Source organism: Rhizobium sp. TRM96647 (genome assembly GCF_025780115.1).
In the GTDB taxonomy this organism is placed as follows: domain Bacteria; phylum Pseudomonadota; class Alphaproteobacteria; order Rhizobiales; family Rhizobiaceae; genus Mycoplana.
Map to the genome: position 1 here is coordinate 1 of NZ_JAOXHF010000004.1, position 434482 is coordinate 434482.

The window sequence follows — 434482 nt, forward strand, 5'->3', positions numbered from 1 at the left end:
GTCTTCATCAAGAACGACTTCGGCCCGATCGCCAACGTCAAGGTGACCGGCAACCTGCTGCTCGGCGACAGCGGCTACCCGATCTATGTCGACGGTCGCGCCGATGGCGGCCCGATCACCGGCGTCACGATCACCAATAACCACATCGAGAAGGGCTACTACGGCTACTACAGCATCGAGAACTCCAAGCCGTCTCTCTCCGGCAACGTCCAGTACCCGAGGAACGGTGCGCCCGAGCCGGGTGACGGGACCGTTTCCCCGGAGCCGACGCCCGAGCCCACTCCGACCCCTGAGCCTACGCCCACGCCTACCCCGACCCCGGGCAACAAGGTGATCGACGGCACGAGCGGCAAGGACAAGCTCGTCGGCACCTCCGGCAAGGATACCCTCAACGGCAAGGCAGGCAATGACACCCTCGACGGTCGCGCCGGCAACGACACGCTCAACGGGGGGACCGGCAACGACACGCTCAAGGGTGGCGCCGGCGCCGACACCCTCAACGGTGGCAGCGGACGCGACACGGCGAGCTATTCCGGTTCCAACGCTGCGGTGAACGTCAGCCTCTGGAAGGGCACCGGCACCGGGGGGCACGCCCAGGGCGACAAGCTTTCCGGCATCGAGAACCTGACCGGCTCCAGCCACAACGACACGCTGAAGGGCAACAGCGGCAACAACGTCATCAAGGGTGGCCTCGGCGTCGACAAGATGATCGGCGGTAGCGGCAACGACACCTATGGTGTCAACGACTCGCGGGACGTTGTGATAGAGAAACCCGGCAAGGGGCACGATCTCGTCAAGGCGAGCGCCAGCTACAAACTCGGCGCCAACATCGAAGACCTCCATCTGTCGGGAAGCCGCGACCTGACGGGCACGGGCAATGGCAAGGCGAACGAGATCATCGGAAACTCCGGTGACAACAGGCTATATGGCGGTGGCGGCAACGACGTGATCAAGGGCGGCGCCGGCAACGACATCATTCGCGGCGATGGTGGCTATGACAAGCTCACCGGCGGCAGCGGCGCAGACGGGTTTGTATTCCGTCAGGCGACCCTGAAATCGGACAAGCCGGACCATATCACCGACTTCGCTTCGAACGACCTGATCCGTTTCGACGTCACATCCGGGCCCACCGGAGCCTTGGCCGACAGCGCGTTCCGGCTCGGCACCCGTGCACTCGACAGCAACGACCGCTTCATCTTCGACAAGAAGACCGACACGCTCTACTTCGACAAGGACGGCAGCGGCTCTGCCTCACAGATCAAGGTCGCCGTCTTCGACAATGGCTACACACTGTCGGCCGACGACATCTGGTTGTTCTGACAGCGAACCACGTTTGCTGCCGGAGCTTGCGCCGACGGAATTTGTAGAGAACAGGAAGCGCGCCGGTGGACACCCCGGCGCGCTTTTCGCATCGGACACGTTCGCGAGGTGCGACGGCGGCCCGTCTACCCCTGTCACCGCTGCGCGGTGGACGCAGGACCTTCCGCAGGGTCACACCTTCGAGCGAGGCGGCTAATCGCAGCCGCGCATACTGAGCATCTACCCCCGTTCGGATACACCTTTAGACGAAACGACTACCGCGTTTTGTTTCCTTTACTCCCAGCCTGAAAAGAACTCTGCTGAACCCCGGAAGAACTTTGCCGGGAACCGTGGGTTCAGGCCACAGATCTTCTTGGGGTTTGGCGGGAACGGGGGCTCATCCGGAATGATCGCACCTTCAGTGACCCTCGGCGAGGGGGTCGTCATTCATCATCCCGATCTGGTCAATCTCTATGACTGCACGATCGGGGCCGGCAGCCGCATCGGGACATTCGTCGAGATCCAGAAGAACGCTGCCATCGGCCGCGACTGCAAGATTTCCAGCCACACGTTCATCTGCGAGGGCGTCACCATCGAGGATGGCGTCTTTGTCGGGCACGGCGTGATGTTCACCAACGACATGCATCCGCGCGCCGTCAATCCGGACGGGAGCCTGCAGACCGACAGCGACTGGGAACTGCTTCCCACCCGCGTCGGCCGCCGGGCCTCGATCGGCAGCAATGCCACGATCCTGCCCGGCCTGACGATCGGCGAGGGCGCGCAGGTGGGAGCCGGCGCGGTGGTGACGAGGGACGTGCCCCCTCATGCAATCGTCGCCGGCGTGCCGGCGCGCGTCATCGGCCGCGTCGCGGACGCGCCCTACGAGATCCGCTCTTCCGGGAGAAAATGATGATCGGCATTGCTGTAGTCGGATATGGATACTGGGGGCCGAACCTGGTTCGGAACATCGCCGAGATCCCCAATGCGAGAGTGATCTATGTCTGTGATCTCGCAAAGGAGCGGCTGGCGAACGTCAAGCTCCGCTATCCCGCAATCGAGATCACCGACGACTTCGAGGAGATCCTGCGCGATCCGCGGGTCGACGCGGTGGCGATCGCGACGCCGGTCTCGACCCACTACCCGCTCGCCATGAAGGCGATGATGGCGGGCAAGCACGTCTTCGTCGAAAAGCCGATGGCGTCCACCGGCGACGAGGCGCGCCGGATGGTCGAGGAGGCAGCAAGGCGCAAGCTGGTGCTCGCCGTCGACCACACCTTCATCCACACCGGCGCCGTCCGCAAGATGCGCGAGATCGTCGAGAACGGTCTCGGCGACATCTACTACTACGACAGCGTCCGGGTGAACCTCGGCCTTTTCCAGCACGATGTCAGCGTCATCTGGGATCTGGCGGTGCACGATCTTTCGATCATGGACTACGTGCTGCCGGAGAAGCCGGTCGCGGTCTGCGCCACCGGCATGAGCCATGTGGCGGGCGAGCCTGAGAACATCGCCTATCTGACGCTGTTCTTCGAGAGCAAGCTGATCGCCCATGTCCACGTCAACTGGCTGGCGCCGGTGAAGGTGCGCCGCACGCTGGTCGGCGGCAGCGGCAAGATGATCGTCTATGACGACCTCGAGGCCAGCGAGAAGATCAAGGTCTACGACAAGGGCATCACGCTCAACGGCAATCCGCAGAAGAACGGCGAGAAGGTCTACCAGATGCTGGTCGGCTACCGCACCGGCGACATGTACGCCCCGCAACTCGACATGACCGAGGCGCTCGGCCGCGAACTGCGGCAGTTCGTCGAATGCATCGAGACCAATGGCCAGCCGGAGGCCGACGGTCAGGCTGGCCTGCGTGTCGTGCGCATCCTGGAAGCCGCGACCCAGTCGCTCGCCCAGCGCGGCCGCGTCATCGAACTCGAGCAGCAGAGGCGCATTGCATGATCCCGTTCCTCGATCTGAAGGCCCAGTACGCCTCGCTGAAGAGCGAGATCGACGCGGCGGTTCTCGACGTTCTGGCTTCGGCACAGTATGTGCTGGGCGAGGAGGTCGCCCAGTTCGAGCGCGAGTTTGCGGCCTATTGCGGGACGAAGCACGCAATCGCGGTCAACACCGGCACGAGCGCGCTGCATCTGGCGCTGCTCGCCGCCGGCGTCGGCCCCGGCGACGAGGTCGTCACCGTGCCCTTCACCTTCGTCGCCACCGCATCGGCGATCTGCTATGCTGGCGCGACCCCTGTCTTCGTCGACGTCGAGCCGGTGACGCTGACGATGGACCCGCAGCAGTTGGAGGCGGCGATCACGCCGCGCACCAAGGCGATCCTGCCGGTCCATCTCTATGGCCAGATGGCCGACCTCGATGCGATCAAGGCGATCGCCGACCGCCACGGCATTCCTGTCATCGAGGATGCCTGCCAGGCGCACGGCGCTGAAGACAAGGGGCAGCGCGCCGGCAGCATCGGCATTTCCGGCTGCTTCAGCTTCTATCCGGGCAAGAACCTCGGCGCCTGCGGCGAGGGTGGCATCGTCGTCACCAACGACGACGACCACGCCAGGACCATCCGCATGCTGCGCGACTGGGGCCAGGAACAGCGCTACCACCATGCGCTCAAGGGCTTCAACTATCGCATGGATGGCATCCAGGGTGCGATCCTGCGGGTCAAGCTGCGACACCTGGAGGACTGGACCGAGGCCCGTCGTGCCCATGCGACGCGCTATTCACGCCTGTTGAAGGGATCGCCGGAGGTGACGCCCCCCACCGAGTTCGAAGGCCGCCGGCACGTCTACCACGTCTATGCCGTCCGCTGCCGCGACCGCGACGCCCTCCAGCGCCATCTGCAGGCCGAAGGCATCCAGACCGGGCTGCATTATCCCATTCCCGTGCACCTGCAGAAGGCGCATGCCGACCTGGGCTACAAGCCCGGCGATTTCCCGGTTTCCGAGATGGCCGCGCACACTGTCCTGTCGCTGCCGATCTATCCCGAGATGACGGCGCGCCAGGTCGAGCAGGTGGTGGCCGCGATGGAGCAGGAAGCCTATGTCGGCTGAACCCCTCCTCGCCGCCCGCATCGTGCCTTCGGTCCACGGCCGTCGCGAGGCGCCGGCCGATCCGGACTACCAGCGCGAACTCGTCGAGGAACTGAAGCGGGCCTATACCACGGCCGGCCTCGTCGAGTTCTACGGGCGCTTTGCGATGGGCGACGGGTTCTTCGACGCGATGATGCGCAAGCTGATCGTGAAGGCGCTTGCCCGCAGTTCCGGCTCCGGGCTGCAGGTCGGCAGCGGCGTCGGCTTCAAGCATGCGGAGACCTTCGAGATCGGCAGCGGCGTCTTCATCGGCGCCCAGGCCTATATCCAGGGTCGCTTCGACGGCACATGCCGGATCGGCGACAATGTCTGGATCGGCCCGCAGGCCTATTTCGACGCGCGCAACCTGGTGCTGGAGGATCATGTCGGCTGGGGGCCGGGCGCCAAGGTGCTCGGATCGAGCCATACGGCGATCCCCGTCGACGTCCCGATCATCCGCACAGACCTCGAGATCAAGCCGGTCAGGGTGGGCGCCTGGGCCGATATCGGCACCAATGCCACGATCCTGCCCGGTGTCACGATCGGCAAGGGCGCCATTGTCGGCGCCGGCGCGGTGGTCACGTCCGACGTCGAGCCCTTCTCGGTCGTTGCCGGCGTGCCGGCGAAATTCATCCGGTGGCGGCAGGAACCGCTGCCGGACCTCCCCTCATGAACGGTGGATAGGTCATGAAGAACAAACGGATACTGATCACCGGCGGGGCGGGCCTGATCGGCTCGCACATTGCCGACCTGGTCGCCCTGGAAGAGCCGCGCGAAATCCTCGTCCTCGACAATTTCGTCCGCGGCCGGCGCGAGAATCTGGAGGCGGCAATCGCCGCTGCCCCGGTGACGATCGTCGAGGGCGACATCCGTGACCGCAAGCTGCTTGCCGAAATGTTCGAAGGGGTGGACATCGTCTTCCACCAGGCCGCAATCCGCATCACCCAGTGTGCCGAAGAACCGAGGCTGGCCTTTGAGGTGCTGGCCGGCGGAACGTTCGACGTGCTCGAGGCTGCGGTGAATGCCGGCGTCTCGAAGGTCGTGGCGGCGTCGTCCGCATCCGTGCTCGGGCTCGCCGAGAGTTTCCCGACTACCGAGGATCACCACCCCTACAACAACCGCACGATCTACGGTGCGGCGAAGGTGTTCAACGAGGCGTTGCTGCGCAGCTTCACCGACATGTACGGCCTGAACTACGCCGCGCTCCGCTACTTCAACGTCTATGGCCCGCGCATGGATGCCTACGGCGTCTATACCGAGGTGATGATCCGCTGGATGGAGCGGATTGCGGCCGGCCTGCCGCCGATCATCTTCGGTGACGGCCTGCAGACGATGGATTTCGTCAATGCGCGCGACATTGCCCGCGCCAACATGCTGGCGGCGAAATCGAACGTCACCGACGAGATCTTCAACGTCGCCAGCGGCACCGAGACGAGCCTGCTAGAGCTTGCCCAGATGCTGGTCCGGATCATGGATTCCTCCGTCGAGCCGCAGTTCCAGCCGGCGCGCAAGGTCAATGCGGTCACCCGCCGGCTGGCCGACACGAGCAAGGCGGAGCGGCTTCTCGGCTTCCGCACCGAGATCTCGCTCGAGGACGGACTGCGCGAACTGGTCGCCTGGTGGCGCAGCGAAGTGGACCGGGCCAAGGGCGAGGCGGCGTGATGGCGATGATCCCCGTTGCAAAACCGATGCTGGACGAGCGCGAGGTAGAGGCCGTCAGGCGGGTTGTCCTGTCCGGCTGGGTCACGCAAGGTCCTGAGGTCGCGGCGTTCGAAAACGAGTTCGCCCCCTTTGTCGGCGCGGACCACGCCTGCGCGGTGTCCAACTGCACCACGGCGTTGCACCTGGCGCTGAAGGTCGTCGGCGTCGGGCCGGGCGATGAGGTCGTCACCGTCAGCCATTCCTTCATCGCCACCGCCAATGCGGTGCGCTATTGCGGTGCCGTTCCCGTCTTCGTCGACATCGAGGAGAACGGCTTCAACATCGATCCGGCCGGGATCGAGGCCGCCATTACGCCGAAGACGAAGGCGATCCTCTGCGTCCACCAGCTCGGCATGCCTTGCGACCTCGAGCGTATCGTCGCGATCGGCAGGCGCCATTCCATTCCGGTGGTCGAGGACGCGGCCTGCGCCTCGGGAAGCGAGATCCTCTGGCAGGGCCGGTGGGAGAAGGTCGGAAAGCCGCATGGCGACGTCGCCTGTTTCTCCTTCCATCCGCGCAAGCTGCTCACCACCGGCGACGGCGGCATGCTGACGACGGCCAATGCCGACTATGACGCGAAGTTCCGCCTCTGGCGGCAGCACGGCATGAGCGTCACCGATGCGGTGCGCCATGGCTCCAGGCAGGTGATCTTCGAGAGCTATCCCGAGCTCGGCTACAACTACCGCATGACCGACATGCAGGCGGCGATCGGCCGGATCCAGCTTGCCCGGCTCCCGGACCTGATCGAGGGTCGCCGCAGGATGGCGGAGCTTTACCGCCAGGGCCTGGAGGACATCCCCGGCGTCGAGGCGCCGAGCGAGCCCGCCTGGGCGCGCACCAACTGGCAAAGCTACTGCGTACGCCTCGCAGAGGGGCTGGACCAGCTAAAGGTCATGCAGACGCTGCTCGATCGCGGCGTCTCCACCCGTCGCGGCATCATGAACAGCCATCGCGAGCCGGCCTATGCCGATCCGTCGACGCACAGGGTCGTCGGAAGCCTGGAAAACAGCGTCGCCGCGCAGGAGCGGTGCGTCGTCCTTCCGCTGTTTGCGCAGATGACGGAAACCGACGTGGCGACGGTGCTGGACGAACTCCGTCAGGCCTGCCGCCTGCCGTCCCGCGAGCGCCCGATCGCGGCGGCCGAGTAGGCCGCCTTTTACTAAGCGCGAAGCCGCAGCTATTGGCGCCGGCCGGACAAATGTAAATCCGCTACAGATCGAAAGCCCCGGGGTGCGGACCGCCCCCGGGGCTCGTTCTGTCTCGGGGAAGCACGCCGGACCGGGCGGCAGGGCTCACACCGATTTCGAAAGCAGGGCCCGCACCGGCATCGGCAGGGATTCGGGCGGCAGCAGGCTGAGCAGGCTGCGAAGCGCATGGAGGCCGAGGACGAGGGTCACGAGCGTACCCGCCGCCATGGCCTGCCAGGGCGCCAGGTACTGCGTCGCGCAGAAGACGAGGCCCGAGGCGGCGATGAAGAGTGCTCCGGTTCTGACATTGGCGCCCGACCAGCGGAACTGCGTCAGGTGGCAGGCGATGGCGTAGACCATGAACCCCTGCCAGACATAGAGCCCGAGAAAGGCGATCGCAGCACCCGTCGGCCCGAGCCGCGGCACGAGCAGCACGGCCAGGACCACGTGCAGGCTGTGCGAGACGACCTCGGAAAAGAAGAAGATCATCTGCCGGCCCTTGGCGATGATCACGTATCCGAGCGGCCAGGACACGATCCTGAGCAGCACGCCCAGGCAGATCCAGCGCAGGATCTCGGCGGCCGGATAGAATTCCGGAGAGTAGAACAGCCACATCGCCACCGGCGCAAAGGTCAGCGTGGCCAGCACGCCCGGCCCTCCCAGAAGCAGGCTGATCTGCGTCTGCTCGTTCACCAGCCGGTTGGCGGCCACGTGATCGCTCGCAGCCGCCGTCAGGCGCGGATAGAAATCGGCGCCCATCGCCTGCAGGATGAAGCCGGCATAGAGGCCGCCGAGCGCCCAGGCCGCCTGGTACTGCCCGGCGGCGGCAATTCCCCCCTCCCACGTCACGAGCATGCGGATGACATAGGCGGCGCCGAAGCCGAGGATGCCGCTCAGCATGAAGGCGAAACCGAGTTTCAGGAGCGGCGCGACTTCCTCGACCAGTTCGCCGGTCGACATGGCCTGCCGGCTGATGCGAAGCTTCCGGCCGGACCACCAGCAGATCAGCAGCAGTGCCGCCGCGCTCATGACGATCGCCGGCGCCAGGGCGGCGGGACCGAAGAGGAAGACCAGCGAGACGGTGATGCAGGTCGTCGCAAGACCCGACAGGATCTGGATGCGGGCGAGACTGGCGATGTCGCGCATGCCCTGCGTCAGCGCGATCTGGCCGCCGGCCACCAGTTGCAGGAGGATCGCCAGAGCCAGCAGGGCAACCCCCAGCGTATGCTGGTCGTCGCCGAATGTGAGGTTGGCGATCGGGCTGGCGAGGGCTGCGATCAGGACGGCGCCGATCAGGCCGAGCACGACCGAGGTCCTGCGCAGGGCTGTCGCGGTGCGCGCGATGCGGTCGGTATCGCCGGTGCCCGCGGATTCGGCGATCTGGCGCACGCCGCTGGACTGGACCCCGAAGCCCGCCAGAGCCTGGGCCAGATCGACGATCGAGAGATAGAGGCTCATCTGCCCGACGCCGGCCGGACCGAGCAGGATGGCCAGCGCCTTGTTCTTCACGATCGAGAACAGCACGTTGATGACCGAGGATCCCCCGATCATCGCCATCGACTTCAGGATGTGGAAATAGGACTGTTGCCTGTCGGTTTGCGGCGCGGTCATTGCCATCGATCCGTGCGAGCGCCGCATCGGCACCCGTCCCCTTGGGTTTTCGTCAATCCGGTTGCAGCACGCGGCGGACGACCGCGGCGGTGCTCTCCTGCCATGGCGGCGCGCGCCAGCCGAATGTCCGTTCGAACTTGGCGCAGCACAGGCGCGAGTTCAGCGGTCGCCGCGCCCTGGTCGGGTAGTCCGCCGACGCGATGTCATGGACCTCCGCGAAGGGCCCGCCGTTCGCCTTGCTCGCCTCGAACACCGACCGGGCAAGGCCGGCCCAGTTGGTATCGCCGGTGCCGGCCACGTGATAGATGCCGGGGCGCTCCCTTGCCGGGTGTGTCGCGACCAGCAGGATCGCATCGGCGAGGTCCGGCGCGCTGGTCGGATTGCCCCACTGGTCGGCGACGACGGAAATCGCCGGGCGTTCGCCGGCAAGCCGCAACATGGTCTTGACGAAATTCGCGCTGAAGGGGCTGTAGACCCAGCTCGTCCTCAGGATGATGTGGCGTGGATTGGCGCTCGCCACCGCATGCTCGCCACGCAGCTTCGTATAGCCATAGACCGTCCTCGGTTCCGTCTCGTCGTCTTCCGAATAAGGCCGCCCGGCGTCCCCGGAGAAGACGTAGTCGGTCGAGATGTGGATCACCGGGATCCGCAGGGTCGCAGCCGCGTCCGCGACCGCGGCCGCGCCGATGACGTTTACCGTGTAGGCGAGATCCTGCTCGTCTTCCGCCCGGTCAACCGCAGTGTAGGCCGCCGCCGAGACCACGATGTCGGGCCGGGCTGCAAGGATCTCCCGCCAGATGGAGGCCGGATCCGAAAGATCGAGTGCCGGTCGCCCGGCCGTTACCAGCTCGATGCCGGGCATGGCAGTGGCGGCCTCGACGAGACTCGTCGCCAGCTGTCCATGCGTGCCCGTCACCAGGATCTTCATTGCCCTGCGGCCAGTCTGCCGAGGCGGTCGCCGGCATAGGTGCCTTCGCGGATCGGCCGCCACCACCAGTCGTTGTCGAGATACCAGTCGACGGTCTGCTCCAGCCCGGTCGCAAAGGTCTCCCGCGGCACCCAGCCGAGCTCGCGCTCGATCTTGGACGTATCCATCGCATAGCGCCGGTCGTGGCCCGGACGATCGGCGACGAAGGCGATCAGCGCGCGATGGCTCTCGCCGTTCCGGCGCGGCCGCCGCCTGTCGAGCGCGTCGCAGATGGCTTCCACGACCGCTAGGTTGGTCAGCTCGGCGCCGCCGCCGATGTTGTAGCTCTCTCCGATCCTGCCGCGTTCGGCCACCAGCGCCAGCGCCCGGGCATGGTCCTCGACATGGAGCCAGTCGCGGACGTTCGCCCCGGCGCCGTAGATCGGCAGCGGCTTTTCGTCCAGCGCGTTCAGGATCACCAGCGGGATGAGCTTTTCCGGGAAATGGAAGGGCCCGTAGTTGTTGGAGCAGTTGGTGATGACGACCGGCACGCCGAACGTATGGTGCCAGGCGCGAACCAGATGGTCCGAGGCCGCCTTCGAGGCCGAATAGGGCGAGGACGGCGCGTAGGGCGTGGCCTCGTTGAAGGTGCTGTCGTCGAAGGGAAGGTCGCCGAAGACCTCGTCGGTCGAGACATGGTGGAAGCGAAACCGCTCGGCAGCCGGCGCGGGCAGGCTGCGCCAGTATTTCAGCACCGCTTGCAGCAGCCGGTAGGTGCCGATGATGTTCGTCTCGATGAAGGACCCCGGTCCGTCGATCGAACGGTCGACATGCGTCTCGGCGGCAAGGTGGATGACGCGGTCGATCGCCTCGGTTCGCAACACCTCGCCGATTGTCGCTTCGTCGCCGATGTCGGCCCGCACGAAACGGTAGTTGGGCAGGCCCGAGATCGAAGACAATGAGGCGAGGTTGCCGGCATAGCTGAGCTTGTCGACGTTGACGACGCGGTTTTCCGGATCGGCGGCGAGATGGCGGCAGAGCGCCGAGCCGATGAAGCCGGCGCCGCCGGTGACGAGAATGTTCATGGCCAGGTTCCCCCCGTTGGCCCGAAGACGTCCGCCTGTGCCAGGCGTGGCGCATTGCGATCCTTGTCCGAAAGCTGGAATTGCGAGGCGGCGATCGGCCAGATGATGCCGATCTGCGGGTCGTCGTAGCGGATCGACCGGTCGTGGGCTGGCGAATAGGGGCTCGTGACCTTGTAGATCACCTCTGTGTCCGGCTCGAGCGTCACGAAGCCGTGCGCAAACCCCTTGGGAACGAGCAACTGGTTCCAGTCGGCGGCCGTAAGTCGCGCCGCGCACCACCGGGCAAAGGTCGGCGATCCCTCGCGGATATCGACGGCGACGTCGAAGATCGCCCCGCGCGTCACCCGCACGAGCTTGTCCTGCGCAAACGGCGGAAGCTGGTAGTGGAGCCCGCGAAGGACGCCGCGCGCTGCGGAATAGGAATGGTTGTCCTGGACGAAATCGAGCGCGATGCCGGCCTCTGCGAAGGCTTGCGCGTTCCAGGTCTCGGAAAAGAAACCGCGCTCGTCGCCGAACTTGCGCGGCCGTATCTCCAGCACGTCCTCGATCTCCAGCCGCCTGATTTCCAGCGTCATCCGGCGCGTTCCTCGACGAGGCGGTTCAGATAGGCGGCATAGGCCGTCTTGCCGAGCAGGCTGGCGCGCCGGCTCACCTCCTCCGGTCCGAGCCAGCCCATTTCCAGCGCGATCTCCTCCGGGCAGGCGATCTGCACGCCCTGGCGCCGTTCCACCGTGCGCACGAAGGAGGAGGCGTCCTGGAGGCTGTCATAGGTGCCGGTATCGAGCCAGGCATAGCCGCGGCCGAGCTGGCAGACATGCAGGTCGCCGCGCTCCAGGTAGATGTTGTTGACGGTGGTGATCTCCAACTCGCCGCGGGCAGAGGGCTTGATCGTCTGGGCGATGTCGACGACGTCGTTGTCGTAGAAATAGAGGCCCGTCACCGCCCAGTTCGATTTCGGCTCGGTCGGCTTTTCCTCGATCGTCAGCGCCTTGCCGGTTTTGCGGTCGAAGCTCACGACGCCGTAGCGCTCGGGATCGTCGACGTGATAGGCGAACACCGAAGCGCCCTTCTTTCGGGCCGTCGCCTCGCGGCAGATGCCCGGCAGGCCGTGACCGAAGAAGATGTTGTCGCCGAGGATCATGGCGACGTTGTCCCAGCCGATGAAGTTGCGGCCGATGATGAAGGCCTCCGCAAGCCCGTTCGGATGCGGCTGCTCGGCATAGGAGATGTCCAGGCCGAGATCCGATCCGTTCCCGAACAGGGCCCGGAAGCAGGGCAGGTCGCGCGGGGTGGAGATGATCAGGATCTCGCGGATGCCGGCGAGCATCAGCACGCTCAGCGGATAGTAGATCATCGGCTTGTCGTAGATCGGCAGGATCTGCTTCGACACCGCGATCGTCAGCGGATAGAGCCGCGTGCCGCTGCCGCCCGCCAGGATTATGCCCTTCATCGCGTCTGCCCCTCGTTGCGCCCCGGCCCGGCCGGTTCCTTGCCCCATTTCGTCATTGGCTCGCCTGCTCCGTTGGATCGTCCGCAGCCGGCACGTCCGCGGCCTCGTCCGGCAGAGTGCCGGCGGTCGGCAGCCGCGTCCGCACGACGCGCACGACATCGCCCGGCTGCACCGTCGTCGTCTCGTTCGCCTCGAGCATGTCGACCTTGCCGCCGGCGCGTCGCGAGATGCTGTAGCTGGTGAGCGAGGTGCTGGCCGCGCTGTCGCCGTCCGCATTGCCGCCAAGGGCGCCGTTCAGCACGTTGTTGCGAGTGTCGCGCCGCAGTTGCAGTTGCTTCAGCGCGCCCTTTTCCGCCTGCAGCTGCGCCGTCACGTCCACCTGGCGGTTGTCGGTCAGCCCCTCGAGATTGCGCGTCGCCTCGGAAATGTTCTGGCGGGCGCGCATGATCGCCGTGACCATGTCGAGCCGTGTCGCCTGGTATCCGCGCAGCGAGCGTTCCAGGTCGGTCTGCCGCGTCGGCAGGATCACGCCGCGCTCCACCATCGGCTTGACGGTCTCGAGTTCCTTGCGGACGGATTCGATGTCCTCGTCGTTGCTGTCGATCTTCTTCTCCAGCGTGTCGATCTCCTGGCCCATCAGTTCGCGAAGTTCCGTGAAGGAGCGCGACTGGCGCTCGACCACGGCGGCGCGTGCGGCAAAGATCTGCTGCTCCTGCTGGAAGATGGTCGCGGCCAGCGGGTTGTCGCGATAGGGCTTCAGGTCGAAATCGAAACCCTTGGCGCCGGCCATCTCGGCCTCGAGCCGGGCCACGCGGATGCTGCCGCGCAGGATGGAATCGTTCAGTTCCCGCAGTTCGCCCGCATATTCCACCCCGCGCGTGCCGGTGAGACCCTCCAGCCTGAATTCGCCGCCGGCCATGGCGAGCGTCTGCAGCACGGTCAGGCCCGGGCGAAAGCGGTATTCTCCGGGCGAGGCGACGTCACCGACCACGTAGACGGGCGGGTAGTCGATGACGGCGATCGAGGCGTCGGGCTTCTCGACCAGCCCGATCCGCGTCTTCAGCTGCTCGGCGATCCTGGCCGCCAGTTGGGCCTCGTCGAGGTCGCCGACGGGAACATTGCCGAGAACGGGAAGCGAAAGGGTGCCCTCGTCGGAAACGACGAACTCGCCGCCGAGTGCATCCCAGCGCTCGTAGGTCCCCCGTGTCGGCATCCACTGGACCACCGACAGCCGGATGCGCGTCTGGGGCGCAAGCTTCGAGGCAACGGCCGGCGCAGGCGCCAGCGCGCCGGCCACGACCAGCGCGGAGAGGATGATCCCGGCCTTGAGGGACCTGCAGCTTTGCAGAATGGCGACTGGCATGTCTTTCTCCGACCCGTCACAGGGAGATGCAGATGCAAGATACAAATGCACGCTCGACCAATGCTCGGCGCTGCCTTCCGGACAGCGTGTCCCAGTGTGCAAATTCCTGAAATATTGAGAAGGGGCAGGACCTTGCTCCGACTTCATCAATATTGGTGAAAGAGCATGTGCAGGGCCTACCCCCATCGCCGTTCCGTAGCTCCGGCCGGGGCAGGTGCGATCTATGGGCGGTGTCCGGGCGGGCGAGGTAGGAGGAGAATTGCGCCGGATGCCCAAGTTGGTGGGTAGGCTTCACCTAAGGTTAGTTCGTTTGGATGAACGTGCCTCGCCCGGTGCCCCCAGGCGCATTGCCTTTCTATCCTTTTCTCAGCCCATTTGCGCCGTCGCGGTCGTTCGTGACGTGCGTTAAGGTCCTGTCGATGGTGCACGATTTCGTGCGTTCGTCGGCAGTGACGATTGCCGGCGACGAAGGCCGGATCGGGCAGGGCGGGTGAAGGGATATGGTGCTTTTGGACGGGAACGACTACGCGGAAGCGCAACCGGGCGCGGCAGGGATCAGGGGCGGGCCTGAACCACAGCGCGTGATGCTGATAGTCACGAACACGGGGAGCGTATCGAAGCGGCTGATCGATGCGGTCGAGCGCGAGTTCCCATGGGTTCTCGTCGAGCAGGTGGAGAGTGTCTCCGCCGGCTGCAGGGCGTTTGCCCATCCGGTGGCCCTGATCCTCGTCGATGTCGCCCTGGTGCATGAGGCCGAGGCTGCCGCCGCGATGCTTGGGCGCGTCCATCCGCATGCCCTTGCCGCCGTCATCGAACCCTATGACAAGATGCAGGCGACCTCCTTCTCGGCCGTCACCGATTCCGCCCTGTTCCGTAGCGTCCTGCCGATGGACATGCGGCTCGATATCTGGCTCTCGATCATCAGGCTCATGCTGTGCGGCGGCGAATACCTGCCCCCGGGGTCGGTCGTCGGCGTGCGGCCCGGCGATCCCGGGCCGACCATCCCGGCCCACAACGGCATGCCAACCGCTCCGCGCAAGGCGGAGAGCGGCGTCGCGGAACTGACGGCCAGGGAACTGCAGATCCTGGAGATGGTTTCCCGCGGGCTCCAGAACAAGCTGATCGCCGCCGGGCTCGGCCTTTCCGAGCACACGGTCAAGATCCATCTGCACAACATCATCCGCAAGCTTGGCGTCCACAACAGGACGGAGGCGGCTGCCCGTTTCCGCAATGCCAGAAACGGCAATGCCCTGTTCGACTGAGCCCGCCCGCGCCTGCGATCGGATCGGCGCTACTTCCGCGCAAACCGTCCGATGTGCCGGGCGGTCCACTCTTCCCAGTAGTCGAGCCGCTCGAGGTTGACCTTGCCGCGCGCGATGCCGGTGCCGGCATCCGTCATCAGCGATCCCGGCCGGTGCGCGCCGAAAGAAAGCGGCTGGCGCAACCGGCGCCATCCCCGCCATCCGAAGACGAGCTTCAGCCGCGCGATATACTCGCTGTCCGCACCCGTGCGGACGTCCTCGTAGGTGCCGGCGCGGGCAAGGGCCACCTCGCGACGAAACAGCGGGGAAGCCGGATTGAGGCGCGTCAGCGGATAGACCTGCCGGGCGTAGAACTGGCCGTGATCGTCGACGCGGACCCAGTTGGACAACGTGAAGAACAGCCCCTTGTCCTTCAAGAGCGGCCGCACCTGCCGCGCGATCTTCTCCGGGTGCGCCCAGTCGTCGGAATCCTGGCACGTCACGAAGTCGCCCTTGGCATGGGCAAGCGCCAGGTTGCGTGCGGCATAGGGACCGCCGTTCTGGTCGCGCCGGATCAGCCGGACGCGGTCGTCGCGCGCGGCAAGGGCCATGACGACAGCGACGGTGTCGTCGGTGCTCGCATCGTCGGCGACGAGCACCTCGATGTCCCGGTAAGTTTGCGCCAGCAGCGACTCGATCGAGCGGCCGATCCGTTCGGCGGTGTTGTAGGCCGGCATCGTGATCGTCACCAGCGGCCCGCGGACGCTGCCGGCGGCGACGCGGCTTGCCAGGTTCGAGGCGGAGATCGGTCGCTGCGGATCGATCAGGGCAACCGGCGACAGGCCGTGCGCTGCGAGGAAGTCGTTGGCGAGCGGCAGGGCCGCGCTCTCGTCGCCCGTGGCATTGGCGAGCAGCAGGTGCAGGTCCGGTTCGCGCTCACCCTCGCCGCGTCCGATCGCCGCCCTTGCCTCCGCTAGCGCCTCTTCCTGCCGGCCTTCCGCCAGGAGCAGTGCGATCCGCAGGCCGGCGCGGACCGGAGCGCCGGCGCGACAGAAATGGGTTGCCGTGTCCAGGCTGTAGGGAGCCACCGCTTCCGCCGCGGCGGCCAGTTGCCGTCCATTGAGCTGTCCGCCCTCGTGCGCCTTGCGAAGCAGCGCGATGCCGGCCTCGCTCTCGCCGGACGCGGCGAGCGAAATGCCGAGCGCCAATGCCTCCCGCCCGGAGCGCGGCTGGCGCAGGAGGGCGCTCGCCGACCTGTAGCAGCCGAGCCGGTAGAGTGCCCAGGCGCGACCCGCACGGGTCGCCTCGGGGTCCGCCTCCGCAAGCGCGAGCGCCTCCGCAAACCGGTTGGTCGATAGGAGATAGTGAAATTGAAGTCGACGGAACTGCAGCACGATCCACCCGCTTGCCGAAAATGACCCGGAAGGGAACAACCAGTGCAGGTTTCGGCCGATCGAAGGAATCTGGCAGTAACCAATACTTTGTGGCATGGCAAGGTCGCTGGCGCTCCCGTTCCGCTCCGATCCAGCAGGAAAGCGCTTCTCCCTGACATTTCGCATTTTCGCAGCTCGGCTTCGGCTGCATCCCTGTTGACAAGGATCGCGAGCATGCGGCACCGATTGTCCGTCTTCAGTTGCTGCATCTTCGACGGTCACGCCATGTCCAAGACCACGCGCGCCACCCAGGCCCTGCAAAGGGCAGGCGTCGCCTTTACGGTTCACACCTATGAATACGACCCCTCCGCCGAGAAGGTCGGCCTGCAGGCCGCCGAAGCGATCGGGGAGGTGCCGGACAGGGTGCTGAAGACGCTGATGGCGGAGGTGGACGGCAGGCCCGTCTGTGTCGTCGTGCCCTCCAACTGCGAGGTCAGCATGAAGAAGCTGGCCGCAGCCTTCGGCGGCAAGTCGGCGAGCATGATGAAGCCGGCCGATGCCGAGCGGCTGACGGGATACCATGTGGGCGGCATCAGCCCGTTCGGGCAGCGCAAGGCCGTGCCGACGGCGATCGAGACGGCGGCGTTCGCCCATGAGCGCGTCTACATCAATGGCGGGCAGCGGGGCCTGCAGGTCCGTCTTGCGCCGGAAGAGGCGCGCAGGGCCCTCGATGCGGTGGCCGCCCCGGTCGTCGCCTGACTTATCTGCTCCGGCTGTCGTCGCCGATCTTCTGTTTTTCGCCATTCCGTCCTAAGTAGAAGGCAACGCAATCGAAGACAGCAGGTAAGAGCGATGAACGCACCGCTTCGTACAGCATCCACGCCCGTCGATCCCGTCAAACTCGAGAGGCTCGCGGAGGTTGCCGTCAAGGTCGGCCTCCAGTTGCAGAGGGGTCAGGATCTGGTGATGACGGCGCCGGTCGCGGCACTTCCGCTGGTCCGCCTGATCACCAAGCACGCCTACATCGCCGGCGCCGGTCTCGTCAGCACCTTCTATGCCGACGAGGAGGCGACGCTGGCCCGCTATCGCCATGCGCCCGACGAGAGCTTCGACCGGGCGACGGACTGGCTCTACCAGGGCATGGCGAAGGTCTATGCCGATGGCGCAGCCAGGCTCGCGATCGCCGGCGACAACCCGATGCTTCTGTCCGGCGAGGATCCGGCCAAGGTGGCGCGCGCCAACAAGGCGAACTCGATTGCCTACAAGCCGGCGCTGGAGAAGATTGCCAATTTCGACATCAACTGGAACATCGTCTCCTATCCGAACCCCTCCTGGGCGCGGCAGGTCTTTCCGGACGATGCCGAGGACGTGGCGGTGGAGAAGCTGGCGAACGCGATTTTTGCCGCCTCGCGCGTCGACCGCGACGACCCGGTGGGCGCCTGGAAGGCGCACAATGCCAACCTGCACAGCCGCTCCGCCTGGCTGAACGGCGAGCGTTTCGCAGCCCTCCACTTCAGGGGGCCGGGCACCGACCTGACGGTCGGCCTCGCCGACGGCCACGAATGGCACGGCGGCGCCTCGACGGCGAAGAACGGCATCACCTGCAATCCGAACATCCCGACCGAGGAGGTCTTCACGACGCCGCATGCCCTTCGCGTCGAGGGGCATGCGGCGAGCACCAAGCCGCTGTCCCACCAGGGGACGCTGATCGACGACATCCGCGTCCGCTTCGAGGCGGGTCGCATCGTCGAGGCCCATGCGTCGAAGGGCGAGGCCGTGCTGAACAAGGTCCTCGATACCGACGAGGGCGCGCGCCGGCTGGGCGAGGTTGCGCTCGTGCCCCATTCCTCGCCGATCTCGGCGAGCGGACTGCTCTTCTACAACACCCTCTTCGACGAGAACGCCGCCTGCCACATCGCGCTCGGCCAGTGCTATTCGAAGTGCTTCCTCGACGGCGCCAGTCTTTCCCCGGAGCAGATCGCCGCACAGGGCGGCAATTCGAGCCTGATCCACATCGACTGGATGATCGGTTCGGGCGAGATCGACATCGATGGTATCCGTGCCGACGGCAGCCGCATCCCGGTGATGCGCGCGGGCGAATGGGCCTGAGGCGAGCGTGGCGACGATCGGGGTCATCGGCGGTGGCGGTTGGCTCGCAGGGGCATTGCTGCATCCTGCGCTCGAAGACGGTGTCATCCGTCCGCGGCAGCTGATCCTGTCCTCCCGCTCCGGCGACGTGACCGGCTTCGAGGACTGGCCGGACATTGCCCTCACGACCGACAACGAGGCGCTGGCGGCGCGTGCTGACATCGTCATGCTTTGCGTGCGCCCGCACGACCTGGACGAGGTCGATGTCGACCTGACGGACCGGCTGCTCGTTTCCGTGGTCGCCGGCGTCAGCGTTGCCGAGCTTGCCGAGCGCTACGGCGCCACCCGCATCGTGCGCGCCATGCCGAATGCCTGCGCCGAATACCGGCTGTCGTTCACGCCATGGTTTGCGACCGACGGCGTGACCGACGACGAGGCGGATTTCGTCTTCCGCTTCTTTTCGGCATCGGGCCAGGCGCACGGCATCCACGATGAGGCGCAGCTCGACTATTTCACCGCGCTCACCGGCTCGGGCCCGGCCTTTCCCGCTCTCTTTGCCGATGCGATGATCCGCCATGCGATCGGTGCCGGTCTCGACCCGGAAACGGCCGATGCCGCGGTGCGTCAGCTCTTTCTCGGCGCGGGCGTGCTGATGGCGCAATCCGATACCCCGCCCTCCGACCTTGTCGATATCTTCCTCGAATATCGGGGAACGACTGCTGCCGGCCTGTCGGCAATGATCGAGGCCGACATCGCCTCGCCGATCTTTCGGGGCCTGTCCGCTGCCCGCGAACAGGCCGAAGAAGGGCTGCTCTGACCCCCGGCCTTTGGCTCCCGTCCCCTGAACCGTATCTTCTGCCGCATGGGAAGCGGTTGACGTTCCTCGTCTCGATGCATATTTTTAGAATTATTCTAAAAAGGGTTTCGACATGTTCTCCCGCATCTTCCGTAACGGCAAGCGTTCGCTGGAATCGCTCAGCGAGCAGGAAATTCTTGCCCTTGCCATCTCCTCCGAGGAGGACGATGGCCGCATCTATCTCGCCTATGCCGACGCGCTGCGCGAAAGCTCGCCGCACACGGCCGGGATGTTCGAGGAGATGGCTGGCGAGGAGAACGAACACCGCCGCCTGCTGATCGACATGCACATCCGCCGCTTCGGCGACCGGATTCCGCTGGTCCGGCGCGAATTCGTGCGCGACTTTCCAGAGCGGAAGCCGGATTGGCTGATCGCCAACATGCCGGTGCAGACCGCCCGCGCGCAGGCGAAGGCGATGGAAGAGGCGGCGCACCGCTTCTACCTGCAGGCCGCGGCCAGGACGACGGATGCGCAGACACGCAAGCTCCTGGGCGATCTCGCCATTGCCGAGAAGGCCCATGAGGACAAGGCGCGCCACATGGCCGAGGGGGAGGCGAACCAGGCGGCGATCGCCGAGGAAGACGCGGTCGAACGTCGGCAGTTCATCCTCACCTATGTGCAGCCGGGTCTTGCCGGGCTGATGGACGGATCGGTTTCCACCCTTGCCCCGATCTTCGCGGCCGCCTTCGCCACCCAGGACACCTGGCAGACCTTCCTGGTGGGGCTTTCCGCCTCCATCGGCGCCGGGATTTCCATGGGGTTCACGGAAGCTGCCCACGATGACGGCAAGATCTCCGGACGCGGTTCGCCGGTCAGGCGCGGCCTTGCCTCCGGCATCATGACCGCCATCGGCGGCCTCGGCCACGCGCTGCCCTACCTGATCCCGAACTTCGCGCTCGCCACCGCGATTGCCGTCGGCGTCGTCTTCGTCGAGCTCTGGGCGATCGCCTTCATCCAGAACCGCTTCATGGAAACGCCGTTTCTGCGCGCCGCCTTCCAGGTCGTCCTCGGTGGCGGGCTGGTATTCGCCTGCGGCGTGCTGATCGGCAATGCTTGAGAGCATGTCGCGCAAGGCTGCGCCGCTGTTTTGCGACAACGACATGCGAGAAAGGACCATACGAGAACGGCCGGGATGCCGGCCGCCGCAGCGGAACGTTCCGCAGGAGGGCTCGTTTAATTGCCGACCGACGACACCATGACCGCGTCGCCGTTTTCGATCGACACCCAGCGGCCGGGATTGAAGGATGCCTGGCGCTTCAGATAGCGGTAAGGCGTCTCGGTCCAGAGCTTCACGTCGTTGTCGAGGTTGTCGAGGACGTAGTCCCCTTCCGTTGACCGCACCGTCAGGACGGCATGGCCTTCGCCATCGGGCTTGCGCACGACGGTGATGAGCAGGTCGGCGGCCTCGAAGCCGTGCTCCATCAGCTTGCGACGCTTCAGCAGCACGAAGTCCTCGCAGTCGCCGGCCGTATCCGGATAGGACCAGTACTCGTCCCGGCCGTAGAGGTCCTTGTCGGTCATCGGGCTGATGGTGCGGTTGACCTCCGAATTGATATCCCGGACGACGGTCCAGCCGAACGTCGTTACCTTGGCCGCACCCTGGTCGCGCCGGGTGGTGCTGCATTCGGAAGGGTTGGACCGGCAGAATTCATAGTGCCCGATCGGCTGCGACGTGACGCTGCCCGTGCGCATGGACAGGGGCGATGCAGGGGCCGTCATGGCGACGGAAGACGAAATGAACAAGGCTGAAATTGCCGCAAAAATAGCCTTAGCACCAATCATTCGCGCCATGGGTGTCCCCTCAATCGTTAACAAAACGTTAAATTTTTAGGGGCCTGCTCGTCAATCACGATAATTCGCAATGCGACAACATGGTTAAAATGCGTCGCGGCGCGTGACCATTATGCAGCATTGAGCAGATGGGACACCGCCTCCTTCAGCTTCTCGATGTCCTCCGGACGCGAAAGGCGATGGTCGCCGTCGCGGATCAGGGTGAGCACGGCGTCGTCGCAGGACAGGTGCTCCATCAGCCTGATGGCGTGGGTGTAGGGCACGTCCGGATCCGCCATGCCCTGCAGCACGTGGATCGGGCAGCCGACGTCGATCACCCCGCCCAGCACCCGGTTCCGGCGTCCATCCTCGATCAGCTTCAGCGTGTAGACATTGGGGTCCGGCCCGTAAGGGGTCGGCTCCTCGAAGTAGCCGCGTTCAGAGAGCGAGTTGCGTTCGGCCTCGGTCAGCTTGGGCTCGATCAGTTCGCTGGTGAAGTCCGGTGCCGGGGCGATCAGGACCATGCCGGCGATCTCGGAGCCCTGTCCGGCCCGGCGCAGTTCCTGCGCGAGTCGCAGCGCCAGCCAGCCGCCCATGGACGAGCCGACGAGGATCATGCGCCGCGTGCCGAGATGCTTTCTGGCGTGTGCCACGACGGCAAGCGTCTCCTCCAGCCAGCGCGAGATCGTCCCGTCCACGAAGGCGCCCCCCGACGCACCGTGGCCGGAATAGTCGAAGCGCACGCAGCCGGTGCCGAGTTCGGCGGCAAGGCTTGCGAGTTCGGCGGCCTTCGTGCCGGTCATGTCCGAACGGTAGCCGCCGAGCCAGACGAGATGCGGATGAGGGTTGCCTTCCCGTTCGGGGAGAAGGCGCATGACGATCTCGCGCCGGTCGCGGCCTGTGCCGACGGATACGCTGCCGCTCGTTTCGCTGGTTTGCTCTGGGGTCATGACATGCTCCTGGATTGCCGGTGGCGGCCGCGCGTCCTGCCGCGGCACCCGCCTCTCGGGCTCCGATTTACACGATTTCGCACCGGGCGGCACAGATGGTGATTTTTTCCGTACGACGTGGTATTGACTTCGCCTCGGTGATCGACACATTGCCCGCAAGCAGCGCCCGTGCGCGAGGCGGCGGGTACGATTGCCCCGAAATTAGGTAGCCCTGTTCGAAACTATTCGAGGAGAATACGACCATTCGCAGACCCTTCAAAGCGGACGCCCCGGTCAAGGACGGCCCGCGCTCAAACCGTGAAATCCGGATTCCCCGGATTCAGCTCATCGATGCCGAAGGTGTAAACCACGGTATCGTTCCCACCGATCAGGCCCTTCGCATGGCGGAAGACGCCGGCCTCGATCTCGTGGAGATTTCCCCCAACACCGATCCGCCGGTGTGCAAGATCCTCGATCTCGGCAAGCTGAAATACGCCAACCAGAAGAAGGCGGCCGAAGCGCGCAAGAAGCAGAAGATCGTCGAGATCAAGGAAATCAAGATGCGCCCCAACATCGACACGCACGACTACGACGTGAAGATGAAGGCGATGAACCGGTTCTTCGAAGACGGCGACAAGGTCAAGGTGACGCTCAAGTTCCGCGGCCGCGAAATGGCGCACCAGGAACTCGGCATGAAGCTCCTGCTGCAGGTCAAGGAAGACACGCAGACGATCGCCAAGGTCGAGGCCGAGCCGAAGCTCGAAGGCCGTCAGATGATGATGGTGCTGGCTCCCCGATAAAAGGGGTCCGGCGATTGGCATGAGCCGCCCTCGGGGCGGCTTTCTGCTTTTCTGGCGCAACCGCCCGGCTTTTCAGGAATCCGGTTGCGCTTTCGGGGGACTTCGGTTACAAGCCCCCGTCCGAACGGTCCGGCAGGGCATGCCGTGGCCGTTCTTTACGCTGGAGATGTGCCTCGTCAGCCGTCTCGAAACCAAGAAGAATGGAGTAGCAAAATGCCCAAGATGAAGACGAAGTCGTCTGCCAAGAAGCGGTTCAAGATCACCGCGACCGGCAAGGTCGTCGCAGCTGCCGCCGGCAAGCGCCACGGCATGATCAAGCGTACCAACAAGTTCATTCGCGACGCGCGCGGAACCATGGTTCTCGCCGAGCCCGATGGCAAGAAGGTCATCAAGAACTACCTGCCGAACGGTCTCTGAGACTTTCAGGCTTTTTGGATACGTTAAGGAGATCATGACATGGCACGTGTAAAACGCGGCGTCACCGCCCACGCCAAGCACAAGAAGACGCTCAAGGCCGCCAAGGGCTTCTACGGCCGCCGCAAGAACACGATCCGCGCCGCCAAGGCCGCGGTCGATCGTTCCAAGCAGTACGCCTACCGCGACCGCAAGGTGAACAAGCGCAATTTCCGCGCTCTGTGGATCCAGCGTATCAACGCTGCCGTCCGCGAATTCGGCCTGACCTACGGCCGCTTCATCGACGGCCTGAACAAGGCCGGCATCGAAGTCGACCGCAAGGTCCTGTCCGACATGGCGATCCATGAGCCGGCAGCCTTCGGCGCCCTCGTCGAAGCTTCCAAGAAGGCGCTCGCCTACCTCAAGGACGCCGGCACCACCAACGAGTTTGAAAGCGCGGTTCGTTAATCCAGCGCTTCCCAAGCCTTTGTACATAGAAGTTGGGAAACCCGCGCTGGCAGGGCTGGCGCGGGTTTTTCTTTGGGCTCAATGGATTTTGAACGATGTCCGATCTCGATACCTTGAAACAGACCCTGCTGGCCGACGTGTCGGCCGCCGGCGACGAGCCGGCCATCGAGGCCGTGCGCGTCGCCGCCCTCGGCAAGAAGGGGTCCGTCTCCGAACTTCTCAAGACGCTCGGCACGATGACGCCGGAAGAGCGCCAGACGCGCGGAGCCGCGATCAACGCGCTGAAGAACGACCTGACGGATGCGATAACCGCCCGCAAGAGCGAACTGCGTGACGCTGCGATCGCAGCCCGGCTTGCGGCCGAGACGGTGGACGTCAGCCTGCCGGTCCGGTCCTCGCCGGCCGAGCGCGGCCGCATCCACCCGATCAGCCAGATCATCGACGAGATCACCGCGATCTTTGCCGATATGGGCTTCTCCATCGCCGAGGGTCCGGATATCGAGACCGACTACTACAATTTCACCGCGCTGAACTTCCCGGAAGGTCATCCAGCGCGCGAGATGCACGACACCTTCTTCTTCCCGCCGGATGAAAACGGCGAGCGCAAGGTGCTGCGCACGCACACCTCGCCGGTGCAGGTGCGCACCATGGAGGCGCAGAAGCCGCCGATCCGCATCATCATCCCCGGAAAGACCTATCGGCAGGATTCGGACGCCACCCACTCGCCGATGTTCCATCAGGTCGAGGGTCTGGTCGTCGACAGGAAGGCGAATGTCGCCAACATGCGCTGGGTGCTGGAGGAGTTCTGCAGGGCCTTCTTCGAGGTCGACGGCGTGACGATGCGCTTCCGCCCGTCCTTCTTCCCCTTCACCGAGCCCTCCTTCGAGGTCGATATCCAGTGTGACCGCTCCTCAGGCCCGATCGTCAAATTCGGCGAGGGCACCGACTGGATGGAGATCCTCGGCTGCGGCATGGTGCATCCGAACGTGCTGCGCGCCGGCGGCCTGGACCCGGACGAGTACCAGGGCTTCGCCTGGGGCATGGGGCTCGACCGCATCGCCATGCTGAAATACGGCATGCCGGACCTGCGCGATTTCTTCAACGCCGACGTCCGCTGGATGAACCACTACGGCTTCCGCCCGCTCGACGTCCCGACCCTGTTCGGCGGCCTGAGTGCTTAAGGGAGGTGGGAGAGTATGACCAAGACAAAACATGCAATCACGCCAGAAAAGCTCGCTGCCTACACGATCGAGGCCCTCGACACTCTTCGAGGCAATGCGCTCCGACTTGACGCGCATGACGTTGTTCAGATGTGTGACGACGAATTGGCAAGGCGCCCGCCCCGCCGGCAGCGTCTTCAACGCTATCAAGCTGAGCACACAGAGCACGATGTTGTGACCGGCTACCATTTCGTTTGTTCGGCCAACCGCGGCGTTCTTGAAGCACAACACGGACAATTTTGGAGCGGAGCTTGGGTCGTTGCCGAGCAGAATGTTCGAGAGAGCTTGAGATATGGTGCCTATCTCGCGCTACACGAATCAAAAGCCGATGTTTCCTACCGGCAGGGGCAGATCATCGATTACCGGATGGCGCCCCGCGACATGGTGGCGAAATCTGAGGAAGGGATAGAATTCTTAGTACGGACAACCAACGAGCCGTATGGATGGACCGGTGGTGGTGCGGGAGAGAAAGGATACCGCTGGGAGAAAGTGGTCCGAAACCCTGAACAGAACGGCGCGGAATAGAACTATGAAATTCACACTCTCCTGGCTGAAAGAGCATCTGGAAACGGACGCCTCGCTCGAACAGATCTGCGAACGCCTGACCGCGATCGGGCTGGAAGTCGAAGAGGTCGACGACAAGGCTTCGTTCAAGCCGTTCGTGATCGCGAAGGTAGTCTCGGCCGAACAGCATCCGAATGCCGACAAGCTGCGCGTGCTGATGGTCGACACCGGCGCCGGCGCGCCCGTCCAGGTCGTCTGCGGCGCGCCGAATGCGCGCGCGGGCCTTGTTGGCGCCTTCGCCGCGCCCGGCACCTACGTTCCCGGCATCGACGTGACCCTTTCCGTCGGCAACATCCGTGGCGTGGAGAGCCGCGGCATGATGTGCTCGGAGAAGGAACTCCAGATGTCGGACAATCACGACGGCATCATCGACCTGCCGGCCGATGCGCCGGTCGGCACGAGTTTCGCCGCCTATGCCGGGCTCGACGATCCGGTCATCGAGATCAACCTGACGCCGAACCGGCCCGATTGCACCAGCGTCTTCGGCATCGCCCGCGACCTGGCGGCCTCCGGCCTCGGTACACTGAAGGCACCCAAAGCGCCGACCCTCCGCACAGAAGGCGAGACGCCGGTGAAGGTGGCGCTTGAACTCGGCGAGGATACGCACCTTTGCCCCGGCTTTGCGCTCCGCCTCGTACGCGGTGTGAAGAACGGCCCCAGCCCGCGCTGGATGCAGCAGCGGCTGCTCTCGATCGGGCTGCGTCCGATCAATGCGCTGGTCGACGTCACCAACTACATGACGTTCGACCAGGGCCGGCCGATGCACGTCTTCGATGCTGCCAAGGTCAAGGGCAACTTGACCGTCCGCCGCGCCCGGGAAGGCGAGACAGTGCTGGCGCTCGACCAGCGTGAATACACGCTGTCGCCGGCCAATGTCGTGATCTCGGATGCCGAAGGCGTTGAATCCATCGGCGGCGTCATGGGCGGCGAGCATTCCGGCTGCGACGGGAACACCACCGATGTGCTGATCGAATCCGCACTTTGGGACCCGATGAACATCGCCAGGACCGGCCGCACGCTCGGTATCATCACCGATGCGCGCTACCGCTTCGAGCGCGGCGTCGATCCGGAATACATGATCCCCGGCCTCGAGCGCACCACGGAACTCGTCCTCGAACTTTGCGGCGGCATCGCCGCGAAGGCGGATGTTGTCGGCTACAAGGGCTTCCAGCCGAAAGTCGTCGATTTCCCGGTCTCGGAAGTCAGGCGGCTGACCGGCCTGGACATTTCGTCCGCCGAGAGTGCGGACATCCTTCAAAAGCTCGGCTTCGGCGTTTCCGGCTCGGGCGAAAGGCTGTCCGTCTCCGTGCCCTCCTGGCGGCCGGATGTGGACGGCAAGGCCGACCTCGTCGAAGAAGTGATGCGCATCCACGGCGTCGACAACATTCACGCCGCACCGCTTGAAAGCCATGCGAGCGTCAACGGCAAGATCCTGACGACGCTGCAGATCCGCTCGCGTCTTGCCAAGCGCGCGCTTGCCGCCCGCGGGATGATGGAGGCCGTCACCTGGTCCTTCATCCCCAAGGCGCAGGCCGAGCTCTTCGGCGGCGGCGCGCCGGAGCTGGCGCTGTCCAATCCGATCGCAGCCGACATGTCCGACATGCGGCCCTCGCTGCTGCCGGGCCTTTTGACGGCTGCGCAGCGAAACGCCGACCGCGGCTTTGGCGATGTTGCGATCTTCGAGGTCTCCGGCACCTATGAAAACGACCGGCCGGAAGGCCAGCGGCGCGTCGCCGGCGGTATCCGCCGCGCCACGGCCTCGCTTTCCGGCGCCGGGCGGCTCTGGTCGAATCCGGCGAAGGGCGGCGGCAAGCCTGTCGACGTCTTCGATGCCAAGGCCGATGCGCTCGCGGTGATCGAGGCCTGCGGCCTGCCGATGAGCAATGTCCAGATCGAGCCGGGCGGCCCGTCCTGGTACCACCCCGGCCGTTCCGGCACCATCAAGATGGGCCCGAAGGTCGTGCTCGGCCATTTCGGTGAATTCCATCCCAAGACGCTCGGCGCCCTCGACGTTTCCGGCGCCCTCGCCGGCTTCGAGATCTTCATCGACGCGATGCCCGAGCCGAAGAGGAAGGCGACGCGGACCAAGCCGGCGCTCGAGCTTTCGCCGTTCCAGGCGGTGAAGCGCGACTTCGCCTTCGTCGTCGACAAGACGGTGGAAGCCGGCGCCCTTGTCCGGGCGGCCGCGGGCGCCGACCGGAAGCTAATCACGAGCGTCAACGTCTTCGACGTGTTCGAGGGGGCTTCCGTCGGCGACGGCAGGAAGTCGGTCGCGATCGAGGTCGTCATCCAGCCGTCGGACAAGACGCTGACGGACGAGGACTTCGAGGCACTGACGGTGAAGATCGTCACGAACGTGGCCAAGACGACGGGTGGCGTTCTCCGCGCCTGAGATTGCGAAGAGTCTGACCACGCGAAGATCAGTCCACACGCAAGAACAACGAATTGAAATGACGGGCGAGGGATCCGCCGGCCGCCTCGATGGCCTCCCCGCCCGTCATTCTTTTGCCCGGCCCCTGTCACTTGATCGGGCCTGGCCAAAGTCGCATGGCCTTGTCGCTTGCTTGTGCTTCCCGACAACGGCGAGGGGCCGCAGTTGTTCCGTCCTGCCGGCGGCTTTTCTGGATGGCGGGAAGAGGCAGGTCGGGGGCCCAAGAAAGCGATCAGGCTCCCGCCGCGTCCAGTGCCGCCATGTGGTCGGCGGAGAGCGTCAGGTTTGCCGATCTCGCCAGGCTCTTCAACTGATCGAGGTTGGTCGCGCTGGCAATCGGCGCGGTCACGGCGGGTTTTGCCATCAGCCAGGCGAGAGCGATTTCTGCGGGTTTCGCGCCGGTCTCGGCGCTGACCTTGTCGAGCGCTGCGAGGATGCGCAGGCCCTTGGCATCGAGATATCCGGCGACGCTGCCGCCACGGGCCGCGCCCTCCGTGTCGGCGACCGAACGGTACTTTCCGCTGAGGAAGCCGTGCGCAAGGCTGAAATAGGTGATGACGCCGATGTTCTCGCGGGCGCAGAGTTCCGCAAGCGGGCCTTCGAAGCCGTCCCGGTCGTAGAGATTGTATTCGGGCTGCAGCGCGGCATAGCGCGACAGGCCCGCCGCGTCGGCGGCTGCGAAGGATGCCTGCAATTGCGCGGCATCGAGATTGGAGGCGCCGAAGGCGCGCACCTTGCCGGCCTTGACCAGTGCGGCATGGGCCTCGAGCGTCTCCTCGTAGGGCGTGCGGTCGTCCGGCCAATGCGAGAGGTAGAGATCGATGTGATCCGTCTTCAGCCGCTTCAGCGATGCCTCGACCGCCTCCATGATCCACTTTCGCGACAGGTCCCGGTGGCCCTGGCCCATGTCGGAACCGACCTTGGTGATCAGGACGACGCTGTCACGGGCCCGTCCGGACTGCTTCAGCCAGTTGCCGATGATGGTCTCGGATTCACCGCCTTTGTTGCCCGGCACCCAGGACGAATAGACGTCGGCCGTGTCGATGGCGTTGAAGCCCGCATCCGTAAAGGCGTCGAGCAAGGCGAACGAGGTCTTCTCGTCGGCGGTCCAGCCGAACACGTTTCCGCCGAAGACGAGCGGTGCGATGCTCAGGCCGGTTCGGCCGAGAGTCCGTTTCTGCATGATGCATTCTCCATTTTCTGGTGACGAGGCAGGCGGATGGCCCCCTCAAGCATAGGGCAGGCGGCGGACTTTTGAACCGGCAGGGGAAGAATTTCGCCGCGGGCTGCCCTTGCTAGGCACGTACCTCAGGCATAGTCTGCGGCCGATTCAAGGAGGGAGTTTCCATGTTGCGTTTCGGTATCCTGTCTACGGCCAAGATTGGCCGGGAACTGGTCGTCCCCGCGATCCAGGACGCGGAGAACTGCGTCGTCACCGCGATCGCGAGCCGCGATCTCGCCAAAGCCCGCGCCATGGCCGATCGCTTCTCGGTGCCCCACGCCTTCGGTTCCTATGAAGAGATGCTGGCCTCCGATCTGATCGACGCCGTCTACATCCCGCTGCCGACCTCGCAGCACGTCGAGTGGACAATCAAGGCAGCCGACGCCGGCAAGCACGTGCTGTGCGAAAAGCCGATCGCCTTGCGCGCCTCCGAGATCGAGACGCTGATTGCCGCCCGCGACCGCAACAAGGTGCTGATCTCCGAGGCCTACATGGTCACCTACGCCCCGGTGTGGCGCAAGGTCCGCGAGCTTCTGAGGGAGGGCGCCATAGGCCGGCTGCGCCACGTCCAGGGCGCGTTCACCTATTTCAACCGCGATCCCGGCAACATGCGCAACATTCCGGCCCTCGGCGGCGGCGGCCTGCCGGACATCGGTGTCTATCCGACCATCACCACCCGCTTTGCCACCGGCAAGGAGCCGATCCGTGTCCAGGCGGCCACCGAACGCGATCCCGATTTCGGCACCGACATCTATTCGAGCGTGCGCGCAGACTTCGGCGACTTCGAGCTGAGTTTCTACATCTCCACCCAGCTCGCCGCCCGCCAGGTGATGGTCTTCCACGGCGACAAGGGATTCATCGAGGTCAAGTCGCCCTTCAACGCCGACCGCTACGGCGCCGAGGAGGTCGAACTGACCAACCAGAACCATTCCCAGTCGCAGCTGTTCCGTTTCCAGGATTCGCGGCAGTACAAGCTGGAGGCCGAGGCTTTCGCGCGGGCGGCGCGGGGCGAGCCCGAGGAAGTGGTGACGCTCGAGAGCTCGATCAACAGCCAGAAATTCATCGACGCCATCTACCGCGCCAGCGACAGGGACGGCTGGGAAGCAGTCTGACCGCCCCCTGGACGTCTGTGCAGGCCGACGTCCGTGCAGGCCGAGAGGTCTCCCGGCCATGGTGCCGGAAGGCCTCGTTCAGCGTCTCAGGCCGTCGCTGCCCGCCGGCGGTGCAATCCGGCGACTTTCAGCAGCATGATGTCGAAGACGGCGACTGCGGCAACCGCGATCGCGGCGATGCCGGCCAGGGACAGGCCGTCGCGCCCGACGAGGAGGATGACGGCACTTCCGATCACCCAGGCCGCGTCGCCGGCGATGGCGAGGCGGACGGCATGCTCTGCCGGATGCGGCGGGCGCGCCGATGCCAGGTGAAAGATGCCCCAGCCGAGCAGGAATATGCCGATCGCCGTGACGATGCCGGATGAGGCGGCAGGGCCGGCGAGGCTGGCCACCTGACCGGAAAAGACGACAAGTCCGGCACCTGCCACGAGCGAGAAGGCGCCGTCGGCGAGCATGACGGCCTTGAGGAGATTGCGGTTGATGCTGGCAAGCATGGGATGCTCCTTTCGTTGCGAATGGGGCAATCCTCGACGACCCGGGTCGTAGAACCAATTACCTCTGAGGTAATGGATTTCTTTCCCGGTTTCGGTTTGATGGCGCGGAACGGAGAGGATCCAGGCCATGGAGTTCGGTGAACATCTCAAGGAATGGCGCGGCCATCGACGCATGAGCCAGCTTGGCCTGGCCGTGGAGGCGGGCATCTCCGCGCGCCACCTGTCCTTTCTGGAGACCGGCCGGTCGCGCCCGTCCGAGGGGATGATCCTGCGGCTTGCGGATGTGCTGGCGATCCCGGCGCGCGACCAGGGCATCCTCTTTTCCGCCGCCGGCTTCCGGCCACGCCACGAGACGCACCCCGCACGCGATCTGGAAGCCCTCCCGGCGCCCGTCGTCGAGGCGATCAGGCTGATCCTGGCCCGTCACGATCCCTATCCCGGCGTCGTCTTCGATCACGACTACAACGTGCTCGCCGCAAATGCCGCCTTCGGCGGCCTGGTGGCGATGGCGGGCACCGCGCTGAAGACCGGCGACAATTTCCTCGACGCCTATCTCGGGCCATCCCCGCTGCGGACCCTGATCGTCAACTGGCCGCGAACGGCGGCCGATCTCGTCCACCGCATCCGCGCCGACGCATGGCTGCAGGGCCCGCGCAGCGCGCTGGCAAGGAGGATCGAGCGGCTGGCGGCAGATCCGGCCGTGCGCGCTGCGATCGAGACCTATCCGGAGACCGAACGCCTGCCTGTCCTGCCGATCGAGATCCGGCACGGCGAAGAGCGCCTGACCTTCATCACCACGCTCACCTCGTTCGGGTCGGCGCAGGACGCGCTGGTGCAAGGTGTGCTGATCGAATCCTTCTTTCCCGGCGACGAGGCCACCCGCGCCTATTTCGAGGCGGCAGGCGGGCCGAAGACGAAGCGGGAATAGCCGAACCATGACCAGAGCATGGCACCGGCGGTGTGCCCAGCACACCTGCAGATCGATCGTGTCCGGGCCGCGGAATAGATCCGGCGCGAGGATGACGCCTCGTCTTTGCGGGGACGGTATGAGCGCCCCTCTGGCCACGCGGCGCGGAGCCGGTCAGAATGGGGCATGAGCATGTTTCCGGACAACGATTCGCCCACCAACCTTGCCGAATACTCCGTCTCGGAGCTTTCCGGGTCGATCAAGCGTACGGTCGAGCAGGCTTTCGACCAGGTGCGGGTGCGCGGCGAGATCTCCGGCTATCGCGGTCCCCATTCCTCCGGCCACGCCTATTTCAGCCTCAAGGACGACCGCGCCCGCATCGACGCGGTGATCTGGAAGGGCAGTTTTTCCAGGCTTCGCTTTCGCCCCGAGGAAGGGATGGAGGTGATCGCCACCGGCAAGATCACGACCTTCCCGGGATCGTCCAAGTACCAGATCGTCATCGAGACACTCGAGCCGGCCGGCGCCGGCGCGCTGATGGCACTGCTGGAGGAGCGCCGGCGCAAGCTCGCGGCCGAGGGCCTGTTCGACACCGGGCGCAAACGGCCGCTGCCGTTCATGCCGCATGTGATCGGCGTCGTGACCTCGCCGACCGGCGCAGTCATCCGCGATATCCTTCATCGCATTGCCGACCGCTTCCCGGTCCATGTGCTCGTCTGGCCCGTGAAGGTCCAGGGCGAGGGCTCGGGCGAGGAGGTCGCGGCCGCGATCAGGGGGTTCAACGCCCTGCAGCCGGGTGGGGCGATCCCGCGTCCGGATGTGCTGATCGTGGCGCGGGGCGGCGGTAGCCTGGAGGATCTCTGGAGCTTCAACGACGAGATCGTCGTCCGCGCCGCCGCGGCCTCTGCGATCCCGCTGATTTCCGCCGTTGGCCATGAGACAGACTGGACGTTGATCGACCATGCGGCCGACCGCCGCGCGCCGACGCCCACGGGGGCGGCCGAAATGGCCGTTCCGGTACGGGCCGACCTGGAGGCGGCGGTCTCCGCGCTCGCCGCGCGCCTGCGCGGGGCGGCGAGCCGCCAGATGGACGGCCGCCGCCAGGCGGTGCGCGCGCTCGCCCGGGCGCTGCCGTCGCTGGACCAGTTGCTCGCGCTGCCGCGCCGGCGCTTCGACGAGGCGGCCGCCGGCCTCGGCCGCGGCCTGCGGATGAACACGGTCAACAAGCGCCGCGCCTTCGAGCGCGTCGCCGCGCATGTGCGGCCGGAACTCCTGTCCGGCCGGATGGCCGAGCGCCGCCAGAGGCTTGCCGATGCGCTTCGGCGGGTGGACCGCGTCGTTGAGCGGCGCCTGGACCAGGGCCGCAGCAGGGTTGCCGCGCTGGATGCGTCCTTGCGGACGGCGCCGTCGCGCATCCTGGCAAGGGCCGGGCGCTCGCGGGACCGGCTGGCCGGGCTGGTGCTTCGCGCCGACGCAGCACTTGCCGCCGACCTTGCCCGCCGCAAGGCCCTGCTCATCGGCCAGGACCGGGTGCTGCAATCGCTGTCCTACAGGAACGTGCTCAGGCGCGGCTACACGCTTGTCCGCGACGAGATGGGACAGGCCGTCAAGCAGGCGGCGGATCTGCCGGAGGGAGCGGCCATGACGCTCGAGTTTTCCGATGGCACCATCGAGGCCGTGGCCGGCCAGCGCGCGCAGGGCGGGGACACGCCTCCCACAGCACCCGCCACCAAGCCGGCACCGCAAAAGCGTAGGCCCGCCAAGCCGGCGGAGGCCGCAGCCGACCCGCCGAAGCAGGGATCGCTGTTCTAACGCACGTCGCCCGACAGCGGGCGCCGGCCTCTGGTGCGGCGATGCGCCCGATTGCAGGGCTGGCGCGAAAGGCCTATCTGTCGTCGCATGGAACCCGTTGCAGACGATCGCCAGTCCCACTTTCAGCAGATCCGCACGCGCGCCGTCTCGGAGATGGCGGAGATCGGCGTGGATGCCGAATTCATCCCCGTGCTCGTGGACACCTTCTACGATCGCGTCCGGAACCACCCGCAACTCGGCCCGGTCTTCGAGGCGAGATTGGCGGGCCAGTGGCCGGAGCATCTGGCAAAGATGAAGCGCTTCTGGTCCGCCGTCGCCTTCAAGGACGGCGGATATCAGGGCAAGCCGGTGATGGCGCACCAGGGCATCGCCAATCTCGAGGCACCGCTGTTCAAGGTCTGGCTGGGCCTGTTTTCCGAAACGCTCGACGATATTGCGCCGAGCGCGGAAGCGAAGGACTGGTTCATGGCGACCGCCGAACGGATCGCGAAAAGCCTCGTGCTGTCATTGTTCTACAACCCCGCCGACGACGATCCCGCCCGCGGGAGCGCCTGAGCCGGCCGCTTTTCTCGCATGCAACACGAAAAACGCGCACCCCGTCGGGATGCGCGTTCGTTGTTGCGATGCGGCGGAGCGCTCAGCCCTGGCGCAGCGGCGAGATCGAGATTTCCACGCGCCGGTTCTGGGCGCGGCCGGCTTCGGTCGCGTTGGAGGCGATCGGGCGATCCTGCCCGTAGCCCATGGCCGACATGCGCCGCTGGTCGACGCCGCGCGAGCCCAGGTAATTGGCGACGGAATAGGCGCGGCGTTCCGAAAGCGCCTGGTTGTGGGCGGCGGAGCCGGTGGAATCGGTGTGACCGTCGACGTCGATCAGCGACCTGTTGAACTTGCGCAGCACGATCGCGACCGAATCGAGCGTCGGATAGAAGGCCGGCACGATCTGGTCCTGGTCGATGGCGAAGGTGATGTTGGACGGCATGTTCAGGATGATGCGGTCGCCTGCGCGGGTGACCGAGACGCCGGTGCCCTGCAGCTGCGCGCGCAGCTCCGCTTCCTGGTTGTCCATGTAATTGCCGATGGCACCGCCGGCGAGTGCGCCGACGCCTGCGCCGATCAGCGCGGCATTGCGCCGCTGCACGGGGTTGTTGCCGACGAGAAGGCCGGTCGCCGCACCGAGGCCCGCGCCGATCAGCGCGCCGCCGGCGGTATTGGAGACCTTCTGTTGACCCGTATAGGGATCGGTGGTGGTGCAGGCGGAGAGGTAGATGGCGGAGAGGGAGACGATTGCGATCTTCTTGTACATGGAGAGCTGGTTCCGAGCGTTTATCTTGATTCTGCTTCAAACTAGCGATTGCGGCGGCAAGATGGAACCTCTGATGTCCTTCCCGATTTCCCGGCCCGCAATTTCCGGCTGTGTTGCCGGCGGGCAACCCCCGGCCCCTCAGCCGGAGATTCCCTTCAGCACGTTGGCCACGTTCAGGCCGATCTCCGGCACGCCGTAGCCGCCTTCCATCACCACGAGCAGGGGCACGCCGTTTGCCGCGATCTTCCGCCCCATGTCGATGTAATCCGGCGATGTCAGCTTGAAGAAGGAGATTGGATCCTTCTCGAACGTGTCGACGCCGAGGGAGACGACGATCGCCTCCGCCCCGTAGGCTGCGATCTGCTTCAAGGCATCGTCCAGCGCGACCTTCCAGACGGAATAGGGCGTGCCGCGCCCCATCGGGTAGTTCCGCGTGGTGCCGGTGCCGTCGCCCGTGCCGGTTTCTTCCTCGTAGCCGAGGAAGTGCGGGAAGGCTTCCGCCGGGTCGCCGTGCAGCGAGGCGAAGAACACATCGCCGCGTTCGTAGAAGATGTCCTGCGTGCCGTTGCCGTGATGGAAATCGACGTCGAGCACGGCGACCTTTGCGGCCCCCTTGTCGAGCAGGCGCTGGGCGGCGACGGCGGCGTTGTTGATGAAGCAGTAGCCGCCGAAACTGTCGATGCCGGCATGGTGTCCCGGCGGGCGGCAGAGCGAGAAGGCGGCCCGGTGTCCCGCGGCGACAAGATCGGCGCCGTCGAGGGCCGACGACATCGAGGAGAGCGCGGCCTCCCAGGTCCCGGGCGAGATCGCGGTCTCGGCCGCGTTGCAGTAGTAGCCGAGCTGCCCGTCGATGTCGGTCGGGATGCGCGGTGAGGTCCGGCGCACGGGGAAGGAGGTAGCGATCGCCTCGCCCCGGTATCCGGCGGCCTCCCAGCGCTCCCATGCGGTCTCGAGGAAAGCGAGGTAGCCGGCGTCGTGCACCTTCAGCGCCGTCTCGAGCCCGTGCTTTGCCGGCGCCGCCACATCGTTGAAGCCCGCCTCCTTGACCGCCGTGAGAATCCATTCCGCCCGGAACGGGGCCTCGAAAGGCGGCACGAGCTCGCCGCCGCTCAGCTCGGTCCTGGCATTTCTGAGCTTGTGGTCCTCGGAGAAGATGACGCGCATGTGGGGCTCCCGGTTCGGTCGAGGCGACGTTAGCCTCGAAGCGGCCTGCGAGGCAAGGCGGGCGAAGCATGCGCACTTCCGCCCCCGCACGGCCGCTCTTGGACCGCTCCCTCGCCATGTCATCCACAGCGGCAGATGCTACCATAGATGGAAAACGACAACAGGTCTTCGAAAATTCCACCCGCCGGGTTGGAGGACGTGGGGGGAGCAACACCGCTCTGCCGTCCGCGAACGAAAGATGATTGCGGCGCGCCTGCGCGATTCCACATATTACGTACACGGCAGGTCTTTTTTCGCAAAATTGCGCAGCGACCATGGCGTGCAATTTGACGATGCCTCACCGGTCCTGTTGATCCGGTCTGGGACACGGCGGCGGGAAACGGCTGACCCTGCAATCAGGGCGTTCACCTTGCGCAAGAGGCTCGACCGATTTGAGGCGTCCTGATGCAATACTCCTTGCGTTTGCGGCTTTTCTGGCTTTCACTCCGGCCTTCAAAGCAAAAACAACGACGGGGAAGGTAAAACAATGACACCTCGAATTCTCAACCTGCGCGCTGCCCTCGTGCTGGGTGCAGCCCTGCTCGCCAGCAGCCCGGCGCTGGCCGAGGCGGTCCTTCATCGCGGCAATGCCGGCGAGCCGCAGACGCTCGACCAGGCCCACACTTCGATCAACATCGAGGAATTCATCCTCAAGGACCTCTACGAGGGCCTGACGATCTATGACGCCAGCGGCAAGATCGTGCCCGGCGCCGCCGAGACCTGGGACCTCTCCGACGACGGCCTGACCTACACGTTCAAGCTGCGCGCCGATGCCAAGTGGTCCGACGGATCGCCGGTCACCGCCGAGGATTTCGTGTTCTCCTACCAGCGCGTCGAGGATCCGAAGACAGCCGCGGGCTACGCCAATATCCTCTATCCGATCAAGAATGCCGAAAAGGTCAACAAGGGCGAGGTTCCGCCCACCGAGCTCGGTGTGAAGGCGATCGACGAGAAGACGCTGGAAGTCACGCTCGAACGCCCGACCCCCTTCTTCCTGGAACTGCTGGCCCACCAGACGGCGCTGCCGGTGTCCAAGGCGAGCGTCGAAAAGAACGGCGCCGATTTCGTCAAGCCGGGCACCATGGTCTCCAACGGCGCCTTCAAGCTCGTCAGCCACGTGCCGAACGACAATCTCGTGATGGAGAAGAACCCCAGCTACTGGGATGTCGCCAACGTCAAGCTGGACAAGGTGATCTTCTACCCGATCGACGACCAGGCAGCCTCGGTCCGCCGCTTCGAGGCGAAGGAGATGGATCTCGTCTACAACTTCTCCGCCGACCAGATCGACCGCCTGCGCGGCGCCTATGGCGACCAGGTCCACGTCTCGCCGACGCTGGCCACCTACTACTACGCCTTCGACACCCGCCAGGAGCCCTATAGCGACGTGCGCGTGCGCCAGGCACTGTCCATGGCCGTCGACCGAGACTTCCTCGCCAAGGAGATCTATTCGGGCTCGCAGATCCCGGCCTACTCCATGGTTCCCCCGGGCATCGAAACCTACGGCGAGCCGTCCAAGGCCGATTTTGCCACGCTGTCGCAGCTCGACCGCGAGGACAAGGCGATCGCCCTGATGAAGGAAGCGGGATACGGCGAGGGCGGCAAGCCGCTGAATATCGAGATCCGCTACAACACCAACCCGAACCATGAGCGCGTAGCGACGGCGGTCGCCGACATGTGGAAGAACACCTTCGGTGCCAATGTCTCGATGGTCAATCTCGATGTCTCCTCGCACTACGCCTACCTGCAGGAAGGCGGCAAGTTCAACGTCGCCCGCGCCGGCTGGGTGGCCGACTATGCCGATGCCGAGAACTTCCTCGCCCTCAGCCTGAGCTCCAACAAGACCTTCAACTACGGTCACTACGAGAACCCCGAGTTCGACGACCTCATGAAGAAGTCCTATGCGGAGGTCGATCCGGCCGCCCGCTCGAAGCTGATGCACGAGGCCGAGGCCCTGCTGATGCGGGACCAGCCGATTGCACCGTTCCTGACGCAGGCGGATCTCTGGCTCGTTTCCGGCCGGGTGCAGGGCTGGCATGACAATGCCGCCAACCAGCACCTGAGCCGCTTCCTCAGCGTTTCCGAGTAACATTGCGACAAGGAGGCGGCGCGCGGGCCCGATCCGCGCGCCGCCTCACGGGAGTACGGGCAATGATAGCCTTTGTCTTGCGCCGCCTTGCGAGCGCCGTGCCGACGCTGTTCATCGTCGTCACGATTTCCTTCTTCCTGATGCGGTTTGCCCCCGGTGGCCCCTTCAATCTCGAGCGCCCGCTGCCCCCGGCGACGATGGAGAACCTGGTCCGCACCTACCAGCTCGACCAGCCGCTCTGGCGCCAGTACGTGACCTACATCACCAACGCGGTCACCGGCGATTTCGGCCCCAGCTACATCTACAAGGACAATTCGGTCGCCGAACTCATCGGCAAGGGCCTGCCCTATTCGATGGAACTCGGCTTCTATGCGCTGCTGCTCGCGCTTGTCGGCGGCGTCACCATGGGCACGGTGGCCGCCTTACGCCAGAACAGCGCGCTCGACTTCTCCATCATGTCGCTTGCGACCGTCGGCACCACGGTGCCGAACTTCGTCGTCGGCCCGGTCCTGACGCTGGTCTTCGCCATCGCGCTGTCCTGGCTGCCGGCCGGCGGCTGGGGCGACGGTTCGCTGCGCTTCCTCATCCTGCCGATGATCGCGCTGGCCCTGCCGCAGCTCGCCGTGTTCGCGCGTCTTACCCGCGGCTCGATGATCGAAGCCCTGCACGCCGACCATATCCGCACCGCGCGCGCCTATGGCTTGCCGTCGCGGGTCGTCGTCGTCACCCATGCCATGCGTGGGGCGATGCTGCCAGTCGTCTCCTATCTGGCGCCCTGCGCCGCGGCCCTGCTGACGGGCTCCGCCGTGGTGGAGACGATCTTCACCATTCCCGGCGTCGGCCGCTATTTCGTGCTCGGCGCGATCAACCGCGACTACACGCTGGTGATGGGGACGGTGATCCTGATCGCCATCTTCGTCATCGTCTTCAATCTTTTGGTCGACATCCTCTACGGCCTTCTCGATCCGAGGGTCCGCCATGACTGATCTTGCCGCAACACCGGTCAACGAGCCGCCGAAGACGGTGAGCCGCAGCCTGTTCCAGCTCGCGCTGATCCGCTTCCGCCGCAACAGGGCGGCGATGGCCGGCTGCGTCACGCTGTTCCTGATCGCGCTGTTCTCCTTCGTCGGGCCGCTGTTCGTCCCGCACACCTATGACCAGGTGTTCTCGTCCTACGTGACGGTTCCGCCAAGCCTTCAGCCGCGTCCGGATACCTCGACGCTGCAGGATGTGATGGAGGGCGTTGCCGGCCGCGCGCGCGTCAATCTCGACGCGTTCGCCGTGGAGGGGCAGGCCTTTACCGCCACGATCAGCGCCGAAGAGCCGATCGACCCGCGCGCGACGCGCTATTTCGACCGCGCCAACGAGTTCAGGGACACCAAGATCGAGGCGACCGAGAACGACGGCCGCGTTCTCAAACTCAGCGGCCAGGTGAGCCGGGAATATTTCCTCTTCGGCACCGATCCCAACGGTCGCGACCTGCTGGCACGCGTCATGCTGGGCGGGCAGATCTCCATCGCCGTCGGCCTGCTCGCAAGCCTCGTCTCGCTTGGCATCGGCGTCGTCTATGGCGCGACCTCGGGCTATATCGGCGGGCGTGTCGACAACGTCATGATGCGCTTCGTCGAAATCCTCTATTCGCTGCCCTTCGTCTTCCTCGTCGTCGTGCTCGTCGTGTTCTTCGGCCGCAGCTTCGTGCTGATCTTCCTGGTCATCGGTGCGGTCGAATGGCTCGACATGGCGCGCATCGTGCGTGGGCAGACGCTGGCGCTGAAGCGGCGCGAGTTCGTCGGCGCCGCCCAGGCGCTGGGGCTGAGCGACTGGCAGATCATCCGCCGCCACATCATCCCGAACACGATCGGCCCGGTGATCGTCTTCGTCACCGTCGTGGTGCCCAAGGTGATCCTGCTGGAGAGCTTCCTCTCCTTCCTCGGCCTCGGCGTGCAGGCGCCGCTGACGAGCTGGGGCGCGCTGATCTCGGAAGGCGCCAACAACATCCAATCTGCGCCCTGGCTTTTGATCTTCCCCTCGATCCTCTTCGTCGCCACCCTGTTCTCGCTGAACTTCGTCGGCGACGGCCTGCGCGATGCGTTCGACCCGAAGGACCGCTGAGATGGCCGACAAGAACGAAACCATCCTCGCCATCCGCGACCTGAAGGTGGACTTTGCGACGCCGGACGGCACCGTCAACGCCGTCAAGGGCATCAGCCTGGACGTTCGGGCGGGCGAGACGCTGGCCGTCGTCGGCGAGTCCGGCTCCGGCAAGAGCCAGACCATGATGGGCATCATGGGCCTGCTCGCCCGCAACGGCACGGTCACCGGCTCGGCAACCTACCGCGGCCGGGAACTGATCGGCCTGCCGCCGTCGGAGCTGAACAAGGTCCGCGGCGCCAAGGTCACCATGATCTTCCAGGAGCCGATGACCTCGCTCGATCCGCTCTATCCGATCGGCCGACAGATCGCCGAACCGATCGTCCATCACCGCGGCGGCAGCTACCGGGAGGCGCGCAAGCGCGTGCTGGAACTCCTCGAGCTCGTCGGCATCCCCGAGCCCGCCCGGCGCATCGACAGCTATCCGCACGAGCTCTCGGGCGGCCAGCGCCAGCGTGTGATGATCGCCATGGCGCTCGCCAATGATCCCGACATCCTGATCGCCGACGAGCCGACGACCGCGCTCGACGTCACCATCCAGGCCCAGATCCTCAAGCTCCTGCGCTCGCTGCAGGAGCGCTTCGGCATGGCGATCGTGCTGATCACCCACGACCTCGGCATCGTTCGGCACTTCGCCGAACGCGTGGCCGTGATGCGGCGCGGCGAGGTGGTGGAGCAGGGGACGACGGCCGACATCTTCGAGCGGCCGACATCGGACTATACGAAGATGCTGCTTGCCGCCGAGCCGCACGGGCGCAAGGCGTCGCCGCCCGACACGGCCCCGATCATCCTGGAGGGTCGCGACGTCGTCGTCGACTACCGGATCGGCGGCGGGCTGTTCTCGGGCGGCAAGTCGATGTTTCGCGCGGTCGACCGGGTCACGGTGCGGCTGAGGGAGGGCCAGACGATCGGCGTCGTCGGCGAATCCGGTTCCGGCAAATCGACGCTCGGGCGCGCGCTCCTGCGCCTGATTCCCGGCGCCGGCTATTACCGCTTTGGTACGACCGACATCTCGGGCTACGACCGTTCGCGCATGCGTCCCCTGCGCAAGGCGATGCAGCTCGTCTTCCAGGATCCCTACGGATCGCTTTCGCCGCGGCAGACGGTGGGCGAAGTCATCACCGAGGGCTTGCTGGTGCACGAGCCGGATCTCGGCAAGGCCGAGCGCGACCGGCGCGCGGTCGCGGCCCTCAAGGAGGTCGGGCTCGATCCCGAGGCACGCAATCGCTATCCGCACGAGTTTTCCGGCGGCCAGCGCCAGCGCATCGCCATCGCCCGGGCGATGATCCTCAAGCCGAAGGTGGTCATCCTCGACGAGCCGACCTCGGCGCTCGACCGCTCGGTGCAGGGCCAGGTGATCGATCTCCTGCGCCGGCTGCAGGACACCCACCGGCTCTCCTACATCTTCATCAGCCACGATCTTTCCGTCGTCAGGGCGATGTCAGACTATGTCGTGGTGATGAAGGACGGACGGATCGTCGAGGAGGGGGAGACCGACCGCATATTCGATGCGCCGGCCAATGCCTATACGAAGGCGCTGATCGGCGCCGCCTTCCACGTCTGACCACCGGCCGACGACAGGATCCGCGACGACCGTTCGACGTCACCTGTTGCTGTCGGGCTCGGGGTAGGAGTAGGGCTGGCGTTTCTCCTGGCCGTCCTGCCGGAACATCTTGAAGCTGAAGGTCGAGCCGGACCGCATCGCCTGGCGCATGCTGGTCTTGCCGTGAACCACCACCGGCAACTGGTAGGGTGCGTTTTCGGCGGGCTCCGGCGGAGCAGACCATGCGTCGCCGGTGGCCAGTGCGCTGCCGGCCATCGCGCAAGCGGCCGCGAGGACGAGAATGGTTCGCATGCGCATCGTGACACCCCCTGGCCGGTCACCCGGCCGTTTGGCGCCCCTTTCCTGCATTCCGCGGGACCGGCGCCTCTTGATGAAAGATAAGCGTCATTGCGCGCTTGCGCCAGTATCCCGGGGCTGAATGGACTGTACACCAAAGGAGAGGCTTTCCCGATCGTGAACGCCCCGGCGTTGCCTCTTCGGCGCGGGCGCTGTATCCCGGGATCGCGCGCCCTCCCGGCGCACCCTTTTCCGGCAGATGGATGGACAAGACGTGGACGCACAGACCTTTCCGATCTTCGGCAAGACCTTCGATGCCTTACTGTTCGACATGGACGGCACGCTCATCAATTCGATTGCGGCGACCGAGCGCGTCTGGGGCAACTGGGCCCGCCGGCACGGGCTCGATGTCGCGGCGTTCCTGCCGACCATGCACGGCCGGCGCGGCATCGATACGATCACGGCCCTCGACCTGCCGGGCGTCGATCCGCTGGCCGAGGCACGCGAGATCGAGCGCGGCGAGATCGACGACGTGGAGGGCGTGGTGGCGATCGATGGCGCGATCGCGTTCCTCTCCGCTTTGCCGCCGGACCGTTGGGCGATCGTGACGTCGGCCCCGGTCGCGCTGGCAAGGCGAAGGCTCGAGGCGGCGGGCATCGCACTGCCGAAGACAATGGTGACGTCCGAGGACGTCAAGGTCGGCAAGCCCTCGCCGGAAGGCTACCTGCTCGCCGCCGCGCGACTCGGCGTCGATCCCGCCCGCTGCCTCGTGTTCGAGGACGTCGAGGCCGGGGTGACGGCCGGCGAGAGCGCCGGCGCCGGCGTCGTGGTCGTCACGGCGACGCATGCCGATGATCTGGCGACGGCGCATCCGTCAATCGACAGCTACCGGCAATTGCGCCTCGAAGTTGCCGCGGGCGGCCTGCTGTCGCTGGCGTTGGCGACAACCGGCTGAGCATGGCCACGGGCGCAACCGACCCCATACTCGATCCCTATGTCCGCACATGGTCGCTGGTGGCGGATGGCGATGCGGTCGTCACGCCGACGAGCCGTCTGCTCCCCGTACGATGGCGCCACCGTTCGGCGATGCTGAAGGTGGCGACAGTGCCGGAGGAAGCGTCCGGCGGCCGGCTTATGGCCTGGTGGGACGGCGATGGCGCGGCCGCTGTCTATGCGCAGGCGGGCGAGGCGATCCTGCTCGAGCGCGCCCTCGGCCCGCGTTCGCTCGCCGCCTGCGCCCGAAATGGCCGCGACGACGAGGCGACGCGCATTCTGTGCCGGGCGGTGCGCCGTCTTCACGCTCCCCGAACCGGGCCGATTCCGGAACTGATCCCGCTCGACCGGTGGTTCGAGGCGCTCGGGCCCGGCGCGAACGCCCATGGCGGCATCCTGACCCGGGCCGCGGCGACCGCGCGTGATCTCCTTGCCGGCCAGCGCGACGTCGTTGTCCTTCACGGCGACGTCCATCACGACAATTTCCTGGATTTCGGCGATCGCGGCTGGCTGGCGATCGATCCCAAGGGACTGCGCGGCGAGCGTTGCTTCGACCTCGCCAACATCTTCTGCAATCCCGACCTCGCCGATCCTTCGATCCCGGTGGCGACGCGCCCGGAGCGCTTCGAGGCCCGCCTCGAGATCGTTTGCGCCGAAACCGGGCTGGACAAACGCCGGTTGCTGCAATGGATCCTCGCCTGGGCGGGATTGTCGGCCGTCTGGTACCTCGATGACGACATGTCGGCCGACATCGACCTCGGCATCGCCGCCCTCGCCGCGGCCGCCCTCGATCGCTGAACACCGTTTGACGCCCGCGTGGCGGATATGGGAAGTAATGTAAGCTGCCGTCGGGCACGCTCCCATCCTTCCCGGACTTCGCTACGAATTGCCATCGCGCGAGATGGGCCATGGCGTTGCTCAAGCATGGAGAATGTCATGTCCGACGAGACCGATCAGTTCCACCAGCCGGCGGATCCCGCCGGCAATTTCGTCCTCCTCTCAGGCTGTTCGGGCGGCGGCAAATCCACTCTGCTTACGGCATTGAGGGCACAAGGGTTTCCTGCCTTCGAGGAGCCGGGGCGTCAGGTCGTCAAGGAGCAGATGCTGATCGACGGCCCGGGCCTGCCCTGGCGGGATCAGGCCCTCTTCGCCGAACTGTGCGTCTTCTGCGCCATCCAGCAGATGCAGGCGGCTGCCGAAAGCGCCGGCCCGGTCTTCTTCGACCGCGGTATCGTCGATGCGGTGGCGTTCTTCGACTATCTCGGCCGCGACGTTCCCGTCCATCTCGAAAGGGCGGCACGGCTGCTGCGCTACAATGCCACCGTCTTTCTCACCCCGCCCTGGCCCGAAATCTATGCGGGCGACGACGAGCGCAGGCATTCCTACGACGAGGCCGTCGCGCAGTACGATGCTTCGCTGAAGACGTTTGCCAGGCTCGGCTACCGGCCGGTCGAACTGCCGAGGGCCTCGGTCGGGGAACGGGTCGATTTTGTGCTTGCCTGCCTGGAAACCGCTGCCGCGGTCTGATGTCGCACCGTGCCGTATCTTCCGTGCAGACCAGGCCTCGAACGTCTGGAAACCCGGTGAGCCATGACAAAACGCAATGACGATATGTTAATGCCTGACTGAAATGCATGGCGTGACGCATGATCGCGTCGTTGGAACGGCATGAGGCCCGGAAACCAGAGGCTCTCATGCGTATCACCGACATCTCCATCAATCGGCGGCTTTGGCTTGCCGTCCTTCTTCCCCTCCTGGCAATGGGCTATCTCGCATCGCTCCAGGTTTCCGACATGTGGGCTTCCTACAAACGTATGGAAGTAGTGGTGACCGTCAGCGACAACATGGCGATCATCGGCGAGATGGTGCACGCGATCCAGATCGAAAGAGCGCGTAGCGCCGAGTTCGTCGGCTCTGCCGGAAAGCGCGGCGCATCCGAGCTGAGTGCGGCGCGCAAGGAAAGCGACGCCGCACTGCGCAAGCTGCCGGCGTTCCAGAGTGGCGTCGGGACGCTCGAGGATGCGCGTCTGCAGGAGAAGGCGAAGAGTCTCGATGACACGGTGAGGCTGCTGGAAACGACGCGGCAGGCGATCGACGGCGCCGCCCTGTCCGGCCAGCAATCCTTCGAGGCCTACACCGGCATCATCGGCGCTTTGGCCGCATTGTCCAACGACCTGTCGGTGCGGGGACTGGGGTCAGCGATCTCCGCCGAGGTCGTCGCCTATACCCAGCTGATGCAGGCGAAGGAGATCGCAGGACAGGAGCGCGCCACCGGAACCGGTTTCATCAGGGCGGGGCGGCCCGATGCCGATCGTCTTGTCGCCTTCGCGCAGATGGCGGGTGCGCAGAGCGCCCTGCTCGACGATTTCCTGTCCCTCCAGGACCAGGAACTGCGCGGCAGCTATGCCGCCGACCTCGACGTTGTTGCTCTCGGCGAGATCGAAGCCGTTCGCCGTACGATCGTTGCAGGCGGAGCGGCGGCCGATCTCACCGGCCTCGACAGCCTGAAGTGGTTTGCCGCGACCACACGGCGCATTGATGCCATGCGGCAGGTCGAAACCAAAAGCCTCGCGCATCTGTCGCAGATGGCAGAGTCCGATGCTGCCGGAGCGCTTGCAGGCTTGGTCATGATCCTGGTCCTGTGCATCGGCGGCGGCATCGTCATGATCGGCCTTTCGGGCTTCATGGCTGCGACGATCGTCCGGCCGCTCAACAGGATGGTTGCGGCGATGCGGGCGCTAGCCGGCGGCGATCTCGAGGCGCGTGATACGGGCGCGGGTCGCAAGGACGAGATCGGCGACATGGCGCGTGCGGTCGAGGTCTTCCGCGAAGCGGCCATCCGCAACGGCGCGCTCGAGGCGGAAGCGGCAGCGTCCCGGGAAAGGGCCGAGCAGGAGCGCATCGAGACGCAGCGCCGGGCCGAGGCGGACGCGGAGGAGCGCCTGAACCGGGCCACCGGCACGCTGGCCGCCGGCCTCCGCAAACTGGCCGCCGGCGACCTGCTCTGCGAAATCGACGAGCCGTTCGCGCCGCAGTTCGAGGCCCTTCGCCAGGACTTCAACAGCTCGGCCAGCCAGCTGCGTCGCACGCTTCTCAGCGTCGGCCGATCGGTCCTGACGGTCAACAGCGGCGCTGCCGAGGTGTCTGCCGCATCCGACGATCTGTCGCGCCGCACCGAACAGCAGGCTGCTTCGCTCGAGGAGACCGCCGCGGCGCTGGAGCAGATCACTGCCAACGTTGCGGCAACCTCGAGCCGGTCGACCGAAGCGCGCGACGTGACGCAGGAAGCGCATGCGAAGGCCGGAAGATCCGGCGAGGTCGTCCGCGAGGCCGTTGCGGCGATGGAACGGATCGAGCACGCCTCGGGACAGATCAGCCAGATTATCGGCGTCATCGACGAGATCGCCTTTCAGACGAACCTCCTGGCCTTGAACGCAGGCGTCGAGGCGGCGCGCGCCGGCGACGCCGGCAAGGGCTTTGCGGTCGTGGCCCAGGAAGTGCGGGAATTGGCCCAGCGTTCCGCCGCCGCGGCGCGCGAGATCAAGACGCTGATCGGCAATTCCGAGGTTGCCGTCGCAGAAGGCGTAAGGCTCGTCTCCGACACCGGTGATGGGCTGGCGGACATCGTGCAACTGGTGCAGCAGGTCAACATGCATATGGAGGCGATCGCGACGGCCGCCCATGAGCAGTCCGCCGGCCTTTCGCAGGTCAATACCGCCGTGAACCACATGGACCAGGCAACGCAGCAGAACGCCGCAATGGTGGAGGAAATGAATGCGGCCGGGGCGGGGCTTGCGCAGGAGAGCGGCACGCTGGAACGGCTGCTCGCCGGTTTCCGGTTGTCCGATCAGGCGCAAGCCGCCTTCGACTACCGTGAGCCCGAGCAGCTGCGCGCCTAGCCAGCGCAGTGGCCTTCGGAGGGCCGCGACAAACGAGCGAGGCCGCCCGCGGTTCGATCACGGGCGGCCTCCAGTTCTGACTGCAAGAGATGCCTCGTTCTCCGGATCCCGTCTCGACACAGCATGGGACACTCAGCGGGCTGGAGGGGGGTGTTCGGGGCGCTCAGCCCTCGAAGAATTCCTTCATCCGGGCGAAGAAGCCGGTCGATTCCGGGTTGTTGTCCTTCGAGGAGATTTCCTCGAACTCCCTGAGCAGTTCGCGCTGCCGCTTGGTCAGCTTCTGCGGCGTCTCGATCATGATCTGGATATAGAGGTCGCCGACCTGGCTGGAGCGAAGCACCGGCATGCCCTTGCCCTTCAGGCGGAACTGCCGGCCGTTCTGCGTGCCCTCCGGCACCGTCACGCGTGATTTCGTGCCGTCGAGCGTGGAGACGTCGAAGGTGCCGCCGAGCGCCGCCGTTGTCATGGAGATCGGCACGCTGCAGTGCAGGTCCGCGCCGTCACGCTGGAAGATCTCGTGGGGCTTGACGGACAGGAAGATGTAGAGGTCGCCGGCCGGCCCGCCGCGCACGCCCGCCTCGCCTTCGCCGGCAAGACGGATCCGGGTGCCGTCCTCGATCCCTTGCGGGATGTTGACCGAGAGCGACCGCTCCTCGGTCACGCGGCCATGGCCGTGGCACTTGGTGCAGGGGTCAGGAATGGTCGTTCCGCGGCCCTGGCACGTCGGACAGGTGCGTTCGATCGAGAAGAAGCCCTGCGCGGCGCGCACGCGTCCCGCACCTTGGCAGGTGGAGCAGGTCTGCGGCTTGGTACCCGGCTTGGCGCCGGTTCCGGTGCAGACGTCGCAGGTGATCGAGGTGGGGACACGGATCTGCGCCGTCTTGCCGGTGAAGGCCTCTTCCAGCGAGATCTCCATGTTGTAGCGCAGGTCCGCGCCGCGTTCGCGTCCGCCCGACGAGCGCCGCTGGCGGCCGCCGCCCATCATCTCGCCGAAGATGTCCTCGAAGATGTCGGAGAAGCCGCCGGCACCGAAGCCTGCGCCGCCCATGCCGCCGCCACCCATGCCGCCATGCTCGAAGGCTGCATGGCCGTAGCGGTCGTAGGCGGCCCGCTTCTGCGGGTCCTTCAGGATCTCGTAGGCTTCGTTGACTTCCTTGAACCGGATCTCGGCCGTCGCATCCCCGGGATTCTTGTCGGGGTGGTATTTCATCGCCATCTTGCGAAAGGCGCTCTTCAGCTCCTTCTCGTCAGCGGTTCTGGGAACACCCAGCGTCTCGTAGAAGTCAGTCTTAGCCATATCACTGCCGCGCCCGTCTCGTGAACGGTGTCTTTGTTCGTTGAAGGTGGAAATGCCAGCCGCAGCTCGATGTATCCGGCTTCACGGCGAAAAAGCAAGGCGGCGGCGTCGCGGGAACAGAGGAAACCATGACATCGTCGCCGCCTCGAACGGGATGCATCATGGAACTCGCCCCTTGGTTTCTTCCGCCCCTGCTGGAAAAAGACAGGCTGGCCGCGTGTTTCGCGCGGCCAGCGGTCGTCATGATCAGGAAGCCGAACGCTTCCGGTCGTCGTCGTCCTTGACTTCCTCGTAGTCGGCGTCGACGACGTTGTCGCCGGCGTCAGAAGAAGCGCCGGCCTCGGCCTGCTGGGCCTCGTAGATCGCCTGGCCGAGCTTCATGGAGACTTCCATCAGCGTGTTGGTCTTCGCCTTGATGTCCTCGGCGTCAGGCTCGGAAGCCTCGACGGCCGTCTTCAGCGCGGCGATCGCGTCCTCGATGGCCTTGCGGTCCTCGGCGGAGACCTTGTCGCCATATTCGGTGAGCGACTTCTCGGACGAATGGATCAGGCTTTCGGCCTGGTTCTTCGCCTCGACGGCCTCGCGGCGCTGCTTGTCCGTCTCTGCATTGGCCTCGGCGTCCTTGACCATCTTCTCGATGTCGGCGTCGGAGAGGCCGCCGGAAGCCTGGATGCGGATCTGGTGCTCCTTGCCGGTGCCCTTGTCCTTGGCCGATACCTGCACGATGCCGTTGGCGTCGATGTCGAAGGTGACTTCGATCTGCGGCACGCCGCGCGGTGCCGGCGGAATGCCGACGAGGTCGAACTGGCCGAGCAGCTTGTTGTCGGCAGCCATTTCGCGCTCGCCCTGCGAGACGCGGATCGTCACGGCCGACTGGTTGTCCTCGGCGGTCGAGAACGTCTGGCTCTTCTTCGTCGGGATCGTCGTGTTGCGCTCGATCAGGCGGGTGAAGACGCCACCGAGCGTCTCGATGCCGAGAGACAACGGGGTCACGTCGAGCAGCAGCACGTCCTTGACGTCGCCCTGCAGGACGCCGGCCTGGATGGCAGCACCCATGGCGACCACTTCATCCGGGTTCACGCCCTTGTGCGGCTCCTTGCCGAACAGCTGCTTGACGACTTCCTGGACCTTCGGCATGCGGCTCATGCCGCCGACGAGAACGACTTCGTCGATCTCGGCAGCCGAGACGCCGGCATCCTTCAGCGCTGCCTTGCAGGGGGCGACGGTGCGCTGGATCAGGTCGTCGACGAGGCTTTCGAACTTGGCGCGCGAGAGCTTCATCGTCAGGTGCTTCGGACCGGAGGCGTCGGCCGTGATGAAGGGCAGGTTGATTTCGGTCTGCTGCGAGGAGGACAGCTCGATCTTCGCCTTTTCCGCAGCTTCCTTCAGGCGCTGCAGGGCCAGCTTGTCGTTCTTCAGGTCGATGCCCTGGTCCTTCTTGAACTCGGCCGAGAGGTACTCGACGAGGCGCATGTCGAAGTCTTCACCGCCGAGGAAAGTGTCGCCGTTGGTGGACTTCACTTCGAAGACGCCGTCGCCGATCTCCAGGACCGAGATATCGAAGGTGCCGCCGCCGAGGTCGTAGACCGCGATCGTCTTGCCGTCCTTCTTGTCGAGGCCATAGGCGAGAGCGGCAGCCGTCGGCTCGTTGATGATGCGCAGCACTTCGAGACCCGCGATCTTGCCGGCGTCCTTGGTCGCCTGGCGCTGGGCGTCGTTGAAGTAGGCCGGAACGGTGATGACGGCCTGGGTGACCTTCTCGCCGAGATAGGATTCGGCGGTTTCCTTCATCTTCTGAAGGATCATCGCGGAGATCTGCGAGGGCGAATAGCTCTCGCCGTGCGCTTCGACCCAGGCGTCGCCGTTGGAAGCCTTGACGATCTTGTAGGGCACCATGCCCTTGTCCTTCTGGGTCGTCGGGTCCTCGAAGGTGCGGCCGATGAGGCGCTTGATCGCAAAGAGGGTGTTTTCCGGGTTCGTCACAGCCTGGCGCTTGGCCGGCTGGCCGACGAGGCGTTCTCCGTCGTCCGTAAAGGCGACCATGGAGGGCGTCGTGCGCGCGCCTTCGGCATTCTCAATCACTTTCGCGTCCTTGCCATCCATGACGGCGACGCAGGAATTTGTCGTTCCGAGGTCGATACCGATTACTTTTGCCATGTCATTCTCTCCTTGAAGCGAACTGCCGGAACCCAATCAGGCATTCGTTTGGCAGTCCCTAGTGGGATGGTATTGCAGGAAATCGCGACCGGGGCCGCGGTTTCCGGCTATATAAGGATCAGTCTAGGTGACTGCAAGGCATCAATCTGCTTCCGGCGCGCGTTCCAGACGGGCACTGGCAGTCGGAAAAGGCCGATGCCTTCGGCTGAAATGTGGTGGGGCCGCGCACGTCCGTCAAGGCCGCCAATGCTGGCAGGACCAGCGGATCGAACAGAGGATCGGCCATTTGATCGGCCGGCGCGTTACCCGCCGATCAGCACGTCCAGCAGGCTGGAGCGCCGGGGCCTTGTGGGCTGCTCCCCGACATCGGCGGGCGGGACCGGCAGATCGCCCTCGATGCCGCCCGTCCGGTCCGGGATCGCCATCGCCTCGCCGCCGCCGTCACGGCTGCTCGTGCCCAGTGCCCGCGCCACCATTTCCGCCAGCGATTCGTCTTCCCGCCCGGCAGGGGTCGCGGGGTCCGCACCGGCCATCGGGATCCCGCCGCCGGCCGTGCCGAACAGCGGCGAGGGCGAGAACCCCTCGTGGGCGGCGGTCATGAAACGGCTCCAGGCCTTGGCGGGAAGGCCGCCGCCCGTCACCTTCTTCATCGATTTGCCGTCGTCGTTGCCGAACCAGACGCCGGTCGTCAGGTTGCTGGTGTAGCCGACGAAGAGCGCGTCGCGGAAGGATTGCGTGGTGCCGCTCTTTCCGGCCGCCTCCCAGCCGGGGATTTTCGCGTTCTTGCCGGTGCCTTCCGTGATGACGCGCGTCATCATGCCGTTCATCATGGCGACGATCTCGGGCTGGAGCACGCGCGGCGGGTTGTCGTAGGTGTTCTCGTAGAGCACCTTGCCTTCGGCCGTCGAGATGCGGCGGATGATATGCGGCGTCGCCTTGTAGCCGCCGTTCATGAAGGGCGCATAGGCGGAGGTGAGCTCGACGAGCGAGACTTCCGAGGTGCCGAGCGCGATCGAGGCATTCGACTGCATCTCGGATTCGATGCCGAGCCTGTGGGCGAGCTTGATCACGGTGTCCGGCCCCACCTCCATCACGAGCTGGGCGGCGATCGTGTTCAGCGAATTGGCGAGCGCGGACGAAAGCGTCACTTCACCGCGATATTTCTGGTCGTAGTTCTCCGGCGTCCACTTGCCGATGCGCACCGGTGCGTCGTTGCGGACGGACTGCGGCGAGCGGCCCATCTCCAGCGCTGCGGCATAAACGAACGGCTTGAAAGCGGAGCCCGGCTGGCGTTTGGCCTTCGAGGCGCGGTCGAACTGGCTTTCGGCATAGTCACGCCCGCCGACGAGCGCCCGGATGGCGCCGGTGCCGTCGATCGAGACGAGAGCGGCCTGCGAGGCGTTGAGCTTGGCGCCCTCGGCGTCGATGATCGCGGTGATTGCCTCGTCCGCCTTCTTTTCCAGGTCGAGGTCGACCGTCGTCTCGACGACGAGGTCCTCGGTAATGTCGCCGACGAGCTTCGGCACCTGGTCCATCACCAGGTCGGCCGCGTAGTGCTCAGCCCCGGACCAGTAGCTCTTCGCCCGCGTCGGCGGCTGCGACATGGCGGTGGTGATCTCGCGTTCGGTGACGAAGCCGGCGTCCCGCATCGTGCCGAGCACGACCTGCGCCCGTTCTTCGGCGGCTTCCGGATCGCGGGCCGGCGAAAGCCGCGACGGCGCCTTCAGAAGGCCCGCCAGAACCGCCGCTTCGCCGAGGTTCACGTCGCGGGCGGACTTGTTGAAGTAGCGCCGCGACGCCGCCTCCACGCCATAGGCGTTGGAGCCGAAGAACACCCGGTTGAGATACATCGCGAGAATCTCGTCCTTGGAGTATTTGTGCTCGAGCCAGAAGGCGAGCAGCACTTCCTGCACCTTGCGCTCCAGCGTGCGCTCGGGCGACAGGAACAGGTTCTTGGCGAGCTGCTGGGTCAGCGTCGAGCCGCCCTGCACCATCCGCCCCGTCGTCACGTTCGTCACCATCGCACGGGCGAGCCCGAGCGGATCGATGCCGAAATGGGAATAGAAGCGGCGGTCCTCGATCGCGATCACCGCCTGGGGGATGTAGGGCGACATCTGCTCCAGAGACAACGCCTCGCCGCCGGTGCCGCCGCGATTGGCGATCACCGTGCCGTCGGTGGAGATGATCTTGACGTTCGGCGGCCGCGCCGGAATGTTCCAGGTCGTCGCGCTCGGCATCTGGGCGCCGTAGTAGAGAACCAGCGCGCCGACGGCCATGCCGCCCCAGATGCCCAGCACGACGCACCAGTAGGCAAGGAACCGGACGGCACCGAAGAGGCCGCCTCCGCCGCTGCGGCGATGCTTGCGGGCAGGGGCTTTCCGGCGCGAGGCCGTCGCCGCCTTGCGGCTTGCCGGCTTCGACTTGCGCGTCGCAGATCGGGTCACGCGATCCTCCTCGTCGATGCGCAGATCGTCATCGTCGTATTCGTCCTCGCGTTGGAACGAGGGCTCGATCCGCTGTGATTTGCGCCGGCCTGCCATCCTGGAAGAAATATGCCTTTCGTGTCCGTGCCGCCTGATCCCCGGCCCGTCAGGCGGACCGGCGTGCGGCAACGCATTGTTTCTGCAGAGCGCCCGCCAAGGCTGTGCTCCCGGTCCGTTGAACTTTAAATGCGGCGATTTAAGGGGTGGTTAAGAACTTGGAAACGAATTCGCTAGAGTTCTCAAATGGTTCCCGCGCCGGCGCCACGGCGCGTGACCGCCATCGTTCCGTCGTCTTGGCGTTGCGGTGTCGGATGCGTCGTTCGTCCTGTTGGCAATCGACCGGCGGCCCTCCGCCGCGTACAGTGTATTGCCGCTCGCCACCAACGACATTGAGGTGATCCATGGCAGCGCCGCTGAGAATGATCCTGGTTCTGGCTGCCTTGGGCTTTCCGCTCGAGGCTCTTGCCGCGACGGACGATGAATTGATGCGCGACTACGACACGCAGGACATGGCATGCCGACAGTTTGAAGATGCGGACGGGACGATCTCGGCCGAAGCGGCCGACCTGGCTTGCCAGCGGCGGGAGGACATCGTCGACGAGTTGAAGGGTCGCGGGCTCTGCTATGATTATGGCGACCGGCAGTGGTCTGCCTGCGGGGGCAAGGACTGACGCGTGGCGCTTTCGCCGCTCAACCTGCCAGCCGGCAATGGTTCGGCGGAGGCCTGCTAAACGGGCGTGGATAGCCGTCGTGAAATATCGACCGCGGGCGCCGAATCTGCTGATGTCGCTTCTCTAGCCCAAGGGAGATGAAGCTGATGTCGCCGATCCTGTTCGCCGCCGTGTTCGCCGTGGCCGCAACGCAACCCACCGTCGAAGAGCTTCAGTCCGATTTCGAATCCGCGCTGGAGTGCGCTCGTCCGGTGGACGGTCGCCAGGTATGGAAGGGCCAACGGGCGTTTTTCATTTCGTCCTATTCGCAAAGCATGGGCCAGGCTGCGGGTGGATCCGAGGCTGCCGATGCCGTGCTCCCTGATGACAACGACCCTGAGGTGATCGCCGAATTCGAGGCTGCCTGCGCGGATTGACGTGGCAAGTCCATCCCGCAGCGTCCGGCAGGAAAGGCCCTGGCCGTGACGGTGGCTGCCGTTACGGTCTCTCGTGCCGTCGAGCGCGACGCCTGCCGGAATGCGCGCGGAAACGTGATTTCCGCTTTGCGGCCTGCGCCAGTATTCTCACGCCGCAACGAGCAAGGAGACGATCTATGAAACGCATCCTCGTATTTGCATGCGCACTTGGCCTGTCAGCTCCCATGGCATTTGCCGATTGCGCCTACCACCAGACCAACGCGAAGGCCGATGTCGACAAGATGACCACGACGGCCAGCATTTCGGAGAAATCGACGCCCGCTACGGGCGAGGTCGTTCTCCTGAAGAAGAACGACGCCCCTGCCGCGCAGGAGCAGACGGCAGAGTGAGACAGGCGATGCCCGTCACAAAGGAAAGGGCGGCCTTGCGGGGCCGCCCTTCGCTATTTCAGTAATAGGGCGACAGGCACTGCTGGCGCGGCCCGTTATAGGGCTGGAAGCTGTTGTCGTAGGCACGATACGAGCGATAGCGCCCCGCGCACCATTCGAAGTGCCGCGGGTTGACGCCGCCGTCGACGACGCGCGGCTGGCTGGCGATCGCGCCGCCGATGATCGCGCCGGCGCCGAAGGCGGCCAGCGGATACCAGTAGCCGTCGTCGTAGCGGCGGTAGCCCTCGCGATAGTAGGGGTAGCCGCGGTAGCCGCGATAATAGCCGCCGCTGCGATAGTAGCGCGGGCCGCTGTGGTAGCGCGGGGGTGGCGGACGATAGCCGCGGCGGACATAGTAGTCGACGTTCTCGACGTCCGTCTGGACGGCGACGCCGGCACGCGGCATTCCGGCCGCCTGTGCCGGCACCAGGCCGGTTACGAGCGTTGCCGCCGATAGCGCGGCCGCCATAAGGCCGCTGACGATCTTTCTCATCTTGTTACTCCCGAGGGGCCATCAAACTTCCAATGACGTGCGGGAGGATGCAGGAATTCGGCTGAACGGGCGATGAACCGTTCAGCCTTTCGTTCCATTGCTCTCTTCCCGCTTCATCTGCGTATAGCGCGCATGCTCGAATGCCAGCACCGCGCCGAGGCCGAGCACGAACGGAATGATCAGGTAGAACATGCGGAACACCGCCAGTGCGGCCAGCACGTCGACGGGGTCGAACTCCGGCAGGCCGGCGATGAAGATCAGTTCCAGCACCCCGATGCCGCCCGGCGCATGCGAAAGCAGCGCTGCCGAAAACGAGGCGAGGAAGATGCCGAGCACGACGAGATAGCCCGGATTGTTGGCCTCCGGCAGGACGAAGTAGATGATCGCCGCCGCCGCCAGCAGTTCCACGGGCGCGATCACCAGTTGCCGGAAGGCGACCGACGGCCGCGGATACTCCAGTTTCAGCCAGCGGGTGCGGATCGGCCGGAACCCGACGAGGCTGCCGATCAGGTAGAGCGCGACGAGCGCCAGGATCAGCACGCCGGTGGAAAACGCCGCTTCCACGGGCAGGAACTTCGAAACCCGCTCGATGATCTCCGGCTCGACAATCAGCACCAGCCCCATCAGCACTGCCGTTCCGAGCGCGAAGGTGAAGGAGCAGAAGGCGACGAGCACCCCCACCTCGCTGGCCGAAAGCCCCTTGGAAGTATAGGCGCGATAGCGCACCACCGCGCCCGAGAACACAGATGCGCCGATGTTGTGGGCGAGCGCATAGGCGGTGAACGAGGCGACCGTGATGAACCACAGCGATATCCGGTGGCCGAGGTGCTCGAGCGCCAGATGGTCGTAGGCCGCAAGCGCTGCATAGGCCACGATCGTCGCAAGGGCGGCAAGCAGCCAGCCCGACAGGGGGATGGCGAGCAGGCTGTCGCGGAACTCGTGAAACGACATCCCCTTGAGGTCGTGGTAGAGGATCCAGACGGAGAAGACGATCGCGACCGCGCCGACCACGGGCCAGAAGAGCTTGCCGAGTTTCATGCGCCCCGCGTCCGCCGGCACCGGCGACGGCTGCCTTGCGGAGGGCCGGATCGCAGGTGATATGCAGGACTATCGTTCATGCCGATGCTTCCCCTTCCGGGTCGTCTTCTGTCGCTGCGGGTCCCGCCGGACCCGCAGGCGCCTGTGATTTCATCTGTTCGGACTTAACCATTATCGGGCAGCGCCGACAACGATGCGACGGCCAAAGTCGGCGACTTTCTTGCACCCTTCAAGGTCAACATTTCGTCAGCGGGTCGCCAGGGCGGCAAGGATGCGCACCCAGGAACGAATGCCTTTCTCGAACGAACGCAGCTCGTATTTCTCGTTCGGCGAGTGGATCCGGTCGTCGGAAAGCCCGAAGCCCACCAGCAGCGATTCCATGCCCAGCATCTTCTGGAAATCGCCGACGATCGGGATCGAGCCCCCCATGCCGATCATCACGGCCGGCTTGGGCCATTCCTGCGAAAGCGCGTCCTTCGCCTTGTTCAGGAGCGGCGAATCATAGGGAAGCTGGATCGCCGGCGAACCGCCATGGGCGTGGAAGGCCACCGAGCAGTCGGCCGGAACCTTCGCGCGGACATAGGTGCGGAAGGCGTCGCGGATCTTGCCCGGATCCTGCTTGCCGACGAGCCGGAACGAGACCTTTGCGGTGGCTTCGGCGGCGATCACCGTCTTGAAGCCGTCGCCGGTATAGCCGCCGACGATGCCGTTGACCTCGGCGGTTGGTCGCGCCCAGGTCAGTTCCAGCACCGAACGGTTCTTCTCGCCCGAGGGAACGGACAGGCCGATCTCGCCCAGGAACTTCTCCGCCGTCTGGCCGAGCTTGTCCCAGGTGGCCTTGATGTCGGCAGGCGTCTCCTCGACGCCGTCATAGAAGCCCTCGAGCGTGACGCGCCCGTCCCGGTCGTGCAGACCGGCGAGGATGTCGGCGAGGATATGGATCGGGTTGGCGGCCGCCCCGCCGAAATAGCCAGAATGCAGGTCGCGGTCCGCCGCCTTGACGACGACCTCCTCGCCGACCAGCCCGCGCAGCCCGGCCGAGATCGCCGGCGTCTCGCCATCCCACATGTTGGTGTCGCAGACGAGCGCGTAGTCGGCCTTGAGTTCGGCCGCGTTGGCCTCGAGGAACGGCTTCAGCGACGGCGAGCCGGACTCCTCCTCGCCCTCGAACAGGATCGTGACCTTGCACGGCAGCGCCCCGACCGTCTCCCTGTAGGCGCGGCAGGCCTCGACGAATGTCATCAGCTGGCCCTTGTCGTCCGAGGTCCCGCGACCGGTGATGATCCGTCGTCCGCCGCCGATGTCGCGCACGGCCGGCTCGAATGGATCGTTCTCCCAGAGCTCCAGCGGATCGACCGGCTGCACGTCGTAGTGGCCGTAGAACAGCACGTGCGGCGCCTCGGCGCTCGCACCTTCGTGGTGGGCGACCACCATTGGGTGACCAGACGTATCGCGCACGGTGGCGTCGAACCCGAGCGTGCGCAGTTCGCTGACCAGCCATTCCGCCCCGCGCCGCACGTCGGCCTTGTAGGCCGGGTCGGTCGAGATCGATTTGATGCGGACAAGGTCGAACAGGCGTTCGAGTGCGGCAGGCACGTTGGCGGCGGCGTGGTCGAGTACGGGTAACAGGTTGGTCATTGTCGAATCCTCTTTGCGGAGCGACCTTAGAGCGTGCCGTCGTGATTTGGAAACAATTCTGTCGGTTCGAGCGGTGCCGAAACGCCTCCCCGTCATCCGGAAAGAAGAATGCCTCAGGCCCGCGTGTCGCGCGCGACGTTGGCGATCATCATGCGCATGTATTCCAGCAGGAGCTCCCGCTCGAACCGCCGGAAGCCCTTGAACAGCTCGGCTTCGGCATGCTCGGCTGCGGCGAGGGCGTCGGCGCGCATCGCCCGCCCGTGTTCGCTCAGATGCACCAGCTGGGCGCGCCTGTCGGTCGGATGCGGCGAGCGCGTGATCAGTCCGTCCCGTTCCATGCGCGAAAGCGTGTTGGCCATCGTGGCCTGCTCGATATCGAGGCGATCGAGGAGCTGGCGCTGCGTCAGCCCGTCGCAGGACCACAGTTCCAGCAGCACCGGCAGCTGGCCGGGCGCAAAGCCGGACTGCTTCGCGCGGGCCTGAAAGGCGCGCGTGGCCTCTTTCGCCAGCAAGCCGGCGAGGTAAGCGGCCGATTCCCTCCGATCGAACACCATGCGCAGACAGTAGGCCGGAATTCGATTCCAGACAATCGGTTGAGGTCTTCGTGGGAGGTGCGGGAATCGGGGGTGGCAGACATGTGAAGGGCCGCTTCGGACGGGAGGTACGTTCGAAGCGGCCCTTGCAAATTGTGGACAAAGGCCCGGAGAGGGGGATAAGGCCTTTGTCCTCTGGTCTGGCGCGGCGGGGGACAGGCCGGGATGCCAGACCACGGCTTGATCAGGTGCCGATGACTGTCATTTGGGCCCCGGAATGTGGCTTTTCAAGGGATATGCGCGGTGGCGGAAATTACAAATTGGTAACGTTTGTGTGAGCCTCCAAAGCGGTTTGGCCGGCGTTGCCACGAACGCAAAGGACGATGGACGCGGGCACCTGCGCACGCTATCCCTAGCGCCATGAAAAATGGTGATCATCTCTTCCTCGTCGACGGCTCGGGCTTCATCTTCCGCGCCTTTCACGCGATCCCGCCGCTGAACCGCAAGTCGGACGGCTTGCCGGTCAACGCCGTCTCCGGTTTCTGCAACATGCTGTGGAAGCTTCTGAAGGATGCGCGCAACACGGACGTCGGCGTCACGCCCACCCATTTCGCCGTCATCTTCGACTATTCCTCGAAGACCTTCCGCAACGAGCTCTACGATCAGTACAAGGCGAACCGGACGGCCCCGCCCGAGGACCTGATCCCGCAGTTCGGGCTGATCCGCCATGCGACGCGGGCCTTCAACCTGCCCTGCATCGAAAAGGAAGGCTTCGAGGCCGACGACCTGATCGCCACCTATGCCCGGCTTGCCGAGGCGGCCGGGGCCGACGTCACCATCGTCTCCTCCGACAAGGACCTGATGCAGCTCGTCACCTCGAAGGTGTCGATGTACGACAGCATGAAGGACAAGCAGATCGCGGTCCCCGAGGTGGTCGAGAAATGGGGTGTGACCCCGGACAAGATGATCGACCTGCAGGCGATGACCGGGGATTCGACCGACAACGTCCCGGGCATCCCGGGCATCGGCCCCAAGACCGCCGCCCAGCTTCTGGAGGAATACGGCGATCTCGATACGCTGCTCGCCCGGGCCGAGGAGATCAAGCAGCAGAAGCGCCGCGAGAACATCATCGCAAACCGCGCCCAGGCGCTGCTGTCGCGTCAGCTCGTGACGCTGAAGACGGACACCCCGCTCGACGTGCCGCTCGAGGATCTGGTGCTGGAGACGCAGGACGGCCCCAGGCTGATCGCCTTCCTCAAGGCGATGGAATTCACCACGCTGACGCGGCGGGTTGCCGAGGCCTGCGACTGCGACGCCTCTGCAATCGAGCCGGCCACCGTCCCGGTGGAATGGGGCGCCGACGCCCGTGGCCCCGATCTCGACAAGGGCGAGGGGACCGGCCCGGGGACCGAAGGCATGCCCGGCGAGAGCGCTGCCGAGGCTGCCGAGACCCTGCTTCCGACAGCATCGGCGAACGGCCACGAGCCTGTGCAACTGGCGCGGACGCGTGCCGCCGGCTTCTCCGGCCAGCCGATCGACCATTCCGCCTATGTGACGATCCGCGACCTCGCCATGCTCGACCGCTGGATCGCCGACGCGCGCGAGACCGGTCTCGTCGGCTTCGACACCGAGACGACCTCTCTCGACGCGATGCAGGCCGAGCTCTGCGGCTTCTCGCTTGCGATCGCCGACATTGCCCGGGATCCGTCCGGCGTCTCGATCCGCGCGGCCTATGTGCCGCTGCTGCACAAGTCCGGCGTCGGTGATCTGCTCGGCGGCGGCCTGGTCGAGGGGCAGATCCCCATGCGCGATGCGCTGTCGCGGCTGAAGGCCCTGCTGGAGGATGCCTCGGTCCTGAAAGTGGCGCAGAACCTGAAATACGACTACCTGGTGATGAAGCGGCACGGCATCACGATGCAGGGCTTCGACGACACCATGCTGATGTCCTATGCCCTCGACGCCGGCGCCGGCACTCATGGCATGGATTCGCTCTCCGAGCGCTGGCTCGGCCACAAGCCGATCGCCTACAAGGATGTCGCCGGCAGCGGCAAGAGCGCCCAGACCTTCGACATGGTCGACATTGACCGGGCGACGGCCTATGCGGCGGAAGATGCCGACGTGACGCTACGCCTGTGGCACGTGCTCAAGCCGCGGCTCGCCGCCGAGAAGATGACGACCGTCTACGAACGCCTGGAGCGGCCGCTGGTGCCGGTCCTGGCGCGCATGGAGGAGCGGGGCATCACCATCGACCGCCAGATCCTGTCGCGCCTGTCGGGAGAGCTGGCGCAGGGTGCGGCCGCGCTCGAGGACGAGATCTACGAACTCGCCGGCGAGCGCTTCACCATCGGCTCGCCGAAGCAATTGGGCGATATCCTGTTCGGCAAGATGGGCCTGGCCGGTGGATCCAAGACGAAGACGGGGCAATGGTCGACCTCGGCGCAGGTGCTGGAGGACCTCGCCGCCCAGGGCGTGCCGCTGGCGCGCAAGATCGTTGATTGGCGCCAACTGACCAAGCTGAAGTCCACCTATACCGATGCGCTGCCGGGCTTCGTCCATCCCGAGACGAAGCGCGTGCACACGTCCTACGCGCTGGCCGCGACGACGACCGGGCGCCTGTCCTCGTCCGATCCGAACCTGCAGAACATTCCGGTCCGCAACGCCGAGGGCCGCAAGATCCGCACCGCCTTCATCGCCACGCCCGGTCACAAGCTCGTCTCGGCCGACTACAGCCAGATCGAGCTGCGCGTGCTGGCGCATGTGGCGGAGATCCCGCAGCTGAAGCAGGCCTTTGCCGACGGCATCGACATCCATGCGATGACGGCGTCCGAGATGTTCGGCGTGCCGGTCGACGGCATGCCCGCCGAGGTCCGCCGTCGCGCCAAGGCGATCAACTTCGGCATCATCTACGGCATCTCCGCCTTCGGCCTTGCCAACCAGCTGTCGATCGAGCGCTCCGAGGCCGGCGACTACATCAAACGCTATTTCGAGCGCTTCCCCGGCATCAAGGACTACATGGACCAGACCAAGGCCTTCGCCCGCGAGCACGGCTATGTCGAGACCATCTTCGGCCGCCGCGCGCATTACCCGGAGATCCGCTCGTCCAACCCCTCGGTCCGCGCCTTCAACGAACGGGCGGCGATCAATGCGCCGATCCAGGGCTCGGCCGCCGACATCATCCGCCGCGCCATGGTCAAGATGGAGCCGGCGCTCACAGACAACGGCCTGTCGGCCCGCATGCTGCTGCAGGTGCACGACGAGCTCGTCTTCGAGGTCGAGGATGCGGAGGTCGAGCGGGCCATTCCCGTCATCGTCGCGGTGATGGAGGACGCGTCGATGCCGGCGCTGCCGATGAGGGTGCCGTTGAAGGTGGACGCGCGCGCCGCCCTTAACTGGGACGAGGCGCATTGAGCGGCTCCCCCTCCGGCCGCGCGCCCGTTGCGGGACCGTTTACCACGTGCCGACGTTTCGCGCCGATACCGGCCCCGCAAAGGCAGCCTTAACCCGGCCTTAAGGGCTTGCTGCGCTTCTGCGGGAGGCTTGGGGGCGCGTGTCATCGACTGGGCGCCCGGAAATTGCGGATGACCCGCAATGCGATGCGGCACGGATGACGGCATGGACGCATTTCTGCAGGGCAGTCTTTCCATCGATGCCGGCAGGCGCGCGCCGCTCGCCGTGCAGGTCGTGCGCCAATTCCCGCCGAGCCGCGGCGGGCTGGAGGACGTCGTCGCCAACCTGTCGCGCCAGCTTTGCGCGCGTGGCTACCGCGTCCGCGTGGTGACGCTCGATCGCCTCTTTACCGCCCCCGACCGCACATTGCCCGCGCGCGAGATCGTCGACGGCATCGAGGTGGTCCGGATCCCGTTTTCGGGCAGCACCCGCTATCCTTTCGCGCCGGGCGTGTTTCGGCACCTGACGGATGCCGACCTCGTGCACGTCCATGCGATCGACTTCTTCTTCGACGCGCTCGCCTGGGGCAAGGCCCTGCATGGAAAGCCGCTCGTCGCCACCACCCATGGCGGGTTCTTCCATACCGAGCGGCACAAGGCGCTCAAGCTCGTCTGGTTCAACGTGACGACGCGCCTCTCGGCGCTTGCCTACCGCCGGATGATCGCCTGCAGCGCGCAGGATGCCCGCCTGTTCCGCAAGGTCGCCGGCCGCCGCGTCGTCGAGGTCGACAATGGCGCCGATATCGCCAAGTTCCGCGACGCGGGCGCGACGAAGCCGCTTCGCCGCATCGTCACGATCGGACGCTTCTCCTCCAACAAGCGGCTCGACCGCCTGTTCGACGCTCTGTCGCGCCTCGTCGTGCACGAGCCGGACTGGCGGCTGTCGGTGGTAGGCGTGCCGGGCGAACTGGACGAGGCGGACCTGCGGCGGATGATCGGCCAGCGGGCGCTCGAAGACCATATCGACGTGCATGTCGGCCTGTCGAACGAACAGATCCGCGACCTGGTGTCCGGATGCTCGCTGTTTGCCTCCGCTTCGGAATATGAGGGCTTCGGCCTCGTTGCCGTTGAGGCGATGAGCGCAGGCCTCCTGCCCCTGCTGCATCCGAACCAGGCCTATCGCGACCTCGCCGCCAAGCATCCCGAGGTGCGCCTTTGCGACTTCGAGGACGCGGAGACAGCAGCCGGGACGATCCACGCGGCGTTCCTGGCGCTTGCCCGCGACGTCCCCGGCTACCGGGCAAGGGCCATGCGCGCGGCGGAAGGCTACTCCTGGGATCATGTGGCCCGGCGCTATGCCGCGATCTATACTGAAGTTCTGGGCGGCGTCGCCCCGCCCGAATGGGGGCCGGCGGCGGCAAAGGGCGGTGAAGGCAATGAAGTCGCAGCCAATGGCTGAATGCCGGCAAATGCGAAATCCGGGAGCAGGCAGATGAGACGCAGGGCGATGCGGATCGGCGGGCTCGCGCTGGCGCTGGTCCTTCCGTTGGATGCGTCCGCCGCCTGCCTGCGCGGCGTCAACCTTGCCGGGGCCGAGTTCGGCGATCCGCCAGGCGTCTACGGCAAGGACTACATCTATCCGAGCGACGAGACGATCCGGTATTTTGCCGGCAAGGGGTTCAACGGCGCGCGGCTGCCCTTCCGCTGGGAACGGCTTCAGCCGAGGCTCGGTCGGGCGTTTGCGATGGGCGAGCGCCGGCGTCTCGTCGACACCGTCAAGCGCCTGAAGGCGGCGGGTTTCACGGTGGTCCTCGATCCGCACAACTATGCCTATCATGGCGGCCGGCAGATCGGCTCTGCCGAGGTCCCCGTCGAGGCCTTTGCCGACTTCTGGCGACGGCTTGCCATAGAGTTCGCAAACGACCCGGCGGTGCAGTTCGGCCTGATGAACGAGCCCCACGACATTCCGGCGGACCGATGGCTGGTCGCCGCCAACGCCGCCATCGCCGCCATCCGCAGCACGGGGGCCGAAAATCTCGTCTACGTTCCCGGAACGATCTGGACCGGCGCCCACAGCTGGGAGAGCGATCGCCCCGGCGGTTCGAACGCCAGCGTCATGCTGGGTATCGAGGATCCGGCGAAGAACTACGCCTACGAGGTCCATCAGTACTTGGACGACGACTTCTCCGGCACGCACGAGACCTGCGAGGGCGCGGCGCAAGCCGTGGCGGCGCTCGAGCGGTTCACGGTCTGGCTGCGCGAGAACGGCAAGCGTGGCTTTCTCGGCGAATTCGGCGCACCGGCCACGACCGAATGCCTGACGGCCCTGTCGCGCATGACCGCCGTCGTCGACGGCGCCCCGGACGTATGGACCGGCTGGACCTACTGGGCGGCGGGCGACTGGTGGCCGGAAACCGAGGCGCTCAACATCCAGCCGACCAGCGAGGGCGACCGGCCGCAGCTGCGCGCCCTCGAATATGGCGGCAGCATCCCGGCGCCGAAGGCGGCCTGCCCGGCGCTCGGCGAATCCGGGTAAGGAAACTCATGCCCTGCGTGGCATGGCAGCGGCAGCCGGCCGTTGCGGAGCGGCCGTCTGCCGGCAAGCCCCGGCGGTGCCGACCAGGAACCACATCAGGGCGGCCGTCTTGATCGAATAGAACGAATCGCTGATCAGCATCAGAAGCAGCAGGTAGACGATCATCATCGAATGGAAGCGCCAGGCCCGCGCTTCCTTCAGCGGCGCATGCACGAACATCGCCCACAGTCCGATGAAGCCGAAGATCCCGAAGGCGGTCAGCGAGTAGGAGATGCCGGAATCGGCGGTAAACGCGTCGGTCGTCTCCGAGCCCAGCACCACGCCGAGGTCGAGTTGCGTCAGGATATGCGCGGTCACGGCGAACCGTCCGGCGAGGTCGTTCGGTCCCCCGCCGGAGACCGAGGTGATGCCGTAGATCGACAGCACCGCGAGCAGGAAGAACGGCAGGACGACCCAGACCAGCCGCGGCAGGAAGGAATAGACGGGATAGAGAAGCGTGATCAGCACGCAGCTGTAGAGCCCGAATCGCGCGTCGGCCAGCGCGATCACCGTGAAGGCAAGCGCAAAGACCAGCCAGCGGCCGGGGAAGGCGCGGCCGCGATAGAGCGCCCAGGAATAGATGATCACGGCGAAATTGCCCATCGACACAGGCTCCAGGAAGACGGACGAGACGCGGTGTTGACCGAGGAAGGGCAGGATCGTCCGTGCCTCGGGGCGCTGGCCGGAAATGAACAGGCCCTTGGTCTGCCCGAACACCTGGTCGAGCGTCACGGTGCCGCGCGCCAGATAGTAGCCGATGACGTTAAAGTATTCGAGGAAGGTCTCCAGGAAGAGGTACTCGAACAGCCCGAAGCCGACGACGATCAGGCCGCTGGCCGTCACGAGCCTGTCGGCGAGCCTCGCATCCGCGATGCGCACGGCCATGAAGTAGAAGGTCAGCGGGATGAGGATGTCGCGGACGGCCTTGGGATTCACCTGCCCGCGCAGCATGAACAGGAACATCATGTAGCTGACGAACAGGCCGAGGATCACATAGAGCGTCGACTTTCGCGTCATGGCCGCGAGGAAGGCGCAGCCGACGATCACGAGTTCCGACATGATGACGTGGCGGTCTGCCATGCCCATGAAACGGGTGTTGACCAGGCAGAGGAGCGCATTGAACACGAGGCCGCCGATCACCGTCACGATCGCGGCGATGCGCACCGGGTCGATTTTGGCCGGCGTGCCGGCTTCGTGGTGCGCCTGCGGGATGTTGTGGCTTCGCCGGTTGCTGAAGCCCGTCCCGTAGCCGATCGATTCCGTGCGGGCCATCTCGGCGTCTCCTACGGCGCCCGGTGGGTCAGAAGGATGTTTCCGAGGATCTTGTCGCGCCAGGGGCCGATTTCCGCCATCAGCGTGTCGAGGGCATCGCCGCCCGTCGCACCGACGGTCGAGACGACGATGACGGCGTCGGTATGCTTCAGGACGGTGGGGATGACCGTTTCGGCCGGCGTGCCGCTGCAGTCGATGACGGCGAAGTCGACGGGTTCGGTCCGCGGCGCGGTGCTGACGCGGGAGGACCCGAGTGCCGCGATCCGCCTCAGACCGCCGGCGCCGATGCGTTCGAAGTGCAGGACGTCCTCCAGCGCATGGTCGCGTGGCAAGGCGGCGTCGAGGCGGATCTTGACGCTCCAGGAAGATCGCGCGGCCGAATGATCCCTGTGGCGGAGTTCGCCGTTGCAGAAGAGCACGGTCTCGCCGGCGACATGCAACTCGCGCGCCACGTCCGCGGCAACCCCGTCGCGGCCGCTGCCGTCGGCAGACAAAAATGCAATGGTGGCGGGGCGGCTGGCACCGAATTCCGCCTCGAGCAACTGGCCGAGCCTGCGGATCCCCGCCTCCCGCGGCAGGGCTTCCGGGACGGGTGGCCGTGCAAACGGCAGCCGCTGCGCGAAACGGTCCAGGCGGCCGGGTGGCGGTAGCGCGTCGCCGGCCATGATGGCAAGCATCGGCGCACCGGTCCTGGAGACGAGGCTGCGCTCCATGCGCTTGGTGCCGCCCAGGAGTTCGCGCAGCACCGCAAGGGCGGCGCCCGCGGCAGATCCGAACAGGACCGCGGCGATCAATACCAGAAGCTTCGGCGCCTGCACCGCCTTGTCGGACGGCACGGCTTCGGAGATGACGCGGGAATTGCCGTTGCCGAGATCCTGCTGGCGGCTCAGTTCCTCGGCGCGGGTCAGGAATGCCTTGTAGACCGCATCGATGGCCGCAGCCTCGCTGGTCAGCTGGACCAGCTGGAAGCGGAGCTTGCCGTTGTCCTTGCTCGAGGCCGCCTGGTCGTCGAAGCGCTTTTCCAGCGAGGCGAGGTTGGCCCGGCTGCGCTCGTAGGTATTGGCCGACAACTGGCGTATGCGCTCGAGTTCGATCTCGATAGCGTTGCGGATGCTGGCGATCTGCGAGCGGATCGCCCGCATCTGCGGATGGTCGTTGCCGAGATTGGCCGCCAGTTCCGCCTGGCGGTCGAGCGCCTGCGAATAGCGGCTGCGTAGCCCGGAGAGCGCGCCGGAATTCAGCGTCTCGGGAATGGCGCCGGCCTCGACATTGGAGACGTTGAGCTGGCGTGCCTGCTCGTAGGCCGTCTTCAGCTGTTCCACCTGCTGGCGCGCTGTCAGCAACTGCTGGTTCAGGCCGGCGAGCTGCTGGTCGGTGATCAGTCCCTGGTCGCCCGCGCTGATCATGCCGTTCTCGGCCCGGAAGTCCTCCACCGCCTCCTGGGCGTCGAGCACCCGCTGGCGCAGCTCTTCCGCCTGCTCGGCGATCGTGCGGGTGGTCTTCAGGCTGACGTCCAGGCGCGCCTTGTCGGCGACCGCGAGGTAGCTTTCGGCAATGGCATTGGCGATCTTCGCGGCCATTTCGCTGTTGCCGTGCTTGACGGTGATGGTGAAGACGAAGCTGTCGCCGTTGCGCGCGACGCTCAGGTTTTCCAGCAGGGCATTGATAACGCCGTCGACCGTCGCCGCGTCGGTCTTCGGCCGGCCCAGCAGCTTCGACAGCAGGCCGCCGCCGTTGAAATAGGGGTCGTTTGTGAGGTCCAGCCTGGTCACGACGTCGCGCAGCACGTCGCGGGACTGGATCAGGTAGATCTGGCTGCCGATCACCTGCTGCGTGTTGAGCGACCCGCCGGTATCGGTGCCGACGACGGGCCCGGCGCCGATATCGACGAAGATCTCGGCGGTCGAGCGGTAGAACGGCTTCTGGGTGAGGACGAAACCCATGCCCAGCAGCGCGCACACCACCGCGGCGAGGATCACGTAGTGGATCCTCTTCCTCACGATGCCCGGCAGCTGAAAAATGTCGATGTCCATCACATGCCCGATCGCCCGTCCCTGTCGCCGTCCCTGTCGCAATCCTGGGGACGCGGCCGAATTTTGCAGCCTTCGCTGCCGTCAGACCACACGGCGGTTCCCGGGGACCGTCCCGCAACCTCTCAGATTATGGTTAACAACCTCTCAACCTGTCGTCGGAAATGCCGGGATAGGGCGACGACGGAAATATTAAACATGCTGAAAATATGATGTTTTTCGGAACGGGCGACCGCGCAGCGTCAGCGCATGGGGCGGCACGGGTACTTGGCCGCCTTCATGGAATCTTATCCATGTCCCTTCAAGCGTTCTTATCTCTCCTCATGTATGCCTCTGGTTGAACAAGATCGGAACGGGCGGCATCGCCGGCCGACATGAAGATGAACGCGGGAGAATGTCGCCATGAAGCAGAAGATCCGTGAATTGCTCGCCAGGCATGGCGGCCTGCCGGTCGCTGTCGACCAGATTGCCGACGACCAGGACCTCTACGCGGCCGGTCTGTCGTCCTTCGCATCCGTCCAGATCATGCTGGCGATCGAGGAAGCCTTCGACCTGGAGTTTCCGGACAACCTGCTCAACCGCAAGTCGTTCCAGAGCATCGCGGCCATCACTCGCACGGTCGAAAGCCTGACCGGCAATGCGGAGGCTGCCGAATGAACATGTCCACCGGGGCAGGTCTGGCGGAAAGAGCCGCCCGCGTTGCCGCCGTGGCCGAGGCGCACGCCGACGATGTCGACGTCAAGGGGCGCTTCCCGCAGGAAGCGGTGGACGCCATGCGCGCCGAACGCCTGCTGTCCATCCAGATCGTCACGGAGCTCGGCGGCGAAGGGGCGAGCATCGCCGAAATCGCCGAGGTCTGCTCCATTCTGGGCCAGTCCTGCTCTGCCGCGGCCATGGTTTTCGCCATGCACCAGATCAAGGCGTCGAGCCTCGTCTCGCATGGCGCCGATGCCACCTGGCACCGCACCTTCATGCGCCGCATCGCCGACGAACAGCTGCTTCTGGCTTCCGCCACGACGGAAGGCGGCATCGGCGGCAACCTGCGCAACAGCATCTGCGCCATCGCGGTCGAGGGCGACCGCTGCCGGCTTGAGAAGGATGCGACCGTCATTTCCTATGGCGCAAACGCGGATGCGATCCTGATTACCTCGCGCAGCCACGCCGAGGCCGCCTCCACCGACCAGGTGATGACCGTATTCACGAAGGATCAATACACGCTGGAGCGCACCCATGTCTGGGATACGCTCGGCATGCGCGGCACCTGCTCCGACGGCTATCTGTTCAAGGCCGAGGCGCCGGCCGAGCAGATCCTGCCCAAGCCCTTCGCCGAGATCGCCGCCCAGTCGATGCTCGCCACCTCGCATCTTCTCTGGAGCGCCGTCTGGTACGGGATCGCCGCCAATGCGATGGCGCGTGCCCAGGCCTTCGTCCGCGCCGCGGCACGCAAGTCGCCGGGCCAGACGCCGCCCGGCGCCCTGCGCCTGGCCGAGGCGTCGAACCTGCTGCAACTGCTGAAGTCGAACGTGGTCGCCGGCCTGAACGAATTCGAGGTGGCGAAGGCGGATGCCGACCGGCTGTCCTCGATGGGCTTCGCCGTCGCCATGAACAATCTGAAGATCGGCTCGTCCGAGACGATCCTGACGATCATCAACCACGCCATGCTGATCTGCGGCATCATGGGCTACAAGAACGGTACGCCCTACAGCCTTGGCCGGCACCTGCGCGATGCGCATTCGGCCCAGCTGATGATCTCCAACGACCGCATTCTCGGCAACACGTCCAATCTCCTGCTTGTCCACAAGCAGGACACCAGTCTTCTGGGGTGAAGAACCATGGATATGCAGACCTCGTTTCTCGACCGCCTGTTCGATTCCGGCCTTCTGATCGACACCGGCGTTGAAGGGCTCTATGGCCGCAGCGGCCGGTTCGAGGACGTCATCCTCGCCTTCGAGCGGCTGATCGACCGTGTCGGCGGCGCCGACGGCGCGGAAGCCATGCGCTTCCCGCCGGGCATGAACCGCGCCTTCTTCGAAAAGAGCGGCTACATGAAGAGCTTCCCGCAGCTGGCCGGCACGGTCCATTCCTTCTGCGGCAACGAACTCGACCATATGAGCCTGCTGAAGTGCATGGAAGTGGGCGAGGAGGACTGGACCAAGGACCAGAAGGCAACCGATATCGTCCTGACGCCGGCCGCTTGCTACCCGCTCTATCCGACGGTTGCCAGACGCGGGGCGATCCCGGCAAAGGGCGCGCTCTACGACCTGCAGTCCTACTGCTTCCGCCACGAACCTTCGCAGGACCCGGCCCGCCAGCAGCTCTTCCGCATGCGCGAATATGTCTGCATGGGCACGGAGAAGCATGTCACGGATTTCCGCCAGTCCTGGATGGACCGCGGCGTGCAGATGATGAAGGAGGTCGGCCTCGAGGTGGCGATCGATGTCGCCAACGATCCCTTCTTCGGCCGCGCCGGCAAGATGCTGGCCAACAACCAGCGTGACCAGAACCTGAAGTTCGAGCTCCTGATCCCGATCACCTCGGTCGCAAGACCCACGGCCTGCATGAGCTTCAACTATCATCAGGATGCGTTCGGCACGAAGTGGGGCCTGACCATGGAAGACGGCAGCGTCGCGCACACCGCTTGCGTCGGCTTCGGCCTGGAACGCATCGCGCTCGCTCTGTTCCACACCCACGGTCTCGACGTTGCCGACTGGCCGGAAAGCGTCCGCAAGACCCTCTGGGGCTGACCTTGGGCGTAGCTTCCGTCTTTCCCGGGCTCGATCCCGCCACCTACCGGCCGCACGCGCTGCACGATCACGAGCGCATGTGGCCGGAAACCAACTGCTATGTCGACCTGTGGATCGAGGTTCTGAGCGCGCAGGCGCTGCCGCCGGAGGCGATGCTGGGCTTCACGCTGACGCAGGATTTCGAGGGCGACCAGTTCACCTTCTTCAAGGTGCCGCTCGAGGACCTCGAAGTCCTCTACGGCATCCGCTGCACCGAGCTTGCGATCTATGACCGCGTCGAGCGCCACGTCGCCGAACAGATCGGCCGTGGTCGCCTGTGCCTCGTCGAGATGGACAGTTACTACATGCCCGACACGCGCGGCGTCGCCTACCGGCGGGAGCACGGCAAGACGACGGTGGCGATCAACCGGCTGGACCTTGGAAGCCGCACGCTCGACTATTTCCACAATGCCGGCTTCTTCCGGCTCGATGGCGAGGATTTCGACGGCCTGTTCCAGCTTGACGCGCCGGCCGATGCGCTGCCGTTCCTGCCCTATACGGAGTTTGCGAAGTTTCCCGCCGCGCGCCCGGCCGAGGCCGACACGGCAAGGGCCGCCCGCCGCCTGCTGCGCTTCCATCTGCAGCGCCGGCCGGCGGACAATCCCGTCGCTGCCTTCGCCGCCGTCTTTCCCGGCCAGGTGGAGGCCGTCGCGGAGCGGCCCTTCGGCTTCTTCCACAAATATGCCTTCAACACGCTGCGCCAGCTCGGCGCCAATTTCGAGCTCGCCGCCAGCCACCTCGATTGGAGCGCCCCGGACGGCTCGCTGTCGGATGCGGCGGCGGCCGCGCGTCGCATCGCCGAGAACGCCAAGTCGGTGCAGTTCCAGCTCGCCCGCGCGGTCACCCGCAAGCGGATCGAGCCCCTTGCGACGGCGCTCGATCCGGCAGTCTCGGCCTGGGACGAGATGATCGCCGTGCTCGAACGCCGCATCGACTGAGGCCGGAGGGCACATGAGCGAAGCGGCCGAAGGCACGTCCCCGCAGATCGTGGACCTGGAGAAGGGCTGGAAGCTGTGCCTTGTGGCAGCCGGCGCGTGGTCCGATCCCTCCATGATCGGTCCCGATGTGGAATTGCTGGATGCGCCGGTGCCGGGCACGGTCGCGGGCGCGCTGGAACGCGCAGGACGCTTCGACCGCGACGACCCGATGCCGCTCGACGGCTATGATGCGTGGTACCTGCTCGAACGCATCGGCGAGACGCCGGGTCCGGCCGTGCTTGTGCTGGAAGGCCTGGCGACGATCGCGGACGTCTACTGGAACGGCGAGCTCCGGCTTTCCTCCCACTCGATGTTCGTGGCCCACGAGATCGACGTGCAGGTCACCGGCAGGGACCGTCTGGCGATCTGCTTCCGCGCACTCAGCCCGCATCTCGAGCGACGCGGCCCGCGCGCCCGCTGGCGTCCGCAGATGATCGTTCCGCAAGGTATCCGGCTCACCCGAACGACGCTGCTCGGCCGGATGCCGGGATGGTGTCCTTCCGTGCATGCGCTCGGTCCCTATCGCCCCGTCCGCCTCGTGCGGCCGCAGCCGGCCGGGCCGGCAGACATTCGCATGGCCGCGACGCTCGCGCCGGACGGCACCGGGCATCTGGCCGTATCGTTCCTGTCCGGCGACGGCGCCCGCCCCGCCCTTCTGCGCTGCGCCGGCGTCACGGCGGCCATGGAGCGCGGGGCCGATGGCCGGTGGCAGGGCAATCTCGCCATCCCCGACGTTGCGGCCTGGTGGCCGCATACGCATGGCCGGCCGGTTCTGCACGGGGTCGAGGTCGATCTCGACGGCGAGAGCCATGCGCTCGGTCGCACCGGTTTCCGCCGCATCGATATCGATACCGGTGCGGACGGCCGCGGTTTCGCCCTGCGGGTGAACGGGGTCCCGGTCTTCTGCCGCGGCGCGGTCTGGACGAATGCCGACATCGTCGACCTGCCGGGCACGCGGGCGGCCTACGAGCCGACCTTGAGGCTTGCCGCCGGGGCGGGCATGAACCTGCTGCGCATCGGCGGCACCATGGCCTATGAGAGCAATGCCTTTTTCGAGCTGTGCGACGAGCTCGGCATTCTCGTCTGGCAGGACGTCATGCTGGCGAACTTCGACTATCCGGCTGCAGACAGAGATTTCGTCGCCCTGCTGAAAACCGAGGTCGAACAGTTCCTGCAGGGCACGGCCGCTTCGCCTGCGCTGGCCGTTCTCTGCGGCGGCAGCGAGGTATTCCAGCAGGCGGCGATGCTCGGTCTGCCGGCCGAGGCAGGGAACGGGCCGCTGACGGATGCGGTCCTGCCCGAGATCGTCCGGGCGCTGCGCCCGGACGTCCCCTTCGTCCCCAACTCGCCCTTTGGCGGCGCCATGCCGTTCTCCTCCAATGCGGGCGTCGCCCACTATTACGGCGTCGGCGCCTATTGCCGGCCGCTCGAGGATGCGCGCCGGGCCGGGGTACGCTTTGCGGCCGAATCGCTGGCCTTCGCCAATGTCCCTGAGCAGGTGACGCTCGACGCGCATCTTCCCGTCCCCGCCGTGCACGACCCGCGCTGGAAATCCCGGGTCCCGCGCGACCGCGGCGCCTCCTGGGATTTCGAGGACGTGCGCGACCACTATCTCGGCCAGCTCTACGATTGCGACCCGGCGCGCCTGCGACGCGAGGACCCACTCCGCTATCTCGATGTCTCCCGCGCGGTCAGCGGCGAGGTGATGGAGGCGACATATGCCGAGTGGCGGCGGCCGCAATCGAGCTGCAACGGTGCGCTCGTCTGGACGCTTCAGGACCTCATGCCGGGCGCAGGCTGGGGCGTCGTCGATGCCACCGGCCTGCCGAAGCCGGCCTGGCACGCGCTGCGGCGCGCCTTCCGCCCGCTCCAGGTGCTGCTCTCCGACGAGGGCACCAACGGCCTCGACGTGCACGTGATCAACGAGACGGATCAAGGACGCGAACTGACCGTCGAACTCACCTGCCTGCGCGACGGCCGTCAGCCCGTCGTCACCGGGCGGCGCGCCCTGATGCTTGCGGCGCGCGGCGTTGCCACTTTCGCCGCCACCGATCTCTTCGGCGCCTTCTTCGACACGACCTATGCCTTCCGCTTCGGTCCACCCGCCCACGACGTGACCATCGCGAGCCTGCAGGACGGTGACGGTCCGGTGATCGTCGCCGAGGCCTTCCATTTCCCGCAAGGCCGAGCGCGCGCCCTTCATGCGGCAAGGGCGACTGTCGCGCTGGAAGAGGTGGAGGGCGGCTGGCAGCTGCGGGTCGGGGCGGACCGGCTGCTGCAGTCTGCCCACATCGATTGCCCGGGCTTCCTGCCCTCGGATAGCTGGTTCCATCTTTCTCCCGGCCGGGAACGCGTCATCCGGCTGGTCCGCACGGGCGCCGTGGAACGCCCCGGCGGAGAGCTGTCCGCCCTGAACCTGCCTGCTCCGGTTTCCTTCTGACCGAGATCGACCGGCTCTGTCGCAACGTTCCTCGCGTCGCTCAGTCGGCGGCGAGCGCTGCCTCGAGAATCCGCTGTTGCAGGAGAGCCCTGGCGGCGGGCGGCGACAGGTTGTGGTCGGCATCGGGGACGATCTCGACCGTGACATTCGCAAACGCCTTCATGCCGGATCCGTCGGCCCCGAAATAGGCGTGGTAGCGCTCCAGCCCCACGTCGGTGTCGCTATAGATCAGCCGCACCGGCACGCGCCGTTCGGCGAGCGAGCGGAAGGCCGAAAGCACCGCCTGCCGCAGCCGGCCGTATTTCGACAGGCAGCCCAGCGGGCCCGGCGCCATCAGCGCGACCCGACGGCCGAGTTGCTTGCCGATATTGGCTGCGGCACGCCGGAGATCGATCTGGCCCAAAGCCAGCCGACGCAAGGTGTCCAGCCGCAACGCCCGCTTGCGATAGTCGCCGAGCGAGCGCGGATTGTACCGCAGCGCCGCATCGACCTCTTCGTCCCGGTCCCACACGAAGGTGAAGGGATTGACGGCGACGACGCTCCGGCAGCGCGGCTCGTCGATGGCGCTCTGGAAGGCGAGGTAGGCACCACTGCATCGTCCGGCAAGGACGGCGGGCGTCAGCTGCCGCGCGGCCATCAGGTCGAAGGCGGCGCGCACGTCGTCTCTCTGTCCCTCGGAAAAGAGCACCTGCCCCGCCGCACCGTCCACCGGCGGGCTGTCGCCGACATTGGCGGCGTCGAACCGGAGGGACGCAACGCCCTGCCGCGCGAGGAGCCGAGCTGTGTCCACGGTCGAGCGCGCCCACCCGGCGTGCCGGTCATAGGCGGTGCCGAGCAGGATCACGGCGGCGCCGCGCCGCGGACCGGCCGGCCGGCAGAGGATGCCGGACAGTCGGCCGGCCGGCCCGAACCGCAGCGACTCTTCGGCAAAGCCGTCGCCTTCCAGAACGGCCGGGGGCGGCGCAAGCTGCGGCCCGCGCGCAGGCCCGGCCGCGGCCGCCAGCGTTCCGACCCATTCGGTGACGTGCTGCATGACCGTTTCGGGCTGGATGGCGAGCGTGGGGTTGGAGACGAGTTCGTCATAGCCGAGATAAGGCTTCCGGCAGACCGCGGCACCCAGCTCTTCCAGCCGTGCGGCGAGGGCCGCTTCATTGTCCCGCGCCGGCCGGTGCACCATCAGGATCGATCCGGCCGGCGCGGCATCGGTGGCCTGAAGGTTGATTGCACGCACCGCGGCTGCCACGTCGTCCGGCATGACGAGGCCCGCGACCGATGTCTTCCCCGTCAGACGCTGCTCCTCGGTCAGCCCGAGGCCGTCATCCACCATCTTCGACCAGGCGGAAAGCTCGCGCAGATAGAAGCGTCCGCTGACCACCGGTGCCATCAGCACCGTTGCCTCGACCGCCCCGAGCTGCCGCCCGAAAAGGATCGAGAACGTCGCTCCCAGCCCCTGCCCGACAAGGATCAGCCGTCTCGCGCCGGAGAGCATGCGCAGTTCGGCGGCGGCGACCCCGATCGCCTTTTGCCAGACGGGCAGGCCGCCGGAAAATTCCATCGGGTCGAGCGAATCGCCCGTGCCGGGATAGTCGAAGCGCAGGCTCGCGATCCCGAGGCCGGCGAAGCCTTCGGCAAGTTCCCGCCAGAGCTTGCGCGTGCACATTTCCTCGAAGCCCCAGGGGCTGAGGAAGAGCGCGGCACAGTCGGACGGCGTCGTACCCGCCATCGACGGCGTGAAGAGGCCGACGGTCCCGGCAAAGCAGACGGGCAGAGCGGCCGATCCGGGCGCCCAGGAGGCGCTTCCGGCGGCGTCCACCGCAAGGTCGTTTGTCCGCAACATGGTCGTCGCTCCGCTGGCCGGCAGCCGTTATCCGTCACAGCCGCAACCGCCGGTCACGACCCCAAGGTGCAGACCCTAGCTTTCAACCCTTAAGATATCCTGCCGGAGCCCGGCCGCCTTTCGCCAGCCGTCCCAGCGGCCGGCCAGGATCTGCTGCGATCGCCGTGCCATCGCCGGGCGGCCGGTCAGCGCGTAGATGCTCATGCCCGCGAGCGGCCGCAGGAGACGCGGCAGGAAACCGGAAAGACCGAAGCCGTGCTTGCGCATCACATAGCCGAGACCGGCGCTGTAGCAGCGGATCTTGGCGATGTTCGCCGGAACGGTCTGGTCGGTCATGTCCTCGGGATGGTGGCCCGCGAGCATCGGGTCGTATCGGCCGGCCAGGCCGCGCTCCAGCAGCGTCAGCACGAAGTCCTGCACCTCGTAGGCGCCCCATGGCGTGCCCGAGCCCGGCCCGATCCTCTCATCGAACCCGCCGGCAGCCGTGAAGTCGTCCTTGCGCACCGTCAGCATCCATTCGATCAGCGTCGTCCAGACGTTGCCGCGCCGGATCCGCACCGGGTGGCTCTCGAACGTGCCCATGATCGTCTGTCCCACTGCATTGGTGGCGCGGCCGCAATGAAAATCGGCGGGCGTGGCTTCGGTCACCTGCCGGTAGCGTTCCAGAAGATCGTCCGGATACCAGCAATCGTCGTCCGGAAACATCAGCCATTCGCCGCGCGCCATGGAGGCGCCGAGGTTGCGGGCCCGGCAGACGCCCTTCCTCGGTGTCCTGACGTGGACGATCTCGAGGCTTTCGGCATGCTGCGCGATCGGGCCCAGCACGCGGTCGTCGCTGTTCTGGTCGACGATGATGACCTCGAAGCCGGAGATCGTCTGTGCCGCGAGCGAGGCCAAAAGCCGCGCCAGTTCGTCCGAACGGCCGAGCGTGGCAACTACAAGCGAGAGACGGAATGATGGTTCGTTTGGCGACATGGCGTTCCTGGGGGTGGACCGGCCCCAACAGGCGGCGGATACGGCCGCGACATTGTCCCGATGAGGCGTTAAGGCCCGGTGAACGCAACCGGAGCGATCCCCGGGAACGGGTCGCATTCGACGGGCGGGCCTTGCCTTGGCGCCCGCTTCGGCATAGCTCTCTGGCGAAAGATCCGGATCCCGATGCCTCACAAGGTCACCCTTTTCAGTCTGAAGCTGCACGATTTTCGCAACTATGCGTCAGTCGCGCTCGGGCTCGACGGTCGCCATGTCGTGCTGACCGGCGCGAACGGCGCCGGCAAGACGAACCTGATGGAGGCGGTCTCCTTCCTGACCCCCGGCCGCGGCCTCAGGCGCGCCTCCTATGCCGACGTCGCGCGCGAGGGGGCGCCGGGAGGCTTCAGCGTCTTCGCGGCGATCGACGGCATGCAGGGCGAGGTCGAGATCGGCACCGGCACGGAGGCGGGCGAGGAGGGCCAGTCGCGCCGTCTCAGGCTGAACGGAACCGCGGCCCGGTCGGTCGACGAGCTTCTGGACCATCTGCGCGTCGTCTGGCTGACGCCGTCCATGGACGGGCTCTTCACCGGTGCATCCTCGGACCGCCGCCGCTTTCTCGATCGTCTCGTCCTTTCGCTCGATCCCGAACATGGTCGCAGGGCGGCGGATTTCGAAAAGGCCATGCGCGGCCGCAACCGGCTGCTCTCTGAGCCGCGGCCCGATGCGCGCTGGCTGGACGGGCTGGAGCTTCAGATGGCAGAGCTCGGCGTCGCCATGGCACTGGCGCGGCGCGAACTCGTGGGCCTCCTCGCCGACCTCGTCGAGGCGTCGCGCGACGAGGGGCCGTTCCCCACTTCGACGATGGCGCTCACCGGGTTTCTCGACGACATGCTCGATCGGCCAGCCTACGAGATCGAGGAGATCTATGCCGCCACCCTGCGCGACGGCCGTTTTCGCGACGCGGCCGCCGGCCGGACGCTGGACGGACCACATAGGGTCGACCTCATGATCCGGCACCGCGAGAAGGACATGGACGCGGCGCGTTGCTCGACCGGAGAGCAGAAGGCGCTCCTGGTCGGCATCGTCCTCGCCCATGCGGGGCTCGTCGCCGGCATGACGGGACATGCGCCCGTCCTGCTGCTGGACGAGATTTCCGCCCATCTCGACGAAGGCCGCAGGGCGGCGCTGTTCGATCGCGTGGATGCGCTCGGCGGCCAGGCCTTCATGACCGGGACCGATCGTGCCATGTTCGAAGCTCTCGGCGATCGCGCCCGCTTCCTGACGGTGGAAAACGGCACGATCGCCAGATAGGCAACTGGCGGAGATCGCGCGTGACGACCGAAGAACAACCCCTGGGACCCGACGAGATCGAGCGCTACCGGCGCCACATCGTGCTGGCCGAGATCGGCGGCGCGGGTCAGCAGAAGCTGAAGAATGCCGCCGTTCTGGTGATCGGCGCCGGCGGTCTCGGCGCGCCGGTCCTGCAATATCTCGCCGCCGCCGGCGTCGGGCATATCGGCATCGTCGACGACGACACCGTGTCGCTGTCGAACCTGCAGCGGCAGGTGATCCACGGCACCGGCGCCATCGGTCGCAGCAAGATCGAAAGTGCGGCTTCCGCGATCGCCGCGATCAATCCGCATGTCCGCGTGACGGGTTTCGGCACACGCTTCTCTCTCGAGTCGGCCCCAGGCCTGCTCGCGGACTTCGATCTTTTGATCGACGGCTCCGACAATTTCGAGACCCGCTATGCCGCAGCCGACGCGGCGGAAACGGCGCGCCTGCCGCTCGTCACCGGAGCGGTCGGCCGCTTCGACGGCTCGCTGACGGTGCTGAAGCCGTGGGAGACCGACGCGGACGGGCGGCAGAACCCCGGCTACCGCGATCTCTTCCCCGCGCCGCCGCCACCGGGCGTCGTCCCCTCCTGCGCCGAGGCCGGCATCGTCGGCGCCCTGACCGGCGTCGTCGGCACGTTGATGGCGATGGAAGCGATCAAGCTCGTCACTGGCTCCGGCGAGCCGCTCGTCGGCCGGCTCATGCTCTATGACGGCCTGGCGGCGCGCTTCGAGGTGATGCGCTATCGGCGCCGCAGCCGTTAAGCAGGCTGCTTCAGGTCCGGCCCGGCAGCACCCGGTCCGGCGGGCGATGACCGTCGAAGAAGGTGCGGATGTTGATCACGACCTTCTCGCCCATGTCGATCCGGCCCTCCAGGGTCGCAGAGCCCATGTGCGGCAGGAGCACCACCTTGCCTTCGGTCGCAAGCCTGACGAGCTTCGGGTTCACCGCCGGCTCGTGCTCGAACACGTCGAGCCCGGCGCCTGCGATCTTGCCTTCGCGCAGGGACTTGATCAGCGCCGCCTCGTCGATGATGCCGCCGCGCGCGGTGTTGACGATGTAGCTGGACGGCTGCATCAGCGCCAGCCGCCGGGCCGAAAGCAGGTGGTAGGTCGCCGGCGTCGAGGGGCAGTTGACCGAGACGATGTCGACGCGCGCCAGCATCTGGTCGAGGCTGTCCCAGTAGGTCGCCTCCAGCGCTTCCTCCGTCGCCAGACTGACGCGGTGGCGGTTGTGGTAGTGGATGGAGAGCCCGAAGGCCTTGGCGCGGCGGGCCACCGCGGTGCCGATCCGGCCCATGCCGACAATGCCGAGCCGCTTGCCCCAGATCCGGTGGCCGAGCATCCATGTCGGCGACCAGCCTGCCCATTCGCCCTTGCGGTCGGTCAGGAGATGGGCGCCCTCGGCAAGCCGGCGCGGCACGGCGAGAATGAGCGCCATCGTCATGTCGGCCGTGTCCTCGGTCAGGACGTTCGGGGTGTTGGTGACGGTGATGCCGCGGCGCGCCGCAGCGTCGATGTCGATATGGTCGACGCCGTTCGAGAAGCTGGCGATGAGCTTCAGCTGCGGCCCGGCCTGTTCGATGAGGGCCGCGTCGATCCGGTCGGTCACGGTCGGCACCAGCACGTCATGCGTCTTGACCGCGGCGACGAGCTCCGGCTGCGTGCGCGGAGTGTCCTCGATGTTGAGCTCGGCGTCGAACAATTCGCGCATGCGCGTTTCCACCACGTCCGGCAGGCGGCGTGTCAGATAGACCTTCGGTTTTTTCTTGTTCGTCATGGTCCGATCGGCGTCCTGTTGACGGGTCCTTAACCAAGATAGGCAAGACTTGCTTCATCAAGGGCATTTTCTACCAGACCCCGTCGCGAAGACAATCCGCTCTGAAAGCCGGACTTGCGAATTGCCAGGTCCGGCAGGGTCCGGTTGCCGGATGCCCGCAAGTTTTTGAGTGGAACACGTCATGCATCGCTTACCCATCCGCGTTTGCACCATAGCGCTTGCCGCCCTGACCTTGCTGGCTTCCCAAGGCGTTCCCGCAGCCTTCGCCCAGGCGGCGAAGGGGCCGAGCGGGCTTCCGCTGCCGCGCTTCGTCAGCCTGAAGGCAAAGAGCGTCAATCTGCGCGTCGGTCCCAGCGTCGACTACGCGGTCGCCTGGCGCTACCTGAAATCCGGGGTGCCGGTCGAGATCATCCAGGAATACGACAACTGGCGGCGCGTCCGCGATGCCGACGGCACCGAAGGCTGGGTCAACCAGGCGCTTCTGTCCGGCGAGCGCACGGCGGTGACGGCACCCTGGATGCGCGGCAAGGGCGCGGACATCTACGTCAACATGCGCCGCGAAGCGCAGTCCTCCAGCACGATCGTCGCCAAGCTCGAACCCGGCGTCGTCGTCAAGGTCGGGGAATGCAACGGGGACTGGTGCCGCGCCGAGGTGGACGGCACCGAGGGCTGGGTGGCCCAGATCGAGATCTGGGGCGCCTATCCCGGCGAGGCCTTCAAGTAGGCGACGAGGCTCAGGCGAGCCCGGCCTCCACCGCCGCTTCGGCGAGCGAGGCCATCGGGCGCGGCCCGATCTGCTCGATGACGATCCCGGCCGCGAGGCTGCCGAGCTTGCCGCAGTCCTCCAGCGAGCGCCCTTGCGTGTAGCCGTGGAGAAACCCGGCCGCATAGAGGTCGCCGGCGCCGGTGGTGTCCACCACCCGCTCGACATGCGAGGCATGGACCCGGGTCCGCTCGCCCCCCTGCAGGATCACCGAACCTTCCTCGCTCATGGTGACGATGGCGAGGCGGCAGTCCCGGGCGATCATCTGAAGCGCGTGCTCGAAATCCTCTGTCTCGTAGAGCGCCAGCGCCTCGGCCCGGTTGGCAAAGACGATGTCGACGGTGCCCGAGCGCATCAGCTCGAGGAATTCGTCGCGGTATCGATGAACGCAAAAGCTGTCCGACAGCGTCATCGATACTTCGCGGCCGTTCGCATGGGCAATGCGGGCGCAGGCGCGGATCGCCTCCTTCGCCCGCGGTGGATCCCAGAGATAGCCTTCGAAATAGGTGACCTTGGAGGCGGCGACCACGGCCTCCTCGACGTCTTCCGGGCCGAGCTCGACGCAGGCGCCGAGATAGGTGTTCATCGAGCGCTCGCCATCGGCGGTGACGAAGATCATCGAGCGCGCGGTCGGCGGAAAGCCGTCGAGCGGCCGGGTTGCGAAATGGACGCCCTGGGCGTGGATGTCGTGGGTGAAGATCTCGCCCAGCTGGTCCCTGGCGACCTTGCCGAAATAGGCCGCGCGCCCGCCGAAGCTGGCGATCCCGGCGGCCGTGTTGCCCGCGCTCCCGCCGGAGGCCTCGACAGCCGGACCCATCCGCGAATAGAGCAGTTCGGCGCGCTCGGCATCGATGAGGTTCATCGCGCCCTTGATGATGGCATTGTCGGTGAGGAAGCCGTCTTCGCAACGGGCGATGATGTCGACGATGGCGTTGCCGACCGTCAGCACGTCGAATTGGGTCATGCGGTATCAGATCCGTCTCGTTGGGGGTAGAGCCGGGTACCGGTCATAGCGGATTTTCGACGGATTGTAAGGGGTGCCGCCCGATCGGCCCGGCCGGGCGGCGCAAATCGCGTCAGTCCTTGGCGCGCTCGACGTAGGAGCCGTCTTCGGTGGCGATGACGACGCGGGTGCCGGCCTGGATGTGCGGCGGCACGAGCGTGCGCAGGCCGTTGGAAAGCATGGCCGGCTTGTAGGACGAGGAGGCCGTCTGGCCCTTGACGACCGGTTCGGTCTCGGTGATCTCGAGGACCACGTTGCGCGGCAGGTCCAGCGCGATCGCCACGCCTTCGTGCGTCGACAGGATCACGGCCATGCCTTCCTGGAGATAGGCCTTGGCATCGCCGACGTCGTCGGCCGACATGGTCAGCTGGTCGTAGCTTTCCGGATTCATGAAGTGGAAGCCGTCGCCGTCCTCGTAGAGGAAGGTGTGCTCGCGGTCCTCGACATGGGCGCGCTCCACCTGTTCGGTGGTGCGGTAGCGCTCGGAGACCTTCACCCCGTCGGAGATGCGGCGCATGTCGACCTGCGTGACCGGCGTGCCCTTGCCCGGGTGGAAGTTCTGTGCCGTCAGAACCACGTAGAGTTTTCCGTCGACGTCGAGCACGTTGCCCTTGCGGACGGAAGAAGCGATGATCTTTGCCATAAGTCTTCCTTGTATCTGGAGCGACCGCGTCGTAGAGGACCCAGCAAGTGTCATCCCCGGGCCGCCGGAAAGCGGGATCGGGCCGCAACTACCCTAAATTCCGGAAAAAGGCCAGCGCGTCCGCCGGAATCTGATAGAAACTTGCCATGACCGCGAGCACGCCCGCACCGTCTCCCTGGTGGACGCCAGACGTCCATGCCGACCGTCGCCCGTTCCTTATCGCGCGCAACCGCATCCAGGCCGCGCTGAGGGACTATTTCGCCGAGCGCGCCTTTGTCGAAGTCGACACCGCGACGTTGCAGGTCTCGCCCGGAAACGAGGCGCACCTGCATGCTTTCGGTACCGCGGCAATCGGCCATTCGGGAACCGCGACACAGCTCTACCTGCACACTTCGCCCGAGTTCGCCTGCAAGAAACTGCTCGCCGCCGGCGAGGAACGGATCGCCTGTTTCGCCCATGTCTACCGCAATCGCGAGCGGGGCCCGCTGCACCATCCGGAATTCACCATGCTCGAATGGTACCGGGCGGGGGAAGGCTACGAGGAACTGATGCGCGATTGCGCCGCCATCCTGGCGCTTGCCGCGCGGACGGCGGGGACGCAGCGCCTTTCCTGGCGCGGCCGCGACTGCGATCCCTTTGCCGAGCCCGAGCGGCTGACCGTGGCGGCCGCCTTCGAGCGCCATGCCGGCCTCGACCTTATGGCGACCATCGGTCCCGACGGGGCGACCGATCGCGAGGTCCTGGCGACGGCGATGGGCCGGGCCGGCATGCGCGTGGCACCCGACGATACCTGGGCCGACCTGTTCAGCCGCGTGCTGGTGGAGCGGGTGGAGCCCAATCTCGGTTTCGGCAGGGCGACGGTGCTTTGCGAATATCCCACAGCCGAGGCGGCGCTGGCGCGCCCGGCGCCGCACGATCCCCGCGTCGCCGAACGTTTCGAACTCTATGCCTGCGGCGTCGAGCTCGCCAATGCCTTCGGCGAACTCACGGACGCCGCCGAGCAGCGTCGCCGGTTCGGACTGGAGATGGCGGAAAAGCAGCGGGTCTACGGCGAGACCTATCCGCTCGACGAGGAGTTTCTCGCAGCGCTGCGGATCATGCCCGAAGCGAGCGGCATCGCGCTCGGCTTTGATCGCCTGGTGATGCTGGCGACGGGAGCGGCGCGCATCGACCAGGTCATCTGGGCGCCGGTCGCGGAGACCGCGCCATGAGCATGCCAAGAACGCTGCGTTCGGTGCAGGAACTGGTGGAGGCCGGCCTGCTGCCGCCGGGAGCCGAACATTCGCAAACGGCCCGGGTCGGCGAGCGCTATGCGGTTGCGCTGACGCCGGCGGTCGCGGCCATGATCGACCGGCAAGACCCGCACGATCCGATCGCGCTGCAGTTCGTCCCCGACGCATCCGAACTCCTTGTCCACCCCGAGGAACGGGCCGATCCGATCGGCGACCTCGCCCACAGCCCGGTGGAGGGCATCGTCCATCGCTACCCCGACCGGGTGTTGCTCAAGGCGGTGCATGTCTGTCCGGTCTATTGCCGCTTCTGCTTCCGCCGCGAGATGGTCGGACCGTCGGGGCTCGGGACGCTCACGCCCGAACAGCTCGACGCGGCCATCGCCTATATCGCCGCGCGGCAGGAGATCTGGGAGGTGATCCTCACCGGCGGCGATCCGCTGGTCCTGTCCGCCCGCCGCCTTCGCGAGATCATGGAGCGGCTGGCGGCCATCGGCCACGTCAAGGTCGTCCGCTTCCATACCCGCGTGCCCGTGGTCGAGCCCGATCGCGTCGATGCCGCGCTGATCGATGCCTTGAAAGCGTCGGGCAAGACGACCTATGTCGCGCTGCACGCCAACCATCCGCGCGAACTGACGCCGCAGGCGCGTGCGGCCTGCGCCCGGCTGGTCGACGCCGGGATCGCGATGATCAGCCAGACGGTGCTCCTGAAGGGCGTCAACGATGATGCCGACGTGCTGGCCGCCCTGATGCGCGCCTTTGTCGAGAACCGCATCCGACCCTACTATCTGCATCACCCCGATCTCGCGCCGGGCACCAGCCATTTCCGCCTGGGCCTCGCCGAGGGCAAGGCGCTGGTGGCGCAGTTGCGCGGCCGCATTTCCGGCCTCTGCCAGCCGACCTATATCCTCGACATCCCGGGAGGCCACGGAAAGGTTCCCGTGCTGTCCGACGCCGTCCGCGAAAGCGACGACGGCTGCTTCCGCATCCGCGATTTCCGCGGCGGCGAGCATCGCTATCCGCCCGACGCCGACGCGCCGGCGAAGGGCTGACGGAAGGAAACGCCGAAGGCTGACGAGGTCGCGGAGTCAGGTCCCGCGAAGACGTCCTCTCCTTGCCTGGAGGCGGGGGCGATCAGAATTCTTCCCAGTCCCCGTCCCTGGTTTCCGCCTGCCTTGCGCCGAGCGCTCCAGCCAGCTTCTGGTTCAACAGATGCGCCGGCGAGGTGACCGCCCGCGATACCTTGCTCGCAGGCTTCACGTTCCACTGGCCGGCCGACTTCCGCGGCAACTGGGAAACGACGCCGCCCGCGGAGGTGCGCGACTTGCTGGCCTGTGTGCTTGCGGGCAGCGACGCGGAAGGCGACGGGCTTGTGGCGGTCTCGGCTCCGGGCAGCGCATGCATCTGCGACCCGCCCGACGCCTGCCCGAGCGACGTGCCGACGTTGAAGCGGCCGATCAGCGCGTTGAGCGCCTGCACGTCGCTTGCCAGCCCGTGGCTGGCCGCCGTCGTTTCCTCGACCATGGCGGCGTTCTGCTGGGTGCCCTGGTCCATGTTTCCGACGGCCGTGTTGATCTCGGAGAGGCCGAGCGCCTGTTCGCGGGCCGCCTGGACGATCGCCTGGACGTGCCCGTTGATCTCCTCGACCTCGACGACGATCGTCTCCAGCGCCTTGCCGGTGTCGCCGACGAGCGCCACGCCGTTGCGCACCTGGTTGCTGGAGGTGGTGATCAGCGCCTTGATCTCGTGTGCGGCCTTGGCGGAGCGCTGCGCCAGTTCGCGCACCTCCTGCGCCACCACGGCGAAGCCCTTGCCCGCCTCGCCCGCGCGCGCGGCCTCGACGCCGGCGTTCAAGGCCAGGAGGTTGGTCTGGAAGGCGATCTCGTCGATGACGCCGATGATGTTGCCGATCTCGCCGGAGGATTGTTCGATCTGCTGCATGGCGGAGATGGCGCGACGCACCACCTCGCCCGACTTTTCCGCACCGGCACGGGTATGCCCGACGAGTTCGCCGGCCTCCTCGGCGCGGCGGGTGGAATCGCGCACGGTCGTGGTGATCTGGTCCAGGGCTGCGGCCGTTTCCTCCACCGAGGCGGCCTGCTGTTCGGTGCGGCGCGCGAGCGCGTCGGCGGCGGTGCGGATCTCGCGGGCGCCGGAATCGATCGCCCGCGCATTGTCGCCGACCTCGCAGAGCGCTTCCCGCAGGCGCGCGACCGAGGTGTTGAAATCCTGCCGCAGCCGGTCGAGCTCGCCGTCGAACGGCGTATCGATGGCGCAGGTCATGTCGCCGCCGGCAAGCCGGCCGAGTGCCTCGCCGAGCGATACGACCGCGGCTTCCACCTTGCCGGTCTCGCGGTTGCGTTCGGCGTCGCGGGCCATGCGTTCGGCTTCGGTGCTGGCGCGGTCGGACGCGGCCTGGCGCTCCAGGCGCAGGCGTTCGCCGGCATTGTCGCGGAAGATGGCGACGGCCGCCGCCATCTCGCCGATCTCGTCGCGGCGCTCCGCGTGCGGGATTTCCTGGTGGATGTCGCCGTCGGCCACCTTCTTCATGGCAGCGGCGATGCCGTCCAGCGGGCGCACGACGCGCCGGTGGACGACGAAGATCGCAGCGATCGCGAGGCCGACCGACAGAGCGAGCGAGGCGATCGTCAGCTGATAGGCGGAATCCTGCTCGGCCTGCGCGGCGTCGATGGCCTGCGCCGTCAGCGACTGGTTGGTGGCGACGAGGCTCTTCAGGCCGGCATCGATCGTGTCGGCGTGCTGCTTCATCGGGCCGTGGAAGATCTCCAGCGCCGGCCCCTTGGCGGCGATGGCGGAAAACTGCTTCAGCTTCTCGGATTCGGCCAGATAGGCCGCCAGGCTGTCCTTGATGCCGGCGACCGCGCCTGCCGCGACCGGATCGCCCGACACGGCGCTCGCATAGGCGTCGATGCGCTGGTTCAGCACCGCGGCGTCGTCGGCGATCCGCTTTTCGATCGCCGTCAGCTCGTCCGGATCCATCGAGAGGAGGTGTTCGGAAAAGGTGCCGCCGAGGACGGAGAAGTCATTGCTGATCTGCAGGATCTCGCTCATCTGGGGCATGCGCTCCTGCCCGATGCGCTCGAACTGGCCGGTGATCGTCGACAGCGACCTGAAGGCAACCGCGCCCTGTAGCCCGCCGAGCAGCACCATCAGGACGAAGAGGGCGGGAAGGAGCCTGCTGATCTTGATGCTGCGCATTGTTCAAACACCCGGGCTGTGGATTTCGACCTCGACTGACGTGGGGTGAACTCTAGTTCCGGCCCTTTAACACAGGCTTAAATTGCGCCGTCAAAAGCCACGGCTTGCGGGCCGGTTTTCCGCACCCTACATCGAGCGCAACGAAAGGGAGTATGGGCATGGTCCTCGACGCGGCGCGCCTGGCGCTCGGCAATCTGTTCGCGCCGGAAACGCGGCGCGTGTTCTGGAAGGTGCTGGGCCTGACGGTCCTCGTCCTGATCATGCTCTGGTTCGCGCTGCGCGAGAGCTTCATCGCCTTCGCCTGGCCCTGGGTCTCCGGCTACATGCCCGGGCTCCCCGACTGGACGGGCTGGCTCACCGTGATCTTCGGCATCATGGCAAGCATCGGCCTGGCCCTGTCGCTGGCGCTGCTGCTGGCACCGGTCACCGCGATCATCGCCGGCTTCTTCCTGGACGACGTGGCCGAGGTCGTCGAGGCGCGCGACTATCCGCGCGATCCGCCGGGCAAGGCGCTGCCGCTGTGGCCGGCGATCGCGGGCTCGCTCAAGTTCCTCGGCGTCGTGCTGGTCGGCAACCTCATCGCCCTCTTCCTGCTGCTGATCCCCGGCATCAACCTGATCGCCTTCTTCCTGGTCAACGGCTACCTTCTCGGCCGGGAATTCTTCGAGTTCGCCGCCATGCGCTTCCGGTCGCCGGAGGAGGCGCGGCTGTTCCGCGCCAAGCACGCCTCGACCGTCTTCCTGGCCGGCCTCCTCGTCGCCGCCTTCCTCGCCGTGCCGGTCGTCAACCTGCTGACGCCGCTCTTTGCGGCGGGCCTGATGGTCCACCTGCACAAGCTGCTGTCGCGCGCCGACCCCGGCTTTCGCGGCTGAGGATCAGGACGGCAGCGCGGCGGCCTCGTATTGCGCGGCGAATTCGGCGCTCGGCGGGATCGGCTTGATGACGTCGATCAGCACGCCGTTGGGATCGGTGGTGATGAAGTGCCGCTGGCCGAAATCCTCGTCGCACAGCGCCTTGAGGATCGGCAGGCCCGCAGCCCGACAGGCGGCATAGACCGCATCGGGATCCTCGACCTCGAAGTTCAGGAGCAGGCCCGATACCTTGCCGCGACCGGCCTCCGGTATCGTCCCGTGCTGCCCGTCAAGGATGGCCAGCGTCACATGCTCGTCCTCGGCCGATTGCAGGTGGACGTACCAGTCGCTGGAAAAGAGCGGCTGGAAGCGGAAGTGCTGGCAATAGAAGGCGGCGGTGCCTGCGACGTCGTCGGTCATGATGACCGGATAGTAGCTCGTGCACTTCATGGCTTTCCTTCCTTTCGTCGGTGACATACAATCTGCATGTTTCTATTTATAATACGTGCAGAATGTATGTAAAGGGGAAAGATGACCCGCAGCAACAAGGACCGGACGGAGGCCACGCGCACAGCCCTTCTCGACGCAGCGCGCGCGCTGTTCGTCGAAAGGGGCTACGCGGACACGGCCACGCCCGATATCGTCGCCGCCGCCGGTGTCACCCGCGGCGCGCTCTATCACCACTTCGAGGACAAGCGAGCACTGTTCCTCGCCGTCGTCGAACGGGAAGCCAGCACGGTCGCAGCGGAGATCGAGGCGCGCGCCGCTCCTGAGACGGACGCCCGCAAGGCGCTGATCCTCGGCGCGAGAGGCTATTTCGACGCCATGTCGCAGAAGGGCAGGACGCGCCTGCTGCTTCTCGATGCGCCCGCCGTCCTCGGTTCCGAAAGAGCGGCGGCCCTCGATCGCCGCAACGCCGAGGCATCGTTGCGCGCCGGCCTCTCGGACCTGCTGCGGGACGAGGCCGGCCGGTTGCTGGACCAGATGACGGCGCTGTTGTCCGCAGCCTTCGACCGGGCGGCGGTCGAGATCGCCGAGGGTGGCGACCGTGCCGCCTATGAGGCAGCCATCGTCTGTATGATCGACGGCCTCTGCCCGCGATAGGGCGGCTCTTACTGCGCCGCGGCGATCGCCTGCGGCGGCAGCTCCACCAGCGGGGCGGGGATGTCGCAGCTCTTCTCGGGAGACTTGCAGATGTCGGCGATCACGCAGCGCTCGCAGTCCGGCTTGCGCGCCTTGCAGACATAGCGCCCGTGCAGGATCAGCCAGTGATGGGCGTGGTAGAGATAGTCGTCCGGCACGATCCGCATCAACTGCGCCTCGACCTCGTCCGGGGTCTTCCCCGGCGCCAGACAGATCCGGTTGGCGATGCGGAAGATGTGGGTGTCGACCGCCATCGTCGCCTGGCCGAAGGCCATCGACAGCACCACGTTCGCCGTCTTGCGGCCGACGCCCGGTAGCGTCACCAGTTCCTCGCGGCTGCGCGGCACCTCGCCGCCGAACTCGTCGACGAGTTTCCGGCTCAGCGCGATCACGTTCTTGGCCTTGTTGCGGAAGAGCCCGATCGTCTTGATGTAGTCGCGGACCCTGTCCTCGCCGAGCGCCAGCATCTTCTCCGGCGTGTCGGCGACCGCAAACAGCGCGCGGGTCGCCTTGTTCACCCCGGCATCGGTCGCCTGCGCCGAAAGCGCCACGGCAACGACGAGGGTGAAGGGGTTGACGTGCTCGAGCTCGCCTTTTGGCTCCGGCCGCTGGATGGAGAAGCGGCGGAAGATCTCGCGGATCTCGTCCGGCGTATAGGCACTTCTCGGCCTGGCGCCGCGGCGTCCCGGCCCCGGGGCGGCACCGGTCTTCGTTTTCGGTTTCGCGTTCTTCATCCTGCCTCTATAGTCATCGGTCATGAGCGATGGCAACGACGATATCAGCGCGAACGAACGGCCGGTGTTCCTCGCCGAACTCCGGCCGCACCGCTCGCTCGGCCACAGGGGCCACTTCGTCTTCTTCCTCATCGCCGGCGCGCTCACCTTCGCCCACATGGCGGTGTTCCTCCTCTCCGGCGCCTGGCCGGTGATGATGTTCTTCGGCGCCGACTTCCTGATCCTGTTCGGCGCCTTCTGGCTGAACAACCGCGCAGCCCGGGCATCCGAACGGATCGCCCTGTCGCGCACCAATATCGCGATCAGCAAGCGCGACCCTGCCGGGCGCGAGACGACACACGACTTCAACCCCTTCTGGGCGCGCTTCAACGTCGCCCGCAAGGAGGAGATCGGCATCACCGGCATGTCCGTGAGCGGGCAGGGGCGGTGGACCGACATCGGCGGCTTCCTGCACCATGACGACCGCGAACGTTTCGCATCCGCCTTTTCCGGCGCGCTGGCGCGCGTCAAGCGGGGTCACTGAACGTTGCTGCAAGTTTCGGGTGGCAGCCTGCCCTAAGGCATGATTTCCTGCAGGTCAGGAGAACGAACATGAACATCACCGCCACGCTGAATGCCGACATCACCCCTGCAGGCTCGGACTACGAGACGGTCCGCCGCGTCATCGAGATGATCACCGAGGACTATCGCGACCAGCCCTCGCTGGACGATATCGCCGCCCGCCTGCGGCAGCCGCCGACGCAGTTGCAGAAGACCTTCACACGCTGGGCCGGCCTCTCGCCGAAGGCGTTCCTGCAGGCGGTCACGCTGGATCATGCCAAGCGGCTTCTGCGCCACGAGGCGATGCCGCTGCTGGAGACCAGCTTCGAGGTCGGCCTGTCCGGTCCCGGCCGGCTGCACGATCTCTTCGTCACGCACGAGGCGATGTCGCCCGGCGAATGGAAGGCGCGCGGCGCCGGCCTGACGATCCGCTACGGCTTCCACGTCTCGCCGTTCGGCCAGGCGCTGGTGATGGTCACCGACCGCGGCCTCGCCGGCCTTGCCTTCGCCGATGACGGCGACGAGCATGCCTGCCTCGACGACATGACCTGCCGCTGGCCCAACGCGACGTACATCCGCGACGACGAGGCGACCGCGTCCTATGCCGCGCGCATATTCGATCCCGAGCGATGGCATCCGGAGGAGCCGCTGCGCATCGTCCTGATCGGTTCGGATTTCCAGATCCGCGTGTGGGAGGCGCTGCTGCGCATACCGCTCGGCAAGGCCGTCACCTATTCCGATATCGCCGGCCAGCTCGGCCAGCCGACCGCATCGCGCGCCGTCGGCGCCGCCGTCGGCCGCAATCCCATATCCTTCGTCGTTCCCTGCCATCGTGCGCTCGGCAAGAGTGGCGCGCTCACCGGCTATCACTGGGGCCTGACCCGCAAGCGGGCCATGCTCGGCTGGGAAGCGGGGAAGGCGTAGGCAAGGAAACCGCGCTGGGGTCCTCTCAAGCCAAAGAAATGGCCTCCGGAAAGGTTTCTTTCCGGAGGCCATGATGTCTATGGAAGGCAGCGCTCAATGCGCGCCGGACATGTCGCCCAGGACTTCCTTCGAGGCGACGGTCGAATCCGCGTTCAGCCTGTAGACCATCGGAACGCCGGTCGCGAGGTTGAGGTTCAGCACCTGTTCCTTCGTCAGCCGGTCCAGCACCATGACGAGGGCGCGCAGCGAGTTGCCGTGGGCGGCGACCAGCACCGTCTGGCCGGCCAGCACACGCGGCAGGATGTCGGTCAGGTAATAGGGCCAGACGCGCGCGCCGGTATCGCGCAGGCTTTCGCCGCCCGGCGGCGGCACGTCGTAGGAGCGGCGCCAGATGTGCACCTGTTCTTCGCCCCATTTTGCCCGTGCGTCGTCCTTGTTGAGACCGGAAAGGTCGCCGTAGTCGCGTTCGTTCAGCGCCTGGTTGCGGATCGTCTCCAGATCGGGCTGGCCGACATTGTCCAGCACGATCTGGCAGGTCTTCTGCGCCCGCGACAGGTCGGAGGTAAAGGCGATGTCGAACTTGATGCCGGTATCGGCCAGCGCCTTGCCGCCGGCATTGGCTTCCTCGACGCCGAGCGGCGTCAGGTCCGGGTCCTTCCAGCCTGTGAACAGGTTCTTCAGGTTCCATTCGCTCTGGCCGTGGCGAACAAGGACAAGGGTTCCGCTCATGTGGTCTTCGCTCCTCGCTAAGAGATGGGGTGGTCAGTTGAGCCCGAGCACGTCGAGCATGGTGTAGAGGCCGGGCTTCTTGTCGCGTGCCCAGAGTGCTGCCTTGACCGCGCCGCGCGCGAAGATCGCGCGGTCGCCGGCGCTGTGCGACAGGGTCACCAGTTCGCCTTCGCCGGCCAGCACCACCGAATGCTCGCCGACGACCGATCCGCCGCGTAGCGTGGCAAAGCCGATCGTGCCGGCCGCGCGCGCGCCGGTATGGCCGTCGCGCACCCGCACGGAATTCTCGGCAAGGGAGACGCCGCGCCCGCGCGCCGCTGCCTCGCCGAGCAGGAGGGCCGTGCCGGAAGGCGCGTCCACCTTGTGGCGATGATGCATCTCGAGGATCTCGATGTCCCAGTCGGAGGCGTCGAGCGCGCGGGCCGCCTGCTCGGCCATGACGGCGAGCAGGTTGACGCCAAGGCTCATATTGCCCGACTTGACGACCCGGGCGTGGCGGGCAGCGGCTGCGATTTTCGCGCCGTCGTCCGCCGTGCAGCCCGTCGTGCCGATCACATGGACGATCCGCGCCTGCGCCGCGAGGCCGGCGAACTCGACCGATGCGGCGGGGGCGGTGAAGTCCAGCACCCCTTCCGCCTCCACGAAGGCCTCGAGCGGCTGGTCCGTCACCCTCACGCCGATCGGCCCGAGCCCCGCAAGTTCGCCCGCATCCTTGCCCACGAAGGGGGAGCCGGGGCGCTCGACGGCGGCAAACAGCCGTGCGCCATCGATGGCATGGATCATCCGGATCAGCGTCTGGCCCATCCGGCCGCCGGCGCCGACTACGACCAGCTTCATGTCGCCTGCCGTCATTCTTCAGATTCCTTCCCCGTTTCCTGCGGATTTCCGCCGGGTCCCTGCAGATTGTGCAGCCGAGCGTAGAGACCGTCGGTGCGCGCGGCAAGGACATCGTGCGTGCCTTCCTCGGCGACTGCGCCGCTCTGCATCACGACGATCTTGTCGGCGTTCACGACCGTGGACAGCCTGTGGGCGATCACCACCACTGTCCGCCCGCTCATCGCATGTTCCAGCGCCTTCTGCACCGCCTGTTCGGATTCGGTGTCGAGCGCGGAGGTCGCCTCGTCAAGCAGGAGGATCGGTGCGTTGCGCACCAGCGCCCGCGCGATCGACAGCCGCTGGCGCTGGCCGCCCGAAAGCGTGATGCCGTTCTCGCCGACCGGCGTGTCGTAGCCCTGCGGCTGATCCAGGATGAACTCGTGCGCATAGGCGAGCCGCGCCGCCTCTTCCACCTCGGCGTCGGTCGCCTCCGGCCGGCCGTAGCGGATGTTGTCGCGGATCGTGCCTTCGAAGAGATAGGGCTGTTGCGAGACATAGGCGAGGCTGTTGCGCAGCGACTGCTTGGTCACATGCGCGATGTCCTGGCCATCGATCAGGATCTCCCCGGCGTCCGGATCGTAGAAGCGCGGGATCAGGCTGATCACCGTCGACTTGCCCGCGCCCGATGGGCCGACGAGCGCCGTCGTCCTGCCGCCCTCGGCAACGAAGCTGACGCCGTTGAGGATGCTCTTGCCGTTGCCATAGGCGAAGGAGACGTTGCGGAATTCGATCTCCGCCGTCTCGATCCTGATCGGCTTCGCGTCCGCCCGGTCGCGCTGGTGCGGCTCGATATCGAGGATCTCGTAGATCATCCGCGCGTTGACGACGGCCCGCTCCATCGACACCTGAAGCCGCGCCAGCCGCCGGGCCGGGTCGTAGGCCATCAGCAGGGCTGCGATGAAGGCGAAGAACGCGCCGGGCAGCACCCCGCCATAGATCGCCTGGTAGGCCGAGTAACCGAGCACGCTGGCGATCGCCACGCCTGCGAAGGTCTCCGTCATCGGCGCGGTCCGCTCCGAAAGCCGTGCGATGCGGTTGGAACGCTTCTCCGCCTGGTCGATGATCGTCTCGACCTTGGAGCGAAGCTGGTCCTCCATCGTGAACGCCTTGACGATGCTGATGCCCTGGATCGTCTCCTGGATGGCGCCGAGAACATGGCTGTTGATCAGCACCGATTCCCGCGTCGCCGACTTCAGCCTCCTGGAGACGTAGCGCAGCCCGAGCAGAAGCGGCGGGGCGACGAGGAAGACGATCGCCGTCAGCAGCGGGTCCTTCGAGATCATCACGCCGATGAGGGCGATGAGCGTCAGGAAATCGCGCGCGATCGACGTCACCGTCATGTTGAGGACGTCGCGGATGCCGTTGATGTTCTGGTTGATCTGGGCCGCCAGCCGCGCGGAGCGGGCTTCGCTGAAGAAGCCGACGCTCAGGCTCATCAGGTGCGAATAGAGCCTGCGCTGGTAGTTCGCGACGATGCTGTTGCCGATCTTGGACAGCGTCACCGCCTGGCCGTAGGTCGCAAATCCGCGCAGGATGAAGGCGAGCAGGATCGCGCCGCAGATCCAGGCGACGAGGTCCGCGCGCCGGTTGGCGAAGGCCTCGTTGACGACTGCCTCCATGATCCAGGCGGTAAACGCCGTGGCGCCGGCGACGAGGACGAGGCAGAAGATCGCAAAGACATAGCCGCGAATGTGATCGCGCCCGTTCTCCGCAATGACGCGCTTCAGAACGCCCGTGATCGTTTCGGCACTGACGTGACGATCGCTACGGTGCTTTTCGCTCAATTAACCCATCTTTCCTGCAGCGGCGATCGGCGCCCTGGCATCTGTGGCGCCTGTTGCGGCGCTCTATAGTGCCTTGCGCCGCGTTTGGCGAGTCTGGCGTTGATGAGACCCGGGGCCCTACCTCCGCCAGCGGCGTCCTTCGCTGGCCACGCCGAAGCGGTCGGGCATGCGGGCAAAGGCGGCAAGACCCGCAAGAGCCGCCATCGGATGCGTCACCACGAAGGTGGGAATCTCGCGCAGCATTTCCCCGTGCGGGGCCTTGTCTTCGAAGCCGGCGCGGAATTCGGGGCCACGCAGCGCCGGAAGGATCTTCTGCGAGATGCCGCCGGAGAGATAGACCCCGCCCTTGGCCATGAAGATCATGGCGATGTCGCCGGCGACGCGCCCGAGATAGGTCGAAAACAGCGAGACCGTTTCGATCGCGTCCGGGTCGGATTTCGAAAGTGCGGCGCCGGTCACCGCGGCCGGCGTGTCCAGCGCAGCCTCGCGGCGCTCGGTCGCGCAGATCGCGTGGTAGATGTTCATGATGCCCCGCCCGCACAGCAGTTGCTCAGCCGACATGCGCCCCTCGATCGGCTCGAGGAACGGCCAGATCTGGTAGTCGCGTTCGCTGCGCGGACCGATGTCGATATGGCCGCCTTCCCCCGGAACGGGGATCCAGGTGTGCATCGCATGCACGAGCCCGGCCACGCCCAGCCCGGTGCCGGGACCGAGCACGGCGCGGGAGGCCGCGAAATTCTCTTCCCCGCCGCCGATCTTCTCGCGATCGCCGTCGGAGAGCGCGGCGATCGCCAGGGCCTGGGCCTCGAAGTCGTTGACGAGCAGGACGTCTTCCAGTCCGAGATTGGCGATCATGTCGCGCGGGCGCACCACCCAGTCGCAGTTCGTCAGCGGCACCTCGTCGCCCTGGATCGGGCCGGCAAGCGCCAGGATCGCCGACCGCGGCTGGACCGAGCTCTTGTCGAGGATCGAGCGCTGCAGCGCCTCGTCGATCGTCTCGAACTGCGCCGTCTGGATGATCGGGAATTCCTTCGGGGGCGCGAAGGCGTCGAGCAGGAGCGCGAAGCGGGCATTGGTGCCGCCGATGTCGCCGATCAGGATGGGAAAGGGCAGGGCGATCTCGCCGTCGTTCGACTTTGCCATGATGTCTCGCTTTCCTCCCGGCCTTCGCGCCGCGATGAGTAATTTACCCGAAGGCTTTTGCCACCGTTGTCAGCCGCCCGCAACCAGCAGCTCGGCGGTCGCCAGGTTGAGCGCCATCGGGATGTCGTAGACGATCGCAAGCCGCATCAGCGCCTTGACGTCGACGTCGTGCGGCATCGCCGTCAGCGGGTCGACGAAGAAGATCAGCATGTCGATCTCGCCGGTCGCGATCAGCGCGCCGATCTGCTGGTCGCCGCCGAGCGGACCGCTCTTCAGGGGCGTCACGTCGAGTTTTGGGCAGGCCGCCTGCACCCGGCCGCCGGTGGTGCCGGTGGCGAAGATCCGGCAGGCCGTCAGGGCCGGCTCGTTCCGCCTGGCGAACTCCGCCATCTCATCCTTCTTCTCGTCATGGGCGATGAGCGCGATGGTCTTCGGCAGCGGCATGGACGCGGTCCCTCAGGCGGCAAGGTTGTCGGTTTTTTAAATCGATTAGACGCTCTGTACAGCAGGGCGCGGCGCATGAAAAGCCGCATTTGACCGGGAGGCGCTACTGCAGCGAGGGCCGCGGCAGGGGGATCGGGATGAGGCTGGCCGGCTCCGCGCCACCATCGGCCGCGATCACCGCAGCGATCCCGTCGTCGGCCGCAGGCTGGGCCGCGAATGCCATCGCTGCGCCGCCGCCATAGGTGACCTCCTGTTCGGAGGCCGGCGCCGGCCCTGCCAGAACCGCGGCGCAGGATTTCGGCAGATCGGAGAGCTTGACGTAGCGCGGCTTCACCGGCTTCTGGTTCTTCTTCGGCTCCGGCTTCGCCCAGGGCTCCTTGGTGAACCACCAGGCGAGCGATTTGTCGCAGCCGTCGCCGGCCGGCACGGCAGCCTGGCCCTTGCAGTTGGCGGAGCCCGGCGGGCATTTGATGCGGATGTGGAAATGCTCGTCATGGCCGTAGATCGGCCGCACCTTGCCGAGCAGCGAGCGGTCGCCCTGCCACGTTTCGCAAAGCTTCTTCTTGATCGCCGGATTGACGAAGACGCGTTCGACCTGCGGATAGCTGGCAGCCTTCATGACGAGCCGTGCATGCGTGGACGTCCAGCGACGCGAATCGACCGTCAGGAACTTGCTCTTGTCGAGCATCGAGGTGAAGGGGAGTTGCTCCCTTTCCTGGGCGCTCATGCGCCGGTCTGGCATCGGCGTGAACCAGATGTCGGCGTCGAGCCCCATCTGATGCGAGGCGTGACCCGAGAGCATCGGCCCGCCGCGCGGCTGCGATATGTCACCGAGGAGAAGGCCGGGCCAGCCGAGCTTCTGCGCATCCTGCGAGAACTGCTCCAGAAGCGCGATCATCTCCGGATGGCCCCAGCGCCGGTTTCGCGACAGCCGCATCGCCTGCCAGGCCGGGCCGTCCGTCGGGATGGCCACGGCACCCGCGATGCACCCCTTGGCATAGGAACCGTAGGCCTGCGTCTGCATCGCCGCCGGCAGTGCCCTCGCCCCGAAAAGTTCCTTGGCCGGCCGCTCCTCGGCCTGCAGCGGGGACGCCATGGCGGCGAGAAGGGCGGCCGCGGTGCCGAGACGGGAAAGGAGCGTCATGAGATTGAAAGACATCGTGTCGTCCGGAATCGATCTGCGTTTTCGGTCTGTGCGAATAGCATGGCGCGCTTTCGCGGAAATGGATTTCTGAGTCGCGAGGGGGCCGCAAAAAATCGCCGCTTTCATGGCGGCTTGTGTCCTTTGCCCGGAATTTGTCTAATCTTTCCGGCAGACGACAGGAACGATCAATGACCAAGGGGCTTGGCATGAAACTACGCAGATCCGGAAAATTCGTTGGGCTCATCCTCGCCGTAGCGGCCGCGACATCACTTTTCGGCCCGGCAGGCGCGCAGGAAGAGACCCCCGAGTGGCGGATCGGCATCTCCACCGTCGGCGATCTCAAGTACCAGCCCGGCTTTGCGCATTTCGACTACGTCAATCCGAAAGCGCCTAAGGGCGGGACACTCAGGCTGTCCAACGCCGGCACGTTCGACACCTTCAATCCGGTGCTCGCCAAGGGCGAGGCGGCGGTCGGTGTGGGCATGGTCTTCGATACGCTAATGAAGTCCTCGGAGGACGAGATCACCACCTCCTACGGTCTGCTCGCCGAAGGCGTCTCCTATCCCGACGACATCTCGTCTGCGACCTTTCGCCTTCGCCCAGAAGCGAAGTGGGAGGATGGCCAGCCGGTGACGCCGGAAGACGTGATCTTCTCCTTCGAAAAAGTGATCGAGCACAATCCGCTCTTCACCAACTACTACCAGCACGTCGTCTCCGTGGAGAAGACCGGCGAGCGCGACGTCACCTTCCATTTCGACGAGAAGAACAACCGCGAACTGCCGCAGATCCTCGGCCAGTTTTCGATCGTGCCGAAGCACTGGTGGGAAGGAAAGGATGCCAAGGGCAAGCAGCGTGACATTTCCCGCACGACGCTGGAGCCGGTCATGGGCTCGGGACCGTACCGGATCGCCTCGTTCTCGCCGGGTGCGTCCATCCGCTACGAGTTGCGCGACGACTATTGGGGCAAGGACCTCAACGTTAATGTCGGCCAGAACAATTTCGGCCGCATCGAGTATTCCTTCTATGGCGACCGCAACGTCGAGTTCGAGGCCTTCCGCGCCGGCAATGTCGATTACTGGTTCGAGAACCAGGCGAGCCGCTGGGCGACGGGCTATGACTTCCCCGCCGTCAAGGATGGCCGCATCAAGCGCGAGGAAGTCCCCAACCGCCGCCGCGCGAGCGGGGTGATGCAGGCGATGGTGCCGAACATGCGCAAGGAGATGTTCAAGGACGAGCGCGTGCGCGAGGCGCTGGGCTATGCCTTCGATTTCGAGGAACTGAACAAGACCATCTTCTTTGGCCAGTACCAGCGGGTCAACAGCTACTTCTTCGGCACCGAGCTGGCCTCTTCCGGCCTGCCCGAGGGCAAGGAACTGGAGATCCTGAACGAGGTGAAGGACCAGGTGCCGCCGAGCGTCTTTACCGAGCCCTTCGAAAACCCGGTCGGCGGCGATCCGGGCAAGCAGCGCGAGAACCTGCGCAAGGCGGTCGCGCTCCTGAAGGATGCCGGCTATGTGCTGAAGGGCAACCGGATGGTGCGGGCCGATACCGGCGAGCCGCTCTCTTTCGAGATCCTGCTGTCCAGCCCCATGCTGGAACGCGTCGCCCTGCCCTACGCCAACAATCTCAAGCGCATCGGCATCGATGCACGGCTGCGCACCGTCGATCCGTCGCAATACACCAATCGCACCCGCGATTTCGACTATGACATGACATGGCACGTCTGGGGGCAGTCCCTGCATCCGGGCAATGAGCAGGGCGACTATTGGGGCTCGTCCTCGGTGTCGCGCGTGGGGTCGCAGAACTATGCCGGGATCGCCGACCCTGCCGTCGATGCGCTGATCAATCGGATCATCTTCGCCAAGGACCGTGAGGAACTCGTTGCCGCGACCCGTGCAATGGACCGTGTGCTTCTCCACCATCACTATGTCGTGCCGATGTACTACCGCATGTCGGATCCGATCGCCTATTGGAACCGAATCACGCCTCCGGCAGAATTGCCCACCTATGGCCTCGGCTTCCCCGACGCCTGGTGGTCGACCGAGGTCAAGCAGGACTGAGCGCTTGCATTGGGGCGCCCCGGCGCCCCAAATGACGCAAACACGAATCACCGCTGACAGCGGGGCGAGAATCGGGGATTGGGCGGTTTTGACAGCTGACAGGGCGATAGGGCGCGGCATGGCATCCGCAGGCGAGCGGAGGCAGGGCTGATGGGTGCCTATATCCTCAGGCGCCTGCTGCTGATGATCCCGACGATCGTGGGCATCATGGCGATCTCCTTCATCGTCGTCCAGTTCGCCCCGGGCGGGCCGGTCGAGCAGGTGATCTCCGACCTGACCAGTCAGGGCGGCGGCGACCGGCTTTCCGGCGGCGGCGACATGCTGCAGGATTTCTCCCAGGATGCCTCCGGCTATCGCGGCGCGCGCGGCCTCGATCCCGAGTTCATCGCCAAGCTCGAGCAGCAGTTCGGCTTCGACAAGCCGCCGCTCGAGCGCTTCCTGTCGATGATGGGCAACTACATCCGCTTCGACTTCGGCGAGAGCTTCTTCCGCAATACCTCGGTGGTCGACCTCATCGTCGAAAAGATGCCGGTGTCGATATCGCTCGGCGTGTGGATCCTGATCCTCTCCTATGCGATCTCGATCCCGCTCGGCATCAAGAAGGCGGTCTCCGACGGCTCGCCCTTCGACATGTGGACCTCCGCCATCATCGTCGTCGGCTATGCCGTGCCGAGCTTCCTGTTCGGCATCCTTCTGATCGTCGTCTTCGCCGGCGGCTCGTTCTTCGACTGGTTCCCCCTGCGCGGCATCGTCTCCGACGATTTCTGGCAGCTTCCCTGGTGGCAGAAGCCGCTCGACTATCTCTGGCACATGACGCTGCCGCTGATCACCCTGCTGCTGTCGGCCTTCGCCACGACGACGCTTTTGACGAAGAACTCCTTCATCGACGAGATCAAGAAACAGTACGTCGTCACCGCCCGCGCCAAGGGCCTGACGGAGCGGCAGGTGCTCTACGGCCACGTGTTCCGCAACGCCATGCTGATCATCATCGCCGGCTTCCCGGGCGCCTTCATCTCGGCTTTCTTCACCGGTTCGCTGCTGATCGAGTACATCTTCTCGCTCGATGGGCTCGGCCGGCTCGGCTACGACGCCATCGTCCGCCGCGACTATCCGATCGTCTTCGCCACCCTCTACATCTTCTCGCTGATGGGCCTGGTCGTCAGCCTGATCTCGGACCTGATCTACACCTGGGTCGATCCGCGCATCGATTTCGAGCGGAGGGACGTCTGATGACCGTTCTTCCCGACGCCCGCGCGCTTCCCGACGGTGCTCCGCCGAAGGGCTTTCTCTCGCCGACCAATCAACGGCGCTGGGAGAATTTCAAGGCGAACCGCCGCGGATACTGGTCGCTCTGGCTCTTCCTCGTGCTGTTCGGCCTCAGCCTCTGCGCCGAGCTCGTCGCCAACGACCGCCCGGTGATCGCCTCCTACAAGGGCGAGATCCTGTTTCCGGTGCTGGTGAACTATCCGGAGGAGAAGTTCGGCGGCTTCCTCGCCGAGACCGACTACAAGTCCGATTTCATCCGCGACGAGATCGAGGCCAACGGCTGGATGATCTGGCCGCCGATCCGCTACTCCTATCGCACCGTCAATTCGAGTATCCCCCATTCGGCGCCGACGCAGCCGTTCTGGCTGATGAGCCAGGAGGAACGCTGCTCGGGCTATCCGCTGGGGCAGGACGATCCCGGCTGCATCCTCGGCAACTTCAACTGGCTCGGCACCGACGACCAGGCGCGCGATGTGCTCGCCCGCGTCATCTACGGCTTCCGCATCTCGGTGCTGTTCGGCCTTGCGCTGACGATCGCGTCCGCCATCGTCGGCGTCTCTGCGGGTGCCGTGCAGGGCTATTTCGGCGGCTGGACCGACCTTTTGATGCAGCGCTTCATCGAGATCTGGTCGTCGATGCCGGTGCTCTACATTCTTCTCATCATTTCCGCGATCCTGCCGCCGGGCTTCTGGATCCTCTTGTCGATCATGCTCCTGTTCTCCTGGGTCGGCTTCGTCGGCGTGGTGCGCGCCGAGTTCCTGCGCGCGCGCAACTTCGAATACGTGCGGGCCGCCCGCGCGCTCGGTGTCGGCAACGGCACGATCATGGTCCGCCACCTGCTGCCCAACGCCATGGTGGCGACGCTGACCTTCCTGCCCTTCATCCTGTCCGGCTCGATCACGACCCTGACGTCGCTCGACTTCCTCGGCTTCGGCATGCCGCCCGGTTCGCCATCTCTGGGTGAGCTGATCGCCCAGGGCAAGCAGAACCTGCAGGCGCCGTGGCTCGGGATCACCGCCTTCGTCATCATGTCGCTGATGCTGTCCCTGCTGATCTTCGTCGGCGAGGCCACCCGCGACGCCTTCGACCCGAGGAAGACCTTCCGGTGAGCACTGCCATGCAAGACCAGACGGCCAACGACCGGAAAGCCGGACCGATCCTCAAGGTGGAAGACCTGTCGGTCGCCTTCCACCAGGGCGGCAAGACGTCGATCGCGGTCGATCACGTGTCCTTCGAGATCGGCCGCGGCGAGGTGGTGGCGCTCGTGGGCGAATCCGGGTCCGGCAAGTCGGTGACGGCGAACTCCGTGCTCAGGCTCCTGCCCTATCCGGCCGCAAGCCATCCCTCCGGCGCGGTGCACTTCAACGGGCGCGATCTGATGAAGGCCCCGGAGGCCGAACTGCGCCAGGTGCGCGGCAACGACATCACCATGATCTTCCAGGAGCCGATGACCTCGCTCAACCCGCTCCATTCGATCGAGCGGCAGATCGGCGAAATCCTCGAGCTGCATCAGAACATCAAGGGCCCGGCCGCGCGGGAGCGGACGCTCGAACTCCTGAACCAGGTCGGGATCCGCGAGCCGGAGAAGCGCCTGGCCGCCTATCCGCACGAACTGTCCGGCGGCCAGCGCCAGCGCGTGATGATCGCGATGGCGCTGGCCAACCGGCCTGAGCTCCTGATCGCCGACGAGCCGACGACGGCGCTCGACGTCACCGTGCAGGCGCAGATCCTCGAGCTTCTGAAGAAGCTGAAGGACGAGCACGGCATGTCCATGCTGTTCATCACCCACGACCTCGGCATCGTGCGCAAGTTCGCCGACCGGGTCTGCGTGATGACCAGGGGCAAGATCGTCGAGAGCGGTCCCGTCGAGGCGATCTTCACCGATCCGCAGCACGAATACACCCGCCACCTGCTCGCCTCCGAGCCGCGCGGCCGGCCCCTGCCGGCGGACGATACCCGGCCGGTGATCATGGAAGCGGACGACGTCCGGGTCTGGTTTCCGATCAAGGCCGGCTTCATGCGCAAGGTCGTCGACCACGTGAAGGCCGTCGACGGCATCGACCTCAGGCTCCGCGCCGGCCAGACGCTGGGCGTCGTCGGCGAATCCGGTTCGGGCAAGACGACGCTGGGCCTGGCGCTGACGCGGCTGATCGCCTCGAAAGGCAGGATCGCTTTCGTCGGCAAGGACATCGCCGGCTACTCCTTCCAGGAGATGCGGCCGCTCCGCAACCGCATGCAGATCGTGTTCCAGGATCCCTACGGCTCGCTGTCGCCGCGCATGTCGGTCGCAGACATCGTCGGCGAAGGGCTTGCGGTCCACGAGCCGGCGCTCTCGGCAGACGAGCGCGACCGCCGCGTCGCCGCCGCGCTCGAAGAGACCGGCCTCGACGCGGCCACCCGCTGGCGCTACCCGCACGAATTCTCCGGCGGCCAGCGCCAGCGTATCGCCATCGCCCGCGCCATGGTGCTGAAGCCCGAATTCGTCATGCTGGACGAGCCGACCTCGGCGCTCGACATGAGCGTGCAGGCGCAGGTGGTCGACCTGCTCCGCGACCTGCAGGCGCGGCACAACCTTGCCTATCTCTTCATCAGCCACGACCTCAAGGTCGTCCGTGCGCTCGCAAACGAGATCATCGTCATGCGCGCCGGCAAGGTGGTGGAGAAGGGGCCGGCGGAGCGCATCATCGAGGCGCCGGAAATGCCTTACACCAAGGCGCTGATGGCTGCCGCCTTCGACCTGGCGGCAGTGAAGTCCGACGTCATCCGCCAATAGCAGGGAGCGCACTGTGCCAAAGAAAAGCCCCCTCGTCCTCGACCTGAAGTTCGACCGCGCGCAGATCGCGGCCGCCCTCAAGGGCGCCTTTGCCGGCCGGGAGGTGATCGACCTGGCGCTTCCCGCCAATCGCAGCCGCGATCTCTCCGGCGCCGGCTATGCCCTCGTCTGGCGCCCCTCGGCCGATCTGTTCGCGCGGGCGGCGAACCTCAAGGTGGTCTTTTCCGGCGGCGCCGGCGTCGATCACGTCATGACCTTGCCCGGCCTGCCCAATGTCCCGGTCATCCGCTTCGTCGATCCGACGCTGACGAACCGGATGAGCGAATGGATCGTGATGCAGTGCCTCCTGCATCTGCGCCAGTTCAGGGCCTACGAGGCGCAGAACCGCAGGCACCTGTGGCACGAACTGGCCCAGCCGGAGGCGGCCGAGGTGACCGTCGGCGTCATGGGCATGGGCGTGCTGGGCCAGGATGCGGCGAAGAAGCTGAAAGTCATGGGCTTCGACGTCATAGGCTGGTCGCGCCGGAAGAAGGAGATGGAGGGTGTCGAGACCTTCGATGCGGCCGGGCTCGATGCCTTTCTGGCGCGGACGGATATCCTCGTCGGCCTGCTGCCTTTGACGCCCGATACCGCCGGCATCTTCAACGCCTCGCTGTTCAGGGGGCTTCGCCGCGATGGCGCCCTCGGCGGCCCCGTCTTCGTCAATGCCGGTCGTGGCGGCAGCCAGGTCGAGGCGGACATTCTCGCAGCGCTCGACGGCGACGTCCTTGCCGGCGCCTCGCTCGACGTGTTCGAGACGGAGCCGCTGCCGCTTCAAAGCCCGCTCTGGACCCATGAGAAGGTCTTCGTCACGCCGCATGCGGCGGCCGCGTCCGACGTCCGCGCGCTGTTTGCCCATGTCGAGCGCCAGATGGACCGCATCGAGAACGGCGAGCCGCCGGAGCACGTGGTCGACCGCGCCGCCGGCTACTAGATCGCAACGGGCGGCCATGTCGACCGCGTGACGGCTGCGAAATGGACCGCTCAGGGCCTGCGGTAGCAGGTGGGCTGCTGGTAGAGCCAGCCGATCCGTTCGATGGCGGCGGCGAGGCCTTCGCGGGCCACGTTCATCGTGTTGCCGTTGGCGTGCAGGATCGTCTCTTCGTCTTCCATGATCGCCACGTGCCCCTTCCAGAACACGAGGTCGCCACGCCGCAGTTCGCCGCGGTCGATCGGCGTGCCGAGCCCGGATGCCTGCATGTCGGTGTCGCGCGGAACGCGGCGTCCCGTCACCATCATCGCAAGCTGGACCAGTCCCGAGCAGTCGATCCCGAAGCCACTCCGTCCGCCCCACAGATAGGGCGTCTCCAGCAGGCGGACGGCAATCGAGACGTAGTCGTCGCCGATCGCCCGGTCAGCCGGGGCGCAATGGGCCGCCACCACGAATTCCCCGCCGTCGAGCTTCAGGTAGCGTGTGCCGCGGGTTTCGGCCTCGCCGGTGATGTTTAGCCGGCTACCGAGAGAGAGTGCAAAGGCCGCGGGCGTCTTGAGGTCCGCCCCGCCATAGGCAAAGGTTCTGGGCACCGCGACGACATGCGTCGCGTCGGGGCCGGTCTCGCGGAGGGCATCGTCCGGCAGGTATCCGACATAGCCGTCGAAGTCCGCCTTGACCCAGGCCCAGCCATCCGCCCTGTCGAGCACCCGCAGGCGCTCGCCGTAGAGGAGTTCGGTGTAGATGCCGGCACCGGCGTCCGGTCGTGGCCGGAGCGCTGCAACGGCGGCCGAGACCGTCGCCGGCGTGCCGGCCGTGTAGCGCGGGGCTTCGAGGCGGCCACGCAGCGCCTCATCGGCGAGGTCGGGCCGGTAGGCGTTCAGGCGGCGATCGGGCAGGGTGTTCATGCGGGGCTCACTGAGAGAGAGTTCGCCCGCGACCGATGATCAGGTCGCCGAGCCGTTCCAGATAGAGGGCGCCGTCGATGGTGCGCCTGATGATGACGTTGCGCCGGTCGCGTTCGTCGCGCTCGCGGGTCACGAGCCCGAGCGCCCCCATGGTGTCGAGCGCCCGGGTGATGACGGGCTTCGTCACCTCCAGCTTGGCAGCGAGGCCGCGGACGGTATGCGGCGGCGGCACGAGGTAGATCTCGAGAAGGATCGCCAGTTGCCGCAGGCTGAGGTCCCGCCCGTCCAGCCTGACCTGCTGCATCGATACGGAATGCCAGAGGCCGAGCGCCTGCGAGGCCGAGAGTTCCAGGGGCAAGACAGTCTCCGGTCGGATATGCACGACGTCGTTACGGTACCGTATCATTCCGGTCATGGGAATAGGCCTGATCTTGCCCCCGGCTGTGCGGCTACCCCGCCAGCGACTTCAGGTGATGGTAGAGCGCCCGGATCGCCTGGGCCTCGCCGCCGACCGGCGAATGCGGCCGCTCGGTCGGGGCCCAGCCGTAGATGTCGAAATGGGCCCAGCTCCGGGTGCGCGTCACAAAGCGCTTGAGGAACAGGGCCGCCGTGATCGCACCGGCCATGCCGCCTGCGGGCGCGTTCGTGATGTCGGCGATCCGGGCAGTTATGTCCTTATCGTAGCCCATGTAGAGCGGCATCCGCCAGAGCGGATCGTCGACCGAGAGGCTGGCATCGTCGAGCGCGCTTGCGAGGTCGTCGTCGTCGGTGAAGAACGGCGGCAGGTCGGGTCCGAGCGCGACCCGCGCCGCGCCCGTCAGCGTCGCCATGTCGATCAAAAGCTCCGGCTCCTCCTCGTCGGCCAGCGCCAGCGCGTCGGCCAGGATCAGCCGGCCCTCGGCGTCGGTGTTGTCGATCTGCACGGTCAGCCCCTTGCGGCTGCGATAGATGTCGCCCGGCCGGAAGGCGTTGGCGGAAATCGAGTTCTCGACCACGGGCACGAGGACGCGCAGGTCGATCTTCAGCTTGGCGTCCATGATCATCAGCGCCAGGCCCATGACGTTCGCCGCGCCGCCCATGTCCTTCTTCATCAACAGCATGGAGGAGGCGGGCTTGATGTCGAGGCCGCCGGTGTCGAAGCAGACGCCCTTGCCGACCAGCGTCACCTTGCGGTGCCCCTTCTTGCCCCAGCGCAGTTCGAGCAGGCGCGGGGCCTCGGCGGAAGCGCGGCCCACGGTGTGTATCAGCGGAAAGTTCTCCTTCAGCAGGTCGTCGCCCCGGATCGCCGTGAATTTCGCCTTGTAATGCTCGGCGAGCGCGCGGAAGACGTCTTCGAGCGCGTCCGGTCCCATGTCGTTGGTCGGCGTGTTGATGAGGTCGCGTGCGAGGAAGACGCCGGCAAGCTGGCGCTTGATGTCCGTCGCATCCGCATCCGTCGGGATCATCAGCGTCGGCGCATCCTTCGTCGCCTGGCGGTAGCGCTCGAAGCGATAGCTGCCGAGACCGTAGCCGAGGGAAAGCCGGTTGGCGGTCAGGGGAGCGGTCTCGATGTGCCAGTCGCCGGCCGGCAGCGTCCGCGCCAGCTTGCCGGACAGGAAGGGTGTATCCGAGGGCGTCTTGCCGAGGCCGAACAGGGCGCCGCCCAGATGGCCGTCGTCGGTCGGCACGAGAAGCAGCGCGCCCGCCTCGGCCTTGAAGCCCGCCTTGCGCGCCCAATCCAGCGCCACGGGATCGATCGTTCCGGTCTCGATATGCGCAGGCGTGATGGCGAAGATCGGAAGCGTCTTGCCGCCGCGGCTGTTGAAGGGGGACGGGCGTTCGATGAACTGGTAGGGGGCCATGGGCAGAGCCTTTGCGGTGCGGTCCGGGATTCGGCGAATTAACACTCTGTTAGGGTTAACAGAATATTGCTGGAGTGAGGGTTGCGGCGTGATTCCTGACGATTTGGCCGCAAGAGACGTTCTGGGGAACATACATGCTTGGCTCCGCGCATGCACAACCGTTTGGCCGAAAATTCGCTCTTCTGACCGCGACCGCCCTGCTGGCCGCGACCCTTGCCGGCTGCAGTACCGGACCCAGCAGGGAAACGACCGGCTCCATCCCCCGGAACTCCAAGCCGGTGACGGACATGAACGCTGGCGAACTGGCAAGGGCCGCCGAGAGCGTCGGCAAGGCCTATGAGAAGAACCCCAAGGACCGCCAGGCCGGCCTCAACTATGCGAACCTTCTGCGCATGACCGGGCGCAACGACCAGGCGCTCGCCGTCATGCAGCAGGTGGCGATCTTCCACCCGACCGATCGCGAGGTCCTGGCGGCCTACGGCAAGTCGCAGGCGGCCGCCGGCCAGCTCGAACAGGCGCTCGGCACCATCCAGCGCGCGCAGACCCCCGACCGCCCCGACTGGCGGCTGAAATCGGCCGAAGGCGCGATCCTGGACCAGCTCGGCCGCGCCCCCGAAGCGCGCGGTCGCTACCGCGAGGCGCTCGACCTGAAGCCGAACGAGCCGTCGGTCCTGTCGAACCTCGGCATGTCCTATCTCCTGGTGCGCGACCTGAAGACCGCGGAGACCTATCTGCGCTCGGCAGCCCAGCAGCCGGGCGCCGATTCCAGCGTCCGGCAGAACTTGGCGCTCGCGATCGGCCTGCAGGGCCGCTTCGACGAGGCCCAGCAGATTGCCATGCAGGAACTCAGCGCCGAACAGGCCCAGGCGAACGTTGCCTATCTTCGCGGCATGCTCTCCCAGCAGAATGCCTGGAAGAAGCTCGCCCAGAACGACGACAACCACACCAACTGATCCCGGCAGACCGGGCTCGCCGGACAAACGTTGCGGGCGGCAGGTGCGATCGTGCCTTCCGTCTGCGCACGCGACACCGGCGACGGATGGCCGTTGCGCCGCGTGACCGGCCTTGGCGGCCTGGAAATATGGAACCTGTCGAAGGGCAGGCTTGTCGACGCCGCGCCATCCTCCCGCGATTTGGCCGGCATGCCGGCTTCGGCCCTCCGCGTCGGCGACGTCCTCAGAACGTGTCTGCGACCTGGATGCCGGCGGGGCCGAGGATGACGGCGATGAGCACCGGCAGGAAGAACACGATCATCGGAACGGTCAGCTTGGGCGGCAGGGCCGCGGCCTTCTTCTCCGCCTCGTTCATGCGCTGGTCGCGGCTTTCCTGCGCCAGCACGCGCAGGGCCTGCGCGATCGGCGTGCCGTAGCGCTCGGCCTGGATCAGCGCCTGCATCACCGCCTTGACGATGTCGAGCCCGGTGCGGGTGCCGAGGTTCTCGTAAGCGACGCGCCGGTCCTGCAGGAACGACAGTTCGGCGGTCGTCAGCACCAGTTCCTCGGCCAGTTCCGGCGAGGCCGCGGCGATCTCGTCCGCCACGCGGCGCAGCGCCACCTCCATCGACACGCCGGATTCGACGCAGATCAAGAGCAGGTCGAGCGCGTCCGGCCAGGCGCGCTTGATCGACAGCTGCCGCTTGGAGACACGGTTGGTGATGAAGATGTTCGGCGCATAGAAGCCGAGATAGGCGGCGCCGATCGCAGCCAGGATCCGGATGGCGAGCGGCTTGTCGCCCAGATGCCCGAGATAGAAGATGTAGAAGGCGCCGACCGCGAAGAACACGAAGGGCAGCACGAAGCGAGCGAAGAGAAAGATGTTGAGCGCGTTCTGCGAGCGGTAGCCGGCCTGGCGCAGCCGGTTGACGGTGCCGGCGTCGACCAGCGCCTCCCTCAGGTTCAGCCGTTCGACCACCTGGCGGACGGAGCTGTTCTGCTGGGAGCGTAGCGAACCGCGCCCCTGCGGCCCCTCGGCGTTCAGCCGGGCCCGTTCGCGCGCGCGGATCTGGTCGCGCTCGAGCGCCACCGACTTCATGCGCTTGTCGAGGTCGCTGCGTTCGAAATAGGGCGCCGCCAGCGTGTAAAAGGTCGCCAGCACCGCGATGACCACGAACACCGGCAGGAGGATGTCGGGATTTGTGAGGGTCGAAGCCAGTTCCTTCATCGCGCCTGATCCTTCCTCAGATGTCGAAGTTGATCATCTTGCGCATCATCAGGATGCCGATCGTCATCCAGACGGCGGAGGCGCCGAGAATGAGATGGCCGCGCGGATCGATGAAGATGACCTTGATGTAGTCGGGCGTCGTCAGGTAGACGAGCAGCATCACGATCAGCGGCAGGGCGCCGATGATAACCGCGGACGCCTTGGCTTCCATCGACAGCGCATCGACCTTCGCCCGCATCTTGCGGCGCTCGCGCAGTACGCGCGAAAGGTTGCCGAGTGCTTCGGACAGGTTGCCGCCCGCCTGGCTCTGGATGGCGATCACGATCGAGAAGAAGTTCACCTCCTGCAGCGGGATGTAGGTGAACATCCGCGCGCAGGCATCCGGAACGCTGAGCCCCATCTGTTGGGATTCGACGACGCGGCGAAACTCGGAGCGGACCGGCTCCTGGCCCTCGGCCGCGATCAGCCGCAGTGCGTCGGTCAGCGGCAGGCCGGACTTGATCGAGCGCACCATCACGTCGAGCGAGTTCGGAAACTCCTCGAGAAACTTGTTCATCCGCCGCTTGACCATGAAGTTCAGCACCCAGCGCGGAATGCCGACGCCGGCGATGAAGAGAAGTCCGCCGGCGACGACCGCGGGCGCGCCGAACACGAAGGCGGCGGCGGCCATGAACAGGCCGAAGCCGATGCCGATCATCGTGAACTGCGTCGGGCTCAGCGACAGGCCGGCCTGCGACAGCTTCGATTTCAGCGTCGGTGCGGCCCGCTTGCTGCGCTCCTGCTGCTTCTTTTCGAGGTCCTTCAGCGAATCCTGGACCGACTTGCGCCGCTTCGACATCTCCTGCATGCGCTCGCGCGCCGCCTTGACCTTGTTCTGGTCGGTCTCTGCGGATTTCACGCGGTTGACGCGGCTCTCGGCCTTCTTCTCGGTCTCGATGCGGGAGAACAGCAGGCCGTAGCCGAGCGTGCCGGCGGCCACGGCCGCGAGCGCGACGATCGCGAGGATGGTGAGATCAAGTCCGAACATCGGTCCCTCGCGGCTAGGCCACTTTTTCCATCAGGTCGAGCGTCGAGGCGAGGCGCCGCTCCTCGTTGAAATAGCGGGCGCGGTCCCAGAAATGCGGCTTGCCGATACCGGTGCCGACATGGCGGCCGATGATGCGGCCGTTGGCGTCCTCGCCTTCCATCTCGAAGCGCATCAGGTCCTGGGTGACGATGACGTCGCCTTCCATGCCGACCACTTCGGTGACATGGGTGATGCGGCGCGAGCCGTCGCGCAGGCGTGAGGCCTGGATGATGACGTCGACCGAGCCGGCGATGATCTCGCGCACCGTCTTGGCCGGCAGCGTGTAGCCGCCCATGGCGATCATCGATTCCATGCGGCTCAGGCATTCGCGCGGCGAGTTGGCGTGGATGGTGCCCATCGAGCCGTCGTGGCCGGTGTTCATCGCCTGCAGCAAGTCGAAGACTTCCGGTCCGCGCACTTCGCCGACGATGATCCGCTCGGGACGCATGCGCAGGCAGTTCTTGATCAGGTCGCGCATGGTGATCTCGCCCTCGCCCTCGATGTTCGGCGGGCGGGTCTCGAGACGGACGACATGCGGCTGCTGCAGCTGGAGTTCGGCCGAGTCCTCGCAGGTGATCACCCGCTCGTCGGTGTCGATATAGCGCGTCATGCAGTTCAGGAGCGTCGTCTTGCCCGAGCCGGTGCCGCCGGAGATGACGAGGTTGCAGCGCACCCGGCCGATGATCTGCAGGAGCGTCGAACCCTCCTGGGTGATCGAACCGAACTTCACGAGCTGGTCGAGCGTCAGCTTGTCCTTCTTGAACTTGCGGATGGTAAGCGCGGTGCCGTCGATCGCCAGCGGCGGGGCGATGACGTTGACGCGCGAGCCGTCGGGAAGGCGCGCGTCGCAGATCGGGCTCGATTCGTCGACGCGGCGGCCGACCTGGCTGACGATACGCTGGCAGATCGACAGGAGCTGCGCGTTGTCGCGGAAGCGGATCTCCGATTCCTGCACCTTGCCGGCCACTTCGATATAGGTCCGGCCGGCGCCGTTCACCATGATGTCGGCGATATCGTCGCGCGCGAGCAGCGGCTCCAGCGGGCCGTAGCCGAGCACGTCGTTGCAGATGTCGTCGAGCAGTTCCTCCTGCTCGGAGATCGACATCGCGAAATTCTTGATGGTGATGATGTCGTTGACGATGTCGCGGATTTCCTCGCGCGCGCTCTCGGTATCGAGCTTGGCGAGCTGCGACAGGTCGATCGTGTCGATCAGCGCCGAGAATACCTGCGATTTGGTGTCGTAGTAGTCCTCCGTGCGCGGCATCTTCTTGCGCGCGATCGGCGAGGGCTGGTGGGGTGGAGGGGCGACCGCAACGGCCGTCTCCCGCACCGGCTCGGCCGCGGCGGGCGCTGCGCGCTCCACGGGCGCCGGCGCAGGGGCGGCCTGCGGCGGATGGCCGGCGGGGCCGCCACTCTTTCCAAAGCCTTCGTTTCCGCGTCTACCGAACATGCCGTTTCATCCAGTCCTGTGCCGGCCCTTGCCGGGCGTCATTTGCGGCCGAGCATTCCCAGCATCTTGCCGAGTCCGCCCTTCCTGGGTTTCTTCACCGTGGCGCGCCCGGTCACCACATGCGCGATCTGGGAAAAGGTCTCCGCAGCCGGCGATTTCCGGTCCATCTCGGCGATCATCCGCCCGCTGTTGGCAGCCGCCCCGAACAACTGGGCGTCGAAGGGAATGATCGCGATCGGCTGCGTCTCCAGCGGGTCGCAGAAGTCGTTCGGCGCGATCTCCGGCCGCTTGGGCATGCCGACCTGGTTGAGGATCAGGTGCGGGCTGCGGTCGTTCGGCCTGAGTTTCTTCAGCGCGTCGAAGATGTTCTTGGCGTTGCGCAGGTTTGCGAGGTCGGGAACCGCGGTAACGACCACCTCGTCGACCTCGGCGAGCAGAGTGCGGGTCCATTCCGACCAGGCGTGCGGAACGTCGAGGACGTTCACCGGCGCGCTGCGCTGCAGCACCTCCACCATCGGCTGGAACGAGCCACGTTCCAGGTCGTAGGCGCGGTCGAGCGTGGACGGCGCGGCCAGCAGCGACAGGTGATCGGAGCATTTGGCGAGCAGGCGGTCGAGGAAGACCTCGTCCAGCCGCTCCGGCGTATAGACCGCCTCGGCCATGCCCTGGGCCGGGTCCTGGTCGAAATTGATGTTGGCGGTGCCGAAGGGCAGGTCGAGGTCGGCCAGCACCACCTCTGTCGAAAACAGGTTTGAGATGTCCCAGGCGCAGTTGTGGGCGATGGTGGACGAACCCACCCCGCCCTTGGCGCCGACGAAGGCGATGGTGCGACCGAGCGGCTCGGCCTCGGGGTCGACGAAGATCGCCGAGACGGCATTCAGCACCTCCGCCATGGCCACCGGCGCGACCAGGTATTCGGAGATCCCGTTGCGGATCAGCTCGCGATAGAGCGAGATGTCGTTGTGATGGCCGACGAGAACGACCTTGGTGCTCGGATCGCAGACCTCGGCGAGGGGGGCGAGCTCCTGCAGGATCGCCGAAGGCTCGGTCGAGCTTTCGAGGATGATCAGGTTCGGCGTCGGCGCCGTGGCGAACATGTTCACCGCCGTCTGGATGCTGCCGCTGTTGATGCGCAGGCTGACCTTCGACATGCGGCGGTCGTTGGCGCATCGCTCCATCGTCTGCAGCATGCCGTCGCTTTCGCAGAAGGCGTGGATGGAGATGCGCGGAAGCGGGCGCACATGGTCGAGCTCGCCGGTGGCCGGACCTTCGTCGAAGGTGGCGTCGGAGGGTTGTCTCGCCTCAATGCCGTACTGGATGCTCGTCATCGTTGATGCCCCGTTACTGTCCGGTCAGCCGTGCGCGGCTCCGTCAGTCTGCCGTTCCGTTTTCGCGATAGTCCTGGATCGCCGTGGCGCGGCGCTCGGCGTCGATCGGCGTCATGCCGCGCGGCCCGACCAGATCCATCGGATTGGCGATCTGCGCGGCGAGGTTCGCCTGCGTCGCGCAGCCGAAATTGTAGTACTGCCTGTTTTCCATCGTGTTCAGCGTCAGGTCCTCCGGCCACTGGCCGCAGGGGTTGGTCTTCGCCGTGGTCGAGATGAAGGCGAGCCGGATCGGGGCGGCGTCGCCCTGGCCGGCCGCGCCGTAGGCCGTCTCGATGATGAGCTTGTTCGGCACGCCCTCGTTGACCAGCGTCGCGCGCACCTGCTTGCGCAGTGCTGCGGCGGCACCCGCATTGGCCGAGCCCTGCGGCAGCATGATCTGCACCGTGCCCTTGGACTTCGATTCGTAGTCCTGCGCGAAGCCGCGGATGTTGTCGCGCATCGGAAGCGTCAGCGAGCGGTCGCCAGAGGCGACGGGAATGTCCAGCGTATGCTCGGCCTCCGTCAGCACGATCGGATGCCGCGTGCGGTAGTCGTCCGGGATCGACGATGTCGTCACCGCGTCCTTCGAAGCGCAGCCGGCGAGCACCGCTGCGGCGAGGACGAACGTCAGCGGAAGAAGGCGACGGGAGACCATCGGGGCGAGCCTTTCGCAGGGGGACTGGAAGCGTGTGCGTGCGGTCATGTCCGTTCCCCGGTCATTTGTAGATGAAGCCGACGGCGCCGTTGTAGGTCCCGGCGGGTACGCCGGCCTCCTTGCGGCCGTAGATCTGGTTGACCCGGCCGAGGAAGAAGCTCGCCGCATCGTTCGTCGGGTTGAAGTTGTCGTCCGGCCGGTTCAGCGCGTTGCGGGCCACCGGGCGAACGAGGTAAGGCGTTGCGATGATGACCATTTCCGTCTCGTTGCGCAGGAAGTCCTTGGAGCGGAACAGCGTGCCGAGCACGGGGATCTTCGACAGTCCCGGAAAACCGGTCATGGCCTGGCGGATCTCTTCCTTCACGAGGCCGGCGATCACGATCGAGCCGCCGGACGGAAGCTCCACGCTCGTCGACGCCTCGCGCCGGCGGATCGACATGGCGGTGACGGCGGGCATGTTGACGTTGCTGCCGGTGTTGACGGAGCCTTCGAAGGTCGGCTCGGACACCTCGGTTTCGACGCGCAGGCTGATGCGGCCGGCAGACAGCACGACGGGCTTGAAGTTCAGCCGGATGCCGTATTCGACCTCCTCGTTCGTGCGCGAGATCTTGCCCTCTTCGTCGACTTCCTGCTCCACCGGGCGCCAGAATTCGCCGCCGACATAGAAGCTGGCGTTTTCGCCGGAGATGGCGGTCAGGCTCGGCTCGGCAAGCGTCCGCATCACGCCGGCCTGCTCCATGGCGTTGACATAGGCTGCGATATTGGTGCCGCCGATGCTGCCGGAGAGCGCGGCATTGGCCGTCCAGTCGATCGCGCCACCGAGGTTGGAGGGGTTGCGGAAGGCGATGCCGCCGTCGGTTCCGCTCACAGAGCCGTTGAAGCCGAGCTGTTTCAGCACTTGGCGGCTGACTTCGGCCACGGTGATCTTCAGCGTCACCTGGTCCTCGCCGTCGATCTTCAGCATGTTGACGACCTGCGACTTCTGCCGCTCTTCCCCGAAGATCGCCGCGTCGCCGTTGTTGCCCTGGGCCGTCACGGTGCGGGTGGTCGCCTCACCGCCGGTCAGGAAGATGTCGGCGAGACGGGCCGCCTGCAGCGCGTCCTGCGGCGTGCGCACCGTGCCGGTCAGCACGATGTTGTCGGAGATGATCTCGACCGAAATGTCGGAATCGGGGATGAACCGGCGCAGATGATCCTCGAGGCCCGCGATGTCGCGCTCGACGGCGAGGTCGAGGCTGACGATCTCCTCGCCGTTCGGCCCGAAGATGAAGACGTTGGTCTGGCCGATCTCCTTGCCGAAGATGTAGATGCGCCGCGAGGTGCGGGTGACCGCATCCGCCTTCATCGGATCGGCGACCAGGATGTCGTGCGCGTCCGTCGGCAGGTCGACGACGATCGCCTTGTTGAGGCCGAGCTTCAGCGCCTTGCGCGCGCCCGGGCCCGTCTGGGTGATCCGGACGAGGCCGGTGGAGGCGGCCTGCGCCATGTCGATCGCGGTGCCGCCGTTCACCAATGCCGCCGGCATGCCCGAGAAGGCAAGGCAGAAGGTCATCCCGCCGGCGACCGAAGCCCGAAATTTCTTTCCGATTCCTCGCACTGTGCGCTCCTGCTTCACTTGTTGACCGCGGGCGTGCCCGCCCGGACGATCTCGCCGGACTTGATGACCTGGATGATGGGCGAGCCTTCGCCTCCGCTGAGCAGATAGTCGGCAGCCCGGGTGTCTTCCTCCTGCGCGTCGGCGACGCTGCGCAAGGCCAGCTGCAGCCGTTCGGCCATCTGCTGGGCAACCGTGATCACCTTGGACTGGTCGGGCGTCAGCTCGAGCGTCGCCGTCGTTCCGACGACCGTCTTCTTGCCGTCCTCGCTTTCCTGGATCTGCTGGTCGATCGCCAGCACACGCACGTTGCTGAGGATGGTCTCGGTGATCTTGGTGTCGTCGTCGCCCTCGCGGACCATGATCACGTCGACGCGGTCGTTCGGCAGGATGAAGCCGCCGGCACCGGTCGCAACGGAGATCTCGGTGGAGACCGCGCGCTTTCCGGCCGGCAGCAGCGACGACATGATCTTGCTGTTGGAATCGGCGATCTTCTCCTGGCGGATCGGCTCGCCGTTGAAGATCGGCATGCGCACGACCGCCCCGGCGAGTTTCTCCCGCGCGTCCGGGCGGCTCTGTTCGGTGATGAAGCCCTCGACGACGTTCTTTTCCGGCCAGGCGCTCCAGCCGATCGCTTCGCCGTTGAGGCGCGCGCCGATCGGAAGGCTCTGCGTCGCCACCAGCACGTTCACCGTTGGCTCCCGTTCGACGACGGGCTCGCTTGCGACCGAGATCCTGTTGCCGCGGGCGAGTTGCAGGGCGAGATAGCCCGCCACACCCGCCGACAGGACGGCGACTGCCAGAATGATGATTCGCGCCGGTTTCATGTTTGGCCCCTGGACGTGCGAGATTGCATCGTCACATTGCGCACCAATTGGTATAATTATGGTTAATGACTTGCTTATGAGCTTGGTTAACAGGCGCTTAAATGACGGTGCGCTCGGGGCGATCAGTTTCTGCTAATGCAATCCATGGGCGATCGGCCTTATTTCGGACGGCATTCCGTTAACCTGCGTCCTCAGTGCGCGGGCCGGCGATCGTCGGATTCAAATGATCTTTGTCAGTGCAGGCGGGCGAGGGCGGCCTGCATCAGCGGCGAAGCGGGATAGGTGACGAAGGCGGCGATGCCGATCGCGATCCCGTAGGGCACTTTTCGGGCGGTCAGCAAATGGGCCGGAACCGGAATACCAGATGCCATGATCGCGGTGGCGCGGGCGCGGAGGGCCAGCAGCGCGATCGTCAGGATCCCGCCGAAGATGGAAACCTGCACGAGGAAGGAAACGAGCGAGGGCGTCAGGCCGAACCAGACGGCGCTGGCCGTCAGGAGCTTGGCGTCGCCCCCGCCCATGACGTTGAGTGCGAACAGCCCGAAGCAGACGCCGAAGACGGCGAGACCGGCCAGAAGATGAAAGCCGATCTGGACCAGACCCAACCCGGCGAGCGGCGCAACGACGATGAAAGTGGCCAGGAGGATCGCCGAAACCCGGTTCGGGATGGTCATCGTGAAGAAATCGGAGAAAGCCGCGATCGCAAGGCAGAGCGGAAAGACGACAAAGATTGTTGCTTCCGTCATGGGTTTCTCCGGTGAGGCCAGGTGCGGCCGCTTGCGAGTATGAGGCAGGTTTATGAACGGTCTCTAAACTAGAATGGCCGCCTTCCCGCGTGGGAAGGCGGCCATCGCTGAGCCACGGGCTTCCGTGAGCCTGGATTACGGCGTGGGGTTGTTCGCCGTCGTCATCTCTTCGCCCAGATTGACGAAGGTTTCCGACAGCTGCCCGCCGAGCGTGGTTGCGCCGGCGATGATGGCGACGGAGATCAGGGCGGCGATCAGGCCGTATTCGATGGCGGTCGCGCCGGATTCGTCTTTCAGGAAGCGAGCGAAGATCTTGGTCATGGGAGTTTCTCCTATCCACGATGTTGGTTCAGCACGTCCGACAACTGTTTTCCGTTGTTCGGATGACTGCAACCTACACGCGCCGCATTGCCACCTGCTTAAGGAAGGCGGTTACCTTTCCGTTAACGCGGACTGCCCGATATTGTGGTAAACAATTGGGCAACGGCAGCCCGCCGGATCGGGGTATGTAGGGGAACGCCAAAGAACGGTCGAATCCGCGCACGCGCACAGGCGCGCTTGCATGAAGTCCGAGTGCGTCGCTTCCGTCTCTCCCGGCGGCGTTCAGGAAAAATCGGCGCAACTTAAGGGTTCATTCACCATTCGCGGCCATTCTCGGCCAACACCGCAGCTTCAGGATATCGCCAGATGAGAACCGTCGGGACGTTCGCCACTTCCAGGGCCATGCGACTGGCCGTCGGACTTCTGCTTGCGCAGTCCTGCCTTGCCGCGGGCAGCGCCCGGGCGGAAGACGGCGAAATGATGCGCGTCTACATGGACCATGCGCGCGTGCTGAAGCTCGACCGCCCCGTCAGCAAGGTCATCGTCGGCAATGCGGACGTGGCCGACGCCACCGTCGCCGACGCCACGACGATCGTGCTCACCGGCCGGAACTTCGGCACCACCAATCTCGTCCTCCTCGACGCCGACGGCAACGCCATCGTCGACGAGCGCATCCTCGTCTCCATCGACGAGGGCAACACGGTCCGCGTGTTCCGCCAGACCGAACGCTCGGTCCTCTCCTGCACGCCGATCTGCGAGCAGCACGCCAAGCGTGCCAACGGCGCGGGCCCCTGATACCTGCTCCCTGAGGCCTCCCGCGTCCGAAACCGGGAAGCCGGTAGAATGCAAGCCTTCCCGCAAACGGAAAATAAACGGTCGATCGAATAATCTCGCGCCCATGCGCCGTCGAACGGTCGATGCAGGACCGTCCGGGCCGACGCTGGGGGAAATGCACCCTGCCTCCCTGAGGGCCGGGTGCGAGCGGAAGGTGGATCGGATCCATGATGGGAACGAGCAGGCGACATGGCGAGCCGACCGGCCGGCTGGGACGCTTCTTCGCGACGCGCGAAGGCGCTTCCGCCCTGGAGTTCGCCATTCTCGCGCCCGTGTTCTTCGGCATCGTCTTCGCGATCATCGAGACCTTCGTCGCCTATGCGGCAGAGCAGGTTCTGCTCAACGCCAACGATGCGATGGCCCGCAGGATCCGCATGGGCGAGATCACCTTCGACATGGGCCGCCCGACCGACGTGGACGAGAAGGAGTTTCGCGCCCTCTTCTGCGCGGAGTTCGTCGTCCTGCTGAGCTGCTCCGACGATGACACCACGGTCGCGCCGCGTCTCCACATCGACGTGCGCAGCCTGGCGAATTTCGGAGGATCCGCCGATGTCCTGGCATGCCCGGACAGCAACACCTTCACGCCCGGCGGCAAGCAGACGACCAACATCGTGCGGTCCTGCTACCGCTGGCCGATCATCGTCGATTACCTGCGACTGGTTTCGCTGCACGGTTCGTCGGACAACACCATAGACGGGCAGAACCTGGTCGCCACGGCCGTTTTCCGCAACGAGGACTATCCATGAGAGCCAGGGACACCGGACGCATCGCAAGGGCCATGGTTTCCTTTATGCCCGCGCCGCTGCGCCGGCTGGCGCGCGGGCGCGAGGGCGCCGGCGCGGTGGAATTCGCGATCCTCGTGCCGTTGCTGCTGGTCGGATATATCGGCGCCTACGAGCTTTCGGTGGCCATGTCGGTCTACAACAAGGTCGGCCGCAGCGCTTCGACAATCTCCGACCTTTTGACCCAGGGCAGTTCCGTCGGAAGCGACGAGTTTGACAGTACCCGAATGGCTGCCAACACCATTCTCGCACCCTACCAGGTTAGCGCCGACAACCTCGGCTACGAGATTGTCGGCATTCAGATCGACGATGACGGCAACGCCACGGTCGCCTGGTCCCGCGATGAGCACGACAACAGGGTGACGGGCATGACCAAGGGGACGACGGTGCCGCTGCCGGAGAACATGACGAAGACGAAGAGCTTCATCGTGATGACCACGGTGACGATGGACTACAAGATCGAGCTCGTCGAAAAGGTCCTGCCGTTCCTGCGCGGATCCTCGACGACGGAGATCCTGGATCCCAAGCTCAAGCGCACCGGCTACAGCCGTCTGCGCAAGGGCAACGAGCTTCCGTGCAGCGTTTGCACCTGATGCTTGCAGTCGGCGTCGCTCCCCGCCGTCCAGCCGGCGATTTTCCTTGAGCCGCCATCGATTTTCATGTCATTCCGGCCGTGGGAGGATCGCTGTCGGCGCCGGGTGACGCTTGCTTTTTCAGCCGTGTCGCGCTCCTTCCGTTCCGCAGCCCAGCGCCAGCCGCGCGGGATCGACAGGTGATGCATGGCCAGAGCGTTTCTCTTCGTACTTGATTCCTTCGGCATCGGCGGCGGCCCGGATGCGGCTGATTTCGGCGACGACGGCGCCGATACGCTCGGCCACATCGCCGAATTCTGCGCCGCCGGCGCGGCCGATCGCCCGGGCCTGAGACAAGGCCCGCTGAAGCTTCCTAACATGTCCGCCCTCGGCCTCCTGCATGCAGCCCGCGCCGCGACCGGCCGCTTTCCTGATGGCATGGACGTCCCGCCCCGGGTCTTCGGCCAGCACGGCGCGGCAAGCGAGATCTCCCGCGGCAAGGACACGCCGTCGGGACACTGGGAGATCGCCGGCACGCCGGTGATGTTCGACTGGGGCTATTTTCCCGCAGACGGCGACGCCTTCCCGCCCGACCTGGTCGCCGCCATCTGCGAGGCCGGAGAGGTGCCGGGCATCCTCGGCAACTGTCACGCCTCGGGGACCGACATCATCGCAAGGTGCGGCGAGGAGCACATCCGCACCGGCAAGCCGATCTGCTACACCTCGTCCGATTCGGTCTTCCAGGTCGCCGCGCATGAGACGCATTTCGGCCTCGACCGTCTCCTGGCGTTCTGCCAGTCCGTCCGGGCCCTCCTCGACGACCGGCCGGGCGGCAGGATCGGCCGCGTGATCGCGCGGCCCTTCATCGGCGAGACGCCTGCCGGTTTCGAGCGCACCGGCAACCGGCGGGACTATTCCGTGCTGCCGCCCGAGCCCACCTTGCTGGACCGGCTCACCGAAGCCGGGCGCACCGTTCATGCCGTGGGCAAGATCGGCGACATCTTCGCCCATCAGGGCATCGGCCGGCTGGTCAAGGCGAACGGCAACATGGCGCTGTTCGACGCGACCCTGCAGGCGATGGACGAGGCGAAGGACGGCGACCTGGTGTTCACCAATTTCGTCGATTTCGACATGCTCTACGGCCATCGCCGCGACGTGGCCGGCTATGCCGCAGCGCTCGAGGCCTTCGACCGGCGCCTGCCGGAGGTGGACCGCAAGCTGCATGCGGGCGACCTCGTTCTTCTGACGGCCGACCACGGCTGCGACCCGACCTGGCGCGGCACCGACCACACGCGCGAGCGCGTGCCGGTCATGAGTTTCGGCCCCGGCATCCGTTCGCGCCTGCTGGACACCCGCACCACCTTCGCCGACATCGGCGAGACCATCGCCAAGCACCTCGGCATTCCCCCCGGCCCGCACGGGAGAAGCTTCCTGTGACGCGGCCCCTGAAGAAGGCCGAGCTCCACTGTCATCTCGAGGGTGCGGTTCCGCCGGCGCTGGCGCTGTCGCAGGCTAGGAAGTACCGTATCAAGACCGATGCCTTCCTGCGCGACGGCGCCTATGTCTGGCGGGACTTTACCAGCTTCATTGTCGCCTACGACGCCGTCGCCGGCCTCTTCCGCACCGAGAGCGACTATGCGCTCCTGACCGAAACCTATCTCGACGGGCTTGCCGCCTGCGGGGCGGTCTATAGCGAACTCTTCGTCTCGCCCGACCACGCCGAGACCGTTGGCCTCGGCGCCGACGCCTATCTCGCCGGGATCAGCCGCGGCATCGAGGCGGCACGGGCGAGGACGGGGATCGAATGCCGGATGGTCGTCGTCGGCCTGCGCCACCGCGGACCGGAGCGGGTCGAATGGGCGGCCCGCTACGCCGCGGCTTGCGGCAATCCGCTGGTGACCGGCTTCAACATGGCGGGCGAGGAACGCCTGGGTACCGTTTCCGACTTTGTCCGCGCCTTCGACATCGCCCGGGACGCGGGGCTGGGAATCACGGTGCATGCCGGCGAACTTTGCGGGGCGTCCAGCGTGCGCGATGCGCTCGATCTCCTCCGCCCGACCCGGATCGGTCACGGCGTGCGGGCGATCGAAGACCCTGCTCTGGTCGAGCGCCTGGCGGACGAGGGCGTCGTGCTCGAAGTCTGCCCCGGATCGAACGTGGCGCTCGAGGTGTTTGCCGACTTCGCCGCCCATCCGCTCCGCCGGCTTCACGCAGCCGGCGTCAGGGTCACGCTCAATTCCGACGATCCACCCTTCTTCCAGACCTCGCTGCAACGCGAATACGATCTCGCCCGCGAGGCGATGGGGTTTGCCGATGGGGAACTGGACGCAATGACGAGGACGGCGATCGAGGCCGCCTTTGTCGACGAGGACAGCCGAAGCCGGCTGCTCTCGCGGCTCTGACGCTGCTCGGCTTCGCAATGGGGATGAACGGCCGGCGCCTGATCCGGTCCCTTGCGGGACGAGGCGCGAATGTGAAAGAAGAGAAGATCAACGAATTCGAGGGAAGGTTTGGCCATGGACGGCGTCACAGTCATCGATCACCCGCTCGTGCAGCACAAGCTGACCATCATGCGCAAGAAGGATACCTCGACCGGCAGCTTCCGGCGGCTCCTGCGCGAAATCTCCACGCTGCTCTGCTACGAGGTCACCCGTGACCTCGAACTGACGACTGAACGGATCGAAACGCCGCTGCAGGTCATCGACGCACCGGTCCTCGAAGGCAAGAAGCTCGTCTTCGCCTCGATCCTGCGCGCCGGAAACGGCCTGCTCGAGGGCATGCTGGAACTGGTCCCCTCCGCCCGCGTCTCGCATATCGGCGTCTACCGCGACCATGAGACGCTGGAAGCCGTCGAATATTTCTTCAAGGCGCCCGATCTCCTGAACGAACGGCTCGTCATCGTCGTCGACCCGATGCTCGCCACGGGCAATTCGGCGATCGCCGCGATCGAGAAGCTGAAGGAGCGCGGCGCCACCAACATCCGCTTCCTCTGCCTGCTGGCCGCCCCCGAGGGCATCCGCAACTTCCGCTCCGCCCATCCCGACGTCAGGGTCTATACGGCTTCGATCGACAGCCACCTGAACGACAAGGGATACATCATGCCCGGCCTCGGCGACGCCGGCGACCGCATGTACGGAACGAAGTAGGGCGCGACCGCCGGCGTTAACCCGGCGTTAGCCACCGCACGCGTTCGCCGTAGTTAACGGGGCAGCCGGACGCCATCTTTCCGGTCCGTCAACCTTGGCATGGTGTATTGCCTCGCACGTCCGATTGGACGCGCGTCGTCGCACAATCGCGACAATGCGCAAGGTCGGGGATGAACCCCGCAGGAGATGCCCATGTTCGCCCGCAGCCTGTTCGTTGCAGCCGCCATCGCCGTCGCGGCCGTCTACGTGCCCGGCATGGCGAGCAGCTATCTCTCAGCCGGCCGGACCGAGGCCACGGCGACGAGCGATGCGCAGACGGCAACCGCCGCGCCGGTCTCGACCGCCCGCTACACCGGCAATCGCGGCGTCACGCTGGAGGCCGATGCCGCCGGTCATTTCTCCGGCCTTTTCACGGTCAACGGTCGCAAGCAGGAGGGCATGATCGACACCGGCGCCAGCATGGTCGCGATCAATGTCTCGATGGCGGAGCGGCTGGGGATCGCGCGCAAGGAGCTGGAGTTCCGCTATGCCGTCAACACCGCCAACGGCAAGGCGCGCGCTGCCTATGTCCGCCTCGACAGTGTCGCGATCGGCACGATCACCGTCCCCGACGTCGGCGCCATGGTGCTGGAGGACAAGGCGCTTTCCGGCATGCTGGTCGGCATGACCTTCCTCAAGGGGCTCTCGTCCTATCAGGTCGACGGCGGCCGGATGCGCCTCATTCGCTGATCCGGTCGATAATCGGGTAGTCCGGCAGCGGGGCATTGTCCCCGATCGTGTAGAGCGCGCGCAGCCGCGCCACGCCGGCAATGGCCTCGTCCAGCGTCTGCGCGTGGACGCGGCCGATCTCGTCGCCCGCCTCGATGCGCGTGCCGAGGGGTCTCAGCCGGTCGAAGCCGACGCGGTGGTCGATCGCCTGGTCGGGCCTCGTCCGCCCGCCGCCCATCTCGATCACGGCCGTTCCCAGCCCGCGCGTGTCGCAGCCGACGAGATATCCCGCGATCTCCGATGTCGCCGGCAGGATGATGGGCGCTTTCGAGAGGGTCCCGGCCGGATTGTCCATCAGGTCGCCGGGGCCGCCGAGCGACCGCACCATCTTCGAGAACGCCTCCGCGGCGCGTCCGTCAGAAAGCACCTGCTGCGCCTGCTCGTGGGCGGCCACCATGTCCGTCTCGATGCCCGCGCTGATCAGCATTTCCGCAGCCAGCGACAGCACGATGCGCTCGAGCCGGGTTCCCACTTTCTCGCCCCGGAGAAAGGCGATGCAGTTTTCGACCTCCACGACATTGCCGACGGCATCTGCAAGCGGCTGGTTCATGTCGGTAATGAGCGCGCTCGCCCGCAGCCCAGCACCGTTCGCGACCTCCACCAGCGCCTTTGCCAGCCGCTCGGCATCCGGCCGGCTCGTCATGAAGGCGCCGTTGCCAAGCTTCACGTCGAGCACGAGCGAATGCAGCCCTGCGGCCAGCTTCTTCGACAGGATGGAGGCCGTGATCAGCGGAACGGAATCGACCGTGGCCGTCACGTCGCGGACGGCGTAGAGCCGCCGGTCTGCAGGCGCCAGGTCGGCGGTCTGGCCGATGATCGCACAACCCGCTTCCTTCACCGTCCGGCGAAACAGCACGGGCTGCGGCGTGATCGTATATCCGGGGATCGATTCCAGCTTGTCGAGCGTGCCGCCGGTGTGCCCGAGGCCGCGGCCGGAGATCATCGGCACGGCGAGCCCGCAGGCGGCCGCGATCGGCGCCAGCATCAGCGAGACGTTGTCGCCGACGCCGCCGGTCGAATGCTTGTCCGCCACCGGCCGGTCGAGGTCGCGCCAGTCGAGCACCTCTCCGGAATCGCGCATCGCTTCGGTCAGCGCCACGGTCTCGCGGGCGTCCATGCCGCGAAACCAGACGGCCATGGCGAAGGCGGCGACCTGGCCTTCGCTGGCCCGTCCATCCGTCAGCGCGGCGACGAACTGACCGATCTCCTCTGCCGAGAGAGCCTCGCCGTCGCGCTTGCGGCGTATGGTCTCCTGCGGGAGCATCGTCAGTAGGCCGCGCTCTGGCCGCCGGATTCACGGCCCTCGAGCACGGCGACGATATCGCCGAGGAGGCCGGACGCACCGAAGCGGAAGGTCGAGGGGATCGCCCAGTCGGGCCCGTGGATTGTCGCCGCCAGATTGAGGTAGAGGCTGGCGTCCCCGACGGTGCGAACGCCGCCGGCCGGCTTGAAGCCGACATTGCGGCCGCTCTCGCGGATGGCGTTGAGCATGATGTCGGCCGCTTCCAGCGTCGCGTTCACGGCCACCTTGCCGGTCGAGGTCTTGATGAAGTCCGCCCCGGACGAGATCGCCAGGTGCGATGCGTTGCGGATCAGGTCGCGGTCCTTCAGTTCGCCGGTTTCCAGGATCGTCTTCAGCACGACAGGCGGCTTGCAGGCTTCCCTGACGGCACGGATCATCTGCCGCACCGCATCCTCGTCGCCTGCGATCAGGGCCTTGTACGGAATGGCGAGGTCGATCTCGTCGGCGCCGTCGGCGATCGCCTGTTCGGTCTCGGCGACGACCGTCTCGACCGGCAGGTCGCCCGAGGGAAAATTGACCACGGTGGCGATGCGGATCCGGCTGTCCGGCCCGAGCAGGGTGCGGGCCTGGGAAACGAAGCGCGGCCAGATGCAGATCGCGGCCGTCGTGCCGAACGGCGTGTTCGCCTGCTGGCAGAGCTTTTCGATCGCGGCCGTGTCGCAGTTGTCGGAAAGGTCCGTCAGGTCGAGCAGCGACAGCGCCTTGGCGGCGACGAGGCGGGGCGTGGTTTCATTCATCGGCAGTCTCTCCGGCCGCGATCATCTCGGCAAGCACTGCGGCAAGCCGCGCACCACCGACAGGGGCCATGTCCTTGGTTTCGTGATGGCTGAGTTCGGTTCCGATCATGCCGGCGCCATAGTTGGTGATGACGGAGGCCGCAAGCACCTTCAGCCCGAGGAAGCGCGCGATCAGCACCTCCGGAACGGTGGACATGCCGACGGCATCGGCGCCGAGAATGCGGGCCATGCGGATTTCCGCCGGCGTCTCGAAGCTCGGGCCGGAGAACCACATGTAGACGCCCTCGTGCAGCGGCGTGCCGGTCCTGTGCGCCGCCGCCTCCATCTGCACGGCAAGTCCCGCGTCATAGGCGTTGGTCATGCCGACGAAGCGGTCATCGCTGTCGATGCCGATCAGTGGATTGGCGCCGGAGAAGTTGATGTGATCGGAAATGCGCATCACCGAGCCGGGCGGCATGTCCTCGCGCAGCGAGCCTGCGGAATTGGTCAGGATCAGCGAGGTGACGCCGAGGCCCTTCAGGACCTCGATCGGCCCGCGCATCGCATCGGCGTCGCCCTTTTCGTAGTAGTGCGCCCGGCCGGACAGCATGATCACCGGAACGCCCCCGACGAGCCCGATGACCATCTCGCCGGCATGGCCGGAGACGGAGCTCGTAGGAAAACTCGGCAGCTCGGAATAGGGGATGCGCACACCGCCCTCGACCGTGTCGACGAGCGATCCCAGCCCGGAGCCGAGGACGATCCCGTAGCGCGGCACCAGCCCGCCGAGGTGGGGAAAGAGGTGGTCGACCGCGTCCTTCATCCGATCACCTCCGTTGCGAAGCCGTGCGGCAGGAGCTCGTCCATCGTCATCGTCTTCTTCACGCCCGTCTCGTCGCACAGGTAGATGCGCGTCGAGGCGGAGGCGAACTCGGCGATCTTCTGCCGGCAGCCGCCGCAGGGCGGGCAGAGCGGCAGCTTCTCGGCGATCACGGCCATCTCGACGATCTTCTTCGCACCCGCCATGATCATCGCGCTGATCGCGGTCGGTTCCGCGCACCAGCCTTGCGGAAACGAGATGTTCTCGATGTTGGCGCCGGCATAGACCTTGCCGTCCTCGGCGCGGATCGCCGCCCCCACCGGAAATTTCGAGTAGGGCGCATGCGCAAACGCCATGGCGTCGCGGGCCGCTTCGAACAGGTCGTGGGACATTCTCACCGCTCCTTCACATACGGCACGCCGCCGGCCCGCGGCGGAATGGCCTTGCCGATGAAGCCTGCCAGCAGCACCACGGTGAGGATATAGGGCAGGGCCTGCATCAATTGTACCGGCACCTTGCCGATCAGCGGCAGTGGCGTGCTCTGATAGCGGATCGCGAACGCGTCGAGGAAGCCGAACAGCAGGCAGGCGAACATGACCGGCACCGGCCGCCACTTGGCGAAGATCAGGGCTGCGAGCGCGATATAGCCCTTGCCGGCCGTCATCCCCTTGGTCCAGCCGGCATTGGCGGCAAGCGACAGGTAGGCGCCGGCGATGCCGCACAGGATGCCGCAGCAGATCACGCCGCGGTAGCGCATCCAGATCACCGAGATGCCGGCCGTGTCGACCGCGCCCGGATTCTCGCCGACGGCCCTGAGCCGCAGGCCGAACCGCGTGCGGTAGAGGATCCACCAGCTGGCCGGCACCATCAGGAAGGCGAGATAGGTCAGCGCCTGGTGGCCGGAGATCAGCTCGGCATAGATCGGCCCGAGCAGCGGTACGCCGCGCAACGCCTCGGCGAAGGGAAGCTCGATCACCTGGAAGCGGGCGCCTTCGGCGAGCGCCGGCGTGCGGCCGCCCTGATGGAACCACGCCTCGCCAAGGATGACGGTGGCGCCGGCGACGATGAAGTTGATGGCGACACCCGAGACGATCTGGTTGCCCCGCTGGGTGATCGAGGCATAGCCGTGCACCAACGACAGGAGCACGGAGACGACGACGGCCGCCAGAAGCCCGGCCATCGCCGACTGCGCGACGAAGGCGACGCAGCCGGCGGCAAAGGCGCCGCCCAGCATCTTGCCCTCCAGGCCGATGTCGAAGACGCCGGCGCGTTCGGTGAAGAGGCCGGCAAGGGCTGCGAGGATCAGCGGTGTCGAGAGCCGGACGGTCGATTGCGCAAGCTCGAGGAAGAGCTGAAGATAATCCATGGCCTCAGGCTCCCTTGACGGCCGCGTCCGCGCGTCCGCGTCCGGAGAGGGCGAGGACGGCGCGGGTGATGGCGGGGCGGAACATATGCTCCAGCGCGCCGGCGAAGAGGATCACGAGACCCTGGATGATGACGATCATGTCGCGCGAGATCGACGGCATCTCGAAGGCGATCTCGGCGCCGCCCTGGTAGAGCACGCCGAACAGGACTGCCGCGGGGATGATGCCGGCGGGATGCGAGCGCCCCATCAGTGCGACGGCGATGCCGACGAAGCCGGCGCCCTGCACGAAGTCGAGCTGCATGCGATAGGTCTCGCCCATGATCGGGTTCAGCGCCATCATGCCGGCGAGCGCGCCGGAGATCATCATGGTGATGATGATGATGCGCGCCTCCTTGATGCCGGCATAGCGCGCCGCCTGCGGGCTGTGGCCCATGGTGCGCATTTCGTAGCCGAGCTTGGTGCGCCAGATCAGCACCCAGACGCCGAAGGCTGCCGCCAGCGCCAGCAGGAAGGTGACGTTGAAGGGCGAGGTGCCGACGCTCAGGCCGAAGATCGACATCAGCCAGTCGAGTTTCGGCAGCTGCCCGCCGGTGTCGAAGGTCCGCGTCTCCAGCGACATCGAGCCGAGCGGCTTCATCACCCGGTTGAGCATGTAGTTCATCAGGCTCGCGGCGATGAAGTTGAACATGATCGTGGTGATCACGATATGGCTGCCGCGCTTGGCCTGGAACCAGCCGGGCAGGAACGCCCAGGCGGCGCCGAACAACCCGGCCCCGAGGATCGCCACCGGAAAGACGACGTACCAGGGCATGATCCGGTCGAGCCAGAGGCAGGCGAGCGCCACGCCGATGCCGGCGACATAGGCCTGCCCTTCTCCGCCGATGTTGAACAGCCCGGCATGGAAGGCGACGGCAACGGCGAGCCCGGTGAAGATGAAGGTGGTGGCGTAGTAGAGCGTGAAGCCGATATATTCGCCGCGCCCGAAGGCGCCGTTGATCATGTGGTAGGCCGCCTCCAGCGGGCTCTCGCCGACGAGCAGTACCACGAGTCCCGCAACCGCAAAGGCGACGACGAGATTGACGAGCGGGATGAGGCCATATTCGACCCAGCCCGGCAGCTTCGCATAGGGGGTGCTCATTGCGCGGCCTCCTTCGGGCCTTCGACGCCGGCCATCAGGAGGCCGAGCTCGCCTTCGGAGGCATCGGGGGACCGTTCGCCGACGACGCGGCCGGCAAACATCACGAGGATCCGGTCGGACAGCGCCCGGATCTCGTCGAGCTCGACCGAGACGAGCAGCACCGCCTTGCCCTGGTCGCGCATCTCGATGATGCGCTTATGGATGAATTCGATCGCGCCAACGTCGACGCCGCGGGTCGGTTGGCCGATGATCAGCACGTCGGGCCCGCGCTCCATCTCGCGGGCCAGCACGATCTTCTGCTGGTTACCGCCGGAGAAATTGGCCGTCTTCAGCCGCGCGTTCGGCGGGCGGATGTCATATTTCCGGATCTTCTCTTCCGCATCGGCGCGGATCGCGTCGATGTCGAGAAGGAGGCCCTTCCGGTATTGCGGGTCGTCATGATAGCCGAGGATGGCGTTCTCGCTCTCCTCGAATTTCAAGACTAGGCCGACATGGTGGCGGTCCTCCGGCACATGCGCCAGCCCGCGCTGGCGCAGTTCGGCCGGATCGGCATGGCCGGTGACGTCGATCGCCCGGCCGTTCAGCTCCACGTTGCCGGAGACGGCGCGGCGGATGCCGGCGATCGCCTCTAGAAGCTCGGACTGGCCGTTGCCGGCGACGCCGGCGATGCCGACGATCTCGCCGGCGCGCAGATCAAGGGAAACGTCGTCCACCATGGTCACGCCGCGGCCGTCGCGCACGGTCAGGTTCTTCACCGAGAGCTTCACGTCGCCCGGATGTGCTGTGCCCTTTTTCACGCGCAGCAGCACGCGGCGGCCGACCATAAGCTCCGCCAGTTCCTCCACCGAGGTCTTGTCGGTCTCGCGCGTCGCCACCATCTCGCCGCGGCGCATGACGGAGACCTCGTCGGTGATCGCCATGATCTCGCGCAGCTTGTGGGTGATGAGGATGACCGTCTTTCCCTGCGCCTTCAGCTGTTCGAGGATCCGGAACAGGTGGTCCGCTTCTGCCGGCGTCAGCACGCCCGTCGGCTCGTCGAGGATCAGGATGTCGGCCTTGCGGTAGAGCGCCTTGAGGATCTCGACGCGCTGCTGCAGTCCGACCGGCAGTTCCTCGATCACCGCGTCGGGATCGACCTCCAGCGCATATTCCCTCTCCAGCCGCTTCAGTTCCGCCCGCGCCTGGGCGATGCCGGCGTTCAGGATCCAGCTTTCCTCGGCGCCCAGCATGACATTTTCCAGGACCGTGAAGTTCTCCACCAGCATGAAGTGCTGGTGCACCATGCCGATGCCGGCCGCGATCGCCGCATTCGGATCGCGAATGCTGATCGTGCGTCCGTCGACGAGGATCTCGCCGCGATCGGCCTGGTAGAAGCCGTAGAGGATCGACATCAGCGTCGACTTGCCCGCCCCGTTCTCGCCGATGATGCCGTGAATGGTCCCTTTGCGGACCTTCAGGTTGATGTCCTTGTTGGCATGGACGAGGCCGAAGCTCTTGTCGATGCCTTTCAGTTCGATTGCCAGTTCACCCATGACGATCCGTTGTTCTCGTATGTGGACGCCGCCGGCCTGCCTGGGCGCGGACGTGCGGCCACCTCCGGCCAGTCTTCCCGTTCAGTCTTGTTGCTTCCGTTACGCTTGTCCAGCATCATTGCGGGCGGCTGCGCCATTCGGTAGATCCACCGCAACGAAGCGGAAGGCCGACGAACTATGACCAATCCCGTAAATCCCGCCGATGACCATGCCGGTCGCATCGCCGCCCTGGAGGAGCACGTGGCCCACCAGAGCCGCACCATCGAGGAGCTTTCCGACCAGTTGACGGAGCAGTGGAAGGTGGTCGAGCAGATGCGGACGAAGCTGGACCGGCTGACCGATCGCTTCCTCGCCCTGGAGGAGAGCGCGCTCGAGGCGCCCGCGATCACCCGCCCGCCGCACTACTGACGCTTCCGGCAGAAACGGAAAGCCCGCCGGCTCGTTGCGAGACCGGCGGGCCGCCTGTGGCAATGGCGATCAGTACGGGCAGGTCTCGTCCGACATGTAGTCGTGGACGGTGACCGTGCCGGCGATGATGTCGGCCGTGGCCTTGTCGATCGCAGCCTTCATTTCCGGCGTGATCAGCGGCGCATTGTCGTCGTCCATGGCGACGCCGACGCCGTCTTCCTTTAGGCCCAGAACGTTGATGCCGGGGGCGAAGTTGCCGTCGTTCGCCGTCTTGAAGGCATCGTAGACGGCGACGTCGACGCGCTTCAGCATCGAGGTCAGCACCTTGCCGGGATGCAGCATGTTCTGGTTGGAATCGACGCCGATGCCGAGCTTACCCGCATCGGCCGCGGCCTGCAGCACGCCCACGCCGGTGCCGCCGGCTGCGTGATAGACGACGTCCGAACCCTGGTCGAACTGCGACTTGGCGATCTCGCCGCCCTTGACCGGGTCGTTCCAGGCGTCGGGCGTGGTGCCGGTATAGGCTTCCAGCACGTTGACATCCGAACCCGTGGACTTGGCGCCGCCGATATAGCCGCAGGCGAACTTGTGGATCAGCGGAATGTCCATGCCGCCGACGAAGGAGACGGTCTTCGACTTCGAAGCCATCGCGGCCATGATGCCGGCGAGCCAGGAGCCTTCCTCTTCCTTGAAGACGACGGAGCGGACGTTCGGCTTGTCGACGACCATGTCGATGATGGCGAACTTGGTGTCCGGATATTCGGCTGCGACCTTCTCCAGCGTGGCGGCCCAGGAGAAGCCGGCCATCACGATCGGGTTGTTGCCGTCGCCGGCGAAGCGGCGGAGCGCCTGTTCGCGCTGCGCGTCGTTGGCGATCTCGAAGTCGCGATATTCGATGCCGGTCTCGGTCTTGAACTTTTCGGCGCCGTTGAAGGCTGCTTCGTTGAAGGATTTGTCGAACTTGCCGCCGAGGTCGTAGATGATCGCCGGCTTGATGTCGGCCGCAAGCGCCGTCGCCGACATGGCCGCAGTGGCAAGGAAAGTAAGCAAGGTTTTTTTCATCGTGCAGCCCTGTTGCTATTGATTTTTTTGGGTCCTCCCGCACGTCCGTGAATGACGGTCTGCGGAGCGCCAACCCTGTTCCCGAGGATCAGACGCGGCGATCCTTGCATGCCCGCCACAAAATTTCACGACAATTTTTTCAGTTGGTAAAAAAACGTGGCGGGCCTGCCAGGGCCCGCCGTCGAGGGCTTCGCTACAACCGGGAGAGGCACCTCAGCCGATGGCGCAGGAGACCCCGGTCCCGCGCAGGCCGCAGTAGCCGCCGGGGTTTTTCGCCAGATATTGCTGGTGATAGGGCTCGGCGAAATAGAACGCGCCGGCCGGCGCGATTTCCGTCGTGATCCTGCTGCCGTGCCCGGCCGCGTCGAGGGCGGCCTGGTACCGGTCGCGCACCCTCAGCGCCGTCTCCAGCTGGTCGTCACCGGTCGTATAGATCGCCGAACGGTAGGTCGTTCCGATATCGTTGCCCTGGCGCATGCCCTGGGTGGGGTCGTGCTCCTCGAAGAACACCTTCAGAAGATCCTCCAGCGAAACGACGCTGGGGTCGTAGACGACCCGAACCACCTCCGTGTGCCCCGTCAGGCCCGTCGTCGTCTCCTGGTAGGTCGGGTTCGGCGTGAACCCGCCGGAATAGCCGACGACCGTGACATAGACCCCCGGGATCTGCCAGTAGAGGCGCTCCGCACCCCAGAAGCAGCCGAGCCCGAGAAGGATGCCGCGGGTATTGTCGGGGTAGGGGCCCTTGAGCGGGTGCCCGTTGACGAAGTGCGTCTCCGCCGTCGGGATCGGCTCCGGGCGGCCGGGGAGCGCTGCGTCCGCCGCCGGCATCGTCGTCTTCTTGTTGAACATGTCGATCAGGAACACGCGAAATACTCCTTTCAGGCCCGTAAGCTCCGGGCATCCTTCATGGTCGGTCAGGACGTTGTCCTTCAGGCGGTGAAGCGGCCCGCGAACGGCCGGCGCTTGTAGCCGATCATCCAGAGGAGCAGCGCCAGCACCAGCAGCACGATCGCGGCCGGTTGCGACAGCACCCAGAGCGCCGCCGGGTTCCAGAGGACCGGATGCACGCGGTTCATCAGCGTGTCGGCGACAAACGCGATCGATTCGGGACTGACCGCACTCCAGGCGACCGCGAGCGGCGTCAGCACGGGCGTGGACGCCGCCACGGACTGGATCGCATCCAGCGACGCCGCCATCACCGCGAGCGTCAGCGCCACGAGGCTGAGCATCCTGAAAACGAAGCGTATCATCGACGGTATCACTCCGGCAGGACCTTCGGGCCAATCCCTTGCTTCCGCCTATAGATAAGAGCCGCCGCCATCCGTTGCAATCGGCCATGCCGCAACACGATCGAAGACGGTCAAAATTCTGTCAGAAAGCGGTTGATCCCGCAGCCATCATCGGTATATATCGCGCCGTCCCGCCCACTGGAAACAGCGGCGCGGTCCGTGCCGGACTGACCACCGGCCGTCAACGGATGGACAGGTGGCCGAGTGGTTGAAGGCGCACGCCTGGAACGCGTGTATACGTGAAAGCGTATCGAGGGTTCGAATCCCTCTCTGTCCGCCATTTGCCGCCGATTGCCCTCTATGCTGCGATATTGTCGCTGATGGCCGCATTCCAACATGCGGAATGGCAATCCGCCGATTCTAGACCATATGGGGTGACGTAAATCACCATGTTGCGCAATCCATAATGGTCGTCAAACCCGAGCCTCTGTATAGCTAGGTGTCTGTGGACTTAGCCAGTTCTGGAAAACACTTGATCGGCAATTCAACTCAGGCGAGAATTGTGTTTTACCTACGATTGGGGGGGGCTAGGTGACAAACAGAGTTCACATCGATGCGCCGGCAGGCGTTATCGAAATTGAAGGCGAAAAAGACTTCGTAGAGGGGCTTCTCGCAAAGCTGTTCCCGCTCATCGAAGAGGTGGGCTTTGGCAGTCGCCCGGTACAGAATGAAGAGGTTCAGTCTGTTTAGAGCGACACGAACAGCAACCTTGATGTCGAGGCCTCCGAGGATAACGGAAGCGGCACAAAGTCCAAAGTGAAGCGCAAGCGGAGTGTCGCTCCCAAAGGTCATACTTGTGCGGATAGGATTCTGGCGCTGAAGGAGGAGGGCTTCTTCAAGACGAAACGTGGCGGGAGCGATATAGTAGTCGGCCTTGCTGAAAAAGGCTTTACTCACAAATCAAATCAGGTCGCCGCAGCAGGTGAGTCACTTTTTAAGAGAGGGCTTCTTCAAAGAACAAAAGATGGTTCCGGTCCTTTCAAGTATTACTGGGACAGGGATTGACGCTTGAGTCTCCCTAACCTCCAAGACACTCTCAAAACAATTCCTTTGGGCCTGCGCACGCCTCTAATCGAGGAATTCGAGCAAGCACTTGACGAGTACCGTGCCAGTGACTGGGAAAAGGTTGGTCTCAAGGCAGGAAAATTCTGCGAAGTCGCTTATTGTATATGCGCCGGGCACGCGACGGGAACTTATACGACAAGGCCATCAAAGCCGGGGAACTTTCCTCAGGCATGCCGAGATCTAGAACAATATAACGGCACCAAAGGACGCTCGCTCTGTATGCAGGTACCGAAGGTTTTGGCTGCGCTTTACGAACTTCGGAACAATCGGGCGATTGGTCATGTTTCGGCTGAAGTTAGTCCTAACCACATGGATGCAGAGTTTTTCCTGCGTGGTATGAAATGGATCATGAGCGAGCTTGTTCGCAACTATTCGCAACTGGCTCTGTCTGATTCTTATGCCGTCGTCGAAGCGGTCACCGCTCGAACATTCCACATGGTTTGGTCTAATGGCGATATACGGCGAGTGCTTGAGCCGGTGAAAACTGCAAGTCAAAAGGTGCTAATTTTGCTCTACGCGGAAGGCAAGCCGGCGACCGTCACCCAACTGCAAGGTTGGGTCGAATACAAAAACGGAACTGATTTTAAACGTAAGGTCCTCAAGGATCTCCATAAGAAAGCATGGGTGCACTTCGACGAAAGGGCAGCAACAGCGCAAATCCTACCAACTGGCCAAGCGCATGTGGAGAAGTCAGGTCTTCTGGTCATGGGGTCATAGAGCCAGCAGTAGTCGCGTGCGCTTTAGAGGGCCATAGCGTAGGTGTAGTTCTCCGATTCTTCGTCTTCGGCCCGCCATTTGCCGCCGCTCTCCGCCTTCAAGTCGCTATCGCCGCTGACTGTTGCACTTACCAAGCGGCGCTGAACACCACCGATTCTATCGCTACGGCCCGATTCGCCTTGAATATCAGAGACGGCAGCAATCGACCTCGTGGTGGTTCGCCCGCCCGCGAACGACGTGTTGCCGGCTTCCCTGCTGAATCTTCGTTCCTGCGACGCGGATCTCTGCGTCATGCGGTTTGGCAATCTCCTCCGGTGCGATACAGACAGCAAGCGAACCCTGCGTCTGACGATTTGGCGAGGCGACGCATGAAAGCCCCCGGGTTCAAAGGTCGATGACGTGGCGGGGCCAGGGGTTGCGGCCGTCGCGCAGCCATAGCAGCGTGTCGAGCCAGAAGCCGGATGCGTGACTGTCGTGGAACAGGCCGAAATGGCCGATGGCGTCGCAGCCATAGTCCGCTGGCCGAAGCAGGACCGCCGTTCGTTCGGCGCGCGTGTAGTAGTCCAGCGTGCGGCGGATGGCGGCCGGCGTGCCGAGCTCGTCGTCGGAGACGGTCACCGCCAGGATCGGCGCGGCAACGGCCGCCATGCGGTCGAGCGCGCCTTGCCGTTCGGCAGGGCGATGACTGTGTTCGAAGCGCTGTCCGCGAAAGCTCCATTCATGGGCGACGCCTGCGGGCAGGTCCTCCAGCCAGCCCAGCCGGCGGCCGGGGAAATAGCCGAATGCGCATGTCAGCGCAGCCATCGCCACATGCCATTTGAGGAACAGGGGGAGCCGCCGGCTGGCGGCATAGTCGCCCCACCAGGCATATTGTGCGCCGACGGTCAGCATGCGGTCGATCCGGTGGGCGCTTTCCGCAAGGCCCGGCAGGAACCCGCCGATGCTGTGGCCCACCACGAACAGCCCGTCGCAACGGCCGTGTTGCCGGACGAACCGGACGGCGCCCTCGAAGTCCCGCTCGCCCCAGTCGCGCCAGCGATAGCTGCATCCCTTCAGCCGCTCGGGCCTCGACAGGCCGATGCCGCGATAGTCGTAGGTGAGCACGTCGAACCCGTGCCCGGCGAGGAAGCGGGCATAGCGGTGGTAGTAGCGCGAGAGGACGCCGGTGGCGGCGTTGACAATGACGGTGCCGGCCGGATCGGCCTGTCGTGCTTGCCAGACATGGCCGCCGAGCCGAACCCCGTCCGGACAGGGGATTTCGACCGGTATTTCTTCGATGGCCGTCTGGAGCGGAGGCAGATTGCGCATAGAGGCACGATAGGGGCTGCGGCAGATTGTGTATATTCACTGGTCGGTATACAAAGGCACATGACCAGGACCGATATCCCCACGCGCGAGCGCATCGTCGAAGCGGCCGGCAAGCTCTTTCACGCCGAGGGCATCCGCGCCGTCAGCGTCGATGCCGTCGCCGAAAAGGCCGGGCTGACCAAGCGGACCCTCTACTATCATTTCCGCAGCAAGGACGATCTGATCGCGGCCTGCCTGGAGGCCAGGGACCAGCCCAACCTGGCGCTGTTCCAGCGCTGGTTTGCCGAGACCGACGGCGACACCGCCGACAAGGTGCAGGGCATTTTCCGCAATCTCGCAATGGCTGCACGGCATCCCAAATGGAAGGGGTGCGGCTTCCTGCGCACCTCGGTCGAACTCATCCACCTGCCGGGACATCCCGCGATCATCGCCGGCCGCACGCACAAGAAGCGGGTCGAGGACTGGCTCTGCGCGGTGCTCGCAGACATGCGCGCGCCCGACGAGGCGCGGCGTCTGGCGCGGCAGATCATTCTCCTGCTCGACGGCGCGTTCGCGGTCGTGCTTCTCCACCGGGACCCCGACTATATGGACAGCGCCGGCGAGGCGGCCGCGAAGCTGATCAGAGCCTAGAGTTTGTCAGGAAAAGTGGGATCCGGTTTTCCCGAAGAGACAAACGATAGCAAGGAAAGCGAGAGTCTGACTGCTTCGCGCCAGAAGCACGGCCGAACGCACTTGCGGCGACTTTGACGACACGATTGCCGGCCGAAAGCCGCCAGTCGCCGCACGTTCGGCGGCTTGCGCGATCAGGCAGGAACGTATGTCAGCCTGACCGTGTCCTCGCCAACGCGATCGGTGGAAACAAGGCGGAGCGGCGGCCGTGGGCCGGCAAAGAACGGCTTGCCGCGGCCAAGCACGTAAGGGTGGAAGTAGAGCCGATATTCATCGACGAGGCCGAGGTCGGTCAGGCTCCGCGCCAGGTCCGGTCCGGAAACCGCAATCTCCCCGGCAAGCCTGGCCTTCAGGTCGCGGATCACCGCCTCGACGTTGTCTTCGACAAGCGTGGCGTTGGGGCCGACCGACGTCAACGAGCGCGACACGACCCACTTCGGTTGACGCCTCCACGCGACCGCGAACGCGCGTTGCTCCGCACTCCACTCGGGACGGTCTTCGTCCCAGGTGCGCATGGTCTCGTACATCCGGCGACCGTACACGCTGCCGGTCAGGTCGCGCACGTGCTCTGTCCAGTGGCGGAAGAGCAAAGGCCCCGTCCGCATTTCCAGGTGATCGACATAACCGTCCAGGGACTGGTTCATTCCGAAGACGAGCTTCGCCATGCTGCCGGGCCTCCGCGTCAGGATGTTCACGTTAGTATGAACAAGGAGGCGCAGAAAGTGGAGCCGACCACATGCTGATTGAGGACCGGGTGTCCGGCGCCATCCGGCAGCCTCCGGGCACAACGATCCTAAAGGCGTCTCGGCCCTGCCGGCCCGTTGGCTCAAAGGATGAAATCACCCTTCTGCAGCACCAGCGGATCGTCGAGACGGATCGAGAAGTCGGCCTCGCCGTCGCCATCGCGGTCGGCAAGGACGATCGTATCGCCGGCCCGTTTTTCAGAGCGAAGTTCGCCGGCCCGGCCGTGAAATTCCTCGTCTGCTATGAACCGGAACGTCTGATTGCCGTCGGAGGATATGCCATTGGCGTCGATCGACGAGACGTCGATGCGATCGCCTCCCTTGAGGCTGAAGTCGTAGATCGTGTCGCGGCCGCCGGGATCTGCGGTCGACTCGGCGACCTTCTTGAAGATGAACCGGTCGGCGCCGCCTCCGCCATAGAGATCGTCCTGGCCGAGGTCTCCTCTGAGCTTGTCCGCACCGGCTCCGCCCTTCAGGACGTCGTCGCCGAGACCGCCTCTCAGTTCGTCGTTTCCGGCGTCGCCATACACGAAATCGTTCCCGCGGTCGCCTTCCAGCCGGTCTTCGTCTCTGCCGCCGCGGAGAATGTCGCTGCCGCTGCCGCCCTGAAGCCTGTCGGCTCCGTCGCCGCCGGACAGCGTGTCGTCACCGCTGTCGCCCATGAGCCTGTCGTCGGCCCCCAGGCCGTAGAGCGCGTCGTCCCCTGCGCGCCCTTCAAGGCGGTCGTCTTTGCCTGTGCCCCGGAGTGTGTCGCCGGAAGAAGTGCCAGTCCTGCGAACCATGTTGCTGCCCTCCCATGAAAAGATGGCGACAAGATAGGGCGGCCTTGTCGTCCCTCAATCGATCCTATGGGCTAGTACCTCGCTCCCAGGGGCGGCTTTCCACGCGGCGGGCGGCAATCGCCGCTTCAGTTCGATCTGGCCGACCAGTCGGCGATATCGTCCCGTGCGCCGATCAAAGCGAGGCCATGGGCGATGGAGAGCAGTTCGCCGCCGCTTTCGATGCGGTCGCGCTCGAAGCGCTGCTCGAACAGCCGCCGGACAGCGGGGACGAACGACGTCCCGCCGGTCAGGAACACCTTGTCGATATCGCCGGCCGCCATGTTCGTCCTCGCAAGGACGTCGTCGAGCGCGCCTTCGATCTGCTGGAGCTCGGGAGCGATCCAGCGCTCGAAATCGCTCCGTTTGACGATCTGGCGCGCGCCGTCGCCCAGGGGCGGGAAGGAGAATTCCGCTTCCTCGGCGGCCGAAAGCTGCATCTTCGCGGCGGAGACGGCCTGGTAGAGCGGATAGCCCTCGTCCATTTCGATGAGGTCGACGAAGGTTTTGAGCTTTTCCGGTTCCAGGCTGGTCTGGACGAGTTTCTTCAGTTCCGCAAAATCGCGCAGCGTCTTGAAGATCGAGAGCTGGTTCCAGCGGCCGAAATTCGCATAGTAGCTCGAGGGCACCTCGAGCACCTTGTCGAAGCTCCTGAACATCGAGCCCTTGCCGATGATCGGGGAGACGATGTTGTCGATGATGCGGAAATCGAAGTTGTCGCCGGCCACGCCCACGCCGGAATGGCCGAGCGGTGTCGCCGTCATCCGCCCCGCATGGCTCTCGAAGCGGATCAGCGAGTAGTCCGTCGTGCCGCCGCCGAAATCGGCGACGAGCACGGTGGCGTCGCGCTCGAGGGTGCGGGCGAAATAGAACGCGGCGGCGACCGGCTCGTAGACATGGTGGATCTCGGGGAAGCCGAAGCGGCCGAGTGCGGCGTTGTAGCGCTCCGTCGCCAGCCGCTCGTCCGGATTGCTGCCGGCGAAGCGGACGGGGCGCCCGACGACGACCCGTCCCGCAGGCCCGTCCAGCGCGTCGCCGGCATAGTCCCGCAGGCGGGAGAGGAAGGCGTGCATGATGTCTTCGAAGGCGAAACGTTTTGAGAAGACCAGCGTGCCCTGGAACAGCGGCGAGGCGGCGAAGGTCTTGATCGACTGCAGGAAACGGCATTCGCCGGGATTGTCGATGAACTGAGCGATGGCGGCGGGCCCGGCCTCGCAGGAAAGCTCACCCCTGCCGCCCTTCATGAAGGAGAGCGCGGTCCGGAGCGTGTCCGCCTCGCCGGCCGGCGTGTGCATGAGGATGGACCGGGTCGAACCTCCGTCGGCGGTCGCAAGAACGGAATTGGTGGTGCCGAAATCGAGGCCGTAGGCGGTCGTCATGACGGGTCCGATGTGAGGGGAGCGCGAAAGGGAGCGCCTCCTCCCACGTCCGCGGGGCAAATGCAAGGCTGGCGGTGGTCCGGCGGCTTGTTCACCGGGGCGGCACGTCTACCCCTCGGGCTTGTAGTAGTCCTCGAACGTCTCCCAGCTTGTGTCCATCGCATAGGCTGCCGACAGATGCGGAATGCCCACATGGCCGAAGTAGAACGACAATTGCCGCTCTGCCTCGCCTTCCCGGCGGCCGGCGACGCGGAGGCTGTAGAGGGCGGAGGCCAGCCCGGTCCGGTCGGACCCCGCCTGGCAATGGATGAGGATCGGCTTCTCCGCTGCCGCCATGATGGCGACGAGTTCGTCCGCCCGGCTCGTCGTCAGCTCCTTCGACGCCGACATGCGATAGTCGATGTGACGAACGCCGAGCGCATGGGCGGTCCGAAGCTCCGCCTCGTACCACGACGCCCGGGCATTCTCGCCGCGAAGATTGATGATGGTGCGGATGCCGTGGTCCCTGACATAGGCGGCAAGCTGCGCCGGGCTCGGCTGGGCCGAACGGTAAAGCTCGCCCTCGATGACCGTATGGAAGTTACCGGTCGCCTGCAGATTGGCCGCGTAACCGCCAAGGGTGGCCCCTGCGAGCAGGCAGATCGTGGCAAATGCCCTTAAGGATTTACGCGCAGGAAGAAGACGCATGCTCGCACTCGTGCCGTGGATGACCACCCGCTGAATGCAGCCTCTGCCTGACAACCACCTGAAGGGGTGGCACGCGATCGACACCGATAGCTTTGGACGACGGGACCGTGCCCTGGGCCGTCTTGCGTCGAGGCCTCACGCCTCCTCGAGCGCGCCGGACCGCTTCAGGTAGCTGGTGACCGCGGTGGCGACGCCGACTGCCAGCATCGCCAGTGCCAGCAGCACAAGGTACGGGGTGCGTTGGCCGGCTATGTCGGAAAAGGCGATGCGGTAGATTTCCGTCGCAATGACGGCGAAGGCCGCGGCCGCGATCGTCGAATAGTCCTTCGCCAGCACCCGAAGCAGGCTGAACCGCATTCCCTGCGTGGCCGCGGCAAAATTCGACCATCGCATCCACCACCGCGGCACGTCTGCCCGGTAGCGGTCATAGGCCTCGCCGAACTTCTCCGACAGGAAGTCTTCCTCCGCGAAAACGATGCAATGGTAGATGAAGAAGAACAGGCAGGTGCCGGTGACGACCACGGCCGGATTGCCGTGGAACAGGAACAGGCCGAAATAGAGCAGCATGTTGCCGACATAGAGCGGATTGCGACAGACGCCGAACATGCCCTCGGTGACGAGGTTCTTGGCATAGACCCGCCTGTTCCTGCCGCCGCGCTGGATATAGGCATAGCCGATCACCAGCGCCCGCAGACCGAGGCCGCAGAAGACGGACAGGAGGGCAACCGCTTCCCGCAGTCGCCCGATCGTGTCTCCGTCCACGGCTGGAAGCGCCGGCGCCCGCATCAGGAAGAGCGCGAGGATGACGAGCGGAAAGACCTGGTTGCGGAAGCGGAAGAAGAAATTGCCGATCGTGACGGTGACGGGTTCCATCGCCATGCCCTCACTTGACCGCGACGAGGGCGCAGAAGTTGTACCACCGGAAGAACACCTCGACGCTTCTGAACCCCACCTCCTTCAGAAGCTGCGTGTTCTCTTCCAGGCGATAGGGGATCAGGACGTTTTCCAGCGCCTCCCTCTTCTTGGCGATCTCGATCTCGGAATATCCGTTCCTGCGCTTGAAATCGTAGTAGTGCTGGATGAAGAGCCGGTTGAACGATGTTTCCTCGCTCGTCAATTTCTCCACGAGCAGGAGGCATCCCTGGTCGTTCAGGCCGCGATGGATCGTTCTCAGCACGCGTTCGCGGTGGAGCGGCCGGACGAACTGGAGCGTCAGCAGCATCGTGACGACGCTGGCATTGTCGATGGCGAAGTCCTGGTGGATGTCGGCCACGCGCAGGTCGATCGGCCGCCGCGTCCCCGCAGCCGCGATCTTCTGGGACGCCTTCTGAAGCATGTCCGGCGCATTGTCGATGCCGACGAAGGCGACGCCTTCCTCGATCTCGCGGTCGAGGCTCAGCAGCGTCGTGGCCGTCGAGCAGCCGATGTCGAAGAGATTCGTGCCGGCACGGGCGAAATCCTTCGCCAGTTCGCAGACCATCCTTTGCATCTCGTCATAATAGGGAACGGACCTGCTCACCATGTCGTCGAAGACGTCGGCCACGCCGGAGTCGAACGCAAAATCGCCGATCGGCTCTTCCCGGCGTGCAAAAAGCTCGTCGCGCTGGTTGGTATGAAGCGTCAGCCGCCTCTTGTTCTCGCTCATGTCGCGTCTCCATGCGCTGCCCACACGGCGACACGTACGACACCCGAAGCTGACAATGACCTGAAGGCTCGGCCATCGGGGCGGACTGCAGAGGGGATGAGCAGCGGGCAAGGCGCGGTCGCGGGACCGCCCCCGGCGCCGAATTGAGCGCGGGCTCAGGGAGCGCTCGACACGACACGCCGCCGTTCGGTCCTCACGGGCACCAGGATAAGCGCTGCCCCGTCCACGGGCGCGCCAGCCCGCGCGCCACCATGGCATCACCGATCGACTTGCCGTGGCGCACCACGACCCGCAGCTTGCGGCCATGCTGGTCCTCGTCGATCGGCTTCCAGTCCGCAAGCTCGAAATCGCCGGCGTTGAGCAGGATCCGCAGCGCCTCCTTCGCGTCCCCGCCGAGGTTGCGCTCGCGATCGCATTTCGCATCCTTGGTCGCCGGCACGTAGATGTCCGCCAGCCGGATCCTGGCGCCGCGGTAGATGAAATTGGCGCCGTCGACGACGCAGTTGTCCTGCTTGATGCCGCAATAGAAGAAGGCTGCCTCGTCCCCGGCTCCGGGCGCCGTCCCCGGCACCACCGCCGGCGGCGCTTCCGATGTCGCTCCGGGGATCGTCCCGGGCGGTCTCGGGCCCGGCGTCGGCGCCTCGGCCAGGGCCGGAGGAGGACGCCGCTCCGCGGATGCCTCGGTGCGCTGCCGCACGTTCCGCGGCGGTTCGGGCGGCTTCGGACGCGCGGCAGCCGGCTGCGTGCCGGAGCGGATCGTGTTGCCGGGGCGCAGCCAGCCCGTCAGGTCGTCGAGGTTCTCGCGCGCGACGATGGCGGCGACGATGGTGGCGGCCAGGAGGTACCAGGGCCACATGCGGCCGCGTGCGGGGGGCGACCGTCGGGCTGTCGAACGGCGCTTGCGCTGTTTCTTCGGGGGCATGGCTTGTCCGGAATCGATCGTGAGCAGGCAGCCGTTGGTACCCCTGCTTGGAGCCCGATGTCAAAGGATTGCCGGCCCGGCGAAGCCCGGGAGCAGGCCATGGCAGCCGGCCCACATGACAGGCGTATATTTTTCGTTACTTCCCCCGATAACGGTTTTTTGTTCATCTGGCGTTCAGAAAACACCGGCGCGGTCATCCGCCTTGGTGTAGCCTGACCGCGTGAAAGGAAGGCCGATATGCTTCGCACTACTCTATCCGTGACGGTTTTCGTCACGTTCGTCGCCGTCATGTTCGGACTGGCGCTCGTTCCCGACCTCGTCGATCACTATTCGCAGGTCAACGAAATCGAGCAGGTTGCCGTCGTCGAGTAGCCGCCGGAAAGCTTTCCGCAAAGGACGAATTGCAATGCGGCGCCGGGCGAAAGAGCTATAGAACTCGATAATTCGAGCTAGAGTGTATAATTCTACTTGGAACAAACGCTGATTGCATTTAAGTTCTTACCTGTGGCGCCGGCGCCACCCCAGAAAATGCCCCAACCTGTACCTCCCGGCGCCCGCACAGCGCCGGGTTCTTCCTGTTTGGGGTGCCTGTGTTCTTGTGGTTTGGCGTCCAAGCTTTTTTCTCCAGCCGTTCGAAGGCATGACGGGAGCGGTCGAGACTGGCAGGGCGGTTTGGCGGTTTCGGCTCGGCTTGCTATCCTTGAAGGCGACCCGCGCAGGGCTCGCGGACTGTGATTTATCCGGAGCCCGAGCCGGAACCGCAATGCCGCCTCGGTCGTTCTGTTGGTGTCGCGGGCACAGGCGCTCGCGGTGATTCGTTCCCGTCGGCCGTCCGGCAGCCAGCTTGCCGCCCGCCGGAGATGGCCGGACTTTCCTTGAGAGGAGAAATAACATGGCAGAATTGGATGCCCAGGCGCAGCTTGCAAACCTCCGCGACGAACTCGACAAGTTGCGCAAGGAGGTGGGGGCACAATCCTCGCAGGCGATCGACGAGGTCCGGGACCGGGCCGGCAAGGCGGGGCGATCCGTGCGCGCGGCCGCCAGGCAGGGCGCGGGCTATGTCCGCTCGGAAGGATCCGCGGTGGCCGATGTCGCGCGCGAGCATCCGGCCGCGGTGTCGACGCTCGTGCTCGCCGCCGGGCTTGCCGGCGTCGTGCTCGGCTACATGCTCGGCAGCGCCGAGGACCGGACGCCACGCAGTCGCTACTGGCGATAAGATGCCGAAAGCGCCGCCCGACCGGGGCGGCGCTCGACTGCGTGGAGCATGTCTTCGTTCTCGCCAGCGCGGCGGCGCGATGTCAGCGCCGCCGAAGCCCGAACAGGTAGCCCACCAGGGCTGCGCCGAACAGCGCGCCCAGCGGATTGGCCGCAACGGCGACGCGCACGTCCTCCCGCACCGAATTCACGCGCGAGACCGCATATTGCCCGCTGCTTTCCGCGATGACGCCAAGGCTCTCGCGGAGCCGGGCGACTTCCTCCTTCAGGACCGCCACCTGTTCGGCAATCGCGGCCTTTGCCGCCTCGGCGTCCGCCGCATCGGCAGACAGGGCTTCCGCAGCGCCTTCGAGCGTCTTGCCTGTCTTCCTGTCACCGCCGACGACGCCGAGGGATGCGCGCCGGGGCGGCTGCTTTTCATCTACCATGAGAATTCTCCTGATCCGGGGTTTACAGGCAAGAAACTGGCAAGGGCGGTCTCGGGTTCCCGCAAGGTGAGATTTCGAACCGCATCGCCAGTCTATCATCGAAGAGGCGCTCGCGTTAACCGATCGTTAACCAAGACCGGCGATGCTGAGGCTATCGGTGCCGGGCCGGAACGTGTCACACGGCTGTAACCCTGGGTGACTAGAAAGGCCGCATAGGCACCCGCCGCAAGGCGGAAGCAGATTTGTCCGACGATGCTGACCACGGATGTACTGGCAGCCGTCGGATATCGTCCCGGCATTCGCCGGGAATGAGGAAGCGGGGTCACGGCCCCGCTTTTTTCATTTTGGCAGGGTTTGCGGTGGACCGGGTCGGCGGCTTCCGTTACGCATCGGAAGCAACGGCGCTCCCGCCGGTTCTCTTCCTTTCTGACGCCTCTTCCTCACCTTGCTGCCATGGCCGAAATCGCACTGAACGTCGTTCCCCTCTTCGCCCTGATCCTGCTCGGGTGGCTTCTCGTCCGCACGGGATATCTGCAATCCTCGATCGGCGACGCGTTGGGCGACTTCGTGTTCCGCGTGGCCGTGCCGGTGCTTCTGTTTCGCACGATCGCCGAGGCGACGTTCACGGGCGAAGCGCCCTGGCGTATCTGGGTCGCCTATTTCTCCGGCGTGGCCGTGACGTGGACGATCGCGCATCTGACCGCCACCCTGGTCTTCCGGCGCGACCGTCGCCTCGGTGTGCTGGCGGGCGTCTCGTCCGCCTTCGCCAACACGGTCTTCATCGGCCTTCCCCTGGTCGCCAACATCATTGGCAAGGACGGCCTGGTCGCGATCTCCGTGCTGCTCTCGGTCCACCTGCCGGTGATGATGGTCGCCGGGACGTTGATGATGGAACTTGCCGAGCGTCGCGAAGGCATACGCCCGCCGCAAAGCGTGATTGCCGTGCTGGTCGGGCTGTGCAGGAGCCTGGCCCGCAATCCGCTGGTGATCGGCCTTGTCTGCGGCGGGCTCTTTCATCTGGGCGGGGTTCCCCTGCAGGGGCCCGCGAAGATCGTCATCGACCAGATCGCCCTGATCGCCTCGCCGGCCGCGCTGATTTCGGTCGGCATGGCGCTGGTGAAATACGGGATCCGCGGCAATGTCGCGCCCGCAATGACCATGTCGCTGTTCAAGCTGTTTCTGTTGCCGGCCAGCGTCTACGTGGCCTGCCGCCTGGTCGGCCTGGCCCCGGACTGGACCGCCGCCATGGTGCTTACCGCCGCCGTGCCGACGGGCGTCAACGCCTGGCTTCTCGCCAATCACTTCAATGTCGGCCACGGCCTCGCCTCGTCGACCATCACGCTGACGACGATGGCGGGAGCCCTGAGCGTTTCGTTCTGGACCTGGCTGCTGGTGTTCTAGCCACTTCTACTGCAGGAACCGGCCTGGCGCCACGGACGGGATCGGGATCGGCGGCGATCACTACGGCGAGGTCGCCGTCCGATACCATGCTCACCCGTCAAAAAGAAAACCCGGCCATTGGCCGGGTTCGAATTCGCAACGATGGCGAAGGTCTTACTGGGCAGCCGGCGCGGCAGGAGCGGCACCCTCGGGCGCAGCCGGCGGGGTCGCCTCTGCGCCTTCGGCGGAGGGCGAGGGCAGCGGTGCCGGGTTGTCGGAGAGCGTGCGCAGGTAGGCGATCAGGTTGGCGCGCTCGTCGTCCTTCTTCAGGCCGGCAAAGCCCATCGCCGTTCCGGCGACGTATTTCTTCGGTGCCAGCAGGAAATGGTTGAGGTGCTCGAAGTCCCAGACCTTGCCGCCTTCGGCAAAGGTCTTCATGCCGGCCGAGTAGCTGAAGCCCTCATGGGCCGCGACCGGATGGTTGACGATGTTCCAGAGACCAGGGCCGACCTTGTTCGGGCCGCCCTGCTCTCCGCTATGACAGGCCTGACACTTCTTGAAGACGGCTTCGCCGGCCGCGGGGTCCGCGGAGGCGAGCAGCGTGGCGATGGGCGTGACGGCTGCTTCCCCGCCGCCGGCCTCTGCGCCGCCTTCGGTTGCGGCCTCGGCGGCGACGATGGCAAAGCCTTCCTTCTCGGGGGCTCCCGAATGGAATATGCCTTCCGATGCAATCGATACCGACATCAGCACGAAGACGGTGCCGAGCAGGGCTCCCACACCCATGTTCACATAAGGATTCATCCACCACTCCCCAGGGACACGGCAGCATGGCCGCCAGTCTTGAAATCGCGCGGAACCTATGTCTTTTGCTGCTTCGTTGCAACAGTGATTGTGCAGCCGCAGTTGGGACCTTTTGACACTCTTTCGCGATCTTGAAGGGCAGAGCATGAAATCCCCGAAGTTTGAAGAGACGCTCGTGCTGATTCCGGCGCGCATGGCATCCACCCGCCTGCCCGGAAAACCCCTGGCCGATATCGGGGGCGCCCCGATGATCGTGCAGGTTGCCCGGCGGGCCGCGGAATCAGGCGCCGGTCGCGTCGTGGTCGCCGTCGATCACCAGGACACCTTCGATGCGGTCGCGGCCGCCGGCTTCGAGGTCGTGATGACAAAGGTCGAGCACCAGTCCGGCTCCGACCGGATCCACGAAGCGCTGTTGAAATGCGACCCCGACCGCAAGGCGCAGGTCATCATCAACGTTCAGGGCGACCTGCCGACCATCGATCCGGCCACGATTCTCGCCGCCCTGAACCCGCTGTCCGATCCCGCGACCGATATCGCCACGCTCACGACCGAGATCACCGATCCGGAGGAGAAGGCCAATCCCAACGTGGTCAAGGTCGTGGGCTCGCCGATCGGCTCGAGCCGCCTGCGCGCCCTCTACTTCACCCGCGCGACGGCGCCCTATGGCGACGGCCCGCTCTATCACCACATCGGCCTCTATGCCTATCGCCGCAAGGCGCTCGAAACCTTCGTCTCGCTGCCGCCGTCGACGCTGGAAAAGCGCGAATCGCTGGAGCAGTTGCGTGCGCTCGAGGCGGGCCTGCGCATCGATGCCGAGATCGTTGACACTGTTCCGCTCGGTGTCGATACTCCCGCCGATCTCGAAAAGGCCCGCCGGCTGATCCCGGTTGCCCCCCGCTGATGGACCGCCCCATGATAAAGAAGACCAACAGGATCGCCTTCCAGGGCGAGTTCGGCGCGAACTCCGACATGGCCTGCCGGGACATGTTCCCGCAGATGGAGCCGCTGCCGTGCCAGACCTTCGAGGAAGCCTTCCTCGCGGTCGAGAACGGCGAGGCGGACCTGGCGATGATCCCGATCGAGAACACGCTGGCCGGGCGCGTCGCCGACATCCATCATCTCTTGCCGGAATCGCGGCTCCACATCGTCGGCGAATATTTCATGCCGATCCGCTTCCAGTTGATGGTCCTGCCCGGCGTCGCCAAGGACGAGATCCGCACCGTCCACAGCCATATCCACGCGCTCGGCCAGTGCCGCCGGATCGTCCGGATGAACGGCTGGAAGCCGGTGATCGCCGGCGACACCGCCGGTGCCGCCAAGCTCGTCGCCGACACCGGCGACCGCAGCATGGCGGCCCTTGCCCCGCGGCTGGCGGCCGATCTCTACGGGCTCGAGATCATCGCCGAGAACGTCGAGGATTCGGAAAGCAACGTCACCCGCTTCGTCGTCCTCGCCCGCGAGGAGGACGTCCCGGACCGCCTGACGCCGGACGACATCATCGTCACCACCTTCGTCTTCAATGTGCGCAACATCCCGGCTGCGCTCTACAAGGCGCTCGGCGGCTTTGCCACCAACGGCATCAACATGACGAAGCTGGAGAGCTATCAGATCGGCGGCAGGTTCTTCGCCACCCAGTTCTACGCCGACATCGAGGGCCATCCCGACGATGCCAATGTGCGCCGCGCGCTGGAGGAACTGCGGTTCTTCTCCGAAAAGGTCCGCGTTCTCGGCTCCTACCGGGCGCATCCGATGCGTCTGAACATGTAGCCGGCAGGAGATCGGCCCCGCAGCGGCTGGCCGCCGGTCAGGCGGGCCAGTCGAGCCAGTCGCGCATCAGGCGGTGGGCGATCGCGCCCTTCGGCGGCGAGGTCGTGGTGCCGGTGACCGGGTCGGTGGAGGCCGTCCGCGCCAGCATCTCGAGCGTCTCCGCCCGGGTGAACCAGCGGCAATCCTCCAGTTCCTGCTCGTCGCGGTGGATGTCGGTCGACTTCGCCTCCGCATAGCAGCCGATCATCAGCGAGTGCGGCATCGGCCAGGGCTGCGAGGCATGATAGCGCACGCGTCCCAGCCGGATGCCCGCTTCCTCCAGCGTCTCGCGGCGGACCGCGTGCTCGATCGTCTCGCCGGGTTCGACGAAGCCGGCGAGGCAGGAATACATGCCCGGCGGAAAATGCGGCGAACGGCCGAGCAGGCATCGATCCCGCTGAAGGTCGATCGTCAGCATGATGACGACAGGATCGGTGCGCGGAAACGTCTGGTGGGCACAGGCCGTGCAGACGCGGCGATAGCCGCCGATCTCCATCCGGTTCGGCGCGCCACACTTGCCGCAGAAGCGGTTGTTGGCGTTCCAGGTCAGGAGCGCGGAAGCCTGCGCGAACTGGCCGAGCAGGTCGTCGTCCAGCATCTGCTGGCGGTAGAGCGTGCGTCCGTCGGAGGCTCTCAGCGGCTCCTGCAGCGTGTCCGGGTCGGCCCGGACCGGAACGGCCACCCGCGGCTCGCCGTTCTTCAGGTAGCCGAGCAGGACGGTGTCCTCGACGATCGGATCCAGCCCCGCGAGTTCGTAAGGCGCAAACAACGGATCGATGATCTTCTCGTCGTGCTTGACGACCAGCTTGCCGCCGGCAAAGGCAAACGCGTGCACGCCTTCGGCCTCGAAGGCGCGCTCCACGCAGTCCTCGCCTCGATACTCCGAGCGCCGGTCCAGGCTGTTCTCGGCAAAGGCGACCATGGTGCTGGGTTCGGCATGCGGCAGGTGCAGGTCGAAGATCGATGACGTCATGAGTTGAGATGTTCCAGCAGCTTGGCCGTGAAGGCGTTCTTGTCGGTGTCGTCCCAGGCTTCCGCCGTGCCGAAGCCCCAGACGGGGCCCGGCCAGTTGGGGTCGCCCTCGCTGCGGGCGATCACATGGACGTGCAACTGCCGGACGATGTTGCCGAGTGCGCCGACATTGATCTTGGTGGCGCCGGTGGCGCGCTTCAATGCGTCCGCCACGAGGTTGACCTCGAAGGTCAGCATCGTCTGGTCGAGGGGGGTGAGGTCGAACATCTCGTGCACGTCCGTGCGCTGCGGCACGAGCACGAGCCACGGCCAGCGCGCATCGCGCATCAGCCGCAATTCGCAAAGTCCGATCCGCGTCAGGAGCTCGCTGTCCCGAGCCAGCCGCGCGTCAGCCTCGAATGGGGTCAATTCGGTCGCTCCCATGTTGCTCCTCACCCCTTGAGTCATGCCACGGCTTGTGGCCGGCACCAACAGTTTTTTGGCATGCCGGCTTGCATTCCGATCCAATATTGCCGATATGGAGGCCGGGAGGTTGGTGGTGGACGAGCCACTCGCCAACCGGGTCAGGTCCGGAAGGAAGCAGCCCTAACGAGCCCCGGCACGGGTCATCGTGCCAGCCTCCCACCCAACGTCCTGTCGGGACGCGATTTTCAGGCGATACGGCAAGGGCGCACGACTGGCCGATGAGCGACGACACTCCACTTCCGTCCGGTGAGAAGCCCGCCGCATACCGGGTTCTGGCGCGCAAGTATCGCCCGAAGGATTTCACGGACCTCATGGTCGGCCAGGAGCCGATGGTCCGCACCCTTACCAACGCCTTCGAGACCGGCCGCATCGCCCAGGCCTACATGCTCACCGGTGTTCGCGGGGTCGGCAAGACGACGACCGCCCGCATCCTCGCCCGCGCCCTCAATTACAAGACGCCGGACGTCGATCGCCCGACCATCGACCTGCAGGTCCCCGGCGAGCATTGCCAGGCGATCATGGAAGGCCGCCATGTCGACGTGATCGAGATGGACGCCGCCTCCCACACCGGCATCGACGATATCCGCGAGATCATCGAGCAGGTACGCTATCGCCCGGTCTCGGCGCGCTACAAGGTCTATATCATCGACGAGGTGCACATGCTCTCGACGCAGGCCTTCAACGGCCTGCTGAAGACGCTGGAAGAGCCGCCCGAGCATGTAAAGTTCATCTTCGCCACCACCGAGATTCGCAAGGTGCCGATCACCGTGCTCTCGCGCTGCCAGCGCTTCGACCTGCGCCGCATCGCCGCCACCGATCTCGTCGGACTGTTCACCACCATTCTGGAAAAGGAAGGCGTGCAGGCGGAGCCGGATGCGCTCGCGATGATCGCACGCGCGGCCGAAGGCTCGGCCCGCGACGGGCTCTCCCTGCTCGACCAGGCGATCGCCCATGGTGGCGGCGTGGTCGAGGCGTCGGCGGTCCGCTCCATGCTGGGCCTCGCCGATCGCGCCCGTATCGTCGACCTGTTCGGCCATGTCGTCCGCGGCGATGTGGCGGCTGCCCTGGCCGAGTTCGCGGCACAGTACGAGGCAGGCGCCAGCCCGGCCGTCGTCCTGACCGATCTTGCCGATTTCACCCATCTCGTCACGCGCATGAAATATGTGCCCGATGCGGCGGGCGACCAGTCGCTGAGCGAGGTCGAACGGCAGCACGGGGCAGAGTTGGCGCAGAGCGTTGCGGTCAGCGCGCTGTCGCGCATCTGGCAGATGCTGCTGAAGGGAATTCCCGAGACCGAAGCCTCGAGCCGCCCGGCGGGGGCGGCCGAGATGGTGTTGATCCGGCTTGCCCATGCCGCTCATCTTCCCTCGCCGGAAGATGCCGCGCGGCGGCTTGCGGAACTGGCCGGCGGCGCCGGCAATGGGGGAGGGGGCAACGGCCAGCGCGCGCCATCCGCTTCCGGCACGTCCGCCGTGCCGCAGACGACGAATGCGGTGTCCGCGATCGGTCGCAGTTCCGACCAGCCGGGCATGCGCACCGGCGGCGGCGCCACCATGCTGCGCCCGGTTCCGGCCGCCGACGAGCAAGCTCAGCCGTCCGCACAGGCGGCCCCTCGCGTCGAGCCGGCCGAAGCCGTACCGCAGCCGAAGGTCCCGGTCCGTTCGCTGGAAGACATCTCCGATCTCTGCACCAAGAACCGCGATATCCGCCTGCGCGCGCTTCTGCGCAACTTCGTTCGCCCGGGCCGCTTCGAGCCCGGCCGCGCGGAGATCGGCCTTGCCGACGATGCGCCGAAATCGCTGGTGGGCGACCTGCAGCGTCGCCTCGAGGAATGGACCGGCATCCGCTGGATGGTGATCGTCTCGCGCGAGGCGAACGGTCCGACGCTCGCCGAGGCCGAGGCGAGTGCGCAGGAGGCACGCGTCGCCGATGCCAGGCAGGACCCCGACGTCGCCGCCATCCTGCAGCGCTTTCCGGGTGCGAAGATCACAGACGTGCGCATCAAGGCGCCGGAGGTCGAGAGCGAGACGGTCGAGGTGGCCGCAGCCGCCGAATCTGCCGAGGGCGACATCCTGCCCGGCGACGACATCGAATTCTGAAAGCCTAACGACAAAGACGGAAGGAGCGGCCGATGCGCGACATCATGGGCATGATGGGCAAGGTCAAGGAAATGCAGGCCAAGATGGAGCAGCTGCAGGAGGAGATCGCCGCGCTGACGGTCGAAGGCACCTCCGGCGGCGGCCTCGTCACGGTCACGCTCGACGGCAAGGGCGGCATGCGCGGCCTGAAGGTTGATCCGTCGCTCTTCAAGGAAGACGACGTCGAGATTCTCGAGGATCTGATCGTCGCCGCCCACAAGGACGCCAAGGACAAGGCCGAGGCGCTGGCCGCCGAAAAGACCAAGGCGCTGACCGCCGGCCTGCCGATCCCCCCGGGCTTCAAGCTGCCGTTCTGATCCTTTTCCTTATCCGGCCCCGTCAGCCTGCCGCGGGGGCGCCGCCGGATCGACGGGCGGTGCGACCGCGCTCGTTTCCATGCTGGCGGTGATGCGCAGGTTGGCCTTCTGCGTGGTGGCGCTCGCCTCTGCCTCCTTGGGGATCTTTGCGCCAATCGCCGACGCCTTCTCGGCGAAGGCCTTCAGCCTGTCGCGCGTCACCATCGGCCGGTCGACGAAGGCGGTGGGCTGATACGAAGACAGGATGGTCGCGTAGTCCATGACATCCGCGTCCAGGTCGTTGAGTTCCTGCCCCGGCCCGGCACTGTAGCGCTCATGGAGCTTCTTCAGCGACTGGGCCAGTGTCGGCAGCGCCGTGGCGGCGCGCCGCCAGCGATGCTCGTTGAAATCGAAGTTCTGCCTGATCGCGCCGCCCGCGTCCTTGCCGAGCCGGGTCAGGGTGCCGATGATCTCGTCGTCCATGTCGAGGTTCAGGCCGCCCTCCTTCTTGTCGTCCAGCCTGATTTCCACGATGCGCTCGCTGTAGCCATGCAACTGGCTCTGCAGCGTGTCCTGCCAGTTGCGGGCCGTGGACAGGATCGCGGAGACGAAATCGAGGAGACCGCCGACGGGCAGGATCGGTGTCCGGTCGATATCGTCGGCCCCGGCCTCCTTCGTGTTCGGCATGTAGACCCGGCCATCGTGTCGCTTGGAGTCGTAGCTTGCCAGTGAGATACCGAACGTCGGGCGGCCCGGCAGCAGGCTGTCGAAGAGGTGGATCGGAAAGTTGCTGGTGATCCCGCCGTCCGAGAACAGGCAGCGAACCGGCGCCAGTTGCAATTTCTCGCTGCTCGACAGCAGCGACCGGTCGTATCGGTAAAGCGGCACGGCGCGGATGAGGCCGGGAAAGCTGAGGCTCATCCGGGCGATCATGGCCACGGGAAGGGCCTTCTTGTTCGGAAGCCGGTAGAAATCGCGGGCGCCGCCATAGGCGACGACAGGAAGTTCGCTGCTGACCCGCAGCAGGTAGTCCATGATCCACGTCGGAAACAGCAGTTCGAACTCCGACTTCCGGAAGCAGAACACGTCGGAGCCGAACGGCAGTTCGTAGGGCCGCCGCGACGAGAGATCGGTGGTGACGCTCACCACCTGGATGTTCTCCTCGTCGAGCTCCCCGATCGTCAGCGGATCGTTCGCTGTCGTCCGCCCGGCGACGGCCTGGATTTCGTCGGCGATCCAGTCCGTGAAGCCGGGCTTCAGGTTTCCCGGTTGGGTCAGGCCGCTGCACAGGCCGAAATCATGCTGCGGAAGCGTGATGGCCACGGCCTTGTACAGCGCATAGCCGACCATGATGGCTGCACCGGTCAGCGCCAGCAGAAGTCCCAGCAGCAGCCCCGCGATGCTCTCGGTCGCAATCGAGACCGTCATCACCAGCAGCCCCAGGACGGCGCCCTTCGACGTCTCCTGCCGAAAACCCCAGAGGGTCTGGCGCAGCACCGCGAAGGCCTTGCTGCCCCGGGCGCGGATCGCCGCCATGCCGATGTCGAACAGGGGCCTGGTCTCCGGCGAAGGCTGGAAGAAGGTCGGAAGGTTTGCCGCAAGCACCGACGGCATGGCGGCGATCCGCTCGAAGCCGGCGCCCTGCTTCGCCGGGTCGTCGATGGCCTTCCTGCGCCTGTATTCCGCGGCCGCCGCCATGACGGCCCCGATCGCGCCCGCCGACGTGCCGCCGATGCAGACGAAACGGTACTCGCGCGCCAGTTCGCAGATGGCCTGCGGAAAGACGACGCCCGAAGTGATGCCGCCCTTCATGATCAGGTCGCATTTCTTCGGCGGATTGGCAAAGGGGTGTGCTGCGCTGCTGTCGACCATGCGGCTCCTCCCGATCGGGGCTGCTGTCTACCATCGATTGCACGGACCCATGATACACCTGGGCGCTCGCTAGTCCATCAGCATTGTTGAATATGCGGCTCTTGAATGCCTCCGGGCATCCACGTCGCTACAGCGGTCGATTTCCGCGGACAGGCATGCCTTCCCGGTTTCCGTTCGCGGGGGATATGCGGTAGAAACCGGCCATGGCAAAACGAGTCACCGGCCCTGAAATCGAAAAACTCATCCAGCTCCTGGCAAAGGTGCCGGGGCTCGGCCCCCGGTCGGCCCGGCGCGCCGCCCTCCATCTCGTCAAGAAGAAGGACCAGCTGCTCGGGCCTCTCGCCGACGCGATGGGCGAGGCGCATCGCAAGGTGCGCATCTGCTCGTGCTGCGGCAATGTCGATACCATCGATCCCTGCACGGTCTGCACCGACGAGCGCCGCGACCAGTCGGTGATCATCGTCGTCGAGGACGTCTCCGATCTCTGGGCGCTGGAGCGTGCGGGCGCCATGAACGCCGCCTATCACGTGCTGGGCGGAACCCTGTCGCCACTCGATGGCGTCGGCCCGGAGGACCTCAATATCCGCGGCCTGATCGACCGCGTCTCGCAAGGCGGCGTGCGCGAGCTGATCATCGCCGTCAACGCCACCGTCGAGGGCCAGACCACGGCGCACTACATCACCGACCAGCTCCAGGGGCTGGACGTCAGGATCACCCGCCTCGCCCACGGCGTCCCCGTTGGCGGCGAACTCGATTATCTCGACGAGGGCACGCTGACGGCGGCGCTCCGCGCGCGCACGACGATTTGAGGAAGAGAGATGCGGCATGATACCCCCCTCCGTCACTTCGTGACATCTCCCCCTCAAGCGGGGAGATCAGATGCTGCGCCGGGCGCCCACCACCTGCCGATCTCCCCCCGAGCGGGGAAGGTGCCCGGCAAGGCAGAGGGGGGGATTCTGCGCCGCCCTGCCATCGCGGTGACCCTCCTGCTCGCCGCCCTTCTCCCGCGCCCCGCCGCGGCCCAGAGCAGACCGGATGTCGAGCGCCAGTTCCAGGCGTGGCTGCAGAACGACCTCTGGCTGGAGGCGTCGAAATCGGGCGTGTCGCAGAAGGCTTTCAAGGCCGCCTTCGACGGGATCCGGCTGAACTGGGACCTTCCGGATCTGGTGCCGCCTGGTGCTGCGCCGAAGAAGGAGCAGAAGCAGAGCCAGGCCGAGTTCTCCTCGCCCGGGGCCTATTTCTCCGAAAAGCGCCTGCAGGGGCTCGCCGCCAGCGGCCGCACGCTGGCGAAAACCCACGCTGCCACGCTGCGCAAGGTCGAGCAGGCCTATGGCGTGCCGGGCGAGGTCATCCTCGCCGTCTGGGGGCGCGAATCCGGCTACGGTCGCGCCGATATCCCCCATCCCGCGATCGAGGTGCTCGCGACCAAGGCCTTCATGTCCACCCGCAAGGACATGTTCCGGCGCGAACTCGTCGCCGCCCTGCACATCATCGACGGAGGCGACCGCACGCCGGCGCAGCTCAAGGGATCCTGGGCCGGCGCCATGGGTCAGCCGCAGTTCATGCCGACGAGCTATCTGAAATATGCCGTCGATTTCGACGGCGACGGCGTCCGCGACATCTGGAATTCGGTGCCCGACAGCCTGGCCTCCATCGCCAACTACCTGCGCCGGAAGGGCTGGGAGGCCGGCCGCGGCTGGGGCTACGAGGTGCGCATTCCGGACGGCGTCTCCTGCGCCCAGGAGGGGCCGGACCTGGCAAGGCCGATCGGGAAATGGTCGGCGACCGGCATCGGGCGCGTGTCCGGCAAGCCGTTTCCGAAGGGAGAGGCGGGCGCTTCGGGCATGATGCTGGTGCCGGCGGGAACTCACGGTCCGGAATTCATCGTCACGCCCAACTTCTACGTGATCAAGGAATACAACAACTCCGACCTCTACGCGCTCTTCATCGGCAACCTCGCCGATCGCATCGCCTATGGCAGCGGCGCGTTCTCCGGCGCCTGGGGCGATGTCGGCAGGATGCTGCGCTCCGACGTGCTCGCCATGCAGAAGGCGCTCGTCGCCAAGGGCTACGACGTCGGCAAGGTCGACGGCCTGCCGGGCTACAAGACCCGCCGGTCGCTGGGCGACTGGCAGTCGAAATCCGGCCTGAATCCGACCTGCTATCCGGACGCGTCGTTGAAGGCCAAGCTGCGCTGAGCAGGCCCGTTGGCGGTCTCCGCCGCGCTCGGCGGTGCGGCAGAACTGCGGAATCCTCCGTCTGTCTCAGTGGTGGATGTCCATCTGCTGCTTGTAGCGCTCGTACTCTGTCGGCAGGATCGTCTGGCGCTCGATCATCCGGTGCACCCGCGGCGCCTCGGAGCCGCGATGGAGCGCGCGCAGGAGGTCGCCGTTTTCGGCATCCGCATGGGTGCGCCGCTGGTTGTGGCGGACATATTCGATCCAGGTCGGCACGTGGTAGGTTTCGGACCAGATCGTCGGGTTTTCCAGGTCGCGCATCAGCGTCCACTGGCCGGCGCCGTCGCGGATGCGGATCCGCCGGCGCTCCGTCATCGCCGTCAGGAAGGTGGGGATGTCTTCCTCGGCGATCTCGTAGTCGATCAGGATGACGATCGGCCCGCTGCGCGGCTTGAGGTCCAGCGGCAGCTGCGGTTCGCTGAAGCGGTTGAGAGGGTCGAGGTTCAGCGATTCGAACTGCGGCAGGCCGTAGCGCAGGCCGAGCGCGCCGCCGGCGAGCATCGCCGCCGCGGCCCAGAGCAGCGCGTTGGCCGCTCCCTGCATGTCCGCGACGGTGCCCCACAGCCAGCTGCCGCCGGCAATCCCGCCGAAGGTGGTGGTCTGGTAGAGCGAGAGCGCCCGCGCCACCACCCAGCGCGGCGTCGAAAGCTGCACGGTCGTGTTGAACAGCGACAGCGCCAGCACCCAGCAGGCACCCGCCAGGAACAGGGCGGGACCGGTGATCGCGGCATGGCCGCTGATGGCGGTGATGACCGCGCTCGCGGCAAAGCCGGCGAAGGCAAAGCGCACGATCGTCTCGCTGGAAAACCGCTCGCGCGCCCAGGCGCTCGTCAGCGCTCCGCCGATCGCGCCGACGCCGAAACAGCCGAGCAGGACGCCGAAGGTCAACGGCCCGCCGGCGACGAGGTCGCGCGCCACCAGCGGCAGCAGCGCGAGGATGGCGCTCGACGAAAGCCCGAAGGCGAAGCCGCGCAGCATCACCTTGCCGATATTGGGCGACATCGACACGTAGCGGAAGCCGGCCGAGATGGCTCGCCCGAAGGTCTCGCGCGGCAGGGGATTTGCCGGCACGACCGGTTTCCAGCGCAAAAGCGCGAAGATCAGCGCAAAGTAGCTGCAGGCATTGACGGCAAAGGCCGCGGCAGCCCCCGCAGCCGCCACGATCGCGCCGCCGACCGCGGGGCCGACGCTGCGGGTGATGTTGAAGCCCATCGAGTTCAGCGCGACCGCCGCCGGCAGGTCCTCGCGCGGCACCATGTCGCCGACCGAGGCCTGCCAGGCCGGATTGTTCAGCGCCGTGCCGCAACCGATGAGAAACGTGAAGGATAAAAGCAGCCAGGGCGTGATCAGCCCGTACCAGGCGCACAGCGTCAGCGTGACGGAAACGACCAGCATGAAACATTGGGCGGAAAGCATGATGCGGCGGCGGTCGAAACTGTCGGCCAAGGCGCCGGAGGCGAGCGAAAACAGCATGATCGGCAGCGAGGTCGAGGCCTGGACCAGCGCGACCATATTGGCCGAATTCGAGATCGAGGCCATCATCCAGGCCGCGCCGACGGACTGGATCAGCGCGCCGAAGTTGGAGACGAGGCTTGCCCCCCAGATGAGCCGGAAGACGTCGTGCCTGAAGGGCGCAAGGGGAGATTTGCGATCGGGCACTGCTCAGTCTCGCGTTCTTGTTCTCGTTTTCTCGTTCGCGAGACAAGATAGCGAGGTGGCGGCGGGCGGCAAGGGCAACCCGGAAGCCCGGTCGCATTTTTCCGCCCTTTGGGCCTGCGACCCGGCCGACCTTGCAAAGACCGGCGAAGGCGTATATATCAGCGTCAAATTCTTGATCGGTTTGATGAAGAGTGGGCCCGCACCGGACCCGCTCTTTTTTATTGGCCCGGTCGGGCGCATGATGAACGACGCTCCGCAGGCCTGCCTTTGCCGGCAATGGTTTCGGAACTGTGCGCCGCACGACCCTCTTGTCGGAGGGTCATGGACGGCGAGGGAAGTGACGATGACGGAACAGGAAAACGAACCGCGGCTGATCGTCGAGACCGGTCTCGACCGGCGGGTGGCCGATATCATCGAGCCGACGATCGAGCAGATCGGTTATCGTCTGGTGCGCGTTCGCCTGTCGGCGCAGCATGGGCTAACGCTGCAGATCATGTGCGAGAGGGCCGATGGCACGATGACGGTGGAGGACTGCGAAGCCGTCTCCATGGCGATCTCGCCCGTCCTCGACGTTGAGGATCCGATCGACAAGGCGTATCATCTCGAGGTGTCGTCGCCGGGGATCGACCGGCCGATGGTCCGCAAGTCGGATTTCGCGCGCTGGCAGGGACACCTGGTGAAGTGCGAGACGTCGATCCTGATCGATGGCCGCAAGCGCTTCCGCGGCAAGATCGCTTCCGCCGATGCCGATGGCTTCACGGTCGAGCGCGACCAGCCCGCCTATGGCGAGGAGCCGACCGTCGCGATCCCGTTCTCGGCGCTGGCCGAGGCGAAGCTGATCCTGACCGACGACCTGATCCGCGATGCCCTGCGCGCCGACAAGGCGGCGAAGGCGCAGGCCGCGAACCAGAACGACGAGGACGGCGAATAATTCAGTGAGTGCGCAGCCACTCTGGCCCGGATGTTCCGGTCGATGGCGGCGTTTGAGGATGGAACCGGAGCGGCAGGCCCGCTCCCCATGGCCGGCGGTAGCGACCGGTATCACAACGGAGACTTGAGACAATGGCAGTCAGCGCTAACCGGCTCGAACTTCTGCAGATCGCGGATGCCGTGGCCCGCGAAAAGGTCATCGATCGCGAAATCGTTCTGGCCGCGATGGCCGACGCCATCCAGAAGGCGGCGCGCTCGCGCTACGGTTCGGAATCGAACATCCGCGCCGACATCAATTCCAAGACCGGCGAGATCCGGCTTCAGCGCCTGCTGGAAGTCGTCGAACAGGCCGAGGACTATTCCACCCAGATCCCGCTGGAACTGGCCCGCGATCGCAACCCGGACGCCAAGATCGGCGACTTCATGGCCGATCCGCTGCCGCCGATGGATTTCGGCCGCATCGCCGCCCAGTCGGCCAAGCAGGTGATCGTGCAGAAGGTGCGCGAGGCCGAGCGTGATCGTCAGTTCGACGAGTACAAGGACCGCGTCGGCGAGATCGTCAACGGCACCGTCAAGCGCGTCGAATACGGCAACGTCATCGTCGACCTCGGCCGCGGCGAAGGCATCATCCGCCGCGACGAGATGATCCCGCGCGAGAACATGCGCTACGGCGACCGCGTCCGTGCTTTTGTCTACGACGTCCGCCGCGAACAGCGCGGCCCGCAGATCTTCCTGTCGCGCACCCATCCGCAGTTCATGGTCAAGCTCTTCACCATGGAAGTGCCGGAAATCTACGACGGCATCATCCAGATCAAGTCGGTTGCCCGCGACCCGGGTTCGCGCGCCAAGATCGCCGTCATCTCGAACGATAGCTCGATCGATCCGGTCGGCGCCTGCGTCGGTATGCGCGGTTCGCGCGTCCAGGCCGTCGTCGGCGAGCTGCAGGGCGAGAAGATCGACATCATTCCGTGGAGCCAGGATCCGGCCTCCTTCATCGTCAACGCCCTGCAGCCGGCTGAAGTTGCCAAGGTCGTTCTCGACGAGGATGCGGAGCGCATCGAAGTCGTGGTTCCGGACGAGCAGCTGTCGCTCGCCATCGGCCGTCGCGGCCAGAACGTCCGCCTCGCCTCGCAGCTGACCGGCTGGGACATCGACATCCTCACCGAGCAGGAAGAGAGCGAGCGCCGCCAGAAGGAATTCAACGAGCGCACCAATCTCTTCATGGACGCGCTCGACGTCGACGAGATGGTCGGCCAGGTGCTGGCCTCCGAAGGCTTCGCCGCCGTCGAGGAGCTGGCCTATGTCGATCTCGACGAAATCGCCTCGATCGACGGTTTCGACGAAGACACGGCAACCGAGATCCAGACCCGCGCCCGTGAGTTCCTCGAGCGCCTCGAGGCAGAGATGGATGCCAAGCGCAAGGAGCTCGGCGTCGCCGACGAATTGCGCCAGATCGACGGCATGACCTCGCAGATGATGGTCGCTCTCGGCGAAGACGGCATCAAGACGATCGAGGACTTCGCCGGCTGCGCCGCGGACGACCTGGTCGGCTGGTCCGAGCGCAAGGACGGCGAGACGAAGAAGTTCGAGGGTCTGTTCTCGAAGTTCGAGGTTTCCCGCGCCGAGGCCGAGGCCATGATCGTTCAGGCGCGGCTTGCCGCCGGCTGGATCACCGAGGAAGACCTCGCCGCCGAGGACGCCCCGGTGGAAGTGGTCGAGGGTGCGGAGCAGGACGCCTGACGGGCGTCCTCTTCCCGCAATGCAGCAGCCGGAGAAGCCGTTGCCCGAGAAGAACAGGAAGGACGACGGCGAGAACGGCCGCATGTGCATCGTCACCCGCGAGAGCGGAGATCCCGATGCGCTCATCCGTTTTGTCGCCGGTCCGGACGGCAGCGTCGTCCCCGACCTGAAGCGCCAGCTGCCGGGCCGCGGCTGCTGGGTGAAGGCCGAGCGCGCGCTGGTCGACAAGGCAGTGGCGAAGAAGGCATTCGCGCGGGCTTTGAAGTCGGACGTGAAGGCGTCCGCCGAACTCGGCGCGGACGTCGATCGTCTTCTTCTGGCGCAACTCGCCGGCATGATGAACCTGGCCCGCAAGGCCGGCCAGTTCGTCACCGGCGGCATGAATGTCGACAAGGCGGTTCGCGGCGGTGCCGCGCTCGCCGTCTTTCACGCAGCCGATGCCGCAGCCGACGGCGTCCGCAAGATCGACCAGGCCCGGAAGGCCTACAGGTATGCCGCCGACGAGGACGAGGAGATTGCCTCCTTCCGCTTCGCGACCGCGGCGGAAATGGAAGGGCTTTTGGGCCAGAATGCTTTTATCCATGCGGCAGCGCTTGCAGGGCAGGCGGGTGAGGGTGTAGTGAAGCGCGCAATCATGCTCGAAAAGTACCGTGGCGATGGCTCGGTCCGGGCGCAGGGCGACGCTCGCCAGCCAAAGTCATGACGCGGGTGACCGGCCGAAACCGGCATCAAGCGCGTCGATCGACAGGAATTGAACGACAGGGTCTGGTGATACGCATCCGGCCCTGATCTAACGGAACGGATACGGAATGACCGATAACAAAGACGACAAGACGATCAGCGTAGCGGGCAAGAAGACGCTGACCCTGAAGCCCTCCGGGGTTCAGCAGGGTACCGTGCGTCAGGACATGGGCCGTGGCCGCACGAAGGCTGTCGTGGTCGAGACCCGCAAGCGCCGTCCGTCGCGCCCGGAAGACGAGCGGCCGGCGATCCAGCCGGTGACGCCGGCGCCGCGCGTTGCCGAGCAGGCGCCGGTGCGTCAGCAGCCGTCCCCGCCGCCGCGTCAGGAGCCGCAGCGTCCGCGCGTCGGCGTCGTCCTGAACCAGCTTTCGCCGGAAGAGGTCGAGGCCCGTCGCCGGGCGCTCGCCGACGCGCAGGTGCGCGAGGCCGAGGACGCCCGCCGCCGTGCGGAGGAGGAAGCCCGCCGCAAGGTCGAGGAAGAGGCGCGCCGCAAGGCCGAAGAAGAAGCCCGCGTCCTGCGCGAGAAGGAAGAGGCCGAACGCAAGGCTGAGGCCGAAGCCCGCGGCGAGACCGTCGAGGTTGCGCCGCCGGCTGCCGCTGCCGAGGCGGCGCCGGTCGCAGCCCCGCGCCCTGCCGGTGTCCGCCCCGCAACGCCGGCAGCAGCAACCCCGGCACCCGCCGGCGTCCGCGGCCGCCGCGAGCAGGAAGAAGACGAGGCCCGCCCGCGTGGCGCCGGTGTTCCGGCGCGCGGCAAGGTCACGCGTCCCGAGCCTGCCAAGGTTCCGGCCCGCCCCAAGGGCGACGAGGGCCGCCGCCAGGGCAAGCTGACGCTCACGACCGCTTCGACCGACGAGGACGGCGCGCAGCGCGGCCGCTCGCTCGCCTCGATCCGTCGCCGCCAGGAGAAGTTCAAGCGCTCCATGATGCAGGAGACGCGCGAGAAGATCTCGCGCGAGGTCGTCCTGCCCGAGACCATCACCATCCAGGAACTGTCGCAGCGCATGTCCGAGCGCGCCGTCGACGTCATCAAGTACCTGATGAAGGAAGGTCAGATGATGAAGCCGGGCGACCTGATCGATGCCGACCTGGCAGAGCTCATCGCCGGCGAATTCGGCCATACGGTCAAGCGCGTCTCTGAATCCGACGTCGAGGAAGGCATCTTCAACGTTGCCGACGACGCAGCGGTGATGCAGCCGCGTCCGCCGATCGTCACCATCATGGGCCATGTCGACCACGGCAAGACCTCGCTGCTCGATGCGATCCGCCATGCAAATGTGGTCGCCGGCGAAGCCGGTGGCATCACCCAGCACATCGGCGCCTACCAGGTCGAGCAGGACGGCAACAAGATCACCTTCATCGACACGCCCGGCCACGCCGCGTTCACCGCCATGCGTGCCCGCGGTGCGCAGGCGACCGACATCGCCATCCTCGTGGTGGCCGCCGACGACAGCGTGATGCCGCAGACGATCGAGTCCATCAACCACGCCAAGGCGGCCGGCGTGCCGATCATCGTGGCGATCAACAAGATCGACAAGCCGACGGCCAATGCCCAGAAGGTCCGCACGGAGCTTCTGCAGCACGAGGTCTTCGTCGAATCCATGGGCGGTGAGGTGCTCGACGTCGAGGTTTCGGCCAAGAACGGCACCAATCTCGACAAGCTGCTCGAGGCAATCCTGCTGCAGTCGGAAATCCTCGACCTCAAGGCCAATCCGGACCGGACGGCCGAGGGCGTCGTCGTCGAAGCCGAGCTGGACCGCGGTCGCGGTGCGGTCGCAACCGTCCTCGTCCAGAAGGGCACGCTGACGCCGGGCCAGATCATCGTCGCCGGCGACCAGTGGGGCCGCGTGCGCGCGCTGGTCAACGACAAGGGCGAGCATGTGAAGTCTGCCGGCCCGTCCACGCCGGTCGAGGTCCTCGGTCTTTCCGGAACGCCGGCCGCCGGCGACAAGTTTGCCGTGGTCGAGAACGAGAGCCGCGCCCGCGAGATCTCCGAATATCGCCAGCGTCTCGCCCGCGAGAAGCAGGTTGCCCGCCAGACCGGTTCGCGTGGCTCGCTCGAACAGATGATGACCCAGCTCCAGTCCTCCGGCATGAAGGAGTTCCCGCTGGTCATCAAGGGTGACGTGCAGGGCTCGATCGAGGCGATCGCCGGCGCGCTGGACAAGCTTGGTACCGACGAGGTCCGTGCCCGCATCGTCCATTCCGGCGCAGGCGGCATCACCGAATCCGACATCTCGCTGGCGGAAGCCTCGAATGCGGCGATCATCGGCTTCAACGTCCGTGCCAACGCGCAGGCCCGCAGCCTCTCCGAGCGCGAGGGCATCGAGATCCGCTACTACAACATCATCTACGATCTGGTGGATGACGTGAAGGCGGCGATGTCGGGCCTCCTGTCTCCGGAGCGCCGCGAGACCTTCCTCGGCAATGCCGAGATCCTGGAGGTGTTCAACATCACCAAGGTCGGCAAGGTCGCAGGTTGCCGCGTCACCGAAGGCAAGGTCGAGCGTGGCTCCGGCGTCCGCCTCGTGCGCGACAACGTCGTCATCCACGAAGGCAAGCTCAAGACGCTCAAGCGCTTCAAGGACGAGGTCTCCGAAGTGCAGTCCGGTCAGGAATGCGGCATGGCCTTCGAGAACTACGAGGACATCCGCGCCGGCGACACGATCGAGTGCTTCCGCGTGGAGCATGTGACGCGCACGCTGTAACGGCTCGTCCAGGCAGTTGTCATGCGGGCGCCGGAGGGTTTCGGCGCTCGCATTTTTTTACAAGGTAACGACGATGACCAGAGCAACGTCCTCCGCGCCCTCCCAGCGCATGCTGCGCGTCGGCGAGCAGGTTCGCGCGGCGATCACCCAGGTCCTGCAGCGCGGCGAAGTCCGCGATCCGCTGATCGAGAAGACGGTGATCTCCATTTCCGAAGTCCGCATGTCGCCCGACCTGAAGCACGCGACGGCGTTCGTGACGCCGCTCGGCGTCGCAGATCATGCCGCCATCATCGAGGCGCTCAACCGCAATGCGAAGTTCATCCGCGGCCGGCTCGGCCCGCAGCTCAGGCAGATGAAGTACATGCCGGAGGTGCGCTTCCGCGACGACACCAGCTTCGACAACTACAAGAAGATCGACGAACTCCTGCGCTCGCCCGAGGTCGCGCGCGACCTCGATGACACCGACGAACAATAACAGAAGAACCGATGTCCAAACCTCGCAAACCCAAGGGCCGCCCGGTCTCCGGCTGGCTGATCCTCGACAAGCCGTTCGATTTCGGTTCCACGGAAGCCGTCTCCAAGATCAAGTGGCTGTTCAAGGCCCAGAAGGCCGGCCACGCCGGCACGCTCGATCCGCTCGCCTCCGGCATGCTGCCGATCGCGCTCGGCGACGCCACCAAGACCGTTCCCTATGTGATGGACGGGCGTAAGATCTACGAGTTCACCGTCACCTGGGGCGAGGAGCGCGCGACCGACGACCTCGAGGGCGAGGTGACCCGTGCGTCGGAGCAACGTCCGACGGCAGGAGATATCACGGCCCTTTTGCCGGGCTATACCGGCGTGATCCAGCAGGTGCCGCCGCAGTTCTCCGCCATCAAGATCGACGGCGAGCGCGCCTATGACATCGCCCGCGACGGCGAGACGGTGGAGATCCCCTCGCGCGAGGTGGAGATCCACCGCCTGACCCTGGTCGGCTGCCCGGATGCGAACACCGCAAGGTTCGAGGTCGAGTGCGGCAAGGGCACCTATGTGCGCGCGCTCGCCCGCGATTTCGGCCGCGACCTCGGCTGCTTCGGCCATGTCTCCGAACTGCGCCGCACCTATGTCGCCCCCTTCGGCGAGGATGCGATGGTACCCCTGGCCGACCTGACCGCGCTCGAGGAGATCGAAGACGAGGCCGAAAGGCTGGCAGCGCTCGATGCCTTCCTGATCGATACCGGCGAGGCGCTGTCCAACCTGCCGCAGATCGTCGTCAGCGACGACCAGGCCCATCGCCTGCGCATGGGCAATCCGATCATCCTGCGCGGCCGCGACGCGCCGGTCTCCGCCGACGAGGCCTATGCCACGGCGCGTGGCAGGCTGGTGGCGATCGGCGAGGTCGACGGCGGCGAATTCCGTCCCAAGCGCGTGTTCGCCGGCTAACGGAAATGGCGCGGCAAACGCCGGCAGCGGTCGCCATCGGTCCGTTCGGGTGACCCAAATTCGGACAGCGCCGAACATTGGTCGGGATGCCGGCTTGATTTCGTAGATCCCCATGGGCTCAATAGGGCGAATGGAATGCCGACCGGCCATCCGGGCGGGCGGCACCGGTCGCTCGTCGAGCGCCGGAGGGGAAAGGTCATCGGGTGACGATCTTGGGCGTCAGGGAAACGGTAAAGACGGGCGCATCCGGCAAGGCAGGTTCGGACTGGCGCAAGCGCATGCGCCATCCGGTCGTCTTCTACCTGGTCTGGCTGATCCTGCTCGCCGTCGTTCCGGCCTTCATCTTCGCTGCCGTCGTGCTGAACCGCGCCAACGAGGCGCAGGAACGCGTGCGGGAATCGCTCCTGCGGACCTCGACCGGCGCGGTCGGCCGGGTGATGGAGCGCGAAGTCACCACCATGCTGTCGACGCTCTCCTTCTTCACCGCCTCCGAGCAATTGGCGCGTGGCGACATGCGCGGGCTTCAGGAGCAGGCGGAGAAGGCGCTGGCGGGGACCAATTCCTATCTGCTGGTGATCGACCGGAACTATCACCAAAGGCTGAACACCCGCGTGCCGTATGGAACGCCGCTTGGCGAGATGTCGGACCGGACGACTGCCGACAAGGCCTTCGCCAGCGGCGAGCCTGCCGTCTCCAACCTGTTCTTCGGGCAGACCGCGCAGAAATGGGTGTTCAACGTCCACATGCCGGAGACGCTCTCGACCGGCGAGCAGGTGCTCCTGACCCTGACCAAGAACGCCGAGAACTTCACCAGTGTCGTCAACCGGGACATCCTGTCTCCGGGCTGGAACGCGGCGGTGGTGGACGACGCCGGCGTCGTCATCGTCTCCACCGATGGCCCCGATGCTGTCGGCAAGCCGTTTTTCCTGCCGCTCGTCCCGGCGCTCAGGATCGGGCTCGCCAGCATCCGCCACGACAATACCGACTACCAGGTCGTGACCGATTTCTCCGCGCTGACCGGATGGCGCATCGTCGCCTGGGCCAAGGCGTCCGACGTGCAAAGGCCGGCGACCGCCTCCTTCCTCTGGCTGGCCGCAGGCGGCGCCGTCTTCGCCGGTCTGGCCGCGGGCGCGGCCATCCTGATCGCCAGGGCGCTCTCGCGCGACGTCAAGCTTCTGGCCAGCGATGCCACGCGGCTCGGCATGGGCGAAGCCGTGCCACCGCGCCGCCATGTCATCTCCGAGCTCGACACGGTCTCCAGGGCGTTGTCGGAAGCCGCCGATGCCCGCGCCCGGGCGGAAAACGAGGTCCGCTTCCTGATGCGCGAGGTGGCGCACCGTTCGAAGAACCAGCTGACCGTGATCCAGGCCATGCTGAACCAGTCGGCCGGCACCGCCGAATCCGCGACCGTCTTCGCCGATGCCTTCCGCAAGCGCGTCGCCGGCCTCGCCCGCTCGACCGACCTGATGATCGCCCACGCGGCGCAAGGAGTGGAACTGGCCGAACTGGCGCGCAACCAGTTGAAGCCGTTTGCCCCCGACGATGCCGCGCGCGTGCACATCGACGGTCCCTCGATCCGCCTCGACAGCCAGACGGCCCAGACGTTCGGCATGGCGTTGCACGAGCTTGCCACCAACGCCTCGAAATACGGTGCCTTCGCCAACGACCGCGGGAGGGTGGATCTCACCTGGTCGATCGACGACGACCGGCTGGCGCTCGTCTGGCGCGAGCGCGGCGCGGATATCGAGAAGCCTGCGGATGGCCCCCAGCGCAAGGGCTTCGGCAGCATCGTGCTGGAACGCATGCTCGGCATGGCGCTGCAGGCCGAACTGGAACGGCAGATGCATCCCGACGGCATCGAATGGCGGGTCCGGATCCCGCTGTCGCAACTGCGGACCGATCTTTCCGATCAGGACGATCCGGGTGGCGAAGGTTGAGGCATCGCAAGGGGGCGAGAGGCCCGGGAATGCACAATTCGACGGCCCTTCCCTTTCTCCATTGAATGGTTTATAGGCAGCGCCAGCATGCGGACCCGGTTCCGCCTGCCTTCATGGCCATCGCTGGACGACATCCCGGCGGTTGGCGACCCAAGTCCTCCATTTCAGAAAGGATCACCGATGTCGATCACTGCCGAGCGCAAGGCTGCGCTGATCAAGGAATATGCGACCGTCGAAGGCGATACGGGTTCTCCGGAAGTCCAGGTTGCCATCCTCACCGAGCGCATCAACAACCTGACCGGCCATTTCAAGGACCACAAGAAGGACAACCACTCGCGTCGTGGCCTTCTGACGATGGTTTCCAGCCGCCGCTCGCTTCTTGACTATCTCAAGAAGAAGGACGAAGCCCGTTACAGCAAGCTGATTGCTGCCCTGGGCATCCGCCGCTAATCATTTCTGACGGGCGTTCCTCGCGGGACGCCCGTCAGTGCTATCTGCGGGACTGTTTCCGCAGACGTTCCGATCATCGGAACTCGACACTCCAGCAGGCCGGGTGGGCCGGTCCTGCGGAACAACCGATGACCTGTCATGGGGCAGGATTGCAGGATGCTTCAGGCGCTCGCCTGTATCCGGCGTGGCGGGAAGCGCCATGGCCGGGTGGCGTGGCCAGGAAGTCGAAGCCTCCCGTTGTCTTGCCCATGATGCGTCATGAATGCGGATAGAGCCACCTGCGCCGACAAGGCGGCGGTGAGCGTCTCCGCAAACGCTAAGGACAAGACATGTTCGATACCCATACGGTTGAAATCGAATGGGCGGGCCGTCCGCTCAAGCTGGAAACCGGTAAGATCGCCCGCCAGGCTGACGGCGCCGTTCTCGCGACTTACGGCGAGACCGTGGTTCTCGCCACCGTCGTCTCCGCCAAGGCGCCGAAGCCGGGCCAGGACTTCTTCCCGCTCACCGTCAACTACCAGGAAAAGACCTATGCCGCCGGCAAGATCCCGGGCGGCTACTTCAAGCGCGAAGGCCGTCCGTCGGAAAAGGAAACGCTCGTTTCCCGCCTGATCGACCGCCCGATCCGCCCGCTGTTTCCTGAAGGCTACAAGAACGACACCCAGGTCGTCGTCACCGTCGTCCAGCACGACCTCGAGAACGATCCCGACGTCCTGTCGATGGTTGCAGCCTCCGCAGCGCTGACGATCTCCGGCGTTCCCTTCATGGGCCCGGTCGGCGGCGCGCGCGTCGGCTACATCAACGGCGAGTACGTCCTGAACCCGCATCTCGACGAGATGGACGAATCGGTTCTCGACCTCGTCGTCGCCGGCACCCAGGACGCCGTCCTGATGGTGGAATCCGAAGCCAAGGAACTGAACGAAGACGTCATGCTCGGCGCCGTCATGTTCGGCCACAAGGGCTTCCAGCCGGTCATCGACGCGATCATCAAGCTCGCCGAAGTGGCTGCCAAGGAGCCGCGCGACTTCCAGCCGGAAGACCATTCCGAGCTTGAGGCCGAGATGCTCAAGCTGTTCGAAGCCGAACTGCGCGACGCCTACAAGATCACCCAGAAGGCCGACCGCTACGCTGCCGTCGACGCCGTCAAGGCCAAGGTCAAGGCGCACTTCTTCCCCGAGGGCGTCGAGCCGAAGTTCTCCGCTGAAGTCATCGGCGCCGTCTTCAAGCACCTGCAGGCCAAGATCGTCCGCTGGAACATCCTCGACACCAAGAGCCGCATCGACGGCCGCGATCTCGAGACCGTCCGTGCGATCGTCTCCGAAGTCGGCATCCTGCCGCGCACCCACGGTTCGGCACTCTTCACCCGCGGCGAGACCCAGGCGATCGTCGTCGCCACGCTCGGCACCGGCGAGGACGAGCAGTATGTCGACAGCCTGACCGGCATGTACAAGGAGCGCTTCCTGCTCCATTACAACTTCCCGCCCTACTCGGTCGGTGAAACGGGCCGCATGGGCTCCCCGGGCCGCCGCGAAATCGGCCATGGCAAGCTCGCCTGGCGCGCTATCCGCCCGATGCTGCCGACCGCCGAGCAGTTCCCCTACACGCTGCGCGTCGTCTCCGAGATCACCGAGTCCAATGGCTCGTCCTCGATGGCCACCGTCTGCGGCACCTCGCTCGCCCTGATGGATGCCGGCGTCCCCCTGGCAAAGCCGGTTGCTGGTATCGCCATGGGCCTGATCCTCGAGGGCGACCGCTATGCGGTTCTCTCCGATATCCTCGGTGACGAGGACCACCTCGGCGACATGGACTTCAAGGTCGCCGGCACCGCCGACGGCATCACCTCGCTGCAGATGGACATCAAGATCGCCGGCATCACCGAGGAGATCATGAAGGTCGCGCTCAGCCAGGCGCAGGGCGGCCGCAAGCACATCCTCGGTGAAATGGCCAACGCCATTACCGAAGGCCGCGCCGAACTCGGCGAGTTCGCTCCCCGCATCGAAGTGATGAACATCCCGGTCGACAAGATCCGCGAAGTCATCGGCTCGGGCGGCAAGGTCATCCGCGAGATCGTCGAGAAGACCGGCGCCAAGGTCAACATCGAAGACGACGGCACCATCAAGATCGCCTCGTCCTCGGCCAAGGAGATCGAAGCGGCCCGCAAGTGGATCCACTCGATCGTCGCCGAGCCGGAAGTCGGCCAGATCTACGAGGGCACGGTCGTCAAGACCGCCGACTTCGGCGCCTTCGTCAACTTCTTCGGCCCGCGTGACGGCCTCGTGCACATCTCGCAGCTCGCTTCCGAGCGCGTCGCCAAGACCTCCGACGTGGTCAAGGAAGGCGACAAGGTCTGGGTCAAGCTGATGGGCTTCGACGAGCGCGGCAAGGTCCGCCTCTCCATGAAGGTCGTCGACCAGGCGACCGGCAAGGAAATCGCGGCCGATAAGAAGAGCGACGGCGGCGAAGCTGCCGAGTAAGTTCTGACTTACCGATCCATGGGGCGCGGAGCAGCACGTTCCGCGCCCCTTTTCGTATCGAGACCTGTTTGCCATCGACGCGGTGAAGCCGCGCACGCCCGAAAGATCCCGCAATGAGCCGCGACGCGCTTAAGACCCTCTACCACCCCTTCGCCGCCGGTCTGCTGGACCTGCCGGGCGAGGGGCAGCGCTTTCTCTTCCTGGGCGCCGAGGCAGGCCAGCGCCTGCCCGAGGGGTTTGCGGCCGGGATCGATGCCGTGCAGCCGCTTCGCCCGCTCTACCGCGCACTCGAGGCGGCGCGCGCAAGCGTGACGCCCACGATCGAGGGCGAGGGCTATGACGGCGCGCTCGTGCTCTGCGGCAAGCACAAGGGCGAAAACGAAAACCGCATAGCCGAGGCGCTGCGGCGTGTGCAGGCCGGCGGGACGATCGTGATCGCCGGCGGCAAGGAGGACGGCATCCAGTCGCTGCGCAAGCGCATCGACCGCTTCGGCTTCGGCGGCGACCACGCGCCGAAATATCATGGCGTCGCCTTCTGGTTCGCGCGCCCGGCGGATGCTGCCGAGGCGGTCACGGCACTGTCGTCCCATGCCGTCCGGGTCGCCGGCCGCTTCACTGCCGCGCCGGGCATGTTCTCGCACGATCGCATCGACGAGGGCTCGGAACTGCTCGCATCCCGCATCCCGGAGGATTTCCGCGGCCACGCCGCCGATTTCGGCGCCGGCTGGGGCTATCTCTCCGTGCTTCTTGGCGAGCGCGCGCCCGGCCTGAAGGGCGTCGACCTGTTCGAGGCCGACTACAACGCGCTGGAAGCAGCGAAGGAGAATATGGCCGAGAACTGCCCGGACGTGCCGGCCCGCTTCTACTGGCAGGACCTGACCGCCGAACAGCCGCGCGACCACTACGACCTGATCGTCATGAACCCGCCGTTCCACGAAGGCCACGCGGCCGACCACGGGCTGGGTGCTGCGATGATCCGCATGGCGGCGAAGTCGCTCAAGGTCGGCGGCCGCCTCCTGCTCGTCGCCAATCGCGGCCTGCCCTACGAGCCGGTGCTCAAGGAAGCCTTCAAGGAGAGCGGCGAAGCCTGCCGCAATGCCCGCTTCAAGGTGCTCTGGAGCCGCCGCTGAGCCGTCATTGCGGTCCTTTCCGCATTCGGCGCGGAACGTTCACCGGCGGCCGATCACCGCGTTGTCATCGTCCTGGACGCTGCCGATCCTTTTCTTGACGGGCGCGACGTGATTGCCTTTCCGGCAGCGATTCGGCATTTCGCCGGACCGGTGACAACGACGGGGCATCCTTGAGCTACTACGCATCGAAGTTCTTCTGGCTGGCGGCGCAGCCGCTTTCCCTGGCCTTTTTCGCCATCGTCGTCGCGCTCCTGTTCGGCTGGCTCGGACGCAGGCGCCTTCAGGCGACCTTCATGCTGCTGTCCGCCGCGATCCTCTTCGTCACGCTCTATACCAGCGCCGGCACGGTCATGCTGCAGGCGCTGGAAGACCGCTTCGCCCGCTCGACCCTGCCCGTTGGCGGCCCGCGCTGCATCATCGTGCTCGGTGGCAGCTTCGAGGCCGAGGTGATCGCCGCCCGCGGCGGCGTCGAGATGAACCAGGCCGGCGATCGCTTCGTCGAGACGCTGCGCCTGCTGCAGGCCTATCCCGAGGCCCGGGTGCTGGTTTCCGGCGGTGACGGTTCCTTCAGCGGCCGCTATGCCGGCGACGCCACGGTATCGGCGGCCTTCTTCGCCGCCTACGGCATCTCGCCGGTCCGGCTGATCCAGGAGGAGGCCTCGCGCACCACTTTCGAAAATGTCGAGAACACCAGGGACCTGCTGGTACAGAACGGTCTTGACGATTGCCTGCTCGTCACCTCCGCCTTTCACATGCCGCGCGCCATGGGGCTCTTTCGCAAGGCGGGTCTCGACGTCGTCCCCTGGCCGACCGACTACCGCACAAGCGGCATGGCCTCGCTGCAACTGGACTTCACCCAGCCGTCGTCGAATGCGCAGCTGACCACCACCGCGCTCCGCGAATGGATCGGGCTTACGGCCTACTATCTCGCAGGCCGCACGGAGACGATCCTGCCGGAATGAACCGGTGTCACCTCTTGGAGATGGTGTCGAAGCGCAGGCCCCGGACCCGCGTGGTGATGATGCAATATTCGCCGTCGTCGCGCTTGCAGGTGACCGCATTCGCCCGCATCTCGAAGACGAGGTTGCCGTAGCGTTTCTTCAGTTCGTAGCCGTAGAGATCGGCGCTGCCGATCAGCACGAACCCGCCCTCGGCGACGCCGACGTAGAAATTGTGCGGGCAGCCGACCTCGCCGCAGAGCTTGCCGTCGACCCCGTCGCAGTTGACCGCGCCCAGGTTGGTGATGACGTCGTCGAGCCCGTCATTGTTGAAGTCGATGACGCGGGCGAAGTCGCCGCCGTAGGTTGCCGCCTTGCATTGCCCGGCCACCGCCGCCTTCTCGTGGGCGACCGCGTCGTCGAGAATCGGCGCCGCATCGGAAACGGCGGGGAAAAGCAGGGCGACGGCCAACAGGAGATTGCGAAGCACCGGACGGGAAAACATCATTCAGGGCCTTTCCTTGATATCCGGATCGGTCAAGATAGCGTGAGGCGTCGACCCGGCGCCCCCGGACAACACAGGCCGCATCTTTGCCCGACCAAGCTGTCGCGAGGCTTGGCTGCTGACGTGAAGGAGGGATGCGTGACGATCCTGGAATTGCTCGACTATGCCGGCGTTGCCGTCTTCGCCGCGACCGGGGCGCTGGCGGCCTCGCGCAAGCAGCTCGACATCATCGGCTTTCTCTTCCTGGCGGCAGCGACGGGGGTCGGCGGCGGCACCTTCCGCGATCTCGTGCTCGGTACTGCGCCGGTGTTTTGGGTGACGAACCCGACCTATCTCCTGGTCTGCGTCGGCGTCGGGCTTCTGTTCTATTTCACCGCGCACCTGTTCGAGTCGCGCTATCGCATGCTGCTCTGGCTCGATGCGGTCGGTCTCTCGGCCTACAGTGTCATGGGGGCCGCCAAGGGGCTGGCGGCCACCGGTTCCCCGACGGTGGCGATCACCACCGGCGTCATGACCGCGAGCGTCGGCGGCATCCTGCGCGACCTGCTCGCCGGCGAGCCCTCCGTGCTGCTGCGCCCGGAAATCTACGTCACGGCCGCGCTCTGCGGGGCCGCGGCTTTCACCGCGCTGATCTCAGCCGGCGTGCCTCTCTCGGTGGCATCGGTGATCGGTGCGCTGACGGCCTTCGCCGTGCGCGGCGGCGCCCTGCGCTTCGCCTGGCGCATCCCGGTCTACAGGCATCAGCCCGGGCGCCATCCCGACGATGTCATGTAGAAGGGGTCACGCGTGGGGAATGGCCGGTCCGCCGTCAGCGGTCCTTCTTGGCCCGCAGGCGGATGATGACGTCGACATGGGCGATTTCCATGCCTTCCGGCGGTTCCGGCAGGTTGCCGATCGCGATGCTGCTGACCGGAATGTCCAGCACCTCGTTTTCGCCCTCGACGAAGAAGTGGTGATGGTCGGAAATGTTGGTGTCGAAATAGGTCCGCGAACCCTCGACGGCGAGGACGCGGACGAGCCCGGCTTCCGTGAACTGGTGCAGGGTGTTGTAGACCGTCGCCAGCGAAACCGGCACGCCGGCATCGACAGCCTCCTCGTGCAGTTCTTCCACCGTCAGGTGCCGGTCGCCCTTGGCAAAGAGCAGGTCGGCGAGCGCGATGCGCTGCCGTGTCGGCCGCAGCCCACAGTCCCGCAACCGGGTCTCTATGCTCAATTCTTTGACATGCACCATGGGTGACGAATCCGTTCGCCTGATCTTGCAGAACAATCTTGACGTTTCGATATAACTTTTACGGCGCACGGATTCAATAGTTTTGCAAGGGGCGACAATGTTGCGGGATGCGGAAAACCAATGCTTTGGCCCAGGCTCGGGCACTTTGCACTAGCTGTCGGGCCGGTCATCATGTATGCGGAACGCAAAATCCACTCCGGCAGTCCCCTCGAGGAGGCGCCGGGCACAGCCGGCGCGGCGAGTGGCCAATGCTTCATTTTGGCCTCATCCTGCTCTAAAGCTAGAACGAAGAACCAAGGACCGGGAAGAAACAGCCCATGACGACCAGGCAATCGAGCTTCACCTACGAAGAGATCCTCACCTGTGCACACGGCGAACTGTTCGGCCCCGGCAACGCCCAGCTTCCGCTGCCGCCGATGCTCATGGTCCACCGCATCACCGAGATCTCGGAGACGGGCGGTGCGCACGACAAGGGCTACATCCGCGCGGAATACGACGTGAAGCCGGACGACTGGTATTTTCCCTGCCATTTCGAGGGCAACCCCATCATGCCGGGCTGCCTCGGGCTCGACGGCATGTGGCAGTTGACCGGTTTCTTCCTCGGCTGGCTCGGCGAGGAGGGGCGCGGCATGGCGCTCTCCACCGGAGAGGTGAAGTTCAAGGGCATGGTTCGCCCGCACACCAAGCTTCTGCAATACGGCATCGATTTCAAGCGCGTCATGCGCGGCAGGCTCGTGCTCGGGACCGCCGATGGCTGGCTCAAGGCCGATGGCGAGACCATCTACCAGGCAACCGACCTGCGCGTCGGCCTGTCGAAGGAAAAGACCGCCTGACACCTTCGCAAGGCTGTCGGTTGGGCTCAAGGATCACAGAGGTAAGCAGATGAGACGGGTAGTTGTCACAGGTCTTGGTATCGTTTCTTCCATCGGCAACAATGCGGAGGAGGTGACGTCGTCGCTGCGCGACGCCCGTTCCGGCATCAGCTTCTCCAAGGATTTTGCCGAGCATGGCTTCAAGTGCCAGGTCTGGGGCGCGCCGAACATCGACACGACCGACCTGGTGGATCGCCGCGCCATGCGCTTCCTGTCGCAGGGCGGCGCCTGGAACCACGTCGCCATGAAGCAGGCGATCGCCGATTCCGGGCTCGAGGAAAAGGACTATGGCGCCAACGAGCGCGTCGGCATCATCATGGGCTCGGGCGGCCCGTCCACGCGCACGATCGTCGAGGCGTCCGACATCACGCTGAAGAACGGCAGCCCCAAGCGCATCGGCCCGTTCGCAGTGCCGAAGGCGATGTCGTCCACCGCTTCGGCGACGCTCGCCACCTGGTTCAAGATCCATGGCGTCAACTATTCGATCTCCTCGGCCTGCTCGACGTCCGCCCATTGCATCGGCAATGCGGCCGAGATGATCCAGTGGGGCAAGCAGGACGTGATGTTCGCCGGCGGCCACGAGGACCTCGACTGGTCGATGTCGAACCTCTTCGACGCCATGGGCGCCATGTCCTCGAAGTTCAACGACACGCCCGACACCGCCTCGCGCGCCTATGACCTCAACCGCGACGGCTTCGTGATTGCCGGCGGCGCCGGCGTGCTGGTGCTGGAAGAGCTCGAACACGCCAAGGCGCGCGGCGCCAAGATCTATGCCGAGATCACAGGCTACGGCGCGACCTCGGACGGCTACGACATGGTCGCCCCCTCCGGCGAGGGCGCCGTGCGCTGCATGCGCCAGGCGCTTGCCACCGTGAAGGGCGACGTCGACTACATCAATACCCACGGCACCTCGACGCCGGTCGGCGACAGCAAGGAGATCGGCGCAATCCGCGAAGTCTTCGGCGATCGTATTCCGCACATCCAGTCGACCAAGTCGCTGACGGGCCATTCGCTGGGTGCCGCCGGCGTGCAGGAATCGATCTACAGCCTTCTGATGATGCAGGCCGGCTTCATCGGCGAAAGCGCGCATATCGCCGAACTCGATCCGGAATTCGACGGCATGCCGATCGTGCGCAAGCGCATCGACGACGCGAAGATCGACATCGCGCTCTCCAACTCTTTTGGCTTCGGCGGGACGAACGCGACACTCGTCTTCCAGCGCTACAACGGATAACGGACAATGACGGGGATCATGAAGGGAAAACGCGGCCTGATCATGGGGGTCGCGAACAATCATTCCATCGCCTGGGGGATCGCGAAGGCGCTGGCCGGACAGGGGGCCGAACTCTGCTTCACCTATCAGGGCGAGGCGCTCGGCAAGCGCGTCAAGCCGCTCGCGGCCGAACTCGGCTCGGAATACCTGCTCCAGTGCGACGTCGAGGACGTCGCCTCGGTCGATGCGGTCATCGCCGATATCAAGGAGCGCTGGGGCCGGCTCGACTTCATCGTCCATGCCATCGGTTTTTCCGACAAGAACGAGCTGAAGGGCCTCTATGCCGATACCTCGCGGGACAATTTCACCCGCACCATGGTCATTTCCTGCTTCTCCTTCACCGAGATCGCCCGACGCGCGGCCGATCTGATGGGCGAAGGCGGAACGATGCTGACGCTGACCTATGGCGGCTCGGTCCGGGTGATGCCGAACTACAACGTCATGGGCGTCGCCAAGGCGGCGCTGGAGGCTTCGGTGCGGTACCTGGCTGCCGACTACGGCCCGCGCGGCATCCGCGTCAATGCAATTTCCGCCGGACCGATCCGCACGCTGGCCGGCGCCGGCATCGCCGATGCCCGCGCCATGCTGTCCTGGCAGCAGAAGAATTCGCCGCTGCGCCGCACCGTCACCATCGACGACGTCGGCAATTCGGCCATGTACCTCCTGTCGGACCTGTCGAGCGGCGTTACCGGTGAGATCCACTACGTCGATTCCGGCTACAACATCACCTCGATGCCGGCCCTGGAGACGCTCTCCCGCGCCGACAGCGAGTAACGGTCAGGCTGCGGTTCTCTCGTAGGAGCGGCGGCGTCAGCGCAACAGCAGCACGACGACCAGCACCAGCATCGCAAGCGCAATGCCGTGCAGCACGCGGCGCACGCGCGGGTGCATGTCGACGGCGGCGGTTGGATCGATCTTGCGCCGGATGAAGGCAATCGGTGTCTCGGAGGGCGGGGTATGCCCCTCGCTCTCCTTCATGTCCCTGGCGATGACGTCCGCCACATCTTCGGTGATGGGCGGCCTTGAAAGTCCGAAAACCATCGCACGCTCTCCTGGTTGGGATGCTGCGGATGGTGGACCCGAAACGGTCCATTTGCAATCACAATTGCAACCATGGGACGGTGTGACGCGCCCCTGCAAGCCCGGCCCTGCAAGGCGGTCGCGCAAGTTCGTCCCGTGCAATCTGACCCGGACGGACTGGAAGGTCAGGCCGCGGCGGCACCCGGGCCGACCCGCTTGTAGAACAGCGTCGTGCTGCAGAAGCTGCCGTCGGGGTAGAGGGCGTAGTCGGGGATGACGCCGACCCATTGCCAGCCGAGCTTGCGGTAGACGCTCTCCGCCGGGCTGCCGGTCGCCGTGTCGAGCACCAGCACCGTCTTGCCGCCTGCCGCGGCCGCCTCTTCGGCCGCTGCCATCAGCTCTCGGGCCAGTCCGCGGCCGCGCTCGCTTTCCTTCACCAGCAGCTTCTTGATGTCGGCGCGGTGGCCCTGGTTCGGCATCTGCCGCATGCCGACCTGCACGGTGCCGGCGATGCGTCCGTCGCGTTCGGCGCAGAAGAGCAGCGTCGAACCGTCCGCCACCGCCGCGATTACGCCCTGCCAGAAGGCATATGCGTCGTCGCGGCCATAGGGCGCCATGAAGCCCACGGAGGCGCCGCCCATCACGCAGTCCACGAGCACCTCGGCAAGCTCGTCGATCCGCGCCGTTGCTTCCTCGTGTCCCAGAATCCTGACCCCGTCCATGTTTCCCTCTTCAGTTGCGGCCACGGTCGAGCACGACGGCATAGTGCGCCATGGCCGGGCCCGGATTGTGAAAGACGTGTCCCTCGGTAATGCTCATGTAGAGGCAGTCGCCCGGTTCCAGCCGATGGCTGACGCCGGCGACCGTCATCTCGAGCGCGCCGGAAAAAAGCCAGACATGCTGGGTCATCCCCTCTTTCGCGGTCTCCGGCGGATAGGCGATGCGGGCGCCGGGCGGGAAGCTGACGTCGATCACGTCCACGCGCGACGTCGTTGCCGGCGGGGAAACGGCCCGGCGCTCGTATCCGGTCTCCGGATCGCGCCAGACCGGCTGGTCGGCATGGCGGGACAGCGGGCTCGCCTCTTCTCCCTCGGGAGCAAAGAAGACCGAAAGCGTGACGTCGAGTGCTGCGCAGAGCCGCGACAGCAACTGCGCCGTCGGGCTCGCCTCGCCGCGCTCGATGCGCGAGATCATCGCCCGGCTGACACCGGAACGGCCCGCGAGTTCGTCGAGGGTCAGGTTTCTGCCGTTGCGGAGCGCCCGCAGGCGCTCGGCAATTGCCGCGTCGATATGGGCTTCGTCGTTTTCCATTATTGTAGATCTATTATTCTACAATAATGGAGTCAAGCCAATCCGTCGTCCCCCGGAAGGCGGAACAGGGAAGCCGTCAGCCCTGAACCTGGGCGATCCAGTCGTTCAGGCTGTAGTAGTTCGTTACCCGGCTAATTTTCCCGTCCTTCAACGCGAAGAACGCGCCGGCCGGCAGGGTGTAGGTTTGCCCCTTCGCTTCCGGCAGGCCCTCGTCGGTGGCAAGATATTCGCCGTTGACGACGAATTCCGCCGCCCCGCGGCTGCCGTCCTCGCTCGCCATGACGACGATGTCCGTCAGCCTTTCCCTGTAGCAGCGGTTCATGTGCTCCATGAACCGGGCAAAGGCCGCCTTGCCGGTCTGCCGCTCGCCCTGGTTGATGTCGTGGGCGACGTCCTCGTCGAGCAGGGCCAGGAAGGCATCCATGTCCTGGCGGTTGAAGGCGTCGTAATAGGCGCGGATGATCTCGGCGGCTTTCATGGATGTCTCCCTCGATGAAGCATGCTTGTGGAATGGAACCCTGCCGGTATAACCAAGCAATCGCCACCTGCAAATGCCATGGCTGGGGAATGGTCCCGGATAACCTGAAGTGACGATGCAATGACCCTTGAAATCCGATCGTTTTCTGGCGCCGATGCCGCACCCTATGTCGACGACCTCGCCCGGCTGCGGATCACCGTCTTCCGGGATTTCCCCTATCTCTATGACGGCGATCCTGCCTATGAGCGAAAATACCTGGCCACCTATGCAGGATCCGAAGGCTCGGTCTTCGTGCTGGCTCTCGACGGCGGCCGTGTCGTCGGGGCGGCGACCGGCATGCCGATGGCGGCCGAGACGGACGAGGTCAGGGCGCCCTTCCTCGCCGCCGGCCGCGATCCGGGCGACTATTTCTATTTCGGCGAAAGCGTGCTGCTTCCCGCCTATCGCGGCCGCGGTATCGGCGTGAAGTTCTTCGACGGGCGCGAGGCGCAGGCCCGCAGGCTTGGGCTGGCGTTCTGCACGTTCTGCGCCGTGGAGCGGCCCGCCGACCATCCGCGCCGCCCGGCCGGATACGCCCCGCTCGACCGCTTCTGGCAAAACCGTGGCTACCGCCATCATCCCGAACTGCGCACCACCTTCACCTGGCGCGATCTCGACGAGACGGAGGAAAGCGAAAAGCCGCTGTCCTTCTGGATCCGCGACCTTGCGGCGGCAGGTTGATCGCGGCCCGCCTTCGCCGGAACGCAACGGCCTGAAAATAGGGAGAACGGCCGGTTAATTACCGCTTTGCGGCCGCAAGGCGCGCTGCTATATGGCGCCCATGAGCACCAATTCGTCGACGCCCCTTGACCATATCCGCAACTTCTCGATCGTGGCCCATATCGACCACGGCAAGTCGACGCTGGCCGACCGGCTGATCCAGTCGACCGGTGGCCTCGCGGATCGCGAGATGAGCGAGCAGGTGCTCGACAACATGGAGATCGAGCGCGAGCGCGGCATCACCATCAAGGCCCAGACCGTCCGCCTGCACTACAAGGCGAAAGACGGCGAAACCTACGTGCTGAACCTGATCGACACGCCCGGCCACGTCGACTTCGCCTACGAGGTCTCGCGGTCGCTGTCCGCCTGCGAAGGCTCGCTGCTGGTCGTCGATGCCAGCCAGGGGGTGGAAGCACAGACGCTCGCCAACGTCTACCAGGCGATCGACAACAACCACGAGCTCGTCACCGTCCTCAACAAGATCGACCTGCCGGCGGCCGAGCCCGACCGCATCAAGGACCAGATCGAGGAAGTGATCGGCATCGACGCCTCCGACGCCGTCCTGATCTCCGCCAAGACCGGCTTGGGCATCCCCGACGTGCTCGAGGCGATCGTCGAGAAGCTGCCGGCCCCGAAAAGCCCGGGCGGCGAGAGCGCCCCGCTGAAGGCGCTTCTGGTCGACAGCTGGTACGACACCTATCTCGGCGTCATGGTGCTGGTGCGCATCATCGACGGGCGGCTCACCAAGGGCCAGACCATCCGCATGATGGGAACCGGCGCCAAGTATTCGATCGAACGCGTCGGCGTGCTGACGCCGAAGATGGTGGCGATGGACTCACTCGGCCCCGGCGAGATCGGCTTCATCACCGCCTCGATCAAGGAAGTGGCCGATACCCGCGTCGGCGACACCATCACCGAAGACAAGCGCCCGACCGCCGAAGCCCTGCCGGGCTTCAAACCGGCTCAGCCGGTGGTCTTCTGCGGCCTGTTCCCGGTCGATGCCGCCGATTTCGAGGAACTGCGCTCGGCCATGGGCAAGCTGCGCCTGAACGACGCCTCGTTCTCCTTCGAAATGGAAAGCTCGGCCGCTCTCGGCTTCGGCTTCCGCTGCGGCTTCCTCGGCCTCCTGCACCTCGAGATCATCCAGGAGCGTCTGTCACGCGAGTTCGATCTCGACCTGATCGCAACGGCGCCCTCGGTCGTCTACCAGCTGACGATGACGGATGGCACCGAGAAGGAACTGCACAACCCGGCCGACATGCCCGACGTGGTCAAGATCGCCGAGTTCCGCGAACCCTGGATCAAGGCGACGATCCTCACCCCCGACGAGTATCTCGGCGGCATCCTCAAGCTCTGCCAGGACCGCCGCGGCATCCAGACCGAGCTGACCTATGTCGGCAACCGCGCGATGCTAACCTATGAGCTGCCGCTCAACGAGGTGGTCTTCGATTTCTACGACCGGCTGAAGTCGATCTCCAAGGGCTACGCCTCCTTCGACTACAACCTCTTCGGCTACCGCGAGAGCGACCTCGTCAAGATGTCGATCCTCGTCAATGCCGAACCGGTCGATGCGCTCTCCATGCTCGTCCACCGCTCCGCCGCCGAGAAGCGCGGCCGCGTCATGTGCGAAAAGCTGAAGGACCTGATCCCGCAGCACATGTTCCAGATCCCGATCCAGGCCGCGATCGGCGGCCGCATCATCGCCCGCGAGACGGTCCGGGCGCTGCGCAAGGACGTGACCGCCAAGTGCTACGGCGGCGACGCCACCCGCAAGCGCAAGCTTCTGGAAAAGCAGAAGGAAGGCAAGAAGCGCATGCGCCAGTTCGGCAAGGTCGAGATCCCGCAGGAAGCCTTCATCGCGGCGCTGAAGATGGGCGACGAGTAAGGGACTGCAAGGTCCTTCCCCGGTCGCAGGCCCGCTTGTCGGCGGGGGCGCCGTAGCTCAGGGAAGAGCTTCAGTCGATGTGCTGGAGGCGACATCCGGGCCGCGTGGCGTCCTAGGTGACCCGTGCGGGCTCTCGATATGGCTTGCGGCCCGATCTCCAGTTCGATGTGCGGCAATATGGAAACTTCACTCTATCTGCCTGTAAAAGGCTTCCTCGAAAAGGCAGGTTACGCCGTCAAGGGCGAAGTTGGCGGCTGCGATCTTGTCGGCCTCAGCGATAACGATCCCCCCGTTGTGGTGATCTGCGAACTGAAATTGACCTTTAATCTGGAACTCATCCTGCAGGCCGTCGACCGGGCTGCCATTTCAGACGAGGTTTGGATCGCCGCCAGGATCTCGGCCAAGGGCAGAGGGCGGGAGGCCGACAAGCGCTACCGCGACCTCTGCCGCAGGCTCGGCATTGGCATGCTTGGCGTTTCCGATGCCGGCGATGTCAGCGTCATCGTCGGCTCCGTATCACCAATGCCGCGGACCAATCCGAAGCGGCGTTCGAAGCTCATGCGCGAACACCGGAATCGACGCGGCGATCCCGCACCTGGCGGCAGCACGCGCGCACCCGTGATGACGGCGTATCGCCAGCAGGCGCTTGGATGTGCGGCAGCTCTGGCTGCGGGACCATCGCGTGTTCGCGATGTGAGAACAGGCATACCAGAGGCAGGGAAGATCCTGCTTTCGAATGTGTATGGTTGGTTTGAGCGGCTCGACAGAGGCGTCTACGGCTTGACGGATGCCGGTCACGAAGCGCTACGGCGGTGGCCGCAGCCAGAGATGGCCGATCCCGTTGAAAAAGGCGGCCTGATCTCTGCCAACGACGCGAGGCGATAAGCGACCTTACGGAACTGCCGTGGTTCGTTGCGGGCTATGCCGGATCACTCCGCCCCCACCTTCATCTCCCGATGCCGCGTCTCGAATTCCTGGCGCAGCGCGCGGCGGCCCTCGGCGGCCTTTGCCCGGCGCTTTTTGGTCTCCGTGTCGAGCGAGAGTTGCGGCACCATGGTCGGCTTGCCGTCGACATCGACGGCGACCATGGTGAAATAGCAGGAATTGGTGTGGCGGCGCTCGCCGGTGCGGATGTTCTCGGCCTCGACCCGGATGCCGATCTCCATCGAGGTGCGGCCGGCATAGTTGACCGAGGCGCGGAAGGTGACGAGCTCACCGACATGGATCGGCTGGCGGAACACCACCTGGTCGACCGAGAGCGTCACCGCATATTGCTGGGAGAAGCGCGAGGCGCAGGAATAGGCGACGCGGTCGAGCAGGTTCAGCAACGCGCCGCCGTGCACCTTGCCGGAAAAATTCGCCATGTCCGGCGTCATCAGAACCACCATTTCGAGCTGGCTGGGGTCATGGGCGCGATCCATGGGCGGTCCTTTCGAAGTAGGGTCGGGCGGGAAGAGCCCCTTAAACCTAGCGGCTGCGGCCCGCAAGGAAAAGTAACCTGCGCGGTGACGACGCCAGCGAGCGCCGGCGCCCATCGCCCATGCCGGCCACCGGTGCCTGCCGGTCCCTGTTGCCTGCGCCAGTCCGGCGCGATACGGTCCGCCGGCGCGGCACGCGGCCGCGCATGTCTTTCGTTCCCCTTTCTGCGAAGCCATCTCCCATGCCCCAGATCGATGCCGCCGCCCTGAAGGCCGCCGTCCAGTCGCTGCCGGACCGCTTTCCCGGGCCGGGCGGTGTCGTCGGTGTCGTTGTCGAAGGCGAGGTGATCGTGCGCCATGCCTGGGGCTTTGCCGATCTCGACCGACGCCTGCCGATGACGGCGGAGACGCTGTTGCCGATCTGCTCGATCAGCAAGCAGTTCACCTGCGCAGCCCTCCTCGACGTCGCTGGCGATCCGGCGAAGCTCGACGACGCCCTTGCCCGCCACCTGCCGAACCTCGAAGGCAGACTGCCGACGGTGGCGGAGCTCTGCGCCAACCAGTCGGGCCTGCGCGACTACTGGGCGCTGACGGTGCTGCACGGTGCGCTCGCCGACGGCGTCTTCGCCAAGAGCGATGCGGCCGGGCTGTTCTCGCGCATGCGCCAGATCCATTTCGAACCCGGCAGCCGCTACTCCTATTCCAACGGCAATTTCCGCATCCTCGGCGATCTCGTCGAAGAGGCGGCCGGCAAGCCCCTGGCGGAGGTCTATCGCGAGCGCCTGTTCGCCCCGGCCGGCATGGAGACGGCGATCCTCGCCGCCGATACGGCCAAGCCGCTGAACGGCGTGGTCGGCCACGAGGGCAATGAGAGCCTCGGCTATTTCCCCGCCGTCAACCGCATCCACTGGTCCGGTGATGCCGGCATCGCCGCCTCGCTGGACGATATGCTCGCCTGGGAGACCTTTATCGACCGCAGCCGCGACGACCCGGACGGGCTCTACAACCGGATATCCGCGCCGCAGCCGTTTTCCGATGGCAGAGCGTCACGCTACGGCTTCGGCCTCGCCCGCGAGACGGTCGACGGGATCGCGCTGACCGGCCACGGCGGCGCCCTGCGCGGCTTCCGCGCCAGGCGTCTGCATGCCGCGGCCGAGCGTCTCTCCGTCGTAGTCATGTTCAACCATGAGGCCGACGCGCTCGCCGCGGCAAACGTGGTGCTGCGCGCCGCTCTCGGCCGCCCGGAAGCGCCGTCAGAGAAGACGAGGCCGGCGCCGGACTGGGCTGGCAGCTACCTCGAGCCGTCGACCGGCCTGCTGCTGCGCATCTCCACCGTGCATGACGGGCTGAGGGCGCGCTTTGCGACCTCGGCCGAAACCCTTTCGTTCGGCGCGGATGGCATCGCCCGCTCGTCGACGATGACGATGACGCGCGAGGGCGACGCGGTGCGCATGGAGCGTCCCGGGGAAAACCTTTCCACGGTCGCAACCCGCATCCGGCCCGGCCTGCGCGGCGACATCGCCGGCCGCTACGTCTCCGCGGAACTGGATGCCGCCTTCGAGATCGTCTCCGCCGGCGGCGCCTGGTTCGGCGCCTTCGAGGGCTTTCTCGGCCAGGGCGCGATGCATCCGGTCCATCCGGTCGGCGAGGACGTCTGGCGGCTTTCCTGCCGGCGCTCGATGGATGCGCCCGCACCCGGCGACTGGACCATCGTCATCCGCCGGAACGACGACGGAGCGGTGGCCGGCCTCACGCTCGGCTGCTGGCTGGCCCGCGGGATCGAATATTCCAAAGTCGGCTAAGTAACAAGGCGCCGCCCCATCCACGCCTCAGATGTTCCGCCGCCGCCCTTCCAGAAGGTCCAGCACGGAATTCGCCGCCTCGATCACGTTGGTTCCGGGGCCAAAGACCGCCGCCACGCCGTGGTCCTGCAGGAACTGGTAGTCCTGCCGCGGAATGACGCCGCCGCAGACGACGATCACCTCGCCGCCGCCCCGCTTCTTCAGGTCTTCGACGAGTTGCGGCAGCAGCGTCTTGTGGCCGGCGGCCAGCGATGACACGCCGATCACGTTGACCGCCTCGGACAGCGCCATCGCGGCGGCTTCCTCCGGCGTCTGGAACAGCGGCCCGGCGAGCACGTCGAAGCCGATGTCGCCGAAGGCCGACGCGATCACCTTGGCGCCCCGGTCGTGTCCGTCCTGGCCGAGCTTGGCGACCATGATCTTCGGCGGGTGGCCGAGCCTTTCGGCAATGCCTGACATACGCGACTTCAGGACGGCGAGCTCCGGTTCGTCGCGATAGGCGTCACCATAGACGTCCCTGATGACCTCGGGCGTGGCCTCGTGGTCGCCGAAGGCCTGGCGCATCGCATCCGAGATCTCGCCGACGGTCGCGCGCTCGCGCGCGGCCTCGACCGCTGCCGCCAGCAGGTTCCCCTGGCCCGTCCGGGCGACTGCGGCCAGAGCTTCGAGCGCGGCGCGAACCCGCTCGCCGTCGCGCCGCCGCTTCGTCTCCTCGATCCGCCGGATCTGGGCGGCCCGCACCGCGCTGTTGTCGATCTGCAGGATGTCGATCGGCTCTTCGTTCTCCAGCCGGTACCGGTTGACACCGACGATCACCTCTTCGCCCTTGTCCACCGCCGCCTGCCGCCGCGCCGCCGCTTCCTCGATCATCCGCTTCGGCAGGCCCTCGGCAACCGCCTTCGTCATGCCGCCGAGCGCCTCGACCTCCTCGATCAGCGCCCAGGCCTTTTCGGCCAGCTCGTTCGTCAGGCTTTCCACGTAGTAGGAGCCCGCCAGCGGATCGACCACCTTCGTCACGCCCGTCTCGTGCTGCAGGATCAGCTGGGTGTTGCGGGCAATGCGGGCGGAAAATTCCGTCGGCAGCGCAATCGCCTCGTCGAAGGAATTGGTATGCAGGGACTGGGTGCCGCCGAGCGCTGCCGACATCGCCTCGAAGGCGGTGCGGACGATGTTGTTGTAGGGATCCTGCTCCTGCAGCGAGACGCCGGAGGTCTGGCAATGCGTGCGCAGCATCAGAGAGGAGGCCTTCTTCGGCTCGAACTCCTCCATGATGCGCGTCCACAAGAGCCTTGCCGCGCGCAGCTTCGCCGCCTCCATGAAGAAGTTCATGCCAATGGCGAAGAAGAAGGAGAGGCGGCCGGCGAAATCGTCGACGTTCAGCCCCTTGGCCAGGGCGGCCCGCACGTATTCGCGCCCGTCGGCCAGCGTGAACGCCAGCTCCTGCACCAGCGTCGCCCCCGCCTCCTGCATGTGGTAGCCGGAAATGGAAATCGAGTTGAACTTCGGCATCTCCTTCGCCGTGTAGGCGATGATGTCGGCGACGATCCGCATCGACGGTTCCGGCGGGTAGATATAGGTGTTGCGGACCATGAACTCCTTGAGAATGTCGTTCTGGATGGTCCCGGAAAGCGCTGCGCGCGGCACGCCCTGTTCCTCGCCGGCGACGATGAAGCTCGCGAGAATCGGGATCACCGCACCGTTCATCGTCATCGACACCGACATCTCGTCCAGCGGAATGCCGTCGAACAGGATCTTCATGTCCTCGACCGAATCGATCGCAACACCCGCCTTGCCGACGTCGCCGAGAACGCGCGGATGGTCGCTGTCATAGCCGCGGTGGGTCGCAAGGTCGAAGGCGACGGACAGGCCTTTCTGGCCCGCCGCAAGGTTCTTGCGGTAGAAGGCGTTGGATTCCTCCGCCGTCGAGAAGCCGGCATATTGCCGGATCGTCCAGGGCCGGCCGGCATACATGGTGGCGCGCGGGCCACGCACGAACGGCGCGAGGCCTGGCAGGCTGTCGAGATGATCGATGCCCTCAAGGTCGTCGGCCGTGTAGAGCGGCTTGACGGCGATGCCTTCCGGCGTCTGCCAGGTGATCGTCTCGGGCGAAGCCTTCAGCTCGCGCTCGGCCAGCGCCTGCCATTGCTCACGGCTGCGTTCATGCGCGTGTTCACGGCCGCGCGTCTCGCCGCTTCCGTTGCCTGGCCCTTGCGCCTTCGAGCTTTCGTCTGACACGGGTTTTCCTCCTGAATACGCGATCGCGTTCACGCGCGCCGAAAGCGCCGTGGTGATCAAAATGGACTGCGGACGGGGCGCTGAAAGCTGCCTCGTATAGGGGTATAAAAGTGACACCTCTCAGCGCCCCGTTCGGCGGTTTATATCCGCGGCCTCGGCTTCGTCCGTGATCGGCGGGGTTTGTGGGAACGGTTGCGTGCCCCTCGAGAAAGGGTGTCATGCACGCACTCAGGCTTACGATGCCCGGGCCATGACTGCCTTTGGGCTTCGTCTTCCACCTGCGCCGTGCGTCCGGGTTCAAGACCCCTCGAACGCGCACGGTGCGGCCCCGCATCCTGTGCGCCGAACCGGAGCCGGCCGCGTCCGAAGATCGCGACGGGCGGTTGCGGTGCACCCTCCGGGATGGAAAGCAGGATGTCGGTCCGACAAGCATCCCGCTCCCTCCCCCAGTCGGAGTGAAACCTTCTTCCGCGGACCCGAGCATGGGGGCTTTGCGTCCTATCCCCGATGCGCGCGCCGGCTCCGCCTCGCCGGCACGCCTGCCGGTGTATCCGCGACGGAACGGCATCAGTATAGGCCCGGGGCGGGGGCACGGGGACGAACCGGGGCGAAAATTTTTCGCAGCGTTTGATTCGGATGCTGGCGGTCGGCCCCTCATCCCCCTGCCGGGACCTTCTCCCCGCAAGCGGGGAGAAGGAAACGTACCGCATGCCTGTTCGCGTTCACGGACGCCGGCCGACCGGTCCGCGTCCCCTCTCCCCGCCTGCGGGGAGAGGGTTAGGGTGAGGGGCCATTCATTGACGGACGGCCCCTCGAGGCTGCGAAACAATCTTTCGCCATTCCCCAACCGCATCGTCCCCTCACTCGAACTCCATGATGATCTCGTCGACGGCGAGGCTGGCGCCGACCGAGACCGGCACGCGCTTGACCACCGCCTTCTTCTCGGCGCGCAGGATGTTCTCCATCTTCATCGCCTCGATCGTCGCCAGCGCCTGGCCGGCCTCCACCATGTCGCCCTCGGCAACGGCGATCGCCGTGACCAGCCCCGGCATCGGGCAGAGCAGCATCCGCGAGGTATCCGGCGGAAGCTTCACCGGCATCAGCTTCGCAAGTTCCGCCACCCGCGGTTCGCGCACCCGGGCGATCACGTCGATGCCGCCCCAGCGCAGCCGCAGCGCATAGCCGATCTTGTTGACCTTCACGCCCATCGGCGCCTCGTCGACGAAGAAGGTCGCATGCGTCTGGCCCGGCAGCCAGTCGCTGCGGATCGCCACCGTCGCACCGTCGTCGAAGGTGATGCGCGAGGCGTCGCCTTCCTGCGAAAGGGTGACGGCGACGGGCTCGCTGCCGAGCGCCACCACCCAGTCCGCACCGACCCGGCGGCGATGGTTGCCGATCGTGCCGGAGATCTTCGTCGCCCGGCGCTGCAGCCGGTCGTTGACGAGGGCTGCGACGGCGGCAAGCCTGCGGCATGATGCGGCGTCCGGCGCCACGCCGTGGAAGCCGTCCGGAAATTCCTCGGCGATGAAGGCCGTGGTCAGTCGGCCCTCGCGAAAACGGTCGTTCCGCATCACCGATGACAGGAAGGGAAGGTTGTGGCCGATGCCTTCCACCTCGAAATCGTCCAGCGCCCGGCCCATGGCGTCCACGGCCGCCGCCCGGTCGGGTCCCCAGGTGCAGAGCTTGGCCACCATCGGGTCGTAATACATCGAGATCTCGCCGCCCTCGGTGACGCCGGTATCGTTGCGCACGACGGTGCCGTCGGCATGCCGCCCCTCCGCCGGCGGACGGTAGCGCGTCAGCCGGCCGATCGAGGGCAGGAAGTTGCGGTAGGGGTCCTCGGCATAGAGCCGGCTTTCGATCGCCCAGCCCTCCAGCTTCACGTCCTCTTGCCCGAAAGACAGCGCCTCGCCGGAGGCGACCCTGATCATCTGCTCGACCAGGTCGATGCCGGTGATGAGCTCGGTGACCGGATGTTCCACCTGCAGCCGCGTGTTCATTTCGAGGAAGTAGAAGTTCCTGTTGCCGTCGACGATGAACTCGACGGTGCCGGCCGAATGGTAGCCGACGGCCTTTGCCAGCGCCACCGCCTGCTCGCCCATGGCCCGGCGCGTGGCGTCGTCGAGGAAAGGTGAGGGCGCTTCCTCGATCACCTTCTGGTTCCGCCGCTGGATCGAGCACTCGCGCTCGCCGAGATAGAGCGTGTTGCCATGCTTGTCGCCGAGCACCTGGATTTCGATATGGCGCGGCTGGGTGACGAACTTCTCGATGAAGATGCGGTCGTCGCCGAAGGAGCTTTTCGCCTCGTTCTTCGACGACTGGAAGCCCTCGCGCGCCTCCTGGTCGTTCCAGGCGATGCGCATGCCCTTGCCGCCGCCGCCGGCGGACGCCTTGATCATCACCGGATAGCCGATCTTCGAGGCGATCATCACAGCCTCGTCGGCGTCCTCGATCAGGCCCATATGGCCGGGGACGGTGGAGACGCCCGCTTCGGCGGCGAGCTTCTTCGAGGTGATCTTGTCGCCCATCGCCTGGATCGCGCCGACCGGCGGGCCGATGAAGGTCACGCCCTCCTTCTCCAGCGCCTCGGCGAAGGCGGCGTTCTCCGACAGGAAGCCGTAGCCGGGATGCACCGCATCCGCACCCGTCTGCCGGATCGCCTCCAAGATCTTCTCGATGACGATGTAGGACTGGCTGGACGGCGCCGGCCCGATATGCACCGCCTCGTCGGCCATCTGCACATGCAGCGCATCGCGATCGGCATCCGAGTAGACGGCGACGGTGGCGATGCCCATCTTCCTTGCGGTCCTGATGACCCGGCAGGCGATCTCGCCCCTGTTGGCAATGAGGATTTTCTGGATCGCCAAGGCTAGACCTCCATCACGTCTTCAAACGATTCCGGGAAGGAAGCGCGAGCCTCCTTCTCGTTGATGACCAGCAACGCCGCGTAGGAGGCCGGGTCGAAATCCTTCTCCGCCGCCAGCACCTCGCGTCCGAACAGCAGGTTGAGCCGGGCGGCATCGAGATTGCCGCGCTCGAAAGGGTCCGGTCCGAAATGGTGCCAGAGCGCATGCAGGAAAGCCGCATCGATCCGGTGCTCGGCGGAGCCCGGTCGGGCGCGACGGGGCAGCGCCTTGATCGGCGTCACCCCTTTCGGGTTGGCGCGGCGGATGGTGAACTGGACACCCGTGCCCGGCATGCCGGACGGGAAGCCACGATGTTTTGTCATGTCGGGAAGATTGGCCATCGATCCTGAACGTCCCTTACAGCGGTATCGTATCGTGCTTGCGCCAGCGGGTATCGACCTGCTTGTTGCGCAGGCTCGCAAACGCCCGTGCGATGCGCTTGCGCGAGGAATGCGGCATGATCACCTCGTCGATGAAGCCGCGCTCGGCGGCGACGAAGGGGTTGGCGAAGCGCTCCTCGTATTCCTGGGTGCGCGCGGCGATCTTTTCCCGGTCCGCCAGTTCCGAGCGGTAGAGGATTTCGGTCGCGCCCTTGGCGCCCATCACGGCGATCTCGGCGGTCGGCCAGGCGTAGTTGACGTCGGCGCCGATATGCTTCGACGCCATCACGTCATAGGCGCCGCCATAGGCCTTCCGCGTGATCAGCGTCACCATCGGCACGGTCGCCTGGCTGTAGGCGAAGAGCAGCTTGGCGCCGTGCTTGATGACGCCGCCATATTCCTGGGCCACGCCCGGCAGGAAGCCCGGCACGTCCACCAGCGTCAGCAGCGGAATGTTGAAGGCGTCGCAGAAGCGGACGAACTTCGCAGCTTTCCGCGAACTGTCGATGTCGAGGCAGCCGGCCAGCACCATCGGCTGGTTGGCGACGACGCCGACCGTCTGGCCCTCCAACCGGATGAAGCCAGTGATGATGTTCCTGGCGAAATTCTCCTGCAGTTCGAAGAAGTCGCCCTCGTCGGCGACGGCGAGGATCAGTTCCTTCATGTCGTAGGGCTTGCTGGAGCTATCCGGGATCAGCGTGTCGAGCCGCGCCTCCAGCCGCGCCGGGTCGTCGTGGAACGGGCGCACCGGCGGCTTTTCGCGGTTGCTGAGCGGCAGGAAGTCGAACAAAAGCCGCACGTTCTCCAGCGTCTCGATGTCGTTCTCGTAGGCGCCGTCGGCGACCGAGGACTTCTTCGTATGCGTGCCGGCGCCGCCGAGCTCTTCGGCCGAGACGATCTCGTTCGTCACCGTCTTCACCACGTCCGGGCCGGTCACGAACATGTAGGACGAATCCCGCACCATGAAGATGAAGTCGGTCATGGCCGGCGAATAGACCGCGCCGCCCGCGCAGGGGCCCATGATGACGGAGATCTGCGGGATCACGCCCGAAGCCTCCGCATTGCGGCGGAACACCTCGGCATAGCCCGCAAGCGAGGCGACGCCTTCCTGGATCCGCGCACCGCCCGAATCGTTCAGCCCGATCACCGGCGCGCCGTTGCGCACCGCCATGTCCATGATCTTGCAGATCTTCTGCGCGTGCGTCTCCGACAGCGAGCCGCCGAGCACGGTGAAGTCCTGGGAGAAGACATAGACCTGCCGGCCGTTGATCGTCCCCCACCCGGTCACCACGCCGTCGCCGGCGATCTTCTGCCCCGCCATGCCGAAATCCACCGCCCGGTGGGTCACGTACATGTCGTATTCCTCGAACGAGCCCGGATCGAGCAGCACCTCCAGGCGCTCCCGCGCCGTCAGCTTGCCCTTGCCGTGCTGGGCGTCGATCCGCTTCTCGCCGCCGCCGAGATAGGCCTCGTCGCGCCGGGCCTGCAACTGCTCGAGTATCGGGCGCATCCTCACTCCCCTGCCACTGTTCCTGCCGCCGTGTGAGCGCGCATTATGCCGATATTGTCCGGTTGAAAACAGTTGAACAGGCGCAAATGTGGCAATATAAAAAAGCAAAATTGAAAATGCGAATTTGCAAACACGGTGAAGCATGGCGATCGGCAAACTCTTCATCGGCCGCAAGGTCCGCGATCTCAGGCTGGCGAGCGGCACGACGCAGAGCCAGTTCGCCGAGCGCATCGGCATTTCCACGAGCTACCTGAACCAGATCGAGAACAACCAGCGTCCCGTCTCCGCCGCGGTCCTGCTCGCGCTCGCCGACAAGTTCCGCCTCGATATCGCCGAGCTTTCGGTGGGCGAGAACGACCGGCTGCTGTCGGCGCTGTCCGAAGCGCTGACGGACCCCTTGTTCGAGACCTATACGCCGAGCCTGCAGGAACTGAAGCTCGTCACCCAGAACGCGCCGGGTCTGGCGCACGCGCTGATCGCCTGCCACCAGGCCTATCGCCGCAGCAGCGAGCGGCTCGCGAGCCTCGACGCGACGCTCGGCCGCGCCGGCGGCCCGGCGGAGACGACGCCCTATGAGGAAGTGCGCGACTTCTTCCACTTCGTCGACAACTACATCCACGAACTCGACCTTGCGGCCGAGCGGCTGGCGGGCGATCTCGGCATCGGCCGCGGCGACAACCATGCGGCGCTGGCGGACCATCTGGACAGGGCCTTCGGTGTCCGGATCGCACGCGGGATTGCCGGCGACGACGCGATCCGCCGCTTCGATCCGCAGGCGCGCGTGTTGACGGTCAATCCCTACGCCGCAGCCCCCACGCGCGACTTCCAGCTGGCGCTGCAGATCGCGCAATTGCAGATGCCCGGCGAGATCGATGCGGTGGTGCAGGGCGCCGGGTTCCGCTCGGAGGAAGCGATGGAGATCTGTCGCATGGGCCTGGAGAACTACGTCGCCGGCGCGCTGCTCCTGCCCTATGGCGCCTTTCTCCAGGCGGCGCAGGAACTGCGCCACGACCTGGAACTGCTCGCCGCCCGCTTCGGCGCCTCGATCGAGCAGGTCTGCCATCGCCTCAGCACGCTGCAGCGGCCGGGCCTCAAGGGCGTGCCGATCTTCTTTGCCCGCATCGACCGCGCCGGCAACATCACCAAGCGTCACAGTGCGGCGAAGTTCCAGTTCGCCCGCTTCGGCGCTGCCTGTCCGCTCTGGAACGCCCACGAGGCGTTCGAGCGCCCCGGCCGCATCCTGCGCCAGCTCGCCGAGACGCCGGACGGCGTGCGCTATCTCTGTCTGGCCACCCACGCTTCCAAGGGCAGCGGCGGCTTCCGGGCCGCCCGGCCGGAATATGCGCTGGCGCTCGGCTGCGAGATCTCCTACGCCCGCGCCTTCGTCTATGCCGACGATCTCGACCTGGAAAACGCCGGCGCCTTCGCACCGATCGGCATCTCCTGCCGCATCTGCGAGCGTGCCAACTGCGCCAGCCGCGCCGTGCCCCCCTTCAAGCGTCGCCTGCACGTCGACCATCACGTGCGCCGGATCGTGCCCTACGAACTGGAGAGTTGAGGACGCGGGCGCGGCCTACGGAACGAGGGGGAAGCGAAGCTCTCGGCCGCGGGTGATTGCGACCTTGAAGGTCATCCGCGCCAAAAGACCATGAGCCGGCGGGCAATGGACACCGAGGCAGGCTTGTGCAAGACATACGACGTCGACCTTTAGGTAACCTTCGGTCTTTCTACTCGGTCTGAGGAGCTCGTGTGGCGATTGAACCTGATGCGCTTGAAGTATTGCGAGGTAACCACCGTCGCTGGCTCGCCAAGCTTGGCATTCTGCACAAGCCCTGGCTGATTCTCGGTTCCGCGCCGTCTCCCACCCTTCCGGCCGACCTGCTCGAACATTGCGCACGCGTCGACGTCAACAATTCCGGCAAAACGGCGAATGCCTTGGGTCTCCCGCCCGCCGACCTGACGTTCCGCAAGCGCAAGAAATCGTGGGAGGAACATCCCTACGTCAGGACCAGAGGCCTCCTCTGGCTCCATACGAAGCCTCTCTGGATGATGCACCTGAAGCTTCTGACGATGCCGCATGTGCGCTACAGCAGCCTGATGCGCGCCACCAGGCGCGAGCGCGAGGCGATCGTCAATGCCGTGAGCGGCGGGCTGCCCGCCGACATCGGCGATGTCGGCAAGGTGACGAACGGTGTTGCCACGCTCTGCTATGCACTTTTCACGGGCGTTCCGTCCGTCACCCTCGCAGGCTTCTCGCTCACGAAGATGGGCCATTCCTACGACGACAAGGGGAAAACGCGCCGACAGATCGCCGAAGACACCTTCGTCCTGACGCGCTTGAGAGATCGGGGAAATATCTTCACGACCGAACCGGACCTCTCCGAGCATATCGGCCTGCCGTTCGTCCGCGATCGCGGCGACCTTGCCACCGGGATCGAAGACCCGCCCGGCAAGGAAATGCGGCATCGATAGCGGGTCCCGCCGGACACCGTCCTTCAGGGCAGGGAACAGGCACAGTCCGGAAACGAAAAAACCCCGGAAGGCCGGGGTTTTTCAATCCGATTGCGACGTCTCAAAACGTCTTCGGAGAAGGAATGGTGCCCAGAAGAGGACTCGAACCTCCACACCCTTTCGAGTACCAGCACCTGAAGCTGGCGCGTCTACCAATTCCGCCATCTGGGCGACGGACGCGGATGTACGGGGCGCTGCCGTTGGTGTCAACTGGGTTTTTGAAGTTTTTGCAACGGCATGCGCTTTTCCCTCGTTTCTAGAGCATTGCCGGCGATTATTGAATCGTCGGCAATGCTCTATCTTCATAGTTTTACGCATTTCCGGACGCAAAACCGGTTCCCACTTTTGCTGGAATTGCTCTACGTCGCCGGCGTCATGCCTGGCGCCGTTCCGCCCAGCCGCGGATCAGGGCGAGGCCCTCGGCGAGAAGGCCCTCTGCGGCCGTCTCGTCGGCTGCCTCGACATAGCAGCGCATCTCCGGCGCATTTCCGGAGGGGCGGAAGTGGACGATGCGGCCGTCCTCCAGCGTCACCCGCAGCCCGTCGATGTCGCTGGTTTTTGCCGGCGCACCGATCGGTGCGAGGAAGGCCGCGAGTGCCTGCGGGCCGGAGCGCAGTTCGGCCATGAGCGCAGCGCTCGTCTCGACCGGGAAATTCTCGAGCCTGTCGGCCGCGGCGGCCGGCAGGTTGAAGCTCTCGGCAACGACGGACAGCGGTTGTCTGCGCTCGACGGAGAGCGAGAGGGTGGCAAGCGCGGGAAGGAAGCTGTCGCGGGTCGGAAGGGCTGCAAGCGTCGCCCCGTTGGCGGCGCAGTCCGTACCCGTCAGCGTGCCGCCGTTCGCTTCGAAGCCGACGACGGCCCTGGCGCCGCCGGCCACGGCCTCCTCCATCGCTGCGATCACGAAGGGAGATCCGACGCGGGTGCGCCTGACCTCGAAGCGGCCGGCCGCCTCGATGCCGGAATTGGACGTCACCGGCGTTGCCACCACGTCCGCGTTCAGGAAGTTGGCGGTGATCAGGCCGAGCAGGTCGCCGCGCAGCGGCGTGCCGGTCTCGTCGGCAACGAGTGGCCTGTCTCCATCGCCATCCGCCGAGACGATCGCGTCGAGGCCGTGTTCCCCGGCCCAGCGCTGCAGCATCTCGACGGTCTCGGCCGGGACGGCCTCGGTATCGACCGGGATGAAGGTCTGCGAGCGGCCGAGCGGCACGCAGTCGGCGCCGAAAGCGGCGAGCACGGTGACGAACAGGTCGCGCGCGACCGTGCTGTGCTGATAGACGCCGATCCGCTTGCCTTTCAGCGCGTCCGGCGCAAGCAGCCCGTCATACCGCTGCAGGAACAGCGTTTCCGCCTGCGCGGAGGCTTCGGGCGCCGCGGCCGGTGCAGCGCCGATCGCCTCGCCGCTTGCGGAGATCGCATCGGCGATCGTCGTGATCGCCGCCTCGTCGGCCTTGCCGATCTCGCCGTCCGGCCGGTAGAACTTGATGCCGTTGCGGTCGGCCGGGATGTGCGAGCCGGTCACCATCAGGCTGGCGGCAGCCTTGCTGAGGCCAAAAAGCGCCAGCGCCGGCGTCGGGATCGTGCCGCAGTCGAGCGGCGAAAGCCCGGCGCGGCGCAACGCGCCGGCGGCGATCGCGGCGATCGCCGGGCTCGAGGGCCGGAAGTCGCGTCCGATCAGCACCGTGTCGCCCGTGCGCGCCAGGCCGCTTTCGAGCAGGTATCGCGCGAAGGCCGTCGCATAGAGAGCCGCAGGCGGCCCCTCCAGGTCGGTGGAAAGGCCGCGCAGTCCGCTGGTGCCGAATTTCAGACTCATCTCATGCTCCAAATTATAGTATGCTGACGCTCGTCCGTGTGCCGACCATGTCATGCCCGATTTTTGCCGGCTTGTCCCGCCCGACCTCTTCCTGTCGGTCCGTGCAATCGCCCGCTCCGGGCGTTCCGGCCGGACGGCAGGACGCTGACCCGGCGGCAGCCACGTTTCGCAGACATACACTCCAGAACGCATAGGGGATCGAAATGTTCAGCTTGCGTAACCTCCTACTGACCGTCGCTGCCGGGCTGGCCGTTTCGCCCGGCCTGACCTCCGCAGCCGCAGCCGGTCCGCTGATTCCGGACCGTGGCTTCGCCGTAAGCCATGGGGACGGGAGCGCTGTCGTTCCGGTCGCCTTCGTGTGCAACGGCTACAGTTGCTGGAACACCGGGCCGCTCTACAATCCCCTGAACCGGCCGTACTACCGCGCCTATTCGTGGCCGATCTATCGACCCTACCGCCCCTATATGCCGCCGTCCTACAGGCCGAGCTATCAGCCCTATTCCCGCAGCGTGACCATCTATCGACCCTATGACGGGCCGTATTACGCTCCGGCCGTTCGCAGCGGCTATGGCAGCCATGTCGGCTGGTGCACGAACCGCTATCGCACCTACAATCCGGCGACGGACCGCTACCATGCCGGCGGCGGCGTCTATCGGGTCTGCGTTTCGCCGTATCGCTGAGCGGGCTGCACGCCGGCTGTGTCAGGGCCTGTCGACGTGCCCGAGATCGCGCTCGGGCTCGACGATGTCGCGCACCCGCTGCTTCAACTCCTTCGGCCCCGGAAAGCCGCCGTCGCGCTTGCGCTCCCAGATGAGTTCGCCGTCCACGCGGATCTCGAAGTTGCCGCCCGTGCCGGGGATGAGCGCCACCTCGCCGAGCGTGTCGCCGAAGGTCTGCAGAAGTTCCTGCGCCATCCAGCCCGAGCGCAAGAGCCAGTTGCACTGGGTGCAGTAGAGTATCGTGATCCGGGGCTTCTCGCTCATTCCTGCCTTTTCCTTCCTGCCGATGGGGTTTTCGGGCCGACGATTGACCTTTGCGTGGGCGACGTCTGTCCGTTCACGGAAATGTCAGTCGAATTTATCGTGTTTTTGCGTCGTGTCCGCTTGCGCAGGTCAGGATGGCCGAGACATGGATGCACTGCAACATCCTTGGAGCCAACCGCATGTCCGACACCACCACGCATCGCCCCGGCCTCATCCTGCCGTTCCTGCGGCCGCTGTATACCACGCTGAACGAAAGTGCCGAGACCCTGCTGCGCGTTGTCGCGGGCGGGCTTCTCGTCACCCACGGCTACGGCAAGATCATGAACCCCTTCGGCGCCGTCGGAATGGTCGAGGGACTCGGCTTCTACCCCGGCGTCTTCTGGTCGCCGCTCCTGGCCGCGACGGAATTCTTCGGCGGCATCCTGGTTGCGATCGGCCTCTTCACGCGGCCTGCCGCGTTCGCCTCGGCGATCGTGCTGGCGGTGACGATCTATTTCCACGGCATCGTCAAGATGGAGGGCCTCGGCGGCGCCGAGAAGTCCATCCTGTGGACGGCCATCATGCTCTATTTCGCGGTTCGCGGCTCCAACAGCCAGTCCGTCGACGCCCGCATCGGCCGCCAGTTCTGACGTCTCCGGCGTCCGCCTCACGAGCGGGGGCAGGGCGCTGTGGCCAGCTCAGGCCACGTCCCAGTGCAGGGCGAACATCGGGTCGAACACCGTGACGGGGCCCGCCCCCGTCTCGATCTTCGCCGGAAAGCGCACCTCTTCCTCGCGGCGCACCAGCGTGATCGTCTCCGCGTTGACGGGAAGGCCGTACCAGGCCGGGCCGTTCAGCGAGGCGAAGGCCTCGAGCTTGTCCAGTGCGTCCTCGTCCTCGAAGACGTGGGCAAGGCAGCTCATGGTGTTGATCGAGGTGTAGACCCCGGCACAGCCGCAGGCGCATTCCTTCAACGGGTCCACATGCGGGGCGGAATCGGTGCCGAGGAAGAAGCGGGGATCGCCGGAGACGGCGGCGGCGCGGAGCGCCAGCCGGTGATGCTCGCGCTTGGCGACCGGCAGGCAGTAGTAGTGCGGGCGGATGCCGCCGACCAGGATGGCGTTGCGGTTGATGATCAGGTGGTGGGTGGTGATCGAACCGGCAAGGTTGGCCTTCGACGCTTTGATATAGTCGATCCCGTCCTTGGTCGTGACGTGCTCCATCGTCACCTTCAGTTCCGGCAGGCGCTTGCGCAAGGGATCGAGCACCGTCTCGATGAAGACGGCCTCGCGGTCGAAGATGTCGACGTCCGGAGTCGTCACCTCGCCGTGGACGCAGAGCGGCAGGCCGATCCTGGCCATGCGCTCCAGCACCGGCATCGCTTTCTCGATGTCGCGCACGCCGCCGTGCGAATTGGTGGTCGCCCCGGCAGGGTAGAGCTTCACCGCGGTGATGAGCCCGCTTTCCTTGCCGGCCTCGACGTCGTCGGGGCTCGTCTGTTCGGTCAGATACAGCGTCATTAGCGGCTGGAAGCGGTCGCCGGCCGGTAGCGCCGCCATGATCCGTTCGCGATAGGCGCGCGCATCCGCGGTCGTCACCACCGGCGGCACCAGGTTGGGCATGATGATGGCGCGGGCGAAGTGCCGGCTCGTATCGCCGATCACGCCCTCGAGCATCGCGCCGTCGCGCAGGTGCAGGTGCCAGTCGTCGGGACGGCGAAGGGTGATCGTTTGCATGCCTGGGAACTCCGCGGATCGGGGACATCTGTGCCGCGGGAATTATACCCTTGCGCCGTTCGTGGCAAACGCTTTGCCGCCAGAGGCGGGGCCGGCGGCCCGAACCGGCTCGGGCCCGGCGTGCCTGCGCTGGCTTGACCGGGAATGCAGTGAGGGATCAGGAGATTGCAAGCGTGATGTCGGCGGGGCGCCGGTTCTCCAGGATCAGCCGCCCGTTCGGCAGGTCGTTCTCGTAGACCTTGGCATGGGCGGCCTCCTCGCTCAGCCGATAGCCGCGCCAGCGCTCCCAGAGCCGCGCCTCCAGCACCTCGATCGGCGGCGCGAGCATGATCGAATAGTCGAACATGCCCTCCAGTTCCGCCCATTTTCCCTGGCTGAACAGCAGGTAGTTGCCCTCCACGACGATGAAGCGGTGCTCCGGCGAGACCACCCGCGCCGAGGCGATGGCGATCTCCCGCGAGCGGTCGAAGACCGGCACCAGCACCTCCTGGTCGGCGGGGCGGACGGCGCGGACGATGTCGATGAAGCCGCGCGCGTCGAAGGTCTCGGGGATGCCCTTGCGGGCGAGCAGCCCGCGTTCGATCAGGATGGCGTTGTCCATGTGGAAGCCGTCCATGGGCAGCACTTCCGCACTCTCGCCCCGCGCCTTCAGCGCGGCCACCAGATGGTCGGCCATGGTCGACTTGCCGGCACCCGGCGGGCCGGCGATGGCGACGAGGAATCGCCTGGCATTGCCCGCCCGGCGGACGATCTCGCCGGCGATCTCCGGGATTGTCTCGCTCATGCCGCCAGCGCGTCCCGGGGCGGTTCCTTGGCGCCGGTCATGAAGGCGACGGCATCGGACATGGTGTGCTCCTTCGGATCGACCACGCACAGGCGGCGTCCGAGGCGGTGGACGTGGATGCGGTCCGACACTTCGAAGACGTGCGGCATGTTGTGCGAGATCAGAACGATCGGCAGGCCGCGCGAGCGCACGTCGAGGATCAGTTCCAGCACCTTGCGGCTTTCCTTGACCCCAAGCGCCGCGGTCGGCTCGTCGAGGATGATCACCTTGGAGCCGAAGGCGGCCGCCCGCGCCACCGCCACGCCCTGGCGCTGGCCGCCGGAGAGCGTTTCGACCGCCTGGTTGATGTTCTGGATGGTCATCAGGCCGAGTTCGGAAAGCTTGTTGCGCGCGAACTTCTCCATCGCCGAGCGGTCGAGCTTGCGGAAAACGCTGCCCAGCATGCCGGGTTTGCGGATCTCGCGGCCGAGGAACATGTTGTCGGCGATCGACAGCGCCGGCGACAGCGCGAGGTTCTGGTAGACCGTCTCGATGCCGGCGCGGCGGGCCTCGATCGGCGAGCGGAAATGCACGGCCTCGCCCTCGAGCCGGATCTCGCCCTCGTCCGGCGTGACGGCGCCGGAGATCGCCTTGATCAGCGTCGACTTGCCGGCACCGTTGTCGCCGATCACGGCGAGGATCTCGCCGGGGTAGAGGTCGAAGTCGGCATTGTCGAGCGCGGTCACGCGGCCGTAGCGCTTGACGAGACCGCGGGCGGTGAGGATGGGTTCTGCAGCCATCAGCCTGCTACCTTTCTGATCCACTGGTCGACGGCGACCGCCGTGATGATGAGGACGCCGGTGAGGAAGACCTTCCACTGCGGGTCGGCGCCGAGCATGTTCAGCCCCATGGAGACGACGCCGACGATCATGGCGCCGATCAGCGTGCCGAGGATCGAGCCGCGGCCGCCGAAGAGCGAGATGCCGCCGATGACGGCTGCGGTGATGGCCTGCAGATTGTAGTCGGTGACGGCGGCGGACGGGGAGATCGAGCCGTTGCGGCCGATCGAGACCCAGGCCGCGAGCGAGGCGATCATGCCGGCGAGCGTATAGGCGCCGAGCAGCACCCGGTCGACACGGATGCCCGACAGCTTGGCGGCTTCCGGATCGTCGCCGACGGCGTAGAGATGTCGGCCCCAGGCCGTATGGTTCAGCGCATACCAGAGCCCGAGGACGAGCAGCACCATCATGACGACGCCGAGCGTGAAAACGGCCGAGCCGACCTTGAAGCTGATGCCGAACACATGCAGCATCGGCGTCACCGCGGTCACGTCCGCCTCGCGGATCGTCGCATTCGCCGAATAGATGAAGTTCGTCGACATGATCACGTACCATGTCCCAAGCGTGACGATGAAGGGCGGCAGCTTGAGGCGCGCGACGAGGAAGCCGTTGACGAAGCCGCAGGCGCCGCCGACGCCGAAGCCGGCGAGGATGGCGAGCGGCGCGGGCAGGCCGTAGCTGACGGCGAAATTGCCCATCACCACCGCCGAGAACACCATGATGACGCCGATCGAAAGGTCGATGCCGGCGGTCAGGATGACCAGCGTCTGCGCCGCGCCGAGGATGCCGACGATGGCGATCTGCTGCAGGATCAGGGTCAGCGTATAGGACGAGAAGAAGCGGCTGCCGATTGCAAGCCCGAAGATGAGGGTGGCGGCGACCAGCACGATGAAGGGGATCGCTGCCGGCGTCGAGTGCAGGAACTGCTGGATCTTCTGCACCGCCGTCTTGTCGTGGGTATCGAACGACGCGACCTGCGTCGAGCTCTGGGCCAGGACCTTCTCGAATTCCTGCGCCGAATGTGCGGCTGTGGGCTCGCCCATGAACATTCCTCCCGAAAACCCCCGCTCCCGAGGGGTCGTGATCTGTGCCGCGCGCATCACCATAGGCCAGGCGAAGCCCGGTGCCGGAGGGAAGGCTGCGCGGTTTTCGTCGTCTTGTCAAAGACGCGCGCTCAGCTTGATGGGAAGGGCGGCCCCGGCCGCCCTTCACGTGATCGTGCAAGCGAGGGCCGCTCAGCCCCAGCACTTCTCCGTGCCGACCTTGGTGTCGATCGATTCGACGCCTGCGGCCGGTTTGTCGGTGACGAGCGCCACGCCGGTATCGAAGAAGTCCTTGCCTTCCGTCGGCTTCGGCTTCTCGCCGGTGTCGGCAAACTTCTTGATCGCCTCGACGCCGAGTGCGGCCATCATCAGCGGATACTGCTGCGAGGTCGCGCCGATCACGCCTTCGGCGACCGACTTGACGCCCGGGCAACCGCCGTCGACCGAGACGATCAGCACGTCGTTCTCCTTGCCGACGGCCTTGAGCGCCTGATAGGCGCCGACGGCGGCCGGCTCGTTGATGGTGTGGATCACGTTGATGTCCGGATCCTTCTGCAGGAGGTTTTCCATGGCGGTACGACCGCCCTCCTCGTTGCCGTTGGTCACGTCATGGCCGACGATGCGCGGGTCGTCCTCGTCGCCGATCTTGTTCGGATCCTTCGGGTCGATGCCGAAGCCGATCATGAAGCCCTGGTCACGCAGGACGTCGACGGTGGGCTGGGACGGGGTGAGATCGAGGAAGCCGACCTTGGCGTCCTTGGCCTTGTCGCCCATCGTCGCGGCCGCCCACTGGCCGATCAGCTTGCCAGCGAGCAGGTTGTCGGTGGCGAAGGTGGCATCGGCGGCGGTCGCCGGGTCGAGCGGGGTATCGAGCGCGATCACCAGCAGGCCGGCAGCCTGCGCCTTCTTCACCTGATCGACGATCGCCTTCGTATCGGAGGCGGCGATCAGGATGCCCTTCGCGCCGTCGGCGATGCAGGATTCGACCGCGGCCACCTGGCTGTCATGGTCACCGTCGATCTTGCCGGCATAGGCCTTCAGCGTCACGCCCAGTTCCTGGGCCTTGGCCGTGGCGCCTTCCTTCATCTTGACGAAGAAGGGGTTGGTATCGGTCTTGGTGATCAGGCAGGCGGTGACGTCCGCCGCCGCGGCAGGCGTGGAAAAGGCGACGCCAAGCGCAAGTGCGCCGAGAGCGGCGCTCACAATCGTGGTCTTCATGTAATCCTCCCAAGGACAAAACAGGACGGCGCGACGCCATCCGGATGCCGATCCGTGCCGCTCCTCTGCGGCCGTCGATCGCGCTTCCACCGTCAGGGAACCATTGAAGATGGGCTCTGTCAATAAATAAATCGAATTGAATTATTAATTCGATGTGGCATGCTGCGACGAACCAGGGCATAGGCCGCTGCGCGTGAAATCCGCCCGCCAAGGCGGCGCGAAGCATCGGCCGGAAAGAATGAAATGCCCGGTTCGGGAGGAAATGGCATGCCTGAGGAAAGCGTGCCGGCAGCATCGCCGGCGACGATCCTCGATCCGTCCGGCGGGTCGAACCAGGTGCGCGTGCGGGCCTATAACGAGCGGCTCGTCATGTCGCTCGTGCGCCGCCACGGCGAGCTTTCGAAGGCGGAGATCGCCCGGCGCAGCGGCCTTTCCGCCCAGACCGTCACCGTCATCATGCGCGCGCTCGAGGCCGATGGCCTGCTGATGCGCGGCGAACCGACCCGCGGCAGGGTGGGCCAGCCCTCGACGCCGATGCGGCTCAATCCCGATGCGGTCTATTCCTTCGGCGTCAAGATCGGCCGCCGCAGCGCCGAACTCGCGGTCATGGACTTCGTCGGCCGGGTGCGGCTGCAGGTCCGTCGCACCTATGCCTATCCCATGCCGGACGAGGTGCTTGCCTTCATCACGGACGGCATCGCCGAGATGGAGGCGGGACTGGATCCCGGGCAACGTGCCCGCGTGGCCGGCATCGGCATCGCCGCGCCATTCGAATTGTGGAACTGGGCCGAGGAGGTCGGCGCGCCGCAGCGGGACATGGATACCTGGCGCGGCATCGACCTGCAGCGGGAGATCCAGGCGAGGGTGTCGCACCCCGTGTTCCTGCATAACGACGCGACCAGCGCCTGCGCCGCCGAACTCGTGTTCGGCCTCGGCCAGCGCTATCCGGACTTCATCTATTTCTTCATCGGCTCCTTCATCGGCGGCGGCGTCGTGCTCAATTCCGCACTCTTTTCCGGCCGCACCGGCACGGCCGGCGCGATCGGCCCGCTGCCGGTCCAGGGTCGTGACGGCAGGACGGTGCAGCTTCTGAAGATCGCCTCGATCTTCGTTCTGGAGAACCGCTTGCGCGCGGGCGGCATCGATCCCCGGCCGCTCTGGTATTCGCCGGACGAATGGATCGATTTCGGCGCGCCGCTCGAGAGCTGGATCCAGGATACAGCCGCAGCCCTTGCCCAGGCGCTGATCGCGGCCGCTTCGGTGATCGACTTCTCCGCAGCCGTCATCGACGGCGGCTTCCCCGCCTGGGTGCGCGAGCGCATCGTCATGGCGACCCGTGCAGCCCTCGGGGAGCACGACCTGCAGGGCGTGATCATGCCCGAGATCCTGGAAGGGGAGGCGGGAAGCCAGGCGCGCACCATCGGCGCCGCCAGCCTGCCCCTGTTCGCCCGCTACCTGCTCGACCAGAACGTACTGTTCAAGGGGCCCGCCTGAACCAAGCGATGCGAGGCCTGCTTGAACGCCGCGCGGCGGCATGCTTGTCTGGCGCCTGAGATTCGGGAGGCAGCCCCATGCGCGTACTGGTGGTCGAAAACGACAGGCATACCGCCCTCGGACAGATCGAGGCGGCCCTTCTCGAAGCGGGCGCGGAGATCCTCTTCTGTCGGCCGCATGCCGGCGAGCCGCTGCCCGAGGATGAGAACGCCCACGACGCCCTTGTCGTCATGGGCGGGCCGCAATCGGCCGTGGACGACGACAGGCATCCCTACCTGCCGCGCCTTTGTCGCCTCATGCGCCGGTTTGGCGATGCCGGAAAGTCGGTCCTCGGCGTCTGCCTCGGCAGCCAGTTGCTGGCGCGCGGCTATGGCGCGGACAACCTAATCGGGGCGACGCCGGAATTCGGCTGGCAGGATATCCATCCGACGGAACAGGGGCTGGCGGACCCGCTGCTGGCGGCGGCCGGCGGCATCTTTCCGATCTTCCAGTGGCACAGCGATACCTTCACCCTGCCCGAGGGCGCCGTGCACCTGGCGGGCAACGCCGCTGCCCGGAACCAGGCCTTCCGGGTCGGCCGCGCGGCCTATGGCACGCAGTTCCATTTCGAGGTGGACCGGACGGTCGCAGCCTGGTGGCGCGATACCTTTCCCGAGCAGATCGAACGCATGGCCCCCGGCTGGATCGGCCGGTTCGACGAGATCGCAGGCGCGCACGGACCGGCTGCCGATACGGCAGGCCTCGCGATCGCCCGCGCCTGGGTGGCGACGATCGCGGCGGGTTCCGTTGCCGGCAGGAGGAAAGGCGTCAGCGACGCAGCCTGAGCGCTACCCGCCGGCGTGTGTCTCTGCCGTCGCCGGACAGGAGCCGCACCGCGTCAGTTGACGCTGACCGGCTTCGAGCGCATGCGCGACACGGTTTCCCGTTCGGCCCGCTTGCAGCGCATCGGCGGCAGCCCGCGGTCCATCAGGGCCATGTCCTCCAGCACCATGTCGCCCATCTTCTTGAAGGCGCTGTCCAGCGCCCCGGCGCGGTGTGCCGAGCGGACGAAGCCTTTCAGGTGGCGGACCGGATGCTCCACGGCGAGCGGTTCCTCGGGAAAGACGTCGCTTGCCGCCACGATGTGGCCCCGCTCGACCGCCGCCATCAGCGCGTCGAAATCGACGACGTCGGCGCGGCTGAGCAGGATGAAGGCGGCCCCCTTGCGCATCCGCCCGAAGGCGTCGCTGCCGAGGAAACCCCTATTCTCGCTGGTGACGGCGGCCACCACGAAGATGAAGTCGCTTTCGCCGAGCACGCTATCGAGCGAGGCGGGTTCGACACCGGCCTCCTTCAGCATCGACGGCGGCAGCCAGGGATCGAACACGCGGATGCGGGCGCGGAAGCCCGACAGAACCCGGGCGAGCGCCTTGCCGAGGTCGCCGAAGCCGACGATGCCGATATCGGAGCCGGAGAGCAGCCGGGCGCCGGCATTGCCGTCGCCGCCCCAGCGCTCGCGCCCCTCGCGAAAATCGACGTCGGCATCGATGATGCCGCGCGCGAGGTTCAGCGCCATGGCCAGCCCGAGCTCCGCCACGGGCTCGGCGAAGACCTGTCCGGTGGTCACCACATGGATGCCGCGGGCAAACAGGACGTCGTAGGGCATGTTGTTGATCAGGTTGCTCTCGACGTTGAGGATGCAGCGCAGGTTCGCCATCCGGTCCAGCGTCCCGGCCGAAAGCGGCGGCTGGCCGATGATGTAGCGCGCCTGCGAGAGAACGTCGTCGCCGAGACCGGCGATGTCTTCGGGGTCCGCCTCGACGATGCGGTAGGTCTCCTTCAGGCGCTTCAGCGCCTCGGGCGTGAAGATCAGCTCGAGCGTGCGCGGCTCGGGCGCGCTGATGGCAATGGGTCTCGTATCGGTCATGGTCTCCTCCCGGCCGCCCGTTCCCGCACGACGGGTCGGCTTGGGCGGGATTGATACCATGAATTTGAAGCCTTACCAGCCTGCACCGGTACTACCAGCCGAGGCCGCGCAGGTCGCGTTCGCGCGACAGCGGTGGCCGCTCGCTGGAAAAGGTCCTGCCGTTCTGCGTGCAGGTGTAGACCGGGCGGCTGGGCTCACCGAAGCGGCGGGACCGGTTCCTGTTGCTGTCGAAGGTCTGCGTGCACACCACCTCGTCGGCCGCTTCGGCCTCCTTCTGCGTCGTCACGCCGGGCAGGTCGGTGAACGGATAGCGGCGGTCGCTGAAAAGGCCTGCCTGCTGGGCAGCGGCAAGCGACGGCTGCACCGCAAGGAGCAGCGCCAGAATCAGGCCCAGAATCAGTCCCGTCACGCCGGATGTCCGCCGGATCGTCATGTCATTCCGTTCGATTGAGCCGCATTAAGCGTCATTCCGCAGTACCCCGCCACGCAAACATGCGATATAGCGCGTTCACGTTCGATGCACATTCATGTGGGGTGCCCTATGGCCAATGCAATACGATATCACGAGGGCGACATTTCCGCCGCGGATGCTGCGCGCTACGACGGCGCGATCGCGATCGACACCGAGACGCTGGGGCTGATCCCGCGCCGCGACCGCCTGTGCGTCGTCCAGCTCTCGCCGGGCGACGGCACCGCCGACGTCATCAAGATCGCCGCCGGGCAGACGCGCGCGCCCAATCTCGTCGCCATGCTGGGTGATCCTTCGCGCCAGAAGATCTTCCACTACGGCCGGTTCGACATCGCCGTCCTGTTCCACACCTTCGGCGTCACCTGCTCGCCCGTCTTCTGCACCAAGATCGCCTCGCGGCTGACGCGGACCTACACCGATCGCCACGGCCTGAAGGACAATCTGAAGGAACTCCTGGAAGTCGATATCTCCAAGCAGCAGCAGTCCTCCGACTGGGCGGCCGAGACGCTGTCGCCGGCGCAGCTCGAATATGCGGCGTCCGACGTGCTGCACCTGCATGCGCTGCGCGACAAGCTGATGGCGCGCCTCGTCCGTGACGGCCGCCTGCAGCATGCCGAGGCCTGCTTCGCCTTCCTGCCGACCCGCGCCAAGCTCGACCTGCTCGGCTGGGAGGAGACGGACATCTTCGCCCATAGCTGATCGGCGGCCCCGTGCACGCGCGCCCCGAGAAGCAACAGGCGGATGGTTACCTCCGCTTAACCCTGTCTCTCTATCCTCGGCTGTAATTTTCGATCTTGCAGCCAGGATAGCGTCATGCTCCCGTCCCTCCAGCAATCGGCCGGCCAGTTCGCAACGACGCAACTGCGCTCGATGCTCGACGACATCGAGACGCGTCGCCGGGAAGACGACGACAAGGCGAAGGGCCGCGAGCGGGAAGACAAGGTCGTCGGAACCACCCAGGATGCGTCGACGGCCGCTGCCAACGAGAAGATCAACGCCTATTTCTTCGGCGCCCTGAAGATCGATCCCGATCCGTTTGCCACCCTCGTCGCCCGCTTCTCCGATGCGCTGGGCCTCGCCCAGCACGCCGACGAATCGAGCCGCAACTTCGCCCGCAGGCTGAGCGACGCCGTGACCATGCTCGGCTTCGCCAAGGCCGATTCGCGCGGCCAGCCGGTGAAGATCAGCCTCGAGACGCTCGGCGTCGCGGCGAACGACGTCATTGCCGTCCTGCGCGACGGCGTCAACGGTTCGACCGACGCGATGGCCGCCCTTGCCGCGCGCGTGGCCGGAGGCGCCGGGCTGACGGGCGAGGAGGAGGATTTCGAGGCGCGGCTGTCCGCAGCACTGATGGAGACGCGCGCGGCCCTGCCGAAGAGCGTCGCCGCACTGGAAAAGGCCACCGGCCTGACGGAACTTGGCCTGAGCGCACAGGACATGATCGCCGCGATCGCCAACCCCTGGAGCGACGCCGGACTGAAGGTGAAGGACGCGCTTGCCGAAAGGGCCGAGGGCGAGCGGTCGATGACGCGCGAGATGCGCAAGGTCATCCAGCGGCTGGAGGACGTTGCCGACCCGAAGACCCTCGAAGAGCTCCAGGAGGAGCGGACGAAGTCGGAGCCGGGCCGGATCGAGGACGAGGAAACGAAGGCGGAGCGCGAGCAGAAGATCCAGGACCTGAAGGCCTCGGAGAAGCTCGAGGACGTGCAGGACCTGCAGGATGCGGTGAAGGAGCATCTCGACGAGACCGATGAGGCGGCTCCGGGCGAAGAGGCAACGACAGCGGCCGAGGGCAGCCTCGAACTGATCCAGATCCTCGCCGCCGTTCCGTCGGGAAGCGACGGGGTGACGACCGAGCCGTCGTCGGGCGAAGACAACGCCGGTGTCGAACCGGACGCAGCGGGCCAGACGGCCGAAGCCCTGTCCGAGGCCCTGCCCGAAGCGAACCGCGAAGAGATGGCGGCGCAACTGGAAGACTTCGAACGCCAGGAGCGCACAGGTGCGCTCGACCCGATCCTCGTCCTTCCGATCGACGAGATCGGCATCTACGAATTGCTGCGGCGCGAGGCTGCCTGAGCGTCGTCCGCGGCTGTCAGCTTTCAGGTTTCCGAACGATCCCGACCCGCGCCAGCACCTCCCTGGGGATGTCGTAGCGGCGGATGAAGTCGCGCTGGTCGCGCAAGCCGCAGATTTCGCGCTGGATGAAGAAGGCCCAGACCGCGTCCGCGGCCGCATCCAGAAGAGCCTCGCGCTGGTCCCCGCCGCATCCCGCGGCCGTCTTCGCCCGAAGCTGCTCCAGCGCCTTCTCCACCTTCAATCCGTGACGGCCGAGCGCATCGGCGCGTTCCGAGAGCAGCTCGTATTCGAGGACGTTGAAGCCGGTGGCGTGCTGCGGGTCGAAGAATCGGGGCGGACGTACGGACATGATCCATCAACCTTCCGATCGCGGGTTCCGCAATCATCGGCGATCGCCCGACGGCCTGCAAGTCCCCTGCAGTGCAGCATCGCTAACGGATCGTTAACCATGTTCTGTCATTTCTTGTTCATTGATGCGTATCCCGACGCGCGTGCATGGCATTCTGGCCGTCAGCGAAGGACCGGATCTCGTTCCGGCGGACGTGTCGGCCAGCGAGCCAGGATCCGGGGCGAAGCCTCCCTCCGCGCGGAATGCCAGTGGTCAGTCAATCTCTTTGGCGCGCATGATGCCTTGCCAGCCTGAACATGGATCGTTGGAGAGCGGCATCGTGCCGGCCGGACGGCGGCACTGCGAAGATGCCTCATGGAGATGGTGATGCTGCCGCGCCTTGCGACGCCTGTCACAGTCCCGATCCCTTCGCCGCAGGAACCGGCAACCGGGGCCACGCCCGTCGCCGCCCGCCAGCAACTGTCCCCGGAAGCGCTGTCCAACCTGCGCGCCGCCGTCCTCCTGCGCCTGCTGGAGGCGATGATGCGCCAGATCGAGCAGGGTGGAGACAAGGGCAATGCGGCGCGCCAGTTGCTCGAGATCCTCCTGGAGGCGATGAAGGCGCTGCCGCCCCGCGAGGGCGGCGATGGCGATGCGACCCGGCGCCTGGCGCTTCTCATCGCGCGGCTGCCCGCCGAGATGCGGCCCGCGGCCGAGCGGCTGCTGGCCACCGTGCTTGCCACCGCGCCGACCCGGATCCTGATGGAGATCATCCGCAATCCCGCCGGGCCGGATGCCCAGCGCCTGGCGCAGGCCCTGCTTGCCGCCGCCGATATGCCGGGCGGCAAGCCGGACCGCCCGGCGGCGTCGCAGCCGCGGTTCATCCCCGGCGAGGCCCAGCTTGCCGCCGCCGCAGGCAACGACCGCCAGCGGCAGCGGGACGCGGGCATCGACAGCCGCGTGCTGCAGGCGGCCTTGCTCCGGCTCTTCGAGGGCGGTGCGGAGCCTGACCGTTCGGCCCGCACCAGCCCACGATCCGCGCCCGTCCCGACGCCCCCGCAGACACAGCAGCCCGTTGCAGCTTCTGCCGGAAAGGGGGTGGAAGCCGGTGTCGGTTCTGTATCGCTGCCCCAACGCACGAACGAGGCGCCCTTGTTGGCGCGTGCCCCCGCCATGCCCGCGAACATCGAGGCAGGTCGCCTGCCGGCGGGTACACAAGAGCCCGCCGCCCGCCCCGCGCCCCCGGACCGGGGTCTGTCGCCGGTCGCCGACAGGAGCACGGCGGCTCCGGAGGCCGGACGTGCCTCGGCAATCCCGGCAGCCGTGCCGGTCGTTGCTGCCGGTCGTGAGTACGAGGGCGTGTTGCGGATGATCGCCGGTATCGTCGCCGATCTGACCGCCGACGAGGCGCTGGTGCTGCGCCTCCTGCTGCAGGCGCCCCTCCCTAATCTTCCCGAACGCACCTCGCCGGCGGCGTCCATGCCGGACGTGGCCGGGGACGCCGACGATCCGGCTGGCAGGCTGCGGGCCGCAAATGCCATGCCGGAACGTTCCGCCGTCACGATTGGCGGCACCGTGCCAGGCCCCACGACGACCGAGACTGCGAATGCGGCCCGACCTGCTATTGCCCAGCCCCAGGACATCGCCGAGGACGAGGCGCTGGCCGGCCGGCCAGCGGCTGCCGCTGAGGATGCCGATGCGCCGGCGCGCCCGACCGCGCTGCCCCTGCCGCTCCCGTTGCCCGAGCGCGCCGCGCTGCCGCTGTTCCGCGACGGTATTGCCGTCCCCATCGTGCCCTACCTGCCCGCGCAGGACGAGCTGGACCCGAGGGATCCGGCCCGCCGCGAACCGCCCGAAGACGAGGAAGAGACGACGGACACGGCCGGGGAGAACGGGACAGGCGACGAGCGCGACGGTGGCAATGCGGACGGGCAAGTCGAGGGAGAGCCCCCGGAAGAGACCGATACGCCCGAAATGGCAAAGCGGCGGCGCAAGATCGAGGATCTCGTCGGTCCGCCCGATCCCGGCTTCGCCTTCTACCAGAAGCTCGGCGAATACTGGACCTGACCGATCGGGCGGCTGCCCGCGCCGTCGTTCCACAAATCTTGCATGAAAAAAAGCCCGCGGGGATCGCTCCCCGCGGGCTTCGTCACTTGCGTCGCAGACGAACGATTACTCGTTGTTCTGGCGGTTCTTCAGGGCTGCACCCAGGATGTCGCCGAGCGAAGCGCCCGAGTCGGACGAACCGAACTGTGCGACGGCTTCCTTCTCTTCGGCGATTTCCAGCGCCTTGATCGAAAGCTGGATCTTGCGATCCTTCTTGGAGAAGTTCAGCACGCGGGCGTCGACGGTCTGGCCGACCGAGAAACGCTCCGGACGCTGCTCGTCACGGTCGCGCGACAGGTCGGCGCGGCGGATGAACGAAGAGATGTCCTCGTGGTTGACGAGACGGACTTCGATGCCGCCGTCGTTGATCGCGGTGACTTCGCACGAAACGACTGCATTCTTGCGCAGGTCGCCGGAAGCGGCAGCTTCGCCGACCGCATCACGGCCGAGCTGCTTGATGCCGAGCGAGATGCGCTCCTTGTCGACGTCCACATCGAGAACGACAGCCTTGACGACGTCGCCCTTGTTGAACTCCTCGATGACCTGCTCGCCCGGACGGTTCCAGTCGAGGTCGGAGAGGTGGACCATGCCGTCCACGTCGCCTTCGAGGCCGATGAACAGGCCGAATTCGGTCTTGTTCTTGACTTCGCCTTCAACCTCGGTGCCAGCCGGATGGCTGTGCGCGAAGGCTTCCCACGGGTTCTCGAGCGTCTGCTTGAGGCCGAGCGAGATGCGGCGCTTGGTCGGGTCGACTTCGAGAACGACGACGTCGACTTCCTGGCTCGTGGACAGGATCTTGCCGGGGTGTACGTTCTTCTTGGTCCAGGACATCTCGGAGATGTGGATCAGGCCTTCGATGCCCGGCTCCAGCTCGACGAACGCACCGTAGTCGGTGATGTTCGTGACGGTACCGGAGATCTTCTTGCCGACCGGGTACTTCGTGCCGATGCCATCCCACGGATCGCTCTCGAGCTGCTTCATGCCGAGCGAGATGCGGTGGGTTTCCTGGTTGATGCGGATGATCTGAACCTTGACCTGCTGGCCGATGGACAGGATCTCCGACGGATGGTTGACGCGGCGCCAGGCCATGTCGGTGACGTGCAGCAGGCCGTCGATGCCGCCGAGGTCGACGAACGCACCGTAATCGGTGATGTTCTTGACGACGCCGTCGACAACCTGGCCTTCTTCGAGGTTCTGAACGATTTCAGAACGCTGCTCGGCGCGCGATTCTTCAAGAACCGTACGGCGCGAAACGACGATGTTGCCGCGACGCTTGTCCATCTTGAGGATTTCGAAGGGCTGCGGGTTGTGCATGAGCGGCGTGACGTCGCGGATCGGACGGATGTCGACCTGCGAACGCGGCAGGAAGGCGACGGCGCCGTCGAGATCGACGGTGAAGCCACCCTTGACCTGGTTGAAGATGACGCCTTCGACGCGCTCGCCGGCTTCGAACTTGACTTCGAGCTTGGCCCAGCTCTCTTCGCGGCGAGCCTTCTCGCGCGACAGGACGGCTTCGCCGAGAGCGTTTTCGATGCGCTCGACATAGACTTCGACTTCGTCGCCGACCTTCAGCGTGCCGTCCTTGGACTTGGCGCCGAATTCCTTGAGCGCGATGCGCCCTTCGACCTTGAGACCGACGTCGACGATGGCGACGTCCTTCTCGATGGCGGTGATGATGCCCTTGGCGACATAGCCTTCGGCCAGGTCGTTGGTGGCGAAGGATTCCTGCAGCAGGGCTGCGAAATCGTCGCGCGTGGGATTAGCTTGGGACATGGAAACTCCTGGTGTGCCGGAAAAGGCACGGGCGCCGGGGGTTAGCGTTGACAATGAGCGAGGCACGTCCGCTTCCATGATCGGAAGCAAAACCGGCGCGGGGACGGCTGTCGCTCTAGTGCTTCAGGGCAGCGTCGATGATGGATTTCGCCGCCGAAAACGCGGCTTCTATACTCATTTCGGACGTATCAAGCAAGTGCGCGTTTTCCGCCGGTCGTAGGGGACTGTCCATCCTGCCCATGTCGCGCTCGTCGCGGCGGCGCACGTCCTCGAAGACCGCGTCGTACTCCACGGCCCCGCCTCTGGCGATGATCTCGTCATAGCGGCGTCTGGCGCGGATGTCCGCCGACGCCGTCACGTAGAGCTTCACGGTCGCATCCGGGCAGACGACGGTGCCGATATCGCGGCCGTCGAGGACTGTTCCCGGCTCGCGCGCGGCGAATTCCCGTTGCGCTTCGACCAGCGCACGCCGGACCGCTGGCATGACGGCGATCTTCGAGGCGGCCTCGCCGATCCCGTGCGCCGACAGGACCGCGCGGTCGAGCCCGGAAAGGTCCAGGTTCCGTGCGACGTCGGCGGCGACCGCCTCGTCGTCGAGCGGCAGTCCGCGATCCAGAAGCGCCTTGGCGGTTGCGCGATAGGTCAGGCCGGTGTCGAGATGATGGTACCCGTACGCCTCGGCAATCTGGCGCGACAACGTGCCCTTGCCGGCAGCCGCTGGACCGTCGATGGCAATGGTCGTCATTTCGCATCCTTGCGTCATATCCGCGTCACGAAGCGTGTTAGCGGAAAACAGTACGTGATGCCAAGGGGCGGTTGGCCTTTGATTGCCGCAGATGCCCCTAACTTTCCGTGAGGCGACCTGGTTCGGCGTCAAGGTCAGGCGTTCCGGAGATACACGGCGCCTGGCGTTCGCTCGCTCCTTACGTCTCGTCGCTTTCGATCTTCGCCCCGAGCCCCGTCATCAGTCCCATGAATTCGGGGAAGCTGGTCGCGATCATCGTCGCGTCGTCGACCGTGACCGGGTGCTCGGCGACGAGCCCCATGACGAGGAAGCTCATGGCGATGCGATGGTCGAGATGGGTGGCGACGGCGGCGCCTGCGGCATTGCCGAGCCCCTTGCCGTCCGGGCGGCCGCGGACGACGAGCGAGGTCTCGCCCTCGTCGCAGTCGACCCCGTTCAGTTTCAGCCCATCGGCGACGGCCGAGAGCCGGTCGCTCTCCTTCACCCGCAGTTCCTCCAGCCCGTTCATGACGGTCGCGCCCTCGGCAAAGGAAGCTGCGACGGCCAGGACCGGATATTCGTCGATCATCGACGGCGCACGCTCTTCCGGCACGGTGACGCCCTTCAGCTCCGAATGGCGCACGCGCAGGTCGGCCACGTCCTCGCCGCCGGCGAGCCGCGCGTTGAGGACCTCGATATTGGCGCCCATCTCCTGCAGCGTCAGGATCAGGCCCGTGCGCGTCGGGTTCATCAGCACGTTCAGGATGGTAACGTCGGAGCCTGGCACCAGCAGCGCGGCGACCAGCGGGAAGGCGGTGGAGGAGGGGTCGCCCGGAACGTCGATCACCTGGCCGGTCAGCTTGCCCTGGCCTTCGAGCCGGATCGTGCGGACCCCGTCGGCATCGGTCTCGACCGTGAGGTTCGCCCCGAAGCCCTGCAGCATCTTTTCCGTATGGTCGCGCGTCATGATCGGTTCGATCACGGTGGTGATGCCGGGCGTATTCAACCCGGCGAGCAGCACGGCCGACTTGACCTGGGCGGACGCCATCGGCACGCGGTAGGTGATCGGCGTGGGCGTCGTCGGCCCGCGCAGCGTCACCGGCAGCCGGTCGCCTTCTTCGGCCTTCACCTGCACGCCCATCTCGCGCAGCGGATTGAGCACGCGGCCCATCGGCCGCTTGGTCAGCGAGGCGTCGCCGATGAAGGTGCTGTCGAAATCGTAGACGCCCACGAGGCCCATCGTCAGCCGGCAGCCGGTGCCGGCATTGCCGAAGTCCAGCGGCGCCTGCGGCGCCAGCAATGCGCCGTTGCCGACGCCGTCGATGATCCAGGTGTCGCCATCCTTGCGGATCTTCGCGCCCATGGCCTGCATGGCCTTGCCGGTGTTGATCACGTCCTCGCCTTCGAGCAGGCCCGTGATCCGCGTCTCGCCGCTGGCAAGGCCGCCGAACATGAAGGAACGGTGGGAAATGGACTTGTCGCCGGGGATGCGCACGGTACCGGAGAGGCCTTGCGACTTGCGTGCGGTTGCGGGCTTTGCCTGGGCGCCATGCGACATGGAGCGGGTTCCTTCATAGAGAGCGTGTCTTGGCGGCCGGCCGCCGGCCAGCCCGCAAGCGTTTGCGTCCTGGGCGCCGTCCTTTCGCCGGAAGTTCTGCGGGGTGCTATCACAAAGCATCCCGAGCGTCATCCACCCGCCGGCGAAAATCCCCTCGTCCGGCGCTGCGGCCGCAACGGACGCAAAACGCTGCAAAGTTAGGCTTTGACAGCGGCGGGCAAGATGATTAAGGGGACCGGCTAATTCTTATTCCCGACCATCCGCCGGTTATCCGGCTTCGCCGGAAAAATTCGGCCATTCAAGAGGCTTTGACTGTGGCAAAACCGGAACTTGGAACCAAGCGCATCGACCCGGAGACGGGTCGTAAGTTCTACGACCTGAACCGCGACCCGATCGTATCGCCCTATACGGGCAAGTCCTATCCGCTCTCCTTCTTCGAGGAAACCTCGGCTGCGGCCGTCATGGAAAAGGACGAGGACGAAGAGGTCAACGAGGTCGATACCGAGAACACGGAAGTCGAGCTGGTTTCGCTGGAGGATGCCGACGACGAAGCATCGGGCGGCGACGACCTGCCGGATCTGGGCGACGACGACGTCGAGATCGGCGATGACGACGACGACACCTTCCTCGAACAGGACGAGGACGACGACAACGACGACATGACCGGCATCATCGGCGTCACCGGCGACGACGAGGAAGTCTAAACTGATGATTTTCCGGCCGAATTCAAAAAGTTCGGCCGGAACGGATTTTTCGGCTTGCCATCTCCCGAAACCGGAAGTATGAAGCCGCACCGCCCGGGGAAACCCCGGTTCGGTATCCCGGAACCGGCCACGCCGGACCCTTGATGGGGCTATAGCTCAGCTGGGAGAGCGCTTGCATGGCATGCAAGAGGTCAGCGGTTCGATCCCGCTTAGCTCCACCAAAATTTCCTCATGATCAGGCAAGAAATGTAGCCACGGTATATCATTACCGTTGGCCGTGACGCATACCGGCGTCGCCGGGCGCCGTAGCCCGGAGACGCCAGCTTTGCTGAAACTCAAGCGTCTGCGAGCGGGCGCCGCTGCGAGAAGTAGGACGGGCCGAACTGCATCTCGGGATCGGCCGGATCGTATATGGCGAACAGCCTGCGGCCCTTCGAAGCGGAGAAGGGCTCCTTGACGATCTGGCTGTAGTTCGGCTTGCGGCCGAACCATGCGGTCAGCTTCTCGAGGTCGACGGGGTCGTGGACATGGCCGTTCGTCTTCCCCTTGGGCCACTTGTATGGCACCGACACGACCAACAGCTTGCCGAGTTCGAGCAGGCGCTGTGCGAACGGCCCGGCTGCAGGCACATGCTCCATGACCTGCATACAGGTGCAGATATCGAATTTCTCGGGGAACGTCAGTTTGTGGATATCGCCCTTGATGCCTTCGACGGTGGCGGACCGGTAAGGTGTGCGAATGTCGACCGATACCCGCTTTCCGATCCAGTCGAACCATTCGAGATAGGGGGCGTTTCCCGACCCGATATCGATCATGCTCCCGGCATCCTTGCCCACGCAGCGAATGATCATCCTGAAGTACTGGTAGTACAACAGGTCGCTGCGTCCCGCCCAGTACTTGCCATCCGCATAGCTCATTCCATGTCTCCCCGTGTCCCCTGGCTGAGGACGTTTTCCTGACGTGGCCCCGTCCGATTCGAATCGGACCGGGACGCACGACGATTTCCTCTGGATATGGCGAAGGCCGCATCATGCGGCCCGCGATTTCGACGGACCGCAGCCGGCGATCAGCTTCCAGCCCGGACCTCTGCGCCGATAGAGTGCTCGCGTTGGTTGGTGGATGTCAGTGCGTTCAGCCGGTCGATGAAACCCATCTGGTCGCAGTGCCGCAACACGAATTCGCGCCCCTTTTGGGCCTGGGCCCGGTAGGCGGCCTCATCGTTCCAGAAGCGTTGGACGGTCTCCCGCACCTGGTGCGGTTCGCAGTATACGGCCGCGTCTGCGAACGTCTCACGGAACTGCGGCGGCAGGATCGTCACCTTTCCGGCGGCCATTCCCTCCATGGGCGCACGCCCGAACTCCTCGATATAGAGTTCATGCGGAAAATGGATGAAGAAGTCGAGGCTCTCCAGGAAAGCTCTTACCGGGATCGCATCGAAGTGCATGACCTCCCAGTTCTGTGGCGAAAAGCCGAGCATGCCCCTGGCATGCTTCGCCCCGCCCTGGAATTTCAGATCGACATCCATGTCGACGCAGTAGGCAGCCTTCAGCGCCTCGACCGTGCTGGGCCATTTCGTATAGGCATCCCTGCCGTGCCGACCGAGGACCGGGCGGCGATCTCCGCCGCCGCGCCACGCGATCGGGGTCGAGCACCAGACGCTCGTGTCGACCATCGGGTGCCACGGGTCGCCATAGGGTTCCGGGTAGCTCGGGTCTTCCTGCATCAGCCGTTTCACCCAGTGGGATATCGGTATCCAGGTACCCGACGTTCCAAACAGTTCGACCAGGTGCTGCCGGATGACTTCCGGTTCGTACTGGCGGTCCGAGCCGTCCACCAGCCGCGTCGCGAACTGGTTGATCAGGACGATCACATTGTCGGTCTCGATCTTCGGGAACCGGTCGGGCATGTTCTGCAGGACGGCAGGATAGCCGACGAGCACGCTCTTGGTCCTGACTTCGTCCCCGGGTGTCAGGATCGAGATGCCGTATTTCAGGCAGGCGTCGTAGAACACGGGGTTGAGCGGAGACTCCACATTGAGTTCATACTTGCGCCAGTGAACCGCCGCGATCTTCAGCCCCGCCCGGGCGGCCGCGGCAATGTAGTTCATCGTCGAGACGAAGGCGCCGCCCTTCAACACGAAGTCGCAGATGACGACGAGATCGAACGTCCGGTCACCGTCCACGGCGCGTCGGTTGCCGAGCGGGACCGGGAAGCGTCCATTGGTGCGGGGGAGGTGCGGATCGCCGCCCTGCTGCAGGCTCAGGTGCCAGTTCCGGTAGGAGTCCCGATACTGGCCACGAACGCCGTGATAGAGCGACCGCATATGGGTCGCCTTGGAACGGGTCAGGGAATCCTCGCGGGCCAGCGAGAAGGACAGGATGTTGTTGTGCTTCACCTTGCAGATCGAGTCTTCGCCATAGACGGCCAGGATACGCGCCCTGAACTCGGCATCGCCGGTAACCTTCACCTCGTCCCAGCCGCGAAGGCGGTCGAAGACGTCGCGGCGCATCATCAGCGACGAGAAATTCATGTCCAGCAGGCTCTTCTTCGGAATCCAGGAGCCGACCACGCCGAGGTCGTCGTCGACCCGCAGCCAATGGGACAGGACGGCCACGCATTGCGGACTTGCCGCAAGTTCGTTGACCTGCCGCTCGATCTTCTCCGGATGTGACCAGTCGTCACTGTCGCACACCGTGATGAAATCGCCGGAGGCAACCTCCACCCCGTCGTTTCGTGCCGGATAGGCGCCGCCGTTGACGGTACGCCGCACCAGCCGGACGCGCGGATCGGCGGCAGCAAAATTCTCCACCAGCGCGCAGGTGCCGTCCGTGCTGCAGTCGTCGACCACGATGATCTCGATATTCCGCCACGTCTGGGCCGCGAGGCTTTCCAGAACCATCGTCAACGTCTTCTCCGCATTGAAGGCGGGGACGATGACGGAAACCTTCGATGTCTGGGCGGCCATGCTCGCAGGCGCATGGGAGACGATGTTCCAGATGCTGAGCGGCCTGGCGGGATCGGCGAGTTCGATGGGCGACATGCCGGATGGCGCCATGGCGCGGTTCAGCCCATCCAGATAGATTCGGTCGCTGTCCGGGACAGGGCGGCCGTCCAGGCGCGCCCTGCGGCGGGCGATGTCGGCCCGCATCACCGAATAGTCGATGAACTCGTTGACTTTTGATTGGATGTGGCCAAGCACGGCTTCCGCCTCGGCCACGCGGCCGGCCTGCGCCAGGCACATCAGCTGGCAGAGACGCTTTTCGCGAATGTTGTCGCGATGCAGCTTGATGCTGCGCTCCATCAGGTCCGCCGCATTGCCGAAATCCCCGTCGACGAAGGCCCAGCGCGCCAGCGCATGCGCTGCGGCCGACCGGTCCTTCGCGGCGAGCCTGTTGTCCTCCATGCACTGCAAGAGTTCGGCACGGGCATATTTCGCAAATCCGCCCCACATCTTGGCGTCGAGGTCGCCGATGTCGCGATGGAGTTCGTCGGAGCGCTTGTGTTTGGTGCCGCCCGCCTTGAAGTCGGCATAGGTGCGCTGCAGGGTCAGCGGCAGCTTGAGCATGGCCGGCAGCGAGCGGGCGGCGACGATGTCCGCCCCGATACGGTAGGCCAGCTGCCGCTGGATCTGCCGGATGGCATCGTTGGAGAGATTCTTGGCGCGATCTGCCTGGTCGGCGCGCTCCAGCAGCAGACCGTTGTCCCTCTGCAGCGTCGCGATCTGCTGCTCCAGGCCCTCGACGGTGTCGCACAGGATCTGTGCACTATCCACGCCGGCAGGGCTGGACGTCGTATCGCTGTCCGGATTCCGCTGTCTCCTGGTCAGGTCGGTCCTGTATTCCCTGTAGGCGCGACGCAGCGAGATGGGCAGGCCGACAAGGCGGGAGACCGAGCGCGTGGCTGCAATGACTTCGGTCCCGAGCCGATAGGCGAGCTGCTCCCGCTGGCGATCGATGGCGGCAGCCGCGCTGCGCATGGCGCGTTCGGAAGCCTCCACGCGCTGGCGAAGGGAGACGTTCAGCGCCAGCAGCGATCGTACCTGTTCTTCTAGGGCCGAGGTGTCGGCGACAGCCTCCCTGGTCGGCAGCGGGGCTTTCGGAACGTCAGGCACACGATCATCGTACTGCATCTGCTGCTTGCCTGTCATGCATGCCTCTTGTGTTTGGCGAAGACTCGTTGCAACAATCGGGACGGCATGATCGCCCAAAAGTTGTGGTGCCTCGCCGAATAGCGCCACATGCATAGTGGAGGCCCTGGTCTAAGTCAAAATCCACGGGGTCGCCTTGTGCCATTTTTTAACGAATTTCGGCGATGGATTTGGCCTTGAAGGCGACTTGTGCCGCGCTGTGACCCGGGCGCTCGATGCTGGGCTCGTTCGTGCATGTCTCACTCGGAGGGGCAAGCGGCAAAAATATGGCGATCCTTCGCGATTGCCTGCCGCGTTCTTCTGCTTCAAACAACTGACGTGTACTTTTTCTAATTTTCCCCGGGCAGTATGCCTGAACCGAACTTACAGAAGGTGGTAACGAAGTTGGCTATCTATAAAACATTCACTGACAAAGCTTCGGCCGCCGAAATCGCAGCGGCGATCAAGAGTGCTCCCGCCGGTTCGGAAATCCATCTGGCAGCGGGGAACTACACCTTCGACAGCAAGGTGCAGATCGCCCGAAGCGACATCACCATCCTTGGCGCCGGTGTCGGCAAGACCAACATAACCGTCGATGCGAAAGGCGCAAGCAATGCGACGGCCTTCGACATACAGGGCGGCAAGGTCGTCGAGCTCAATGCCAAGCTGATGGCGACGACGGTCAAGGGCGCCACGACGGAGCTCAAGCTGTCGAGCGTGGCGGGTATCACCAAGGGAACCATTCTCCAGCTGCAGCAGGAAAACGATCGGGACTGGCTTAAAGCCACGGGCAACACCCATCTTCTGAACAAGGACATGGATCCGCTGCGCGAGATGCTGGCGGAAGTGATCGACGTCGATACCGCGAAGGGTACGGTGACCCTGGCCAGCAAGACGCCTTATAACTTCGAGGCCGGAAAGACGACTGTCAGCACCGTGAACGTCGTCAAGAACATTGAGCTCGGCGGGTTCTCGATCAAGACCAACCTGGGGGATGCCGGCAGTTTCGACTTCACCAACAAGTACACCAAGTACAACAATGTCTCGACGGTCGAGGTCACACGTGCCACGGACGTCGAGTTGCACGACATAGATGTGAAGGATAACGCCTCGCACGGCTTTTCCTTCAGTTCGGTCTACGACATCACCGGCGACAAGCTCACGACTGCCGGCGCCCACAACAAGGGGGGTGAAGGCAACGGCTACGCATTCTTTTTCAAGCATGCCTTCAACAACAAGTTTACCAACCTGACCGACACGGATATGCGCCATTCGGTGCTGTTCGGTTCGTTCAGCGCCGAACATTACAACTGGATCGGCGTTGCCTACACCAATCGCGATATCAACTTCCACGGCAGCCCCGATGACGGCAATACGGTTTATGTTGATCGCTCCGTCTTGAGCTACAGCAGCCAGTATGCCCATGGCGGTGTTGCGCCCGGAAACCGGAAGATCCATCCCAATCCGACGATCGACGCCAATGACGTGAAGTTCATTTACTTCAGGGGGAGTTCGGCCCAGGACAACATTCGCGGTGCCGATGACGGGAGCGATCTCGCCGGCTATGCCGGCAGGGATGAGCTAACCGGTGGCAAGGGCAACGACCGCCTGTCCGGTGGTGCCGACCGAGATACGCTCCGGGGCAATGCCGGCGCCGATACGTTCGTCTTCGCCCGTTCGTTCGACACGGACACGATCCGGGACTTCGCGAAGTCCGAAAAAGACACGATCGACCTTTCCGGCACCGGCATCACGAACCTGTCTGACCTGGCGCGGCGCCAGGTCGGCTCGGATACGGTGATCGCGCTCGGTGGCGGCGACGAACTCGTGCTGAAGGGCGTCAAAGTCGGCAGTCTGGGCAGCAGCCAGTTCACCTTCAGCAAGGCACTGAGCAAAGGTGTCACCATTACGATGACCGGCCAGGAGCGCGGTGCCACCGGAACGAACAGAAACGACGTCATCAAGGTCGGGCCCGGCTCTCTCGCTGACGACAAGCTTCACATCGTCGGCGGTGCCGGGACCGATGCGCTCCAGGTGATCAAGGGCAGTGGCATCGACCTGCGCCTGCTGGGGCGGCTTGACAGTGTCGAGGTGATCGACATGACGAAGACGCCGTCGGCTGGCACGCTCACCTTGAACAAGAAGATCGCCATGCAGGGCGACAGGGACTACCTGACCGTCAAGATCGACAGTACCGGCACCAAACTGAAGACGACCGACATCAAGGACTGGGACCTCGTTCGCATCGTCGGCTCGGGGCAGGTCAAGCTTGATAAGAGCGGCGCCTATCTGAGTGCCGACAGCGGTACGAAGCTCAACGTTGTCGGCGGCAAGGGCGCCGATCATGTCAAGGGCGGCTCCTCCAAGGACAAGATCCTGGGCGGCAGCGGCAATGACGTCCTTCAGGGCGGTTCCGGCAACGACAAGATCGAGGGCGGTTCCGGCAACGACCGCATCACCGGCGGCAAGGGGGCGGATATCCTCACCGGCAATTCGGGCGCCGACCGTTTCATCTTCACCTCGGCAAAGGATTCCACCTCGAGCGCACGCGACACGATCACCGACTTCTGGCGATCACAGAAGGACAAGATCGATGTCTCCGCCATCGATGCGCGTGCGGACAAGGCAGGCAACCAGAGCTTCAAGTTCATCGGTGAAAAGGCCTTCAACGGCACGGACGGTCAGTTGCGTGCAAAGAAGTCCGGTGACGGCATCATGATTTCCGGCGACATCAACGGAGACAAGAAGGCGGACTTCTCGATCTTCGTCGACCAGATCGTCACGTTCAAGGAATCGGACTTTATTCTCTAGAGTTTGTCAGGGAAAAGTGGAATCCGGTTTTCCCGAAAAGACAAACGATAACAAAGAAAGCGAGAGTCTGTCAGCTTCGGTATGAAGCTGACAGACTCTCGCCCGCGGCTTTCCCGACCTGACGAAGGGCGTGTCCACAGGACGCGCCCTTCGTGCTTTGTGGACACAGGATTGGCTTTGGCCGGGTGCCGGCTGGTAGGCCGGAATGTGCCGGGGAGGCAAGATCCGGTGTGGCTGGACAATGTTTGATAAGGTGGAAAATGGCGGCGCCAACTCTGCGGGGCGTCCCTGTATGCTGAATTGGTGACGGATGTTCGCGGTCATGGCGCGAACATCCGCCCAGGGCGTCCTGCCCGGTCTCGAACGCCTCAATCCGCGTTGAGGATTTCCTCCGGCAACGGCGTGCCGTGGTACTTCTGATAGATTTCGTTCAGCTTGCCGTTCTTCAAGTTCGCTGCTACCCACTCATTGACCTTGGCGAGCAGTTCCGGTTCGTTCTTGCGAACGCCGATCGCCAGGTCGAGGACGCGGATGGTGACCTTCGGTTCGAACGCCAGGGTGGGGTTCTTGTCATGGACCTGCTTGACCAGCGTGGCGGACGTCGCGATGGCCTTGGCCTGCCCCGAGACGGCGGCGGTGACCATGGTCGCATCGTCGTCGTAGCGTGCGACGGTGAAGCCATGCTCGTCTGCCAGCTTCGTCAATTCGCTATCCTGCGTGGTGCCGCGCGTGACGGTGATGGTCTGGCCCTTGAGGTCCGCCCAATCCTTGATCGGCGAGGCTGCAGGTGCTGCGATGACGGACTGCAGACCGGCATAGGCCTTCGAGAAATCGATCACCTGGGCACGTTCCGGCGTGACCGAGAGCGTCGAGATGACGATGTCGGCCTTGTTGGTCTGCAGGTTGGGAATGCGGGTTGCCCCGGTCGTCTGGATGAACTCCACTTCGACGCCCCAATCCTTGGCGAGAAGCTGCGCGGTCTCGACATCCGAACCGACCGGCTTGAGGTTCGCGTCCAGCATTCCGGACGGCGGGATTGCGAGATCGGTGGATACCCTGATCTTCTTTGCCGCGATGATGTCGGCGTAGGTGTCGGCCAGGGCAGGGACTGCCTGGGCCGTCAGCATCGCTCCCACGACGCCGAACGCGAAAAGTTTCTTCAGCATTTCATTCTCCTCCGTTGGTGTGAATTCAAAGGTCGTGACTCAGGAAATCTCTCAGTTCCGCCGTCTGCGGCGTGCTGAGGATCGCGGCATCGCCCTCCTCGTGCACGAGGCCGCGATGCATGAAGATCACGCGATCGGCGACCTTTCGCGCGAAGTTCATCTCGTGGGTCACCATGATCATCGTCATGCCGCTCTCGGCGAGCTTCTCGATGACACGCAGGACCTCGCCGGTAAGCTTGGGGTCGAGCGCCGATGTGACCTCGTCGAACAGCATCACCTTCGGCTCCATGGCCAGCGATCGCGCGATTGCGGCGCGCTGCTGCTGTCCGCCGGACAACTGCTCGGGATAGTGGTCCGCCTTGTCGCCGAGGCCGACGCGCTCGAGCGCCGCACGCGCGAGGTCGCAAGCCTGGTTTTTCGGCAGCTTCTTCACGGATCGGGGAGCAAGGGTGATGTTCTCCTCGATGGTCAGGTGCGGAAACAGATTGTAGCTCTGGAAGACGATGCCGACGTCCAGGCGCAATTTGCGCAGGTTGAGCTGCGGGTCATGGACCTTGTGATCGGCCACGACGATCTCGCCGCTGTCGATGACCTCCAGCCGATCGACGCAGCGAAGGGCCGTGCTCTTGCCCGAGCCGCTGGCGCCGATCAGTGCTGCGACCTCGCCCTTTTCGACGTTGAATGTCACGCCCTGCAGCACGTTGACCGCGCCGAAGCTCTTCTTCACCTGATTTAGTGCGATCATTGCCATGATCAGCCTCCCGGAAAAATTGCGCAGCGTCAGATCGCTGGCTTGACCATCGCCCGCCTTCTCGGCCCCATGCGCTCGAGCCGCTGACTGAATGCCGACAGCGGGAAGCATAGGCAGAAGTAAAGTGCGGCGACGATGAGGTAGATGAGGAAGGGCTCGAAGATCGAATTGTTGATGAGTTGCCCGGCGCGCGTCAGCTCCACGAAGCCGACGACGGAGGCAAGCGACGTGTTCTTGACGATCTGCACGCTGAAACCGACCGTCGGCGGCGTCGCGATCCGGATCGCCTGCGGCAGGATCACCTTGAACATCCGCTGGGGCCTGGACAGTGCCAGGCACTCGGCGGCCTCCCATTGCGCCTTCGGGACGGATTCCAGGCAGCCGCGCCAGATCTCGCCGAGATAGGCGCTGACATAGATAGTCAGCGAGATTCCGGCGGCAAACAGCGGCGTGATGGAGAAGCCCAGCGTCGGCAGGCCGAAATAGATGATGAACATGATGACCAGGAGTGGCGTGCCCTGGATGAGCTGGACATAGGCGGCCGTGATCATGCGCACGGCGCGTGACGCTGTGATCCTTCCGAGAGCGACGAGGAAGCCGACGATACCGCCGCCGACGAAGGCCATTGCGGTGAGGACGAGCGTCCAGACCACGCCGTTGAGCAGGAAGAGCAGGTGGTTGTGATTGAATGCGGTCATCATCGGGCCTCCCTCACAAAGGCGTGCCGAGCCGGCGACGGCGCGGGAACATGGCCATGCCGAGCGCCCAGAAGAGAGCGCGCATGACGAGCGACAGGAAGAGATAGATGACGGCGATGACGATGTAGGTCTCGAAGGGCCGGTAGGTCTCCGACTGGATGAAATTGCCCGCTGCCGTCAGTTCCTCGGCGGAGATCTGCGAGGTCACCGAAGAGGCGAGCATCAGCAGGATGAACTGGCTTGTCAGGGCGGGGTAGACCCGCTCCATCGCCGGCCTGAGGCCGACATGCCAGTAGAGCTGGACCGGCGACAGGCCCAGGCATTCCCCGGCCTCCCATTGGCCCTTCTGGATCGAGTCGAAACCGGCGCGCATGATCTCGGCGGTGTAGGCCCCGACATTGACCGTCAATGCGAGCGCGGCCACGAAGATGGCGCCGAACGAAAAGCCCAGGCTGGACAGACCGAAGTAGATGACGAAGATCTGCACCAGGAACGGCGTGTTGCGGACGCTTTCCACATAGGTTGCGGCAATTGCCCGCAAGGTCGGGCTGCCGGAACGGCGTGCGATGGCGCATGCCGTTCCGATGACGAAGCCGGTCAATGTCGTGATCAGCGCCAACTGGGCCGTCAGCGCCATGCCGTCGACCAGCATCTGCCAGCGAAGGAGAACGACGGAGAAGTCGAAGGTCATCGGTGACCTGCCGCGACCGCGGTGCCGCGCGAGGCTGCCTGGCCGGTCATGCGATCATAGACGCGAAACAGCGCCTGGTTGCCGTTCGAACCTTCACCATGTGCGCGTGCCTCGACATATTGCGAGGTGACGAGCGAGGTCGCCGGCAGTGGCACGTCGTTCTGCCCCGCCATCTCCAGGACCAGCCGAAGGTCCTTCAGCATCAGATCGATGCGGAAGCCCGCACTGGCATCGCCGTCGATCATCGCCGGGCCGAGCTTGTCGAGCATCCAGGACGATGCCGAACCACCAAGCAGCACGTCGCGCATCTGCGCCAGGTCGACCCCGCTGGCGCGACCAAGCGCGAGCGCTTCGCAAATTGCCTGGATGTTGACGGCGCAGACGAGTTGGTTGCAAAGCTTGACCGTCTGGCCGGCGCCCGGAGCGCCGACATGGGTGATCGTCGTACCCATGACCTTGAGCACCGCCTCGGCGCGCTCGAAGGCGGAACGCTCGCCGCCGACCATGATCGAAAGCGCTGCGTTCCTGGCGCCGACCGGCCCGCCGGAGACGGGCCCGTCGAGCATCGAGATCGACTTCTCCGCAAGAGAGGCAGCCATGGCACGCGTCGCCTCCGGTGAAATCGTGCTCATGTCGATGAAGATCCCGCCTGAGGGCATATGTGCGAGCACGCCGTCGCGATAGACCACATCCTCGACCTGCGGGGTATTCGGCAGCATGGAGATGGTGATCTCGGCATCGGCGACGGCTTCCGCGACACTTGTCGATGCGATGCCGCCGCTTTTGGACAAGCTGCCGACCGCCTCGGGCGAAATGTCGAAGATCCGCACCCGATACCCTGCTGCGATCAGATGACCGGCCATCTCGCGGCCCATGACGCCGAGGCCGACGAATGCCAGCTTCGGCAAATTGCTTACGGTCATGTCTATCCTCCCGAACACGTCAGTGCGGCGCCTTACTGCGCCCTCTCCAGAGCGGAGAGCTTTTCGACCCGGCGCACGAAGTCTTCATTGCGATCGAATTCGGCGTCGAGATATGCGACCACCAGGTCGCGGGCGAGCCAGGGGCCGACGATCTTGGCGCCGATGCACATGACGTTGACGTCGTCGTGTTCGACGCTCTGGTGGGCCGAATGCACGTCGTGGCAGACGGCAGCACGAATGCCGTTGATCTTGTTGGCGGCGATCGCTGCGCCGACGCCGGTGCCGCATACGAGGATGCCGCGGTCGGCGACACCGTCACGGACCTTCTGGCAGAGCAGTCCGGCAATGTCCGGGAAGTCGACGGGCTCGGGCGTGAAGCTGCCGATGTCCTCGACCGTGTGACCGAGTTCCTTGAGCACGGCAATGACGTCCGCCTTCAGCGGAAAGCCCGCATGATCGCTGCCGATAACAATATTCATGAGAATTTTCCCTGTTGAATGAATGGAGAACTAGTTCGAAATGCCCGTGCCGACGGAAATGTCGTGAAGGCTGGCCCGACGCCTGAAGTCGGCGCCGATCTCGAAATGCTGGTGGAGCAGGTCATCGGCCCGCACCCGGTCGCGGGCGGCCAGGGCTTCGAGGATCATGCGGTGATGGTCGATCAGGAACTCTTCGATGCCGTCGACCCGGATGATCTTTTCCCGGCGTTCGAGATGAGAGCGCATCATCAATTGCGAAATCGAAGCGTAGATCGTCACCAGCGTCGGCGAATGCGAGGCGCTGACGATCGCTTCGTGGAACTGGAAATCGGCCACGCCGCCCAGTTCCGGATTGTCGATCGTCTCGACAATGCGTCCGAGCGCGTTGGCGACGTTTGCGAAATCCTGTTCGGTCGCGCGCTGGCAGGCGAGACGCACCGCATGATGCTCGATCGCTTTCCTCGCCTCCATGATGTCTCCGGTCACATTCGAACCGTGGGCGAGCATGAAGCTGAAGATATCCCCGAGGGCGGTGGCATCCGGTCGCCGAACGATCGTGCCGACGCCGTGCCTGATCTCGACGGCGCCGATCATGGACAGTGCGCGCAGGGCCTCCCGCAGGACGGGACGGCTGACGTTCAGTTGAGCCGCCAGCTCACGCTCGGGCAGCAGACAATCCCCTGCCTTCAGATCCCCTGACAGCAATTGGTCCCGCAGAAAAGCTGCGACCCGGTTGTGGGCTCCGGCTTCCTGTGGTTCGCGGCGAATGGTTTTTTTGACTGTCATCTTCTGTCCATACCGTGGTATGACCACTAAACTATCCACGGTCGGGACACTGTCAAGCTGCAAGTTGAAGTTTCTTGTAAGCTATTGCTATATCCCGATTTTTTTACCAGAAAACGCCCGCGGCATGCGCCGACGGGTGCTCAAGTAGAGGGTAAGCGGCTTCATGATCACCGTTCTCGGCTCCATCAACATGGATCTCGTCGCCACCACGGAACGCCACCCCCGTCCGGGGGAAACCGTCGCCGGGCGGACGTTCGAAACGTCGGCGGGAGGGAAGGGGGCCAATCAGGCGTTGGCGGCCAAGTTGTCCGGCAGCAACGTGCGGATGGTCGGTGCTGTCGGAAACGACGGCTTCGCAGCCGATGCGCTGAGCATGCTTCGCAGGGCTTCGGTCGATCTTGCCGCAGTGAGGACCGTGTCGGCCGTGACGGGGATCGCAGTCGTCCTGGTCGATGCCGCAGGAGAGAACATGATCACGATCGTGGCGGGGGCGAATGATGCTGTCGACGAGAGAATGGCTGATGAGGCCATCGCGGCCATGACGGCCGGCGACAAACTGATGCTGCAGATGGAGGTCCCGGCCGACACAGTCGCACGCGCCATGAAGGCTGCGCGCGAAAAGAATATCGTGACGATCTTCAATACCGCGCCGTTCACGGCGGACGTTCCGCGCCTGGCTGCGTTGGCCGACATCGTGGTGTGCAACGAAACCGAGTTCGAACTGCTCGTGGGATCAAGGATCCATGACATGGGCCAGCGCCGCGATGCTCTGTTGCGCTTGCACGAAGATTGCGGCCAAACCGTCGTTCTGACGATGGGGGCCGACGGCGCGATCGCTATCCACGATGGCGCGATCATCCAGGCCAGGAGCCTCGATATCGAGCCTGTGGACACGGTCGGTGCCGGCGACACGTTCTGCGGCTATCTCGCCGGCAGCCTCGAACAGGGCCTCGACCTCAAATCGGCGCTGCGGCGCGCGGCCGTCGCGGGTTCACTCGCCTGCCTTGCCAAGGGCGCCCAGCCGGCCGTTCCCGACGCAGGCAGAGTCGATGGGTTGGAGGGATCCGCATAGTCTCCGGGCGGCGCCTGCGCGGGACTTCGGAGCCGACCTTGATGACGGCATGTCGCCGCCCAATGGCGGCCTCCTGCTTTGATCTCCGGATCCTTCGGCAGGTGATGGGCTCGTCTTCACGGCGAGCCCTGATTCCTGCAGTCCCTGCTCATTCCACCGACTTGATCGTCAGCCGATGCATCTGGCCGTCCCGTCCGCTCCAGTTGATCGCCTGGCCCGGCGCCATTCCGATGAGTGCGACCCCGATGGGCGTCAGGACGCTGACCATGGAGCGTTCTATGTCGGCCTTGCCGGGATAGCACAGAGTGACCGTGCGGCTTTGACCGCTTTCCGTCTCGTATGTGACCGTCGAGCCCATCGCGACCGCGGTGGTCGGGAGCTGGTCGTCCGACACGATCGAAGCCCGCTCCAGTTCGGCCTGCAGGTCGTCCGCAACGTCAAGGTCGCGGCCTGGCGCTGCCAGAGCCAGCGACGTCAAACGTGAATGTTCGCTCGCGCGCAGGACGATATGCGGCCTGTCCTGATCGGTGTGTCTCGTTTCCATGGTTCAAGCCCTTCTGCCCGGTCCTTCAGGACCACGCACCAGTGAGGTGGATCAAATTGTCGGTAGTGGTCGCGCAGAACGGGAGAAGTGAGAAAGTTCAGTCCCCGGATTCAGGTGCGCGACAGCAGTCAAGGACCCGGGCTAGTGTCCTTCGATGGAACACTCTCGGCGGAGAAGACAGCAATGTCGATCCAGAGGCTTCAACATGGCGGGGATGATGCCATGCAAAAGAAGGAAGTCAAGGCGTCGGGGCGGGTATCATGGGGCATCCCTGTGCGGTCCTTCGTCACGGTGCCGGAAAATCCTATTCCCTTATTCGATCCCACCGGTTATTGCGCGCCCGCGCGGGTCGCGTTGAGGCGAGCCGGTAATAGGAGAAACATTGTGAATGTCGATGAGAAACTGGAACCAATTCTAACGGAAGTCTTCAGGCGTAACGGCGGTGAACTCGAATTTCACCAGGCGGTGCGCGAGGTGCTCGAAAGTGTCGGGCGCGTCATAGCCAAGCATCCCCGTTACGCCGAAAACGCCCTCATAGAGAGGATCTGTGAGCCGGAGCGCCAGATCATCTTTCGAGTGCCGTGGGTTGATGATGCCGGACAGGTCCAGATCAACCGCGGTTTCCGGGTTCAGTTCAATTCGGCGCTCGGCCCCTACAAGGGAGGCATCCGGTTCCATCCGTCGGTGAATGTCGGCATCATCAAGTTCCTTGGTTTCGAGCAGACCTTCAAGAACGCGTTGACAGGCATGCCGATTGGCGGCGGCAAGGGCGGTTCGGACTTCAACCCGCGGGGCCGCTCGGACGGCGAGATCATGCGGTTCTGCCAGTCCTTCATGACCGAGCTTCATCGGCATCTGGGTGAATATACGGACGTTCCCGCGGGCGACATCGGGGTCGGAGGCCGGGAGATCGGCTACATGTTCGGCCAGTACAAACGCCTTACCAACCGTTATGAAGCCGGCGTCCTCACGGGGAAGGCGCTTTTCCATGGCGGATCGCGTGCCCGAAAAGAGGCGACCGGCTTTGGCGCGACCTATTTTGTTCAGCGGATGCTCGGAACCAGGGGGCAGGACTTCGAAGGAAAACGGGTAGCCGTCTCCGGCTCCGGCAACGTCGCGATCTACACCATGGAAAAAGTCTCCGAATTCGGAGGCCGGATCATCGCGTGTTCCGACTCGAATGGCTACGTGGTCGACGAGGACGGCATTGACCTTCAGCTGGTCAAGGAGATCAAGGAAGTCCGGCGCGAGCGGATCAGCGAATACGCGAAGCTCAAGGGAGCGAAGGCGCGCTACATCGAAGGCGGCTCCATTTGGGATGTTCCATGCGACGTCGCGATGCCGTCCGCGACCCAGAATGAACTCACCGGAAAGGATGCGCGCGCCCTGGTGAAGAACGGCGTCGTGGCTGTGGGCGAGGGGGCGAACATGCCCTCCACGCCCGAGGCCGTCCGCATCTTTCAGGACGCCGGCATCCTCTTCGCACCGGGCAAGGCTGCCAATGCGGGAGGGGTCGCGACCTCGGCGCTGGAGATGCAGCAAAACGCCTCGCGCGACAGCTGGACCTTCGAGCAGACCGAGGCGCGTCTCGCAACCATCATGGAAGCGATCCACGATCGTTGTGCCGAGACGGCCGAGGAGTATGGCGCGCCGGGGGACTACGTCCTTGGGGCCAACATCGCAGGCTTCGTGCGGGTGGCCGAAGCCATGGATGCCCTCGGCGTGATCTGAGGGCAGGCGCTCAGGGCGCATTCGTCAACGGTGCTGCAGGTGCGCTCGCACCTGCAGCACCGGGGTCACGGTGATCGGGCGTTCTCTGGCGGTCATGCAACGAAAGCCTCGGGAAACGTCACACCATCAGGCGGGTATCGGGATTCCGCGCTTCTCCTGAGATCAGCCAATGGGTGGTCAGGGCGGCCATCCAACATGCGGAATGGCGGAGAGATTGCGGGCGGCCGAGAAGATCGAGACGAACCACAAGACATTTTTCCTGTTGCTCTCCTGAAGAGAGAAGAGGCATGTCTGAGTCATTGGAAAAATGGCGCACCCGAAGAGATTCGAACTCCTGACCCCCAGATTCGTAGTCTGGTGCTCTATCCAGCTGAGCTACGGGTGCGTTTTCAGCGGTGGGCGTGTTGCCCGGCTGCGAGCGATCTCCTACTGGGTCCGTCGCGCTAATGCAAGCGCCTTCTGCGAAAAAAGTTCAAATCCCCTGAGTCAATTCCCCTGAGCCGGTGATCGCGCGAAGGGCACTGCGACAGCCGGGGCTCCAGCTTGTCGTGCACGTTTCACGTCGGTCTTGCGGCGTCGACAGGCGCAGCGCGGACGGTGAGACGGGCGCGGCCAAGCGGGACGCTGGAAAGGCGTTCAGGACGCCCTGTTGCGGAAGGCGGCCAGCGGAACGGGGCGATCCGGCAGCTCGATGCGGAACTGGGTGCCTTCCGTCGCCTTCTCCACCAGTGCGATCGTGCCGCCATGGGCGAGCACGAGTTCGCGGGCAATCGCCAGCCCGAGCCCGGTGCCCCCGGAGCGAGCCGATCCACGAAACGCGGCAAACAGGTTCTCGCGCGCCTTGGGCGGCATGCCGGGACCGGTGTCGTCGACGGTGATCGAGACGACGCTGCCCGTGCGGACCGCCGACACGGTCAGATAGCCATGGCCGCGGCCGGGATGCTGCGTCAGCGCCTCGACGGCATTGCGGCAGAGATTGTGGATCACCCGGAAGAGCTGTTCGCTGTCGGCATCCACCTCCAGCCCCGTTTCCACCTCCATGACGAAGTCGACGCCCGAGACCGGATCGATCGAGAGCATCTCGGAGACGTCTGCGACGAGCGGCGCCAGCGGCACGAAGCGGCGGCGCGGCGCCGGCTCCTGCATCCGGCCGTAGGAGAGCACGTCCGTCGTATAGCCGACGGCCCGGTCGATCGTCCTCAGAAGCTTCGGCGCGAAGCGTTTGACGACGGGATCGTCGACATCGGCGAGCCTGTCCGACATCAGCTGGGCCGAAGAGAGAATGTTGCGCATGTCGTGGTTGATCTTGGACACCGCAAGTCCGAGGTCGGCGAGGTTCTTCTGCTCCTTCAGCGTTCCCTGCAGCGCCCTCTGCATCTCCGCCAGGTGGACGGCAGCGACCGCGAGTTCGTCCTGTCCGCCGGAGGGCTTGAGGATGCGGGTCGGATCGGAAGGGTCGGCTGCGAAGTCGCGCATGTTGCCGGTCATGCTGCGGATCGGCCGGACCAGCATCCGGTTGATGGTCAGGAAGATCAGGCCGCCGGTGATCGCCGAAAGCACGGTCGTCAGCAGGAAGACCGTCCAGGCGAAGGAGAGCATCGCCTTGCGCAGCGCCTTGTCCGTCAGCACCACCTCGATCGTCGTACCGCTGTCGCCGAGCGGGCCGTAGGCGCGGATGATGCGGTCGCCGCCGAAGAACAGGGTATCCAGCGCGGCACAGATGGCCGAGATCGGCTCGACGGCCGAAAGATCGTATTGCGCGTCCACCTTCGGCGGGATGTCGGCGACGGCGACGAGGCGGGCGGCGTCGTGGCGGCGCAGCACGATCGCCTTGGTCCCGGTCGCCATCAGCGTCTCGTCCTGCAGGGCCCGGGTCAGGTCCTGCTGCGGGAAGCCGTCCGCGACGATCGCCGCCGCCGCGGCGACGTTCAGCCGGTCGCTCAGCCAGCGCACCCGCATGTTCGCGATCGACGGGGCAAAGATCAGGACTTCGGCGAGCACGATGAAGGCGACCGTCAAAAGCAGCAGACGCCCGGACAGTCCCTTCATGGCACTCGGCATCGGCACATTGCCCAGCATCGGGGCGGCTTCGTTGTCCTTCATCGCGAACTCCCGGCCATCTCGCGGGTCACAGCGGCATTTCAACACGGAATTCTTCAAGTCCTTTCAGGAGGCTCGCCACGTCCAGGCTCCCTGGTCGCCGCGCCTGCCGATTGCGGGCACCTGCCGAAAAGGTCGCCCGCGCATCGCATGGTCGCAATCATAGCGGATATGGCCTGCCTGTCCAATGGAGGAGGCTCGAGGGTGTGGTGTCTCCGCTTTGCGGAGGCAACAAAAAAGGTGGCGGAAAACGATCCGCCACCTTCAGGTCTCTCAATCGGACCCTGACCGGGGTCAGAATTCTTCCCAGCCTTCCGGGCTGGCGGCGACGGCTGCGTTGCCGCGGCTGGTGAAGGCGCGGGCCACGTTGCCGATGATCCTCCGCGCCGGCGATTCGACCGGGCGGTGGCTGGCCTGGGCGACGGCGACCTGCCCCTCGCCGGTGCGGAACCGGGAGACCAGGCTCGCCAGGCTGTCGGCCTCGGCCTTCAGCTTGTGGGTTGCAGCCGAGCTTTCCTCCACCATCGCGGCATTGTGCTGCGTCACCTGGTCCATCTGGTTGACGGCGGTCGAGACCTCCTGCAGGCCGGTGGCCTGTTCGCGGGCCGCGGTCGCGATCGAGTGGATGTGGTCGTTGATCTTCAGCACGCGGGTCTCGATGTCGGCGAGCGACGTGCCGGTGGCCTGGACATAGCGGACGCCGGTCGCGACCTCCTCGCTCGACTTGTTGATGAGCCCCTTGATGTCCTTGGCAGCGCTTGCGGCGCGCTGCGCCAGTTCGCGCACTTCCTGGGCGACCACGGCAAAGCCCTTGCCCGCATCACCCGCACGCGCCGCCTCGACGCCGGCGTTCAGCGCCAGCAGGTTGGTCTGGAAGGCGATCTCGTCGATCACGTTGATGATCTGTGTGATCTCGTTGGATGCCTGCTCGATACGGCCCATGGCGTCGACCGCGTTGCGCACCACCTCGCCGGACTGCTTGGCGCTCTGGGTCGCCTCGCCCACCATGATGGTGGCTTCCTGTGCCCGGTCGGTCGAGTTCTTGACGGCTGCGGTGATCTCTTCCAGGGCCGCGGAGGTCTCCTCGAGCGCTGCGGCCTGCTGTTCGGTCCGCTTGGAGAGGTCGTCGGACGCGGTGCGCAACTCGCCGGAGTTGGCATTGATCGAATCGGTGGAGGCCCTGACCTCGCGCATCGCCTTCTGCAGCGTCGCCAGCGTATTGTTGACGTTGGTCTGCAGTTCGGCGAACGCGCCCTGGAAGGAGCCGCTCATCGAGCCGGTGAGGTCGCCGTCCGCCAGCGCTGCGATGACGCGGCGCGTCTCGTTGATGCCGGTGTCGACGCTGCTGACGAGTTCGTTGACGCCTGCGGCGAAACGGTTGAGGTCGTCGTTGCCGTAGTCCTTGTCGATGCGCTGCTTGAAGTCGCCTGCGGCTGCGGCATGCACGACGGTGGCGATCGAGGACTGCAGGTCGGCGCTCTTTTCGCGCAGCACCTGTTCCTGTGCGTTCAGGTCGTGCACCTCGATGGCGTTCTGGCGGAACACCGAGACGGCTGCGGCCATCTCGCCGATCTCGTCCTTGCGTCCGGCATAGGGCACTTCGGTCGAAAGGTCGCCGCCTGCGAGCTGTTTCATCGTCGCCGTGACGTTCTGGATCGGCCGGCTGATCTGGTTCGTCGCCACGTAGAAGGCGGCGCCGCCGCCGGCGGCAAGGCCGATCACCACGGTGGCCAGCACCGCTGTCAGCATCAGCATCTTGAAATCGGAAATGTCCGCCTTGATCGCGTTCAGGTCTTCGCGGTCGATCTCGACGACGGCGTCGATCTCCTGCTGGAAAGCCTTGCGGTTGGCGCGGTTGGCCTCGTTGTTGCCCTGTTCGTTGGCGGCCTGCGGCGACACTTCGGTGCCGAGGCGCGCCGTCTCCGCGCGGAACATCCGGAATTCGGCCGCGCGGGCGACGACGGCGTCGAAGCCGGCGATCTGGTCGGCGGGAACCTTCGGGCGCCAGGTGGTCAGGGTCTCGTCGATCCCGTCCAGTTCCTTGCGGATGCCGTCGGCGAATTTCTGGGCCTGCTCGGTCGTCGGCGAGGCATAGATGCCGCGGGCTTCCATCACCACGGCGGTGACCTGCCTGTTGAGGTGCTCGCCGAGGAAGGCGCGGTCGGCGGCCGTCTCGTATTCGCGCAGCTTCTGGTCGTACTGCTGGACGACCAGAAGTCCCATTGCGCCGATGAGGACGGACAGCATCCCCATCAGCCCGACGATAAGATAGATCTTCGCACGTATTTTCATGGACGGTTCCTCCGTTGCCACTGTCGAACGAATGCAGCGGCAGCCGCACCGTGTACGTGCTCCGTTTTACCCTTTAAAAGTTAATGAGAATTCTAACGAAAGCTAATGTTGCGGCGGAGTTGCCGCATTTGCCTATTGATATTCGTCAAGAAAAACAGCGGCTTCGCCTTACGTTACGTGAGGCGGGCGGGGGTCTTCGCCATCAGGAAGACAAGAAATGGCCGCGTTGTGTTAATCATTTCGGCCCAGGGTCCGGATTTTCAGCCCGGAATTGACTTTTCCCGGCCTTTCCCCTTATAAGCCGCGCACGTCCGGACGGACCGTCACTTCGGCGACGGCGAATGCGTCCGCAAACGTAACGCTCCTTGCTTAAACGCAAACCCAAGAAGGGCCGCACACCGCGGTGTTAAAATAAATGTCGAAGCGTACCTATCAGCCTTCCAAGCTTGTTCGCAAGCGTCGTCACGGCTTCCGTGCCCGTATGGCCACCAAGGGCGGTCGCGCGGTTCTTTCCGCTCGCCGTGCACGCGGTCGCAAGCGTCTTTCGGCCTAAACGCCGCGCTTGCCCGAAGCGAGAGCCGGGCAATGACCAAGAATGACGAAAAATTGACTGTCGGACGGCTGAAAAGCCGCCCGCAGTTTCTTTATGTGCGGGAGGGAGAAAAGCGCAAAGGGCCGCTGTTCCTCCTGGAGATGCGCGACCGGCACGAGCCGGACGCTCCCCCGCGCGTCGGTTTCACCGTCACCAAGAAACACGGCAATGCCGTCGAACGGAACCGGATGCGCCGGCGCCTGAGGGAAGCGGTGCGCCTGTCGGCCGGGTTTGCAATGGCGCCCGGACACGACTATGTCATCGTCGCCAGGCGCGACATTCTCCATGCGGGCTTTGCAGAACTCCAGGATCGCCTCCGCGAGCGCATCAGCAACAGGCAGAAACACAAGAGGCCGGCTCCCTCCGGCCCCGGGAAAGAATGATGGAAAACAACCGCAATTATTTCGTGGCGATTGCGCTGTCGGTGCTGATCCTGATCGCCTGGCAGTTCCTCTACGTCAATCCGAAGATCGAGCGCGACCGCTCGGTCGCCGAGATGCAGGCGGAACTGGACAAGGACAATCCGGTCACCCCGCAGGGAACGACCGCGGCATCGACGCCCGCAGCCGGCGCCGTTCCCGGTGCCGCCACGGAAAGCGGGCAGGCAGCGCCTGCCCAGAGCGCGCGCGTCCAGATCGAGACGGGCTCGCTGCTCGGGTCCATCAACCTCACCGGCGCGCGCTTCGACGACCTGAAGCTGCGCGAGTACCACGAGACCGTCGATCGCTCGAGCCCGATCATCACGCTTCTCAGCCCGGCTGAAACCGAGCACGGATATTTCGCCGAGGTCGCCTATGTCGGCAACGAGACCACCGGCCAGGTTCCCGGTCCGCAGACGGTCTGGACGCAGGAAGGCACCGGCAAGCTCACCACCACCACCCCGATTACGCTCAGCTACACCAACGACAAGAACGTCCGCTTCGTCCGCACGATCTCCGTCGACGAGCACTACATGTTCCAGGTCACCGACCAGATCGAGAATGCCACAGGCGCGCCGCTGTCGCTCTCCAGCTACGGCCGCATCACCCGCTTCACCAAGCCGACGACGCCGAGCATCTATGTCCTGCACGAGGGCTTCATCGGCTATCTCGGCGAGCTTGGACTGCACGAAGTCAGCTATTCCGATACCGAGGAGGAGACGACCGTTGCGCCCGGCAGGGCGACGAGCGGCTGGCTCGGCATCACCGACAAGTACTGGGCGACCGCCCTGATTCCGCCGCAGGCGACCCCGTATGAAACCCGCTTCTCGCATTTCACCGACGGGCGCCCGCGCTTCCAGGCCGACTTCCGCCAGGATGCGATCACGATCGCGCCGGGGCAGACCGGCGAAGTCAAGAACATGCTGTTCGGCGGCGCCAAGGAAGTGCCTGTTATCGACGGCTACAAGACGTCGCTGTCCATCCCGCGCTTCGACCTGATGATCGATTGGGGCTGGTTCTGGTTCTTCACCAAGCCGATGTTCCAGATGCTGGACTTCTTCTTCCGCTATTTCGGCAATTTCGGCGTGGCCATCCTGATCACCACGATCGTCGTGAAGGGCGTGTTCTTCCCGCTCGCCAGCAAGCAGTACGCCTCGATGGCGAACATGAAGCGGCTCCAGCCGAAGATGGAGGAACTGAAGGCCAAGTTCGGCGACGACAAGATGGGCCTGCAGCAGGCGATGATGGCGCTCTACAAGGAGGAGAAGATCAATCCTCTGGCGGGCTGCTGGCCGATCCTGTTGCAGATCCCGGTCTTCTTCGCGCTCTACAAAGTTATCTACATCACCATCGAGATGCGCCACGCGCCGTTCTTCGGCTGGATCCAGGACCTGTCGGCCCCCGATCCGACCTCGATCTTCAACCTGTTCGGCCTCTTGCCGTTCGAGGTGCCGCACATGCTGCTCATCGGCGTCTGGCCGCTGATCATGGGTGTCACCATGTTCCTGCAGATGCGCATGAACCCGACGCCGCCGGACCCGACCCAGGCGATGATCTTCACCTGGATGCCGGTGGTCTTCACCTTCATGCTGGCAAGCTTCCCGGCCGGCCTCGTGATCTACTGGGCCTGGAACAACACGCTCTCCATCATCCAGCAGGCGATCATCATGCGCCGCCATGGCGTCAAGGTGGAACTGTTCAGCAATCTGAAGGGGCTGTTCGGCAAGAAACCGGATCCGGCGAAATAGCCGGCCTCCCCCGACACGTCTCGAAGCCCCGGTTCGCCGGGGCTTCTTCGTTCTGGCCTGTGCCCGTTGCGACGTCGCCGCGTCGCTGCCGCGTGCGCCTCTTGGCCGGCGGCCTGCCAGTATCCGCACGTCCACTCCCGCGAGCACGATCATGTCAACGTCCGAGGTTTCTCCGTCCTCCGCCAGTGCCGATGCCCGCAACCAGGGCTATGGCGCCACGCTGGTGCTCGCCGCCGCGATCGTCTGGAGCTTCGGCGGCATGCTCGCACGGCTTCTCGACATCGACGACGGCTGGACCGTCATCTTCTGGCGGTCGCTGTTCGCCGCCCTCTTCCTCCTTGCCTTCATGCTACTGCGGGACGGCGTGCGCGGCACGAGGGCGCTCTTTGCCGGCATGGGCCTGCCGGGCCTGGCCGTCGGCCTCTGCTTTGCCACCGCATCGACCTCGTTCATCCTGGCGCTGGCCTATACCACGGTGGCCAACGTGGTCCTCATCCAGGCGAGCGTTCCGCTGATCGCCGCCCTGATGTGTCGCGTCCTGTTCGGCGAGCGCATCGCAGCCGCCACCTGGGTCGCGATCGCGGCTGTCATCCTCGGCGTCGGCATCATGGTCTCCGGCTCGATCACCGGGCGCGTCTCGCCGCTCGGCGACGCGCTGGCCCTCCTGATCGCGTTCGCCTTCGCAACCGCGACCATCGTCACCCGGCGCTTCTCCCATGTCCGGATGACGCCGGCCGTGTTCACCGGCACGGCGATCGCCGGCGTCGTCGCCGCCTCGCAGGCCACGGGCTTCGCCGTCACCGCGCCGGAACTCGGCATTCTCGTCGTCTTCGGCGCCCTCAATTTCGGTCTCGGCTTGGCCCTGTTCGTCACCGGCGCAAGGCTGATCCCTTCGGCGCTCGCCGCCCTGCTCGGCACGGCCGAGACGGTGCTGGCGCCGCTCTGGGTGGCGCTCTTCCACGGCGAGGTGCCGGACGAGCGCACCGTCGCGGGCGGCGCGATCGTGCTCGCAGCGCTTCTTTGCTATCTCGGCCGGGAGATGTGGCGCCAGCGGCGAGCTGCGCTTGTCGCTTGACATTGCGGGGCAAAACCGTGAAGCCGGGCGAACAGCTCGGGAAGGCCAGACGATGACAGCGACACATTCCGGCGAGGACAAGCCGCTCTTCGGGCGTCCGTGGATCTTCATCCGCGGCGTTCCGGCGATGAAGTTCCTGCCGCCGGAAGGCCCGCCGGAGATCGCCTTCGCCGGCCGTTCGAACGTCGGCAAGTCCTCGCTGATCAATGCGCTCGTCGGCCACAAGGGCCTGGCACGCACGTCCAACACGCCGGGCCGCACCCAGGAACTGAACTATTTCGTGCCCGATGGCTATTCCGGCGCCGAAGGCGACCTGCCGCCGATGGCGCTGGTCGACATGCCCGGCTACGGCTACGCGCAGGCGCCGAAGGAACAGGTCGACGCCTGGACGAAGCTCGTCTTCGACTACCTGCGCGGCCGTTCCACGCTGAAGCGCGTCTACGTGCTGGTCGACAGCCGCCACGGCATCAAGAAGAACGACGAGGACGTCTTCGACCTTCTCGACAAGGCGGCCGTCTCCTACCAGGTCGTCCTGACCAAGACGGACAAGATCAAGGAGGCGGGGGTCCCGAGGCTCGTCGCCGAGACGACCGAAAAGATCCGCAAGCGGCCGGCAGCCTATCCGGAGGTGCTCTCGACCTCCTCGGAAAAGGGCCGCGGCCTCGACACGCTGCGCGGCGCGATCGAGACGACGATCGCGCGCTAAAGCGCAAAACTCTTGACTTGCGTCACTGGCCCGTCATCGAATGTGCCCTATGTCCTGTTGCATCGCGCGTCTTTCGCGGCGCGTGAGGGACGATGCACGTCACATGCGCAAGCGGCCTTCGTCGCCGACCGACCGGGTCCAAGGGGCATTGCGCGTTCACCGCGATCGGCGCCCGCCGATGCGATTTCAAGAGGGAGATACTGATGTCCGATCTGATCGTAGTGGGATTTGATACGCCGGACGAGGCCGACAAGGTTCTCGTCAAGCTGGCGGGCCTGAAGAAGGAGTACCTGATCGATCTCGAGGACGCCGTCGTCGTCGTGCGCGACGAGGCCGGAAAGGTCCATCTGAAGCAGAGCCTCAACCTGACTGCCATCGGCGCCTCCACGGGCCTGCTGTCCGGCGCGCTGTGGGGCGGCCTCGTCGGGCTGCTGTTCCTGAACCCGCTGGCCGGCTTCGCCATCGGCGGCGCCGTCGGCGCCGGTGCCGGCGCGCTGTCCGGATCGCTGAGCGACTACGGCATCGACGACAATTTCATCAAGTCGCTGGGCGATACGATTCCGAACAATTCCTCCGCCCTGTTCGTGCTCGTGCGCAAGGTCCAACCCGAAAAGGTGATGGCCGAGTTCCAGGGCCTGCGCGGCCGTGTCCTCAAGACATCTCTGTCGCCGGAACAGGAAAAGAGGCTGCAGGAGGCTCTCTCGGGGGTCGGCGCTGCGGCTCCGGCGACACCCGCCGCCTGACTTGCCCGGTCCGAGGCCGCCGCACCCTGTCGGCGGCCTTTGCCTTTCCGGCCGGCCGTCTGCGCGATGCTGCGCCGTTCAGAAGCTTCTCGCCCGGCCGGATGCGACCATCGGGCCGGTTGCCGTACCGGTCGGCGAGCCGCCCAGCGGTTCGACGCTGACGGCAAGGACGGCGCCGGCGTTCATCATCGGCCGCATGGCCTCGGGGACCATCAGGGTCCCGTCTCCGGATTGCGACAGGACGCCGAGCGAAACGGGCGTCTTGCCGTCCTCCACCAGCCACAGTTCGAGAGACTTCCCGCCGTCCTGCCGCGTCGCCGCCGGCGTCATGGTCAGCATGCCCCTTGCGGCGTCGTAGTGCGCCATGAGGCTGATCGGATTGTCGGAACCGGAAAGCTCGGCGATCATCTCCTGCGGGCGCCCCGGCGGCGCGAAGATTTCCGGCCCCAGTGCCAATAGCGCCATGGAGAAGGCGAAGCCGGCAAGCGCCGCCGAGCGCCAGAATGCCACCGACGCCCAGATGCTGCGCCGAGCGCCGGAGGTGTCAGAAAGCGGGGCATCGAAGAGGCGCTGCTCGACCGCCGTGAACACGCGCGGCGGCGGCGACATTGTCTCCAGTTCATGGTTGATCGCCGAAAGGTTCTCTTCCCACCGGTTCACCATGGCGGCAAAAGCCCGGTCGCTCTGCAGGCGAGCCTCCACCTTGCGGCGGTCCTCGGCCGACAGGACGCCGAGAACATATTCGCCTGCGATCACCTCGTCGCGGCGTGGATCCCTGCTGTTCTGGTCGGGCGATGTCATGGTCCCAGGCACTCTCTCAGTTTCAGCAGGCTTCGGCGAAGCCAGGTCTTCATCGTGTTGAGCGGCACGCCGTAGCGGCTGGCGAGTTCCTCGTAGCTCAGGCCCTCGACATAGGCGAGCCGCACCGCTGCGGCCTTCTCTGCCTCCAGCCGGCCCATGCAGCCATCGATGCGTCGGCCTTCCGATTTCAGGATGGACGCCTCCTCCGGGTCGCGTGCCGCGTCGGCGATATCATATGCTTCCTCGATGTCGCTTGCCACTGGTCTTCGCGCCCGGACCAGGTCGATCGCGTGATTGCGCGCGATCGCGGCGAGCCAGGCCGACGGGCTCGTCGCATCCGGCGAGAAACGGTCCGCCTTCTGCCAGATCTTGACGTAGATCTCCTGCAGCGCGTCCTCCGCGTCCTCGCGCTTGCCGAGGATGCGCAGGCAGATCGGAAACAGCCTTGCGCTGGTGGCATCGTAGAGACGTTTGAAGGCCGGGCGATCCTTCAGGCAGATGCGGCCGATCAGGTAGGAAATCTCGTCGTCACGCACGGGCGGCGGCCTTTCGGGCGGGCAGGCAGGGATGCCGGCAGATTCGCCGGGACGATAGCAGGCGATCGCGGAATTGGGGAGGGAGAGTGCCCCGCCCGCATCATTCGTCATTCCATCGTCACGCGACATGCGTTAAACAGGCGCCGACAAATTTGCGAGGCCTCCCATGTCCCAGTCCGACGGCTCCCAGACCGACAACTCCCTCACCGACAGCGAAATGCAGGCGCGGCTGCTGACGCAGGCTCTGCCCTACATGCAGCGCTACGAGAACAAGACCATCGTCGTGAAATACGGCGGCCATGCGATGGGCAATGCGGAACTGGGCCGGGCGTTCGCGAGCGACATCGCGCTCCTGAAGCAGTCCGGCGTCAATCCGATCGTCGTCCATGGCGGCGGCCCGCAGATCGGGGCCATGCTCGCCAAGATGGGCATCGAATCGAAGTTCGAGGGCGGCCTGCGCGTCACCGACCAGAAGACGGTCGAGATTGTCGAGATGGTGCTGGCCGGCTCGATCAACAAGGAGATCGTCGCCCTCATCAACCAGACCGGCGAATGGGCGATCGGGCTGTGCGGCAAGGACGGCAACATGGTCTTCGCCGAAAAGGCGAAGAAGACCGTGGTCGATCCGGACAGCAACATCGAGCGCATCCTCGATCTCGGCTTTGTCGGCGAGGTGGTCGAGGTCGACCGCACGCTGATCGACCTGCTGGCGAAATCGGAGATGATCCCGGTCATCGCGCCGGTCGCGCCCGGCCGCGACGGCCACACCTACAACATCAACGCCGATACGTTTGCCGGAGCGATCGCGGGGGCGCTGAACGCTACCCGCCTCCTGTTCCTCACCGACGTCCCCGGCGTCCTCAACAAGCAGGGCGAACTGATCAAGGAGCTTTCGGTGGCGGAAGCCCGCGCGCTGATCAAGGACGGCACGATCTCCGGCGGCATGATCCCGAAGGTCGAGACCTGCATCGACGCCATCAAGGCCGGTGTCCAGGGCGTCGTCATCCTCAACGGCAAGACGGCCCATTCGGTGCTGCTCGAAATCTTCACCGAGCGCGGCGCCGGCACGCTGATCGTCCCCTGACGGGACCGGCGGGTCCGGAGAGGCCCGCCGCTCGTGTTGCCTGCTGGCCTTCAGGCCGTGCCGTAGACGGCGGCGGCCTGCTTGCCCAGCCAGTCGATCATGGCGCGATAGGGGCCGGGGCCATAGCTGATCCGCGCGACACCCGCTTCCGCGAGCGTCTTCGCATCCGGGGCGCCCGGCTTCATCATCACGTTGACGGGAAGCGGCACGGCTTCGCAGATGCGCCCGATCAGCTCGGCATCCGCCAGCCAGGGCACGAAGAAGCCGTCGGCGCCGGCTCCCGCAAAGGCCAGGCCCCGCTCGATCGCAGCCTCCACCAGCCCGCCGTGTTTTGCCGCATCCTGCTCTTTCAGGAACAGATCGGTGCGGGCGTTGATGAAGAACGGCATGTCCCGCTTCTTCGTCATCTGCCGGATGGCGCCGATGCGCCGTGCCTGCAGCTCCACCGGATGCAGGCCGGTGCCGCCGACGACCTGGTCCTCGAAATTGATGCCGATCGCGCCGGTGTCGAGGATCCGCGCCACGTTCAGCGCCGCCTCGTCGGGATCGACCGCATAGGCGCCCTCGAAGTCGATGGTCACGGGCAGGTCGGTGGCGGCGACGATCGAGCGTGCAATCTCCGTCAGCGCCGGCAGCGGGACGCCCTCGCCGTCGGAATAGCCGCCGGCAGTGGCGACCGACCAGCTGCCGGTGGCGATCGCGCGGGCGCCGCTGGCGGCGACGACCTTGGCCGTGCCGGCATCCCAGACGTTGTAGAGAATGACCGGATCGCCCTTGCGATGCAGCGCGAAGAATGCCTCGGCCTTCTGTTTCTGGCTCATCCGTCGTCCTCCTGGATCCCGATTGTCGTCCCGTTTCATAGCCGCCATCGCAGGGGCGATCAATCCGGGGCGCGGCGTGCCGCGCCGCTCACTTCCACATCAGCAGCAACAGGATGCCGGCGACGATCAGCAGGCAGCCGGACAGCTCCATGCGGTTGATCTTCTCGCGGAAGACGAAGACGGAGGCGGCGAAGGTGAAGAGCAGTTCGATCTGCCCGAGCGCGCGCACATAGGCCACCTGCTGCAGCGCCATCGCGGTGAACCAGCAGGCCGAACCGGTGACGCCGGCAAGGCCCACGAGGGACGAGGATCGCCAGGAGCGCGCGACGCGGCCGATCTCGGTGGGATCCTTGGCCATCATCCAGACGAGCATGAAGGCGGTCTGGAACGTGGTCACGCAGGCCAGTGTCACCGCAGCCTGCATGACCGGGTTGGGACCGTCGAGCGAGAGCGCCGCCGAGCGGTAGGCGACGGCCGATATGCCGAAGATCGCCCCGGAGGCGATGCCGATCAGTGCCGTCCGGCCGGTCATGGCGGCAAGCAGGTTGCGCCACGACAGCGGCATGCGCGCCACCGAGATCATCATCACCCCGATCACGCCGACGACGATCGCGCCCACGGCTCCGGGCGTCAGCCTTTCGCCCAGGAGAATCAGCCCGAAGATCGCCGCCTGTACCGGCTCGGTCTTCGAATAGGCGGTGCCGACGGCGAAATTGCGCAGCGAGAACAGATAGACGAGCAGGATGGTGGCGAAGATCTGTGCAAGACCGCCGACCACCGACCAGAAGGCGAAGGGAACGTTCAGCGCCGGCAGGGCGTAGCCGGCGAAATGGTGGAGGGCCGCCAGGTAGGCGATCGCCACGGGAAAGCCGTAGCCGAAGCGCACGAAGCTCGCCCCGGTGGTGCCGAGCGACGAGCGCAGGTGTTTCTGCAGCGCCGAGCGCAGGTTCTGCAGGAACGCGGCGCAGATGGTGATGACGACCCAGGCTTCCATGGCTGCCGGCTGAGGGCATGTTCCCGAGGGGACTTCGGCCCGGGACGGGACATGCGTGAAAGGAACGGACGTGATGCGCGAGGCGGACGCCCCGGCAGCTCAGCCTCTATCAGTTGGGCGGGCGACCGGCCACGGCAAAATCCCCTGTTGCGGGCGCAAGGCCGATTCCTTTTTGCTTCCTGTTGCAGCCGTGTCATAAGGGCGCCCATGACCCAAGTCCGATCGACCCATCCGCTGCCGAGCAAAGCCGATTTCGCCCATGTCACCGACTGGGTGTTCGACCTCGACAACACGCTCTATCCGCATCACGTCGACCTCTTCGCCCAGATCGACGTCAACATGACGGGCTATGTCTCAGCACTCCTGGGCCTGTCGCGCGAAGAGGCCCGCGCCATTCAGAAGCGCTATTACCGGGAGCACGGCACGACGCTGAAGGGGCTGATGATCCATCACGGCATCGATCCGGCCGACTTCCTGGAGAAGGCGCACGCGATCGACTACGGCGTGCTGGCGCCCGACCTCGAGCTCGGCGAGGCGATCAGGGCGCTGCCGGGGCGCAAGTTCATCTTCACCAATGGCAGCGTCAGGCACGCCGAGATGACCGCGCGCGCGCTCGGCATCCTCGACCATTTCGACGACATCTTCGACATCGTCGCCGCAGAATACGTGCCGAAGCCCGCGGGCAGCACCTATGACAAGTTCATGGCGCTGCACCGGGTCGATACGACCCATGCCGTCATGTTCGAGGACCTGCCCCGCAATCTCCTTGTCCCCAAGGCGCTCGGCATGAAGACCGTGCTCCTCATGCCGCGCGACGAGCATCACGAGTTCACCGACGCCTGGGAAAAGCGCACCGACGAGGACGTGCACATCGACTACACCACCTCCGACCTCACGGGCTTCCTCTCCCGCCTGGTCAAGGGGTGAGGCCGAGCCGGTAGAGCAGTCCTTTCGGCCCCGGGCGGCTGCGCCCCGGGCGAGGCCAGGGCTGCCTTACTTCGCGACCGCGACCGCTTCCGTGTCCAGCTTCTCGTAGAAATTCTCGATGATCGCCCAGGCTTCCTCGGCGGTATCGACGAAGTTCATCAGCTCGACGTCGCCGGGCGAGATCGTGCCGAACTCGGCGAGCGCCTCCAGGTTGATGATCGAATTCCAGAATTCCTTGCCGAACAGGATGAGCGGCACCAGCGCCATGCGCCCGGTCTGCATCAGCGTCACCGTCTCGAACAGCTCGTCCAGCGTGCCGAAGCCGCCCGGAAAGACGGTCACGGCCTTGGCCCGCAGCAGGAAATGCATCTTGCGCACGGCGAAATAGTGGAAGTTGAAGCTGAGCTCGGGGGTGACGAAGGCATTCGGCGCCTGCTCGTGCGGCAGCACGATGTTGAGCCCGATGGACGGTGCGCCGACGTCGGCGGCACCGCGGTTGCCCGCCTCCATGACGCCTGGCCCGCCGCCCGTGACGACCACGAATTCCTTGAAGCCCGTCTCCGCCGAACGTTCCGAGCACAGCTTGGCGAACTTGCGCGCCTCGTCATAGTAGACCGAGGCCGCCTCCAGGTTCTTGCGCTGGGTTTCGTTGCGGGCCGCCCATGCCTCCATGCCGGGCGCGGGGATGCGGGCGCCGCCGAACATCACGACCGTGGAGTTGATGCCGCGCTCGCTCAGCATCATCTCGACCTTCAGGAGCTCGAGCTGCAGGCGAACCGGCCGCAGTTCCTCGCGGCAGAGGAACTCGTCGTCGATATAGGCGAGCCGATAGGCGGACGACATCGATTGCGGCGTCTGGGGAACGACGGAAGCCCTGTGCTTGTCGAATTCGCTGTCTGCCAGGGGATCCCACACGCCGTCCTTGCGCCGGAGGTTCTTCTTCTTCAGTCGTGCCATTTCGCTCTTCCATCATGCGGTCGGCGCCCGGTTTCGACCCTTGTTCGACCCCTGGGCGCGGACCTGTTCGTCACTCTCGTTCGGGCGAAGCAGGGCTGTAGCATCTTGCCGGCGCCGTCGCGACATCATCCGCCGGAAAAGGGCTTCAACTTTCCGGGATCATGCTCTAGGACTGCTGCCGACAATAGATGTGCCCCCCGGCGTCCCGATGGACCAGAATAGTGGTCGAAGTTTAAGGAATTCCGATGAACAGCTCCAATCTCGCCGCCCTTGAAGCCACGATCGAACGCGCCTTCGAAGAGCGCGAGCAGGTCAATACCGCGACACGCGGCGAGGTTCGCGATGCCGTCGAAACCTCGCTGAACCTTCTGGACAGCGGCAAGGCGCGGGTGGCGGAGAAGGGCGCGGACGGCAACTGGACGGTCAACCAGTGGCTCAAGAAGGCGGTGCTTCTGTCCTTCCGCCTCAACCCGATGGAGATCGTCCCCGGCGGCCCGGGCGCCTCCGTCTGGTGGGACAAGGTTCCCTCCAAGTTCGACGGCTGGAGCGTCAACGAGTTCGAGCGCGCCGGCTTCCGCGCCGTGCCGAACTGCGTCGTCCGCCGCTCCGCCTATATCGCCCCGAACGCGATCCTGATGCCCTCCTTCGTCAATCTCGGCGCCTATGTCGGCGAAGGCACCATGGTCGATACCTGGGCCACGGTCGGCTCCTGCGCGCAGATCGGCAAGCATGTGCACCTCTCCGGCGGCGTCGGCATCGGCGGCGTGCTGGAGCCGATGCAGGCCGGCCCGACCATCATCGAGGACAACTGCTTCATCGGCGCCCGCTCGGAGGTCGTGGAAGGCTGCATCGTTCGCGAGGGTTCGGTTCTCGGCATGGGCGTCTTCATCGGCAAGTCGACGAAGATCGTCGACCGCGCCACCGGCGAGATCACCTATGGGGAAGTGCCGCCCTATTCGGTCGTCGTCGCAGGCTCCCTGCCGTCCGACAAGACGATGGCGAACGGCCAGCCGGCGCCGAACCTCTACTGCGCCGTGATCGTCAAGCGCGTGGACGAGCAGACCCGCTCCAAGACCGGCATCAACGAACTGCTCCGGGACTGACGCATGAATGACGCGGACCGGCCGCCAAGCCTCAGCTGGTTCTTCTTCGGCTGGTCCGGCCGCGTCTCCCGCATGCCGTTTGCGCTCGGCTGGGGCTTCTGGTTCATGCTGGTGTCGGCCTTCCTGACCCAGCTGGTCATGACGCCGCACGAGGAGCCGATGTTCGCCGTCTGGACCATGTTGTTTTTGACCATCGGCATCGTCTCCTCCATTTCCACGGTCATGCTCAGCGTGAAGCGGCTGCACGACATGGGGCTGCCGTCGCCGCTGGTGCTGTGCCTGTTCGTGCCGGCCGTCTCGCTGTTCGCGCTGGTGGCCTTTCTCGTCTGGCCCGGCACGCCCGGCGCCAATGCCCATGGCGCGGTCACCAACCGGCCGAGAGAGTAGGGGGCGGTCGATGGGTGATGACAGCGCGGGCCCGATAAGCTAGATCGGGAGGCGAGGCCGGCGGCGCATTTCGCGCGGCCAACCCGCCGGCAGGCAGTCCAGATCATGACCACGTCAAATCCCGTCGAAAATCTTGCCACCCTCATTCGCTGCCCGTCCGTGACGCCCGCCGAAGGCGGGGCGCTGGCGGCGCTCGAGGCCATGCTCTCCCCGCTCGGCTTTGTCGTGCAGCGGGTGGTGATGTCGGCACCGGGCACGCCGGACATCGAGAACCTCTATGCCCGCATCGGCACCGGGGGACCGCACCTGATGTTCGCCGGCCATACCGACGTCGTCCCGGTCGGCGATGCCGCGGCCTGGACGCATGATCCCTTCGCAGCCGAGATCGCGGACGGGCAGATGTACGGCCGCGGCGCCGTCGACATGAAGGGCGGCATCGCCTGCTTCGTCGCCGCCGTGGCGCGCCACATCGAGAAACACGGCCCACCGCAGGGGTCCGTCTCCTTCCTCATCACCGGCGACGAGGAGGGGCCTGCGGTCAACGGCACGATCAAGCTGCTCGAATGGGCCGCCGCCCGCGGCGAGCGCTGGGATGCCTGCCTCGTGGGAGAGCCGACCAATCCCGACACGCTCGGCGACATGATCAAGATCGGCCGGCGCGGCTCGGTATCGGGTGCCCTCACCGTCTTCGGCGTCCAGGGGCACGCCGCCTATCCGCACCTCGCCGACAATGCCGTTCGCGCCGTCATCGCGCTCGCCGATGCCCTTATGGATCCGCCCTTCGATGCCGGCACCGAGGATTTCCAGCCCTCCAATCTGGAGGTCACCACGATCGACGTCGGCAATCCGGCCGTCAACGTGGTTCCCTCCAGGGCGCAGGCGAGCTTCAACATCCGTTTCAACGACAGCTGGACGGCGGATACGGTCAAGGCCGAGATCGTCCGCCGCCTCGATGCCGCCGCCGCCGACCAGCGCCTCCGGCCCGGCCGGCCGCCGATCCGCTACGAGCTCCGCTGGGCCGAGCGTCCGAGCCATGTCTTCCTCACCCGTGACGACCGCCTGATCGCCTCGCTGTCCTCGGCGATCGAGGCGGCGATCGGCCGGGTGCCGAAGCTGTCCACCACCGGCGGCACGTCGGATGCACGCTTCATCAAGGACTATTGCCCCGTCGTCGAGTTCGGCCTCGTCGGCCAGACCATGCACATGGTCGACGAGCGCGTCGCCGTCGCCGACCTGGAAACGCTCACGCTCATCTACGAGACCTTCCTCGCGCGCTGGTTTGCCAATGCCGGGACTTGACGAGGTCCTCTACTACCTGACCGGCATCTGGCATCTCGTCCGGAAGCGGCAGGAGGGGTTCGGCTGGCTCGACCTCAGCTGGCGCGGCCTCGTGCGCTCTTTCTGGGCCTTCGTCTGGAGCCTGCCGGCACTGGCGGTGATCTGGGCGTCGTGGCGGCTCTATTTTCTGGCGCGCATGCCGGAGGGAACCGGCGCGGGGATCGATTTCGTCGTCAAGATGTTCGTGATCGATGCCGTCGGCTGGATGCTGCCGCTGGCGCTCGTGGCCGTTCTGGCCCGTCCGCTCGGCTACGCGCAGCACGTGGCGACGATGATCATTGCCAGCAACTGGATCGGCGTGCCCTTCGCCTATGCGACCGCGATCCCCTTTGCGGTCTCGCTGGTGATACCGTCCCTCTCCGCCTTCTCGGGGCTGCTGCTCTATGCCGTCTTCGGCGCCAGCATCGCCTTGCAGTACAGGCTCCTGTGGATGTGCGTCGGCAAGCAGTCGCTGCTGGCGGCCACGCTGACGGCGCTGTTCGTGCTGCCGCCGCTGCTCGCCGGGCAGGGCCTGCAGGTGCTGTTCGGCACCCTTCCGTCCTGAAGCCGGCAATGGCCGGACGTCAGTAGTCGACCTGCATGAAATAGAGCCCGTCCGGCGGCGCCACAGGACCGCAGGCCTTGCGGTCGCGGGCCTCCAGCGCCGTCCGCACGTCGTCGACGCTCCATTTTCCCTCGCCCGCGAGCTTCAGCGTTCCCGCGAAGGAGCGGATCTGGTTGTGCAGGAAGCTCTGCGCCGTGGCGCGGATCTCGATCAGTTCGCCCGTCCGCGTCACGTCCAGCCGGTCGATCGTGCGCACCGGGCTGTTGGCCTGGCAGTGAACGGAGCGGAAGGTGGTGAAGTCGTGCTTGCCGACCAGCACCTGGGCTGCCGCATGCATGGCCTCGTGATCGAGAGGCTTGGCCACGAACCAGGCCCGTCTTGCCTCCAGCGCCAGCGGTGCCCGGCGCGAAATGATACGGTAGAGATAGTGGCGGCGCAGCGCCGAGAACCGGGCGTCGAAGCCGTCGTCGACCTGTGCGGCATCCAGGATCGCCACCCGCTCGCCGGCCTGCGCCAGGTGGGCGTTGAGCGCGTTGCGAAGCGTATGCTCCTGCCAGTCCCGCGACAGGTCGGCATGGGCCACCTGGCCCATGGCGTGGACGCCGGAATCGGTCCGCCCGGCGCCACGGATCGACACCGTCTCCCTGGTGAGCGACAGGATCGCCTTTTCGACCGCGCCCTGCACGGAGGGCCCGTTCTCCTGCCGCTGCCAGCCGACATAGGGCGTGCCGTCATATTCGATGACGAGGCGATAGCGCGGCATCAGGCAATCACCGTGCCGGCGGATACGGGCGTGCCGCGCAGGAAGTCGGAGGCGTCCATCGGCTTGCCGCCAGCCTTCTGCAGCCGCGTCAGCGATACCGATCCGTCTTTGCAGGCAATGGCCAGCCCTTCGCCGCCGAGCACCGTTCCCGGGACGCCGGCGGCATCGCCGAGCTTCGATCCGAGCACTTTGACGCGTTCCGGCCTGCCTGCGACGGGCAATTCAAACCACGCCCCGGGAAAGGGCGCGAGCGCGCGAATATGATTGTGCACCTCCGCCGCCGGCCGGCTGAAATCGATGCGTGTCTCGCCCTTGTCGATCTTGGCCGCATAGACGACGCCGGCCTCTTCCTGCGGGGTCAGCGGCAGATTGCCGGCCTCGAGGCGCGCCATGGCTTCTGCCATCAGCGGGCCGCCCGCCTCTTTCAGCGCGTCGTGCAGCTCGCCGCCGGTCATGTCCGGTCCGATCGCCACCCGCCGGGTCAGTGCCACCGGGCCGGTGTCCAGCCCCTTGTCCATCTTCATCACCATAATGCCGGTTTCGCGGTCGCCCGCCATGATCGCGCGCTGGATCGGCGCCGCACCCCGCCAGCGCGGCAGCAGCGAGGCGTGGCCGTTGTAGCAGCCGAGCCGGGTGCCGGTCAGGATCGCCTCGGGCAGGAGCAGCCCGTAGGCCACCACGACCGCGACGTCGGCCTCATGCGCCCGGAAGGCCGCGCGATCCGCCTCGGCCTTGAAATTCAGCGGGGTGAAGACGGGGACGCTTAGGCTCTCGGCCGCCTGGTGCACCGGCGATTTCTGCAGCTCCAGCCCGCGCCGTCCGCCCGGCCGCGGCGGCTGCGAGTAGGCGGCGACAATGGTGTGTCCGGCCTGCGAGAGCGCGTTCAGCGTCGGAACGGAGAATTCCGGTGTACCCATGAAGACAATGCGAAGCGCCATGCGCTGAGACTCCCGTCCGGCACGTGAACCCGATGTCGGGCCGGCCCGCCGACGGGCATGCGCGGATCAACTGTTAGCTTGCCCCTTCAAACGGGTTTACGAGCTTCAGATCAAGCCCCTCGAAGTCTTTTACGTTGCGCGTCGCCAGCGTCGCGCCGTGATGTAGGCAGATGGCGGCGATCATGGCGTCTTTCGTCTCGATTGGTCGCCCCGCCTTCTTTCGCCGGGCGCAAATCTCTCCGTAGAGCACCGCAGCGTCCCGATCGAGGGAGAGAATGCGTCCCTCGAATTCGGCTTCGATGGCGTCGTAGTCTCTCTGGAGTGCCGACCGACGGTCGTCGGAGGCGACGACGGCGATGCCGAAGTGGATTTCCGCGACGGTGATCACGGTCAGATAAAGATCGTCCATCCGCTGCAGAGCGAGCCAGGCAAGCACGATCTCGCTGTGTTTTCGGCCCCTGAATTCCGACAGGACGTTCGTGTCGAGAATGATCATCCGGCGTCAATCGAACGACGGAGGTTCGCGATCCGGCGCCTTCCTGAAGGCCTCAATCTCGCGCAATTCCTCTTCCGAGAAAAAGGTGTCGCCGATGACCGCACGCAGGCGTTCGCCGGCGGATCGGCCGTCTCCGTCGACATTGGCGTTCAGCGCAGTCCTGAGTTGAGCGACGGCTTCCTGCGAGAGGCTGCGGCCATGCTTGCGCGCACTGGCCTGCAACTTGTCCTTCAATGCGCCGTCAATATTCCGCAAAAGCAGGTCGCCCATGGCCAACCTCCACTATGATATCGCTGATATCATAGTGCGTCCGCGCCGAACCTTCAATGATCCGCCGTTCAGATCGCCTTGGCGCCGCGGGTCTTGGCGGCCTTAGTGAACTTGCGGATCACCATGTCGCGTTTCAGCTTGGAGATGTGGTCGATGAAGAGCACGCCGTCGAGGTGGTCGATCTCGTGCTGCAGGCAGGTGGCGAGCAAGCCGTCGGCGTCGATCGTCTGCTCCTTGCCGTCGCGGTCGAGATAGCGCACGGAGATCGTGGCCGGACGCTCCACCTCGGCATAATAGTCGGGGATCGAAAGGCAGCCCTCCTCGTAGACGGAGCGGGCGTCGGAGGAGGCTACGATCTCGGGATTGATGAAGACCAGCGGGGTCTTCTCCTCGCCGTCCTTGGAGACATCGAGCACCAGCATCCGGCGCGGCACGCCGACCTGGATCGCCGCCAGCCCGATTCCGGGTGCGTCGTACATCGTCTCCAGCATGTCGTCGGCCAGCCGGCGCGTCTCGTCGTTGATGGCTTCCAGCGGCGAGGAGACCTCTCGCAGGATGGGATCGGGGAGGATAATCAGCGGTTTGATCGTCATCCGCCTCAATTAGCCGTTTGTCGGGCTCCTTTCAATTGTCTTGCTCGGCAAGGGGGCGGTCCGCCCGCTACAATCGGTTTGTTCACGTTATGATCTGGCTTCTCCGGTATTTGCTGCTATGTTTGCCGCATGAATGCGGAACCGTCGCTGCAAGACACCCTGATTCGGCTGGTGGATGCGCTCTTGCGCGAACCGTCGCTGCAACTCGCCTGCATCCTCGCGGCCCTCGTCGTCCTCGGCTGGACGGTCGCCGCGCGGCGCGCCGCCGGACGCCAGCGCGAAGCCGCCGCTGCTGCGGAAATGCGACTGGCCGAACTCTTGCGCGCGCAGAACGAGATGCAGGGTCGCGTCGCGGCCATGGCCGAAGTCTTCGGCGCGCGGCAGGCGGAAACGAACCAGTCGATCAACCAGCGCCTGGACGGCCTGACCCAGCGCCTCGGCCAGTCGATCAGCGAGCAGACGCGCACGACCCATGAGAACCTGCGCCGCCTGCAGGAGCGGCTGGCCGTGATCGATACCGCCCAGGCCAATATCCAGTCGCTGGCCAAGGACGTCGTCGGCCTGCAGGCGATCCTTGCCAACAAGCAGACCCGCGGCGCCTTCGGCCAGGCGCGGATGGAGGCGATCGTCGCCGACGGGCTGCCAATCGGCGCCTACGAGTTCCAGGCGCAACTGGCAAACGGCATGCGTCCCGACTGCGTGATCCGCATGCCGAACGGGCAGCCGCCGCTGGTGATCGACGCGAAGTTTCCGCTGGAGGCCTGGAATGCCATGGGCGCCGCCGGCACGCCGGAGGCCTCCAGGACCGCCGCCCAGCAGTTCCGCCGGGATATGGAGGTGCATATCCGCGACATCGCCGAAAAATATCTGCAGCCCGGCGAGACGCAGGACACGGCCTTCCTTTTCGTCCCGTCCGAATCGATCTTCGCGGCCATCCACGAGAGCTTCGAGGCGATCGTCCAGCGCGCCCACCGCGCCCGCATCGTCATCGTCTCGCCCTCGCTGCTTCTCCTATCGATCCAGGTCCTGCAGGCGCTCCTGAAGGATCAGCGCATGCGCGAGCAGGCGCATGTCATCCAGGGCGAGGTGGTGCGGCTGATGGAGGATCTCGGCCGGCTCGACGACCGCGTCCGCAAGTTGCACGGCCATTTCACCTCGGCGCAGAAGGACGTCGACCAGATCCTGACGTCGACGGAAAAACTTGCCCGCCGCGGCACCCGTATCGGCGAGATGGAGTTCGAGGTTCTCGCCTCCCAGGGCACGGCCGCAGAGGCAGCCGTGCCGTCGCCGCCTGCGGCCGAACGTGCGGTCGAAAGCCGCACCGGCCAATTGAAGCTGAGAGTTGTTGACGAGGACTGACAGCCTCGGGCAGTGTCGTCTCCAGCAATACCGGAGGACAGCTGGCCCATGATTACCGTCTTCGGATCCATCAACATGGATCTCATCGCCACGACCGCACGCCTGCCGAGGCCCGGCGAGACCGTGGCCGGGCACAGCTTCACGACCGCTGCCGGCGGCAAGGGCGCGAACCAGGCGCTCGCGGCCAGGCGCGCCGGCGCGATGGTGCGCATGGCGGGTGCGGTCGGCGGCGACAGCTTCGCCGCGGAATCGCTGGTGCTTCTGACCCAGGCGGCGGTGAACCTCGATTTCGTCAAGGTCGCCGACGAGCCGACCGGAACGGCGCACATCATCGTCGCCGACGACGACGGCGAGAACGTCATCGTCGTGGTGCCCGGCGCTAACGGCGACGTGACCGCGGCCGATGCACGGGCGGCGGTGTCGCAGATGTCCGCCGGCGACGTTCTCATGCTGCAGATGGAAGTTCCGCCGGAAGCGGTGGAGGCGGCGCTGGATTCGGCCAGGGCGCGGCGCGTGACCTCGGTGATCAATCTCGCACCCTTCACCGCCGATAGCGCGCGGCTCGGCGCCAAGGCGGACATCGTGGTGACCAACGAGAGCGAATTCGAGCTTTTTGCCGGAAGGTCCGGCTTCTCCGACGCCCAGCGCGAGGCGGAGATGCGCGCCATCCACGAGCGGACGGGCCAGACGATCATCGTCACGCTCGGCGCAGACGGCGTCATCGCCATCCGCAAGGGCAGCATCTTCCGCGCACCGGGCCTGAAGATCGAGCCGATCGACACCGTCGGCGCCGGCGACAGCTTCAGTGGCTATCTCGCCGCCGCGCTCGATGCCGGCCTTCCCTTCGCCGATTGCCTGCGCCGTGCCGCCGTTGCCGGCTCGCTGGCCTGCACCAGGCGCGGCGCCCAGCCGGCGATCCCCTATGCGGCCGAGGTCGACGCCCGCCTGGGCGCAAACTAGGTCTCTGCCCTGGGCGAGCGGAGCCGCGAAATCAGGCGGCTCCGTGATCGGGCGACCCTGCTCAAACCCGCTCCAGCGCGATCGCGATCCCCTGACCGACGCCGATGCACATGGTGGCGAGCGCCAGCCGGCCGCCGGTCGCGTTGAGTTCCAGCGCGGCCGTGCCGGCGATCCGCGCGCCCGACATGCCGAGCGGATGGCCGAGCGCGATCGCCCCGCCATTGCGGTTCACGCGGGCGTCGTCGTCGGCGATCCCCAACTGCCGCAGCGTCGCCAGTCCCTGGCTGGCAAAGGCCTCGTTGAGCTCGATCACGTCGAACCGATCCTGCGTCAGACCGAGGCGGGCCATGAGCTTCTGCGAGGCCGGTACCGGGCCGATACCCATGATGCGCGGCGGCACGCCGGCACTTGCGCCGCCGAGGATACGGGCGATCGGCGTCAGCCCGTGGTCGCGGGCCGCCGCTGCCGATGCGATCACCAGCGCCGCGGCCCCGTCGTTGACGCCGGAGGCGTTGCCGGCCGTAACCGTGCCGCCCTCGGCCCGGAAGGGGGTGCCGAGCCTGGCGAGAGACTCCATCGTCGTTGCGCGCGGATGCTCGTCCCGATCGACCACGACCGGCTCGCCCTTCCGTTGCGGGATGGTGACGGGCGTGATCTCCCTTGCCAGGCGCCCGTTCGCCTGCGCTTCGGCCGCCTTGGCCTGCGAACGGACAGCAAAGGCGTCCTGATCCTCACGGGAAATCCGGAAATCCTCTGCGACGTTCTCCCCCGTCTCGGGCATGGAATCGACGCCGTACTGCTTCTTCATCAGCGGATTGACGAAGCGCCAGCCGATTGTCGTGTCATGGATCTCGGTGTTGCGGGAAAAGGCCGTTTCCGCCTTGGGCATGACGAACGGCGCCCGGCTCATGCTTTCGACACCGCCGGCGATCATCAGATCCGCCTCGCCGGCCCGGATGGCGCGGGCAGCCGTGATGACCGCATCCATGCCCGAGCCGCAGAGCCGGTTGATGGTCGTGCCGGGCACGCCGACGGGAAGGCCGGCAAGCAGCGACGACATGCGCGCGATGTTGCGGTTGTCCTCGCCCGCCTGGTTGGCGCAGCCGACGATGACGTCGTCGGCGGCGTCCCAGTCGACCGATCCGTTACGCGCCATCAGCGCCCTGAGCGGGATCGCGCCGAGGTCGTCAGCGCGGACCGACGAAAGGGCGCCGCCGAAGCGGCCGATCGGCGTGCGGATGTAGTCGCAGATGAAGGCTTCGGTCATGCCTGTCTCCTCAAAGCTCCGGTACGGTCAGATCGGCCACGGCACCGTCGAGATGTAGCGTTGCGCCTGTCATGGCCCGCAGCTCGGCCAGGGACATGCCCGGCAGTTTCTCGCGCAGCACGAACCGGCCGTTTGCGACGTCGATGACGGCATGGCTCGTATAGATGCGGGTGATGCAGCCGACACCGGTCAGCGGGAAGGTGCACCTCTCGACCAGTTTCGGGACGCCGTCCCTGGTCACGTGCTCGGTGATGACGAAGACCTGTCTGGCGCCGTGGACGAGGTCCATCGCCCCGCCGACGGCCGGAACGCCCTTGCTGCCCACGCGCCAGTTGGCAAGGTCGCCATTCTGGGCGACCTGGTAGGCGCCGAGGATGGCGACGTCGAGATGCCCGCCGCGCACCATCGCGAAGCTGTCGGCGTGGTGGAAGAAGGCGGCCCCCGGCTTCAGCGTCACGGCCTTCTTGCCGGCATTGATCAGGTCCCAGTCCTCCTCGCCCTTCGGCGGCGCTTCGCCGAAGTCGAGAATCCCGTTCTCCGTGTGGAAAATCGCCTGCCGTCCGGACGGCTGGTAGCGCGCCACCATCTCGGGAAGGCCGATGCCGAGGTTCACATAGGCGCCGTCCTCGATGTCCTGGGCGGCACGCCAGGCGATCTGGGCGTTGGAAAGCTTGATGTCTTCGCGTGTATCGACGGTCATGCGTAGGCCACTCCTGCCCGGATGAGGTCTTCTTCCTGCTGCGGATTGGCTACCTCGACGATGCTGTCGACGAAGATGCCGGGAGTGACGACGTGTTCGGGATCGATGCTGCCGAGGGGCACGATCCGGGAGACCTGCGCGATCGTCCGTGCCGCCGCCATGGCCATCAGCGGATTGAAGTTGCGGGCGGCCATGTTGTAGGTGAGGTTGCCGTGCACGTCCCCCACGTGAGCCTTGATGATGGCAAAATCGGCCTTCAGCCAGCGCTCCTGTACGTATTTGCGGCCGTCGAATTCGGCGACCGGCTTTCCTTCCGCAAGCTCCGTGCCGAAGCTCGTCGGCGTGTAGAAGGCCGGAATGCCGGCCCCGCCGGCGCGGATGCGCTCGGCAAGTGTCCCCTGCGGCACCAGTTCCAGCTCGATCTCGCCGGCAAGGTATCTGTCCGTAAAGGCGCGCGGGTCGGACGAGCGCGGAAAGGAGCAGATCATCTTCCTCACCATGCCAGCGTCGATCATCGCGGCGATGCCGATCCGGCCGTTGCCGGCATTGTTGTTGATCACCGTGAGATCCTTCGAACCCTTGTCGATCAGCGCATGGATCAGCTCGATCGGCGCACCGGAGCCGCCGAAGCCGCCGATCATCACGGTTGCGCCATCGCCGATCCCGGTCACGGCTTCCGCCAAGCTTGCGATTGTCTTGTCCATCTGGTTCTCCCGCCTGCTGCGCCGCCCGGACCTGCCTCGGCGCTTCCCGTGCGCCAGAAGTAGAGCCCGGCAAGAAGACCGGCAATCATTTTGTGCGATATTTGACTTTTGTTCAATTACCGCACAAAACAGGATGCCAGACGGAAGAGGGCCATATGCGGGAAACGGACTTTGTCGGCGGTTTCGCCAAGGGACTGAAGGTCATCGAGGCATTCGGCGAGGCGCAACCGCGCCTGACGATATCCGAGGTCGCCCGGCAGACTGGGCTGGACCGGGCGACCGCGCGCCGTTGCCTCCTCACGCTTTCCGAGCTCGGCTACGCGCATTTCGACGGCAAGTTCTTCGAGCTGACGCCGCGCATCCTCAGGCTCGGACATGCCTATCTGTCGGCGACCCCCCTGCCGCGGCTGGTCCAGCCCCACCTCGACCGGCTTTCGGAGGCGGTGGGACAGAGCGCCTCGGTCTCCGTCCTCGACGGCACCGATATCGTCTATGTCGCCCGCGCGGCACAGAAGCGGGTCATGTCGATCACCCTCGGCCCCGGCTCCCGTCTCCCTGCCTATTGCGCCTCGATGGGGCGCGTGCTGCTTGCAAGCCTGCCCGAGGCGGAAGCGCTGGGCCGGATCACGGCCAGCGACCGCAAGGCGAACACCGAATACACCAGGACCGATCCCGATGAACTGATGGCGGAACTGTCGCGCGTTCGCGCGCAGGGCTTCGCTGTCATCGACCAGGAACTCGAACTTGGCCTTCGCTCCATCGCCGTGCCGCTGGAAGATGCCCGTGGTCGCGTGGTGGCGGCGCTCAATATCGGCGTGCCGGCGGTAACCGTGCCGGTCGAGGAAATGACGTCGCGCTTCCCGCCTGCCATGCGCGAGGTCCAGGTCGCGCTCCGCTCGCTGTTGCAGTAGGCCTGTTCTTGACAGTCGTCAAAGGGCGGTGCTTGCTGCGTTGCGGCAAGGAGAGAGACGATGGACGACGGCCACGAGACGCCCGAAAGCAAGCTGACGCGGACCAAGCGCGGCTGGGCCGAGCAGGGCAAATTTCTCACCGGCCGCATTGCGCGGCCCCAGTCCGGTCGCTTGCCCGATCGCCTGCCGCCGGGACAGCATCTGGTCAGGAACTGGCCGGTGCTCGATCTCGGCCAGCAGCCGGTGATCCGGCCGGAAAGCTGGCGGCTCGACATCGTCGGCGAAACGGAAAGACCGGTGTCGCTCGATTGGCGCGCTTTCCAGGCGCTGCCGCAGTCCGACAGGCTTTCCGACATCCATTGCGTGACCACCTGGTCGCGCTACGACAATCGTTGGCAGGGCGTGGCCACCCGCGACCTGCTCGACCTGGCCATGCCGAAGCCATCCGCCACCCATGTGATGCTGTCGAGCTATGATGGCTACACCACGAACCTGCCGCTCGCCGATTTCGCCGTCGAGGACGCCTTGCTTGCCACCCACTGGGAGGGCGAGCCGCTGACGGTCGAACATGGCGGCCCCGTTCGCGTCGTCGTGCCGCATCTCTATTTCTGGAAGAGCGCCAAATGGGTGAACCGCATCGAGTTCCTCACCGCCGACCGCGCCGGCTTCTGGGAGCGCAACGGCTACCACATGCGCGGTGATCCCTGGGGCGAGGAGCGCTACGCGGGCGACTGACCGCCTGCCTGCGCCGGCCGCGCGCGTAGGCTTGTCCGGGTGGCGGGTCCCTTCCGCCCCACCGCCAGAGCCGCCTCGCGGATCGTCTGCATCAGGATCGATTGCGGCAGCGAGGGCACGGCATCGGTGCGCATCGTCAGCCCCACCGGCCCCTTCGTCTCGCTGGTATCGACGGCGAGCGCGACCAGTTGCCCGCTCTCGATGTCGTTCGCCACCACGCCCGAAGAGATGATCCAGACCGCATCGCTCGACCGGACGAAGGCGCGCCCGAACGCGTCCGAGACGGTCTCGATCTGGTTCGGCAGTTTTGCGACGCCGTTTGCGATCAAGAGCCGATCGACGAAGGGGCGGATGACGGAACCCTGCGTCGGCATCAGCACGGGAAAGCCGGCGAGGCCGGCGAAGACGGATCGGCGGGGGGCGGATAGGGGGTGGCCGGCGCGGACGCAGAAGACCACCTGCTCGGAATAGAGGTGCTCGAAGGAGAACCCCGTCATCCGCTCGGGCGCCGCCAGTCGCCCGACCACCAGGTCGAGGTCGCCGATGCGCAACTGTTCCAGAAGCACCGCATTCTCGCCGGTGACGATCTTGACGCGCACGCCGGTGTCCTCGGCCAAGAACAGGGAGACCGCACGCGGCATGATCCGGCTGGAGACGGTCGGCAGCGCGCCGATGCGGATCGGCGGCGCATCGCCGTGGAGCGCCTGCGACACCGAATCGAAGCCCTGGCGGAGCGCCGTCAGCGCCGCGCCGGCGTGGCGGAGGAAGACGTCGCCATGGCGCGTGATTTTGATGCCGCGGCCGTCGCGCTCGAACACGGCAATGCCCAGCACCTGCTCCAGTTCGCGGATTGTCTTGGTGACGGCGGGCTGGCTGACATGGAGCACGCCCGCGGCCTTCATTACGCTCTTCTGGCGGGCCACCTCGACAAAGGTCTGGAGATGGCGGAACTTGATGCGACTGTCGATCATGGCGCGCCTCGATCATGAATAACCATATGGTTATCAGGTTGCCATGAAATATCATTTTACCTAACCATATCAAGAGACCATTCTGCGACGTCGGGAGGAGACAGCCTTGCAGTTCGCGCGCGTCAACGACATCACGCTCCATCACCAGGTCATCGGCGGTCCGGAAGGCCGGCCGGTGCTGGTCTTCGCCAATTCGTTCGGGACGGACTACCGCATCTGGCGCGACGTCATCGTCCGCCTTGCCGGCGATTTCCCGATGATCCTCTACGACAAGCGCGGCCACGGCCTCTCCGATGTCGGCCAGGCGCCCTATTCGATCGACGACCATGTCAGCGATCTTGCCGGCCTGCTCGAAGTCTATGCGGTCAAGCAGGCCGTCATCGTCGGCCTTTCCGTCGGCGGCCTGATCGCGCAGGGCCTCTATGCCGCCCGGCCGGATCTGGTGCGGGCGCTTGTCCTGTGCGACACCGCCCACAGGATCGGAACTGCCGAGGCGTGGGACGCCCGCATTGCCGCCGTCGAGCGCGACGGCATCGAGAGCATCGCCGACACCATCATGGAGCGCTGGTTCACGCCGGCGTTCCGCCGCCCGGAAAACACCGCCTATCACGGCTACTGGAACATGCTGGTCCGCCAGCCGGCGGTCGGCTACGCCGCGACCTGCGCCGCGATCCGCGACGCCGATTTCACCGCCGTGGCGAAACGGATTGCCGTGCCGACGCTGCTGGTGGTCGGCGACCAGGACGGCTCGACGCCGCCCGACCTGGTGCTTGCGACCGCAAAGCTCATTCCCGGCGCGCGCTACGAAGTCATTCCCGACGCGGGGCACATCCCCTGCGTCGAGCAGCCCGAGGCGCTGGCGGCGATCCTGCGCGCCTTCATCGAACCGCTCACGAACGGAGAATAACGGCATGGCAGACGCGCAACTCGGCTCGGACCGCTACCGCCAGGGCATGGCCACCCGCCGCAAGGTGCTGGGCGAGGCTCACGTCGACCGCGCGCAGGCCGCGGCCACTGCCTTCGATCGGCCGTTCCAGGACCTGATCACGGAGGCCGCCTGGGGAACGATCTGGTCGCGCCCGGGCTGGACGCTGCGCGAGCGCTCCATGGTGACGATCGCGCTGCTCGCAGCGCTCGGACAGGACGACGAGGTGGCCATGCACGTGCGGGCGACGGCCAACACCGGCGCGACGCGCGAGGACGTCTGCGAAGCGCTCCTGCATGTGGCGATCTATGCCGGCGTGCCGGCCGCCAACCATGCGATCAGGATCGCCAAGCAGGTGTTTCAGGAAATGGACGCCGGGAGCGCGGCCGAAAGCCAGGCCGGAGGCAAGCGATGACCGGCAGTCCGAACCGCAAGCCCGAGACGGGCGCCTTTTTTCCGCGCGACCGCAACCGGCATCCGCCGGCATTGACGCCGGGATACAAGACCTCCGTGCTGCGCTCGCCGCAGAAGGCGCTGCTGTCGCTCGACGGAACCCTCTCGGAAATTACCGGCCCGGTCTTCGGCCATTCCCTGCTCGGCGAACTCGACAACGATCTGATCCACAATTTCGCAAAGCCTGGCGAGAGCGCCATCGGCGAGCGCATCATCGTCCATGGCCGGGTCCTCGACGAGCGGGGACGGCCGGTGCCGGGCGCGCTGCTCGAGTTCTGGCAGGCCAACGCCGGCGGGCGCTATCGCCACAAGAAGGAGAGCTACCTGGCCCCGCTCGATCCCAATTTCGGCGGTTGCGGGCGCGCGATCACCGACGACGACGGCGCCTATGCCTTCCGGACGATCAAGCCGGGCCCCTATCCCTGGCCGAACGGCGTCAACGACTGGCGCCCCGCCCACATCCACTTCTCCGTGTTCGGCCACGGCTTCGCCCAGCGGCTGATCACGCAGATGTATTTCGAAGGCGATCCGATGATCTGGAAATGTCCGATCGTGATGACCATCCCCGATCGCGCCGCGGTCGAGCAATTGATCGCGCCGCTCGACTGGGCCAATACGATCCCGATGGATGCGCGCGCCTACAGGTTCGACATCGTGCTGCGCGGCCGTCGTTCCACGCTGTTCGAGAACCGGCTGGAGGGCAACTGAGATGGCACAGGCGCTCTGCTATCTGAAGGAAACGCCCTCGCAGACCGCGGGCCCCTATGTCCATATCGGCCTGACCCCGAACCATAGCGGCATCGACGGGGTCTATCCGGGCGATCTCGGCGCGGCGATGGTCAACGACCGGACGCTCGGCCGGCGCATCACCGTCACCGGCCGTGTGCTGGACGGAACGGGGACACCGCTGAGGGACGCGCTGGTCGAGATCTGGCAGGCCGATGCCGAGGGCCTCTACAACAGCCCGTCCGAATTGCGCGGCATGGCCGATCCGAACTTCACCGGCTGGGGCCGCTGCGCCTGTGACGGCGCCACCGGCGCATTCCGTTTCGAGACCATCAAGCCCGGCCGCGTCCCGTTCAAGGACGGTCGGACGATGGCGCCGCACGTCAATTTCTGGATCGTCGCCCGCGGCATCAATCTCGGCCTCAACACGCGCATGTATTTCGGCGACGAGGCGGCGGCCAATGCCGAGGATCCGGTGCTGATGCGCATAGAGCATCGCCTGCGCGTCCAGACCCTGATCGCGGCCGTGGACGGTTCCAGCTGCCGCTTCGACATCCACCTTCAGGGCGAGAGCGAAACGGTGTTCTTCGACATCTAGCCCGACGACGCGGAACCCGCTGCGGCGCGGCCGGCCTTGATCGGCCGCCGGTATGCGCCATCTTTGTCGCCAGCATCCCCGGTCGGTGGGGACGCATGCCGACGGCTGAAACGACTTTGCCAGGGTGACAGCGATGACCGTATCTCCGTTCGACCACCCCTATCTTTCCGGTCTCCTGGGCGACGAGGAGATGGCGGAGCTCTTTTCCGCAGCCGCCGAGCTCGAGGCCATGCTCGCCTTCGAAGTGGCGCTGGCCCGCGCTGCGGCCGCCGAAGGCATCATTCCGGTGTCGGCGGCCGAAGCGATCGCCGAAGCGGCCCGCCAGTTTTCGCCGGACGTCGCGGTCCTGCGTCAGGCCACCGCCCGCGACGGCGTCGTCGTCCCGGAATTCGTTCGCCAGTTGCGCCAGGCCGTCGGCGGAGAGGCGGCCGCCCACGTTCATTTCGGCGCCACCAGCCAGGATGTGATCGACAGCGCCCTGATGCTGCGCCTGACCCGCGTCGCCGTCATCCTCAGCCATCGTCTCGGCGCCATCGTCGATGAATTGAACGAGCTCGACGCCCGCCACGGCGGCCGGGTGCTGATGGGACGCACCCGCATGCAGGCGGCAATCGAGATCGCCGTGGCCGATCGCATCGCCGCCTGGAAACAGCCGCTCGAACGCCACATTGAAGAGCTCGGCCTTGCGATCGAGCAGCGGTTTCCGGTCCAGTTCGGCGGCGCCGCCGGCACGCTCGACAGGTTCGACGACCGCGGGCCGGCGCTTCGCACGCTGCTTGCCGACGCGCTCGGCCTTGCCGACGTGCCGCAGTGGCACAGCCAGCGCGACCGGATCGCCACGTTCGGCGGCCTTCTGTCCCTGATCACCGGCAGCCTCGGCAAGCTCGGGCAGGACATCGCGCTGATGGCTCAGGATGGCAGTGAGATCGTCCTGTCCGGCGGCGGCGCCTCGTCGGCCATGGCGCACAAGCACAACCCCGTTTCGGCCGAAGCGCTGGTGACGCTGGCCCGCTTTAACGCCACGGCCCTTGCCGGCCTGCATCAGTCGCTGGTGCATGAACAGGAACGCTCCGGCAGCGCCTGGACGCTGGAATGGATGCTCCTGCCGCAGATGGCGGTCGCCGCCGGCAGCGCCACGCGGCTCGCAGGCGCCGTCCTGCGGTCGATCGAGGACCTGGGCAGCGTTCGTTAGAGGCGGCGGTCGCTAGCCCGGCCGGTCTTGCAGCCCTCTCCTGCGAACCTCGCCCGTTAGAGGTAGGCTGCCTTCATCGACAGCACCGGCCGGCACCCGTATATTAGGCTTCCCTTATTATTGGAGGATGGCCGATGGCAACCTATACGGTGTATTTTCCCGGCAGCAAGTATCCCCAGAGCTACAGCCCCGCAATCGCGGGCTTCGACTATAATCCGATGTTCGGCGACCTCGTCGATTTCACCGAAGCCTCGGTCATTAGCCGCTCCTCGACCGTATACAGCCTTCAGTTGGACAACGGCCTGAAGCTTCGCCTCGTCGGCTCCGGCTTCGCCTTCGACAAGGATGGTGCCGCGACCGCCGGGACTGTCAGCCGGCTGGAACTGCTGCAATCCGACGGCGTGACCCCCGTCGCCAAGCTCACCGGCCTGAAGCTCTCGCTCGAGGCCCTGGAGAACGCGGCCGACGTCTTCGACCCCTGGAACCTGCAGGCCTGGATCCTGAACCGCAGCGACACGCTCGACGGATCTTCCGGCAACGACGATCTGGAGGGCTTTGGCGGCCATGACACGATCAACGCCAAGGGCGGCGACGATTTCGTCATCGGCGGCGAGGGCAGGGACAGCTACGATGGCGGCAAGGGCTGGGACAATCTCAGTTTCCAGGATGCCCGCCACAATCCGAATGCTTTTGGCGGCGTCGTCCTCGACGCGGCCGACGGCACGGTGAGGGATCCCTACGGCAACAACGAGACGTTCCAGAATTTCGAGACCTTCCGCGGCACCCAGTTCCGGGACATCCTGAAAGGCTCGGCGAGGGATGAGGACTTCCAGGGGGTCGGCGGCCGCGACGCGATTGACGGCCGCGGCGGCTTCGATACGGTCAGCTATCACCGCGACCAGAGCAACGGCGGCGGCGCCAGGGGCGTCACCGTCGACCTCAAGGCCGGCACCGCCATCGATGGCTTCGGCAAGACGGATACGCTGAAAAGCATCGAGGGCGTGCGCGGGACGGGCTATGCCGACAAGCTGACCGGTGACGCGGGCGACAACTGGCTGCGCGGCGACAGCGGCGACGACACGATCGCGGGCGGCCTCGGCAACGACCAGCTCCGGGGCGACGCCGGCCGGGACTCGTTCGTCTTCAACACCAGGCTCAGCGCCAAGGACAATATCGACGAGATCGAGGACATCAACGTCGCCGCCGATACGATCATGCTGGAAAACGCGATCTTCACCAAGCTGTCCGGCACCGGCACGCTCTCGGCCGCCCAGTTCGTGGCAAACGACAGCGGCACCGCCAAGGACAAGTCCGATCGCATCATCTACGAGAAGGACACCGGCAACCTCTACTACGACTGCAACGGCAGCGCCGCCGGCCAGCGCAAGCTCTTTGCGATCGTCGCCGACGAACTGAAGATCACCGCCGACGACTTCTTCATCATCTGACGCAGCCGCCGGCCTGATTGTGCCTGGCTGCTCGCGGCCACGGCGCCTCGTTCCACGGTCCGGGCCGCGGCTGCCTCATGCCGCGAACGCGGCCTCGTAGATATCCGGCTTGAAGCCGGCCAGCAGCCGTCCGTCGATGTCGAGGATCGGCCGCTTGATCATCGAGGGCTGGGCGAGCATCAGGGCTGCGGCCTTCTCCGCGTCGAGGCCGGTCTTGTCGGCCTCGGGCAGGGCGCGGAACGTGGCGCCCGCGCGGTTCAGCACCGTCTCCCAGCCGAGCGCACCGATCCAGCGATCGAGCGAGCCCTTGTCGATGCCCTCGGCCTTGTAGTCGTGGAAACGGTAGGAGATGCTGCGGCCGTCCAGCCAGGTCCGTGCCTTCTTCATCGTGTCGCAGTTCTTGATGCCGTAGATCGTCACAGCCATGACGTTCGTCCTTTCGATTGCGGGTTTCGACCGGCCTGCCGGCGCGTCGGTGCTGCTCAGAGGCTCAGGAACTTCTCGACCACGGCATCGACCTCCGCACTTTTCAACCCGGCGATGTTGATGCGGGCCGAGCCGGGCATGTAGATCCCGTGGTCGTGGCGAAGCCGCAGCACGTCGGCCTCCTCGAAGGGCAGCAGCGAGAACATGCCTTCCTGTTCTGCCATCGCCGTCAGCACCTGCCAGCGACGCGACAGGCCGGCGGCCAGCGTCGTGCGGATCGAGGCGACCCGGCGGCGCATCGTCTCCAGTTCGGCCATCCAGTCTGCCTTCAGCGCCTCGTCGCCGAGGATCTCGGCGACGATCGCCGCACCGTGGTCCGGCGGCATCGAGTAGTTGGCGCGGGCGATGCTGGCGAAATTGGTGCGGGCGGTTTGCGCCGCATCCGTCGAGGACGCCACCGCATAGACCGCGCCCGTGCGTTCGCGGTAGAGCCCGAAATTCTTGGAGCAGGAGACGGCGACGAGCGCTTCCGGCACGGCGGCGAGCAACGTTCGCAGCCCCGCCGAATCCGCGTCCAGCCCCTTGCCGAACCCCTGATAGGCGCTGTCGACCAGCGGGATCAGGCCACGCTCGGCAATCAGGGCCGAGATCGCCGTCCACTGCTCGGCGGACAGAACCCCGCCGCTCGGATTGTGGCAGCTCGCATGAAGGAGCACCGCATCGCCGGCTTCGGCGCCGGCGAGCGCGTCCGTCATCTGCTCGAACAGGATCGCCTGCGAAGGGACGTCGAAGTAGGGGTGCGTTGCGATCGCAAGCCCAGCCGCCTTGAAGATGGCAGGGTGGTTCGGCCAGGTCGGAACGCCGAGCCAGATCCGCTTGACGCCCATGTGGACCAGCAGGTCGGCGGCGAGCCTGACGGCACCGGAACCGCCCGGCGTCTGGACGCCGGCGGTCGGGCGTTCCCGCCCGGCAGCGCCGGCAGCCAGTTCCCACAGGCGTTCGACGAAGACGGGGTCGCCCTCGGGGCCGACATAGGACTTGGTCGCCTGGTTCTCCAGAAGCCGCCGCTCCGCCGCCTTCACCGCCCGGAAGATCGGCGTCGCGCCCTGTTCGTCACGGTAGACGCCGACGCCGAGGTCGACCTTGCCGGTCCGCGCGTCCGCACGGTAGAGGCCGATCAGGGCGAGCAGGGGATCGTCGGGCTGTCGGGTGAGCTTGTCGAACATGGCGGCCTCCTCCTGGATCGTTGTCGACGCTGGTTTAGGGGAATTCGTGGGCGATTTCGAGCCCCGGCGCCGACTGTCGGCCCGGGCACTGCGGGAAACGTCGCATTCGGTCGGCGAGCAAGGCGCCACAAGCCTTCGGATTACAATGTAAAGTTTATTTAGTAACTACAGATGCAATCATATTGTGTGACCAGGAATAGTGTGCTTTCATCCGCGTCGAAGGGGAAAATCCGATCGGCTGCCCGCGGGGCTCACGCGTCGTGAGAGCGCTTTCTCATGCCGTCAGGCTCGATCGGGACGCCGCGGGGCAGGTTCTTCGTGGATCGATGGGGAAGGGGGCAGGATGCGCTATCGGTCAGGCATGATCTCTTTGCTGCTTCTGGCAGCGGGCTGCGGCACCGGGCCGAACACAAAGGACGTCGCAGCCTTCGGAACCGCGACGGAGAGTGCCGTCGCGGTCATCGGCGAAACGGGCAGGCTGGAGCAGGACCTGGCCGTCGCCTATGCCGCGGAGGCCAATGCCTGCCGCTATCTTCAAGGCCAGCCCTATGTCGTCGCCTCCCCCCGCACTGCCGCGCCGGTATCGCGCCTTACGGAGCAGAAGGCGTTCGTCGCAGCGCTGACGCGCTATGCGACAGCCCTTTCCAGGGCGACCGATCCCGCTGCAGTGGCCGAACTCGAGGCGGCGGCCGGCAAGCTCACGGAAAGCGCGTCGAGCCTCATCGCCGCTGCCTCTCCCGCAAGTGCCGTGGCGGCCCCCGTGATCAGGGCCGGAGTCAAGGGCGTGGTCTTCCTGTCCGAACAGCAGCGTATGCAGCGTATCCGCGCGATCATCGCGGATACGGATCCGTGGCTCTTCGACGCGATTTTCATCCTTCTCAAGGACGACGAGAACGACCGGGAGCTGTTGAGCCGGCGGCTGCGGGAATGGGAAGGGGCCGCGCGGTGCAGCATGCGCCAGGTCCAGCCCCAGCGTGCCGGTGCCTACCAGCAGTTCATGGCTTCCGACCGGGCCAAGCGGGAATATCTGGTGCGCGAGCGGACCGCGAACAGGCGTGTGCTTGCGATAGGAACGCTCGCGGAAACGCACCGTCAGCTCGCAAGGGGCCAGATCGATCTCGCGACGGCCACGACCCAGATCGACAGCTTTCTGGACCTCGTCGATAGTCTTGCGGCGATCCGCACGAAGGAGGCAAGCCTGTGACGACCAACGGCGAGGCGGCAGAAGCCGTTCGGGATGCGATCATGAAGCTGATTCTTGTCTATGACGGCGCTTCCGGCAAGCAGGAGCGAGCCCGCATCACAGCCGTGCTGACAAAGCTGAAAGCGGAATACGATGCTTTGAAGCATCGCAAGCCGGCCACCACCTATGCTGAAATCACAGGTGGAATATCCAGTTCGGCAAATCGCCTCGAGGTCATTCGAAAAGAGAGGGAGGCGCTGAAGAACAGTTTCGTCAGCGCGGCCGAGATCCTGTCCGTCGTGACGAGGGTGCTCGGCCTCCTTCAAGGCTAGAATTGGAACCAACCCTTCCGTGAAACGGTTGCAGGGCCGGAGCGTGTCGCTTACATTCGGCGCGCACAGCCGTGCGAGGGAAGGGTCTTTGAGAAAGCTGAACGAGAAGGTAAGTGCCGCCGCCTTGACGGCGATCCGCAACCGGCGCGGGCACCGGCCGTTCTCTGCCAACCGCGACGGCGGCGATACCGTCATCGCCTCCTACAATGTCCACAAGTGTGTCGGCGTCGACCGCAAGTTCGATCCCGATCGCGTGGCGGAAGTCATTTCCGAGATCGATGCCGACGTGATCGCGATCCAGGAGGCCGACAAGCGCTTCGGCGACCGGTCGGGCCTGCTCGACCTCGTCTCGCTGGAGCGCGACTGCGGTCTCGTGCCGGTGCCGATCGCGACGCTGTCGTCCGGCAGCCACGGCTGGCACGGCAACATGCTGATGATCCGCAAGGGCACCGTGCAGAACGTCCGCCAGCTGAAGCTGCCGGGCGTCGAGCCGCGCGGCGCGCTCGTCGTCAATTTCGAGTTTCCCACCGGCAAGCTGCGCGTCGTCGCCGCCCATTTCGGCCTTCTCAAGCGGTCGCGGGAGTTGCAGGCCAAGGCGGTGCTGGCCTCGGTGGCCCAGGAGGAGGAGATGCCGACGGTGCTGATCGGCGACCTGAACGAATGGCGGGTCGGCCGCAAGTCCTCGCTCTCGCCGCTCTCGCCCGTGTTCGATCCGGTCGCCGGCGCCGTGCCGAGCTTTCCCTCCCGCTTCCCCGTGCTGGCGCTCGACCGGGTCCTCGGCCATCCCCACGATCTCGTCGCCGCGGTCGAGGTGCACGACAGCCCGCTTGCCCGCGTGGCCTCCGACCACCTGCCGATCAAGGCGCATATCGACCTGCAGGCGATCTGGGAGCGTTCCTATCGCCAATACGATCCGGCAAGGACCAAGGCTGTCTCGTCCTAAAGCACGTCGCGATCTTTCAGATCCGCTCCCGCGCAAGGCGCGCTGCGCGAACACCGCCGCCAGCCCTTCTATAGATAGGGCGATCCGAGCCAGGTGATCCGCTCGATCAGCCTGCGCGAGAATGGGCGGGCCCGAAGCGCCTGCAGTTCCACCGGCTCTGCCGTCTTCAGCACGCGGCCGATCTTTTCCTCGAGCTGCGCGGCGAAAAAGGTGTCGAACACCTCGATGTCGATCTCGAAGTTCAGCCGCAGCGACCGCGGGTCGAGGTTCGACGAGCCGACATAGGACCAGACGCCGTCGACGACTGTGAGCTTGGAGTGGTTGAACGTTCCGCCCGCCCGCCAGATCCGGCAGCCCGACTTCAGCAACTGGTCGAACTGCGCGGTCATGGCGAGATCGACGAGCTTGAGGTTGTTGGCGCCGGGCACGACGATGTCGATATGCACGCCGCGCCGCGCCGCGGTCGCAAGCGCGCTGATCAGGTCGCGCTCGGGCAGGAAATAGGGCGACATGATGCGGATATGGTTCTTGGCGATCGAGATCGCCCCCATCAGCATGCGCTGGTTGGCCTCCAGGCTCCGGTCCGGTCCCGAGGCGACGACGCGCGCCAGGAGTGCTGTGTTCGGTGCGGCAGCCGGTGTCTCCAGTTGCCAGGCCTCCCCGTCGAGCACGCCCCCGCCCGAGAAGCGCCAGTCCTCGTAGGCGACGTGAAAGAGGTCGCCGACGACCGGCCCCGTCACGCGAAAATGCGTGTCCCGCGCGACGTTCCCGTCGGAAAACTCGCTCGTGAAGGCGGCGCGGATGTTCATTCCGCCGGTAAAGGCGATGCTGCCGTCGACCACCAGGATCTTGCGGTGCGTGCGCAGGTTGGCATAGGGCAGCCGCAGGCCCATGACGATGTTGCCGTTGAAGACGCGCGCGGAAACGCCGCCCTGGCGCAGCGTCTGCATGATGCTCGGCGTCGAATAGCGCGCCCCGACCGCGTCGATGAGCACATGCACCTCGACGCCACGCGCAACCGCGGCCGAAAGCGCCTCCGCAAGGCGCAGCCCCATGCCGTCGCGATCGAAGATGTAGGTTTCGAGCAGGATGCTGCGCCGGGCCCCGTGGATCGCCTCCAGCATGGCGGCATAGGCGGCATCGCCGGTTTCCAGCATCACGATCGCGTTGCCGGACGTCATCGAGAACCGCGAGACGGTGTCGCCCAGGTGCTTCATCGCCGAAAGCGCGCCGCCGTAGCGGCTATGCACGAACTCGTCGGAGACGTCGTGATGCTCGGGATGGTGCCGCCCCTTCCTGGCGATCGTGCCGGCGCGCCGCAGCGTCAGCGTCTTGCGGCGGATGCGGTTGATGCCGAAGACGTAGTAGAGCACCGCCCCGATGACCGGCGACAGCAGGATGACGCCGACCCAGCCGATCGCCGCCCGCACCTCCTCCTTGGTCATTGCAGCATGGATGGCAGCCGGCGTGCCGAGCACGATCGAAAGCACGACAAGCACATGTGGCCAGTAGTCGGAAAAGGTCTGCAGCATGCCGCTTCCGTCGAGCACCCCTTGATCGTTGAACGGGAATTCCGTTCACCTTAGCGCATATCCCGCAAAACGGTATGGGTATTCGGACGGATTGCACGCAGATTCAAGGCTTTACTTGTGCTGGAGGGAGCACCGGCCGCCGGCGCCGGCGCGGGCTGCATCCCGCCCTGCCGGGCGGGATGCCGGACCCGGTCAATCCTCCAGCGTGCCGGGCGCGCGGTCGGTCCGGATCCGGTTCTCGCAGACGATCTTCATCAGATCGTCGCCGCGGCGGACGAACCGGTCCGAGGTGCGGGTGGCAATCAGCCCGGCCCGTTCGGTGCGCATCTGGTAGGCGCCGTCGGCAAACCCCGGCCGGGTGATGATCGTCGCCAGCAATTCGCCGGCTTCCACCATGTCGCCGATATCCTTGTGAAACAGCACCGTCCCCGGCTCCAGCGCCCGCACCATGTCGATGTTGTCGAGCGGAACCGCGGGGCCGGTGAATTCCGGCACCTGCGCCTCGGCACCGCGAACCACGCCGCGGGCCGCCAGAAAGCGGAACAGACCGCCCGCATCCGCCCTGGCTGTCTCCGCATGGACGTCGCGCCGCCCGCGCAATTCGACGGTGACGGCAAGCCTGCCCGGCACCTTGGCCGACTGGCTGCCGTCCTGGCGCTTGAAGGCATGGCCGACTGCCTCCTCGAAGGCGGTGCTCTCGCCGTCCGAGAGGAACACCGCCTGCATCGACAGGGCGGCGGCGAGATCGGCGGCTTCCGGCCAGAATGCCTCGTCGATATAGGCATACTGGACGGATTCGTCGTCGCAATGCAGGTCCAGCACCAGCTCGGCGCCGAGCGCCATGTGCAGCAGCGTCCGCTTCAACCGCTTCACGGCCGTTTCCCGGTCGAGGCCGGCCAGCAGATCGTTCCGCTCTGCCAGCGTGACCAGCGGAAAGTCGCGGTTGAAGTTCGTGCGCGAGGCAAGATCGAACCGGCCCTGCATCTCGCCGAAATGGGCCTGCGCAGCGCCGATCGGATTGGCCTGCGGAACGATCGTCACGTCGCCGGCGAGCGCCCCCTCGGCCTCTGCCGTCCGCAATCTGTCGCAGAGGAAATGCAGCACGGCCGTTCCCGGCAACTCGTTCGCATGCAGCGCCGCCTGCAGGTAGACCCGGGGTGCCGTCTCCGTATCGCCGCGAAAGCGCAGCACGGGCAGCCGCCATTCGACGCCGGGCGTATCCCCGGCAATGGTGATCTCCGATTGCTCCATCTCGTGTCCTCGCCGTTTCTCCACTGACGGCGGTTTATGCGGATTGCGCGCGATCGGTGCAACCCCGCAATTGCGGCAGGGCCGGCGGAAAACGGGTTGAAATTCGTCCCGGGAAACCCGATTCTGAGGGTGCCGGAAAGGCAACGGGAGACTGCGCCATGGCAGGTTCGTGCAGCTATCTGATCTTCGAGACCGCGGGCGGCCCCTGCGGGATCGCCTGGAACGCTGCGGGTGTCACGCGCTTCCAGCTTCCCGGCGAGGATGCCGAAACCACCCGTCGCCTGCTGTTGCGGCGCGCAACCGGCGCTGTGCCCGGCGAGCCGCCGCAGTTTGTGGCCGCAGCGGTGCAGGCCGTCAAACGCTATTTTGCCGGCGAGCCGGCGGACTTTTCCACCGTGCCCCTCGACCTTTCCGGACAGGACGATTTCTTCAAGGCGGTCTACGCCGCCGCGCGCAAGGTTCCCTGGGGCCGGACCACCACCTATGGCGCGCTCGCCCGCGAACTCGGCGCAGGCCCGGAGGCGGCGCGCGATGTCGGCCAGGCCATGGCGAAGAACCCGGTCGCCCTGATCATCCCCTGTCACCGGGTGCTCGCGGCCGGCGGCAAGGTCGGCGGCTTTTCAGCCCCCGGCGGCGCGACGTCCAAGATGCGGATGCTGGCCCTGGAAGGCATCTCCTTCGCTCCGCCGCCGCCTGCCCAGCAGTCCTTCGGGTTCTGACGGCGCAAAGGTCGCTGACCGGAAGAATTGCCATCCGGCTCCGCACTCAACGGGCTCGCATCTGGAAAGGGGATGACGAAACTCGACAGGGTCTCGTCATCCCAGCCCGGATCAGCCTTCGCTGGTCGGCACCGGCGTGTTGAGCAGTTGCTGCTCCCACAGGAACGCGATGCCGCTGCCGGCCATGTGCTCCTTGAGGATCTCGACGAATGCAGCGCCGGTCTTGGTCCGCGCATGGTCGCGCTGCCATTCGGATGCCAGCGCCAGCCACGTCATCATGTTGCAGCCGGCTGCGATCATGCGTTGGATCGCCACCTGATGGGCTTCGACCGACACGCCGCCGCAGGCATCCGTGATCACCGTCACGTCCCAGCCTTCGCCGGCAGCCTGGATCGCCGGCATCGCGACGCAGATCTCCGTATAGAGGCCTGCGATGATCAGCTGCTTGCGGCCCGTCGCCTTGACGACATCGACGACCTTCCGGTCTTCCCAGGTGTTGATGAAGGTCCGGTCGATAACTTCCTGGCCCGGGAAGACATCGGTGATCTGCGGGAAGATGAGGCCGCCCCGGTCGGCGATCACGCTGGTCAGGATGGTCGGTACGTCAAAGGCCTTGGCAGCCTTCGCCAGAGCCGCCGCATTGTTGACCGCCATATGCGGGTCGTGGCTGTTCAGGTTCGTGAGCTGGAAAGGCTGGTGGTCGATCAGGACCAGGACCGAGTCTTCGGGGCGAAGAAGCGAGGCGAGACCGTTACGAAAAGTCATTATCAAATCCCTATGCTACCGTTTCGGGTGAGGTTGGTCGTGCGGGGAGACATGCGCCGACTGCGACGCTGCCGGGGCAGACATTGTCATTCCCGCCAAAGATGCGGTACCGGTCTTGGGTGCTACGCTGTGTCGCAAAACGAGGAACGCTGATTTGGATATCGAAGAGCTGCGGACATTCGTGGAGGTTGCCGATGCCGGGGGCGTGTCACCTGCTGCGCGCCGGCTCGGCGTCTCCAAGTCGATCGTCAGCCGGAGGCTCGCCCGGCTTGAAGCGGAACTCGGCGTCCAGCTTCTGGCACGAACCACCCGCGGCGCCGCTCTGACGGAGGCGGGGATCCTGTTCCGCGACCACGCGGCCAGGGCCTTCGCCGAGATCGATGTGGCCCGGGAAACGATCCTGCCCGCCGGCGAGCTTCGTGGCCGCCTGCGCGTGGCCGTGCCGCTTTCCTTCGGGCTGACGCACTTCGCGCCCATGCTCGCGGAAATGGCGCGACGCCACCCGCAGCTCCACATCCATGCCGACTACAGCGACCGTTTCGTCGACCTCGTCACGGAGGGTTTCGATTGTGCGATCCGGCTCGGCCACCTCCAGGACTCGAACCTGATCGCAAGACGCGTCGGGCCGATCTACGGAAGGCTCGTCGCAAGCCCGCTTTATATCGAAGCGCACGGTTCACCCGAGACGCCGGAGGAACTCGCCGCCCATCAGGCGCTCATGCAGGGAACGGAATCCTGGCAGCTGACCGATGGCGACAAGGTCGTCACGGTTCATCCACGGGGGCGCTTCAAGGCCGACAACGGCACGGCTCTCGTCGCCGCCGCGGTGGCAGGCCTCGGCATCGCCTATCTTCCCGATTGGCTCACCCGTGAACATCGGGCCTCCGGCGCGCTTGTGCCTGTCATGACGCGCCATCCGCCGCCTCTGGCAGGCGTCTATGTCGTCCGCCCGCCGGGGCAGCATCCTGCACGGAAGGTGCGGGTGCTCACGGAGCTGCTGGTCGAGTTTTGCGAACCGCCTTCTGACCTTGCACGTGCCACCCGCTGAAGTCGGAAGGGCGTTTGCCGGTTTCAGGGTTCTCAGCGAAAACGCAACGGCGGAGACGCCGATCGCCGCCGGCTCCCCCTCATTCCCACTCAATGGTGCCGGGCGGTTTGCTGGTCACGTCGTAGACGACGCGGTTGATGCCGCGGACTTCGTTGATGATGCGGGTGGCGGTGCGGCCGAGGAAGGCCATATCGTAGGGATAGAAATCCGCCGTCATGCCGTCGACCGAGGTCACCGCGCGCAGCGCGCAGACGAAGTCGTAGGTGCGGTAGTCGCCCATGACGCCGACCGTCTGGACCGGGAGCAGAACCGCAAAGGCCTGCCAGATCGTGTCGTAGAGGCCCGCCTTGCGGATTTCCTCGAGATAGATCGCATCCGCCTTGCGCAGGATGTCGAGCTTCTCGCGGGTGACGGCGCCGGGGCAGCGGATGGCGAGGCCCGGACCCGGGAAGGGATGGCGGCCGATGAAGCTCTCCGGCAGGCCGAGTTCGCGGCCGAGCGCGCGCACTTCGTCCTTGAACAGTTCGCGCAAGGGCTCGACGAGCTTCATGTTCATCCGCTCGGGCAGGCCGCCGACATTGTGGTGGCTCTTGATCGTCACGGACGGGCCGCCGGAGAAGGAGACGCTCTCGATGACGTCGGGATAGAGCGTGCCCTGCGCCAGGAACTTCGGCGCACCCTTGCCGTCGGCTGCGATCTTGCCGGCCTCGGCCTCGAACACCTCGATGAACAGGCGGCCGATCGTCTTGCGCTTCACTTCCGGGTCGCTGACACCGGCAAGCTCGGTGAGGAACAGGTCGGAGGCGTCCACGTGCACGAGCGGGATATTGTAGTGGTCGCGGAACATGCCGACGACCTGTTCGCTCTCGCCCATCCGCATCAGGCCGTGGTCGACGTAGATGCAGGTCAGCTGGTCGCCGATCGCCTCATGGATCAGCACGGCTGCGACGGAGCTGTCGACGCCGCCGGACAGGCCGCAGATCACGCGTTCGCTGCCCACCTGTTCCTTGATCTTGCGGATCATCTCGGCGCGGTAGGCCGCCATCGTCCAGTCGGACTTCAGCCCGACGATCTTGTGCACGAAATTGGCGAGCAGCTTGGCGCCGTCCGGCGTGTGCATCACTTCCGGGTGGAACATCGTCGTGTAGTAGCGGCGACCCTCGTGCACGGCGATCGCACAGGGCGCGTTCTCGGAGGTGGCGACGACCTCGAAGCCTTCGGGAAGCTGCGTGACGCGGTCGCCATGGCTCATCCAGACGGGATAGCGTTCGCCGACGGTCCAGAAACCGTCGAACAGCGGGCTCGCCTTCCTGATCTCCACGTCGGCGCGGCCGAACTCGGCCGCATGGCCGCCCTCGACGACGCCGCCGAGCTGCGTCGCCAGCGTCTGCTGGCCGTAGCAGATGCCGAGGATCGGCACGCCCGCATCGAACACCGCCTGCGGGGCGCGGGGGCTGCCTTCGGTCGTGACCGAGGCCGGCCCGCCGGAGAAGATCACGCCCTTCGGCTGCATCTTGTCGAAGGCAGCAGCCGCGCTCTGGAAGGGATGGATTTCGCAGTAGACGCCGGATTCGCGGATGCGCCGCGCGATCAGCTGCGTCACCTGGCTACCGAAATCGATGATGAGAATGCTGTCGGGATGAGCTGTCTGGGTCATGGCGAGCCTTTAATGAAATTTGCCGCAGGGCGCAACGGGGTCCGGCGCAATCGGTCAATATCAGTGCAGGTTGGTCTCAGAGGGCGAGCGCGCCGTCGCTCACGGCCTGTTCCAGCTGTGCCACCGCATCGGCCAGCTTCCGGTCGATGACATGCAGATATTCCGTCCAGTCGGAGACATGCGTCAGTTCCGCCTTGCCGTCGGAAATGCCGCGCAGGCCGATCAACGGAACACCGAAGGCCTGGCAGGCGCGCAGCACGGCAAAGGTCTCCATCTCCACCATGTCGGCATCGATGCCGTCATAGGCGGCGCCGGAAACAATGTTCGCCCCGGTCGAAAGGCGCGCCGTCGCGATTCCCGGAACCTTCAGCGTCATCGGCACGACGACGGGCAGGTCGAGCAGCGGTGTGGCGCCCTTCTCGAAGCCCAGCGGCGAGGCGTCCATGTCGCGGTAGGAGACGGAGGACGCCTGGTAGACGCCCGTCTGCTCCAGGCACGCCGATCCGGCCGAGCCGAGCGAGACGACGAGGTCCGGCAGGCGGTCGCGGGCCTCCAGGCGGGCCAGTGCCCGCGTCACCTGCACCGCCGCCTCTACCGGGCCGATGCCGGTCATCAGCGGCGAGATCCGGGCGCGCAGGTGCTCGCCATACTCGGCATCCACCGCCATCACGTAGAGCAGTCGCTTCCCGCCCACCGCCTTGAGCGTATAGGGCATCGGTTCCTGGCTCATCCGGCGACGTCCTCGCGGCCGCGCATCACCATCATCGTGCCCGTCATCGAGGCGATCAGCTTTGCTGGGCCGTCGCCGACCGAATAGGCGCGGCCGTCGGCGACGATGATGTTGGAGCCCGGCTTCGTCACCTCGCCGCGAAAGAGGAACCACTCGCCCCGCCCGGGCGACATTAGGTTGACCTTGAACTCGATCGTCAGCAGCGAGGCCGCCGGCTCGATGATCGTGTAGGCGGCATAGGTGCAGGCCGTGTCGAGTGCCGCCGAGATGACGCCCGCATGCAGGAAGCCGTGCTGCTGCGTCAGCTTCTCGTCGAAAGGCAGCTCGATCTCCACCGTGCCGTGCTCGGTCCGCGTCAGTCGGGCGCCGATCAGCCGCATGGCCGCCTGCCGCTGGAAGCTGGAGGTGATGCGTTCGCGGAAATCCGCAGGCGGAAGGTCGGTCATGTCTCTCGTTCGGTTCGCATGGTGCATTGCGACAGGGCCGGAACCCTCGCATGCGCGCGGCCATGCTGCAAGGCATCAATTGCGCGGGACGCGCACGGGCGCAGGCCCGTTTGGCCGGCCGCGCGAGCATTGCAGGAGCGGGGCGCCGCACTACATATTTTCCATGGATGCTGGTATCGAGATCAGAAAGGGCCGGACAGCCGACGTCTTCGCCATCGGCCGGGTGCTCGTCGAAACCTGGAGGGCCACCTTCCGGGGGCTTCTCGATGACGGCTTTCTCGACCGCATGTCGCCGGCCGAGCAGGCGCTCCGCCACATGGAGCGGCGCAATTCGCTGGGCGTCGGCCATTTCGTCGCGATCGATCGCCGGACGGGCGAACTCGTCGGCTTCGCCAATTTCGGACCGGCGCGCTACGCCACGCCGACGCCGGTGGGCGAGATCTATGCGCTCTACGTCCTCCCTGCCTATCAGGGGCTCGGCATCGGCGAGGCGTTGGTGCGCGCGGTTGCCCGCTGGATGGTCGAAGGCGGAACGGCAACGCTTCTGGCCTGGGTGCTGTCCACCAATCCGAACCGCGCCTTCTACGAGCGCCTTGGGGCCGCACCAGTCGAGACCGGCTTTGTCGGCATCGGCGGGCATCGCTACGAGCAGGTGGCCTATGCCTGGCGCGACCTGCACCTGCTGATCGCCCGCGACGCCGGCGCCGTGTGAACTCTCAGAGCGTCCCGAGACGGATGATGTGCTGGTCCCAGGCGAGATTGGCTGTGCTGTCGTCGAACCGCCCGTCATAGGAGGAGACGGCGAAACCGTGCGGTGACGGCGCGATCCCCGCCGCGTCATCCACGCGCCGCTCGCCGAGCACGCTCCCGCTCGCAGCGTCGATCGTGACCGCAAGGCCGCCCTTGGGCGACGTCAGCCCCACGAGCCCCTGGGCGCGATTGACGGCGATGGCCCCGACATAGTTGGCGAGCCGCATTGTCGTCTCGTCGGGAAGATCCAGGAAACGGATGTCCTCGCCTTTGGCAAAGTGGCCGGCGAGCGGCGGCAGGTCGTTGCGCGGTCCCTCGTACTGGCAGGCGAACCACACCCGGCCCTTGGCATCGATGTCGACGTGGCGGGTGGAGAGCTGCCGCAGCGAAGGCGGCAGCGCATGCCGTTCGATCAGCGCGCCGGTGGCCGCGTCGATGAGCGCCAGCGACGGTTCCATGTGGTCGAGGTTCAGCTTGGTGCGGCCGAAATCCGGATGCGTCTCGATGCCGCCATTGGCGACGATCAGCAGGCGTCCGTCGTCGGAGACGGTCATGTCGTGCGTGCCGATCCCGTATGTGTCGAATTCGCCGATCCGTCGGTAGCCGTCCGTCGCATCGTAGAGGCCGATGACGCCGCGATTGGCTTCGAAATCGTTCTCGCTGGCATAGAGCAGCCGCCCGTCCGGCGAGAAGCTGCCATGGCCGAAGAAGTGCCGGTCCTCGCCCGCGTGGATGACGACGGGTTCGCGGCTTTGCCTCGTGTCGAAGATCAGCGCGAAGGTGCCGGGCCTGCGGGCGAAGGCGACGGCGCAACCGTTTGCCGGACTGTAGGCCAGGCCGTGGCTCCTGGCCGGCAGCGCCACCTTTTCGATGACCGTCCCGTCTTCGGCAACGGTGGCGAGGCCGAAGCGGCCGTCGCGCTCCATGAAACCGGAGGCGAAGACGGCGTCCGTCCGCTCCAGCGCCTGCAGCGAGGCGGGCGCAAGCGTCGTGGCCCAGGCGGCGCCCGCCATCTTGATGAAGCTGCGGCGGTCGAGAAGGGATGTCTTCATCGCCGGGCTCTTTTTCGATCCTGCCCCATGGTGCCGCTCAATCGCCGTCGGCAAACGAGAACCCGGCGCCAAGCCCGATGGCCCCGCCATACTGGTCGCTGAACCGCAGCACGAGGTCGCGCGCGTTGATGATGAGAAAGTCCATCTTGTGGCGCTCGGACGGCTCGTTCACGGCCTTTTCGATGTCCGGATCGATCTTCGCCACCACGCGCGTCAGCGAAGCGATGACGAATTCGACCGAACCGGCGATCGAGGCCTCCGCCGGGTCCAGCAGTTGCTCCATCCCTGACTTGGCAAACAACGTTCGCAGCCCGTCGAGATTGCCCTTGATCGCGTTCCAGGTGTTGCCGGATCGCCAGTAGATCGCCGATTTCGGCCGGGCAGGGGCATCCTCGCCCTTGTAGAACGCCTCGATCCGCTGGTCGCGTACCGCCTCGGCGCCGTGGACGAGGATCCCGAGCAGGGCCGTGATCGCCTCTTTCCCGTCGCGGAAGGCGGGGTTGTCGGGGCCCGGATGCTTCCAGTCGCGCTGCACGCCGTCCGGCTTCTCCCAGTCGGCGCTGAGCGATGCCGCGGTCGCGGCGATGTTCTTCGCCACCGCCGCACCGTATCGGCAGCGGAAACTGTCCTTCTGGGCATCGAGGGCTTCGGCGCCGGTCCCGAAAAGCACGTATTCCAGCGCACCCAGCCCCTGCACGGCGACACTCTTGCCGGGCAGTGCGGCCGCCTCTGCGTCCTTCTCGTCCTTCTTGACCAGCAGCGCCTGAACCTGCTTCAGTCCGGTGCTCTTGCGGTCGGGATAGAACAGGATGCGCTCGAAGCGGTTCTCCTGCAGCACCGGCCCATCGCGCACGATCTCGATGAAGGACCATTTGGCCACCGTGTCGTTGAAGGCGGCATGGGCCGCGGCCTTCGTACCGGGGGAGGGCGCGGCGCAATAGGCCGAGACCGCATCCGCAAGCCGGGTAGCCGAGGCGTGCATGTCGCGGTAGCCCGGCCGGATCACCTCGTCGACGGCGCGGGTCATGACCGCCGAGATCGCCTCCTCGGTGAGCACGACGGGCGGCAGCGGGTTGGCATCCTGCGCCGATCCCGGTACGGCCCCGATCGTCACCGCGGGAAGAAGCGCCAGGCCAAAAAGGGCGGAGCGAAGTCTGGAACGCAGCAGAAAAAGCATCATAGGGACTCCAGGAAAGTCAGAAGCGCGGCCCGGTCGGCGGCTTCCAAGTCGGAAAATCGGTCCCGGGCGGCCTGCGCCTCGCCGCCGTGCCAGAGGATGGCTTCGGTCAGGTTGCGCGCGCGCCCGTCATGCAGGAAGAAGGTGTGGCCGCTGACGGTCTCGGTCAGCCCGATACCCCAGAGTGGCGGCGTGCGCCACTCCCGTCCGTCGGCGAGCCCCACCGGTTGCCCGTCGGCCAGTCCCTCGCCCATGTCGTGCAGCAGGAAGTCGGAATAGGGCCAGATGAGCTGGAAGGATTGCGCCTTGTCGCGGGCATCGCGGCGGGTGACGAACTTCGGCGTGTGGCAGGCGGTGCAGCCGGTCCCGTAGAACAGCTTCTTGCCGGCCAGCGTCTCCTTGAAGCTCGCCTTGCGCCTGGCGGGAACGGCGAGGTTTTCCGCGTAGAAGGTGACGAGGTCGAGCACCGGATCGGGCGCCTCGGTGTCGCCAAGACGTTTCTGCACCCCGTCCGGCATGACGAGGCAGGCCGTCTGTGCCGCCGTGCAGTCGCCGTGGCTTGCCGGGGCGAGAGGATTGGAAATGCCGATGTCGTTGGCAAAGGCCTCGGCCGTCTGCCGGCGCACGGTGGCGTTCTGCGCCTTCCAGCCGAAGCGACCGAGCGCCAGCCGGCCGGTTTCGGGATCGCGCACCAGCGCCGCCTTGCCGCTGATGCCGTCGCCATCCGCATCCTCCGGATCGGCCAGCGCCATGATGTCGGCCTCGTGGATCGCCTCGACCAGCCCGAGCCCGATCATCGGCGGCGTCATCCGCGGCGAGATCGTCGTTCCCGGGTCCATCGCGCCATAGGCAAGTTCGCCGACGCTGTAGCGCGGGCGGCGCAGGAAGACCGTCTCGCCACCCGCAAGCCGCACGGGCTCTTCCGACCACTCGACGCGCATCCGGCCCTCCGCGGCAAGGCCGGGGACGGCGAAGTCCTGCAACTGGCCGCCATAGACGGGGTCGGGAAAATTCGGCACCGCCAGCGCGTCGAGCCTTTCCTGCTCCGCCTCGTTCGCTGGTGGTCGGGCGAGGCGCAGGAAGGTGGTGCTGGTGTCGTCGCCGGCTTGCGGCGGATGCCCGCGCCCGTCCTTCAGGTGGCAGTTCTGGCAGGCGCGCGAATTGAACAGCGGCCCCAGCCCGTCGGAAGCCTGGGTGGAAGAGGGTGAGGAGACCCATACCTTGCGAAACAGTGCGTTGCCGAGCTTGAAGCCCTCTTCCTGCTGGAAGGTCAGGTTTTCGGAGAAATGCGAGAAGCTGTCGGCGTTGACGGCGGCCGTCGAGGTCGCCGCACCGCCGGACATCGCCTCGTACTGTTCCGCCCTGGAAAAGTCCGTCGTGGGCCGCGTCACCGCTTCCACCCGCGCCCTGTCCTTGTCGGAAAGATCGGTGCGGCCTTCGCTACCCGGCAGGGGCTCGCTTCCGGCAACGCCTGCGGCAAGCAACAGCAGCACGCCCCCGAGCGCGGGCAGCAGGCTTTTGGAACGCGCTCTCTTCATGTCGGGACCGGGCCGCGTTCCAAGGAGCGCGGCCCGCCTTTGCATTCTTACTGGAAGACCGCGTTAGGATTATCCAGGCTGTCGGAACCTTCAAGCTCGATCTTGCCGAGTTCCAGTGCCGAGATCACGCGCTCGAAGGACTTGGTCTGGGCCACAAGTCCGTCGATCGCCGCCTGTACGACGGCATTGCCCTCCGCATTGCCTTCGCCGATCATCTGGTCGTAGGCCTCGATCGTCTCACCACGCTTCACCATGGCCTGCATCGCGGCGATCGTCGTGTCGAGCTTGCCCTTCACTTCGCTGTCCAGCGCCGCATCCTTGGCGGCGACCAGTTCTGAAAGCGACGGGCCGGTCAGCTTGGTGCCGTCGGGGCGGATATATTCGCCGGTATAGGCGCTCTGGATGCCCAGCGCGTCGTAATAGTGCGAATTGTAGGTGTTGTCGGAGAAGCAGTCGTGCTCCTCTTCCGGATCGTGCAGCAGGAGGCCGAGCTTCATGCGCTCGCCGGCCAGTTCGCCATAGGAGAGCGAGCCCATGCCGGTCAGGATAGCCGAGATGCCGGCCTTCGTTTCGGCGCTGACGGTCTTGGCGGCGCCGCCCTCGGGCGCCCACTCGGCGACCATCTCCTCCAGGTCGGTCACGAGCAGGTCGGTCGCGGCCTTCAGATAGGCGACGCGGCGGTCGCAATTGCCGCCCGTGCAATTCTTGGTGTCGAAGTCCGTCGCCGGGCGGTTGCCGGCGCCCTTGCCGGTGCCGTTCAGGTCCTGGCCCCACAGCAGGAATTCGATCGCGTGGTAGCCGGTCGCCACGTTCGCCTCGACGCCGCCGGCCTCCTGCAGGGTGCCTGCCAGGAAGTCCGGCGTGATGTTGCTCGCATCGATGTCCTTGCCGTCGATCTTGATTGCGGGATTGGCGATCACGTTGGCGACGAACAGCGAATTCTCGTCGCTCTCGGTGCCGTAGCCGGCGTCGACATAGTCGATCAGGCCCTCGTCCAGCGGCCAGGCGTTGACCTTGCCTTCCCACTCGTCGACGGCGGCGTTGCCGAAGCGGTAGACCTCGGTCTGCTGATAGGGCACGCGGGCCTCGATCCAGGCGGCGCGGGCGGCCGCCAGCGTCTCGTCGGTCGGGCTTGCGATCAGCGCGTCGACGGCGGCGGCAAGCTCCCGGGCGGTCGCAAGCGCGTCGGAAAACTTGGCATGGGCGACATCGACATAGTGCTTGACGACGGCCGCCTCGTCGGTGGCGGCGAGCGCCGGCTGGACGGCGAGCGCGCAGGTCGCGGTCGAGAGTGCCAGCACGGCCGCGCGAAGGAAGGAGGTCTTCATGTTGTCTCCTGGGGTCCCACTAGAGTTCGTAACCTTCCCGGTGCCCCTCTCCTGTCGGGCGAATGATTGGCCGGGACGTCGCCCGGAGCCGGGCGATGGAAGTATTCAGGCGGGATTCTCTTCGCGCAAAAACAAACTGGTGTCAAAGCGTATAGTTTAGAACTGTTCGATACTTGCAACTGCGGCCGCTGCGGCGGACGTGGCTGTCAGATGTGTCGCCGGCTTCAAGCCTTGCGCTCCATCGCGCAGAAGAAGAAGCCGTCCGTTCCGGTCGAGGCCGGCGTCAGCGTCACCGTCTTCATGTCGGCCGACCAGGGCTGCGGCTTGTCGGTGCCGAAAAGCTCTTCCCAGGCTTCCGCCGCCGACAGGATCTCGAATTCGGCATTGTCCTCGCAGAAGCTGTAGACCTGGTTCTCGTTTTCCTCCGGCAGCACCGAACAGGTGACGTACAGGAGGTAGCCGCCGGGGCGGACGAAGGTGGCAGCACTCGCCAGCGCCTCTTCCTGCTGCGACAGGCGCTCCTCGAGGTTCTTGTCCGTCAGCCGCCACTTGGTGTCCGGCCGCCGCCGCCAGGTGCCGGTGCCGGTGCAGGGCGCGTCGACCAGCACCCGGTCGAACCGGCCGGCGAACGGCGAAAGCGAGGAAAAGTCGTCATGAACCTGCACGTTGCGGGTGCCGGCGCGCTTCAGGCGCTCGATGATCGGCGCCAGCCGCTTGCGGTCGGCGTCGTAGGCGTGCACCTGGCCCTTGTTGTTCATGGCCGCGGACATGGCGAGCGTCTTGCCGCCGCCACCGGCGCAGAAGTCGAGCACCTGCTCGCCTTCCTGGGCGAACACGAGGTCGGCGACGATCTGGGAGCCCTCGTCCTGCACCTCGAACCAGCCCTTCTGGAAGGAAAGCTCGGCTGTGACGTTCGGCAGCCGCGACGGGCCTTCGCCGGCGGGGATGCGGATGCCGTTGCGGGCGATCTTCGCCGGCTCGGCGCCGCTGCGCTCGAGCGCCTTCAGCACTTTCGCGCGCGATGCCTTCAATGTGTTGGCGCGCAGGTCCAGCGTTGGCCGCCCGGTCAGCGCCTTCGCCTCGGCCAGCCAGTCGTCGGAGAAGTTCTCCTCGAAAGAGGCCTGCACCCATTCGGGGATATCGCCCTGCACGTGCAGGGGCGCGTCTTCGAGGCGGCGGGAGGAACAGGCCTTCAGCCGATCGGCGGGCAGCGGCGGGGCGAACTTGTCGTCCGCAAGTTCCTTTTCCAGGCTCTCGGGCGTGAAGCCCCATTGGCGCAGCATCACGCCGAGCCCGAGCGAGGCCGGGCTGTCGTCGTCCATCAGATAGGCATGCGACAGCTTCATCCGCAGCGCGTCGTAGACGATGTTGCCGATCGCCGCGCGGTCGCCGGATCCGGCAAAGCGGTGGGCGAGGCCCCAGTCCTTCAGCGCGTCGGCGACGGGGCGCTTGCGCGTCTCTATGTCAGCCAGAACCTCGATGGCTCCCGCGAGCCGTCCACCCAATCGCATTGCTCAACTCCAGTTTCCGCCGTGGTAGCGGCGATGGGCGGCAAGAGCAAGCGGGGCGGCGTCAAATAGGCTGGCGCGGTTTCAGCTGGCGAGGATCTGGTAACAGACCTTGGCGTGGCCCGAACGGATCATGCCGATCTCCGAGGCGGCCGCCTTGGACAGATCCAGCACCCTGCCACGGATGAACGGGCCGCGATCATTGATGCGCACGATGACGCTCTTGCCGTTGCGGGAGTTGGTGACCTTGATCTTGGTGCCGAAGCGCAACGTCTTGTGCGCGGCCGTGAGCTTGGCCGGGTTCATGCGCTCGCCCGAAGCGGTTTTCGATGTGAGCGCGTACCACGATGCCCCGCCGCAGCCGGCAGCTTCGGCGCTGGATGCGAAGGCAACGGGCGCAGCGATGATGAGTGCGGCGAGAGCCGCAGTAGAGGACTTGATAGACATGGTGACCCCTCAGTGCTGATGTCCAGTTTCTTCCGACAGGTCTGTCTATTGGGACGAAAGATGGCGAAAAAGGGCCATGTCCAGCCCCGAATATTTCGCAAAGATATTCGAATGAGTTTACATAGAATGCTGTCTATATTGATGAAATCGCAGGCGCGTCCTGATAATGCCTTTAGAATCAGTGCTTTTCTTGAAAACTTGACAAGCGTGGAATTTTCGGTCGCGGACAGCCAAAAAGCTGAAAAAAAGTTGCGTCTAGACCGAAAAGACTACGCCAAAGCCCATTTGTTGCGAGGCGATATCGCGCATAAGTTGCGGAAAATTGACGAAACTTTGGCGAGCATTGGCCTCTGCCGGTAACCTCCCGTTAACCACTCCGGCCTTGTCAGCCCCGCCAGTCGTCATCTGCCCACATTTGTGCCAGCGACATGCGGTAGTCGGGGTAGCGAAAGGCAAAGCCGAGGGAGCGGATTCTGGCGCTCGAGACGCGCTTGTTTTCGCCGTAGAAGGAGCGCGCCATGGCAGAGAGTTCGGCCGTCTCGAAGGGGATCTCCGGCGGCATTTCGGCCCCCATCAGCCGGGCAGCCTCGGCCACCACGTCCTGCGGCGGCCCCGGTTCGTGATCGGTGATGTTGAACACCCCGCCATGCCCTTTTTCGGCCAGGAAGAGGGCGGCCGCGCCGATATCCTCGACGCGGATGCGATTGAACACCTGGTCCTTCTTGACGAGCCGCCGCGCGGTGCCTTCGGCGACGTTGCGAAGCGCGTTGCGCCCGGGCCCGTAGATGCCGGCGAGCCGGAGCACGGAGACGGGGATGCCGCTCGTCCCGGAAAAGGAAAGCCACTTGCCCTCGGCCTCCATCCGCTCCACCGAGCGCGCCGAGACCGGATGGATCGGCGTGTCCTCGTCCACCCAGCCGCCCTTGTGGTCGCCATAGACGCCGACGGTGGACAGGTAGCCCGCCCATCGCAGGTGCGGCATGAGATCGGCAATCGGGGCCGCGCCGTCGCGAAAGAGCGGGTCGCCGCTCTTGCCCGGCGCGATCGATTGCACGAGATGCGTCGCCTGTCGCATCGCTCCCCGCAGGGCATCGGAGATGGTCTCACCGTCATAGAGGATCGCCTCGATGCCGCGTGCGGCAAGCGCGTCCGCCTTCTCCTGCGAGCGCGTCGTGCCGGCGACCGCATAGCCGGCCCCGCGGAACGTTTCGGCGATCGCCCGGCCGGAAAAGCCGGCCCCCAGAACCAACAGCCGCATCAGGCAACCTCCATCGCAATGTCATATTCCGCCCGCACCTCGGCGTCGGGTTCCCGCGCAGCACCGCGGGCGAAGGCCTGGAAATCGGCCTTCTCCATCAGCCTCGACAGCGCCCACACAGCCATGCCGCGCACGGTCGGCGAGGGGTCGCCGGCAAGCCGCAGGCAGATCGGCACGAGCCCGGCCTCGCCGCTGTTTCCGGCCGCGATCAGCACGTTGCGCACGAACCGGTCACGGCCGATCCGCTTGACCGGCGAGCCGGAGAAATGCGCACGGAAGGCCGCGTCGTCGAGCTCGAGCAGGTCCGCGATCGGCGGCTCCCGCAGATCGTCGCGGGCATGGAACTTCATTTCGGCGGCGGTGGCTGCGAACTTGTTCCAGGGACAGGCGGCAAGGCAGTCGTCGCAGCCATAGATGCGGTTGCCGATCAGCGGGCGCAGGGCGGGATCGATCGGTCCCTTGTGCTCGATTGTCAGATAGGAGATGCAGCGCCGCGCATCGATCCTGTAGGGCGCCGGGAAGGCGTCGGTCGGGCAGGCGTCGAGGCAGGCCCGGCAGGTGCCGCAATGGTCGCGCTCCGGCGCGTCCGCGCCGAGGTCGGCGGTGGTGAACAGGCTGCCGAGGAAGAGCCAGGAGCCGAATTCGCGGCTGACGATATTGGTGTGCTTGCCCTGCCAGCCGAGGCCCGCCTGCATCGCCAGCGGCTTCTCCATCACCGGCGCCGTGTCGACGAAGACCTTCACGTTCGCGCCGGCGCGCGCGGCAAAGCGGGTGGCGATCTCCTTCAGCCGGCCCTTGATGACGTCGTGGTAGTCGCGGTTGCGCGCATAGACCGAGATCGCCGCACGGTCGCGCTTGGCAAGCACCGCGCGCGGATCCTCGTCCGGCCCGTAGTTCATGCCGAACAGCACGATCGAGCGGACCTCGCTCCACAGCACGCGCGGATCGCCGCGGCGCGCCCGCGTCTCTTCCATCCATTCCATGGTGCCGTGGCAGCCGGCGGCGAGAAACGCCTGCAGCCGCGCCGGTGCCTCGGGGATCGCGTCGGGGTGTGTCACCCGGCAGGCGTCGAACCCCTTGTCGCGCGCCTCCGAAAGCAGGAACGCCCTGAGCTTCTCCCGCTGCCGTTCGCTTCGCTTCTCGGTGTCGTCGGCGACGGACATGGCTTCCGCCTCAGAAGTCGAGGTCCGCATAGTGCGAGACCGGGGTGACGCCGCGCACGCGCTCGGCCAGGAGCGGCCGGAACGCGGGACGCGACTTGATGCGCTGGTACCAGTCCTTCGCTTGCGGCGCGTCCTGCCAGCTGATCTCGCCGAGATAGTCCAGCACCGAGATGGAGGCCGCAGCGGCGAGGTCTGCATAGCTCAGCCGGTCGCCGGCGAGATAGGTGCGCGACCCGGCAAGCCAGGAGAGATACTTCATGTGCTGGCGGATATTGGCGCGCGAATTGCGCAGGATCTTGCTGTCCGGCGGTCCGCCGCCCTGGTCCGGCGTCATCTGCAGCTTGAAGATACGTTCGCGCACCAGCGGCCGGGTGACGTCCTGCTCCATCTTCTGCAAAAACCACTCGACGAGGCGGCGGATCTCCGCGCGCTGGAACGGGTCCTCGGCCAGAAGCCGCCGGTCGCGCTTCAGGACGCCATGGGTCTCGTCGACATATTCGGAAATGACGGTCGCCCCGCAGAGCGCCCGCATGCTGTCGTCGACATAGACGGGCAGGGCGCCGGCCGGGTTCAGCGCCAGGAAGTCGCGCCGGTTCTCCCAGGGCTGCTCCTCGGCAAGGTCGGTCTGGTAGCCGTATTCGCTCAGGATCAGGCGGACGAAGCGCGAGGCGGAGGACATCGGGTGATGATAGAGGGTCGGCATTGAGGCGCTTTTCTTCAAGTGATTGTCGGAGGAAGTGGGATCGGCCGCCGGCCGGAAATGCGGATTGCGCTTTTCACGACTCCTGACACAAAGCTATAGGAAGATGGCAAGGCAAAAACAAGCGAATCGGTTCGTGATGTTCCCTCCCAACATCACCTCTTCAAGGATTTTCAATGGCCGACCAGTCGATTGTCAGCGCCCTCGTACTCGGAGTGATCGAGGGCCTGACCGAGTTCATCCCCGTGTCTTCTACGGCGCACATCCTCCTTGCCGGACACTTTCTGGGCTTCAAGTCCCCCGGCAATACCTTCCCCGTCCTGATCCAGCTCGGTGCCATCCTGGCGATTCTCGCCGTCTATACCGGCAAGCTCATCGCGATTGCCCGCGCGTTGCCGACCAGCGCTGACGCCCGCCGTTTCGTGCTGAGCGTGCTGCTGGCCTTCCTGCCCGCCGCCGTCATCGGCGTCTTCGCCCACGACTTCATCAAGACCGTGCTGTTCGAAACGCCGCAACTGATCTGCGTCGTCCTGATCGTGGGCGGCATCATCCTCTATGTCATCGATCGGCTGCCGCTGAAGCCCCGCTACAAGGACGTCATGGACTATCCGCCGTCGCTCGCCTTCAAGATCGGCCTGTTCCAGTGCCTGGCGATGATCCCCGGCACCTCGCGCTCGGGCGCCACCATCGCCGGCGCCCTCCTGATGGGGACCGACAAGCGCTCGGCCGCCGAGTTCTCCTTCTTCCTCGCCATGCCGACGATGCTTGGGGCCTTCACCCTCGATCTCTACAAGAACCGCGATGCGCTCAGCATGGACGATGGCCTCATCATCGGCGTGGGCTTCATCGCCGCCTTCTTTGCCGCCCTGATCGTCGTGCGCTCGCTTCTGGATTTCGTGTCGCGCCGCGGCTTTGCGCCGTTCGCCATCTGGCGAATCGTCGTCGGTATCGCGGGCCTCATCGGTCTCGCGATCTGGGGCTGAAAAGGCTCAGGCGAAGACCTCGACGACAAACGGAGGCCGGGCGGAAACGTCCGGCCTTTCCGTTTGCGGCAAAGGGTTAGCGGGCGACCGAGGAGGTGGTGCAGGGATCGACGCCATAGGCCGGCGCGCAGCCATGCTTCCCGGCGGCAACCGTGCCGGGCGCAATGAACGAGCCCGCCAGGATCACTAGCGCTGCGCAGCCGAAGAAGAGTGCAATTGCCTTGCCCATGTCTATGAAGTCCCTGAGGAAGAAGTCTGCGCCGGTCAGCCGGTGCGGCCCTGTCGCGCGAGGCGGTGTGTATTAGCCGCCCTGGGAAACATCAATAAGCCGACATGCTGAATCCCGCGTAAATGGCGCGCTGATTTTTCTCACTGCGGCACAACTGCAACGCTCCGCTTCGGGGGCGTCTGCCGGCGCTCGCTGCCGGCCATGCAGCCGGTGGCGGGGGCGGGCCGAAAGCATGCCCGCGAAGCCGCGGCCATCGGTGAACGGACGGCCCCGGTCGTGTCTGGTCCGGTATTGAAGAACGCCCGGCGCCGGTGCGTCGGGCGGTGGAGAGAGTGAGCCTGTCCGCTCAGGCCGTGCCGCGGGTGAACTGGCCCTGCGGGCGGTAGCGCACGAGGTAGGACGGCAGGATCGCTTCGGCGAGCGCCGGCGTGATCCCGAGCGCCTGGATCGTGCGGCCGTCCTTCTTGGCCTCGTCGGAGACGATGTTGTCCGAGCGCAGCAGCTTGACCTGGTCCGGCGTCAGCGGCGGATCGACGAAGGGGACGAGCGAGGCCAGCGAGCCGATCAGGGAGGCGACGCCGAAGGGCAGGGACATCAGCGCCCGCTTGCGGTCGATCACATCCAGCATCAACTCGAGACACTGGCGGAAGGACAGGATTTCCGGGCCGCCGAGTTCGTAGGTCGCGCCCCCCACGGCCTGGCCGTCGACGGCGCGGGCCACCGCTTCGGCCACGTCGGTCACGTAGACCGGCTGGAACTTGGTGTGGCCGCCGCCGACCAGCGGCAGGGCGGGCGCAAAGCGCGACATGTTGGCGAACTTGTTGAAGAAGCCGTCTTCCGGCCCGAAGATGATCGAGGGACGCAGGATTACCGCCTCGGGCAGGACCTGCCGGATGCCGGCCTCGCCGCGGCCCTTGGAGCGGGCATAGTCGGAAGCCGAGTTCACGTCGGCGCCGATCGCCGAGATATGCGTCAGCGTGGCGCCGCGGGCGCGCGCCGCCTCTGCCACGGCGCGGGCGCCGAAGTCCTGCACCGCGTCGAAGCGGTTGCGGCCCTTCTCGAACAGGATGCCGACGCAATTGACCACATGGTCGGCGTCATGGACGGCGCGCTCGATGCTGTTGCGGTAACGCAGGTTCGCCTGCACGAAGGAGATCTGGCCCAGCCCGCCGATCGGCTGCAGGAAACCCGCCAGGTCCGGCCGCCGCACGGCGACCCGGATGCGGTATCCGCGCTTCGCCAGGGCCCTTACCACATGTCGGCCGACAAAACCGGAGCCGCCGAACACGGTGACCTGTGGCGGAAGGTTGGAGAGGGTCATGCGGGATGCTCCTGGAAAAGGCGAAGGTGGGTGAGGCCTACATAGCCCAAAGATCCGGGCAGGTGAAGGCTTCTCCTGCGCGCAACGCGTCGCATCGGCGAAGGCCTCAGGACAGCCCCGTCAGACGCCCTCGACCACCACCATCTCCGCGTCGGCGACTTCCTGGCGGATGGCGGCGGCGATCTGGTATTCCGGCGAATTGTAGCAGTCGACCGCCGCCTGCAGCGACGGGAACTCGATGACGACGTTGCGGGCGCGGACCGGGCCTTCCAGCTTCTGGAACGCACCGCCGCGCGCCAGGAAGGTCGCGCCGTATTTCTCGAAGGCCGGCTTCGCCGCCGTGACATAGTCCTTGTAACGCTCGGCATCGCGAACGTCGACGCGCGCGATCCAGTATCCCTTGGCCATGCTGTCCTCCTCGGTCTGTCTATGCCTTCAGCGTGTCTGCCATCTCGGCCAGGATCGCCTCTGCGGCGGCTCGCGGATCGGCCGCCTTGACGATCGGCCGCGCCACGACGAGGTGGCTCGACCCCGCCTTCAGCGCCTGCGCCGGCGTCATCACCCGCTTCTGGTCGCCCTTGTCGGCGCCGGCCGGCCGGATGCCGGGCGTCACGATCGCCATGTCCGCTCCGACGATGCCGCGCACCGCGGCTGCCTCCTCGGCCGAGCAGACGATGCCGCCCATGCCGGCGGCGCGCGCCTGTTCGGCCCGGCGCAGCACCAGCCTGTGCGGATCTGTCTGGTAACCGGCCTCGATCAGGTCCTCCGCGTCCATGGAGGTCAGCACGGTGACCCCGAGCAGGCAGAGACCGGAGCCCCTGGCTGCTTCCACCGCCGCCCGCATCGCCTTCGGATAGGCGTGCAGCGTCAGCATCGACATCCCCATCCTGGCGATGTTCTCGACGCCCTTCGCCACCGTGTTGTCGATGTCGAGCAGTTTCATGTCGAGGAAGACCTTCTTGCCTTCCTGCGCGAGGTCGCGGGCGAACTCCAGTCCGCCGGCAAAGACCAGTTGGTATCCGATCTTGTAGAAGAGCACGCTGTCGCCGAGCGCGCGAACCTTCTCCTCGGCCTCGGTCACCGTCGGCACGTCCAGTCCGACGATCAGATGTTCGCGTGCTTCCATGCTCAGATCCCCCGCCACGTTTCCATGGTCGTCCAGTCGCATGTGACGGTGCGATCTTCAAGCCGGAAGGCGAAAAGATTGCCGCCGCTTCCGGGCTGGTCGTGGCTGCGCGAGATCGCCACCCCCTTCAGGTGGCATTTGAGCAGCGTTCCGACCCCGCCATGGCCGACGACGGCGATGGGTTGCGTCGGGTCTTGCGCTTTCAGGATGGCTTCGACCGCGGTGACGATCCGCGCCTGGGCGTCGACCGCCCGTTCCCAGCCGCGAAAGCTCTCCGTCGGATGCGCGAAGAACCAGTCGGCCGCCTCCTGGAAACGGTCGGGTGGCAGGAAGCCCGTAGCGCTGCGATCGTTCTCGCCCATGCCGTCTAGGATCTCGACCTCGACACCGGCGGCGCGCGCCAGGATTTCCGCGGTCTCGACCGCCTTCACCTCGTCGCTGGAGACGATGCGCCGCAGCGCGCGGACCCAGGCCGATTGCGCCGCATGCTCCACACGCTCGCGTCCGATGTCGGAAAGTCCCCATTGCGGAACCGGCACGTCCGGCTCGATCCGGACCTGCGGGTGGGTGACGTAGAGGGCAAACATCGCGGCAGCCCTAGTGGGTCTTGCGGTAGGTCCAGAGCTGCGCCGGTGGAATGTTGCGCACGACGAAGTCGAGATGGCTGATCTGGTACCGGTCGGGCATCGCGGTCACCGGCGACACCGGCCCGTAGGAGATCTGCACGACCGGACGGCCGGCCGGGATGCGCCGTAGAAGATCCTCGATCAGGGCCACGCGGCGATGCATCGGGAAGTTCAGCAGCGGAACCGCCGAGATGACGCTGTCGAACTGGACGTCCTTCAGCGGCCCGAGCGTATTGTCGAGATCGAAGGCGTCGCCATTGATGAAGTGCACGCCCTCGAAGCGCTCGACGAGGTGGTTGTAGAAATCGGTGGAGTATTCGACCGAGACGATCTTGTCCGGCGCCATGCCCGCCTCGAGGATCGCCTTGGTGATGGCGCCGGTGCCGGGGCCGAGTTCGAGGACGGGACGGTGTGACTGCGGATCGATGACGCTCGCCATCCGGCGCGCCGTCACAGAAGAGGTCGGAATGATGGAGCCGACTGCACGCGTGTTACTGATCCAGCCTTTGAAGAAGCGGATCTCCTCGTCAAACTTCCTGCCGAGCCGTTCCTTCACCTTCACACGCAAACCCATGTCGTCCCCCGGTGTGGCCGTCAGGTGAACCGCTCCGGCGCCCGTGCGGACCGGATCCCTGAACCGTGTCTATTCCATGGCACACTATGTGTAGCCGTTTGCGTCAAAAACAAGTCTGTTCACGCCAGATCAACAGCTTGTCGGCAGAATGCAAAACGGCGGGCCATCCGACCCGCCGCCACCAGACCAAGCCTGATCTCGACCCTGGACAGACTCTAAACCCGCATCGGCATCAGCACGTAGAGCGCGTCGTCGCCTGCAAGGTCACGCACCAGCGTCGGCGAACCGGGGTCGGCCAGCATGAACACCGCCTCCTCGCCGGAAAGCTGGGCGGTGATGTCGAGAAGGTACTTTGCGTTGAAGCCGATCTCCAGCGGATCGCTTTCGTAGCCGACCGGCAGTTCTTCCGTGGCGCTTCCGGAATCGGGATTGTTGACCGTCAGCGTCATCTGGCCCTCGGAGAGCGCCAGCTTTACCGCCCGACCGCGTTCGGAGGAAATGGTGGAGACGCGGTCGACGGCCTGGGCGAAGGACTGGCAATCGATCTTCAGTTCCTTGTCGTTGCCGGCGGGGATGACGCGCTGGTAGTCGGGGAAGGTGCCGTCGATCAGCTTCGAGGTCAGCACCACCGAGCCGATGGTGAAGCGGATCTTCGCGTCCGATACTTCCACGGCGACGACGAGGTCGGGATTGTCGACCAGTTTCTGCAACTCGCCCACGGTCTTGCGCGGGATGATGATGCCGGGCATGCCCTCCGAACCGGACGGCGCCTCGACGTCGGCGCGTGCCAGGCGGTGGCCGTCGGTCGCCACCGCGCGGAGCTTCAATTTGCCGTCGCTCTCGATCGTGTGCACGAAGATGCCGTTCAGGTAGTAGCGCGTCTCTTCCGTGGAGATGGCGAACTGCGTGCGGTCGATCAGCATCTTCAGATCGGTCGCCTTCAGCTTGAAGGTATGGCTGAAGCTGCCGGCGGTGAGATCGGGGAAGTCGGACTGCGGCAGGCACTGCAGCGAGAACTTCGAGCGCCCGGAAGCAACCGTCATGGAGCCGCCATCCGGCGTGTTGGCCAGAAGCACTTCGGAGCCGTCCGGCAGCTTGCGCACGATGTCGTAGAGGAGGTGGGCGGGAACCGTCGTCGCGCCGGCCTGCTCCACCTGGGCCGGCGTCGCCTCGGTGATCTCGAGGTCCAGGTCGGTCGCCTTCATCTCGAGGCTGCCCGCATCGGCGCGCAGGAGCACGTTCGAAAGGATCGGGATCGTGTTGCGCCGTTCGACCACGCGATGGACATGGTTCAGCGACTTCAGGAGGTTGGACCGTTCGATGGTGATGCGCATTGGAGTACCGCTTTCGACCGCTCTGCCCGCCGGCTGCGCCGGCGCGGCGTCTTCTTGTTTGCCGGCTGGCGCCGGAAGGATGTGGACGGGCAAATTGGCAGATTTAGCCTCCGGAATGCAAGAGGCATGGCGATCGCGGCAGGGGATAGCGCACCCCGTCGGCGCGTCCGCGCCCTTGCGGCTCGTCCTGACCTCTATCATAAGGAGACGGAGGCCGCCCCGACATCCGGAGGTGCCAGCAGGAACGTAGCCCCGCAATGCACGAACAACCGCAAAGGGAGGCAGCACCGGCTGCCCGCCACTACCGCGTCCACGGCGCGCTCGTCGCCGCGCGCCCGCTCGAGCCGTCGCTCTATCTCGTCGCAACCCCGATCGGCAATCTCGGCGACATCACGCTCAGGGCGCTGGAAACGCTCGCCGGCGCCGACGTGCTCGCCTGCGAGGATACCCGCGTCACCCGCGTGCTGCTCGATCGCTACGGCATCGACACCCGTCCCCATGCCTATCACGAGCACAATGCCGACGAGGTCGGCCCGAAGCTCGTTGCGGCGCTCGATGAGGGCAGGTCCGTGGCGCTCGTCTCCGATGCCGGCACGCCGCTCGTTTCCGATCCCGGCTATCGCCTCGGCCAGTTGGCACTCGCCGCCGGCCACCGGGTCGTTCCGATCCCCGGCGCCTCGGCGCCGCTCGCAGCGCTCGTCGGGTCCGGCCTGCCGAACGACGCCTTCCTCTTCGCAGGCTTCCTGCCGACGAAGGACAAGGCCCGCCGCGACCGGCTGGGCGAACTCTCCACGGTGCCGGCGACGCTGGTCTTCTTCGAGAGCCCGCATCGCATCGGCGCCACGCTTGCGGCCGCGGCCGACGTGCTGGGCGCCGATCGCCCCGCCGCCGTCTGCCGCGAGCTTACAAAGACCTTCGAGGAATTCCGTCGCGGCACTCTCGCCGAGCTGGCGGCGCACTATGCGGCAAACCCGCAGGTCAAGGGAGAGATCGTCCTCGTCGTCGGGCCGCCGACGGAGCGTGCGCCGCCGGAAGCGGCGGACGTCGACGCAATTCTGTCGCTGCTGATACGCGACATGTCCGCGGGGAAGGCCGCGACGGAGGCGGCCCGCCAGACCGGCATGCCCCGGCGCGAACTCTACCAGCGCCTGCTCGAACTGAAGGCGGGCGATGGCGACTGAGGCGGAAAAGAAGCTTCGCCGAAAGGCCTTTCGTCGCGGCCACCGCGCCGAACTCGTCGCTGCCCTCTATCTGATCGTCAGGCGTTACCGCATCCTGGCCATCCGCTACCGCACCAAGGTCGGCGAGATCGACATCATCGCCCGCAAGGGCGATCTCGTCGCCTGCATCGAGGTCAAGGCGCGCGCCAGCGAGGAGGGGGCCGTCTTCGCCGTTACCGGCACGGCCCAGCACCGCATCCGCGCGGCAAGCGACGTCTGGCTCGCACGGCAGCCGGATGCCCATCGCCTCTCGATCCGCTACGACATCGTCGCCGTCCTCCCCTGGCGCCTGCCGCGACACCTTCCCGACGCCTTCTGAGGCGTAAAAGGAAAGCGAAACGAACGTCATGTGAATTGTAACCGTGCTGCCATGAAACTGTTACGCGCCCGTCATGGTGGCGCAATAGGCACTCGCACACCGATGTAACCGGTGGAGAGGATCCTTCCATGATCAAGCAGTTTTCCCTCGCAGCAGTCTCGATCGCCCTGACCGCGACCTCGTCGCTCGCCGCGACCAACATTTCCTGGTGGCACGGCATGGCCGGCCGCAACGGCGAGGTCATCAACGAGGTGGCCCAGAAGTTCAATGCCTCGCAGACCGCCTGCGCGCTGACGCCGGTCTCCAAGGGCACCTATGAGGAGGCGCTGGCCTCCGGCATCGCCGCCTTCCGTTCCGGCGAACAGCCGAACATCCTGCAGGTCTTCGATGCCGGTGCGGCCACCATCATCAACGCCAAGGGCGCCGTTGTCCCCGCCGAGGATCTGATCAAGGAAGCCGGTTACGAGTTCGACCGCAACGCCTTCATCGAGGGCGTGCGCTACTTCTACGCTGACAGCGACGGCAAGTTCGTCGGCATGCCCTTCAACTCGTCCGCGCCGATCATGTACATCAACGACGAGGCGCTGAAGAAGGCCGGCGTCGCAGCACCCAAGACCTGGGAAGAGTTCGAGGCGGCGGCCCCCAAGCTGAAGGAAGCCGGCTTCATCCCGCTCGTCCAGTCGCAGCTGACCTGGCAGTTCACCGAGAACTTCTTCTCGCGCAACAACATCCAGTTCGCCACCAACAACAACGGCTATGACAGCGTCGCCGACACCCAGCTGAAGGTCACCGACCCGAACCTCGTCATGATGTTCGACAAGCTGAAGTCCTGGGCCGACCAGGGCTACTTCGCCTATTACGGCGCCGGCTGGAACGACAACCAGAAGCCGTTCGAGGAAAACAAGGTTGCCCTTTGGATCGGCTCGTCCGGCTCCTTCGGCGGCCTGCAGAAGACGGCGCAGATGCCGTTCTCGGCCGACTTCCTGCCCTACTGGGGTTCGATCTCGGGCGCCGGCACCAATTCCTTCATCGGCGGTGCGGCCCTCTTCGCCATGGCCGGAAAGCCGGCCGAGGAAAACAAGTGCGTGGCCGACTTCTTCCAGTTCCTGACCTCGCCGGAAATCCAGAAGTTCTACCACCAGGCCACCGGCTACGTCGCCATCACCACGGCCGCCTATGAACTGACCAAGTCGGAAGGCTACTACGACAAGACCCCTGTCGCCGAAGTCGGCATCAAGCAGCTGATGCTACCGGCCGGCGAATGGTCGAAGGGCTACCGCCTCGGCTTCTACCCGCAGATCCGCGAGATCATGGAGCGCGAATACGGCCGCATCTTCTCCGGCGAAACGTCGGTAAAGGACGCCTTCGACACCATCGAGCGCGAAGGCAACGAACTCCTCGCCCGCTTCGCCAAGACGGCGGGATGATTGGGACTGGGACTGGCTGGGGGCGGTGAAGCGATCGCTGTTCGCCGCCCCTCATCCGGCCTGCCGGCCACCTTCTCCCCGCGAGCGGGGAGAAGGATCCTCGCCGCAGCGTTTCCATCCCCCTCTCCCCGCTCGCGGGGAGAGGGCCGGGGTGAGGGGCAATCACCAATGAGGGTGAGGGGCTCTCAGAACGCCCGAATGACCGTGGCCCCATCCGCTCGAAGGTTCTCCCATGAAGCGCGTCCAGTTCTCCTCGCCGCTGCTGCCTTACCTGTTCCTGGCGCCGCAGCTCGCGGTCATCGTCATCTTCTTCTACTGGCCGTCGGTGCGGGCGATCCAGTCTTCCTTCTATCTGGAGGACCCCTTCGGCTTCGGCTCGACCTTCGTGGGCTTCGACAACTACATCGGCACGCTGCTCAATCCCGAATATCTCGCCATCGCCCGCTTCACGGCGATCTTCACCGCACTCGTCACCTTCTTCTCGCTGGCACTCGGCCTGCTGCTCGCCGTCAAGGCCGATGCGGTGATCCGCGGAAATGCCACCTACAAGACGCTTTTGATCTCCGTCTACGCCATCGCCCCGCCGGTCGCGGGCCTGATCGGCATGATGTTCTTCGACCAGCACATCGGCCCCTTCGTCAAGATCGCCGCCTTCTTCGGCTGGGAGATGAAGGTGGGGCTGAGCTACTTCGACACCGCCTTCGCCATGATCGTCGTCGCCGTCTGGAAGCAGATTCCCTACAATTTCATCTTCTTCCTGTCCGGCCTGCAGGGGCTGCCCGCGTCGGTACGCGAGGCGGCCGCGATCGACTGCCGCTCCGGCGTCAAGCGCTTCTGGACCGTCATCTTCCCGCTTCTGGCGCCGACCGCCTTCTTCCTCCTGATCATCAACGTCACCTATGCGCTGTTCGACACCTTCGGCGTCATCGACGTGATGGTGAAGGACAAGGCGGCCAACAACCCGATCACGCTGGTCTACAAGGTCTACATGGACGGCTTCCGCGGCAACGACATCGGCGGCTCCTCCGCCCAGTCGGTGATCCTGATGATCGTCGTCTTCGTGCTCACCGTGCTGCAGTTCCGCTTCATCGAGCGGCGCATCCACTACACCTGAGGCGTCCATGCACAGAACCCGCATCCTCGACCATGCCGTCCTGATCCTCGGCGCCCTGTTCCTGACGCTGCCGGTAGTGGTCGCCTTCATGACCTCGTCGCACGAGGCCGCCGCGATCCATTCGAAGGGGCTGATGCTCTCCCCCGGCGGGCACTTCGTCGATACCTACGAGAAAGTCCTGACCCGGCAGGGCGGCTTCACCGGCCAGGTCACCGGCGCGCGGATGATGATGAATTCCTTCATCCTCGGCGTCGGCTTCGCCCTCGGCAAGATCGTCCTCTCCATGCTCGCCGCCTATGCGATCGTCTATTTCCGCTTCCGCTTTGCGACGCTCGCCTTCTGGGTGATCTTCACCACGCTGCTCCTGCCGCTCGAGGTGCGCATCATGCCCTCCTACGAGGTCATGAGCGGCCTCGGCCTGATCAACACCTATACCGGCCTGATCGTGCCGCTGCTGGCATCCGCCACCGGTACCTTCTATTTCCGCCAGTTCTTCAAGTCGGTGCCCGAGGAACTTCTGGAGGCCGCCCGCATCGATGGCGCCGGGCCGTTCAAGTTCTTCATAGACGTGCTGGTGCCGCTGTCGAAGACGATGATCGCGGCGATCTTCATCATCATGTTCGTCTATGGCTGGAACCAGTATCTCTGGCCGATGCTGATGACCACGGACGAGCGCTTCTTCACCCTGATGCGCGGCATCAAACAGATCCTCCAGGTCTGGATCGGCTCGCAGATCCCCGACTACAACGAGGCCTTCGCGCTTGCCGTGCTGGCCATGCTTCCGCCCGTCCTCGTCGTGGTGGTCTTCCAGAGCTGGTTCATCAAGGGCCTCACAGAGAGCGACAAGTAAGCAAGCGACAAGTAAGGAAACGTCGATGGCAACGATCGAGATCGACAAGGTATCGAAGATCTATCACGGCGGCGTGCCGGCGGTGAGCGAGGTCGACATTCAGATCGACGACGGCGAGTTCATCGTCCTTGTCGGCCCGTCCGGCTGCGGCAAGTCCACCCTGCTGCGCATGGTCGCCGGGCTGGAGACGATCTCGTCCGGCACGGTGAAAATCGGTGGCCGCGTCGTCAACGACGTCGAGCCGGCCGACCGCGACATCGCCATGGTGTTCCAGAACTACGCGCTCTATCCGCACATGAGCGTGCGCGAGAACCTCGCCTACGGGCTGAAGAACCGGCGCACGCCGAAGAATGAGATCGAGGCCCGCGTCGCCGAAGCCGCCCGCATGCTGGAGCTCGGGCCCTATCTCGACCGCAAGCCGCGCGCGCTCTCCGGCGGCCAGCGCCAGCGCGTCGCCATGGGCCGGGCCATCGTCCGCCATCCCTCGGCCTTCCTCTTCGACGAGCCGCTCTCCAACCTCGACGCCAAGCTGCGCGTTTCCATGCGCGGCGAGATCAAGCGCCTGCAGCGCCGCGTCGGCACCACCTCGCTCTATGTCACCCACGACCAGCTCGAGGCGATGACGCTGGCCGACCGGCTCGTCGTCCTGAACGGTGGCCGCATCGAGCAGATCGGCCGGCCGCTCGACGTCTACCACGCCCCCGCCTCGACCTTCGTCGCAAGCTTCATCGGCTCGCCGGCGATGAACCTCGTGCAGGGCGAACTGCACGGCAGCAGGCTCGCGATCGGCCCGGCGCTGGTCGATCTCGGCCAGACGGTGCCGACCCAGGGCGCCGTGACCGTCGGCTTCCGCGCCGAAGACCTGCAGCCGGTGGTGACCGGCGGCACCGCTGCCCACGCCGGCACCCTGCCGCTCCGCGTCGATTACGTCGAGGAGCTGGGCTCGCAGCGCCTCGTCCACGGCACGGTCGGCGACCAGGCCGTCACCGTCGCGCTTTCGTCGGACGCGCCGCTGCCCGGCGAGATGCAGGTCGCGGTCCCGCTCGGCCGGCTGCATTTCTTCGATGCCGGGACCGGACGCCGTCTCGCCTGGTCATCTGTCGAGCCGCACCGCACCACCACGGCCGCCGACCTTCTGGAGACCGCCCGATGATCCGCGCGACCGTTCCGACCCTCGCGGGGCCCCCCGAGGACATTCGCCTGCAGGTCGCCACCCTGCCGCGCACGATCGCCGCCCATGACGAGAAGATGGCGGACCTGCCCTCCATGAACGCGATCGAGACGGGCGGGAACGCAGCGTCGGCCGGTCCGCTCGCCTTCCCGTTCGAGGTTGCCGCCTGGAACCTGGAACGCTGCCTGTTTCCCGAGGCGACCGCGGGCCTGCTGCGGCGGGCGACGTCGGCGCCCGTCGTGCTCGTCTCGGAGATGGACGACGGCATGGCCCGGACAGGGCAGCGCAACACCACCGCCGATCTCGCCGGCCTTCTCGGCATGGCCTATGCCTACGGCGTCGAATTCCTGGAACTCGGCCTCGGCTCGGCCACCGAGCGCGCGTTCTGCAAGGATGACTTCAACCTTCACGGCTTCCACGGCAACGGCCTGATGGCGGCCATTCCGCTGGCGCAGCCCTTCATGCTGCGTCTCGAAGGCGAAAGGCTCTGGTTCATCGACGGCGGCGACCAGCCGCGACTTGGCGAGCGCATGGCGATCGGCGCCGTGATCGAGACGGAAGCGGGCCCCATCGTCACCGTCTCCGTCCATCTCGAAAGCGCCACAACCGCCGCCTACCGCGAACGCCAGGCGACAGGCCTCATTGGTGCGCTGGACGAGGCCTTCCCGGGCCTGCCGGTGCTGATCGGCGGCGATCTCAACACCGGCAACCACGCTGGCGGCGATTTCGAGGCCGAGGGCCTGTTCCGGCAGGCGGCCGCGCGCGGCTTCTCCCGCCATGGCGGCCCGCTGGACCGGATGACCACGCGTCCGAGCCTGATCACCCGCTGGCCGGAACGGGCGATGAAGCTCGACTGGTTCCTCGCCCGCGGCCTCGTCGTCGGCGAGACCCGCATCGTCCCCTCGCTGGACGACACCGGTCGCCCGCTCTCCGACCACGACCTGATCGTCTGCCGCATCGAGGGGCTGGAATAGGCGCCTGTCCCGAAAGAACCACGGTCGCTAGAATTTTAGCGTTCGCATGAACCGGCCTCGAACCTTCTTCCCCTATGTAACCGGGGATGACGGAGAGGGGACTTCGATGGTTCTGAAACTGATGCTGGCCAGCGCGATCGGCATGGCGGTGCGGACGATCCCGGCAAGGGCGCTGCCGGCGCAACCGCTGATCGCTGCCTCCATGGACGAGATGGAAATGGCGGACGCGCCGATCGAGCCGTCCTGGGTCCTCGAAGGAGAACCACGCGCGCGTCTCGCCCTTCATTCGCGCGGCCATGACGATCAGTCGACCACCGCGATCTGGGACTGCACGGCCGGCACCTTCCGCTGGTACTTCGGCTGGGACGAGACGGTGATGATCCTGGAAGGCGAGGTGCATGTCACGACCGAGAACGGCACCGAGCGCACACTCCGTGCTGGCGACATCGCCTATTTCGCCGGCAAGACCTGGGCCACCTGGCGCGTCGACAGCTATGTCCGCAAGATCGCCTTCTGCCGCAAGCAGTTCCCGGCCCCGGTGGCGATGCTTCTGAAGGTTCGCGACCTGATGCGTGCCGGTAGTGCCCGCGGCGGCCTGGCCGCCTGATCCTCCGGAATGAAAGCGTTCCTTGACGGCGGTGCATGCGCGCCGCCCGTTGCCTTTGCCGGGCGACGGTCCTAAATGTGACCGGCACTCCGTGAGGGACTATCCATGGCAAAGATCAAGAACGTCGCAGTCCAGATGGACCACGTGTCCACCGTCAATATCGCAGGCGATTCCACCTTCGCCATGAGCCTCGAGGCCCAGGCCCGCGGCTACAACCTCTTCCACTACACGCCCGACAGGCTCAGCCTGCGCGACGGCACGGTCTTTGCGACCGTCGAGCCGATGACGCTGCGCGAGGTGAAGGGCGATCACTATGAGCTCGGCACCCCTGAGCGGATCGACCTGTCGACGATGGACGTGGTGCTGCTGCGGCAGGATCCGCCCTTCGACATGGCCTATATCACCTCCACCCACATGCTGGAGCGCATCCATCCGAAGACGCTGGTGGTCAACGACCCGGCCTGGGTGCGCAACTCACCGGAGAAGATCTTCGTCACCGAATTCGCCGACCTGATGCCGGAGACGCTGATCACCCGCGATCCGGGTGAGATCCGCCGCTTCCGCGAGGAGATGGGCGACATCATCCTGAAGCCGCTCTACGGCAACGGCGGCGCCGGCGTCTTCCATTCCACCCGCGACGACCGCAACCTGTCCTCGCTGCTCGAGATGTTCGGCCAGATGTTCCGCGAACCCTTCATCGCGCAGGCCTACCTGCCCGACGTCCGCAAGGGCGACAAGCGCATCATTCTCGTCGACGGCGAGCCGGTCGGCGCGATCAACCGCGTTCCCGCCGAGCATGATAGCCGCTCCAACATGCATGTCGGCGGCCGTGCCGAACCGACCGAACTGACGAAGCGCGAGGAGGAGATCTGCGCGCGCATCGGCCCGGCATTGAAGGAGCGCGGCTTCCTGCTCGTCGGCATCGACGTCATCGGCGACTACATGACCGAGATCAACGTCACCTCGCCGACCGGCATCCGCGAGGTGAAGAGGTTCGGCGGCGCCGACATCGCAAGCCTGCTTTGGGACGCGATCGAGAAGAAGCGCCAATAGCGGAAGCGACGCCCGCCCCGACAAGGCGGTAGCCGCGTGGGGTGCCGCGCGGCTGACCAGCGGCTCTTTGGCAGGCTATTTCTGGCAGGCCATGCAGCGGAAGGTGGAGCGGCCGGACTGGACGATGCGGTTGACCGTGCCGCCGCAGCCCGGCGTGCGGCAGGCCTCGCCCTCGCGGTCGTAGACGGAAAACGAATGCTGGAAATAGCCGAGCGAGCCGTCGGCGCGGATATGGTCGCGCAGCGTCGATCCGCCGGCCTCGATCGCATCGGCGATCACCGCGCGGATCGCATCCGTCAGCGTCAGCAGTTCGCGCCGTGGCTTGCCTGCCGCCGTCACCAGCGTCCCCGCCGCCCGTTCGGGCGAAAGATGCGCCCGCCATAGCGCCTCGCAGACATAGATGTTGCCAAGCCCGGCAATGGTCTTCTGGTCGAGCAGGGCCGCCTTCAACGGCTGGCTGCGGCCCCGCAGCCTTGCCGCGAGGTAGGCTGCATCGAGCGCGTTGCCGGTCGGTTCGATGCCGAGTTCGCGCAGGTAGGGATGTTCGGAAAGCCCCTCACGCCGGGCGAGGTCCATGAAGCCGAACCGGCGCGGATCGTTGTAGATGACGCGCTGCGGCCCGCCGGCCGTTTCGAGATGCAGCACGACATGGTCGTGCCGTTCGTTCTTGCCGCGCGGCACATGGAATTCGCCGGGCACGGTCTCGTCCTGCGGTCCCGCGACACGGAAGGAGCCGGACATGCCGAGATGGGCGATGACCACGTCGCCGCCGTCGAGATCGATCAGCAGGTACTTTGCCCGCCGCCCAAGCGAGATCACCCTGCGACCGGCCAGCGCCTCGGCGAAACCGGCGGGGAAGGGGAAGCGCAGGTCCGGCCGGCGCAACTCGGCGCGCGCGATGACAGCGCCCTCCATCACCGGCGCCAGCCCGCGCCTGACCGTCTCCACTTCCGGCAATTCCGGCATCGCATGCTCCTGAAGCGATTTAACCCTGCGACGCATTTGCCGCCGCTTCGCAATTCCCTATCGCCGATCTTTATCCTATATACCAGCCCGACGATGCCGCGGGACGACCGGCCCGGTGGAGCGCAACAGTGGAGACGGACATGAGCGATCGGGAACGCACCTCGGCGGATGGCGGCATGGAAACCTCCTACGGCTTCCGGCAGGTGGCCGAGGGCGAGAAGCAGGCGCTCGTCAACGACGTCTTCCACAAGGTCGCCAAGCGCTACGACATCATGAACGACATCATGTCCGCAGGCCTCCACCGCGCCTGGAAGGATGCGATGATCGCAGCCCTCAACCCGCGCAAGGAAGCGTCCTACCGCGTCCTTGACGTCGCCGGCGGAACGGGTGACATCGCCTTCCGCATCGTCGAGGCGTCGGACCGCCTCGCCCATGCCACAGTGCTCGACATCAACGGCTCGATGCTCGCCGTCGGCGCCGACCGCGCGGCGAAGAAGGGGTTGGCCGCCAATCTCGATTTCGTCGAGGCGAACGCCGAGGAACTGCCGTTCGAGAACAATTCCTTCGATGCCTACACGATCGCCTTCGGCATCCGCAACGTGCCGCGCATCGACGTGGCGCTGTCGGAGGCCTATCGCGTGCTGAAGCGCGGCGGCCGGCTGCTCGTGCTCGAATTCTCCGAGGTCGAGGTGCCGCTGCTCGACCGGTTCTATGACACCTGGTCGTTCAAGGCGATCCCGCAGTTCGGCAAGATGGTGACCGGCGAAGCCGAACCCTACCAGTACCTGGTCGAATCGATCCGCAAGTTCCCCAACCAGGCCGACTTCGCCGAAATGATCCGTGCGGCCGGCTTCTCCCGCGTCAGCTTCACCAACTATACCGGCGGCATCGCCGCCCTGCATTCCGGCTGGAAGCTCTGAGGCATGCCGCAGACCGCTGACAGGCTCCCGCTCGCCCGAATGAAGACGTGCCCCGCTGCCGGGGGTCCTGCAGCGCACGGCCGCTTCCGCGGTGACGCCGCATGAGCAATCTGACGGCCTATTTCCGCCTTGCCCGCGTCGGCTGGGTGCTCGTACGCGAAGGCGTCGTTACGGAATTGCCGCTGCAGGAACTTCCGGCTTCCGCACGCTTCCTCGCGCGCGTTGCCGGCCTGTTCGCCCGCCGGCGCAAGCCCGGCGAGGGCCGCAGCGCCCGGCTTGCGCATGCGATCGAGCGGCTCGGCCCCTCCTACGTCAAGATGGGCCAGTTCCTCGCCACTCGTCCCGACGTGGTCGGCGTTGCTATCGCCGATGATCTGTCCGCCCTGCAGGACCGCATGGCCACCTTTCCGATGGCAGAGGCGAAGGCCACCGTCGAGGGCTCGCTCGGCCGTTCGGTCAGCGATCTCTATGTAAGTTTTGACGAACCGATCGCGGCCGCCTCCATCGCCCAGGTCCATCCTGCCGTCGTCCGCGACAGGGACGGCGAGCGCCGTGTCGCCGTCAAGGTGATCCGCCCGGGCGTGCGCCAGCGCTTCGTCCACGACCTGCAGGCCATGTATGCCGCTTCGCACCTGCAGGAGCGCCTCCTGCCGCACACCCGTCGGCTGAAGCCGGTCGAGGTGACGCGCACGCTGGAGCAGACCACCAAGGTCGAGATGGACCTGCGTCTCGAGGCCGCCGCCCTGTCGGAACTCGGCGAGAACACCGCCGATGACCCCGGCTTCCGCGTGCCGAAGGTCGACTGGGAGCGCACCGGCCGCGACGTTGTCACCATGGAGTGGATCGACGGCGTCAAGATGTCGGACATCGAGGGCCTGCGCGCCGCGGGTCACGACCTGAACGCGCTCGCCGACAGCCTGATCCAGTCCTTCCTGCGCCATACGCTGCGCGACGGCTTCTTCCATGCCGACATGCACCAGGGCAATCTCTTCGTCGATCCGCAAGGACACATCGTCGCCGTCGACATGGGCATCGTCGGAAGGCTGGGGCGCAAGGAGCGCCGCTTCCTGGCGGAGATCCTGTTCGGCTTCATCACCCGCGACTACGTGCGCGTGGCGAACGTCCACTTCGAAGCCGGCTACGTGCCTTCGCATCACGACGTCGCCAGCTTCGCCCAGGCGATCCGCGCCATCGGCGAGCCGATCCACGGGCAGCCTGCCGAGACGATCTCGATGGCCAAGCTTCTGACGCTGCTGTTCGAGGTCACCGAACTGTTCGACATGGAGACGCGGACCGAGCTGGTGATGCTGCAGAAGACCATGGTCGTGGTCGAGGGCGTGGCGCGCACGCTGAACCCGCGCTTCAACATGTGGAAGGCGTCCGAGCCCGTTGTCGGCGGCTGGATCCGCGACAATCTCGGGCCGAAGCGCATCCTCGCCGACCTGCGCGAGGGGGCGCATGCTGCCCTTCGGCTCGCCGAGGCCGCTCCCGAGATCGCCGCGAAAGCCGAGAAGCTGTCCCTCGACCTCGCCGCCATGGCCGACAAGGGCTTCCGTTTCGACGAGGCCACCGCGGAGGCGATCGGCAAGTCGGAGGCCCGCCACGGCCGCGCCGGCCGTCTCGCACTGTGGGTGATCGCGGCGGCGCTCGTCTATATCGCCTGGGCGGTCAGTTGATACCACGGGCGCAAGCCCGTTTGCGTTTCGTTTACCATGCCGGTTCGTCGAATATTAACGTCCTGCCCGCAACGTCCATGCTGCACTGCAGCACAAATCTGCCGCCATCGCGTGGCCCTGTGCGCAATTTAAGATCGTCCTTCGGGACGGTTCGGTAAGGATGCATCATGCGCACCATGTCTCGACCGCAGCCGAAAGACCTCGAAGCCATCGCCCGCAACGGGGGTCGCTTCAGCCGCATCGCGGCGCGCATCCCCACCTATCTGACCGACGTGCGGGAAAACCCCGCATGGCTGCCGATGTTCCTTCTGGCGCGGACGATGCCCTTCCGCCGGGCCCACTGGCTGACCGCCAGACCGGTGCCGGCAGCGGACAGGGGTGAGACGTCGATGTTCGGCGATATCCGCGCCGAGGACGTCGCCGCGGACCTGAAGAGATCGGGCATCTTCGACGGACTGGTCCTGCCGGTCGAGATCCAGCAGGAGATCGCCCGCTTCGGCCGGGAAACGCCCTGTTTCGGCAATTTCGAGCGCAGGCTCGAGTTTCTCGCCGACGACCACACGGAGGCCGAGCGCCGCTTCGGCCGCACGATCCTGAGCGGCCATCACTTCGAACGCGTCCTGCAGTGCGAGGCAGCGGTCGAAGTCCAGAAGGATCCGCTGCTGCTCAATATCGCGCGGCACTATCTCGGAGGCGAGGCGAGGCTGATCACCACGCGAACCTGGTGGAGTTTCCCCACGAAGACGGCCTCGGATGCCGACCTCAGTCGCGCCTCGTTCAAGTTCCATTTCGATCTCGACGACTGGCGGATGCTGAAGTTCTTCTTCTACCTCTCCGACGTAGACCAGGATGCCGGCCCGCACGTCTATATCCGCGGCAGCCACAACCGGAGGCACATCAAGCATCAGTTGACCCTGCTCGTGGGGCACCCGGCAGACGAGGTGCTGGACTTCTACGGGGCGGAGAATGCTGTCACCCTGACGGGCAAGGCGGGCTCCGGCTTCGTCGAGGACCCGTTCGGCTTCCACATGGGCACGCTGGCGAAGAGCAAGCCGCGCCTGATGATGGAAGTCGGCTTCGGCGTCTCGAAACCATCGAGGCGCCGCTATCACGGCGAGCCGGTGGTCCGATAGCCGGTCCTCCCCGCGACGATGCCGGCCGTCTGCCGCGCTGCTTGACCCGGGCAAGGCGCGACATACATTGGCGCCATGGCTGAGAGAGGGCATTCCAGGGAACAGGTATCGATGATCGAGGGGCTGCGCCGGCATCTGCGCGGCCTCTATTTCGGTGGCGACCCGCGTGCCATCGCGTTCCAGTTCGGCATGATGGTGATCGATCTCGCCATCATCGTCTTCTTCCTGACGGGGCCCTATCTGCGCGCCGGTCACGCCTATCTGCTGGTCGACTATGTCGTCGCCATCATCATCGCCTTCGAGATCGCCGCCCGCATGCTGGTGGCCCCGACCTTGCGCTACTGGCTGGCCCGGCCGATGACCTGGGTCGACCTCTTCATCCTCGCCACGCTGCTCTTTCCCAACCAGCTCGCCAACTTCGCCTTCCTGCGCGCGCTGCGCATCTGGTCGGTGAGCCAGAGCCGCCTGTTCTCGCTGATCCTGCGGCGTCAGGGCCTCTCCGACTACGAGGACACGATCCAGGCCTGCGTGAATTTTCTCGTGTTCCTCTTCGTCGTCACCGGCTTCGTCTATTCGACCTTCTTCTATGCCGACAACGTTGGCGGCTTCGTCGATGCGCTCTATTTCACCGTCGCGACCGTGACCACCACCGGCTTCGGCGACATCACGCTGCCGGGTACGCTCGGCAAGCTCACCTCCATCATCACCATGATCATCGGCATCTCGCTGTTCGTGCGGCTGGCGCAGACGATCGTGCGGCCGCACAAGGTCTCGTTCGCCTGCCCGCAATGCGGCCTCCAGCGCCACGACGCCGATGCTGTGCACTGCAAGGCCTGCGGGCATGTGCTGAACATCCCAGACGAGGGCTCGTGACGCCGGCTGTGCCGCACCGACGAGGGGCGCCGCTTGGAAACGGGCGGCGAAGGCGCTAGGTAGGTGCTACCCTTGGGAACGCATCAGACCTCGTATTGCCGGAGCGGCACATGACCCTGCCCATGACATTGAAGGACAAGCGCATTCTCCTGATCGTTTCGGGCGGGATCGCGGCCTACAAGAGCCTCGACCTGATCCGCCGCCTGCGCGAGCGCGGCGCCCGGGTGATCCCGCTCATGACCGCCGGGGCGCAGCAGTTCGTCACCCCGCTCGCGGTCGGCGCGCTCGCCGCCGGCCATGTCTATACCGATCTCTTTTCGCGGGAGGACGAGCAGGATGTCGGGCACATCCGGCTGGCGCGCGATTGCGATCTCGTGCTCGTCGCGCCTGCCACGGCCGACCTGATGGCCAAGATGGCGAACGGCCTGGCCGACGACCTCGCATCGACTGTGCTTCTCGCCACCGACCGTCCGGTGCTGATCGCGCCGGCGATGAACCCGAGGATGTGGGCGCATCCCGCGACGCTGCGCAATGCCGAGACGCTGGCCGGCGACGGTATCCGTTTCGTCGGGCCGAATGCGGGCGAGATGGCGGAGGGCGGCGAGGCCGGGCTCGGACGCATGGCCGAACCGATGGAGATCGTCGCAGCCGTAGAGGCCCGCATCGGTGGCGATGGCGGCAAGGCGCCCGGGCCGCTTGCCGGCAGGAAGGCGATCGTCACGTCCGGCCCGACGCACGAGCCGATCGATCCGGTGCGCTATATCGCCAACCGCTCGTCCGGCCGGCAGGGCCATGCGATCGCGGCAGCGCTGGCGAAGCTGGGCGCGGACGTCACGCTCGTCTCCGGCCCGGTGGAGATCGCCGATCCTCCCGGCATCCGTGTCGTGCATGTCGAGCGCGCCGAGGAAATGCTGGAGGCGGTCCTGTCCGGCCTTCCGGCCGACATCGCCGTCATGGTCGCAGCGGTTGCCGACTGGCGCGTCGCGACCGCTGCGGGCGAGAAGATCAAGAAGAAGCCCGGCGAGGCGCCGCCGCCGCTGCAGCTTGCGGAAAACCCCGACATCCTGAAGACGATCGGACATCATGAACAGCGGCCGAAGCTGGTCGTCGGCTTCGCGGCCGAGACGCAGGACCTCGAGACGAACGCGCGCGACAAGCTGAAGCGCAAGGGCGCCGACCTGATCGTCGCCAACGACGTCTCGCCCGGGACCGGCATCATGGGCGGCAGCCGCAACAGCGTGCGCGTCGTCTCCAAAAGCGGCATCGATGCCTGGCCGGATCTGTCGAAGGAGGAGGTGGCCGCGCGGCTTGCGGCCCTGATCGCCGAAAGGCTGGCGGCGGGGTCGTAAGGCCCGCCATCGGCAGGCTATCGAGAGATTTCGCTTAAGGACGGGTTCAGCCGACTACTGCGAGTTCCGGCCTGGCGGCGCGCGCCGGCAGTGGCGCCGGCCGGCCGGCGGGCGAAAAGAGGCGGACGTCGACGCCGTCCTCGCCGAGCACCACGGTGCTTCCGTCCGGGATCTCGACCCAGGCGTCGGTGTCGTCGTTCAGGGGCTCGGAGACGAGGCAGTAGCCGCCGGCTCCGCCCATCGGCGCCGCATAGAGCGTCGGCGCGCGCAGGTCGGTGGCGTAGCGGATCGCATAGAGGGTGCGGCCATCCGAGAGCGCGGCCGTGAAACGGACCAGCACCCGCCGCTCCAGATGCCGCGCCAGTCGCTCGACGAAGGCGATCGTCTCGGCGATCGCCGCCAGCGGATCCTCCGCCAGGCCGAACTGCAGGGCGAGCAGGAACAGGAGTTCCGAGTCCGTCGCCCCGGTGCGGGCGGCATAGAGGTCGTTGTCGAGCATCGTCTCCATCGGCCGGCGCAGATGCTCGAAATCGGCGATCTGGCCGTTGTGCATGAAGGACCAGACGCCGTGGACGAAGGGGTGGCAATTGTCCCGCCGCGTGCCGCCGCCGGTGGCCGCCCGGACATGGGCGAGAAACAGGGGCGAGCGGATCTGCCGGGCGATGCTCTTCAGGTTGCAGTCCGACCAGGCCGGCAGGATGTCGCGGTAGCGTCCGGGTTCTGGCCGCTCGCCGTACCAGGCGATGCCGAAGCCGTCGCCATTGGTCGCCGTCTTGGCGCGGGTGGCGCAATGAGACTGCTCGATCAGCGAATGCGCCGGCGAGGAGACGAGCTCTTCCAGAAACAGCGGTTCACCGCGATAGGCTGCCCAACGGCACATAGGTTCGACTCGCTTGGCTGCCGGCCGCAACGGCCGAAGGGGAGGACTGCATGTGCACCTGCGAGAATCATCGAAAAAGGGTAAAATTGCGTTAACGGAAGTAAATGGCGCGGAAACCATTTGTGCCATTGCGAGCCGCTCCGCGCAGCCGGTGGCGGATCGGCGTCCCATGAAACGATATGAGGAGGCGGACATGCGCATCGACGGACAATGCCATTGCGGGCACGTCACCTATGAGGCGGAGATCGATCCCGACATCGTCGCGATCTGCCATTGCAAGGACTGCCAGCGGATGACGGGGTCCGCCTACCGGGTTACCGCGCTGGCGCGGGCAGAGGATTTCCGCCTGACCGGCGGAACGCCCACGCTCTACGTGAAGACCGGCGACAGCGGCAACCGGAGCTTCCAGCATTTCTGCCCGAAATGCGGGTCGCCCTGCTATCGCACCGGCGAGGGCGAGGATGCGGACGAGGTCGGCATTCGCGTCGGCACGATCAACCAGCGCCGTGACCTTGCTCCGAAGCGGCAGATTTGGTGCCGCTCGGCCCTGCCGTGGGCCATGAACCTCGCCGGGCTGCCGTCCCGGGACGGCGAATAGCGCGCCGCCCTCCCGAGCGCACGGCCATTGCAAAGGCGGGCGCGCTGGACAAGGCGTCCGTGCGGGTATTAAATTACGATCCGATAATATATCGAAGCGCGCAGCGGAGGACGTCATGACGAACGTCAGCTGGAAGCTCCAGGGTCGCGAATTCATCCATTGCAACTGTGCCTATGGCTGCCCCTGCCAGTTCAACGCGCTGCCCACGCACGGACAGTGCCATGCGATCGGCGCGATCGACATTGAGGACGGGTTTCACGGCGAGACCCGCCTCGACGGGTTAAGGATCGGGTTGATCGCCGCCTGGCCCGGCGCGATCCACGAAGGCGGCGGCCAGTGCGTGCCGATCGTCGACGAACGGGCGAGCCCCCAACAGCGCGAGGCCTTGCTACGCATCATGAGCGGTGAGGACACGGAACCCGGCGCCACCTTCTTCGCCGTGTTCGCCACCACCTTCGACACCGTGCACGAACCGGTCTTCACCCGGATCGATTTTGATGTCGACATCGACGGTCGCACGGCGCGCGTCGAAATCCCCGGCTGGATCGATGCCCGGGCCGAGCCGATCCGCAATCCGGTGACCGGCCAGGAGCACCGCGCCCGGATCAACCTGCCGCACGGCTTCGAATACGACGTCTGCGAGGTCGGGCGCGGCTGGGCGGAGACGAAGGGGTCGATCGCGCTGTCGCTCGCCGATAGCCACGCCCATTTCAGCAAGCTGCACATGACCGGCGCTGGCGTCGTCCACTAGGCCGAGGCCATGGGGGACCCGGCACTCGAAAGGCTGCTCAGGCGTGACCGCGCGATCGTCGCCGCGTGCCTCGCGGCAATGACGGCACTCGCCTGGCTGTACCTGCTCTCGCTCGCCCGTTCGATGGGTGCAGCGCCTATGCCGGCAGACGGCCCCATGGACGGCATGCCGGGCATGGAGACAATGTCGGGCATGATGGATATGACCGGCATGGCGATGACGCCTGTGGTCGCTGCCGGATGGACCATGAACGACACGGCGCTGGTGATCGCCATGTGGTTCGTGATGATGGTGGGGATGATGCTGCCGTCGGCCTCGCCGATGATCCTGCTCTATGCCCGGGTCGGGCGGCACGCGGCGGCAAAGGGAACGCCGATTGCCGCCACCGGCCTTTTCTGTGCAGGCTATCTCGCGGTCTGGTTCCTGTTCTCGCTCTTGGTCACCCTCGGCCAGTGGCTGCTGGAGCGGGCGCTGTTGCTCACGCCGATGATGGAGAGCGCGAGCCTCGTTCTCAGCGGCGTGCTTCTGGTCACAGCCGGGCTCTACCAGTGGACGCCGCTGAAAGGCGCCTGCCTCGGCAAGTGCCGCGCACCGGCCGCCTTCCTGCAGGCCGCAGGCGGATTCCGCCGCGACGTTGCCGGCGCCTTCCTCATGGGCATACGCCACGGTGCCTATTGCGTCGGCTGCTGCTGGCCCCTGATGCTGCTGCTGTTCGTCGGCGGGGTGATGAACGTCCTCTGGATCGCCGCGATCGCGATCTTCGTGCTGGCGGAAAAGCTTCTGCCCGGCGGCGACCGGATGGGTCGCGCCGCCGGCGTGCTTCTGGTCGCCGCCGGCCTCTGGCTCGTGGGACGCGCGCTATGGCAAGCCTGACGCGCGCCCGGATCGGGCGGCCTCACGCCGCTTTGGCGACGTGATATTCCTTGACCGCGGCCATCTTGATCGCCGGATAGCGCTCCGCCTCGTAGCGCAGCGAAAACGCGTCCTGCGCCAGAAACACCGGGTCGCCGTCGAGGTCGCGGGCGATATCGCCGCGCCGGGCGGTGACGAACTTGTCGAGATCGGCGGCATTGTCCGCCGAGATCCAGCGGCAGACGGAGAAACGCGACATTTCGAAGGACACCGGCAGGCCATACTCCACCTGCAGCCGCTCCTTCAGCACGTCGAGCTGCAGTGCGCCGACCACACCGACGATCGCGGGCGAGCCGTCCTCCGGCGAGAAGAGCTGCACGACGCCTTCCTCGGCCATCTGGTGCAGCGCTTCCTTCAGCTTCTTCGCCTTCATCGCATCCTCGAGACGGACGCGGCGGAGAATTTCCGGGGAGAAGTTCGGAACGCCTTCGAACACCAGCGCCTCGCCTTCCGTCAGCGTATCGCCGATGCGCAAGGTTCCATGGTTGGGAATGCCGACCACGTCGCCGGCATAGGCGGTATCGGCGAGCTGGCGCTGCGAGGCGAAGAAGAACTGCGGGGCCGTCAGCCCGAGCTGCTTGCCGGTGCGCGACAGCCGCGCCTTCATGCCGCGCTCCAGCTTGCCCGAGCAGACCCGGGCAAAGGCGATACGGTCGCGGTGGTTCGGGTCCATGTTCGCCTGGATCTTGAAGACGAAGGCGGTCATCCGGTCTTCCGCCGCATGCACCGTGCGGATGTCGGCCACCTGGTCGCGCGGCGGCGGCGCGAAGCTGCCCAGCGCGTTGATCAGGTCGCGCACGCCGAAATTCCGGAGCGCCGAGCCGAAGAAGACAGGCGTCAGGTGTCCCTCGAGAAAGGCTTTCCTGTCGAAAGGCTTGCAGGCCTCGATCGCCAGCGTCAGCTCGTCAATGAAGGCCTCGCGCTCGTTTTCCGGCAACCGATGCGAAGCCATCTCCGGATCGTTGACCTTGGTCAGTCGTTCCTGGGTGTCGGAACCGCGCACCTCGTTGGTGGAAAGATGGTAGGAGCCGCAGAAGGTCTTCGACCGGCCGATCGGCCAGGTCACCGGTGCGCAGTCGAGTGCCAGCTTCTCTTCCACCTCGTCGAGGATCTCGAAGGGGTCACGGCTTTCGCGGTCCATCTTGTTGATGAAGGTGATGATCGGGATGTCGCGCATGCGGCACACTTCGAACAGCTTCAAGGTCCGCGGCTCGATACCCTTGGCGGCGTCGATCACCATCACCGCTGCATCCACCGCCGTCAGCGTGCGGTAGGTGTCGTCGGCGAAGTCCTCGTGGCCGGGCGTATCGAGGATGTTGAAGACGTTGCCTTCATATTCGAAGGTCATCACCGAAGTGACGACCGAGATGCCGCGCTCGCGCTCGATCTTCATCCAGTCCGAACGGGTCTGGATGCGATCCTTCTTCGCCTTGACCTCGCCGGCAAGCTGGATCGCGCCGCCGAACAGCAGCAGCTTTTCGGTCAGCGTCGTCTTGCCCGCATCCGGGTGGGCGATAATAGCGAATGTGCGGCGGCGGGAGACCGCCTCGGCGAGACTTTCGGCCATGTCGTGAAAATCCTCTTGGTCGCGCGCTATGTAGCGGTTCCGTGGAAAACTTTCAATTCGCGTTTGACCCGGCCCGCCGCCGGTCGGCTAATAGGGGATGAACATCCGTCACGATCCCCATCCGACCCTGAACCTGGTCCGCCTGCCGCATGGCGCGGGCCTCGATCTGCCCGCCTACGAGACGGCGGGCGCCGCCGGCATGGACCTGCGTGCCGCAGTGGCGGATGGCGAGCCGATGGTGCTTTCGCCGGGCCGGCGTGCGCTGGTGCCGACCGGCTTCGTCTTCGAGATCCCGGCCGGGTTCGAGGCGCAGGTGCGCCCGCGCTCCGGCCTCGCCTTCAAGCACGGAATCACCTGCCTCAACACGCCCGGCACGATCGACAGCGACTATCGCGGCGAGGTGAAGGTGTTGCTGGTCAATCTCGGTGACGCCGACTTTTCGATCGAGCGCGGAATGCGCATCGCCCAGATGGTGATCGCGCCCGTGGTACAGGCAAGGGTCTGCGAGGTGTCGCAGGCAGGTGCGACCGAGCGCGGTGCCGGCGGCTTCGGCTCGACCGGAGTATAGGGCCGACGCATGACCGGGGACCGCGCCGGGCTGAGTTTCCGCGAGGACTATTTCGACGATCCGGGCGGCTGGGCGGCGGTGAAGGCGCTGCTTCTGACCGTGTTCGACGTCGATGTCAGCCCGCTGGACCGGATGGGCGGGCACGACCGGACCCTGATGTCCTCGGCCTGGTTCGACGGCGGCGGCCGGTGCGTGGCGAACCTGTCGGCCTTTGCGATGCCGCTCGTGATCGACGGGCGGCCCGTCCATGCCGCCGGCCTCCAGTCCGGAGCGGTCCTGCCGGAATACCGTGGCCGGGGCCTGTTTCGCGACCTCGTCCGGCGCCTGCTGCAGAGATGCGAGGAGCGCGGCTTCGAGGCGATCGTGCTCTATACCGACAAGCCGGGCCTCTACGAGCCCCACGGCTTCGTGACCGTGCCCGAACATCGCTTCGTCGGTCCCGCGCCCGCTCCGGTGGATGCGACCCCGACCTGCCGGACGCTCGACATGGCCGATGAGCGCGACCTGTCCCTTCTTCGCGGCCTGCTGGAGGAGCGTGCGCCGGTTTCGCAGCGGTTTTCCGTCAGTCGGAACACGCAGACGTTCCTGCTCAACACCGCGCTGGTCGAAGATGTGACGCTGAGCCTCCTGCCGGCGGTTCCGGCCGTCATCGCCTGGCGGCACGAGCGTGAGAGCGGCCTGTTCACGCTGCTCGACGTGGTCGGCACGCGCATTCCCACGCTCGTCGCGATCCTGCAGGCACTCGGACTGCAGCCGCGCAGCGTCGAGATCATGTTTCCGCCGGACCTGATGGAATGGGAGGGCGAGGGCATCGCCGAAGACCAGGATCTCCGCTTCATGCTGCGCAGCCGGCCGGGTCTCGCGCCGGTCGGCCCCGTGCGGCTTTCGCCGATGGCGGAGTTCTGAGCAGGCACCGGATCCTGCCCGGGGTCACGGCAGAAGGCGGACAGCCGGGACGGCCGCCCTGCGGCGGCCGTAACGCTGGCGAAAACCGCGAGCTTATTTCGCCTGCCGCGTCGTCTCGAACAGGAACCAGGTGCGGCGCTCGGCCTCGTCGATCCAGTTCTCCAGCAGGCTCGCGGTGGCGACGTCGTTGTGCTCGTCGCAGAGGTCGTGCGTCTCGCGCAGGAGCGAGACGAGGTGCTTGTTGTCCTCCAGGAGTTCGGCCAGCATGTCGCCCGGCGTGACGTAGTCGGCATCATTGTCGGGGATGCGCTGCAGGCGCGCCGCATGGCCGATGGAGCGCAGCGTGGTGCCGCCGATCTTGCGGGCGCGCTCGGCAATGTCGTCGGTCGTGGCGAAGATCTGCTCGGCCTGCTCGTCGAGCAGCAGGTGGTAGTCGCGGAAGTGCGGGCCCGAGACGTGCCAGTGGAAGTTCTTGGTCTTCAGGTAGAGCGCGAACATGTCGGCAAGCAGCGTCGTCAGCGCGGCGGAAATGTCGGTGATCGCGTTCGAGGCGAGGCCCGACGGCGTCTTGAGCGGTGCAGTCCTGCGCTTTTCGGCGGAACCGGTGGACATGGAGACACTCCTTCTGTTTTGACGCGGGAAATGACGTGGATGCCGGGCCCGCACCGTGCCGGCGGCATCGCCGGCTTCCGGCGGCGGCCGGCCACAACAAGCTAGGGCGCAGCGCCTGTTCTTCAACGGCTGCGCGTCCTCTATCAGCGCCTCTTCACCACCGTGTGACATCAGGTCACGGCCGGCGCGATCCTGCGCCCGCCCCGGGGGAGGCAGACCGCGCGCGGCGCCTGCTTGAAACGGAAGCGGCGCGGGCGTAGAGAGGGCGGAGAGAGATTTCCAGGATGTGTGTTCAAGAGCGGTTGCCATGACACTTGCAGCATTGCTTGCCTATAGCGGAGCGCTCTTCATCGCAGCGGCGATCCCGGGGCCCGGCATCACCGCGATCGTGGCCCGCGCGCTCGGCTCCGGCTTCAGGGAGACCTTCTTCATGGGGCTCGGGCTGATCCTGGGCGACATGATCTACCTGACGGCGGTGATCCTGGGGCTTGCCTTCATCGCGCAGACCTTCACCACCGCCTTCATGGTGATCAAGATCGCCGGCGCGCTCTATCTCGGCTACATCGCCTGGAAGCTCTGGAAGACCGGGCTCGTGCCGCAGGAAATCCAGGCACGGGGCTCGTCGAGCATGGCGATGTCGTTCCTCTCCGGCCTGCTGGTGACGCTCGGAAACCCCAAGACGATGCTCTTCTATGTCGCGCTGGTGCCGACGCTGATCGATCTCGCAGCGATCGGTCTCGACGAGTACGGACTGCTGCTGACGGCGACCTTCATCGTCCTGTTGGTCGTGCTGATCCCCTACATGGCGCTCGCGTCCCGCGCCCGGCTGCTCTTGAAAAAGCCGACCGCCCTGCGGACGCTGAACCGCATCGCAGCCGGCGTCCTCGCCAGCACGGCCGCCTATATCGCGACGCGCGCTGCGTAACGCGCGCACCGCAGCCCGCCTTGCGTGAAATAAAGATCCGTTCTCAACCCGGATGGGAAGCGCTTTTTTCCAGTCCGGCGGCAAGGCGTGGACGATCTGCCACTGGCCTGCGCTCGCCTTAGAACCTATTCTCCCTGCAACAGCAGAATGAAAGGGAGACCGAAATGCCTGAGATCCGCAAGCCCGGCCGCGGCCGCGTCTATGCCTCCATCACCGAGACGATCGGCGATACCCCGATCGTCCGCCTCGACAAGCTGGCGAAGGAGAAGGGCGTCAAGGCCAACCTTCTGGCCAAGCTGGAGTTCTTCAACCCGATCGCATCGGTGAAGGACCGCATCGGGGTCGCCATGATCGAGGCGCTGGAAGCGCAGGGCAAGATCACGCCCGGCAAGACGACGCTGGTGGAGCCGACCTCCGGAAACACCGGCATCGCGCTCGCTTTCGCCGCTGCCGCCAAGGGCTACAAGCTGATCCTGACCATGCCGGAAACCATGTCGATCGAGCGTCGCAAGATGCTGGCGCTGCTCGGTGCCGAACTCGTTCTGACCGAGGGTGCGAAGGGCATGAAGGGGGCGATCGCCAAGGCCGAGGAACTGGTCGCGACGCTGCCCGACGCTGTCATCCCGCAGCAGTTCGAAAATCCGGCCAACCCCGAGATCCACCGCAAGACGACGGCGGAAGAGATCTGGAACGACACCGACGGCCAGGTCGACATCCTCGTCTCCGGCATCGGCACGGGCGGCACGATCACCGGCGCCGGCCAGGTGCTGAAGGCGAAAAAGCCGGGCTTCAGGGTCGTCGCCGTCGAGCCGGCCGACAGCCCGGTGCTTTCTGGCGGCAATCCCGGGCCGCACAAGATCCAGGGGATCGGCGCCGGCTTCGCGCCCGCCGTCCTCGACACGAAGGTCTATGACGAAGTCGTCACCGTCAGCAACGACGAGGCCTTCGAGAACGCCCGGCTCGTGGCCCGGCTGGAAGGCGTGCCGGTCGGCATTTCCTCTGGTGCGGCCCTCGCCGCGGCGATCAAGGTGGGCAGCCGTCCGGAAAACGAAGGCAAGACCATCGTCGTCATCATTCCCTCCTTCGCCGAGCGCTATCTTTCCACGGCGCTGTTCGAAGGCCTGGGCGGCTGATCGTTCCGGCCCGACGGAGAAGGATGGGTGCCACGCCGGGCGGAGCTCCTGCCCCGGCGTAGCGCACAGGTCTGCGCGGATCACTCCGTGAAGCTTGCAAGGTTGTCGAGCGTCGATCGCAACCCGGTCTCGTGGTCGGCCTTGGAGATGCCGGCCGGGACGTTCGCGCAGGTGGCCGTCACTTTCGTCCCGGCTTGCACCGTTTCCAGTGCCTCCAGTGCCCCCAGTGCCTCCAGTGCCCAGGTGATGGTCATCTCGCCCGCGAAGGCGGGATCGTCGCTTTCGAAGCGCATCACTTGTACGACTTCCTCATCGGCGACAAGCCGCACGAAGCGGCCGCGGACGACGTCCTCATCGGCGGACGTCTTGCCGCTGCCACGGGCATCCCGATAGCTCAGGGTCACCGCATAGGCGCCGCCTTCCCAGGGCTCGAACGCAACGATGCGGGCATCCATGCCCTTCGGCGGGAGCCAGGACGCGACGGCGACCGGATCGAGCAGGGCGCGGTAGATCCGCTCCGGCGGTGCCAGGATCACCCTGGAAACGCTGTCGGTGCGGTACGGATGGGCTTTGCGGGGCATGGCGACCTTCCTGTGCAATGACATGAGCGCTCTTTTGTATAGGTTCGCTGCCATGATCGCACGGGGGCCACGCGAGGCCGGAGCGCCGGCGGACGCCTTCTGCAGCAGAGAGCAATATGGCCCCGCCATCCGATGTATCCGCCCCCTGCGGACTTGCCGGCGTATTCGATAGTGCGGCGGGCGACGAGGCCGGACCCTGGCAGCCTCCGGGCTATACGGCACATGGAAGCTCATTCATGGCTCTCCAGAGCAAGTCGATAGGCGTACGACCGATCGATCCGTGCGCCCGGCCGCCCGCATGACCGCGATTGTGGTGGATCAACCCCGCCGCCGGGCGGCGACTGCTGCGGGTGCGGCGGTCGATACGCCGACGTCAGGCCGCGGCAGCCAGCCGCTCGCCGGCGATGCGATAGGAGATCGCCTCGGCGAGATGGATGCGGCCGACGATGTCCTTCCCGTCCAGGTCGGCGAGCGTCCTTGCGACCTTGAGAACGCGGTGATAGCCGCGGGCGGAGAAGCGCATCTTCTCCGCCGCATCCCGAAGAAGCTGCAGGCCGCCCGGGTCCGGCTCGACGATGCGTTCGATCAGCGCCGTCGAGGCCCGGGCATTGGTGGCGATCTGCGGATGGCCGAGGGTTGCGAAGCGGTCGCGCTGGGCCGCGCGCGCCCGGGCAACCCGGCGGGCGATGACCGCGCTCGGCTCGGCCGGCATCGGCCGGATCAGGTCGGCCGCAGATACCGCCGGAACGTCGATGCGGATGTCGATGCGGTCCATCAGCGGGCCGGAGATGCGCGCCTGGTAGTCGGCCATGCAGCGGGGGCCGCGGGCGCAGGATTGCCCCGGCTCGCCCGCCATGCCGCAACGGCAGGGGTTCATGGCCGCGACCAGCTGGATCGCCGCCGGATAGCTGACCCGGTGGTTTGCACGCGCGATCACGCATTCGGCGGTTTCCAGCGGCTGGCGCAGCGCGTCCAGCACCTGCGGCGTGAATTCGGGAAACTCGTCCAGGAACAGCACGCCGTGATGGGCCAGCGACGCCTCGCCCGGCCGGGCGCGCAGGCCGCCGCCGATCAGCGCGGCCATGGTCGCCGAATGATGCGGGGCACGAAAGGGCCGGCGATCGGACAGGCGGCCGCCGGCAAGCTGGCCGGCGATCGAATGGATCATCGACACTTCCAGCAGTTCTGCGGGCGCCAGCGGCGGCAGGATGGAGGGAAGGCGCGCGGCCAGCATCGACTTGCCGGAACCCGGCGGCCCGACCATCAGGAGATTGTGGCCGCCGGCGGCTGCGACCTCCAGCGCCCGCTTGGCGCTTTCCTGCCCCTTGATGTCGGCGAGATCCGGCATGTCGGCCGGCGCCGTTCGGATCGCCGGCTCGGGCCGCGACAGCACCTGCGTGCCGCGAAAGTGGTTGGCGAGCGCGATCAGGCTGCGGGGCGCGACGATATCGAGTTCCGCCCCCGCCCAGGCGGCCTCCGCGCCGCTGTCGGCCGGGCAGATCAGGCCCTTGCCCAGCGCGTTGGCGCCGATCGCGGCCGGTAGCGCGCCGGCGATCGCGGCGATCGTGCCGTCGAGGTTGAGTTCGCCGATGACGACGTAGCCCTCCAGCGCATCGGCGGGAATGGCGCCGAGTGCCGCCATCAGGCCGAGCGCGATCGGCAGGTCGAAGTGGCTGCCCTCCTTGGGCAGGTCCGCCGGCGCGAGATTGACCGTCACCCGCTTGGCCGGCAGCGAAAGCCCGGACGCATGCAGGGCCGCCTGCACCCGTTCCCGGCTTTCGGCGACCGCCTTGTCCGGCAGGCCGACGATCTGCATGCCGATCTTCCCCGGCGCCACCATCACCTGGACGTCGACGGGAACGCCGTCGATGCCCTGAAACGCCACCGTGCTCACCCGTGCCACCATGACAAACCTCAAGATAGGCCGGCATCATGCCGATCGAAAACGGAAGGTAGGAGAAGTCCGCACCTTGCGGCCGCTGCGGCACGCGGGCCGGAATCTGTTGCGCCGCAAAGGTTGTTTTCAACTCCCCCTCAAGCCATGGTTGATATCCTTGCACGAGAAATGGAATATAACAAGAACAATTATCGAACAAAGACGCGGATTGTTCCCGCATGAGATGTGGTCGGTTGTAGAGGCGGAACAAACGCGGGCGGCGTGTTCGCCGCGGCCTGTGACTTTGGGCTTCCTGGCTGCGTGTGGGAGAGCCATCATCGGACCGTGTCTTGAAGGCAGTGGGAATGAACGGCGTTAGCGCGGGATGCGTGGACGGATGTGGCGGCAAGGCCTACCGGGCGTGTTCTCCCATGGCCGGGCGGCGCAAAAGCCCGTATTCTGAATCGGTCGGGCTGGAATTCCCTGCGGTATTTCTTCAATTTGCTCGTTGACGGGCCTGCCAATTCCCGCTATACGCCGGCCCACAGTTTGGAAAGCCAGTTCCAAGGTTTTCCGATAGTACTCCCGAATTGCTTGGATGACAGGTCGCAGTGACCCGGCACGGCGAAGGTGGAGTTCGCGTCCGGTTTCTGAAGAGAGGCATCCATGGCCAATACGACTTCGGCGAAAAAGGCGACCCGCAAGATCGCTCGCCGCACTGAGATCAACAAGGCTCGCCGTTCGCGCGTCCGCACCTTCGTCCGCAAGGTCGAGGAGGCGCTGGCCGCCGGTGACGCCGCTGCAGCAGCGGCTGCGCTGAAGGCCGCACAGCCGGAACTGATGCGCGCCGCGACAAAGGGCGTCGTCCACGCCAATACTGCGTCCCGCAAGGTTTCGCGACTCGCACATCGTGTAAAGGCGCTTTCTGCCTGATTTGCATCCGCAGCTATGCAATTTTGATGGAGCCCGGCGTTTTCGCCGGGCTTTTTCTTTGCCTTTTTGTCGCCGCTATGGTTAATGCGCAAGGCTGTCTCATGTCAGAGGCATGACAGAAAAAAGCAAGAAAATTCAGTCATTTATAAGAGGATGACCGCGAGGGGACTACCTGAGGTGGGGGCAATTGCGGCGGACTGAGAGTCAAGAGAATTATTATTTTTTTCGTTTCGCGCTCTCGTTGAGCAGGTCGGTGAAACAAAGCCATTGATTCATAATGGATTCTTCTGAAGGACCCGGTTTCCGAGACAAATTGCGTCAAAGGAGTCAACGGCTGCCCGTTAATTTTGCGGAAAATTCGGCATTGATCTTGCCGTTTGATCCTGCCTAAATGCCTTCCACAGGGGGCGCACACACAAGCGTATAGGAAACGCCAAACACCGCCGTGAATGGCTGGTGCCCGGATGTTTCAACCCTGTGCGGAGTGCATAGCTCCGGTTCATCGGACACCAGAAGCAGGAGACCGGCTGCCCGTTTAGGGTTTCGCCGGAGCGGTCGGGATTTGCCGTTGGTCTGCTTCGTCCCCGTGCTGCTGCGAGGACAGTGGCGGCGGGGTCGGTGGACGGGAGAAGTGAGAGAGTGACGGTCGCGCGATCTGTACGAGGATTTCGCGCTGCCGGATGGGCGGAAGACGGGTGGCTATTGGCCGGCCCGTTCAGGCCCGAGTTTGCTGGTCGCGTTCAGGAGTGGGGCGACGTGACCGGCGAAACCGAGTCCGCGCTGCCGATTGGCTCCGGTAGAGGCGGCTGAGGATGGACCACGCGGCGCCGGCATGACATGCCGGTGCGTCGACTGAACTTGAAAGGCGGCACAATGCAAGTAAATACGGCCACGTCTGTCAGTGCATATTCGAACGGGGACGACGCACTGAAGGCAATCGCAGACGGAAGCGGGAAGCCAGACGAAAAATCCGAAACGCGGCATGACGCTCTCTTCGAACGGGTCAGCGCGCGCCTCAAGGCGCAGGTAGGCCAGGACGTCTACGCCAGCTGGTTCGGCCGGCTGAAGCTCCATTCCCACTCCAAGACAGTCGTCCGGCTCTCTGTGCCGACGACCTTCCTCAAATCCTGGATCAACAATCGTTATCTCGATCTGATCACGACGCTTTTCCAGCAGGAGGAGCCGGAGATCCTCAAGATCGAGATCCTGGTGCGGACGGCCACCCGCGGCGTGCGCGCCGGCATCGAGGAGGCTGCGACGGCCGTCGAGGCCGCGCCGGCTTCCCAGGCACGTCGCGTCGCCGGCCCGCAGACGGTCGCGCAGGCCGCAGCCGGCATCACCGAAAAGGCGCAGCAGCGCCAGTCGGCGCCCGGCCCGCTGTTCGGCTCGCCGCTCGACCCGCGCTACACCTTCGATACCTTTGTCGAGGGCTCGTCCAACCGGGTGGCGCTCGCCGCCGCAAAGACGATCGCCGAGGCCGGCGCCAGCGCCGTACGCTTCAATCCGCTCTTCATCCATTCCAGCGTCGGTCTGGGCAAGACGCATCTCCTGCAGGCGATCGCCAATGCCGCGCTCGCCAGCGCCCGCAGCCCGCGGGTCGTCTATCTGACGGCCGAATACTTCATGTGGCGCTTTGCCACCGCGATCCGCGACAACGATGCGCTGTCGCTGAAGGAGACGCTGCGCAACATCGATCTCCTGGTCATCGACGACATGCAGTTCCTGCAGGGCAATTCGATCCAGAACGAATTCTGCCATCTGCTCAACATGCTGCTCGATTCCGCCAAGCAGGTGGTGGTCGCTGCCGACCGCGCCCCCTGGGAGCTGGAATCCCTCGATCCGCGCGTGCGGTCCCGCCTGCAGGGCGGTGTCGCCATCGAGATGGAGGCGCCGGACTACGAGATGCGGCTTGAGATCCTCAAGCGCCGCCTCGAGGTGGCCCGCCTGGAGGATGCCTCGCTGGAAATTCCGGCGGAGATCCTCAACCATGTCGCTCGCAGCATCACGGCAAGCGGCCGCGAACTGGAAGGCGCCTTCAACCAGCTGCTGTTCCGGCGCACCTTCGAGCCGAACCTCACCGTCGAGCGCGTCGACGAGCTTCTGGCGCACCTCGTCGGTGCCGGCGAGCCGCGCCGCGTGCGGATCGAGGACATCCAGCGCGTGGTGGCCAAGCACTACAATGTCTCCCGCCAGGAACTCGTCTCCAGCCGGCGCACGCGCGTCGTCGTCATGCCCCGCCAGATCGCCATGTATCTGTCGAAAACGCTGACGCCGCGTTCCTTCCCGGAGATCGGCCGCCGCTTTGGCGGTCGCGATCACACGACCGTGCTGCACGCGGTCCGCAAGATCGAGGACCTGATCGCTTCCGACACGAAGCTGAGCCACGAGATCGAACTGCTCAAGCGACTGATCAACGAATAGTATCCTTCGCGCCTGGGGGTGCGGCCCTTGAGCCCGGGAGCGCGAGGCCCCGGGCTCTTTTTTATTCCTGGTTGCTGAGCCGGATAGGGGTTCCCAGAAAGATTGCGAATCCGGCTGTTTTCGGGGCGCGGCGGCACTGTCGCTCCACGCGGAGCCGCAGGATGAAATCGCCTGCGTGGGCTGGACAGAAGCGACTTGCCCCATATTTCGCAAGGGTGCTGGGCTCCGAGAGCGAAAGGACGATGCGATGGCGAAGAACAAGATCTGCCTTTGGTACGACAAGGATGCCGAGGCCGCGGCCCGCTTCTATGCCGAGACCTTTCCCGACAGCACCGTGGACGCCGTCATCCGGGCACCCGGGGATTATCCCTCCGGCCAGGAGGGAGACGTGCTGGTCGTTGAATTCACCGTTGCCGGCATCCCCTGCATCGGCCTGAACGGCGGCTCTGCGTTCCAGCAGAGCGAAGCCTTCTCGTTCCAGATCGCAACGGATGACCAGGAAGAGACCGACCGCTACTGGAACGCCGTTGTCGGCAACGGCGGCCGGGAAAGCGAGTGCGGCTGGTGCAAGGACAGGTGGGGCGTGTCCTGGCAGATCACCCCGCGCGTCCTGACCGAAGCGCTGGCGATCGGCGGCGACGAGGCAAAGCGCGCCTTCGATGCGATGATGACCATGAAGAAGATCGACGTGAAGGCGATCGAGGCGGCCCGGCGCGGCTGAGGCGCCGTCTCTTCTCCCTCAGATGCGGCAGGGTGGCGCTCAGCAGGCGAGGTCCGCGACCACCGCGTCCAGGATCAGCATGCCGGCGGGCGTGCAGCGCAGGCGCGAATTGCCGAGGCGCTCGATGAAGCCGTGGTCGATCAGGAACTGCTCGCGGTCGGGGTCCGGGCCGCGGCCTGCGAGTGTCTGCCAGCGGATGAGGTCGACGCCCTCGGTCAGGCGCAGGCCCATCAGGAGCAGTTCGTCGGCCTGTTCGGAAAGCGCCAGAACCTCCCGGTCGACCATGCCGTGCCCTTCCGCCTCGACCCGGCCGAGCCAGGTCTCGGGATGGCGCTCCGTCGCGGTCGCAATCTTCGCATCGCCCGCAGACAGACGGCCATGGGCACCGGGGCCGATGCCGACATAGTCGCCGTAGCGCCAGTAGGTGAGGTTGTGTCGGCTCTCCGCACCCGGCCGGGCGTGATTGGAGACCTCGTAGGCCGGCATGCCCTCGCGGGCGGTGATTTCCTGCGTCGCCTCATAGAGGATCGCCGACTGCTCGCCGTCCGGCACCACCAGCTTGCCGGCCTTGTGCAGGCCGTAGAAGGGCGTGCCCTCCTCGATGGTCAACTGATAGAGCGACAGATGGTCGACGGCATAGGACACGGCTTGCTTCAGTTCCGCGTCCCATTCGGCGACCGTCTGGTTCGGCCGGGCGTAGATCAGGTCGAAGGACATGCGCGGGAAAATCTCGCGCGCCAGCCGGATCGCCTTCAGCGCGTCGTCGACGTCGTGCAACCGCCCGAGGAACTTCAGGTCGCGGTCGTTGAGCGCCTGGACGCCGAGAGAGACCCGATTGACGCCGGCCGCCCGGTAGCCGCGGAAGCGTTCGGCCTCGACGCTGGAGGGGTTCGCCTCCATGGTGATCTCGATGCCGTCAGGCAGGTGCCAGTGGCGGCCGATGCCCGAAAGGATCGCGTCCACGGTCGAAGGCTGCATCAGCGACGGCGTGCCGCCGCCCATGAAGATGCTGGTGACGGTACGCGGGCCGGTCAGCCGCCGCATCGTCTCCATCTCCGCCAGGAAGGCAGCGACGAAACGATCCTGGTCGACCGGCTGGTGGCGGACATGGCTGTTGAAGTCGCAATAGGGGCACTTGGCGGCACAGAAGGGCCAGTGCACATAGACGCCGAAGCCGGGATCCAGCGGATCGCCGGTGACCGGCTGCCTCGGTGCAAAGGGGGTGACCGCCGTCATCGGTGTGCCTTCAAGCGTCCAGGCAGGTTTCGACGAAGCGCTTGAAGGCGCGGGCCCGGTGCGACAGGGCGACCGCATCGCCGGGCTTCCAGCCATGCTTCTCCTGCGCGCTCATCTCTCCGAAGGTCACCGCGTGGCCTTCCGGCTGGAACACCGGATCGTAGCCGAAGCCCTGGCTGCCGCGCGGCGGCCAGACGACCGTGCCCTCGATCTCGCCGCGGAACATTTCGGTGTGCCCGTCCGGCCAGGCCAGGCAGAGCACGGAGACGAAGCGGGCGCTGCGGTCCGCCGGCGCCGTGGCGCCCTTCTGCGAGAGCGCTTCTTCCACCTTGCCCATCGCCATGGCGAAGTCGCGGCTGCCGTCTTCCTTCTCCGCCCAGTTGGCGGTGTAGACGCCGGGGGCGCCGCCGAGCGCGTCGATTACGAGCCCGGAATCGTCGGAGAGCGCGGGAAGCCCCGCAGCCTTGGCCGAGGCCAGCGCCTTGATCGCCGCATTCTCCTCGAATGTCGTGCCGGTCTCGTCCGGTTCGACGAAGTTCAGGTCGGCGGCGGATTTCGCGGTGAAGCCGAGCGGGCCGATCAGGTCGCGGATCTCGCTGATCTTGCCGGCATTGTGGCTGGCGACGACGATCGTCCGGGTATCGAGCTTGCGCATGTCTGTTCCTGTCAGGTCCTATCCCCGGGGTCTACGCCCCAGAGGCCGGGTTCGGCGCATTCGAGGCTGTTTCCGGCGGGGTCGCGGAAATATATGGAGCGGGCGCCGTTCGGCCAGCGGAAATCGGCCTCGATGGCGATCCCAGCTTCTTTGAGCTTTTCCACCCAGAAATCAAGCGCTGCGGCCGATGCGCGAAAGCAGACGTGGCCTTGTCCCGTCATTCCGTGTGCCGGGACCGGGAATGCCTCCGGAGCCGGGGGCACCACCGTTTCCTTCGGGTTGAAGATCAGAAGCACGCCCTGGCCGCAGCGGTAGAAGACGTGGCGGTTCGCGTGCCGGGTGATCTTCTCCAGCCCCAGCAGCCCGCCGTAGAAGGCCTCGGCCGCATCCAGGTCACCGGCATAGAGCGCGGTCTCGAGGATGCCGTCGAGAGGATGCTGCGGATCGGCCATCGTCTCCTCCTGTCCCTCTCCCCTTAAGCCGGAAGAAGGTGCCCGAAGGGCGGATGCGGGGCAAGGGGGCTGCCAGCCCCCGCCACTCAGGCGATCGCCTGCTTCTGCATCTCGACGAGATCGGCGATGCCGGCCTTGGCAAGCGCCATCAGGCTTGCGAACTCCTCGTCGGTGAAGGGCTTGCCCTCGGCCGTTCCCTGGATCTCGACGATGCCGCCCGAGCCGGTCATGACGAAGTTCGCATCCGTCTCGGCGGCGGAATCCTCCAGATAATCGAGATCGATCACCGACTGGCCGGCGAAGATGCCGCAGGAGATCGCCGCGACATGGTCCTTCAGGACCTTCTCGACCTTGATCATGCTGCGGGTTTCCATCCACTTCAGGCAGTCGTTGAGGGCGATCCAGGCGCCGGTGATCGATGCCGTGCGCGTGCCGCCGTCGGCCTGGATCACGTCGCAGTCGATGGTGATCTGCCGCTCGCCGAGGGCCGTGAGGTCGACGACGGCGCGGAGCGACCGGCCGATCAGGCGCTGGATCTCTTGCGTGCGGCCGCCCTGCTTGCCGGCGGACGCCTCGCGCCGCATCCGCTCGCCGGTGGCGCGCGGCAGCATGCCGTATTCGGCGGTGACCCAGCCCTTGCCGCTATTTCTCAGCCACGGCGGCGTCTTTTCCTCCAGGCTGGCGGTGCAGAGTACGTGGGTGTCGCCGAACTTCACCAGGCACGAGCCTTCCGCATGCTTGGAGAAATTGCGCTCGAAGGAAATCTTGCGCATCTGATCGGTCTTTCTGCCTGACGGCCGCATCGTGTACTCCGTGTTCTCTTGAAATCTGCGGCTGCTTCTAGCGCATCGGCCGGAGAATCGAAATCGATTTCGATCCGGCCGTCGCGTCATTCGGTCAGGCCAGTCGGAAAGGTACTGCCGGAGCGGCGCGATTTCAGGGTATTGCCGCCGGCCGCGAGCGCAATTGTCCTTGTGCGGGGCCCGGGCGCACCCCTATATTCAGGCTTGGTGACAACGTTTGTATGATCGGCATGGTACTGAGGACTCCCGCGGATACGGACATCTATGCGGCGCTTGACGAGCGGGCGGGCGAGATTTTCCGACGGATCGTCGAGAGTTACCTGGAGCGCGGCGAGCCGCTCGGATCCCGCAACCTCTCCCGCATCCTGCCGATATCGCTCTCGCCGGCATCCGTGCGCAATGTGATGGCCGACCTCGAGGCGCTGGGGCTGATCTATTCGCCGCATGTCAGCGCCGGGCGATTGCCGACGCAGATGGGTCTGCGTTTCTTCGTCGATGCCTTCATGCGCGTGGGCGGCGTCTCCGACGAGGACAAGGCCTCGATCGAACGCCACGTCCATCGCCCGGGCCACGGCCAGAGCGTCGAGACGATGATGACCGAGGCGAGCAGCATGCTGTCGGGCGTGTCGCGCGGCGCCGGCATCGTCATCACCACCAAGAGCGATTCCGTCCTCAAGCATGTGGAGTTCATCAGGCTGGAGCCGACCAAGGCGCTGGTCGTGCTCGTCGGCGAACACGACCAGGTCGAAAACCGCATCATCGACCTTCCGGCCGGCACCACCAATTCGCAGCTGACGGAGGCTGCCAACTTCCTCAACGCCCATCTGGCGGGCAATACCATCCTGGAGGCGCGCACCAAGCTCGATCGGCTTCGCCAGACCGTCCGCCAGGAACTGGACCAACTGTCGCAGGACCTCGTCGAACGCGGCCTCGCCGTGTGGTCGGGTGGCAACGACGCGTCGAACCCGACCCGGCTGATCGTACGCGGGCGGGCCAATCTGCTGGAAGGGCTGGCCGGCGCCGAGGATGTGGACCGGCTGCGGATGCTGTTCGACGACCTGGAGAAGAAGGACAGCCTGATCGAGCTCCTGGACCTCGCCGAGACCGGCCCGGGCGTCCGCATCTTCATCGGCTCGGAAAACAAGCTGTTCTCGCTCTCGGGCTCGTCGCTGATCGTAGCGCCCTACCGGGACGGCGAGGAGCGGATCGTAGGTGCCGTCGGCGTGATCGGGCCGACGCGGCTGAACTACTCGCGCATCGTGCCGATGGTGGATTACACCGCGCAACTGATGTCCCAGCTTTCCCGTTGACGCCGGAGTGTGCCGCGCAAGGGGCCGCGATTTTGCCGAGTTCGGCAAAGAGCCTTGATTTTTTCGCCACGAAGCTCGATATCCGCCTCAACTCCCTCTTGATGTCCGCGCAGGTTCGAACTGTGCGGACAGTCGGGGAATGAAGGAGCGCCGCGCCGCCATGAGGGATGTGCCGGCCTGCTCCGTCCGTTCAACCCATGCGTGGCCCGGAGCATCGCGATCGATCCCGGGACATGCCGCTTTCTCAATCCGGAGAAAATCATGACCGACGATACCAGCAAGCACGCCCCCGAAGCCGCCAATGACGAGGCCGAGATTGCCGCTGTGTCGCCAGAGACCGAAGTCGCGGAGGCAGAAGCCGATCCGGTCGACCAGCTCAAGGCGGAGAACGCCGATCTGCGCGACAAGTACCTGCGCCTTGCCGCCGAGATGGACAATCTGCGCCGCCGTACCGAGCGTGACATCAAGGACACCAAGTCCTATGCGATTTCGGGCTTCGCACGAGACATGCTCGCGGTTTCCGACAATCTGCGCCGCGGCCTCGAGGCCATCCCGGCCGACGCCCGTGAAGCGGGTGACGCCGGCCTGTTGGCTCTGATCGAGGGCGTGGAGATGACCGAGCGCTCGATGCTGTCGGCGCTGGAGCGTCACGGCGTCCGCAAGCTCGAGCCGATCGGCGAGAAGTTCGACCCCAACTTCCATCAGGCCATGTTCGAGGTGCCGAACGCGGAGGTGCCGCACGGCACCGTTCTGCAGGTGGTGCAGGACGGCTACAAGATCGGCGACCGCGTCCTGCGGCCTGCCATGGTCGGTGTTTCCAAGGGTGGCCCCAAGGTCGCCGCCGGCGGAGACAAGCCCGACCAGGCCTGAGCCCGGCGAAATCGGCAATCGACATCTTCCAACCCGGCAACCTCGCGGCTGCCGGGTTTTCTTCTTTTCTGGAACCGGGAGAGTGGGCCGGGAGATCGGTCGTCAATGGATCGGCAGAAAAAGAAAACCGGCGTGCCACAAGGCCGCCGGTTTTTCCTGTCTTCCTGTCGCCGGTCAGGGCGAGAACCGCCGACCGTCGGGCACGTTCATGCACGCAAGCACACCTTTAGGGAAGAACGCCGGGGCGCTCCCTTTTGCGTGCGTCTGTCCGGCGGTCCGATCAGGCGGCGTTGGCCTGTTCCTCGCTCAGGCAGGCGTAGATCGCCGTGGCCGAATCCGAAGACCGCAACTTCGCCACCATGGCCGGATCGCGCAGCACCCGGGCGATGCGCGAAAGGGCCTTGAGGTGATCGGCGCCCGCGCCTTCCGGCGCGAGCAGCAGGAAGACCAGGTCGACCGGCTGGTCGTCCAGGGCTTCGAAGTCCACGGGCGTCTCCAGGCGGGCGAAGAGGCCGGTGATCTGATCCAGTTCCTTGAGCTTGCCATGCGGGATGGCGATGCCGTTGCCGACCCCCGTCGAGCCAAGACGCTCGCGCTGGAGGATGACATCGAATATCTCGCGCTCCGGAAGTCCGGTGATCTTCGCCGCTTTTATTGCCAGTTCCTGAAGTAGCTGCTTCTTCGAATTGGCTTTCATAGCCGGAATTATCGCACTCTGCTGCAGCAAACCTGCCAATGCCATTCTTCTGTCCTCGTGAGCCGCAGTGAAGGATTGAAGCGGAAAGCGCCCAGCCCCCGGACGCTTTCCCCTGCCACTTTAGCCTTTGATATTGGCTGCATCTATCCAGCCAATATTTCCGTCGTTTCGTCTGTAGACGATGTTGAGTTGCTCCTGCCCGACGCTGCGGAAGAGCAGAACCGGTTCGTCCGTCATGTCGAGCGCCATGACGGCGCTCGCAACGGACATGGTCTTCAGCTTCTTCGTGCTTTCCGCAACGATCGTCGGCGCGTAGTCGGCCGGAAGTTCATCCGTGTCGTCCGGTATGGCATCCACGACGGCGTAGGCGACTTCCGCATAGGCGTCATGGCCGTTTCCGTTGTGGTGGTCCTTGAGCTTGCGCTTGTAGCGGCGGAGGCGCTTCTCGATCCGATCGGAAGCCGCGTCGAACGCGATAATCGGATCGTTCGCCTCACCGTTTGCCTGCAGGGCGGCACCCGTGTCGAGGTGTACCTTGCAGTCGGCGCTGAATCGCGAACCGGATTTTTCCACGGTGACCTGGCTCGAATATCCTCCATCGAAATACTTGGTGACGGCCGCCCCGATCTGCTCTTCAATTCGCAGCCGGAAAGCATCGCCGATTTCCATATGTTTGCCGGATACACGCACACTCATGGAGCTTCCTCTCAGATTGTGATTTGCGTGTCACAGTCTATTCCAACCGGACCCGTCATCCAAGCACTTCACGCGAGCACCATATTATCGCCTGTCGTACCGGGGAAAACGGGCATACCAGATCCGGCCTGTCTTCTCGCTGGAATTGGGGCGGGCATCTATCCCTTCCTTTCCCGAGAGTCAACAGCACCGGCCGGAACAGGCCGGACACATTCTCGCCATCAATGACAACGGCGCAAACGAAAATTGGATCCATCGGCCGGTGCCGATCTTTGCCGCCGCGGCAGGAGTGAGCCCGCAGGTTGCGTTAACACCTTGGTTTACATCGACCTTCTGCGGTGCCGGCCGGCACCCTTAGCCAGCCACGAATGTGTGAGCTGACGGTGAAGGCCCTGCGCGGACCTTCACGTCGATTTGTTCGGCAGGAGGAATTGTGGCGCGGTCGCCGCAGGCGTCAGAATCCGGCAGCCTTGGCCAGCGCCCGCTTCTCCCGCCGGCGCTGGACGGAGGAGGGGATGTTCATCGCTTCGCGGTATTTCGCGACCGTCCGACGGGCGATGTCCACGCCGCCCTTCTTGAGGATATCCACGATGTCGTCGTCGGAAAGGATTTCTTCCGGCGTCTCCTGGGCGATCATCGTGCGGATCCGGTGGCGCACCGATTCCGCCGAATGCGACTCGCCGCCGCCGGAGGCGCCGATGGACACGGTGAAGAAGTATTTCAGCTCGAACAGGCCACGGGGCGTCAGCATGTACTTGTTCGACGTCACGCGGCTGACGGTCGATTCGTGCATCTTGATGGCGTCGGCGACCGTCTTCAGGTTGAGCGGCCGCAGGTGGTCCACGCCGTGCATCAGGAAGGCGTCCTGCAGGCGGACGATCTCGGTCGCCACCTTCATGATCGTCTTGGCCCGCTGGTCCAGGCTCCGGGTCAGCCAGTTGGCGTTCTGCAGGCATTCGTTGAGAAAGGCCTGGTCGTCGCTCGCCCGGTCGGACCGGCGCGAGACGGAGGCATAGTATTCATTGTTGACCAGGACGCGCGGCAGCGTCTCGGGATTGAGCTCGACGATCCAGCTTCCGTCCGGCGCCGTCCGCACGACGATGTCGGGAACGACGGATTCGCTGACACCCGCCTGGAAGCGCGTCCCCGGCTTCGGATCGAGCTTGCGGATCTCCGCCAGCATGTCGATCAGGTCTTCCTCGTCGACGCCGCACAGGCGCTTCAATGCCGCGAAGTCGCGGCGGGCGAGAAGCTCGAGATTGCCGATCAGCGCCGCCATCGCCGGATCGAAGCGGTCGCGGGCGCGAAGCTGGATCGCAAGGCATTCGGCAAGCGTGCGCGCGAAGACGCCGGGAGGATCGAACTGCTGCAGCGTATCGAGCACGCGCTCGACGTCCTGCAGCGGCTTTCCGAGCTTCAGCGCGGTCTCCGCAAGGTTCGAACTCAGGTAGCCGGCCTCGTCCAGCTGGTCGATCAGGTGCCCGGCGATCAGCCGGTCGACGGCAGCGGTGAGCGAAAACGGAACCTGGGCCTCGAGGTGGTCGCGCAAAGTGGTGCGCCCGGCGATGAACTCGTTGAGATCGTAGCCTTCGCCGTCGCCGTCTCCCGCACCCGGCATCGACTTCCACTGCCCGAGCAGTTCCGGCGCGTCCGCCGTCTTCGGGCCGGCATCGTCGGGGAACACGTTCTCCATGCTGGTATCGAAGGATTCCGCCATGGCTTCGGTCCGGCCCGCCGTCGCCGAATCGTAGAGGTCGCCGGCATAGCCGTCCGCGGCTGGCTCGCCGCTTGCCGCAGGGCGCTCCTCGTTGACGGAGTAATAATCGCTCTCGGCATGGGTGACATCGCTGCCGCGGGCGGCGTCGTCGCCGGACACGAGTTCAAGCAGGGGATTGCGCTCGACCTCGTTCTCGATGAACTGCGTCAACTCCAGATGCGTCATCTGCAGCAACTGGATCGACTGCATCAGTTGCGGCGTCATCACCAGAGACTGGCTTTGCCGTAGAAGAAGGCTGGCTGCGAGTGCCATGCGGACGCTCATACTCCCTGACGTCGCCACATGTCGCTCGAAAGTCAACAAGGACGCCGCACGCAAGCGCTCTCCTCTGCAGAAATCGGTGCCGATCTCCGCAACGGACGATGCGCAGTTCACAATTCTGTTGCCGCCTCTGAGCGCCCTCCAAGGGCTGCGCGGTGCAGCATACACCCAGCCGCCCTTCCAAAACCGGTCCCGGAAGGGCCGTGCCGCGGTGTTGGTTCCGGGTCGGCGGACCTCAGGTCCCACCCGGAATTTCAGGCTGGCCCAAAAATTGCTTTTTTATCGGATTTGGTCAAGCAGCCGTTGCGCGATAAGGTGAATTTCGTCGCCTCCGCGGCGGCGGAAGCGCGAAATTGTCGCGGCATGGCCTGCTTTTGCGCGAGGCTTGTCGACGCCACCCGTGGAAATCCGGTAGTGCGGCGAAAACCCGTGAAAAGGAAGCCGAAAGCCTAAAGGCTGAAATTGTCGCCCAGATAGAGGCGGCGCACGTCGGGATTGGCGACGATGTCGTTGGCGCGGCCGTGGGTCAGCACTTCGCCGGCATGGATGATGTAGGCGCGGTCGATCAGGCCCAGCGTCTCGCGAACATTGTGGTCGGTGATCAGCACGCCGATGCCGCGCGACGTCAGGTGGCGCACCAGCGCCTGGATATCGGCGACGGAGATCGGATCGACGCCGGCGAAGGGCTCGTCGAGCAGCATGAAGGTCGGGTCGGTGGCGAGCGCACGGGCGATCTCGAGCCGGCGGCGTTCGCCGCCCGAAAGGGCGATCGCCGCCGATTTGCGCAGATGCGAGATCGAAAATTCGGCAAGCAGGCTGTCGAGCTTGCGCTCGCGGCGCGCCCGGTCGCGGTCGTGCACCTCGAGGACGGCGCGAATGTTCTGTTCCACCGTCAGCCCGCGGAAGATCGAGGCTTCCTGCGGCAGGTAGCCGACGCCGAGACGGGCGCGGCGGTACATCGGCATGGTCGTGACGTCGTTGCCGTTGAGCTCGATCGTTCCCTCGTCCACCGGCACGAGCCCGGTGATCATGTAGAAACAGGTCGTCTTGCCGGCACCGTTGGGACCGAGCAGCCCCACCGCCTCGCCTCTCCGCACGACGAGCGACACGCCGTTGACCACGCGCCTGCCGCCATAGCTTTTCGTCAGGTTGCGGGCGATCAGGGTGCCTTCATAGCGCGACGTGTCGGCCGTGCGCCGGATCAGCGGCTCGGCCTTCTTGACGCGGCGCGACATGCGGGAGAGGGAAACAAGGGACACGGGCGTTGTCAGTTCGTGGTTTTGCGGGACTTGGGATCGAGCTGTATCATGACCCTGCCGCCGCAGGCATCGAGCTTGGCTTCGCCCGTGCGCATCAGCACGGTGAGCTGGCAGCCGACGAACACGTTCTTGCCCTCCGAGAGCACCACCTTGTCGCCCTTCAGCACGAACACCTCGTCGATGAGGTTGAAGGTGCCGGTATCGGCGGTGGCTTCCTGCGTGCCCGACTGGAGGAGCACCTTGTCGGCAACCTCGATCTTCTCGATGTCGGCATCGCCGCTCGAGATCGAGCCGCCGCTCTGGGCTGTGTAGTGCACCACCATGCTGCCGGCCTGCAGGGTCGTGGTGCCCTGTACGACCTTGACGTTGCCGGTGAACTGGGCGGTGTTGGACTGCTGCTGGATCTCAAGCTTGTCGCTCTGGATCTGGATCGGCTGGTCGTTGGACAGCTGAAGCCCCTTCAGCTGGCTCTTCGTTTCCTGCGCGCCGGCGGTCGTTGCGGCCAGCAGGAGGCCGGCTGCGAGAAGCGGCAGGATGGCATGTCTTTGCGCGGGTTCAGAAAATGCGGACATCGTGGCCCTACTTCTCTCTGTTGCGGATAGCGGCGGGATCGACATTGACGACGACGTCTCCCTCGAAGACGACGGTTCGCCCTTTATCCGTCATTCGCAGCGACTGCGCAACAATCGAAGCTTCCTTGGACTGGATGGTGACGGGCTGCTGGGTCGACATGCGGCCGCCGTTGATGTCGAGATGGGCATCGCGGAAGGCGGCCTCGAGGCCGGTATTGAGGCGAATGGTGAAGGGCGCGGTCATGTCGAGGATATTGCGGCCGCGGTCGTAGATACCGGTGACGGCATCGACCTGCGCGATCATCTTCTCGTTGACCGGCATCTGCGCCTTGATGTTTTCCAGCTGGATGATGTCCGGGTTCTTCATGTCCTGCAGCGCCCGATCGGCCTTCATCGAGTAGCTGATGCCGTCCCGGTTGCGGCCGGCGATGGCGGGATTCTTCATCACCACCTTGCCGTCCTCGATCGTGGCGCTTTCGACGTCGAGCTCGTCGGGAAGATAGGTGCTGACGATGGAGACGACGGCGAAGACTGCCGCGATGAAGAGGCCGATCACGGGCAGTGCGATCTTCAGCACGCGCACGCGCGCCGAATGACGTGCCGCCCGACGGTATGCCTCCGTCATGCGGCCCTCCGGCTGTCCAGCGTGATGCGTCTCTGCGACTGTTGTCAGCATTGGCCTTGTTCGATGTCTGCGGCCCCAAGGCCCGTGCCGGCAATCGCCTGTGCCCCGAACCATAGTAACGCGCCCCATATGGCAATTATTCCAGAGGAAACAATGGATGTGTTAAATTTGATGCGAATGATTTGCCATCTGCCCGGCTAATGCCATATCGATGAGGCATTTGGCAAATGGCGCCTTCGCCGTCGGCCACGAAAAATTACCGCACGGGGAATTTGCAGATGGATCAGTCCGCCATAGCCGATCGCCGGCAATTGCGCCGCAAGCTCACTTTCTGGCGGGTCGCCGCCGTTCTGCTCGTGGCGGCCGCGGCCTTCGTGGCGGTGGCTGTCAACTGGGAAACCGGCGCCGGCCAGAGCCACATCGCCCGGGTGAAGATCAGCGGCGTCATCCAGGACGACACCGAGCTGCTGGAGCGGCTGGAGCGGATCGAGCGGAACGACCGCGTCAAGGCGCTTGTGGTATCCATCACCTCGCCGGGCGGGACGACCTATGGCGGCGAGGTCATCTTCAAGGCGCTGCGCAAGGTGGCGGAAAAGAAGCCGGTCGTTGCCGACGTGCGCACGCTTGCCGCCTCCGCCGGCTACATGATCGCCACCGCCGGCGACACGATCATCGCCGGCGAGAGCTCGATCACCGGCTCGATCGGCGTGATCTTCCAGTATCCGCAGATCAAGCCGCTGATGGACAAGCTCGGCGTCTCGCTGGACGAGGTGAAGTCGGCGCCTCTGAAGGCCGAGCCCTCTCCGTTCCATCCGGCGAGCGAGGAGGCCAGGGCGATGATCCGCCGCATGGTCGACGACAGCTTCGCCTGGTTCGTCGATCTCGTCGCCGATCGCCGCAAGCTGCCGCGCGAAGAGGTGCTGCGGCTGGCCGACGGCAGCATCTATACCGGCCGGCAGGCGCTGCAGGCCAAGCTCGTCGACAAGCTCGGCGGCGACGACGAGATCCGCGACTATCTCGAGACGCGCGACGTCAGCCGCCGCCTTTCCGTCGTCGACTACGAGCCGCCGCGGCGCTCGGGCCTGTTCGGCATCGGCATCGATTCTGCCGACCTGCTGAAGGGTCTGCTCGGACTCGACGTCGGCCCGTCCGAGGCAATCGAAAAGCTCGGGGGCGAAAAGTTGTTCCTTGACGGTCTTGTCTCTGTTTGGCAGGTTGGACGTGATTGAAAAGACACGCGTTTTGAGGGGACAACAGTGATCAAGTCAGAATTGGTACAGATCGTCGCCGCTCGCAATCCGCATCTCTATCACCGTGACGTGGAGAACATCGTCAACGCGGTGCTGGACGAGATTTCCGATGCGCTCGCCGCCGGCAACCGGGTCGAGCTGCGCGGCTTCGGTGCCTTTTCGGTCAAGAACCGCCCGTCGCGTTCCGGCCGCAACCCGCGCACCGGCGACAGCGTCTTCGTCGAGGAGAAGTGGGTACCCTTCTTCAAGACCGGCAAGGAACTGCGCGAGCGGCTCAACCCCAATCACGTGGATGACGACGCCGATTGATGTCGGCGTCGCGCCGCGGTCCATCGACAGTTCCGTATGCGGGAGGCGGCCCCATGGTCAGAAAAGTTGTCAACATCGTCGTGCTGGTGCCGGTCGCGATCGTGCTCGTCGTGCTCTCGGTCGCCAACCGTCAGCCGGTCCGCATGGCGCTGAACCCGTTCCGGCCGGACGATTCGGTCCTGTCGCTGACCGCGCCCTTCTTCGTCTTCCTCTTCCTGGCGCTGCTGCTCGGCATGATCATCGGCGCCGTCGCCACCTGGATCAGCCAGCACAAGTACCGCAAGCGCGCCCGCGTCGAGGCGACCGAGGCGGTCAAGTGGCACACCGAGGCCGACAAGCAGAAGGCCCGCGCCGAAACGCTGGCGTCGCAGACACAGCCCGCTTCGCAGGCCGCGTTGGCGGCGCCGAAGTAGGAAGCCGAAGCCAGACGCGGCGTTGTGCCACCGCCGCACACTCTGTGCCCGCCACCGCCCCTTTTCCGACGAGTCCCCTACGCGACGCCGCCGTTCAGCCGGGTGCCGAGGTCGGCGAAGAACTGCGCGGCGAGCTTCTTCGAGGTGGAATCGATCAGGCGGGAGCCGAGCTGGGCCAGCTTGCCGCCGATCTCGGCGCGGACCGTGTAGGCCAGCAGCGTCTCGGCGCCCTCGTCGGTCAGCTTCACATCCGCCCCGCCCCTGGCGAAGCCGGCAATGCCGCCCTTGCCTTCACCCGCGATCGTGTAGCTTTCCGGCGGATTGAGGTTCGACAGCGTCACCTCGCCCTTGAAGGTGGCGGAGACCGGCCCGATCTTGATCTTGACGGTGGCCTCGAGTTCGGTCGGCGACGTCTGGGTCAGCGACTGGCATCCGGGAATGCAGGCCTTCAGCGTCTCCGGGTCGTTCAGCGCGGCCCAGACGGCCTCGCGCGGGGCGGCGATGCGCTCCTCACCTGTCAAGTCCATGGCGTTTCTCCTCCTGAACCGCTCGCTTGGTTTATCGCAGATCGGAAAGCGCTTTGCCAAGTGGGAGAGGGGTGCTATTTGGTCTCGCTTTCCCGCGGATCTGCGTCCGCTTTCCAGAAAAAGAACCAGACGGACCGCGACGTGAAGGACAGAAACCGCCGGCAGAAGAAGGGCCCCGCTGCAACGGGAGCGGCGCGCGCAGGCGATCGCGTCCGGCCGGCTGCCAAGGCCGCTGCCAAGCCGGATGCGAAGGGCGGCCCGAAGCATCCGGGTGCGGCGGCGCGGTCTCCTGCAAAGGCACGCAGCGTCGCGGCCGACACAGCACGCACCCGCCCGCAAAAGGTGGCTGAACAGCCCTCCGAGCCGCCGCGTCCGGTCAGGGTACATGCCGGCGAAAAGCCGGCCGAGCGGGTTCCGGTCATCCTCGAGACGGCCGGTACTGACGACTACCGGCTGATCGACAGCGGCGCCGGCGAAAAGCTCGAGCAATACGGGCCCTACCGGATCGTTCGGCCCGAAGCGCAGGCCCTGTGGCCGCGCAGCCTGCCGGCGCATGTCTGGGACCGGGCGGATGCCGTCTTCACCGGCGATACCGACGAGGACGGCATGGGGCGCTGGCGCTTTCCCGGCGCGGCGCTTGGCGAAACCTGGCCGATGCGGCTGCTGGAAACCGATTTTTACGGCCGTTTCACCGCCTTCCGCCATGTCGGCGTCTTTCCCGAGCAACTGGCCCACTGGAGCTGGATGAAGGCGCGGATCGAGGCCTCCGGCAGGCCGCTGAAGGTGCTGAACCTCTTTGGTTATACCGGCGTCGCCTCGCTGGTGGCCGCCGGCGCCGGCGCCGAGGTCACCCATGTCGACGCCTCGAAGAAGGCGATCGGCTGGGCGCGCGAGAACCAGGCGCTTGGCCGCGGCGAGAAGCTGCCGATCCGCTGGATCTGCGAGGATGCGATGAAGTTCATCCTGCGCGAGGAGCGGCGCGGCAGCCGCTATGACATCATCCTCGCCGATCCTCCGAAATTCGGCCGTGGCCCGAACGGCGAGGTCTGGCAGCTGTTCGAGGGCCTGCCGCTGATGCTCGACATCTGCCGGGAGATCCTGTCGCCGAAGGATGCGGCCCTGGTGCTGACGGCCTATTCCATCCGGGCGAGCTTCTATTCGATCCACGAACTGGTGCGCGAGACCATGCGCGGCCGCGGCGGACTGGTCGAATCCGGTGAACTGGTCATCCGCGAGGGCGGCCTCGACGGCAGCGTGCCCGGCCGCGCCCTTTCCACGTCCCTTTTCAGCCGGTGGACTTCCTGATGAGCGAGCGTCACGAAAACGACAGGGGCCCGCACCGCGTGGGCCAGGTCAAGGAGGTGACGAGCCTCGCCAATCCGATCGTCAAGGACATCAAGGCGCTCGCCCAGAAGAAGACGCGCGACGAGACGAAGACGTTCATGGCCGAGGGGCTCAAGCTCGTGATCGACGCGCTCGAGCTCGGCTGGGCCATCCGCACGCTGGTTTATGCCAAGGCCGCCAAGGGCAAGCCGCAGGTGGAGCAGGTCGCCGCGAAGACGTTTGCCAGGGGCGGACTGGTGCTGGAGGTCAGCGAGAAGGTGATGTCGGCGATCACCCGGCGCGACAATCCGCAGATGGTGGTGGGCGTCTTCGAGCAGCGCTACACGCCGCTGAAGGACCTGCGCCCGGACGCCGGCGAGACCTACGTGGCGCTCGATCGCGTCCGCGACCCCGGAAACCTCGGCACCATCATCCGCACCGCCGACGCGGCCGGCGCTTCGGGCGTCATCCTCGTCGGCGACACCACCGATCCGTTCTCGCTGGAAACGGTCCGGGCGACGATGGGATCCGTCTTCGCCATGCCGGTCACCAGGGCGTCCGTGGCCGATTTCCTGCGCTGGAAGAAGGAGGCGGGCGTGAAGCTCGTCGCCACGCACCTGGCCGGCGCCGTCGACTACCGCACGATCGACTACAAGGGGCGGCCGGTCGTCCTCCTGATGGGCAACGAGCAGGCCGGCATTCCAGACGAGCTGGCGCACGCAGCTGACGCGCTCGCGCGAATTCCCCAGGCCGGCCGCGCCGACAGCCTCAACCTGGCGATCGCGACCGGCATCATGCTGTTCGAGGCCCGCCGCCACCTCCTGTCCCTGGACGGCTCCGAATGAACGATCGCATCCCGCTGTTTTCCAGGCCGGTCCCGGTCGCCGTCTTCATCGTGCTTGCGGTGCTGGTCGACCAGCTCGTGAAATTCGCGGTCGAGGCCTGGCTGCCGTTCCAGCAGGCGGTGCATGTCGTGCCGATGCTGGCGCTCTATCGCACCTATAATTACGGCGTCGCGTTCTCCATGCTGTCGGGCATGGAGGACTGGTTCATCGTCGGCCTGCGCCTCGTAGTCGTTGCCTTCGTCAGCTGGCTCTGGTGGCAGACGCCGAAGGCGAGGGGCGTGGCGCATGCGGGCTATGCGCTGATCTTCGCCGGCGCGATCGGCAATCTCATCGACCGCTTCCTGTACGGATACGTGATCGACTACGTGCTGTTCTACACCTCGACCTGGTCGTTCGCCGTCTTCAACCTCGCCGACAGCTTCATCACCATCGGTGCCGGCCTCATCCTGCTGGACGAGCTGTTGCTGGTGCGCCGGCGCAAGGCGCCGGCCGATCGTTAAAATGCAAGCGGTTTGCTGAAGCGGTTCTGAACGCTTGGCGTGCTATCTGCGCCTCATGAGCGAACCAGCCAAGCTCCAGGGCAGGCTCCGGGCGGAATTCGCGCACGAGCCGCACGAGGACGGGGGAGCGCCGCGCAACGAGGGCGGCGAGCCGGGGGACGGTGCGCGCGCGGCGGCCCGGTCTCCGGCCGCTGCCGCGGGGCAGGCGCCCTTCGACCAGGCGTTCACCTCGGCGATCGTCGCCGGCCTGACATTGCTCTCGGCCGGGCTGGTCCTGGTCACCGGCATCCTCCAGGATTTCCACATCGCGGCATTCGGCCTCGGAACGATCGGGATCGCCGGCTCGATCCTGCTGGTCCGGCACGGAGTGCAGAGCGCACAGCGAAACGGCCGCCACGCCGAGCATAGCCACGACCGCTACTGGGAGCAGAACGAGACGGCGGCGGTGACGTCGGCGATCCACGACATCCTGCGCGATATCGTCATGGTGCGCTCGCTGGACGGCAGGATCCTCCGCGCCAATGCCGTGATCAGCGATCTCGTCGGCATCATCGACCCGAGGGGGTTGTCCTGCAGTGAGATCGGGCTGGATTTCCGCTCGCAGGCGCTGCCCTATCACTACGATGTCGAGATCGCGACGCCGGGCGGTGTGCGCATCTATGCCTGGCACGACATCACCATCCGGGACCCGGCGACCGGAGAACTGGTGATCCACAGCATCGCCCGCGACGTCACCGAGGAACGCCGGGCGGAGAACGAGCGCGAGATCGCCCGTCGCAGGGCGGAGATGGAGAGCGAGACGAAATCCCGCCTGCTCGCCACCGTCAGCCATGAAATCCGCACGCCGCTGTCGGGCATCCTCGGCATGTCGCACCTCATCGGCCAGACGCGGCTGACCGCCGAGCAGAAGAATTACCTCGCCGGCATCCGTCAGTCCGGCCACGCGCTGGTGCAGCTCGTCGACGACCTGCTCGACTTTTCCACGATCGAGGCGGGCCGGTTCCAGCTACGCCCCTGCGAGGAGCCGGTGCGACCGCTTCTGGAAAGCGTCGTCGAGATGCTGTCGCCCCGCGCCCACGAGAAGGGCATCGAGATCGGCTCCTTCGTCTCCGCCGACGTGCCCGCCGTCATGCTCTTCGACGCACCGCGGCTCAGGCAGGTGCTCTACAACGTCATCGGCAACGCAGTGAAGTTCACCCCCGCAGGCGGTGTCTACCTCGAGACGACGCTCGAGGGCGACCATATCGTCGTCACCATTGCAGACACCGGTCCCGGCATGACGGCGGAGGAGCAGGCGCGCGTGTTCGAGGCCTTCGAACAGGCGGGTGGCGTCTCGCAGCGCCGCGGCGGCGCCGGACTCGGGCTCGCGATTTCGGCGCGCATCCTGCGCGAGGCCGGCGGCGCGCTGACGCTTGCAAGCGAACTCGGCCGCGGCTCCATCTTCACTATCCGGATGCCGGCAGCACCCACGCTTGCGCCCGTCACCGGCCGCTCCGGGCCGCTGCGCGGTTCGGCCGTCTTCCTGTTCGCGCCGGAAGGGCCGGTCTCGAAGGCCCTGAAGCGGACCATCGAGACGCTCGGCGGCACCTGCCGCCACGTCGCCGAGGTAAACGAGGCGCTGGAGATCACCCAGGGCGCGGTTGCCTTCCCGCTGACCGACATCATCGTCGACAACAGGCTCTCAGGCGATTTTCGGCGCGAGCTGCTGCACCTGCCGGCTTTCGCCGATCCCCGCATCCGCCGTGTCTATCTCGTCAATCCGGAGGAGCGCACAGGCCGGGCGATCGGCAACGGCGAGGGGTATGACGCCTGGCTGATCCGCCCCTTGCGCGAACGCTCGCTGGTGGAGGTCCTGCGCGGGCGCATGAAGGGCATCGAGATCCGCGACGCCATCAACGACAACCGCCCGGTCCTGAGCGAGCCGCCGGCGGACGAGCTGCCTCCCGAACCGGAACGGCGAGCCGGCCGGGTGCTGCTGGCGGAGGACGACCCGATCAATGCCATGCTGGTGCGTTCGATGCTCTCGAAGGCGGGCTTCGAGGTCGAGCTCGTCGAGGATTTCCCGGCGCTGCTGACGGCACTCGGTGAGGGCAGGGCCCGGCCGGACATGATCATCACCGACGTCGGCATGCCGGGGGGCGAGGGGCGGGACGTCATCCGCGCGATCGCTTCCGGGGAGGGGGCGGTGCCGGTCATCGTGCTGACCGCCGACCGGCGTGCGGCACTTCACCAGGAATTGATCGCCTGCGGCGCCGCCTGCGTCATGGTCAAGCCGGCAGAGCCGCCGGCGCTGCTTTCGGAGATCTCCCGGCTGACGGCCGCGCGTGTCATAAACTAATTCGCCACCGCCCCTGATTGTGGCCCGCATCTGCTTGCCCGTGGGTGTTTGCGGCCCTATGGTCCCGGTCGCGTGGATGTCACCATCCTGTTGCAGATTCGTGTTTAAAGACGCGCAAATCAACGCAGGAAGGTGGCCCATGACCGTGGAGATCGCAGAGCCCAACGTGGTGACCGAAACCGTACCGCCGACGTGCCAGCTTCCCGTACGCAAGTCTGCCGAGGTGCTCGGCCGGATCGGCACGCTTGAGACGCGCCTGGCCCTGAAGAACAGCGAGATCGATGCCGCCCAGGCCGTCCGCTACCGCGTCTTCGTCGAGGAGATGAACGCTCAGACCGCTCCCGACGCGATGCGCCGCCGGCGCGACATCGACGCCTGGGACATGGTCTGCGACCACTTGCTCGTGCTCGATACCGCGATCGAGGGCGACCCGGAAGAGCAGATCGTCGGCACCTACCGCCTGCTGCGGCAGGAGGTGGCGAGGGGGTCGGGCGGCTTCTACTCGCAATCGGAGTTCGACGTCGAGACGATGATTGCGCGCCATCCGGACAAGCGCTTCATGGAGCTTGGTCGCTCCTGCGTCCTGCCGCAATACCGCACCAAGCGCACGGTCGAGCTGCTCTGGCAGGGCGCCTGGGCCTATGCGCTGAAGCATGGCGTCCAGGCCATGTTCGGCTGCGCCTCCTTCGGCGGCGTCGTCCCCGAGGAGCATGCGCTGGCGCTGTCCTTCCTGCACCAGAACGCCCTTGCGGGCGGGGATTGGATGGTCAGGGCGCATCCGGATCAGTATCGCACCATGGACCTGATGCCGAGCGAGGCGGTCAACGCCCGGCGCGCGCTCGCCGCCATGCCGCCGCTGGTCAAGGGCTATCTGCGGCTCGGCGCGATGATCGGCGACGGCGCCGTCGTCGATCACGCCTTCCGCACCACCGATGTCCTGATCGTCCTGCCGATCGGCTGCATCTCGGGCCGCTACATCAATTATTACGGTGCGGACGCTGGGCGGTTCGCCAGCTGAGACGCAGTCGGGGGGGAGGTCCCTCGCCGGATACGGCGAAGGACCTGTGTCTCAAACCCCCGCGTTATACGCCGCCAGCGCCGCCATGTTGACGATGTCTGAGTCCTTGGCGCCCATCGAGACGATCTGCACCGACTTGTCGAGGCCGACCAGCAGCGGGCCGATCACCGTCGAGCCGCCGAGTTCCTGCAGCATCTTGGTCGAGATGGCCGCCGAGTGGAAGGCGGGCATGACCAGCACGTTGCCGGGGGCGGAGAGACGGCAGAACGGATATTGCTCCATGATCTTCGGATTGAGCGCCACGTCGGCGGCCATCTCGCCGTCATACTCGAAGTCGACGCGCCGCTTGTCAAGGATCTTCACCGCCTCGCGCACCCGCTCGGAGCGTTCGCCGGTAGGGTTGCCGAAGGTCGAATAGGCGAGCATCGCCACGCGCGGCTCGTAGCCGAGGCGGCGGGCGAGGCCGGCGGCCTCCTCTGCGATGTCGGCCAGTTCCTCCGCATTCGGCATGTCGTGCACCGCGGTATCGGCGACGAGCACGGTGCGGCCGCGGCAGAGCGTCAGCGAAGCGCCGATCACCCGGTGACCCGGCTTGGCATCGATGCAGCGCCGCACGTCCTCCAGCGCGGTCGAGTAGTTGCGCGTCAGGCCCGTGACCATCGCATCCGCGTCGCCGAGCGCGACCATGCAGGCGGCAAAATGGTTGCGGTCGTTGTTGATCAGGCGCTGGGCGTCCCGGAACAGGTAGCCGTTACGCTGGATGCGGGCATAGAGATAGTCGGTATAGGCGTCGTTGCGTCTGGAAATGCGGGCGTTCAGGAGTTCGATGCCGGGCCTGTCGAGATCGATGCCGGCACGTTCGGCGGTCTCGCGCATGCGCTCCTCGCGCCCGACCAGGATGGCGGTGCCGAGTTGCTGGTTGGCATAGGAGACGGCGGCTCGCATCATCTGCTCTTCCTCGCCCTCGGCGAAGACCACCCGCTTCGGGTGCCGGCGGACCCGCGCGTAGATGCTCTGCAGCGTCGAGGCGATCGGGTCGCGCCGCGCCTTCAGTTCGCGCGCATAGGCGTCGAGATCGAGCAGCGGCCGCCGGGCGACGCCGGTGTCCATCGCGGCCCTCGCCACGGCGACCGGGATGGCCGAGATCAGCCGCGGGTCGAAGGGGACGGGAATGATGTACTGCGCGCCGAAGCGGGGCCGGTTGCCCTGGTAGGCAGCCGCGACGTCGTCCGGTACGTCCTCCTTGGCGAGGTTCGCCAGCGCCTCGGCGGCTGCGATCTTCATCGCGTCGTTGATCGTGGTCGCGCGCACGTCGAGCGCGCCGCGGAAGATGTAGGGAAAGCCGAGGACGTTGTTGACCTGGTTCGGATAGTCCGAGCGGCCGGTGGCGACGATCGCGTCGTCACGGATGCGGGCGACTTCCTCCGGGGTGATTTCGGGGTCCGGATTGGCCATGGCGAAGATGATCGGATGCGCCGCCATCGAGCGCACCATCTCGGCTGTCAGCGCGCCCTTGGCAGAAAGGCCGAAGAATACGTCGGCGCCGTCGAGCGCGTCCTTGAGGCTGCGCCGGTCGGTCTTGACCGCATGGGCCGACTTCCACTGGTTCATGCCCTCCTCGCGCCCCTGGTAGATGACGCCCTTGGTATCGCAGAGGATGACGTTTTCCGGGTTGAAGCCCATCGACTTGATCAGTTCGATACAGGCGATCGCCGCAGCGCCCGCGCCGTTGCAGACGAGCTTGGTCGTCTTGAAGTCGCGGCCGGTCAGCGTCAGTGCGTTGATCAGTCCGGCTGCCGCGATGATGGCGGTGCCGTGCTGGTCGTCGTGGAAGACGGGGATGTCCATCAGTTCGCGCAGGCGCTGCTCGATGATGAAGCAGTCCGGCGCCTTGATGTCTTCGAGATTGATGCCGCCGAAGGACGGGCCGAGGTAGCGCACGCAGTTGATGAACTCGTCGACGTTCTCGGTGTCGACCTCGAGATCGATGCTGTCGACGTCGGCGAAGCGCTTGAAGAGCACGGCCTTGCCCTCCATCACCGGCTTGGAGGCGAGCGCGCCGAGATTGCCGAGACCCAGGATCGCCGTGCCGTTGGAGATGACGGCGACCATGTTGCCGCGCGAGGTGTAGTCGTAGGCGCGGGAAGGGTCCTCCGCGATCGCCTTGACGGGGACGGCCACGCCGGGCGAATAGGCGAGCGACAGGTCGCGCTGCGTCGCCATCGGCTTGGTCGGCGTGATCTCGAGTTTCCCGGGACGTCCTTGCGCGTGGAAATCCAGCGCTTCCTGATCGGTCACGCTTGCGACCGCCCGCTTCGTCTTGCCTGTCTCCGCCATCTGTCTCCCCCAATGCATTCCGGGCCAACCTCTTGTGGGCAGCAGGCCCTGCGTCCCCTTGAGGTGTTGTCTTCTATAGCGACAGGCGGATAGGGTGACACCTCTTTTTTGGGATGAACAGCTTTTCCGTGAACGACCAGATCGTGCGCCCCGGCGACATATTGACGACCTCCGAACTTGCCAGCGTGGCGAGCCGTGCATCGGCGACGCCGATGATGGAACAGTATATCGAGATCAAGGCCAACAATCCCGATAGCCTGCTGTTCTATCGCATGGGCGATTTCTACGAGCTGTTCTTCCAGGACGCTGCGGACGCCTCGCGTGCGCTCGGCATCACCTTGACCAAGCGCGGCCAGCACCTGGGACAGGACATCCCGATGTGCGGCGTGCCGATCCATGCCGCCGACGACTACCTGCAGAAGCTGATCGCGCTCGGTTTCCGCGTCGCCGTCTGCGAGCAGGTCGAGGATCCCGCAGAGGCGAAGAAGCGCGGCTCGAAGTCGGTCGTCCGCCGCGACGTCGTCCGTCTCGTCACGCCGGGAACGCTGACCGAGGAAAAGCTGCTCTCGCCGTCCGACGCCAATTACCTGATGACGCTGTCGCGCATCCGCGGCGGCGCCGAGCCGGCACTGGCGCTCGCCTGGATCGACATCTCCACCGGCGTCTTCCGGCTGGCCGAGACGACCGGGCAGCGGCTGCTGGCGGATATCCTGCGCATCGAGCCGCGCGAACTGATCGTGCCCGACACGCTGTTCCACGATCCCGAATTCCGCCCCGTCGTCGACGTGTTGGGCAGGGTCGTCGTTCCCCAGCCGGCGGTGCTGTTCGACAGCGCGACGGCGGAGGGCCGGATCGCGCGCTACTTCGACGTCGGCACGCTCGACGGCTTCGGCACCTTCTCGCGCGCCGAGCTCTCGGCGGCCTCGGCCGCGATCGCCTATGTCGAGAAGACGCAGATCGCCGAGCGCCCGCCGCTCGGGCTGCCCGAGCGCGAGAGCGCGGCCTCGACCCTGTTCATCGATCCGGCGACGCGCGCCAACCTCGAGCTGGTGCGCACGCTGTCGGGCGAGAAGAGCGGCACGCTGCTGAAGGCGATCGACCGGACGGTGACGGGCGGTGGCGCGCGGCTTCTGGCCGAGCGGCTGATGTCGCCGTTGACCGACCCGGAGCCGGTCAACGAGCGCCTGGATTCGATTGCCGCCCTTGCCGCCCGGCCGTCCTTCGCCTCCGATCTGCGCGATGCGCTGAAGCTTCTGCCGGACATGCCGCGTGCGCTCTCCCGGCTGGCGCTCGGCCGCGGCGGCCCGCGCGACCTCGGCGCCCTGCTGCAGGGCCTGCGGGCAGCCTCGGCGGTCGCCGGCATGATGGCGGCACAGGATCTGGAGGGTGAACTGGCAGCCGCCCGCAGGGATATCGAGGCCCTGCCGGCGGACCTGGTCGAACGGCTTGCCTCGATGCTCGGCGACGAGCTGCCGCTCCTGAAGCGTGACGGCGGCTTCATCCGCGAGGGCGCGGACGCCGAGCTCGACGAGATGAGGGCGCTGCGTGACCAGTCGCGCCGGGTCATCGCCGGCCTGCAGCTGCAATATGCCGAAGAGACCGGCGTCAAGTCTCTGAAGATCAAGCACAACAACGTGCTCGGCTATTTCATCGAGGTCTCGGCCGGGAACGCTTCGGCGCTGACCGAGGGCGACGAGGCCAAGGCGCGCTTCATCCACCGCCAGACCATGGCGGGCGCGATGCGCTTCACCACCACCGTACTGTCGGAGTTGGAGACGAAGATCGCCAATGCCGCCGACCGGGCGCTGGCGATCGAGCTCGCGGCATTCGAGATCCTCACGGAAGCGGTGGTCGCGCAGGCCGATGCGGTCAAGGCCGCCGCGCGCGCCTTGTCCGTCGTCGATGTCTCGCAGGGGCTTGCGGTCCTTGCCGAGGAACAGGCCTATTGCCGCCCGGTCGTCGACCGCTCGAAGATGTTTGCGATCGCGGGCGGCCGTCATCCGGTCGTCGAGCAGGCGCTGCGCCGGCAGGCGGGCAATCCCTTCGTCGCCAATGCCTGCGACCTCTCTCCGGCAGGCGGCAAGGGAGACGGGGCGATCTGGCTGCTGACCGGCCCGAACATGGGCGGCAAGTCGACCTTCCTGCGGCAGAACGCGCTGATCGCCATCCTGGCGCAGATGGGCTCCTACGTCCCGGCCGAAAGTGCCCATATCGGCATTGTCGACCGGCTGTTCTCGCGCGTCGGCGCCTCGGACGACCTCGCCCGCGGCCGCTCGACCTTCATGGTCGAGATGGTCGAGACGGCGGCGATCCTCAACCAGGCGACCGAGCATTCGCTCGTGATCCTCGACGAGATCGGCCGGGGGACCGCCACATTCGACGGCCTGTCGATCGCCTGGGCCGCGGTCGAGCACCTGCACGAGGCCAACCGCTGCCGCGGCCTGTTCGCCACCCACTTTCACGAGCTCACGGTGCTTTCCGAAAAGCTCGGCCGCCTTTCCAATGCCACGATGCGGGTGAAGGAGTGGGACGGCGAGGTGATCTTCCTGCACGAGGTGGGCCCCGGTGCCGCCGATCGCTCCTATGGCATCCAGGTGGCGCGGCTCGCCGGGCTCCCTGCGTCCGTCGTCGCCCGGGCGAAGGACGTACTTGCCAAGCTGGAGGACGCCGACCGCAAGAACCCGGCGAGCCAGCTGATCGACGACCTGCCGCTGTTCCAGGTGGCGGTCCGGCGCGAGGAGGCGGCCAGGGACGCCAACGCTTCGAAGGTGGAGGAGATGCTGAAGGGCCTGAGCCCGGACGACATGTCGCCACGGGAGGCGCTGGAGGCGCTCTACGCATTGAAGAAGGAAGCCGGCGATCGCTAGAGTCTGTCGCCGCGGTCCAAAAAGGGCTATAGCCCTTCGGCACCGGGAGGTGACCACAGGCAGAAAGGCAGCAGGCGGCCGCATTCCATGGACAGCAAAGTAACGGTACCGGCCCATTCCGGCCTGCTCGACGTCACCGCCCTGAGGGCAAAGTGCGAATTCATCGCCAGCGCCAATGCCGAGCAGCGCGACCGCATGCGCCAGGCGCTGCTGGCCGAACTGAAGAAGGCCTATCAACTGGGGCGGGAGCAGGCGCGGGAACTGCTGTTCGCCGACGGCAGCGGTCTCGCCTGTGCCGGCCGCCTCTCCTGGCTGCAGGACCAACTCATCTCCATCGTCCATGATTTCGCGCTGAACCATGTCTTCAGCGCGGCGATGGCGCCGGAGGCCGCCCGCATCACGGTGACTGCCGTCGGCGGCTACGGCCGCGGCACGCTGGCGCCGGGCTCCGACATCGACCTTCTGTTCCTGCTGCCGCCCAGGCCGCAGCCCTGGAGCGAGCCGGCGATCGAGTTCATGCTCTACCTGCTCTGGGACATGGGCTTCAAGGTCGGCCACGCCACCCGCAGCATCGAGGACTGCATCTCGCTGTCCAAGAGCGACATGACGATCCGCACCGCGATCCTCGAGGCGCGCTACGTGTGCGGTTCGCGGCCGTTGTTCGACGAGCTCTCCGTCCGTTTCGAGCGCGAGATCATGCGCGGAACGGGACCGGAATTCATCGCCGCCAAGCTCGCCGAGCGCGACGAGCGCCACCGCAAGGCCGGCGACACGCGATATCTGGTGGAGCCGAACATCAAGGAGGGCAAGGGGGGCTTGCGCGACCTGCACACGCTCTTCTGGATCGCCAAGTACTACTACAACATCCGCGATCCGGAAGAACTCGTGAAGCGCGGCGTCCTGTCACGCCACGAGTTCAAGCTGTTCCAGAAGGCCGACGATTTCCTCTGGGCCGTTCGCTGCCACCTGCATTTCCTCACCGGCAAGGCGGAGGAGCGGCTGTCCTTCGACGTGCAGTCGGAGATCGCCGCCTGCCTCGGCTATCAGCCGCATCCGGGGCTGTCGGCCGTCGAGCGCTTCATGAAGCACTATTTCCTCGTCGCCAAGGACATCGGCGACCTGACGCGCATCTTCTGCGCGGCACTCGAGGACCAGCAGGCCAAGGAGGCGCCGGGCATCACCGCCGTGATCAGCCGCTTCACCCGCCGCAACCGCAAGATCCCGGGCTCGCTCGATTTCGTCGAGGACCGCGGCCGCATCACGATCGCGAGCCCCGACGTATTCAAGCGCGATCCCGTCAACCTGATCCGGCTCTTCCACATCGCCGACCTCAATGGGCTGGAATTCCATCCCGACGCCCTGAAACTGGTCACCCGGTCGCTGCGCCTGATCAACAACGCACTGCGCGACGACGAGGAGGCCAACCGGCTCTTCCTATCGATCCTGACCTCCCCGCGCGATCCGGCCCTGATGCTGAGGCGGATGAACGAATCCGGCGTGCTCGGCCGGTTCATCCCTGAATTCGGCAAGATCGTCGCGATGATGCAGTTCAACATGTATCATCACTACACGGTCGACGAGCACCTGATCCGCTCCGTCGGCGTCTTGTCCGGCATCGAACAGGGGCGCGAGACGGAGGCTCATCCGCTGGCCGCCATGCAGGTCATGCCCAGCATCGAGGATCGCCTGCCGCTCTATATGGCGGTGCTGCTGCACGACGTGGCCAAGGGCCGGCCGGAGGATCATTCGGTCGCCGGCGCCCGTCTGGCGCGCAAGCTCTGCCAGCGCTTCCGCATGACGCCGAAACAGACCGAACTCGTCGTCTGGCTGATCGAGGAGCACCTGGTCATGTCGATGGTGGCGCAGACCCGCGACCTGAACGACCGCAAGACCATCGTCGACTTTGCCGACAAGGTGCGCTCGATGGAGCGCCTGAAGATGCTGCTGGTGCTGACCGTCTGCGATATCCGCGCGGTCGGCCCGGGCGTCTGGAACGGCTGGAAGGGGCAGTTGCTGCGAACGCTCTATTACGAGACCGAACTCGTCCTGTCGGGCGGCTTCTCCGAGGTCTCGCGAAAAGAACGGGCGAAGGCCGCGCGCGAGGCGTTGTCGGAGGCGCTCGCCGACTGGAGCCAGAAGGACCGCAGGGCCTATGCCCGCCTGCACTACGATCCCTATCTGCTGACGGTATCGCTGGAGGAGCAGGTGCGCCATGCCGAATTTATCCGCGGCGCCGACAAGGCCAGGCAGGCGCTCGCGACCATGGTGCGCACGGATAGCTTCCACGCCATCACCGAGATCACCGTGCTCTCTCCCGACCATCCGCGGCTCCTGACGGTGATCGCCGGCGCCTGTGCCGCCGCCGGCGCCAATATCGTCGACGCGCAGATCCACACCACCTCCGACGGTCGCGCCCTGGATACGATCCTCGTCAATCGCGAATTCCCGAACGATGCCGACGAGATGCGGCGCGCGGCCACTATCGGCAAGATGATCGAGGACGTGCTTTCGGGCCGCAAGCGCTTGCCGGAGGTGATCGCCAACCGGACCCGCGGCCGCAAGCGCTCCAAGACCTTCACCGTGCCGCCGGCGGTGACGATCTCCAATGCGCTGTCCAACAAGTTCACGGTGATCGAAATCGAGTGCCTCGACCGGCCCGGCCTCCTGTCCGAGGTGACGGCGGTGCTGTCGGACCTGTCGCTCGACATCGCCTCGGCCCATATCACCACCTTCGGCGAGAAGGTGATCGACACCTTCTACGTCAACGACCTGCTCGGCCAGAAGATCACCAACGAGAACCGCCAGGCCAACATCGTCGCCCGGCTGAAGGCGGTGATGGCCGAGGAGGCCGACGAGGCGCGCGACCGGATGCCGTCGGGCATCGTGGCGCCCGTGGGCGCCAAACCGGGGGTCAGGGTCGCCGAATGAGCCTTGTCACGAAATTTGCTACCGTCGGCGGCGCGACGCTCGGCAGCCGTATCCTGGGCTTCGCCCGCGAAACGCTGATGGCGGCGGCACTCGGCACCGGTCCGATGGCGGATGCCTTCTATGCCGCCTTCCGCTTTCCGAACCTGTTTCGCCGCCTGTTTGCCGAGGGAGCCTTCAACGCCGCCTTCGTGCCGCTCTTCGCCAAGGAGATCGAGGCCGGCGGCGTCGACGGCGCCAAGCGTTTTTCCGAGGAGGTCTTCGGCGTCCTCTTCACCGTGCTGATGCTCATCACCATCGCCATGGAACTGGCGATGCCGCTGATCGTCGCCTGGGTCATCGCGCCGGGCTTCGTGGGCGACCCGGAGAAGTTCGACGTGACGGTCAGGCTCGCCATCGTCATGTTTCCCTACCTGATGTGCATGTCGCTGACGGCGATGCTTTCGGGCATGCTGAATTCGCTGCACCACTATTTCGCCGCCGCCGTCGCGCCGATCTTCCTCAATCTCGTGCTGATCAGCGCGCTCGCCTTCGGGCTCTACACCGGCGCCTCGCCGCTGGATACGGCCTGGTATCTCGCCTGGGGCGTTCTGGCTGCCGGCATCCTGCAGATGGTGGTCCTCTATGCCGGCGTCCTGCATGCCGGCATGCGCATCGGCTTTCGCCGGCCGAGGATGACGCCGAACGTCAAGCGGCTCTTGTGGCTGGCGCTGCCGGCCGCCGTCACCGGCGGCATCACCCAGATCAACCAGATCATCGGCCAGATGATCGCCTCGACCCGGGAGGGGGCGATCTCGGCCCTGCAATATGCCGATCGCGTCTATCAGCTGCCGCTCGGCGTCGTCGGCATCGCCGTCGGGGTCGTGCTGCTGCCGGAACTGGCGCGCGCGCTGAAGGGCGGGCACGAGCGGGAGGCGGCCAACCTGCAGAACCGGTCGCTGGAATTCGTGCTGTTCCTGACGCTGCCGGCCGCAGCCGCCCTCTGGGTCATCTCCGACGAGATCGTCCGCGTCCTTTACGAGCGCGGCGCGTTTTCGCCCGAGACCACTTCCATCGTCGCAGGCACGCTCGCGATCTACGGCCTCGGCCTGCCCGGCTTCGTGATGATCAAGGCACTCAATCCCGGCTTCTTCGCCCGCGAGGATACGAAGACGCCGATGCGCATCACGCTGTTCTCGGTGGTGGTCAATTGCGTGCTGGCCGTCTCGCTCTTTCCCCATTTCCACGAACGCGGCATCGCCACCGCCGAGGCGACCTCGGGCTGGCTGACGGCGATCTTCCTGTTCGTGACGCTCGTCCGCCGCGGCCACTGGCCGCTGGAGAAGGCGCTTGTCTGGCGCGTGGCACGGCTGGTGATCGCCGCCTTCGTCATGGCCGCAAGCCTCGACTACGCCTCGGGGCTGATGGCGGCGCGGCTCGCCTCCACCGCCTCGCTTTTGGAGCAGGTGGCCGCGCTCGGCGCCCTGATCGGCCTGTCGATGGTGATCTATTTCGGCGTCGCCTTCCTGATCGGCGGTGCCGACCTCGGCATGATCCGCCGCAACATCAGGCGCAAGGCAAAGCCGGCGCCGGAGAGCGGCGAATGAAGGGACGGATTGGGCTCGTCACGCTGGTGGTGCCGGACTACGACCGCGCGATCGCCTTCTATTGCGGGGCGCTGCGCTTCGACCTCGTCGAGGACACGCAACTGCCCGACGGCAAGCGCTGGGTGGTCGTGCGCCCCAAGGGGGACGACAACGGTGGCGACGGCACGGGGCTGCTCCTGGCGGAGGCCGTCGGCGAGGCGCAGGTGGCTGCGATCGGCAGGCAGACGGGCGGCCGTGTCGGCTTCTTCCTCCATACCGGCGATTTCGAGCACGATTTTTCCGCCTTCGTCGCCGCCGGCGTCCGTTTCCTGGAGCAGCCGCGCACGGAGGCCTACGGCACCGTTGCCGTCTTCGAGGATCCCTTCGGCAACAAGTGGGACCTGCTGCAGCCGGCGCCCTGATCGCCGGCGCATGGGTCCCGCCTGCGCCTCAACGCATGGCGACGACCTTCGATTTCGATCTGTTCAGCTTGGCGAGACCGCGTCCCCCGCAATAATTCCAGCGCCGCTTCGGCCCGACGTCGACATGGACGATGCCATTGCAATAGGTGCCGATGCCGCCGATGCCGGGTGCGGTCTTTGCCGCAGCGACGATGCGGCTGACCGGGACGCCGGGCACGCGGATGTCGGCCGCCATGCACTTGCGATGATAGGAACCCCGCCGGCCGCCGGACCGGTTACCGGAGGTCACCAGCGGTCGTCTGCCGGTCTGGGCTGCAATATGGGCAAGAACGGCGTGCAGCCGCCCCGGGAAACAGCGATGCTGGACCCGTGGCGTCTGGGTCGCATAGGCGAGCGTAACCCGCCCCTTGTCCTTCTTGAAATTCAGCTTGGTCTCCTCGCCCGCCTGCGCGCCGTCGATGGCGAGAGTCGAAAGCGCGAACAGGCCGGCCAGCAGCATGCAACATGCTCTCCGCATGATACCTCTCCTGATCAGGTCGGTCAGCAAAGCTGGCCGGGATACCTCCGCCCCGGAGAGAACTGAAATCCCAAAATTGGCTTTTGTGAGGATTTTATTGCTAATGTTAGTTAATACTTAAGGAGTATTAAGGGCGTGCCGCGATTGTGCCGTCTTGACGCCACGATCTCTGCCCGAACCGTGTCGGGATCGTGCTCGCCATTGCCCGCTTGATTGTGCCCCGGCCGCCGTGCATAAGCGCGCCCGTGAACCAGTTGCGGCACCCGCTGCTTGGGCCCTCCACCAGCCTCACGAGGACATCATGACCGCTTTCAAGCCGCTCGTCTTTTCCGGCGTCCAGCCGACGGGCAATCTCCATCTCGGCAACTATCTCGGTGCCATCCGCAAGTTCGTCGCGCTGCAGGCGGACAACGACTGCATCTACTGCGTCGTCGACCTGCATTCGATCACCGCCCAGCTTGTCCACGAGGACCTGAAGGGGCAGATCCGCTCGATTGCGGCCGCCTTCATCGCGTCCGGCATCGATCCGGAAAAGCACATCGTTTTCAACCAGTCGGCCGTGCCGCAGCATGCCGAACTGGCCTGGATCTTCAACTGCGTGGCCCGCATCGGCTGGATGAACCGGATGACCCAGTTCAAGGACAAGGCCGGCAAGGACCGCGAGAACGCCTCGCTCGGACTGCTTGCCTATCCGAGCCTGATGGCCGCCGATATCCTCGTCTACCGCGCCACCCACGTTCCGGTCGGCGACGACCAGAAGCAGCATCTGGAACTGGCCCGCGACATCGCGATGAAGTTCAATCTCGACTTCCGGGACAAGATCCGCGCCTCCGGTACCGGCGTCGACATTCTGGTTGGCGACGAGCCCGTGCACGCCTATTTCCCGATGGTCGAGCCGATGATCGAGGGTCCGGCGCCGCGCGTCATGAGCCTGCGAGACGGCACGAAGAAAATGTCGAAGTCCGACCCGTCCGATCTGTCCCGCATCAACCTTATGGATGATGCCGAGACCATCTCGAAGAAGATTCGCAAGGCCAAGACCGATCCCGAGGCGTTGCCGTCCGAGACCGAGGGGCTGAAGGGCCGGCCGGAGGCGGAAAACCTCGTCGGCATCTATGCTGCCCTGTCCGACAGGTCGAAGGCGGAGGTCCTGGCAGAGTTCGGCGGCCAGCAGTTCTCCACCTTCAAGCCGGCGCTGGTCGATCTCGCCGTCAACGTTCTTTCGCCGATCACCGCCGAAATGCGCCGGCTGATGGACGACACCGCCCATATCGACGCCATCCTCCGCAACGGCGGCGAACGGGCTCGCGCCCGGGCCGAGAAGACGATCGCCGAGGTCTCCGACATCATCGGCTTCCTGCGCTAGCGGCGGCTTCCCCGGCCGCCCCCTTCCCATGCGGGAAGGAAGGCGACACGGCGCCGCCAACCTGCTGGGCGCCAACGTGACGCGCCGCTGGCCAATTCCCATCGCCCGGATTTGGTATAAGCTGTGGCGGAATCAGGGCGAAGGTGAGTGAGACATGGTATCGACACGACAATCACGCCTGGAGGGACACCGGCGGAAGTTCCTGGCGATCGTCGACGAGACGCCGGAGTGCCAGCGCGCCACGCATTATGCGGCGGCGCGTGCGAAAAACTCCAATGGCGGCGTTGTGCTGCTCTATGTGATCCTGGCCGGCGACTTCCGTGAATGGCTGGGCGTGGAGGAGATCATGCGCGCCGAGGCGCGCGAGGAGGCCGAGGCCATCGTCGCCAAGGCGGCCCAGTCGGTGCGCGAAAGCCTCGGCATCGAACCGGAGATCGTCATCCGCGAGGGGAACGCGGCCGACGAGATCAATGCCCAGATCGAGGAGGACCGGGACATCGCGATCCTCGTCCTGGCGGCGGGTTCGGCCAAGGAAGGGCCGGGACCTCTGGTGTCGTCGCTCGCCGGCCGTGCCGCTTTCCCGATTCCCGTTACCGTCATTCCGGAGACCCTGACCGACGAAGAGATCGACGCGCTGAGCTGAGGTCACGATTCCTGCGGCCATGCCTTGATGCGGCGGCCGGAAAAGCCTATTTTCTTTTGAATAGTTCTAAACATTCGCCGCGGAGCCTTGAACCCGACGGCATGGAGACGAGAAGATGTTCATCCAGACCGAGACAACGCCGAACCCGGCAACCCTGAAATTCCTTCCCGGCAAGGTCGTGCTGGAAGAGGGAACGGCGGAGTTCCGCGACGAGACCGAGGCACAGGCGGCTTCGCCGCTGGCCGCCCGCCTGTTCGGCGTCCCCGGCGTCACCGGCGTCTTCTTCGGCTACGACTTCATCACCGTCACCAAGGACAATGCCGACTGGCAGCACCTGAAGCCGGCGATCCTCGGCACGATCATGGAGCACTTCATGTCCGGCCAGCCGATCATGGCCGGCGGTGCGCTCGGCGGCGACGACAGCGAGGAAGGCGAGTTCTACGACGAGGGTGACGAGGCGATCGTCGCGACGATCAAGGAACTGCTCGCGACCCGCGTCCGCCCCGCAGTCGCCCAGGACGGCGGCGACATCACCTTCAAGGGCTATCGCGATGGTCGCGTCTATCTCAACATGAAGGGTGCCTGCTCGGGATGCCCCTCGTCCACTGCCACCTTGAAGCACGGCGTTCAGAATCTGTTGCGTCATTTCGTACCGGAAGTTCAGGAAGTTGAAGCGGTCATGTAATTCCCGGCACCCCTCCCGCGGGTGCCACCGATGATCCTGCTGGCGATCGATACGTCCGGCAGCGGCTGCTTCGCGGCCATCCATGACAGCGACAGCAACGTCACGCTCGGCTTTGCCGGGGAGGATATCGGCCGCGGCCATGCCGAGCGGCTGATGGCGTTCGTCGACGCCGCCCTCGATAGCGCCGGCGTCGAACTGTCGGCGATCGAGCGGATCGCCGTGACCATCGGGCCCGGCTCCTTCACCGGCATCCGTGTCGGCGTGGCGGCGGCCCGCGGGCTGTCGCTGGCGCTGGGAGTGCCGGCCGTCGGCGTCTCGACGCTGGCGGCGATCGCAGCCGACCATCTTTCCGGCCATCCGGCGGCGCCCGTGTTCGTCGCGATCGACGCCAAGCGCGGCGAGGCCTATTGCCAGGCCTTTGCCGCCGACGGGTCGGTGATCACGGCACCGCAGGTCCTGTCGCTCGAAGAGGCGCGCTCGGAGGCCGAAGCCTCCCGGGGAACCGTCATCGGCTCGGCAGCAGCGCTCGTTGCCGGGACCGCCGGCGAGATCGAGCCATCCCGGCCGGTCCCGATCGAGGTGGTGGCCCGTCTCGGGGCGCTGGCCGATCCCGTTGGCGACAAGCCGAAGCCGCTCTATCTTCGCGGCCCGGACGCCAAGCCCCAGGCCGGTTTTGCCATTGCGAGGGTGTGATCCGTGTCGTTGACAGACTTCTTCCTCCGCAGGCCGCCCGAATTCGAGATCTTCCCCATCGAGCCGGAGGATCGCGGGGTGATCGCGAGCCTGCACAAGGCGCGCTTTGCCCGCGCCTGGAGCGACGGCGAGTTCCATTCGCTGCTGTCGCAGGACACCGTGTTCGGCTTCATCGCCTGGCAGACCAACGCATCCGGCCGTCCCTCCGGCGGGTTCGTGCTGGCGCGCGCGGCGGCCGGCGAGGCGGAGATCCTGACGATCGGCGTCGATGTCAGGTTCGAGCGTGCCGGGCTCGGCTGGCGGCTGATGCAGGCGGCCCTGCGCGAAGCGCGCATGCGCGGCGCCGAGGAGATCTTCCTCGAGGTCGACGAAGGCAATCTTGCAGCACTCAGGCTCTACGAGAAGCTCGGCTTCGCCAAGGTCGGAGAGCGCAAGGCCTATTACGAGCAGGCCGGTCGCCGGTCCACGGCGCTTGTCATGCGGCGCGATCTTCGCTAGTCCCCTTCTGGCAGGGCCGCATGTTCGGTTGCGAACCCTGGACGTGCTTGCGACGGGACCGGGACGACATGACGGAAGTGGAAAAAACGCTGGAGGAGCTTTGCGTCGAGCGCGGCATGCGCATGACCGAGCAGCGACGCGTGATCGCCCGCGTTCTGGAGAGCTCCGCCGATCACCCGGACGTGGAAGAGCTCTATCGCCGTTCCGCCGATGTCGATCCGCGCATCTCGATCTCCACGGTCTACCGCACCGTCAAGCTGTTCGAGGACGCAGGCATCATCGAGCGCCATGACTTTCGCGACGGCCGCTCGCGCTACGAGACCGTTCCGGAAGAGCATCACGATCACCTGATCGACCTGAAGACGGGCACCGTCATCGAGTTCCATTCGCCTGAGATCGAGGCGCTTCAGGAGAAGATCGCCCGCGAGCATGGTTTCCGCCTGGTCGATCACCGCCTCGAGCTCTACGGCGTGCCGCTGAAGAAGGAGGGCGAGTAGGGCGGTCGCATCATGCCATCGCCTGCTTGCAGGATCTGATTGATCGCCTGGCTCCGCATCGTCCTTGTCCTTCTCTGCCTTGCGATCGTGACGCTGGCCCTGCTGCCGGCCCAGCTTCTCTGCCTTCGCTTCGACCTGAAGTCCCGCCGCCGCATCCCGCGGCTCTGGCATCGCGCGGCTTGCGCGCTGCTCGGGCTGAAAGTGCGCGTGCACGGGGCGCTGGAGAAACGCCGGCCGCTGATGCTCGTTGCGAACCACGCCTCCTGGCAGGACATTCTCGTGCTCGGTGCGATCGCCGACGTCGTCTACATCGCCAAGTCCGAAGTCCGCGACTGGCCGGTGTTCGGCCTGCTGGCGCGCCTGCAGGCCACGATCTTCGTCGTGCGCGAGGAGAAGCGCAAGACCGGCGAGCAGGTGGGCGAGATCGCGCGGCGGATGGCCGACGGCGAGATCGTCGTGCTGTTTCCGGAAGGCACGACCTCGGACGGAAACCGCCTGCTCGAGGTCAAGACCTCGCTGTTCGGCGCAGCCGCCACGGCGGCCGCCCAGGTGCCGGGCGGGACGGTCTTCATCCAGCCCCTCTCGATCGCCTATACCGGGATTCACGGCATGGCGATGGGGCGCTATCACCGGCCGATCGTTGCATGGCCCGGCGACATCGCGTTGCTGCCGCACCTGCTCGGCATCCTGAAGGAAGGCGCCTTCGAGATCGACATCGATTTCGGCGAGATGATCCCCTACGATGCCTCCGGCCATCGCAAGGCGCTGAGCCGCGAGGTGGAGGGCCGTATTCGCACGATGCTGGGCGACAGGCTGCGCGCCCGCTGACCGCGACCACCGAAACCGGCAGCTCTCGATCGACAGGGCTTCAATTCCCGGGCTTTTTCGACTAAAGACGCGCCCATGACAGACCAGATTTCCGCAATCGACGGGACCTCGCAGCCGGCACCCGTTTCACGCAACAGCCGAAAGGTGTTCGTGAAGACCTATGGCTGCCAGATGAACGTCTATGACAGCGAGCGCATGACGGACGCGCTGTCGAAGGACGGCTACGAGCCGACGACGACGCTCGAGGACGCCGACCTTGTGCTCCTCAACACCTGTCACATCCGCGAGAAGGCGGCGGAGAAGGTCTATTCCGAGCTCGGGCGCCTGCGCGACATGAAGAAGGCACGCGCCAAGGACGGCCGCGAATTCGTGATCGGCGTCACCGGCTGCGTCGCCCAGGCCGAGGGCAGTGAGATCCTGCGCCGGGCGCCGGCGGTCGACCTCGTCATCGGGCCGCAGACCTATCATCGCCTCCCCGAGGCGCTCAGGCGCGCCAAGGAGGGCGAGCGCGTCGTCGATACGGACTATGCGATCGAGGACAAGTTCGAGCATCTGCCGGCGCCGAAGAAGGCGCAGACGCGTGCCCGCGGCGTCGCCGCGTTCCTGACCGTGCAGGAAGGCTGCGACAAGTTCTGCACCTTCTGCGTCGTTCCCTATACCCGCGGCTCCGAAGTCTCCCGCCCGCTGTCCCAGATCGTGGCGGAGGCCGAGCGTTTGGTGGATGCGGGCGTGCGCGAGATCACGCTGCTCGGCCAGAACGTCAACGCTTGGCACGGCGAGGGCGGAGACGGTGCGGAGATGGGGCTCGGCGCCCTGCTGGCCCGCCTGTCGGAAATCGAGGGGCTGGCCCGCATCCGCTACACCACCAGCCATCCGCGCGACATGGACGAGGCGCTGATCGCCGCCCACCGCGACCTGCCGAAGCTGATGCCCTACCTGCACCTGCCGGTGCAGTCCGGTTCCGACCGGATCCTGAAGGCGATGAACCGGCGCCATACGGCCGCCGACTATGTCGCCCTGATCGAACGCATCCGCGCCGTCCAGCCGGATCTCGCCATTTCCGGCGACTTCATCGTCGGCTTCCCCGGCGAGACGGACGAGGACTTCGAGGACACGATGGCCCTTGTCCACAAGGTCGGCTATGCGCAGGCCTTCTCCTTCAAATACTCGATCCGGCCGGGCACGCCGGGTGCGGAGATGGACGGACACGTTGCCGAGGGTGTAAAGTCCGAGCGCCTCGAGAGGCTGCAGGCGCTGCTGTTCGAGCAGCAGAAGGCTTTCGCTGCAGGATGCGTTGGCAAGGAGATCGATCTTCTGCTCGAAAAACCGGGCCGGATGCCCGGCCAGCTCGTCGGACGATCGCCTTGGCTGCACCCTGTTAATGTTGATGCAAACGGCTCCGAAATCGGTGACATTATAAGGGTACGAATCACCGGTGCCGGCCCGAACAGCCTTTTCGCCGAGGCGATTGGTTGAGGGGCGGACAGCAAGGGAGCGTTGCCGCTTGAACGGACACGAATTGATGACGACATCGCCGCGCCAGTCGAAACCGCCTGCGACAGACGCAAATCACTTCGTGCTCACCTTCGAAAACAACCGATACGCAAGCGAACTCTTCGGCCAGTTCGACCAGAACCTGAAGCTTCTGGAGCAGCGGCTGCAGATCGAGGCGCGGCCTCGCGGTAACTCTGTCTCCATCAGCGGCGACATCATGGCGACCAACCAGGCCCGCCGCGCGCTCGACTACCTCTACGGACGGCTGCAGAGCGGCGGCTCGGTTGAGCTCTCCGACGTCGAAGGCGCGATCCGCATGGCCGTTGCCGCCGACGACCAGCTCCTGTTGCCGACGATGGAGCGCAAGGCCAAGCTGACCATGTCGCAGATCTCCACCCGCAAGAAGACGATCGTCGCCCGCACGCCGACGCAGGATGCCTATATCCGCGCGATGGAGCGCTCCGAGCTCGTCTTCGGTGTCGGGCCCGCCGGCACCGGCAAGACCTATCTCGCCGTTGCCTATGCGGCGCAACTCCTGGAGCGCGGCGCGGTCGACCGGATCGTGCTGTCGCGACCGGCGGTCGAGGCGGGCGAGCGGCTCGGCTTCCTGCCCGGCGATATGAAGGAGAAGGTCGACCCCTACCTGCGGCCGCTCTACGATGCGCTCTACGACATGATGCCGGGCGACAAGGTCGAACGCGCCATCACCGCCGGCGTCATCGAGATCGCTCCGCTCGCCTTTATGCGTGGGCGGACGCTGGCCAATGCCGCCGTCATCCTCGACGAGGCGCAGAACACGACCTCGATGCAGATGAAGATGTTCCTCACCCGCCTCGGCGAGAACGGTCGCATGATCGTCACCGGCGACCCGAGCCAGATCGACCTGCCGCGCGGCATGAAATCCGGCCTGGTCGAGGCGTTGCAGATCCTGCGCGGCGTCGAGGGCGTTTCGGTGGTGCGGTTCAAGGACGTCGACGTCGTCCGCCATCCGATGGTGGCGCGGATCGTTCGGGCCTACGAATCCCAGAGCGCCGTTCAGGACGAAAGTGAGCATATGGACCGCTGAGGCGGCCCTGCCCAAGGATCGATGAGCGAAGTCGAGATACAGATCAGCGTCGAGGCGGGTCCCTGGCCCGCCGAGAAGACGCTCCTCTCCATGAGCGAGCGCGTCATCGGCGCGGCCGCGCGTCATCTCGCGCGCGAAGAAGGACAACCCCTGCCGGATACCCCGGCCGAATTGTCGCTGCTCTTTACCGACGATGCCTCGATCCGCGCGATCAATGCCGAATGGCGCGGGCAGGACAAGCCGACCAACGTGCTTTCCTTCCCCGCCTTTCCGGTCCAGCCGGGCGACATGCCGGGCCCGATGCTCGGCGATATCATCCTGGCGCACGAGACGCTGGTGCGCGAGGCGGCCGAAATGGGCAAGCCGTTCGAGGAGCACCTGACGCATCTTTTGGTGCATGGATTTCTGCACCTCTTCGGTTATGATCATATGGAAACCGACGAGGCCGAAGAAATGGAAGGGCTGGAGACTCGCATTTTGGGCGAGCTTGGCCTATCTGATCCGTACGGGGACGACCCGGTTTGACAGTTTGGAACGATGAGCGATTTGAGATCACAGCCGCTTTCGGCTGATACCAACGAGGCTGGTGCCTCGGAACAGGACGACGGGGGCAGTACGCCCAGGCCGGAACCGCAGGCGAGTCCGGCAAGGAATTTCTGGTCACGCGCGATGCGCTTCTTCAGGAGCAGCGATGCGTCGTCGCTTCGCCACGATCTGGCCGAAGCGTTGAGGACCCCGGCCCCCGAAGGGGATGCCGCCTTCTCGCCCGAGGAACGGGCGATGCTCCATAACATTCTCCGTTTCCGCGAGGTCCGGGTCGAGGACGTGATGGTGCCGCGTGCCGACATCGAGGCGGTGGAGCAGGACATCACCATCGGCGAGCTGATGATGATCTTCGAGGAATCCGGCCATTCGCGCATGCCGGTCTATTGCGATAGCCTCGACGATCCGCGCGGCATGGTCCACATCCGCGACCTTCTCGCCTATGTCACCAAGCAGGCGCGCAACAAGCGGCGCAACGGCGCGAAGACTGCCACATCCTCCAGGGTGGCGATCAGCGGCAAATCGACAGCCGGCGCCAAGGCGACGAACGGTGTTGCCGCGGCAGCGGCGGGCGACAAGCCGGCAAAGACACCGAAGCCGGAGTTCGACCTTGCCCGGATCGACCTGACCAAGACGGTCGTCGAGGCCGGCATCATTCGCCCCGTTCTGTTCGTGCCGCCCTCCATGCTGGCCTCCGACCTGATGGGACGGATGCAGGCGACGCGCACGCAGATGGCGCTCGTGATCGACGAATACGGCGGTACCGACGGTCTGGCCTCGCTCGAGGACATCGTCGAGATGGTCGTGGGCAACATCGAGGACGAGCACGACGACGACCAGGCGATGATCACGCGCGTTTCCGACGACGTCTTCATCGCCGATGCGCGAGCCGAACTCGAGGAGCTTGCCGAGACGGTCGGCCGTGACTTCGACATTCGCGAACAGCTCGAGGACGCCGACACGCTGGGCGGCCTGATCTTCGGCTCCCTCGGCCGCATTCCGGTGCGCGGCGAAGTCGTGCAGGCGCTGCCGGGGTTTGAGTTCCACGTTCTCGATGCCGATCCCAGGCGTGTCAAGCGCGTGCGCATCACCCGCAAGCGCTCGTCTCCCACGCGAAGGCGTCTGGCGCGGCCGGAAGGCGAGGGGCAGTTTCCGCCGCCCCAGGAGCACGTGCTCACCGAGGACGGCAAGACCGAAGGCAACGCCTGAGGGCGGCAGGCGCCGGCCGTCCGGCCGGCGCTTTCCCGATGCCGTTTCGACATCCCCGGCATTCTGCCGACGGCGCGCGACAAGCGCTGCTTTTTTTGGAAGACTTGCCACGCTGATTCGCGGTGGTTCGAGAGAGGCGGGATGACACGTCTGGCGGGGAGGGTGATGCTGTTGTCCGGTTGGGGCCGGGCGCTGACGGCATTCCTGGCGGGCTTGTTCGGCGTGCTGGCGCTGCAGCCCTTCGGCTTCTTCGCGGCCCTGTTCGTTTCCTTCCCTATCCTGGTCTGGCTGATCGACGGCGCCAGCGGCGATCCCGATGCGGGCTTCGTCCGCAGGCTCGCGCCGGCATTCCGCGTCGGCTGGTGCTTCGGCTTCGGCTATTTCCTGGGAAGCCTCTGGTGGCTCGGCAACGCGCTGCTCGTCGACGCAGAAGCGTTCGCCTGGGCACTGCCGCTGGCGGTGGTCGGCCTGCCCGCCTTCCTGGCCATCTACTACGGCTTTGCCGCCGCACTTGCGCGGCTGTTCTGGTCGGACGGCGTCGGGCGCATCTTCGCGCTGGCCGCAGCCTTCGGCCTTGCCGAGTGGTTGCGTTCGTTCCTGTTTACGGGTTTCCCCTGGAATGCCGTCGGCTACGGCGCCATGCCGATCCCGCTGATGATGCAGCCGGCGCGCATCATAGGCGTCGCCGGCATGAACGTGCTGGCAGTATTCGTCTTTGCAGCCCCGGCGCTCCTGTGGGCGGGCCGAGGCAAGCGGATCGGACTGTCGATCGCCGGGCTGCTTCTGGTACTGCAGGCAGGCTATGGTTTCTATGCGCTCCGGGTGATGCCCGACCCCGCCGATACCGACGTGACCGTCCGCCTCGTGCAACCCAACATCGACCAGGCTGGCAAGTGGGACGACGCCAATCGCGTGGCGATCTTCGAAAAGCACCTGGCGCTCAGCGGCGCTCCGCCCTCCGGCGAGAAGCGGCCGGACATCATCATCTGGCCGGAAACATCCATTCCCTTCATCCTGACGGACAATCCCGATGCGCTGACGCGGATCGCCGCCGTGCTGGAGGACGACCAGGTGCTGATCGCAGGTGCTGTGCGGACCGAGGAGGCAGGCGCCGGCAAGGAGCCGCGCTACTACAATTCCATCTATGCGATCGACGGAACTGGCCAGATCCTGGGCGCGACCGACAAGGTGCATCTCGTGCCCTTCGGCGAATACATGCCGTTCGAGGAACTCCTGAACTCCTGGGGCGTCTCCGCCGTCGCCTCGCTGCCGGGCGGCTTTTCCGCAGCGCGCGCGCATCAGGTGCTGGCGCTGCCGTCGAACCGCTCATTCTATCCGATGGTCTGCTACGAGGCGATCTTTCCCGACGAGATCGAGGCCGCCGCCTATTCCACCGATGCCCTGCTGAACGTCACCAACGACGCATGGTTCGGCGACACCCCGGGGCCCTACCAGCATTTCCATCAGGCGCAGGTGCGTTCGGTGGAGACGGGGCTGCCGCTGGTGCGGGTGGCCAATACCGGGATTTCCGCCGTCGTGGACGCAAAAGGCAGGATTGTATTAGGGCTTCCTTATAATATGGAAGGTTTTGTCGATGCAACCATGCCGGGAAAACATCCTGCAATTCATGACAGTGTGTCACGAAACCTGTGGTTTTGGTCCGCAGTTGCAATTTTTTTCGGAATAGGGGCGTTTTCTCGCATTGGTTTTATCCGGCATGCGAATTGACCAAAAACCCCTAAAATTGCATAGTGGCGAATACCGGCATTTTATAAGTATTATAAAGTCCGAAAAGGTCTCGAATACAACGTGACGTTAAGGCTTATGATAGATGCCGGGTAAATGGGGCCATTTCGTGCGTTAGGACAACAGCAATGATGGAAAACAAAAAGAAGCCGAACCCGATCGACATTCACGTCGGTAGCCGGATCCGCCTTCGCCGGACCATGCTTGGCATGAGCCAGGAAAAATTGGGCGAAAATTTGGGGATCACCTTCCAGCAGATCCAGAAATACGAAAAAGGCACCAACCGGGTCGGCGCGAGCCGCCTGCAGAACATCTCCAGCATACTCAACGTGCCGGTTTCGTTTTTCTTCGAGGATGCGCCGGGGGAAAATACCGGAAACCAGCCGGGAATGGCCGAAGCGTCCAGCTCGAACTATGTGGTCGACTTCCTCTCCTCTTCGGAGGGGCTGCAACTCAACCGGTCCTTCGTCAAGATCAGCGATCCCAAGGTGCGCCGCAAGCTCGTGGATCTCGTGAAGGCGCTCGCTGCCGAGGCGGAAGAATAGACGCTCGCCTCGACGGAAAAACTTACGCAAGAAAACGGCTCCTTCGGGAGCCGTTTTCTTTTGGTGGGCTCTCAAGAGGAATAATCGCATATAAAGATATGTTTATGTCGTTCTGCGCTTGTTTTTTGGCACCGAACTGACTAATACGGGACCATCTTCATTGAGGGGAATCCCGTATGCGCAGCAATTATCTCTTCACCAGCGAGTCCGTGGCCGAAGGGCATCCCGACAAGGTTTGCGACCGCATTTCCGACGAGATCGTCGATCTGGTCTACCGCGAGGCCGCCAAGACCAAGTACGATCCCTGGACGGTTCGGATCGCCTGCGAGACGCTGGCGACCACCAACCGCGTCGTGATCGCCGGTGAGGTGCGCCTGCCGCCGAGCCTTCTGAAGAAGGACAAGGACGGCAACGACGTCATCAACCCTTCGAAGTTCAAGTCCGCGGCGCGCAAGGCGATCCGCGACATCGGCTACGAGCAGAGCGGCTTCCACTGGAAGAGCGCCAAGATCGATGTGCTGTTGCATGCCCAGTCTGCCGACATCGCGCAGGGCGTCGACAGCGCCGCCGACCAGCAGGGCGACGAGGGCGCGGGCGACCAGGGCATCATGTTCGGCTATGCCTGCCGCGAGACGGCAGAACTCATGCCGGCGCCGATCTACTACTCCCACCGCATCCTGCAATTGCTCGCCGACGCCCGCAAGAGCGGCAATGGCGAAGTCGCCAAGCTCGGCCCCGACGCCAAGAGCCAGGTGACGGTGAAATATGTCGACGGCAAGCCCGCCGAGGTCACCTCGATCGTGCTTTCCACCCAGCATCTCGACGGCAGCTGGGATTCCAGGAAGGTTCGAGAGGTGGTCGAGCCCTATATCCGTGAGGCGCTGGCCGACATCAAGATCGCCGGCGACTGCAACTGGTACATCAACCCCACGGGCAAGTTCGTCATCGGTGGTCCGGACGGCGACGCCGGCCTGACCGGCCGCAAGATCATCGTCGATACCTATGGCGGCGCCGCACCCCATGGCGGCGGCGCCTTCTCGGGCAAGGACACGACCAAGGTCGACCGTTCGGCCGCCTACGCCGCACGCTACCTGGCCAAGAACGTGGTCGCGGCCAGCCTTGCAGACCGCTGCACGATCCAGCTGTCCTACGCCATCGGCGTGGCCCAGCCGCTGTCGATCTATGTCGACCTCCACGGCACCGGCAAGGTGACCGAGGACGAGGTAGAGGCGGCGATCCGCAAGGTCATGGACCTGTCGCCCTCCGGCATTCGCCGTCACCTCGACCTGAACCGGCCGATCTATTCCAAGACCTCGGCCTACGGTCACTTTGGCCGCAAGGCCGGTCGCGACGGTTCGTTCTCCTGGGAGAAGCTCGATCTCGTCAAGCCGCTGAAGGAAGCGCTGAAGGCGGAGACGGCCAAGGCGGCCTGATCGGCCTTTACGGACCCTGTTCGAAGACTGTAAAGCGGGTGCCTCCCAGGGGAGACGCCCGCTTTTATCGTGAGAGACCCGCCATGACAGAACAGCCGCACCCGACCCGCGCCACGGAAGCCTTTTTCGGACGCCGCAAGGGCAAGCCGCTTCGCGAGGCCCAGGCGCGCCGGCTTGACGAGGTTCTGCCGACGCTGGCTCTCGACCTGTCGCAGCCGGCGCCGGAAAGGCTCGCCGGCCTCTTTTCCGTCGACACGCAGCGGACCCGGTTGGAGATCGGTTTCGGCGGCGGCGAGCACCTGATCCATCGTGCGCTCGAGAACCCGCAGACCGGCTTCATCGGCGTGGAGCCCTTCGTCAATTCCATGGCGAAGCTCGTGGGGCGGATCGAGGAGACCGGTGCGCGCAACATCCGCCTTTACGACAATGACGCGATGCAGGTTCTGGACTGGCTGCCGCCGGCCTCCATTGACCAGATCGACCTGCTCTATCCCGATCCGTGGCCGAAGAAGAAGCACTGGAAGCGTCGCTTCGTATCGGTGACCAGCCTCGATCGTTTTGCAAGGGTGCTCAAGCCCGGCGGGCTCTTCTGTTTCGCGTCCGACATCGACACGTACGTCAACTGGACGCTGGGCCATTGCGCGGCCCACCCCGCGTTCGAATGGACCGCCGACAATGCCGCCGACTGGCTGACGCCTTTCGCCGGCTGGCCGGGCACGCGCTACGAGGCCAAGGCCAAGCGCGAAGGTCGCAGCTCGGCCTATCTGACCTTCAGGCGGGCCTGAGCCCGCCAGGGTTCTCGGTCAGTGCAGACTGACGGTACGCAGTTCGTCCTCGGCCGCCTTGTAGAAGGTGCTGGAACGGTTGTCCGTCAGAAGAATGGGCGTGCCGTCGGCACCGAAGAGAGCCCAGAGGTCGAGGCTGGGATCGATATCCGGCGCTTCGGGGAAGCAGCGCGAAACCTCGTCGGCGCGCATCTTGCGGATATAGCCCACTTCGCCCGCGCCCAGATGGGCGAGGTCCGCCTTGGTGACTTGAGGGGTGATGGCTTTCAGTCCCATGTTTGCCTCCTGGCAATATGCCGGATTGGTTACCGGCCTGCCGGATGCCCGCCGTCGATATGACCCGTCGGTGCATCCGGAAAATATCCGTATGTGGGTGAAGCTCCGGCGGGTGTTCCCGCAGGAACGGCACTTGGCCTAGTCTGGTACGGAAATGTTAATTTTCCTTACCATGCGTTCAGGTTCGGGCCGTGCAAGGTCGATGGCGAGAAGGCCGTTGCGAAGCTCGGCGCCCAGCACCCGCATGCCGTCGGCAAGGACGAACATGCGCTGGAACTGCCGTGCGGCAATGCCCCGGTAGAGATAGTCCCGCTCATCCGTGTCGGTCTGGCGGCCGCGCACGATCAGCTGGTTCTCCTCGGTCGTCACTTCGAGCTCCTCTTCCGAAAACCCGGCCACCGCGAGTGTGATGCGGAGCCGTTCCGGGGAGCCGGAAGCGCCATCGGCGCGAATGCGTTCGATATTGTAGGGCGGGTAGCCGTCATTGCCCTTGGCGATCCGCTCGAGGGTTTTCTCCATGGCGTCGAAGCCGAGAAGGAGTGGGCTGGCGAAAGGCGTAATCCGGCTCATGTCGTTAGTCCTTGGTTTCAAGCGACTTGTTGCGGGACCCGCATTCGGCATCCCTGCATGAGCCAATATGGGTGTTGCGCTGCACCCGTGCAAGACGCTTGCGAAGTGACGTCCGGCAAATATAGTCGCCGTTTCGCCGCGTCCTGCCGGCGCGACAACACGATTCGGAGATGTGAAGGCCCATGTCGCAACCCAGAAAGATCATCATTGACACCGACCCGGGCCAGGACGACGCCGCAGCGATCATGCTGGCCTTCGGCAGCGCCGACGAACTGGAGGTGCTGGGCATCACCACCGTCGCCGGCAACGTTCCCCTGAGCCTGACGGCGCGCAATGCTCGCATCCTCTGCGAGCTCTGCGGCCGGACGGACGTCAAGGTCTACGCGGGCGCCGACGCGCCGCTCCGCCGTCCTCTCGTTACCGCCGAGCACGTCCACGGCAAGACCGGCCTCGACGGCCCGGATCTCGAAGAGCCGACCATGGCGCTGCAGGACATGCACGCGGTGGATTTCATCGTCGAGACGATCCGCAGCGAGCCGCCCGGCTCGGTGACGCTGTGCACGCTCGGGCCCCTGACCAACGTCGCGCTCGCCCTGGAGAAGGCGCCGGATCTGGCAGGCCGCATCGCCGGGATCGTCATGATGGGCGGCGGCTTCTTCGAGGGCGGCAACATCACGCCGGCCGCGGAGTTCAACGTCTATGTCGATCCGGAGGCCGCCGATGCGGTGTTCCGGTCCGGCGTCCCGATCGTCATGATGCCGCTCGATGTCACCCACAAGGTCCTCACTCATCGCAGCCGGGTGGAGAAGCTGCGAGCGATCGGCACGCCGCCCGCCCGCGCCCTCGTCGCCATGCTGGAATTCTTCGAGCGCTTCGACGTCGAGAAGTACGGTTCCGACGGCGGGCCACTTCACGACCCGACCGTGATCGCCTACCTGTTGCGGCCGGAACTGTTCGCCGGCCGCGCCTGCAATGTCGAAATCGAGACGGCATCGCCGCTGACGACGGGCATGACCGTCGTCGACTGGTGGAACGTCACCGGCCGGCCTCAGAATGCGACGGTCATGCGCGAGGTCGACGCAGACGGCTTCTTCGACCTGCTGACGGAGCGCGTGGCGCGTCTCTGATACGAAAACGGCGCCGCAGGGGCGGCGCCGTTCGCTTGTCTTATGCTCCGTTCCAGGCTCAGAACTCTTCCCAGTTGTCCTGTGCAAGGGCCGTATTGCCGGCGACCTGCGGAACTGCGCGGGAAGGAGAGGCAGGACGATAGGCAGCCGCGCGGGGCGCCGCTGCAGCAGGTGCCGCCGCCTGCGTCTGACGTTGTGCCGGACGCTGGGTCGGACGCACCACGGCCTGTGTCTGCCCGGTGCGGAAGCGGGCGACGAGCGACTGCAGCGTGCGCGCCTCCTCGTTCAGCGCGACGCTGGCGGCGGTCGTTTCCTCCACCATCGCCGCGTTCTGCTGGGTCACTTGGTCCATCTGGTTGACGGCCGAATTGATCTCCTTCAGGCCGACCGCCTGCTCGGAGGCCGACGACGAGATCTGCCGGATCAGGTCGTTGATCTGCATGACCTGCTGGGCGATCTTTTCCAGCGCATTGCCGGTCCGGCCGACGAGATCGACGCCCTCGCGCACCTGCGTTTCCGAGGCGTTGATGAGGGTCTTGATCTCCTTGGCGGCATTTGCCGAGCGCTGTGCCAGTTCCCGCACTTCCTGGGCGACGACGGCGAAACCCTTGCCGGCCTCGCCCGCCCGCGCCGCCTCGACGCCGGCGTTCAGCGCCAGAAGGTTGGTCTGGAAGGCGATCTCGTCGATCACGCCGATGATGTTGGAGATTTCGCCGGAGGACGTCTCGATGCCCTTCATGGCCGTGATGGCCTTCTGGACGACCTCGCCCGAACGGCCGGCGTCCTCGCTGGCCGAGGCGACCGACTGGGCGGCGACGCGGGCGTTCTCGGCGCTCGAATTGACCTGGGAGGTCAACTGGTCGAGAGCGGCCGCCGTTTCTTCCAGGCTTGCGGCCTGCTGCTCGGTGCGATGCGACAGGTCGGCGGCGCCGTTGGAGATCTCGTTGGTGCCGTTGCCGATATTGGCGACCGACGCGTTGACGGTGCCGATCGTCTCCTCGAGGCTGCCCATGGCGGAGTTGAAGTCGCTCTTGAGCTTTTCGTATTCGCCCGGAAAGTCGCCGGAGAGGCGGTAGGACAGCTCGCCGGCGGAGAGCCGCGAAAGCCCTTCGGCGAGCCGCGAGACGATGTCGCGCTGCAGGGCGCCAGAGGCCTGGCGCTCCGATTCGGCGCGGCTGCGCTCGCTCTCCGTCATCTGCCGCTGGTTTTCCGCGTCCGCCTCGAGGCGCCTGGTGTCGGCGAGCTGGTGGCGGAAGCCGTCGAGCGCCTTTGCCACAGCGCCGGTCTCGTCCGTGCGCTCCTGGCCACGGACGGGTCCGGCGTATTCTCCACGGCCCAGCCTGTCGACGTCGGCAACGAGGCTGGCGAGCGGCTTCTGCACGAAGCGGCGGACGGCGAGCCACAGGCCGAGCAGGACGACGCCGAGCACAATCGCGCCGCCGAGAACCATCATGACGGTCTGGGCGCGCACCGGTGCAGCGACCGCCGAATGCGGGATGTCCACGAGGACGGCCCAGGTGGTGTTCACGCCGGGCAATTCGACCGGATAGACGACGCGGTCGAACGGCTCCTGGCCGTCGAAGGACAGATTGTCGATGAAGCCCGGCTTCTGCGCACCGAGGGCCTCCTTGACGATGTCGCTGCCGGCGCCGTCATAGTCCTTCATCAGAAGGTCCGGCTGGGGCGGGACGAGCCACTTGCCCGTCTGTGTCAGGACGAGAACGCGGCCGGAGCCGAAGGGGCGCAGCGCGGAGACGCGCTCGGCCAACGTCGAAAGGCGGACGTCGACGCCGCTGACACCGATCAGCTTGCCGTTGGACAGGACCGGATAGGCGATGGACGCCATCGAGACGTTGTCGCCGGTCGTGCTCTCGGTATAGGGCGGGCTCATGGCGCCCTTGCCGCTCTTGGCTGCGAGCGCGTACCAGCCGCCTTCGTAGTCGGATTCGAAGGTCGAGAAGGTCAGGCCGCCCTCCTTGTTCTTCGTCCAGTAGGGGTTGAAGGTGCCGTCCTTGCTGCCGGCGAAGTCCTTGTTTCCGGCATATTCGGACGCCTTGCCGTCGAAGGTGTCCTTTTCCGCGGCGTACCAGCTGCCGAAGGCGAAGTCGTTCGCCTCGACGCCGACCCGCAGCATGTCGATGACCGCCTTGCGGTCGAGATACTGGCCCTCGTGTCCCTTGGCGATGATGCCTGCGTTCGAGCGGGCAGCGCTTGCCAGTTCCCCGATGGCGCCGGCGACGTCCTCGGAGATGGCACGCGCCTCGCTGTTGGCCTCGTTGAGGATCAGCGCCTCGACGCGATCCTTCGACTGCGAGATCAGGATGAAATTCGATGCAAGCAGGACGACGGCGATGGTTCCGCCGGTGACCGCGATCAGCTTCGTCGCGAGCGACTTGGGCCGTATGTTGAACATGAAATCCTCACGAGCTGAGACGTTCGCCGTGCGGGCCGCGCGGCGGTGGGACGCAATCGAAATGGGGATGGCTCCATCATGGAGAACGGGACAGGCCGACCGGCTCCCGGGGGACGTAACTGACGTTTCGCCGTTTGTCCGTCCAAGCAATTCAAATATCTGCAAGTCATTAATGAACTTGATATGATGCGGCTCGATTTTCAGCCTAGCGCCTCCTTGCGGGAGGGCGGAAATGCCAGATGGACAGCCGTTCGAGGACCGCCCGGATGCGGGGCGAAAACTGGCCTCGGTGCTTGCCGGCGAGAGGATCGGGCAGCCGGTCGTCCTCGCCATCCCGCGCGGCGGCGTCGCCGTGGCCGCCGAGATCGCAGCCGCGCTCGGCGCGGAACTGGACCTCCTGTTCGTACGCAAGATCGGTGCGCCGTCAAACCCCGAGGTCGCGATCGGGGCGATCGCCGGAAGCGGCGAGCCGCAGGTGGTCCTGAACGAGGAACTCGTCGGCTTGAGCGGTGCCACGGTTGCCTATATCGACGCCGAGGCGGCCAGGCAGCGGGCGGAGATCGAGCGCCAGCGCCGGACGTATCGGGGCGACAGGGCGGAGGTTCCGCTTGTGGGCCGCGATGTCATCGTCGTCGACGATGGCGTTGCGACCGGCGCGACGCTGGCAGCGGCGCTGAAGGCGCTGCGGCTGCAGGCGGTTGCCTCCATCACCCTGGCGGTGCCGGTCGGTCCGCCGGAGACCCTCCGGCTGCTGGCACGCTCGGCCGACCGCATCGTCTGTCTCAGGCAACCGGCCGGCTTCCGCGCCGTCAGTTGCCACTATCGCGATTTCGAGCAGGTTTCCGACCGGGAGGTGATCGATCTCATGGCGCGAACCACGACCGATCTGCGATAGAACTACCGCCACGGAAAACGGCCCGCAAGTTGCGGGCCGTTCGTCAGGTTGGGTCGTTCGGAGGTTAGCGCACCCAGAGGATCTGGCGGCTGCCGCGGTCGACCAGTACCGGACGGTCTTCCACATAGATATAGCCGTAATCCGGGCTTTCCGGGACTGCGACGATGTCGACGTCCTCGGGAACGACCGTGCCGGCTGCGACCGGCCCTTCGAGAACCACCGGGCCGACCGGGTGACGCTCGATGTAGGTGATCGTCGTCTCGGGGATCGGCGGAGCGACGCTGCCGGTCTGCACTTCGTCCACATAGACCACCTGGCGGTCGTCGGTCCGCACGATCACCGGCCGGTTCTCGACATAGACATAGGAGAAGTCAGGCTGGTCGGGGATCGGCGTCAGCACGACGTCGTCGCGCAGGCGCGTCTCGGTCGTCACCGGCCCGTCGAGCACGACAGGCTCCACCGGGTTCTCCATCACATAGACGCGGGTTTCCTCCGGAACGGCCGAAGCGGCACCAAGCGTCGCACCGGCGACCCCACCGATCGCGGCGCCGACCGGACCGCCGACCAGCGCGCCCGTCAGGGCGCCGGCCGCACCGCCGGTTGCCGCAGCCGCGCCCGGGTTTTCCTTGCGCTCTTCCGCGTGGGCCATCGAGGCGCCGGCGATCGCGAGCGCAACGCCCGTCATCAGGATCTTGTACATGGGTATCTCCTTCCGATTACCTGGATCTGCGTGTCCCTTCGCCGAACAGAACGTGCCGCGGCGCTTACGGTTCCCGGTGACGGAAAGGAGGCCAGGTAACGAAGTGTTACGCGATCACGCTGTCGCGCCGCGCGATTTCGAAGTCCTCGGTGTGGACCTGCAGGCCCTCGGGCGTTAGCACGACGATGCCGTAGGCGCCCGGTTCGTCCACCGAAAGCGAGGGGTTTGGGGTGTCGAAGGGCATGGGCTGCTGGTGCACTGGGCTCTTGAAGATGGAGAAGGGAATGCCGCGATGAGAGCCGCCGATCGTGCGGTGGACGTGGCCGGCGAAGATGTGGCGGACATTTCCGTGGCGCAGCGCCACCTCGTAGAACGCCGCCTCGTTCGTCAGGCGGATCGAGTCCATGCCGGTGAAGCCGGTACGGTGCGGCGGGTGGTGCATGAAGAGCAGGACCGGCGCCCTGGCTTCAGCGAGCCGCTGGTCCAGCCAGGCAAGACGCCGGTCGCAGAGCATTCCGGCGTGGCTGGCCGGATAGTCGTAAGGCGGGGCAAACAGCGTGTCGAGCAGCAGCACCCGGCAGTCGTCGAAGTCTATCGCCTGCTGTACGAAGCCGTCCATGTCGGGGGTGACGTGATCGAAGATGTCCAGGAAACGGCCGCGATGGTCGTGGTTGCCGATCGTGATCGCGGCCGGCGGCACGAGCGTCGACAGGAGCGCCTTGAGCCTGTGGTAGGAGGCCGTATCGGCACGGTGGGTGAGGTCGCCGGTGAAGATCACCCGGTCGGCATCCGCATGATGGCGGTTCACATGGTCGATGCCCTTGCGCAACCGTTCGAACGGGTCGAGGCCGATGATGGTCGTGCCTTCGGGCGTCATGTGCAGGTCGGTGAAGACGATGAGCTTGGTCATGAAAAGGTCCGTGAAGAAAGGTGGCGGCGAAATGTCTCCGGCGGCGATGCAGCGGTCAAGCCCTCGGGCTGCCCGGGCATCGATGGGACGATCCGGGGACTGAGCGGTGCAGGCGATGAAAGCAGTTGGATTGCGCCCCGCCGTGATGTAGCAGGATGGCGATCGACCGTGCTGCAGCGGCGGCGCGGGACAAGAGCGAGTGGAGTGGCGCGATGAGATGGAAACGCACGATCCAGCTTCTGGACGTTCATTGCGAGGGCGAGATCGGCAAGGTCGCGATCGGCGGGGTGCCGAAGATCCCCGGCAACTCGATCGCCGAACAGCTCAACCACATCAACACCGTGGACGACAGCCTGCGCCGGTTCCTCTGCCTGGAGCCGCGCGCCGCCGCGACGGGTTCGGTGAACCTGCTCCTGCCGGCCAAACGCCCCGAGGCCGATGCGGGCTTCATCATCCTCCAGGCCGACCAGGCCCATGCCTCCTCCGGCTCAAACTCGATCTGCGTCACGACGGCGCTGCTCGAGAGCGGCATCGTGGAGATGAAGGAGCCGGAAACGGTGGTCGTGCTCGACACCGCCGCCGGTCTCGTCAAGGCGACGGCGACCTGCCGCGACGGTCGTTGCGAGAAGGTCAGGCTCACCATGGTGCCGTCCTTCGTCCAGGAGCTCGATGCTGAAATCGATACGCCCGACTGGGGGCGGATCCGCTTCGACATCAGCTATGGCGGCATCTTCTATGCGCTGGTCGACGTCGAGCAGATCGGCACGACGATCGAGAAGGCCAACGCGCGCAAGCTGGTCGATGCCGGCATGACGCTGAAGGACCTGATCAACAAGGCCATGCCCGTCGTCCATCCGGAGATCCCGGAGATCAGCGGCATCGCCTATGTGATGTTCCGCGAGCGCGAGGCGGACGGGACGATCCGCACGGCGACCACGATGTGGCCCGGCCGCATCGACCGCTCCCCCTGCGGCACCGGCAATTCCGCCAATCTCGCGACGCTGCACGCGCGCGGGAAGGTCAAGGTGGGCGACAGCTTCCGCTCCCGCTCCATCATCGGCTCGCAGTTCGAGGTGGGACTGGAGGCGGAGACCGAGGTGGCCGGCCGCAAGGCCATTATCCCGACGATCACCGGCCGCGGCTGGACGTTCGGGCTGCATCAGGTGGCGCTGGACCCCACAGACCCGTTGGCGAACGGTTTCGCCATGACCGACACCTGGGGCCCGCAGGCCGGCGAGATCGGCTGACGCCGGGCGAGGGCCGCGGCCGCTTAGGGGGAATGTCCCCGGGTCACTGGCCCTTTCAATGTGCGCCGTCGACCGGCGTGTCCGCTTGCGGGAAATCGGCCACGAGGGCGGCGATTTCGTAGCCGCCGGCGGCGGCCGCGTCGAGCCACTGGGCCGCCTTGCTCGCATCCACAGCCGTGCCGATTCCGTCGCGATAGGACATCCCCAGCGCATAGGCGCCGAGCCGGTCGCCGGCCTCCGCCGATCGCCGGTAGAGTGCATGGGCTGCGGCAAGTTCGCCCTTCTTCTGCAGAAGCTGCCCGTAGCGCACCATGGCGACCGTGTGACCGCCTTCCGCCGCTTCGCGGTAGAGGTTTTCCGCCGCAAGCCCCTGGCCGCCCTGCTCCAGTGCGCGGGCGAGCTGGAAGGCGATGCGGGCGCCGCCGCCGGCATTGTAGGCTTCGCGGCAGGCCGAGAGCGCCACGCCGATCGCGATCTGCCCGTCCTCGACCGTCGGGAAGGCCGGGTTGCGGCTGCTGTCGTGCCGGCTCGCGGCGGCGGCATCGCATTGCTCTTCGATCGAGAGCCCGGACGCACCGGCAGGCGCCGCCGCGACCAGCGTCGTGGCGATGAAGAAAACAATCCCGGCCGTTCTCGTTCTGGTGCTACGCAAGATCCGTCTCCCTTACCTGTGCACAGGATAAACGTCGCGCAAGCGCGAATTTGTTCCCGAGGGGACAGGCCTGTATCCTTGCCACGGGGCATAGTCGGGACTTCGCCCAACGGACGCACGGGAAGAGACGAAGAGGTTCATCATGCAGGAAGTCAGACATCGCCTGGTCGTCGACCGCCGCACGTTCATCGCAGGCGGCGTCCTCGCCCTGACGGCCCTCGCCGGCGACACTGCGGCCGCCGCTTCGGTCATCGGCACGGTCGATGAGGTGCGCGGCTCCGTCAGTCGCCGGGCGAGCGGCAAGCTCGCGGCGATGGGCGTCGGCGCCGACATCATGGATCGCGACGTCATTCTCACCGGCGACGGCAGCTTCGCCGAAATGACGCTCGGCGAAGCGACGAAGCTCCTGCTCGGCAGCCATACCGAACTGCTCGTCGACAGCTTCATCGCCGACCAGGGCGGCACGATCGAACTCGGCACCGGCGGAATGATCTTCGACCGGCCGGACGAGCAGCCGAAGATCGACCTGACGATACGCACCGCCTTCGGCATGATCGGCGTGCGCGGCACGAAGTTCTTCGCCGGGCCGAACAGGAGCGCCTTCGCCGTCTTCGTCGAACGCGGCCTGGTCAGCTTTACCGCCGCCGGCGTCACGCGCGAGGTCGGGGCGGGGGAGGGCGTCGATGTCGCCGCGGCCGGCGATCCGCCCGGCCCGGTCGTTCAATGGGGCGAGGCCCGCATCCGCGAGGCCTATGCCAGCATCGGCGTGCGCTGACGGGCCTTTCGCCGGCGGTCACGGCTGCCCGCCGGAAGCCTCGACAGGGGTGAAGATCTCCATCGGCGCGATCCCGCGGATCTCGTGGACGCCGAGCGAGCGCAGCGGCCGGGCGGTCTCGGCCGCGGCCGCGGGGCCGATGCAGATGGCGGTGCCGAACAGCTTGTTGGCCTCCTGCAGCCGCGCTGCGATATTCATGGCTTCGCCGTGCGCGGTGTAGTCCAGCGTGCTGCCGGGGCCGATGTCGCCGAGCACGACCATGCCGGTCTCGATGCCGATGCGGGTACGGCCGAACGCCGCCTCGGAGAACTGCGGTCGCCGGCGCATCTCCTCCGTCAGCGCGCCGATGGCCATCGCGCAGTCGATCGCCCGGTCCACGTGCCTTTCGAGATCCTCGGGCGCGTTGAAGAGCGCGTGCACCGCATCGCCCACGACCTTGTTGACCATCCCTCCATACTCGGAGACGAGCGTGTTGACCTCGCGGTAGTAGGTATCGAGCAGCGCCACCAGCCTCTGCGGCCCGATCCTGCGGGAAAGGCCGGAAAAGTTCTCGATATCGGTGAAGAGAGCCGTCACCTGGCGCTCCTCGCCGCCGACGCGCTCGAGGCGCGGATTGTCGAGATAGCGCGACACCACCGAGGGGGGCAGGTATTGCCCGAAGCGCTGGCGCGCGGTCTGTTCGGCGCGGCGGACGTCGGCGAACTTCAGGATGCCGGTGACGAGCAGGACGGCCGCCAGCGCCATGGCGATTGCCGGCGCGTCGACGAGAAGGCCGCTCTGGCGATAGACCAGCGCGGAGCCTGCGACCGTGGCGAGGATCAGCCCGAGGCCCGCCGCCGCCGCAGGGGTGGGGCGCATGTGCGTGACGGCAAGCGCCCCGCCAATGCCGGCAACCAGCGCAAATGCCGCTTCCCAGCGCACGAGGAGCCGGTCGCGCGAGGGGATGAAGCCGGTCAGGATCGCGCCGGCGACGTCGGCATGGATCTGCACCGACGGCTCGAGCGGCATGGAGGCGCTGGCCCTGAGCCCGCCGAGCGTCGGCAGGCTGCTGCCGACCAGCACCACCTTGCCGCGGATCCGATCGGCGGCGACCTCGCCGTTCAGCACGTCGATGGCAGAGACGGTGCGGCGGGCGATGCGCTGCGCGTCCGAGGCGGCAAAGCGCAGGCTTCCCTCATCGTCCAGCCGCAGCAGTCGCGTGTCCAGGCGGATCCATGCCGGCGTCCCGCCGAGCACCGGGGTTCCTGCACCGGCCGCACGCCGCGCCGCCTCGAGTCCCAGGGCGGGATAGGGCGCATTGTCGATGATGGTGTAGGCAGAGACGCGTCGCACGATCGCATCGCCGTCTCCGACGAAGAAGGCCGCTGCCGCGGCTGTCGACCGGTTCTGGAAGAGCGGGCAGGATGCCTCGGCTCCTTCGACGAACCAGAGGTCCGGGATGGCCACCGGCCGCTGCACGGCAAGCTCCGGCACCGGCTGCGGGGGGTGCCCGGAGCTGTCGCCGACCAGGAAGCCGAGGATGGTCGGAACCCGGCTGATCGCTTCCGCCAGCGCCCTGTTGGCCGGATCGGCCGGGTCGCAATTGCTGCTGAAGACGAAATCGAGCGCCACCGCGGCCGGGGCGGCATTGGCCAGTGCGTCGATGAGTTCGGCCGACTGCGCCCGGCCCCAGGTCTCGCCGGGAGCCGCCTGGGAAGACCTGCGATCGACGTCGACGACCAGCAGCCGGTCCGTCTCCGGGGCGGCTACGGCCTGCGTCAGCGCATCGAAGAACAGTTCGCGCGGCCGCGCGAGCAGGGTGTCGGCGAAGGCGAGGATCAGGAATGCGCCGATCAGGCTTGCGAGGATACCGGCAAGAAGCGGTTTCCCACCGAAAGATCGCAGGCCCAGGGGCACCGCCGCTACTCGTCTTCCGGCTCGGCCACCGAGAGCAGCCTGCCGGTATGGCAGAAGATGATGCCGTCCGTGTTGCGGCGGATGGCGCCCACGTCCTCCAGCGTGAGGATCGAGCGGTTGATCTTGGGCCTGCTCGCGCCGACGATGCTGGCGATATCCGTCTGGCTGAGCGCGAGCTGGAGATTGGCGCTTTCCGGCAGCTCGTTGCCGTGGATGTTGCGCAGCATGGCGAGGAAGAAGCGCGCCACGCGCGAATCCAGGTCGTAGAGGGCGATCGTTTCCAGTTGCTCGGTCGTCTCGCGCAGCTTGGTGCAGAGATAGTGGATGATCGACTGGTAGGATTGCGCGTTGCGGGTCAGCACTTCGAGGAAATCGCGCTTGCTGATCACGTATCCCTCGGTCGCGATCATGGCCGTGGCGTCCGCCGAACGCGGCTGCCCGTCGAGGATCGCCAGTTCGCCGAAGATCGAGCCGGCCTCCAGGTGCCTGAGCGTCAGTTCCTTGCCCTGCGGCGTCAGAAGCGAGATCTTGATGCGGCCGGAGATGACCACGATCAGGTAGGTTCCCTCGTCGCCGCGCTGGAACAGCACGGTCCCCGCCTTCCACTTGCGATAGTTCGCAATCGTGGCGAGGTCGGCGATCGTTTCCTTGTTGAAACCCTCGAAGATCGGAAACGAACGCCAGAATGCAGTGCTTCTCGTGACCTCGTTCATATGCGACGTCCCCGGTTGCCGGGCGAAATCCCGGTGGTCCCCCTACATTGGCGCGCAATTCTTCCCGCACTCGGCTGCTGCTTGCAACAGAAAACTCCGCAAGACAAGTCGGGTGCGGCGATCTATGGTTTTTCGTGAGCCGCGCGCCGAGTCGTTCTGAAATGTTGAACGATGTGTCCACGTTGTGGCGATCTAGTGTAAACGCAATGATCTGGTAAGAATTCCTGCAACGAAACCCAACTGCCGGAGCCTGCCATGCCTCAGAACGTCGTCGTCCTCGTCGGACGCATCCTCCTTTCCGCCATGTTCATCCTTGCCGGTTATCCCAAGCTGCTCGACCCGTCGGGCACCGCCGGGATGATCGCCGGTGCCGGCCTGCCCGCCGCGACGGCGCTCGCCTACCTTACCGGCCTGTTCGAACTCGTTGCCGGCCTGTTCATCCTCGTCGGCTTCCAGACGAAGATCGCCGCCTATCTCCTCGCTCTCTTCTGCGTGTTCACCGCACTGGTCTTCCATAGCGGCCCGATCAATGTTCCGGATTTCCCGGAAGGCGCAAACGGCCTGCTGACCATGTTCAACGGCCTGATGATGATGAAGAACCTGACGATCGCCGGCGGTTTCCTCGTCCTCGCAGCCTTCGGCCCCGGCTCGATCTCGGTCGACGCCCGCCGCGGTGCGGCTCCCCTCGTCGCCTGAGCATCCCGTCTTTCCTGAACAAGCCTCCCCGGCCCCGCCGGGGAGGCTTTTTTGTGCTCCACGGCATGGCTGATTGCCGGATCGTCTGGCATCGGCAGCCGCTAGCTGCTATGCGCTCAAAAACGCCGAAGGAGAGGTTCCATGTTTTCCAACTCGTTTCCGGATCGCGACACCATGGCGGAACTGCTGGCCCGCATGCTGTGGGAAATCAAGGCAGTCCATTTCCGGCCCCAAGAGCCCTACAAGCTGGCATCCGGCATGGCGAGCCCGGTCTATATCGATTGCCGCAAGCTCCTGTCCTACCCTCGCATCCGCTCGGCCGTGATGGACTTCGCCGCGGCAACGCTCCTGCGTGACGCCGGCTTCGAGCAGTTCGACGTGATCGCGGGCGGCGAGACGGCCGGGATCCCGTTCGCAGCCCTTCTGGCCGACCGGCTCGGGCTGCCGATGATCTATGTCCGCAAGAAGCCGAAGGGCCATGGCCGCAACGCGCAGATCGAGGGCGTGATGCCCGAGGGCGCGCGCGTGCTCGTCATCGAGGACCTCACCACCGCCGGCGGTTCGATGTTCACCTTCATCGACGCGGTCCGCGAGGCCGGCGGCGTCGTCGATCACGGCATGGCGCTGTTCTACTACGGCATCTTCACCGAGGCGGAGGCGCGTTTCGCCAACGGCAAGGTCCGGCTTCATCACGTCTCGACCTGGCGCAGCGTGCTCGCCGTCGCCCGCGCGCAGAAACTCTTCGACGAGGCGACGCTCGCCTCCGTCGAGGCCTTCCTCAACGCGCCGCTCCTGTGGTCGGCCGACCATGGCGGCGTGAGCGCGCTGCCGACGTCCTGAGCCGGACCTTCGGGACAAAAGCTGCTGGCGTTTTTCGGCGCCGTCCATTAAATCGATTGAAAAATCGTTGGAGGATGAGTTCATGATCCTGTGTTGTGGCGAAGCGCTGATCGACATGCTGCCGCGCACCTCGACGCTCGGCGAGGATGCCTACGCGCCCTATGCGGGCGGCGCGATCTTCAACACGGCGATCGCGCTCGGCCGTCTCGGCGTGCCGGCCGCCTTTTTCACCGGCCTGTCGGATGACATGCTCGGCGACGTGCTGCGCCGGGCGCTTGCCGCAAGCCATGTCGACGACAGCCCCTGTGCCATTCTCTCCCGCCCGACCACGGTCGCCTTCGTCAAGCTGGTCGATGGTCAGGCGACCTATGCCTTCTACGACGAGAACACCGCGGGCCGCATGATCGGCACGGAGAACCTGCCGGTTCTCGGCGACGATTGCGAGGCGCTGCACTTCGGTGCGATCAGCCTGATCCCGGAGCCCTGCGGCTCGACCTACGAGGCGCTGCTCATGCGCGAGCACGAAAAGCGCGTCATCTCGCTCGATCCCAACATCCGCCCCGGCTTCATCAAGGACGGGCCGGCCCACCGGGCGCGCATCGAGCGCATGGCCGCCCGCTCCGACATCATCAAGTTCTCCGACGAGGACCTGGAATGGTTCGGCATGCACGGCAGCCATGACGAACTCGCCGCGCAATGGCTGGAGCGCGGCCCCAAGGTCGTGGTCATCACCAAGGGCGCCGACGGCGCCGACGGCTATACGAAGGATTTCAAGGTTTCCGTTGCAGGCGAAAGGGTCGCCGTGGTTGATACGATCGGTGCCGGCGACACCTTCGACGCCGGCGTGCTGGCGTCGCTGAAGCGCAACGATCTCCTGACGAAGGAGAAGGTCGCCTCGCTCGGTGAAGCCGGCCTGCGCGACGCCCTGACCCTGGCCGCAAAGGCCGCCGCCGTCACCGTCTCCCGCGCCGGCGCCAACCCGCCCTGGGCCCGCGAAATCGGTCTGTAAGACGCACTTGGCCATCTTCTCCCCATCGGGGAGAAGATGGCGCGGGCAGCGGGCACCGCAAGCGCGACAGTCCCCTCATCGCCTCGCTGCCGCTCGGCACTTCTCCCCGGCGGGGAGAAGAGGGAATACCCGGCTTGCTGCCAATGCACATTGGATGGCGGAAGGCGTGGATTGCCTGCACGGCAAGGGAAACGCATCTTGAGACGAAGCCGTCACGCTCTCCCTCTTCTCCCCATCGGGGAGAAGGTGGCGCAAAGCGCCGGATGAGGGGGGCGGCAGGCGCTGCGCGTGCGGCTTACTTCGCCGCCTTCAGCAACGCTGCGACCAGCCCGGCGGTGGACGAATCGTGACCGGCCGCACTCTCCTTGCCTTCCACCACCGGCAGCAGTCCCGTCGCCAGTTCCTTGCCGAGTTCCACGCCCCACTGGTCGAACGAGTTGATGTTGAACAGCGCCCCCTCGACGAAGACGCGGTGTTCGTAGAGGGCGATCAGGCGGCCGAGCGAAAACGGGGTGAGTTCGTCATAGACCATCGTGATCGACGGCCGGTTGCCCGAGAAGACGCGGTGCGGCGCGATCCTGTCGGCCTTTGCCGAGTCCATGCCCTTGGAGGTCAGCTGCGCCTTGGCTTCGTCGAGCGTGCGTCCCTTCATCAGCGCCTCCGACTGCGCCAGGCAGTTGGCGATCAGGAGTTCGTGCTGGTGGCGCAGGTTCTTCTCATGGCCGTTGGCGGCGATCATGAACTCGGCCGGGATGACGTCCGTGCCCTGGTGGATCAGCTGGTAGAAGGCGTGCTGGCCATTGGTGCCGGGTTCGCCCCAGACCACCGGCCCGGTCTTGCCTTCGACCGGCGTGCTGTCCATCGTCACCGACTTGCCGTTCGATTCCATGTCGAGCTGCTGCAGATAGGCCGGGAATCGCGACAGCCGCTGGTCGTAGGGCAGGATCGCCCGCGAGGGATAGCCGAGGACGTTGCGGTTGTAGTAGCCGATCAGGCCGAGCAGCATCGGGATGTTCTGGCGGAATGGCGCCGTGCGGAAGTGGTTGTCGATCGCATGCCCGCCGGCGAGGAATTCGCCGAACTTCTCCTTGCCGATGGCGATCATCAGCGGCAGGCCGATGGCCGACCAGAGCGAATAGCGCCCGCCGACCCAGTCCCAGAAGCCGAACACCCGTTCCGCGGCGATGCCGAAGGCGGCCACCTTGTCGAGTGCGGTGGAGACGGCGCAGAAGTGGTCGCCGACGGCGGCCTCGCCGAGCTTGCCAGCGATGAAGGCGCGCGCGGTTGCGGCATTGGTCATGGTCTCGATCGTCGTGAAGGTCTTCGAGGCGACGATGAAGAGCGTCGTCTCCGCCTCCAGCAGCTTCAGCGTGTCGGCGATATGCGCGCCGTCGATGTTGGAGACGAAATGCAGGCGCGGCCCGTCGTGGTAGGGGGCAAGCGCCAGCGTCGCCATCACCGGTCCGAGATCGGAGCCGCCGATGCCGATATTGACCACGTCGGTGATCTTCTTGCCGGTAGCGCCCGCAAGCCTGCCCGAGCGGATGCCGTCGGAAAAGGCGCCCATGGCGTCGAGCACGCCATTCACGTCCGCCATCACGTCGCGGCCATCCACCAGCACCGGCGTGTTCGAGCGGTTGCGAAGGGCGGTGTGCAGCACAGCGCGCTCTTCGGTGATGTTGATCTTTTCGCCGGCGAACATGGCGTCGCGCTTCTTCTCCACGCCCGCTTCGTTCGCCAGCGCCTCGAGCCCGTCGAGCACACGGGCGTTGACCGCGCATTTGGAAAAGTCGAACAGGAAGTCGTCCAGCGTCACGCTGAAACGGGCGAAGCGTTGCGGATCTGCGGCGAAGGCGGCACGGATGTCCGTGGCGTTGGTGTCCTTCGCGGTGGCTTTCAGCGTTTCGACGAGCGCGTTCATGACAGTCTCCCTGCATCGCAACATGGCTGGTGCGATACCTAGGCGGTTTGCATGACGCGAATCAAGGGCGGCAAGTCGCTTTCAGGCGAAAGCGACCGCTTTTCAGGCCAGTTTTTAAATCGATTTATGTGCCGTCGTCGCTGTCAGCTGCGCAGCTCGCGCCGTAGGATCTTGCCGACATTGGATTTCGGCAGTTCGTCGCGGAATTCGATGAAACGCGGGCGCTTGTAGTTGGTCAGGTTGCCGGCACAGTACGCCTTCACCGCCGCCTCGGTGAGGTCGAGGTCCCTGCGCACGACGAAGAGCTTGACCGCCTCGCCGGAATGCTCGTCCGGGATGCCGATCGCCGCGCATTCGAGGACGCCGGGCATGGTCATCGCCACCTCTTCCACCTCGTTGGGGAAGACGTTGAAGCCGGAGACGAGGATCATGTCCTTCTTGCGGTCGACGATCTTGATCAGCCCCCGCTCGTCCATGAAGCCGATGTCGCCCGTGCGGAAGAAGCCGTCGGCAGTCATCACGCGGGCGGTCTCGTCGGGGCGCTGCCAGTAGCCGGCCATCACCTGCGGGCCGCGGATGCAGATCTCGCCGACGTCGCCGACCGGCAGCGAACGATCGTCGTCGTCGCGGATATCCACGTCGGTGGAGGGGATCGGCATGCCGATCGTGCCGGTGAATTCGCTCGCGTCCAGCCGGTTCGCCGTCGCCACCGGCGAGGTCTCCGAGAGGCCGTATCCTTCCGCGATCGGGCAGCCGGTCATCTTGTGCCAGCGCTCCGCCACGGGGCGCTGCACGGACATGCCGCCGCCGAAGGTCAGCGCCAGGTTCGAAAAGTCGATCTTCTGGAATTCCGGATTGTTCATCAACGCGTTGAACAGCGTGTTGAGGCCGGGAAAGACGTTGACGCGATAGGTCGCCATGTCCTTGACGAGAGCGGGGATGTCGCGCGGATTTGCGATCAGGATGTTGGTGGCGCCGGTGAGAAGCCCTGCGAGCGAATTCACCGTCAGGGCGAAGATGTGGTAGAGCGGCAGGGCGCAGAGGAAGACCAGCCGCTCCGGTCTCTGCTTGCCGAGGAAGGCGGTCTCCAGCCAGAGGCCCATCTGCTCCATGTTGGAAAGCAGGTTCGCATGCGTCAGCATCGCGCCCTTGGAAACGCCCGTGGTGCCGCCGGTATATTGCAGGAAGGCGATGTCGGTGCGGGCGACCTTCGCCGCGCCGAGGGGCAGGCCGGCCGCCTTGGCCATCACCGAGGAGAACGGGTGGTGACCCGGCAGCGACCAGGCCGGCACGAGCTTCTTCACCTTGCGCACGATCAGGTTGACCACGAGGCCCTTGAGGCCGAGCATGTCGCCCATGCTGCAGACGACGACGTCCTTCACCCCGGTCCTGCCGATCGCCTGCTGGACGGTGTGGGCGAAATTCTCCAGCACGAACAGGACCTTCGCGCCGGAATCGTTGAGCTGGTGCTCCAGTTCGCGCGGCGTATAGAGCGGATTGACGTTCACGACGGTGAACCCGGCGCGCAGGATGCCGTAGACCGTGACCGGATTCTGCAGGATGTTGGGCATCATCACCGCGACGCGGTCGCCCTTGGCCAGGCCGCGCGACTGCAGCCAGGCGCCGATCCGCGCCGATTGCGCCTCCAGTTCCCGGAAGCTCAGGGCCTTGCCCATGCTGATGAAGGCCGGGCGGTCGGCATATAGGCGGCAGTAGTGGACGAGTGCGTCGCCGATCGATTCATAGGCCAGCGGCGGGATCTCGGCAGGAGTACCGGGCGGATAGGAGGCGAGCCAGATCCTGTCCGAAGAGGGTCCGGTCCGGTCCTGAACGGTTGCTGCCATGTATGCCGATCCTCCGTCGTATATCCGGTCACATTGCTGCCGTATAAGCGCAACCGGCAGGTCCTCCAACCTCTCGGTGCGGCAGCATGATGCCTTTGTTTCACGGCTTCAAGCACAATCGCTATATAACCTTGACGTAAACGTCAACAAGGAAGTGGCTGGTCTCCGTCGCCTGCTGGCAAGCCGGTCGGTTCCGTGGGAGAATGTTGGAAAAGCCGGATGCCGGAAGGAGGCGACAGGATGGCCCGACACACCGGCCGGATGGTTTCGACGCTTCTGCTGGCCTTCCTGGCTGCCGCGCCCGCGCCTGCCATCGATGCCCTGCGCCCTCGCCACGGCCCCGTCGTGGTCGGCCAGGACCCGGTGGATGCGCTCGGGCTTGGCCGTGATCCCGTCGACCGTTTGCGCGGCGCCCCGACCTACCGTGGCCTTCGCGGCGCCTCGGCCTACCGCGACGGCTACTATCGCCATAGCAACGGCTACTGGTATCCGCGATGGGCCTTCGGCACCGGCGAGATGCTCGGCGACGTCACCGTCGGGCCCGGCGCGCCGGTCTACGGGATGACCCCGCAGCAATGGTGTGCCAATCGCTACCGGAGCTATCGGCGTTCGGACAACAGCTACCAGCCCCTGAGCGGGCCGCGCCGACCCTGCCTGCCGCGCTAAATCGCGTCGCGATCTTTCAGATTCGCTCCCGCGCTTTAGTCCTTTGATTTTACGCATGTCGTCGTCGCAAAACCGCTGCACACTTTGCCCGACATGCTTTGGATCGCGGTGGGGCAAAAAAATGTCGCACCGTCAAGGTTTTCTTTGCCGTGACATCAGACACTGGTATCACCATATGAGGCAAAGCGCCCCGAATTGCGTCACGTGCGGAGCCGCATCGAACAGGAGGAACACGGTGCACCAGCCCGAACTGCGCAACACCCGCCATGAACCGCGCCTGCTGGGAGCCGCGCGGACGAGTGGCGTCGCCCTGATCTCCTCGATCTCCGCCGCGCGCTGGCTGCTGTTCCTCGTCATCGTCGCCGGCGTCTATTTCTTCCACGGTTTTGTCGTGCCGGTTCTTGCCGCGCTGGTGATCGCCACGGCCAGCTGGCCGCTGTTCTGTCGGCTGCGGCGGGCGCTCAACGGCCAGCGCACGCTCGCGGCCGCGATCGCGATCCTGCTGATCCTCGCCTTCATCATCGTGCCGATCATGTTCGCCGTCACCTACGCTTTCCAGGAGGTGCGGGAGTGGATCGGCTGGGCTGTCGCGACCAACAAGACCGGCGCCCCGGTGCCGGAATGGATCCGCGCGCTGCCGATCGTCGGCGAATGGATGGCCAATCGCTGGACCCAGCTTCTCGACCATCCCGGCGCGATCGGCGAAGTGACGCAGATCATCAGCGGCGCCAACATCGCCAATATCTATCGCGTCGCTCTGGCCGCCGGCGGCGCCGCCTTCCATCTGCTTCTGACGATGCTGTTCATGCTGATCGCGCTCTTCTTCATCTATCGCGACGGCGAGACCTTCCTGTCGCAGGTGGACAGCATCGGCGAGCGCATCCTGCCGATGCGCTGGGAGCGGATCTCGCGCATCGTCCCCGCCACGATCAGCTCCACCGTCACCGGCATGACGCTGATCGCGATCGGCGAGGGCATCGTGCTCGGCATCGCCTACTGGGTCGCCGGCGTTCCTTCCGCCGTCACCCTTGGTGTGCTGACGGGACTGATGGCGCTCTTTCCGGGCGGTGCGCCGCTCGCCTTCACGCTGGTGTCGATCTACCTCGTCGCCAGCGGATCGGCCGTCGCCGGCATCGCCCTCTTCCTCTGGGGCTCGATCGAGCTCTTCATCGTCGACAAGACGCTGCGCCCGAAACTGGTCGGCGGGCCGATCAAGCTGCCGTTCCTGCCCACCTTCTTCGGCCTCATCGGCGGGGTGAAGACCATGGGCTTCCTCGGCCTGTTCATCGGTCCGGTGCTGATGGCGCTCCTCGTCGCCATCTGGCGCGAATGGGTCCGCGAGGTCGAGATGACCGAGGAGCCGCCGGTCATCGAGAAGGCGGCCGAGAAGACCGCGGCGGAGTAACCTGCCGGGCAGGGGTGCCCGGTGGCCGGAACCGTCTCATCGCGCTCCGCGCCGATGGCGCGTGCAAGAATTCTGGAATTGGGAAAAATGGTGCCGCTTACGTGACTCGAACACGTGACCCCATCATTACGAATGATGTGCTCTACCGACTGAGCTAAAGCGGCCCGCTTCCGGCCCGAAGCATTGTGGGCCGGAATGTGTGGGGCTGATAGCCGCATTGCGGCAAGATTTCAAGTCATCTGTTTCCGCACCGGCAATTTTCTCCTTGGCATCCGGAGAGAAGGGCTTCAGAGGGTGGCGAGGCGCTGGCGGGCTGTCCGATATTCCGCCTCCAGTCGCGCCACGAAGGTCTCCGTGCTCGTGATGTCCTTGACGGCGCCGATGCCCTGGCCGCAGCCCCAGATGTCCTTCCAGGCCTTGGCGCCGGTCTCGGCCTTCTCGAAATCCATCTTGGTCGGATCGGCTTCCGGCAGGTTGTCGGGGTCGAGGCCCGCAGCGCGGATCGACGAGCGCAGGTAGTTGCCGTGGATGCCGGTGAAGGCGTTGGAGTAGACGATGTCGGCCGCGTTCGCCTCGACGATGGCCGCCTTGTAGGCATCGCTGGCGCGCGCCTCGGTCGTGGCGATGAAGGGCGAGCCGATATAGGCCATGTCCGCGCCCATCGCCTGGGCGGCGAGGATGGCGCCGCCGGTGGCAATCGCGCCGGAGAGGATGAGCGGCCCGTCGAACCAGGTCCGGATCTCCTGGACGAGAGCGAAGGGAGAGAGCGTGCCGGCATGCCCGCCGGCCCCGGCCGCCACTGCGATCAGCCCGTCGGCGCCCTTGCGGATCGCCGAGTTGGCGTGGCGGTTGTTGATGACGTCATGCAGGACGATGCCGCCATAGGAATGAATGGCGTCGTTGACTTCGGGAACGGCGCCGAGGGACGAGATGACGATCGGCACCTTGTATTTGACGCACAGCATCAGGTCGTGCTCGAGCCGCCGGTTCGACTTGTGGACGATCTGGTTGACGGCGAAGGGTGCGGCCGGGCGATCCGGATGCCGCGCATCGTGGTCGCGCAGCGCCTCGGTGATCTCCGCCAGCCATTCGTCGAGCTGCGCTTCCGGCCGGGCGTTCAGCGCCGGAAAGGCGCCGACGACGCCCGCCTTGCACTGCGCCAGCGTCAGTTCGGGATGCGATATGATGAAGAGGGGAGAGGCGATGACAGGCAGGCAGAGCTTGTCGCGGAGGATGGCAGGCAGGGTCATGTCGCGGTCCGGATTGTAGTTACGTTTACGGAAACGTCAAAGAGACTAGCAGCGTTCGCCGCCGTTGCAAAGGTGGCGCAGGCTTCCACGCGATCCTGCCCTGAGGTCCGGGAGACGGGAGATCGCAGCCCTCGCCGTTATCCCCGGCGGCGACTTGCCCTGCATCATCCGAGACTTGCGGAAAGTGGCTTCAACGTTTACCGAATTCTTAACAGACGACAACGAAGACGCCTTGGGCTCGTTTGCCTGCGCGGCACGGGCCGTGCGCGGGCCCCCAGGGAGGCAATGTGAGCGGACTGGAACAGGCCATCAGAAGCGCTTTGGCGCGTGCCGAAAGCGGCAATCCCGAAACCCGCGCGCGGATCTATCAGTCGGCCCGCAATGCGCTTGAGGCGGGCCTGCGCAAGCAGGAGATCAACGATCCCGAAGCGATCGCCGCCCAGCGCCATCGCCTGGAGACGACGATCCGCCAGATCGAGGCTGAACAGCGCGCCGCGCTCAAGGCCGCGCGCCAGGAGCCGGTCCCCGGTGGATCGGTCGCCGGCAGCCCGGAATCCGCCCCGCGTCCGCAGCCGACAGGCAGCGTGGGTTCCCCCGCTCCGGAAATCCCGCGCAAGGTGAACGAGGCGCCGGCCGGCCCGACGGCAGACCGCGAGCCCACGCTCGACGAGATCCGGCCGGAGCGCGGAGATGGCTTCGGGCCGGCTGCGGCAGGCCCCAGACCGGCCACACGGCAACCGGCGCCCGAAGCCGAATCCATCGTCGCCGCCTCGCCGCGCGTCGCCAAGGCGCCGCGGCGCCGGGGGCGGCTGTTCTCCTTCCTGCTCGTCGTTGCGACCCTTGTCGCCGTGCTGGGGACGGCCGTCTGGTGGGTGCGGAGCAGCGGCCTGCTTCTGCCGCCGTCCGCGCGCGACGGCAGCGTCGCCAATCCGCCGCAGAGCGTGAGCGGGGAGGATTTCCCGGCTGGCCCGACGGGTGGCGAGGCGCTGGACACGCACAACAGCTTCTCCGCCGACTGGCGCGAGGTCTTCGATCCCGCCGACACCGGCGCCCTGTCGGCGGCAGCCGGTGGCCGGTTCGAGCAGGTCAGCACGGACGAGGGACCCGCGGTCCGGCTCGTTTCGACATCGGCCGACCGCGAGGGCGCCGTCGCCGTCGCCGTCGCGCCCGAGGTGCTGCAGGCCATGGCCGGAAAGACCTCGACGATCGCACTCACCGTGGAGCCGGACAGCGGCAAGCCGGTTCAGGTCTCCGTCGAATGCGATTTCGGCACGCTCGGCAATTGCGGCCGCCATCGGTTCGCCGTGGCCGACCGCACCGATCTTTTGTTCCAGGTCACCTTCGAGGGGTCGCTTTCGCCGAGTGCTGCGGGCCGCCTCCTGATCAACAGCGATGTCACCGGCGCCGGAGCGGGCGTCAACCTCTTCGCCGTCCGCATCCTGCCGGGCGAGTGACCGGGCGAGGGCGGTTTCCTATTTCAGGAATTTCGGTCCCGAGCCGATGATCTTGTCGTCGATCTCGCCGATCGCCTTCTTGTCCTTGCCGTCGTAGTCGAGACGGTCGAGGATGCAGCGGATGGCGTTGATCCGGGCGCGGCGCTTGTCGTTGGCGCGCACGACCGTCCACGGCGCCCAGGGCTTGTGGGTCTCCTCGAGCATGCGGTCGCGCTTCTCGGTGTAGTCGTCCCACTTGGCCAGCGCCGCGATGTCCATCGGCGACAGCTTCCAGGTCTTCAGCGGGTCGTGGCGGCGGTCGTGGAAACGCTTGATCTGCATCTCGCGGCCGATGTTGAGCCAGAACTTGAAGAACACGATCCGGTCGGTGATCACCATCCGTTCGAAATCCGGCGTCTCGACCAGGAATTTCTCATATTGCTCCGGCGTGCAGAAGCCCATGACGGGCTCGACGCCTGCCCGGTTGTACCAGGAGCGGTCGAACAGCACGAACTCGCCGGCGGTCGGAAACTGGGAGACATAGCGCTGGTAGTACCATTGGCCCTGCTCGGTCTCGGTTGGCTTGGCGAGCGCCACCACCCGCGCCGAGCGCGGGTTGAGAAAGGCGCGGGTGACGAAGATCAGTCCGCCCTTTCCGGCGGCGTCCCGTCCCTCGTAGACTGCGATCACCCGTTTGCCGGTGGCCTGCAGCCAGTACTGCGCCTTGACGAGCTCGATCTGCAGCCGCTCCAGCGTTTCCGCGTACTCGTCCTTGTCGAGTTTCTTCTCATAGGGATAGCCGCCGGAGGAGAATGCCTTGTCGTCGACCCAGGCCGGAAGTTTCGGGTCGTCGATGTCGAAGCTGCGCTTCTTGCCGCCGATCTCGAGTTCCACGGGCTTGATGTCGGGAAAAATGGCCATACTCCGGGCTCCTTCGCGCAACGGTGCGGCGAGGAGGCCACATCCGGATTGCGATTTCAAGCGCACCGTGAAAAACATGTCATGAAATCAGGGTAGGGCTGCCTGTTGACGAAGAATCACGGAGCAGGCCGATGCGGGTGAGGAAGGGAATTCTGGTGGAAGAGCGCGGGTCGACAGTCCGGTGGCTCTTGGCCCAGCTCTGGGACGAGCGCGTTCTCCTGGCTGCCGTCGTCTTCACGGGTTTTCTGATGTGGATGGGCGGCATCCCGGCCGGCTGGATCGCCTTCGTCGTCACGCTGCTGGCGCTCGCGGGCTTTGCACGCGGCGAACGCCTGGAGCGGCTGTCGCCGCCGGCGACCGCCCCGGCCCTGCGCACGGAGACGGAGGCGAGCGGCGGGCTCGATGCGATCGCGGCCCTGATCGACGCCCTCGACATGCCCGTTCTGATCGTCACCGCCGACGAGACGGTCCGGCTGCAGAACCGCGCCGCCACGGCGCTGTTCGGGCCCATCCCGCGCAATGCCGACCTCGCCGGGCGCATTCGCGCGCCGGGAATTCTCGACATGGCGCGCGACGTTATCGCCACGGGCCAGGCGAAGGAGATCGAGCACTCCGAACGGCTGCCCTCCGAAACAGTCTACATCGTCCGCGCGGCGCCGATGCCGGCGCTCGATCATCGTCTCGGCGCCGGGCGCTATATCCTGATTACCTTCCGCGACGTCTCGCAGGCGCGCCGGATCGACCGGATGCGGTCGGATTTCGTCGCCAATGCCAGCCATGAACTGCGCACGCCGCTGGCCTCGCTCCGGGGCTTCATCGAAACCCTGCAGGGGCCGGCCAGGGACGACCGCAAGGCGCACGAGCGCTTTCTCGGCATCATGCACGACCAGACGACGCGGATGAGCCGGCTGGTCGACGATCTCCTGTCGCTCTCGCGGCTGGAGCTCAAGGCCAACATCGTGCCGGACCAGATCGTCGAACTCGGCGCCCTGCTCGGACACGTGCGCGACAGCCTGCAGCCGTTCGCCGCCGATCTCGGGGTCGAGATTTCCCTGGATCTTCCGCCCCACCCGGCACAGGTCGCAGGCGACCGCGACGAACTGATCGAGGTCTTCGAGAACCTCGTCGAGAACGCCTGCAAATATGGGCAGGAAGGCAAGCGGGTCGAGGTCCGCCTGTCCTCGTCCGAGGGCGGCAACGCCGAGGTGTCCGTCACCGATTTCGGCCCGGGCATCGCGCCGGAGCACGTTCCGCGCATCACCGAGCGTTTCTATCGCGTCAATGTCGAGGCCAGCCGTTCGAAAAAGGGCACCGGTCTCGGCCTTGCCATCGCCAAGCATATCCTCACCCGCCACCGCGCGCGCCTCGTGGTGAGGTCTGAGATCGGCAAGGGCACGGTCTTTGTCGTCAAGTTCTGACACAAAGGACGGCCTGCCACAGCCATTATGGGAAATAAGGAAGTGTTTCCAGTAGCTTGGAGTGTCATAAATGTTTCGCGAAACTGACATAAAAGCTATGGCGATCGGGCGCTAGACAGAGGCCGCTGATCGACGGCAGGCATGAGCCGACCGCCGGCCTACCCACACAAGCCCATAACGGGAGAATTCATATGAAATCTGTTAGCCTCACCGTAGCCGCGCTGGCTGCCTCGGTTGCATTTGCTGGTGTTGCCGCTGCGCGCGACCAGGTCCAGATCGCCGGCTCCTCCACGGTTCTGCCCTATGCCAAGATCGTTGCCGAGACCTTCGGCGAGACCTTCGGCGACTTCAAGACGCCGGTCGTCGAATCCGGCGGCTCGGGCGCCGGCCTGAAGGAATTCTGCAAGGGCGTCGGCGAGGACACGATCGACATCGCCAACGCCTCGCGCGCCATCAAGGAATCCGAACTGGAGGCCTGCAAGGCCGCCGGCGTGACGGACGTCCAGGAAGTCAAGATCGGCTATGACGGCATCGTGTTCGCGACCGACGCCGGCCTGCCGGACATCGCCTTCGTCCCGGCCGACATCTACAAGGCGCTCGCCGCTGAAGTCGTCGTCGACGGCAAGCTCGTCGCCAACCCCTACAAGAAGTGGTCGGAAGTCAATTCGGCGCTTCCGGACGTCGATATCGCTGCCTACATCCCGGGCGAGAAGCACGGCACCCGCGAAGTCTTCGAAGAGAAGGTTCTCGCTGAAGGCTGCGAAGCTTCCGGCGCTGCAGAGGTGATCAAGGCTATTGTTTCCGAGAAGGATGCACAGTTTGAAAAGTGCATTGCAGTCCGCAAGGACGGCGTTGCGGTCGATATCGACGGCGACTACTCCGAGACGCTCGCCCGCATCGCCGCCAACAAGACCGGCGTCGGCGTGTTCGGCCTGTCCTTCTACGAAAACAACGCCGACAAGCTGAAGGTCGCCACCGTCAGCGGCGTCACGCCTTCGGTCGAGACGATCTCGTCCGGCGAATACCCGGTCTCGCGCCCGCTGTTCTTCTACGTCAAGAAGGCGCACATCGGCGTCGTTCCGGGCCTGAAGGAATATGTCGAGTTCTTCGTATCCGACCAGATGATCGGCCCCGACAGCCCGCTGGCTGAATACGGCCTCGTCTCGGCTCCCGACGCAGAGCGCGAAGAGATCCGCTCGGCTGTCGAAGGCGGCAAGACCATGTAATGAAAACGGAACCGGCGCAGGCAATCCTGCGCCGGTTCCGCCTTTCCGCACTGATACCGCATGAGGCGGCTGGGACATCCGCATGAGCACGACGCTTCTATTTGCCATCCTTCTGGTCATCGCCGTGGTGGCCTTTATTCTGGGACGCATGCGGGCGGGGGCCCTTTCGCAAGGACGGTCCTCGGCGCTTCACTCGCGACCGAACTACTACGGCGCCTTCGCGGCGCTGGTGGCTTTCCTGCCGCCGCTGATCCTCGTCGCCATCTGGCTGGCGGTCAGCCCCTTCGTCATCAATTCGGCCGTCCGCGACACCTTTCCAGAAGAGGTGAAGGGACAGTCCCAGGCCCAGCAGAGCCTCGCCTTCGGCATGGTCTCGACCATCGCGCGCGGCCTTCCCTGGCTGTCGGAAGACGAGGTGCGCGCCGTCAAGCAGGATCCCTCGAGCCTTCAGTCGGTCTTTGCGGGCAAGGGTGTCGCGGTCGCCGCCGAAGCGCAGCCCTACATGCTGGATTCCGCCGCCACGCTGAACGCGATGGCGCAGACGAGCCGCACGCTGCTGTCGGCACTGGCGATCGCGCTGTCGGTCGTCGGCGCGTTCTTCGCCCTGCGTGTCGTCGCGCCCCGGTTCCGCGCCCGCAACCAGGTCGAGCGCGTCATGCTGTGGGCGCTTCTGCTCGCCTCCTCCATCGCCATCCTGACGACCGTCGGCATCGTCGCCTCCATGCTGACCGAGGCCCTGCGCTTCTTCAACGCGGTGCCGGCCCACGAATTCTTCTTCGGCACGGTCTGGGATCCGCGCTTTGCCGGCGCCGGAGCAAGTTCGAACGGCCAGTTCGGCCTGATCCCGCTCCTGGCCGGCACGCTCTATATCGGCTTCGTCGCCATGCTCGTGGCGGTTCCGGTCGGCCTGTTCGCGGCGATCTACATGGCGGAGTATGCCAGCCCGCGCATGCGCTCCCTGGCAAAGCCGCTGCTGGAGGTGCTGGCCGGCATTCCGACGATCGTCTACGGCTTTTTCGCGCTCGTCACCGTCGGCCCGTTCCTGCGGGACATCTCCGCCCAGTTGAGCGGGCTCGTCACCGGAGACTATGCCAGCTTCATCCAGGCCCAGAGCGTAATCACCGCCGGTATCGTCATGGGCATCATGCTGATCCCTTACGTCTCGTCCCTGTCCGACGACATCATCACGGCGGTGCCGCGCGCGCTGCGTGACGGCTCGCTCGGTCTCGGCGCCACCCGGTCGGAAACGATCAAGCGCGTCATCCTGCCGGCAGCCCTGCCGGGCATCGTCGGCGCACTGCTGATGACGGCCTCGCGCGCGATCGGCGAGACGATGATCGTCGTGCTCGCCGCCGGCGTCGCCGCCCGCATGCAGATCAACCCGTTTGAGCCGATGACGACCGTGACGGTGAAGATCGTCAACCAGCTCACCGGCGACCTCGAATTCACCTCCCCGCAGACGCTCGTGGCCTTTGCGCTCGGCATCACGCTGTTCTGCATCACGCTGGCGCTCAATATCTACGCGCTCTACATCGTCCGCAAGTATCGGGAGCAGTACGAATGACCGAGATCGTCTCACAGGCTTCCGGCCAGATCACCTCCACGGCGCCCGTGCGCCGCGACATCGGCATCCGCCGCCGCTACGCCGCCGAACGCCGCTTCCGCTTCTATGGGCTGGCAGCGATCGCCTTCGGCCTGGTCTTCCTGTTCCTGCTTCTGTGGTCGGTCGTCGGCAAGGGCTATACCGCCTTCTGGCAGACCGAGCTCACCCTGCCGATCACCTTCTCGCAGGAGGTCATCGATCCCGACAACAAGCGCGAAACCGACCCCAAGGTGCTGCAGGCAGCCAACTATCCGGTCCTGGTCCGCAACGCGCTCGCCGAAAAGCTCGGCGTCGCCGCGAACGACCGGGCGGCGCTGCGCCAGGTATCTGGCCTGTTCTCCGACAGCGCGCGCGTGAAACTGCGCGACATGGTGATGTCCGACCCGTCGATCATCGGCAAGACCCTGCCGGTGACGATACTCGCCAGCGCCAATATCGACAGCGCCTTCAAGGGCCAGTTCGACATGACCGTCGACGAGAGCAGCCGCCGCGTCTCCGACCGGCAGGTCGCCTGGATGGACCAGCTCGTCGAGGAAGGCGTGCTCGCCTCGGGCTTCAATACGGGCCTGTTCGTCAACGGCAATTCGAGCCGCCCGGAAGCCGCCGGCCTCGGCGTGGCGCTGGTCGGCTCGCTCTACCTGATGGGCATCGTGCTGGTGCTGTCGCTGCCGATCGGCGTTGCAGCCTCCATCTACCTGGAGGAATTCGCGCCGAAGAACCGGCTGACCGACCTGATCGAGGTGAACATCAACAATCTCGCGGCCGTCCCCTCGATCGTCTACGGTCTGCTCGGTCTCGCCGTCTTCATCAACTTTGCCGGCCTGCCGCGTTCCGCGCCGCTCGTCGGCGGGCTGGTGCTGACGCTGATGACGCTGCCGACGATCATCATCGCCACCCGCGCGGCCCTTCGCGCCGTGCCGCCCTCGATCCGCGCCGCCGCCCTCGGGCTCGGCGCCTCGAAGATGCAGACGACGTTCCACCATGTCCTGCCGCTCGCCATGCCCGGCATCCTGACCGGCACGATCATCGGCCTGGCGCATGCGCTCGGCGAGACCGCGCCGCTGCTTCTGATCGGCATGGTCGCCTTCGTCGCCAACATCCCCGCCACGCCGCTCGATCCGTCGACGGCGCTGCCGGTGCAGATCTACATGTGGGCGAACGAGGCCGAGCGCGCCTTCGTGGAGCGCACCTCCGGCGCGATCATCGTGCTGCTCGTTTTCCTGATCATCATGAACCTGGGCGCCATCCTGTTGCGGCGTCGTTTCGAACGCCGCTGGTAGTGGGGTAGAGAAGATGAACATCATGACCGAAGCTGCGACCGAAGAACTTTTGGAAAAGAAGATGAACACTGTTCCTCTGAAGATGGTCGGCAAAGACGTCTCCGTCTTTTACGGCGACAAGCGCGCCCTGTACGACGTGAACCTCAATGTCCGCGAGAACACGGTGACCGCGCTGATCGGCCCCTCGGGTTGCGGCAAGTCGACGTTCCTGCGCACGCTGAACCGTATGAACGACACGATCGACGGCTGCCGCGTCACCGGCATGATCACGCTGGACGGCGAAGACGTCTACGATCCGTCGATCGACGTGGTCGAACTGCGCGCCCGCGTCGGCATGGTGTTCCAGAAGCCGAACCCGTTCCCGAAGTCGATCTACGAGAACGTGGCCTATGGCCCGCGGATCCACGGACTGGCGAAGTCCAAGGCCGAACTCGACCAGGTGGTAGAGCAGAGCCTGCAGAAGGCGGGCCTCTGGAACGAGGTCAAGGATCGCCTGCAGGAGGGCGGCACGGGCCTTTCGGGCGGCCAGCAGCAGCGTCTGTGCATCGCCCGCGCCGTCGCCGTCAGCCCGGAAGTGATCCTGATGGACGAGCCCTGCTCGGCGCTCGATCCGATCGCCACCGCCAAGGTGGAGGAACTGATCCACGAACTGCGGACGAACTTCACGATCGTCATCGTCACCCACTCGATGCAGCAGGCCGCGCGCGTCTCGCAGCGCACCGCCATGTTCCACCTCGGCAACCTCGTCGAGGAGAACGACACCGACAAGATGTTCACCAATCCGGACGACCAGCGTACGCAGGACTACATCATGGGTCGCTTCGGCTGACGCCTGCCGTCGCCGGCAAAAGACCATGGCGCCTGCGCCAGTTGAGGAACAAGAAACATGACACCGACCCATATCGTTTCGATCTACGATGAAGAGCTGAAATATCTCACCCGCCGCATCTCCGAGATGGGGGGCACGGCCGAGCAGATGGTGGGCGACAGCGTGCGCGCGCTGGTCAACACCAACGTGGCGCTGGCGCAGAAGGTGATCTCCGAGGACGTCATCCTCGACACCGCCGAACGGCAGATCAACGAGAAGGCGATCGTCACGATCGCCAAGCGCCAGCCGATGGCGGCCGACCTGCGCGAGATCATGGGGGCGATCCGCATCGCCGCCGAACTCGAGCGCGTCGGCGACCTCGGCAAGAACACAGCCAAGCGCGTCGTCTCGGTGCAGGGTTCCGGCATTCCGCGCAACCTCGCCCGCGGCCTCGAACACCTGGCCGAACTGGCGCTGATGCAGCTCAAGGAAGTCCTCGACGTCTATGCCTCGCGCAACATCGAGAAGGCCAAGGAGATCCGTGAGCGCGACGACGAGATCGATGCGATCTACACCTCGCTGTTCCGCGAACTTCTGACCTACATGATGGAAGATCCGCGCAACATCACGCCCTGCACGCATCTGCTCTTCTGCGCCAAGAACATCGAGCGCATCGGCGACCATGCGACCAACATCGCCGAGACGATCTTCTACATGGCGACCGGCTCGCAGCCGGAAGGCGAACGTCCGAAGGACGACCACACCACGTCTGTGGGTGCCATCGAGGAATGATGTCGTCGAACCGCCCGCCGATCGACGCGGCGGTCACATGGCGGTCCGGGGTGGTCGCAGGTGGGCCGCTCGGACCAGGAATGAGCATGGCCCAGGAGTGAGCAAGGCATGGTTCCAAAGATTACCGTGGTCGAAGACGAGGAGGCGCTGAGCGTCCTCCTGCGCTACAACCTCGAGGCCGAGGGCTTCGAGGTCGATACGATCCTGCGCGGCGACGAGGCGGAGATCCGCCTGCAGGAGCGCCAGCCCGATCTTCTGATCCTCGACTGGATGCTGCCCGGCGTCTCCGGCATTGAACTCTGCCGGCGTCTGCGCCAGCGCTCGGAGACCGAGCGGTTGCCGATCATCATGCTGACGGCGCGCGGCGAGGAGAGCGAGCGCGTTCGCGGGCTCGCCACCGGCGCGGACGATTACGTGGTCAAGCCCTTCTCGACGCCCGAACTGATGGCGCGGGTCAAGGCGATGCTGCGGCGCGCCCGGCCAGAGGTCGTCTCGACGCTCCTCAAGTGCGGCGATATCGAACTCGACCGCGAGACCCATCGCGTCCACCGCCGCTCGCGCGAGGTGCGGTTGGGGCCGACGGAATTCCGTCTGCTGGAGTTCCTGATGTCGTCCCCCGCCCGCGTCTTCTCCCGCTCGCAGCTTCTGGATGGTGTCTGGGGTCACGACATCTATGTCGACGAACGAACCGTCGACGTCCATGTCGGCCGCCTGCGCAAGGCGCTGAACTTCTCCAACATGAACGACGTCATCCGCACGGTGCGTGGCGCAGGCTATTCGCTGGAAGCCTGAAATCGGGCGGACGGTCATTGCGACAACGAAAAACGGGCCCGTCGAAGGCCCGTTTTTCGTTGTTCCGTATCCTGTGGCACACGGAGCCCTCGCTCAGCGTGCCCGGCGGCGCTCTGCCGAGGGCTGGTAGGCGAGCCGCTGGTGGTAGGTGCAGTAGGGGGAATTGTCCGGGGATTCGTTGCCGCAGAAGTGGAAGTCGTCCTTCAGCGGGTCGCCGTTCGGCCACTTGCAGGTACGCTCGGTCAGTTGCGTCAGCTCGAGGCGGCGCGACATCGGCACGACGACGTTGGCGACGACCCGGGTGATCGGCTCTTCGTCATACTCGAAGGCGACCTCTTCCTTGGTGACGACGGCGCCGGTCGGACGGGCGATCGTGCGGGTGGCGACGCGCGGAGCGAAGTTCGCAGGACGCGGTGCCGAAGCCGGGCGCTTGGCGCGGGCCGCCGTCGGCGCGCCGCCGGACTTGGCCCGGCCGGGCAGGGCGAGACGGTGGACCTTGCCGATAACCGCATTGCGGCTGACGCCGCCGAGCTGTGCCGCGATCTGGCTGGCGCTCAGTCCTTCGGACCAGAGCTTCTTCAGCTTCTCGACCCTCTCGTCCGTCCAGTTCATCTCCGTCATCTCCTCGTTTCAGCGTTCGTTGCCGAGAATCCCTCGGCGCTGCCCGGATTTCTCCGCAGCGCGAAATGCTCTGATACTGTTGGTGACTAGTTCCGCCGCATGCAGTCTAGCAATTGAGTTTTAACCTACCGACAGGGGGACTCTGTGACAAGAGTCGCCGGAATCCGCCCGAATCGATTTTCCGGTTTTCCCCAACTTGCTCGCCGGGTGTGACTCACTTGCGACACTTCTCCGCGCGATCCGAAACCTCACGCAAGGGCATATCGAGGCGGATTTCGTCGCCTCGCCGTTTGTTGACAATAAGCCCTGAAATGCTGATAGTGCGCCCGCCGCCGTGAGGCGGCATTTTCGATTTTTCCGCACTGGAAAGATCCGGAATCCGTTTCCGCATCCGCTGCGAGGGAGATACGCGCCATGGCTGATGCCACGCCGCTCTACGAGACCTATCTGCGTGCGCCGCTGCGCTTCGAGCGCGGCGAGGGCGTCTGGCTGATCGCGGAAGACGGCTCGCGCTATCTCGATTTCGCAGCCGGCGTCGCGGTCAATTCGCTGGGCCATGCCCATCCGCACCTGGTCGAGAGCCTCAAGGCGCAGGCCGACAAGGTCTGGCACCTGTCCAATCTCTACGAGGTCCCCGGGCAGGAGACGCTCGGCAAGCGCCTGACCGCGGCCACCTTCGCCGACAAGGTGTTCTTCACCAATTCCGGTGCCGAGGCGCTGGAATGCGCGATCAAGACGGCCCGGCGCTACCAGTATGCCAAGGGCTATCCCGGCAAGTTCCACATCATCACCTTCGAGGGCGCCTTCCACGGCCGCACGCTGGCCACGATCGCGGCCGGCGGCCAGGAGAAGTACCTGGAAGGCTTCGGTCCGAAGGCGCCGGGCTTCTACCAGGTACCCTTCGGCGACATCGCCGCCGTCAAGGAGGCGATCACCGAGGAGACGGCAGCGATCCTGATCGAACCCGTGCAGGGCGAGGGCGGCATTCGCGTCGTCTCGAACGAGTTCCTGCGCGAACTGCGTTCGCTCTGCGACGAATACGGCCTCCTGCTCATCTTCGATGAAGTCCAGACCGGCGTCGGCCGGACGGGCAAGCTGTTTGCCTACGAATGGTCCGGCGTCGCCCCGGATATCATGGCGGTCGCCAAGGGCATCGGCGGCGGCTTTCCGCTGGGCGCCTGCCTTGCGACCGAGGAGGCGGCCTCCGGCATGGTCCCGGGCACGCACGGCTCCACCTATGGCGGCAACCCGCTCGCCATGGCCGTCGGCAACGCCGTGCTCGACGTCGTCCTGCAGGAAGGCTTCCTGGAGCACGTGCGCGACGTCGCTCTCGTGCTGCGCCAGGGCCTCGCCTCGCTGAAGGACCGTTTTCCCGATATCATCGAGGACGTCCGCGGCGAGGGCCTGATGCTCGGCATCAAGGCGAAGGGGCCGTCGGCGGATCTGCTGAAGGCCGTTCGCGCCGAGCATCTGCTGCTGGTCCCGGCGGGCGAGAACGTGCTGCGGCTGCTGCCGCCGCTGGTCGCCACCGCCGAGGAAGCCCGCGAGGGCCTAGCGCGGATCGAGCGCGCCGCGGAGAAGCTGAGTGCAGAGAAGAAGAAGGCCTGAGGCGCGAGCCGAGTGAAGGCGGCCTAGGGCGCGAGCCGGGCGATTGAGCAGGATTGAAAGAGCATGGCAGGCACCAGACATTTCCTCGACCTCTCCGCCATGACGGCCGGAGACCTCCGCACGATCATGGACGACGCGCTGGCGCGCAAGACCGCCACCAAGGCGGGAACCGCCGACAAGCCGCTCGCCGGCAAGATGTTGGCGATGATCTTCGAGAAGCCGTCGACGCGCACCCGCGTCTCCTTCGACGTCGGCATGCGCCAGCTCGGCGGCGAGACGCTGTTCCTGTCGGGCACCGAAATGCAGCTCGGCCGCGCCGAGACGATCGGCGACACCGCAAAGGTGCTGTCGCGCTATGTCGATGCGATCATGATCCGCACCACCGACCATGCCCGCCTGCTGGAGATGGCCGAACACGCGACGGTGCCGGTGATCAACGCGCTGACGGACCTGACGCATCCCTGCCAGATCATGGCCGACATCATGACCTTCGAGGAACATCGCGGCCCGGTGAAGGGGCGCACCATCGCCTGGACCGGCGACGGCAACAACGTGCTGCATTCCTTCGTCGAGGGATCCGCCCGCTTCGGTTACCGGATGAACATGGCCGTTCCGCTCGGCTCAGAGCCGGAGGACAAGGTTCTCAACTGGGCGCGCAACAATGGTGGCGATATCATGCTCTGCCATGACGCCGACCGGGCCGTCGCCGGCGCCGACGTCGTCGTCACCGACTGCTGGGTGTCGATGAACCAGGAACACCGCGCCCGCGGCCACAACATCTTCCAGCCGTTCCAGGTCAACGAAGCGCTGATGCAGAAGGCCGGCAAGGAAGCCCTCTTCATGCACTGCCTGCCCGCCCATCGCGGCGAGGAGGTCACCGACGAGGTCATCGACGGACCGCAGTCCGTCGTCTTCGACGAAGCCGAAAACCGCCTGCACGCGCAGAAGTCGATCCTGGCCTGGTGCCTGAACGCCATCTGAACGACACGCCCGGCAGCGGTGCTCGCGGGACCCTGCTGACGTCCGCAGCGCCTATTGAAATTGCCGGGATCGGCCACGATCTAAGGCCCAACCCGCTGTCGTCGCGGTGCCGTTGCTGGCATCGCACCGCCGGATATGGAATCATCCCGGCGGTCACGAGGCAGAATCACTGAAGAACACAGCCCGTCGCAGGCGGATGTGACCAACGTCCGGCCGCGTCGCCTGTTGCGTCGAAGGAGCGAATGATGGCTCAGCCAACCCCCAAGCTCGGCGAACTCGATTTTGCCGGTGACGACCACGTCGTGCCCTTTCAGGTCGAAGGCCTCGATGTCCGCGGCCGCGCGGTCCAGCTCGGCCCGATGCTCGACGCGATCCTCGAGCGGCACGACTATCCGCAGCCGGTCGCCCGCCTGCTGGCCGAGGCGATCGTCCTGACCGTCCTGCTCGGCACCTCGCTGAAGTTCGAAGGCAAGCTGATCCTGCAGACCAAGAGCGACGGTCCGGTCGACCTGCTGGTCGCCGATTTCTCCAGTCCGGAGAACGTGCGTGCCTATGCCCGCTACGACGCCGATGCGCTACAGGTCGCCATCGCCGAGGGCCGCACCGCGCCGCACGAACTGCTCGGCAAGGGCATCCTCGCCTTCACGATCGACCAGGGCGCCCATACGCAGCGCTACCAGGGGATCGTCGCCCTCGACGGCCATACGCTGGAAGAGGTCGCCGGCGTCTATTTCCGCCAGTCGGAACAGATCCCGACGCGCGTCCGCCTCGGCGTGGCCGAACTCTACGTGCGCGGGGATGACGGCAAGACGCGCCACCGCTGGCGGGCCGGCGGTATGGTCGCGCAGTTCCTGCCCGAGGCGCCCGATCGCATGCGCCAGGCCGACCTTCCGAGCGGCGATGGCGAGGAGGCCGGCCACAAGGTGGAGGAAGACGACAAGTGGGCCGAAGCCCGCACGCTCGTCGAGACCATCGATACCGACGAACTCACCGATCCGAACGTCGGCACGGAGCGGCTGCTGTACAGGCTGTTCCACGAAAGCGGCGTCAGGGTCTATCCCTCGCAGCGGGTGCTCGACCAGTGCTCCTGCTCGCGCGACAAGCTGAAGACGGTGCTTTCCGGCCTGTCGGCGGAAGAGGTCGAGCACACGGCGACCGACGGCCATATCGAGGCGACGTGCGAGTTCTGCTCGACGACCTATCGTTTCGAGGTTTCCGAGGTCGCGCCCGCCTGAGCGCGTTTCCCGCAAGAGGCCGGCCGCGGCGCTCCCGCATCGGGGGCCGCGGCGGCCTCAGTTCAAGGTTCGGGACTGCCCGGGCGTGTCGAGCGAAAAGGCGGGAATGGCGACGTCGAACGCTTCGCCGGACGGTGTCTGCATCTGGTAGTGGCCGAACATCATGCCGGACGGCGTATCGAGCGGGCAGCCGGAGGAGTACTCGTAGGTGTCGCCCGGCTCCAGGGTCGGCTGCTCGCCGACGACGCCGGGCCCGCTTACCTCGTCGACCAGGCCGTTCTGATCGGTGATGTGCCAGTAGCGGGCCATCAGCGTGACGGTGATCTCGGAATGGTTGGAGATGACGATCCGGTAGCCCCAGACATAGCGGCTGTCGTCCGGGTCGGATTGCTCCTCCAGGTAGTAGGGCTCGACCGTCACCTCGATATCGCGGGTCAGCGCTCTGTACATTCTGATGCCTTGGCTCGAACCTGTTGCTGCCGTTGCCCCCGCAGGATGCCGGGCAGGCAGGTGCGAGCGGACAGATGTGCTTTTTGAATATTCACGTCCGCTTATTGGTTGCCACGTCTGCCGCGGCCGGATCAAGTTAATTGTGCCGGTGGGGACGGCCACCTTTTGGCGGAGAGGGACACGCTGCGGACCTGCGCTGCGTGCCCCGGCCGGGCGATCAGCCTCTGACTTTTTCCAGGGCCTGGGCGAAGTCGGCCAGCAGATCCTCGCCGTCCTCGATGCCCGCCGACAGCCTGAGGGTGCCGGGCGAGATGCCGAGCTCGGCGCGGGCCTCGTCGGTCAGGTTCTTGTGCGTCGTGGTGCCCGGATGGGTGATCAGGCTCTTGGCGTCGCCGAGATTGTTGGAGATCTCGACGATCTCCAGCGCGTTCTGCAGCGCGAATGCCGCCTCCTTGCCACCCTTCAGGTGAAGGCAGACGAGCGTCGAGCCGCCCGACATCTGCTTGGCGACGATATCGGCCTGCGGATGGTCCTTGCGGCCGGGATAGATCACCTGCTCGACCTTGGGGTGGCCGGCGAGAAAATCGGCGATCTTCGAGGCGTTCTCCGTCTGCTGCCTGACGCGCAGCGGCAGCGTCTCGATGCCCTTCAGAAGCGTCCAGGCGTTGAACGGCGACATGGCGGGCCCGGTGTGGCGGAAATAGTCCTGCAGGCTTTCCTCGATCCACTCCTTGTCGGAGAGCACGATGCCGCCGAGGCAGCGACCCTGGCCGTCGATGTGCTTGGTCGCCGAATAGACGACGACATGGGCGCCGAGTTCCAGCGGCTTCTGGTAGAGCGGGGTTGCGAAGACGTTGTCGACCACCACCTTGGCGCCGATCTGGTTTGCCAGCCTTGCCACGCCGGCGATGTCGACCACCTCCAGCGTCGGGTTGGTCGGGCTTTCGAGGAAGAACACCTTGGTGTTCTTGCGGATCGCCTTTTCCCAGTTGGCGAGGTCGCGGCCGTCGACGAGCGTGCATTCGACGCCGTAGCGCGGCGCCAGCGTCTCGACCACCCAGCGGCAGGAACCGAAGAGCGCACGCGCGGCGACGATGTGGTCACCGGCCTTGACCTGGCAGAGGATCGCGGCTGCGACTGCGGCCATGCCGGACGCCATCGCGCGGCCTTCCTCGGCGCCTTCGAGCAGACACATGCGGCGCTCGAACATGTCGTTGGTCGGGCTGCCGTAGCGTGCATAGATGAAGCCGTCGGTCTCGCCCTTGAAGCGCGCTTCGGCGGCCTCGGAGCTCTCGTAGACGAAACCCTGCGTTAGGAAGATCGCTTCGGAGGTTTCGGCATGCTGCGAACGCGTGGTGCCACCGTGGACGAGTTGGGTAGCCGGGCGCCAGGACTTGCTCATCGGATCATTGCCTTCCAAATAAAAAAACCGGCCGCAATGCAGGCCGGTTTTCACCCGGCCTTTTTAGCTACTTGTTTAACGTGGCTGCAAGCCGACCGGCCAAATCACCACGGGATATCCGGTCCATACTGCGTGGCGGCGCTTGCGTCAATTGCCTGCATTTGGTTTTGTCGGCCAGCGTGAAGGATAGGCTTATGACGACTGCTACGGGAATACTGGCCGACCGCGCCATCAGCGCGCTGTTTGACTCCGGCAGGCTGAAGAGCGAGGCGGCGCTGGACGTCGACCAGGTGCAGCCGGCGAGTCTGGACCTGCGTCTCGGCTCGAAGGCCTTCCGCGTCCGCGCGAGCTTCCTCCCCGGCCCCTCGCATCTCGTCGCCGATAAGCTCGACCGGCTGAAGCTGCATGTCGTCGATCTTTCCGAAGGTGCCGTGCTCGAGACGGGGTGCGTCTATATCGTTCCCCTGATGGAAAGCCTCGACCTGCCGAAGGAGCTGTCCGCCTCCACCAACCCGAAGAGCTCCACCGGCCGGCTCGACATCTTCACCCGCGTCATCACCGATCGCGCCCAGGAATTCGACAAGGTCCCGGCCGGCTACTCCGGCCCGCTCTACCTGGAGATTTCGCCGAGGACCTTCCCGATCGTCGTCCGGCGCGGTTCGCGCCTGTCGCAGATCCGGTTCCGCAAGGGCAACGCGCTTCTTTCGGATGCCGAACTGCTCGCCCTGCACAAGACCGACACGCTGGTTGCGAGCGACACGCCGAACGTGTCCGGCGGCGGCATCGCCCTTTCGATCGACCTGAAGGGCACCGGCCCCGAAGGCCTCGTCGGCTATCGCGGCAAGCACCACACCGCCGTGGTCGACGTCGACAAGAAGAACCAGCACGATATCTTCGACTTCTGGGAGCCGCTGTTCAGCCGCGGCCGCAACGAATTGATCCTCGATCCGGACGAGTTCTACATCCTCGTCTCGCGCGAGGCCGTGCACGTGCCGCCCCTCTATGCCGCCGAGATGACCCCGTTCGATCCGCTCGTCGGCGAATTCCGGGTCCACTACGCCGGTTTCTTCGATCCCGGCTTCGGCCACGCCGCCGCCGGCGGCTCCGGCAGCCGCGCCGTCCTCGAAGTCCGCAGCCACGAGGTTCCCTTCATCCTCGAACACGGCCAGATCGTCGGCCGCCTCGTCTACGAGCGCATGCTCGAACTCCCCGAAAGCCTCTACGGCTCGGGACTGGGCTCGAACTACCAGGCCCAGGGGCTCAAGCTGTCGAAGCATTTCCGGCCGAGGTGAGCGGGGAGGTCGCCGGGGCCGGCGCGCCAGCCGACCACGCCATGGCCTGAGGCCGGAGGCGGTATCGGTACGTGGCCGCCGGGCTAGGCAGGCACTGCCAGTTTCACGCGGTCGATGTCGTCGATGATCGCCTTGGTCTTGCGGATGTTCTCGATGCTCGAGGCGCCGAAGACGATCGCCTCTATCTTCTCCTGGCCCGCCACGTATTCGAGCGCGTCCCTTGGCGCGATGGCGCCGGAGCCGAAGACGGACATGGCGACGGGGCGGAAGCGACGTTTGCTGACGATGCGCTCATAGGCCTCCAGGCCGCCGCACATGCGGAACCCGAGCTTGTTGATGCTGGCGCACACGATGGGGTTGTCGACACCAACCTCGTCCAGGGCATCCAGCAGGCGAGGCAGGTTCATCGTGATGAACCCCGGCTCGGCCTTGTATTTCGTCCGCACATGATCGGCGAATACCGAAAACGCCTCGTGCATGCCAAGGCCGAGGATGAGATCGGTCACCACGTTCTGGAGAAAGATGACCGGAGTCTCCAGGCCGCGAAACATTTTCATCTCGCCGTCGATCAAAAGCTCGGCCATGCCCTTCATGTCCTTTCTCGCCAGAGAAAGGCCGCCCTTCATCAGCGTTCCGACGATGTTGCCGGAGGGCATGAACTTGCGCATGGCATTGACGAGCCCATGCTCGGTCACTGCGTTGGCATATTTGTGCGCGTAGGGCATGCACGGATAGAACTGAAGGCCCGCATAGCGCGCGGGGTTCGACCGCACGTGATCGCAGATCTCCTCGACGCGATCCTGCGTCGTGCACATGAAGACCCGTATCCCGCTGTCATAAGCACCGTCGAGAACGTCCAGGATTGCCTTCATGTCGCTGAAGCGCACGGACTGCGCGCGCGCCTTTTCCTCCGACATGTGATTGACGCCGAAGAACTGGTTGTCGCCAAACAAGATGCGTTCCATCGTCACCGCTCCTATTGCCGCGACCAGTGCAGGAGCCCTGCCGAGGGTCTTTCGCCCAATGATCTGTTGCCGAGAGGTTTGTTGCCGAGTGATTTGCTGCCGAGCGATACGTTGCCTTTCGGCAGCGACGCGTTCTGCGTACCGTCGGCTACCATCATGCCGAGAACCCGATCGGTTTCAGCGGCACTTTCGAAAGAAGAGATATTTCGGCTGTCCCGATCCCTGACCCTTTGCACGAAGTAGTCGAGCTGCGCCGAATACTCCTCTCCGCGGAGGTAGTACCAGACATCCTCCGTCAGTTCGGTCGTGTTTCTCAAGCTCCATCCCTTCTTGAGGCCCGTGTGCGCTTGCGGGTTCGTCCGCATGAATGTCTGGATCTCCTGCCGGTCTGCCGTGACACGACCGTTCGCGCCCCAGACCGTGATGCGCATGAACATCTTCCGATAGCTCTCGTCGCTCCAGTTGGCTTCGATCTGGCCGGTCATCCCGTTGCCGAACATCAAGGTGGAGAAGACCGCGTCCTCCACGTCGGCCGAGAAGATGCGGTTCAATGCGGTCCCTGCGACCTTTTCGGGCGCCCCGACGAGATAGTTGACGAGATCCACGGCATGGCTCGCATAGTCATAGAGGCATCCTCCGCCCTCGGCCCGCGTGCCCCGCCATGTTCCCCGTGCGGGACGCAGGACCACCCCGCCATAAGCTTCGGCCTTGATGTGATGCAACGCCCCGAGCGCGCCGGAATCGATGATCCGCTTGGCCTCCCGGAAGGTGGCGATGAACCGTGCGTGATAACCCACCTGGTTGGCGAGGCCCCGGGCTGTGGCGACCTCCGCAAGCCGCTCGCTTTCGGCGGCCTCCAGGCAGAACGGCTTCTCGCAGAAGACGCTGATGTCGCGGTCGAGCGCTAGTTGCACGATGTCCCGGTGTGAACGCGACGGGGTCGCGACGATGATGGCGTCGAGATTTTCGTCCTGAAGCATCGCCCGGTAGTCGCCGTAGGTTCTGAATTTCGTGAACTTGCGAATGCCGTCGATGACATAGGTGCTCGGATCGCATACCGCCGTCACCTCGGCGTCAGGGTGGGAGTTCGCGATTGCAAGATGCGAGATACCCATCTTGCCAAGTCCGACCAGGCCAAGCCTCACCATATGCATCAACTCCGGTTCGTTTGGGGTGCGGATGCACCGTTGAGCAGGACGGCGCGAATGCGCGCGACGAAAGCGTCAGGGGCTGTACGGGGCAGCAGTTGATGGGTCGCTCCGACGCTCGCCATGGCCGCGTCGATCGCTTCCGCGAGTTCGTCGTCGTTCATGGCGACGTGTATCCCGGGGCGGTTCATGAAGCGTTTGGCCGTATGCACCTGGTGATCAGTCGTATGCTCCTTCAGCGATGCAAAGCGCGGAAGGAGAACGATCGTCTTTCCGGCTTCGGCCGCACTGATGATGCTGCCCATGCCGGCATGCGCGACGATGATGGTCGATTTGGCGACCAGATCGGCAAACTCTGCCGGCGTCACGCTCCGCGCCCAGCGCATGTGACGGGGTTCGTCGCCACCGCCGATCTGGGCGAACATCTCGACATCCGGCCTGGCCGCCGCCCACCGGTCCATCGTATCTATGAGGCGGTTGAAGGGCATCATCGACCCTACGGTCACGAAGATCATAGGACGGCACCCCAGTAGTAGGGACCCTTCTGGCCTTGCAACTGCGGCCATTGGGTCAGCCAGACATCGGCGACGCGCCGCGCCTGCAGGCCCGAGGACGACAGTTGCTCGCAATTTGCGATGCTGTCGATCCATACCGTCTCGGCGCGGACCAGGTACTTGGCCAGGGCCAGGCAGACCAGGCCGGGAGCGGACCCGGTGGAAATGACCGTATTCGGACGCTCGCGCAGGAGGATCCAGGCCAATTGTCCGATGAGCACAGCAAAGCTCACCTTGTCGAAGCGATGGGCGTCGCGAACCGGGTAGAAGCGGTGTCCAGGAACGTCTGCCGCATAGTCGGGCGAAACGGAGACGAAGGCGACATCCATCCCTTCGAAAGCTGGCAGCAGCCGGCGCATCTGGATCCAGTGTCCACCACCCGAAGCGATCGCGAGTACTCTTCCCTTCATCGGCAAATGCCCCCTTCACGCGGATGGACAAGTCCGCGGTCTCGCAGCGTGATCATTTCGTGGCCGGTTCGTGCGGACGGCGCTTGTGTCACCGGACACTCTCCTCGTCGGGATGACGAAGCCAGTCTTTCAAATTTCGCTTCCGCTGGGCAGTTGGCCTTTGAGCGCATCAACCGCCCCCGAATGGGGTATCTGCGGCTGCCCCTGAAGTGAGGGAGGGACGAGTGTTGTGCGGGGCGGGTCCCCGTCAGAAGACACCGCCGACGAGGATTGCCCTGACGGCCCGTTGTAACGATGTCGGCCAGAAGGAGCACGTCATGCTCGGATCCCCGCTTCGTCACATGGAAGAGGGCAGGAGAACGTTCGAGGATGTTACCGCCGTTCAAGGCGTCATTGTCGCCGGGTCTTTGCTGGTTGCCAAAACTATTGCACCTGTCGTAAGCAGCCCGGAATCGGCACACGAGCAAGTGCTTGAGGGCAATGCCGTGTTGAACACGACAAGAACCGCAGGCTGTCTTTCAGGCGTTCGCTATGATCAGAGGGGTGGCCGATGGTCAGTCAGAGCAGCCTTGGGCGACGCGGCTCCCCGCAGTTGAAGGAAAGATAGTTGCATGGAAAGAATACTGGTGGTGGGTGCCGGCTTCGCCGGCGCGTGTTACGCGCGCAGCCTGGCCGATGCCGGATACCGTGTGACTGTAATTGATCAACGCGATCACATTGCCGGAAATGCTTACGACTATGTCGATGAGAACGGCAAGCGTGTGCACAGATACGGCCCGCACTTGTTCCATACTAGTAACGAGACCGTTGTCGCGTGGATATCCCGATTTGGGAAGTTTGCAGACTATACGCATGAAGTGCGGGCCAAACTTGCGGACGGTCGTCATGTCCCGCTTCCGGTGAACATCGACACCATCAATGCTGTTTTTTCGGAGGCGTTGGAGACGGCGGAGCAGGTTGAGGCATTCCTGGCCAAGATATCGAGGCCGTACTCCAATCCGAAAAACGCGGCAGAATACCTGTACTCGAAAATCGGCGTCGATCTCACCGACCTCTTCTTCCGGCCCTATACTCGCAAGATGTGGGAGTTGGATCTCGAAGAGATGGACAAGTCCGTTGTCCAGCGCATTCCGATACGCTTCGATGGCGATCGGCGGTATTTTCCCAGCGACCGGTTCCAACTCCTGCCGGTCGACGGCTACACTGCCATATTCGCCAACATTCTTGACCATGAACGGATCGATGTGCGACTTTCTCAAACCTTCTCGAAGGAGATGTTGGGAGAGTTCAGCCACTGCTTCAACAGTATGCCCATTGATGAGTTCTTCGGGTACGAGTTCGGCGAGTTGCCGTACCGCTCGATCAGGCTTCATCACAGGACAGATTCGACGGCACCTGAAGTGCCGAGCTCCGTGGTGAACTTCACGGATGACGGCCCGATTACTCGCGAGACCTACTGGCATCTCTTGCCGCACCACGATGTCGCCGATACGGGCCGCTGGACGGTCACGGCTGAGGAGCCCTGCGACTACAAGGCCAACAATTTGGAGCGCTACTATCCGGTCAAGACGGCTGATGGCCGGTATCTCGACCTCTATGAGCGCTACAAGAAGCGTGCCGGGGAACTGCCCAATGTCGACTTCATCGGCCGCTGCGGCACTTACCAGTATCTCGACATGCACCAGGTGATCAACCAATCGCTGATGGGCGCGACGAACTGGTTGCAGAGGCAGTAGCTCAGGAGCCGAAAGTAAATTCTCCCATCGCTACGGGCCGCGCTTGCTTCCATTGCCGAAGCGATTTACGTCGCTCCGAGATAGGATAGGTTATCCATCGCAGACAACTAGGCAGGAGGGCCGACCATAACTACGGTGAGAGGAAATAGGATTTTACTCCGGTCGTCCAACGGATCTGAAGAACCTGTAACCACATACGAGGGACTCACCGTTACGTTCAAGGGGAGGGACTCAACTGTTGTTCTGCACGAGGGGGCAATCTTCGTTAACGCGCGAATAGTTCTCGGAGATGGGGGCGATGTTCAGATAGGGAAAACCTCCTCCAGGGGGCTGCGAAATCTTGTTGTCGACATGTCCAGGTCGGGCAGAAACAAAATCCTCCGCATCGATGAAGAATGTTCCTGCGAGAGCATGCGCATCATTATGGGCAATGAATCGGATCTAAGTGTATCAATTGGGCGCGACTGCATGATCAGTTCAGACGTCACGATCCGGTCGACCGATGGACACGCAATTTACGAACTTAGCACTGGCAAAATCATAAATCGCGCGCGGCCAATTGTCATTGGTGACCACGTTTGGATCGGGGCAGGCGTCACCCTAATGAAGGGCGCAGGCGTCGCCTCCAATTCGGTCATTGGCAGAGCGAGCATGGTGACGCGGCGTTTCGATGAAGAAAACGTTGTCTTGGCGGGGACCCCGGCCAGGGTAGTCCGAAGTCAGATCATGTGGGATAGGAGGTATATCAGTCACTTTGCTGATACGGATTTTCACGTGCTCGACGACAGATGAAACAGCCGAAGACGTCCGGCGATTGACAGCAAATGCGGAATGAAAGATTGCCCAGTTGAGGGCGATCCGCATTTCCTGCGCACCGCAACAACAACTCCGCCCGAAGGCTTCGCGGTTAGACAGGCAATCTCGGTGAGGCAGGCAGAATGCCGCGACGGGTCGGATCCGCCGTTAGGAAGTCCTTCCATAAGCGCCGGCTAAGGGAGCGCATATATTCGGAAGCTTCCTCGCGGAGTATCTTTATCCTATCGGCATCTGGGGCCGGGACGTCGCTTTCTATTAATTCAAGGAGTTTGCGATCGGTCGGGTTGATAGCCAGTTCCTCGCGACCTATCGCCTTCATGAAAGCGCGGGCCTTTACAACCGGGTTAACGCACACCGTAGGAACACCATACATCGCCGCTACAAGGGTCGTATGCAGCTTCATGCTCAGGACGAGGCTGCATTCGCCCAGCGCCCTGCTGATGTCGTCAAGCTCCTCGCTATGCATGGTTTCTTTGCCATCCACATGGAGGTGCCGAGAGTTCTCTAAATCCTTTGCGCCGTGACCCGCAACACCGCCAATGATATGCCGGACGCGCCACCCTTTTGCCATCAGGGTCGCGGCGACCTCTTCGATAATCCTGTAATTCTTTGGGTCTTTAATGTGACGGGTGATCAAGCCGACGATCGGTGCACCAGACGGTTTGATTGCTTTTGGCAGAGGCAGGGCGCAAACGAGATCGGGAATGGAGCCAACGGGCAGAGATGGCTGAATATGCTCTTTCACCCACTCAGCAGAGCCGGGATCGCGCGTTGAAATCGATTTGATGTTGGGGTGTGTAAGAAACTTTGTCCACCGATCAAGCACTGATGCGTGGATATCGGGTTTGTTCCGTTCGACGCCAATGCCGGCGATATGAACCGGGCGGCGAAGATAAGTTGCGTTGATGAAGTCTCTGTCGATCTTGGGTGCGTACGGGCAGAGCAGATCGCCGCCCCCAAGTACCACCGCATCCATCATGTCGACGAAGGAGTTGCCGAAATCCTGCAGATAAGAATGCCGCGGTAGGCCGGTTAGCAGGTATAGATCAGCCCATGGTCCAAACCAATGCTGATAGTTCTTCACATACAGCTCATCGCCATAGTTCCCGCGTCCGAATGAACCAGTGATGCCGATTTTCGGCCTGAGTGGCCTAGCGTTAGGCTCGCGCGTTACCAGCCGTCTGACCGCTCCGACAACAGTGTCTGTTATTGCCACGAAACTCTCCTATGCTCCGGGAGGAGCCCTATCGGCGCGCGATATGTGCAGCGCCCTGTGCGGCCTTCAAATGCAAAAGCGGTATCCCCGTCTGGGAGTGAACCGCACCGCTCACCACAGCATCATTGTCTCGATGTCGAGCACCACGTCCTTCGCAGGGATCTCGAGTTCGAGAAAGTACTCGGCCGATCCGTTGATCTCATGCGGAAAGTGCGCCGCTTCGGTGAAGCTCCAGCTCTTGAGGTCGACCGCCATGCCCCGCATCTTCACTTTTGCCCGCACGATCCCGTTCTCCAGAGCATATAGGCTGGGAAGGACTACGACGCGCTGATCGCATTTTGCGCGAAAGTGCAAGCCGGCAAATTGATGGCTCGCAAATGCTTGAATTGGCAGCCGAAATGCGATCGAGCCGCCCTCCGAAGCCGCAAACAACAGGTGCAGCCGCGTGCTGGTCGCAAGTCTCTCGATCGCGATAGCTGCGCCTTCCTTCTGGGCTGGACCGGCATAGATTCCCTCCGAAACCTGCATGTTCGGCAGAAGTTCCGTCCGTGCGACGGATGCGACCGTGTCAATGGTGTAAAAGCAGCGATTGTCCATTTTCGTATCTCGTCGGGCCCTGCTGTTTCTGTTGTGGTTAGCGGGAGCGTTTTTCGACCATCTCCATCAGGGCTGCCGCCGACGTTATCTTGTCGTTGACCTCCATTCGTCGGGCGATCTCCCCCACGCGTCGCTTGAGGATATCGAGCTCATCGAGTGCCTGCTTCAGGCGCCTTGACACGTCTTGATCGCGGAAGCGTATGGCGTGCGCAAAGGCCATTTTGTCGCCGGCATGGACACTCGAGACGAGGTTCCAGCCAAATCTGCCTGTTCCTCGCATTACAAGTGCACGAGCGGCGTCTTCCTTGGAGATGGGCGCAAAGATGTCGTGGAGCCGGTCGAAGAGTTCAAGCCAGTACTCGGTCTGAATCCTGTCGGATATCCAATCGGTCTGTCCCACGGCCCAAGCCAGTAGCTGAAGTCCGTAGTCGTTGTCCAAGCCCTCTGCGTCCAGCCAGTTCTTGATCGTCCAGTAGTGGTCATAGAACCACAGCAGTTCGCGCCCGGTCGATGCCATGGTCTGACCGGGTCGGTTGAAACGGTGATGGCAGATGACCTTGTCGACAAACCCGATACGCCTGGCCTTGATTACACTTGCCCAATGGTAGGGATTGTCTTCGAAGAAGAAGTTGCCCTCGGGGAAAGCAATGGAATTCTGCGCCAAGAATTCGGCGCGATAGAGCTTTCGCCAGGGTACCGCGTTCAACCGCAGCACCTCCGACTTGAACTCGACCTCAGTCATCGTGTCGCGAGGCATGGCAGCGAGCGCAGACAGGCGCTTGTCGTCGGTCGGAATCTCAACCGTCTTGTTCAGGTCGTCATAGTTGCGGAAGTTGGCAATGACGATATCCGCTTCGGTGCTTTCCGCCTCTGTAACGAGATCTTCCAGCATTGTCGGTTCGTACCAGTCGTCGCCGTCGGCGTAGGCAATATACTTCCCCTTTGCCGCCGACACACCGATGTTCGCCGGGATGCCGACGCCGCCTGGTGTATTTTCAGGCAAGGCTATGATCGTGTAGTTGTATTTTCCATACCTGTAGTGGCGCTCCAGCCGCGCCAAGGTATTGTCGGTCGATCCGTCATCGACAACAATGAGCTCGAAATCATTGAAGCTCTGCTTCTGCAGTGACGAGACGCATTTGTATATATAGTCTTCGATGTTGTAGGTCGTCAGTATGACGGAAACGGTCGGAGTTTGCATCGGTGTCCTCTGCGAATGCCTAATTTCAAATTAGAGAAATACATTCGCCGGCGAATACTTGATCCAGAAGCTTTGGTCGGCAAGTTTTGGCGACTCCAATGCAAGGAAAGTATGCTCGCTCTTGCCATAGCTTTTATAGCTGTCCATCGCATAAGCGAAAAACGCTTCGCGATGATCTGGAGGCAGTCGCTTGTAGACCCACTTCAACAGGTTCAGCTTGAAATCCATGAAATGGTGATAGAAGGCGCTGATCGTCGCGGTCGACCGGAAGACGTGCGCTTCGGCGTCGCTCAGAGCCTCAAAGACGGCCAGACGCCGCTGGTCGAAACGGTTGGTAATCTGATCGTTGCCCTTGAGGACGTAGTGGTAGATCAGCGCGCGGTCGTAGAGCGCGACCTTTCTGGCATTGGAATAAAGGCACCAATGGGCGGCAATGTCGTTGTTCACTGGCGTTTCGGAGTATTTCAGACCGATTGCCTTGGCGAAATCTCTCCGGATGAACTTGTTCCAAGGATAGTTCGTCATCGTCGATATGCTTGAATGGACGTATGGATCGATCACGCCGTTCTTGCATTCGGGGAGCACGGAGGCCCAGACCTCCCTGTCCTTGGTCAGCATGCCGGGCTCGTCGCGAGTGTCTGGGTCGGTGACGTAGTGATAGCGGAAGGTGACGAATTCGGCTTTGGTCGCCTTCGCAACCCTGGCAAGCTCGTCGATAGCGCCCTCTTCGACAATGTCGTCGGCATCGACAAACAGCACATACTGGCCCGTGGCGAGTTTCAGGCCCTTGTTGCGGCAGGCGCCGGCCCCGCGGTTGCGCCAGGATTTTATGACCGTGAGACGGTGCTTTTCGTTACGAAGCTCGTTGAACTTAGCCTTGACGACTTCCACGGTATTGTCGGTAGAGCAGTCGTCGACGACAATAATTTCGATTCGATTTTTCTCCCTGGCTCTAAGGACTGACTCGATCGTTTTCAGTATAGTCGGCGCGCAATTGAACGCGGGAATTATAACAGAGATCAAGTTCGCGGTCCGTCCTGTGGCCGTTGGGCGAGTTGATGGCTCCATACCGCAGGACGGCTGGGTTTGGCAATCCGGAAAACCAAGTCCGACAGGGCGCCCGCCCCTTTGGGCGTCGGGGGTGGGGGTGCGCCCGATCGCTTTCGAACATGGCCGCCGAGGGACTGAATAGCAGCAAGTTCTTGTCGACGCGACCTGGGAAAAGAGTGGTCAGGGCATCCATTGCATTGCTTGATATTGATGTGCTTGCTAGGGAGGGCTGAAGGTTCGATTGCCCTGGGCTTCTGGGGGCAGATGAAGGATGTGGATCGCTATGACGAAGAAGGCTCTTATAACCGGCGTCACCGGGCAGGACGGTTCCTATCTTGCGGAACTCCTGCTTGAGAAGGGCTATGAAGTCCACGGGATCAAGCGCCGCGCCTCATCGTTCAACACGCAGCGCATCGATCATATCTATCAGGATCCCCATACGACCAACAGCCGTTTCAAGCTGCACTACGGCGACCTCAGTGACAGTTCCAACTTGACCCGCGTCATCTCGGAGATCAAGCCGGATGAGGTCTATAACCTCGGGGCGCAGAGCCACGTCGCCGTCAGCTTTGAGGCACCTGAATACACGGCCGACGTGGATGCGATGGGAACCTTGCGGCTTCTGGAGGCGATCCGATTTCTCGGCTTGGAGAAAAAGACTCGCTTCTATCAAGCGTCGACCTCGGAGCTTTATGGCTTGGTGCAAGAAATCCCGCAGCGAGAGACCACGCCGTTCCATCCGCGCTCGCCCTATGCCGTCGCCAAGCTCTACGCATACTGGATCACGGTAAACTACCGCGAAGCCTACGGAATGTTTGCCTGCAACGGTATCCTCTTCAATCACGAGTCCCCTCGCCGCGGCGAAACATTTGTCACGCGCAAGATCACGCGAGGTCTAGCGAACGTAGCGCAGGGCCTAGAGAATTGCCTTTACATGGGCAATATCGACAGCTTGCGCGACTGGGGCCATGCAAAGGACTACGTGCGCATGCAGTGGATGATGCTGCAACAGGACGAGCCGGAAGATTTCGTGATCGCAACCGGCGTGCAGTATTCCGTCCGTGAGTTTATCGACTGGTCGGCGAGGGAGTTGGGAATGGTCCTGCGTTTCCAGGGGGCGGGCGTCGATGAGGTGGCGATCGTCGAGACGGTGACCGGTGACAATGCACCGGCGGTAAAGCCCGGGGATGTGCTTGTTCGCATCGACCCGCGTTACTTCCGCCCGGCGGAGGTGGAGACGCTGCTCGGCGATCCAGCGAAGGCAAAGGAACGCCTGGGCTGGGAGCCACTGATCACGGCACAGGAAATGTGCGCCGAAATGGTGGCCGAGGACCTCAAGACCGCGAAGCGTCATGCCTTGCTCAAGCGGCACGGCTATGAGCCGTCCATGTCGGCTACCGTCTGAGGGCAAATGATGGCATCGCGAGGCAAACTGCTGCTGACCGGCGGGCGTGGTATGGTCGGACGCAACATCCAGGAGCATCCGCTCGCTTCAGAGTGGGATATCGTTGCCCCGGGCAGCGATGTTCTGAACCTGACAGATCCAAGGGCAGTGGAAGCCTATGTCCGGGCCGAGAAGCCCGATCTGGTGATTCATGCCGCCGGCCGCGTCGGCGGCATCCAGGCCAACATGGCCAATCCGGTTGCATTCCTGGACGAAAATGTTGCGATGGGCCGCAACATCGTCATGAGCGCTCATAAGGCCGGCGTGCCCCGCTTCCTCAACCTTGCTTCAACCTGCATGTATCCTCGCGCAGCGCCGAATCCGCTGGGCGAGGACATGATCCTCACGGGCGAACTGGAACCCACGAATGAGGGCTATGCTCTCGCGAAAATCGTGACGACACGGCTTTGTCAGTATATCCAGCGGGAAAATCCTTCCCTGCAGTACAAAACAATCATTCCCTGTAACCTCTACGGTCGGCACGACAAGTTCGATCCGAAGCACTCGCATCTGGTGCCCGCAATCATTCACAAGCTGTATGTGGCCAAGACGCAGGGGGCGACGGAAGTCGACATCTGGGGTGACGGCACGGCGCGACGCGAATTCCTCTATGCCGGCGATCTCGCCGATGCGGTGCTGCGCGCAGCCGCAAACATGGAGAGCCTGCCGGATCTCATCAATATCGGTCTTGGGTCCGACTTCAGCATCAACGAGTACTACGAAGCTGCCGCTGACGTGATCGGCTGGCAGGGCACGTTCGTCCATGACCTGACAAAGCCGGTCGGCATGAAGCAGAAGCTGTCGTCAGTGGGTCGTCAAACGGCATGGGGCTGGAAACCTCAGACAACTTTGGCCGACGGCTTGCGCAAGACGTATGCGTTCTATCTTGAAAGGAATCCCTCATGAGCTTCCGTTTTCCTCTGGCAACCTCGTCCTGGGATCAGGCGGAATACGATGCCATACAGCGAGTGATTGCCTCTGACCGTTTCACCATGGGTGAAAATGTTGCTGAGTTCGAAGGGCGCTTTGCCGACCATTTCGGCAGCAGGTTCTCCATCATGGTAAACTCAGGTTCGTCGGCCAATCTGTTGATGACGGCGGCGCTCTTCTTCTCGTCCAATCCTGCCCACAAGCTCAAGCGTGGCGACGAAATCATCGTGCCCGCGGTTTCATGGAGCACCACCTATTATCCGCTCTGCCAGTATGGCCTGCGGCTCAAGTTCGTCGACATCGATCTCTACACCCTGAACTATGATCTGGCCGCGCTCGAGAAAGCGATCACGCCAAAGACGCGGGCACTGATGGTCGTGAACCTGCTTGGCAATCCCAACGACTTTGCCGCCATCGAAAAGATCGTCGCGGGGCGGCCGATCGTCATGATCGAAGACAATTGCGAATCCATGGGGGCGACCTTCGAAGGCAAACAGGCCGGCACCTTCGGCGTCATGGGAAGCTACTCGTCCTTCTTCTCCCACCACATCTCGACGATGGAAGGCGGGGTCGTCGTGACCGACGACGAGGAGCTCTATCACGTGATGTTGGCGCTACGGGCTCACGGCTGGACGCGCAACCTGCCCAAGAACAATCTGGTGACGGGCACCAAAAGCGATGACCCATTTGAAGAGTCGTTCCGCTTTGTCCTGCCCGGATACAATCTGCGCCCCCTCGAGATGTCGGGCGCGTTGGGTATCGAGCAGCTCAAGAAGGTTCCATCTCTGATCGCAGGTCGGCGGGCCAATGGCGCCCTCTTCCAGGAGCGGCTTGCCAATCATCCGAAGTTCATCATCCAGCAGGAAATCGGCGAAAGCAGTTGGTTCGGCTTCAGTCTGGTTCTGCGCAAGGAAGCAGGTCTCCATCGCCGCGATATGATCAAGGCACTGACCGAAGCCGGCTTCGAATGCCGGCCGATCGTCGCCGGGAACTTTGCCAAGAACGAAGTTCTGAAATATTTCGACTACGAAGTGCACGGAGAACTCGGCAACGCCAGCCATATCGACACCCACGGCCTCTTCGTCGGAAACCACCACTATCCGATCGCCGAGGCAATCGATACGTTGGCGCGGATTTGAATGCTAGCCAACGAGGTCACTGACTTGTGACATGTAAGCCCGTTGACCATTCCCAAACGTTAGCGTCGTTGATGCAGTGGGACTATATGGGCGTAACATCGCGTGTAGAACCTGTCTATGCGTGGCAATCGTGAAGACATTGAAGGATTTCCTTGTCGATGCCATCGAACACCGTACCTGAATTCTTTGTCGCCGCTAGAAATGACGGTCTAGGGGAGCGTCTGAGGTCAGTCCTAAATGCAATGCTGCTTGCGAAGATTCATAACAAGAAGTTTCTCTTTTCGTGGCCAATTCGGGAAGATATGCACGAGTCGCATGCGATAGAGCCTGCTGACAAAATGTTTTCTTGCGAATTTCTGCAGTCGAATTTTATCGGTAAAGTTGGAGTGGTTGAGAATAGGCATGTTTTTGGTGAAGTGGTCACCATCAAACATGATGAAGCTCTTTTTCCGGCGGTGTCTGTGACACAAGTTGATTTGCCGAAGAATATACTAATCGACAGTGACTCAAATTTTCGCTTATTGTTCGAAGAAATTGGCTTCTCCGATAAAAATCGACTAGCGATAAATGCAGCGCATAGCGTCGATATCGGCGAAGCTGCGGTGGCAATTCACATGCGTGCTGGTGATATCGTATTTGGGCGATATAGATTTGAGTATGGCCGATTTATTGGGAAAACGGTTCCATTTTCGATCGCAAGCGGGCTGATTAAGTCGTTGATCGCGCACGGGAAGAATGTCTTGCTTTTTGGTCAGGACGGTGAGTTGTGTCGGTTGCTATCCGAACGCTATGGCGCGCGTTTTGTTGGGGATATTGTCGACCAGCACAATTTTGATCAGACGCAGTCCGCGCTTTTTGAGATCGTATTGATGGCGAGATGTCGGGCTATTTATGCTGGAAACAGCGGATTTGCGCTATTGGCTAGTCGCATAAGCGGCGTTGACCTAACTGAGGCTCACCGGCATTTGAGTGCCTCAGATATTAATTTGTTTACGAGCGAGGAGATGAACCTCCCGTATATCTCCTCTATTTCGCCTTTGCAGCGTGCATATGCACGTTGGTATCGCTTGTATTACTGCTGGAAAGAGATGAGCCTTTCTGAGAAGTGCTTTGAATTAGAGCAGTCCTTGCAGGACGATCCCGGAAATGGACTTTACCAGCTAATGTACGCATATGCGTATTTTGAAGCTAAAGACGAAAAAGCATGCGAGGAAATTATATCGGATAGCCTTAAAAAGGATATTTCGTCTTTCAAAAATAGAAGGACTATTGGGAAGTTTCGGCATGTAATTGAGATGCAGCCTCAACCTGGTCGCTTATTGTGCTTACCTTACATCGAAAATATCGCAAAGGCAGCTAGCGAGGATTTTCCATATAGTGCTTATGTTGCAGCAATTGCATATTCCCAAATTGGGAGAAATGAAGAGGCGGTATCGATGTATAAGAAATATTTTAATTCCACACATATCACTCGCGAGGGGGACGATGCTATTTTAATTAGTTATGCTAGGAAAGTCATAGGTTTAGGTGACGTTTAAATTACTTCGTATAAATGACGGGGTAAGATCCTTGAAGGATTTTATCGAGAAATTCGTCTGAGAAATGGGTGATGGTGGAATGTCTGTTGGCGGGTTGTCGGGTTTTCTGAAAGATATTGAGCCGTTCTTTGTTGGCAGGCCGTTGATCTACGTCGACGTGGGCGCAAATCGAGGGGACACTTTTGGCGACCTGGTGCGGTCCGGGCTCAATGTGAACCGCGCGGTCCTCTTCGAGCCGAATCCGAAGGTGTTTGCAAGGCTGACCGAGTCCGTCGCTGAACTCGGCGTTGGCGACAAGGCGGTCTGCCACAACATAGCCTTGTCTGATCAGGCGGGCACCGTCCAGTTGCGCGATATGGACGACATGAGCAAGGTCCTTGCCGACAAAGCGAGCAGTACCGGCGTTCTGGCCGAGAGGATATTCGAGATTGAGGCCCAGCCTCTTGACTCTTTCGCCGCGAACTTTCCTGACGGCCACGTTTCGCTCTTGAAGATTGACGTGGAAGGGCATGAGGCCGAGGTGTTGCGCGGGGCATCTTCGATGTTGGCTGCGCAATCGGTGGATTTGATTTACATCGAAGTCGGCTTGAACCCCCATAGCGGACAGCAAACCTATTATCGTACGATCGAGGATATTCTTCTCGGGCAAAACTATCGGCTTTTTAAGATTTACGAGCAAACCCACGAATGGATCGAGAACAGTCCGTTCCTGCGACGGGTCAATATGGCCTTCATGAGCCAAGACTTCGCTTTGCGACATCCGCTCAACCTGGTGCGAGAACTGCAGAACCTGCGCGCATCGAAGGCCAGCGAACTGAAAAAGGCGAACGACCTGAAGAGCGCCGAGATTGCGGTGCTTCAGGCTTCGCAGGAGTCGGAACTGAGCGCAGTGACGGCCGAGCGAGATCGGCTTGGCAAAGAGCTTGCCGCGCTTCAAAGCTCCAGTAAATCCGAACTGAGCCTGTTGAAGCAGGAGCTTGCCGACCGCTTCCAAGAGGTTGCGGCACTCACGCAACTCGCCGAAGGGAAGGACGTCGAGATCGCTGCGTTACGAGCGGCGCACCGCAACGACGTGGAAATGCTTCGGAGCGAAAACCTGCGTCAGGGAAAGGAAGTCGGGGAGCTTGCCAAGCGGCACAACAAAGAGATGGCCGACCTCGAAAAGCGTCTCAATAAAGAGATCACGAGCCTGAAGAGCAATCTGGAGAAGAAGAAGGCTGAGTATTCTCAACTCAAGCAGGATGGAAATCGGATTTCTTCCGAGAAAAGCAAACGCATTGCAAAGCTCGAGTCAGAGCGTGACAAGCTGGTCGGCAAGGTCGAATTCCTTCGAAACAGTTTCTCCTGGAGATTGACCGTACCGCTGAGAAAGATCGGAAATGCGTTTCGGCGCTCGGGGAACCCCCGACAAAAGCCTCCGGCACAATCAAAGTGACCATGGATGCCACTTCCGATTCATGAATCGGGAATAGAAGGGATGGTGCCCTAACTCTGTATGGGTGGAACTGAGATACAGCAAAGAGAATTGGCAATGGATTTTGACAGTGCACTCAAGATGATCCGGGAGGCGGCAGAATTCGATTCTGAATGGTATCTCCGGAAGTATCAGGACGTGCAGATGTTGGGACTTGATCCCGCATACCATTTTCTGCGTTATGGGCGGCTCCTCGGACGGTCACCTGGGCCTGGGTTCGATACCAAGTTTTACCTGGATACGTATCAGAGGCCGGCAGGCACGGACGCAAGCCCGCTCATTGAATATCTCTGTGCCGAGGACAAGGACAGTCGCGCCACCACTGCAGATCGCCTGCAGGAGCAGATGCAGGCTTTGCACCACTCTTCGCTTGCCGCTTGGAAGGAGGCGGGTTCTGCAGACGAGCGCAATCCCATAATTTCATACTGTGTGCCCGTCATGGGGCGGCTGGAGGACTTGAGGGGCACTCTCGAATTCAATCTCATCGAGAACTCCAGGTTTGCAGACGATGTCGAGTTTCTTGTCATTGAGTTCGGCGAACAGGGCGATGTCCGCGAATGGATCGAGGAGAAATTTCCGGACGAACTGCAACGCGGCTACCTCCGCGTCGTGACAGATAAGGAATCGCTCGACACCTGGCATTTTGGAAAAGCAAAGAATGCATTCCGGCGATATTTGAGAGGGTTGGTTTATTCGAGCCTTGACGGCGACAACTTTGTCACCGCGGGTGAGACGGAACAGCTTCTGAAGATCTTTCAGGAGTTTCCGCATGGCTTTGTATTTCATCATTTTACTGGAGAATGGGGCGACGGAACGAGCGGACGTGTGAGTATGCTCACTTCGGTATATCGATCTGTTGGATACGACCCGTTGTTGCTTCCTCGTCAGTTCGATGAAATGGACTTGATTTTGGGCGCGCTACGCCGGTTTCCGGCGATGCCGTTTATCGGCGTCAATTCTGACAGGAACGTTTTCACGCAGTCGGCCTTTGCGCAGAGCTTTTTTCAGGAGGAAAAGCTGGCGAACAGGAAGCTATTCGTAGGAAATTGCGATCGAAAGGCGCCTCTCAACCCGCGTGGAGCAAGCTACACCGAAGAGACCCCATATCTACGCGATATGAACAATTTCAATGCCAATTCAAGTGCTTTCAGGCACGGTATTTCGCCGAAAAGAAAGCAAAAATATCTTGATAGGATCAGTAGACACAAGCATCTTTTGGCTGAATCTCTGCCTAAGGAGGTTTGCCTGAGCACATTTTTCCGGACTTCGGATATCAGGCCCATGCCTGCCGTTGATCGTTCGGATATCTGCTTGTTTGCTTGCGTACACGACGAAGGTCATTTTCTGCCTAAGCTAGTCGAGCATTACAGAAAAATCGGCGTAGCGAGGTTCTTTTTCGTCGATGATGGTTCCCAGGTCGCCGTTTCTGATCTTGCTCTCGGGAAGGATGTTTACTCGTTCAGGCCAAAGGTCGGCACGTTTCGAACGTCAAAGACACTGTGGCTGGAAGCGCTGATGAAGGCTTTTGTGCCGGAAGACGGTTGGGTCGTCACGGTTGATGCCGATGAATTTATTCAGCTCCCGGAACCGTTCGCAGATTTGCGTGAGGTTACCGTCGATCTGGACAGGCAGGGCTTGGACTTTGCGCCTGCCCTGCTTTTGGACCTCGTTCCGAGCGAACTGGACAGCGCGTCAATGGAGAACGTGCTGGGGGAATTCGATAGCTTCTTCGACTCGTTCTGTTATCGGGAAGGCGAGCCAAGCGAAGCGTATCAAAAACATCCCTCTGTTCGGTGGGGGTTCGGATCGCATTCGGCAGTATCCTGGGCTGTCGATACCCGATTTCATGCGTTTGAGACATTTGATTCACTTCGAAAGCTTCCGCTTTTTCGGTACCGGTCAAATCGACATCTGAATCAGGGCTTCCATACATTCCATTATCTCGACGGGACCTCACCTCCCGGGCACGAGATTTGGACGGTTGAGCCGATTTTGCCGATATTCCACTACAAGCTTGTGCGCCTGTTTTCTGAGGCTTCCCGAAACAAGATGCTGGAGATGTCAGGTGGGTATCACGCCAGAACCAATCAGAACATCGCTCGTATCTTCGACGCGAAATTCGAGGAAACTGTTGCGAACCTTACCCGTTTGTCGGAGGATTTCCGTCCGAAAGGCGATGCAGCGACGAGAGGGCTATTCACGTCGTTGCGGCGTCAGGTGGGTTGATTCTGTGGTCGTCCGCAGCGCCATTTTGGAATGGGCGGAGGATGACGAGACGTGGCGGCCGCACCCGCCACTCGGATACCGGACCTGGCAGATTATACCGGGATCATTGGAAGCAACGGACGCCGGCGTCCGTGATGCCATCGAGGCGGCCGGTGCACGCCTGCTTCACCTGCCGCCCTACAGTCCCGATTTCAACCCGATCGAGAACGCCTTCTCGAAACTCAAGGCGCTTCTGCGCACCAAAGCCGAGTTGACCATCGCAGCTTTATGGAATGCCGTCGCCACCGCTCTCGACCAGTTCTCCCCAGCCGAATGTGCCAACTATTTCAAAGCTGCCGGATATGAACCGGATTAATCAGGATGTGCTCTAGGTTTTTACATACTCGAGAATTGGAAAGACAATCTGTCGATCTTGGATGGTCCATGCGTCATCGAAACAACTCAGATCGGTTTGATTGTATTTCCGCTGGAATCGAAGATTATGTTCAGATGGGTCGTAGCCTTCTAGCAGCCGAGCGTGGGTAACGAATAAGCGAGTTCCCTGTTGATTTGCACTGAGAACTGACCCGGGATTGCGGGAAATTATCACTGAGATTTGACCCATGTTTCAATCATCCCTCGCGAGGTTTCAGCGGGGGCTCTGGAGTGATCGACATGGCGTTACTGAGTAAGCGGTGTTTTGACCGCACCTTCCGGATCAGTGCGTGATTGACGATGTTGAACCCGAACGAGGGCTTGGACATATGTCGATTTCACAGCTTACGCTTACATCCAGGGATGAAGAGCCGGTGCGCCGGTTCGAGGTTTTCACGGGCAACGGCCGACGGCGTGAGTGGAGTGGCGAGCGCAAAGCTGAGATCGTCGCGGAGAGCTATGAGCGAGGCGTGACGGTCTGCGCTGTCGCGCGGCGTCACGGATTGACCCCGCAGCAATTGTTCAGCTGGCGTCGGCTCGCCCGCAAGCCGCTCGAAGTTGTGCCTGATGTTGAGGACGTTCCGATGTTTGCGCCAGCGGTCCTGGACGTGCCTACCAAGCGGGTAGCCAAAGAGCCGGAACCGGCGCGTGCGTCGAGAAAGAAGCCGGGGAGCGGCGCAATCGAATTGGAGATCGGCGGGGCGATCGTCAGGATCGCATCCGGCGCGGATGCGGCCACGATTGCTGCCGTCATCCAGGCAGTGAAGGCACAATCGTGATCGGTCCGTCGGGAGCGGTTAAGGTCATGGTCGCCACCCGGCCTGTCGACTTCCGCAAAGGTGCGGAGGGCCTGGCGGCGCTGGTCAAGGCTGAGATGGGTGCTGATCCGTTCTCCGGGGCAATTTACGTGTTCCGGGCCAAACGGACGGACCGGATCAAGCTCGTCTTCTGGGATGGCAGCGGTGTGTGTCTGGTCTCCAAACGGCTCGAGGATGGCGAGTTCCACTGGCCCAAAATGCAGAATGGTGCGATGCGTCTGACGGCCGCCCAGTTCTCGGCCTTGTTCGAGGGGCTGAACTGGAAGCGCGTCCATGCGCCGATCGAGACGCGTGTTCCGGAGCAGGCGGGATAGTCGCCGCGACCAATTGAATCAGGCTCGCCCGCGCCCTCGTTTTGGTCGCCGGAATATGCTGTTGTCGTTCCATGACGATGACGGCCGACGAGCTTCCCGACGACCTGAACGCGCTCAAGGCGATGGTGCTTTCGCGCGAACTCGAGAACGCCAGGCTGCGCCAGATCATCAAGGAATTACAGCGCCATCGCTTCGGCCGCCGCGCTGAGACCCTTCCCGAGGATCAGCTTCTCCTCGGGCTCGAAGAAGCCGAACAGGTCGAGGCCGATGGCTTGGAAGATAGGGAGCAGGCATCGAGCGATCTGCGCCGAGAACGGACTGCGAAGCGGCGGATAAACCGCGGATCACTTCCCGCCCATCTGCCGCGCATCGATGTGGTCATCGACATTGAAAGCCATGACTGCCCCTGCTGCGGCAATGGCCTGCATCGGATTGGCGAGGATGTCAGCGAGAAGCTCGACATCGTTCCGGCCCAGTTCCGCGTTCTGGTGACGCGCCGCCCCAAATATGCCTGTCGCGCCTGTGAGGAGGTTGTCGTCCAAGCTCCGGCTCTCGCACGGCTGATTGAGGGCGGTCTTCCGACCGAGGCGACCGTCGCCCAGGTGCTGGTCTCCAAATATGCCGACCACTTGCCACTCTACAGGCAGGCGCAAATCTACAAGCGACAGGGGATCGATCTTGACCGTTCGACACTTGCCGACTGGGTCGGTCGCGCTGCCTGGCACTTGCGCCCGGTTCATCAAAGGCTGCTCGAGCATCTGAAGGCCTCGTCCAAGCTCTTCGCCGACGAGACGACCGCCCCAGTGCTCGATCCGGGTCGGGGGAAGACTAAGACCGGGCAGCTCTGGGCCTATGCTCGTGATGACAGGCCATGGCAGGGAGCCGACCCGCCCGGTGTCGTCTATGTCTATGCGCCCGATCGCAAGAGCGAACGCCCAATGGCGCATCTTGATGGCTTCGTCGGCATCCTGCAGGTCGACGGGTACGTGGGCTATCGAGCGCTCGCCGCTGGCAACAGCGTTTCCCTGGCATTCTGCTGGAGTCATGTGCGTCGGCGCTTCTATGAATTGGCGGCGGCCGGTCCCGCGCCTATTGCCAGCGAAGTGCTCAGGCGCATCGCCGAACTCTACAAGATCGAGGACGACATCCGCGGTATCACCCACGAAGAACGTCGCGCCGTCCGGCAGGCCAAGAGCCGTCCGATCATCGACAGTCTCGCGCCTTGGCTGACCGAGCGACTCTCGCTTATCAGCCAGAAGACCAAGCTCGCCGAAGCAATCCGCTACACGATCTCACGCTGGGATGGGTTGATCCGTTTCATCGATGACGGCCGTATCGAGATCGACTCCAATACCATCGAGCGTTCCATCCGGCCGATTGCCCTCAATCGGAAGAACGCCTTGTTCGCAGGCTCTGACGCCGGGGCCGAACACTGGGCGACCATCGCCTCGCTCATCGAAACGGCCAAGCTCAATGACGTTGAGCCACTTGCCTATCTGGCCGACGTCATCACCAAAATCGTCAATGGCCACCCGAATAGTCAGCTCGACGACCTGTTGCCTTGGGCCTTCGCCGACCAGCCAGAAACCAAGCCCGTGGCCTGAGAACAAGGCCGCAGCGTCGATCTTAAACGTCAATATGCGTCAGCTTATTCGGGTTTTTGACTATATAGATCGCGAAAATCTTACCGTCGCGAATGCCGAGAGCTGTTGTTTGCAGCACACCATATGGATCAAGGCTTACATACCCGGGCAGGCCGTCAATAGTTGCGGTTCGCAGCAAGGTGGGCGGAGTCGCGGCCTTTCGCTGAGCGGAAACGAAGAGTCGCAGTGCACGTTCCAAGCCGCGGATGACTTCTCGGAACGCCAGCACCTTGCCGCCGCCGTCGCTATGTATCTCGACATCGCGCGCGAGCAACGCCGAAAGCGCGGTGACATCGCCGTCACGCGAAGCAGCAAAAAAAGCGCGCGCAATTCCATCAGCCTCTGCCGCCCCGACGCTGTATCGTGGTCGTGCATTCTGAACATTCTTGCGTGCGCGAGAAGCAAGTTGCCGAACGGCGGCAGGCTCACGATGAAGCACGACCGCCACCTCGGTCAGCGCCACGTCGAACACTTCGTGGAGCAGGAAGGCCGCTCGTTCTAGCGGCGAAAGTCGCTCCAACGCTAACATCAGCGTCACAGTGACATCGTCAACAATGGCTTCTTGCGCATCAAGAGGCTCGACCAAAGGCTCTGGTAGCCATGGGCCGACATAGATCTCGCGGCGCGCTCGCGCCGACTTCATCCGATCAAGGCATAGTCGGGTGACGATGCGAGTGAGATAGGCGGTCGGAGTACGAACTTCGTCTTCAACGCGTACCCAACGCAACCACGCATCCTGCACGACATCTTCCGCCTCCGTGATCGACCCTAGCATCCGGTAGCTCAGACGCAGCAAGCGTTTGCGATCCAGTTCGAATTCTACGGTTCTTTGGTCGCTAAGCGGCACATCAGCGCTCGCTTCATTGGCCATCACCCCCTCGCGGATGTCATGAGACCGGTTCGTTGCGTTCCTGCCGTTGTGCCACATGCCACTTTCCTCGCACTCGCTCGCCTGACTCGTGGACGAGCGAGTTCGTGCAAGTGTGACATGGCACATGCCAAAATAAAATCAGGTCGAGATGTCACGCCTCCCATCGCCGCGTCGTCACTCGAGCAGCGCCGGCTGTTGGCGCAACTCACAGGAGACCATCATGAATGAGACAACGCGCCTCAACTGGTACGAGGTAGCACCCGCTGGAGCCAAGGCCCTTTTCGGCGTCCATCACTACGTCACACACAACACGAATTTGCCTGAGGAACTTATCCATCTCGTGTTCCTACGCGTATCGCAGATCAACGGCTGCGCACATTGTATCGACCTGCACACCCGCGATCTGCTGAAGACCATGGCAGCCGACAAGGTCGCTCTGGTCCCGGTATGGGAAGAGGTGCCGTATCTTTTCTCCGAACAGTACCGCGCGGCGCTGGCCTGGTCCGAGGAGGTGACGCTTGTCAGCGAGACACATGCTTCTGACCGAGCCTATGCTGCTGTCTCGGCAGTTTTCGAGCCTAAAGATTTGGTAGATCTTACAATCACGATCGCAGCTATGAACGCCTTCAACCGTCTAGGCGTACCATTCCGACTTCCGGTGAAGGCGCAGCCCTGAAAACGCGCTGGCTGTTGCTTAGCCGCGACGGCACCACTGTGCTTATGAATCGGTTGCTTGCAGACCCCGCTTGCTTGCAGCTTTACGACCGGGATAGGGTCGAAACAGGTCCTTCATCAACGCGTAAAGGCTCGTCCCGGTCGGTGCATTCATGCCATCAATCAAGCAGCGATAGTAATCGGAACGATCTCTCGCGCTTAGTCAATGTGGGAGGAAAACACCGCTTACGTTACTGAGCGTAATCCGACGCTGGCATTTTCGAGAGCATCTATCGATCCGGGAGATTTGCCGCAGGACCGGCCTG

General features: G+C 65.3%; 414 protein-coding genes, 5 tRNA genes, 1 other RNA gene, 1 pseudogene and 1 riboswitch. Of the genes and pseudogenes, 227 read left to right on the forward strand and 194 right to left on the reverse strand.

Annotation, left to right across the window (positions count from 1 at the left end):
- The 7 genes from OCK02_RS08535 to OCK02_RS08565 all read left to right on the forward strand — a co-directional run.
- Positions 1-1320: calcium-binding protein (locus OCK02_RS08535; RefSeq protein WP_318530126.1), on the forward strand; the 1320-nt coding region annotated here is incomplete at its 5' end.
- Positions 1321-1705: 385 nt separating this feature from the next.
- The gene (locus OCK02_RS08540) at positions 1706-2209 is read left to right on the forward strand and encodes an acyltransferase (protein ID WP_263812686.1); all 504 of its coding nucleotides are present in this window, start codon (positions 1706-1708) and stop codon (positions 2207-2209) included.
- Complete coding sequence (locus tag OCK02_RS08545; RefSeq protein ID WP_263812687.1) at positions 2209-3246, forward strand: Gfo/Idh/MocA family protein; 1038 nt, start codon at positions 2209-2211, stop codon at positions 3244-3246. Before OCK02_RS08540 ends, OCK02_RS08545 begins: the two co-directional genes overlap by 1 nt.
- The gene (locus OCK02_RS08550; protein ID WP_263812688.1) at positions 3243-4349 is read left to right on the forward strand and encodes a DegT/DnrJ/EryC1/StrS family aminotransferase; all 1107 of its coding nucleotides are present in this window, start codon (positions 3243-3245) and stop codon (positions 4347-4349) included. Before OCK02_RS08545 ends, OCK02_RS08550 begins: the two co-directional genes overlap by 4 nt.
- Positions 4339-5040: an acyltransferase gene (locus OCK02_RS08555; protein ID WP_263812689.1), complete on the forward strand. Its 702-nt coding sequence runs from the start codon at positions 4339-4341 to the stop codon at positions 5038-5040. The genes OCK02_RS08550 and OCK02_RS08555 overlap by 11 nt, the downstream gene beginning before the upstream one ends.
- A gap of 14 nt (positions 5041-5054) precedes the next feature.
- Positions 5055-6029 (forward strand): NAD-dependent epimerase/dehydratase family protein, encoded by a 975-nt coding sequence (locus OCK02_RS08560; protein ID WP_263812690.1) that lies wholly within the window; start codon positions 5055-5057, stop codon positions 6027-6029.
- Complete coding sequence (locus tag OCK02_RS08565) at positions 6029-7216, forward strand: DegT/DnrJ/EryC1/StrS family aminotransferase (protein ID WP_263812691.1); 1188 nt, start codon at positions 6029-6031, stop codon at positions 7214-7216. Before OCK02_RS08560 ends, OCK02_RS08565 begins: the two co-directional genes overlap by 1 nt.
- A gap of 144 nt (positions 7217-7360) precedes the next feature.
- Here OCK02_RS08565 and OCK02_RS08570 read toward each other — a convergent pair whose 3' ends face one another.
- Genes OCK02_RS08570 through OCK02_RS08595 form a run of 6 tightly spaced genes read right to left on the reverse strand, consistent with a single transcriptional unit; the run spans position 7361 to position 13671 of the window.
- Positions 7361-8866: an O-antigen translocase gene (locus OCK02_RS08570; RefSeq protein ID WP_263812692.1), complete on the reverse strand. Its 1506-nt coding sequence runs from the start codon at positions 8864-8866 to the stop codon at positions 7361-7363.
- A 52-nt stretch (positions 8867-8918) separates the two neighbouring features.
- Positions 8919-9794, reverse strand: coding sequence for a dTDP-4-dehydrorhamnose reductase (gene rfbD, locus OCK02_RS08575; protein WP_263812693.1), 876 nt, complete (start codon positions 9792-9794; stop codon positions 8919-8921).
- On the reverse strand, positions 9791-10858 hold the full coding sequence (gene rfbB / locus OCK02_RS08580; protein ID WP_263812694.1) for a dTDP-glucose 4,6-dehydratase: 1068 nt from the start codon (positions 10856-10858) through the stop codon (positions 9791-9793). The genes rfbD and rfbB overlap by 4 nt, the downstream gene beginning before the upstream one ends.
- Complete coding sequence (rfbC, locus tag OCK02_RS08585) at positions 10855-11433, reverse strand: dTDP-4-dehydrorhamnose 3,5-epimerase (RefSeq protein WP_263812695.1); 579 nt, start codon at positions 11431-11433, stop codon at positions 10855-10857. Before rfbC ends, rfbB begins: the two co-directional genes overlap by 4 nt.
- The gene (rfbA, locus tag OCK02_RS08590) at positions 11430-12308 is read right to left on the reverse strand and encodes a glucose-1-phosphate thymidylyltransferase RfbA (RefSeq protein ID WP_263812696.1); all 879 of its coding nucleotides are present in this window, start codon (positions 12306-12308) and stop codon (positions 11430-11432) included. Before rfbA ends, rfbC begins: the two co-directional genes overlap by 4 nt.
- A gap of 52 nt (positions 12309-12360) precedes the next feature.
- Positions 12361-13671, reverse strand: coding sequence for a polysaccharide biosynthesis/export family protein (locus OCK02_RS08595; RefSeq protein ID WP_263812697.1), 1311 nt, complete (start codon positions 13669-13671; stop codon positions 12361-12363).
- Between the two features lie 584 nt (positions 13672-14255).
- Here OCK02_RS08595 and OCK02_RS08600 point away from each other — a divergent pair.
- The gene (locus OCK02_RS08600) at positions 14256-14933 is read left to right on the forward strand and encodes a response regulator transcription factor (RefSeq protein WP_318530127.1); all 678 of its coding nucleotides are present in this window, start codon (positions 14256-14258) and stop codon (positions 14931-14933) included.
- Positions 14934-14962: 29 nt separating this feature from the next.
- Here the strand turns inward: OCK02_RS08600 and OCK02_RS08605 are convergent, their stop codons facing one another.
- On the reverse strand, positions 14963-16306 hold the full coding sequence (locus OCK02_RS08605; protein WP_263812698.1) for a glycosyltransferase family 2 protein: 1344 nt from the start codon (positions 16304-16306) through the stop codon (positions 14963-14965).
- Positions 16307-16570: 264 nt separating this feature from the next.
- Between OCK02_RS08605 and ybaK the strand changes: the two genes are divergently transcribed.
- From ybaK to mbfA, 4 genes are all read left to right on the forward strand, one after another.
- A complete protein-coding gene (gene ybaK / locus OCK02_RS08610) occupies positions 16571-17044 on the forward strand; it encodes a Cys-tRNA(Pro) deacylase (RefSeq protein WP_263813025.1) in 474 nt (157 codons plus the stop codon).
- Between the two features lie 93 nt (positions 17045-17137).
- On the forward strand, positions 17138-18394 hold the full coding sequence (locus tag OCK02_RS08615) for an aminopeptidase (protein WP_263812699.1): 1257 nt from the start codon (positions 17138-17140) through the stop codon (positions 18392-18394).
- Between the two features lie 7 nt (positions 18395-18401).
- Positions 18402-19190 (forward strand): pyrroline-5-carboxylate reductase family protein, encoded by a 789-nt coding sequence (locus OCK02_RS08620; RefSeq protein WP_263812700.1) that lies wholly within the window; start codon positions 18402-18404, stop codon positions 19188-19190.
- Positions 19191-19302: 112 nt separating this feature from the next.
- Positions 19303-20286 carry an iron exporter MbfA gene (gene mbfA / locus OCK02_RS08625; protein ID WP_263812701.1) on the forward strand — a complete coding sequence of 328 codons (984 nt, stop codon included), beginning with the start codon at positions 19303-19305 and terminating at the stop codon, positions 20284-20286.
- 116 nt (positions 20287-20402) lie between these two features.
- Here the strand turns inward: mbfA and OCK02_RS08630 are convergent, their stop codons facing one another.
- Together OCK02_RS08630 and OCK02_RS08635 are read right to left on the reverse strand one after the other, a co-directional pair.
- On the reverse strand, positions 20403-20948 hold the full coding sequence (locus tag OCK02_RS08630) for a transglutaminase-like cysteine peptidase (RefSeq protein WP_263812702.1): 546 nt from the start codon (positions 20946-20948) through the stop codon (positions 20403-20405).
- Between the two features lie 182 nt (positions 20949-21130).
- The gene (locus tag OCK02_RS08635; protein WP_263812703.1) at positions 21131-21949 is read right to left on the reverse strand and encodes an alpha/beta hydrolase; all 819 of its coding nucleotides are present in this window, start codon (positions 21947-21949) and stop codon (positions 21131-21133) included.
- 242 nt (positions 21950-22191) lie between these two features.
- On the opposite strand from OCK02_RS08635, the gene infC reads away from it, so the two are divergent.
- The 6 genes from infC to pheT all read left to right on the forward strand — a co-directional run bounded on the left by infC (position 22192) and on the right by pheT (position 27765).
- On the forward strand, positions 22192-22728 hold the full coding sequence (gene infC / locus OCK02_RS08640; protein WP_230807990.1) for a translation initiation factor IF-3: 537 nt from the start codon (positions 22192-22194) through the stop codon (positions 22726-22728).
- A 213-nt stretch (positions 22729-22941) separates the two neighbouring features.
- Positions 22942-23145 (forward strand): 50S ribosomal protein L35, encoded by a 204-nt coding sequence (gene rpmI / locus OCK02_RS08645; protein ID WP_024270153.1) that lies wholly within the window; start codon positions 22942-22944, stop codon positions 23143-23145.
- Positions 23146-23184: 39 nt separating this feature from the next.
- A complete protein-coding gene (gene rplT, locus OCK02_RS08650; RefSeq protein ID WP_230807925.1) occupies positions 23185-23589 on the forward strand; it encodes a 50S ribosomal protein L20 in 405 nt (134 codons plus the stop codon).
- Between the two features lie 95 nt (positions 23590-23684).
- Positions 23685-24770: a phenylalanine--tRNA ligase subunit alpha gene (pheS, locus tag OCK02_RS08655; protein ID WP_263812704.1), complete on the forward strand. Its 1086-nt coding sequence runs from the start codon at positions 23685-23687 to the stop codon at positions 24768-24770.
- Positions 24771-24785: 15 nt separating this feature from the next.
- Complete coding sequence (locus tag OCK02_RS08660; RefSeq protein ID WP_263812705.1) at positions 24786-25334, forward strand: hypothetical protein; 549 nt, start codon at positions 24786-24788, stop codon at positions 25332-25334.
- A gap of 4 nt (positions 25335-25338) precedes the next feature.
- On the forward strand, positions 25339-27765 hold the full coding sequence (gene pheT, locus OCK02_RS08665) for a phenylalanine--tRNA ligase subunit beta (RefSeq protein ID WP_263812706.1): 2427 nt from the start codon (positions 25339-25341) through the stop codon (positions 27763-27765).
- Positions 27766-28036: 271 nt separating this feature from the next.
- Here the strand turns inward: pheT and OCK02_RS08670 are convergent, their stop codons facing one another.
- Positions 28037-28987 (reverse strand): aldo/keto reductase, encoded by a 951-nt coding sequence (locus tag OCK02_RS08670; RefSeq protein WP_263812707.1) that lies wholly within the window; start codon positions 28985-28987, stop codon positions 28037-28039.
- A gap of 164 nt (positions 28988-29151) precedes the next feature.
- On the opposite strand from OCK02_RS08670, the gene OCK02_RS08675 reads away from it, so the two are divergent.
- A complete protein-coding gene (locus OCK02_RS08675) occupies positions 29152-30138 on the forward strand; it encodes a Gfo/Idh/MocA family protein (protein ID WP_263812708.1) in 987 nt (328 codons plus the stop codon).
- 86 nt (positions 30139-30224) lie between these two features.
- Here the strand turns inward: OCK02_RS08675 and OCK02_RS08680 are convergent, their stop codons facing one another.
- Entirely contained in the window at positions 30225-30632 is a 408-nt protein-coding gene (locus tag OCK02_RS08680; protein ID WP_263812709.1) for a hypothetical protein, read from the reverse strand.
- Between the two features lie 127 nt (positions 30633-30759).
- Between OCK02_RS08680 and OCK02_RS08685 the strand changes: the two genes are divergently transcribed.
- The 3 genes from OCK02_RS08685 (at position 30760) to OCK02_RS08695 (ending at position 33906) form a co-directional block, all read left to right on the forward strand.
- Positions 30760-31560 (forward strand): helix-turn-helix domain-containing protein, encoded by an 801-nt coding sequence (locus OCK02_RS08685; RefSeq protein ID WP_263812710.1) that lies wholly within the window; start codon positions 30760-30762, stop codon positions 31558-31560.
- Between the two features lie 165 nt (positions 31561-31725).
- Complete coding sequence (gene xseA, locus OCK02_RS08690) at positions 31726-33351, forward strand: exodeoxyribonuclease VII large subunit (protein ID WP_263812711.1); 1626 nt, start codon at positions 31726-31728, stop codon at positions 33349-33351.
- 87 nt (positions 33352-33438) lie between these two features.
- On the forward strand, positions 33439-33906 hold the full coding sequence (locus tag OCK02_RS08695; protein WP_263812712.1) for a group III truncated hemoglobin: 468 nt from the start codon (positions 33439-33441) through the stop codon (positions 33904-33906).
- 82 nt (positions 33907-33988) lie between these two features.
- Here the strand turns inward: OCK02_RS08695 and OCK02_RS08700 are convergent, their stop codons facing one another.
- Positions 33989-34654, reverse strand: a complete 666-nt coding sequence (locus tag OCK02_RS08700) for an OmpA family protein (RefSeq protein ID WP_230807916.1) — start codon at positions 34652-34654, stop codon at positions 33989-33991.
- Positions 34655-34792: 138 nt separating this feature from the next.
- Complete coding sequence (locus OCK02_RS08705; RefSeq protein WP_263812713.1) at positions 34793-35818, reverse strand: histone deacetylase family protein; 1026 nt, start codon at positions 35816-35818, stop codon at positions 34793-34795.
- Between the two features lie 526 nt (positions 35819-36344).
- On the opposite strand from OCK02_RS08705, the gene OCK02_RS08710 reads away from it, so the two are divergent.
- The 4 genes from OCK02_RS08710 (at position 36345) to OCK02_RS08725 (ending at position 41658) form a co-directional block, all read left to right on the forward strand.
- Entirely contained in the window at positions 36345-37943 is a 1599-nt protein-coding gene (locus tag OCK02_RS08710; protein WP_263812714.1) for a peptide ABC transporter substrate-binding protein, read from the forward strand.
- 62 nt (positions 37944-38005) lie between these two features.
- Positions 38006-38929 (forward strand): oligopeptide ABC transporter permease OppB, encoded by a 924-nt coding sequence (oppB, locus tag OCK02_RS08715; RefSeq protein ID WP_263812715.1) that lies wholly within the window; start codon positions 38006-38008, stop codon positions 38927-38929.
- A complete protein-coding gene (locus OCK02_RS08720) occupies positions 38922-40055 on the forward strand; it encodes an ABC transporter permease (protein WP_263812716.1) in 1134 nt (377 codons plus the stop codon). The genes oppB and OCK02_RS08720 overlap by 8 nt, the downstream gene beginning before the upstream one ends.
- A gap of 1 nt (position 40056) precedes the next feature.
- Entirely contained in the window at positions 40057-41658 is a 1602-nt protein-coding gene (locus OCK02_RS08725; RefSeq protein WP_263812717.1) for an ABC transporter ATP-binding protein, read from the forward strand.
- A gap of 39 nt (positions 41659-41697) precedes the next feature.
- Here OCK02_RS08725 and OCK02_RS08730 read toward each other — a convergent pair whose 3' ends face one another.
- On the reverse strand, positions 41698-41955 hold the full coding sequence (locus OCK02_RS08730) for a hypothetical protein (RefSeq protein ID WP_263812718.1): 258 nt from the start codon (positions 41953-41955) through the stop codon (positions 41698-41700).
- Positions 41956-42193: 238 nt separating this feature from the next.
- On the opposite strand from OCK02_RS08730, the gene OCK02_RS08735 reads away from it, so the two are divergent.
- From OCK02_RS08735 to OCK02_RS08750, 4 genes are all read left to right on the forward strand, one after another.
- Complete coding sequence (locus OCK02_RS08735) at positions 42194-42889, forward strand: HAD-IA family hydrolase (protein WP_412178787.1); 696 nt, start codon at positions 42194-42196, stop codon at positions 42887-42889.
- Positions 42890-42891: 2 nt separating this feature from the next.
- Positions 42892-43725, forward strand: coding sequence for an aminoglycoside phosphotransferase family protein (locus OCK02_RS08740; protein ID WP_412178788.1), 834 nt, complete (start codon positions 42892-42894; stop codon positions 43723-43725).
- A gap of 138 nt (positions 43726-43863) precedes the next feature.
- Positions 43864-44454, forward strand: coding sequence for an AAA family ATPase (locus OCK02_RS08745; RefSeq protein WP_263812719.1), 591 nt, complete (start codon positions 43864-43866; stop codon positions 44452-44454).
- A gap of 167 nt (positions 44455-44621) precedes the next feature.
- On the forward strand, positions 44622-46826 hold the full coding sequence (locus OCK02_RS08750) for a methyl-accepting chemotaxis protein (protein ID WP_263812720.1): 2205 nt from the start codon (positions 44622-44624) through the stop codon (positions 46824-46826).
- Positions 46827-46989: 163 nt separating this feature from the next.
- Here OCK02_RS08750 and dnaJ read toward each other — a convergent pair whose 3' ends face one another.
- The 3 genes from dnaJ to OCK02_RS08765 form a co-directional block, all read right to left on the reverse strand.
- The gene (gene dnaJ, locus OCK02_RS08755; RefSeq protein WP_263812721.1) at positions 46990-48123 is read right to left on the reverse strand and encodes a molecular chaperone DnaJ; all 1134 of its coding nucleotides are present in this window, start codon (positions 48121-48123) and stop codon (positions 46990-46992) included.
- A 246-nt stretch (positions 48124-48369) separates the two neighbouring features.
- A complete protein-coding gene (dnaK, locus tag OCK02_RS08760; RefSeq protein WP_263812722.1) occupies positions 48370-50280 on the reverse strand; it encodes a molecular chaperone DnaK in 1911 nt (636 codons plus the stop codon).
- Positions 50281-50582: 302 nt separating this feature from the next.
- Positions 50583-52820, reverse strand: coding sequence for a transglycosylase domain-containing protein (locus OCK02_RS08765; protein WP_263812723.1), 2238 nt, complete (start codon positions 52818-52820; stop codon positions 50583-50585).
- Between the two features lie 344 nt (positions 52821-53164).
- Between OCK02_RS08765 and OCK02_RS08770 the strand changes: the two genes are divergently transcribed.
- The 3 genes from OCK02_RS08770 (at position 53165) to OCK02_RS08780 (ending at position 54239) form a co-directional block, all read left to right on the forward strand.
- On the forward strand, positions 53165-53434 hold the full coding sequence (locus OCK02_RS08770) for a hypothetical protein (RefSeq protein WP_263812724.1): 270 nt from the start codon (positions 53165-53167) through the stop codon (positions 53432-53434).
- A gap of 146 nt (positions 53435-53580) precedes the next feature.
- The gene (locus OCK02_RS08775; RefSeq protein ID WP_263812725.1) at positions 53581-53850 is read left to right on the forward strand and encodes a hypothetical protein; all 270 of its coding nucleotides are present in this window, start codon (positions 53581-53583) and stop codon (positions 53848-53850) included.
- Positions 53851-54026: 176 nt separating this feature from the next.
- On the forward strand, positions 54027-54239 hold the full coding sequence (locus OCK02_RS08780; protein ID WP_263812726.1) for a hypothetical protein: 213 nt from the start codon (positions 54027-54029) through the stop codon (positions 54237-54239).
- A gap of 58 nt (positions 54240-54297) precedes the next feature.
- Here OCK02_RS08780 and OCK02_RS08785 read toward each other — a convergent pair whose 3' ends face one another.
- The 4 genes from OCK02_RS08785 to OCK02_RS08800 all read right to left on the reverse strand — a co-directional run bounded on the left by OCK02_RS08785 (position 54298) and on the right by OCK02_RS08800 (position 58001).
- On the reverse strand, positions 54298-54771 hold the full coding sequence (locus OCK02_RS08785) for a BA14K family protein (protein ID WP_263812727.1): 474 nt from the start codon (positions 54769-54771) through the stop codon (positions 54298-54300).
- Positions 54772-54852: 81 nt separating this feature from the next.
- Positions 54853-55809: a lysylphosphatidylglycerol synthase transmembrane domain-containing protein gene (locus tag OCK02_RS08790; protein ID WP_263812728.1), complete on the reverse strand. Its 957-nt coding sequence runs from the start codon at positions 55807-55809 to the stop codon at positions 54853-54855.
- Positions 55810-56055: 246 nt separating this feature from the next.
- Positions 56056-57447, reverse strand: coding sequence for a dipeptidase (locus OCK02_RS08795; protein WP_263812729.1), 1392 nt, complete (start codon positions 57445-57447; stop codon positions 56056-56058).
- Positions 57448-57560: 113 nt separating this feature from the next.
- Complete coding sequence (locus OCK02_RS08800; RefSeq protein WP_263812730.1) at positions 57561-58001, reverse strand: MarR family winged helix-turn-helix transcriptional regulator; 441 nt, start codon at positions 57999-58001, stop codon at positions 57561-57563.
- Between the two features lie 399 nt (positions 58002-58400).
- On the opposite strand from OCK02_RS08800, the gene polA reads away from it, so the two are divergent.
- From polA to OCK02_RS08815, 3 genes are all read left to right on the forward strand, one after another.
- A complete protein-coding gene (gene polA / locus OCK02_RS08805; RefSeq protein ID WP_263812731.1) occupies positions 58401-61388 on the forward strand; it encodes a DNA polymerase I in 2988 nt (995 codons plus the stop codon).
- A gap of 204 nt (positions 61389-61592) precedes the next feature.
- A complete protein-coding gene (locus tag OCK02_RS08810; RefSeq protein WP_263812732.1) occupies positions 61593-62825 on the forward strand; it encodes a glycosyltransferase family 4 protein in 1233 nt (410 codons plus the stop codon).
- A gap of 33 nt (positions 62826-62858) precedes the next feature.
- Entirely contained in the window at positions 62859-63902 is a 1044-nt protein-coding gene (locus OCK02_RS08815) for a glycoside hydrolase family 5 protein (protein ID WP_263812733.1), read from the forward strand.
- 6 nt (positions 63903-63908) lie between these two features.
- Here OCK02_RS08815 and OCK02_RS08820 read toward each other — a convergent pair whose 3' ends face one another.
- Both OCK02_RS08820 and OCK02_RS08825 read right to left on the reverse strand, forming a co-directional pair.
- Positions 63909-65213, reverse strand: coding sequence for a UDP-phosphate alpha N-acetylglucosaminyltransferase (locus OCK02_RS08820; protein ID WP_263812734.1), 1305 nt, complete (start codon positions 65211-65213; stop codon positions 63909-63911).
- Positions 65214-65224: 11 nt separating this feature from the next.
- Complete coding sequence (locus OCK02_RS08825) at positions 65225-67246, reverse strand: GumC family protein (protein WP_263812735.1); 2022 nt, start codon at positions 67244-67246, stop codon at positions 65225-65227.
- Between the two features lie 399 nt (positions 67247-67645).
- Here OCK02_RS08825 and OCK02_RS08830 point away from each other — a divergent pair, with 399 nt between their 5' ends.
- Genes OCK02_RS08830 through OCK02_RS08850 form a run of 5 tightly spaced genes read left to right on the forward strand, consistent with a single transcriptional unit; the run spans position 67646 to position 73443 of the window.
- Positions 67646-67900 carry an acyl carrier protein gene (locus tag OCK02_RS08830; protein WP_263812736.1) on the forward strand — a complete coding sequence of 85 codons (255 nt, stop codon included), beginning with the start codon at positions 67646-67648 and terminating at the stop codon, positions 67898-67900.
- Positions 67897-69069, forward strand: coding sequence for an acyl-CoA dehydrogenase family protein (locus tag OCK02_RS08835; RefSeq protein WP_263812737.1), 1173 nt, complete (start codon positions 67897-67899; stop codon positions 69067-69069). The genes OCK02_RS08830 and OCK02_RS08835 overlap by 4 nt, the downstream gene beginning before the upstream one ends.
- A 6-nt stretch (positions 69070-69075) precedes the next feature.
- Positions 69076-69987: an amino acid--[acyl-carrier-protein] ligase gene (locus tag OCK02_RS08840; RefSeq protein ID WP_263812738.1), complete on the forward strand. Its 912-nt coding sequence runs from the start codon at positions 69076-69078 to the stop codon at positions 69985-69987.
- Entirely contained in the window at positions 69984-70964 is a 981-nt protein-coding gene (locus OCK02_RS08845) for a DUF1839 family protein (RefSeq protein WP_412178796.1), read from the forward strand. The genes OCK02_RS08840 and OCK02_RS08845 overlap by 4 nt, the downstream gene beginning before the upstream one ends.
- A gap of 13 nt (positions 70965-70977) precedes the next feature.
- The gene (locus tag OCK02_RS08850) at positions 70978-73443 is read left to right on the forward strand and encodes a glycosyl hydrolase 2 galactose-binding domain-containing protein (protein ID WP_263812739.1); all 2466 of its coding nucleotides are present in this window, start codon (positions 70978-70980) and stop codon (positions 73441-73443) included.
- A 40-nt stretch (positions 73444-73483) separates the two neighbouring features.
- Here OCK02_RS08850 and OCK02_RS08855 read toward each other — a convergent pair whose 3' ends face one another.
- Together OCK02_RS08855 and OCK02_RS08860 are read right to left on the reverse strand one after the other, a co-directional pair.
- Positions 73484-75280, reverse strand: a complete 1797-nt coding sequence (locus OCK02_RS08855; RefSeq protein ID WP_263812740.1) for an alpha/beta hydrolase — start codon at positions 75278-75280, stop codon at positions 73484-73486.
- Between the two features lie 75 nt (positions 75281-75355).
- The gene (locus tag OCK02_RS08860) at positions 75356-76255 is read right to left on the reverse strand and encodes a glycosyltransferase family 2 protein (protein ID WP_263812741.1); all 900 of its coding nucleotides are present in this window, start codon (positions 76253-76255) and stop codon (positions 75356-75358) included.
- Between the two features lie 183 nt (positions 76256-76438).
- Between OCK02_RS08860 and recF the strand changes: the two genes are divergently transcribed.
- Together recF and moeB are read left to right on the forward strand one after the other, a co-directional pair.
- The gene (gene recF / locus OCK02_RS08865) at positions 76439-77563 is read left to right on the forward strand and encodes a DNA replication/repair protein RecF (protein ID WP_263812742.1); all 1125 of its coding nucleotides are present in this window, start codon (positions 76439-76441) and stop codon (positions 77561-77563) included.
- A 20-nt stretch (positions 77564-77583) separates the two neighbouring features.
- Complete coding sequence (gene moeB / locus OCK02_RS08870) at positions 77584-78351, forward strand: molybdopterin-synthase adenylyltransferase MoeB (RefSeq protein WP_263812743.1); 768 nt, start codon at positions 77584-77586, stop codon at positions 78349-78351.
- Positions 78352-78361: 10 nt separating this feature from the next.
- Here the strand turns inward: moeB and OCK02_RS08875 are convergent, their stop codons facing one another.
- Positions 78362-79366 carry a 2-hydroxyacid dehydrogenase gene (locus OCK02_RS08875; protein ID WP_263812744.1) on the reverse strand — a complete coding sequence of 335 codons (1005 nt, stop codon included), beginning with the start codon at positions 79364-79366 and terminating at the stop codon, positions 78362-78364.
- 181 nt (positions 79367-79547) lie between these two features.
- On the opposite strand from OCK02_RS08875, the gene OCK02_RS08880 reads away from it, so the two are divergent.
- Positions 79548-80090: an SH3 domain-containing protein gene (locus tag OCK02_RS08880; protein WP_263812745.1), complete on the forward strand. Its 543-nt coding sequence runs from the start codon at positions 79548-79550 to the stop codon at positions 80088-80090.
- 10 nt (positions 80091-80100) lie between these two features.
- Here the strand turns inward: OCK02_RS08880 and OCK02_RS08885 are convergent, their stop codons facing one another.
- Positions 80101-81093 carry an adenosine kinase gene (locus OCK02_RS08885; RefSeq protein ID WP_263812746.1) on the reverse strand — a complete coding sequence of 331 codons (993 nt, stop codon included), beginning with the start codon at positions 81091-81093 and terminating at the stop codon, positions 80101-80103.
- A gap of 112 nt (positions 81094-81205) precedes the next feature.
- Positions 81206-81775, reverse strand: coding sequence for an elongation factor P (gene efp, locus OCK02_RS08890; RefSeq protein ID WP_230807882.1), 570 nt, complete (start codon positions 81773-81775; stop codon positions 81206-81208).
- Between the two features lie 146 nt (positions 81776-81921).
- Here efp and epmA point away from each other — a divergent pair, with 146 nt between their 5' ends.
- The gene (epmA, locus tag OCK02_RS08895) at positions 81922-82986 is read left to right on the forward strand and encodes an EF-P lysine aminoacylase EpmA (RefSeq protein WP_263812747.1); all 1065 of its coding nucleotides are present in this window, start codon (positions 81922-81924) and stop codon (positions 82984-82986) included.
- On the forward strand, positions 82983-84056 hold the full coding sequence (locus tag OCK02_RS08900) for a lysine-2,3-aminomutase-like protein (RefSeq protein WP_263812748.1): 1074 nt from the start codon (positions 82983-82985) through the stop codon (positions 84054-84056). The genes epmA and OCK02_RS08900 overlap by 4 nt, the downstream gene beginning before the upstream one ends.
- Positions 84057-84138: 82 nt before the next feature.
- On the opposite strand, the gene OCK02_RS08905 is transcribed toward OCK02_RS08900, so the two are convergent.
- Positions 84139-86223, reverse strand: coding sequence for a methyl-accepting chemotaxis protein (locus tag OCK02_RS08905; RefSeq protein ID WP_318530128.1), 2085 nt, complete (start codon positions 86221-86223; stop codon positions 84139-84141).
- Between the two features lie 158 nt (positions 86224-86381).
- On the opposite strand from OCK02_RS08905, the gene OCK02_RS08915 reads away from it, so the two are divergent.
- Complete coding sequence (locus OCK02_RS08915) at positions 86382-87095, forward strand: sulfate transporter family protein (RefSeq protein WP_263812749.1); 714 nt, start codon at positions 86382-86384, stop codon at positions 87093-87095.
- Between the two features lie 3 nt (positions 87096-87098).
- On the opposite strand, the gene OCK02_RS08920 is transcribed toward OCK02_RS08915, so the two are convergent.
- A complete protein-coding gene (locus tag OCK02_RS08920) occupies positions 87099-87524 on the reverse strand; it encodes a VOC family protein (RefSeq protein ID WP_263812750.1) in 426 nt (141 codons plus the stop codon).
- Between the two features lie 81 nt (positions 87525-87605).
- On the opposite strand from OCK02_RS08920, the gene OCK02_RS08925 reads away from it, so the two are divergent.
- Entirely contained in the window at positions 87606-88178 is a 573-nt protein-coding gene (locus OCK02_RS08925) for a TetR/AcrR family transcriptional regulator (RefSeq protein WP_263812751.1), read from the forward strand.
- An 8-nt stretch (positions 88179-88186) separates the two neighbouring features.
- Here OCK02_RS08925 and nth read toward each other — a convergent pair whose 3' ends face one another.
- Positions 88187-88951, reverse strand: coding sequence for an endonuclease III (nth, locus tag OCK02_RS08930; RefSeq protein WP_263812752.1), 765 nt, complete (start codon positions 88949-88951; stop codon positions 88187-88189).
- Positions 88952-88973: 22 nt separating this feature from the next.
- On the opposite strand from nth, the gene OCK02_RS08935 reads away from it, so the two are divergent.
- Both OCK02_RS08935 and OCK02_RS08940 read left to right on the forward strand, forming a co-directional pair.
- Positions 88974-89474: a DUF2244 domain-containing protein gene (locus tag OCK02_RS08935; RefSeq protein WP_263812753.1), complete on the forward strand. Its 501-nt coding sequence runs from the start codon at positions 88974-88976 to the stop codon at positions 89472-89474.
- A gap of 68 nt (positions 89475-89542) precedes the next feature.
- A complete protein-coding gene (locus OCK02_RS08940; RefSeq protein WP_230807874.1) occupies positions 89543-90415 on the forward strand; it encodes a methylated-DNA--[protein]-cysteine S-methyltransferase in 873 nt (290 codons plus the stop codon).
- Between the two features lie 93 nt (positions 90416-90508).
- On the opposite strand, the gene OCK02_RS08945 is transcribed toward OCK02_RS08940, so the two are convergent.
- From OCK02_RS08945 to mepA, 6 genes are all read right to left on the reverse strand, one after another.
- On the reverse strand, positions 90509-91144 hold the full coding sequence (locus OCK02_RS08945; protein ID WP_176950713.1) for a 2,3-bisphosphoglycerate-dependent phosphoglycerate mutase: 636 nt from the start codon (positions 91142-91144) through the stop codon (positions 90509-90511).
- Positions 91145-91177: 33 nt separating this feature from the next.
- On the reverse strand, positions 91178-91996 hold the full coding sequence (gene dapB / locus OCK02_RS08950; protein ID WP_263812754.1) for a 4-hydroxy-tetrahydrodipicolinate reductase: 819 nt from the start codon (positions 91994-91996) through the stop codon (positions 91178-91180).
- Positions 91993-93804, reverse strand: coding sequence for an ABC transporter ATP-binding protein (locus tag OCK02_RS08955; protein ID WP_263812755.1), 1812 nt, complete (start codon positions 93802-93804; stop codon positions 91993-91995). The genes dapB and OCK02_RS08955 overlap by 4 nt, the downstream gene beginning before the upstream one ends.
- Before the next feature lie 117 nt (positions 93805-93921).
- Positions 93922-94947, reverse strand: a complete 1026-nt coding sequence (locus OCK02_RS08960; RefSeq protein ID WP_263812756.1) for a glucokinase — start codon at positions 94945-94947, stop codon at positions 93922-93924.
- 69 nt (positions 94948-95016) lie between these two features.
- Complete coding sequence (locus OCK02_RS08965; protein ID WP_263812757.1) at positions 95017-95391, reverse strand: methylglyoxal synthase; 375 nt, start codon at positions 95389-95391, stop codon at positions 95017-95019.
- A gap of 103 nt (positions 95392-95494) precedes the next feature.
- Complete coding sequence (gene mepA, locus OCK02_RS08970; protein ID WP_412178790.1) at positions 95495-96550, reverse strand: penicillin-insensitive murein endopeptidase; 1056 nt, start codon at positions 96548-96550, stop codon at positions 95495-95497.
- Between the two features lie 191 nt (positions 96551-96741).
- On the opposite strand from mepA, the gene OCK02_RS08975 reads away from it, so the two are divergent.
- The 5 genes from OCK02_RS08975 (at position 96742) to OCK02_RS08995 (ending at position 103607) form a co-directional block, all read left to right on the forward strand.
- On the forward strand, positions 96742-98595 hold the full coding sequence (locus OCK02_RS08975) for an extracellular solute-binding protein (protein WP_263812758.1): 1854 nt from the start codon (positions 96742-96744) through the stop codon (positions 98593-98595).
- 150 nt (positions 98596-98745) lie between these two features.
- Complete coding sequence (locus OCK02_RS08980; RefSeq protein WP_230807868.1) at positions 98746-99825, forward strand: microcin C ABC transporter permease YejB; 1080 nt, start codon at positions 98746-98748, stop codon at positions 99823-99825.
- Positions 99825-100970: an ABC transporter permease gene (locus tag OCK02_RS08985; protein ID WP_263812759.1), complete on the forward strand. Its 1146-nt coding sequence runs from the start codon at positions 99825-99827 to the stop codon at positions 100968-100970. The genes OCK02_RS08980 and OCK02_RS08985 overlap by 1 nt, the downstream gene beginning before the upstream one ends.
- Before the next feature lie 8 nt (positions 100971-100978).
- Positions 100979-102634, forward strand: coding sequence for an ABC transporter ATP-binding protein (locus OCK02_RS08990; RefSeq protein WP_263813029.1), 1656 nt, complete (start codon positions 100979-100981; stop codon positions 102632-102634).
- Positions 102635-102647: 13 nt separating this feature from the next.
- The gene (locus OCK02_RS08995; protein WP_263812760.1) at positions 102648-103607 is read left to right on the forward strand and encodes a 2-hydroxyacid dehydrogenase; all 960 of its coding nucleotides are present in this window, start codon (positions 102648-102650) and stop codon (positions 103605-103607) included.
- Positions 103608-103657: 50 nt separating this feature from the next.
- Here OCK02_RS08995 and OCK02_RS09000 read toward each other — a convergent pair whose 3' ends face one another.
- From OCK02_RS09000 to OCK02_RS09010, 3 genes are all read right to left on the reverse strand, one after another.
- Positions 103658-104512, reverse strand: coding sequence for an NlpC/P60 family protein (locus tag OCK02_RS09000; protein WP_263812761.1), 855 nt, complete (start codon positions 104510-104512; stop codon positions 103658-103660).
- A 7-nt stretch (positions 104513-104519) separates the two neighbouring features.
- Positions 104520-104870, reverse strand: a complete 351-nt coding sequence (locus OCK02_RS09005) for a MarR family transcriptional regulator (protein ID WP_263812762.1) — start codon at positions 104868-104870, stop codon at positions 104520-104522.
- 91 nt (positions 104871-104961) lie between these two features.
- Positions 104962-106353, reverse strand: coding sequence for a leucyl aminopeptidase family protein (locus OCK02_RS09010; protein ID WP_263812763.1), 1392 nt, complete (start codon positions 106351-106353; stop codon positions 104962-104964).
- A gap of 134 nt (positions 106354-106487) precedes the next feature.
- On the opposite strand from OCK02_RS09010, the gene OCK02_RS09015 reads away from it, so the two are divergent.
- Complete coding sequence (locus tag OCK02_RS09015; protein ID WP_263812764.1) at positions 106488-107306, forward strand: tetratricopeptide repeat protein; 819 nt, start codon at positions 106488-106490, stop codon at positions 107304-107306.
- A gap of 223 nt (positions 107307-107529) precedes the next feature.
- Here the strand turns inward: OCK02_RS09015 and OCK02_RS09020 are convergent, their stop codons facing one another.
- The 9 genes from OCK02_RS09020 to OCK02_RS09060 form a co-directional block, all read right to left on the reverse strand.
- On the reverse strand, positions 107530-108513 hold the full coding sequence (locus tag OCK02_RS09020) for a type II secretion system F family protein (RefSeq protein WP_263812765.1): 984 nt from the start codon (positions 108511-108513) through the stop codon (positions 107530-107532).
- 16 nt (positions 108514-108529) lie between these two features.
- Positions 108530-109540, reverse strand: coding sequence for a type II secretion system F family protein (locus OCK02_RS09025; protein ID WP_263812766.1), 1011 nt, complete (start codon positions 109538-109540; stop codon positions 108530-108532).
- A 13-nt stretch (positions 109541-109553) separates the two neighbouring features.
- Positions 109554-111029 carry a CpaF family protein gene (locus tag OCK02_RS09030; RefSeq protein WP_230807859.1) on the reverse strand — a complete coding sequence of 492 codons (1476 nt, stop codon included), beginning with the start codon at positions 111027-111029 and terminating at the stop codon, positions 109554-109556.
- Between the two features lie 38 nt (positions 111030-111067).
- Entirely contained in the window at positions 111068-112357 is a 1290-nt protein-coding gene (locus tag OCK02_RS09035) for an AAA family ATPase (protein ID WP_263812767.1), read from the reverse strand.
- Between the two features lie 43 nt (positions 112358-112400).
- Positions 112401-113051, reverse strand: a complete 651-nt coding sequence (locus tag OCK02_RS09040) for a CpaD family pilus assembly protein (RefSeq protein ID WP_230807984.1) — start codon at positions 113049-113051, stop codon at positions 112401-112403.
- Positions 113052-113112: 61 nt separating this feature from the next.
- A complete protein-coding gene (locus tag OCK02_RS09045; RefSeq protein ID WP_263812768.1) occupies positions 113113-114648 on the reverse strand; it encodes a type II and III secretion system protein family protein in 1536 nt (511 codons plus the stop codon).
- A 14-nt stretch (positions 114649-114662) separates the two neighbouring features.
- Complete coding sequence (cpaB, locus tag OCK02_RS09050; RefSeq protein ID WP_230807856.1) at positions 114663-115472, reverse strand: Flp pilus assembly protein CpaB; 810 nt, start codon at positions 115470-115472, stop codon at positions 114663-114665.
- Between the two features lie 233 nt (positions 115473-115705).
- Entirely contained in the window at positions 115706-116218 is a 513-nt protein-coding gene (locus tag OCK02_RS09055) for a prepilin peptidase (protein WP_263812769.1), read from the reverse strand.
- A gap of 135 nt (positions 116219-116353) precedes the next feature.
- Complete coding sequence (locus OCK02_RS09060; RefSeq protein ID WP_263812770.1) at positions 116354-116539, reverse strand: Flp family type IVb pilin; 186 nt, start codon at positions 116537-116539, stop codon at positions 116354-116356.
- Positions 116540-116905: 366 nt separating this feature from the next.
- Here OCK02_RS09060 and OCK02_RS09065 point away from each other — a divergent pair, with 366 nt between their 5' ends.
- From OCK02_RS09065 to OCK02_RS09095, 7 genes are all read left to right on the forward strand, one after another.
- On the forward strand, positions 116906-117334 hold the full coding sequence (locus tag OCK02_RS09065) for a pilus assembly protein N-terminal domain-containing protein (RefSeq protein ID WP_412178791.1): 429 nt from the start codon (positions 116906-116908) through the stop codon (positions 117332-117334).
- Between the two features lie 206 nt (positions 117335-117540).
- Complete coding sequence (locus OCK02_RS09070; protein WP_263812771.1) at positions 117541-118119, forward strand: TadE/TadG family type IV pilus assembly protein; 579 nt, start codon at positions 117541-117543, stop codon at positions 118117-118119.
- Entirely contained in the window at positions 118116-118748 is a 633-nt protein-coding gene (locus tag OCK02_RS09075) for a TadE/TadG family type IV pilus assembly protein (protein ID WP_263812772.1), read from the forward strand. The genes OCK02_RS09070 and OCK02_RS09075 overlap by 4 nt, the downstream gene beginning before the upstream one ends.
- Positions 118749-118934: 186 nt before the next feature.
- Positions 118935-120164 carry a phosphopentomutase gene (locus OCK02_RS09080; RefSeq protein WP_263812773.1) on the forward strand — a complete coding sequence of 410 codons (1230 nt, stop codon included), beginning with the start codon at positions 118935-118937 and terminating at the stop codon, positions 120162-120164.
- Positions 120161-121129 carry an adenosine deaminase gene (locus OCK02_RS09085; protein WP_263812774.1) on the forward strand — a complete coding sequence of 323 codons (969 nt, stop codon included), beginning with the start codon at positions 120161-120163 and terminating at the stop codon, positions 121127-121129. Before OCK02_RS09080 ends, OCK02_RS09085 begins: the two co-directional genes overlap by 4 nt.
- 114 nt (positions 121130-121243) lie before the next feature.
- Positions 121244-121873 carry a uracil phosphoribosyltransferase gene (gene upp, locus OCK02_RS09090; RefSeq protein ID WP_112594501.1) on the forward strand — a complete coding sequence of 210 codons (630 nt, stop codon included), beginning with the start codon at positions 121244-121246 and terminating at the stop codon, positions 121871-121873.
- 192 nt (positions 121874-122065) lie between these two features.
- Entirely contained in the window at positions 122066-122602 is a 537-nt protein-coding gene (locus tag OCK02_RS09095) for a TIGR02281 family clan AA aspartic protease (protein ID WP_263812775.1), read from the forward strand.
- Here OCK02_RS09095 and deoA read toward each other — a convergent pair.
- From deoA to OCK02_RS09130, 7 genes are read right to left on the reverse strand one after another with little or no spacing between them, the layout of a single operon-like run.
- Positions 122592-123905 carry a thymidine phosphorylase gene (gene deoA, locus OCK02_RS09100; RefSeq protein ID WP_263812776.1) on the reverse strand — a complete coding sequence of 438 codons (1314 nt, stop codon included), beginning with the start codon at positions 123903-123905 and terminating at the stop codon, positions 122592-122594. The two genes, OCK02_RS09095 and deoA, sit on opposite strands and share 11 nt — an antisense overlap.
- Before the next feature lie 2 nt (positions 123906-123907).
- On the reverse strand, positions 123908-124681 hold the full coding sequence (deoC, locus tag OCK02_RS09105; RefSeq protein WP_263812777.1) for a deoxyribose-phosphate aldolase: 774 nt from the start codon (positions 124679-124681) through the stop codon (positions 123908-123910).
- Positions 124674-125483 (reverse strand): purine-nucleoside phosphorylase, encoded by an 810-nt coding sequence (locus OCK02_RS09110; RefSeq protein ID WP_263812778.1) that lies wholly within the window; start codon positions 125481-125483, stop codon positions 124674-124676. The genes deoC and OCK02_RS09110 overlap by 8 nt, the downstream gene beginning before the upstream one ends.
- The gene (locus OCK02_RS09115; protein WP_230807845.1) at positions 125480-125872 is read right to left on the reverse strand and encodes a cytidine deaminase; all 393 of its coding nucleotides are present in this window, start codon (positions 125870-125872) and stop codon (positions 125480-125482) included. Before OCK02_RS09115 ends, OCK02_RS09110 begins: the two co-directional genes overlap by 4 nt.
- Before the next feature lie 2 nt (positions 125873-125874).
- Entirely contained in the window at positions 125875-126846 is a 972-nt protein-coding gene (locus OCK02_RS09120) for an ABC transporter permease (RefSeq protein ID WP_230807844.1), read from the reverse strand.
- A 4-nt stretch (positions 126847-126850) separates the two neighbouring features.
- The gene (locus OCK02_RS09125; RefSeq protein WP_263812779.1) at positions 126851-127984 is read right to left on the reverse strand and encodes an ABC transporter permease; all 1134 of its coding nucleotides are present in this window, start codon (positions 127982-127984) and stop codon (positions 126851-126853) included.
- On the reverse strand, positions 127981-129516 hold the full coding sequence (locus OCK02_RS09130) for an ABC transporter ATP-binding protein (RefSeq protein WP_263812780.1): 1536 nt from the start codon (positions 129514-129516) through the stop codon (positions 127981-127983). The genes OCK02_RS09125 and OCK02_RS09130 overlap by 4 nt, the downstream gene beginning before the upstream one ends.
- 177 nt (positions 129517-129693) lie before the next feature.
- Here OCK02_RS09130 and OCK02_RS09135 point away from each other — a divergent pair, with 177 nt between their 5' ends.
- On the forward strand, positions 129694-129924 hold the full coding sequence (locus tag OCK02_RS09135) for a SlyX family protein (protein ID WP_263812781.1): 231 nt from the start codon (positions 129694-129696) through the stop codon (positions 129922-129924).
- A gap of 69 nt (positions 129925-129993) precedes the next feature.
- Here the strand turns inward: OCK02_RS09135 and OCK02_RS09140 are convergent, their stop codons facing one another.
- The 3 genes from OCK02_RS09140 to OCK02_RS09150 all read right to left on the reverse strand — a co-directional run bounded on the left by OCK02_RS09140 (position 129994) and on the right by OCK02_RS09150 (position 132233).
- Positions 129994-130986 carry a BMP family lipoprotein gene (locus OCK02_RS09140; RefSeq protein WP_263812782.1) on the reverse strand — a complete coding sequence of 331 codons (993 nt, stop codon included), beginning with the start codon at positions 130984-130986 and terminating at the stop codon, positions 129994-129996.
- A gap of 213 nt (positions 130987-131199) precedes the next feature.
- The gene (gene msrA, locus OCK02_RS09145) at positions 131200-131850 is read right to left on the reverse strand and encodes a peptide-methionine (S)-S-oxide reductase MsrA (protein ID WP_263812783.1); all 651 of its coding nucleotides are present in this window, start codon (positions 131848-131850) and stop codon (positions 131200-131202) included.
- Positions 131851-131915: 65 nt separating this feature from the next.
- Positions 131916-132233, reverse strand: a complete 318-nt coding sequence (locus tag OCK02_RS09150) for a hypothetical protein (RefSeq protein WP_263813031.1) — start codon at positions 132231-132233, stop codon at positions 131916-131918.
- 232 nt (positions 132234-132465) lie between these two features.
- Between OCK02_RS09150 and OCK02_RS09155 the strand changes: the two genes are divergently transcribed.
- From OCK02_RS09155 to OCK02_RS09165, 3 genes are all read left to right on the forward strand, one after another.
- A tRNA-Ser gene (locus OCK02_RS09155) sits at positions 132466-132555 on the forward strand.
- 251 nt (positions 132556-132806) lie between these two features.
- Complete coding sequence (locus OCK02_RS09160; RefSeq protein ID WP_263812784.1) at positions 132807-132965, forward strand: hypothetical protein; 159 nt, start codon at positions 132807-132809, stop codon at positions 132963-132965.
- 318 nt (positions 132966-133283) lie between these two features.
- Positions 133284-134057 carry a hypothetical protein gene (locus OCK02_RS09165; RefSeq protein ID WP_263812785.1) on the forward strand — a complete coding sequence of 258 codons (774 nt, stop codon included), beginning with the start codon at positions 133284-133286 and terminating at the stop codon, positions 134055-134057.
- A gap of 23 nt (positions 134058-134080) precedes the next feature.
- Here the strand turns inward: OCK02_RS09165 and OCK02_RS09170 are convergent, their stop codons facing one another.
- Both OCK02_RS09170 and OCK02_RS09175 read right to left on the reverse strand, forming a co-directional pair.
- Entirely contained in the window at positions 134081-134350 is a 270-nt protein-coding gene (locus OCK02_RS09170; protein WP_263812786.1) for a hypothetical protein, read from the reverse strand.
- Between the two features lie 91 nt (positions 134351-134441).
- A complete protein-coding gene (locus OCK02_RS09175; protein WP_263812787.1) occupies positions 134442-135365 on the reverse strand; it encodes an alpha/beta fold hydrolase in 924 nt (307 codons plus the stop codon).
- 60 nt (positions 135366-135425) lie between these two features.
- Between OCK02_RS09175 and OCK02_RS09180 the strand changes: the two genes are divergently transcribed.
- Positions 135426-135995, forward strand: a complete 570-nt coding sequence (locus OCK02_RS09180; protein ID WP_263812788.1) for a TetR/AcrR family transcriptional regulator — start codon at positions 135426-135428, stop codon at positions 135993-135995.
- 173 nt (positions 135996-136168) lie between these two features.
- Here OCK02_RS09180 and OCK02_RS09185 read toward each other — a convergent pair whose 3' ends face one another.
- The 7 genes from OCK02_RS09185 to OCK02_RS09215 form a co-directional block, all read right to left on the reverse strand.
- The gene (locus OCK02_RS09185) at positions 136169-136699 is read right to left on the reverse strand and encodes a dihydrofolate reductase family protein (RefSeq protein ID WP_263812789.1); all 531 of its coding nucleotides are present in this window, start codon (positions 136697-136699) and stop codon (positions 136169-136171) included.
- A gap of 161 nt (positions 136700-136860) precedes the next feature.
- Positions 136861-137559, reverse strand: a complete 699-nt coding sequence (locus OCK02_RS09190; RefSeq protein ID WP_263812790.1) for a calcium-binding protein — start codon at positions 137557-137559, stop codon at positions 136861-136863.
- 125 nt (positions 137560-137684) lie between these two features.
- Positions 137685-138974: an Hsp70 family protein gene (locus tag OCK02_RS09195; RefSeq protein WP_263812791.1), complete on the reverse strand. Its 1290-nt coding sequence runs from the start codon at positions 138972-138974 to the stop codon at positions 137685-137687.
- Positions 138975-139082: 108 nt separating this feature from the next.
- Complete coding sequence (locus OCK02_RS09200; protein WP_263812792.1) at positions 139083-139661, reverse strand: dual specificity protein phosphatase family protein; 579 nt, start codon at positions 139659-139661, stop codon at positions 139083-139085.
- Positions 139662-139796: 135 nt separating this feature from the next.
- Positions 139797-140540: a methyltransferase family protein gene (locus tag OCK02_RS09205; RefSeq protein ID WP_263812793.1), complete on the reverse strand. Its 744-nt coding sequence runs from the start codon at positions 140538-140540 to the stop codon at positions 139797-139799.
- Positions 140541-140544: 4 nt separating this feature from the next.
- Positions 140545-141306 carry a carboxy-S-adenosyl-L-methionine synthase CmoA gene (cmoA, locus tag OCK02_RS09210; protein WP_263812794.1) on the reverse strand — a complete coding sequence of 254 codons (762 nt, stop codon included), beginning with the start codon at positions 141304-141306 and terminating at the stop codon, positions 140545-140547.
- Positions 141307-141499: 193 nt separating this feature from the next.
- Complete coding sequence (locus tag OCK02_RS09215) at positions 141500-142228, reverse strand: thermonuclease family protein (RefSeq protein ID WP_263812795.1); 729 nt, start codon at positions 142226-142228, stop codon at positions 141500-141502.
- A 237-nt stretch (positions 142229-142465) separates the two neighbouring features.
- Between OCK02_RS09215 and OCK02_RS09220 the strand changes: the two genes are divergently transcribed.
- Together OCK02_RS09220 and OCK02_RS09225 are read left to right on the forward strand one after the other, a co-directional pair.
- Complete coding sequence (locus tag OCK02_RS09220) at positions 142466-142600, forward strand: hypothetical protein (protein WP_263812796.1); 135 nt, start codon at positions 142466-142468, stop codon at positions 142598-142600.
- A gap of 520 nt (positions 142601-143120) precedes the next feature.
- Positions 143121-143444, forward strand: a complete 324-nt coding sequence (locus OCK02_RS09225; RefSeq protein WP_263812797.1) for a hypothetical protein — start codon at positions 143121-143123, stop codon at positions 143442-143444.
- Between the two features lie 82 nt (positions 143445-143526).
- On the opposite strand, the gene OCK02_RS09230 is transcribed toward OCK02_RS09225, so the two are convergent.
- Positions 143527-143871, reverse strand: coding sequence for a hypothetical protein (locus OCK02_RS09230; protein ID WP_263812798.1), 345 nt, complete (start codon positions 143869-143871; stop codon positions 143527-143529).
- Between the two features lie 453 nt (positions 143872-144324).
- Here OCK02_RS09230 and OCK02_RS09235 point away from each other — a divergent pair, with 453 nt between their 5' ends.
- A complete protein-coding gene (locus tag OCK02_RS09235; protein ID WP_263812799.1) occupies positions 144325-145272 on the forward strand; it encodes an AEC family transporter in 948 nt (315 codons plus the stop codon).
- 153 nt (positions 145273-145425) lie between these two features.
- On the opposite strand, the gene OCK02_RS09240 is transcribed toward OCK02_RS09235, so the two are convergent.
- A complete protein-coding gene (locus OCK02_RS09240; RefSeq protein ID WP_263812800.1) occupies positions 145426-146052 on the reverse strand; it encodes a c-type cytochrome in 627 nt (208 codons plus the stop codon).
- A 145-nt stretch (positions 146053-146197) separates the two neighbouring features.
- Here OCK02_RS09240 and OCK02_RS09245 point away from each other — a divergent pair, with 145 nt between their 5' ends.
- Positions 146198-146953 (forward strand): 3-deoxy-manno-octulosonate cytidylyltransferase, encoded by a 756-nt coding sequence (locus OCK02_RS09245; RefSeq protein WP_263812801.1) that lies wholly within the window; start codon positions 146198-146200, stop codon positions 146951-146953.
- 11 nt (positions 146954-146964) lie between these two features.
- Positions 146965-147819, forward strand: a complete 855-nt coding sequence (locus OCK02_RS09250; protein WP_263812802.1) for a prephenate dehydratase — start codon at positions 146965-146967, stop codon at positions 147817-147819.
- A 37-nt stretch (positions 147820-147856) separates the two neighbouring features.
- On the opposite strand, the gene nudC is transcribed toward OCK02_RS09250, so the two are convergent.
- The gene (nudC, locus tag OCK02_RS09255) at positions 147857-148831 is read right to left on the reverse strand and encodes an NAD(+) diphosphatase (RefSeq protein WP_263812803.1); all 975 of its coding nucleotides are present in this window, start codon (positions 148829-148831) and stop codon (positions 147857-147859) included.
- Positions 148828-149238: an HIT domain-containing protein gene (locus OCK02_RS09260; RefSeq protein ID WP_263812804.1), complete on the reverse strand. Its 411-nt coding sequence runs from the start codon at positions 149236-149238 to the stop codon at positions 148828-148830. Before OCK02_RS09260 ends, nudC begins: the two co-directional genes overlap by 4 nt.
- A 119-nt stretch (positions 149239-149357) precedes the next feature.
- On the opposite strand from OCK02_RS09260, the gene ffs reads away from it, so the two are divergent.
- From ffs to OCK02_RS09275, 3 genes are all read left to right on the forward strand, one after another.
- An RNA gene (gene ffs, locus OCK02_RS09265) (signal recognition particle sRNA small type) lies at positions 149358-149455 on the forward strand.
- Between the two features lie 58 nt (positions 149456-149513).
- Entirely contained in the window at positions 149514-151394 is a 1881-nt protein-coding gene (locus OCK02_RS09270; RefSeq protein ID WP_263812805.1) for a DNA polymerase III subunit gamma/tau, read from the forward strand.
- A gap of 32 nt (positions 151395-151426) precedes the next feature.
- Entirely contained in the window at positions 151427-151750 is a 324-nt protein-coding gene (locus tag OCK02_RS09275) for a YbaB/EbfC family nucleoid-associated protein (protein WP_230807821.1), read from the forward strand.
- A gap of 9 nt (positions 151751-151759) precedes the next feature.
- Here OCK02_RS09275 and OCK02_RS09280 read toward each other — a convergent pair whose 3' ends face one another.
- On the reverse strand, positions 151760-153601 hold the full coding sequence (locus OCK02_RS09280) for a patatin-like phospholipase family protein (protein ID WP_263812806.1): 1842 nt from the start codon (positions 153599-153601) through the stop codon (positions 151760-151762).
- Between the two features lie 203 nt (positions 153602-153804).
- On the opposite strand from OCK02_RS09280, the gene recR reads away from it, so the two are divergent.
- A complete protein-coding gene (gene recR, locus OCK02_RS09285; protein WP_263812807.1) occupies positions 153805-154410 on the forward strand; it encodes a recombination mediator RecR in 606 nt (201 codons plus the stop codon).
- 120 nt (positions 154411-154530) lie between these two features.
- Positions 154531-155799 carry a lytic murein transglycosylase gene (locus tag OCK02_RS09290; protein WP_263812808.1) on the forward strand — a complete coding sequence of 423 codons (1269 nt, stop codon included), beginning with the start codon at positions 154531-154533 and terminating at the stop codon, positions 155797-155799.
- Positions 155800-155865: 66 nt separating this feature from the next.
- Here OCK02_RS09290 and OCK02_RS09295 read toward each other — a convergent pair whose 3' ends face one another.
- Positions 155866-157497, reverse strand: a complete 1632-nt coding sequence (locus OCK02_RS09295; protein WP_263812809.1) for an MFS transporter — start codon at positions 157495-157497, stop codon at positions 155866-155868.
- A gap of 343 nt (positions 157498-157840) precedes the next feature.
- Between OCK02_RS09295 and rimP the strand changes: the two genes are divergently transcribed.
- The 11 genes from rimP (at position 157841) to OCK02_RS09350 (ending at position 171988) form a co-directional block, all read left to right on the forward strand.
- A complete protein-coding gene (rimP, locus tag OCK02_RS09300) occupies positions 157841-158428 on the forward strand; it encodes a ribosome maturation factor RimP (RefSeq protein WP_230807816.1) in 588 nt (195 codons plus the stop codon).
- A 131-nt stretch (positions 158429-158559) separates the two neighbouring features.
- Positions 158560-160167: a transcription termination factor NusA gene (gene nusA / locus OCK02_RS09305; protein WP_263812810.1), complete on the forward strand. Its 1608-nt coding sequence runs from the start codon at positions 158560-158562 to the stop codon at positions 160165-160167.
- Between the two features lie 19 nt (positions 160168-160186).
- Complete coding sequence (locus tag OCK02_RS09310; protein ID WP_263812811.1) at positions 160187-160870, forward strand: RNA-binding protein; 684 nt, start codon at positions 160187-160189, stop codon at positions 160868-160870.
- Positions 160871-160976: 106 nt separating this feature from the next.
- Complete coding sequence (gene infB / locus OCK02_RS09315) at positions 160977-163613, forward strand: translation initiation factor IF-2 (protein WP_263812812.1); 2637 nt, start codon at positions 160977-160979, stop codon at positions 163611-163613.
- Between the two features lie 73 nt (positions 163614-163686).
- Positions 163687-164088 (forward strand): 30S ribosome-binding factor RbfA, encoded by a 402-nt coding sequence (gene rbfA, locus OCK02_RS09320; RefSeq protein WP_263812813.1) that lies wholly within the window; start codon positions 163687-163689, stop codon positions 164086-164088.
- A gap of 11 nt (positions 164089-164099) precedes the next feature.
- Complete coding sequence (gene truB, locus OCK02_RS09325) at positions 164100-165035, forward strand: tRNA pseudouridine(55) synthase TruB (RefSeq protein WP_263812814.1); 936 nt, start codon at positions 164100-164102, stop codon at positions 165033-165035.
- A gap of 203 nt (positions 165036-165238) precedes the next feature.
- Positions 165239-166972, forward strand: a complete 1734-nt coding sequence (locus OCK02_RS09330) for a sensor histidine kinase (protein ID WP_263812815.1) — start codon at positions 165239-165241, stop codon at positions 166970-166972.
- Positions 166973-167152: 180 nt separating this feature from the next.
- Positions 167153-167422 (forward strand): 30S ribosomal protein S15, encoded by a 270-nt coding sequence (rpsO, locus tag OCK02_RS09335; protein ID WP_230807809.1) that lies wholly within the window; start codon positions 167153-167155, stop codon positions 167420-167422.
- Positions 167423-167751: 329 nt separating this feature from the next.
- Positions 167752-169896, forward strand: coding sequence for a polyribonucleotide nucleotidyltransferase (gene pnp / locus OCK02_RS09340; RefSeq protein ID WP_263812816.1), 2145 nt, complete (start codon positions 167752-167754; stop codon positions 169894-169896).
- Between the two features lie 113 nt (positions 169897-170009).
- Entirely contained in the window at positions 170010-171026 is a 1017-nt protein-coding gene (locus OCK02_RS09345) for a class I SAM-dependent methyltransferase (protein WP_263812817.1), read from the forward strand.
- A 170-nt stretch (positions 171027-171196) separates the two neighbouring features.
- Entirely contained in the window at positions 171197-171988 is a 792-nt protein-coding gene (locus OCK02_RS09350) for a YdcF family protein (protein ID WP_263812818.1), read from the forward strand.
- Positions 171989-171995: 7 nt separating this feature from the next.
- Here OCK02_RS09350 and OCK02_RS09355 read toward each other — a convergent pair whose 3' ends face one another.
- A complete protein-coding gene (locus tag OCK02_RS09355) occupies positions 171996-172472 on the reverse strand; it encodes a hypothetical protein (protein ID WP_263812819.1) in 477 nt (158 codons plus the stop codon).
- Between the two features lie 135 nt (positions 172473-172607).
- Between OCK02_RS09355 and OCK02_RS09360 the strand changes: the two genes are divergently transcribed.
- Entirely contained in the window at positions 172608-173243 is a 636-nt protein-coding gene (locus OCK02_RS09360; RefSeq protein WP_263812820.1) for a trimeric intracellular cation channel family protein, read from the forward strand.
- 34 nt (positions 173244-173277) lie between these two features.
- Here OCK02_RS09360 and irrA read toward each other — a convergent pair whose 3' ends face one another.
- Complete coding sequence (gene irrA, locus OCK02_RS09365; RefSeq protein ID WP_230807803.1) at positions 173278-173700, reverse strand: iron response transcriptional regulator IrrA; 423 nt, start codon at positions 173698-173700, stop codon at positions 173278-173280.
- A gap of 317 nt (positions 173701-174017) precedes the next feature.
- On the opposite strand from irrA, the gene fabA reads away from it, so the two are divergent.
- The 3 genes from fabA to fabI are packed head-to-tail and all read left to right on the forward strand — an operon-like array spanning position 174018 to position 176619.
- Positions 174018-174533 (forward strand): 3-hydroxyacyl-[acyl-carrier-protein] dehydratase FabA, encoded by a 516-nt coding sequence (gene fabA / locus OCK02_RS09370; RefSeq protein ID WP_263812821.1) that lies wholly within the window; start codon positions 174018-174020, stop codon positions 174531-174533.
- Between the two features lie 49 nt (positions 174534-174582).
- Positions 174583-175806 carry a beta-ketoacyl-ACP synthase I gene (fabB, locus tag OCK02_RS09375; RefSeq protein ID WP_230807801.1) on the forward strand — a complete coding sequence of 408 codons (1224 nt, stop codon included), beginning with the start codon at positions 174583-174585 and terminating at the stop codon, positions 175804-175806.
- 6 nt (positions 175807-175812) lie between these two features.
- Entirely contained in the window at positions 175813-176619 is an 807-nt protein-coding gene (gene fabI / locus OCK02_RS09380; RefSeq protein ID WP_263812822.1) for an enoyl-ACP reductase FabI, read from the forward strand.
- A gap of 36 nt (positions 176620-176655) precedes the next feature.
- Here fabI and OCK02_RS09385 read toward each other — a convergent pair whose 3' ends face one another.
- The 4 genes from OCK02_RS09385 to OCK02_RS09400 form a co-directional block, all read right to left on the reverse strand.
- Positions 176656-176886, reverse strand: coding sequence for a hypothetical protein (locus OCK02_RS09385; RefSeq protein ID WP_263812823.1), 231 nt, complete (start codon positions 176884-176886; stop codon positions 176656-176658).
- A 164-nt stretch (positions 176887-177050) separates the two neighbouring features.
- Complete coding sequence (locus OCK02_RS09390) at positions 177051-177587, reverse strand: GNAT family N-acetyltransferase (protein WP_263812824.1); 537 nt, start codon at positions 177585-177587, stop codon at positions 177051-177053.
- Between the two features lie 10 nt (positions 177588-177597).
- Positions 177598-178176, reverse strand: a complete 579-nt coding sequence (locus OCK02_RS09395; protein WP_263812825.1) for a helix-turn-helix domain-containing protein — start codon at positions 178174-178176, stop codon at positions 177598-177600.
- Between the two features lie 76 nt (positions 178177-178252).
- Positions 178253-178654 carry a ketosteroid isomerase-related protein gene (locus tag OCK02_RS09400; protein WP_263812826.1) on the reverse strand — a complete coding sequence of 134 codons (402 nt, stop codon included), beginning with the start codon at positions 178652-178654 and terminating at the stop codon, positions 178253-178255.
- Positions 178655-178774: 120 nt separating this feature from the next.
- Here OCK02_RS09400 and OCK02_RS09405 point away from each other — a divergent pair, with 120 nt between their 5' ends.
- The 3 genes from OCK02_RS09405 to OCK02_RS09415 all read left to right on the forward strand — a co-directional run bounded on the left by OCK02_RS09405 (position 178775) and on the right by OCK02_RS09415 (position 182183).
- Positions 178775-179374 carry a GNAT family N-acetyltransferase gene (locus tag OCK02_RS09405; protein ID WP_263812827.1) on the forward strand — a complete coding sequence of 200 codons (600 nt, stop codon included), beginning with the start codon at positions 178775-178777 and terminating at the stop codon, positions 179372-179374.
- Between the two features lie 91 nt (positions 179375-179465).
- A complete protein-coding gene (gene lepA / locus OCK02_RS09410; RefSeq protein ID WP_263812828.1) occupies positions 179466-181298 on the forward strand; it encodes a translation elongation factor 4 in 1833 nt (610 codons plus the stop codon).
- 177 nt (positions 181299-181475) lie between these two features.
- Complete coding sequence (locus OCK02_RS09415) at positions 181476-182183, forward strand: DUF2161 domain-containing phosphodiesterase (protein WP_263812829.1); 708 nt, start codon at positions 181476-181478, stop codon at positions 182181-182183.
- 44 nt (positions 182184-182227) lie between these two features.
- Here OCK02_RS09415 and OCK02_RS09420 read toward each other — a convergent pair whose 3' ends face one another.
- A complete protein-coding gene (locus tag OCK02_RS09420; RefSeq protein WP_263812830.1) occupies positions 182228-182719 on the reverse strand; it encodes an acyl-CoA thioesterase in 492 nt (163 codons plus the stop codon).
- A 239-nt stretch (positions 182720-182958) separates the two neighbouring features.
- Between OCK02_RS09420 and OCK02_RS09425 the strand changes: the two genes are divergently transcribed.
- The gene (locus OCK02_RS09425; RefSeq protein ID WP_263812831.1) at positions 182959-184518 is read left to right on the forward strand and encodes a D-aminopeptidase; all 1560 of its coding nucleotides are present in this window, start codon (positions 182959-182961) and stop codon (positions 184516-184518) included.
- Between the two features lie 27 nt (positions 184519-184545).
- Here OCK02_RS09425 and scpA read toward each other — a convergent pair whose 3' ends face one another.
- The 4 genes from scpA to OCK02_RS09445 form a co-directional block, all read right to left on the reverse strand.
- Positions 184546-186753 (reverse strand): methylmalonyl-CoA mutase, encoded by a 2208-nt coding sequence (gene scpA / locus OCK02_RS09430; RefSeq protein WP_263812832.1) that lies wholly within the window; start codon positions 186751-186753, stop codon positions 184546-184548.
- 860 nt (positions 186754-187613) lie between these two features.
- Positions 187614-189620, reverse strand: coding sequence for an acetyl/propionyl/methylcrotonyl-CoA carboxylase subunit alpha (locus OCK02_RS09435; protein WP_263812833.1), 2007 nt, complete (start codon positions 189618-189620; stop codon positions 187614-187616).
- Positions 189621-189622: 2 nt separating this feature from the next.
- The gene (locus tag OCK02_RS09440) at positions 189623-190000 is read right to left on the reverse strand and encodes a hypothetical protein (RefSeq protein ID WP_263812834.1); all 378 of its coding nucleotides are present in this window, start codon (positions 189998-190000) and stop codon (positions 189623-189625) included.
- Between the two features lie 16 nt (positions 190001-190016).
- Positions 190017-191549 (reverse strand): acyl-CoA carboxylase subunit beta, encoded by a 1533-nt coding sequence (locus OCK02_RS09445; RefSeq protein WP_230807788.1) that lies wholly within the window; start codon positions 191547-191549, stop codon positions 190017-190019.
- Positions 191550-191691: 142 nt separating this feature from the next.
- On the opposite strand from OCK02_RS09445, the gene OCK02_RS09450 reads away from it, so the two are divergent.
- On the forward strand, positions 191692-193107 hold the full coding sequence (locus OCK02_RS09450; protein ID WP_263812835.1) for a helix-turn-helix domain-containing protein: 1416 nt from the start codon (positions 191692-191694) through the stop codon (positions 193105-193107).
- A gap of 191 nt (positions 193108-193298) precedes the next feature.
- Entirely contained in the window at positions 193299-194021 is a 723-nt protein-coding gene (locus tag OCK02_RS09455) for a hypothetical protein (RefSeq protein ID WP_263812836.1), read from the forward strand.
- Positions 194022-194144: 123 nt separating this feature from the next.
- On the opposite strand, the gene OCK02_RS09460 is transcribed toward OCK02_RS09455, so the two are convergent.
- Together OCK02_RS09460 and OCK02_RS09465 are read right to left on the reverse strand one after the other, a co-directional pair.
- Positions 194145-194231: transfer RNA gene (locus OCK02_RS09460), tRNA-Leu, on the reverse strand.
- A gap of 202 nt (positions 194232-194433) precedes the next feature.
- A complete protein-coding gene (locus OCK02_RS09465) occupies positions 194434-195864 on the reverse strand; it encodes a phosphomannomutase (protein ID WP_318530130.1) in 1431 nt (476 codons plus the stop codon).
- 209 nt (positions 195865-196073) lie between these two features.
- On the opposite strand from OCK02_RS09465, the gene OCK02_RS09470 reads away from it, so the two are divergent.
- Entirely contained in the window at positions 196074-196550 is a 477-nt protein-coding gene (locus tag OCK02_RS09470; protein WP_263812838.1) for a BA14K family protein, read from the forward strand.
- Between the two features lie 21 nt (positions 196551-196571).
- Here OCK02_RS09470 and OCK02_RS09475 read toward each other — a convergent pair whose 3' ends face one another.
- Positions 196572-196853, reverse strand: coding sequence for a SelT/SelW/SelH family protein (locus OCK02_RS09475; RefSeq protein ID WP_263812839.1), 282 nt, complete (start codon positions 196851-196853; stop codon positions 196572-196574).
- Positions 196854-197032: 179 nt separating this feature from the next.
- Between OCK02_RS09475 and OCK02_RS09480 the strand changes: the two genes are divergently transcribed.
- Positions 197033-197482, forward strand: a complete 450-nt coding sequence (locus OCK02_RS09480) for a DoxX family protein (RefSeq protein WP_263812840.1) — start codon at positions 197033-197035, stop codon at positions 197480-197482.
- 48 nt (positions 197483-197530) lie between these two features.
- Here OCK02_RS09480 and pyrC read toward each other — a convergent pair whose 3' ends face one another.
- From pyrC to OCK02_RS09505, 5 genes are all read right to left on the reverse strand, one after another.
- Complete coding sequence (gene pyrC, locus OCK02_RS09485) at positions 197531-198568, reverse strand: dihydroorotase (RefSeq protein WP_263812841.1); 1038 nt, start codon at positions 198566-198568, stop codon at positions 197531-197533.
- Between the two features lie 157 nt (positions 198569-198725).
- Positions 198726-199352 carry a nucleoside triphosphate hydrolase gene (locus OCK02_RS09490; RefSeq protein WP_263812842.1) on the reverse strand — a complete coding sequence of 209 codons (627 nt, stop codon included), beginning with the start codon at positions 199350-199352 and terminating at the stop codon, positions 198726-198728.
- Positions 199349-200131 (reverse strand): ATP-binding cassette domain-containing protein, encoded by a 783-nt coding sequence (locus OCK02_RS09495; protein ID WP_263812843.1) that lies wholly within the window; start codon positions 200129-200131, stop codon positions 199349-199351. The genes OCK02_RS09490 and OCK02_RS09495 overlap by 4 nt, the downstream gene beginning before the upstream one ends.
- On the reverse strand, positions 200131-201213 hold the full coding sequence (locus OCK02_RS09500) for an ABC transporter permease (protein WP_263812844.1): 1083 nt from the start codon (positions 201211-201213) through the stop codon (positions 200131-200133). Before OCK02_RS09500 ends, OCK02_RS09495 begins: the two co-directional genes overlap by 1 nt.
- Before the next feature lie 192 nt (positions 201214-201405).
- Positions 201406-202431, reverse strand: a complete 1026-nt coding sequence (locus OCK02_RS09505; RefSeq protein ID WP_263812845.1) for a sugar ABC transporter substrate-binding protein — start codon at positions 202429-202431, stop codon at positions 201406-201408.
- A 267-nt stretch (positions 202432-202698) separates the two neighbouring features.
- On the opposite strand from OCK02_RS09505, the gene OCK02_RS09510 reads away from it, so the two are divergent.
- Together OCK02_RS09510 and OCK02_RS09515 are read left to right on the forward strand one after the other, a co-directional pair.
- On the forward strand, positions 202699-203925 hold the full coding sequence (locus OCK02_RS09510) for an ROK family transcriptional regulator (RefSeq protein ID WP_263812846.1): 1227 nt from the start codon (positions 202699-202701) through the stop codon (positions 203923-203925).
- 77 nt (positions 203926-204002) lie between these two features.
- A complete protein-coding gene (locus OCK02_RS09515) occupies positions 204003-204749 on the forward strand; it encodes a type 1 glutamine amidotransferase (RefSeq protein WP_263812847.1) in 747 nt (248 codons plus the stop codon).
- A gap of 53 nt (positions 204750-204802) precedes the next feature.
- Here OCK02_RS09515 and OCK02_RS09520 read toward each other — a convergent pair whose 3' ends face one another.
- Together OCK02_RS09520 and OCK02_RS09525 are read right to left on the reverse strand one after the other, a co-directional pair.
- Positions 204803-205831, reverse strand: coding sequence for a hydroxyacid dehydrogenase (locus OCK02_RS09520; RefSeq protein WP_263812848.1), 1029 nt, complete (start codon positions 205829-205831; stop codon positions 204803-204805).
- Positions 205832-205922: 91 nt separating this feature from the next.
- Positions 205923-206240: a hypothetical protein gene (locus tag OCK02_RS09525; RefSeq protein ID WP_263812849.1), complete on the reverse strand. Its 318-nt coding sequence runs from the start codon at positions 206238-206240 to the stop codon at positions 205923-205925.
- Between the two features lie 132 nt (positions 206241-206372).
- On the opposite strand from OCK02_RS09525, the gene OCK02_RS09530 reads away from it, so the two are divergent.
- Entirely contained in the window at positions 206373-206999 is a 627-nt protein-coding gene (locus tag OCK02_RS09530) for a ribonuclease D (RefSeq protein ID WP_230807773.1), read from the forward strand.
- A 114-nt stretch (positions 207000-207113) separates the two neighbouring features.
- Positions 207114-208376, forward strand: a complete 1263-nt coding sequence (locus OCK02_RS09535; RefSeq protein WP_263812850.1) for a hypothetical protein — start codon at positions 207114-207116, stop codon at positions 208374-208376.
- Positions 208377-208392: 16 nt separating this feature from the next.
- Here the strand turns inward: OCK02_RS09535 and OCK02_RS09540 are convergent, their stop codons facing one another.
- Positions 208393-208725, reverse strand: coding sequence for a DUF6665 family protein (locus OCK02_RS09540; RefSeq protein WP_263812851.1), 333 nt, complete (start codon positions 208723-208725; stop codon positions 208393-208395).
- Between the two features lie 354 nt (positions 208726-209079).
- On the opposite strand from OCK02_RS09540, the gene OCK02_RS09545 reads away from it, so the two are divergent.
- Complete coding sequence (locus OCK02_RS09545; protein WP_263812852.1) at positions 209080-210771, forward strand: hypothetical protein; 1692 nt, start codon at positions 209080-209082, stop codon at positions 210769-210771.
- Positions 210772-210876: 105 nt separating this feature from the next.
- Here OCK02_RS09545 and rpsA read toward each other — a convergent pair whose 3' ends face one another.
- The 3 genes from rpsA to aroA form a co-directional block, all read right to left on the reverse strand.
- Positions 210877-212583: a 30S ribosomal protein S1 gene (gene rpsA, locus OCK02_RS09550; RefSeq protein ID WP_263812853.1), complete on the reverse strand. Its 1707-nt coding sequence runs from the start codon at positions 212581-212583 to the stop codon at positions 210877-210879.
- Between the two features lie 115 nt (positions 212584-212698).
- A complete protein-coding gene (cmk, locus tag OCK02_RS09555; protein WP_263812854.1) occupies positions 212699-213328 on the reverse strand; it encodes a (d)CMP kinase in 630 nt (209 codons plus the stop codon).
- A gap of 178 nt (positions 213329-213506) precedes the next feature.
- Entirely contained in the window at positions 213507-214865 is a 1359-nt protein-coding gene (gene aroA / locus OCK02_RS09560; RefSeq protein WP_263812855.1) for a 3-phosphoshikimate 1-carboxyvinyltransferase, read from the reverse strand.
- A 314-nt stretch (positions 214866-215179) separates the two neighbouring features.
- Between aroA and OCK02_RS09565 the strand changes: the two genes are divergently transcribed.
- The gene (locus OCK02_RS09565; protein ID WP_112600103.1) at positions 215180-215569 is read left to right on the forward strand and encodes a TIGR02300 family protein; all 390 of its coding nucleotides are present in this window, start codon (positions 215180-215182) and stop codon (positions 215567-215569) included.
- 145 nt (positions 215570-215714) lie between these two features.
- Positions 215715-215790 (forward strand) — tRNA-Ala (locus tag OCK02_RS09570).
- 114 nt (positions 215791-215904) lie between these two features.
- On the opposite strand, the gene OCK02_RS09575 is transcribed toward OCK02_RS09570, so the two are convergent.
- Together OCK02_RS09575 and OCK02_RS09580 are read right to left on the reverse strand one after the other, a co-directional pair.
- Positions 215905-216486: a class I SAM-dependent methyltransferase gene (locus tag OCK02_RS09575; protein ID WP_263812856.1), complete on the reverse strand. Its 582-nt coding sequence runs from the start codon at positions 216484-216486 to the stop codon at positions 215905-215907.
- Positions 216487-216635: 149 nt separating this feature from the next.
- Entirely contained in the window at positions 216636-219716 is a 3081-nt protein-coding gene (locus tag OCK02_RS09580; RefSeq protein ID WP_263812857.1) for a glycosyltransferase, read from the reverse strand.
- A 384-nt stretch (positions 219717-220100) separates the two neighbouring features.
- Between OCK02_RS09580 and OCK02_RS09585 the strand changes: the two genes are divergently transcribed.
- Positions 220101-222506, forward strand: coding sequence for a M10 family metallopeptidase C-terminal domain-containing protein (locus tag OCK02_RS09585; RefSeq protein ID WP_263812858.1), 2406 nt, complete (start codon positions 220101-220103; stop codon positions 222504-222506).
- A gap of 368 nt (positions 222507-222874) precedes the next feature.
- On the opposite strand, the gene OCK02_RS09590 is transcribed toward OCK02_RS09585, so the two are convergent.
- The 7 genes from OCK02_RS09590 to OCK02_RS09620 are packed head-to-tail and all read right to left on the reverse strand — an operon-like array spanning position 222875 to position 228063.
- On the reverse strand, positions 222875-223672 hold the full coding sequence (locus tag OCK02_RS09590) for a transporter substrate-binding domain-containing protein (RefSeq protein WP_263812859.1): 798 nt from the start codon (positions 223670-223672) through the stop codon (positions 222875-222877).
- 25 nt (positions 223673-223697) lie between these two features.
- The gene (locus tag OCK02_RS09595; RefSeq protein ID WP_318530129.1) at positions 223698-224423 is read right to left on the reverse strand and encodes an amino acid ABC transporter ATP-binding protein; all 726 of its coding nucleotides are present in this window, start codon (positions 224421-224423) and stop codon (positions 223698-223700) included.
- 29 nt (positions 224424-224452) lie between these two features.
- A complete protein-coding gene (locus OCK02_RS09600; protein WP_263812860.1) occupies positions 224453-225124 on the reverse strand; it encodes an amino acid ABC transporter permease in 672 nt (223 codons plus the stop codon).
- A 10-nt stretch (positions 225125-225134) separates the two neighbouring features.
- Positions 225135-225812: an amino acid ABC transporter permease gene (locus OCK02_RS09605; protein ID WP_263812861.1), complete on the reverse strand. Its 678-nt coding sequence runs from the start codon at positions 225810-225812 to the stop codon at positions 225135-225137.
- Entirely contained in the window at positions 225809-226735 is a 927-nt protein-coding gene (locus tag OCK02_RS09610; protein WP_263812862.1) for an NAD(P)-dependent oxidoreductase, read from the reverse strand. The genes OCK02_RS09605 and OCK02_RS09610 overlap by 4 nt, the downstream gene beginning before the upstream one ends.
- A 32-nt stretch (positions 226736-226767) precedes the next feature.
- Positions 226768-227214 carry a ribose 5-phosphate isomerase B gene (gene rpiB / locus OCK02_RS09615; protein WP_230807759.1) on the reverse strand — a complete coding sequence of 149 codons (447 nt, stop codon included), beginning with the start codon at positions 227212-227214 and terminating at the stop codon, positions 226768-226770.
- 30 nt (positions 227215-227244) lie between these two features.
- The gene (locus OCK02_RS09620) at positions 227245-228063 is read right to left on the reverse strand and encodes a FadR/GntR family transcriptional regulator (protein ID WP_412178792.1); all 819 of its coding nucleotides are present in this window, start codon (positions 228061-228063) and stop codon (positions 227245-227247) included.
- A 100-nt stretch (positions 228064-228163) separates the two neighbouring features.
- Here OCK02_RS09620 and OCK02_RS09625 point away from each other — a divergent pair, with 100 nt between their 5' ends.
- Positions 228164-229072 (forward strand): ribokinase, encoded by a 909-nt coding sequence (locus OCK02_RS09625; RefSeq protein ID WP_263812863.1) that lies wholly within the window; start codon positions 228164-228166, stop codon positions 229070-229072.
- A gap of 148 nt (positions 229073-229220) precedes the next feature.
- Here OCK02_RS09625 and rnk read toward each other — a convergent pair whose 3' ends face one another.
- On the reverse strand, positions 229221-229616 hold the full coding sequence (rnk, locus tag OCK02_RS09630; protein WP_263812864.1) for a nucleoside diphosphate kinase regulator: 396 nt from the start codon (positions 229614-229616) through the stop codon (positions 229221-229223).
- Positions 229617-230000: 384 nt separating this feature from the next.
- Here rnk and gdhA point away from each other — a divergent pair, with 384 nt between their 5' ends.
- Complete coding sequence (gdhA, locus tag OCK02_RS09635; protein WP_263813034.1) at positions 230001-231347, forward strand: NADP-specific glutamate dehydrogenase; 1347 nt, start codon at positions 230001-230003, stop codon at positions 231345-231347.
- A 308-nt stretch (positions 231348-231655) separates the two neighbouring features.
- On the opposite strand, the gene OCK02_RS09640 is transcribed toward gdhA, so the two are convergent.
- The 3 genes from OCK02_RS09640 to OCK02_RS09650 form a co-directional block, all read right to left on the reverse strand.
- Positions 231656-231732, reverse strand: a tRNA-Arg gene (locus OCK02_RS09640).
- A gap of 251 nt (positions 231733-231983) precedes the next feature.
- Positions 231984-233450 (reverse strand): sensor histidine kinase, encoded by a 1467-nt coding sequence (locus tag OCK02_RS09645; RefSeq protein ID WP_263812865.1) that lies wholly within the window; start codon positions 233448-233450, stop codon positions 231984-231986.
- A gap of 291 nt (positions 233451-233741) precedes the next feature.
- The gene (locus tag OCK02_RS09650; RefSeq protein ID WP_263812866.1) at positions 233742-235739 is read right to left on the reverse strand and encodes a methyl-accepting chemotaxis protein; all 1998 of its coding nucleotides are present in this window, start codon (positions 235737-235739) and stop codon (positions 233742-233744) included.
- Between the two features lie 415 nt (positions 235740-236154).
- Here OCK02_RS09650 and rpmH point away from each other — a divergent pair, with 415 nt between their 5' ends.
- From rpmH to OCK02_RS09680, 6 genes are all read left to right on the forward strand, one after another.
- A complete protein-coding gene (gene rpmH / locus OCK02_RS09655) occupies positions 236155-236292 on the forward strand; it encodes a 50S ribosomal protein L34 (protein ID WP_108001706.1) in 138 nt (45 codons plus the stop codon).
- A gap of 32 nt (positions 236293-236324) precedes the next feature.
- Entirely contained in the window at positions 236325-236714 is a 390-nt protein-coding gene (gene rnpA, locus OCK02_RS09660) for a ribonuclease P protein component (RefSeq protein WP_230808931.1), read from the forward strand.
- Positions 236714-238498, forward strand: coding sequence for a membrane protein insertase YidC (gene yidC, locus OCK02_RS09665; protein WP_263812867.1), 1785 nt, complete (start codon positions 236714-236716; stop codon positions 238496-238498). Before rnpA ends, yidC begins: the two co-directional genes overlap by 1 nt.
- A gap of 151 nt (positions 238499-238649) precedes the next feature.
- Positions 238650-239573, forward strand: coding sequence for a DMT family transporter (locus tag OCK02_RS09670; RefSeq protein ID WP_263812868.1), 924 nt, complete (start codon positions 238650-238652; stop codon positions 239571-239573).
- 52 nt (positions 239574-239625) lie between these two features.
- Positions 239626-240279, forward strand: coding sequence for a ribosome biogenesis GTP-binding protein YihA/YsxC (gene yihA, locus OCK02_RS09675; protein ID WP_263812869.1), 654 nt, complete (start codon positions 239626-239628; stop codon positions 240277-240279).
- A gap of 203 nt (positions 240280-240482) precedes the next feature.
- Positions 240483-241022, forward strand: a complete 540-nt coding sequence (locus OCK02_RS09680) for a DUF1269 domain-containing protein (RefSeq protein ID WP_230808935.1) — start codon at positions 240483-240485, stop codon at positions 241020-241022.
- 78 nt (positions 241023-241100) lie between these two features.
- On the opposite strand, the gene OCK02_RS09685 is transcribed toward OCK02_RS09680, so the two are convergent.
- Together OCK02_RS09685 and OCK02_RS09690 are read right to left on the reverse strand one after the other, a co-directional pair.
- On the reverse strand, positions 241101-241823 hold the full coding sequence (locus OCK02_RS09685) for an anti-sigma factor domain-containing protein (RefSeq protein ID WP_263812870.1): 723 nt from the start codon (positions 241821-241823) through the stop codon (positions 241101-241103).
- Positions 241820-242359, reverse strand: coding sequence for a sigma-70 family RNA polymerase sigma factor (locus OCK02_RS09690; protein WP_230808937.1), 540 nt, complete (start codon positions 242357-242359; stop codon positions 241820-241822). The genes OCK02_RS09685 and OCK02_RS09690 overlap by 4 nt, the downstream gene beginning before the upstream one ends.
- A 166-nt stretch (positions 242360-242525) precedes the next feature.
- Between OCK02_RS09690 and argB the strand changes: the two genes are divergently transcribed.
- Positions 242526-243443 (forward strand): acetylglutamate kinase, encoded by a 918-nt coding sequence (gene argB / locus OCK02_RS09695; RefSeq protein ID WP_263812871.1) that lies wholly within the window; start codon positions 242526-242528, stop codon positions 243441-243443.
- Between the two features lie 50 nt (positions 243444-243493).
- Here argB and OCK02_RS09700 read toward each other — a convergent pair whose 3' ends face one another.
- A complete protein-coding gene (locus tag OCK02_RS09700; protein WP_263812872.1) occupies positions 243494-244264 on the reverse strand; it encodes an isocitrate lyase/PEP mutase family protein in 771 nt (256 codons plus the stop codon).
- Positions 244265-244352: 88 nt separating this feature from the next.
- Positions 244353-245258 carry a DMT family transporter gene (locus OCK02_RS09705; RefSeq protein ID WP_263812873.1) on the reverse strand — a complete coding sequence of 302 codons (906 nt, stop codon included), beginning with the start codon at positions 245256-245258 and terminating at the stop codon, positions 244353-244355.
- 207 nt (positions 245259-245465) lie between these two features.
- On the opposite strand from OCK02_RS09705, the gene OCK02_RS09710 reads away from it, so the two are divergent.
- Positions 245466-246185, forward strand: a complete 720-nt coding sequence (locus tag OCK02_RS09710; protein ID WP_263812874.1) for a pyrimidine 5'-nucleotidase — start codon at positions 245466-245468, stop codon at positions 246183-246185.
- A gap of 66 nt (positions 246186-246251) precedes the next feature.
- On the opposite strand, the gene OCK02_RS09715 is transcribed toward OCK02_RS09710, so the two are convergent.
- The gene (locus OCK02_RS09715) at positions 246252-247142 is read right to left on the reverse strand and encodes an LOG family protein (RefSeq protein ID WP_263812875.1); all 891 of its coding nucleotides are present in this window, start codon (positions 247140-247142) and stop codon (positions 246252-246254) included.
- A gap of 245 nt (positions 247143-247387) precedes the next feature.
- Between OCK02_RS09715 and dapD the strand changes: the two genes are divergently transcribed.
- The 4 genes from dapD to OCK02_RS09735 all read left to right on the forward strand — a co-directional run bounded on the left by dapD (position 247388) and on the right by OCK02_RS09735 (position 250514).
- Positions 247388-248245, forward strand: coding sequence for a 2,3,4,5-tetrahydropyridine-2,6-dicarboxylate N-succinyltransferase (dapD, locus tag OCK02_RS09720; RefSeq protein ID WP_230808943.1), 858 nt, complete (start codon positions 247388-247390; stop codon positions 248243-248245).
- Between the two features lie 3 nt (positions 248246-248248).
- Positions 248249-248632: a DUF805 domain-containing protein gene (locus OCK02_RS09725; protein WP_230808944.1), complete on the forward strand. Its 384-nt coding sequence runs from the start codon at positions 248249-248251 to the stop codon at positions 248630-248632.
- A 105-nt stretch (positions 248633-248737) separates the two neighbouring features.
- Positions 248738-249931, forward strand: coding sequence for a succinyl-diaminopimelate desuccinylase (dapE, locus tag OCK02_RS09730; protein WP_263812876.1), 1194 nt, complete (start codon positions 248738-248740; stop codon positions 249929-249931).
- Positions 249918-250514 carry a hypothetical protein gene (locus OCK02_RS09735; RefSeq protein WP_263812877.1) on the forward strand — a complete coding sequence of 199 codons (597 nt, stop codon included), beginning with the start codon at positions 249918-249920 and terminating at the stop codon, positions 250512-250514. The genes dapE and OCK02_RS09735 overlap by 14 nt, the downstream gene beginning before the upstream one ends.
- A 19-nt stretch (positions 250515-250533) precedes the next feature.
- Here OCK02_RS09735 and truA read toward each other — a convergent pair whose 3' ends face one another.
- The 5 genes from truA to def all read right to left on the reverse strand — a co-directional run bounded on the left by truA (position 250534) and on the right by def (position 253574).
- Positions 250534-251277: a tRNA pseudouridine(38-40) synthase TruA gene (gene truA / locus OCK02_RS09740; RefSeq protein WP_263812878.1), complete on the reverse strand. Its 744-nt coding sequence runs from the start codon at positions 251275-251277 to the stop codon at positions 250534-250536.
- Entirely contained in the window at positions 251277-252215 is a 939-nt protein-coding gene (fmt, locus tag OCK02_RS09745; RefSeq protein WP_263812879.1) for a methionyl-tRNA formyltransferase, read from the reverse strand. The genes truA and fmt overlap by 1 nt, the downstream gene beginning before the upstream one ends.
- Positions 252216-252288: 73 nt before the next feature.
- Positions 252289-252711, reverse strand: coding sequence for a type II toxin-antitoxin system VapC family toxin (locus OCK02_RS09750; RefSeq protein ID WP_263812880.1), 423 nt, complete (start codon positions 252709-252711; stop codon positions 252289-252291).
- A gap of 6 nt (positions 252712-252717) precedes the next feature.
- Positions 252718-252981: a FitA-like ribbon-helix-helix domain-containing protein gene (locus OCK02_RS09755; RefSeq protein ID WP_263812881.1), complete on the reverse strand. Its 264-nt coding sequence runs from the start codon at positions 252979-252981 to the stop codon at positions 252718-252720.
- 68 nt (positions 252982-253049) lie between these two features.
- On the reverse strand, positions 253050-253574 hold the full coding sequence (def, locus tag OCK02_RS09760) for a peptide deformylase (RefSeq protein WP_263812882.1): 525 nt from the start codon (positions 253572-253574) through the stop codon (positions 253050-253052).
- Between the two features lie 213 nt (positions 253575-253787).
- Between def and OCK02_RS09765 the strand changes: the two genes are divergently transcribed.
- Together OCK02_RS09765 and OCK02_RS09770 are read left to right on the forward strand one after the other, a co-directional pair.
- Positions 253788-254933: a DNA recombination protein RmuC gene (locus OCK02_RS09765; protein ID WP_412178798.1), complete on the forward strand. Its 1146-nt coding sequence runs from the start codon at positions 253788-253790 to the stop codon at positions 254931-254933.
- Between the two features lie 48 nt (positions 254934-254981).
- Positions 254982-255893, forward strand: a complete 912-nt coding sequence (locus OCK02_RS09770) for a ribokinase (protein WP_263812884.1) — start codon at positions 254982-254984, stop codon at positions 255891-255893.
- Positions 255894-255954: 61 nt separating this feature from the next.
- On the opposite strand, the gene pcaF is transcribed toward OCK02_RS09770, so the two are convergent.
- Genes pcaF through OCK02_RS09785 form a run of 3 tightly spaced genes read right to left on the reverse strand, consistent with a single transcriptional unit; the run spans position 255955 to position 258564 of the window.
- Complete coding sequence (gene pcaF / locus OCK02_RS09775) at positions 255955-257160, reverse strand: 3-oxoadipyl-CoA thiolase (RefSeq protein ID WP_263812885.1); 1206 nt, start codon at positions 257158-257160, stop codon at positions 255955-255957.
- A 10-nt stretch (positions 257161-257170) separates the two neighbouring features.
- Complete coding sequence (locus OCK02_RS09780; protein ID WP_263812886.1) at positions 257171-257860, reverse strand: CoA transferase subunit B; 690 nt, start codon at positions 257858-257860, stop codon at positions 257171-257173.
- A complete protein-coding gene (locus OCK02_RS09785; protein WP_263812887.1) occupies positions 257857-258564 on the reverse strand; it encodes a 3-oxoacid CoA-transferase subunit A in 708 nt (235 codons plus the stop codon). The genes OCK02_RS09780 and OCK02_RS09785 overlap by 4 nt, the downstream gene beginning before the upstream one ends.
- Positions 258565-258719: 155 nt before the next feature.
- On the opposite strand from OCK02_RS09785, the gene OCK02_RS09790 reads away from it, so the two are divergent.
- A complete protein-coding gene (locus tag OCK02_RS09790; RefSeq protein WP_263812888.1) occupies positions 258720-259475 on the forward strand; it encodes an IclR family transcriptional regulator in 756 nt (251 codons plus the stop codon).
- A gap of 60 nt (positions 259476-259535) precedes the next feature.
- On the forward strand, positions 259536-260210 hold the full coding sequence (locus tag OCK02_RS09795; protein WP_263812889.1) for a sulfite oxidase-like oxidoreductase: 675 nt from the start codon (positions 259536-259538) through the stop codon (positions 260208-260210).
- Here OCK02_RS09795 and pcaQ read toward each other — a convergent pair.
- Positions 260195-261181: a pca operon transcription factor PcaQ gene (pcaQ, locus tag OCK02_RS09800; RefSeq protein ID WP_263812890.1), complete on the reverse strand. Its 987-nt coding sequence runs from the start codon at positions 261179-261181 to the stop codon at positions 260195-260197. The two genes, OCK02_RS09795 and pcaQ, sit on opposite strands and share 16 nt — an antisense overlap.
- 106 nt (positions 261182-261287) lie before the next feature.
- Between pcaQ and pcaD the strand changes: the two genes are divergently transcribed.
- The 6 genes from pcaD (at position 261288) to OCK02_RS09830 (ending at position 266523) form a co-directional block, all read left to right on the forward strand.
- A complete protein-coding gene (gene pcaD, locus OCK02_RS09805; protein ID WP_263812891.1) occupies positions 261288-262088 on the forward strand; it encodes a 3-oxoadipate enol-lactonase in 801 nt (266 codons plus the stop codon).
- Positions 262089-262092: 4 nt separating this feature from the next.
- A complete protein-coding gene (pcaC, locus tag OCK02_RS09810) occupies positions 262093-262521 on the forward strand; it encodes a 4-carboxymuconolactone decarboxylase (RefSeq protein ID WP_263812892.1) in 429 nt (142 codons plus the stop codon).
- Positions 262518-263267 (forward strand): protocatechuate 3,4-dioxygenase subunit beta, encoded by a 750-nt coding sequence (gene pcaH / locus OCK02_RS09815; RefSeq protein WP_263812893.1) that lies wholly within the window; start codon positions 262518-262520, stop codon positions 263265-263267. Before pcaC ends, pcaH begins: the two co-directional genes overlap by 4 nt.
- Position 263268: 1 nt before the next feature.
- A complete protein-coding gene (gene pcaG, locus OCK02_RS09820; protein WP_263812894.1) occupies positions 263269-263883 on the forward strand; it encodes a protocatechuate 3,4-dioxygenase subunit alpha in 615 nt (204 codons plus the stop codon).
- Positions 263884-264016: 133 nt separating this feature from the next.
- A complete protein-coding gene (locus tag OCK02_RS09825; RefSeq protein ID WP_263812895.1) occupies positions 264017-265075 on the forward strand; it encodes a 3-carboxy-cis,cis-muconate cycloisomerase in 1059 nt (352 codons plus the stop codon).
- 134 nt (positions 265076-265209) lie between these two features.
- Entirely contained in the window at positions 265210-266523 is a 1314-nt protein-coding gene (locus OCK02_RS09830) for a calcium-binding protein (RefSeq protein WP_263812896.1), read from the forward strand.
- A 75-nt stretch (positions 266524-266598) separates the two neighbouring features.
- On the opposite strand, the gene OCK02_RS09835 is transcribed toward OCK02_RS09830, so the two are convergent.
- Both OCK02_RS09835 and OCK02_RS09840 read right to left on the reverse strand, forming a co-directional pair.
- The gene (locus OCK02_RS09835) at positions 266599-266949 is read right to left on the reverse strand and encodes an ArsC family reductase (RefSeq protein WP_263812897.1); all 351 of its coding nucleotides are present in this window, start codon (positions 266947-266949) and stop codon (positions 266599-266601) included.
- A gap of 56 nt (positions 266950-267005) precedes the next feature.
- Entirely contained in the window at positions 267006-268175 is a 1170-nt protein-coding gene (locus OCK02_RS09840; protein WP_263812898.1) for an amino acid aminotransferase, read from the reverse strand.
- A 343-nt stretch (positions 268176-268518) separates the two neighbouring features.
- Here OCK02_RS09840 and OCK02_RS09845 point away from each other — a divergent pair, with 343 nt between their 5' ends.
- The 3 genes from OCK02_RS09845 (at position 268519) to OCK02_RS09855 (ending at position 270633) form a co-directional block, all read left to right on the forward strand.
- Positions 268519-269379 (forward strand): hypothetical protein, encoded by an 861-nt coding sequence (locus OCK02_RS09845; protein ID WP_263812899.1) that lies wholly within the window; start codon positions 268519-268521, stop codon positions 269377-269379.
- A complete protein-coding gene (locus OCK02_RS09850; protein WP_263812900.1) occupies positions 269376-269690 on the forward strand; it encodes a hypothetical protein in 315 nt (104 codons plus the stop codon). The genes OCK02_RS09845 and OCK02_RS09850 overlap by 4 nt, the downstream gene beginning before the upstream one ends.
- Positions 269691-269778: 88 nt before the next feature.
- The gene (locus OCK02_RS09855) at positions 269779-270633 is read left to right on the forward strand and encodes an endonuclease/exonuclease/phosphatase family protein (RefSeq protein ID WP_230808969.1); all 855 of its coding nucleotides are present in this window, start codon (positions 269779-269781) and stop codon (positions 270631-270633) included.
- 68 nt (positions 270634-270701) lie between these two features.
- On the opposite strand, the gene OCK02_RS09860 is transcribed toward OCK02_RS09855, so the two are convergent.
- Positions 270702-272165 carry a phospholipase D-like domain-containing protein gene (locus tag OCK02_RS09860; RefSeq protein ID WP_263812901.1) on the reverse strand — a complete coding sequence of 488 codons (1464 nt, stop codon included), beginning with the start codon at positions 272163-272165 and terminating at the stop codon, positions 270702-270704.
- 192 nt (positions 272166-272357) lie between these two features.
- A complete protein-coding gene (locus OCK02_RS09865; protein ID WP_263812902.1) occupies positions 272358-273416 on the reverse strand; it encodes a succinylglutamate desuccinylase/aspartoacylase family protein in 1059 nt (352 codons plus the stop codon).
- Between the two features lie 158 nt (positions 273417-273574).
- Here OCK02_RS09865 and OCK02_RS09870 point away from each other — a divergent pair, with 158 nt between their 5' ends.
- Positions 273575-274135 carry a methylated-DNA--[protein]-cysteine S-methyltransferase gene (locus OCK02_RS09870; RefSeq protein WP_263812903.1) on the forward strand — a complete coding sequence of 187 codons (561 nt, stop codon included), beginning with the start codon at positions 273575-273577 and terminating at the stop codon, positions 274133-274135.
- A gap of 111 nt (positions 274136-274246) precedes the next feature.
- On the opposite strand, the gene OCK02_RS09875 is transcribed toward OCK02_RS09870, so the two are convergent.
- Entirely contained in the window at positions 274247-274900 is a 654-nt protein-coding gene (locus OCK02_RS09875) for an isochorismatase family protein (RefSeq protein ID WP_263812904.1), read from the reverse strand.
- 154 nt (positions 274901-275054) lie between these two features.
- Here OCK02_RS09875 and OCK02_RS09880 point away from each other — a divergent pair, with 154 nt between their 5' ends.
- Complete coding sequence (locus OCK02_RS09880) at positions 275055-275948, forward strand: LysR family transcriptional regulator (RefSeq protein WP_263812905.1); 894 nt, start codon at positions 275055-275057, stop codon at positions 275946-275948.
- 79 nt (positions 275949-276027) lie between these two features.
- Here the strand turns inward: OCK02_RS09880 and guaA are convergent, their stop codons facing one another.
- The 3 genes from guaA to OCK02_RS09895 form a co-directional block, all read right to left on the reverse strand.
- On the reverse strand, positions 276028-277605 hold the full coding sequence (gene guaA / locus OCK02_RS09885) for a glutamine-hydrolyzing GMP synthase (RefSeq protein ID WP_263812907.1): 1578 nt from the start codon (positions 277603-277605) through the stop codon (positions 276028-276030).
- Positions 277606-277681: 76 nt separating this feature from the next.
- On the reverse strand, positions 277682-278320 hold the full coding sequence (locus OCK02_RS09890; protein ID WP_263813035.1) for a 5'-methylthioadenosine/S-adenosylhomocysteine nucleosidase: 639 nt from the start codon (positions 278318-278320) through the stop codon (positions 277682-277684).
- 11 nt (positions 278321-278331) lie between these two features.
- Positions 278332-278781, reverse strand: a complete 450-nt coding sequence (locus OCK02_RS09895) for a PaaI family thioesterase (RefSeq protein WP_263812908.1) — start codon at positions 278779-278781, stop codon at positions 278332-278334.
- Positions 278782-278944: 163 nt separating this feature from the next.
- On the opposite strand from OCK02_RS09895, the gene OCK02_RS09900 reads away from it, so the two are divergent.
- On the forward strand, positions 278945-279493 hold the full coding sequence (locus OCK02_RS09900) for a GNAT family N-acetyltransferase (RefSeq protein WP_263812909.1): 549 nt from the start codon (positions 278945-278947) through the stop codon (positions 279491-279493).
- Positions 279494-279497: 4 nt separating this feature from the next.
- On the opposite strand, the gene OCK02_RS09905 is transcribed toward OCK02_RS09900, so the two are convergent.
- The 6 genes from OCK02_RS09905 to OCK02_RS09930 form a co-directional block, all read right to left on the reverse strand.
- Positions 279498-280583: a DUF1513 domain-containing protein gene (locus OCK02_RS09905; RefSeq protein ID WP_263812910.1), complete on the reverse strand. Its 1086-nt coding sequence runs from the start codon at positions 280581-280583 to the stop codon at positions 279498-279500.
- A 37-nt stretch (positions 280584-280620) separates the two neighbouring features.
- Positions 280621-281760: an imelysin family protein gene (locus OCK02_RS09910; RefSeq protein WP_412178799.1), complete on the reverse strand. Its 1140-nt coding sequence runs from the start codon at positions 281758-281760 to the stop codon at positions 280621-280623.
- Positions 281760-283298, reverse strand: coding sequence for a di-heme oxidoredictase family protein (locus tag OCK02_RS09915; protein WP_263812912.1), 1539 nt, complete (start codon positions 283296-283298; stop codon positions 281760-281762). Before OCK02_RS09915 ends, OCK02_RS09910 begins: the two co-directional genes overlap by 1 nt.
- 47 nt (positions 283299-283345) lie before the next feature.
- Positions 283346-284626, reverse strand: coding sequence for an imelysin family protein (locus OCK02_RS09920; protein WP_263812913.1), 1281 nt, complete (start codon positions 284624-284626; stop codon positions 283346-283348).
- 224 nt (positions 284627-284850) lie between these two features.
- Positions 284851-286137 carry an RsmB/NOP family class I SAM-dependent RNA methyltransferase gene (locus tag OCK02_RS09925; protein WP_263812914.1) on the reverse strand — a complete coding sequence of 429 codons (1287 nt, stop codon included), beginning with the start codon at positions 286135-286137 and terminating at the stop codon, positions 284851-284853.
- 81 nt (positions 286138-286218) lie between these two features.
- Positions 286219-286581, reverse strand: a complete 363-nt coding sequence (locus OCK02_RS09930) for a septal ring lytic transglycosylase RlpA family protein (RefSeq protein ID WP_230808983.1) — start codon at positions 286579-286581, stop codon at positions 286219-286221.
- Between the two features lie 60 nt (positions 286582-286641).
- On the opposite strand from OCK02_RS09930, the gene OCK02_RS09935 reads away from it, so the two are divergent.
- On the forward strand, positions 286642-286941 hold the full coding sequence (locus OCK02_RS09935; RefSeq protein WP_263812915.1) for a hypothetical protein: 300 nt from the start codon (positions 286642-286644) through the stop codon (positions 286939-286941).
- Positions 286942-286966: 25 nt separating this feature from the next.
- Here OCK02_RS09935 and OCK02_RS09940 read toward each other — a convergent pair whose 3' ends face one another.
- Genes OCK02_RS09940 through OCK02_RS09950 form a run of 3 tightly spaced genes read right to left on the reverse strand, consistent with a single transcriptional unit; the run spans position 286967 to position 289705 of the window.
- Positions 286967-287839 carry an SDR family oxidoreductase gene (locus OCK02_RS09940; RefSeq protein WP_263812916.1) on the reverse strand — a complete coding sequence of 291 codons (873 nt, stop codon included), beginning with the start codon at positions 287837-287839 and terminating at the stop codon, positions 286967-286969.
- Entirely contained in the window at positions 287839-289002 is a 1164-nt protein-coding gene (gene queG, locus OCK02_RS09945) for a tRNA epoxyqueuosine(34) reductase QueG (protein WP_263812917.1), read from the reverse strand. Before queG ends, OCK02_RS09940 begins: the two co-directional genes overlap by 1 nt.
- A gap of 10 nt (positions 289003-289012) precedes the next feature.
- Positions 289013-289705 (reverse strand): glutathione S-transferase family protein, encoded by a 693-nt coding sequence (locus tag OCK02_RS09950; RefSeq protein WP_230808986.1) that lies wholly within the window; start codon positions 289703-289705, stop codon positions 289013-289015.
- Between the two features lie 173 nt (positions 289706-289878).
- Here OCK02_RS09950 and OCK02_RS09955 point away from each other — a divergent pair, with 173 nt between their 5' ends.
- The gene (locus OCK02_RS09955) at positions 289879-290685 is read left to right on the forward strand and encodes an undecaprenyl-diphosphate phosphatase (RefSeq protein WP_230808987.1); all 807 of its coding nucleotides are present in this window, start codon (positions 289879-289881) and stop codon (positions 290683-290685) included.
- Between the two features lie 76 nt (positions 290686-290761).
- Here the strand turns inward: OCK02_RS09955 and OCK02_RS09960 are convergent, their stop codons facing one another.
- From OCK02_RS09960 to dnaN, 7 genes are all read right to left on the reverse strand, one after another.
- Positions 290762-290914 (reverse strand): hypothetical protein, encoded by a 153-nt coding sequence (locus OCK02_RS09960; protein WP_230808988.1) that lies wholly within the window; start codon positions 290912-290914, stop codon positions 290762-290764.
- Positions 290915-291260: 346 nt separating this feature from the next.
- On the reverse strand, positions 291261-292235 hold the full coding sequence (locus OCK02_RS09965; RefSeq protein WP_263812918.1) for a complex I NDUFA9 subunit family protein: 975 nt from the start codon (positions 292233-292235) through the stop codon (positions 291261-291263).
- A gap of 120 nt (positions 292236-292355) precedes the next feature.
- Positions 292356-292643, reverse strand: a complete 288-nt coding sequence (locus OCK02_RS09970) for a DUF1330 domain-containing protein (RefSeq protein WP_263812919.1) — start codon at positions 292641-292643, stop codon at positions 292356-292358.
- A gap of 19 nt (positions 292644-292662) precedes the next feature.
- Positions 292663-293361: an orotidine-5'-phosphate decarboxylase gene (pyrF, locus tag OCK02_RS09975; RefSeq protein WP_263812921.1), complete on the reverse strand. Its 699-nt coding sequence runs from the start codon at positions 293359-293361 to the stop codon at positions 292663-292665.
- Positions 293362-293363: 2 nt separating this feature from the next.
- Positions 293364-293948 (reverse strand): histidine phosphatase family protein, encoded by a 585-nt coding sequence (locus OCK02_RS09980; protein ID WP_263812922.1) that lies wholly within the window; start codon positions 293946-293948, stop codon positions 293364-293366.
- A 10-nt stretch (positions 293949-293958) separates the two neighbouring features.
- Positions 293959-294561, reverse strand: coding sequence for a phospholipid N-methyltransferase PmtA (gene pmtA / locus OCK02_RS09985; RefSeq protein ID WP_230808993.1), 603 nt, complete (start codon positions 294559-294561; stop codon positions 293959-293961).
- A 215-nt stretch (positions 294562-294776) separates the two neighbouring features.
- Complete coding sequence (gene dnaN / locus OCK02_RS09990; RefSeq protein WP_263812923.1) at positions 294777-295895, reverse strand: DNA polymerase III subunit beta; 1119 nt, start codon at positions 295893-295895, stop codon at positions 294777-294779.
- A gap of 257 nt (positions 295896-296152) precedes the next feature.
- On the opposite strand from dnaN, the gene rsmI reads away from it, so the two are divergent.
- The 9 genes from rsmI (at position 296153) to gshB (ending at position 304630) form a co-directional block, all read left to right on the forward strand.
- The gene (gene rsmI, locus OCK02_RS09995; protein WP_263812924.1) at positions 296153-297076 is read left to right on the forward strand and encodes a 16S rRNA (cytidine(1402)-2'-O)-methyltransferase; all 924 of its coding nucleotides are present in this window, start codon (positions 296153-296155) and stop codon (positions 297074-297076) included.
- Positions 297066-297434: a YraN family protein gene (locus OCK02_RS10000; protein WP_263812925.1), complete on the forward strand. Its 369-nt coding sequence runs from the start codon at positions 297066-297068 to the stop codon at positions 297432-297434. The genes rsmI and OCK02_RS10000 overlap by 11 nt, the downstream gene beginning before the upstream one ends.
- Positions 297435-297562: 128 nt before the next feature.
- The gene (locus OCK02_RS10005) at positions 297563-298861 is read left to right on the forward strand and encodes an extracellular solute-binding protein (RefSeq protein ID WP_263812926.1); all 1299 of its coding nucleotides are present in this window, start codon (positions 297563-297565) and stop codon (positions 298859-298861) included.
- 232 nt (positions 298862-299093) lie between these two features.
- Complete coding sequence (locus tag OCK02_RS10010) at positions 299094-299975, forward strand: ABC transporter permease subunit (RefSeq protein WP_263812927.1); 882 nt, start codon at positions 299094-299096, stop codon at positions 299973-299975.
- A gap of 7 nt (positions 299976-299982) precedes the next feature.
- Positions 299983-300825, forward strand: coding sequence for a sn-glycerol-3-phosphate ABC transporter permease UgpE (ugpE, locus tag OCK02_RS10015; protein WP_230808999.1), 843 nt, complete (start codon positions 299983-299985; stop codon positions 300823-300825).
- Between the two features lie 25 nt (positions 300826-300850).
- On the forward strand, positions 300851-301978 hold the full coding sequence (locus OCK02_RS10020; RefSeq protein ID WP_263812928.1) for a sn-glycerol-3-phosphate import ATP-binding protein UgpC: 1128 nt from the start codon (positions 300851-300853) through the stop codon (positions 301976-301978).
- On the forward strand, positions 301975-302970 hold the full coding sequence (locus OCK02_RS10025) for an endonuclease/exonuclease/phosphatase family protein (protein WP_263812929.1): 996 nt from the start codon (positions 301975-301977) through the stop codon (positions 302968-302970). Before OCK02_RS10020 ends, OCK02_RS10025 begins: the two co-directional genes overlap by 4 nt.
- Positions 302971-303076: 106 nt before the next feature.
- Entirely contained in the window at positions 303077-303577 is a 501-nt protein-coding gene (locus OCK02_RS10030; protein ID WP_263812930.1) for a cupin domain-containing protein, read from the forward strand.
- A gap of 105 nt (positions 303578-303682) precedes the next feature.
- Positions 303683-304630: a glutathione synthase gene (gene gshB / locus OCK02_RS10035; protein ID WP_263812931.1), complete on the forward strand. Its 948-nt coding sequence runs from the start codon at positions 303683-303685 to the stop codon at positions 304628-304630.
- Between the two features lie 75 nt (positions 304631-304705).
- Here gshB and mutM read toward each other — a convergent pair whose 3' ends face one another.
- Positions 304706-305596 (reverse strand): bifunctional DNA-formamidopyrimidine glycosylase/DNA-(apurinic or apyrimidinic site) lyase, encoded by an 891-nt coding sequence (gene mutM / locus OCK02_RS10040; protein WP_263812932.1) that lies wholly within the window; start codon positions 305594-305596, stop codon positions 304706-304708.
- 140 nt (positions 305597-305736) lie between these two features.
- On the opposite strand from mutM, the gene ubiE reads away from it, so the two are divergent.
- The 5 genes from ubiE to coaBC all read left to right on the forward strand — a co-directional run bounded on the left by ubiE (position 305737) and on the right by coaBC (position 311547).
- A complete protein-coding gene (ubiE, locus tag OCK02_RS10045; protein ID WP_230809005.1) occupies positions 305737-306516 on the forward strand; it encodes a bifunctional demethylmenaquinone methyltransferase/2-methoxy-6-polyprenyl-1,4-benzoquinol methylase UbiE in 780 nt (259 codons plus the stop codon).
- Positions 306517-306617: 101 nt separating this feature from the next.
- Positions 306618-308192, forward strand: a complete 1575-nt coding sequence (gene ubiB / locus OCK02_RS10050; protein WP_263812933.1) for a 2-polyprenylphenol 6-hydroxylase — start codon at positions 306618-306620, stop codon at positions 308190-308192.
- Positions 308193-308359: 167 nt separating this feature from the next.
- Positions 308360-309325: a phytanoyl-CoA dioxygenase family protein gene (locus OCK02_RS10055; RefSeq protein WP_263812934.1), complete on the forward strand. Its 966-nt coding sequence runs from the start codon at positions 308360-308362 to the stop codon at positions 309323-309325.
- A gap of 75 nt (positions 309326-309400) precedes the next feature.
- The gene (locus tag OCK02_RS10060; protein ID WP_263812935.1) at positions 309401-310198 is read left to right on the forward strand and encodes a potassium channel family protein; all 798 of its coding nucleotides are present in this window, start codon (positions 309401-309403) and stop codon (positions 310196-310198) included.
- A 122-nt stretch (positions 310199-310320) separates the two neighbouring features.
- Positions 310321-311547: a bifunctional phosphopantothenoylcysteine decarboxylase/phosphopantothenate--cysteine ligase CoaBC gene (coaBC, locus tag OCK02_RS10065; protein ID WP_263813036.1), complete on the forward strand. Its 1227-nt coding sequence runs from the start codon at positions 310321-310323 to the stop codon at positions 311545-311547.
- Between the two features lie 46 nt (positions 311548-311593).
- Here the strand turns inward: coaBC and OCK02_RS10070 are convergent, their stop codons facing one another.
- Complete coding sequence (locus OCK02_RS10070) at positions 311594-312427, reverse strand: class II glutamine amidotransferase (protein ID WP_263812936.1); 834 nt, start codon at positions 312425-312427, stop codon at positions 311594-311596.
- Between the two features lie 193 nt (positions 312428-312620).
- On the opposite strand from OCK02_RS10070, the gene OCK02_RS10075 reads away from it, so the two are divergent.
- The 3 genes from OCK02_RS10075 (at position 312621) to OCK02_RS10085 (ending at position 314649) form a co-directional block, all read left to right on the forward strand.
- Entirely contained in the window at positions 312621-313025 is a 405-nt protein-coding gene (locus tag OCK02_RS10075; RefSeq protein ID WP_263812937.1) for a GFA family protein, read from the forward strand.
- A gap of 115 nt (positions 313026-313140) precedes the next feature.
- Positions 313141-313776 (forward strand): DUF1326 domain-containing protein, encoded by a 636-nt coding sequence (locus tag OCK02_RS10080; RefSeq protein ID WP_263812938.1) that lies wholly within the window; start codon positions 313141-313143, stop codon positions 313774-313776.
- Between the two features lie 9 nt (positions 313777-313785).
- The gene (locus OCK02_RS10085; RefSeq protein ID WP_263812939.1) at positions 313786-314649 is read left to right on the forward strand and encodes a DUF2182 domain-containing protein; all 864 of its coding nucleotides are present in this window, start codon (positions 313786-313788) and stop codon (positions 314647-314649) included.
- Between the two features lie 22 nt (positions 314650-314671).
- Here the strand turns inward: OCK02_RS10085 and OCK02_RS10090 are convergent, their stop codons facing one another.
- Positions 314672-316255 carry a peptide chain release factor 3 gene (locus tag OCK02_RS10090; RefSeq protein WP_263812940.1) on the reverse strand — a complete coding sequence of 528 codons (1584 nt, stop codon included), beginning with the start codon at positions 316253-316255 and terminating at the stop codon, positions 314672-314674.
- A gap of 97 nt (positions 316256-316352) precedes the next feature.
- Between OCK02_RS10090 and dut the strand changes: the two genes are divergently transcribed.
- Together dut and OCK02_RS10100 are read left to right on the forward strand one after the other, a co-directional pair.
- Complete coding sequence (gene dut, locus OCK02_RS10095) at positions 316353-316823, forward strand: dUTP diphosphatase (protein WP_263812941.1); 471 nt, start codon at positions 316353-316355, stop codon at positions 316821-316823.
- A 9-nt stretch (positions 316824-316832) separates the two neighbouring features.
- Positions 316833-317729 (forward strand): GNAT family N-acetyltransferase, encoded by an 897-nt coding sequence (locus OCK02_RS10100; protein ID WP_263812942.1) that lies wholly within the window; start codon positions 316833-316835, stop codon positions 317727-317729.
- Between the two features lie 93 nt (positions 317730-317822).
- On the opposite strand, the gene OCK02_RS10105 is transcribed toward OCK02_RS10100, so the two are convergent.
- The gene (locus OCK02_RS10105; protein ID WP_230809016.1) at positions 317823-318341 is read right to left on the reverse strand and encodes a Dps family protein; all 519 of its coding nucleotides are present in this window, start codon (positions 318339-318341) and stop codon (positions 317823-317825) included.
- A 307-nt stretch (positions 318342-318648) separates the two neighbouring features.
- On the opposite strand from OCK02_RS10105, the gene OCK02_RS10110 reads away from it, so the two are divergent.
- Together OCK02_RS10110 and cysK are read left to right on the forward strand one after the other, a co-directional pair.
- Positions 318649-319266 carry a LysE family translocator gene (locus OCK02_RS10110; RefSeq protein WP_263812943.1) on the forward strand — a complete coding sequence of 206 codons (618 nt, stop codon included), beginning with the start codon at positions 318649-318651 and terminating at the stop codon, positions 319264-319266.
- 164 nt (positions 319267-319430) lie between these two features.
- Positions 319431-320399: a cysteine synthase A gene (cysK, locus tag OCK02_RS10115; protein WP_263812944.1), complete on the forward strand. Its 969-nt coding sequence runs from the start codon at positions 319431-319433 to the stop codon at positions 320397-320399.
- An 80-nt stretch (positions 320400-320479) separates the two neighbouring features.
- On the opposite strand, the gene OCK02_RS10120 is transcribed toward cysK, so the two are convergent.
- Positions 320480-320980: an SRPBCC domain-containing protein gene (locus OCK02_RS10120; protein WP_263812945.1), complete on the reverse strand. Its 501-nt coding sequence runs from the start codon at positions 320978-320980 to the stop codon at positions 320480-320482.
- Between the two features lie 373 nt (positions 320981-321353).
- Positions 321354-322886, reverse strand: coding sequence for a YifB family Mg chelatase-like AAA ATPase (locus tag OCK02_RS10125; RefSeq protein ID WP_263812946.1), 1533 nt, complete (start codon positions 322884-322886; stop codon positions 321354-321356).
- Positions 322887-323522: 636 nt separating this feature from the next.
- On the opposite strand from OCK02_RS10125, the gene rpsT reads away from it, so the two are divergent.
- The 3 genes from rpsT to OCK02_RS10140 all read left to right on the forward strand — a co-directional run bounded on the left by rpsT (position 323523) and on the right by OCK02_RS10140 (position 326931).
- Entirely contained in the window at positions 323523-323789 is a 267-nt protein-coding gene (rpsT, locus tag OCK02_RS10130; RefSeq protein WP_230807448.1) for a 30S ribosomal protein S20, read from the forward strand.
- A gap of 873 nt (positions 323790-324662) precedes the next feature.
- The gene (gene dnaA, locus OCK02_RS10135) at positions 324663-326210 is read left to right on the forward strand and encodes a chromosomal replication initiator protein DnaA (RefSeq protein WP_263812947.1); all 1548 of its coding nucleotides are present in this window, start codon (positions 324663-324665) and stop codon (positions 326208-326210) included.
- Between the two features lie 247 nt (positions 326211-326457).
- Complete coding sequence (locus OCK02_RS10140; RefSeq protein ID WP_263812948.1) at positions 326458-326931, forward strand: VOC family protein; 474 nt, start codon at positions 326458-326460, stop codon at positions 326929-326931.
- Positions 326932-326970: 39 nt separating this feature from the next.
- Here OCK02_RS10140 and hemW read toward each other — a convergent pair whose 3' ends face one another.
- From hemW to rph, 4 genes are all read right to left on the reverse strand, one after another.
- On the reverse strand, positions 326971-328167 hold the full coding sequence (gene hemW / locus OCK02_RS10145; RefSeq protein WP_263812949.1) for a radical SAM family heme chaperone HemW: 1197 nt from the start codon (positions 328165-328167) through the stop codon (positions 326971-326973).
- Positions 328168-328177: 10 nt separating this feature from the next.
- Positions 328178-328822, reverse strand: a complete 645-nt coding sequence (gene rdgB / locus OCK02_RS10150; RefSeq protein WP_230807444.1) for an RdgB/HAM1 family non-canonical purine NTP pyrophosphatase — start codon at positions 328820-328822, stop codon at positions 328178-328180.
- An 11-nt stretch (positions 328823-328833) separates the two neighbouring features.
- On the reverse strand, positions 328834-329274 hold the full coding sequence (locus OCK02_RS10155) for a VOC family protein (protein ID WP_263812950.1): 441 nt from the start codon (positions 329272-329274) through the stop codon (positions 328834-328836).
- A gap of 86 nt (positions 329275-329360) precedes the next feature.
- Complete coding sequence (gene rph, locus OCK02_RS10160) at positions 329361-330077, reverse strand: ribonuclease PH (protein ID WP_263812951.1); 717 nt, start codon at positions 330075-330077, stop codon at positions 329361-329363.
- A gap of 230 nt (positions 330078-330307) precedes the next feature.
- Here rph and hrcA point away from each other — a divergent pair, with 230 nt between their 5' ends.
- Together hrcA and grpE are read left to right on the forward strand one after the other, a co-directional pair.
- Positions 330308-331387, forward strand: a complete 1080-nt coding sequence (gene hrcA / locus OCK02_RS10165; protein WP_263812952.1) for a heat-inducible transcriptional repressor HrcA — start codon at positions 330308-330310, stop codon at positions 331385-331387.
- 261 nt (positions 331388-331648) lie between these two features.
- Positions 331649-332257, forward strand: coding sequence for a nucleotide exchange factor GrpE (gene grpE / locus OCK02_RS10170; RefSeq protein ID WP_263812953.1), 609 nt, complete (start codon positions 331649-331651; stop codon positions 332255-332257).
- A 280-nt stretch (positions 332258-332537) separates the two neighbouring features.
- On the opposite strand, the gene ptsN is transcribed toward grpE, so the two are convergent.
- From ptsN to lptC, 6 genes are all read right to left on the reverse strand, one after another.
- Positions 332538-332999, reverse strand: a complete 462-nt coding sequence (ptsN, locus tag OCK02_RS10175) for a PTS IIA-like nitrogen regulatory protein PtsN (RefSeq protein ID WP_230807439.1) — start codon at positions 332997-332999, stop codon at positions 332538-332540.
- 75 nt (positions 333000-333074) lie between these two features.
- Entirely contained in the window at positions 333075-333650 is a 576-nt protein-coding gene (hpf, locus tag OCK02_RS10180) for a ribosome hibernation-promoting factor, HPF/YfiA family (protein ID WP_183801465.1), read from the reverse strand.
- Positions 333651-334104: 454 nt separating this feature from the next.
- A complete protein-coding gene (gene rpoN / locus OCK02_RS10185; RefSeq protein ID WP_263812954.1) occupies positions 334105-335679 on the reverse strand; it encodes an RNA polymerase factor sigma-54 in 1575 nt (524 codons plus the stop codon).
- Between the two features lie 458 nt (positions 335680-336137).
- Positions 336138-336923, reverse strand: coding sequence for an LPS export ABC transporter ATP-binding protein (lptB, locus tag OCK02_RS10190; RefSeq protein ID WP_183802572.1), 786 nt, complete (start codon positions 336921-336923; stop codon positions 336138-336140).
- A 32-nt stretch (positions 336924-336955) separates the two neighbouring features.
- Positions 336956-337519: an LptA/OstA family protein gene (locus OCK02_RS10195; RefSeq protein ID WP_230807436.1), complete on the reverse strand. Its 564-nt coding sequence runs from the start codon at positions 337517-337519 to the stop codon at positions 336956-336958.
- A gap of 7 nt (positions 337520-337526) precedes the next feature.
- Entirely contained in the window at positions 337527-338144 is a 618-nt protein-coding gene (lptC, locus tag OCK02_RS10200) for an LPS export ABC transporter periplasmic protein LptC (RefSeq protein ID WP_230807435.1), read from the reverse strand.
- A gap of 278 nt (positions 338145-338422) precedes the next feature.
- Between lptC and sppA the strand changes: the two genes are divergently transcribed.
- The 3 genes from sppA to OCK02_RS10215 are packed head-to-tail and all read left to right on the forward strand — an operon-like array spanning position 338423 to position 340116.
- Entirely contained in the window at positions 338423-339373 is a 951-nt protein-coding gene (gene sppA, locus OCK02_RS10205; protein WP_263812955.1) for a signal peptide peptidase SppA, read from the forward strand.
- A gap of 27 nt (positions 339374-339400) precedes the next feature.
- Complete coding sequence (locus OCK02_RS10210) at positions 339401-339703, forward strand: integration host factor subunit beta (protein WP_230807433.1); 303 nt, start codon at positions 339401-339403, stop codon at positions 339701-339703.
- Between the two features lie 53 nt (positions 339704-339756).
- On the forward strand, positions 339757-340116 hold the full coding sequence (locus tag OCK02_RS10215; RefSeq protein ID WP_263812956.1) for a DUF1049 domain-containing protein: 360 nt from the start codon (positions 339757-339759) through the stop codon (positions 340114-340116).
- 77 nt (positions 340117-340193) lie between these two features.
- Here the strand turns inward: OCK02_RS10215 and OCK02_RS10220 are convergent, their stop codons facing one another.
- Positions 340194-340643 carry an SRPBCC family protein gene (locus tag OCK02_RS10220; protein WP_263812957.1) on the reverse strand — a complete coding sequence of 150 codons (450 nt, stop codon included), beginning with the start codon at positions 340641-340643 and terminating at the stop codon, positions 340194-340196.
- Between the two features lie 141 nt (positions 340644-340784).
- On the opposite strand from OCK02_RS10220, the gene OCK02_RS10225 reads away from it, so the two are divergent.
- The 5 genes from OCK02_RS10225 to OCK02_RS10245 all read left to right on the forward strand — a co-directional run bounded on the left by OCK02_RS10225 (position 340785) and on the right by OCK02_RS10245 (position 346667).
- Complete coding sequence (locus tag OCK02_RS10225) at positions 340785-341948, forward strand: class I SAM-dependent rRNA methyltransferase (RefSeq protein WP_263812958.1); 1164 nt, start codon at positions 340785-340787, stop codon at positions 341946-341948.
- Complete coding sequence (locus OCK02_RS10230) at positions 341948-342811, forward strand: TrmH family RNA methyltransferase (RefSeq protein ID WP_412178794.1); 864 nt, start codon at positions 341948-341950, stop codon at positions 342809-342811. The genes OCK02_RS10225 and OCK02_RS10230 overlap by 1 nt, the downstream gene beginning before the upstream one ends.
- Entirely contained in the window at positions 342808-343311 is a 504-nt protein-coding gene (gene lspA, locus OCK02_RS10235) for a signal peptidase II (RefSeq protein ID WP_230807429.1), read from the forward strand. Before OCK02_RS10230 ends, lspA begins: the two co-directional genes overlap by 4 nt.
- Positions 343312-343366: 55 nt before the next feature.
- Positions 343367-345649 carry a hybrid sensor histidine kinase/response regulator gene (locus OCK02_RS10240; protein WP_263812960.1) on the forward strand — a complete coding sequence of 761 codons (2283 nt, stop codon included), beginning with the start codon at positions 343367-343369 and terminating at the stop codon, positions 345647-345649.
- Between the two features lie 139 nt (positions 345650-345788).
- Positions 345789-346667 (forward strand): GNAT family N-acetyltransferase, encoded by an 879-nt coding sequence (locus OCK02_RS10245; RefSeq protein WP_263812961.1) that lies wholly within the window; start codon positions 345789-345791, stop codon positions 346665-346667.
- 51 nt (positions 346668-346718) lie between these two features.
- Here OCK02_RS10245 and OCK02_RS10250 read toward each other — a convergent pair whose 3' ends face one another.
- Positions 346719-349004, reverse strand: a complete 2286-nt coding sequence (locus OCK02_RS10250; RefSeq protein ID WP_263812962.1) for an NADP-dependent malic enzyme — start codon at positions 349002-349004, stop codon at positions 346719-346721.
- A gap of 113 nt (positions 349005-349117) precedes the next feature.
- On the opposite strand from OCK02_RS10250, the gene mutS reads away from it, so the two are divergent.
- The 4 genes from mutS (at position 349118) to OCK02_RS10270 (ending at position 356783) form a co-directional block, all read left to right on the forward strand.
- On the forward strand, positions 349118-351871 hold the full coding sequence (gene mutS / locus OCK02_RS10255; protein WP_263812963.1) for a DNA mismatch repair protein MutS: 2754 nt from the start codon (positions 349118-349120) through the stop codon (positions 351869-351871).
- Between the two features lie 87 nt (positions 351872-351958).
- On the forward strand, positions 351959-354799 hold the full coding sequence (locus tag OCK02_RS10260) for a [protein-PII] uridylyltransferase (RefSeq protein WP_263812964.1): 2841 nt from the start codon (positions 351959-351961) through the stop codon (positions 354797-354799).
- The gene (murJ, locus tag OCK02_RS10265; RefSeq protein WP_263812965.1) at positions 354796-356382 is read left to right on the forward strand and encodes a murein biosynthesis integral membrane protein MurJ; all 1587 of its coding nucleotides are present in this window, start codon (positions 354796-354798) and stop codon (positions 356380-356382) included. Before OCK02_RS10260 ends, murJ begins: the two co-directional genes overlap by 4 nt.
- Positions 356379-356783, forward strand: coding sequence for a VOC family protein (locus OCK02_RS10270; RefSeq protein ID WP_263812966.1), 405 nt, complete (start codon positions 356379-356381; stop codon positions 356781-356783). Before murJ ends, OCK02_RS10270 begins: the two co-directional genes overlap by 4 nt.
- A gap of 28 nt (positions 356784-356811) precedes the next feature.
- On the opposite strand, the gene OCK02_RS10275 is transcribed toward OCK02_RS10270, so the two are convergent.
- Positions 356812-357300, reverse strand: a complete 489-nt coding sequence (locus tag OCK02_RS10275; protein ID WP_263812967.1) for a YcbK family protein — start codon at positions 357298-357300, stop codon at positions 356812-356814.
- A gap of 301 nt (positions 357301-357601) precedes the next feature.
- Between OCK02_RS10275 and trpS the strand changes: the two genes are divergently transcribed.
- The 15 genes from trpS to trmB all read left to right on the forward strand — a co-directional run bounded on the left by trpS (position 357602) and on the right by trmB (position 371331).
- Positions 357602-358666 (forward strand): tryptophan--tRNA ligase, encoded by a 1065-nt coding sequence (gene trpS, locus OCK02_RS10280; protein WP_230807420.1) that lies wholly within the window; start codon positions 357602-357604, stop codon positions 358664-358666.
- Positions 358667-358820: 154 nt separating this feature from the next.
- Complete coding sequence (locus OCK02_RS10285) at positions 358821-359309, forward strand: universal stress protein (protein WP_230807419.1); 489 nt, start codon at positions 358821-358823, stop codon at positions 359307-359309.
- A gap of 115 nt (positions 359310-359424) precedes the next feature.
- Positions 359425-359994 (forward strand): NifU family protein, encoded by a 570-nt coding sequence (locus OCK02_RS10290; protein ID WP_230807418.1) that lies wholly within the window; start codon positions 359425-359427, stop codon positions 359992-359994.
- Positions 359995-360024: 30 nt separating this feature from the next.
- The gene (tsaB, locus tag OCK02_RS10295; protein ID WP_263812968.1) at positions 360025-360687 is read left to right on the forward strand and encodes a tRNA (adenosine(37)-N6)-threonylcarbamoyltransferase complex dimerization subunit type 1 TsaB; all 663 of its coding nucleotides are present in this window, start codon (positions 360025-360027) and stop codon (positions 360685-360687) included.
- Positions 360688-360690: 3 nt separating this feature from the next.
- Positions 360691-361185 carry a GNAT family N-acetyltransferase gene (locus OCK02_RS10300; protein WP_230807416.1) on the forward strand — a complete coding sequence of 165 codons (495 nt, stop codon included), beginning with the start codon at positions 360691-360693 and terminating at the stop codon, positions 361183-361185.
- 68 nt (positions 361186-361253) lie between these two features.
- Positions 361254-361682, forward strand: a complete 429-nt coding sequence (locus OCK02_RS10305; RefSeq protein ID WP_230807415.1) for a Fur family transcriptional regulator — start codon at positions 361254-361256, stop codon at positions 361680-361682.
- 39 nt (positions 361683-361721) lie between these two features.
- Positions 361722-362510: a lysophospholipid acyltransferase family protein gene (locus tag OCK02_RS10310; protein WP_263812969.1), complete on the forward strand. Its 789-nt coding sequence runs from the start codon at positions 361722-361724 to the stop codon at positions 362508-362510.
- Positions 362511-362585: 75 nt separating this feature from the next.
- On the forward strand, positions 362586-363986 hold the full coding sequence (gene miaB / locus OCK02_RS10315) for a tRNA (N6-isopentenyl adenosine(37)-C2)-methylthiotransferase MiaB (RefSeq protein WP_263812970.1): 1401 nt from the start codon (positions 362586-362588) through the stop codon (positions 363984-363986).
- Between the two features lie 28 nt (positions 363987-364014).
- Positions 364015-365070: a PhoH family protein gene (locus OCK02_RS10320; protein WP_263812971.1), complete on the forward strand. Its 1056-nt coding sequence runs from the start codon at positions 364015-364017 to the stop codon at positions 365068-365070.
- A 21-nt stretch (positions 365071-365091) separates the two neighbouring features.
- The gene (ybeY, locus tag OCK02_RS10325) at positions 365092-365595 is read left to right on the forward strand and encodes an rRNA maturation RNase YbeY (RefSeq protein WP_263812973.1); all 504 of its coding nucleotides are present in this window, start codon (positions 365092-365094) and stop codon (positions 365593-365595) included.
- Between the two features lie 12 nt (positions 365596-365607).
- Positions 365608-366822, forward strand: a complete 1215-nt coding sequence (locus OCK02_RS10330) for a hemolysin family protein (protein WP_263812974.1) — start codon at positions 365608-365610, stop codon at positions 366820-366822.
- A 141-nt stretch (positions 366823-366963) separates the two neighbouring features.
- Positions 366964-368550, forward strand: coding sequence for an apolipoprotein N-acyltransferase (lnt, locus tag OCK02_RS10335; protein ID WP_263812975.1), 1587 nt, complete (start codon positions 366964-366966; stop codon positions 368548-368550).
- Positions 368551-368696: 146 nt separating this feature from the next.
- Positions 368697-369113: a helix-turn-helix domain-containing protein gene (locus tag OCK02_RS10340; RefSeq protein WP_230807408.1), complete on the forward strand. Its 417-nt coding sequence runs from the start codon at positions 368697-368699 to the stop codon at positions 369111-369113.
- 176 nt (positions 369114-369289) lie between these two features.
- The gene (gene metK / locus OCK02_RS10345; RefSeq protein ID WP_230807407.1) at positions 369290-370546 is read left to right on the forward strand and encodes a methionine adenosyltransferase; all 1257 of its coding nucleotides are present in this window, start codon (positions 369290-369292) and stop codon (positions 370544-370546) included.
- 83 nt (positions 370547-370629) lie between these two features.
- Positions 370630-371331 (forward strand): tRNA (guanosine(46)-N7)-methyltransferase TrmB, encoded by a 702-nt coding sequence (gene trmB, locus OCK02_RS10350; RefSeq protein WP_263812976.1) that lies wholly within the window; start codon positions 370630-370632, stop codon positions 371329-371331.
- 18 nt (positions 371332-371349) lie between these two features.
- Here the strand turns inward: trmB and OCK02_RS10355 are convergent, their stop codons facing one another.
- Both OCK02_RS10355 and OCK02_RS10360 read right to left on the reverse strand, forming a co-directional pair.
- Positions 371350-371607: a DUF1150 family protein gene (locus tag OCK02_RS10355; protein ID WP_230807405.1), complete on the reverse strand. Its 258-nt coding sequence runs from the start codon at positions 371605-371607 to the stop codon at positions 371350-371352.
- A gap of 138 nt (positions 371608-371745) precedes the next feature.
- Positions 371746-372177: an Hsp20 family protein gene (locus OCK02_RS10360; RefSeq protein WP_230807404.1), complete on the reverse strand. Its 432-nt coding sequence runs from the start codon at positions 372175-372177 to the stop codon at positions 371746-371748.
- 182 nt (positions 372178-372359) lie between these two features.
- Here OCK02_RS10360 and OCK02_RS10365 point away from each other — a divergent pair, with 182 nt between their 5' ends.
- Positions 372360-373304 (forward strand): nucleoside hydrolase, encoded by a 945-nt coding sequence (locus tag OCK02_RS10365; RefSeq protein ID WP_263812977.1) that lies wholly within the window; start codon positions 372360-372362, stop codon positions 373302-373304.
- Between the two features lie 58 nt (positions 373305-373362).
- On the opposite strand, the gene OCK02_RS10370 is transcribed toward OCK02_RS10365, so the two are convergent.
- Positions 373363-375717 (reverse strand): methyl-accepting chemotaxis protein, encoded by a 2355-nt coding sequence (locus tag OCK02_RS10370; RefSeq protein ID WP_263812978.1) that lies wholly within the window; start codon positions 375715-375717, stop codon positions 373363-373365.
- 232 nt (positions 375718-375949) lie between these two features.
- Here OCK02_RS10370 and OCK02_RS10375 point away from each other — a divergent pair, with 232 nt between their 5' ends.
- Complete coding sequence (locus OCK02_RS10375) at positions 375950-376612, forward strand: phosphoribosyltransferase (protein ID WP_263812979.1); 663 nt, start codon at positions 375950-375952, stop codon at positions 376610-376612.
- 64 nt (positions 376613-376676) lie between these two features.
- Here OCK02_RS10375 and OCK02_RS10380 read toward each other — a convergent pair whose 3' ends face one another.
- On the reverse strand, positions 376677-377312 hold the full coding sequence (locus OCK02_RS10380) for a DUF1236 domain-containing protein (protein WP_230807400.1): 636 nt from the start codon (positions 377310-377312) through the stop codon (positions 376677-376679).
- A gap of 106 nt (positions 377313-377418) precedes the next feature.
- On the reverse strand, positions 377419-378222 hold the full coding sequence (locus OCK02_RS10385) for a phosphodiesterase (RefSeq protein WP_263812980.1): 804 nt from the start codon (positions 378220-378222) through the stop codon (positions 377419-377421).
- A 212-nt stretch (positions 378223-378434) separates the two neighbouring features.
- On the opposite strand from OCK02_RS10385, the gene OCK02_RS10390 reads away from it, so the two are divergent.
- On the forward strand, positions 378435-379469 hold the full coding sequence (locus OCK02_RS10390; RefSeq protein ID WP_263812981.1) for a proline racemase family protein: 1035 nt from the start codon (positions 378435-378437) through the stop codon (positions 379467-379469).
- Positions 379470-379524: 55 nt separating this feature from the next.
- Here the strand turns inward: OCK02_RS10390 and OCK02_RS10395 are convergent, their stop codons facing one another.
- Positions 379525-380121 carry a sel1 repeat family protein gene (locus OCK02_RS10395; RefSeq protein ID WP_263812982.1) on the reverse strand — a complete coding sequence of 199 codons (597 nt, stop codon included), beginning with the start codon at positions 380119-380121 and terminating at the stop codon, positions 379525-379527.
- Between the two features lie 142 nt (positions 380122-380263).
- On the opposite strand from OCK02_RS10395, the gene OCK02_RS10400 reads away from it, so the two are divergent.
- Complete coding sequence (locus OCK02_RS10400) at positions 380264-380896, forward strand: FecR family protein (RefSeq protein WP_263812983.1); 633 nt, start codon at positions 380264-380266, stop codon at positions 380894-380896.
- Between the two features lie 18 nt (positions 380897-380914).
- Here OCK02_RS10400 and OCK02_RS10405 read toward each other — a convergent pair whose 3' ends face one another.
- Together OCK02_RS10405 and OCK02_RS10410 are read right to left on the reverse strand one after the other, a co-directional pair.
- A complete protein-coding gene (locus OCK02_RS10405; protein ID WP_263812984.1) occupies positions 380915-382792 on the reverse strand; it encodes a CHASE2 domain-containing protein in 1878 nt (625 codons plus the stop codon).
- 5 nt (positions 382793-382797) lie between these two features.
- Entirely contained in the window at positions 382798-383505 is a 708-nt protein-coding gene (locus OCK02_RS10410) for a Crp/Fnr family transcriptional regulator (RefSeq protein ID WP_230807396.1), read from the reverse strand.
- Positions 383506-383760: 255 nt separating this feature from the next.
- Here OCK02_RS10410 and OCK02_RS10415 point away from each other — a divergent pair, with 255 nt between their 5' ends.
- The 3 genes from OCK02_RS10415 to OCK02_RS10425 all read left to right on the forward strand — a co-directional run bounded on the left by OCK02_RS10415 (position 383761) and on the right by OCK02_RS10425 (position 386050).
- The gene (locus tag OCK02_RS10415) at positions 383761-384201 is read left to right on the forward strand and encodes a DoxX family protein (RefSeq protein WP_230807395.1); all 441 of its coding nucleotides are present in this window, start codon (positions 383761-383763) and stop codon (positions 384199-384201) included.
- Between the two features lie 141 nt (positions 384202-384342).
- Positions 384343-385041, forward strand: a complete 699-nt coding sequence (locus OCK02_RS10420) for an orotate phosphoribosyltransferase (protein WP_263812985.1) — start codon at positions 384343-384345, stop codon at positions 385039-385041.
- Between the two features lie 82 nt (positions 385042-385123).
- On the forward strand, positions 385124-386050 hold the full coding sequence (locus OCK02_RS10425) for a carbohydrate kinase family protein (protein ID WP_263812986.1): 927 nt from the start codon (positions 385124-385126) through the stop codon (positions 386048-386050).
- Between the two features lie 295 nt (positions 386051-386345).
- Here the strand turns inward: OCK02_RS10425 and pgi are convergent, their stop codons facing one another.
- Both pgi and OCK02_RS10435 read right to left on the reverse strand, forming a co-directional pair.
- Positions 386346-387971 carry a glucose-6-phosphate isomerase gene (gene pgi / locus OCK02_RS10430; RefSeq protein ID WP_263812987.1) on the reverse strand — a complete coding sequence of 542 codons (1626 nt, stop codon included), beginning with the start codon at positions 387969-387971 and terminating at the stop codon, positions 386346-386348.
- Between the two features lie 143 nt (positions 387972-388114).
- Positions 388115-389815, reverse strand: coding sequence for a long-chain-fatty-acid--CoA ligase (locus OCK02_RS10435; RefSeq protein WP_263812989.1), 1701 nt, complete (start codon positions 389813-389815; stop codon positions 388115-388117).
- A 240-nt stretch (positions 389816-390055) separates the two neighbouring features.
- Here OCK02_RS10435 and OCK02_RS10440 point away from each other — a divergent pair, with 240 nt between their 5' ends.
- Both OCK02_RS10440 and OCK02_RS10445 read left to right on the forward strand, forming a co-directional pair.
- Positions 390056-390481, forward strand: coding sequence for a BA14K family protein (locus tag OCK02_RS10440; RefSeq protein WP_263812990.1), 426 nt, complete (start codon positions 390056-390058; stop codon positions 390479-390481).
- Positions 390482-390716: 235 nt separating this feature from the next.
- A complete protein-coding gene (locus tag OCK02_RS10445; protein WP_412178795.1) occupies positions 390717-391886 on the forward strand; it encodes an AI-2E family transporter in 1170 nt (389 codons plus the stop codon).
- Positions 391887-391974: 88 nt separating this feature from the next.
- Here OCK02_RS10445 and OCK02_RS10450 read toward each other — a convergent pair.
- Together OCK02_RS10450 and OCK02_RS10455 are read right to left on the reverse strand one after the other, a co-directional pair.
- A tRNA-Thr gene (locus OCK02_RS10450) sits at positions 391975-392050 on the reverse strand.
- Positions 392051-392173: 123 nt separating this feature from the next.
- The gene (locus OCK02_RS10455) at positions 392174-393136 is read right to left on the reverse strand and encodes an NAD(P)H-dependent flavin oxidoreductase (RefSeq protein WP_263812991.1); all 963 of its coding nucleotides are present in this window, start codon (positions 393134-393136) and stop codon (positions 392174-392176) included.
- 287 nt (positions 393137-393423) lie between these two features.
- On the opposite strand from OCK02_RS10455, the gene OCK02_RS10460 reads away from it, so the two are divergent.
- Positions 393424-394590, forward strand: a complete 1167-nt coding sequence (locus OCK02_RS10460; RefSeq protein WP_263812992.1) for a biotin transporter BioY — start codon at positions 393424-393426, stop codon at positions 394588-394590.
- An 18-nt stretch (positions 394591-394608) separates the two neighbouring features.
- Here the strand turns inward: OCK02_RS10460 and ppk2 are convergent, their stop codons facing one another.
- The gene (gene ppk2 / locus OCK02_RS10465) at positions 394609-395490 is read right to left on the reverse strand and encodes a polyphosphate kinase 2 (RefSeq protein ID WP_263812993.1); all 882 of its coding nucleotides are present in this window, start codon (positions 395488-395490) and stop codon (positions 394609-394611) included.
- 131 nt (positions 395491-395621) lie between these two features.
- On the opposite strand from ppk2, the gene phoR reads away from it, so the two are divergent.
- The 7 genes from phoR (at position 395622) to phoB (ending at position 403409) form a co-directional block, all read left to right on the forward strand.
- Positions 395622-396908, forward strand: coding sequence for a phosphate regulon sensor histidine kinase PhoR (phoR, locus tag OCK02_RS10470; protein WP_263812994.1), 1287 nt, complete (start codon positions 395622-395624; stop codon positions 396906-396908).
- A 191-nt stretch (positions 396909-397099) separates the two neighbouring features.
- Complete coding sequence (locus tag OCK02_RS10475) at positions 397100-398134, forward strand: substrate-binding domain-containing protein (RefSeq protein WP_263812995.1); 1035 nt, start codon at positions 397100-397102, stop codon at positions 398132-398134.
- An 82-nt stretch (positions 398135-398216) separates the two neighbouring features.
- Positions 398217-399698, forward strand: coding sequence for a phosphate ABC transporter permease subunit PstC (gene pstC / locus OCK02_RS10480; RefSeq protein ID WP_263812996.1), 1482 nt, complete (start codon positions 398217-398219; stop codon positions 399696-399698).
- Positions 399695-401017 carry a phosphate ABC transporter permease PstA gene (gene pstA / locus OCK02_RS10485; protein WP_263812997.1) on the forward strand — a complete coding sequence of 441 codons (1323 nt, stop codon included), beginning with the start codon at positions 399695-399697 and terminating at the stop codon, positions 401015-401017. Before pstC ends, pstA begins: the two co-directional genes overlap by 4 nt.
- A gap of 13 nt (positions 401018-401030) precedes the next feature.
- The gene (gene pstB, locus OCK02_RS10490) at positions 401031-401846 is read left to right on the forward strand and encodes a phosphate ABC transporter ATP-binding protein PstB (RefSeq protein WP_263812998.1); all 816 of its coding nucleotides are present in this window, start codon (positions 401031-401033) and stop codon (positions 401844-401846) included.
- Between the two features lie 57 nt (positions 401847-401903).
- Entirely contained in the window at positions 401904-402617 is a 714-nt protein-coding gene (gene phoU, locus OCK02_RS10495; RefSeq protein ID WP_230807376.1) for a phosphate signaling complex protein PhoU, read from the forward strand.
- Between the two features lie 108 nt (positions 402618-402725).
- Positions 402726-403409: a phosphate regulon transcriptional regulator PhoB gene (phoB, locus tag OCK02_RS10500; RefSeq protein WP_230807375.1), complete on the forward strand. Its 684-nt coding sequence runs from the start codon at positions 402726-402728 to the stop codon at positions 403407-403409.
- 93 nt (positions 403410-403502) lie between these two features.
- Here the strand turns inward: phoB and OCK02_RS10505 are convergent, their stop codons facing one another.
- Positions 403503-404021 carry a GcrA family cell cycle regulator gene (locus OCK02_RS10505; protein WP_263812999.1) on the reverse strand — a complete coding sequence of 173 codons (519 nt, stop codon included), beginning with the start codon at positions 404019-404021 and terminating at the stop codon, positions 403503-403505.
- A gap of 423 nt (positions 404022-404444) precedes the next feature.
- Here OCK02_RS10505 and OCK02_RS10510 point away from each other — a divergent pair, with 423 nt between their 5' ends.
- From OCK02_RS10510 to OCK02_RS10520, 3 genes are all read left to right on the forward strand, one after another.
- The gene (locus tag OCK02_RS10510) at positions 404445-405638 is read left to right on the forward strand and encodes an aspartate aminotransferase family protein (RefSeq protein WP_263813000.1); all 1194 of its coding nucleotides are present in this window, start codon (positions 404445-404447) and stop codon (positions 405636-405638) included.
- A gap of 63 nt (positions 405639-405701) precedes the next feature.
- Positions 405702-406619 (forward strand): ornithine carbamoyltransferase, encoded by a 918-nt coding sequence (gene argF / locus OCK02_RS10515; protein WP_263813001.1) that lies wholly within the window; start codon positions 405702-405704, stop codon positions 406617-406619.
- Positions 406620-406864: 245 nt separating this feature from the next.
- Positions 406865-407854, forward strand: a complete 990-nt coding sequence (locus OCK02_RS10520) for an Hsp33 family molecular chaperone (protein ID WP_263813003.1) — start codon at positions 406865-406867, stop codon at positions 407852-407854.
- A gap of 57 nt (positions 407855-407911) precedes the next feature.
- Here OCK02_RS10520 and apaG read toward each other — a convergent pair whose 3' ends face one another.
- Positions 407912-408304 (reverse strand): Co2+/Mg2+ efflux protein ApaG, encoded by a 393-nt coding sequence (apaG, locus tag OCK02_RS10525; RefSeq protein ID WP_230807370.1) that lies wholly within the window; start codon positions 408302-408304, stop codon positions 407912-407914.
- A gap of 217 nt (positions 408305-408521) precedes the next feature.
- Positions 408522-409706: an O-succinylhomoserine sulfhydrylase gene (locus tag OCK02_RS10530; RefSeq protein WP_263813004.1), complete on the reverse strand. Its 1185-nt coding sequence runs from the start codon at positions 409704-409706 to the stop codon at positions 408522-408524.
- A gap of 42 nt (positions 409707-409748) precedes the next feature.
- A riboswitch (SAM riboswitch) is annotated at positions 409749-409827 on the reverse strand.
- Positions 409828-409900: 73 nt separating this feature from the next.
- Between OCK02_RS10530 and OCK02_RS10535 the strand changes: the two genes are divergently transcribed.
- Positions 409901-410998 carry a 2'-deoxycytidine 5'-triphosphate deaminase gene (locus OCK02_RS10535; protein WP_263813005.1) on the forward strand — a complete coding sequence of 366 codons (1098 nt, stop codon included), beginning with the start codon at positions 409901-409903 and terminating at the stop codon, positions 410996-410998.
- Between the two features lie 83 nt (positions 410999-411081).
- On the opposite strand, the gene OCK02_RS10540 is transcribed toward OCK02_RS10535, so the two are convergent.
- Genes OCK02_RS10540 through OCK02_RS10555 form a run of 4 tightly spaced genes read right to left on the reverse strand, consistent with a single transcriptional unit; the run spans position 411082 to position 414075 of the window.
- Positions 411082-411963, reverse strand: a complete 882-nt coding sequence (locus OCK02_RS10540) for a hypothetical protein (protein WP_263813006.1) — start codon at positions 411961-411963, stop codon at positions 411082-411084.
- A gap of 11 nt (positions 411964-411974) precedes the next feature.
- Entirely contained in the window at positions 411975-413111 is a 1137-nt protein-coding gene (locus tag OCK02_RS10545; protein ID WP_263813007.1) for a Gfo/Idh/MocA family protein, read from the reverse strand.
- Between the two features lie 5 nt (positions 413112-413116).
- The gene (locus OCK02_RS10550) at positions 413117-413626 is read right to left on the reverse strand and encodes a glycosyltransferase (RefSeq protein ID WP_263813008.1); all 510 of its coding nucleotides are present in this window, start codon (positions 413624-413626) and stop codon (positions 413117-413119) included.
- Positions 413623-414075: a UDP-N-acetylglucosamine transferase subunit ALG14 gene (locus tag OCK02_RS10555; protein WP_263813009.1), complete on the reverse strand. Its 453-nt coding sequence runs from the start codon at positions 414073-414075 to the stop codon at positions 413623-413625. The genes OCK02_RS10550 and OCK02_RS10555 overlap by 4 nt, the downstream gene beginning before the upstream one ends.
- Positions 414076-414686: 611 nt before the next feature.
- Between OCK02_RS10555 and OCK02_RS10560 the strand changes: the two genes are divergently transcribed.
- A complete protein-coding gene (locus tag OCK02_RS10560) occupies positions 414687-415811 on the forward strand; it encodes an FAD-dependent oxidoreductase (protein WP_263813010.1) in 1125 nt (374 codons plus the stop codon).
- Between the two features lie 907 nt (positions 415812-416718).
- Here the strand turns inward: OCK02_RS10560 and OCK02_RS10565 are convergent.
- The 4 genes from OCK02_RS10565 to OCK02_RS10580 all read right to left on the reverse strand — a co-directional run bounded on the left by OCK02_RS10565 (position 416719) and on the right by OCK02_RS10580 (position 420709).
- Positions 416719-417843 carry a polysaccharide pyruvyl transferase family protein gene (locus OCK02_RS10565; protein ID WP_263813011.1) on the reverse strand — a complete coding sequence of 375 codons (1125 nt, stop codon included), beginning with the start codon at positions 417841-417843 and terminating at the stop codon, positions 416719-416721.
- 111 nt (positions 417844-417954) lie between these two features.
- Positions 417955-418440 (reverse strand): hypothetical protein, encoded by a 486-nt coding sequence (locus tag OCK02_RS10570; protein ID WP_263813012.1) that lies wholly within the window; start codon positions 418438-418440, stop codon positions 417955-417957.
- A 37-nt stretch (positions 418441-418477) separates the two neighbouring features.
- On the reverse strand, positions 418478-419641 hold the full coding sequence (locus OCK02_RS10575) for a glycosyltransferase family 2 protein (RefSeq protein ID WP_263813013.1): 1164 nt from the start codon (positions 419639-419641) through the stop codon (positions 418478-418480).
- Between the two features lie 30 nt (positions 419642-419671).
- Complete coding sequence (locus OCK02_RS10580) at positions 419672-420709, reverse strand: glycosyltransferase family 2 protein (protein ID WP_263813014.1); 1038 nt, start codon at positions 420707-420709, stop codon at positions 419672-419674.
- Between the two features lie 265 nt (positions 420710-420974).
- Between OCK02_RS10580 and gmd the strand changes: the two genes are divergently transcribed.
- The 10 genes and pseudogenes from gmd (at position 420975) to tnpC (ending at position 432592) form a co-directional block, all read left to right on the forward strand.
- Entirely contained in the window at positions 420975-422096 is a 1122-nt protein-coding gene (gene gmd / locus OCK02_RS10585) for a GDP-mannose 4,6-dehydratase (RefSeq protein ID WP_263813015.1), read from the forward strand.
- Positions 422097-422102: 6 nt separating this feature from the next.
- Positions 422103-423041 carry a GDP-L-fucose synthase family protein gene (locus tag OCK02_RS10590; protein ID WP_263813016.1) on the forward strand — a complete coding sequence of 313 codons (939 nt, stop codon included), beginning with the start codon at positions 422103-422105 and terminating at the stop codon, positions 423039-423041.
- On the forward strand, positions 423038-424204 hold the full coding sequence (locus OCK02_RS10595; RefSeq protein WP_263813017.1) for a DegT/DnrJ/EryC1/StrS family aminotransferase: 1167 nt from the start codon (positions 423038-423040) through the stop codon (positions 424202-424204). The genes OCK02_RS10590 and OCK02_RS10595 overlap by 4 nt, the downstream gene beginning before the upstream one ends.
- A gap of 158 nt (positions 424205-424362) precedes the next feature.
- Positions 424363-425742 (forward strand): hypothetical protein, encoded by a 1380-nt coding sequence (locus tag OCK02_RS10600; protein WP_263813018.1) that lies wholly within the window; start codon positions 424363-424365, stop codon positions 425740-425742.
- A gap of 64 nt (positions 425743-425806) precedes the next feature.
- Positions 425807-427177, forward strand: a complete 1371-nt coding sequence (locus OCK02_RS10605) for an FkbM family methyltransferase (RefSeq protein ID WP_263813019.1) — start codon at positions 425807-425809, stop codon at positions 427175-427177.
- Positions 427178-427273: 96 nt separating this feature from the next.
- On the forward strand, positions 427274-429442 hold the full coding sequence (locus tag OCK02_RS10610) for a glycosyltransferase family 2 protein (RefSeq protein WP_263813020.1): 2169 nt from the start codon (positions 427274-427276) through the stop codon (positions 429440-429442).
- A gap of 121 nt (positions 429443-429563) precedes the next feature.
- Positions 429564-429797, forward strand: a pseudogene (locus OCK02_RS10615) (transposase); the annotation flags it as partial.
- 349 nt (positions 429798-430146) lie between these two features.
- Positions 430147-430635 carry an IS66-like element accessory protein TnpA gene (tnpA, locus tag OCK02_RS10620; RefSeq protein WP_245409264.1) on the forward strand — a complete coding sequence of 163 codons (489 nt, stop codon included), beginning with the start codon at positions 430147-430149 and terminating at the stop codon, positions 430633-430635.
- The gene (gene tnpB, locus OCK02_RS10625) at positions 430632-430988 is read left to right on the forward strand and encodes an IS66 family insertion sequence element accessory protein TnpB (protein WP_263813021.1); all 357 of its coding nucleotides are present in this window, start codon (positions 430632-430634) and stop codon (positions 430986-430988) included. Before tnpA ends, tnpB begins: the two co-directional genes overlap by 4 nt.
- Positions 430989-431059: 71 nt before the next feature.
- Entirely contained in the window at positions 431060-432592 is a 1533-nt protein-coding gene (gene tnpC / locus OCK02_RS10630) for an IS66 family transposase (RefSeq protein ID WP_263813022.1), read from the forward strand.
- A gap of 22 nt (positions 432593-432614) precedes the next feature.
- On the opposite strand, the gene OCK02_RS10635 is transcribed toward tnpC, so the two are convergent.
- Positions 432615-433502: a sigma-70 family RNA polymerase sigma factor gene (locus OCK02_RS10635; protein ID WP_263813039.1), complete on the reverse strand. Its 888-nt coding sequence runs from the start codon at positions 433500-433502 to the stop codon at positions 432615-432617.
- Between the two features lie 220 nt (positions 433503-433722).
- Here OCK02_RS10635 and OCK02_RS10640 point away from each other — a divergent pair, with 220 nt between their 5' ends.
- Positions 433723-434178, forward strand: coding sequence for a carboxymuconolactone decarboxylase family protein (locus OCK02_RS10640; RefSeq protein WP_263813023.1), 456 nt, complete (start codon positions 433723-433725; stop codon positions 434176-434178).
- Positions 434179-434482 lie beyond the last annotated feature (304 nt).

Bases quoted from the DNA above. Each gene is read 5' to 3' on its own strand.
- OCK02_RS09025 (WP_263812766.1), bottom strand. From the start codon at position 109,540: ATGTTCGGACTTGATCTCACCATCCTCGCGATCGTCGCGCTCGCGGCC.
- OCK02_RS09220 (WP_263812796.1), top strand. From the start codon at position 142,466: ATGCTTCGCACTACTCTATCCGTGACGGTTTTCGTCACGTTCGTCGCC.
- OCK02_RS09170 (WP_263812786.1), bottom strand. From the start codon at position 134,350: ATGACGCAGAGATCCGCGTCGCAGGAACGAAGATTCAGCAGGGAAGCC.
- OCK02_RS10330 (WP_263812974.1), top strand. From the start codon at position 365,608: ATGAGCGATTTGAGATCACAGCCGCTTTCGGCTGATACCAACGAGGCT.
- tnpC (WP_263813022.1), top strand. From the start codon at position 431,060: ATGACGATGACGGCCGACGAGCTTCCCGACGACCTGAACGCGCTCAAG.
- OCK02_RS09960 (WP_230808988.1), bottom strand. From the start codon at position 290,914: ATGGGCAAGGCAATTGCACTCTTCTTCGGCTGCGCAGCGCTAGTGATC.
- OCK02_RS10360 (WP_230807404.1), bottom strand. From the start codon at position 372,177: ATGAGCCGGATTACGCCTTTCGCCAGCCCACTCCTTCTCGGCTTCGAC.
- OCK02_RS10555 (WP_263813009.1), bottom strand. From the start codon at position 414,075: ATGAAGGGAAGAGTACTCGCGATCGCTTCGGGTGGTGGACACTGGATC.
- OCK02_RS10560 (WP_263813010.1), top strand. From the start codon at position 414,687: ATGGAAAGAATACTGGTGGTGGGTGCCGGCTTCGCCGGCGCGTGTTAC.
- yihA (WP_263812869.1), top strand. From the start codon at position 239,626: ATGACAGCGACACATTCCGGCGAGGACAAGCCGCTCTTCGGGCGTCCG.
- fabI (WP_263812822.1), top strand. From the start codon at position 175,813: ATGACGGGGATCATGAAGGGAAAACGCGGCCTGATCATGGGGGTCGCG.
- OCK02_RS09840 (WP_263812898.1), bottom strand. From the start codon at position 268,175: ATGTTCGACAAGCTCACCCGACAGCCCGACGATCCCCTGCTCGCCCTG.
- OCK02_RS10600 (WP_263813018.1), top strand. From the start codon at position 424,363: ATGCCATCGAACACCGTACCTGAATTCTTTGTCGCCGCTAGAAATGAC.
- OCK02_RS08835 (WP_263812737.1), top strand. From the start codon at position 67,897: ATGAACATGTCCACCGGGGCAGGTCTGGCGGAAAGAGCCGCCCGCGTT.
- OCK02_RS09700 (WP_263812872.1), bottom strand. From the start codon at position 244,264: ATGAGCCAGAAACAGAAGGCCGAGGCATTCTTCGCGCTGCATCGCAAG.
- pnp (WP_263812816.1), top strand. From the start codon at position 167,752: ATGTTCGATACCCATACGGTTGAAATCGAATGGGCGGGCCGTCCGCTC.
- OCK02_RS09780 (WP_263812886.1), bottom strand. From the start codon at position 257,860: ATGACCGTCGATACACGCGAAGACATCAAGCTTTCCAACGCCCAGATC.
- pyrF (WP_263812921.1), bottom strand. From the start codon at position 293,361: ATGGAAGCACGCGAACATCTGATCGTCGGACTGGACGTGCCGACGGTG.
- grpE (WP_263812953.1), top strand. From the start codon at position 331,649: ATGACCGACGATACCAGCAAGCACGCCCCCGAAGCCGCCAATGACGAG.
- OCK02_RS10380 (WP_230807400.1), bottom strand. From the start codon at position 377,312: ATGTACAAGATCCTGATGACGGGCGTTGCGCTCGCGATCGCCGGCGCC.
- OCK02_RS09905 (WP_263812910.1), bottom strand. From the start codon at position 280,583: ATGAAGACATCCCTTCTCGACCGCCGCAGCTTCATCAAGATGGCGGGC.
- rpsO (WP_230807809.1), top strand. From the start codon at position 167,153: ATGTCGATCACTGCCGAGCGCAAGGCTGCGCTGATCAAGGAATATGCG.
- miaB (WP_263812970.1), top strand. From the start codon at position 362,586: ATGACAGACCAGATTTCCGCAATCGACGGGACCTCGCAGCCGGCACCC.
- OCK02_RS09250 (WP_263812802.1), top strand. From the start codon at position 146,965: ATGATAAAGAAGACCAACAGGATCGCCTTCCAGGGCGAGTTCGGCGCG.
- OCK02_RS08635 (WP_263812703.1), bottom strand. From the start codon at position 21,949: ATGACCCCAGAGCAAACCAGCGAAACGAGCGGCAGCGTATCCGTCGGC.
- OCK02_RS09845 (WP_263812899.1), top strand. From the start codon at position 268,519: ATGCGCTATCGGTCAGGCATGATCTCTTTGCTGCTTCTGGCAGCGGGC.
- OCK02_RS09140 (WP_263812782.1), bottom strand. From the start codon at position 130,986: ATGAAAAAAACCTTGCTTACTTTCCTTGCCACTGCGGCCATGTCGGCG.
- OCK02_RS09275 (WP_230807821.1), top strand. From the start codon at position 151,427: ATGCGCGACATCATGGGCATGATGGGCAAGGTCAAGGAAATGCAGGCC.
- OCK02_RS09890 (WP_263813035.1), bottom strand. From the start codon at position 278,320: ATGCCCTATACGCTCAAGGCGGTGGGCGGGAAGCGACTGCTCTACGTG.
- OCK02_RS10420 (WP_263812985.1), top strand. From the start codon at position 384,343: ATGTTTTCCAACTCGTTTCCGGATCGCGACACCATGGCGGAACTGCTG.
- OCK02_RS10590 (WP_263813016.1), top strand. From the start codon at position 422,103: ATGATGGCATCGCGAGGCAAACTGCTGCTGACCGGCGGGCGTGGTATG.
- OCK02_RS08960 (WP_263812756.1), bottom strand. From the start codon at position 94,947: ATGGCAAAGTCGAACGACGGCGAGATCGCCCTGCCCTTTCCCATCCTG.
- OCK02_RS08925 (WP_263812751.1), top strand. From the start codon at position 87,606: ATGACCCGCAGCAACAAGGACCGGACGGAGGCCACGCGCACAGCCCTT.
- mbfA (WP_263812701.1), top strand. From the start codon at position 19,303: ATGTTCTCCCGCATCTTCCGTAACGGCAAGCGTTCGCTGGAATCGCTC.
- OCK02_RS09715 (WP_263812875.1), bottom strand. From the start codon at position 247,142: ATGGCACGACTGAAGAAGAAGAACCTCCGGCGCAAGGACGGCGTGTGG.
- OCK02_RS09130 (WP_263812780.1), bottom strand. From the start codon at position 129,516: ATGGGTGAACTGGCAATCGAACTGAAAGGCATCGACAAGAGCTTCGGC.
- OCK02_RS09020 (WP_263812765.1), bottom strand. From the start codon at position 108,513: ATGAAGGAACTGGCTTCGACCCTCACAAATCCCGACATCCTCCTGCCG.
- OCK02_RS10275 (WP_263812967.1), bottom strand. From the start codon at position 357,300: ATGCGGAGAGCATGTTGCATGCTGCTGGCCGGCCTGTTCGCGCTTTCG.
- OCK02_RS10375 (WP_263812979.1), top strand. From the start codon at position 375,950: ATGCCAGATGGACAGCCGTTCGAGGACCGCCCGGATGCGGGGCGAAAA.
- OCK02_RS09670 (WP_263812868.1), top strand. From the start codon at position 238,650: ATGTCAACGTCCGAGGTTTCTCCGTCCTCCGCCAGTGCCGATGCCCGC.
- OCK02_RS09230 (WP_263812798.1), bottom strand. From the start codon at position 143,871: ATGGTAGATGAAAAGCAGCCGCCCCGGCGCGCATCCCTCGGCGTCGTC.
- OCK02_RS09830 (WP_263812896.1), top strand. From the start codon at position 265,210: ATGGCAACCTATACGGTGTATTTTCCCGGCAGCAAGTATCCCCAGAGC.
- OCK02_RS09520 (WP_263812848.1), bottom strand. From the start codon at position 205,831: ATGACCGATACGAGACCCATTGCCATCAGCGCGCCCGAGCCGCGCACG.
- rph (WP_263812951.1), bottom strand. From the start codon at position 330,077: ATGCGGCCGTCAGGCAGAAAGACCGATCAGATGCGCAAGATTTCCTTC.
- OCK02_RS09080 (WP_263812773.1), top strand. From the start codon at position 118,935: ATGGCCAGAGCGTTTCTCTTCGTACTTGATTCCTTCGGCATCGGCGGC.
- OCK02_RS09595 (WP_318530129.1), bottom strand. From the start codon at position 224,423: ATGGCAATGATCGCACTAAATCAGGTGAAGAAGAGCTTCGGCGCGGTC.
- OCK02_RS09505 (WP_263812845.1), bottom strand. From the start codon at position 202,431: ATGAAGACCACGATTGTGAGCGCCGCTCTCGGCGCACTTGCGCTTGGC.
- OCK02_RS08905 (WP_318530128.1), bottom strand. From the start codon at position 86,223: ATGCGCAGCATCAAGATCAGCAGGCTCCTTCCCGCCCTCTTCGTCCTG.
- rpsA (WP_263812853.1), bottom strand. From the start codon at position 212,583: ATGTCCCAAGCTAATCCCACGCGCGACGATTTCGCAGCCCTGCTGCAG.
- OCK02_RS10215 (WP_263812956.1), top strand. From the start codon at position 339,757: ATGGTCAGAAAAGTTGTCAACATCGTCGTGCTGGTGCCGGTCGCGATC.
- pcaQ (WP_263812890.1), bottom strand. From the start codon at position 261,181: ATGATCGACAGTCGCATCAAGTTCCGCCATCTCCAGACCTTTGTCGAG.
- pcaH (WP_263812893.1), top strand. From the start codon at position 262,518: ATGACCGGCAGTCCGAACCGCAAGCCCGAGACGGGCGCCTTTTTTCCG.
- OCK02_RS10575 (WP_263813013.1), bottom strand. From the start codon at position 419,641: ATGCAAACTCCGACCGTTTCCGTCATACTGACGACCTACAACATCGAA.
- hrcA (WP_263812952.1), top strand. From the start codon at position 330,308: ATGGTACTGAGGACTCCCGCGGATACGGACATCTATGCGGCGCTTGAC.
- def (WP_263812882.1), bottom strand. From the start codon at position 253,574: ATGACGATCAAACCGCTGATTATCCTCCCCGATCCCATCCTGCGAGAG.
- guaA (WP_263812907.1), bottom strand. From the start codon at position 277,605: ATGACCCAGACAGCTCATCCCGACAGCATTCTCATCATCGATTTCGGT.
- OCK02_RS09225 (WP_263812797.1), top strand. From the start codon at position 143,121: ATGGCAGAATTGGATGCCCAGGCGCAGCTTGCAAACCTCCGCGACGAA.
- OCK02_RS08900 (WP_263812748.1), top strand. From the start codon at position 82,983: ATGAGCATGCCAAGAACGCTGCGTTCGGTGCAGGAACTGGTGGAGGCC.
- OCK02_RS10290 (WP_230807418.1), top strand. From the start codon at position 359,425: ATGTTCATCCAGACCGAGACAACGCCGAACCCGGCAACCCTGAAATTC.
- truA (WP_263812878.1), bottom strand. From the start codon at position 251,277: ATGCCGCGCTATCGCCTCGTCATCGAATATGACGGCACGCCCTATGTC.
- OCK02_RS09515 (WP_263812847.1), top strand. From the start codon at position 204,003: ATGCGCGTACTGGTGGTCGAAAACGACAGGCATACCGCCCTCGGACAG.
- OCK02_RS10455 (WP_263812991.1), bottom strand. From the start codon at position 393,136: ATGACCCTGCCTGCCATCCTCCGCGACAAGCTCTGCCTGCCTGTCATC.
- OCK02_RS08825 (WP_263812735.1), bottom strand. From the start codon at position 67,246: ATGGACATCGACATTTTTCAGCTGCCGGGCATCGTGAGGAAGAGGATC.
- OCK02_RS09175 (WP_263812787.1), bottom strand. From the start codon at position 135,365: ATGCGCAATCTGCCTCCGCTCCAGACGGCCATCGAAGAAATACCGGTC.
- OCK02_RS09200 (WP_263812792.1), bottom strand. From the start codon at position 139,661: ATGCGTCTTCTTCCTGCGCGTAAATCCTTAAGGGCATTTGCCACGATC.
- OCK02_RS10550 (WP_263813008.1), bottom strand. From the start codon at position 413,626: ATGATCTTCGTGACCGTAGGGTCGATGATGCCCTTCAACCGCCTCATA.
- OCK02_RS09070 (WP_263812771.1), top strand. From the start codon at position 117,541: ATGATGGGAACGAGCAGGCGACATGGCGAGCCGACCGGCCGGCTGGGA.
- OCK02_RS09680 (WP_230808935.1), top strand. From the start codon at position 240,483: ATGTCCGATCTGATCGTAGTGGGATTTGATACGCCGGACGAGGCCGAC.
- OCK02_RS09920 (WP_263812913.1), bottom strand. From the start codon at position 284,626: ATGAAGACCTCCTTCCTTCGCGCGGCCGTGCTGGCACTCTCGACCGCG.
- OCK02_RS08860 (WP_263812741.1), bottom strand. From the start codon at position 76,255: ATGTCGCCAAACGAACCATCATTCCGTCTCTCGCTTGTAGTTGCCACG.
- OCK02_RS09705 (WP_263812873.1), bottom strand. From the start codon at position 245,258: ATGGAAGCCTGGGTCGTCATCACCATCTGCGCCGCGTTCCTGCAGAAC.
- OCK02_RS09450 (WP_263812835.1), top strand. From the start codon at position 191,692: ATGGCGATCGGCAAACTCTTCATCGGCCGCAAGGTCCGCGATCTCAGG.
- ybaK (WP_263813025.1), top strand. From the start codon at position 16,571: ATGTCCAAGACCACGCGCGCCACCCAGGCCCTGCAAAGGGCAGGCGTC.
- OCK02_RS09280 (WP_263812806.1), bottom strand. From the start codon at position 153,601: ATGGTCGACAGCAGCGCAGCACACCCCTTTGCCAATCCGCCGAAGAAA.
- pheT (WP_263812706.1), top strand. From the start codon at position 25,339: ATGAAATTCACACTCTCCTGGCTGAAAGAGCATCTGGAAACGGACGCC.
- dnaJ (WP_263812721.1), bottom strand. From the start codon at position 48,123: ATGGCTAAGACTGACTTCTACGAGACGCTGGGTGTTCCCAGAACCGCT.
- gshB (WP_263812931.1), top strand. From the start codon at position 303,683: ATGGCAAAGATCAAGAACGTCGCAGTCCAGATGGACCACGTGTCCACC.
- xseA (WP_263812711.1), top strand. From the start codon at position 31,726: ATGAGCATGTTTCCGGACAACGATTCGCCCACCAACCTTGCCGAATAC.
- OCK02_RS09685 (WP_263812870.1), bottom strand. From the start codon at position 241,823: ATGACATCGCCCGACCAGAACAGCAGGGATCCACGCCGCGACGAGGTG.
- OCK02_RS09120 (WP_230807844.1), bottom strand. From the start codon at position 126,846: ATGGATTATCTTCAGCTCTTCCTCGAGCTTGCGCAATCGACCGTCCGG.
- OCK02_RS08935 (WP_263812753.1), top strand. From the start codon at position 88,974: ATGAGCGATGGCAACGACGATATCAGCGCGAACGAACGGCCGGTGTTC.
- OCK02_RS10595 (WP_263813017.1), top strand. From the start codon at position 423,038: ATGAGCTTCCGTTTTCCTCTGGCAACCTCGTCCTGGGATCAGGCGGAA.
- OCK02_RS10580 (WP_263813014.1), bottom strand. From the start codon at position 420,709: ATGGAGCCATCAACTCGCCCAACGGCCACAGGACGGACCGCGAACTTG.
- OCK02_RS10610 (WP_263813020.1), top strand. From the start codon at position 427,274: ATGGATTTTGACAGTGCACTCAAGATGATCCGGGAGGCGGCAGAATTC.
- OCK02_RS10415 (WP_230807395.1), top strand. From the start codon at position 383,761: ATGCCTCAGAACGTCGTCGTCCTCGTCGGACGCATCCTCCTTTCCGCC.
- dut (WP_263812941.1), top strand. From the start codon at position 316,353: ATGAACATCCGTCACGATCCCCATCCGACCCTGAACCTGGTCCGCCTG.
- OCK02_RS09060 (WP_263812770.1), bottom strand. From the start codon at position 116,539: ATGACCAAGATCTTCGCTCGCTTCCTGAAAGACGAATCCGGCGCGACC.
- OCK02_RS10155 (WP_263812950.1), bottom strand. From the start codon at position 329,274: ATGGCCGATCCGCAGCATCCTCTCGACGGCATCCTCGAGACCGCGCTC.
- OCK02_RS08915 (WP_263812749.1), top strand. From the start codon at position 86,382: ATGGTCCTCGACGCGGCGCGCCTGGCGCTCGGCAATCTGTTCGCGCCG.
- OCK02_RS08770 (WP_263812724.1), top strand. From the start codon at position 53,165: ATGGCAGCGCCGCTGAGAATGATCCTGGTTCTGGCTGCCTTGGGCTTT.
- OCK02_RS09835 (WP_263812897.1), bottom strand. From the start codon at position 266,949: ATGGCTGTGACGATCTACGGCATCAAGAACTGCGACACGATGAAGAAG.
- rpmI (WP_024270153.1), top strand. From the start codon at position 22,942: ATGCCCAAGATGAAGACGAAGTCGTCTGCCAAGAAGCGGTTCAAGATC.
- dnaA (WP_263812947.1), top strand. From the start codon at position 324,663: ATGCAAGTAAATACGGCCACGTCTGTCAGTGCATATTCGAACGGGGAC.
- OCK02_RS09530 (WP_230807773.1), top strand. From the start codon at position 206,373: ATGGCCAATGCAATACGATATCACGAGGGCGACATTTCCGCCGCGGAT.
- rpmH (WP_108001706.1), top strand. From the start codon at position 236,155: ATGTCGAAGCGTACCTATCAGCCTTCCAAGCTTGTTCGCAAGCGTCGT.
- OCK02_RS09445 (WP_230807788.1), bottom strand. From the start codon at position 191,549: ATGCGCCCGATACTCGAGCAGTTGCAGGCCCGGCGCGACGAGGCCTAT.
- OCK02_RS08820 (WP_263812734.1), bottom strand. From the start codon at position 65,213: ATGGCCCGCACGGAATCGATCGGCTACGGGACGGGCTTCAGCAACCGG.
- OCK02_RS10100 (WP_263812942.1), top strand. From the start codon at position 316,833: ATGACCGGGGACCGCGCCGGGCTGAGTTTCCGCGAGGACTATTTCGAC.
- OCK02_RS09000 (WP_263812761.1), bottom strand. From the start codon at position 104,512: ATGAACACCCTGCCCGATCGCCGCCTGAACGCCTACCGGCCCGACCTC.
- OCK02_RS10640 (WP_263813023.1), top strand. From the start codon at position 433,723: ATGAATGAGACAACGCGCCTCAACTGGTACGAGGTAGCACCCGCTGGA.
- OCK02_RS09355 (WP_263812819.1), bottom strand. From the start codon at position 172,472: ATGATGTTTTCCCGTCCGGTGCTTCGCAATCTCCTGTTGGCCGTCGCC.
- OCK02_RS10125 (WP_263812946.1), bottom strand. From the start codon at position 322,886: ATGGTGGCACGGGTGAGCACGGTGGCGTTTCAGGGCATCGACGGCGTT.
- OCK02_RS09535 (WP_263812850.1), top strand. From the start codon at position 207,114: ATGCTCCCGTCCCTCCAGCAATCGGCCGGCCAGTTCGCAACGACGCAA.
- rfbA (WP_263812696.1), bottom strand. From the start codon at position 12,308: ATGAAGGGCATAATCCTGGCGGGCGGCAGCGGCACGCGGCTCTATCCG.
- OCK02_RS09580 (WP_263812857.1), bottom strand. From the start codon at position 219,716: ATGACAGGCAAGCAGCAGATGCAGTACGATGATCGTGTGCCTGACGTT.
- OCK02_RS08810 (WP_263812732.1), top strand. From the start codon at position 61,593: ATGGACGCATTTCTGCAGGGCAGTCTTTCCATCGATGCCGGCAGGCGC.
- OCK02_RS09395 (WP_263812825.1), bottom strand. From the start codon at position 178,176: ATGGAAAACGACGAAGCCCATATCGACGCGGCAATTGCCGAGCGCCTG.
- OCK02_RS08570 (WP_263812692.1), bottom strand. From the start codon at position 8,866: ATGACCGCGCCGCAAACCGACAGGCAACAGTCCTATTTCCACATCCTG.
- OCK02_RS09980 (WP_263812922.1), bottom strand. From the start codon at position 293,948: ATGTTTGCCCTCTACGTCACCCACCCGCAGGTCCGGATCGAGCCGGAC.
- OCK02_RS10240 (WP_263812960.1), top strand. From the start codon at position 343,367: ATGAGCGAACCAGCCAAGCTCCAGGGCAGGCTCCGGGCGGAATTCGCG.
- OCK02_RS09125 (WP_263812779.1), bottom strand. From the start codon at position 127,984: ATGAGCACCCCCTATGCGAAGCTGCCGGGCTGGGTCGAATATGGCCTC.
- OCK02_RS10030 (WP_263812930.1), top strand. From the start codon at position 303,077: ATGGTTCTGAAACTGATGCTGGCCAGCGCGATCGGCATGGCGGTGCGG.
- OCK02_RS08875 (WP_263812744.1), bottom strand. From the start codon at position 79,366: ATGACGAACAAGAAAAAACCGAAGGTCTATCTGACACGCCGCCTGCCG.
- OCK02_RS09965 (WP_263812918.1), bottom strand. From the start codon at position 292,235: ATGACCCTCTCCAACCTTCCGCCACAGGTCACCGTGTTCGGCGGCTCC.
- hemW (WP_263812949.1), bottom strand. From the start codon at position 328,167: ATGACGGCGGTCACCCCCTTTGCACCGAGGCAGCCGGTCACCGGCGAT.
- OCK02_RS08735 (WP_412178787.1), top strand. From the start codon at position 42,194: ATGGATGGACAAGACGTGGACGCACAGACCTTTCCGATCTTCGGCAAG.
- dapB (WP_263812754.1), bottom strand. From the start codon at position 91,996: ATGACGGCAGGCGACATGAAGCTGGTCGTAGTCGGCGCCGGCGGCCGG.
- OCK02_RS09645 (WP_263812865.1), bottom strand. From the start codon at position 233,450: ATGAAGGACAACGAAGCCGCCCCGATGCTGGGCAATGTGCCGATGCCG.
- pcaF (WP_263812885.1), bottom strand. From the start codon at position 257,160: ATGACCGAAGCCTTCATCTGCGACTACATCCGCACGCCGATCGGCCGC.
- OCK02_RS10090 (WP_263812940.1), bottom strand. From the start codon at position 316,255: ATGGCCGAAAGTCTCGCCGAGGCGGTCTCCCGCCGCCGCACATTCGCT.
- OCK02_RS09545 (WP_263812852.1), top strand. From the start codon at position 209,080: ATGGAGATGGTGATGCTGCCGCGCCTTGCGACGCCTGTCACAGTCCCG.
- fabA (WP_263812821.1), top strand. From the start codon at position 174,018: ATGACGACCAGGCAATCGAGCTTCACCTACGAAGAGATCCTCACCTGT.
- OCK02_RS08700 (WP_230807916.1), bottom strand. From the start codon at position 34,654: ATGTACAAGAAGATCGCAATCGTCTCCCTCTCCGCCATCTACCTCTCC.
- OCK02_RS10230 (WP_412178794.1), top strand. From the start codon at position 341,948: ATGAGCGAGCGTCACGAAAACGACAGGGGCCCGCACCGCGTGGGCCAG.
- OCK02_RS10270 (WP_263812966.1), top strand. From the start codon at position 356,379: ATGAAGGGACGGATTGGGCTCGTCACGCTGGTGGTGCCGGACTACGAC.
- ptsN (WP_230807439.1), bottom strand. From the start codon at position 332,999: ATGGCATTGGCAGGTTTGCTGCAGCAGAGTGCGATAATTCCGGCTATG.
- OCK02_RS09040 (WP_230807984.1), bottom strand. From the start codon at position 113,051: ATGGTCTCCCGTCGCCTTCTTCCGCTGACGTTCGTCCTCGCCGCAGCG.
- ppk2 (WP_263812993.1), bottom strand. From the start codon at position 395,490: ATGGCCATTTTTCCCGACATCAAGCCCGTGGAACTCGAGATCGGCGGC.
- OCK02_RS09970 (WP_263812919.1), bottom strand. From the start codon at position 292,643: ATGGCCAAGGGATACTGGATCGCGCGCGTCGACGTTCGCGATGCCGAG.
- OCK02_RS10355 (WP_230807405.1), bottom strand. From the start codon at position 371,607: ATGGGACTGAAAGCCATCACCCCTCAAGTCACCAAGGCGGACCTCGCC.
- polA (WP_263812731.1), top strand. From the start codon at position 58,401: ATGAAAAATGGTGATCATCTCTTCCTCGTCGACGGCTCGGGCTTCATC.
- fmt (WP_263812879.1), bottom strand. From the start codon at position 252,215: ATGGCGCTTCGCATTGTCTTCATGGGTACACCGGAATTCTCCGTTCCG.
- OCK02_RS09710 (WP_263812874.1), top strand. From the start codon at position 245,466: ATGACCCAAGTCCGATCGACCCATCCGCTGCCGAGCAAAGCCGATTTC.
- OCK02_RS09755 (WP_263812881.1), bottom strand. From the start codon at position 252,981: ATGGGCGACCTGCTTTTGCGGAATATTGACGGCGCATTGAAGGACAAG.
- irrA (WP_230807803.1), bottom strand. From the start codon at position 173,700: ATGGTGCATGTCAAAGAATTGAGCATAGAGACCCGGTTGCGGGACTGT.
- OCK02_RS08990 (WP_263813029.1), top strand. From the start codon at position 100,979: ATGCAAGACCAGACGGCCAACGACCGGAAAGCCGGACCGATCCTCAAG.
- OCK02_RS08615 (WP_263812699.1), top strand. From the start codon at position 17,138: ATGAACGCACCGCTTCGTACAGCATCCACGCCCGTCGATCCCGTCAAA.
- OCK02_RS08550 (WP_263812688.1), top strand. From the start codon at position 3,243: ATGATCCCGTTCCTCGATCTGAAGGCCCAGTACGCCTCGCTGAAGAGC.
- OCK02_RS08675 (WP_263812708.1), top strand. From the start codon at position 29,152: ATGTTGCGTTTCGGTATCCTGTCTACGGCCAAGATTGGCCGGGAACTG.
- OCK02_RS10220 (WP_263812957.1), bottom strand. From the start codon at position 340,643: ATGGACTTGACAGGTGAGGAGCGCATCGCCGCCCCGCGCGAGGCCGTC.
- OCK02_RS08780 (WP_263812726.1), top strand. From the start codon at position 54,027: ATGAAACGCATCCTCGTATTTGCATGCGCACTTGGCCTGTCAGCTCCC.
- OCK02_RS08560 (WP_263812690.1), top strand. From the start codon at position 5,055: ATGAAGAACAAACGGATACTGATCACCGGCGGGGCGGGCCTGATCGGC.
- OCK02_RS10285 (WP_230807419.1), top strand. From the start codon at position 358,821: ATGGTATCGACACGACAATCACGCCTGGAGGGACACCGGCGGAAGTTC.
- OCK02_RS09185 (WP_263812789.1), bottom strand. From the start codon at position 136,699: ATGGCGAAGCTCGTCTTCGGAATGAACCAGTCCCTGGACGGTTATGTC.
- OCK02_RS09440 (WP_263812834.1), bottom strand. From the start codon at position 190,000: ATGGCCAATCTTCCCGACATGACAAAACATCGTGGCTTCCCGTCCGGC.
- OCK02_RS09215 (WP_263812795.1), bottom strand. From the start codon at position 142,228: ATGCCCCCGAAGAAACAGCGCAAGCGCCGTTCGACAGCCCGACGGTCG.
- pstC (WP_263812996.1), top strand. From the start codon at position 398,217: ATGAGCACGACGCTTCTATTTGCCATCCTTCTGGTCATCGCCGTGGTG.
- dnaK (WP_263812722.1), bottom strand. From the start codon at position 50,280: ATGGCAAAAGTAATCGGTATCGACCTCGGAACGACAAATTCCTGCGTC.
- OCK02_RS08710 (WP_263812714.1), top strand. From the start codon at position 36,345: ATGACACCTCGAATTCTCAACCTGCGCGCTGCCCTCGTGCTGGGTGCA.
- OCK02_RS10390 (WP_263812981.1), top strand. From the start codon at position 378,435: ATGAGATGGAAACGCACGATCCAGCTTCTGGACGTTCATTGCGAGGGC.
- fabB (WP_230807801.1), top strand. From the start codon at position 174,583: ATGAGACGGGTAGTTGTCACAGGTCTTGGTATCGTTTCTTCCATCGGC.
- yidC (WP_263812867.1), top strand. From the start codon at position 236,714: ATGGAAAACAACCGCAATTATTTCGTGGCGATTGCGCTGTCGGTGCTG.
- OCK02_RS08740 (WP_412178788.1), top strand. From the start codon at position 42,892: ATGGCCACGGGCGCAACCGACCCCATACTCGATCCCTATGTCCGCACA.
- OCK02_RS10475 (WP_263812995.1), top strand. From the start codon at position 397,100: ATGAAATCTGTTAGCCTCACCGTAGCCGCGCTGGCTGCCTCGGTTGCA.
- OCK02_RS09065 (WP_412178791.1), top strand. From the start codon at position 116,906: ATGAGAACCGTCGGGACGTTCGCCACTTCCAGGGCCATGCGACTGGCC.
- OCK02_RS10075 (WP_263812937.1), top strand. From the start codon at position 312,621: ATGCGCATCGACGGACAATGCCATTGCGGGCACGTCACCTATGAGGCG.
- OCK02_RS09785 (WP_263812887.1), bottom strand. From the start codon at position 258,564: ATGGACAAGACAATCGCAAGCTTGGCGGAAGCCGTGACCGGGATCGGC.
- rdgB (WP_230807444.1), bottom strand. From the start codon at position 328,822: ATGCGCAAGCTCGATACCCGGACGATCGTCGTCGCCAGCCACAATGCC.
- OCK02_RS09910 (WP_412178799.1), bottom strand. From the start codon at position 281,760: ATGCTTTTTCTGCTGCGTTCCAGACTTCGCTCCGCCCTTTTTGGCCTG.
- OCK02_RS09035 (WP_263812767.1), bottom strand. From the start codon at position 112,357: ATGACGAGCATCCAGTACGGCATTGAGGCGAGACAACCCTCCGACGCC.
- nth (WP_263812752.1), bottom strand. From the start codon at position 88,951: ATGAAGAACGCGAAACCGAAAACGAAGACCGGTGCCGCCCCGGGGCCG.
- OCK02_RS09190 (WP_263812790.1), bottom strand. From the start codon at position 137,559: ATGGTTCGCAGGACTGGCACTTCTTCCGGCGACACACTCCGGGGCACA.
- rpoN (WP_263812954.1), bottom strand. From the start codon at position 335,679: ATGGCACTCGCAGCCAGCCTTCTTCTACGGCAAAGCCAGTCTCTGGTG.
- lptB (WP_183802572.1), bottom strand. From the start codon at position 336,923: ATGTCGCGCCGCGTCAAGAAGGCCGAGCCGCTGATCCGGCGCACGGCC.
- OCK02_RS09875 (WP_263812904.1), bottom strand. From the start codon at position 274,900: ATGACTTTTCGTAACGGTCTCGCCTCGCTTCTTCGCCCCGAAGACTCG.
- OCK02_RS09490 (WP_263812842.1), bottom strand. From the start codon at position 199,352: ATGAGCGAGACAATCCCGGAGATCGCCGGCGAGATCGTCCGCCGGGCG.
- OCK02_RS10505 (WP_263812999.1), bottom strand. From the start codon at position 404,021: ATGAACTGGACGGACGAGAGGGTCGAGAAGCTGAAGAAGCTCTGGTCC.
- phoR (WP_263812994.1), top strand. From the start codon at position 395,622: ATGCGGGTGAGGAAGGGAATTCTGGTGGAAGAGCGCGGGTCGACAGTC.
- OCK02_RS08800 (WP_263812730.1), bottom strand. From the start codon at position 58,001: ATGGTGTTCGATCGGAGGGAATCGGCCGCTTACCTCGCCGGCTTGCTG.
- OCK02_RS10365 (WP_263812977.1), top strand. From the start codon at position 372,360: ATGTCGCAACCCAGAAAGATCATCATTGACACCGACCCGGGCCAGGAC.
- lepA (WP_263812828.1), top strand. From the start codon at position 179,466: ATGGCGCCCATGAGCACCAATTCGTCGACGCCCCTTGACCATATCCGC.
- cysK (WP_263812944.1), top strand. From the start codon at position 319,431: ATGCCTGAGATCCGCAAGCCCGGCCGCGGCCGCGTCTATGCCTCCATC.
- OCK02_RS10605 (WP_263813019.1), top strand. From the start codon at position 425,807: ATGGGTGATGGTGGAATGTCTGTTGGCGGGTTGTCGGGTTTTCTGAAA.
- argB (WP_263812871.1), top strand. From the start codon at position 242,526: ATGTCCCAGTCCGACGGCTCCCAGACCGACAACTCCCTCACCGACAGC.
- OCK02_RS09610 (WP_263812862.1), bottom strand. From the start codon at position 226,735: ATGACCGTAAGCAATTTGCCGAAGCTGGCATTCGTCGGCCTCGGCGTC.
- OCK02_RS09405 (WP_263812827.1), top strand. From the start codon at position 178,775: ATGACCCTTGAAATCCGATCGTTTTCTGGCGCCGATGCCGCACCCTAT.
- OCK02_RS08855 (WP_263812740.1), bottom strand. From the start codon at position 75,280: ATGTTGCGGACAAACGACCTTGCGGTGGACGCCGCCGGAAGCGCCTCC.
- dapE (WP_263812876.1), top strand. From the start codon at position 248,738: ATGACCACGTCAAATCCCGTCGAAAATCTTGCCACCCTCATTCGCTGC.
- OCK02_RS10085 (WP_263812939.1), top strand. From the start codon at position 313,786: ATGGGGGACCCGGCACTCGAAAGGCTGCTCAGGCGTGACCGCGCGATC.
- OCK02_RS10060 (WP_263812935.1), top strand. From the start codon at position 309,401: ATGGCTGAGAGAGGGCATTCCAGGGAACAGGTATCGATGATCGAGGGG.
- OCK02_RS09500 (WP_263812844.1), bottom strand. From the start codon at position 201,213: ATGGGCGAGCCCACAGCCGCACATTCGGCGCAGGAATTCGAGAAGGTC.
- OCK02_RS09625 (WP_263812863.1), top strand. From the start codon at position 228,164: ATGATCACCGTTCTCGGCTCCATCAACATGGATCTCGTCGCCACCACG.
- OCK02_RS08730 (WP_263812718.1), bottom strand. From the start codon at position 41,955: ATGCGCATGCGAACCATTCTCGTCCTCGCGGCCGCTTGCGCGATGGCC.
- OCK02_RS09790 (WP_263812888.1), top strand. From the start codon at position 258,720: ATGCGGGAAACGGACTTTGTCGGCGGTTTCGCCAAGGGACTGAAGGTC.
- sppA (WP_263812955.1), top strand. From the start codon at position 338,423: ATGGATCAGTCCGCCATAGCCGATCGCCGGCAATTGCGCCGCAAGCTC.
- OCK02_RS08840 (WP_263812738.1), top strand. From the start codon at position 69,076: ATGGATATGCAGACCTCGTTTCTCGACCGCCTGTTCGATTCCGGCCTT.
- OCK02_RS10005 (WP_263812926.1), top strand. From the start codon at position 297,563: ATGATCAAGCAGTTTTCCCTCGCAGCAGTCTCGATCGCCCTGACCGCG.
- recR (WP_263812807.1), top strand. From the start codon at position 153,805: ATGGCAAAACGAGTCACCGGCCCTGAAATCGAAAAACTCATCCAGCTC.
- OCK02_RS09115 (WP_230807845.1), bottom strand. From the start codon at position 125,872: ATGTCCCACGACCTGTTCGAAGCGGCCCGCGACGCCATGGCGTTTGCG.
- gmd (WP_263813015.1), top strand. From the start codon at position 420,975: ATGACGAAGAAGGCTCTTATAACCGGCGTCACCGGGCAGGACGGTTCC.
- OCK02_RS09770 (WP_263812884.1), top strand. From the start codon at position 254,982: ATGATTACCGTCTTCGGATCCATCAACATGGATCTCATCGCCACGACC.
- pyrC (WP_263812841.1), bottom strand. From the start codon at position 198,568: ATGCAAACGATCACCCTTCGCCGTCCCGACGACTGGCACCTGCACCTG.
- OCK02_RS09385 (WP_263812823.1), bottom strand. From the start codon at position 176,886: ATGGTTTTCGGACTTTCAAGGCCGCCCATCACCGAAGATGTGGCGGAC.
- OCK02_RS08975 (WP_263812758.1), top strand. From the start codon at position 96,742: ATGAAACTACGCAGATCCGGAAAATTCGTTGGGCTCATCCTCGCCGTA.
- OCK02_RS08850 (WP_263812739.1), top strand. From the start codon at position 70,978: ATGAGCGAAGCGGCCGAAGGCACGTCCCCGCAGATCGTGGACCTGGAG.
- rbfA (WP_263812813.1), top strand. From the start codon at position 163,687: ATGACCAGAGCAACGTCCTCCGCGCCCTCCCAGCGCATGCTGCGCGTC.
- mepA (WP_412178790.1), bottom strand. From the start codon at position 96,550: ATGTCTTTCAATCTCATGACGCTCCTTTCCCGTCTCGGCACCGCGGCC.
- OCK02_RS08920 (WP_263812750.1), bottom strand. From the start codon at position 87,524: ATGAAGTGCACGAGCTACTATCCGGTCATCATGACCGACGACGTCGCA.
- aroA (WP_263812855.1), bottom strand. From the start codon at position 214,865: ATGTCGCATGGCGCCCAGGCAAAGCCCGCAACCGCACGCAAGTCGCAA.
- OCK02_RS08545 (WP_263812687.1), top strand. From the start codon at position 2,209: ATGATCGGCATTGCTGTAGTCGGATATGGATACTGGGGGCCGAACCTG.
- rfbD (WP_263812693.1), bottom strand. From the start codon at position 9,794: ATGAAGATCCTGGTGACGGGCACGCATGGACAGCTGGCGACGAGTCTC.
- OCK02_RS09415 (WP_263812829.1), top strand. From the start codon at position 181,476: ATGGAAACTTCACTCTATCTGCCTGTAAAAGGCTTCCTCGAAAAGGCA.
- coaBC (WP_263813036.1), top strand. From the start codon at position 310,321: ATGACATTGAAGGACAAGCGCATTCTCCTGATCGTTTCGGGCGGGATC.
- OCK02_RS10110 (WP_263812943.1), top strand. From the start codon at position 318,649: ATGACACTTGCAGCATTGCTTGCCTATAGCGGAGCGCTCTTCATCGCA.
- OCK02_RS10195 (WP_230807436.1), bottom strand. From the start codon at position 337,519: ATGTCCGCATTTTCTGAACCCGCGCAAAGACATGCCATCCTGCCGCTT.
- OCK02_RS10105 (WP_230809016.1), bottom strand. From the start codon at position 318,341: ATGTCCACCGGTTCCGCCGAAAAGCGCAGGACTGCACCGCTCAAGACG.
- ubiE (WP_230809005.1), top strand. From the start codon at position 305,737: ATGAGCGATCGGGAACGCACCTCGGCGGATGGCGGCATGGAAACCTCC.
- rfbC (WP_263812695.1), bottom strand. From the start codon at position 11,433: ATGACGCTGGAAATCAGGCGGCTGGAGATCGAGGACGTGCTGGAGATA.
- truB (WP_263812814.1), top strand. From the start codon at position 164,100: ATGTCCAAACCTCGCAAACCCAAGGGCCGCCCGGTCTCCGGCTGGCTG.
- trmB (WP_263812976.1), top strand. From the start codon at position 370,630: ATGACAGAACAGCCGCACCCGACCCGCGCCACGGAAGCCTTTTTCGGA.
- OCK02_RS10260 (WP_263812964.1), top strand. From the start codon at position 351,959: ATGGACAGCAAAGTAACGGTACCGGCCCATTCCGGCCTGCTCGACGTC.
- OCK02_RS09475 (WP_263812839.1), bottom strand. From the start codon at position 196,853: ATGAGCGAGAAGCCCCGGATCACGATACTCTACTGCACCCAGTGCAAC.
- metK (WP_230807407.1), top strand. From the start codon at position 369,290: ATGCGCAGCAATTATCTCTTCACCAGCGAGTCCGTGGCCGAAGGGCAT.
- OCK02_RS09480 (WP_263812840.1), top strand. From the start codon at position 197,033: ATGTCCGACACCACCACGCATCGCCCCGGCCTCATCCTGCCGTTCCTG.
- deoC (WP_263812777.1), bottom strand. From the start codon at position 124,681: ATGAATGAAACCACGCCCCGCCTCGTCGCCGCCAAGGCGCTGTCGCTG.
- OCK02_RS09915 (WP_263812912.1), bottom strand. From the start codon at position 283,298: ATGAAGAGAGCGCGTTCCAAAAGCCTGCTGCCCGCGCTCGGGGGCGTG.
- OCK02_RS10120 (WP_263812945.1), bottom strand. From the start codon at position 320,980: ATGCCCCGCAAAGCCCATCCGTACCGCACCGACAGCGTTTCCAGGGTG.
- OCK02_RS08630 (WP_263812702.1), bottom strand. From the start codon at position 20,948: ATGACGGCCCCTGCATCGCCCCTGTCCATGCGCACGGGCAGCGTCACG.
- OCK02_RS10545 (WP_263813007.1), bottom strand. From the start codon at position 413,111: ATGGTGAGGCTTGGCCTGGTCGGACTTGGCAAGATGGGTATCTCGCAT.
- OCK02_RS10340 (WP_230807408.1), top strand. From the start codon at position 368,697: ATGATGGAAAACAAAAAGAAGCCGAACCCGATCGACATTCACGTCGGT.
- OCK02_RS08680 (WP_263812709.1), bottom strand. From the start codon at position 30,632: ATGCTTGCCAGCATCAACCGCAATCTCCTCAAGGCCGTCATGCTCGCC.
- pgi (WP_263812987.1), bottom strand. From the start codon at position 387,971: ATGAACGCGCTCGTCGAAACGCTGAAAGCCACCGCGAAGGACACCAAC.
- rplT (WP_230807925.1), top strand. From the start codon at position 23,185: ATGGCACGTGTAAAACGCGGCGTCACCGCCCACGCCAAGCACAAGAAG.
- OCK02_RS10570 (WP_263813012.1), bottom strand. From the start codon at position 418,440: ATGGACAATCGCTGCTTTTACACCATTGACACGGTCGCATCCGTCGCA.
- OCK02_RS08795 (WP_263812729.1), bottom strand. From the start codon at position 57,447: ATGACCAACCTGTTACCCGTACTCGACCACGCCGCCGCCAACGTGCCT.
- pcaC (WP_263812892.1), top strand. From the start codon at position 262,093: ATGGCAGACGCGCAACTCGGCTCGGACCGCTACCGCCAGGGCATGGCC.
- OCK02_RS08830 (WP_263812736.1), top strand. From the start codon at position 67,646: ATGAAGCAGAAGATCCGTGAATTGCTCGCCAGGCATGGCGGCCTGCCG.
- dapD (WP_230808943.1), top strand. From the start codon at position 247,388: ATGAACAGCTCCAATCTCGCCGCCCTTGAAGCCACGATCGAACGCGCC.
- OCK02_RS09650 (WP_263812866.1), bottom strand. From the start codon at position 235,739: ATGAAAATACGTGCGAAGATCTATCTTATCGTCGGGCTGATGGGGATG.
- cmoA (WP_263812794.1), bottom strand. From the start codon at position 141,306: ATGAGCGAGAACAAGAGGCGGCTGACGCTTCATACCAACCAGCGCGAC.
- OCK02_RS09240 (WP_263812800.1), bottom strand. From the start codon at position 146,052: ATGAATCCTTATGTGAACATGGGTGTGGGAGCCCTGCTCGGCACCGTC.
- OCK02_RS10435 (WP_263812989.1), bottom strand. From the start codon at position 389,815: ATGGCAGCAACCGTTCAGGACCGGACCGGACCCTCTTCGGACAGGATC.
- OCK02_RS10250 (WP_263812962.1), bottom strand. From the start codon at position 349,004: ATGGCGGAGACAGGCAAGACGAAGCGGGCGGTCGCAAGCGTGACCGAT.
- OCK02_RS08940 (WP_230807874.1), top strand. From the start codon at position 89,543: ATGAACATCACCGCCACGCTGAATGCCGACATCACCCCTGCAGGCTCG.
- OCK02_RS09750 (WP_263812880.1), bottom strand. From the start codon at position 252,711: ATGATCATTCTCGACACGAACGTCCTGTCGGAATTCAGGGGCCGAAAA.
- oppB (WP_263812715.1), top strand. From the start codon at position 38,006: ATGATAGCCTTTGTCTTGCGCCGCCTTGCGAGCGCCGTGCCGACGCTG.
- OCK02_RS09895 (WP_263812908.1), bottom strand. From the start codon at position 278,781: ATGACCGACCTTCCGCCTGCGGATTTCCGCGAACGCATCACCTCCAGC.
- OCK02_RS08945 (WP_176950713.1), bottom strand. From the start codon at position 91,144: ATGAGCGGAACCCTTGTCCTTGTTCGCCACGGCCAGAGCGAATGGAAC.
- OCK02_RS10305 (WP_230807415.1), top strand. From the start codon at position 361,254: ATGACGGAAGTGGAAAAAACGCTGGAGGAGCTTTGCGTCGAGCGCGGC.
- OCK02_RS08790 (WP_263812728.1), bottom strand. From the start codon at position 55,809: ATGAAACTCGGCAAGCTCTTCTGGCCCGTGGTCGGCGCGGTCGCGATC.
- OCK02_RS08565 (WP_263812691.1), top strand. From the start codon at position 6,029: ATGGCGATGATCCCCGTTGCAAAACCGATGCTGGACGAGCGCGAGGTA.
- OCK02_RS10520 (WP_263813003.1), top strand. From the start codon at position 406,865: ATGGCTCAGCCAACCCCCAAGCTCGGCGAACTCGATTTTGCCGGTGAC.
- OCK02_RS08815 (WP_263812733.1), top strand. From the start codon at position 62,859: ATGAGACGCAGGGCGATGCGGATCGGCGGGCTCGCGCTGGCGCTGGTC.
- ugpE (WP_230808999.1), top strand. From the start codon at position 299,983: ATGCACAGAACCCGCATCCTCGACCATGCCGTCCTGATCCTCGGCGCC.
- murJ (WP_263812965.1), top strand. From the start codon at position 354,796: ATGAGCCTTGTCACGAAATTTGCTACCGTCGGCGGCGCGACGCTCGGC.
- recF (WP_263812742.1), top strand. From the start codon at position 76,439: ATGCCTCACAAGGTCACCCTTTTCAGTCTGAAGCTGCACGATTTTCGC.
- OCK02_RS09075 (WP_263812772.1), top strand. From the start codon at position 118,116: ATGAGAGCCAGGGACACCGGACGCATCGCAAGGGCCATGGTTTCCTTT.
- OCK02_RS09235 (WP_263812799.1), top strand. From the start codon at position 144,325: ATGGCCGAAATCGCACTGAACGTCGTTCCCCTCTTCGCCCTGATCCTG.
- OCK02_RS10440 (WP_263812990.1), top strand. From the start codon at position 390,056: ATGGCCCGACACACCGGCCGGATGGTTTCGACGCTTCTGCTGGCCTTC.
- OCK02_RS09310 (WP_263812811.1), top strand. From the start codon at position 160,187: ATGCAGCAGCCGGAGAAGCCGTTGCCCGAGAAGAACAGGAAGGACGAC.
- hpf (WP_183801465.1), bottom strand. From the start codon at position 333,650: ATGAGTGTGCGTGTATCCGGCAAACATATGGAAATCGGCGATGCTTTC.
- OCK02_RS09600 (WP_263812860.1), bottom strand. From the start codon at position 225,124: ATGATGACCGCATTCAATCACAACCACCTGCTCTTCCTGCTCAACGGC.
- OCK02_RS09345 (WP_263812817.1), top strand. From the start codon at position 170,010: ATGAGCCGCGACGCGCTTAAGACCCTCTACCACCCCTTCGCCGCCGGT.
- OCK02_RS10140 (WP_263812948.1), top strand. From the start codon at position 326,458: ATGGCGAAGAACAAGATCTGCCTTTGGTACGACAAGGATGCCGAGGCC.
- OCK02_RS10425 (WP_263812986.1), top strand. From the start codon at position 385,124: ATGATCCTGTGTTGTGGCGAAGCGCTGATCGACATGCTGCCGCGCACC.
- queG (WP_263812917.1), bottom strand. From the start codon at position 289,002: ATGTCCGTCGCCGACGACACCGAGAAGCGAAGCGAACGGCAGCGGGAG.
- OCK02_RS10070 (WP_263812936.1), bottom strand. From the start codon at position 312,427: ATGTGCCGTTGGGCAGCCTATCGCGGTGAACCGCTGTTTCTGGAAGAG.
- OCK02_RS08595 (WP_263812697.1), bottom strand. From the start codon at position 13,671: ATGCCAGTCGCCATTCTGCAAAGCTGCAGGTCCCTCAAGGCCGGGATC.
- pmtA (WP_230808993.1), bottom strand. From the start codon at position 294,561: ATGGGTTTGCGTGTGAAGGTGAAGGAACGGCTCGGCAGGAAGTTTGAC.
- OCK02_RS08725 (WP_263812717.1), top strand. From the start codon at position 40,057: ATGGCCGACAAGAACGAAACCATCCTCGCCATCCGCGACCTGAAGGTG.
- OCK02_RS09870 (WP_263812903.1), top strand. From the start codon at position 273,575: ATGGCAGGTTCGTGCAGCTATCTGATCTTCGAGACCGCGGGCGGCCCC.
- OCK02_RS09865 (WP_263812902.1), bottom strand. From the start codon at position 273,416: ATGGAGCAATCGGAGATCACCATTGCCGGGGATACGCCCGGCGTCGAA.
- pstB (WP_263812998.1), top strand. From the start codon at position 401,031: ATGAACATCATGACCGAAGCTGCGACCGAAGAACTTTTGGAAAAGAAG.
- OCK02_RS09940 (WP_263812916.1), bottom strand. From the start codon at position 287,839: ATGCGGCTGTTGGTTCTGGGGGCCGGCTTTTCCGGCCGGGCGATCGCC.
- epmA (WP_263812747.1), top strand. From the start codon at position 81,922: ATGACCGCGAGCACGCCCGCACCGTCTCCCTGGTGGACGCCAGACGTC.
- OCK02_RS09575 (WP_263812856.1), bottom strand. From the start codon at position 216,486: ATGAGCTATGCGGATGGCAAGTACTGGGCGGGACGCAGCGACCTGTTG.
- OCK02_RS09400 (WP_263812826.1), bottom strand. From the start codon at position 178,654: ATGAAAGCCGCCGAGATCATCCGCGCCTATTACGACGCCTTCAACCGC.
- OCK02_RS08670 (WP_263812707.1), bottom strand. From the start codon at position 28,987: ATGCAGAAACGGACTCTCGGCCGAACCGGCCTGAGCATCGCACCGCTC.
- trpS (WP_230807420.1), top strand. From the start codon at position 357,602: ATGACCGCTTTCAAGCCGCTCGTCTTTTCCGGCGTCCAGCCGACGGGC.
- OCK02_RS09030 (WP_230807859.1), bottom strand. From the start codon at position 111,029: ATGTTCGGTAGACGCGGAAACGAAGGCTTTGGAAAGAGTGGCGGCCCC.
- OCK02_RS09950 (WP_230808986.1), bottom strand. From the start codon at position 289,705: ATGCCGACCCTCTATCATCACCCGATGTCCTCCGCCTCGCGCTTCGTC.
- OCK02_RS10370 (WP_263812978.1), bottom strand. From the start codon at position 375,717: ATGTTCAACATACGGCCCAAGTCGCTCGCGACGAAGCTGATCGCGGTC.
- phoU (WP_230807376.1), top strand. From the start codon at position 401,904: ATGACACCGACCCATATCGTTTCGATCTACGATGAAGAGCTGAAATAT.
- cpaB (WP_230807856.1), bottom strand. From the start codon at position 115,472: ATGAAACCGGCGCGAATCATCATTCTGGCAGTCGCCGTCCTGTCGGCG.
- OCK02_RS08980 (WP_230807868.1), top strand. From the start codon at position 98,746: ATGGGTGCCTATATCCTCAGGCGCCTGCTGCTGATGATCCCGACGATC.
- OCK02_RS09495 (WP_263812843.1), bottom strand. From the start codon at position 200,131: ATGGCTGCAGAACCCATCCTCACCGCCCGCGGTCTCGTCAAGCGCTAC.
- OCK02_RS10635 (WP_263813039.1), bottom strand. From the start codon at position 433,502: ATGGCCAATGAAGCGAGCGCTGATGTGCCGCTTAGCGACCAAAGAACC.
- mutS (WP_263812963.1), top strand. From the start codon at position 349,118: ATGAACAGCTTTTCCGTGAACGACCAGATCGTGCGCCCCGGCGACATA.
- lptC (WP_230807435.1), bottom strand. From the start codon at position 338,144: ATGACGGAGGCATACCGTCGGGCGGCACGTCATTCGGCGCGCGTGCGC.
- OCK02_RS09860 (WP_263812901.1), bottom strand. From the start codon at position 272,165: ATGCTGCAGACCTTTTCCGACTACTGGCCACATGTGCTTGTCGTGCTT.
- OCK02_RS09390 (WP_263812824.1), bottom strand. From the start codon at position 177,587: ATGGACGGGGTCAGGATTCTGGGACACGAGGAAGCAACGGCGCGGATC.
- tsaB (WP_263812968.1), top strand. From the start codon at position 360,025: ATGATCCTGCTGGCGATCGATACGTCCGGCAGCGGCTGCTTCGCGGCC.
- OCK02_RS08745 (WP_263812719.1), top strand. From the start codon at position 43,864: ATGTCCGACGAGACCGATCAGTTCCACCAGCCGGCGGATCCCGCCGGC.
- OCK02_RS09095 (WP_263812775.1), top strand. From the start codon at position 122,066: ATGTTCGCCCGCAGCCTGTTCGTTGCAGCCGCCATCGCCGTCGCGGCC.
- OCK02_RS08785 (WP_263812727.1), bottom strand. From the start codon at position 54,771: ATGAGAAAGATCGTCAGCGGCCTTATGGCGGCCGCGCTATCGGCGGCA.
- OCK02_RS08965 (WP_263812757.1), bottom strand. From the start codon at position 95,391: ATGCCGCTGCCGAAGACCATCGCGCTCATCGCCCATGACGAGAAGAAG.
- apaG (WP_230807370.1), bottom strand. From the start codon at position 408,304: ATGTACAGAGCGCTGACCCGCGATATCGAGGTGACGGTCGAGCCCTAC.
- OCK02_RS10535 (WP_263813005.1), top strand. From the start codon at position 409,901: ATGACGACTGCTACGGGAATACTGGCCGACCGCGCCATCAGCGCGCTG.
- OCK02_RS09725 (WP_230808944.1), top strand. From the start codon at position 248,249: ATGAATGACGCGGACCGGCCGCCAAGCCTCAGCTGGTTCTTCTTCGGC.
- OCK02_RS09180 (WP_263812788.1), top strand. From the start codon at position 135,426: ATGACCAGGACCGATATCCCCACGCGCGAGCGCATCGTCGAAGCGGCC.
- OCK02_RS08880 (WP_263812745.1), top strand. From the start codon at position 79,548: ATGCATCGCTTACCCATCCGCGTTTGCACCATAGCGCTTGCCGCCCTG.
- OCK02_RS10000 (WP_263812925.1), top strand. From the start codon at position 297,066: ATGGCGACTGAGGCGGAAAAGAAGCTTCGCCGAAAGGCCTTTCGTCGC.
- ubiB (WP_263812933.1), top strand. From the start codon at position 306,618: ATGAGCAATCTGACGGCCTATTTCCGCCTTGCCCGCGTCGGCTGGGTG.
- nudC (WP_263812803.1), bottom strand. From the start codon at position 148,831: ATGACGTCATCGATCTTCGACCTGCACCTGCCGCATGCCGAACCCAGC.
- rpiB (WP_230807759.1), bottom strand. From the start codon at position 227,214: ATGAATATTGTTATCGGCAGCGATCATGCGGGCTTTCCGCTGAAGGCG.
- OCK02_RS09015 (WP_263812764.1), top strand. From the start codon at position 106,488: ATGCTTGGCTCCGCGCATGCACAACCGTTTGGCCGAAAATTCGCTCTT.
- pheS (WP_263812704.1), top strand. From the start codon at position 23,685: ATGTCCGATCTCGATACCTTGAAACAGACCCTGCTGGCCGACGTGTCG.
- OCK02_RS09420 (WP_263812830.1), bottom strand. From the start codon at position 182,719: ATGGATCGCGCCCATGACCCCAGCCAGCTCGAAATGGTGGTTCTGATG.
- rnk (WP_263812864.1), bottom strand. From the start codon at position 229,616: ATGGAAACGAGACACACCGATCAGGACAGGCCGCATATCGTCCTGCGC.
- rnpA (WP_230808931.1), top strand. From the start codon at position 236,325: ATGACCAAGAATGACGAAAAATTGACTGTCGGACGGCTGAAAAGCCGC.
- dnaN (WP_263812923.1), bottom strand. From the start codon at position 295,895: ATGCGCATCACCATCGAACGGTCCAACCTCCTGAAGTCGCTGAACCAT.
- OCK02_RS08685 (WP_263812710.1), top strand. From the start codon at position 30,760: ATGGAGTTCGGTGAACATCTCAAGGAATGGCGCGGCCATCGACGCATG.
- OCK02_RS10540 (WP_263813006.1), bottom strand. From the start codon at position 411,963: ATGGAACGCATCTTGTTTGGCGACAACCAGTTCTTCGGCGTCAATCAC.
- OCK02_RS09245 (WP_263812801.1), top strand. From the start codon at position 146,198: ATGAAATCCCCGAAGTTTGAAGAGACGCTCGTGCTGATTCCGGCGCGC.
- cmk (WP_263812854.1), bottom strand. From the start codon at position 213,328: ATGACGACCATTGCCATCGACGGTCCAGCGGCTGCCGGCAAGGGCACG.
- rpsT (WP_230807448.1), top strand. From the start codon at position 323,523: ATGGCCAATACGACTTCGGCGAAAAAGGCGACCCGCAAGATCGCTCGC.
- OCK02_RS10245 (WP_263812961.1), top strand. From the start codon at position 345,789: ATGACCGTGGAGATCGCAGAGCCCAACGTGGTGACCGAAACCGTACCG.
- lnt (WP_263812975.1), top strand. From the start codon at position 366,964: ATGACACGTCTGGCGGGGAGGGTGATGCTGTTGTCCGGTTGGGGCCGG.
- OCK02_RS10510 (WP_263813000.1), top strand. From the start codon at position 404,445: ATGGCTGATGCCACGCCGCTCTACGAGACCTATCTGCGTGCGCCGCTG.
- OCK02_RS09590 (WP_263812859.1), bottom strand. From the start codon at position 223,672: ATGCTGAAGAAACTTTTCGCGTTCGGCGTCGTGGGAGCGATGCTGACG.
- OCK02_RS09470 (WP_263812838.1), top strand. From the start codon at position 196,074: ATGTTCAGCTTGCGTAACCTCCTACTGACCGTCGCTGCCGGGCTGGCC.
- OCK02_RS09605 (WP_263812861.1), bottom strand. From the start codon at position 225,812: ATGACCTTCGACTTCTCCGTCGTTCTCCTTCGCTGGCAGATGCTGGTC.
- OCK02_RS10010 (WP_263812927.1), top strand. From the start codon at position 299,094: ATGAAGCGCGTCCAGTTCTCCTCGCCGCTGCTGCCTTACCTGTTCCTG.
- rsmI (WP_263812924.1), top strand. From the start codon at position 296,153: ATGCACGAACAACCGCAAAGGGAGGCAGCACCGGCTGCCCGCCACTAC.
- OCK02_RS08720 (WP_263812716.1), top strand. From the start codon at position 38,922: ATGACTGATCTTGCCGCAACACCGGTCAACGAGCCGCCGAAGACGGTG.
- OCK02_RS10530 (WP_263813004.1), bottom strand. From the start codon at position 409,706: ATGAGCAAGTCCTGGCGCCCGGCTACCCAACTCGTCCACGGTGGCACC.
- OCK02_RS08885 (WP_263812746.1), bottom strand. From the start codon at position 81,093: ATGACCCAATTCGACGTGCTGACGGTCGGCAACGCCATCGTCGACATC.
- OCK02_RS10080 (WP_263812938.1), top strand. From the start codon at position 313,141: ATGACGAACGTCAGCTGGAAGCTCCAGGGTCGCGAATTCATCCATTGC.
- nusA (WP_263812810.1), top strand. From the start codon at position 158,560: ATGGCAGTCAGCGCTAACCGGCTCGAACTTCTGCAGATCGCGGATGCC.
- OCK02_RS09955 (WP_230808987.1), top strand. From the start codon at position 289,879: ATGGCCGACCAGTCGATTGTCAGCGCCCTCGTACTCGGAGTGATCGAG.
- OCK02_RS08660 (WP_263812705.1), top strand. From the start codon at position 24,786: ATGACCAAGACAAAACATGCAATCACGCCAGAAAAGCTCGCTGCCTAC.
- OCK02_RS08750 (WP_263812720.1), top strand. From the start codon at position 44,622: ATGCGTATCACCGACATCTCCATCAATCGGCGGCTTTGGCTTGCCGTC.
- OCK02_RS08765 (WP_263812723.1), bottom strand. From the start codon at position 52,820: ATGGCAGGCCGGCGCAAATCACAGCGGATCGAGCCCTCGTTCCAACGC.
- OCK02_RS10410 (WP_230807396.1), bottom strand. From the start codon at position 383,505: ATGAACGAGGTCACGAGAAGCACTGCATTCTGGCGTTCGTTTCCGATC.
- OCK02_RS09205 (WP_263812793.1), bottom strand. From the start codon at position 140,540: ATGGCGATGGAACCCGTCACCGTCACGATCGGCAATTTCTTCTTCCGC.
- OCK02_RS09270 (WP_263812805.1), top strand. From the start codon at position 149,514: ATGAGCGACGACACTCCACTTCCGTCCGGTGAGAAGCCCGCCGCATAC.
- OCK02_RS10385 (WP_263812980.1), bottom strand. From the start codon at position 378,222: ATGACCAAGCTCATCGTCTTCACCGACCTGCACATGACGCCCGAAGGC.
- OCK02_RS09010 (WP_263812763.1), bottom strand. From the start codon at position 106,353: ATGGCCCCCTACCAGTTCATCGAACGCCCGTCCCCCTTCAACAGCCGC.
- OCK02_RS09900 (WP_263812909.1), top strand. From the start codon at position 278,945: ATGGATGCTGGTATCGAGATCAGAAAGGGCCGGACAGCCGACGTCTTC.
- OCK02_RS09735 (WP_263812877.1), top strand. From the start codon at position 249,918: ATGCCGGGACTTGACGAGGTCCTCTACTACCTGACCGGCATCTGGCAT.
- pcaG (WP_263812894.1), top strand. From the start codon at position 263,269: ATGGCACAGGCGCTCTGCTATCTGAAGGAAACGCCCTCGCAGACCGCG.
- OCK02_RS08695 (WP_263812712.1), top strand. From the start codon at position 33,439: ATGGAACCCGTTGCAGACGATCGCCAGTCCCACTTTCAGCAGATCCGC.
- OCK02_RS09795 (WP_263812889.1), top strand. From the start codon at position 259,536: ATGGACGACGGCCACGAGACGCCCGAAAGCAAGCTGACGCGGACCAAG.
- deoA (WP_263812776.1), bottom strand. From the start codon at position 123,905: ATGCTCCCGCAGGAGACCATACGCCGCAAGCGCGACGGCGAGGCTCTC.
- upp (WP_112594501.1), top strand. From the start codon at position 121,244: ATGGACGGCGTCACAGTCATCGATCACCCGCTCGTGCAGCACAAGCTG.
- OCK02_RS09825 (WP_263812895.1), top strand. From the start codon at position 264,017: ATGACCGTATCTCCGTTCGACCACCCCTATCTTTCCGGTCTCCTGGGC.
- mutM (WP_263812932.1), bottom strand. From the start codon at position 305,596: ATGCCGGAATTGCCGGAAGTGGAGACGGTCAGGCGCGGGCTGGCGCCG.
- lspA (WP_230807429.1), top strand. From the start codon at position 342,808: ATGAACGATCGCATCCCGCTGTTTTCCAGGCCGGTCCCGGTCGCCGTC.
- argF (WP_263813001.1), top strand. From the start codon at position 405,702: ATGGCAGGCACCAGACATTTCCTCGACCTCTCCGCCATGACGGCCGGA.
- OCK02_RS09925 (WP_263812914.1), bottom strand. From the start codon at position 286,137: ATGCGATTGGGTGGACGGCTCGCGGGAGCCATCGAGGTTCTGGCTGAC.
- OCK02_RS08600 (WP_318530127.1), top strand. From the start codon at position 14,256: ATGCTGATAGTCACGAACACGGGGAGCGTATCGAAGCGGCTGATCGAT.
- pstA (WP_263812997.1), top strand. From the start codon at position 399,695: ATGACCGAGATCGTCTCACAGGCTTCCGGCCAGATCACCTCCACGGCG.
- OCK02_RS09110 (WP_263812778.1), bottom strand. From the start codon at position 125,483: ATGAAGGACGCGGTCGACCACCTCTTTCCCCACCTCGGCGGGCTGGTG.
- rfbB (WP_263812694.1), bottom strand. From the start codon at position 10,858: ATGAACATTCTCGTCACCGGCGGCGCCGGCTTCATCGGCTCGGCGCTC.
- efp (WP_230807882.1), bottom strand. From the start codon at position 81,775: ATGGCAAAGATCATCGCTTCTTCCGTCCGCAAGGGCAACGTGCTCGAC.
- OCK02_RS10400 (WP_263812983.1), top strand. From the start codon at position 380,264: ATGCAGGAAGTCAGACATCGCCTGGTCGTCGACCGCCGCACGTTCATC.
- OCK02_RS08540 (WP_263812686.1), top strand. From the start codon at position 1,706: ATGATCGCACCTTCAGTGACCCTCGGCGAGGGGGTCGTCATTCATCAT.
- OCK02_RS09510 (WP_263812846.1), top strand. From the start codon at position 202,699: ATGCCTGAGGAAAGCGTGCCGGCAGCATCGCCGGCGACGATCCTCGAT.
- OCK02_RS08985 (WP_263812759.1), top strand. From the start codon at position 99,825: ATGACCGTTCTTCCCGACGCCCGCGCGCTTCCCGACGGTGCTCCGCCG.
- OCK02_RS09055 (WP_263812769.1), bottom strand. From the start codon at position 116,218: ATGACGGAAGCAACAATCTTTGTCGTCTTTCCGCTCTGCCTTGCGATC.
- OCK02_RS09195 (WP_263812791.1), bottom strand. From the start codon at position 138,974: ATGACGACCGCCTACGGCCTCGATTTCGGCACCACCAATTCCGTTCTT.
- phoB (WP_230807375.1), top strand. From the start codon at position 402,726: ATGGTTCCAAAGATTACCGTGGTCGAAGACGAGGAGGCGCTGAGCGTC.
- OCK02_RS10055 (WP_263812934.1), top strand. From the start codon at position 308,360: ATGCGCACCATGTCTCGACCGCAGCCGAAAGACCTCGAAGCCATCGCC.
- rimP (WP_230807816.1), top strand. From the start codon at position 157,841: ATGACGGAACAGGAAAACGAACCGCGGCTGATCGTCGAGACCGGTCTC.
- OCK02_RS09425 (WP_263812831.1), top strand. From the start codon at position 182,959: ATGCCCCAGATCGATGCCGCCGCCCTGAAGGCCGCCGTCCAGTCGCTG.
- OCK02_RS09935 (WP_263812915.1), top strand. From the start codon at position 286,642: ATGGCGAAAAAGGGCCATGTCCAGCCCCGAATATTTCGCAAAGATATT.
- OCK02_RS10020 (WP_263812928.1), top strand. From the start codon at position 300,851: ATGGCAACGATCGAGATCGACAAGGTATCGAAGATCTATCACGGCGGC.
- OCK02_RS09540 (WP_263812851.1), bottom strand. From the start codon at position 208,725: ATGTCCGTACGTCCGCCCCGATTCTTCGACCCGCAGCACGCCACCGGC.
- ybeY (WP_263812973.1), top strand. From the start codon at position 365,092: ATGAGCGAAGTCGAGATACAGATCAGCGTCGAGGCGGGTCCCTGGCCC.
- OCK02_RS08705 (WP_263812713.1), bottom strand. From the start codon at position 35,818: ATGCGCGTCATCTTCTCCGAGGACCACAAGCTCAGAAATGCCAGGACC.
- infB (WP_263812812.1), top strand. From the start codon at position 160,977: ATGACCGATAACAAAGACGACAAGACGATCAGCGTAGCGGGCAAGAAG.
- OCK02_RS08555 (WP_263812689.1), top strand. From the start codon at position 4,339: ATGTCGGCTGAACCCCTCCTCGCCGCCCGCATCGTGCCTTCGGTCCAC.
- OCK02_RS08775 (WP_263812725.1), top strand. From the start codon at position 53,581: ATGTCGCCGATCCTGTTCGCCGCCGTGTTCGCCGTGGCCGCAACGCAA.
- OCK02_RS10025 (WP_263812929.1), top strand. From the start codon at position 301,975: ATGATCCGCGCGACCGTTCCGACCCTCGCGGGGCCCCCCGAGGACATT.
- OCK02_RS09135 (WP_263812781.1), top strand. From the start codon at position 129,694: ATGACCAATCCCGTAAATCCCGCCGATGACCATGCCGGTCGCATCGCC.
- OCK02_RS09930 (WP_230808983.1), bottom strand. From the start codon at position 286,581: ATGTCTATCAAGTCCTCTACTGCGGCTCTCGCCGCACTCATCATCGCT.